This window comes from Dictyobacter kobayashii, from assembly GCF_003967555.1.
Lineage (GTDB): Bacteria > Chloroflexota > Ktedonobacteria > Ktedonobacterales > Ktedonobacteraceae > Dictyobacter > Dictyobacter kobayashii.
The window spans coordinates 1903154-2364526 of sequence record NZ_BIFS01000002.1 but is presented as its reverse complement, the minus strand read 5'-3'; the positions used below and the strand labels follow the sequence as shown (position 1 = coordinate 2364526).

394 protein-coding genes, 2 rRNA genes, 23 pseudogenes and 1 riboswitch (2 of these 420 only partly in view) are annotated in these 461373 nt (G+C 50.1%); of the genes and pseudogenes, 199 read left to right on the top strand and 220 right to left on the bottom strand.

Features of this window, described 5'->3' with window-relative positions; all coding sequences use genetic code 11:
- Positions 1 to 1879, bottom strand: the 5' portion of a protein-coding gene (locus EL645_RS36725; protein WP_126557343.1) for a HEAT repeat domain-containing protein. It extends 683 nt beyond the left edge of the window; only the first 1879 of its 2562 coding nucleotides appear in the window; it begins with the start codon at positions 1877 to 1879; its stop codon lies off the left edge, out of view.
- 202 nt (positions 1880 to 2081) lie between these two features.
- A complete protein-coding gene (locus EL645_RS39845; protein ID WP_161977994.1) occupies positions 2082 to 2258 on the bottom strand; it encodes a hypothetical protein in 177 nt (58 codons plus the stop codon).
- A 37-nt stretch (positions 2259 to 2295) separates the two neighbouring features.
- Here EL645_RS39845 and EL645_RS39840 point away from each other — a divergent pair, with 37 nt between their 5' ends.
- On the top strand, positions 2296 to 2451 hold the full coding sequence (locus tag EL645_RS39840; RefSeq protein ID WP_161977993.1) for a hypothetical protein: 156 nt from the start codon (positions 2296 to 2298) through the stop codon (positions 2449 to 2451).
- Positions 2452 to 2765: 314 nt separating this feature from the next.
- Positions 2766 to 3383 carry a GNAT family N-acetyltransferase gene (locus tag EL645_RS36720; RefSeq protein WP_126557342.1) on the top strand — a complete coding sequence of 206 codons (618 nt, stop codon included), beginning with the start codon at positions 2766 to 2768 and terminating at the stop codon, positions 3381 to 3383.
- A gap of 6 nt (positions 3384 to 3389) precedes the next feature.
- On the opposite strand, the gene EL645_RS36715 is transcribed toward EL645_RS36720, so the two are convergent.
- Both EL645_RS36715 and EL645_RS36710 read right to left on the bottom strand, forming a co-directional pair.
- On the bottom strand, positions 3390 to 4205 hold the full coding sequence (locus tag EL645_RS36715; RefSeq protein WP_126557341.1) for an endonuclease/exonuclease/phosphatase family protein: 816 nt from the start codon (positions 4203 to 4205) through the stop codon (positions 3390 to 3392).
- Between the two features lie 24 nt (positions 4206 to 4229).
- The gene (locus EL645_RS36710) at positions 4230 to 4571 is read right to left on the bottom strand and encodes a hypothetical protein (RefSeq protein WP_126557340.1); all 342 of its coding nucleotides are present in this window, start codon (positions 4569 to 4571) and stop codon (positions 4230 to 4232) included.
- Positions 4572 to 5065: 494 nt separating this feature from the next.
- Here EL645_RS36710 and gad point away from each other — a divergent pair.
- The 7 genes and pseudogenes from gad (at position 5066) to EL645_RS36665 (ending at position 13581) form a co-directional block, all read left to right on the top strand.
- A pseudogene (gene gad, locus EL645_RS46105) lies at positions 5066 to 6480 on the top strand (glutamate decarboxylase).
- A 27-nt stretch (positions 6481 to 6507) separates the two neighbouring features.
- Positions 6508 to 7710, top strand: coding sequence for a glycosyltransferase (locus tag EL645_RS36700; protein WP_126557339.1), 1203 nt, complete (start codon positions 6508 to 6510; stop codon positions 7708 to 7710).
- 545 nt (positions 7711 to 8255) lie between these two features.
- The gene (locus EL645_RS36695) at positions 8256 to 9146 is read left to right on the top strand and encodes a S53 family peptidase (RefSeq protein WP_126557338.1); all 891 of its coding nucleotides are present in this window, start codon (positions 8256 to 8258) and stop codon (positions 9144 to 9146) included.
- 2 nt (positions 9147 to 9148) lie between these two features.
- Positions 9149 to 10645, top strand: a complete 1497-nt coding sequence (locus EL645_RS40370) for a S53 family peptidase (protein WP_136625359.1) — start codon at positions 9149 to 9151, stop codon at positions 10643 to 10645.
- Positions 10646 to 10984: 339 nt separating this feature from the next.
- Positions 10985 to 11779 carry a lytic transglycosylase domain-containing protein gene (locus tag EL645_RS36680; RefSeq protein WP_161977992.1) on the top strand — a complete coding sequence of 265 codons (795 nt, stop codon included), beginning with the start codon at positions 10985 to 10987 and terminating at the stop codon, positions 11777 to 11779.
- 241 nt (positions 11780 to 12020) lie between these two features.
- A complete protein-coding gene (locus EL645_RS39835) occupies positions 12021 to 12224 on the top strand; it encodes a hypothetical protein (RefSeq protein ID WP_126557334.1) in 204 nt (67 codons plus the stop codon).
- Positions 12224 to 13581: pseudogene (locus EL645_RS36665) on the top strand (APC family permease). The gene EL645_RS39835 and the pseudogene EL645_RS36665 overlap by 1 nt, the downstream one beginning before the upstream one ends.
- A gap of 91 nt (positions 13582 to 13672) precedes the next feature.
- Here EL645_RS36665 and EL645_RS36660 read toward each other — a convergent pair.
- Complete coding sequence (locus EL645_RS36660) at positions 13673 to 16093, bottom strand: MBL fold metallo-hydrolase (RefSeq protein WP_126557331.1); 2421 nt, start codon at positions 16091 to 16093, stop codon at positions 13673 to 13675.
- A gap of 603 nt (positions 16094 to 16696) precedes the next feature.
- On the opposite strand from EL645_RS36660, the pseudogene EL645_RS46100 reads away from it, so the two are divergent.
- The 5 genes and pseudogenes from EL645_RS46100 to EL645_RS36635 all read left to right on the top strand — a co-directional run bounded on the left by EL645_RS46100 (position 16697) and on the right by EL645_RS36635 (position 23030).
- Positions 16697 to 19075: pseudogene (locus tag EL645_RS46100) on the top strand (thiamine pyrophosphate-binding protein).
- Between the two features lie 176 nt (positions 19076 to 19251).
- Complete coding sequence (locus EL645_RS36650) at positions 19252 to 20451, top strand: YncE family protein (protein ID WP_126557330.1); 1200 nt, start codon at positions 19252 to 19254, stop codon at positions 20449 to 20451.
- 70 nt (positions 20452 to 20521) lie between these two features.
- Complete coding sequence (locus tag EL645_RS36645) at positions 20522 to 21007, top strand: beta propeller repeat protein (RefSeq protein WP_126557329.1); 486 nt, start codon at positions 20522 to 20524, stop codon at positions 21005 to 21007.
- 53 nt (positions 21008 to 21060) lie between these two features.
- Positions 21061 to 21618: a WD40/YVTN/BNR-like repeat-containing protein gene (locus tag EL645_RS36640; protein ID WP_126557328.1), complete on the top strand. Its 558-nt coding sequence runs from the start codon at positions 21061 to 21063 to the stop codon at positions 21616 to 21618.
- Between the two features lie 116 nt (positions 21619 to 21734).
- Positions 21735 to 23030 (top strand): hypothetical protein, encoded by a 1296-nt coding sequence (locus EL645_RS36635; protein ID WP_126557327.1) that lies wholly within the window; start codon positions 21735 to 21737, stop codon positions 23028 to 23030.
- A gap of 55 nt (positions 23031 to 23085) precedes the next feature.
- Here the strand turns inward: EL645_RS36635 and EL645_RS36630 are convergent, their stop codons facing one another.
- From EL645_RS36630 to EL645_RS36620, 3 genes are all read right to left on the bottom strand, one after another.
- Positions 23086 to 23511, bottom strand: a complete 426-nt coding sequence (locus EL645_RS36630; protein WP_218032235.1) for a YkvA family protein — start codon at positions 23509 to 23511, stop codon at positions 23086 to 23088.
- A 135-nt stretch (positions 23512 to 23646) separates the two neighbouring features.
- Positions 23647 to 23925: a hypothetical protein gene (locus tag EL645_RS36625; RefSeq protein WP_126557326.1), complete on the bottom strand. Its 279-nt coding sequence runs from the start codon at positions 23923 to 23925 to the stop codon at positions 23647 to 23649.
- A 161-nt stretch (positions 23926 to 24086) separates the two neighbouring features.
- Positions 24087 to 26780 carry a bifunctional YncE family protein/alkaline phosphatase family protein gene (locus EL645_RS36620; protein ID WP_161977991.1) on the bottom strand — a complete coding sequence of 898 codons (2694 nt, stop codon included), beginning with the start codon at positions 26778 to 26780 and terminating at the stop codon, positions 24087 to 24089.
- 630 nt (positions 26781 to 27410) lie between these two features.
- Here EL645_RS36620 and EL645_RS36615 point away from each other — a divergent pair.
- From EL645_RS36615 to EL645_RS36605, 3 genes are all read left to right on the top strand, one after another.
- Positions 27411 to 29042 carry a peptidoglycan D,D-transpeptidase FtsI family protein gene (locus EL645_RS36615; RefSeq protein WP_126557324.1) on the top strand — a complete coding sequence of 544 codons (1632 nt, stop codon included), beginning with the start codon at positions 27411 to 27413 and terminating at the stop codon, positions 29040 to 29042.
- A 79-nt stretch (positions 29043 to 29121) separates the two neighbouring features.
- On the top strand, positions 29122 to 29496 hold the full coding sequence (locus EL645_RS36610; protein WP_126557323.1) for a zeta toxin family protein: 375 nt from the start codon (positions 29122 to 29124) through the stop codon (positions 29494 to 29496).
- Positions 29497 to 29914: 418 nt separating this feature from the next.
- A complete protein-coding gene (locus tag EL645_RS36605) occupies positions 29915 to 30916 on the top strand; it encodes a small ribosomal subunit Rsm22 family protein (RefSeq protein WP_126557322.1) in 1002 nt (333 codons plus the stop codon).
- Positions 30917 to 31061: 145 nt separating this feature from the next.
- Here EL645_RS36605 and EL645_RS36600 read toward each other — a convergent pair whose 3' ends face one another.
- The gene (locus EL645_RS36600; RefSeq protein WP_126557321.1) at positions 31062 to 31835 is read right to left on the bottom strand and encodes a gamma-glutamyl-gamma-aminobutyrate hydrolase family protein; all 774 of its coding nucleotides are present in this window, start codon (positions 31833 to 31835) and stop codon (positions 31062 to 31064) included.
- 960 nt (positions 31836 to 32795) lie between these two features.
- A complete protein-coding gene (locus EL645_RS36595) occupies positions 32796 to 33386 on the bottom strand; it encodes an acetate uptake transporter (protein WP_126557320.1) in 591 nt (196 codons plus the stop codon).
- Between the two features lie 794 nt (positions 33387 to 34180).
- Here EL645_RS36595 and EL645_RS36590 point away from each other — a divergent pair.
- Entirely contained in the window at positions 34181 to 35683 is a 1503-nt protein-coding gene (locus EL645_RS36590) for an APC family permease (protein ID WP_126557319.1), read from the top strand.
- Between the two features lie 62 nt (positions 35684 to 35745).
- Here the strand turns inward: EL645_RS36590 and EL645_RS36585 are convergent, their stop codons facing one another.
- The 14 genes and pseudogenes from EL645_RS36585 to EL645_RS36530 all read right to left on the bottom strand — a co-directional run bounded on the left by EL645_RS36585 (position 35746) and on the right by EL645_RS36530 (position 47952).
- Positions 35746 to 36399 carry a hypothetical protein gene (locus EL645_RS36585; RefSeq protein WP_126557318.1) on the bottom strand — a complete coding sequence of 218 codons (654 nt, stop codon included), beginning with the start codon at positions 36397 to 36399 and terminating at the stop codon, positions 35746 to 35748.
- Positions 36400 to 36738: 339 nt separating this feature from the next.
- Complete coding sequence (locus EL645_RS36580) at positions 36739 to 38103, bottom strand: sulfatase family protein (RefSeq protein WP_126557317.1); 1365 nt, start codon at positions 38101 to 38103, stop codon at positions 36739 to 36741.
- Positions 38104 to 38107: 4 nt separating this feature from the next.
- Positions 38108 to 39550 carry a sulfatase family protein gene (locus tag EL645_RS36575; RefSeq protein ID WP_126557316.1) on the bottom strand — a complete coding sequence of 481 codons (1443 nt, stop codon included), beginning with the start codon at positions 39548 to 39550 and terminating at the stop codon, positions 38108 to 38110.
- A 55-nt stretch (positions 39551 to 39605) separates the two neighbouring features.
- Positions 39606 to 39785 (bottom strand): hypothetical protein, encoded by a 180-nt coding sequence (locus tag EL645_RS41900; RefSeq protein ID WP_218032234.1) that lies wholly within the window; start codon positions 39783 to 39785, stop codon positions 39606 to 39608.
- Positions 39786 to 39880: 95 nt separating this feature from the next.
- Positions 39881 to 40543: a Gfo/Idh/MocA family protein gene (locus EL645_RS36570; RefSeq protein WP_218032233.1), complete on the bottom strand. Its 663-nt coding sequence runs from the start codon at positions 40541 to 40543 to the stop codon at positions 39881 to 39883.
- Between the two features lie 125 nt (positions 40544 to 40668).
- Positions 40669 to 40806 carry a hypothetical protein gene (locus EL645_RS39830; RefSeq protein ID WP_161977990.1) on the bottom strand — a complete coding sequence of 46 codons (138 nt, stop codon included), beginning with the start codon at positions 40804 to 40806 and terminating at the stop codon, positions 40669 to 40671.
- Positions 40807 to 40823: 17 nt separating this feature from the next.
- Complete coding sequence (locus EL645_RS36565; protein ID WP_126557315.1) at positions 40824 to 41471, bottom strand: sugar phosphate isomerase/epimerase family protein; 648 nt, start codon at positions 41469 to 41471, stop codon at positions 40824 to 40826.
- Between the two features lie 280 nt (positions 41472 to 41751).
- Positions 41752 to 42129, bottom strand: a complete 378-nt coding sequence (locus EL645_RS36560; protein ID WP_126557314.1) for a chaperone modulator CbpM — start codon at positions 42127 to 42129, stop codon at positions 41752 to 41754.
- A gap of 21 nt (positions 42130 to 42150) precedes the next feature.
- Entirely contained in the window at positions 42151 to 43143 is a 993-nt protein-coding gene (locus EL645_RS36555; RefSeq protein ID WP_126557313.1) for a DnaJ C-terminal domain-containing protein, read from the bottom strand.
- Between the two features lie 53 nt (positions 43144 to 43196).
- Positions 43197 to 45095: pseudogene (gene dnaK / locus EL645_RS46095) on the bottom strand (molecular chaperone DnaK).
- Positions 45096 to 45238: 143 nt separating this feature from the next.
- Entirely contained in the window at positions 45239 to 45811 is a 573-nt protein-coding gene (locus tag EL645_RS36545; RefSeq protein ID WP_126557312.1) for a nucleotide exchange factor GrpE, read from the bottom strand.
- Between the two features lie 134 nt (positions 45812 to 45945).
- Positions 45946 to 46911 (bottom strand): phytanoyl-CoA dioxygenase family protein, encoded by a 966-nt coding sequence (locus EL645_RS36540; protein WP_246035704.1) that lies wholly within the window; start codon positions 46909 to 46911, stop codon positions 45946 to 45948.
- Positions 46912 to 47281: 370 nt separating this feature from the next.
- A complete protein-coding gene (locus EL645_RS46090) occupies positions 47282 to 47431 on the bottom strand; it encodes an AraC family transcriptional regulator (RefSeq protein ID WP_371865849.1) in 150 nt (49 codons plus the stop codon).
- A gap of 14 nt (positions 47432 to 47445) precedes the next feature.
- Positions 47446 to 47952 (bottom strand): helix-turn-helix domain-containing protein, encoded by a 507-nt coding sequence (locus EL645_RS36530; protein WP_126557311.1) that lies wholly within the window; start codon positions 47950 to 47952, stop codon positions 47446 to 47448.
- A 938-nt stretch (positions 47953 to 48890) separates the two neighbouring features.
- On the opposite strand from EL645_RS36530, the gene EL645_RS36525 reads away from it, so the two are divergent.
- Both EL645_RS36525 and EL645_RS36520 read left to right on the top strand, forming a co-directional pair.
- Positions 48891 to 49214, top strand: coding sequence for an L-rhamnose mutarotase (locus EL645_RS36525; protein ID WP_126557310.1), 324 nt, complete (start codon positions 48891 to 48893; stop codon positions 49212 to 49214).
- Positions 49215 to 49297: 83 nt separating this feature from the next.
- A complete protein-coding gene (locus EL645_RS36520; RefSeq protein WP_218032232.1) occupies positions 49298 to 50128 on the top strand; it encodes a zinc-binding alcohol dehydrogenase family protein in 831 nt (276 codons plus the stop codon).
- Here the strand turns inward: EL645_RS36520 and EL645_RS41895 are convergent.
- Together EL645_RS41895 and EL645_RS36515 are read right to left on the bottom strand one after the other, a co-directional pair.
- A complete protein-coding gene (locus tag EL645_RS41895) occupies positions 50125 to 50265 on the bottom strand; it encodes a hypothetical protein (protein ID WP_218032231.1) in 141 nt (46 codons plus the stop codon). The two genes, EL645_RS36520 and EL645_RS41895, sit on opposite strands and share 4 nt — an antisense overlap.
- 258 nt (positions 50266 to 50523) lie before the next feature.
- A complete protein-coding gene (locus EL645_RS36515; RefSeq protein WP_126557309.1) occupies positions 50524 to 50895 on the bottom strand; it encodes a cupredoxin domain-containing protein in 372 nt (123 codons plus the stop codon).
- Between the two features lie 505 nt (positions 50896 to 51400).
- On the opposite strand from EL645_RS36515, the gene EL645_RS36510 reads away from it, so the two are divergent.
- The 7 genes and pseudogenes from EL645_RS36510 (at position 51401) to EL645_RS36485 (ending at position 57160) form a co-directional block, all read left to right on the top strand.
- Positions 51401 to 52039 carry a copper resistance CopC family protein gene (locus EL645_RS36510; RefSeq protein ID WP_161977989.1) on the top strand — a complete coding sequence of 213 codons (639 nt, stop codon included), beginning with the start codon at positions 51401 to 51403 and terminating at the stop codon, positions 52037 to 52039.
- A 212-nt stretch (positions 52040 to 52251) separates the two neighbouring features.
- A complete protein-coding gene (locus tag EL645_RS36505; RefSeq protein WP_307720608.1) occupies positions 52252 to 52731 on the top strand; it encodes a copper resistance CopC family protein in 480 nt (159 codons plus the stop codon).
- Between the two features lie 577 nt (positions 52732 to 53308).
- On the top strand, positions 53309 to 53914 hold the full coding sequence (locus EL645_RS44925; RefSeq protein ID WP_126557306.1) for a protein kinase domain-containing protein: 606 nt from the start codon (positions 53309 to 53311) through the stop codon (positions 53912 to 53914).
- The gene (locus EL645_RS39825) at positions 53818 to 54960 is read left to right on the top strand and encodes a serine/threonine protein kinase (RefSeq protein ID WP_281276464.1); all 1143 of its coding nucleotides are present in this window, start codon (positions 53818 to 53820) and stop codon (positions 54958 to 54960) included. Before EL645_RS44925 ends, EL645_RS39825 begins: the two co-directional genes overlap by 97 nt.
- A gap of 449 nt (positions 54961 to 55409) precedes the next feature.
- Positions 55410 to 56405: pseudogene (locus EL645_RS36490) on the top strand (macrolide family glycosyltransferase); the annotation flags it as partial.
- Positions 56406 to 56422: 17 nt separating this feature from the next.
- Positions 56423 to 56590: a hypothetical protein gene (locus EL645_RS39820; RefSeq protein WP_161977987.1), complete on the top strand. Its 168-nt coding sequence runs from the start codon at positions 56423 to 56425 to the stop codon at positions 56588 to 56590.
- Between the two features lie 300 nt (positions 56591 to 56890).
- Positions 56891 to 57160: a ubiquitin carboxyl-terminal hydrolase 14 gene (locus tag EL645_RS36485; protein WP_126557304.1), complete on the top strand. Its 270-nt coding sequence runs from the start codon at positions 56891 to 56893 to the stop codon at positions 57158 to 57160.
- Here the strand turns inward: EL645_RS36485 and EL645_RS46085 are convergent.
- The 14 genes and pseudogenes from EL645_RS46085 to EL645_RS36410 all read right to left on the bottom strand — a co-directional run bounded on the left by EL645_RS46085 (position 57133) and on the right by EL645_RS36410 (position 66941).
- Positions 57133 to 57447, bottom strand: coding sequence for a YkgJ family cysteine cluster protein (locus tag EL645_RS46085; RefSeq protein ID WP_371865814.1), 315 nt, complete (start codon positions 57445 to 57447; stop codon positions 57133 to 57135). The genes EL645_RS36485 and EL645_RS46085 overlap by 28 nt on opposite strands.
- Positions 57448 to 57472: 25 nt before the next feature.
- Complete coding sequence (locus EL645_RS36475; protein WP_126557303.1) at positions 57473 to 57697, bottom strand: hypothetical protein; 225 nt, start codon at positions 57695 to 57697, stop codon at positions 57473 to 57475.
- Between the two features lie 406 nt (positions 57698 to 58103).
- The gene (locus EL645_RS36470; protein WP_126557302.1) at positions 58104 to 59525 is read right to left on the bottom strand and encodes a GH1 family beta-glucosidase; all 1422 of its coding nucleotides are present in this window, start codon (positions 59523 to 59525) and stop codon (positions 58104 to 58106) included.
- Positions 59522 to 60603, bottom strand: a pseudogene (locus EL645_RS36465) (ABC transporter ATP-binding protein). The gene EL645_RS36470 and the pseudogene EL645_RS36465 overlap by 4 nt, the downstream one beginning before the upstream one ends.
- A pseudogene (locus EL645_RS44920) lies at positions 60600 to 61771 on the bottom strand (ABC transporter ATP-binding protein). The pseudogenes EL645_RS36465 and EL645_RS44920 overlap by 4 nt, the downstream one beginning before the upstream one ends.
- A complete protein-coding gene (locus EL645_RS36455; RefSeq protein ID WP_126557301.1) occupies positions 61768 to 62067 on the bottom strand; it encodes a hypothetical protein in 300 nt (99 codons plus the stop codon). Before EL645_RS36455 ends, EL645_RS44920 begins: the two are co-directional and overlap by 4 nt.
- 25 nt (positions 62068 to 62092) lie before the next feature.
- Positions 62093 to 62485, bottom strand: coding sequence for an ABC transporter permease (locus tag EL645_RS36450; RefSeq protein WP_126557300.1), 393 nt, complete (start codon positions 62483 to 62485; stop codon positions 62093 to 62095).
- 227 nt (positions 62486 to 62712) lie between these two features.
- Positions 62713 to 63702 carry an ABC transporter permease gene (locus EL645_RS36440; protein ID WP_126557298.1) on the bottom strand — a complete coding sequence of 330 codons (990 nt, stop codon included), beginning with the start codon at positions 63700 to 63702 and terminating at the stop codon, positions 62713 to 62715.
- 324 nt (positions 63703 to 64026) lie between these two features.
- Positions 64027 to 64626: a periplasmic substrate-binding domain-containing protein gene (locus tag EL645_RS44910; protein WP_281276463.1), complete on the bottom strand. Its 600-nt coding sequence runs from the start codon at positions 64624 to 64626 to the stop codon at positions 64027 to 64029.
- Positions 64548 to 65000: an ABC transporter substrate-binding protein gene (locus EL645_RS44905; RefSeq protein ID WP_126557296.1), complete on the bottom strand. Its 453-nt coding sequence runs from the start codon at positions 64998 to 65000 to the stop codon at positions 64548 to 64550. The genes EL645_RS44910 and EL645_RS44905 overlap by 79 nt, the downstream gene beginning before the upstream one ends.
- Before the next feature lie 309 nt (positions 65001 to 65309).
- Positions 65310 to 65747 carry an ABC transporter substrate-binding protein gene (locus EL645_RS36425; RefSeq protein ID WP_126557295.1) on the bottom strand — a complete coding sequence of 146 codons (438 nt, stop codon included), beginning with the start codon at positions 65745 to 65747 and terminating at the stop codon, positions 65310 to 65312.
- An 85-nt stretch (positions 65748 to 65832) separates the two neighbouring features.
- On the bottom strand, positions 65833 to 66174 hold the full coding sequence (locus tag EL645_RS44900; protein ID WP_126557294.1) for a substrate-binding domain-containing protein: 342 nt from the start codon (positions 66172 to 66174) through the stop codon (positions 65833 to 65835).
- Entirely contained in the window at positions 66098 to 66490 is a 393-nt protein-coding gene (locus tag EL645_RS44895) for a substrate-binding domain-containing protein (protein ID WP_126557293.1), read from the bottom strand. The genes EL645_RS44900 and EL645_RS44895 overlap by 77 nt, the downstream gene beginning before the upstream one ends.
- Positions 66465 to 66941 carry a LacI family DNA-binding transcriptional regulator gene (locus EL645_RS36410; RefSeq protein WP_126557292.1) on the bottom strand — a complete coding sequence of 159 codons (477 nt, stop codon included), beginning with the start codon at positions 66939 to 66941 and terminating at the stop codon, positions 66465 to 66467. The genes EL645_RS44895 and EL645_RS36410 overlap by 26 nt, the downstream gene beginning before the upstream one ends.
- 588 nt (positions 66942 to 67529) lie before the next feature.
- On the opposite strand from EL645_RS36410, the gene EL645_RS36405 reads away from it, so the two are divergent.
- The 3 genes from EL645_RS36405 (at position 67530) to EL645_RS36395 (ending at position 75837) form a co-directional block, all read left to right on the top strand.
- Positions 67530 to 71093 (top strand): tetratricopeptide repeat protein, encoded by a 3564-nt coding sequence (locus EL645_RS36405; RefSeq protein WP_126557291.1) that lies wholly within the window; start codon positions 67530 to 67532, stop codon positions 71091 to 71093.
- 284 nt (positions 71094 to 71377) lie between these two features.
- Positions 71378 to 73123, top strand: a complete 1746-nt coding sequence (locus EL645_RS44890; RefSeq protein WP_126557290.1) for a LuxR family transcriptional regulator — start codon at positions 71378 to 71380, stop codon at positions 73121 to 73123.
- A gap of 446 nt (positions 73124 to 73569) precedes the next feature.
- Entirely contained in the window at positions 73570 to 75837 is a 2268-nt protein-coding gene (locus EL645_RS36395; protein WP_126557289.1) for a serine/threonine protein kinase, read from the top strand.
- 73 nt (positions 75838 to 75910) lie between these two features.
- Here the strand turns inward: EL645_RS36395 and EL645_RS36390 are convergent.
- Positions 75911 to 76773, bottom strand: a pseudogene (locus tag EL645_RS36390) (LLM class F420-dependent oxidoreductase).
- 121 nt (positions 76774 to 76894) lie between these two features.
- On the opposite strand from EL645_RS36390, the gene EL645_RS36385 reads away from it, so the two are divergent.
- Entirely contained in the window at positions 76895 to 77842 is a 948-nt protein-coding gene (locus tag EL645_RS36385) for an AraC family transcriptional regulator (RefSeq protein WP_126557288.1), read from the top strand.
- A 72-nt stretch (positions 77843 to 77914) separates the two neighbouring features.
- A complete protein-coding gene (locus EL645_RS36380; RefSeq protein WP_126557287.1) occupies positions 77915 to 78736 on the top strand; it encodes an alpha/beta fold hydrolase in 822 nt (273 codons plus the stop codon).
- A 14-nt stretch (positions 78737 to 78750) separates the two neighbouring features.
- On the opposite strand, the gene EL645_RS36375 is transcribed toward EL645_RS36380, so the two are convergent.
- Positions 78751 to 79716 (bottom strand): D-2-hydroxyacid dehydrogenase family protein, encoded by a 966-nt coding sequence (locus EL645_RS36375; RefSeq protein ID WP_126557286.1) that lies wholly within the window; start codon positions 79714 to 79716, stop codon positions 78751 to 78753.
- Between the two features lie 194 nt (positions 79717 to 79910).
- Here EL645_RS36375 and EL645_RS36370 point away from each other — a divergent pair, with 194 nt between their 5' ends.
- The 8 genes from EL645_RS36370 to EL645_RS36335 all read left to right on the top strand — a co-directional run bounded on the left by EL645_RS36370 (position 79911) and on the right by EL645_RS36335 (position 88309).
- Positions 79911 to 80327 (top strand): hypothetical protein, encoded by a 417-nt coding sequence (locus tag EL645_RS36370; protein WP_126557285.1) that lies wholly within the window; start codon positions 79911 to 79913, stop codon positions 80325 to 80327.
- 178 nt (positions 80328 to 80505) lie between these two features.
- Positions 80506 to 81489, top strand: a complete 984-nt coding sequence (locus tag EL645_RS36365; protein WP_126557284.1) for a tetratricopeptide repeat protein — start codon at positions 80506 to 80508, stop codon at positions 81487 to 81489.
- 166 nt (positions 81490 to 81655) lie between these two features.
- Positions 81656 to 82591 carry a nucleoside hydrolase gene (locus tag EL645_RS36360; protein ID WP_161977985.1) on the top strand — a complete coding sequence of 312 codons (936 nt, stop codon included), beginning with the start codon at positions 81656 to 81658 and terminating at the stop codon, positions 82589 to 82591.
- A 218-nt stretch (positions 82592 to 82809) separates the two neighbouring features.
- A complete protein-coding gene (locus tag EL645_RS36355; protein ID WP_126557282.1) occupies positions 82810 to 84252 on the top strand; it encodes a hypothetical protein in 1443 nt (480 codons plus the stop codon).
- A gap of 160 nt (positions 84253 to 84412) precedes the next feature.
- Complete coding sequence (locus tag EL645_RS36350; RefSeq protein WP_218032225.1) at positions 84413 to 85132, top strand: 3-keto-5-aminohexanoate cleavage protein; 720 nt, start codon at positions 84413 to 84415, stop codon at positions 85130 to 85132.
- 783 nt (positions 85133 to 85915) lie between these two features.
- Complete coding sequence (locus EL645_RS36345; protein ID WP_126557281.1) at positions 85916 to 86170, top strand: hypothetical protein; 255 nt, start codon at positions 85916 to 85918, stop codon at positions 86168 to 86170.
- Entirely contained in the window at positions 86116 to 87417 is a 1302-nt protein-coding gene (locus tag EL645_RS36340) for a serine hydrolase domain-containing protein (protein ID WP_161977984.1), read from the top strand. Before EL645_RS36345 ends, EL645_RS36340 begins: the two co-directional genes overlap by 55 nt.
- Complete coding sequence (locus EL645_RS36335) at positions 87365 to 88309, top strand: carbohydrate kinase family protein (RefSeq protein ID WP_161977983.1); 945 nt, start codon at positions 87365 to 87367, stop codon at positions 88307 to 88309. Before EL645_RS36340 ends, EL645_RS36335 begins: the two co-directional genes overlap by 53 nt.
- Before the next feature lie 81 nt (positions 88310 to 88390).
- Here EL645_RS36335 and EL645_RS36330 read toward each other — a convergent pair whose 3' ends face one another.
- A complete protein-coding gene (locus EL645_RS36330; RefSeq protein WP_126557278.1) occupies positions 88391 to 89425 on the bottom strand; it encodes a Gfo/Idh/MocA family protein in 1035 nt (344 codons plus the stop codon).
- Between the two features lie 365 nt (positions 89426 to 89790).
- On the opposite strand from EL645_RS36330, the gene EL645_RS36325 reads away from it, so the two are divergent.
- Positions 89791 to 90462 carry a hypothetical protein gene (locus tag EL645_RS36325; RefSeq protein WP_126557277.1) on the top strand — a complete coding sequence of 224 codons (672 nt, stop codon included), beginning with the start codon at positions 89791 to 89793 and terminating at the stop codon, positions 90460 to 90462.
- Between the two features lie 199 nt (positions 90463 to 90661).
- On the opposite strand, the gene EL645_RS36315 is transcribed toward EL645_RS36325, so the two are convergent.
- The 6 genes from EL645_RS36315 to EL645_RS36290 form a co-directional block, all read right to left on the bottom strand.
- Complete coding sequence (locus tag EL645_RS36315) at positions 90662 to 91876, bottom strand: threonine synthase (RefSeq protein ID WP_126557275.1); 1215 nt, start codon at positions 91874 to 91876, stop codon at positions 90662 to 90664.
- Positions 91877 to 91967: 91 nt separating this feature from the next.
- Positions 91968 to 92945, bottom strand: coding sequence for a cytochrome P450 (locus EL645_RS36310; RefSeq protein WP_126557274.1), 978 nt, complete (start codon positions 92943 to 92945; stop codon positions 91968 to 91970).
- A 341-nt stretch (positions 92946 to 93286) separates the two neighbouring features.
- A complete protein-coding gene (locus EL645_RS36305) occupies positions 93287 to 94585 on the bottom strand; it encodes a mannosyltransferase family protein (RefSeq protein WP_126557273.1) in 1299 nt (432 codons plus the stop codon).
- 97 nt (positions 94586 to 94682) lie between these two features.
- Entirely contained in the window at positions 94683 to 94967 is a 285-nt protein-coding gene (locus EL645_RS36300; protein ID WP_126557791.1) for a GIY-YIG nuclease family protein, read from the bottom strand.
- Between the two features lie 225 nt (positions 94968 to 95192).
- Entirely contained in the window at positions 95193 to 95444 is a 252-nt protein-coding gene (locus tag EL645_RS36295; protein WP_281276499.1) for a multicopper oxidase domain-containing protein, read from the bottom strand.
- 91 nt (positions 95445 to 95535) lie between these two features.
- A complete protein-coding gene (locus EL645_RS36290) occupies positions 95536 to 96351 on the bottom strand; it encodes a multicopper oxidase domain-containing protein (RefSeq protein WP_126557271.1) in 816 nt (271 codons plus the stop codon).
- 330 nt (positions 96352 to 96681) lie between these two features.
- Here EL645_RS36290 and EL645_RS36285 point away from each other — a divergent pair, with 330 nt between their 5' ends.
- The 5 genes and pseudogenes from EL645_RS36285 to EL645_RS36265 all read left to right on the top strand — a co-directional run bounded on the left by EL645_RS36285 (position 96682) and on the right by EL645_RS36265 (position 101761).
- Positions 96682 to 97734: a class I SAM-dependent methyltransferase gene (locus EL645_RS36285; protein ID WP_126557270.1), complete on the top strand. Its 1053-nt coding sequence runs from the start codon at positions 96682 to 96684 to the stop codon at positions 97732 to 97734.
- A 553-nt stretch (positions 97735 to 98287) separates the two neighbouring features.
- Positions 98288 to 98674 carry a hypothetical protein gene (locus tag EL645_RS36280; protein ID WP_136625356.1) on the top strand — a complete coding sequence of 129 codons (387 nt, stop codon included), beginning with the start codon at positions 98288 to 98290 and terminating at the stop codon, positions 98672 to 98674.
- Between the two features lie 191 nt (positions 98675 to 98865).
- Positions 98866 to 99711: an MBL fold metallo-hydrolase gene (locus tag EL645_RS36275; protein ID WP_126557268.1), complete on the top strand. Its 846-nt coding sequence runs from the start codon at positions 98866 to 98868 to the stop codon at positions 99709 to 99711.
- Between the two features lie 262 nt (positions 99712 to 99973).
- On the top strand, positions 99974 to 100972 hold the full coding sequence (locus EL645_RS36270) for a L,D-transpeptidase family protein (RefSeq protein ID WP_126557267.1): 999 nt from the start codon (positions 99974 to 99976) through the stop codon (positions 100970 to 100972).
- Between the two features lie 109 nt (positions 100973 to 101081).
- Positions 101082 to 101761: pseudogene (locus EL645_RS36265) on the top strand (dienelactone hydrolase family protein).
- A gap of 56 nt (positions 101762 to 101817) precedes the next feature.
- Here the strand turns inward: EL645_RS36265 and EL645_RS36260 are convergent.
- Positions 101818 to 102306: a GNAT family N-acetyltransferase gene (locus EL645_RS36260; RefSeq protein WP_126557266.1), complete on the bottom strand. Its 489-nt coding sequence runs from the start codon at positions 102304 to 102306 to the stop codon at positions 101818 to 101820.
- Between the two features lie 453 nt (positions 102307 to 102759).
- Between EL645_RS36260 and EL645_RS36255 the strand changes: the two genes are divergently transcribed.
- The 6 genes from EL645_RS36255 to EL645_RS36235 all read left to right on the top strand — a co-directional run bounded on the left by EL645_RS36255 (position 102760) and on the right by EL645_RS36235 (position 107415).
- On the top strand, positions 102760 to 103359 hold the full coding sequence (locus EL645_RS36255) for a nitroreductase family protein (RefSeq protein WP_161977982.1): 600 nt from the start codon (positions 102760 to 102762) through the stop codon (positions 103357 to 103359).
- Positions 103360 to 103569: 210 nt separating this feature from the next.
- On the top strand, positions 103570 to 104205 hold the full coding sequence (locus EL645_RS36250; RefSeq protein WP_126557264.1) for an NADPH-dependent F420 reductase: 636 nt from the start codon (positions 103570 to 103572) through the stop codon (positions 104203 to 104205).
- A gap of 46 nt (positions 104206 to 104251) precedes the next feature.
- Positions 104252 to 104419: a hypothetical protein gene (locus EL645_RS39810; RefSeq protein WP_161977981.1), complete on the top strand. Its 168-nt coding sequence runs from the start codon at positions 104252 to 104254 to the stop codon at positions 104417 to 104419.
- A 174-nt stretch (positions 104420 to 104593) separates the two neighbouring features.
- Positions 104594 to 105013 (top strand): MarR family winged helix-turn-helix transcriptional regulator, encoded by a 420-nt coding sequence (locus EL645_RS36245; RefSeq protein ID WP_126557263.1) that lies wholly within the window; start codon positions 104594 to 104596, stop codon positions 105011 to 105013.
- A 49-nt stretch (positions 105014 to 105062) separates the two neighbouring features.
- Positions 105063 to 106397, top strand: coding sequence for an SCP2 sterol-binding domain-containing protein (locus tag EL645_RS36240; RefSeq protein ID WP_126557262.1), 1335 nt, complete (start codon positions 105063 to 105065; stop codon positions 106395 to 106397).
- A gap of 298 nt (positions 106398 to 106695) precedes the next feature.
- Positions 106696 to 107415 (top strand): SDR family NAD(P)-dependent oxidoreductase, encoded by a 720-nt coding sequence (locus EL645_RS36235; protein ID WP_126557261.1) that lies wholly within the window; start codon positions 106696 to 106698, stop codon positions 107413 to 107415.
- Between the two features lie 146 nt (positions 107416 to 107561).
- On the opposite strand, the gene EL645_RS36230 is transcribed toward EL645_RS36235, so the two are convergent.
- Positions 107562 to 108959, bottom strand: a complete 1398-nt coding sequence (locus EL645_RS36230) for an ATP-binding protein (RefSeq protein WP_126557260.1) — start codon at positions 108957 to 108959, stop codon at positions 107562 to 107564.
- Between the two features lie 321 nt (positions 108960 to 109280).
- On the opposite strand from EL645_RS36230, the gene EL645_RS36225 reads away from it, so the two are divergent.
- On the top strand, positions 109281 to 109565 hold the full coding sequence (locus EL645_RS36225) for a hypothetical protein (RefSeq protein ID WP_126557259.1): 285 nt from the start codon (positions 109281 to 109283) through the stop codon (positions 109563 to 109565).
- Between the two features lie 80 nt (positions 109566 to 109645).
- Complete coding sequence (locus EL645_RS36220) at positions 109646 to 114343, top strand: HEAT repeat domain-containing protein (RefSeq protein WP_161977980.1); 4698 nt, start codon at positions 109646 to 109648, stop codon at positions 114341 to 114343.
- Between the two features lie 37 nt (positions 114344 to 114380).
- Here the strand turns inward: EL645_RS36220 and grrM are convergent, their stop codons facing one another.
- Together grrM and EL645_RS39805 are read right to left on the bottom strand one after the other, a co-directional pair.
- The gene (gene grrM / locus EL645_RS36215) at positions 114381 to 115517 is read right to left on the bottom strand and encodes a cyclophane-forming radical SAM/SPASM peptide maturase GrrM/OscB (RefSeq protein WP_126557257.1); all 1137 of its coding nucleotides are present in this window, start codon (positions 115515 to 115517) and stop codon (positions 114381 to 114383) included.
- A 216-nt stretch (positions 115518 to 115733) separates the two neighbouring features.
- Positions 115734 to 116342, bottom strand: a complete 609-nt coding sequence (locus EL645_RS39805; RefSeq protein WP_161977979.1) for a hypothetical protein — start codon at positions 116340 to 116342, stop codon at positions 115734 to 115736.
- 883 nt (positions 116343 to 117225) lie between these two features.
- On the opposite strand from EL645_RS39805, the gene EL645_RS36205 reads away from it, so the two are divergent.
- Positions 117226 to 120351 carry an NACHT domain-containing protein gene (locus tag EL645_RS36205; RefSeq protein WP_126557256.1) on the top strand — a complete coding sequence of 1042 codons (3126 nt, stop codon included), beginning with the start codon at positions 117226 to 117228 and terminating at the stop codon, positions 120349 to 120351.
- Between the two features lie 18 nt (positions 120352 to 120369).
- On the opposite strand, the gene EL645_RS36200 is transcribed toward EL645_RS36205, so the two are convergent.
- Entirely contained in the window at positions 120370 to 121386 is a 1017-nt protein-coding gene (locus EL645_RS36200; RefSeq protein ID WP_126557255.1) for a phosphotransferase enzyme family protein, read from the bottom strand.
- A gap of 276 nt (positions 121387 to 121662) precedes the next feature.
- Between EL645_RS36200 and EL645_RS36195 the strand changes: the two genes are divergently transcribed.
- The gene (locus tag EL645_RS36195; protein WP_126557254.1) at positions 121663 to 122232 is read left to right on the top strand and encodes a redoxin domain-containing protein; all 570 of its coding nucleotides are present in this window, start codon (positions 121663 to 121665) and stop codon (positions 122230 to 122232) included.
- A 56-nt stretch (positions 122233 to 122288) separates the two neighbouring features.
- Here EL645_RS36195 and EL645_RS36190 read toward each other — a convergent pair whose 3' ends face one another.
- Positions 122289 to 122516 (bottom strand): hypothetical protein, encoded by a 228-nt coding sequence (locus tag EL645_RS36190; protein ID WP_126557253.1) that lies wholly within the window; start codon positions 122514 to 122516, stop codon positions 122289 to 122291.
- A gap of 89 nt (positions 122517 to 122605) precedes the next feature.
- Entirely contained in the window at positions 122606 to 123274 is a 669-nt protein-coding gene (locus EL645_RS36185; RefSeq protein WP_126557252.1) for a Uma2 family endonuclease, read from the bottom strand.
- Positions 123275 to 123477: 203 nt separating this feature from the next.
- Here EL645_RS36185 and EL645_RS36180 point away from each other — a divergent pair, with 203 nt between their 5' ends.
- Positions 123478 to 123873 (top strand): (R)-mandelonitrile lyase, encoded by a 396-nt coding sequence (locus EL645_RS36180; protein ID WP_126557251.1) that lies wholly within the window; start codon positions 123478 to 123480, stop codon positions 123871 to 123873.
- 194 nt (positions 123874 to 124067) lie between these two features.
- Entirely contained in the window at positions 124068 to 124616 is a 549-nt protein-coding gene (locus EL645_RS36175; protein ID WP_126557250.1) for a hypothetical protein, read from the top strand.
- 46 nt (positions 124617 to 124662) lie between these two features.
- On the opposite strand, the gene EL645_RS36170 is transcribed toward EL645_RS36175, so the two are convergent.
- Positions 124663 to 125901 (bottom strand): cytochrome P450, encoded by a 1239-nt coding sequence (locus EL645_RS36170; RefSeq protein WP_126557249.1) that lies wholly within the window; start codon positions 125899 to 125901, stop codon positions 124663 to 124665.
- A 359-nt stretch (positions 125902 to 126260) separates the two neighbouring features.
- Between EL645_RS36170 and EL645_RS36165 the strand changes: the two genes are divergently transcribed.
- Both EL645_RS36165 and EL645_RS36160 read left to right on the top strand, forming a co-directional pair.
- Positions 126261 to 126851, top strand: coding sequence for an SH3 domain-containing protein (locus tag EL645_RS36165; protein WP_161977978.1), 591 nt, complete (start codon positions 126261 to 126263; stop codon positions 126849 to 126851).
- The gene (locus tag EL645_RS36160) at positions 126848 to 127249 is read left to right on the top strand and encodes a L,D-transpeptidase (RefSeq protein ID WP_126557247.1); all 402 of its coding nucleotides are present in this window, start codon (positions 126848 to 126850) and stop codon (positions 127247 to 127249) included. The genes EL645_RS36165 and EL645_RS36160 overlap by 4 nt, the downstream gene beginning before the upstream one ends.
- 106 nt (positions 127250 to 127355) lie before the next feature.
- On the opposite strand, the gene EL645_RS36155 is transcribed toward EL645_RS36160, so the two are convergent.
- Positions 127356 to 129287 (bottom strand): glycoside hydrolase family 127 protein, encoded by a 1932-nt coding sequence (locus tag EL645_RS36155; protein ID WP_218032223.1) that lies wholly within the window; start codon positions 129285 to 129287, stop codon positions 127356 to 127358.
- A gap of 641 nt (positions 129288 to 129928) precedes the next feature.
- Here EL645_RS36155 and EL645_RS36150 point away from each other — a divergent pair.
- Entirely contained in the window at positions 129929 to 130138 is a 210-nt protein-coding gene (locus tag EL645_RS36150) for a hypothetical protein (protein ID WP_126557245.1), read from the top strand.
- A 130-nt stretch (positions 130139 to 130268) separates the two neighbouring features.
- On the opposite strand, the gene EL645_RS36145 is transcribed toward EL645_RS36150, so the two are convergent.
- Both EL645_RS36145 and EL645_RS36140 read right to left on the bottom strand, forming a co-directional pair.
- Positions 130269 to 131231 carry a zinc-dependent alcohol dehydrogenase family protein gene (locus EL645_RS36145; protein WP_126557790.1) on the bottom strand — a complete coding sequence of 321 codons (963 nt, stop codon included), beginning with the start codon at positions 131229 to 131231 and terminating at the stop codon, positions 130269 to 130271.
- Positions 131232 to 131951: 720 nt separating this feature from the next.
- The gene (locus EL645_RS36140) at positions 131952 to 132263 is read right to left on the bottom strand and encodes a hypothetical protein (protein WP_126557244.1); all 312 of its coding nucleotides are present in this window, start codon (positions 132261 to 132263) and stop codon (positions 131952 to 131954) included.
- 393 nt (positions 132264 to 132656) lie between these two features.
- On the opposite strand from EL645_RS36140, the gene EL645_RS36135 reads away from it, so the two are divergent.
- From EL645_RS36135 to EL645_RS36125, 3 genes are all read left to right on the top strand, one after another.
- Positions 132657 to 134288 (top strand): FAD-binding oxidoreductase, encoded by a 1632-nt coding sequence (locus tag EL645_RS36135; protein WP_126557243.1) that lies wholly within the window; start codon positions 132657 to 132659, stop codon positions 134286 to 134288.
- A gap of 258 nt (positions 134289 to 134546) precedes the next feature.
- Positions 134547 to 135386: a MerR family transcriptional regulator gene (locus EL645_RS36130; protein WP_126557242.1), complete on the top strand. Its 840-nt coding sequence runs from the start codon at positions 134547 to 134549 to the stop codon at positions 135384 to 135386.
- A 131-nt stretch (positions 135387 to 135517) separates the two neighbouring features.
- Positions 135518 to 136030 (top strand): DUF4385 domain-containing protein, encoded by a 513-nt coding sequence (locus EL645_RS36125; protein ID WP_126557241.1) that lies wholly within the window; start codon positions 135518 to 135520, stop codon positions 136028 to 136030.
- 53 nt (positions 136031 to 136083) lie between these two features.
- Here EL645_RS36125 and EL645_RS36120 read toward each other — a convergent pair whose 3' ends face one another.
- Positions 136084 to 136734, bottom strand: coding sequence for an HNH endonuclease (locus tag EL645_RS36120; protein WP_126557240.1), 651 nt, complete (start codon positions 136732 to 136734; stop codon positions 136084 to 136086).
- Positions 136735 to 137140: 406 nt separating this feature from the next.
- On the opposite strand from EL645_RS36120, the gene EL645_RS36115 reads away from it, so the two are divergent.
- Positions 137141 to 138622, top strand: a complete 1482-nt coding sequence (locus EL645_RS36115; RefSeq protein ID WP_246035702.1) for a glucoamylase family protein — start codon at positions 137141 to 137143, stop codon at positions 138620 to 138622.
- A 237-nt stretch (positions 138623 to 138859) separates the two neighbouring features.
- Here EL645_RS36115 and EL645_RS36110 read toward each other — a convergent pair whose 3' ends face one another.
- Positions 138860 to 140659, bottom strand: coding sequence for a tetratricopeptide repeat protein (locus EL645_RS36110; RefSeq protein ID WP_126557239.1), 1800 nt, complete (start codon positions 140657 to 140659; stop codon positions 138860 to 138862).
- 328 nt (positions 140660 to 140987) lie between these two features.
- Between EL645_RS36110 and EL645_RS36105 the strand changes: the two genes are divergently transcribed.
- Entirely contained in the window at positions 140988 to 141803 is an 816-nt protein-coding gene (locus EL645_RS36105; RefSeq protein ID WP_126557238.1) for an alpha/beta hydrolase family protein, read from the top strand.
- 172 nt (positions 141804 to 141975) lie between these two features.
- Here EL645_RS36105 and EL645_RS36100 read toward each other — a convergent pair whose 3' ends face one another.
- The 9 genes from EL645_RS36100 to EL645_RS36060 all read right to left on the bottom strand — a co-directional run bounded on the left by EL645_RS36100 (position 141976) and on the right by EL645_RS36060 (position 155509).
- Positions 141976 to 143391 carry a hypothetical protein gene (locus EL645_RS36100; protein ID WP_126557237.1) on the bottom strand — a complete coding sequence of 472 codons (1416 nt, stop codon included), beginning with the start codon at positions 143389 to 143391 and terminating at the stop codon, positions 141976 to 141978.
- A 290-nt stretch (positions 143392 to 143681) separates the two neighbouring features.
- Positions 143682 to 145100 (bottom strand): hypothetical protein, encoded by a 1419-nt coding sequence (locus tag EL645_RS36095; protein WP_126557236.1) that lies wholly within the window; start codon positions 145098 to 145100, stop codon positions 143682 to 143684.
- 490 nt (positions 145101 to 145590) lie between these two features.
- Positions 145591 to 145950: a hypothetical protein gene (locus tag EL645_RS36090; protein WP_246035701.1), complete on the bottom strand. Its 360-nt coding sequence runs from the start codon at positions 145948 to 145950 to the stop codon at positions 145591 to 145593.
- 218 nt (positions 145951 to 146168) lie between these two features.
- Complete coding sequence (locus EL645_RS36085; RefSeq protein WP_126557235.1) at positions 146169 to 146720, bottom strand: DUF6036 family nucleotidyltransferase; 552 nt, start codon at positions 146718 to 146720, stop codon at positions 146169 to 146171.
- A gap of 342 nt (positions 146721 to 147062) precedes the next feature.
- Positions 147063 to 148559, bottom strand: a complete 1497-nt coding sequence (locus EL645_RS36080; protein ID WP_126557234.1) for a gamma-aminobutyraldehyde dehydrogenase — start codon at positions 148557 to 148559, stop codon at positions 147063 to 147065.
- Positions 148560 to 148649: 90 nt separating this feature from the next.
- On the bottom strand, positions 148650 to 150149 hold the full coding sequence (locus EL645_RS36075) for an amino acid permease (RefSeq protein ID WP_246035700.1): 1500 nt from the start codon (positions 150147 to 150149) through the stop codon (positions 148650 to 148652).
- 183 nt (positions 150150 to 150332) lie between these two features.
- Positions 150333 to 151631, bottom strand: coding sequence for a 4-aminobutyrate--2-oxoglutarate transaminase (gabT, locus tag EL645_RS36070; RefSeq protein WP_126557233.1), 1299 nt, complete (start codon positions 151629 to 151631; stop codon positions 150333 to 150335).
- Positions 151632 to 151793: 162 nt separating this feature from the next.
- A complete protein-coding gene (locus EL645_RS36065; protein ID WP_126557232.1) occupies positions 151794 to 153404 on the bottom strand; it encodes a PucR family transcriptional regulator in 1611 nt (536 codons plus the stop codon).
- Positions 153405 to 153559: 155 nt separating this feature from the next.
- The gene (locus EL645_RS36060) at positions 153560 to 155509 is read right to left on the bottom strand and encodes a primary-amine oxidase (RefSeq protein ID WP_126557231.1); all 1950 of its coding nucleotides are present in this window, start codon (positions 155507 to 155509) and stop codon (positions 153560 to 153562) included.
- Positions 155510 to 156308: 799 nt separating this feature from the next.
- On the opposite strand from EL645_RS36060, the gene EL645_RS36055 reads away from it, so the two are divergent.
- Entirely contained in the window at positions 156309 to 157898 is a 1590-nt protein-coding gene (locus EL645_RS36055; RefSeq protein ID WP_126557230.1) for an APC family permease, read from the top strand.
- 287 nt (positions 157899 to 158185) lie between these two features.
- Here the strand turns inward: EL645_RS36055 and EL645_RS36050 are convergent, their stop codons facing one another.
- A complete protein-coding gene (locus EL645_RS36050) occupies positions 158186 to 158620 on the bottom strand; it encodes a TetR/AcrR family transcriptional regulator (protein WP_126557229.1) in 435 nt (144 codons plus the stop codon).
- A 280-nt stretch (positions 158621 to 158900) separates the two neighbouring features.
- Positions 158901 to 159083 (bottom strand): hypothetical protein, encoded by a 183-nt coding sequence (locus EL645_RS36045; protein ID WP_126557228.1) that lies wholly within the window; start codon positions 159081 to 159083, stop codon positions 158901 to 158903.
- Positions 159084 to 159460: 377 nt separating this feature from the next.
- On the opposite strand from EL645_RS36045, the gene EL645_RS36040 reads away from it, so the two are divergent.
- The gene (locus EL645_RS36040; protein ID WP_126557227.1) at positions 159461 to 160129 is read left to right on the top strand and encodes a LysE family translocator; all 669 of its coding nucleotides are present in this window, start codon (positions 159461 to 159463) and stop codon (positions 160127 to 160129) included.
- A 109-nt stretch (positions 160130 to 160238) separates the two neighbouring features.
- Here the strand turns inward: EL645_RS36040 and EL645_RS36035 are convergent, their stop codons facing one another.
- From EL645_RS36035 to EL645_RS39800, 3 genes are all read right to left on the bottom strand, one after another.
- A complete protein-coding gene (locus tag EL645_RS36035) occupies positions 160239 to 161135 on the bottom strand; it encodes an RDD family protein (protein ID WP_126557226.1) in 897 nt (298 codons plus the stop codon).
- A 148-nt stretch (positions 161136 to 161283) separates the two neighbouring features.
- Positions 161284 to 162426: an aspartyl protease family protein gene (locus EL645_RS36030; RefSeq protein ID WP_161977977.1), complete on the bottom strand. Its 1143-nt coding sequence runs from the start codon at positions 162424 to 162426 to the stop codon at positions 161284 to 161286.
- A 42-nt stretch (positions 162427 to 162468) separates the two neighbouring features.
- Positions 162469 to 162609, bottom strand: a complete 141-nt coding sequence (locus EL645_RS39800; protein ID WP_161977976.1) for a hypothetical protein — start codon at positions 162607 to 162609, stop codon at positions 162469 to 162471.
- A gap of 306 nt (positions 162610 to 162915) precedes the next feature.
- Between EL645_RS39800 and EL645_RS36025 the strand changes: the two genes are divergently transcribed.
- The 14 genes from EL645_RS36025 to EL645_RS35975 all read left to right on the top strand — a co-directional run bounded on the left by EL645_RS36025 (position 162916) and on the right by EL645_RS35975 (position 178044).
- Complete coding sequence (locus tag EL645_RS36025) at positions 162916 to 164388, top strand: ABC transporter ATP-binding protein (protein ID WP_246035699.1); 1473 nt, start codon at positions 162916 to 162918, stop codon at positions 164386 to 164388.
- Positions 164283 to 164696 carry a hypothetical protein gene (locus tag EL645_RS43550; RefSeq protein WP_246035698.1) on the top strand — a complete coding sequence of 138 codons (414 nt, stop codon included), beginning with the start codon at positions 164283 to 164285 and terminating at the stop codon, positions 164694 to 164696. Before EL645_RS36025 ends, EL645_RS43550 begins: the two co-directional genes overlap by 106 nt.
- 19 nt (positions 164697 to 164715) lie before the next feature.
- Positions 164716 to 166104 (top strand): ABC transporter transmembrane domain-containing protein, encoded by a 1389-nt coding sequence (locus EL645_RS36020; protein WP_218032221.1) that lies wholly within the window; start codon positions 164716 to 164718, stop codon positions 166102 to 166104.
- Positions 166077 to 166481 carry an ABC transporter ATP-binding protein gene (locus tag EL645_RS41870; RefSeq protein ID WP_218032220.1) on the top strand — a complete coding sequence of 135 codons (405 nt, stop codon included), beginning with the start codon at positions 166077 to 166079 and terminating at the stop codon, positions 166479 to 166481. Before EL645_RS36020 ends, EL645_RS41870 begins: the two co-directional genes overlap by 28 nt.
- Positions 166482 to 166645: 164 nt before the next feature.
- Positions 166646 to 169846 (top strand): winged helix-turn-helix domain-containing protein, encoded by a 3201-nt coding sequence (locus EL645_RS36015; protein WP_126557224.1) that lies wholly within the window; start codon positions 166646 to 166648, stop codon positions 169844 to 169846.
- Between the two features lie 220 nt (positions 169847 to 170066).
- Positions 170067 to 170228 (top strand): hypothetical protein, encoded by a 162-nt coding sequence (locus EL645_RS43545; protein ID WP_246035697.1) that lies wholly within the window; start codon positions 170067 to 170069, stop codon positions 170226 to 170228.
- A complete protein-coding gene (locus EL645_RS46080; protein WP_371865848.1) occupies positions 170186 to 170581 on the top strand; it encodes a DinB family protein in 396 nt (131 codons plus the stop codon). The genes EL645_RS43545 and EL645_RS46080 overlap by 43 nt, the downstream gene beginning before the upstream one ends.
- Positions 170582 to 170714: 133 nt before the next feature.
- Positions 170715 to 171533: an alpha/beta fold hydrolase gene (locus tag EL645_RS36005; RefSeq protein ID WP_126557223.1), complete on the top strand. Its 819-nt coding sequence runs from the start codon at positions 170715 to 170717 to the stop codon at positions 171531 to 171533.
- Positions 171534 to 171954: 421 nt separating this feature from the next.
- Entirely contained in the window at positions 171955 to 172647 is a 693-nt protein-coding gene (locus EL645_RS44885; RefSeq protein WP_126557222.1) for a gamma-glutamyltransferase, read from the top strand.
- Positions 172542 to 173576, top strand: coding sequence for a gamma-glutamyltransferase family protein (locus EL645_RS43540; RefSeq protein ID WP_307720607.1), 1035 nt, complete (start codon positions 172542 to 172544; stop codon positions 173574 to 173576). Before EL645_RS44885 ends, EL645_RS43540 begins: the two co-directional genes overlap by 106 nt.
- 105 nt (positions 173577 to 173681) lie before the next feature.
- Positions 173682 to 174698: a toll/interleukin-1 receptor domain-containing protein gene (locus tag EL645_RS35990; RefSeq protein ID WP_126557220.1), complete on the top strand. Its 1017-nt coding sequence runs from the start codon at positions 173682 to 173684 to the stop codon at positions 174696 to 174698.
- Positions 174668 to 176545 (top strand): tetratricopeptide repeat protein, encoded by a 1878-nt coding sequence (locus tag EL645_RS35985; RefSeq protein ID WP_126557219.1) that lies wholly within the window; start codon positions 174668 to 174670, stop codon positions 176543 to 176545. Before EL645_RS35990 ends, EL645_RS35985 begins: the two co-directional genes overlap by 31 nt.
- 133 nt (positions 176546 to 176678) lie before the next feature.
- Complete coding sequence (locus tag EL645_RS35980; RefSeq protein WP_126557218.1) at positions 176679 to 177437, top strand: DeoR/GlpR family DNA-binding transcription regulator; 759 nt, start codon at positions 176679 to 176681, stop codon at positions 177435 to 177437.
- Between the two features lie 19 nt (positions 177438 to 177456).
- Positions 177457 to 178044 (top strand): class I SAM-dependent methyltransferase, encoded by a 588-nt coding sequence (locus tag EL645_RS35975; protein ID WP_126557217.1) that lies wholly within the window; start codon positions 177457 to 177459, stop codon positions 178042 to 178044.
- A 27-nt stretch (positions 178045 to 178071) separates the two neighbouring features.
- Here EL645_RS35975 and EL645_RS35970 read toward each other — a convergent pair whose 3' ends face one another.
- From EL645_RS35970 to uraD, 11 genes and pseudogenes are all read right to left on the bottom strand, one after another.
- Positions 178072 to 178362, bottom strand: coding sequence for a hypothetical protein (locus EL645_RS35970; RefSeq protein WP_126557216.1), 291 nt, complete (start codon positions 178360 to 178362; stop codon positions 178072 to 178074).
- Between the two features lie 124 nt (positions 178363 to 178486).
- The gene (locus EL645_RS35965) at positions 178487 to 178867 is read right to left on the bottom strand and encodes an HsmA family protein (RefSeq protein ID WP_126557215.1); all 381 of its coding nucleotides are present in this window, start codon (positions 178865 to 178867) and stop codon (positions 178487 to 178489) included.
- Between the two features lie 344 nt (positions 178868 to 179211).
- Positions 179212 to 179787 carry a PadR family transcriptional regulator gene (locus EL645_RS35960; protein ID WP_161977975.1) on the bottom strand — a complete coding sequence of 192 codons (576 nt, stop codon included), beginning with the start codon at positions 179785 to 179787 and terminating at the stop codon, positions 179212 to 179214.
- 211 nt (positions 179788 to 179998) lie between these two features.
- Positions 179999 to 180413, bottom strand: a pseudogene (locus tag EL645_RS46075) (DUF3830 family protein).
- A gap of 193 nt (positions 180414 to 180606) precedes the next feature.
- A complete protein-coding gene (locus EL645_RS35950; RefSeq protein ID WP_126557213.1) occupies positions 180607 to 182787 on the bottom strand; it encodes a xanthine dehydrogenase family protein molybdopterin-binding subunit in 2181 nt (726 codons plus the stop codon).
- Positions 182784 to 184187 carry an FAD binding domain-containing protein gene (locus EL645_RS35945; RefSeq protein ID WP_161977974.1) on the bottom strand — a complete coding sequence of 468 codons (1404 nt, stop codon included), beginning with the start codon at positions 184185 to 184187 and terminating at the stop codon, positions 182784 to 182786. Before EL645_RS35945 ends, EL645_RS35950 begins: the two co-directional genes overlap by 4 nt.
- Positions 184188 to 184234: 47 nt before the next feature.
- The gene (locus EL645_RS35940; RefSeq protein ID WP_126557211.1) at positions 184235 to 185614 is read right to left on the bottom strand and encodes an allantoinase; all 1380 of its coding nucleotides are present in this window, start codon (positions 185612 to 185614) and stop codon (positions 184235 to 184237) included.
- 5 nt (positions 185615 to 185619) lie between these two features.
- Complete coding sequence (locus EL645_RS35935; protein WP_126557210.1) at positions 185620 to 186867, bottom strand: allantoate amidohydrolase; 1248 nt, start codon at positions 186865 to 186867, stop codon at positions 185620 to 185622.
- Between the two features lie 2 nt (positions 186868 to 186869).
- Positions 186870 to 187232: a hydroxyisourate hydrolase gene (gene uraH / locus EL645_RS35930; protein WP_126557209.1), complete on the bottom strand. Its 363-nt coding sequence runs from the start codon at positions 187230 to 187232 to the stop codon at positions 186870 to 186872.
- Positions 187233 to 187248: 16 nt separating this feature from the next.
- Positions 187249 to 188193, bottom strand: a complete 945-nt coding sequence (gene pucL / locus EL645_RS35925) for a factor-independent urate hydroxylase (RefSeq protein ID WP_126557208.1) — start codon at positions 188191 to 188193, stop codon at positions 187249 to 187251.
- 67 nt (positions 188194 to 188260) lie between these two features.
- Positions 188261 to 188785: a 2-oxo-4-hydroxy-4-carboxy-5-ureidoimidazoline decarboxylase gene (gene uraD, locus EL645_RS35920; protein ID WP_126557207.1), complete on the bottom strand. Its 525-nt coding sequence runs from the start codon at positions 188783 to 188785 to the stop codon at positions 188261 to 188263.
- A 412-nt stretch (positions 188786 to 189197) separates the two neighbouring features.
- Between uraD and EL645_RS46070 the strand changes: the two are divergent.
- Positions 189198 to 190522: pseudogene (locus tag EL645_RS46070) on the top strand (amidohydrolase).
- 271 nt (positions 190523 to 190793) lie between these two features.
- Here EL645_RS46070 and EL645_RS35910 read toward each other — a convergent pair.
- Entirely contained in the window at positions 190794 to 191402 is a 609-nt protein-coding gene (locus tag EL645_RS35910; protein ID WP_136625355.1) for a metallophosphoesterase, read from the bottom strand.
- A gap of 723 nt (positions 191403 to 192125) precedes the next feature.
- On the opposite strand from EL645_RS35910, the gene EL645_RS35900 reads away from it, so the two are divergent.
- Positions 192126 to 192716, top strand: coding sequence for a Chromate resistance protein ChrB (locus EL645_RS35900; protein ID WP_126557204.1), 591 nt, complete (start codon positions 192126 to 192128; stop codon positions 192714 to 192716).
- 31 nt (positions 192717 to 192747) lie between these two features.
- On the opposite strand, the gene EL645_RS35895 is transcribed toward EL645_RS35900, so the two are convergent.
- Both EL645_RS35895 and EL645_RS35890 read right to left on the bottom strand, forming a co-directional pair.
- The gene (locus EL645_RS35895; protein ID WP_126557203.1) at positions 192748 to 192942 is read right to left on the bottom strand and encodes a hypothetical protein; all 195 of its coding nucleotides are present in this window, start codon (positions 192940 to 192942) and stop codon (positions 192748 to 192750) included.
- Positions 192930 to 193658 (bottom strand): LLM class flavin-dependent oxidoreductase, encoded by a 729-nt coding sequence (locus tag EL645_RS35890; protein ID WP_161977973.1) that lies wholly within the window; start codon positions 193656 to 193658, stop codon positions 192930 to 192932. The genes EL645_RS35895 and EL645_RS35890 overlap by 13 nt, the downstream gene beginning before the upstream one ends.
- A gap of 239 nt (positions 193659 to 193897) precedes the next feature.
- Between EL645_RS35890 and EL645_RS35885 the strand changes: the two genes are divergently transcribed.
- The gene (locus EL645_RS35885; RefSeq protein ID WP_126557201.1) at positions 193898 to 194872 is read left to right on the top strand and encodes an aldo/keto reductase; all 975 of its coding nucleotides are present in this window, start codon (positions 193898 to 193900) and stop codon (positions 194870 to 194872) included.
- An 83-nt stretch (positions 194873 to 194955) separates the two neighbouring features.
- Here EL645_RS35885 and EL645_RS44880 read toward each other — a convergent pair whose 3' ends face one another.
- The 3 genes from EL645_RS44880 to EL645_RS35875 all read right to left on the bottom strand — a co-directional run bounded on the left by EL645_RS44880 (position 194956) and on the right by EL645_RS35875 (position 197109).
- Positions 194956 to 195078: a hypothetical protein gene (locus EL645_RS44880; RefSeq protein ID WP_281276461.1), complete on the bottom strand. Its 123-nt coding sequence runs from the start codon at positions 195076 to 195078 to the stop codon at positions 194956 to 194958.
- Between the two features lie 144 nt (positions 195079 to 195222).
- Positions 195223 to 196284 (bottom strand): phosphotransferase family protein, encoded by a 1062-nt coding sequence (locus EL645_RS35880; protein WP_126557200.1) that lies wholly within the window; start codon positions 196282 to 196284, stop codon positions 195223 to 195225.
- A gap of 522 nt (positions 196285 to 196806) precedes the next feature.
- A complete protein-coding gene (locus tag EL645_RS35875; protein ID WP_126557199.1) occupies positions 196807 to 197109 on the bottom strand; it encodes a hypothetical protein in 303 nt (100 codons plus the stop codon).
- Between the two features lie 680 nt (positions 197110 to 197789).
- Here EL645_RS35875 and EL645_RS43530 point away from each other — a divergent pair.
- The 9 genes from EL645_RS43530 (at position 197790) to EL645_RS35840 (ending at position 205650) form a co-directional block, all read left to right on the top strand.
- A complete protein-coding gene (locus EL645_RS43530; protein ID WP_246035696.1) occupies positions 197790 to 198107 on the top strand; it encodes a LacI family DNA-binding transcriptional regulator in 318 nt (105 codons plus the stop codon).
- A 40-nt stretch (positions 198108 to 198147) separates the two neighbouring features.
- On the top strand, positions 198148 to 198297 hold the full coding sequence (locus tag EL645_RS43525) for a hypothetical protein (RefSeq protein ID WP_246035695.1): 150 nt from the start codon (positions 198148 to 198150) through the stop codon (positions 198295 to 198297).
- A 23-nt stretch (positions 198298 to 198320) separates the two neighbouring features.
- The gene (locus EL645_RS43520; RefSeq protein WP_246035694.1) at positions 198321 to 198854 is read left to right on the top strand and encodes a LacI family DNA-binding transcriptional regulator; all 534 of its coding nucleotides are present in this window, start codon (positions 198321 to 198323) and stop codon (positions 198852 to 198854) included.
- Positions 198855 to 199006: 152 nt separating this feature from the next.
- Positions 199007 to 199948: an ABC transporter substrate-binding protein gene (locus tag EL645_RS44875; protein ID WP_126557198.1), complete on the top strand. Its 942-nt coding sequence runs from the start codon at positions 199007 to 199009 to the stop codon at positions 199946 to 199948.
- Positions 199837 to 200307 carry an extracellular solute-binding protein gene (locus tag EL645_RS44870; RefSeq protein ID WP_307720606.1) on the top strand — a complete coding sequence of 157 codons (471 nt, stop codon included), beginning with the start codon at positions 199837 to 199839 and terminating at the stop codon, positions 200305 to 200307. Before EL645_RS44875 ends, EL645_RS44870 begins: the two co-directional genes overlap by 112 nt.
- A gap of 177 nt (positions 200308 to 200484) precedes the next feature.
- Entirely contained in the window at positions 200485 to 201489 is a 1005-nt protein-coding gene (locus EL645_RS35855) for a carbohydrate ABC transporter permease (protein ID WP_126557196.1), read from the top strand.
- A gap of 92 nt (positions 201490 to 201581) precedes the next feature.
- Positions 201582 to 202217: a carbohydrate ABC transporter permease gene (locus EL645_RS35850; protein ID WP_126557195.1), complete on the top strand. Its 636-nt coding sequence runs from the start codon at positions 201582 to 201584 to the stop codon at positions 202215 to 202217.
- A complete protein-coding gene (locus EL645_RS35845; RefSeq protein ID WP_126557194.1) occupies positions 202118 to 202486 on the top strand; it encodes a carbohydrate ABC transporter permease in 369 nt (122 codons plus the stop codon). Before EL645_RS35850 ends, EL645_RS35845 begins: the two co-directional genes overlap by 100 nt.
- Before the next feature lie 119 nt (positions 202487 to 202605).
- The gene (locus EL645_RS35840; protein WP_126557193.1) at positions 202606 to 205650 is read left to right on the top strand and encodes an alpha-amylase family protein; all 3045 of its coding nucleotides are present in this window, start codon (positions 202606 to 202608) and stop codon (positions 205648 to 205650) included.
- 66 nt (positions 205651 to 205716) lie between these two features.
- Here the strand turns inward: EL645_RS35840 and EL645_RS41855 are convergent, their stop codons facing one another.
- The 3 genes from EL645_RS41855 to EL645_RS41845 are packed head-to-tail and all read right to left on the bottom strand — an operon-like array spanning position 205717 to position 207001.
- Entirely contained in the window at positions 205717 to 206121 is a 405-nt protein-coding gene (locus EL645_RS41855) for a M20/M25/M40 family metallo-hydrolase (RefSeq protein ID WP_218032217.1), read from the bottom strand.
- A 2-nt stretch (positions 206122 to 206123) separates the two neighbouring features.
- Positions 206124 to 206690, bottom strand: coding sequence for a M20/M25/M40 family metallo-hydrolase (locus EL645_RS41850; RefSeq protein ID WP_246035755.1), 567 nt, complete (start codon positions 206688 to 206690; stop codon positions 206124 to 206126).
- 14 nt (positions 206691 to 206704) lie between these two features.
- Positions 206705 to 207001, bottom strand: coding sequence for a hypothetical protein (locus EL645_RS41845; protein WP_218032215.1), 297 nt, complete (start codon positions 206999 to 207001; stop codon positions 206705 to 206707).
- A gap of 330 nt (positions 207002 to 207331) precedes the next feature.
- Here EL645_RS41845 and EL645_RS35830 point away from each other — a divergent pair, with 330 nt between their 5' ends.
- On the top strand, positions 207332 to 208387 hold the full coding sequence (locus EL645_RS35830; RefSeq protein WP_126557192.1) for a lactonase family protein: 1056 nt from the start codon (positions 207332 to 207334) through the stop codon (positions 208385 to 208387).
- 99 nt (positions 208388 to 208486) lie between these two features.
- Here the strand turns inward: EL645_RS35830 and EL645_RS35825 are convergent, their stop codons facing one another.
- Together EL645_RS35825 and EL645_RS35820 are read right to left on the bottom strand one after the other, a co-directional pair.
- Positions 208487 to 209473, bottom strand: a complete 987-nt coding sequence (locus EL645_RS35825; protein ID WP_126557191.1) for an NAD-dependent epimerase/dehydratase family protein — start codon at positions 209471 to 209473, stop codon at positions 208487 to 208489.
- Between the two features lie 477 nt (positions 209474 to 209950).
- Positions 209951 to 210205: a hypothetical protein gene (locus tag EL645_RS35820; RefSeq protein WP_126557190.1), complete on the bottom strand. Its 255-nt coding sequence runs from the start codon at positions 210203 to 210205 to the stop codon at positions 209951 to 209953.
- A gap of 216 nt (positions 210206 to 210421) precedes the next feature.
- Here EL645_RS35820 and EL645_RS35815 point away from each other — a divergent pair, with 216 nt between their 5' ends.
- Positions 210422 to 210889, top strand: coding sequence for a hypothetical protein (locus EL645_RS35815; protein ID WP_126557189.1), 468 nt, complete (start codon positions 210422 to 210424; stop codon positions 210887 to 210889).
- 35 nt (positions 210890 to 210924) lie between these two features.
- On the opposite strand, the gene EL645_RS35810 is transcribed toward EL645_RS35815, so the two are convergent.
- Positions 210925 to 211629 (bottom strand): response regulator transcription factor, encoded by a 705-nt coding sequence (locus EL645_RS35810; protein ID WP_246035693.1) that lies wholly within the window; start codon positions 211627 to 211629, stop codon positions 210925 to 210927.
- A 340-nt stretch (positions 211630 to 211969) separates the two neighbouring features.
- Here EL645_RS35810 and EL645_RS35805 point away from each other — a divergent pair, with 340 nt between their 5' ends.
- A complete protein-coding gene (locus EL645_RS35805) occupies positions 211970 to 212122 on the top strand; it encodes an ATP synthase F0 subunit C (protein ID WP_246035692.1) in 153 nt (50 codons plus the stop codon).
- A gap of 100 nt (positions 212123 to 212222) precedes the next feature.
- Here the strand turns inward: EL645_RS35805 and EL645_RS44865 are convergent, their stop codons facing one another.
- On the bottom strand, positions 212223 to 212594 hold the full coding sequence (locus tag EL645_RS44865; RefSeq protein WP_371865847.1) for an aquaporin: 372 nt from the start codon (positions 212592 to 212594) through the stop codon (positions 212223 to 212225).
- A gap of 29 nt (positions 212595 to 212623) precedes the next feature.
- Positions 212624 to 212934 (bottom strand): annotated as a pseudogene (locus tag EL645_RS44860) (aquaporin).
- A 405-nt stretch (positions 212935 to 213339) separates the two neighbouring features.
- Between EL645_RS44860 and EL645_RS35795 the strand changes: the two are divergent.
- Entirely contained in the window at positions 213340 to 213876 is a 537-nt protein-coding gene (locus EL645_RS35795; RefSeq protein WP_126557188.1) for a DUF6069 family protein, read from the top strand.
- Positions 213877 to 213921: 45 nt separating this feature from the next.
- Here the strand turns inward: EL645_RS35795 and EL645_RS35790 are convergent, their stop codons facing one another.
- On the bottom strand, positions 213922 to 215244 hold the full coding sequence (locus tag EL645_RS35790; RefSeq protein ID WP_126557187.1) for a HEAT repeat domain-containing protein: 1323 nt from the start codon (positions 215242 to 215244) through the stop codon (positions 213922 to 213924).
- A 343-nt stretch (positions 215245 to 215587) separates the two neighbouring features.
- On the opposite strand from EL645_RS35790, the pseudogene fgd reads away from it, so the two are divergent.
- A pseudogene (gene fgd / locus EL645_RS35785) lies at positions 215588 to 216586 on the top strand (glucose-6-phosphate dehydrogenase (coenzyme-F420)); the annotation flags it as partial.
- A 167-nt stretch (positions 216587 to 216753) separates the two neighbouring features.
- Here fgd and EL645_RS35780 read toward each other — a convergent pair.
- Complete coding sequence (locus EL645_RS35780; RefSeq protein WP_126557186.1) at positions 216754 to 217719, bottom strand: mannosyltransferase YkcB-related protein; 966 nt, start codon at positions 217717 to 217719, stop codon at positions 216754 to 216756.
- 26 nt (positions 217720 to 217745) lie between these two features.
- Positions 217746 to 218864 carry a glycosyltransferase family 39 protein gene (locus tag EL645_RS35775; protein ID WP_126557185.1) on the bottom strand — a complete coding sequence of 373 codons (1119 nt, stop codon included), beginning with the start codon at positions 218862 to 218864 and terminating at the stop codon, positions 217746 to 217748.
- Between the two features lie 862 nt (positions 218865 to 219726).
- On the opposite strand from EL645_RS35775, the pseudogene EL645_RS35770 reads away from it, so the two are divergent.
- The 3 genes and pseudogenes from EL645_RS35770 (at position 219727) to EL645_RS35760 (ending at position 223355) form a co-directional block, all read left to right on the top strand.
- Positions 219727 to 222106, top strand: a pseudogene (locus EL645_RS35770) (phosphoketolase family protein).
- Between the two features lie 176 nt (positions 222107 to 222282).
- Positions 222283 to 222744 (top strand): diacylglycerol/lipid kinase family protein, encoded by a 462-nt coding sequence (locus EL645_RS35765; protein ID WP_126557785.1) that lies wholly within the window; start codon positions 222283 to 222285, stop codon positions 222742 to 222744.
- Complete coding sequence (locus tag EL645_RS35760; RefSeq protein WP_307720605.1) at positions 222681 to 223355, top strand: diacylglycerol/lipid kinase family protein; 675 nt, start codon at positions 222681 to 222683, stop codon at positions 223353 to 223355. The genes EL645_RS35765 and EL645_RS35760 overlap by 64 nt, the downstream gene beginning before the upstream one ends.
- Before the next feature lie 24 nt (positions 223356 to 223379).
- On the opposite strand, the gene EL645_RS35755 is transcribed toward EL645_RS35760, so the two are convergent.
- From EL645_RS35755 to EL645_RS35740, 4 genes are all read right to left on the bottom strand, one after another.
- On the bottom strand, positions 223380 to 223649 hold the full coding sequence (locus tag EL645_RS35755) for a hypothetical protein (protein ID WP_126557183.1): 270 nt from the start codon (positions 223647 to 223649) through the stop codon (positions 223380 to 223382).
- Entirely contained in the window at positions 223646 to 223855 is a 210-nt protein-coding gene (locus EL645_RS35750; protein WP_126557182.1) for a hypothetical protein, read from the bottom strand. The genes EL645_RS35755 and EL645_RS35750 overlap by 4 nt, the downstream gene beginning before the upstream one ends.
- A gap of 2 nt (positions 223856 to 223857) precedes the next feature.
- A complete protein-coding gene (locus EL645_RS35745) occupies positions 223858 to 224415 on the bottom strand; it encodes a hypothetical protein (RefSeq protein ID WP_126557181.1) in 558 nt (185 codons plus the stop codon).
- A gap of 511 nt (positions 224416 to 224926) precedes the next feature.
- A complete protein-coding gene (locus EL645_RS35740) occupies positions 224927 to 225268 on the bottom strand; it encodes a hypothetical protein (RefSeq protein WP_126557180.1) in 342 nt (113 codons plus the stop codon).
- A gap of 704 nt (positions 225269 to 225972) precedes the next feature.
- On the opposite strand from EL645_RS35740, the gene EL645_RS35735 reads away from it, so the two are divergent.
- On the top strand, positions 225973 to 226509 hold the full coding sequence (locus tag EL645_RS35735; RefSeq protein ID WP_136625354.1) for a TetR/AcrR family transcriptional regulator: 537 nt from the start codon (positions 225973 to 225975) through the stop codon (positions 226507 to 226509).
- 264 nt (positions 226510 to 226773) lie between these two features.
- Positions 226774 to 230100, top strand: a pseudogene (locus EL645_RS46295) (efflux RND transporter permease subunit).
- A 186-nt stretch (positions 230101 to 230286) separates the two neighbouring features.
- Here EL645_RS46295 and EL645_RS35725 read toward each other — a convergent pair.
- The 3 genes from EL645_RS35725 to EL645_RS35715 are packed head-to-tail and all read right to left on the bottom strand — an operon-like array spanning position 230287 to position 234028.
- Positions 230287 to 231786 carry an ATP-binding protein gene (locus tag EL645_RS35725; RefSeq protein WP_136625353.1) on the bottom strand — a complete coding sequence of 500 codons (1500 nt, stop codon included), beginning with the start codon at positions 231784 to 231786 and terminating at the stop codon, positions 230287 to 230289.
- Complete coding sequence (locus tag EL645_RS35720) at positions 231735 to 233195, bottom strand: ATP-binding protein (protein ID WP_161977972.1); 1461 nt, start codon at positions 233193 to 233195, stop codon at positions 231735 to 231737. Before EL645_RS35720 ends, EL645_RS35725 begins: the two co-directional genes overlap by 52 nt.
- A gap of 29 nt (positions 233196 to 233224) precedes the next feature.
- Positions 233225 to 234028: an AfsR/SARP family transcriptional regulator gene (locus EL645_RS35715; protein WP_161977971.1), complete on the bottom strand. Its 804-nt coding sequence runs from the start codon at positions 234026 to 234028 to the stop codon at positions 233225 to 233227.
- A gap of 264 nt (positions 234029 to 234292) precedes the next feature.
- Between EL645_RS35715 and EL645_RS46065 the strand changes: the two are divergent.
- The 3 genes and pseudogenes from EL645_RS46065 (at position 234293) to EL645_RS39795 (ending at position 238717) form a co-directional block, all read left to right on the top strand.
- Positions 234293 to 235848: pseudogene (locus EL645_RS46065) on the top strand (long-chain-fatty-acid--CoA ligase).
- 134 nt (positions 235849 to 235982) lie between these two features.
- A complete protein-coding gene (locus EL645_RS35705) occupies positions 235983 to 236981 on the top strand; it encodes an extracellular catalytic domain type 1 short-chain-length polyhydroxyalkanoate depolymerase (protein ID WP_161977970.1) in 999 nt (332 codons plus the stop codon).
- Between the two features lie 968 nt (positions 236982 to 237949).
- A complete protein-coding gene (locus tag EL645_RS39795) occupies positions 237950 to 238717 on the top strand; it encodes an alpha/beta fold hydrolase (RefSeq protein ID WP_161977969.1) in 768 nt (255 codons plus the stop codon).
- A 99-nt stretch (positions 238718 to 238816) separates the two neighbouring features.
- Here EL645_RS39795 and ybiA read toward each other — a convergent pair whose 3' ends face one another.
- The 5 genes from ybiA to EL645_RS35675 form a co-directional block, all read right to left on the bottom strand.
- Complete coding sequence (gene ybiA, locus EL645_RS35695) at positions 238817 to 239254, bottom strand: riboflavin biosynthesis intermediates N-glycosidase (protein ID WP_126557174.1); 438 nt, start codon at positions 239252 to 239254, stop codon at positions 238817 to 238819.
- Between the two features lie 27 nt (positions 239255 to 239281).
- Entirely contained in the window at positions 239282 to 240154 is an 873-nt protein-coding gene (locus tag EL645_RS35690; protein ID WP_136625351.1) for a DUF4097 family beta strand repeat-containing protein, read from the bottom strand.
- On the bottom strand, positions 240046 to 240324 hold the full coding sequence (locus tag EL645_RS35685; RefSeq protein ID WP_126557172.1) for a hypothetical protein: 279 nt from the start codon (positions 240322 to 240324) through the stop codon (positions 240046 to 240048). The genes EL645_RS35690 and EL645_RS35685 overlap by 109 nt, the downstream gene beginning before the upstream one ends.
- A gap of 505 nt (positions 240325 to 240829) precedes the next feature.
- The gene (locus tag EL645_RS35680) at positions 240830 to 243145 is read right to left on the bottom strand and encodes a peptidase domain-containing ABC transporter (protein ID WP_126557171.1); all 2316 of its coding nucleotides are present in this window, start codon (positions 243143 to 243145) and stop codon (positions 240830 to 240832) included.
- Positions 243146 to 243733 carry a hypothetical protein gene (locus EL645_RS35675; RefSeq protein WP_126557170.1) on the bottom strand — a complete coding sequence of 196 codons (588 nt, stop codon included), beginning with the start codon at positions 243731 to 243733 and terminating at the stop codon, positions 243146 to 243148.
- Positions 243734 to 244543: 810 nt separating this feature from the next.
- Between EL645_RS35675 and EL645_RS35670 the strand changes: the two are divergent.
- A pseudogene (locus EL645_RS35670) lies at positions 244544 to 245844 on the top strand (NCS2 family permease).
- 81 nt (positions 245845 to 245925) lie between these two features.
- Here EL645_RS35670 and EL645_RS35665 read toward each other — a convergent pair.
- From EL645_RS35665 to EL645_RS35655, 3 genes are read right to left on the bottom strand one after another with little or no spacing between them, the layout of a single operon-like run.
- Complete coding sequence (locus EL645_RS35665; RefSeq protein ID WP_246035751.1) at positions 245926 to 246156, bottom strand: sensor histidine kinase; 231 nt, start codon at positions 246154 to 246156, stop codon at positions 245926 to 245928.
- A gap of 41 nt (positions 246157 to 246197) precedes the next feature.
- Positions 246198 to 247133 carry a sensor histidine kinase gene (locus tag EL645_RS35660; protein ID WP_136625350.1) on the bottom strand — a complete coding sequence of 312 codons (936 nt, stop codon included), beginning with the start codon at positions 247131 to 247133 and terminating at the stop codon, positions 246198 to 246200.
- On the bottom strand, positions 247037 to 248152 hold the full coding sequence (locus EL645_RS35655; protein ID WP_126557167.1) for a GAF domain-containing protein: 1116 nt from the start codon (positions 248150 to 248152) through the stop codon (positions 247037 to 247039). The genes EL645_RS35660 and EL645_RS35655 overlap by 97 nt, the downstream gene beginning before the upstream one ends.
- A 552-nt stretch (positions 248153 to 248704) precedes the next feature.
- Between EL645_RS35655 and EL645_RS35650 the strand changes: the two genes are divergently transcribed.
- From EL645_RS35650 to EL645_RS35640, 3 genes are all read left to right on the top strand, one after another.
- The gene (locus EL645_RS35650) at positions 248705 to 249523 is read left to right on the top strand and encodes a sensor histidine kinase (RefSeq protein ID WP_161977968.1); all 819 of its coding nucleotides are present in this window, start codon (positions 248705 to 248707) and stop codon (positions 249521 to 249523) included.
- Between the two features lie 5 nt (positions 249524 to 249528).
- A complete protein-coding gene (locus EL645_RS35645) occupies positions 249529 to 250242 on the top strand; it encodes a response regulator transcription factor (RefSeq protein WP_126557165.1) in 714 nt (237 codons plus the stop codon).
- Between the two features lie 190 nt (positions 250243 to 250432).
- On the top strand, positions 250433 to 251302 hold the full coding sequence (locus EL645_RS35640) for a DUF6585 family protein (protein ID WP_126557164.1): 870 nt from the start codon (positions 250433 to 250435) through the stop codon (positions 251300 to 251302).
- A 186-nt stretch (positions 251303 to 251488) separates the two neighbouring features.
- On the opposite strand, the gene EL645_RS35635 is transcribed toward EL645_RS35640, so the two are convergent.
- On the bottom strand, positions 251489 to 253750 hold the full coding sequence (locus tag EL645_RS35635; protein WP_126557163.1) for an FUSC family protein: 2262 nt from the start codon (positions 253748 to 253750) through the stop codon (positions 251489 to 251491).
- 339 nt (positions 253751 to 254089) lie between these two features.
- Positions 254090 to 256795, bottom strand: a complete 2706-nt coding sequence (locus tag EL645_RS35630; protein WP_126557162.1) for a PAS domain-containing sensor histidine kinase — start codon at positions 256793 to 256795, stop codon at positions 254090 to 254092.
- Between the two features lie 266 nt (positions 256796 to 257061).
- Here EL645_RS35630 and EL645_RS35625 point away from each other — a divergent pair, with 266 nt between their 5' ends.
- From EL645_RS35625 to EL645_RS35615, 3 genes are read left to right on the top strand one after another with little or no spacing between them, the layout of a single operon-like run.
- The gene (locus tag EL645_RS35625; RefSeq protein WP_126557161.1) at positions 257062 to 258312 is read left to right on the top strand and encodes a Tm-1-like ATP-binding domain-containing protein; all 1251 of its coding nucleotides are present in this window, start codon (positions 257062 to 257064) and stop codon (positions 258310 to 258312) included.
- Between the two features lie 15 nt (positions 258313 to 258327).
- Positions 258328 to 259176 carry a phosphoenolpyruvate hydrolase family protein gene (locus tag EL645_RS35620; RefSeq protein ID WP_126557160.1) on the top strand — a complete coding sequence of 283 codons (849 nt, stop codon included), beginning with the start codon at positions 258328 to 258330 and terminating at the stop codon, positions 259174 to 259176.
- On the top strand, positions 259160 to 259579 hold the full coding sequence (locus EL645_RS35615) for a cupin domain-containing protein (protein ID WP_126557159.1): 420 nt from the start codon (positions 259160 to 259162) through the stop codon (positions 259577 to 259579). Before EL645_RS35620 ends, EL645_RS35615 begins: the two co-directional genes overlap by 17 nt.
- Positions 259580 to 259937: 358 nt before the next feature.
- Here the strand turns inward: EL645_RS35615 and EL645_RS35610 are convergent, their stop codons facing one another.
- On the bottom strand, positions 259938 to 261227 hold the full coding sequence (locus tag EL645_RS35610) for an MFS transporter (RefSeq protein ID WP_161977967.1): 1290 nt from the start codon (positions 261225 to 261227) through the stop codon (positions 259938 to 259940).
- Positions 261228 to 261685: 458 nt separating this feature from the next.
- Here EL645_RS35610 and EL645_RS35605 point away from each other — a divergent pair, with 458 nt between their 5' ends.
- Both EL645_RS35605 and EL645_RS35600 read left to right on the top strand, forming a co-directional pair.
- Positions 261686 to 263443, top strand: coding sequence for an NAD(P)/FAD-dependent oxidoreductase (locus tag EL645_RS35605; RefSeq protein ID WP_126557157.1), 1758 nt, complete (start codon positions 261686 to 261688; stop codon positions 263441 to 263443).
- Between the two features lie 254 nt (positions 263444 to 263697).
- Positions 263698 to 264864, top strand: coding sequence for a hypothetical protein (locus tag EL645_RS35600; protein ID WP_126557156.1), 1167 nt, complete (start codon positions 263698 to 263700; stop codon positions 264862 to 264864).
- 109 nt (positions 264865 to 264973) lie between these two features.
- Here the strand turns inward: EL645_RS35600 and EL645_RS35595 are convergent, their stop codons facing one another.
- Positions 264974 to 265621, bottom strand: coding sequence for a uridine kinase family protein (locus EL645_RS35595; RefSeq protein WP_126557155.1), 648 nt, complete (start codon positions 265619 to 265621; stop codon positions 264974 to 264976).
- 457 nt (positions 265622 to 266078) lie between these two features.
- On the opposite strand from EL645_RS35595, the gene EL645_RS35590 reads away from it, so the two are divergent.
- The 4 genes and pseudogenes from EL645_RS35590 to EL645_RS35575 all read left to right on the top strand — a co-directional run bounded on the left by EL645_RS35590 (position 266079) and on the right by EL645_RS35575 (position 270503).
- The gene (locus tag EL645_RS35590) at positions 266079 to 267089 is read left to right on the top strand and encodes a LacI family DNA-binding transcriptional regulator (protein WP_126557154.1); all 1011 of its coding nucleotides are present in this window, start codon (positions 266079 to 266081) and stop codon (positions 267087 to 267089) included.
- Positions 267090 to 267393: 304 nt separating this feature from the next.
- Positions 267394 to 268677: an ABC transporter substrate-binding protein gene (locus tag EL645_RS35585; protein ID WP_246035690.1), complete on the top strand. Its 1284-nt coding sequence runs from the start codon at positions 267394 to 267396 to the stop codon at positions 268675 to 268677.
- A gap of 37 nt (positions 268678 to 268714) precedes the next feature.
- Positions 268715 to 269620, top strand: a complete 906-nt coding sequence (locus tag EL645_RS35580) for a carbohydrate ABC transporter permease (protein WP_218032209.1) — start codon at positions 268715 to 268717, stop codon at positions 269618 to 269620.
- A 50-nt stretch (positions 269621 to 269670) separates the two neighbouring features.
- Positions 269671 to 270503, top strand: a pseudogene (locus EL645_RS35575) (carbohydrate ABC transporter permease).
- 90 nt (positions 270504 to 270593) lie between these two features.
- Here EL645_RS35575 and EL645_RS35570 read toward each other — a convergent pair.
- Both EL645_RS35570 and EL645_RS35565 read right to left on the bottom strand, forming a co-directional pair.
- Entirely contained in the window at positions 270594 to 270998 is a 405-nt protein-coding gene (locus tag EL645_RS35570) for a response regulator (protein ID WP_126557153.1), read from the bottom strand.
- Positions 270999 to 271197: 199 nt separating this feature from the next.
- Positions 271198 to 272190 (bottom strand): D-alanyl-D-alanine carboxypeptidase family protein, encoded by a 993-nt coding sequence (locus tag EL645_RS35565; protein WP_161977966.1) that lies wholly within the window; start codon positions 272188 to 272190, stop codon positions 271198 to 271200.
- Positions 272191 to 272688: 498 nt separating this feature from the next.
- On the opposite strand from EL645_RS35565, the gene EL645_RS35560 reads away from it, so the two are divergent.
- Positions 272689 to 273354: a LysM peptidoglycan-binding domain-containing protein gene (locus EL645_RS35560; RefSeq protein ID WP_161977965.1), complete on the top strand. Its 666-nt coding sequence runs from the start codon at positions 272689 to 272691 to the stop codon at positions 273352 to 273354.
- Positions 273355 to 273384: 30 nt separating this feature from the next.
- On the opposite strand, the gene EL645_RS39790 is transcribed toward EL645_RS35560, so the two are convergent.
- From EL645_RS39790 to EL645_RS35500, 14 genes are all read right to left on the bottom strand, one after another.
- Positions 273385 to 273552, bottom strand: a complete 168-nt coding sequence (locus EL645_RS39790; protein WP_161977964.1) for a hypothetical protein — start codon at positions 273550 to 273552, stop codon at positions 273385 to 273387.
- Between the two features lie 86 nt (positions 273553 to 273638).
- The gene (locus EL645_RS35555; RefSeq protein ID WP_161977963.1) at positions 273639 to 274979 is read right to left on the bottom strand and encodes a lipid II:glycine glycyltransferase FemX; all 1341 of its coding nucleotides are present in this window, start codon (positions 274977 to 274979) and stop codon (positions 273639 to 273641) included.
- 507 nt (positions 274980 to 275486) lie between these two features.
- Positions 275487 to 275705 (bottom strand): hypothetical protein, encoded by a 219-nt coding sequence (locus EL645_RS35550; RefSeq protein WP_126557149.1) that lies wholly within the window; start codon positions 275703 to 275705, stop codon positions 275487 to 275489.
- A 117-nt stretch (positions 275706 to 275822) separates the two neighbouring features.
- Complete coding sequence (locus EL645_RS35545) at positions 275823 to 276458, bottom strand: RNA polymerase sigma factor (RefSeq protein ID WP_126557148.1); 636 nt, start codon at positions 276456 to 276458, stop codon at positions 275823 to 275825.
- A gap of 383 nt (positions 276459 to 276841) precedes the next feature.
- Positions 276842 to 277423: a thiamine phosphate synthase gene (thiE, locus tag EL645_RS35540; RefSeq protein ID WP_126557147.1), complete on the bottom strand. Its 582-nt coding sequence runs from the start codon at positions 277421 to 277423 to the stop codon at positions 276842 to 276844.
- Positions 277424 to 277472: 49 nt separating this feature from the next.
- Entirely contained in the window at positions 277473 to 278285 is an 813-nt protein-coding gene (thiM, locus tag EL645_RS35535) for a hydroxyethylthiazole kinase (RefSeq protein ID WP_126557146.1), read from the bottom strand.
- A 68-nt stretch (positions 278286 to 278353) separates the two neighbouring features.
- Positions 278354 to 279223 carry a bifunctional hydroxymethylpyrimidine kinase/phosphomethylpyrimidine kinase gene (gene thiD, locus EL645_RS35530; protein WP_218032205.1) on the bottom strand — a complete coding sequence of 290 codons (870 nt, stop codon included), beginning with the start codon at positions 279221 to 279223 and terminating at the stop codon, positions 278354 to 278356.
- Between the two features lie 67 nt (positions 279224 to 279290).
- Positions 279291 to 279710 carry a cytosine permease gene (locus EL645_RS44835; protein WP_161977962.1) on the bottom strand — a complete coding sequence of 140 codons (420 nt, stop codon included), beginning with the start codon at positions 279708 to 279710 and terminating at the stop codon, positions 279291 to 279293.
- Positions 279707 to 280606 carry a purine-cytosine permease family protein gene (locus EL645_RS35520; protein ID WP_281276458.1) on the bottom strand — a complete coding sequence of 300 codons (900 nt, stop codon included), beginning with the start codon at positions 280604 to 280606 and terminating at the stop codon, positions 279707 to 279709. The genes EL645_RS44835 and EL645_RS35520 overlap by 4 nt, the downstream gene beginning before the upstream one ends.
- On the bottom strand, positions 280540 to 280833 hold the full coding sequence (locus tag EL645_RS39785; RefSeq protein ID WP_161977960.1) for a hypothetical protein: 294 nt from the start codon (positions 280831 to 280833) through the stop codon (positions 280540 to 280542). The genes EL645_RS35520 and EL645_RS39785 overlap by 67 nt, the downstream gene beginning before the upstream one ends.
- A 94-nt stretch (positions 280834 to 280927) precedes the next feature.
- A riboswitch (TPP riboswitch) is annotated at positions 280928 to 281039 on the bottom strand.
- 204 nt (positions 281040 to 281243) lie between these two features.
- Entirely contained in the window at positions 281244 to 281882 is a 639-nt protein-coding gene (locus tag EL645_RS35515) for a DUF1684 domain-containing protein (RefSeq protein ID WP_126557143.1), read from the bottom strand.
- 211 nt (positions 281883 to 282093) lie between these two features.
- Positions 282094 to 282846: an SDR family NAD(P)-dependent oxidoreductase gene (locus tag EL645_RS35510; protein ID WP_126557142.1), complete on the bottom strand. Its 753-nt coding sequence runs from the start codon at positions 282844 to 282846 to the stop codon at positions 282094 to 282096.
- Entirely contained in the window at positions 282843 to 283316 is a 474-nt protein-coding gene (locus EL645_RS35505) for a MerR family transcriptional regulator (RefSeq protein ID WP_126557781.1), read from the bottom strand. The genes EL645_RS35510 and EL645_RS35505 overlap by 4 nt, the downstream gene beginning before the upstream one ends.
- Positions 283317 to 283450: 134 nt before the next feature.
- A complete protein-coding gene (locus EL645_RS35500; protein ID WP_126557141.1) occupies positions 283451 to 284389 on the bottom strand; it encodes an NADP-dependent oxidoreductase in 939 nt (312 codons plus the stop codon).
- Between the two features lie 163 nt (positions 284390 to 284552).
- Here EL645_RS35500 and EL645_RS35495 point away from each other — a divergent pair, with 163 nt between their 5' ends.
- The 4 genes from EL645_RS35495 to EL645_RS35480 all read left to right on the top strand — a co-directional run bounded on the left by EL645_RS35495 (position 284553) and on the right by EL645_RS35480 (position 288014).
- A complete protein-coding gene (locus EL645_RS35495; protein ID WP_126557140.1) occupies positions 284553 to 285860 on the top strand; it encodes an ArsB/NhaD family transporter in 1308 nt (435 codons plus the stop codon).
- 43 nt (positions 285861 to 285903) lie between these two features.
- Positions 285904 to 286389, top strand: a complete 486-nt coding sequence (locus tag EL645_RS35490; protein WP_126557139.1) for a universal stress protein — start codon at positions 285904 to 285906, stop codon at positions 286387 to 286389.
- A gap of 87 nt (positions 286390 to 286476) precedes the next feature.
- Positions 286477 to 287142 carry a haloacid dehalogenase type II gene (locus EL645_RS35485; protein ID WP_126557138.1) on the top strand — a complete coding sequence of 222 codons (666 nt, stop codon included), beginning with the start codon at positions 286477 to 286479 and terminating at the stop codon, positions 287140 to 287142.
- 38 nt (positions 287143 to 287180) lie between these two features.
- Complete coding sequence (locus EL645_RS35480) at positions 287181 to 288014, top strand: cold shock domain-containing protein (RefSeq protein ID WP_126557137.1); 834 nt, start codon at positions 287181 to 287183, stop codon at positions 288012 to 288014.
- Between the two features lie 27 nt (positions 288015 to 288041).
- Here the strand turns inward: EL645_RS35480 and EL645_RS35475 are convergent, their stop codons facing one another.
- Complete coding sequence (locus EL645_RS35475; protein ID WP_126557136.1) at positions 288042 to 288941, bottom strand: transglutaminase-like domain-containing protein; 900 nt, start codon at positions 288939 to 288941, stop codon at positions 288042 to 288044.
- A 343-nt stretch (positions 288942 to 289284) separates the two neighbouring features.
- Here EL645_RS35475 and EL645_RS35470 point away from each other — a divergent pair, with 343 nt between their 5' ends.
- On the top strand, positions 289285 to 289863 hold the full coding sequence (locus tag EL645_RS35470) for a helix-turn-helix transcriptional regulator (RefSeq protein ID WP_126557135.1): 579 nt from the start codon (positions 289285 to 289287) through the stop codon (positions 289861 to 289863).
- A gap of 622 nt (positions 289864 to 290485) precedes the next feature.
- Here the strand turns inward: EL645_RS35470 and EL645_RS35465 are convergent.
- The 7 genes from EL645_RS35465 to EL645_RS35435 form a co-directional block, all read right to left on the bottom strand.
- Positions 290486 to 290698, bottom strand: coding sequence for a hypothetical protein (locus tag EL645_RS35465; RefSeq protein WP_126557134.1), 213 nt, complete (start codon positions 290696 to 290698; stop codon positions 290486 to 290488).
- 214 nt (positions 290699 to 290912) lie between these two features.
- Positions 290913 to 291431 (bottom strand): GNAT family N-acetyltransferase, encoded by a 519-nt coding sequence (locus tag EL645_RS35460; protein WP_126557133.1) that lies wholly within the window; start codon positions 291429 to 291431, stop codon positions 290913 to 290915.
- Between the two features lie 41 nt (positions 291432 to 291472).
- Complete coding sequence (locus tag EL645_RS35455; RefSeq protein WP_246035689.1) at positions 291473 to 292336, bottom strand: carbohydrate ABC transporter permease; 864 nt, start codon at positions 292334 to 292336, stop codon at positions 291473 to 291475.
- 15 nt (positions 292337 to 292351) lie between these two features.
- Positions 292352 to 293245, bottom strand: a complete 894-nt coding sequence (locus EL645_RS35450) for a carbohydrate ABC transporter permease (RefSeq protein WP_218032315.1) — start codon at positions 293243 to 293245, stop codon at positions 292352 to 292354.
- An 86-nt stretch (positions 293246 to 293331) separates the two neighbouring features.
- Positions 293332 to 293682, bottom strand: a complete 351-nt coding sequence (locus tag EL645_RS39780) for a hypothetical protein (protein ID WP_371865845.1) — start codon at positions 293680 to 293682, stop codon at positions 293332 to 293334.
- Positions 293628 to 294620, bottom strand: coding sequence for an ABC transporter substrate-binding protein (locus EL645_RS35440; RefSeq protein ID WP_126557130.1), 993 nt, complete (start codon positions 294618 to 294620; stop codon positions 293628 to 293630). The genes EL645_RS39780 and EL645_RS35440 overlap by 55 nt, the downstream gene beginning before the upstream one ends.
- A gap of 218 nt (positions 294621 to 294838) precedes the next feature.
- Positions 294839 to 295078 carry a hypothetical protein gene (locus tag EL645_RS35435; RefSeq protein ID WP_126557129.1) on the bottom strand — a complete coding sequence of 80 codons (240 nt, stop codon included), beginning with the start codon at positions 295076 to 295078 and terminating at the stop codon, positions 294839 to 294841.
- Between the two features lie 518 nt (positions 295079 to 295596).
- On the opposite strand from EL645_RS35435, the gene EL645_RS35430 reads away from it, so the two are divergent.
- Entirely contained in the window at positions 295597 to 295788 is a 192-nt protein-coding gene (locus EL645_RS35430; RefSeq protein WP_161977958.1) for an Lrp/AsnC family transcriptional regulator, read from the top strand.
- Between the two features lie 149 nt (positions 295789 to 295937).
- Here the strand turns inward: EL645_RS35430 and EL645_RS35425 are convergent, their stop codons facing one another.
- The 3 genes from EL645_RS35425 to EL645_RS35415 form a co-directional block, all read right to left on the bottom strand.
- Entirely contained in the window at positions 295938 to 297095 is a 1158-nt protein-coding gene (locus EL645_RS35425; protein ID WP_161977957.1) for a sensor histidine kinase, read from the bottom strand.
- A gap of 329 nt (positions 297096 to 297424) precedes the next feature.
- Positions 297425 to 298456, bottom strand: coding sequence for an NAD(P)-dependent oxidoreductase (locus EL645_RS35420; RefSeq protein ID WP_161977956.1), 1032 nt, complete (start codon positions 298454 to 298456; stop codon positions 297425 to 297427).
- A 150-nt stretch (positions 298457 to 298606) separates the two neighbouring features.
- A complete protein-coding gene (locus EL645_RS35415) occupies positions 298607 to 299119 on the bottom strand; it encodes a 2-thiouracil desulfurase family protein (protein ID WP_126557125.1) in 513 nt (170 codons plus the stop codon).
- A gap of 790 nt (positions 299120 to 299909) precedes the next feature.
- On the opposite strand from EL645_RS35415, the gene EL645_RS35410 reads away from it, so the two are divergent.
- The 5 genes and pseudogenes from EL645_RS35410 (at position 299910) to atpD (ending at position 307937) form a co-directional block, all read left to right on the top strand.
- Complete coding sequence (locus EL645_RS35410) at positions 299910 to 300089, top strand: hypothetical protein (RefSeq protein ID WP_126557124.1); 180 nt, start codon at positions 299910 to 299912, stop codon at positions 300087 to 300089.
- 373 nt (positions 300090 to 300462) lie between these two features.
- Positions 300463 to 300984: a GNAT family N-acetyltransferase gene (locus tag EL645_RS35405; RefSeq protein ID WP_126557123.1), complete on the top strand. Its 522-nt coding sequence runs from the start codon at positions 300463 to 300465 to the stop codon at positions 300982 to 300984.
- Between the two features lie 930 nt (positions 300985 to 301914).
- Positions 301915 to 302991, top strand: coding sequence for a UDP-N-acetylmuramate dehydrogenase (gene murB, locus EL645_RS35400; RefSeq protein ID WP_161977955.1), 1077 nt, complete (start codon positions 301915 to 301917; stop codon positions 302989 to 302991).
- Between the two features lie 507 nt (positions 302992 to 303498).
- On the top strand, positions 303499 to 306330 hold the full coding sequence (locus tag EL645_RS35395; protein WP_126557121.1) for a LuxR C-terminal-related transcriptional regulator: 2832 nt from the start codon (positions 303499 to 303501) through the stop codon (positions 306328 to 306330).
- A gap of 187 nt (positions 306331 to 306517) precedes the next feature.
- Positions 306518 to 307937 (top strand): annotated as a pseudogene (atpD, locus tag EL645_RS46060) (F0F1 ATP synthase subunit beta).
- Between the two features lie 21 nt (positions 307938 to 307958).
- On the opposite strand, the gene EL645_RS35385 reads toward atpD, so the two are convergent.
- Entirely contained in the window at positions 307959 to 308768 is an 810-nt protein-coding gene (locus tag EL645_RS35385) for an AAC(3) family N-acetyltransferase (protein ID WP_126557120.1), read from the bottom strand.
- A gap of 145 nt (positions 308769 to 308913) precedes the next feature.
- Here EL645_RS35385 and EL645_RS35380 point away from each other — a divergent pair, with 145 nt between their 5' ends.
- Positions 308914 to 309804: a TrmB family transcriptional regulator gene (locus EL645_RS35380; protein ID WP_126557119.1), complete on the top strand. Its 891-nt coding sequence runs from the start codon at positions 308914 to 308916 to the stop codon at positions 309802 to 309804.
- Positions 309805 to 309809: 5 nt separating this feature from the next.
- Complete coding sequence (locus EL645_RS35375) at positions 309810 to 311084, top strand: adenylosuccinate synthase (RefSeq protein ID WP_126557118.1); 1275 nt, start codon at positions 309810 to 309812, stop codon at positions 311082 to 311084.
- Between the two features lie 68 nt (positions 311085 to 311152).
- Here the strand turns inward: EL645_RS35375 and EL645_RS35370 are convergent, their stop codons facing one another.
- Together EL645_RS35370 and EL645_RS35365 are read right to left on the bottom strand one after the other, a co-directional pair.
- Positions 311153 to 311506, bottom strand: coding sequence for a hypothetical protein (locus EL645_RS35370; protein ID WP_126557117.1), 354 nt, complete (start codon positions 311504 to 311506; stop codon positions 311153 to 311155).
- Between the two features lie 182 nt (positions 311507 to 311688).
- Positions 311689 to 312270 (bottom strand): NUDIX domain-containing protein, encoded by a 582-nt coding sequence (locus EL645_RS35365; protein ID WP_126557116.1) that lies wholly within the window; start codon positions 312268 to 312270, stop codon positions 311689 to 311691.
- Positions 312271 to 312571: 301 nt separating this feature from the next.
- On the opposite strand from EL645_RS35365, the gene EL645_RS35360 reads away from it, so the two are divergent.
- The 7 genes from EL645_RS35360 to EL645_RS35330 all read left to right on the top strand — a co-directional run bounded on the left by EL645_RS35360 (position 312572) and on the right by EL645_RS35330 (position 319739).
- Positions 312572 to 313396, top strand: a complete 825-nt coding sequence (locus EL645_RS35360) for a sugar phosphate isomerase/epimerase family protein (RefSeq protein ID WP_161977954.1) — start codon at positions 312572 to 312574, stop codon at positions 313394 to 313396.
- A gap of 378 nt (positions 313397 to 313774) precedes the next feature.
- The gene (locus tag EL645_RS35355; RefSeq protein ID WP_126557114.1) at positions 313775 to 314542 is read left to right on the top strand and encodes an ABC transporter substrate-binding protein; all 768 of its coding nucleotides are present in this window, start codon (positions 313775 to 313777) and stop codon (positions 314540 to 314542) included.
- Positions 314543 to 314835: 293 nt separating this feature from the next.
- Positions 314836 to 315822 (top strand): ABC transporter permease, encoded by a 987-nt coding sequence (locus EL645_RS35350; RefSeq protein ID WP_126557113.1) that lies wholly within the window; start codon positions 314836 to 314838, stop codon positions 315820 to 315822.
- Positions 315823 to 315828: 6 nt separating this feature from the next.
- Positions 315829 to 316764, top strand: coding sequence for an ABC transporter permease (locus EL645_RS35345; protein WP_126557112.1), 936 nt, complete (start codon positions 315829 to 315831; stop codon positions 316762 to 316764).
- A 120-nt stretch (positions 316765 to 316884) separates the two neighbouring features.
- A complete protein-coding gene (locus EL645_RS35340) occupies positions 316885 to 318039 on the top strand; it encodes an ABC transporter ATP-binding protein (RefSeq protein WP_126557111.1) in 1155 nt (384 codons plus the stop codon).
- On the top strand, positions 318039 to 319106 hold the full coding sequence (locus tag EL645_RS35335; protein WP_126557110.1) for an ABC transporter ATP-binding protein: 1068 nt from the start codon (positions 318039 to 318041) through the stop codon (positions 319104 to 319106). The genes EL645_RS35340 and EL645_RS35335 overlap by 1 nt, the downstream gene beginning before the upstream one ends.
- A gap of 138 nt (positions 319107 to 319244) precedes the next feature.
- On the top strand, positions 319245 to 319739 hold the full coding sequence (locus EL645_RS35330) for a GNAT family N-acetyltransferase (RefSeq protein ID WP_126557109.1): 495 nt from the start codon (positions 319245 to 319247) through the stop codon (positions 319737 to 319739).
- Positions 319740 to 319810: 71 nt separating this feature from the next.
- Here the strand turns inward: EL645_RS35330 and EL645_RS35325 are convergent, their stop codons facing one another.
- The gene (locus tag EL645_RS35325; RefSeq protein ID WP_126557108.1) at positions 319811 to 320647 is read right to left on the bottom strand and encodes an SDR family oxidoreductase; all 837 of its coding nucleotides are present in this window, start codon (positions 320645 to 320647) and stop codon (positions 319811 to 319813) included.
- Between the two features lie 366 nt (positions 320648 to 321013).
- Between EL645_RS35325 and EL645_RS35320 the strand changes: the two genes are divergently transcribed.
- Entirely contained in the window at positions 321014 to 321898 is an 885-nt protein-coding gene (locus tag EL645_RS35320; RefSeq protein WP_126557107.1) for a GAF domain-containing protein, read from the top strand.
- 178 nt (positions 321899 to 322076) lie between these two features.
- Here the strand turns inward: EL645_RS35320 and EL645_RS35315 are convergent, their stop codons facing one another.
- The 6 genes from EL645_RS35315 to EL645_RS35295 form a co-directional block, all read right to left on the bottom strand.
- A complete protein-coding gene (locus EL645_RS35315) occupies positions 322077 to 322952 on the bottom strand; it encodes an ABC transporter permease (protein WP_218032203.1) in 876 nt (291 codons plus the stop codon).
- Positions 322942 to 323346 (bottom strand): ATP-binding cassette domain-containing protein, encoded by a 405-nt coding sequence (locus EL645_RS41820; protein ID WP_218032202.1) that lies wholly within the window; start codon positions 323344 to 323346, stop codon positions 322942 to 322944. Before EL645_RS41820 ends, EL645_RS35315 begins: the two co-directional genes overlap by 11 nt.
- Positions 323343 to 323954, bottom strand: coding sequence for an ABC transporter ATP-binding protein (locus tag EL645_RS41815; protein ID WP_218032201.1), 612 nt, complete (start codon positions 323952 to 323954; stop codon positions 323343 to 323345). The genes EL645_RS41820 and EL645_RS41815 overlap by 4 nt, the downstream gene beginning before the upstream one ends.
- A complete protein-coding gene (locus EL645_RS35305; protein WP_126557106.1) occupies positions 323954 to 324769 on the bottom strand; it encodes an ABC transporter permease in 816 nt (271 codons plus the stop codon). The genes EL645_RS41815 and EL645_RS35305 overlap by 1 nt, the downstream gene beginning before the upstream one ends.
- An 81-nt stretch (positions 324770 to 324850) precedes the next feature.
- Entirely contained in the window at positions 324851 to 325900 is a 1050-nt protein-coding gene (locus EL645_RS35300; RefSeq protein WP_126557105.1) for an ArsR/SmtB family transcription factor, read from the bottom strand.
- Positions 325901 to 326257: 357 nt separating this feature from the next.
- Positions 326258 to 326764 carry a HEAT repeat domain-containing protein gene (locus EL645_RS35295; RefSeq protein WP_126557104.1) on the bottom strand — a complete coding sequence of 169 codons (507 nt, stop codon included), beginning with the start codon at positions 326762 to 326764 and terminating at the stop codon, positions 326258 to 326260.
- Between the two features lie 179 nt (positions 326765 to 326943).
- Here EL645_RS35295 and EL645_RS35290 point away from each other — a divergent pair, with 179 nt between their 5' ends.
- Both EL645_RS35290 and EL645_RS35285 read left to right on the top strand, forming a co-directional pair.
- Positions 326944 to 327624: a thiamine pyrophosphate-binding protein gene (locus tag EL645_RS35290; protein ID WP_126557103.1), complete on the top strand. Its 681-nt coding sequence runs from the start codon at positions 326944 to 326946 to the stop codon at positions 327622 to 327624.
- Between the two features lie 3 nt (positions 327625 to 327627).
- Complete coding sequence (locus tag EL645_RS35285; protein WP_126557102.1) at positions 327628 to 328533, top strand: transketolase family protein; 906 nt, start codon at positions 327628 to 327630, stop codon at positions 328531 to 328533.
- A 51-nt stretch (positions 328534 to 328584) separates the two neighbouring features.
- On the opposite strand, the gene EL645_RS35280 is transcribed toward EL645_RS35285, so the two are convergent.
- Together EL645_RS35280 and EL645_RS35275 are read right to left on the bottom strand one after the other, a co-directional pair.
- A complete protein-coding gene (locus EL645_RS35280) occupies positions 328585 to 329655 on the bottom strand; it encodes a phosphotransferase enzyme family protein (RefSeq protein WP_126557101.1) in 1071 nt (356 codons plus the stop codon).
- A gap of 142 nt (positions 329656 to 329797) precedes the next feature.
- The gene (locus EL645_RS35275) at positions 329798 to 330712 is read right to left on the bottom strand and encodes a PP2C family protein-serine/threonine phosphatase (RefSeq protein WP_126557100.1); all 915 of its coding nucleotides are present in this window, start codon (positions 330710 to 330712) and stop codon (positions 329798 to 329800) included.
- 509 nt (positions 330713 to 331221) lie between these two features.
- Between EL645_RS35275 and EL645_RS35270 the strand changes: the two genes are divergently transcribed.
- Together EL645_RS35270 and EL645_RS35265 are read left to right on the top strand one after the other, a co-directional pair.
- Positions 331222 to 331977, top strand: a complete 756-nt coding sequence (locus EL645_RS35270; protein WP_161977953.1) for an HAD family hydrolase — start codon at positions 331222 to 331224, stop codon at positions 331975 to 331977.
- Positions 331978 to 332012: 35 nt separating this feature from the next.
- Positions 332013 to 332495, top strand: coding sequence for an NUDIX hydrolase (locus tag EL645_RS35265; RefSeq protein ID WP_126557098.1), 483 nt, complete (start codon positions 332013 to 332015; stop codon positions 332493 to 332495).
- Between the two features lie 345 nt (positions 332496 to 332840).
- Here the strand turns inward: EL645_RS35265 and EL645_RS39775 are convergent, their stop codons facing one another.
- Complete coding sequence (locus EL645_RS39775; protein WP_161977952.1) at positions 332841 to 333002, bottom strand: hypothetical protein; 162 nt, start codon at positions 333000 to 333002, stop codon at positions 332841 to 332843.
- 8 nt (positions 333003 to 333010) lie between these two features.
- Entirely contained in the window at positions 333011 to 334153 is a 1143-nt protein-coding gene (locus EL645_RS35260; RefSeq protein WP_161977951.1) for a sensor histidine kinase, read from the bottom strand.
- Positions 334154 to 334389: 236 nt separating this feature from the next.
- Between EL645_RS35260 and EL645_RS35255 the strand changes: the two genes are divergently transcribed.
- Positions 334390 to 334752, top strand: a complete 363-nt coding sequence (locus EL645_RS35255; protein WP_126557096.1) for a hypothetical protein — start codon at positions 334390 to 334392, stop codon at positions 334750 to 334752.
- Between the two features lie 143 nt (positions 334753 to 334895).
- Here EL645_RS35255 and EL645_RS35250 read toward each other — a convergent pair whose 3' ends face one another.
- Complete coding sequence (locus EL645_RS35250) at positions 334896 to 335360, bottom strand: response regulator (RefSeq protein ID WP_126557095.1); 465 nt, start codon at positions 335358 to 335360, stop codon at positions 334896 to 334898.
- A 72-nt stretch (positions 335361 to 335432) separates the two neighbouring features.
- Complete coding sequence (locus tag EL645_RS35245) at positions 335433 to 338057, bottom strand: PAS domain-containing sensor histidine kinase (protein WP_161977950.1); 2625 nt, start codon at positions 338055 to 338057, stop codon at positions 335433 to 335435.
- A gap of 340 nt (positions 338058 to 338397) precedes the next feature.
- Here EL645_RS35245 and EL645_RS35240 point away from each other — a divergent pair, with 340 nt between their 5' ends.
- Positions 338398 to 339276, top strand: a complete 879-nt coding sequence (locus EL645_RS35240) for an MFS transporter (protein ID WP_126557093.1) — start codon at positions 338398 to 338400, stop codon at positions 339274 to 339276.
- A 49-nt stretch (positions 339277 to 339325) separates the two neighbouring features.
- Here the strand turns inward: EL645_RS35240 and EL645_RS35235 are convergent, their stop codons facing one another.
- The 13 genes from EL645_RS35235 to EL645_RS39765 form a co-directional block, all read right to left on the bottom strand.
- A complete protein-coding gene (locus EL645_RS35235) occupies positions 339326 to 341041 on the bottom strand; it encodes an ATP-binding protein (protein ID WP_136625348.1) in 1716 nt (571 codons plus the stop codon).
- A 298-nt stretch (positions 341042 to 341339) separates the two neighbouring features.
- Positions 341340 to 341717, bottom strand: coding sequence for an ABC transporter permease (locus tag EL645_RS43485; RefSeq protein ID WP_246035686.1), 378 nt, complete (start codon positions 341715 to 341717; stop codon positions 341340 to 341342).
- Entirely contained in the window at positions 341717 to 342475 is a 759-nt protein-coding gene (locus EL645_RS43480; RefSeq protein WP_246035685.1) for an ABC transporter permease, read from the bottom strand. Before EL645_RS43480 ends, EL645_RS43485 begins: the two co-directional genes overlap by 1 nt.
- Before the next feature lie 12 nt (positions 342476 to 342487).
- The gene (locus tag EL645_RS35225) at positions 342488 to 343450 is read right to left on the bottom strand and encodes an ABC transporter permease (RefSeq protein ID WP_126557091.1); all 963 of its coding nucleotides are present in this window, start codon (positions 343448 to 343450) and stop codon (positions 342488 to 342490) included.
- Positions 343451 to 343565: 115 nt separating this feature from the next.
- Entirely contained in the window at positions 343566 to 344432 is an 867-nt protein-coding gene (locus EL645_RS44825; RefSeq protein ID WP_126557090.1) for an ABC transporter substrate-binding protein, read from the bottom strand.
- Positions 344375 to 345301, bottom strand: coding sequence for a peptide ABC transporter substrate-binding protein (locus EL645_RS44820; protein WP_161977949.1), 927 nt, complete (start codon positions 345299 to 345301; stop codon positions 344375 to 344377). Before EL645_RS44820 ends, EL645_RS44825 begins: the two co-directional genes overlap by 58 nt.
- 617 nt (positions 345302 to 345918) lie before the next feature.
- Positions 345919 to 346530 (bottom strand): ABC transporter ATP-binding protein, encoded by a 612-nt coding sequence (locus EL645_RS35210; RefSeq protein ID WP_161977948.1) that lies wholly within the window; start codon positions 346528 to 346530, stop codon positions 345919 to 345921.
- Positions 346527 to 347780: an ABC transporter ATP-binding protein gene (locus EL645_RS35205; protein WP_126557087.1), complete on the bottom strand. Its 1254-nt coding sequence runs from the start codon at positions 347778 to 347780 to the stop codon at positions 346527 to 346529. Before EL645_RS35205 ends, EL645_RS35210 begins: the two co-directional genes overlap by 4 nt.
- Before the next feature lie 5 nt (positions 347781 to 347785).
- Entirely contained in the window at positions 347786 to 349645 is a 1860-nt protein-coding gene (locus EL645_RS35200) for an ABC transporter ATP-binding protein (protein WP_126557086.1), read from the bottom strand.
- A gap of 701 nt (positions 349646 to 350346) precedes the next feature.
- Positions 350347 to 350637, bottom strand: a complete 291-nt coding sequence (locus tag EL645_RS43470) for an IS4 family transposase (protein WP_371865777.1) — start codon at positions 350635 to 350637, stop codon at positions 350347 to 350349.
- Complete coding sequence (locus tag EL645_RS46055; protein ID WP_371865844.1) at positions 350574 to 350816, bottom strand: transposase; 243 nt, start codon at positions 350814 to 350816, stop codon at positions 350574 to 350576. The genes EL645_RS43470 and EL645_RS46055 overlap by 64 nt, the downstream gene beginning before the upstream one ends.
- Positions 350813 to 351778 carry an IS4/Tn5 family transposase DNA-binding protein gene (locus EL645_RS35185; RefSeq protein ID WP_161977803.1) on the bottom strand — a complete coding sequence of 322 codons (966 nt, stop codon included), beginning with the start codon at positions 351776 to 351778 and terminating at the stop codon, positions 350813 to 350815. The genes EL645_RS46055 and EL645_RS35185 overlap by 4 nt, the downstream gene beginning before the upstream one ends.
- Positions 351779 to 351929: 151 nt before the next feature.
- Positions 351930 to 352082: a hypothetical protein gene (locus EL645_RS39765; RefSeq protein ID WP_161977947.1), complete on the bottom strand. Its 153-nt coding sequence runs from the start codon at positions 352080 to 352082 to the stop codon at positions 351930 to 351932.
- A 314-nt stretch (positions 352083 to 352396) separates the two neighbouring features.
- Between EL645_RS39765 and EL645_RS35180 the strand changes: the two genes are divergently transcribed.
- Positions 352397 to 353371 carry a helix-turn-helix transcriptional regulator gene (locus EL645_RS35180; RefSeq protein ID WP_161977946.1) on the top strand — a complete coding sequence of 325 codons (975 nt, stop codon included), beginning with the start codon at positions 352397 to 352399 and terminating at the stop codon, positions 353369 to 353371.
- 163 nt (positions 353372 to 353534) lie between these two features.
- Complete coding sequence (locus EL645_RS35175; protein WP_126557084.1) at positions 353535 to 353957, top strand: ACT domain-containing protein; 423 nt, start codon at positions 353535 to 353537, stop codon at positions 353955 to 353957.
- 43 nt (positions 353958 to 354000) lie between these two features.
- Here EL645_RS35175 and EL645_RS35170 read toward each other — a convergent pair whose 3' ends face one another.
- Both EL645_RS35170 and EL645_RS35165 read right to left on the bottom strand, forming a co-directional pair.
- Positions 354001 to 354588, bottom strand: a complete 588-nt coding sequence (locus tag EL645_RS35170) for an MBL fold metallo-hydrolase (protein WP_126557083.1) — start codon at positions 354586 to 354588, stop codon at positions 354001 to 354003.
- The gene (locus EL645_RS35165; RefSeq protein ID WP_161977945.1) at positions 354564 to 354938 is read right to left on the bottom strand and encodes an MBL fold metallo-hydrolase; all 375 of its coding nucleotides are present in this window, start codon (positions 354936 to 354938) and stop codon (positions 354564 to 354566) included. Before EL645_RS35165 ends, EL645_RS35170 begins: the two co-directional genes overlap by 25 nt.
- 207 nt (positions 354939 to 355145) lie before the next feature.
- On the opposite strand from EL645_RS35165, the gene EL645_RS35160 reads away from it, so the two are divergent.
- Positions 355146 to 356849 (top strand): MDR family MFS transporter, encoded by a 1704-nt coding sequence (locus tag EL645_RS35160; RefSeq protein WP_126557081.1) that lies wholly within the window; start codon positions 355146 to 355148, stop codon positions 356847 to 356849.
- 99 nt (positions 356850 to 356948) lie between these two features.
- On the opposite strand, the gene EL645_RS35155 is transcribed toward EL645_RS35160, so the two are convergent.
- A complete protein-coding gene (locus EL645_RS35155; protein ID WP_126557080.1) occupies positions 356949 to 357251 on the bottom strand; it encodes a hypothetical protein in 303 nt (100 codons plus the stop codon).
- Positions 357248 to 358504: a DEAD/DEAH box helicase gene (locus EL645_RS35150; protein ID WP_161977944.1), complete on the bottom strand. Its 1257-nt coding sequence runs from the start codon at positions 358502 to 358504 to the stop codon at positions 357248 to 357250. Before EL645_RS35150 ends, EL645_RS35155 begins: the two co-directional genes overlap by 4 nt.
- Before the next feature lie 638 nt (positions 358505 to 359142).
- Between EL645_RS35150 and EL645_RS39760 the strand changes: the two genes are divergently transcribed.
- Positions 359143 to 360198: a hypothetical protein gene (locus EL645_RS39760; protein ID WP_161977943.1), complete on the top strand. Its 1056-nt coding sequence runs from the start codon at positions 359143 to 359145 to the stop codon at positions 360196 to 360198.
- Complete coding sequence (locus tag EL645_RS35145; RefSeq protein ID WP_161977942.1) at positions 360198 to 361097, top strand: tetratricopeptide repeat protein; 900 nt, start codon at positions 360198 to 360200, stop codon at positions 361095 to 361097. Before EL645_RS39760 ends, EL645_RS35145 begins: the two co-directional genes overlap by 1 nt.
- Before the next feature lie 126 nt (positions 361098 to 361223).
- Here the strand turns inward: EL645_RS35145 and EL645_RS35140 are convergent, their stop codons facing one another.
- From EL645_RS35140 to EL645_RS44815, 5 genes are all read right to left on the bottom strand, one after another.
- Positions 361224 to 362189, bottom strand: coding sequence for a purine-nucleoside phosphorylase (locus EL645_RS35140; RefSeq protein WP_126557077.1), 966 nt, complete (start codon positions 362187 to 362189; stop codon positions 361224 to 361226).
- A 294-nt stretch (positions 362190 to 362483) separates the two neighbouring features.
- Entirely contained in the window at positions 362484 to 365018 is a 2535-nt protein-coding gene (locus EL645_RS35135; RefSeq protein ID WP_126557076.1) for a peptidase domain-containing ABC transporter, read from the bottom strand.
- Positions 365019 to 365034: 16 nt separating this feature from the next.
- Positions 365035 to 365355: a hypothetical protein gene (locus tag EL645_RS35130; RefSeq protein WP_126557075.1), complete on the bottom strand. Its 321-nt coding sequence runs from the start codon at positions 365353 to 365355 to the stop codon at positions 365035 to 365037.
- Positions 365356 to 365570: 215 nt separating this feature from the next.
- Positions 365571 to 368732 (bottom strand): alpha-mannosidase, encoded by a 3162-nt coding sequence (locus EL645_RS35125; RefSeq protein ID WP_126557074.1) that lies wholly within the window; start codon positions 368730 to 368732, stop codon positions 365571 to 365573.
- 312 nt (positions 368733 to 369044) lie between these two features.
- A complete protein-coding gene (locus EL645_RS44815) occupies positions 369045 to 369176 on the bottom strand; it encodes a hypothetical protein (RefSeq protein WP_281276457.1) in 132 nt (43 codons plus the stop codon).
- A gap of 642 nt (positions 369177 to 369818) precedes the next feature.
- Between EL645_RS44815 and EL645_RS35120 the strand changes: the two genes are divergently transcribed.
- From EL645_RS35120 to EL645_RS35110, 3 genes are read left to right on the top strand one after another with little or no spacing between them, the layout of a single operon-like run.
- On the top strand, positions 369819 to 370325 hold the full coding sequence (locus tag EL645_RS35120) for a hypothetical protein (protein WP_126557073.1): 507 nt from the start codon (positions 369819 to 369821) through the stop codon (positions 370323 to 370325).
- 8 nt (positions 370326 to 370333) lie between these two features.
- Entirely contained in the window at positions 370334 to 371185 is an 852-nt protein-coding gene (locus EL645_RS35115) for a hypothetical protein (RefSeq protein WP_126557072.1), read from the top strand.
- A 38-nt stretch (positions 371186 to 371223) separates the two neighbouring features.
- Complete coding sequence (locus EL645_RS35110; protein WP_126557071.1) at positions 371224 to 372462, top strand: PAS domain-containing sensor histidine kinase; 1239 nt, start codon at positions 371224 to 371226, stop codon at positions 372460 to 372462.
- A 231-nt stretch (positions 372463 to 372693) separates the two neighbouring features.
- Here the strand turns inward: EL645_RS35110 and EL645_RS35105 are convergent, their stop codons facing one another.
- Positions 372694 to 374433, bottom strand: coding sequence for a glycosyltransferase family protein (locus EL645_RS35105; RefSeq protein WP_126557070.1), 1740 nt, complete (start codon positions 374431 to 374433; stop codon positions 372694 to 372696).
- Between the two features lie 394 nt (positions 374434 to 374827).
- Here EL645_RS35105 and trxA point away from each other — a divergent pair, with 394 nt between their 5' ends.
- From trxA to EL645_RS43465, 4 genes and pseudogenes are all read left to right on the top strand, one after another.
- The gene (gene trxA, locus EL645_RS35100) at positions 374828 to 375181 is read left to right on the top strand and encodes a thioredoxin (RefSeq protein ID WP_126557069.1); all 354 of its coding nucleotides are present in this window, start codon (positions 374828 to 374830) and stop codon (positions 375179 to 375181) included.
- Positions 375182 to 375479: 298 nt separating this feature from the next.
- Positions 375480 to 375677, top strand: a complete 198-nt coding sequence (locus EL645_RS35095; protein ID WP_126557068.1) for a hypothetical protein — start codon at positions 375480 to 375482, stop codon at positions 375675 to 375677.
- Positions 375678 to 376235: 558 nt separating this feature from the next.
- Positions 376236 to 376508 (top strand): annotated as a pseudogene (locus EL645_RS46050) (DUF4388 domain-containing protein); the annotation flags it as partial.
- 59 nt (positions 376509 to 376567) lie between these two features.
- On the top strand, positions 376568 to 376843 hold the full coding sequence (locus EL645_RS43465) for a hypothetical protein (RefSeq protein WP_246035684.1): 276 nt from the start codon (positions 376568 to 376570) through the stop codon (positions 376841 to 376843).
- Positions 376844 to 377047: 204 nt separating this feature from the next.
- Here EL645_RS43465 and EL645_RS35085 read toward each other — a convergent pair whose 3' ends face one another.
- The 3 genes from EL645_RS35085 to EL645_RS35070 all read right to left on the bottom strand — a co-directional run bounded on the left by EL645_RS35085 (position 377048) and on the right by EL645_RS35070 (position 380035).
- On the bottom strand, positions 377048 to 378169 hold the full coding sequence (locus EL645_RS35085; RefSeq protein ID WP_126557066.1) for a dipeptidase: 1122 nt from the start codon (positions 378167 to 378169) through the stop codon (positions 377048 to 377050).
- Between the two features lie 185 nt (positions 378170 to 378354).
- Positions 378355 to 379302: an aldo/keto reductase gene (locus EL645_RS35080; protein ID WP_126557065.1), complete on the bottom strand. Its 948-nt coding sequence runs from the start codon at positions 379300 to 379302 to the stop codon at positions 378355 to 378357.
- 259 nt (positions 379303 to 379561) lie between these two features.
- Positions 379562 to 380035, bottom strand: coding sequence for an NUDIX hydrolase N-terminal domain-containing protein (locus tag EL645_RS35070; protein WP_126557063.1), 474 nt, complete (start codon positions 380033 to 380035; stop codon positions 379562 to 379564).
- A 615-nt stretch (positions 380036 to 380650) separates the two neighbouring features.
- Between EL645_RS35070 and EL645_RS35065 the strand changes: the two genes are divergently transcribed.
- A complete protein-coding gene (locus EL645_RS35065) occupies positions 380651 to 380830 on the top strand; it encodes a hypothetical protein (protein WP_126557062.1) in 180 nt (59 codons plus the stop codon).
- A 69-nt stretch (positions 380831 to 380899) separates the two neighbouring features.
- Here the strand turns inward: EL645_RS35065 and EL645_RS35060 are convergent, their stop codons facing one another.
- From EL645_RS35060 to EL645_RS35050, 3 genes are all read right to left on the bottom strand, one after another.
- Positions 380900 to 382279, bottom strand: a complete 1380-nt coding sequence (locus tag EL645_RS35060) for an ABC transporter permease (protein WP_161977940.1) — start codon at positions 382277 to 382279, stop codon at positions 380900 to 380902.
- Positions 382280 to 382363: 84 nt separating this feature from the next.
- Positions 382364 to 383296 carry an ABC transporter ATP-binding protein gene (locus tag EL645_RS35055; RefSeq protein ID WP_126557060.1) on the bottom strand — a complete coding sequence of 311 codons (933 nt, stop codon included), beginning with the start codon at positions 383294 to 383296 and terminating at the stop codon, positions 382364 to 382366.
- Positions 383297 to 383503: 207 nt separating this feature from the next.
- Positions 383504 to 384274, bottom strand: coding sequence for a glycosyltransferase family 2 protein (locus tag EL645_RS35050; RefSeq protein WP_246035683.1), 771 nt, complete (start codon positions 384272 to 384274; stop codon positions 383504 to 383506).
- 678 nt (positions 384275 to 384952) lie between these two features.
- On the opposite strand from EL645_RS35050, the gene EL645_RS35045 reads away from it, so the two are divergent.
- Positions 384953 to 386206 (top strand): MFS transporter, encoded by a 1254-nt coding sequence (locus EL645_RS35045; RefSeq protein WP_161977939.1) that lies wholly within the window; start codon positions 384953 to 384955, stop codon positions 386204 to 386206.
- A 92-nt stretch (positions 386207 to 386298) separates the two neighbouring features.
- On the opposite strand, the gene EL645_RS35040 is transcribed toward EL645_RS35045, so the two are convergent.
- On the bottom strand, positions 386299 to 387303 hold the full coding sequence (locus EL645_RS35040) for a hypothetical protein (RefSeq protein WP_126557058.1): 1005 nt from the start codon (positions 387301 to 387303) through the stop codon (positions 386299 to 386301).
- A 571-nt stretch (positions 387304 to 387874) separates the two neighbouring features.
- On the opposite strand from EL645_RS35040, the gene EL645_RS35035 reads away from it, so the two are divergent.
- The gene (locus EL645_RS35035) at positions 387875 to 388138 is read left to right on the top strand and encodes a 4Fe-4S dicluster domain-containing protein (protein ID WP_126557057.1); all 264 of its coding nucleotides are present in this window, start codon (positions 387875 to 387877) and stop codon (positions 388136 to 388138) included.
- 212 nt (positions 388139 to 388350) lie between these two features.
- Here EL645_RS35035 and EL645_RS35030 read toward each other — a convergent pair whose 3' ends face one another.
- Positions 388351 to 389859: a sugar porter family MFS transporter gene (locus EL645_RS35030; protein WP_161977938.1), complete on the bottom strand. Its 1509-nt coding sequence runs from the start codon at positions 389857 to 389859 to the stop codon at positions 388351 to 388353.
- A 414-nt stretch (positions 389860 to 390273) separates the two neighbouring features.
- Here EL645_RS35030 and EL645_RS35025 point away from each other — a divergent pair, with 414 nt between their 5' ends.
- The 8 genes and pseudogenes from EL645_RS35025 to ureG all read left to right on the top strand — a co-directional run bounded on the left by EL645_RS35025 (position 390274) and on the right by ureG (position 397792).
- Entirely contained in the window at positions 390274 to 391038 is a 765-nt protein-coding gene (locus EL645_RS35025; RefSeq protein ID WP_126557055.1) for an SRPBCC family protein, read from the top strand.
- An 11-nt stretch (positions 391039 to 391049) separates the two neighbouring features.
- Positions 391050 to 392225 carry a zinc-dependent alcohol dehydrogenase gene (locus EL645_RS35020; protein ID WP_126557054.1) on the top strand — a complete coding sequence of 392 codons (1176 nt, stop codon included), beginning with the start codon at positions 391050 to 391052 and terminating at the stop codon, positions 392223 to 392225.
- Between the two features lie 428 nt (positions 392226 to 392653).
- A complete protein-coding gene (locus EL645_RS35015) occupies positions 392654 to 393361 on the top strand; it encodes an urease accessory protein UreF (protein WP_126557053.1) in 708 nt (235 codons plus the stop codon).
- Between the two features lie 414 nt (positions 393362 to 393775).
- Positions 393776 to 394540 (top strand): annotated as a pseudogene (locus EL645_RS35010) (urease accessory protein UreD); the annotation flags it as partial.
- Positions 394541 to 394582: 42 nt separating this feature from the next.
- Positions 394583 to 394884 (top strand): annotated as a pseudogene (locus tag EL645_RS35005) (urease subunit gamma).
- A gap of 18 nt (positions 394885 to 394902) precedes the next feature.
- Positions 394903 to 395235, top strand: coding sequence for an urease subunit beta (locus tag EL645_RS35000; protein WP_126557051.1), 333 nt, complete (start codon positions 394903 to 394905; stop codon positions 395233 to 395235).
- 51 nt (positions 395236 to 395286) lie between these two features.
- Positions 395287 to 397010, top strand: a pseudogene (gene ureC / locus EL645_RS46045) (urease subunit alpha).
- 65 nt (positions 397011 to 397075) lie between these two features.
- Positions 397076 to 397792, top strand: a complete 717-nt coding sequence (ureG, locus tag EL645_RS34990; protein ID WP_126557050.1) for an urease accessory protein UreG — start codon at positions 397076 to 397078, stop codon at positions 397790 to 397792.
- Positions 397793 to 398740: 948 nt separating this feature from the next.
- On the opposite strand, the gene EL645_RS34985 is transcribed toward ureG, so the two are convergent.
- The 3 genes from EL645_RS34985 to thiO form a co-directional block, all read right to left on the bottom strand.
- Positions 398741 to 401694 (bottom strand): 23S ribosomal RNA (locus tag EL645_RS34985).
- A 418-nt stretch (positions 401695 to 402112) separates the two neighbouring features.
- Positions 402113 to 403591: ribosomal RNA gene (locus EL645_RS34975) — 16S ribosomal RNA — on the bottom strand.
- Together the 16S and 23S rRNA genes form the textbook arrangement of a ribosomal RNA operon.
- A 629-nt stretch (positions 403592 to 404220) precedes the next feature.
- On the bottom strand, positions 404221 to 405384 hold the full coding sequence (thiO, locus tag EL645_RS34970) for a glycine oxidase ThiO (RefSeq protein ID WP_126557048.1): 1164 nt from the start codon (positions 405382 to 405384) through the stop codon (positions 404221 to 404223).
- Between the two features lie 712 nt (positions 405385 to 406096).
- Between thiO and EL645_RS34965 the strand changes: the two genes are divergently transcribed.
- The 4 genes from EL645_RS34965 to EL645_RS34950 all read left to right on the top strand — a co-directional run bounded on the left by EL645_RS34965 (position 406097) and on the right by EL645_RS34950 (position 411968).
- Entirely contained in the window at positions 406097 to 406612 is a 516-nt protein-coding gene (locus tag EL645_RS34965) for a TolB family protein (RefSeq protein WP_126557047.1), read from the top strand.
- An 89-nt stretch (positions 406613 to 406701) separates the two neighbouring features.
- A complete protein-coding gene (locus tag EL645_RS34960; protein ID WP_126557046.1) occupies positions 406702 to 408060 on the top strand; it encodes a S9 family peptidase in 1359 nt (452 codons plus the stop codon).
- Between the two features lie 341 nt (positions 408061 to 408401).
- Entirely contained in the window at positions 408402 to 409895 is a 1494-nt protein-coding gene (locus EL645_RS34955) for a beta-N-acetylhexosaminidase (protein ID WP_126557045.1), read from the top strand.
- Positions 409896 to 410366: 471 nt separating this feature from the next.
- The gene (locus tag EL645_RS34950) at positions 410367 to 411968 is read left to right on the top strand and encodes a Na+/H+ antiporter (protein ID WP_126557044.1); all 1602 of its coding nucleotides are present in this window, start codon (positions 410367 to 410369) and stop codon (positions 411966 to 411968) included.
- Between the two features lie 19 nt (positions 411969 to 411987).
- Here the strand turns inward: EL645_RS34950 and EL645_RS34945 are convergent, their stop codons facing one another.
- Positions 411988 to 412380 (bottom strand): response regulator, encoded by a 393-nt coding sequence (locus EL645_RS34945; protein WP_161977937.1) that lies wholly within the window; start codon positions 412378 to 412380, stop codon positions 411988 to 411990.
- Between the two features lie 455 nt (positions 412381 to 412835).
- On the opposite strand from EL645_RS34945, the gene tnpC (EL645_RS34940) reads away from it, so the two are divergent.
- From tnpC (EL645_RS34940) to EL645_RS34930, 3 genes are all read left to right on the top strand, one after another.
- Positions 412836 to 414323, top strand: a complete 1488-nt coding sequence (gene tnpC / locus EL645_RS34940) for an IS66 family transposase (RefSeq protein WP_126548577.1) — start codon at positions 412836 to 412838, stop codon at positions 414321 to 414323.
- An 84-nt stretch (positions 414324 to 414407) separates the two neighbouring features.
- Positions 414408 to 415322 carry a glycosyltransferase gene (locus EL645_RS34935; RefSeq protein ID WP_126557042.1) on the top strand — a complete coding sequence of 305 codons (915 nt, stop codon included), beginning with the start codon at positions 414408 to 414410 and terminating at the stop codon, positions 415320 to 415322.
- Between the two features lie 568 nt (positions 415323 to 415890).
- Positions 415891 to 416388, top strand: coding sequence for a hypothetical protein (locus EL645_RS34930; protein WP_126557041.1), 498 nt, complete (start codon positions 415891 to 415893; stop codon positions 416386 to 416388).
- A gap of 21 nt (positions 416389 to 416409) precedes the next feature.
- On the opposite strand, the gene EL645_RS34925 is transcribed toward EL645_RS34930, so the two are convergent.
- Positions 416410 to 417873, bottom strand: coding sequence for a helix-turn-helix domain-containing protein (locus EL645_RS34925; protein ID WP_126557040.1), 1464 nt, complete (start codon positions 417871 to 417873; stop codon positions 416410 to 416412).
- 512 nt (positions 417874 to 418385) lie between these two features.
- Between EL645_RS34925 and EL645_RS34920 the strand changes: the two genes are divergently transcribed.
- From EL645_RS34920 to EL645_RS34890, 7 genes are all read left to right on the top strand, one after another.
- The gene (locus EL645_RS34920; RefSeq protein WP_126557039.1) at positions 418386 to 419345 is read left to right on the top strand and encodes a LacI family DNA-binding transcriptional regulator; all 960 of its coding nucleotides are present in this window, start codon (positions 418386 to 418388) and stop codon (positions 419343 to 419345) included.
- Entirely contained in the window at positions 419284 to 419421 is a 138-nt protein-coding gene (locus tag EL645_RS46040; RefSeq protein WP_371865810.1) for a hypothetical protein, read from the top strand. Before EL645_RS34920 ends, EL645_RS46040 begins: the two co-directional genes overlap by 62 nt.
- Before the next feature lie 205 nt (positions 419422 to 419626).
- Positions 419627 to 420391, top strand: coding sequence for a substrate-binding domain-containing protein (locus tag EL645_RS34910; protein WP_161978057.1), 765 nt, complete (start codon positions 419627 to 419629; stop codon positions 420389 to 420391).
- Positions 420274 to 420906 carry an extracellular solute-binding protein gene (locus EL645_RS34905; protein ID WP_371865843.1) on the top strand — a complete coding sequence of 211 codons (633 nt, stop codon included), beginning with the start codon at positions 420274 to 420276 and terminating at the stop codon, positions 420904 to 420906. Before EL645_RS34910 ends, EL645_RS34905 begins: the two co-directional genes overlap by 118 nt.
- A 178-nt stretch (positions 420907 to 421084) precedes the next feature.
- The gene (locus EL645_RS34900) at positions 421085 to 422023 is read left to right on the top strand and encodes a carbohydrate ABC transporter permease (RefSeq protein WP_126557035.1); all 939 of its coding nucleotides are present in this window, start codon (positions 421085 to 421087) and stop codon (positions 422021 to 422023) included.
- Positions 422024 to 422060: 37 nt separating this feature from the next.
- Complete coding sequence (locus EL645_RS34895; protein WP_126557034.1) at positions 422061 to 422948, top strand: carbohydrate ABC transporter permease; 888 nt, start codon at positions 422061 to 422063, stop codon at positions 422946 to 422948.
- A gap of 71 nt (positions 422949 to 423019) precedes the next feature.
- A complete protein-coding gene (locus EL645_RS34890; protein WP_126557033.1) occupies positions 423020 to 425377 on the top strand; it encodes a glycoside hydrolase family 3 N-terminal domain-containing protein in 2358 nt (785 codons plus the stop codon).
- A gap of 183 nt (positions 425378 to 425560) precedes the next feature.
- Here EL645_RS34890 and EL645_RS34885 read toward each other — a convergent pair whose 3' ends face one another.
- Positions 425561 to 426388 (bottom strand): SMP-30/gluconolactonase/LRE family protein, encoded by an 828-nt coding sequence (locus tag EL645_RS34885; protein WP_126557777.1) that lies wholly within the window; start codon positions 426386 to 426388, stop codon positions 425561 to 425563.
- 539 nt (positions 426389 to 426927) lie between these two features.
- Here EL645_RS34885 and EL645_RS34880 point away from each other — a divergent pair.
- Entirely contained in the window at positions 426928 to 427770 is an 843-nt protein-coding gene (locus tag EL645_RS34880) for an SGNH/GDSL hydrolase family protein (protein WP_126557032.1), read from the top strand.
- A 169-nt stretch (positions 427771 to 427939) separates the two neighbouring features.
- Here the strand turns inward: EL645_RS34880 and EL645_RS34875 are convergent, their stop codons facing one another.
- The 5 genes from EL645_RS34875 to EL645_RS34855 are packed head-to-tail and all read right to left on the bottom strand — an operon-like array spanning position 427940 to position 433325.
- Positions 427940 to 428962: a tagatose 1,6-diphosphate aldolase gene (locus EL645_RS34875; protein WP_126557031.1), complete on the bottom strand. Its 1023-nt coding sequence runs from the start codon at positions 428960 to 428962 to the stop codon at positions 427940 to 427942.
- Between the two features lie 41 nt (positions 428963 to 429003).
- Positions 429004 to 429939 carry a 1-phosphofructokinase family hexose kinase gene (locus tag EL645_RS34870; protein ID WP_126557030.1) on the bottom strand — a complete coding sequence of 312 codons (936 nt, stop codon included), beginning with the start codon at positions 429937 to 429939 and terminating at the stop codon, positions 429004 to 429006.
- Between the two features lie 3 nt (positions 429940 to 429942).
- On the bottom strand, positions 429943 to 431034 hold the full coding sequence (locus EL645_RS34865; protein ID WP_126557029.1) for an SIS domain-containing protein: 1092 nt from the start codon (positions 431032 to 431034) through the stop codon (positions 429943 to 429945).
- Complete coding sequence (locus EL645_RS34860) at positions 430988 to 432061, bottom strand: ROK family protein (RefSeq protein WP_126557028.1); 1074 nt, start codon at positions 432059 to 432061, stop codon at positions 430988 to 430990. Before EL645_RS34860 ends, EL645_RS34865 begins: the two co-directional genes overlap by 47 nt.
- A 19-nt stretch (positions 432062 to 432080) precedes the next feature.
- Entirely contained in the window at positions 432081 to 433325 is a 1245-nt protein-coding gene (locus tag EL645_RS34855) for a Gfo/Idh/MocA family oxidoreductase (protein ID WP_126557027.1), read from the bottom strand.
- 399 nt (positions 433326 to 433724) lie between these two features.
- Between EL645_RS34855 and EL645_RS34850 the strand changes: the two genes are divergently transcribed.
- The gene (locus EL645_RS34850) at positions 433725 to 434501 is read left to right on the top strand and encodes a DeoR/GlpR family DNA-binding transcription regulator (RefSeq protein WP_126557026.1); all 777 of its coding nucleotides are present in this window, start codon (positions 433725 to 433727) and stop codon (positions 434499 to 434501) included.
- 208 nt (positions 434502 to 434709) lie between these two features.
- Here the strand turns inward: EL645_RS34850 and EL645_RS34845 are convergent, their stop codons facing one another.
- Positions 434710 to 435048 carry an ArsR/SmtB family transcription factor gene (locus EL645_RS34845; protein ID WP_126557025.1) on the bottom strand — a complete coding sequence of 113 codons (339 nt, stop codon included), beginning with the start codon at positions 435046 to 435048 and terminating at the stop codon, positions 434710 to 434712.
- Positions 435049 to 435365: 317 nt separating this feature from the next.
- On the opposite strand from EL645_RS34845, the gene EL645_RS34840 reads away from it, so the two are divergent.
- Positions 435366 to 436439: a hypothetical protein gene (locus EL645_RS34840; protein ID WP_126557024.1), complete on the top strand. Its 1074-nt coding sequence runs from the start codon at positions 435366 to 435368 to the stop codon at positions 436437 to 436439.
- Positions 436440 to 436681: 242 nt separating this feature from the next.
- Here the strand turns inward: EL645_RS34840 and EL645_RS34835 are convergent, their stop codons facing one another.
- Positions 436682 to 437314 (bottom strand): CGNR zinc finger domain-containing protein, encoded by a 633-nt coding sequence (locus EL645_RS34835; RefSeq protein WP_126557023.1) that lies wholly within the window; start codon positions 437312 to 437314, stop codon positions 436682 to 436684.
- A gap of 106 nt (positions 437315 to 437420) precedes the next feature.
- Here EL645_RS34835 and EL645_RS34830 point away from each other — a divergent pair, with 106 nt between their 5' ends.
- The 4 genes from EL645_RS34830 to EL645_RS34815 all read left to right on the top strand — a co-directional run bounded on the left by EL645_RS34830 (position 437421) and on the right by EL645_RS34815 (position 440572).
- Positions 437421 to 438578: an epoxide hydrolase family protein gene (locus tag EL645_RS34830; RefSeq protein ID WP_126557022.1), complete on the top strand. Its 1158-nt coding sequence runs from the start codon at positions 437421 to 437423 to the stop codon at positions 438576 to 438578.
- Between the two features lie 48 nt (positions 438579 to 438626).
- Complete coding sequence (locus EL645_RS34825; RefSeq protein ID WP_126557021.1) at positions 438627 to 439523, top strand: arginase family protein; 897 nt, start codon at positions 438627 to 438629, stop codon at positions 439521 to 439523.
- Entirely contained in the window at positions 439516 to 440004 is a 489-nt protein-coding gene (locus tag EL645_RS34820; RefSeq protein WP_126557020.1) for an MFS transporter, read from the top strand. Before EL645_RS34825 ends, EL645_RS34820 begins: the two co-directional genes overlap by 8 nt.
- A gap of 205 nt (positions 440005 to 440209) precedes the next feature.
- Positions 440210 to 440572, top strand: a complete 363-nt coding sequence (locus EL645_RS34815) for an Mth938-like domain-containing protein (RefSeq protein WP_126557019.1) — start codon at positions 440210 to 440212, stop codon at positions 440570 to 440572.
- 24 nt (positions 440573 to 440596) lie between these two features.
- Here the strand turns inward: EL645_RS34815 and EL645_RS34810 are convergent, their stop codons facing one another.
- The 6 genes from EL645_RS34810 to EL645_RS34790 form a co-directional block, all read right to left on the bottom strand.
- A complete protein-coding gene (locus tag EL645_RS34810; RefSeq protein ID WP_126557018.1) occupies positions 440597 to 442102 on the bottom strand; it encodes an MFS transporter in 1506 nt (501 codons plus the stop codon).
- A gap of 138 nt (positions 442103 to 442240) precedes the next feature.
- Positions 442241 to 443152, bottom strand: a complete 912-nt coding sequence (locus EL645_RS34805) for an alpha/beta hydrolase (protein WP_126557017.1) — start codon at positions 443150 to 443152, stop codon at positions 442241 to 442243.
- Between the two features lie 48 nt (positions 443153 to 443200).
- A complete protein-coding gene (locus EL645_RS34800; protein ID WP_126557016.1) occupies positions 443201 to 443416 on the bottom strand; it encodes a DUF8691 family protein in 216 nt (71 codons plus the stop codon).
- A 207-nt stretch (positions 443417 to 443623) separates the two neighbouring features.
- Positions 443624 to 444832, bottom strand: a complete 1209-nt coding sequence (locus EL645_RS34795) for a LuxR C-terminal-related transcriptional regulator (protein ID WP_281276489.1) — start codon at positions 444830 to 444832, stop codon at positions 443624 to 443626.
- A 155-nt stretch (positions 444833 to 444987) separates the two neighbouring features.
- Positions 444988 to 446388, bottom strand: a complete 1401-nt coding sequence (locus tag EL645_RS43460; RefSeq protein WP_246035679.1) for a winged helix-turn-helix domain-containing protein — start codon at positions 446386 to 446388, stop codon at positions 444988 to 444990.
- Between the two features lie 335 nt (positions 446389 to 446723).
- Positions 446724 to 447491 carry a nucleotidyltransferase domain-containing protein gene (locus EL645_RS34790; RefSeq protein WP_161977935.1) on the bottom strand — a complete coding sequence of 256 codons (768 nt, stop codon included), beginning with the start codon at positions 447489 to 447491 and terminating at the stop codon, positions 446724 to 446726.
- Positions 447492 to 447798: 307 nt separating this feature from the next.
- Here EL645_RS34790 and EL645_RS44800 point away from each other — a divergent pair, with 307 nt between their 5' ends.
- On the top strand, positions 447799 to 450141 hold the full coding sequence (locus tag EL645_RS44800; RefSeq protein WP_126557013.1) for a winged helix-turn-helix domain-containing protein: 2343 nt from the start codon (positions 447799 to 447801) through the stop codon (positions 450139 to 450141).
- An 80-nt stretch (positions 450142 to 450221) separates the two neighbouring features.
- Complete coding sequence (locus tag EL645_RS44795; protein WP_126557012.1) at positions 450222 to 450953, top strand: LuxR C-terminal-related transcriptional regulator; 732 nt, start codon at positions 450222 to 450224, stop codon at positions 450951 to 450953.
- Positions 450954 to 451245: 292 nt separating this feature from the next.
- On the opposite strand, the gene tnpC (EL645_RS34770) is transcribed toward EL645_RS44795, so the two are convergent.
- Positions 451246 to 452733: an IS66 family transposase gene (gene tnpC / locus EL645_RS34770; RefSeq protein ID WP_126548577.1), complete on the bottom strand. Its 1488-nt coding sequence runs from the start codon at positions 452731 to 452733 to the stop codon at positions 451246 to 451248.
- A 93-nt stretch (positions 452734 to 452826) separates the two neighbouring features.
- On the opposite strand from tnpC (EL645_RS34770), the gene EL645_RS34765 reads away from it, so the two are divergent.
- The 5 genes from EL645_RS34765 (at position 452827) to EL645_RS34745 (ending at position 456338) form a co-directional block, all read left to right on the top strand.
- Complete coding sequence (locus tag EL645_RS34765) at positions 452827 to 454053, top strand: FAD-dependent monooxygenase (RefSeq protein WP_218032199.1); 1227 nt, start codon at positions 452827 to 452829, stop codon at positions 454051 to 454053.
- Complete coding sequence (locus tag EL645_RS46290; RefSeq protein ID WP_443090045.1) at positions 454031 to 454357, top strand: WCX domain-containing protein; 327 nt, start codon at positions 454031 to 454033, stop codon at positions 454355 to 454357. The genes EL645_RS34765 and EL645_RS46290 overlap by 23 nt, the downstream gene beginning before the upstream one ends.
- A gap of 103 nt (positions 454358 to 454460) precedes the next feature.
- Entirely contained in the window at positions 454461 to 455093 is a 633-nt protein-coding gene (locus EL645_RS34755; protein ID WP_126557011.1) for a TetR/AcrR family transcriptional regulator, read from the top strand.
- A gap of 21 nt (positions 455094 to 455114) precedes the next feature.
- The gene (locus tag EL645_RS34750; protein ID WP_126557010.1) at positions 455115 to 455912 is read left to right on the top strand and encodes an alpha/beta fold hydrolase; all 798 of its coding nucleotides are present in this window, start codon (positions 455115 to 455117) and stop codon (positions 455910 to 455912) included.
- A 45-nt stretch (positions 455913 to 455957) separates the two neighbouring features.
- Positions 455958 to 456338: a hypothetical protein gene (locus tag EL645_RS34745; protein ID WP_126557009.1), complete on the top strand. Its 381-nt coding sequence runs from the start codon at positions 455958 to 455960 to the stop codon at positions 456336 to 456338.
- A gap of 630 nt (positions 456339 to 456968) precedes the next feature.
- Here the strand turns inward: EL645_RS34745 and EL645_RS34735 are convergent.
- From EL645_RS34735 to EL645_RS34725, 3 genes are all read right to left on the bottom strand, one after another.
- Positions 456969 to 458246 (bottom strand): McrC family protein, encoded by a 1278-nt coding sequence (locus EL645_RS34735; protein ID WP_161977934.1) that lies wholly within the window; start codon positions 458244 to 458246, stop codon positions 456969 to 456971.
- Between the two features lie 14 nt (positions 458247 to 458260).
- Positions 458261 to 460678, bottom strand: coding sequence for a DUF8426 domain-containing protein (locus EL645_RS34730; RefSeq protein WP_218032198.1), 2418 nt, complete (start codon positions 460676 to 460678; stop codon positions 458261 to 458263).
- A 93-nt stretch (positions 460679 to 460771) separates the two neighbouring features.
- On the bottom strand, positions 460772 to 461373 hold the 3' portion of the coding sequence (locus EL645_RS34725; protein ID WP_161977933.1) for an Eco57I restriction-modification methylase domain-containing protein. 1996 nt of this gene lie beyond the right edge of the window; only the last 602 of its 2598 coding nucleotides appear in the window; the start codon falls outside the window, past its right edge; its stop codon occupies positions 460772 to 460774.

Sequence of the window (461373 nt, the reverse complement as noted above, 5' to 3'; positions counted from 1 at the left end):
AATACCAATCGAACTCTTCAGGAAGCCAGAAGCCTTGCGCCTTCTGTAAGTAGATATCGTTCAAATCAGCCACGGTTTTTTGTGCTCCCAACGTTTCAAGCGCCAGGAAAATGCCTTGTAGCTGAAACCATTTCAGCGGCTCCTCCTCCACGCAAAACGCGCGCAGCTGGCGCAACAGCTCAGCGGGTCCTTGAGTCCCTTGAATTTGTAGCGCCATCCTGCGCACTTGCACACTCCAATTATCATAGTGCTGCAAGGTCTCGGCTGGTTGCATTGTGCGCGCCATTAAATGCAGGCCCAGAGGGTGATGGCGCAGTTGTTGGTTGTCCCGTGACAGGGATGATTGATCGGTCTTATCGCCAAGCAGCCGCTGTATTTGATCATTGTTTGGCCGCACGCCTGGTTGGCAGAGCGCCCATAGGGCAGCCATCTTCTCCTCATAATCACGACTCTCCACCACTTGCAGCAGATAGCGAATAGAGGTGTGCTCACCCAATCTTCCCATAGCTTCCAGGGCCGCACAGCGAACAGCATCACCATACCCACGCTCATAGATAGAGATGAGCAGTCCCAGGGCTTCCGGTCCACCCACCTGGACCGAGGCCTGGCAGACAGCAAGCTTAACGTCTTGCGAAGAATCCTGGATGGCCGCCTTCAAGAGCGTGCGGGCCTCTAACTCTGGTCGCGAGCCCAGCCCGAGCACAGCGGCGGCGCGTAGCGGGACATGTTCATGCTCCAGGAACGCCTTCAAAACATCCAGCGTGATACGTTCAGGCTGCGTGGATAGGATTATCAGGGCCGCCGCTTGCCTTTCTGGACGGTCGCTATTGAGTATGGCTTCTACACGTTGCTGGAGCACAACGGAGCCCAGGAGGCCCAGGGACTTCGCAGCCACCTGCCGCAACATTTCCCAGGGGTCCTCACAATACGTGATCAATTGCGTAATGGCAATCTCTAAACAGGGAGCAGGCAGGGAGCGCACTTTCTGGGCCAGCAATTGCAGATAACGAACCAGGTAGAGGTTGCCAGAGTGCAAAGCAGCCACCATGCAACTTACCCAGCGCTGCGTTGCCTGCTGCCCAATCTCCAATAATCGTGGTACTGAGGCAAATGTTTCCAGAAAATGGAGCTCCTGCAAGGTAGTCAGGACGATAGAGAGCCCCAGGGCTCCAGGATCTCCCTGCTCGGTGTCAGGCTGTGCCAACAGACGTCTCAACCACCATTCAAGCAGGGCAATACCGCGATCTTCATGATAGCAGGCAAGTTCCACCAGCAAAGCTCGCATCAAGGTCTGACCCCGGCCCAGAAAATGGATACGCCACAGTTGTTCATAGATCGCTATGCGTTGCTGCTCATCTTGAGTCTCGAGTATCTGTTCTACCAGCAGACGCACCTGTTCACGTAGCGATGGAGTCAGAGGATGCGGCTCTGGCAACTGTTCAGGCATATGTAACAAGCTCGATTGATAGATTGGATAATCAGAATCATAGCCATATTCAAGCTCAACATGAGAACCGTTAAAACGCCATCCCCAGGTACGCTCGTCTTCCCCACGAATATGGATAAAACTATCCGCCTGCACAAATGGGGCCAGGACCTCAAATGGAGCGTAATCATTGCCAATTTTCCAGCCATTAAACTCCAATGAGTAGACATTCCCTTGCCGATCCATTACGGGTCGCCAGCGCAACCTCTGCAGGGTCTCTTCAAAGTTTGCCTGGTTTGTATACGCATGACCCTTCACCCAGCGAAAATGGCCAACCAGATGCTGCAAGGCCTGTTTTGCCAGCGCCAGGCGCTCGCGCGGAATATTAACCTGCGCCTCATCAAGATAGATCCAGTACCCCATAAAATATGTACTTTCTATGTCAGCAACCATACAGATAATCCCTTATGATTAAAGGGCCTTTATCTGATCTGGTGGCCTTAAAAATGATAAGAGGAGATATATCTCTTCCATTACTTTTCTAGCCGATAATTGCAGTAAGTACCAGATAAATTTTACCATTTTGGCGCCTGCGGCGCCGGGCTGGGGGTGTGGAGAGTGTGGTGGGCGGTCACGGCCGCCCAATACCATGTAGTTAAGAAGAATTTGAGTGCAGAAGCATGGGATTGGAGTCTGCCCCCTTTTTCCCCTTCCCATACGAAAAAACAACCCGAAGAACGAATGGTAGAGGTTCGGCCCGGTAGGTGCGACCCTCTGCGGTCGCTTGCCGCCCGGCGGCCCCGTATCCCAGCGATAGGGTGCCTCGTGGCATGATCCTTTCCTTCACGGAGTGCCCAAAAGCAGGGTCCGTGTTTGAGCACCGCGTGGCGCGAGGTCTCCGAGACAAGCAACCGCGTGGTGAGGAGACCGGGCCACCCTACCGGGGTGGCAAGCGAGGGCAAGCCTCGCATCTACAGGGCCGAACCTCTACCATTCGTTCTTATTTCTACCTGGTTGCTCAATGAACGGCAGAGGGGCTTGTCCTCATCCATGTCGTTCAGATCTAAACGGTATTGTGCGGCCGCCCACTGCACACACTCCACACCTGAAAGAATGGACATTGTCTCGCTTGCTCGTGATCTCTGGACGAACGGTAAAAAGCCCTATCTTACACAGGGCGAAGCTAGAGAAAGGGTCTATTACTAGAGCTAAAGGCTGATTTGATTCGTGTTACTAAATACAGATCAGATTATATTTGTGTTGGTGTATCCTCTGTATACACAACCCGTAGTATGGTCCCTATAGCTATTGATGGAGAGAGAAAGAAGATCGAGCATATATGCAGATACGCATTCCTGGTTTACAGATTTATCTACGCGATTGGCAACTGGCAGATCTAGAGCAATATAGCACCTGGATGGTGCCTGGACAGCCATGGAAAGAGCTGGATGGTCCCTATTACCCATTGCCATCTACTGAGGCGATCGAGGCCCAGATAGCATATATGCGCACGCAGATCGAGAACAATAGCTTCCCAACTATCCGCTCGGTATTAGTTATCAGTGACCAGGCCACAGATAACCTGATAGGTATTGTCTCCTGGAGTTGGGAAAGTGAGGAGACCCACTGGCCAACTATCGGCATTGTCATCTTTGATCCTACCTACTGGAACCAGGGAATTGGCTTTGAAGCCCTGGGACTCTGGAGCGATTACCTCTTCTATACGCTTCCAACTATTGCGCGCCTGGATCTGCGTACCTGGTCTGGCAATAAGGGCATGATGAGGCTAGCCGAAAAACTCGGCTACCAGTTGGAGGCACGTTTCCGCAAGGCTCGCACCTTCAAGGGCACGTATTACGATGGGCTCGGCTATGGTGTGCTGCGCGAAGAGTGGGAGGCCCGTTATCACCAGGGCTTCGCCAGTTATCTACAGAAACGCAGCCAACAAAGCGCGTAGCTACTCTTACAAACCTGTTAACTGAGCAACAACTGGAAAATGATCGCTTGGATAAAGTGGTGGCCGGGCCGTATGCACAATCTCGCATGTCAGTGGGCGAATTTTCTGGGCTGGATCACGCACCAGGATCCAATCCATGCGCAAAATACTATCCCCACGTGTCTTCCCCGAGGAGGATGGCTTGTACCAGTTAAATGCATGAAAGGTATTTGTCTGCGGATTGTCTTTGTGGCCGGTCGCCAGGTAGCTATCACTAAAATCGTGCTGCAGCCATAAACGATGGGGAGGCGAAGCTGGATCACAGTTAAAGTCGCCAGTTACCAGCACAGGTAGTGCATAATCGTGGGTAATCTGCTGTAGCTGTTGTATGATCAATGCGCTCCCCGCCAGCCGCGCATGCGCAGAAACATGGTCCAGGTGTGTATTTAGATGAATAAGTTCCACGCCACTGCCCAGCATCTGAAAATGGACCCAGGTTGCGGTCCGTATACAGGCCGTCTCCCAGCTGGCGGACAGTACATCCGGCGTTTCGCTGAGCCAGAAGCCACCAGCGCTCAATCGCCTGACCAGCTCGGGCTTCCAGAAGATAGCGGTATATTGATGCGGCTCCTCCGCGCTGGCCGATGGACCACATTCGCAGGCATAGCCGGGAAGTTGTTGTTGATACACTGCCAGATTGCCAGCCTCAACCTCCTGAAAACCGATCACGGCAGGATCGATCTCCTGGATAGTCTGCACATTTAAAGCTGACCGTAGCGGCCACGCATTTGGACCATCGGCATGCGATGCGCCACGAATATTAAATGTCATAATCTTCAACATCAAATTACCTCCTCGCTATAGCTACTATAAGATTGATTTGATGCGGTTCCTGCTCCTAGATAACAGAGCACGGTGGCTACATTCTGGGGGAGAGTTTTTGGGAAAGAGGCGCTGCCTGAGTGTGCGCGTCAATGGACTGGTGAGGAGAAGGACGAATAGCAATATTTCTATTTTCTCCATCAGGCGGGAAAAGTCGCCACCGCAGCCCAGTAGCCAGATTGAAGTCTGCCAGAATAGGATTAATAGGATAATGGAGATAAAGATCAGGCTGTGCCAGATCCAGAAGAGTATTTTGCGTTGGGTGGGATTTTCTAGTGAGAAAGACATGCTGTTGTTGGTTTGTGGCTGGCTTTTTTGTCTAAACATAGAAAATCCTTTCGTTTTTTCTTGCCAAACAGTTTAAGTTGTCTGTGGCTAGTATAGCATAGGGAAGAACAAATGTCCTTTTTTGGGTCTTGAGGTCCTATTTTCTTGATATGGGTGCGTCCGCTGGCGCGGCCGATTCTTTTTTAACAACTTGCATCAAATGTGCTGCGCACATTTGATGCAAGTTGTTAAAAGTGTTTTTGGAGCAATTCCTGTTTTTTGACGCATCCCCTTGAATGTTTTTTGATGAGCAAAGGTATGAAAAGCGGTGGACGGAGATCAACTATTCTCATTGGGGCTGTTGCGGGCAGAAGTATATGCGGCTGGCTCATCTTATAGGGCGGAAGCAACGTATTGATCTTGTAGTGCTTTTGGGAAGATGAAGAGTTATAGGATAGTAAATTGCTCGTTGCGACGGGCGCGTTTTATAATAGCCACGGGAATGCCGTGAGATGGCTATGAGCTGATAATTATTTCCTACAGGAGTCTGGGGTATGTTACATAAAAAGACGAATCGTACGACCGCGAGCGAAGCTGAACAGTCGCTAACTCCGGTCTATAGCCGCGTTCCGTTGGATAGAGCGGTTCCACGCAATGAGATGCCTGAAGAAGAGATGTTGCCACAAACAGCTTATCAGTTGGTACATGATGAGCTGATTCTGGATGGCAATGCACGGCAAAATCTGGCGACATTTGTGACAACCTGGATGGAGCCAGAGGCGCGGCAGATTATGACCGATACGTTTGATAAGAATATGATCGATAAGGATGAATATCCTCAAACGGCTGAGTTAGAGCGGCGCTGCGTTAATATTCTGGCCAATCTCTGGCATGCGCCGGAAGAGGAGAACGCGATCGGTTGTTCAACAATAGGTTCCAGTGAAGCCTGTATGCTGGCTGGCATGGCATTGAAGTGGAAGTGGCGCGAGCGCAGGCGAGCCGCTGGAAAATCTACCGACCGTCCCAATCTAGTGATGGGGATTAACGTGCAGATCTGCTGGGAAAAGTTCTGTCGCTACTGGGATGTCGAACCACGCATGGTCCCGATGGAGGAGGGCGCTACCATCTAACTGCAGAAGAGGCAGTCAAATTATGTGACGAAAACACTATCGGCGTCGTGGCTATTATGGGAAGTACGATGGATGGTAGCTATGAACCTGTAGAGGCCATCAGCCAGGCTTTAGATCGATTGTACGACGAGCAGGGGCTGGATATCCCGATCCATGTTGATGCCGCCAGTGGTGGTCTGGTCGCCCCATTCATTCAACCAGATGTGGTATGGGACTTCCAGGTACCACGCGTCAAATCCATCAATGTCTCTGGACATAAATATGGGCTGGTCTATCCAGGTGTGGGCTGGGTCGTCTGGCGCAAGCATAGTGATTTACCAGAGGAGCTGATCTTCTCGGTGAACTATCTGGGTGGTCAGATGCCGACCTTTGCCTTGAACTTCTCGCGTCCCGGCAGTCAAATTGTGGCCCAGTATTATAATTTTGTGCGGCTTGGAAAAGTAGGTTATCGCCGTATTCAGCAGGCCTGTCAGGATATCGCCCAGTATCTAGCGGCCGAGGTCGCTAAATTGGGACCATTCAAACTACTCAGCAATGGTAGCGATCTGCCTGTGTTTGCTTTTACGTTGAAGGAGCCAACTAATTTTACCGTCTTCGATTTCTCAGAACGGCTACGGGATCGCGGCTGGATTGTGCCTGCCTATACCTATCCCAAAAATCTGGAAGACATGGCAGTCATGCGTATCGTTGTCAAAGATGGTTTCAGCCGGGATATGGCCGATCTCTTGCTAAATGATATGCGCCGCCATTTGAACTACTACGCAGCGCACCCTGAGAGCACCCATACCAGCGGGAGTCCTGGTTTTAGCCACGGTGTCAGCCAGGAAGAAAAGAAGTAAAGCGAGTAAGGGAAAGGGAGTAAAGAGATGCGCATCATGATCGTTACCGATCAATATCCACCCATGGTGGGAGGCGTTCCCAATGTCACCCATGGCCTGGCTGTTGATTTTGTCAATCGAGGCCATCAAGTCTGGGTGGTCGCGCCTAGCTATGGAACGCGCGATGTCCAACGCATGGAAGAGGGCGTCCATGTCTCGCGCTTTTCATCGTTTGAGTGGCCGACCTATAAGGATCTACGTATCCCTTTGCTACCCTTTGCGCCAATTCATAAACTACTCAAGCAGGCTAACCCCGATATTATTCATGTACATTCTCCTATCGTACTGGGTAATATCGCCCAGATTCTCGCGCCAGGCTTGCATAAACCCATCATTGCCACCAACCACTACCTGCCCAGTAACATGCTTAGCCGCGCCATTTTGACCGATCCAGTGTTAGGCAAGCCGCTCAGCGCCCTTACCTACTCTTACCTGGTCTACTTCTATAATCGCTGCCAGTATGTCACCTCCCCAACGCAGACGGCCCTGGATTTGTTGAGCGAACATGGTCTACATGCCCCTTCAAAGGTTATCTCAAATGGCATTGACCTCAATTGCTACGCGCCGGGTCCATGCGAACCAGAGGTTATTCAGCGGCTGGGGCTACCAACTGATCGACCACTGATCATCCACGTCAACCGCTTGAGCGAGGAAAAACGCATCGACGTCTTGTTAGACGCAATGGCAAAAATCAAGGTCCCGGCCCACCTGGCACTCGTCAGTACCGGTCCAGCTGAGGCTGCCTTACGCGCCCAGGTTGAACAGTTGCAGATCCAGGATCGCGTCAGTTTCCTGGGCTTTGTGCGCGACGCCGATCTGATACCATTGCGCCGTTCAGCCCAGCTTTTCGTTATCCCTTCCGAAGCAGACCTGCAGAGTCTGGCCATGATGGAGGCGATGGCCTGTGGGCGCCCTGTTATCGCGGCCAACTCCTATGCTCTGCCAGAACTGGTACACCATAATCAAAATGGCTTCCTCTTTGAACCTGGCAATAGTGATGAGATGGCCATCCATATGGATCGTCTATTGGCAGATCCTGATTTGCAGAAACGTATGGGAGCTGAAAGCCTCACGATCGTCGCCGCCCACGATCGTATCAAAGTACTAGACCAGTGGGAGGACCTCTATACGCGCCTGGCCACTGAGTTCGAAGAGGTTCAAAAGGTCCACCAACGCGTCCACGTTCACTAAAAAACATCTTCGACAGGCAAATGCTAAGCTAACCGGAGTCAGAGCCATAGAGCTCGGACCCCGGTTAATTTTTGAGCACCATCTCCTCCTATCTATAGCACTCAATTGAAGCCTCATCCCTCCTCGATAGCCCCTTCAAAAGCATAAGCATATACTTGCTCATGCTCATTTTTACACGTCTATACCATGTAAAACATTTAATATCATATTTAATATCAAAGATATTAAATATGATACTTTTGTAATTTAATATAGTCTCATATACGCTGCTAATCATTATTCATATTGTTGATTTCTTAAACGCATTATAATTACTATAGGGTGGTTATGGCAAGTAGAACATTTAAAATTCTTTACATCTGGAGTAAGTAAGTAGTAATCAACATATAAGCGGCGTAAGATAATTCGAGCATCAAATATAGGTCTAACACATTTCTCTTGATATAGATTTACTAGAGGCCCCCAGAACTGTTGCATTGCTTCTTACTTATATATCCACCACTGGTTTTCCAGGAGGTACATTTGAGAAAAACATTGCGCCAGAAATGGCAACCGCGCTTCGCACTCATGATCTGTGCAGTACTTCTGGCATTGATCGCACAGGTCCTCATGACCAGTGCCACCTCTACCCGAGCGGCTGTGCAACAGCCACACACGATACCTATCCAGGGGCATGTCCTCCCGCGCTTAATGGCTTGACACCAATACATCCAACCGCCAAAAGTAACATCTTAAAGTTATCTATTGGCCTGGATCTCCGTAATCGCAATACCCTGACAGCCTTGCTGGCTGCACAGGAAAATCCTGGTTCACCTTATTATCATCACTACCTTACACCATCACAGTTCGTCAGCCAGTTTGGGCCAACACAAGCCACGGTCAATCTTGTGGTCCAATACTTGAATAGCCAGAATCTGACTGTTACGTCAGTGACGCCCAATCACTTATTCGTCAATGCAACTGGCACCGTGGGGGCGACAGAAAAAGCCTTTAACGTGGTTCTGAATGATTATAATTTCCACAATCGCGTCATTTATGCGCCGGCCAACAATCCCTCGGTACCAGATACATTAAGCGACGTTATTCAATCCATTGGTGGACTGAATAACATTCAGCTTCTGCCACTAACTGGCATGCATCACACGGCCAGGCCGCTCACCGGGACAAGTAAGCGCCACCCAATAGGTGTGCTCACCGGCCCGGGCGGTGGCTATACGCCAACTGAATTGCGCACTGCCTACAGTGTAGATTCATTGATCAGTGCCGGCAGCAATGGGACAGGTCAGAGCATAGGTGTCTTTGAATTGGATGGCTACCAATCCTCAGATATTGACCAATATCGCAGCTACTACAATCTGGGTACAGGCAATTACTCGAATATCCTGGTAGATGGGCCACCACCAATCCTGGAAGTGGCGCAATTGAGGTCGAGTTAGACATGGAGATCGTCTCGGCGATCGCTCCTAACGCCGCCCAAAAAGTTTATATTGGTCCTAACTCAACCTCGGGTGTCAACGATACTTATAGCCGCATCGTGACCGATAATACCGTCAAAGTCACGACCATCAGTTGGGGCTTATGTGAAGCATCTACAGGTAATGCAGAGCTCGGCGCCCTGAACAACATTTTCCTGCAGGGTTCCTCACAGGGACAGGCCTTCTTTGCCGCCTCTGGCGACTCGGGAGCCTATGATTGTAATGGTGGTGGGGGCAGCGGCACAACACTAGCAGTCGACTCGCCCGCCGACGATCCCAATGTGGTTGGCGTGGGTGGTACAAGGCTGCAGGTAGGTACTGGCGGAACATATAGCAGTGAATCTGCCTGGGGCAGCAATAACTCAGGTGGCGGCGGTGGCATCAGTTCCTACTTCACCCGTCCAGCCTATCAGACAGGCACCAACCTGACCAATGCGAACCGTATGGTTCCTGATGTCTCGGCTGATGCCGATCCACAGACTGGCTACGCTATCTACTGTACAGTCTCAGCATCCAACTGCTCCGGCTGGCTATCAGTTGGCGGCACCAGTGGAGCGGCACCCATGTGGGCTAGTACGGCCATTGATATCAATCAGTACCTGGCCTCACAGGGTAAACCGGTACTGGGCAATGCCCATCAATCTTTCTATAATCTCTACAATAATAGCCAGACTTATACCCCTTTTCACGATGTGACAACAGGAAACAACCTGTATTACAATGCAGGACCTAACTATGATCTGGCTACTGGCCTTGGTACACCCAATGCCTGGAACATTGCCCGCGATCTGGCTGGTGGTAGTGGTACGCCTACTCCCACCCCGACCAGCACGCCGATTCCAACGCCAACATCTACTTCTATACCAACGCCTACCCCGACCAGCACACCACGTCCAACGCCGACCCCTACTTCTATTCCAACACCACCCCCTACTTCTATTCCGACACCAACACCTACGCCTGGTGGTGGAGGTACACAACAGTTGATTGTCAATGGTGGCTTTGAAAATGGTCGTGCTCCATGGCAAGAATTTTCTGCTGGTGGTTATGAACTGATCAACCCGATTGCGGCCCATAGTGGACGCTATGGCGCGCTGCTCTGCAGCTATGCGAACTGTTATGATGCCATCTATCAATCTGTAACGGTTCCTGCCAATAGCAACAGAATCCTCTTAAGCTACTGGCTATACACCGCCAGCCAGAAACCAAATACCAATGCCTGTTATGACAGGTTCACAGCCAACCTACTCACAAGTAATGGCAATACTATCCGGCTACTGTCAATCAAATGTAATGCAAATTCTCGACGTTGGGTCCAATATACATTTGATCTCAGCTCGGTCCTGGCTAGCTACCGCGGGCAGCAGATCTATGTCTACTTCGATGCAACAACCAATCGTTACCAACCTAGCGCATTCTTACTAGACGACGTTTCACTCCTTGCCTATACCAATTCCTAAATCACTTCGTCGTCCGACAGCGGCAGGTCACATTTACTTGTGGCCTGCCGCTTTTTCATAGGCTGCTTTTTGGCCTGAAGCCCTATCTCTCCGGGATAAAGCCAGATTTATGACACATTTTGAAACGCATAGATACAGCATGAAACACGATGAAGCTATTACCTTTGGGCTACATTTTTCATACTCAAGCTGGCAAACGGTATAGCATGTGCTACACTGAGCTTCATCAATATTGCAACGTGCGAATCGAAATTGATCGACTGGTTCGCACATAGCCTAGAAATGAGGGCTCAGCCATACGAATCAATAGTGTGCACTTGCCCTTTGAAAGGAACACCTTTGACTCAGCGTTTACATTCTAGCTCAGCTACTATCACAACCTTAGATTCAAAAAACACAGGTAGTACAACTTCAATGAACAACAACCACAATGTAACCCTACAGGAACCTACTACTCAGGCATTGCCAAAGGTAACGGCAGCGGACCTCACCAATACATACCAGCGTGCTCATCAGCTGTCAGAGCGTCCTTCACTGGTCACCGAGAAATTACAGCGCGCATCATCACGTCGACCATCGTCAGGTCTGCGCAAAGGGATCGCTGTTGGCGCTACATGTTGTGCTTTGCTTCTCTCAGTATTTTCGGCCACACACTTCTCACAGGTTCAAACAACTGGCTCAGTAGCTAGCTACCGACAACCTAATGTCGCATCGACTATACAACATGACCATCATCGACATCAGGCTGTGGCCCATTCATATATTGACACAGCCCGAAGTTATGCCAGCGCAGCGGGCATCAACCCGGACACATTTGTACGTCAGATCCAGCAGGAGAGCGGCTTCAATCCAGGTGCTCAGTCGCCTGTAGGAGCCATTGGTATCGCACAGTTCATGCCAGCAACTGCCGCTAGCATGGGATTTGATCCTACCAATCCAGATGCTTCCCTCAAGGCTGCGGCCAATTGGATGGCAGATCTGAATCGTCAGTTTGGTGGAGATTATGCCAAGGCCCTGGCAGCGTATAATGCAGGCCCTGGCGCAGTACAAGGTGCCATGAACTCTGGTGGCGCAAACTGGCTGGCTCAACTCCCAGCTGAAACCCAGAATTATGTCCACAGCATCATGGGCTAGGCACAGCATACCCTGGCTCACTCCAGACATTTTTACCTTCTAAAACCCAACATGACCGCCTTCATACTATCTGGTAGAAGGCGGTCATGTTGTTTATTTGACATCTATGGCGGTCGTCTGGACATGCTATTAGTGATATAATTAAAAACATACTACTTATTTATTAGTAACTAATATGGTGCAGTTATACGTAAAAAAGTAAGAGAATATGAATCCCTAGCGGCGAAGGAGACTGTGATCTATGGATGATAAGACATCATTCACATCAAATGAACGTAAAAGGCTTGCGCGTGGAAAGCTTAATGTTAGAGACCTTGTTTTCTACACCATTGCTGGCGCGCTGGGTATAGATACATTGGGGGCTGCGGCATCGTATGGTGGACAGGCTCTATTTTGGATCTTGTTAGTCGGACTGACCTTTTTTATATCCCTTATCAATTATTAATGGCCGAACTTGGTAGTACCTTTCCGCGAGCAGGCGGTGTATATGAGTGGGGAAAAATGAGCGGAGGCCGCTTTTATGCAGCCATTGCCGCCATGCTCTACTGGATCGCCAATCCATTATGGATCGGCGGAACGATGTTTGTGACCGTCATAACCGCCATTAAAGTATTCTGGTTTGGGCGTACCGATTATCTATTTGGGGGCAACAAAATAGCCGATGTATGGATTACCATCGCGATTGCCGCCCTTTTCATCTGGAGTATTATGGGCGCGGCCTTGCTGCCATCTCGATCAATAAGCGACTCTCTAACGTAGGGGCCGCCTTTAAATTGCTCTTGATCGGACTATTCGTAGTACTGGCCTTGATCTTCTTTATGAGCGGACACGCCAGTGGAGCCCATATGGGTGCGCAGGATCTCTTGCCCTCCAGCTCTCTTGGTATCATTCTTAGCGGAATCATCCCGGTAATGCTATTCAAATGGCAAGGTTTCGAGGTTCAGGTGAATGTGGGCGATGAGGTCGATGATCCACAGCGTACGGTGCCACGTTCGATGCTTACAACCGGTGGACTGGCTTTCCTGGCTTATGTCATTCCAATTGTGGTGACCATCTTTGCGCTTAACAAATCACAGGTAGCTGGCAGTAGTGGCCTGTTACAGGCCATTGCCAATGTGACGATTGTGCTACCCCACACGCTGATCCTGCCATTGAAATGGCTGCTGGTACCTATACTGATAGTTGCCCTGGGAGCCAGTGGATCAACCTGGATGGTAAGTGCAAACCGCGCCTATGCCATCGCGGCCAAAGACCATGTGGCACCACAAAGTCTGGCTCGTTTTAATCCGCGCACGAACGCACCCAGTACAGCCATTATCGTCAGTGGCCTGATCGCAACCTGCGCCATGATTCTCGCCGTCCTGATCAACAGCTTTGGAGCCGGCACGCTACAATCCCTGTTTACGCTGGTACTCGGCTTCACGGTTTCGGTCAATACCCTGGCCTACCTGTTCATTTTCCCAGATCTTTTACTCTTGCGTTACAAACAGCCAGCCGCAAACAGGCCATACCGCGTTCCTGGCGGCGTGGTTGGCGCCTGGTTGGTCAGTATCCTTTCTATGTTTTATACCATCATAGTCAGCTACTTTTTGCTCTTTCCGGCCAGTGACGCCATCAAGAGTTCAGGGGTATCACGCCTGACCTATGAGGTTACCCAGTTGGTTGCTCTCGGGAGCATCATCCTGTTAACCGTTCTCTTCTACCTATGGGGTAGAAGAGAACGGCGCCAGGATATGGCAAACGAAGAAGAAGCGACCACCCGGCAACCTTTACAGCAAGAGGCTAATGTTGATAGACATTAACTACTCGCTGCAAGACATCGGGGACAGATAAAAACGAGACCTGGCGGACAAAGCCGTCCTTTCTATCCATCCTCAATCCGAATATCATCCCTTATAACGATAAGCGTATGGCCGAGGCACGTACCCGGGCCATACGCTCGCTTTCATCCTCGTCCATTTCATTCCAATATACTTCGAACAGCCGCCAATTACTGCGGCCGGTCAGGCGTCCTGGCCGCCCATTCACCAGGATCTCACTACCCGCCCCGGCCTCGAGCAGGTGCAGGTGATGGGCAAAGCCATCATTGCTGTAGACACGTTGCTCATCCAGGGGATGCCAGATTTCACCATCGCGACGAAAGAGCAGCAGGCCATGGTTCAATAATTCCAGGCCCAGAGCCAGCCGATCATCGGCCTGGCACAGCCCTAGATCCTGGCAGAGCGAGGTAAAAGAGAAAGAGGACTGCTGACAACGCCGCCAGCAGGCAAACAGATCAATCCAGGCCTGATCCAGTTGCTGGCGCCATTGCTTGAGGCGCATCTTATTAGTTTCATCTGGCACGTTTAACCATTCAGTTCGTCGCACATCCGGCAACAGTTGAATCATCGATAGCGGCCGCACAGCTGCCTTCCAGCCATCGGTAATCATACGAATCCCACCATTCTGCGCGGGCGCCAGAGTTAGCGCCAGGTATGGTGAGGAGTTCTTTTGACCTTGCACAATCGCAACCACACCAGCCCCGGGTACACGCTGGGGTATCTCATCCTGGATCACACGAGACGGTAGCACTAGAGACATCTCAGGGATACAGTCCGCAAACTCTTCATCGCTAATAATGGAACGCCCCAGGGCAGTTTCGCATGGCTGATAGATAGATTGAGCCCCGATACGGCTGCGCTTGAAATAAGCGGATGTATCACTTTTAAAGACATGCTCAATCAGGGGACGCAGGGTTGGCCGATAGGCATCCCCATAGTAGGCCTGGCCAAGCTCAACAATCGTCCAGGGACGCAACGGACCTAGTTTCTTGGCCAGTATCCAGAGCGATTCGATTGAGGGTATTTGCGGTTGCTCATCGATATCTATTGGGGCCAGGCGCGGCGAGGCATCAAATAGGCCCGTTTGCGCTTCCACATCTGGCATAGAGGGAACAAGGACACGATGCCGTACAGCTTGAAAGTTAAGCTTGCTACCCACCACAGGCACATCGACACGTATGTCAACGAAGCGCTGTTTGAGCGACGCGAGGGCCTCAGGAGAACCATGCACCAGCACCAGATGGCGTGGCGCCACTTTCATGACCACCTGGCTGATCTGCTCGCTATCGGCATGGCCTGATAAATTATATTTCTCAACCTTACAGGCCAGCACCACGCTCTGTGAGCCGATCTGCAGTGGGAGGCCGGGACGAGCACGTAAGAGGGCGGCCCCTGGACTTTCCTCATCCTGGTAGCCCGTCAACAATAAAGCATCCTGTTCACGAGTGGCAATGGTAGCCCCATACAGCGGAGAGGCTCCTCCCGAGAGCATGCCTGAGCTACTTATAATAATGGCTGGCTCTTTACGTGTAATCAATTCGGCCCGCTCATGGCTGCGCACGGCAAAGATATGCAGGCCCGGGTCGACAAACAATGGACGGCGTGCATTCTTTAAATAGCGCTGTAAGTTGGGATGTAGATCATGGGATTGGCCTTGATAAGCTGCGCAGACTGAGCGCACCATACCATCCAGGTAGATCGGCACAGGCGAAATGTGGCCGCTGGCACGGTATGATTTCAAGATCAAGACAATCTCTTGCGCGCGTCCAACAGCAAAGGCGGGACAGAGCACCCGGCCATTACGCGCCAACGTCTCCTGGACCGCCTCAGCAAATTTGCGCTCCTCCTCCCGCCGACTGGTATGGGCCCGATTCCCATAGGTACCCTCACAGATCATAATATCCGCATTGGGTAAAGCGGCTATATCCACCCCCTTAATCGTACGTTGATCGGTCACCGAGATATCGCCGGTATGCAACAACGTTCCTTCGGGAGTGGCAAAGTAGAGCATGCCTGCGCCCAGAATATGGCCCGCAGGCATATACCAGGCAAGAATATCGGGAGCAGTAACAAGGGGAGCAAAAGGTTGCTTGAAACTGACAGGCTGAATGCGCCCTAATAAAGCATCCACCTGTTCCACCGTATACAGGGGGGTCTCGCCGTCCGGCTTCAAACCTTCTTGCTCCATAATGTGTACAGAATCACGTAGCAAGATCTCTGTCAATACGCAGGTGCTCTCTGTGGCATAGATAGGAATATGCGGATAAAGCGAGGCGATCAGGGGCAGAGAACCTGTATGATCAATATGCGCATGTGTAATCAGGATAGCTTCGGGGGGACTGTCATCTAGCAAGCTTAGATCAGGCAAACGCGATTGACCATCACGAGCTGCCGGACGCATCCCTCCATCAATCAATAAACAATGGCCCGCTACTTTCAACAATGTGCTGGACCCTCCAACCTCCGATGCTCCTCCAAGAAACGTTAATTCCACTGCTATCTCCCTCCCATATTTCTGCACCAGAACCACTATGCTATTGAACAGCACAAAGAGCTTTATTAGTTTGACAAGACGGTGCGTTATTTCCGTCTATAAAGTATAACACGAAGTACATGGGTAATTAAATATATCGATTTGAATTAGTACCAATCAACGCAGAAGAAATACAAGATCCTCACAAGATCCTCACAAGCTAGAGCCATAAACTTGGTATAATAAATATAGAGACTCACCAGGGCTTTTAAATTTTCCTCTCTGGCGCCTGCGGCGCCGGGTTGGGAGTGTTGGAGCGTGTGCGGTGGGCGGCCGCCCACCGCACACGCTCCAACACCTGAAAGAAGGTCCATCGTATCGCTGGCTCGTGATCTCCCTACGATCTCTGGACTGAAAACTCGTCGCTAAAAATGGTGATTTTTAGAATTGATGATACAATGTTTTTGGTAAATCGATTGTTTTTTGATAGTTTTGCTTTTGCAATAGTATATAAGGAATTTCTGCATGCAGAGGAAGATCTCTACACCTGCAACGAAACGCAGTACGCAACAGAAACCAAAGGCGTCGTCCGTAACGCCGGCAGCAACGGAGCCACGGCAAGCGATTTTACAACCTGACGAATATCAAATTCTCGACAACATTCAGCGCCGTGTGCTCTGGCTCTCGACGCTTATCGTTCATCATGCCAATACTCGTCCCAGCGCAGATGACATAAAAGTAGGTGGCCATCAAGCGTCGTCCGCGTCCATGGTAACCATACTGACTGCACTCTACTTCCATTTCTTAAATGCCGAGGATCGGGTCAGTATCAAGCCCCATGCTTCCCCGGCCTATCATGCTATCCAATATTTGCTAGGGAACCTGGACCAGCACTATTTACAGACACTTCGCGCATTCAAGGGACTGCAAGCCTATCCTAGCCGCACCAAAGATCCAGATCCGGTCGATTTTAGTACTGGTTCTGTCGGTCTGGGCGCGGTCGCGCCAGCCTTCGCGGCTGTAACTCAGCGCTACACACAACAACACTTCGAGCAGGTTACCTCCCAACGCTTTATCGCGGTGATCGGGGATGCCGAATTGGATGAGGCAATATCTGGGAGGCCGCCATCGATGAGACGTTGCAGGGAGCGGGCAATGTATTGATCATTGTCGATCTTAACCGCCAAAGTCTGGATCGCGTCGTGCCCGGCATTCGTGCCACACAGCTAAAAAATCTCTTTGGCGCCGCTGGCTGGCATACCCTGGAAGCCAAATATGGACGCCAGTTGGAAGCAGTATTTGCCCAACCGGGGGAAATGCTCTACGCCAACGTATCGATGAGATGAGCAATGAGGAATACCAGAGCCTGCTACGGCGTCCGGGAGCGGACATCCGGGCGCGCCTGACCCATCCCGACGGGCTCAATCAACCTGAACAGCCAGAGATTGCCCGGGCACTGCACGATACACCCGATGAAAATCTCAAAGAGCTACTCGCCAACCTGGGTGGACATGATCTCAATACGCTGTTGGAGGTCTTTGCACAGGCCGATCAATCCCAGGATGCGCCAACCATTATCTTTGCTTATACCATCAAGGGCTGGGGACTACCCTTTGCAGGCGATGTCATGAATCACTCGATGCATCTTAGCCATGAACAGGTACAGCAACTACAACAGGCGTTCAACATTTCCGGGGGAGCAGAATGGGAGGGCTTCGCGCCAGAGACAGCGGAGGCGCGCTGGTGTCAACAGCGCGCCGAACGGCTCAGCAGAAAGCAGCTGCAAGCGGCCCACTGCTACCTCCGCAGAACATACCCGACAGCCTGGATATCTCGTATCCTAAAAAGCTCGCTACCCAGGAGGCACTGGGACGTATCTTACCCCAGCTGGCTAACCTGGCTGGCATCGGAGAACGCATTGTAACGGTTGCCCCCGATGTGGCGATCTCTACCCATTTAAGTGGCTGGGTCAATAAGACTGGTGTCTTCTCCCCAACGCAGCACCCTGACTATCTCGAAGGTATTCAACGTGCGTTGCGCTGGCAGCCAAACCCACAGGGACAACATATTGAGCTCGGCATCTCTGAAACGAACCTGTTCATGCTGCTAGGACAACTCGGCCTGAGCTATGAACATTCGGGGCAACTGCTCTTCCCGATCGGGACTGTCTATGATCCTTTTATCTGTCGCGGCCTGGATGCCTTGATCTATGGACTCTATAATCACAGCAAGATGATCTTTGTTGGTACACCTTCGGGGGTCAGCTTGAGCCCGGAAGGGGGCGCCCATCAATCCACCGTGACCGCCTCGCTGGGAATCGAATTGCCAGAACTCAATTATTATGAGCCGGTGTTTGGTCGTGAGGTAGAATGGCTGCTCCTGCAAGCGTTGCGCGACTGCTGCGATCGCGCGGAGGGACATTCAACCTACCTGCGCCTTTCCACCAAGAAAATTGATCAAACTCTATTGGATGTAGCCCTGGAACGCCTGGGAGAAGATCGCTTGCGCCAGCAGGTGCTGGCGGGCGGTTACCGGCTCCATGAGGGGCGCGAACTAGTGACCGATGCCCGCGAGGACGAGGTGGTGCAAATAGTCACCACGGGCGTCATGGTGCCAGAAGCACTGGCAGCGGCCAGAGCGCTGGCACATGAGGGAGTCGCGGCCAACGTCATTCACCTGACCAGCCCAAAAGCGATTTTTAGCATGTATACAGATCTACGGCGCAGCCAGAGTCAGGGTCAGCCTGAGCCAGCATCCGCGGCACATCTGCGCACGCTCTTTCCACGCTCTGAACGCCTGGCCCCCATCGTCACGGTCCAGGATGCATCCGCCCACAGTCTGGCCTTTCTCAGCGGCATCTATGGTGTGCCCAGCATTGCCCTGGGAGTCGACCAGTTCGGACAATCCGGTAGCATTCAGGAACTCTACCAGCAGGTTGGCATCAGCACCCACGACATAATTGCCGCCAGCTATGCCGCCCTGGACCTGATCCAGGAAAGATAATTCCTCCTGCTCCGACATCATTAGTTTCGGACGGCTATCCATGAATTATATTTTATGGATAGCCATCCGTTCTCATGCTCCTCATCAAGGAACAAGTTACGCTTGGTAGTCTTTCCTATACTGAAAAGAAGAGCATCTCATGCTCAATTTGGACAGTTTAGTGAAGAGATACACTTATGAAACAGCATGTAACGAGATTTTTCTTTGATAATCTACTAGCGCAAAATATTGGCGTGGGGTTGCCATGCGTCATCTATGGGTTACTGCTATGCTTGCTTATACCGCCTTCCCGCTTACCGGCCTATGCGGATGGGGGTGCCCCGAATCTAGCTTACGTGGCAGGTTCAGCTACAGGCATCAGCGTCATCGATGTGGCCCAGAAAGCAATTTCACGCACCATTACCACTACCGGCGATCCGCATGCGCTCCTGTTGAGTCCCGATGGGCGCTATCTATATGTTACCAGGCCAACCGTAGGGCAGCTGGCGATCCTGGCGGCCAGCACAGGCAACGCTATCTGTACAGCCTCCCTCCCCGGCCAACCACAGTTTCTGGCGCTGGATGTCAATACATCCAGTCTCTATGTCGCGGGCAAGGGGAGCAGGCGCGTAACAGCCCTGGATACTGGTAACTGCAGGGTCAAGCAGACATTTTTGGCCCAGGATATGGTTAATGGAGTGGCCCTGGCTTATCCCCAAATCAACTTAAACAATGGACAGGACACACAACTCTGGGCAACCACAGCCAGTGGTATCACTGTCTTCAACGCTCGGACAGGCCAGACCATTCAAAGCATTTCCATGACAGCCGAGCCACGAGCGGTAGCGATCCCTCCTGGCAGAACCGCTTATGTCACCACCGGACAGGGCACGATCAATGCGATTGACATTAATAACTATCACAGCATGCTTGTCATCGCGGGCGGCGCCTATGGTCCCATGGATTTTGATGAGTCAACCGGAGAGGTTTATGTCCCAGATGCCAGGCATGATCAGCTGGATGTGCTCTCGCCAGTCGCGGTCGGCTATGCGCGCCCACATGAACCGGAGCGTACCTGGACCTTTGCCTCGCCCCCCAGCTCGGTTGCTATTACAAACGACGGACAACTCGGCTTTGTGGCCCTGGCTGGTGGTCAGGTTGTCATGTTAGATCTACCGGGCCAGCAAACGATCACCATGTTGCATGTGGGAGGCTCGCCCCACTTCATCATCACCGGCTTATATCCGCCTCTAGCACCAAACAGTCCACAAGAAGCCACACTTTCTGGTATACTCGTAACTATTGGAGCATATGGATTAATTGCAGTTATGCTCATTGCTCCCACAGGATATTTTCTTTATAAGCGATCTGCGCGCAGGCGTAAAGCCATATCATAAAGTTGGCGCAATGATGGGACCTGAAGTCCAGGCGGCCAACAAGCGCATATGCACAGGAGGCAGCTACATTATGGTTACCGCAGCTTATCCAACAGGCACCGTTCTACTTCTGGCAGGAACCCGGCAAGGACTCTTTTTGCTAACATCCCAGGATCGGGTTCGGTGGAACATACAAGCAACCAGCTTGCAACGCCATGATGCGCGCATCTTCTATGCTATGTTTGACCCTCATAACCATTATCGCTTGTTTGCCGCCGACAACCGCCAGAGAGTAGCCTTTCTACGCTACAGTGATGATTTTGGGGTCAGCTGGCAAGAGCCTGAGGAGAGCATATCATTTCCCACGACCGGCCCAAACGGCCAGGCCGAAATATGGTATATCGAACCAGGGCGTCCTCAGGCACCACAGACGCTCTATGCTGGTACGGGACCCGCCGACCTCTGGATCAGCTATGACAGCGGCAACCACTGGCAGCGAAATGCCGCATTGAATGAGAAAGCCCGGCATGAACAATGGGAAAACGGTGAGGTCGGACCTGTGTACATAGTATTGTAGCGGATAAGGAACAGCCTGAGCGTCTATGGCTGGGCATCTCTGGCGCCGGGAGTGTGCGAACAGAGGATGGCGGGGAAAGCTGGCAGGCGATTAATCAGCTGGAACAACCTCAAGCAGAGGGCTGGACCTCTATCTGCACCAGCACACATCGCTTGCTACAACATACCTATCAGCCAGATACGCTATATCAGCAAAGCCGATGTGGACTCTTCCGCAGCACTGACGCAGGCACTAATTGGACCAGCATCAGCCAGGGTCTCCCCTCGACATTTGGCTTTCCCCTCACGCTGGATGTCAGGCATCCAGATACGCTCTTCACCTTTGTCGTCAACGATGAAGACCGCTACCCACTTGGAGACCAATTTACGGTCTATCGCAGCCAGAATGGTGGCGCTAACTGGGAGGCCTGCACCAGTGGACTACCCAGGGGTGCCCGGGCGCGCCAGAAGATTCTACGCCATGGCATGTGTAGCGATGACAAATTTCCCTGTGGCGTCTACATTGGAACGATGAGCGGCGACATCTTCGCATCTGCGGACAATGGCGACAACTGGCAGATGATCGCTACTGGCCTACCAACCATCTATGCGGTTACCGCTGTTGTCATCTAGCTACATTTCGGCTAGCTTTTAACCACATATAACTTTTTTGCTTGTATCTGGCGCTCATGCTGTATAATAATAGAAAGAGAAAGAATCTTTTATGTGCGATTAAAAAGGATCGAATTATGAATACAGCAAGGATGCATCTACAGCACATTTTACAAGCGCTGACTCTGCTTTGTACAGTATTACTTGTTGGCTGTAATAACGTTGCGGTACAGGATGCCACAACTACACCTAAGTCAGAGGCTAAACCCACAAGGATAGTAACAACAATGGCGTGGGAGAAGATTGCACTGCCAATCTCTGATACCCAATTGAGTGATTATGTCACATCCCCCATTGAACCCCAAACAATATATGCGTGTATGAAGGCGCATGCAACCGGAGCAGAGCAGATGACGCTCTGGCGCACACGTGATGCAGGTCAACACTGGTCTCAGCTACACTTATCCGCCGCAACTGGGGCTGGTTGCTCGCTATCGATCGCGCCAGATCAGCCTCAACGCATCGCCCTGCTCATCAAGCATGATCCAACCAGTCAACAGCCTGCTAATGCTGGCAGCCTTTATATGAGTATCGATGGTGGAACAAGCTGGCACAATATAAATAGTTCCAGCGCGCTTGCCAATGAGCAAATAGAAGATTGCAGCGTCACCATCACGGCCCATCATATCTATCTCTGGTATAGCTATGGCGGTGGGCAGGGCTCTTTGCAACACAGCCTGCTCGAACGCTCTGATGATAATGGACACTCCTGGTCCCACTCGGATACTGCGTTTGGAGCGAACAGTCTGTTTTTTATGCCCCAGATTGGACACGACGAGACGCTAACGACCATAGTACGCCACGTAGCGGGCGCGAATACCACCTCATCTCAATTATGGATCAGTCATGATGGCGGGCGCTCCTGGCAACAGCAAAACGATCTGCCACCACAGGTGATGACCTACCTACAACAAAGTCATAGTAGCTCAGCGCCGCTCTATGCGCTGGCCCATGAACAACTGCCATCAAATCTCTATCGGCTACAGTTATGGCAAAGCACCAGCGGCCAACAGTGGTCAACCATTCCTGCCCTGCCTGTCACAGGCACGAACGCAGAACAATCGGGATTGCTACAGGCACTCGCGATTACCAATAATGGACAGTTGCTAGCCTTTGGGGTTGATCCCAACAGCGGTATCCCAGCACGAACCAGCACCCAGCGACCAACCACCACCTTCTGGCTCTGGGCCTGGAATCCTGGCACCGCACACTGGCAGGTACTCTCGACCCCCCTACAATATACAGCCGACGAAGGTTGCGGACTCTGCTGGAACGGACAATTTGCCGGCAGTGCGCAACAGAACAGCTATCTCTATGCCTACCACTGGGGCGACCAGAAGCACCTCTTTCGCTTCCATTTACCCGAACTTTAGCTTCACAAGCAGACCATGATTCGAATAACAACAATAATAACGATCTGTAGCCTTATTAGTGGAAGAAAAAATGATAGATCAACCAGGACACTAAGAGGGCACATAATAGCCAGATAGCGATGATAACGGCGGCGGCCACGCGGTTAACCGGCCTGCCCTCGGCAAGGAGGATATCAGCACGTTGACGGCTCTCCAGCAAGACGGGCTCGGGAATCATTTTCAGGGCCAGGTAAATACCTAGCGGCAACAATAGCAGGTCATCAACCAGGCCCAAAACTGGAATAAAATCTGGAATCAGGTCCAGTGGGCTCAGAGCATATCCAATCACACAGGCGGTAAACAGGCGGCTATACCAGGGCACCCGTGGATCTTTATAAGCGAAATAGAGAGCATAGATCTCACGCTTCAAAAGTCGCACCCGACGTTTCCAGTCCTGGAAACGTCGGTCCGCAGTTTTCTTTTCCTCAATAACATCTGGCACGTAGAGCTCCCTTTAGCCTGGTGATGGTCATCAGTGATATGATCCAAGCGCCATAAGAAAAAACAAGACTCTGTGAGAGCCGTCTGCCTGCTCCCACAAAGTACAAAAAGCAGCTATACAAAGCTTATAAGCCGGCTATTGGCGGTAGCGCTCGCGTAGAGCCTCTTCAGGGATATATTCACCAGGTAGCAGGTGGAGCGGCTCTTTTTCATCGGCTTCAAGGCGCGCAATTTCGACACGGGCTCGTTCTTTTTCTCGGACAATCAGACAGACAGCAATCGCCCAGGCAACAGAATTAATAACCACAGCAACCGGTACAGTGATCGCCAAAATCTCTTTCATAGATAGCATTGTAGCTACCCCAGGTCCTTGAACAACATTATTTGCTTGCACATCGTGATGTCGTGATTTCATAGATTCCTCTCCTTAAAGACATTCCATTATATCAACAAAGGATATTCACATATTTAAAAAGCGGTTGAGCTGAATTCATGATATTGATCAGCTGACTACGTAACACATATATTACCTGATTTCAACGCTCTCGTCTAACGGTATCATTTCACAAAATCGCATTATCCATCATTATCAGGTGCTGTAACGGGAGAGGCCTGTCTGATACCAGGATAAGGGGTATGTATACCTTTGATAGCGTACCAGAGAATCTGGTTGAGCTGATCCATGGGGATATTATCTTCCATTGAGAAATCCATGCGCTCCGAGGCGGCGGCCCCATAGGCAGTGCGGCTATTAGTGGCCGTAGTAGAGATATCCTCACGTCGCACCGTATAGGGTGTAGTATTAGCATGGCTGGTAAACGCACGCCACATAGGCACCGCATTGGCATCATATTGACTCAAAGGGCGCAACCCGAGAATCAACTCAATAGTCCGCAACATGGCCGCAGTGTCATAGAGCGTATGATCCACATGCACCTGCCTACGAGCCGTATAGGGACTGATGACCAACGATTCTGTGCGATGTGCATCTACATGATCAGGTCCATTCTGAGAATCATCCTCTGTCACAAAAATAGCCGTACTGGCCCAATACTTGCTATGGCTTACCGCATCCACCATCTGACCCAATGCATAATCGTTATCGGCCACATATGCCTGAGGCGTCAATTTGCCAGCCCTTGTCCCCTCGGTATGATCATTGGGCAACCATACAAGTTCTAACTGTGGCAAATTATTATGGGCCACAAACTGGGCAAATTCACGCTTCCATTCTTTCACTCGGTCAGCATCCATAAAATTCAGGTCAAATGGCTTATAACGAGGATCATAATGATTAAGCAGGCGGGGCACTACCTCGCCAGTGACCTGCATGGGCGCGAAACACAATACCTGCCCGGGCGGAATATGTTCACCAAGGTAGGTATGGGCCACGGGACCCTTACAGCTGGCTGCTTGAGCGGCAGGCAATAGATGAGGCGGCTCCTTCGTATGCAATTGGTAGAATTCACCATAATCCCGATATGTAATATGCGCTTCGGCGGCCGCATCCCAGATGTAGCCACCCGGTGAAAGGCCAATCGCGTTGTCTCCACTAAAATCAGCTGGACGATGGCGGCCATTGATGCCGGGTGAATAATTTTGCGGCCACATCTTCTCAATATAATCGTTGGCATTAGCCGAGTTGATCCAGTTATGGCCATCGGCACTCACCTCTGCATCAGCATAAAAATTATCAAAGACTCCGAAACGCCTGGCCAGTGTATGTATATTGGGTGTAATTTTCTGTGGAAAGAGCGTCAATTGCGCATCCCCATTAGCCGGTTTTTCATCCCCCAGAACTTGATCATAAGTGCGATTCTCTTTAATCACATAAATCACATGTTTGATTGGAGAAGTACCTCCTGGCCGGGGAATTGGATTATTTGCATCACGTTCATTCAGTACGGCAGCAGGTTTTCCATCATTACGCGAAACCTGGTCAGTATAGAGCTTCAGGCGCTCTGCTTTAGGGATCTCAATGGTAGAGAGGGTCCCATTAATCATACTCCCGGTAAAGCCATTGAAGGCGCAATTACAGTAGTGATTATTATAACCACTTACCGCGTCCACAATGGGAGGTTTCACACGAACCGGATCGGCATATAATCGTTTATCATTGGGGCCAGCCCCTATCCCCTTGCCATTGGTAACATAAAGGGTGGAATTCGCCGCATCCACATTGACTGAAGTAGGATACCAGGCGGTAGGGATACGGCCCTGGATCTGTCCTTTATCACCCTGTAGATTGATCACAACCACCTCGTTATTGCCCGCGTCCACCACATAGAGGGTCTTCCCGTTCGGGCTAAGCGCCAGGCCCTGCGGGCTACTACTCAAAGGGGCATGGGGCCGGGGCGACACCGAGATCCGTCCCACTTCCCGCTGCTCATCGGTATCTATAATGGAGATCGCATCACTATTAGCAGCGGCCACATATAAATAATCATCATGGGGACTCAAAACCATCGCGGTAGGATGCTGGCCAACTGGGATACTGGCAATTTCATCATTAGTCTTAGTACTAACCACTGAAATAGTGGCATCGCCCCAATTACTGGCATAGATAAGCTTACCATCTTTACTCGCCAGCGTTGTATAAGGATATAGACCAATAGTTACATGCTTTAATACCTTTTTACTGGCTGTATCCACTATTGCCATGGTATGGGCCAGATTATCGGCAACATACAGCCTCTTGCCATCAGGGCTCAAACTCAGGCCGGTCGGGAAATTATTCAGATGGTGCTCCTGTAGACTAATGGCAGCCTCCTCGTGTAAATGTCCATCCGCAGAGACGGTATAGGTATGGACGATATTCTCACCACCCCCAGAAGCATAGGCAATCTTCCCATCGGGGCTGTAAGCCAATCCCACAAAGACGCTGTGAGGGGAGATATAAGGGATGGTTTGGACAAGCGTATGATTACTGGTAGAGATGACCTGTAATGACTGAATACCTGCACCCCCATTAGAAACCAACAAATGTTTGCCGTCCGGGGCCAGCACCGCATTCAAAGGCAGATCCCCTAAAACCGTTTGCTGTCCGGCAGGGGTAATCGTCCAGGTATCAACCAGGCGCGTCGCGCCATTTTTTGTGCCAGGCATAGCCGTTAAAAAAGCAGCTTCTCCAGTGGCAGTTGTAGTATAAAAAAATGATACGCAGATAGCCATAATCAGCAGAAGCGGCAAAAATATTACAAACAGATTGAGAGGGCGGCCTGGATGCCCAGGCAGGTAGTGCCCCCCTTGAGCTTGTAGATCTTGTCGCATACCATAGCCTTTCAATGCTAGCAGGCATTCACACATAACCAACGCTTAAAAGCATCCTCAACGCCGCTTGAGCGCGGCTCGCCCAGCAGCCACAAGCTCAATCATTCTCACAAATGCATCAGTTGTGCTCAGACGATTGAATGGCATACTTTGATTATAATCAATAAAAAACCGGACTATATAGAAATAATCGATGCCCCTCCGAGCACATCCAGCCAGGATGCATAATAGACATGCACACATCTATCATCTAAAACTGCCGTCAATAAACATACAATAATATCGATAAGAGATTTTTGTGCTTGCGCAACGTCTCATAAATACCGGGGTCATAAATTAACAACTTGCGTTTAATATAAACGTATATTTCTTCGGAGGAATGGACAAGAAAATAATTTTGGTCAGGCGCAATGCTGATAGCTGATATCTAACGATAGCGTCGAAAAGAGAGACCTCCTTCTTTATAGTGGCGAAAGCCAGCGGCCTGAATAAGAGAGGCGTAAGAGAACAAAAATGCTGCGGCATCGAGACAAAGCGGGCTTCAATTCCTGGCAGTGAATACAAATAATACACTGACAAAATCTATCTATATTACACGTACAGCAGGTATCATAAGCAAAGGGTGCCTTTATGAATATTAGCTCTAGCATACGAAATTTAACTTATATCTTTGTGATCTTATTCGTGGGTTTAAGCGGTGGATTGGTATACTGGCAGGTAGTGAAGGCGGATAATGTCACAGCAACCATTCACAATCCCCGGCGCTGCTCGGCAGAGAACGCGCCGGTACGAGGACGCATCTTCGATCGCAACGGCGTCTTGCTGGCAGAATCAGTGCCAGCCAAAGTCTGTGGTGGCTATATCCGTCACTATACAGATCCGTCGCTGGCCGCGATCATTGGCTATTATGCTCCAGGAACGTATATTCCAGGTATTGAGGGCCAGTATAATGACGTGCTTACCGGCAATGCAGGCCGTACCGCATTAGATAACGAAATCAACAAAACACTGCACAAATCGCCAATTGGGAACGACATCTATCTCACCATCGACGAACGCATCCAACAACTGGCAGTGCAGCAGTTCAATAACTATCATCCCGATACCGATCCCTTCTATCAGCAGAACTATTCAATCAACCAGGCAGCGCCCTCTAACAAGGGATCAGTAGTCATTTCAGATCCGCATACCGGCGAAATCCTGGCCATGGTTAGTTCACCAGGCTACGATCCCAATAAGATGGTCCAGACCCTGTCTAATGGAGATTATAATTACTACAATCAGATGGACAAAGATCCCGATCATCCGTTGTATGTGCGACCATTGAAAGAGCTCTATTCGCCGGGCTCAACCTTTAAAACCGTCACCCTGATGGCCGCCCTCGATTCAGGTACCACCACATTGGATCATCCCTGGGACAAGAAAGGGGCGGTGGGTCCGCTGTTCTACGACGGGCACCAGATCGTAGGCGATAATCTGGGGGTTGGAGAATTCGTCTTCCACTTCCCGATTACGACCGAATTCGCCTATGCCAACTCGGATAATATCGTGTTTGCGCAGCTCGGGGTCAATACGGGCATGGATAAATGGCTAGAGTACGCCAAAAAGCTCTACATTGATCAGGATATTCCATTTGATTTGCCAACGCAGAAAAGTAGCGTGCTCAATAGCGATGGGCAACCCTTGTCAACCCTCCAATTGGCAACCAACGGCTTCGGGCAGGGCGTAGACAACGTCTCGCCGCTCCAGATGTCGATGGTGGATAACACCGTCGCCAATAACGGTGTCCTGATGCGCCCCATGCTGGTTTCAAAAATTACCGACCAGGCTAAAAATCCGCTGCAGACGATAGATCCGCAGGTGTTAAATACCGTGGTGAGCAAGGACACAGCTTACCAGGTCAGACAGGCGATGGCAGCCGTGACAACCTGTGGCAGCGGTTGGCATCTTAGCCAGAACTTTGGCTATACATCGGCCATTGCGGGCAAAACTGGTACCGCCGAGGTTGGTGGTGGCTTACCAGCCCATGGCTGGATGATCACGCAGGCCCCATTTACCCTGCACAACGCCGACCAGATGCCCGCGCTAACCATCGTGGCCATGCGCGAGAACGGCGGAGAAGGCGCCTATGCAGTCGGTCCCAGCATCTGGAAGATGTATAACGATATCTTCGACAAAGGCTATGTTAAAGTTAACAACATGCCCTCGCCACTATATTCAGAAAGCTATTGCCCGGCGACTAAACTGTGGCAAACGCGCTAGACATAATTATTAACAAAACAAAAAGATCTCTCGGCACCTATGGGGAGATCTTTTTTATTTTTAAAGAAGAGAAATTAACATGGAACAGTCTGCGATGGCGGTTGAAAAAGAACCCGTCTTGATCTTAATCACAGGCATTATGGCAGCCGGAAAGTCTACCGTTGCCCATGCGTTAGCCCAACACTTTAAGCGAGGTGTACATATCGAGGCAGATACGTTACAGCGCATGATTGTTGCGGGAGGGCAGTGGGCCGATGAGGTGGGTCCACCCGAGGGGGAAGCAGCCGAGCAGCTACACCTACGCCTCAAGCACATGTGTATGCTGGGAAGATCATTTTTCGCCAACGGTTTCTCGGTAGTGTTCGACGATATCATCATGGGAGAGCGCTGGCAGCAGTTTCAGGCAGAGATGGTGGGTCTACCCATCAATGTCGTGGTACTGACTCCCTGCTAACAATTATTGAGCAGCGTGACTTCCAACGTACCAAACAAACGCAGGGCCGAGCCTGGGCTGAGTACCTGGATCAAGAATTAAGGGCGAGCATGGACCACACGGGATTGTGGATCGATAATTCACAACAAACGCCTGCCGAGACGGTTGAAAGGATTCTACAGGCGCTGGCCATGCAAAAGGACAGGGCTATGTAATGTTCGCCCAGAGAATGTACATCTTTCAGGTGTGGAGTGTGTGGAGTGGGCGGCCGCGGCCGCCCGCTCCACACACTCCACACCCCCAACCCGGCGCCGCAGGCGCCAAAGAGAAACATTAAATAGCACTGGCAAAAGGACTAAATGGTTGCATCGCCCTATCCTAATCTGCTAGAGTAATAAAAGCCAGAGAATATGTTTAAAGAGGGACGTTAGTAGAAAATATGCCACTGTTATCCTTACCTGATCAGTTAGAGAGCGCCATTGAAAAGGCCTTGCAGAGTGTACCCGCCTCCAAGTGGAAAAGTGCGGCCAAAGCCTTGAGTGAACGCTACCGAACGCAGCGCACGGGTCAGGAGACAGCATTGGCCAGGGGCGTTGATGCGGCGCTGGGCTATGCGGCGCTGATTATGCCTGCGGCCTACGCCCAGCTTAGCGGTGCGATGATCTCGGTCAAAGCACGTGTGCCAGACTGGCAACCGACCAGCATGCTGGATATCGGCAGTGGACCAGGAACCGCGCTGTGGGCGGCAACAGAACAATGGCCTTCTTTACAACGGCTCACCGCCTGGGAGCGCGAGTCCTCTTTTATTGATCTGGGACGCCAACTGGCCAGGAGTAGCGAGCGAGCAGCCCTGAAACAAACAGACTGGCATAGAGTCACCATTGGTAGTAAACTGCCAGGCCAGATTGAAACCTACGACCTGATCGTGCTGGGGCATGTGCTCAATGAATTACCAGAAACCTTACGGCAGGAGATTATTACACTGGCCTGGCAACACTGCTCAGGGATCTTGCTGCTCGTAGAACCTGGCACTTCGGCTGCCTTCCCCATCATCAAAGCCATGCGCGAATATCTGCTCAGCCTGGAAGCCCATATCGTAGCTCCCTGCGCCCATAGTATGGCCTGTCCCCTGGTAGATGATTGGTGCCACTTCCCGCAACGCCTGGAACGTCCCGCATTTCAGCGCCTGGCCAAAGCCGGGACAGCCGGTTGGGAGGAGAGCAAGTTCTCTTATGCCGCCCTGGCCCGCTTCAAAGCCAGCACGCCCATCTGGGGCCGTCTGATTCACCAACCCCACAAATCCAAGAAAGATGTCAGCCTCACCGTTTCCAGCACACAGGGAATTGTCGAAGTCCATATTCCTAAACATAATCGCGAAGCCTTTCGCAACGCCACCGATTACGATTGGGGCGATACCATCGAAGTCACCCTCAAACCCTGAAAATCCTTATGTAAGTGCCTGTGATACAACAATAGCAGCACATGACAAAAAGGCTCGCGGAAGAGATAGGCAAAAGCTTCTGTCTACCCGTTCCGTGAGCCTTTTGTGTTAGATTATTATTTTTTGAGCAATAGTAAGTATTTTATTATGCGCTAGCCGACCAGACCGGTGCTTCCATACCCAATTGCAGGCTCATCTTCTCGATTGAGGCTTCCACAAATGAGCGGAATAAGCGAGCCCAGATGGGATTATCATGATACAGTTCTTCTGGATGGCATTGTGTTCCCAGCATAAATGTGCGCTCAGGCAGTTCCAATAGCTCAATGATGCCATCTTCAGCCAGGCCACTGGCGGCAACGCCGTCACCTAATTTTTTAACCGCCTGGTGGTGCAGGCTATTGACCAGCACCTCATCGCTACCTAAAATCTGGTACATCCTGCTATCAGGATCAATACTCACACTATGGATAGTCTGGTTACGAGGTAAATGCCAATTTGCATGCTGCAAACCATTCTCGTAGCCAGTGTCCAGGTCCTGGTAGAGAGTACCACCACGCGCAACGTTCATCAACTGCATGCCACGGCAGATGCCAAGTGTAGGCATATCTTCTTGATAAGCCCAGCGAGCCAGGTGGAGCTCTAATTTATCTAATGCCGGATCAGTCTCACTGATAGCGGCTATCGCTTCTTCTTTGTATGTACTGGGGTGTACATCGATACCACCGGAGAGGAGTAAACCATCCAGGCGCGAAAGCAACGAACGCAGGCTCTCATAATCATTCATAATGGGAATAATAATAGGGACCCCACCCGCACTCTCGACCGCATGGACATATGATTGATTGCTATAATATACAGGCTTCTCGGCGTTCTCGCCCCTCACCCCTGTTCGACATGGTATTCCAATTAACGGTCGCATTATCACCACTCCTATCTATATACTGGATAACATAATAGCTTTCTTGATTATTCCTTGCTGGCTAGTTGTTACACGCGGCACCAGTAAATACATCCCTGTGGAGCAGCCTCTGCCCTAACCACCACCACATCCCTTGTTGCTATTACATCCCTACGGTAGAAAACAATTGTAGAAAGTATTATGAGTTTAGTTGTAAACCAGTGAAACGCATAATACAGTAGCCATGTCGTCAGTGACTTTTTTCAGAATTCGTACTGAGGAAAACTTTACTTATTATTGTTTTACAGTTGGCTGCTATGGCTTGTCAAGCGCATAGGACTTTTTTGCATGCCATTAAGAAAGATATGTCAGGCATTTGTATTATTATTGTTAATACGTTTATATTACAAAGTTTAATTTATATATAAGGATTGATTAAAATACAAGCAAATTTTCACCGACTTCTAAAGCGCAGCCAGTGACAAAATTCAGGGTATATTAAATACTACGAAGATTATCAATTTTCGATGACTGAGAAGTTTCCACTGCCTATCTTTAGCATAGCATGGAGTATCTATGGAAAGACTCACATTTCTACTGCGTACCGCTACACAATTAAATCTGTTTAGGAGTTGTTAGTATCGACTCGCGCGCCTGCGGCACGCAGCTTGAGTTAAAGGTGTGCAGGAATGAGGTGGCCGCGGCCACCTCATTCCTGCACACCTTTAACTGAGGGCTTGAGAGCTTTGGGCCACGCTGATGAAGACATATTAAGGGGAAAGGATGAAGACATATTAAGGGGAAAGTTACATGGTATTGGCTAGTGGAGTGGACAATTCGACCAGTACAGAACGCTACTTGAGATGTCAGCAAGGGTGGCTTTAAGTGTGTAGTTAGCCAGGCTGCTTGCATCCCAGGTAGCGTACTTTTCATGGCACGGCACGTTATGCGCCAGGTGGATGTTTAATTTACGTTAAAAGTTCAGGGTCGAGGGCCGACAGGCAGACCAAAGGGGGCCTTAACAGTTGTCAATAGGCCGGCCAGGGCTGTGTACCAGGCGACCAGCGCGGTGATAATACCAAGCCATCCGCCGATTACAGTAAAGGTAGACCCGCCGCCCAGAGCGCCAATTGTCAGCGCCAGGAAGGTAAGGAACAGGAAGAAAAACACGCCCATCAACGCGAAGTTGCTACGCAGGGTACCAATAAACATAATGCCGGTAAAGATTGTCCAACCAAGAAGGAAAAAACCAAATGCAGTCTCATTGGGGATCAACTTAAGCTGTAACGTAGCTGCCACAGACAGCCAGAAGGCGCCAAAGGAAGTGAATGCAGTCGCCCCAAAGGTATTCCCCATTCTAAATTCCCACATGCCAGCCAATAATTGCGCCAGACCACCATAGAATAACGCCAGGCCAATCACGATACCGGCCCCGGTAAACAAATTAGCGTTGGCGGCACTCAACACGAATGTGGTCAGAGCAAAAGCACACAACCCAAGAGGAGCAGGATTGACCGCGGTTGCAACCTCTTCTCCTGCAGCACGCTCGTTCTTCAACGAAAACTGAGCCATAGCATTGCCACCTTTCCTGGAATGTTTCTTAACATACATCGCTGCACAAAACTATGGGCAAGCGCTATTTTTCACATCTACATGATAGACAGGCGTCATTACCTGTATAGCAAAGGAAAAACAGGCAAAGTGGAACAGATTACAGTAACAGTGTTTAGATGGTTACGGTGTTTCCCTTTCCTCCTTTCATACGTCTGGGATCAAGAACTATCTTAATTCATATAATTCCTGACACTTACTATTGTACGATATATCGACGCATTTGCCAATTGTTCTAAGGGTCAGATCAGGGCTTTTTCATGTTTCTCTTTGGCGCCTGCGGCGCCGGGTGGGAGTGTGGAGTGTGTTTGGTGGGCGGCCGCCCACCAAACACACTCCACACCTGGACAGGCATTAAAAAGCTCTGGGATCAGATAATTGCTCCTCTGCGGACGTGCGCTGGCGCACCCGAGCAATTTTTTATGGTGTGGTGTAGAAAATGCGCGGCGCGCATTTTCTACACCACACCATAAAACGATGTTGAGCACCGCAGGTGTAAAGGCATATGGACAAAGAGTGCGGATATCGCGAGGTTCAGATACACTCATAGATAAGAAATGTTTTAGATTGAAATCACAGCCATAGCATGCTATCATTGGATTAAGTAAGCAGGCCTGCGATTATCAATCTCACCGGGAATTAAAAAGACCTCACTCATTTCAGCAGAACAATGATGTTCTAAGGACATATCATTGAGCATCACCGATTTATTGGGTACAGTATTTCTGAATAGCTGAAAGGCGGGTTAACGTTCCATGGAGACTAATGTAGAGAACATACCTGGTGGCACCTTACGTTCAGAGCGCATAGCTGGCGGCATCCTCCCCAAAGTCCTCAATTCTTTTGACATGGTAGCTATTTTTGTCGCCATCGTGCTCTTTGCCAGCAATGGGGCAGTGATGGCTGGTGGCGCCGGGCCCTCGGCATATTTATATTGGACGCTTGGCTTTATCACCTTTCTGATTCCTGGCGCAATTGTTACCGGCCAGCTCGGCCTGATGTTCCCCAATGAGGGTTCAATTTATATCTGGACCAACAAAGCCTTTGGGCCTTTCATGGGTTTTTTCGCAGGCTTCTGCGCCTGGTGGCCTGGTATCCTGGTAATGATCGCCACCGGCGATGGTGTGGTGTCACTGATCCAGCAGTTGAACAGCAGCTGGCTTACCGAGCCGTGGCAGCAGGGGTTGATTATCTTTCTGGTCATTGTCTTCTCATTCATCCTTTCGATCCTGCGCTTCCGCGTCACCCAGAATTTTGTCAATGTGATTTTTGTTGCCTACGGCGGCGCCATCCTACTGGTTGGGCTGGCGGGGCTACTCGCCATTTTCGGCGGCCATCCCGCGCCCGTCGATTATGCAGGGCACAACTGGCTCCCCGTACCTTCAACATGGACCTTCTATGGGACGGTCATTCTGGCACTGCTCGGCGTTGAAGTACCGCTAAATATGGGGGTCGAGATCACCCATCCGCGTTCAATCACACGCTACCTACTCTGGGGCTCAGCCGTCGTTATCGCAGGTTATCTGCTGATCACATTTGGAGTGATGAACGCCGTCAAACCGGTCAGCGCCCAGGGCAGTCCGGCCGCGATCGCTCAGGCGGTTCAATCCAGCTTTGGGGCCGTCGGACCATTTCTGGGGGTGATCGTAAACATCATCTTTATTGGCTTCTTCCTGTTCAACACAGCCGTCTACAACTACTCGTTTGGACGCCTACTCTTCGTCTCTGGCCTCGACCGCCGCATGCCCGCCGTGATCAGTAGAGTCAATGCCAATAAAGTTCCCTGGGTAGCGGTATTGACGCAGAGCATTATTGCCGCCTTCTTCACCATTATTACTTTTGTTATCGCACCTTATGCCCTGAATACTGGCCTGAAGCCCGCAGACCTCTCCACCGTCATCTATGATATCCTGCAGGCCGCCGTCACCGTCATCTGGTGTGTCTCAATGGTCATCCTCTTCATTGATGTAATCATCATTCGCAGCAAGTATCACGAAGACTTCATACGGGCCCGCCTGGCACCTGACTGGGTCTTCTATGTCTGCTCGATCCTGGGTCTGCTTGCCAGTGCGGTCGGCGTATACGTCACCTTCACCGGGCCCTGGACCAGCTTGATCTCTTACCAACAATGGATTCTCTGGATTGGCGGGATCGGCGTGATCTCCTTAATCATTGGTATTGCACTCTTCTTCGTTGGCCAACGCTCAGTCAAAGGTGATGTTAGCGACGAAGAGATAATCGCCCAGACTACCGCTTAAAACAAAACAGCCAGGCCAGGATGGCCCATCTCAGCATGAGCCATCCTGGCCTGGCATCATCACTACAACGCTGGCTGCGCGCTTGCATTGCGCATTAAACGACGTCCTTCTACATTCAGATAGGCCACCGTAATCCAGGCAGCCAGCATACAGATGAGCGTCGGCAGGAAATCCCAGGCGGCATAGCCATTGATCTGCGTTGAGGACGGCACAAAAATGAGAATAGCAATAATGATCAGGCACCAGATTACACCCATGAACAGATAGGCTGGTACCCCAAAGACACGGGCAATAGGAATCTCGTGTATACCAATGAAGAGTAGAATAACAGGTAATTCTAGTTCCGCATGATGAAACATGGGAAGGATGGTAACCGAAAGAATGATCCCAACTATCTCAAAAATGATGGCGCCGATAAACCAACGCTGCAGGCGCCGGGCATAGCTGAGGTTCTCAGGCGTCTTCTCGGCCATTGGTACCTTGCGGGCCAGGCGCAGATGGCCAAAGCTAAGTAGCATTAATAGGACAAAGACACAGAGCGCGATACCACCAAGTATCCAGGTCAGGACCGTAATGTGACCGAAAAACACAAAGCCAAATGGAAAAACCGTGCCAGCGAAGAGCAGCCAGAGCATCCCAATAGATCTGCCAACCGCAGCATAACGATTAATTGTGTATCCCGGCGTAATTGTCGAATTAGTATCTGTTTCTAGCATACAAAACATCCTTTTTTGTTTATGCAATCAGATTAAGCATATTATAACTTGTAAATACGTACATAGATTATAACGTAGTATAAGATAAATATAAATATCCTTGACTGATTTTCAGGGCTATCTAATGTTTATCCAGAGAATGTACATCTTTCAGGTGTGGAGTGTGTTTGGTGGGCTGCGGCGGCCGCAGCCCACCAAACACACTCCACACCCCCAACCCGGCGCTGCAGGCGCCAAAGAGAAACATGAAATAGCCCTGACTGATTTTTATATTACATTCATTTATTGTAATAAATAAACGCACCCATTGTAAAAGTATGGGTGCATTTGAACTGCGTATTATGTTTTTTGGCGGGCCAGTAAACGTTGCATAAAACGTTCATAGTTCAGGCTCAAACCCTGTACTTGAATGGGATCGGCTTCACCGGCAATCGTTGACATGCGCATACGCCATTTGCGTAGCAGGTCGAGCATTTCAACCAGCTTCTCGGGCTCTTGCTGGCTGAGATCTTGCTGCTCAGCGGGATCGTGACGCAAATCAAAAAGTAAGGGCTCCGGTGAACGTGGCCTGCCATAAAAATCTGGCAAGGGTTGACCCTGGACATCCTCTATAATGGGCACAATGACCTTCCATTCGGGGGCGCGCAGGGCAATCGAGGCCTGACGCGAAGATTCAACCGAGACGAGATAGGGATGTGGCATGGACATCGAGCCAGCTAGCAATGGCAACAGGTTCACGCCATCGAGAGCGTAGGGCAAGGCTGCCAGGCCAACAAGCGCACCAAGCGTCGGCACGATATCCAGGTGTGAAACCATCGTAGTAATACGGCCAGCCGGCTGTTGGGGCTGGTGGAGCAGTAGCGCAATACGAGTCACGGCATCATACAAGCCATGATGATCGAAATAGAAATTGCCTTCACCAAAGCATTCCCCGTGATCGGAGAGGAGCACAAAAATGGTATTCTCCCACAATGCCTGCGCCTTAAGGGCGTGGACCAGTCGGCCAACCTCAACATCTACCTGACTGATCTCCCCATCATACTGGGCCACAACATAGGCATAATCATCGGGATGGCGCAGGTGCATATCGTCCAGAAAGGCATCGTAGTATGCTGGCTGGATTTTGCGCACCTCGGCCAGGTCGATGGGACCCGAACCCGGCTCGTAATGTAAGGTGTCATACGGAGGAAGAGGCGCGTAAGGGGTGTGAGGATCCCAATAATGTAGGAACAAGAACAGCGGCTGATCGGCGTACTCCTGCAACAGGCTCAGAGCCCGGTCGGTCAGCTGCTTACTCTGATCCCCAAAGGGTTTGTAGAGAAAACCCGAATAGTAATCATAGCCGCGCGCGAACCAGCTGCCACGACCCTCACCCTGCACTGCCAGATTATCACAGGCCGCCGTGATATAGCCTCGCTGCTTCAGCATCTGAGGCAGCATCTGAATCGAGGAAGAGAGGCGACGCTGACCCGAATGCGACACAATACCATGGCGATAAGGATGCAGCCCCGTGTAAAGGGTGGTGAAAGAAGGCATAGTCGGAATGCCAGCGGCAAACGCCTGCTCAAAAACCTGGGACTCAGCGGCCAGAGCATCGATATGCGGCGAAGTTGGTCGCGTATAACCATAACAGCCCAGATGGTCAGCACGCAGACTGTCGATCGCCACCACCACAATGTTGGGCAAATTCTCTGCAAAAGTCATACGTTTATTCATCCTTGACGTAGCCATGCAAGCGAACCCCTTTGTCCTGATCCTGCAATTCATTGGGTACAGTCAATGCCTCGGGTGAAGGAATAGTGGCCGCCATGTCCTGTGTGCGCTCTGACAGCGGCGTAGCCCCTGCTCCAATCACCTCACCAGGCTTAGGCGTCCCAATTCTCCTCCCACAGCGGCCCTGCTCACACAAAGGATCAAGCGAACGACCTGTTTCCTGCAAGCGCCGGGCCACCCAGGCATCCAGTCGCCGCTTCAACTCACGCGCTACTTCGGGCTGCTCATCGAGCAGATTATGCTGCTCCTCAGGATCTTGCTGCAGATCAAACAACTCCTGCATAGGTCGACCATGCGGATCTGGTTCGATGGAATCGATCAATTTCCAGCGCGTATTGCGAATAGCGCGCTTGACCTCCCAGGTGGCCTCGGACAGATAAAGCTCGTCATAGTTACTATCGCGCAACCCAAAGATTGGCGCCAGCAGGCTCACTCCCTCCATAGCATCGCGATCGGGCACGCCAACCAGATCCAGCAAGGTCGGGGCCAGATCCAGATTCTGTACAAAGCCGGGCACACGACGACCAGCCGGCAATTTTTGGGGCCAGTAGAAGATCAAAGGCACATGGACGTTTCCTTCATAGAGGCCGTGATGGTCGAAGTAGCCTTGCTGCTCATTGAGAATCTCACCATGATCAGCGGTCAGAATGACCAGTGTCTCCTCCTGCACAGGTTCCAGGGCGGCAAAGATACGACGCAGATGCTCATCCATATAGGCGGTTTCGCCATCATAGAGATTGATAACAAACTCGGCATCGGTGACACCAGGCATCCATTCATGGAAATACCAGCGGAACGGCTCCCAGTTCCAGGCTTCATCCATACTATGGTTATCCAGCGCATAAGGATCGCGCCCCGCTGGATAAAACTTGTGGGTATATCCAGGTGGGGGCAGATAAGGAGTATGGGGATCCCAGTAGTGCAAGAACAGGAAAAAAGGCTGTGCTTGCTCACGCAGGCGCTCAATCACTGGTAAAGCTTTTTCAGTGACCGTCTCGGCCTTGCGCAGGATAGTTGGTACCGAGCGATCCCAGGCATAGGTAATATATTCATCAAAACCGCGTGGGAAGTGGCGCTCCATGCTATCAACGGCCGCCGTCACATACCCATGCTCCTTGAGGATCTCTGGCAGGAGACGCACCCCATGCGCGATCGGCACCCCACCACCGATGTTGACGATATCATGGGTGATGGCCTCTTTGCCCGTCAACATGGTGGTAAAGCTAGGATGAGTCGGAATGTTGGGCGCATAGCAACGTTCGAACAATACACCCTGCTCAGCAATGCTATCGATAAAGGGGCTGGTCGGTTTGGGATAGCCATAACAACCCAGATGATCAGCCCGTTGGGTGTCCAGTGCAATCAAGACAATATTCATCCGTTGGGCACCTCCTCGATGGTTCCACGCTCCCAGGAACGAATGGCGGCCTCAATCACTTCTTGCGCGGCCAGCCCATCATCACCGGAAGCATCCAGGGACCACCCTGCAAGACCTGGGTCACAAACGCATTGATACGATTGCGAAAAGTATCATCGAAATTGCCCATGCCTCCGCCCATGATCGGATTTTCAAACACCAGCTTGTCACGGCTCTCACGCGGAAAAAATTCCATGCGCTGAAAAACATTCTCGATGACGGCCCGGCCTTTACTGCCGCCGACCTCACAGCGCTCAATGGGATGGAATGAACTGGCATCATAACTACCGGTTAGATGACCAATAGCCCGCTGGCAAACTGCATATTCACCGAAGCATTAGACCAGATCTTACGGCCAGGCCCCTTGTACATAAAGGCCTGTACGCGCTGAACCGGCCCTCCAAAGGTTCGCATGACATCAATCGAATGGGGATGCAGGGCGCGCAAATGAAACCAGGGAGAAGATTCGTTGGGATTATTAATCCAGAGGGCCATGTTAATAAATAATACCTCTCCCATTACCCCTTCAGTCAACAACTGCTTGACCCGATCAGCAGCTGGAGTAAAACGGTGGTTGAGGTCTACACCTAGCAGGAGGCCCCGCTCTTTAGCAAAACGCACCATCTCACGGGCATGCTCGATATTATTGGAGATCGGCTTCTCGACCAGCACATGCTTACCAGCCTGTAAACATTGCATGGTTGGCTCATAGTGATGTCCACCATTTTCAGGACCAGCCGTGGCCACACTGACCGCATCGATCTCTTCAGAGCTCAGCATCTCGTCGATCGCATGATAGGCCTTCACGCCATACTGCTGCGCCACCAGATCCACACGCTCTGGCAGCAGATCACAGAACGCGACAATTTCGGCATCTGGATTTTTGCTATACCAATTAGCATGATTCTTTCCAATGTGGCCCAGTCCGATAACAGCTACTTTTAACTTGCTCATGCTGCCCCTTTCTTGCAACCTTGCATTGAGGAACGAAAAATTTAGCGCTGCGCTATCAATAGTTATTAAGCGGCCGCCAGGACCGCACGTACATATTGCGCTTATCCAGATGGAATAGCTAGCAATCAAACATCCAAGGTCTGCATAATACGCGCTAGATAGCCATGGCTCTCGGCAGCTATGGCGCTGGCCTGCCAATCTTCTAGCGTAGCCCCGCCAATAACTTCGAGATTGAGCGGACCACGATAATGCGCCTGCTGCAATGCCTGTAAGACACCTGCTAGATCAATGGTGCCACGGCCAGGAATCTGAGTTTTAGGGGTCCAATGGGGATGATCTTCTCCATGGTATCGCGGATATGAACCGAGGCCAGGCGCGGGCCGAGCAGTCTGGCTGACGCTACAACATCATCGCCTAAACGATAAAGATGGCTGGCATCAAAATTAATGCCCCAGCCAGGTATCGGGAGTGCATCCAGGGCCTGGAGCGCCCTGGCAGTGTTATCGATGGCCTGATTAACATGTGCTTTGATACCAACGCGCACGCCTAGATCAGAGGCCAGCGGCGCCAGTTGCCGAATGGCCGCGTAAGCTGCCTGCTCAGATTCGACATTGCCGGTCTTCCCACCGCTCCCGGTATTCACAACTTCAATCCCTAACGCTGCCGCAAAGCGCAGGACTGAGATAAAACGTGGCAGATTATTGGGATCAGTAAGGTTGGTGGCCGCCTCAATGGCAACCGCACGCAAACCAACTTCTTCCAATTGAGCCTTCACTCGAACTGGATCATCGTGTCCCGGTACAACGTGCTCACACATTCCAGGAATCGCTGCCAGCTCAACTTCTGTAAAACCACACCACGCAACCCGCTCCAAAGCTCCGGGCAGATCACGCGCAGAGAACAGTACCGTATTACAACCAAGCCTCATTGCAGTTGTCCTTCTCTATTTGCCGCTGGTAAATTGGAAATAGCGACCGGTCTGTCTACCTACGAATTACTTCTACTAATTAGTCGATATTTAACTGGTGGGCGCGAAAAACAGATAAAACCATAGTAATGTTATGCTGCATTTCATCTAGTTTCAATCTGTTTTGTTATTCTTAACATGGAAGCATTTGCGCTGTCAAGGCTATCATGTCTACAAATTGTGTCTGGGGAATAAAAAAAGCGCCCACGAAGGGCGCGTATACTATTTCACGTATCGTCATTTATTCAGCTGGTTTTGGCTCAGGTGGAACCTCCGCAGATGGAGCCTCCGCAGGTGAAACATACCGGGCCAGGGCCTGGTGCAGCTCATCCACATGAATGAGCAGGCGCAGAACAACCTCAACGCCAGCCTGATTGATATCCAGGTCGCGCTGCAAACGATAGGCGCGACGCAATAGGCGCAGATCTTTTTCACTATAATTGTGTTCCATACTGCCAACATCCAGGCGTCCAATCAGACCTACCTCGGCTAAATGCAACACAAATGGTTGCTCTAAACGGCAAAAATCCAGAATCTCCCTTTCACTATAGGTATAGGATTCCTGCGGACCGAGCAACACGATTTTTGTGATTCGCGATGATAACTGTGAGTCAGACATAAGTGCATCTCCTCTCACATCTTAATTAGTCGAGCCCAGTGAATGAGCAAAGGCTTCAAAGAGACGCCGCTGCTCATCAGTGAGTTGTGTAGGTACGTTTACATGGACCTCCGCGTAAAAATCTCCGCGCTGCTCCGGATGCCCGATCTTTACTGGCATACCCTGATTGCGTAGACGGAATGCACGACCATCATTGGTGCCAGGTGGGATACGCAACATCAGACGGCGCCCATCTGGAATGGGAACCGGGACCTCTCCACCAAGTATAACTGTGGTCAGAGGGACCGATAATTTGGTGCGCAGGGTACTTCCTTCACGCGTATATTGAGGATCAGGGCGCATATGCACACGCAAGTAGAGATGCCCACGCGGCGCCCCCTGCGCCCCCTGATTCGCGATCCGAATGCGCGAACCTTCATCGACGCCAGCTGGAATTTTCACCTCAAGGCGACGTGTACTCCCATCTGGCTGGGCTAATTCAAGCACGCGCTGTGACCCTTGATAGGCCTCGGGTAGCGAAACCTCCACCTCGGCTTCCACATCCTGCCCGGGTGCCGCCTGACGTGCCCGCTGCCCAGCGGTCCCCGCACGAGATCGGCGTGCCTGAGCGCCAGAAAATCCTGAATGAAAGTACGTCTCAAAGAAATCCGAGAATGGTGCGTTGCCACCAAACAGATCCTCCAGATCCTCTTCATTCACAGTGCGGTATTGATAATTGCCTCCACCAAAACCACCCGGAGCGCCCTCGCCTGCCGCGCGGCCCTGTCCCGGCCACGATCCATACTGCTGATAGTAGGCACCCAGCTCATCATACTTTTTCCGCTTCTCAGGATCAGATAGGACCTCATTGGCCTCATTAATCTCCTTAAATTTATTTTCGGCTTCTTTATTATCAGGATTAACATCAGGATGATACTGGCGAGCCAATCGACGAAAAGCGCGTTGAATCTCTTTCTGGTCAGCATCCTTGCTAACCCCTAAGATTTTATAGTAATCCTTATAATCAACAGCCATCGCATATCTCACTCTCTTCCTGCATCTATCCAAAAGAACGACGTTCGGCCATTTTACACTTCGCGGAATTCGCCTTCAATGGTCCCCGAGTCATCTTCTGGCGAGGATTGTGTAGAACCGGCCGAACTACTTGCCTCGGCCGCAGCACCTGGTTGGCTATAGACCTCGTGGCCCACACGCTGCATGGTATGCTCCAGCTCTTCAGAGCTACTGCGAACTTCTACGACATCACTACCGGCCAGCGCATCCCGTACCCGCTTGATCTTCTCTTCAATCTCGGTACGCAAGCTAGCAGAAATCTTCTCACCAACCTCTTTAAGGGTTCGTTCCGCTTGATAGGCCACGCTATCAGCGCGATTGCGCAGCTCTATCTCTTCTTTATGCTGCTGATCCTCCTGGGCATGGAGCTCAGCCTCATTCACCATACGCTCCACTTCATCCTTTGAGAGTCCGCTAGAGGCCGTAATGGTAATCTTCTGCTCCTTGCCGGTAGCTTTATCGCGAGCAGTCACACTCAAAATGCCGTTCGCATCGATATCAAACACAACCTCAATTTGAGGGACACCACGAGGCGCCGGAGCGATCCCCTCAAGCTGGAAATGCCCCAAACTCTTATTATCACGAGCAAACTTACGCTCACCCTGTAGCACATGAATCTCAACCGCGGGCTGGTTGTCCGCAGCCGTACTGAACATCTCACTCTTGCGCGATGGAATAGTGGTATTGCGCTCAATCAGAGGCGTCATCATCCCGCCCAACGTTTCCACTCCCAGCGAGAGAGGGCGTAACATCCAACAACAGCACATCCTTAACATCTCCCTGTAACACGCCCGCCTGGATCGCGGCACCGATCGCCACTACCTCATCTGGATTGACCCCTTTATGAGGATCTTTGCCAAAAATCTGGCGCACCAACTCAACCACGGCAGGCATACGGGTCTGTCCACCCACCAGCACCACTTCATCAACCTGGCTGGCCTGAATACCAGCATCCTGCAAAGCCTTGGTAACTGGAACACGTGTACGCTCAATCAAATCGCCGACCATCTGCTCCAATTGAGAGCGAGTCAGCGTCATAACCAGGTGTTTAGGACCACTACTATCTGCGCTAATAAAAGGAAGATTTACCTCCGTTTGCTGGACGGTAGAGAGCTCGATCTTGGCCCGTTCAGCAGCCTCTTTAAGACGCTGCAAAGCCATCCGATCATTGCGTAGATCGATGCCTTGCTCCTGGCGAAACTTGTCGGCCAGCCAATTAATGATATGTTGATCAAAGTCATCACCGCCCAGATGGGTATCACCATTGGTCGCCTTCACTTCAAATACCCCATCGCCCAATTGCAGAATGGAGATATCGAAGGTGCCCCACCCAGATCATAGACGGCGATCATCTCATCATGCTTCTTGTCCAGCCCATAGGCCAGGGAAGCGGCAGTGGGCTCATTGATGATACGCAACACTTCCAGGCCAGCAATAGTACCGGCATCTTTAGTGGCCTGGCGCTGGGTATCATTAAAGTAGGCGGGAACCGTAATCACAGCCTGCGAGATCTTCTCACCGAGCCTGGTTTCTGCATCGGTGCGCAATTTCTGTAAGATCATCGCCGAAATTTCCGGCGGGCTATACTCACGGCCCGCCAGCACTACACGTACATCCCCGTTGGGCGCGCGCGTAATTTTATAGGGTACCATCTCTTGCGTCCGCTTGACTTCAGGATCATCAAACTTACGGCCCATCAGACGCTTGATAGAAAAAATGGTATTCTCCGCATTAGTTACCGCCTGGCGCTTGGCGATCTGCCCCACCAGGCGCTCGCCATTTTTGGTAATAGCCACCACAGAGGGAGTCAGGCGAGCTCCTTCACTATTCTCTAACACCGTTGGTTCGCCACCCTCAATCACCGCCACCACCGAATTGGTTGTCCCTAAATCAATACCGAGCACTTTTGCCATAGCTTCTTGCTCCCTTCGCATATAGATACCACAAGCAAATTTGTAGTACATCTATACAAATGATCGCCAACATACCAGCAGCACGCTAGAATTTGCCATGGACGCTATCAGACATTGCATGTAGTGCCAGTACAACAATGATCTCAGGACTTTTCCACATCTTCTTCATCTGATGAAGATGTGGAGACAACTACTTGAGCCGGACGTATCACACGATCTCCCAGCATATAACCTGGACGCACCACCTGAATAATCGTGCCTTCGGGATGTTCTTTGCTGGCCATACGTAAAATTGCATCATGTTTATAGGGGTCAAACGTCTCGCCCGGTTCGCCGATTGCTTTTACGCCTAACTGCTCCAGTGTATTAATCAACTGACGGGCCGCCAGATCCACACCCCGGGCCCACGCGTTATTCGCCAGTTCTGGTGGCATGGAGCTCATTGCACGTCCCAGATCATCCAGGACCGGTAAGATTTTTTCGAACAATGCCGCCTGGGCACTTGCTCTGGCCTCAGCCTGCTCCTGTCTCGCACGACGTTTATAATTAATAAAATCGGCCTGCGAACGCTTCAATAAATCAAGGTATTCTGCGCATTTCTGCTGCTCCTGGGCCAACTGTTGCTCAACGGAAGTCGTAGCAGTCTCTTCTTGCTGTGTAATGGTATCAGCCTGTACATCTTCAGCCTGTGGCTTCTGCGCATCATTCTGACTCATATCAACCAACCTTTCCAAATCTATTCAAAAGAAAAGTGAAGAACTGTCTGACACTTTCCCTCATCTTCATTTTAATACGCGAAAAATATATTATGTTCGAGAGGGCCTAAAACGCAAAAGTACAGCAATGGAGTTTAGCATTTATTCCATTGCTGTAGCAGACACGATTGAAAAAGAAACAAGGTGTACAAACAACTAAAGCATATCTCCGGGTAGTAGTGGTTGGTCCAGCGCATGTCGATGTCATCATCTTTAAGCTGGTAGCGAATATCGGTTGAGAGGCGGATACAGCCATGTGGATCATAGTTAACGGTAGCGGCATGGATCATATAGGGGCTGTGGATAACCATGTCTCCGATCTCATAATCGGCAATCAGCCAGCGACTGTTAATCCTTTCGGCCAGTTCTGGCAAATTATTAGTGAGCCAGCCTTCACGCATATTTTTATTAAAGGCGCTGATACGTTCTTCAGGAGGTAGATCGGCATTTTTCAGCGCGAACTCAGCCTCCATTTTGCGTCCCAGGGCGTCCGAGCCTTCCAGGTAAGTCAAGCCACCAAGCTCAACAGGTGTATCGCCAAGAGGTATCCAACTACTACAGAGACGATCGGTCCCTCCACGTAGATAGACCAGGTCGTAATGCGCCCCGGTGCTTCTGGCGTCACCTGGCACATTGTAGCGGATCAGCTTGCGTTTATGGAGATAGATTTCGCCCCCTAGAAAGGCCTCATAGAAACGCACAATTTCAGGGGCAGTACAAAAAGCTTCATACTCCGGCCAGCGATGGACCTCCATAAAAATTTTATGCGCCAGCTCTTTATGCTCAATCCAGCCTGCATAAATCCCCTCTTCAGAATCACTATCCTTTGCCAGCAGTCCACTGACCTGCATGGCCTCAAACACACGGCGGCGAAAGGTCAGCACCGTCTCACGATTGAGTATGCCTTTCAGCCAGAGATAACCGGCGGCGCGATAGCGCTGGCGTAATTGCTCGATCGGCAAAGTAGGATCAGTGGGCTCTAACCAGCCCAGGCGTTGTGGCGTTTGCGCTAGCTGATAGCCATTGCTGATCAGCGATAAGGCGCGCATCTGTGTACTCAACAAATTCCTCCTTTGGAGCAGCCAACCCATAATCATGGAGTTCACGAACCCCATCAGGTTCGTGCTAATCGTCAGCGCCGCCCCTATGTACGAATAAGTATACGCATACACATCCGCACTGACTTAGGAGAAAGCAATCTCTCATTTGTAAAAAACGATCAGTCCCTATTCCTACTGCGTGCGCTGACGCGCCCGAACCCTTTTAATTATGTGCTGCAAGAATGGTACTAAATCGCAATTCTTGCAGCACATAATTAAAAAGCATGAAATTCTATTATCTATTGTAGAAAGCACTATCTTTATTGTGTGAGGCAACCATCATTTTTTATTGTGTGGGCGCGCCAGCGCCCGCCCGCACAGGAACAACAGGCTAATAATCTTCTGCTTGCTTGTGAAGAGCACGCCATTGGGAAGGAGAGAGACCATAGTGTTGACGAAAGGTAGAAGAGAAATGAGCCAGATCAAAGAAACAGGTCTGGGCAGCCACTTCTTGCAGGGTCAGCTCGGTAGTAGCAAGCAGACGTTGTGCTTCTTTTAAACGCAGATCCAGGAGATATTGTTTGGGGAAAGACCAAAGACAGCATGGAAATGGCGGCGCAGGGTAACATCAGCCATTAAAAACTGCTGCGCCAGGCGAGCAATCGATATCGGCTCATCGAGGTGGGTTTGCATATATGCGGCAACCTCATAGATGGCAATAGTCGCGGGATCTTGCACTTGATCGCCCTCTAGCAAGGTAAGGACAAATACTTCCAGGTAAGCCCGTAGCAGGCGCTCCTGTTTTGAGGGAGACTGCTCCACCAGCGTTAATAAGCGCTGGAAGAGGGCCTCATATTCGGCGAACTGAGGTTTTGCCAGCGTAATCAAGCGCGGATAATTGCCTGGTACCAGACGTTGAGCCAGATCACGCGGCGTATAATCCAGGTGCAAGACATTCAACAATGTCTGCTCACGACTCCACCAGCTATGTGGCAATAGCGGTGGGATCGAGACCACCTGTCCAGCTTTGATCTGCCATTGGTGCTGGGCCGCATCTAACATCACCTGGCCTTGAAGGACCCCACCAGTTCAATCCCGTTATGCGCGTGCTCCGCAAAGCTCCATCCCGCCGACACGCGTAGTGCCTGCATCCCATTTACCAGTTCCATCGCTGTTGTCACCACGTCTCCAATCCTGGTAGCTTAGCCACCCAATCTTAACTATATTGTGCCACATCGCAAGGAAAACTGGTAAAAACGTCATATTACTTGCACAATAGTCATGAAAAAGAGGCAGAGACGATGAATGCAAGCCAGGTACATACTTCTTGGTCAATATAACTTAAGCAGGCAAAATAATAGCAATAAATACCCTTTACAGGTGCTGCGCATCTGGCGATAAATATTAGTGTGATAAGTAACCAGGAGAACATCACAGCCGAGTAATTCCAACACCGTCGCCGCCTGGAACAAAATGATGATCATCCAACACCTTTCTATCATTAAACACATCTTTATAACACTCAAACATGTAATAATTGGCGAAAGGAAGCGCCAGATAAAAACTCTTTTCTCATCTTAGTCGTGCGGATAATACGCATATGCACAAACAATCTTTCGGCGATCATGCCTTACATGCGTACCTTACAGCATCCATAACCTCATCTCCTCCAAATTGGATGTTACAGCGAGCAATCAAGGGTCAGCCACCACTTGCAGGTGGCTGCCCTTTTTGTCGCTGCGCGCCGATAAAGGCAGGGCTATGTAATGTTCGTCCAGAGAATGTATATCTTTCAGGTGTGGAGTGAGCGGCCGCAGCCGCCCACTCCACACACTCCACACCTCCAACCCGGCGCCGCAGGCGACAAAGAGAAAAATTAAAAAGCCCTGGAGATAAAGGTTGATCCCTTGACAACGGAAAGGTTTTTTTCTACTCTAAAAGAGAAAACGATTTCTAATGTCGAGAACTCTCAGCAGAGCATGTAACGCAAAGGAGTGCTTATGCGCCGCTTTGGCCAAATCATCCATGTAAAGCCGGACCGCATCAAAGACTATGAACGTATCCATGCCGCCGTCTGGCCTGAAGTGCTAGAGACTATTACCGCCTGCAATATGCGCAACTACACTATTTTTCGGCATGGAAACCTGCTATTTGCGTATTTTGAATATATTGGCAATGATTTTGAGGCCGATCAAAAGAAGATGGGCGCAGATCCGAAGACGAAAGAGTGGTGGACCCATACCGATCCAATGCAGGAGCCGCTTGAGGATAAGGCTGAAGGTGAGTGGTGGGCCAATATGAAAGAGGTTTTTCATACCGACTGAGCCGCGCCAGGTCGCTCGCATTGGCAATATATACTAACGCCACTAAAACCAAAACGATTCAATCATATTGATGAGGGAATAAGATGAAAGCTATTCAGTTGGAGGCACCGGGCCAGTTGCGCTTAATTCAAACTGTGGAACCGCAGGCCCCGGGACCCGATGAGGTGCTGGTCCGCGTTAAGGCCATTGGTGTATGCGGTACTGACCTGCATGCTTTTCGTGGCGAACAACCCTTCTTTAATTATCCGCGTATCCTGGGCCATGAACTGGGTGTAGAGGTGGTAGCGGTCGGAGAGCAGGTACAACAGATCACGGTTGGTATGCGCTGCGCCGTCGAGCCCTATCTCAATTGCGGCACATGCCCTCCCTGTCGGCGAGGAAAAACCAATTGCTGCATGAACATTCGCGTGCTCGGGGTACATATTGATGGCGGTATGAGCGAATATCTACTGGTACCCGCCGATCACCTGCACCCGGCCAGGACGCTCTCGTTTGAACAGTTAGCCCTGGTCGAGCCGCTAGCCATTGGTGCCCACGCCGTAGAACGCGCCCGGTTAGCAACCGACGAGCAAGTCCTGGTCGTAGGAGCAGGTCCGATTGGCCTGGCGGTAACGCAGTTCGCCCTGCTGGCTGGCGCGCAAGTGGTGGTGATGGATATCAGTGAGAGCCGCCTGGATTTCTGCCGCCAACAATGGTCAGAGGTTACCTGCATCAATGGAGGACAGGATGCCCAGGCCGCGCTGCAAAAAATCTATGGCGATGACTTTCCCACAGCCGTTTTTGACGCTACCGGCAATCCACACTCCATGCGCGCCGCCTTCAACTATGTAGCTTATGGTGGGCGCCTGATCTTTGTCGGCCTCATTCAAGGCGACGTCTCCTTCAATGACCCTATTTCCATAGCCATGAACTAACCCTGCTCAGTAGCCGCAACGCAACAGGCAAAGAGTTCCGGCAGATCATCTCCTATCTCGAAGCGGGTCAGATTCAATTGGATGCCTGGATTACCCATCGAGCCAGCACAGAAACCATGATCGATGAATTTCCCCACTGGTTCGATCGCGCTAGTGGCATCATCAAAGCCGTCATTATAGTTTAATTGCCATCACTTTTACTGTGGGTAACCTATGTATCATTAAAGTGTGTCTGATCCTCACGTCCGCCTTTGGCGCTCAAAGGCGCTCAAGAAGTTTTCTTGTGTGGTGCAAAAAAGTGCGCTGGGACGCACTTTTTTGCACCACACAAGAAAAAAAAGCACGTCCGCGCAGGGGTTGCACACTTCCCATGAGGATGAGAGTAAAACACATGCTTAATCAACCACTACGGTCAGATTCATATCAGGATGGATAGTGCAGTAGAGGTGGAAGGTACCCGCAGTATTAAAAGGCCCAATGACCTCGCTTACATTACCATCCACATTAGCATTAACCTGTGGTGCACCAGGCTCACTTTTCGGTAATTGCATCCCATCCATCCAGCTCCCGTTCTGGATGATATGAATTGCGGCGCTATCGTTGACCAGCGTTACAGTCTCCCCTTTGTGAATGGTAATCGATTTTTGCACAAAGTTAGTTTCATTCATATGTACTTGATTTTGATTAGAACTGCCGCAAGCCGAGGTAAGTCCGACTACGAGGATCGCCAGCAAAAGCATGAGATAACGATATTTGCTCTGTCGCATGATTCATAATGCTCCCAAAAGATATTCTATTTCAGTGTATCACCATAAAATCCATTCGGTATACATCTACCATTATAAAAGATGAGATTTGAATGTTTCGGGAAGCGTGTCGCTGCTGGAAGAATATGCATAAGCCTATACCACACTATAAAACACTTATGCGCTCCACGGGACATGAAAAATCATACACAAACAGCGCAGGAGTGATGGAAGCCTGACAGGCTGCAAGAGATTAAAATAGGGCCAACTCCTGATGGACATTTATGGCAGTTTATTCTAGTATAGTCTGGCACATCCGATAAGGATAAAAGAGAGCTATTTTATCTTGCTACAAACTTATAAAGCTCTCTCTGGTAATTCATCGGAAAGCGAGATCATCCACAATTCAAGTTGTCAGTCATGGTGGAAGATGTAAATGTGGTTAGGGAGACTCTACAGTTCATGCTCCCCTGATTAGTCACAGCACAATTTATTAGTAAGTGGTGTAGAGAGGATGTTTTATTCTATGAATATGCAATCAGGTAGACAGCTCATCATTATCAGCATTTTTTGTAGCATGCTATGCGTGCTGCTATGCACCGGCAACGCATTAGCGCAACCCACACATGGTGAATATGTCAGTTCCGTCCCGGCTGCCAATGCAATGCTCACCCAGGCACCCACAGTCATTACCGTACACTTTTCAGAAGCGATCGATCCCAATCAGAGCGATATTCAAGTCTACGACGTTAATGATAAGCTGGTCAGTACCGCACCAGCCAAACTCAATGGCACGGATCATCAGACGATGGCGGTACCCATGCAGGCCAATGGATCAGAAATTTACCTGGTCAACTGGCATAATGTCTCCACCGACGAAGGGCATCGAGATAGTGGGAGCTTCCGCTTCTTCGTAAATATCAGTCGAATGCTCAAAGGAATGGTAAAAGGCGAGGCAATGGGGCATATGCCAGGCACAACGATGGCGGCCGCCCACCCGGGCGCTACTATATCACAGGCCAGAGGAATACCAACCTGGCTGACAGTACTCCTGTCAGGTATGGTTGGTCTACTGATAGGTGCAGGGGCAACCTTCGCTATGCTTCAGCAGCAAAAAATAAGGTATACCTTTCAAACTGAAGAAAATACCTTAGGAAAAAAATAGGTAATTGACCCAATAGACAAATATCTATGGAGATCCTATGCTCTTTGATAGATATTTTATGATGGACGATCAGGATCCTTTTAAAAGTATTACGCCATGTAGCGCTACCTGTAGTAGCACTACCTTTAGTAGAGAAAGGTCAAAGAACTTATTATGCGTCAAATTCAACGACGTTTAGGCTTGATTTGTGCAACACTTCTCAGCCTTAGTTTATTCTTTGTGTTGAGCGGCACATCCTTTGCCATGCCCAATCACGCCAAGGTGTTATCCTCAGATCCAGCAATAAACTCAACCATTTCCCAGGCCCCAGCAAGATCACGGTGACAACCGCAGAGAATATGAAGCCTGGTGCGACCAATAGCAATCTTTTCGTCTACGGCCCTAGCGGAGAACTGATCAGCCAGGGCGATGCCAGGGTAGATTTGAATAATCCAGCCAGGATGTCAGTTAATATCAAACCAGAGAAGAATGGGGTCTATGTTGTACGCTGGATTACCGTTTCAGCCCAGGATGGTGATCCCGACCAGGGTGCCTACGTCTTCACCGTTGGGCCAGCGGCGAGCGGCACAACTACCCAGCCTCAAGCTGCGGCTACCCTAAAGCTGCGACTACACCCGCAAGCACCAGCAACAGCAGTAACACTGGTACTTCTCCCTGGCCCGCGATTATCAGCGGTATCGTTGCCCTTATAGTTGGATTGGGAGCTGGCTTCGGGCTCGGGCGCACACGCAAATCTGCCCCACCCATTACCGAGCCAACAAAAACCCCTGTAAGCTAAATTAAAAGTCCGAATTTAGAAAAAAAAGAACAGCGAGCCTGTCAAAATGATAGGCTCGCTGTTCTTTTTTATGCATTAGCACCCACAATTCCTCCCATAGAGCTCTCGCCACAAGCAACTCAGACTGCTCCAGTCAGGGCTTTTTAATGTTGATCGCAAGGAGATCACGAGCCAGCGATACGATGGACCTTCTTTCAGGTGTGGAGTGTGTGGTGGGCAAACGCGGCCACACCCCAACCCGGCGCCGCAGGCACCCAAGAGGAACAGTAAAAAGCCCTGGTTTTTAGCTGGAAATGTACAAAATTGAGCTAAGTACTTATCAATAATGTATTGCAAAATAAGGAAAATATACCCATTCATGCTATGAACATGAAAATATGCTTGCAGTAGCTCTTCCTATTTATGTATACTTTCGTTGAACATTGAGATAAATTGGTCAATACATTCCATTTTATGGAATTAAGAAGATATTGTGCTCTGAGGAGAGGGAGATGCCGTCTTTTTTGCTTATTTGTAGTGTTTGTGGTTTTGCTAATCCCAGGGGTCAGACGCGTTGTCTGATGTGTAGTCAGCCGTTGTTAGATGCGCAGAGTAATATCGTCCCCATGCCTCCTCCTCAAGCGTTACCCATAGCTAAAGGAATGCTCAAACAGCGCTATCGTATTCTGTTCGCCATCGGGCAAGGTGGCATGGGAACGGTTTATCTTGGCAGAGATATGCAACTTGGGAATCGGCTGGTCGCGATCAAAGAAATGAGTCAGTCGGGTCTCTCACCACAAGAAAGAATCCAGGCCGCCCAGAATTTCAAGCACGAGGCGCATATTCTGGCCGGACTGCAACATCCTCATCTGCCTAGTATCTACGATCATTTTGAAGAGAACCAGCGCTGGTACCTGGTAATGAGCTATATCAAGGGGCAGACACTTGAAGAGTATCTCAAAGCACAGGGAGGCAAATTATCGCTGGGAGAGGTACTTGAGATCGGGTCATTCTATGTAGTGTGTTGCATTATTTGCATACCCATCATCCACCTATCATTTTTCGCGATCTTAAGCCTTCCAATATCATGCGCGCCACAGATGGACATATTTATCTGATTGACTTTGGAATCGCTCGTTTTTTTAAGCGTGGACAATCAAAAGATACAAACAATCAGGGTTCGCCCGGCTACGCGGCCCCCGAACAATATGGCAAGCGGCAGACCGTGCCTAGTTCCGATATTTACAGTCTGGGCGTCATCTTCTACCAGTTGATTACAGGCGCCGATATCGCTCAGGCAACCTTTCACTTTCCGCCCCTTGAGTCACAGGTTCCTGGCGTTCCACCAGTGTTGAGCGCGCTTATCGCCCAGATGTTGGACCTTGATGAAAACAAAAGGCCGCAGAGCATGGAAGAGGTGAAGCTGAAGCTTCAAAATATCATGAGTAATCTTAAAACCCCTCTTTCTCTTCCTGCCTCCAAAAAGCAACGCGGAGCCATGTCAGCGGCATCAATCCCGACTCACAGAAAACCGAAGCGCAAACTCCTGGCGACTTCGCTGGCGACGGCCATAGCTCTCATGCTCTTGTTGATTTATGTGCTCTTGTTGAATAATAATATATTCAAGCTATCTACACGAGCCTCTAGCCCAGGCATCAACCTATCCTCCACATCCACCATTGTATTGAACGCGCGTACACCTCTAGGCGTGGTCCAGATCTTTTGCAGAGCCATGAACTCATCGGCACCGGATTTTCTAACCGCATATGACCAGTTTTCCCATGGGTATCATAGCAAGCATACGCTGGTAGATTTTCAAAAGTATTTTCAGGGGACGAGCCGCTGTGTCGTCGCAAGTGTCCCTGATGCAACTCACCAGGCCGGTTTAAACCTGACCCTGTCGTGCCCGCATTATGATGGTGGTCCACCACCAGATGGAACACCACCGCCACCGCCGCCAGATGGGACACCACCGCCCAATGGTGGGTATCCGCCTGATGGGGGACATCCGCCTGATGGGGGTCATCCTCCTGACGGGGGGCATCCTCCTGATGAACCGATGAACAAGCCGGCCGACCTTACTTTAATTAGTGATGGGAGCAATGGTTGGAAGATCGATACTATCTATGTTGTCGACTACAATTGTCTGCCTCCTCCCCACTAATTATCATAGTGAGTGATCCCACGCTTCCAATACTTTTTTTAGCAGACGCTGCATAAGGCATGCTGTTCGTAACTTTTCCACTGATAGTTCGCGCCAGCGGCGCTCAAAATTTATGCTATGTTGTTGCAGCACGTGTACCAAAGCACACGTGCTGCAACAACATAGCATAAAAAGATTGGGGGCGTCAGCGCCCCCAGGCTGGCCAGCCATTCCATCTTGATCTCAGGTAGGGGTCATATTGAAGCAGTCATATATATTGACAGCAACAAAATAATATGCTATGTCTCTATGAAGAAGGAAGAAACAACGCGCAATAGACACATGATGTGTTGATATATACTCTAGTATGCCAAAGTAGCAGAGGAACCGGGTTAGGATGGCCTGGCAGAAGGAGTTCTCGCGATGTCAACATATCTTTGTTTTAATATTCCACACCAGGGAAATATCAACCCACCCTGGCCATTGTCCAGGGGCTTGTCACGCGAGGAGAACAGGTAACTTATTATCTAACGGAAGAGTTCCGGTTGCCAATTGAGGCGACAGGAGCCACTTTCCGTAGTTATATCTCTAACCTGGATTTTGACCAGGTGGCCGAGATGGCCATCAGTCAGAACGATGCAGGCTACCTACTAACTGCTGGCGAGCAGATGCTTAGGGAGTGTCGCTCGTTACTGCCACAAATCTTAGAAGATTTGCATGGAGAGCGGCCCGATGGCATCATCTATGACCAGACCGCGCTCTGGGGTCGCATGCTGGCCCAGATATTGCATACGCCAGCGATCATTGTACGGCCGGGCTATGCATCCAACGCATATTTTAAGCTCTTCTCTATACTTACGCCACCTGCTTCGCCCCCGGTACTTGAAGAGATGAATGCCCGCCTTGCTTACCTGAATGCTCAGCTACATACCCTCTGCGCCGAGTATTCTATTCCTGCATTTGATCTCACTGATATATCTACCCATGCAGAGCCTTTGACCCTGGTGACACTGCCCAGAACCTTTCAATATGCAGGAGAGACATTTGATGCCCGCTTCCAATTCGTCGGTCCATGCATCCTCCCACGCTATAATGGCAGCGACTTTCCGCTTGAACGCTTGCGCAAACAACCTACCCTCTATATTTCGCTGGGAACTTCCTTTAACGAGCATCGGAACTTCTATCAAACCTGTTTGAGCGCCTTTGCTGATACACCGTGGCAGGTCGTGATGGCCCTTGGAAAACACAGCTCGCCAGCCGATTTAGGTCCCGTGCCAGACAATTTTATCGTACACCCCTATGTACCTCAACTCGATGTCCTGGCCAGATCCAGCATCTTCATCAGCCATGGAGGCATGAACAGCATCATGGAGGCCCTCTCATATGGAGTGCCTTTGATAATCATTCCTCAACTGCCGGAACAGGAATTGACGGCGCGTCGAGTGGTCGAGTTGGATCTGGGGTAGCAGTGGGGCCAAAACAAGTGACGACTGAAAGCTTGCGAGGAGCGGTGAACTATATTGCCCACCAGCCCGAGATTCGCATGCGCACGCGCCAGATGCAAAGGATCATCGCTGAAACTGGCGGCGTCCACGCCGCCGTCGATGCGATTCTACAATATCTGCATACACACACAGTTCCCAGCATCTAAGCCATCGAGTTACAAGTACTCATATCGGACGGATGGGAACTCAAAACTAGAAACGTACACTTTAAATCCCAACCAGTATTAAGCTCATCTTACATGGATTTCTGCTACATGTTATAGTAACAAGAGGCATCACATTGCGCGGCTATGTAATGCGATCCTGGCAAAAAAACAGCACAAATACATGTAACATTGTTTTGTCCAGGCATACCGCTACAGGTATACGCAGAGGGCAACAAAAAGAAGTGTCGGTTGTATGCCTGGCAGAAGAGCAGTCGCTCTAACTCTATAAAGGGGAAGATTATGGCACAAGTATGTACCCATATCGACCAGATTCAGGAAGTTGTACCCAGTGCTCCCGGCTGTGAAGAATGCTTAAAATTGGGCGAGAGCTGGGTTCATCTGCGCATCTGTCTTACATGTGGCCATGTAGGTTGTTGCGATTCATCCAAAGGCAAGCACGCGACCAAACACTTTCATGCCACTAACCATCCAATCATCGCCTCGTTTGAAAAAGGGGAAGATTGGGGCTGGTGCTATATTGATCAGGCCGAGCTAGACTTTAGTGAGTAGAGGAGGGGCATTATCCTCTTCTCATGCTTAACGGCGAGGGCGGTAGCTCGTTCAAGCTTAGTAATCAGCTGTAGGGCTTCCTGCGACGAACGGCCACAGGTATCTTCTTGAGCTCGGAAAGCCAGACAGACTGCGGGTCGTTCAGATTTACCGAAAAGCTGGCAGCGATTATCACTGGTCAAATTGACACAGCGAACTCCTGCTGGCTTACCCTCAGGCATACCAGGTATACATGTTGAAATGGATGGTGCAATACAACATGCGCCGCATCCAATGCGACATTCCATCGATCATTTCCTATCTAGATTATTCTTACATACCGCGTGGTTCAATGGCATTGATATATGTCTCGGCAATAATGGTAGAAGCTTCTGCATTGCCCACCAGCGACTCCAATTGACCTTGATAACTGGCAATAGCTTCATAATGATGAGCAATAATCTCATGTTTAGCAACAGCCGCAAAATCATACATCAGATGATGCATAGCCTGGCACTCCAGAGCAATTTTCTCGCGCAATTTTTCTACTTCACTCATAATGGTAAACCTTATCAAGAGAAAAACAGCATGCCGTTCAATCGTATGAGCGCAGCTGCCTGACAGGCGCACCCGTTTGCTCGCCACTGCTCAAGTTGGATGGCTGAGCCAGTGGCAGCGGAGCTAGCCGCGTCCAAGCGGCGTTTACGATTGCTTTTCAATAGCTAGTAAAATAGCATTGCGAGTCCTTGTATATGTAGTGCCAGCAGCTAATGCATTGCCATGAAGTCACCAATGACGATTCAAACATTGTTTGCCCTGCATCGAAGTCACCAATGACGCTTCAAACATTGTTTGCCCTGCATCAGCTGCGAAAGGATTACACATACAAGATATTAGATATCTACAGTTTGAATATACATGGATGACAACGATCTATAACTAATCAATTTTGCTTGCTTCCTATCTAATCATATTGTTGAGAATTTTGCAATGTCAAAAAGGAAGCATACCAACGACCACTGTCTTTTATGATACGTTTCTGAGTATCATAATCGACGTACACCAGACCAAAACGTTTACTGTATCCTTCGGCCCACTCATAGTTATCCATCAATGACCAGGCAAAATAGCCTTGCACGGGTATACTGTCTGGTTGCTGGATAGTGCGACCGATGGCATTGATATGCTCGCGCAGATAATGAAGCCGACGCGAGTCCGCAACTTGCTCCTTCGCATCTAAACTATCCTCAAAAGCCGAGCCATTTTCTGTAATCAGTATAGCGGGGACCACATACTCCTGTCGTAACCAGCTCATAATATCGGTTAAGCCCTGAGGATAAACTTCCCACCCCATGGCGGTGCAGGCCGCACTGGCCGACATATCAAGCACATCGCAGGCATGCTTCACACCACCATGCCCGTTTTGTAGCCGTACCATCCCTATACGCAAAGGATTGTAGTAATTGATACCCAGGAAATCCAATGGTGCAGAAATAAGTTCCATATCGCCAGCTTGAACCTCGGGAGGCTGACAGTGCAAAAAGGAGAAGAGGGCTGAGGGATAGTGGCCTTTAAAGACGGGATCTAAAAACCAGCGATTGCGAAAATCCAGTTCCCGCTCAACGCGCTCGGAGATGCCAGGCACCTCGTCGACTTTGTAGACCGGAAAGAGATTCAAAGAGATACCAATCCTGGCGTCAGGTGGGAGCAGGGCACGCATGCGCGGTACCGCTAATCCATGAGAAAGTAATATATTATGCGCCGCCGTTGCGGCTGATTGCGCATCCTGAATACCAGGAGCATGAATGCCCACCCCATGGCCCAGGTAGGCCGAACACCAGGGTTCATTGTGGGTAATCCACCAGCTCACGCGATCTCCCAGATGCTCAACCACGCAGGCTGCATAGTCGGCAAAAGCATCAGCGGTAGCGCGATTGGTCCAGCCTCCTTGATCTTGCAGGGCCGCCGGCAGATCCCAATGAAAGAGAGTTACCACAGGTTGAATATTTTTCGCCAATAAAGCATCGACCAGGCGGGAATAAAAATCCAGGCCACCCTGATTCACGCGTCCCGTGCCATCAGGGAAAATGCGCGGCCAGGAGATTGAAAAACGATAGGCACCCAGGCCCAACTCGGCCATCAGCTCAACGTCTTTTTCCATCCGATGATAATGATCCACCGCGACCTGGCCCGTCTCCCCCCGAAACGTCTTACCTGGAGTGGCCGCGAAACGATCCCAGATAGAGAGCCCGCGCCCATCCTCCTCGGTCGCGCCTTCAATCTGATATGCCGAAGTAGCCGCTCCCCAGAGAAAATCTCTGGGAAATTGCGCAGCTAGCTCGACATCATTTCTAACATGTAGCTGTTGCTCTGATTTAGTACTCATCTGGCCTCTTCTTTTCTCAATGCGCTGGTATTGCGAATACTACTAGTTTGGATCACAGGGATAGGCTGAGTATCAGGCTGATCATACAAGAAACAATTGGTCCAGTGGCCCGGCGCTACCTCGGTTCTGGCCGGTGACTGCTGACTGCAAATGGGCATCGCATGCGGGCAGCGTGGATGGAAACGACAACCACCGGGTGGCTTGATCAAACTTGGGATCTCGCCGCGTGCCGGAACATCCGAGGAGCCTTTAATCACGCGCTTGATACGATCAGGATCGGGCGCAACCGCGAGCAAGAGCTGGGTATAGGGATGTTTAGGCGACTGAATGACGGCTTCACTGGGCCCCCCTCTACCATCTGTCCGGCATACATCACCAGCGTATCTTCAGCAAAGTAACGGGCACTGGCAATGTCATGGGTAATGAACAGGAAAGCCAATCGCTCCTCATCCTTCAGCCGCGCCAGCAAGTTGAGGATATCCAATCGAATCGAGACATCCAGCATCGAAACTGGCTCATCGGCCAGCACGATCTCAGGGCGGGCCGCCAGGGCACGCGCAATCGCCACGCGCTGCCGCTGTCCCCCGCTCAACTGGTGTGGATATTTTTCGATAAACTGCTCGGCAGGACTCAAGCTAACACGGCGCAGCAGGGCCAGGACCTGTTCGGTAACCTCTTGCTCACTATGCGCATGGCCATGCACACGTAAAGGACGACTTAAATGATAGCGCACCGAATGGACCGGATTTAAAGAGGCAAAGGGATCCTGAAAAATCATCTGCACATGACGTCGATAAGTCCTTAGAGCGGCCAGGCTACCATTGAATTTGATCGGTTCGCCACGGAAACGAATAGTGCCGGAGGTAGGGTCATAGATGCGGGCCAGCATACGCGCTACCGTCGTTTTACCACTGCCGCTCTCCCCTACCAGGGCAGTCGCTCGTCCGGGATAGAGGGAGAACGAAGCCTCCTCAACGGCATGTACGACCTTTTTCGCGCCAAAGAGATTGAATTGGCCTAACGGAAACTCTTTATGTAAATTTTCGGCCTCTAAAATAGCTTGCGTCGACTCACTCATCGCACGCTCCTCCCTTCTTCTAACTGAGCTGCATAACCGCGTGCCAGATCGCTGGCTGCGGGTATCGTCGGCCGGTGCCGAGGATTATAAAGATGACAGGCCGCCACCTGCTCATCCTCACCAGCCACAGCCACGCGCAGCCTGGGCACTTGCTCGCGGCAAGCATCAAAGGCAAAGGGACAACGCTCATGGAACGGGCAGCCAGCCGGGATATTGCGCAGGTCGGGCGGTGAGCCAGGAATACCAGACATCTTATGGCGCGGTCCATGCAACGTAGGAAAAGAATTCATTAGTCCGTAGCTATAAGGATGGCGCGGATGATCATAGAAATCACTACGCGAGGCCACTTCGACCAGCTTGCCAGCATACATCACGGCCACCCGATCAACCAGTTCAAGTAACAGGGAGAGATCATGCGTAATGAAGATCAGGGCCGTGCCCGTCTCCTTACACAATGAACTGATCAGGTCCAGGATTTCTCGCTGCACTACTACATCCAGGGCCGTCGTTGGCTCATCCATAATGATTACTTCAGGATTCAATGCCAGGGCGATCGCGATTACTACGCGCTGGCGCATGCCGCCACTGAGTTCATGTGGATAACTGCGCAAGCGATCAGGCGAGATGCCGACCAACCTCAATAATTCTCCAGCACGCTGTTTCCGGGCCTGTTCGCTACGCCCGGATTGATGGGCGGCCAGCACATCCATAATCTGGGTGCCGATATCCATCACCGGATTCAAAGCATTCATCGCGCTCTGGAAGACAATCGAGAGCTCATTCCAGCGGAACGCCCGCAACTGGCTCGGTGTCAGATCTAATACATCAACACCATTCTGCTTCTCTTGAGCTGCCACTTCATTCTTGTCCAGGCGCGTGGTTTTTGTACGCTCTAAGACCCCCGTAAACTCGGTCTGCACATCTGCCCGGGATAATAGAGGATCTCGCCACCGGTCACCACTGCCGGTGGACGCAGCAAGCGGGCAATCGCATACGCCAGCGTTGATTTTCCACTACCACTCTCACCCGCCAGGCCCATGATCTCTCCACGCTTTAAGGTCAGATTGACATCGCGCACCGCATGGACAGCGCCATTGGCGGCATAATAGTCCACACTTACATTGCGTACATCTAGCAGGGTTGTTGCCTCACGAACCTCTACACTCATGCCAGCACCTCTTTCTTCGCGCGCTCAACCTTTGGTTTTGGCTCGCTACGCAGACGAGGGTTGGCCAGTTCATCGATGCCATAATTCAGGAAGGTCAGGCCTGCACAGAGCAGAGCCACACAGAAGCCGGGAGGAATAAACCACCACCAGCCGCCAGCTAAAAGTGCCTGGCCACTCTGGGCCTCGAAGAGCATCACACCCCAGCTGCTGCGGGTAATATCGCCCAGTCCCAGAAACTCGAAGGTAACCTCAGCCAGAATAGTGTACACAAAAGTACCGACGAAACTCGAAGCCACCACCGAAATCTCATTGGGCAAGATCTCAAAAAAAGATGATCCGCAGAGAGGACTCACCCGAAGCACGAGCCGCCTCAACAAACTCGCGATTGCGCATCGACAGGGTCTGCGCCCGCAGCACACGCGCCCCATAGCTCCAGCTGGTAAACAACAGCAACAGGGTAATCGTTTCAGGCCCCTTGAAAGGCGCAAAAGACGCGATTACCACGCCCAGCGGGATGCTTGGCAGGAGCAGAAAAACATTGATGAACAATGAGAGTATATTATCGGTCAGGCCCCCAAAGTAACCGGCGGTCAAGCCCAGCACAATCTGCAGGCAGGTAGAGCCCAGGGCCGAGATAAAACCAACCAGCAGCGAGATACGGGCTCCATAGACCAGCTGGGAGAAGAGATCCTCACCCTTCTGCGTCGTTCCCAACCAATGGCCGCGGACGGAGGTTGAAACAGATCCGAAGAAAAGTAGCCCGGGTCCTGACGCGTCAGCAAAGGGGCTGCGATAGCCATCAGGATAAAGAAAGCCAGGATACAGGTACCGATCGTCATCTTACGATTGGATGTGAGCCATTTAAAGATACCTACCAGCACCCGCAAGAAAGCATTGGGCTTACGAGATGAATCAGCTACAATATGACTTATTTCCATTATTTATCCCCTTCCCTGCCGAACCCGAGGATCTAGAAAAGTATAGGCAATATCGGACAACAGGTTGGCCGCCAGTACAGTAATCGCAATAACCAGGAAGCATCCTTCAATCAAGCTATAATCCAGATTCAAGACCGCATTATAAAGCGCAAAACCGATGCCTGGATAATTAAAGACCATTTCAGTTAAAAGTGAACCGCCAACGATTAAGCCAAGAGAGATTGAGAAACTGGTAATACTGGGGAGGATCGCATTGCGGGCCGCGTAGTTGAGCATCACACGCCGCTCAGGCAGGCCCTTGGCCTGCGCCATCAATACATAATCATCCGAGAGGGTTGTAACCATGGAGTTGCGCATCACCAGCACCCAGCTAGAGAGCGAGCCCAGTACAATGGTGATGGCGGGCAAGATACCATGCGTTATTACACTGATAATAAAACCAGAACTCCACCCGATATCATAGGTCAACTCATCATAACCGCCACCCATCGGGAACCAGCTCCACATGAAGCTCAGCACATACACAAAGGCCAGGGCCAGCCAGAAGTAAGGAATGGCGGAAATAAAGGTCAGGATCGGCGGCACAATCGAATCCAACCAGGAGCCACGCTTCCAGGCCACCAGCATCCCTAGCAGCGAACCAAAGGTGAAACTAATGATGACCGATAATCCCACCAGCCCAACCGTCCAGGGAATGTGCTGGGCAATCACCTCTGTCACCGGTTGAGGGAAATTAGAGAGAGAAATACCCAGGTTCCAGTGCAACAGGTTAACCAGGTACTGTCCATATTGAATCCAGATTGGATCATTGCTCAGGCCAAACTGGACCCGTAGCGCGGTAAGGGTCTGCTGAGTAATGTGTTGTCCCTGCATCTTAGCCAGATAGGCCTGGGCGGGATCGCCCGGCATCAGGCGCGGGATAATAAAATTTAAGGTAATGGAGGCCCATAGTGCGATCAGATAAAAACCTAGACGGCTCAGTAATCGACGCATCTCACCCCTCCTCTTCTTTCTATGATAGTGTCTTACACCCCATCATCATGGGAAGCGTGTCGCTCCCGTACGTACGTACGTGCGCTGGCGCGCCCGAAGCTTCTTTCTTCGGTGGTGCAAAAATTACGCCGGGCGCAATTTTTGCACCACCGAAGAAATGCTCTATGAGCGCCGCAGGCGCGAAAGCTCATAGGCAAAGGACGCAATGACTATGAGAGTAAGGCACGTTCTATGTTAATAGTGGAATATCTGTGATAGGGATTCCTCCCCCGATTCCAGCGGTCAGAGTACTGGAACCAGGGGAAGAACCAGGTAGAAAGGCGATCAGGCGGCTTTCAACTGCAGAACAATGTAGCCATTGTCCGGATAGTTGAAGGGTGCACCGAAATCGTAAGGGTTATTCTCATCGGGCCAGCCGGTTACATGCGTCGTGGTATATTCGTACCAGGATGCGTTGTAACTCAGCGGGATAGAAGGCAGCTGCTCTACCATAATCTTCTGTAAACCATCGATGGCCTGCTTCTGCATAGCTGGATCACCAGAGGTGGCATACTGCTTCAGCAATTTATCGGTGGCCGGATCTTCCCAGCGCTCCCAGTTGGTGGGGGCAGCTTTTCCGATTGGAGCCGATTTAGAGCTATCCAGCAGATCGGAGTAGGCATAATATGGTGTCGGGCCTGGATCGGTCCAGGAGATTCCAGCATCAAAGGTACCAGTCTGTAAAGCGGTGATATAGGGGGTGAAACCACCCACGGTATCAACTTTGGCATCAATACCAATCGCCTTTAGATCTTTCGAGATCAGCTGGGTGTCGCCCACCCAGTCATTCCAACCAGAGACATCGATCATATTGAAGGAGATCTTCTTACCACTCTTGTCGGCGTAAATGCCATCGCTACCTTTGGTAAAACCAGCACTCTGCAAGAGCGATTCTGCCTTGGCGGCATCGACACTAAACTGTGAATCGGCATACTGTGAGAGCAGATTGCTCTTATTGGCTGCAGAAGCAGACCAGTTGGATTAGCGGGAGGAGCATACGGGGCCGATTTCTCCTGCAATTCCTTGCGGTCAATCGCCAGACTGATAGCCTGCCGTACCGGCAACAGGTTGAAAGGATACTTCTTCAAGTTAAGGTAGAGCATTACGGTATTGCTTGACGTGAACCAATGGTGATTGTGGACTGGATCTTTCTGGATGTAAGAAGGATCGAGTTTGGGGTCCCAGGCTACACCCAACCAATCCAGTTGGCCTTTAGCCAGCATCAAGGACGCCGTTGAGTTATCGACGATAGCAGGCACACGGATCTCATCGATCTGTGGCTTACCAGGCTGCCAGTAACTGGTATTTTTTCTGGTAGCGGATCAACTGTGGCTTGAAGGATTCCAGTTTGTAGGGACCCGTGCCAACAGGGGCTTTTATCATTGGTATATTTGGTTGGATCCCCAACGCTCTGCCAGATATGCTTTGGCACAATAAAGGTCTGGCCAGCAATCCACCAGATCGAAACAGAAGAAGCGGACTTCAAAGTGAACTTTACCGTCCTGGCATCTGGTGCAGAGACATCCTGAATAAAATTAGTCCATAATGCACTGCGATCCAGGGCCGGATTACTGTTTCAGCAGATCAAAGGTATAGACCACATCATCGCTGGTTAAGGGCTGACCATCATTCCACTTAACGCCATCGCGAATGGTGAAGGTTATGCTACTGAGGTCGCTAGACTGCTGATAGGAAGAAGCCAGCCAGGGAGTTTTATCGCCCGTATAACGGTTAATAAAGAGCAATGTCTCGTACAGGAAACCTTGCGTCCCATAGGCTGTATTCTGCGGGTCCAGCAAAGGATTAAAATTCGAGGGATTATCACCTTTCGGAGATGGATTGACCGTCAAGGCGCTGGTGCCCTTTGACGAAGATGACTGGCCAGGCGCGCCACTGGTTCCACAACTGGTCAACACCACCATCAGTGCCAGTAGCGTCGAAACAATCGCGGTGCTCCAAAGTTTCTTTGGGCGCCAGCGTTGTCCAGAAACGAAAGCGGAAATCATGCAAACCTCCTTGGGCAGGAAATAAAATCTCCATTGCTTAATAAGAGCTCATCAGAATATCGATTAACAGAGTTTCATAGCGGCGTCATAGCATAGGCTGAAGAGTGCCGCAGGACGAACGTACAACAAGATGGGTAGCCAGGCGGACGTGCATAGGTGAAGTCGGAAGTGCTGGCGCTGAGATATTCCCCTGCAGCCGCGAGCCAGATTTATGATTCCACGGTCGGGTATTAACGACCGGAGGATCGACCAGGTTGAGCAATAATTCGATAGAACGTTTCCCCATTTCATATAAAGGCTGACGCACCGTGGTCAACGGGGGCTGTGAAAGGGCCGAAAGAGAAATATCATCATAGCCAACCACTGCCACATCCTCGGGTACACGTAGTCCGCATTCCACCGCCGCCGACAAAGCGCCAAAGGCCATTTAAATCGCTACTGGCAAAAATCGCGGTCGGACGTAGATCAGGACGTGTTAACAACTGGCAAGCACACTCCTTTCCACCAGTTGCCGCAAAATCTCCCTCAACCACCAGCGTGGGGTCCAGTTCAATGCCCTCCTCAGTCAGAGCATCACAATAGCCCTGATGGCGATCGAGCGAAACCTGATACCTATGCGGTCCCTGAATATGAGCGATACGCCTATGCCCTTGTTGTAGCAAATGGCGCGTCGCCTCATACGCACCCTGGCGTTGATCCGCCCCCACCCAGGAAATATCAGTAGGAGGGATGAACCTGATCATCGAACATCACAACAGGAAAACCATCACGGCACAAATCTGCCAGGTGTGGCGTAAACTGACCAGGATAGATGGCCAGCAAACCGGCAGTCAACTTGGTAGCCAGAATGCGATCAATAACCTCGCTATAATCCTTCCCATCATCATTCGAGTTCACACTATAGAGGACCAGCTCATAGGAACTCTGATCGATCACCTCCGCGATACCACGCATAATCTCTGGTATCAAGGGCCAGTGCACCACCGAAACCAGCGCACCAATCAAACGGCTACGACCACCAGCCAGACCTGCAGCCGCGAGACTAGGAAAAAAGCCCTGCTGGTCCATGATGTGTAAGATGCGCTCACGGGTCTCAGGATTTACATCGGGCCGATGATTGAGCACCCGCGAAACGGTGGTCTTGCTCACTCCTGCCATTTGCGCAATATCTTGTATAGTGATCTTTCCAGCCATGTACAACCTTCTTTGACACAATACAGGGTTAAGTGTCTGCTCCAAACAGCGAAGCAGGCGGTAAAACGGAACCTTTACCGTTTTCGCTACCGTAAACGGTTTCGGAAACGATTTCATAGGAGAAGTGTAGTGCTAGAAAGAGATTTTTAAAGCGAACAAAAGTAGTATTTCAGTAGTTTATTTTCCTACTACTTTTTATCCTGAAACAGCTAGAATGGCTGCTAAATGGGTTACCTGGCGAAGTAATAAAAGAGCTGGAGTTCATATCGCCTGGACCCTGGTATTTAGCGCAAAACACTAGCGCGGAACAGATAAAATGGCGAAAGGGGGCTATACTTATAGCACGAGAAATTATTTCTATTGTATACTATAGGGGTTAGGTAACTCAGGAGATTTTTTCGAGCGCAAAGGGAGAGAGCGGCCATAAGGGCCGATATTTTTGATGTATTGAATAAACCAAAAGCAACAATTGGGGTTGTTCGTGCTTCATTTATTCTAATAGGATGAAAAGTTACCGAACGTGATTTGTGGCAGGCATGTCAGTGTTAGGGAACTCTTGAGAGAGATAGATGGATGGAATGAGGAGCAATGGCAAGCTCAACACCTACAATACACACTGATACATTATCCTACCAGGGCCAGGCAGAGGAAATTGTGCTGACCGTTGGCACTCCTGCCTGGTATGATTGGCTGCAGACGGCAACGACCTTTACTTTTCATAGTGCCAGCGGTACCTATACCGCTCGTAAAGAGCAGGCTGGCAATAAGCGCGGTGGCTGGTATTGGAAGGCTTACAGTAAGCGTAAAGGCAAGTTACTCCATGCCTATATGGGGAAGTCCGAACTACTGACCCAGGAACGGCTACTGGCGACGGCAAAGGAACTGAACCAGAAGTTGATGGATGAGCAATTAAAAGAGGAGCCGGCAAGTGAGGGAGCGCCAATCGAACCTACCCCAGGAGGAGACAGCACTTACCGGCTGCCAGCCCAACCAGATGCATTGATTGGACGTGAGCAGGAAATTAAAATGGCCTGTACCCTGCTGCAACGTCCAGATGTACGTTTGTTGACCATAACAGGTCCAGGGGGAGTTGGTAAAACTCGGCTGGCCTTACAGATGGCCCGGCTACTCGCCGATACATTTCCCGGTGGCGTCTCAATAGTTTCGCTCGGCCCCATTTTTGATCCCTCACTGGTTGTGCCAACCATTGCCCGCGAGCTGGGCTTTATGGAGGCAGCCACAGAACCCTTGATTGAACGACTGAAGGCTTTTCTAGGCGCCAAACATATGCTACTGGTACTGGATAATTTTGAGCAGATTATTACTGCCGCCCCCCTGCTCTCCGAACTGCTGGCAGCCTGTCCCCAGCTAAAAATGCTAGTGACCAGTCGAGAGATCCTGCATGTGCGCGGTGAGTATGAGCTGGATATACCACCGCTGGCGCTGCCTGATATCCAGCAGTTGCCAGATAGCGAGGCCCTTTCACATTATCCAGCGATCGAGCTCTTCATCCAGCGGGCAAGCGCGGTTAAGGCTGATTTCACCCTCACAGACAGCAACGCGGCCACCATAGCTGAAATATGCTTGCGCCTCGATGGGCTTCCCCTGGCCATCGAGCTGGCGGCGGCACGCATCAAACACCTCTCACCCTCAATGCTCCTGAACCGGCTGGAACATCGATTACAAGTTCTGACCAGTGGAGCGCGAGACCTGCCACCACGCCAGCAGACGTTGCGCGCCACCCTGGCCTGGAGTTATGACTTGCTGGACGCCAACGAACAAAAAATCTTTCGCCACCTGGCCGTTTTTGTGCGTGGCTGCACCCTGGAAGCTGCCGAAGATGTCTGCCCGACTCTTCATTCAGTCGATGCGACAGACAATATCAGTACATTCGATATTATCAGTTCCCTAATCGACAAAAGCCTGCTGCAACAAAGCGAACAATCCAATGGCGAGCTGCGCTTGAGTATGTTAGAAACTGTGCGTGAGTATGGACAGGATTGCCTCGTGGCGGCAGGAGAGGCTGACAGTGCATACCAGGCTCACGCGCTCCATTATCTGGCGCAGGCAGAGTTAGCGAAGCCTCAACTGCGCCAGGCCACGCAGGCCGAATGGTTAAATCGCTTAGAACAGGATTATGATAATCTCAGGGCCGCCTTACGCTGGCTACTAGAACAACATAATCCCGCCAGTCACGAACAGGCATTGCGTTTCTGCAGCGCCCTCTGGCGCTACTGGTTGATCCGTAATCGTCAGCGCGAAGGCTATCAGCTGGCGGAACAAGCACTTGAGCAGGGCGCTGGCACTGAGATCGCCGTTGCAATCCAGGCTCATGCCTGCTTTGCCTGTGCCACCCTGGCCGATAGTCAGGGCCACTATACACGCAGCATCGAACTCTGGGAACGGTGTCTGGCCCTCTTTGAAGAGCTTGGGGATCAAGCAGGTATCGTAGCGACACTAAATAAACTAGGCACAACCTTTGCGCGCAGTGCTCCCTCTGAGGCCCATGCACTGTATGAGAAGAGTCTGACCCTGGCGCGCGCGCAAAAGGATCTCTACGGCATCACGGATGCACTGGCCTCCCTGGCCGATGAAGCCTTTGCCCTTGGCTTTCTACATGAGGCGCAGACACTTATTGAGGAGAGGCTGGCCATCGCCCAACAACTTGGCGACACCCGCACCATCGCCTATTGCCTCGATGGCCTGGGCCAGCTCGCGGCCCATCAAGGCAATTATGTGCGCGCCAACACATTGCTGCGCGAATGTCTGAGCCTGCACCGTCAGATCAATGATCGGGTTGGCATCGCCCTGGCCCTACTACCACTGGCCATCGTGACCCTCTACCAGGGCAACTATAGTACCGCGCATTCATTGCTAGAAGAATGCCTGGCCGTTTCCCGAGAGTTAGGCAGCAAACACACGCTCGCCCATTATCTGGCAGCCCGGACCGATAGCACGATTCTTCACGAACAGGAGTATGTCCCAACCAATATCTTGTTGGAAGAGAGCATCACCATCTTTCGCGAAACCGGCAATAATGAGGGTATCGCCACCAAATTATTCACCCTCGGCTGCATCGAGTTCTCTCAGGGCAACTTTTCCGATGCCCAGCAAGCGCTGGAAAAGAGTCTGACCTTATTCAAGCAGCTAAATAACCGCGTCATGATCGCGGCCGTGCTCAACATGCAAGGCCATCTGGAGGCGCATCAAGGCAATTATGCGGCGGCCCACACAGTCATGGAAGAGAGCCTGGTCCTGACCAGAGCCAATGGTGATCGCTGGACCCTCTCTTCACGCCTGACCCAATTGGGCCTGATCAGTTTAAATCAGGGTAACCATTGGCAGGCACGCAATTTGATCGAAGAGAGCATGGTCGTAGCCAGGGAGATCGGGGACCTGCGCTATATCGCCGAGGCGATGCATGTGATGGGGTTGCTGGCCCTCAACGAACATAACTATGGACAGGCAGAGAATCTGCTTCAGGAGTGCCTGACCCTGAATATCGATATGCGCAGCGGCTCCAGCCGGGCCTATATACTGGCCGATCTCGGACTACTGGCTATCTATCAAGGGGCCATCGGCAAAGCCCAGACGCTGATCGAGGAGAGCTTATCGCTCTGCATGCGTGTTGGTGACCGCTGGTTTATCCCCTCTTGCCTGGAACGCCTGGGTGAGATTGTCGTGCGCCAGGAGCAGGCCGAACGGGCCGCGCAGCTATGGGGGGCCGCAGCCGCCATGCGTGAGAAGATTGGCGCCCCCATTCCTCCTATCGAGCGAGCTACATATCAAGAAGCATTACTGATGGCACGTCAACAACTGGGTACCGAGCGCTTCTCCGCCAATTGGCGCACTGGCTATGCACAGACGCCAGAACAGATCCTGGCACTGCCAGAACAGCCACAATTAGCATCCCCAACCAGATCCAGGACAATGGCAGAGGAGGAGCATGATGAGAGTGCATCAATGCTGACCAGGCGCGAAAAAGAGGTCCTCAAGCTCGTCGCGCAAGGCTTCACTAATGGTCAGATCGCCAAAAGATTGGTGGTCAGCCCACGTACAATCCAGACCCATCTCAGCGCCATCTACAATAAACTAGGCCTGAACAGTCGCAGTGCCGCCACGCGCTATGTCATCGAGCACCATCTCGACTGATAGCCGGCTATCCCATATCTAAGCTATTTGGCGTGGACAAAAAATGGTAGTTAAATATAACCTCAGCCAGAAAATACACGCTTTCGCTGATGTAATCCAGTCTGAAATCAGGTACAGTCATGGATACGCACTTTTATTTCAATGAAGAAAAAGGCAGAGAGAGGTTCGTATACCATGACTCGTAACGTCATTCCGGTCGTTGTCGACGAATACTTATGGTTGCCTGGTCAGATGGGAAATGATGCCCCATCATCCATGTAGGCTCCAGCGATTGGTATGCCTGGTTGGTAAGTGAGCAGCATACATCGTTTGCCTTTAAACATCACAGTGGAAGCTTTACCGCGCGCCATGAGCGACAACGCAATGGTTGGTACTGGTATGCCTATCGTAAACGAGACGGCCATATGCATAAAACCTACCTGGGTCGGCCAGCAGAGATGAGCATGGCTCGCCTGACGCAGGCCGCCACAACGCTATCGGCCAGGGCTGAGCAGGCAGCAGCTTCTCAATATCGCAAACCCGGCAGCCAACCGCAGAGCTCACACGTCATCCTGAACGAAAAATTTACGTTACCAACTGCTACCATAGAACCAATCGAACGGCCGCAGTTGTTTAAATACCTCACCAGCGGAGTCAGAGGTAAGCTTGTGCTCATCACGGCTCCTGCTGGCTGGGGCAAAACAACCCTGCTCAGCGACTGGTGCGGCAAGCTGCAGATCCCTGGCTGGTCCTCCGCCTGGATCTCGCTCGATAGCCATGATAATGATCCGCGTACTTTCTGGAGCCATATCCTGACAGCATTGAACATCCAGCACCAGGGCATCGCCGACCAGGCATTGGCGCTACTGCGCAACGTGGAAGACCACACCATCCATACCGTACTCAAAACATTCTTGAACGCCTGCCAGCAATTGACAGGTGATATCATCCTGCTACTCGATAATTATCAAGCGATCCAGGACAGCACTATCCAGCAAACGTTCAGCTTTTTTCTGGATCATCTGCCCGCGCGTCTGCATGTGGTCATTGCCAGCCGAACCAGTCCACCACTACCACTGGCGCGCCTGCGGGTACAGGGAGCCTTGACCGAGATACGTAGCCAGCAGCTACGTTTCAGCCTGGAAGAGACGGATGCATTCTTCAAAAGGACACAGGATATCGTACTGGATGCGAACGAATGCGCGGCCTTGACCGCCCGTACCGAGGGCTGGGTAGCTGGCCTACAACTGGCCTCGCTCTCGATGCAAGATAAGCAGCATGTCGACATCTACCTCAATCATAATCGCTACATCAGGGATTACCTGGTCGAGGAGGTCTTTCAACAGCAGACACCAGAGCTACAACAATTCTTGCTGCAAACCTCAATCATCAACCGCTTAAATAGCGCGCTCTGCGATGAGATCCGCCAGGCCAGCGACAGCCAGAGCCTGCTGGAACAATTGGAGCGCGCCAATCTCTGCCTGTCTGTATCAGAGCAACCCGGCCACTGGTATAGCTATCCGCAACTTTTACAGGAGACGCTACAGCACCTTTTGCAGCATACTTACCCGCACCAGCTGCAGCAACTCCACCAGCGAGCCAGCCAATGGCATGAACAACAAGGTCAGTTGGAGACAGCTATCTACCACGCCACACAGGCTGAGGATGCGCAGACGACCCATCGCTTGCTCGTTTTACAGACAGCCGAACAAGTGGCGGTCGGGCGCCAACAGCTGGGTCATACATTCCAGCAGGTTAAAATGAATATGCATGCCATCTCGGCCGTGAAACAGGAGCCAGTCAGATTATCAATTCCAACGCCTACACCACCAGAGGAGCAGCCAACAAAGGAGCTTTTAGAGCCGCTCACCAGGCGCGAACAGGAAGTACTACAGCTCCTGGTCAGTGGAGCCTCCAACCGAGAGATCGCGCAGAGCCTGGTTATTAGCGAAGGTACAGTCAAAAAACATGTCTTTAACATTTGCAGTAAGCTGGGTGTACAAAGTCGTGGCCAGGCTATGGCTAAATCTATCGCCCTCGCCCTGCTATAGCCAGGCATGGCCCAAAATTTATACCTCATAACGTCTAACTTAATGAATATAAAAGTGAAAAAGTTGCAGTTGGGTAGCTGCAACTTTTTCACTTTTATATTCATTTTTACATATATCAGCCAAAGTCTTGCCCCTTAAACGTCTATAAAGAAAAAGCTATTTAGAGACCAGACATTTTTTCAGGGCTTTTTCATGTTTCTCTTCGGCGCCTGCGGCGCCGGGTAGAGAGTGTGTGGTCGGCGGCCGCCGACCACACACTCTCTACCCTTGAAATAATGGACATCGTATCGCTTGCCTGCGATCTCTGGACAAACAGTAAAAAGCCATGGACATTTTTTCTGCTGCTTTGACATGTTATTTGCCAGCGTGTATGATAAAGTGGTGCAAATTGCTTGTTTTACATCACAAAGTGCACTGCATTCTGTCAGCCTAAGGAAGGTTCTTAGATGAACAAAGAGCCAAATTGTTTTGGAAAATATGAACTACTGGAGCCAATTGGCACTGGCGGAATGGCTCAGGTCTGGAAAGCGCTCCACCCTGAATTGCGCCGTTTTGTAGCCGTTAAAATCCTTCACGCGGACCTCAGGCATGTCGCCCCTGGTTTGATGACTCGTTTCATTAACGAAGGGCAGGCGATTGCCCAACTACACCATCCAAATATTGTACAGGTTTTTGACTTACATATTCCAGGTCCGGAGGAAGAGGGCTGCGAACCTTACCTGGTCATGGAATATGTCAACGGCCCCACCCTGGATAAATATATCCATAGCACCTCGCGCGCCAGCCAATTTCCTACCCCTGAAGAGATTGTAGAGCTCTTCGCCTCCATCAGCCAGGCACTTGACTATGCCCACAGAAAAAATATCGTGCACCGCGATATTAAACCATCAAATATTTTGCTCGATAGCACCAATACTGAACATAATCCTATGGGGGAGCCCATTCTCAGTGATTTCGGCCTGGTCAAAATCATCGGTGCGCAGGGACCAACTGAAATGGGTGCCTTGATGGGCACACCACTATATATTGCGCCAGAGCAGGTACAGGGGACGGAAGTCAGCATCAAGAGTGATCTTTATTCGCTGGGGGTTATCCTCTATGAAATCTGCACCGGCACCCCGCCCTTCAGAGGCGATAATGCCTATGCGATCATGCGCCAGCATATGCAGGATGAGCCCACACCGCCCAGCCTGATCAATCCTAATCTGCCAACCGATATAGACTATATTATCAAACATGCGATGGCCAAAAATCCCGACGAGCGCTTCAACAGTGCCACCTCGATGACCGTAGCCCTGGCCAATGCCTTCCATGTACCAATCCCGGAGCGCATTCGTACTAAAACCGGTAATAGCCTGCCACCTGTGCCACCCCCTGATCCCGTACCATCAGCACAACCAGAGGCACCTGATGCCTCCTCTATGCCAACAATCATGTCAACCGTTGCGGTGGCTGATGCAGTAACAACCGGAGTGACCCAGAAAGCTGCGGCACTGCCTGTAGCGGCTCAAGTAGCAGCACCTGCCCCTGCTCCAGTAGCAGCTCCTACCAATCGTCTATGGAGAAATCTCTGGCCCATCTTTGTGGCATTAATGATCATTCTTGTCATTGGTGCCACGCTACTGAATAAATTTGTCACCTTATTCCCATCCGGGGCCACCAGCTCGGCCAATACAGTCGTTGGGCAGATGTCCTTTTATAATACCGGTAACGCACTTGATAGCAATCATCCGACCATCAATGATGGTATCATGCTACACGTCACAAACGTGGCCCCACCGACGGCAGGCAATGTCTACCGGGCATGGCTTTATGATAAGCAGCAGCCAGAGAACGATGCGCTGCTGTTAGGTGTCCTGACCATCAAAAATGGGGCCGGCACCCTTAATTATAAGAGCCCCACCCATCAGAACCTGTTAGCGGCCATGAGCGGCTTTGTAATTACGGAAAGCGCGCCCAACGATCAAGCCATCAGCCCGGTGTTACAAACCAGGACATGGCGCTACGCCGGCAATATTCCCGATCAACCCAATACAAAGGATGCCGAACATTTCAGCCAGCTGGACCATTTGCGTCACCTGCTGGCCGGTGAACATACACTGGACGTACGTGGACTACGCAATGGTATCGACTTCTGGTTTCAACATGATGTAGAACAATTACAAAAAGAAGCAACCGATGTAAAGAAACAGCAGGATCCAGTGGTCATACGCCAGAGATTGACGGACATGCTGTACTACATGGATGGTCCATGTGCGGCCAGCGAGGTACAGGCCAGTGGTCACTTACCGGCGGCCCCGGAAGGAAACATTCTCAATGAAAGCAAAATCGGGCTGCTGGAGTGCACTCAATTGACCGATATCCATGGACATCTCAAGCATGTCAGACTTCACCTGGCCGGCATCGTGGCTGCTCCCGGTGCCAGTGATAGCCAGATAAAATTGGCCAATGATATCGATGTGCATATGGCCAAATTCAATACCTTGATCGACAATATGCATACACTGGTCATCCAGCTCGGCAAGATGAATAAAACCGGTCTGCTAGCGGCCCAGAACCAGCGTAACCAGCTAGATCAGCTGGGAGATTTCAGTGTCTCGACAACTGGCTGGACCGATCCGACCACAAAAACAACTGAGCCGGGGGTAGCCACCCTCTGTAACCAGATTGCTGGCCTGGCCAGTATCGATATCCGCCCCTATACACAGCATTAACGCGTCCGACAAGACAAAAAAGAAAGGCGCAGATCCAAGCCTGGACCTGCGCCTCTGTTCCCTCGCGCCATACCTATTGTTGCTTGACAGCTTCTTTATAACGACGCAGAGCCTGCAGATGTTCATCCAGGGATTTAAAGTGGGCTCCCATCGTATTTAATGAGATATGGGTTGCCCCATAGGAACGCCATTTCTCGGTCTCGCGTACCTGTTGATCCAGGTCACCTTCGGACACGCTGACACGAGCCTCGATCCCAAGTGTCTGGCGATCGCGACCCGCTTCTTGCAGGTAGCCAAACAGGCGATCCATCATGGCACGCATCTTATCATCCGGCCGCCCAACGGAAACCAACCATCGGCGATGCGGGCCGCACGCCGGAGCGCGCTATCAGAACTGCCCCCTATCCATACAGGGATCGAGCGGTGCACCGGCAAAGGACTCAAGCCCGCCTCAGTCACGGTATGATATCTCCCCTTAAAGGTCACCACTTCCTTACTCCATAGTTGTCGTAAGAGCTCTATCTGCTCCTCGACCACGCGTCCACGGGTACTGAAATCCGTGCCGAGTGCTTCATACTCCACCGGATTCCAGCCCACGCCAATACCGAGTCGGAATTTGCCGCCGCTCAGGACATCGACCTCGGCCGCCTGCTTCGCAACCAGGGCCGTCTGACGCTGGGGTAGAATAATAACGCCGGTCACCAGCTCAAGCTGCGTCAGGGCCGCCAGATATCCAAACAGCACAAAGGGCTCATGAAACATTTCAGTATGGGTATAACCTGTCCAGCCAGGACGATGGGTAGGATCGGCCCCCAGCACATGATCATAAATGAGCACATGCTGATAACCCATACCCTCGACAGCCTGGGCATAATCGCGAATAACCTGTGGGTCCGCCCCGATTTCCGTTTGTGGAAAAGTAACACCGATCTGCATTTTTTACTCCTATGGTGTATTATTGTTGAGTCGGAGTCTACACATACGATTTAATACGCATGATAACATTGGCACACAACTCGTTTATTTCTACCTTGAGATAAGCTAACAGGAGAAAGCCGTGTCGTTTCAGCGACTTGACTATTTAGAGGTATGGAGAAAGTTACCTATTGCGCTCTGGCACAATCAAGATTGTTTGCTCAGCTACGGTCCCCCTACCGAATGCAACGGCATCACACCATCGCATATGGATGATGTCTATATGCTCTTATTAGTATGCCAGGGCAAAGCCGATGTGTTGATCAACAACACCTGTTATCCCGCCCCTCCTGGCTCCCTGATCTGGATGAGCCCGGACATTCTCCATGTCCACCGTGCAGCGGGACAGCTTGAATTTATCTTTATGGTTTTCGCTCCACAATATATCCACCAGCTCTGGCAACGACTACTGCCACATGAACAAATACCACATGTCGCCATCATGCCCGCGCCAAAAATAATAGAGGCGACAATGCGCCGGATGGTGCAAGAGGCTATGCACCAGGGTATGGCCAGAGAACAGCTACTCGTGCTCCTCTCACACCTGCTTAGCATCGATACATTGCGCCTGTTTCAACGTGCCCGACACCAACCACAGCATCCACTCTTCACCACAGAGATCATACCCTCGACTGAAGGTATCAGCGCCCCTATAGCAGCAGCGCTTACACGATTGAGAAACACCTATACCAAGGATGATATCCAACTCAAACAGATCGCCATGGAGGTCGGATTAAGTTTATTCCATTTTACACGTCGCTTCAAACACGAAACCAGCCTTACACCGGGTTACTATCTACGGCAGTTGCGCTTGAATGCCGCCCTCCACCTGCTACTAGGGACGCATCTACCTCTGGACGCCATTGCGGAGCGCTGCGGCCTGGGGAGCGCCCGTCATCTCTCAGATCTCTGTCAAAGTACCTTTGGACAGAGCGCGCTCAAGCTACGCCAGGCGAATGAGCACAACTATATCTTGAACGAGCTACCAGCGCAAAAAATCGTAGGAAATGAGCAAAGAAACGTCTTGTAAGCTTTTGCAGCTTCAGATACATTTATCTATACAAAGAAAAACTAGCTTAGATATTGTATAGGAGCAAAAGCAATGATGGAGAAGCAAGATAGTAACACTGGATTTGTTGAGGTACCGAGAGCCAGACTATATTATGAAATGGCTGGTATGGGAGAGCCCATCATCCTGTTGCATGGTGGGATGTTAGATAGTCGCATGTGGGATGGGCAGTTTCAATTTTTAGCCCGGCACTATCAGGTCGTGCGCTATGATGTACGCCGGGCGGGCAAGAGTAAAGCCTGGTCAGAAGAGGCATATATCCACTATGAGGACCTGCGCCAGCTCCTCGATAAGTTGCAGATCAGCAAAGCTACCCTGGCAGGTCTATCGGGGGGCGCACGCATCGCCATCGATATGGCCATCGCCTATCCAGAACGCGTCAACAAGCTGGTGCTGGTCTCACCAGGTATGAGCGGTCATCCATTTGATGATCCCTGGACCAAACAGCACGGCCAGGCTTTGGGGGCCGCCCTGCAGGCGGGTGACCTGGACCAGGCGGCCCGAGAATTCCTGACCATGTGGACCATTGGACCTCAACGCACAGCAGAACAGATCGATCCAGAGGTTAGCCAGCGGGTGCTGAGCATGGTCAAACAGGCATTCTCGCAACACATCTTGAGCCTGCCCATCAAGGAGCTCGACCCACCAGCCTTTAATCGCCTCTCAGAGCTTCGGGCTCCCACCATGGTCGTTCTGGGAGACCAGGACACCACTGATATCTTTACGATTGGTCAGCGCATACAAAAACAGGTAGCAGGTACGCAATTAGTGCTTGTACCGCAAGTCGGCCATACATTGGTGATGGAAAAACCTGCCGATTTTAATCAACTGCTTGAGCAGTTTTTGCGGCACTGACCCCCTGGCCTGCTTCAGGAATGGGTAAGCACTTCAGGATTAAGAATGTTCTCGGGCCGGCCCGCTTCAAAGGCGATTACCTGGTCAAAGGCTGCGTCGAAGTAAAGCTCATAGCTATCTTTCTCAACGTAGCCCAGATGCGGCGTGCAGACAACATTATCCATCTGCAACAAAGGGTGGTCGGTTACCGGTTCGGACTCGTAGACATCGACGGCGGCCGAACCGGGACGGCCAGCGCGCAATGCCTGTTCCAGCGCTCCCGGCTCAATCAGGCCAGCCCGGCTGGTATTCACCAATAAGGCTGTAGGCTTCATTACTGCCAGATCGGAGGCTTTTACGATCCCGCGCGTCTCCGCAATCATCTTGATATGCAAGCTCAACACGTCCGCCTGACGAAACAAATCCTCCTGACTGGCAGCGCTCTCAAATCCATCCGTACGCGCGCGCTCCAGCGAACCCTGGCGTCCCCATACCAGCACGCGCATGCCAAAGGCACGACCATAGCTAGCTACCAGCCGACCGATATTGCCATAACCAAAGATACCCAGGGTCCGACCATGCAGACCCACGCCCAAAGTGGATTGCCAATGACCGGCTCGCAGGCGCGCAACTTCATACGGGATATGGCGCGTCGCGGCCAGAACCAGGCCCCAGGTCAGCTCAGCCGTTGAATAAGGTGACCCACCACTGGCAGCCACCGCCACGCCATGGCGCGTACAGGCAGCCAGATCGATATGGGCAATCCCCCGGCCCGTCTGGCTAATCAACTTGAGCTGTGGCAACCGATCCAACAATGCATCGGTAATCGCTGTACGCTCCCGAATCAATACCAGGGCCTCAGCCTCCTGGAAACGTGTAGCCAGCGTCTCAACATCCCTGACAGTATCTCGATAGATCGTCACCTGCTGATCAGCCAGCTTAGCAAAACAATCCAGGCTACGTGCAGCATCCTGATAATCATCCGAAATCACAATTCTCATAAATATCTCCTCTACATACATCGCCGCTTAATACCTTAATCATACCGCAAAAAGCGAGGAAACCGCAGCACGCGGGCCATAACAATGCGGCAGCGATCAGACCATCAGACACTTTTCAGCGCCCTCTTCCGTACTATCTCTATCACCCCTGCATTGGTGAATAACTTCTAATATAGAATATTGAGGAGGATAGTATGGCAGAGCAAGATAACAACCAGACATTTGAGACAGAATCTAAAACCCATATTCGAGGCCAACAAGATACTTACGGTTCGAAAAACTATACGAAGGACAGCGATGCGGATGAGCGGGAAACATTTAGTCCCGATCCCAATGTTGACGACACCCAGGACAAAAAACCCTTTGGTCTAAGCGAGAAGGATGAATATGGACTCCAGGATCAGTTTGGCGATGTAGACGATCAGGACCCCTATTCCAATTTAGAGGATGATCAGCCAGAGAAGGAAAACGCTGGAGAAGATCCTGATCCAGATGCTTTATATGGACTGGAAGCTCCATTGGCCGGACCCGGCGATGTCAGCCGTGCTGGTAGCACCAGGACACGCCAGAATACGCGTATCAATGCTGATGATCAAGGGTATAATCAGTAACCTATGCCGACATACTGCAAGGAGGCAGGTTCATAGACTTGCGATTCACTATAACTAGCTTGCATTATTGGTCACATTGCAATGACATAATCCAGCTTGATTATAGAATAACAGACAACGATATACACAAAAGAACCTGCACTCCTCGCCCTACAGTTGTACCGTGAGGAGTCTTTTTATGTCAAACCAAAAGCGATCCCGGGAAACTATTACTGAACAATATACGTGCTTGCTACAAAACCTGTGTGATATCGCCACCTCTTATTATTTTCTCGGCAAACTTAAACAGGCACAACAGCTACTCAACACAGGACTGCAAATGGCCGAAGAAGATGAGGTATGCCTGCAGGCCAGGGGGAATCTCCTATTCCATACCGGCATCTTGCAAGCCAGATGCATCGTCTACCTGGGAAACGATGCGACGATAGCCCTGACAACCCTCTCACAAGCACGGACGATAGCCGAAGTCATGGCAGACGAAAAGCTGCTAGCCAGCATCATCGATTGGACGGGCCAGGCTCTCTATTATCAAGCCCTTAATGCCAGTGTGGATAAGGCTGATTTTCAAGTAGCGCTGCAATATTTCCATGAGGCACTGGAACGGCGCCAGCAGATCGATGACGGCTGGGGCATCTGTGAATCCACATTTAATATCGGCCGGGTCTACCAAAATACAGGAGACCATGAGCAGGCGCAACCCTATTTCGTCAAAACGCTGGCACTTGCCGAAGAACATAATCATCAGATTTTGATGGCTGAAGTGCTGCTGCACCTGGGGATCTGCGCGCTGACGCAGGGAGATTTAGAGGCGGCCAGAAGCTCGCTGGCCCTGAGCATGACAATGCGGGAAGAGTTGAATGTACGGATTGATCTACCTTTCACCTATCTGGGTATGGGTGACCTGGCCCAGGAACTAGACGATATGGATCAAGCCGCCCTGTACTATCAGAAAGCCGCCCTGCTGGCGCAAGAGATGGAGCTACCGGTGCCCTATATCTTCTCACTACTCAGCATCGGCTACCTCCATCTTGCACAGAAAGATCCAACCAAAGCGCTGACAGGTTTCGAAGAGGCAAGGCATCTTGCCCAGCACCACAATGTCTCTTTCGCCCTGCTAGCCGCTGTAGAGGCGCGGGACGCAGCGCAAGCTAAAATTGGCTAACCTGACAGAAATTCCCATGGATATGCCCTGGTGTGCATCCAAAGTTGATATGTGTATGATCATTTAAACAGCGATACCTATCATGCACATAATCCCCTTGACAGCGTTGAGATAGTATATTAGCAACGTAGCCGATATATTATTGAGCACGCAATGGAGGACACACTTGCACCGTATTATTCTGGATACCGATCCTGGTATCGATGACGCACTCGCTCTCTTTTTGGCCCTGGCCTCGCCCGAAATACAACTGGAGGCCATCACGACGGTAACTGGAAACGTCGATGTTGAGCATACCACCCATAATGCGCTGGCCCTGTTAACCCTCACTGGTCGCACGGATATTCCAGTAGCACGCGGTAGTCGCGAGCCACTGGTGAGCAGGCGTCTGCACGCCACCCATGTGCATGGCGACCATGGCATGGGAAAGGCTCAGTTACCACCACCGAGCATACAGCCAGTGAAACAGCATGCCGTTGATCTAATGATCGAGAAAATCATGAACAACCCTGGTGAGATCACAATTGTCGCCATCGGGCCCCTCACCAATCTGGCGCTGGCCCTGCATCGTGAGCCGAGCATCGCACAGACGGTCCGTGAAGTCGTGATCATGGGAGGTGCCCTGCTTACGCCTGGCAACGTGACGCCCAGTGCCGAGTTTAATATTTATGCCGATCCACACGCCGCCCACGTAGTCTTCAAGGCCGGCTGGCCGATCCGCCTGGTTAGCCTGGACACCACCAATCGCACGCCATTGACCCAGGCCCGGGCCACAGCTCTCTCACAGGGTGAGAGCGCGGTCAAAACCTGTATCCGGCAGATGTTTGCCCATTATTTCGATGTATACGCACCACTCTATGGCGTTGCGGATTTCCACATGCATGATCCCCTCTGTCTCGCCAGCGTCTTCCAACCAGACCTGATCACCTGGCAGCCTGCCTATGTAGAAGTTGAACTACAAGGGGCACTGACAACAGGAGAAACGGTCGCCTATTTCAAGGGTCCTCAGGCTGCGACACCCAATGTACAGGCCTCGATCGCCGTAGACGCAGAGCGTTTCATTCAACTGTTTATTGAACGCGTAGGAACTACTTTTCCCTGACAACCAAAAGGGCCTTTCTGTTTACCTCCTTCTTATGTTATGCTGTAGGCGGCAAACAGAAACGCCGCTTGAATCCGCATGGTTGCGCCATCTTTTGCGCCCGCATCCCATTTGGCCCTTATTGTTGCATTTATCTCATTTCTAGCTTATATTAAAAGCATTGCCTGTAGAGACGGACCACGTTTTTTGTGCATTGAGATAGGAGAAAAAATACAACAATGACGCTACTCGATACTTCTGTATTCTCGCTGGAACCACCAGCTATAATTGGGGTTGGGTTCCATAATATTGGCAGCGGCATCCTGCGTGCCTCGCGCAGTGCAATGATTCGCACGGTTGAAGCGCACTATGGAGAGCGTTGCGGCCATATTCCTCTCAATGCCGAAAAGGTTCGTATCCATGTCACCTCCCACAACGAGGCCATCCATACCCAGGTCGCCTATCTGAGCGCGCTCTTTGGCAAAGATATACAGGCCACCACGAGCGCCGAGCTACGCCAGGAACAACAGGAACTACCAGCCGAGGCAACGTTGGTAGTACCCTATATCAACGTGCCAGAATCAGAACGCGTCATTCAGTCAGAGATGGGAGCAATCTCCTGGGGCCTGCCAAGCGCCATGGTCACGTTACTGAAAAACAAAGCCAATTTCTATCACCTGCTCGACGAATACGAGTTACCTGGTTTTCAGACTCCTGATTACCGCATCGCCAACATCGCAACCCTCCCACAGGAGGCACTCGACTTTCTGGCCTATATTGAAGAACTGGTTGCCCGTGCAGGCCTGACCAATTATCCATCAGGAATCATGTTGCGGGCCGCTGAATCAGATGGGAACTATGGCTGTTGCTTGCTCTATAACTACAAAAACTCTATTATCCTGGTTCCAAACGGGGATGCAGAGCTCACGCAAAGCTATACCAACTGGCCGGAGGCGCTGGGGGCCGCGCAATACACGCTGCTGGAGACAATGGATGTCGAAAAAGAGACACGTGTGGTGATGAGCCGCTACATTGACTTTAGCGATTCGCCGGGTATGTCTGTGGTCATTATGAATGGTCGGATCGAGACGCTACGCTGGAACGGACAGCTGCAAAAAGAGGGCAGTAAGGCATGCATCGGCACCGGCAACTACAAACCAAAAAACGCTGCCATCGCGCGTATGCAGCAGATATATGAGGATCAGACCATTGCCTGCTTTGAGCAGCTACTCAGGCAGACCGCACAGCGCTATGGCTATGATTTCAGCACCTTGCGTGGCGTCGCCAATATCGACATCATGCTCCCCAGTCCACTGGAAGAACAGTTACAGAAGAGCCGAGGACAACAATCGGCCCTCTACATCGCCGAAAGCAATCCCCGCTGGACCAACTATACCGATGCCATCCTGACCGTACTGGGAGCCAATCGCCAGCCACCTACCATCAACTCCATGCGCAACACCATCCAGAACCGCATCCAGGCCATCGATAAATATTACATTCCGAAACAGGTCGATCCCCATCAGCTACGCGAACGCATCGCCGACAAAGACGAACAACTCAAGGCCAGCGGCACCCGTATCATCTGCCGCATGGCTAAACATCCCATGGGCATCATCTTCGCCGGTGATATCGAATACGCCCAGCAAGAACTGGACGCAATTGTTCAAGGCATGCTATAGCATTATAGTGTGGGATTCCACTGATAAATCTTCTCACAATATACAATTGCTATGCCTTTCCAGACATAGCAATTGTTCTATCCTAGCACCACTAATTTGCTAGCTTAATTGTTTCCTTCAAATAGTTAGTGCACCTTGTGATAACGAAAGGGATGATAGTTTGTTGATTAAAGCTTGTCTCAATGGGAGCCGTGAGGCGGGGGCACATCCAACGCTTCCCCTGACGCCAGATGAACTGGCGCGGGACGCAAGAGCTGTGGTCGCGGCTGGAGCGGGGGCACTGCATATTCATCCGCGACGAGCTGATGGAAGCCAATCGCTGGCGGCCGCAGATATCGCGGCCGCACTTTCTGCCATTCGGACCTACTGTCCTGGTGTTCCAGTCGGAGTCAGCACTGGCATCTGGATTGAGCCGGTCGTCGCGCTCAGACTGCGCCAGGTTCAGGAATGGACAGTCCTGCCTGATTTTGCCTCGGTCAACTTCTCTGAACCAGGAGTGGCCGAGCTCTGTGAGGCACTGACAACGTCTGGCGTAAACATAGAGGCTGGCCTGGCAACAGTGGCGGATGTTGAGCTACTCCACAAACTGGGACTGGCCGACCACTGCCTGCGTATCCTGATCGAACCCCCAGAAAGCGAACCTGAAGCAGCACTGGCCAATGCAACAGCTATCATCAACGTCCTCAATGCAGCCCACATACAAAAGCCTCGGCTACTGCATGGTAGTGACGCGGCCACCTGGGCCGTGCTAGACCTCGCCATCTCCCTGGGCTACGACACGCGTATCGGTCTCGAAGATACCTTTACGTTACCCAACGGCCACCAAACACAAGGCAACGCCGAACTCGTCACCCTGGTCTATAACAAAGTTACATTATAAAACCCGAGTTATTTTTTCGTGAAAGAAATGATTTTCGCAGATATAAAACTTATTGCATGATCATTGGCACAATATATGCCCAACTAGAAAAAATACGATACCCTTATTTAATTGCTTTATATAAATTAAAAATAAACACCATATGTACGTGCGGGACAAACCCCAATGCCGTTTAGATACGAAGAATTTGAGCTCAAACATGGGATTGGAGCTCGCACCCCCTTTTCCTTTCCTGTACGAAAAAGCGACAAGAAAGACGATGTCATAGGTTCGGGCCTCAGCGCCCGATTGCCGCCCCGGTAGGGCGGCCCGGTATCCCAGCGCTGAGGCACACCGTGGTATTTGCCCTTCCTTCACGCGGTGCCCACACACGGACCATGCGTTTGGGCACCGCGTGGGTCGAGGTGTCGGTGACGAGAGACCGAGCGGCGAGGAGACCGGGCCGCCCTACCGGGGCGGCAATCGGGCGCTGAGGCCCGAACCTATGACATCGCTTTTCTTGTTGCCTGGATGCTCAAGGAAAGGGAGGGGGCTTGTCGTCCGATCGCAATCACCATGTTTGAGCTTTTCTTCTCTCAACGGTATTGGGGCAAGAACCGCACGTACAGATCGTGTTTTTGCTGTCATCTCAACCCAGCCAGTAGTATAGCTTTACAGTATGTCACCAACATAAATCGGCAAACGTGTTAGAGCATGATAATAAAGATACCGCTCTATTTGTTGTGTCTAAGAGTTTATGCCTCCGATAGCAGCACTCCGCATATAACTCAAAGGAAATGCTCTATGGAAACGCCGCACATGCACATACGCAAGCTACTGATCGTCCTCTGGCTCACCCTCATATTTGTGAGCTTCCCAATTGGCGCCAGCGTACAGGCAGCCTCGATATCGGACCGCCCACCGGTACCAGCATTTGCTGATAAACTTCGGCCCTTAATTAGCGCGAAACAAAAACAGATGCGTGTGCCCGGGCGATTATTTATGTGGATGTGCCAGGCAAAGGAACGTGGGAGACAGCTCTGGGTACCAATAATCTAAAAACAAACTCGCCAATAAGTGTGAAAGATCATATGCGTATCGGTAGTATCACCAAGACAATGGTAGGTACCGTCATTTTACAATTAGTACAGGAGAAAAAGATCCAACTCGATGATCCAATTCAACACTATCTGCCAAACATCAAGAATGGACAGGCAATCACGATTCGCCAACTGCTGCATATGACCAGCGGTCTATTTGACTATGTAGAGGACCGCTCATTCCGACAAACATTAGATCAAGATCCCAACAAGATCTGGTCACCTGGCGAATTAGTCTCTATCAGTATGCGCCATGCCCCCTATTCACCTCCTGGCCAGCAATATCACAATTCAAGTACCAACTTTATCATCCTGGGTCAACTAATCGAACGCATCACACATAAGCCAGTTGAAACGGTGCTACAACAAAGAATTTTTCAGCCGCTGGGCATGAACAATACATACCTGCCAACACAGCAACAACCCGGTATGCCCCAACCATACTCACAGGGCTACATGTATGGCAAAAATGTACAATCAGTCCGACCTCATCTAACCCCCGATGGGGCCATCAGGATTGATGATCTAGATCGCCAACCCAGGAATGTAACGCAACTTAACCATTCATTCTCATGGACCTCGGGAGGTGTAATTTCTAAGCTGGAGGATCTAAAAATCTGGGTCAAAGCCCTTGCTACAGGTTCTCTATTGACGCCAATCCTCCAAAAAGAACGCCTCAACTGGCTATCAATTAACGGCTCGGCGCGCTACGGGCTGGCCATCGCTAATTTTACAAGCTTGCTAGGCCATAACGGCTCAACGCCCGGCTATAGCAGCTTTGCCGCCTACCAGCCTAGCACAAAAATCTCAGTCATTGTTCTCACCAATCTTTATATTGCTCCCGATGGCACAAATCCAGCCAATGAGCTGGCAAAGGCTATCATCCAGGGAATTGGAGTCAGAACAACCAGAAATGATGCCGATTCACAAATCGACCACGCCATTTATCCCTGGCCGAAAAAAAGCCATAACCCCATAACGATCCTCAACAATAGTATCTTCGCGGCCAGCATTATTATGCTCATAAGCGTGCCTGGCATATTGTTCCACACAGCCACGCACAACGGTGTTATAGTAAAGAAAAAAATGTCTATTGGTAGCAAGGATGCTCTTGCTAGAAGGATTCAACTGTATGAGAAGATTCATCACGTGTATGGGCGAATGTCTGATCGATTTATTACCACTTCCCAGGAAAGGTCCGAATGATGAGTTCAGAGCCTATCCAGCTGGCTCACCTTTAAATATCGCGGTCGGAGTAGCACGCCTGGGTCAGCCCAGCGCCTTTGCCAGCAAGATCGGGAATGATTATTTTGGGCGCCGCTTGCGGGCCTATATCGAACAAAACAATATCGATACGCGCTATCTGACGACCGCCGAGGCACACAGCACGCTAGCATTTGTGGCCATGGAGGCAGGACAGGCCACCTTTGATTTTTATGGCGAAGGGACCGCCGATGCCCTGATGACGCCGGACGACGTGCCAGACACATTATTTACGGATACCGCGATCCTGCAGATCGGATCGGTCAGCTTGCTACGTGGCACCACCCCCGAAACGGTCCTCAAGACCTTTGAGCGCATGAAAGGACAGGCACTGCTTTCACTGGACCCCAATATACGACCCTCGCTGGTCAATGACGAAGCAGGCTACCGTGCCCTGCTGCAGAAACTAATTGGCCTTACGGACCTTCTCAAACTGAGTGATGCAGACCTGGCCTGGCTAACGCCCAACCTATCAATTGAAACCGCCCTCCAGCAGCTTGCCCGGCAGGTTCCGGCCCTGGTTGTGATCACGCGCGGAGCCGAAGGGGCCATCGCCATGCGCAAAGGTGGGATACCGCTTCAGCTACCAGGCTTTAAGGTCGATGTAACCGATACCATTGGTGCCGGCGATACCTTTTGCGCCGGCCTGCTGACCTACCTGGCCGACCAACAGATCCTCACCCACGAGGCCCTGGCTGGCATCAGTGACGAAGAACAACATAACATGCTGCGCTTCGCCGCCGCCGCCGCCGCCCTCAACTGTCTACGCGAGGGCGCGGACCCTCCAGCTCGTTCAGAGGTAGAGCAATTCCTGGCCCAGCATAGCGCTCAATAAGCAAATACAATAATTGGAGAGAACGAGAATAGTAGCTCGCTCTCTCCATCGAGACAAAAACAAGCGCGTGCTAAGCCACAACTACATCGTTTCCGGCCCGGCTTGAACTTGAACCACCTTCCCGCTGGTCGAAGACTCAACCGCAGCCAGCATAAAGGCCAGGGTATGGATATTATGCCGTGCGGCACAGGCCGGCTCTGTACCGGTCTGTAAAGCCTGGACAAAGGCCTGCAAACTGCCACCCCAATCCTCAAAGGCCAGAGCATCAACCTTGAGCGCCAATGGTTTCTTACCACGCGGCTGAATAATCACCTCATCAGCCTGATCATATCCACGACTGCGCCAGGAAATCACACCCTCAAGACACTCCAGACGCCAATCACCGCTCCAGGTAGTCTCAGGTGCCGTGCTGACCCAGCTGCCACGATAACTGACGACTGCGCCACCATCAAACTGAATGAGCGCACTACCAGCCGGAGGCTCCACAAAATTACTATACGGAGGATTCCAGGTTTGACAGGAAATAGATTGTGGCTCTTGATCCAGGATAAAACGCATCAGGTCAAAATGGTGAATCGCCATATCAACCAGCAGGGGCTGCCAGAGCTCATAATGGCGATTACTGCCCCGGGGAGCGGCATTGGCATAGCGCCTGAAATCAACCGCCACGGTACCCACCGGACCAAAATACGCGTCCTGAATCAGTTGTTTGACCTGATAGACGGCAGCAGAATAGCGATAGTTTTGATTGATCATTAACAATTTCCCCTGCTGCTCAGCCACCGCGATGGCCTCACGCGCCTCCTCCAGGGTAGGGGCAAATGGCTTCTCCAGCAACACATGCTTACCAGCGCGCAACGCGGTAAGCGCCAGCGGAATATGCGTTGGCAGCGTAGTCGCTATCTGTACCGCATCGCAACCTACCTGTTCCAGGGCCTGCTCCAGAGAACCAAAACAAAGCTCCTCCGGAAGGGCCAGGTCCTGGCGCGCCCGCAGTAACGACTCCGGGCTTGCATCAACATAAGCTACCAGTTGTGCCTCTTGCTGTTGTGGATAGATATTTTTGACCCAGTGACGTCCACATCCACCCAGGCCAACCAGAATAATACGTACCATAAAAGACCTCCATATCCTTCTACACTCATAATTCAAGAGGTGAAATAAAGGAGTAGTCGCAACCAACTACTCCTGCTCAATGCCTGCTGCATCATAAAAAGAAGTTTACCATAAAAAAATCACCAATCACTATGATAGAGAGCTTCACCATATCAGCAGATGTCCCGTTCAAACATGTGAAATATAGCTTCACTGGTCTTTGTACTTCCACAAGCATGCAGAAAGAAGTCATAAAATCCACAAAATATTACCTGATGCCCAAAAACCATGTATTATCAACGTTAGATAATTGCTGACAGAACAGCTTTTGCGTTATTGATCAAGCAAACGAGTAGATGCAATGACTCTACACAGAGGGGCATAACATGTTACGTCAAGTGAAATTGCGCATCGGAGCAATCTTATTACTGCTAGGAAGCCTGCTAGCACTAGCTGGTGAGGCACTAAATCTCGGAAATAACGATCCGACGCAGGGCGGCTGGTTTCTTCCAATGATCCTGGTGGCATTGGGGACCCTCATTTTTATCTATGGCTTCAATATGTATGCGCAGCTATCGGATGATATCAACCTGCTAGGGATGCTTGCTTCCGGGCTACTCTTTATTGGGGGATTGGTGTTTATAATTGGGGTCATCGCCGTAAATGCAATATTAGTGCCGATGCTCTTAGGTATGGCGCAAAGTATTACAACAGCCATCAATACCGCAGGGAACACCGCACAAAACGTGACCAACACGACCTCCAACGGACTAAACACCATCAAAAATGGCATTTCGGGATTATTTGGACAGAGTACCAGCGGCTCGGATATCCCCTCAGTTCAGGTTCCGCAGCTCAGCGGCATGGACATTGTCAACAAAGCCCTGGCTCAATTCCATCTCCCCCCTTTGCCACCATCACGCATTGGGGACACTTCTTCTTTACGGGTGGTCCGCTCACCTTTGGCTGTATACTATTCGGGCTGGCGCTGTTGCAAACCAGAACGTTCCCACGCCTCATCAGCTACATACTCATCATCTGCGCGGGCCTCAACCTGATCAGCCAGGCCTTCATCTTCCTGCCCTCGCTAAGCAATATCACAGGCATCTTACTCTTTATCTCATTAGCGCTACTGGCCATCGCTATCCTCTTGCCAGCACAAACGGCCAGCCTCTCACAAGCTGTACTTGGCCGTACAGAAAAGTATGGCCAGACCATCCGGTCAGCAAGAAGATAGATAGCTAGCAGAAAGATGTATCAAGCCACGGGCAGTTCATCCTGAGGCTGCAGCAAGGGGACTGAGACCTGAACGGTGTTGGGATATTTGATGCCGCTGCCCGTGTTGAGAAGGACGACACGCTCATCGGCCTTAATCCAGCCCTGCTCGCGTAATTTGTGTGCGGCAACCAGCGTAGCGGCCCCCTCAGGACAGACAAAGAGTCCCTCGTTGCTGGCCAGCTCAGCCTGGGCATGGAGTAGCTCATCATCGTCAACGGCCAAAGCATAGCCATTGGTGCTGCGTACAGCGTCCAGAACCAGGAAATCACCCAGGGCCTTTGGTACATTGATGCCAAAGGCAATCGTGCTGGAACCTTTCCAGAGTTCGGAAACGTCCTGCCCTTCCTGCCAGGCTTTGACGATCGGGGCGCAGCCCGTTGCCTGGACCGCAACCAGGCGTGGCAGCCGCTCACCGATCCAGCCCATTTCCTGCAATTCACGCAGCGCCTTGTAGATACCGATAATACCAACGCCACCACCAGTTGGATACAGGATAACATCCGGCACATTCCACTGGAATTGTTCGGCCAGTTCATAGCCCATTGTCTTTTTGCCTTCAATCCGATACGGCTCTTTGAGCGTGGAAGCATCATACCAGCCATGGGTCTTAACGGCACGCCCCACGATAGCTCCGGCATCACTGATCAGGCCATTCACCAGGAAAAGATGGGCACCGCTGATCGCGCATTCATTACGGGTAATCAATGGCGCACCCTCAGGCATCACCACATACGCATCGAGTCCAGCGCGGGCAGAATAGGTGGCCCAGGCTCCACCGGCATTGCCATTGGTTGGCATCGCCAGTACCTGCACCCCAAGTTCTTTGGCTCGCGACACCCCGACCGCCGCGCCACGTGCCTTAAATGAGCCAGTTGGGATCACCCCTTCATCCTTGACATATAGATGGTTCAGATCCAGTTTCTTGCCAAGGCGGTCCAGAGGCAGCAACGGGGTCATCCCTTCACCAAGGGTCACGACATGCTCAGGCGAACGTACCGGCAACAGCTCATGATAACGCCAGAGAGAGGGTTCACGCTGTTGCAGCATCTCTTTACTAAATTGCTCTCTGGCCGCAGCCAGGTCATAGCGTGCCAGTAATGGTGAACCACAGGTACAGAAATGGGCCTGTGTATCCGCATCATACTGTGTGTGACAACGAGGACATTCCAGATGGGATAGAAAGCTAAAAGACAATGTAATCACCTTTATCTAATCATGATGGATAAGGCTCTACATACTGTTTAAGATGAACAATATGTAGAGCCTATCTGCCGCCTGTCAACGATCAAACAATAATCGGCAGGCTTTGCACTCCAAAGACAATGTTATTGCGAATTTGTTTTAATGGTACATCCGTTGCACGCTGCCAGTCAGGCATCAGGCGCAACATGGTTTCAAGAACAACCTTAGCCTCCAGACGAGCCAGGGGCGCGCCCAGACAGAAATGAATGCCATGGCCAAAAGAAAGGTGACGATTGGGGTTACGCAGGATATCAAAGCGCAAAGGATCAGGAAACTGAGCCTCATCAAAATTGGCCGAGATAGTTGTAACGCGCACAACCTGCCCTTTGCGAATCAATTGATCACCCAGTTGTACATCGCTGGTGGCCATACGCCCACCAATGATCGAACGATCACCGCCAGTACCACGATTAGGAGGTAGACAACGCAGAACCTCCTCGATCGCGCCCGGCACCAGCGATGGGTCCTGGCGCAGTTGTTCCCAGGCCGCAGGATATTGGTCAAAGCAGAGGATAGCATTTCCAATCAACTGGGTGGTTGTAATATTGCCTGCCACCAACAAAGTGATAAAGAAAGCATAAAGCTCATCGTCACTCAGATGCCTACCATCCACTTCGGCAGCCAGGAGCAAGCTCAAAATATCTTGCCGTGGATGTCGACGCCGCTCATCGATGGTACGCGCCATAATTTCATACATACCGATCACTTGAGCCTGGGTCAACGCCATTTCCACATCTTCGGGTCCATCATCCTCACCAAGCGAAGCATCAGACAACATTGAGTCCGTCCACTGCTTGATCGCCTGCCAGTTATCGCGTGGGAAACCCAGCATATCGGCAATCACAAAAATTGGTAGCGGAATCGCCAGTTGCGTAACCACATCCAAACGTCCTTGCGCCAATGCAGGCTGCAACAACTCACTCGCGATCTCCTCGATGCGTGGTGCCAATTGAGCAATGGTGCGGGCCGAAAAAGCCTGAGTGACCAGGGAACGCAGTTGCCGATGGCGCGGCGGGTCCATGGCAATGATACTATTAGACGCCCCCCATCCTCATCAGGGGCTGGCGCCGAAGAAAACGTAGCGTAATCATTCTGCACACGCAGATGGTCAGCATAACGAAAGATGCGCCAGTTATCATTGAGCTCATCAAACCAGACGGGCTGAGTTGCACGCATAGTCGCGCCCCACTCACGCATCTGCTGGTGCCACACTAACGGAGGAAGCGTGAAATCCTTGACAAAAGACGGGAGTTGCATTGATCCAACCTTTCCTTCCATAGTAACAACCTGGTCATGCATGCTTCACACTCTACTATTGTACCCACGAATTCCCCGTAGTAGCAAAAAAATGCGCCCGCCTGCTTAGAGAACCCAGTGGCCCGTTAGATACTGGGTCAACAGGAAGAACAGCATACTGGCAGCAATCAAAGGATAATAGAGATTGAAGAGCTTATATTTACCAAGAGTCGCCAGTAGAATAAAAGCCGGAAATAGCTCCAACATATAGCGCGCCTGAGATTGTAGCGGGAACAGGCCTGTGCCACCAACCGGAAAGAGCTGTAAAAAGATATACACAGCACCCGCATACAGACAATAGGACCAGTGTGTGCGCGGCAAACGCCAGGGTCCAACCATGCTCAAAATAATCATCGTCAAGATAAACAACGAAGGCACCAGATCCAGCAAGTTGCGTTGCGACTGGAAGCTTAAAATACCATCGCTGATGATAATCGCCTTGATCGAGCCAATCAAGCCATGCCAGGGTCCATGCAGATGATGAGCCCACGTAGCCTGGGCATGTGAAAACGCCAGCAGGTCGCCAAAGCGATAGTAACAGTAGAGCGCAAACACGCCAATACCGGCCGGGACCAGGATCATACTCACTACATCCACACGAATCGATCCAAAGGAAAATTTACGCTGGCGCAGATACTCATAACAGAAAGGAAGCACGAGGAAAAGGCCTGTAGAGCGCGTCAGGCTGGCAAAGAAGCCAAACAGACCGGCCAGCCACCAGTTGCCGTGTCGTAGCTGATAAAAACACAGCAGGGAAAAACAAATAAAGAGCGACTCATTATAAGGTGCCACCAGAAAAAAAGAGGTAGGGAAGAGCCAGAGATAAAGCATCGCGCGCCGCGCCCGCTCCTCATCGAAGTCCTCGCAGACCAGCTGGTAAAATACCACAAAGAGTACAAAACAGGCCAGATTCGATACCACCAGTTCACCACGTAGAGCAGAAGAATGGGTCAGCACCATCAAGGCCTTCACACAAAGAGGATAGAAGGGAAAAAAAGCCGTACGCCATGGCCAATCATAACCACTGGTCGCGATAGTACGAAAGTGGGTCGCGTCCCAGCGAAACCAGGATTGCCAGGCCATATACAAGGGAACCCCTTTACGGGTAAAATCTGGCTGCGTAAACAGGACAGCAAAGCAACTGGTCAGTCCAAAAACAATATGCAGAGCAATATACATCGGCAACGTCTGCAGAGACGCATGCCACCATTTCCGCCACCAGGCCTCCAGAATCACTATCTCGCTCCTCGGCGTCTCAGGTACAACTGTAGGCGGTAACGTATTGGTTTGCGGCGCATCCGCCGCCATATCAATAGAAATTTTGCTATCCGACGATTCCATGCAGAAGGCTTCTCCTATTCCCATCCATTGTCTCTTTAATTGGCATATATAGAAACACCAAATCTACTATAGAGGTATTAGCAGATAAAGCAAAGGGAAAAGGAAGAAATTCCTAGCAGGGTCACTCGATCTCTGGCTGCGGACTGATCAACAGAGTAATAAGGGTGGGATTCTCAATCAGGCGCAACTTTTGGACGCGCGGCCAGCGTTTCAAGGCATATTCAATACGCAGCGCCTCACTTTTAGACGCGAACTCCCAGTTAGCCACCAGGACAACAGGCAAACGGGCACGTGTATAGCGCGCTCCCTTGCCCGCATTGTGCATAGCCAGGCGACGCGCAATATTAGTGGTATAGCCGGTATAAAGAGTGCCATCACCACAACGCACAATATATACATAATACAACGAAGAATTCACAGACAATTACTATTTCTCATTATTCCATAGCATCGATACGGCAAGAAGCGACTTTATTCTACCATGTCTCCTACCTGATATATAGACAGCAATAAACAAAAACAAGGAAGAGACCCACCCTTATTGGGTGAACCTCTTCCTTGTCGCCAGAAAGGAGAGAAGCAAGCTGTATTGTCTTAACGTTACTCAGCTCTCCACTATGGAGTATGTATCTTACTTGGCATACTCGATCAGTGTGATCAAGCCACCCATTTCCTCTCCTGTCTGTCCCGGATTCATCAGGTGGGCCAGGATGTGGCAATGGAAGGGATAGACACTACCCGGAGGAGCCCAGGCATTGAATACCAGGTCATAGGTTTCACCGGGAGCCACCTGAACGGTATCTTTAGTGATTGGCTGCGGTAGCATATGCCCATCTTCAGCCACAATCTGGAACGAGCCACCATGCATATGCATTGGATGGATGCTGTTCGAGTCGGCCCAATCAAGCGTATATGCACATTCTGACCATGTTTAACAGCAATCGGCTGCGTATCCGGGAAAGCCTTACCATTGATCACATAATAGCCGCCCATGGCCCGATAAACTGATCGTATTCAACATCGGATTTGATAAGCTGCGGGCTACCAGGACGTGGATTGACGATAAACGCGCCGTAGAAACCATTGGTCTCCTGCTCCATATCATCATAATGGCTATGATACCAGTGAGTACCGACATCCTGATTGTTGACCATGAAATCAAAGTTAAAGGTCTGTCCAGGCTCAATCGGCTTCTGCCCAAGACCTGGCACGCCATCCTGAGCGGTTGGGACCTCAAGGCCATGCCAGTGTACGGCTGTCGCGGTAGGAAAATGATTGATGAACGTAACACGTACATGGTCGCCAGCATTAACGGTAATCTTTGGTCCGGGAACCATACCATTAATACTCCAGGCCAGCACACGATGCCCGGCGGTCACCTCCCACATCACCTGTTCGGCGGTCAAAGTAAAATGTTTGGCGCCATCACTATCAATTTTATAAGCAGCTGGCTGGTCACCATATTTTACCGTTGCTAGCGGTACATTGGAGGTATCGGATGAACTAGAGCTGGAATCGGACATATTCATTGCACCGGAACTGTTGGAAGTGCTGGTGCTACTGGAACTGGAGGAATCGTTACGATTCAAGGTCATCATGGCGCCAATCCCATAGCTCAACAACGCAACCATCACCATTACACAACCAAAAAAGATCCATTCAGGGCCCTGGCGGCGCCTGCGCGTCGGGGGCCGTGGAACGGCAGAGTTTGTAGTTATCGTAGAACGTTGTGCACCCAAAGAAATTGGTGTGTTTTCATCTGCAGATGATTTATCTGGGACATTTAGCATATCTTCTCTCCTGTACTGTAATTATGAATTTTCAAGCAGTGAAGATAACTTTTGCGATTTAACTCGTTACCTGCTCTCTACAAAACAGATAATAATGCAGGCGAATCACAAAGGGGTCACAGCAAAGGAGAAAAGCATCACAACCAAAGTGATATGGACATAAATCCAGTTATGCTAGTTTTTTTGTAGATTTTCTTCAGCTTCAGAAATATGAAACGTTCCACTTGACAATGGATAGACAGTCGAGCATACTTCAATCAAGCAGATCTGGTATTGCTACCATATATTTGAGGGTCCAGGCAGCGAAGCCGCTTTTGAAAGGGATTTACGATGGACGTTTATCAACATACACATACATCTCAACCAACCCATCCATACACCGATCAAGATATCGGGACGACCCGTCTACTGCCAACATATCGTATGGATCTCAGGCCTACCCACAGCAAAGATGTCTTTTATGAGGCCAATCCGGTTTCTGATTGGAGTAAGCTCTCCTGGGAAAAAATCGGGCGTCCATATCGGGTTGAACGCTGGTCGAAAGAAAAGCTACGCTGGGAAAAAGAGCATGATCAGCAACTTCCTCCACAGACCTCCTGGGAAATGTTTAACCGCTCTTTTCAGAGTCTCTTTGATGAAGATGCCCTGAGCAAACGTAAAGAGGCCCTGGGCTCATTAGGGAAAAGTCTGAGCACCCTCCAATTGCATGAAGCCTTCGAAGCCGTGGATGATATTATTCATACCAGTATCTGGAATAAGATTCACCGCGTCGAAGACGCCATCTGGGACCCCCGTGGTAAACGTGCCCTTTTTGAGGGGTTGGACGTAGAAAAGCCAGAGGTTCTCTTCCTGGGGGCCGCCGATGGCTACGAAGCAATGCAATTGATGGCCATGTACCCTGGTGGGCATGCAGTGCTGGTAGATTATGATGATTATTGCCGCACCAACCGCTTCGGCGAATTCCCCGAGGCCTATCCCTTTCTCGGTGAAAATCCAGCCACCGGTGCCCCTAAAGTCTGGTATCGAGACGAGATGAATATCGATTTTGAAGTATCCGACATTCGAGATCTTAAATATGGCAAGGAATTTGATATCGTAGTCAGCATTGGTCTGATCGAGCACTTTCCTGATGAATATAAGCCCTTAGCCCTGGATATGCATAGACGCTTCCTCAAACCAGGAGGATACGCCATCATGACCACCCCACGCGCACAACTGCAATCCAAAATCTTCTATACGCTATTTGCGGACATCATGAACTTCGCTTATCGAGAATTAATGGACGTCAAACACCTCGGCTTATATGCCTACGAGAACGGTTTTGATATCCTGAGACATGGCCGCATCAAAGCTCATAACGGCGTCATCGCCCGTCTACGCTAACACCAACCACCAGGCTTCAGCAGCCCCACCCCAACCTGCAAGCAGACCTGCTTGCAGGTTTTTTACATTCAAATCCCTTGTTCTCTATCCCCTTCCCTGATCCCCTCACATTTTCCTCGTTTTCTTCCATCAAAATATGAGTCATCCCTAACTTTTGAAAAAGTTTCCAAAACTGGGGGTGCAGGGGCCTCCCGCATTGGGAGCACGAAACCCGTTTTTCGGATTTTTCAAAAATCCGGTATGACTCATATTCGGGCGCGGATGGGCCCGCCCGCAAACCCACGCGAAATAACCGAACATAACAAAAAACAACTAAATAAAGATATAAAGGCCATCAAAATAACTTTTACACATAAAAATCAACACCTCTATGTATTGCCCCATCAGTATAATGAAAGAAGGTATTACTCTTACTTGTTGGCAGAATAGATGAATAAGAGAATACAGACTGAAAGGAATGCTTCATGGAGAAAACGCTGAATAAGCTAAAATCCTCGCATATCCACAAGCCCTGATCGTGGGGCTAGTTATTCTATGTGTAGGAACATTGTCCTTGTATTGCTTCGCATCCACCACAAGCGTCTCAGCGGCACGCCGAGCAACAACATGTGGAGAGGTCGATGTACGCATAAACGGTACAGTACCCTCCAACACGGACGCCGACCAGAATGAAAATTGCTTCTGGGCAGCCTATCAATCAGGTGAGCATGCGTTTCTCACCTATCGACAAACAGGCATAGACGCTGGCACGATACACAAACTCGAGTCTGTCGGTCACGCACCATACCATTGGGTTATTGATGAGGTCTCTCCCTATACTATCGTTGGTCCAAACAGCCACAGGGCTGTCTACCACGTATATAGATCCATGAGCCAGGATGCGACGGGCTTACATCTGCAGGGCAGCCTGGATACTCCAGATCTTCTGATCCCTGCCTAGGCTGTATTCCAAATAGCCTGAACGACTCATCTATAGTATAGATGGGCCGTTCTTTTTTTATATTGAGCTACCTCTAAAAGGATGATATGATAAAAAGATCAATCTCAAGGGTTCATTCATACTTCTGTTACCTTCATCGATACTACAATGTGAGATATACACCTATTTTTGCTTAGAGGATTATCAAAATCATGCACACTAAAAATGCGATCGACACGGCCACGCAGATTAGCACCTCCACCCGGTTGCCCGAGGGCGCAGTCGCTCTGTGGTGGTTGGGGCAGGCAAGTTTCGCGCTGCGCAGCGCATCAACCACCGTCCTGATAGATCCATTCCTGACCAACATAGAGGGTCGCGTGGTATCACCGCCGTTCACAGCCGAAGAATGTCCGCCCGTGGACCTGGTTCTCTACACCCACGAGCATATTGACCACCTGGATGTGCCCACACTGCAGATTCTGGCCAGGCATCCATCCAGACCACGTTTTATCGCCCCAAGTCCAATCGTAGACCAGGTCCTCAAAGCGGGTGTAGATCCTGAACAATTGCAGGGAGTTCAACCCGAAGAGGATCTCACGATTGGCACAACGCGGATTATCCCTCTGCCCGCCTTGCATGGACTGAGCTTTCCGCCAGTAGCTTATAGCTTTGGGCAAGAGATCAGCAATGGGCAATATCGCTATCTAGGCTATGTGATCGAACTAGCAGGGGTGCGCATCTATCATCCAGGTGATACGCTGGTGTTTGATGGCCTGGTTGAAAAACTTCAGCCGCTCGCCATTGACCTGGCGCTGCTCCCCATTAATGGCCGTAGCTACTCCCGTGAGCGACAAAACCTGGTTGGCAACATGGATGAACGTGAGGCAGCTGACCTGGCCGCGTCCGCAGGTATCCAGACGGTCATCCCAACCCACTATGAGATGTTTGCCGGCAACGTAGGTCGGCCAGGCTTCTTTGTGGACTATATCCGCGCCCACCATCCACAATTGACCTGTTATCTTCCATCACATGGTCGTCGCCTGATATACATGAAATAGGCTACCAAACAATAATTATAAAAGATGAGATGACTATTTCCACTTTTTAGCAGCCAAAAAGAATAAGCAGGTAATCCATACCCATAACTGAGCGACTATTCAAGTTTATCGTGTGGAGAATTGAGAGGTGCCAGGCCTGTTTTCAGGTCTACCGCACCTCTCTTTTTTGTGCATCCGACGCTCAGCCGGGGTTTGTGCTGTGTTGTAGTGTTTAAACTATTGTGTTTTGAGAGACGATATATATAGCAAAAGGGGGTAATCAATGCAAAAGCAACTAAAAACACTAATGCTATGGGGAGTCCTGCTTATTTTTGCGCTCTCAATAGTTGGAATGGTGGCGGCACGTCAATACTACACAACACACCTGGTAGAACCAGCCATGCAACTCCCGGCACATGTTAATACGGCCAGATCATCTTCATCTTTACGCTCAAACAACAACTTACAGGCTCAGCAGAATCAACGGACGGCCCGACACGGAGAGTTGGCTACCAAAAACATCTACCCATATATACTGGCCAATCGCTTGAGCATACTGGGCAAAGATGAACGAGCATTTATCGTAAACTGGAATAGCACGCCAATCACCGCTTACGCCACTGATTGGGCCAATGTCCGCAGCAGCCCATACAGCGATGGAAGCCTGCTTGGCAGCGCAGCACCAGGCACCACCCTGACCATTTATGGCAGTATCATTGGTGAAAATCCAGGCACTACTTCAACCTGGTATCGCGTATCAGACCAGCAGAGCACACCCCAATATGTATATAGTGGAGTCGTCAGCACGAGCGCGCTTACACAATCAAATTGGAACCCGGCGAACACAGCCAGCGTCCCAGCTACAGGAAAAGCCATCATCATTAACATTACCAACCAGTGGCTCTACGCCTACCAGGATGGTCAACAAATCACCAGCAGCGCCATTACAACGGGACGCCCAGGACTGGACACGCCCATCGGAACCTTTCAGATCTTCAATAAAGAAAGCCCAACCACATTTTATTCAATCTGGCCGTCAGGCTCTCCCTACTACTTTGCGCCCACCCGCATTCAATTCGCGCTAGAATTTCTAAGCGCCGGCTACTTTATTCACGACGCCTTCTGGCGTAACGACTATGGCCCTGGCTCCAATATACCGCACTATATTCCCGGCTATGGAACAGAATCGGGCTCACACGGCTGCGTCAACGTCCCATACGGCACCATGTCCTGGCTCTACAACTGGGCCGACATCGGCACCACCGTCGAGATCACCTACTAAAACTGACAAGGACCGGAGCACCATTACCCCATACGAACATACAGCATGATGTGATATCGTATGCATATACGCTGAAACCTTAGTTCCGTGCGTTTAGAGGAGGTTCCCGGTGCCAGCAGAAGAAATAGTCGATCTCTCAGTAGGAACAGAAAAAATCTCAGGCTATCTGGCTTATCCCGAAGGAGAAGGCCCATTCCCTGGCGTAGTCGTCATTCACGAAATATTTGGGCTCAACGACAACATCAAAGACATCGCACGTCGCTTCGCTGACGAGGGCTACGCAGCATTTGCCATTGATCTATTTGCGGGACGCAATCGGACGATATGCATGTTCCGCTTTATGGGCCAGATCATGGCCAATCCCTTAAATAATGGTAGTATTCGCAATCTCAAGCAGGCACTCACCTATCTAGGCCAGCAACCGAAAGTAGATGCAGAACATCTAGGAGCCATCGGCTTTTGTATGGGGGGCAGTTTCGCCATAGCCTGGGCATGTAGCGACACCCGGCTCAAAGCCATCGCACCATTCTACGGCATGAACCCCCGACCTTTGGAAGCAGTCGCGCGCAGCTGCCCCGTCGTTGGCTCTTATCCAGGTGAAGATTTCACCGCAAAACCCGCCAGAAACTGGATGCCGCGCTGAAACAACATAACATCGAGCACGACATCAAAATTTATCCCAACACCAAACACTCATTCTTCAACGACCAGGGCAAAAATTATGATGCCGCCGCCTCCCAAGATGCCTGGCAGCGTGTCCTGGCCTACTTCCAGGAACACATCCGATAAATTTTGCTACCTCTCATTGACAAGCAGAACAGGAGCAGAGCTGAAGTGTAGCAGCTTCAGCTCTGCTCCTGTTCTGCTTCAGCTTGATCAGCATCAGCCTGCGCCCTATTAAAGTGATAGACAAATTCCAGGAAGCCATGTTCATCGGGAATGGTACTTTGTAGTGTAAAACCAGCCGCCTGCAGGCAACGCATGCTCTGCAGATTATCCAGCTCAACCCCTGCATGTACACAGGAAACAGCCCGCACTTCTGGCAGCGTCAAGAAGGCCCGCATGATACGCTTACCATAACCCTGTCCACGCAAGCGTCGATTGACAGCAATTGAAAAACTGGCCTGCCGATTATTCTTTTCAAATTGAATGACCCCAACTGGCCCCACTTCGGCATAGATCATCCAGGTATGGACATGGGGAGAAGTAGAAATATAATCGAACCAATCACTATCTGGATAATTAATACGTCGCGCCAGTTCAGGATCATGAAACCAATCGCGATAACGCGAACATTCCTCAGCATCCAGGGTCACAAAAACAAGGTCGAACATAGTATTCTCCTGTGTTAGCTAACGCCACGTGTCGGTTTTAAAGCTTTTTGCTCCCAGGCAAGAAATCCACATTCCCTTTACATCATATGTAACCGACCCAAATCGTATGCGTAACACTCTTGCGCTGACGCGCCCGAGCTTTTTTTTAATACTTCTTGAGCTCCTTCGGCGCCCGATTTTTTTCTTGTGTGGTGCAAAAAGTGCGCCAGGCGCACTTTTTGCACCACACAAGAAAAAAATCGGGCGCGTCAGCGCACGCACGCACAGGAGCGAGATGCTTCCCATGCTGATGGCCGTAAGACACATTCCAAGATTTTATATTTACTATAGATAACGCAAGCTACTAAGATGGGCGAGTTGACATTCCTTTATAAATACACATAATAGTAGATAGAGCTCTAAAAAATGATCTCCACCGTATTGATGAATGAAAATCAGAAAGATATCGCTAGCATGGAATTCTCAGAAGTTGTACACAAACGACGCATGGTACGCCATTTTAAGACCGAAGCCATTCCAGCTGAAGTAATTACACGCATCTTTGAGCTGGCCCAGCATGCTCCTAGCGCAGGCTTCACCCAGGGGCAATCTTTTGTAGTGGTAACGCGGCCCGAACTCAAAAAAGAGATCGCCCGTTTCTGCACAGAAGAGGATTATGCAGACACATTCCAGCATCCCTTTATTTCAGAAGCCCCCGTACTGGCGATCCCCTGCACGCGCGAGTCCGCCTATCATCAACGTTACCAGGAAGCAGACAAAGTAGATGATGATGGACAGGAAATTGAATGGCCAGTCCCTTTCTGGTTTATGGATATCGGCTGTTCTGTCATGATCCTGTTGCAAGCTGTGGTCAACGAGGGACTGGCAGCCGCCTTTGTAGGTATTCCAGGCAAAGAAAATAATGCAGGGCTCAAGCAACTACTCAACATTCCTGAGGATTGTACACCGGTTGGAGTTATCCCCATCGGGTATGCCGCGCCTGATGTGCCTTCACCTTCCCTCAAACGTGGACGCAAAGCACAGGCGGATTTTCTGCATCTCGAAGGCTGGTAAGGTCCGCTGAAAACTGGCTATGCGCTTATTATCCAGCGCCGAAATTCCCTATCATAGATGCTAAAAAGCAGCCATCAGCAACATAGCTCACAACTAAACGGCTGCCGATAGTGTGTAATAAGTAAAGTAACCTGAATTTGAAATCAGGGTGATTTCCGATAAATAGAGCATAGCCAGCTTCGAGCTTGAACGCAAAAAGGAGAAAAATTAGTGAATATAGGTATTATCGGATCGGGAAATATCGGTGCCAACGCGGCAAAGTTATTTGCGAAGGCAGGCCATAAAGTAGCCATCAGCAATTCCAAAGGACCCGCATCCCTGGCTGGATTGGTCTCAGAGATCGGGCCAAACGCGAAGGCAACCACCACCGAAGAGGCCGTCAAGTTTGGCGATGCCATCCTGGTCGCCCTCCCCTGGACAAAGCGTAACAGTTTGCCCCCGGCACAAATGTTTGAAAATAAAATTGTCATGGATGCGACCAATCCCTATGTCGTCGACAAAAATGGGAACTTCGGCCTGGATGATCTAGGGAACAGTACCTCCAGCGAGGAGATCCTTAAACTAATGCCAGGAGCACGTCTGGTTAAAGCCTTCAACACCATGTATTTTGAAACCCTGAGGACAGGCAGCAGCACAAATCCAGAGCAGCGCCTGGTTCTCTTCATCGCTGGAGACGATAGCGAGGCCAAAGAGATCGTTGCGCGCCTGATCGAGGATATCGGTTTTGCGGCCGTGGATACCGGCTTCCTGCACGATGGTGGACGCCTGCAGCAGCCTGGCTCACCCATCTACAATGTCCCCATGACCGTTGAGCAGGCCAAACAAAAACTGACAGACATCTCCTAACCATTCCCCATAACAGTAAATAGAGTCTGCATAAAAGAGCATCACTATGATGAGCTTAATTATGCAGACTCCCGCTACCGTTTTAGCTTCAAGCACGCACTCTATTCACCAATTGCGCCAATTTGTCATCGAGCATGCGTACAGCCAGGGCTATTTCATGTTTCTCTTTGGCGCCTGCGGCGACGGATTGGGGGTGTGGAGTGTGTGTAGGTGAGCGGCTGCGGCCGCCCACCTACACACACTCCACACCTGAAAGATGTACATTCGCTGGACGAACATGAAATAGCCCTGGCGTACAGAGAAGCCCCCTTGACAAACGGTGGTTAGCAATTTAGAATCAGTGTGTATACACCTAAATTTGCGGAATTGATAGAGAAGGGGAACAGATATGCTGGATGTACAAGATTGTGCATGCGCGAATATTCGGCGGGCGGATCGGGTTATTACACAGTTTTATGAACAGATACTGGCCCCAAGTGGCCTGCATGTAACCCAGTTTACGCTGCTCTCAGCCATCGAGGGTCTGAAAACAGCAACCATCAGTCGCCTGGCCGATTGGCTTAAGATGGACCGTACTACTCTGACACGGGAACTAAAATTATTAACCCAACAGGGATTGGCTCAAGTAGAAGCGGGGACAGATCGTCGTACCCGCCAGGTCATATTGACCACCACAGGACAGGAAGCCCTGGAGCGTGCCCGGCCACTCTGGCAGCAGGCTCAAACCACCATTATCAACCATATGGGTGAGGAGCGTTTCGCAGCACTGCTCGCCGAACTTTTCACGCTTGAAGCCCTTCCACAATAATTTTTTAGCAAATAGGTGTATATACACCTTATATCAAAGGAGAAAAACTATGGCCTCACTTTCCGAGCACCCAACGGTACAGGCATTTCAGGCTCGTCAGCAGTATGAGCATCCGCCAGCAGCGGTAGATAGAAACTGGCTACGTACTCTATGTCTGGAACTGGGAGCAGATGATGTTGGCTTTGTCGAAATTGAGCGATCCGAGTTAGAGAGTGAGCGTCCCCATATCCTGGCAGCGTTTCCCCATACACGCACACTGATCAGCCTGGTACGCAGAATGAATAGAGAAAACATTCGTACACCAGCACGCTCGGTCGCCAACGTCGAATTTCACCATACCAACCATGATTTAGAAGAAGTGGCCCGAAAAATTGTCGCAGCGCTAGAGCAGCGCAACATCCGAGCAATCTGTCCCGCCGTAGGTTTTCCCCAGGAGATGGACCGTTATCCTGGTAGGATCTGGGTCGTAGCCCATAAACCCATTGCCGTAGCCGCTGGCATGGGTCAGATGGGCATCCACCGCAACGTCATCCACCCCCGTTTTGGCAATTTTATCCTGCTTGATACTATTTTGATGGAGGCCACCCTGGATGATTATAGTCAACCGATCGACTACAATCCCTGCCTGGAATGTAAACTATGCGTCGCCGCCTGCCCAGTAGGCGCAATCGGCAGTGATGGCCACTTCAACTTTTCTGCTTGCATGACCCACAACTATCACGAGTTCATGGGTGGTTTCAACGACTGGGTCGAAAAGGTAGCAGATAGCAAGAACGCTGTAGAATATCGTGAAAAAGTAACACCCTCCGAATCGGCCTCCATGTGGCAAAGTCTCTCCTTCAAAGCCAACTACAAAGCCGCCTACTGCATGGCCGTGTGTCCCGCTGGAGAAGACGTTATTGGTCCCTTTTTAGAGAACCGCAAAACCTATCTCCAGGATGTGGTAAAGCCGCTACAGAATAAAGAAGAACCCATCTATGTCACGCCAGGATCAGATGCCGAGGAATACGTCAAACGACGCTTCCCACACAAGACCATCAGACATGTACACAACGGTCTACGCACCCCATCCATTGCGCGGTTCCTGGGTGGCTTGCCACTCGTCTTTCAGCGCGAAAAGGCGACGGAGATGGATGTGACCTATCACTTCACCTTCACAGGTCAGGAGAAACGCACGACGACAATCATAATTCGGCACAAAACACTGCAGATTCAGGACGGGCTAAAAGGGGAAGCCGACCTTGTGATCAAAGTTGATAGCGCCACCTGGCTCAAAATACTCGATAAAAAGCAAAATATTATCCTGGCCATCTTGCAGCGCAAGCTACAACTCAAAGGCTCGCCACAACTCTTGCGGGCCTTTGAGCGCTGCTTTGCGGCTTAAGAGAGTGTCAGACACACTTTTTCCTGGGGCGCTTACGCGCCCCGCACAGGCGTCCGCATGCGCGATCGCCCCTGTTTTATTTATTGGTGCATAGGGTGAGCAAACACGCACCCTATGCACCAATAGATGGAAGCCCTTGTGAGCGCTCAAGCTTGGAGAACCTATGCCGGAAGAAGCCATCTACGCCGCAACCTTGACACGCTCTAAGTAAGTATTGCCTTTTACCTATATCCCATCGTACGCTATATCGTAATACAGATAGGAACCAGACAAATACCAATCAACAGGAGTTTTTTTGATGGATATCGAGGGAAAAGTAGTCATTATTACTGGTGCCTCAAATGGGATCGGGCTCTCCACGGCGCATTTATTCGCACAAAAGGGAGCTAAGGTCGCCCTGGTGGCACGTTCAACCGATAAATTGCAGCAACTGGCCACTGAACTACCACAATCATTGGCGGTGACTGCTGATATGCGCGATGAAGCGGCTATTCGGCAGATGATCGAGCAGGTTCAGCAACATTATGGACAGATTGATGTCCTGATCAATAACGCGGGACAGGGCATGCACGTCCCAATCGAGCAGGCTGATCCCCAGCAGTATCGCTCAATCGTAGAGCTCAATATTATCGGGGTTATCAGTGCGATGCAGGCGGTAATTCCAATCATGCGTAGCCAGGGTGGTGGGGTCATTATTAACATCAGCTCGGGCACCACTAAAATGGTTTTGCCGGGTGTAGGACCCTATGCCTCAACCAAACATGCCCTGAACTCCATCTCGCTCACAGCACGCCAGGAGCTGGCAAAGGATAACATCAGTGTCGGACTGGTCTATCCTGGTATCACGGCCACCGATTTCCACAAAAATGCCATCAGCATGCAGCAAAACCCCGAACGCAGGCAGGGAACCATGCCAATGGAGACACCAGAACAGGTAGCCGAAAAGATTCTGGAAGCCGTACAAACAGAGTCCGCCGAAGTCTACGCCGACAGCCTGCAAAAATTCGCTAATAAATAATACATCGACAGAATTAATAAACAAAGAAATCAAACATATACATTGAGGGTATTGGGAGAAATCGTGTAGCGCACGATTTCTCCCAATACCCTCAATGTATATAAAAAACAGTTCGGGCTTGATGCGCACGCCCGCAGGCGTGCGCATCAAGCCTCTTTCATTGAGGCATTTTCCAGTTCCTGTAACTCGTTGAGTAGAGCCTGGATAGCTTTTTCCTGTTCACGATAGAATTGCCGCAAGCTACTGATACCGAGCCGGGCCAGGGTTTTGGAGTTTGGCAGATGATACTTAAAATAGTGGAACCAGAGGATGTTATAGAGCCGCCACTCAGGCGCAGAGTCGGTACGCACCCCACTGGCTCGCATACGCTCAAAGCCAGCTTTTAAAAAGTCGCGTACATGCATTGCCTTTTTCAGACCGGGGTTGGCCACGGCATGCAGCGAGACATAATGTGTTGCACCCAACGGACAACTTTCCAGAAAATCATTGTCCTCGATATTATCGAGTGCCTCTTTCACATCTTTAAAGGTAATTTCAGGCGCATCGATCTGCACAATCTCACGGATACGCTTACGGAAAAGGACGCTCTCACTGAACTCCGCTAGCTTGCGCCTGGGAAGCCCCTGCTGAGCCACCTCCAGCCTCAAATTGCGCTGCTGATCCTCGTTCAGATCATTCCAGGCTTTATCAAAGTGGGGACCCAGTTCTTGATAGATATGCTCCTGCACCAGTGCAAAGTCCACCACACCAGCACGCTGACGGAGTTTTTCTTCAAACAAGAAACGGCAGGTGACCTGCACAAAGAAAGGATGGCGGCCAGCCTGGGCGATAATCCATTCAACTTCATCGGGCGTAAATTGCTGGTCAATACGTTGGACAGGCACAGTAATCAACTGCCGTGTCTCCTCAATGGTCAAAGAGCTCAGGATACAAGTCTGAAAAATATTGAAAAAAGGCGACGATGCAACAGCATCAGAATGGCAGACATCGTAGAGGGGTTTAATTGAAGCCGTGATATATGAGATCAAATCATAAATGCCAGCCAGGGCACGCAGGAACGAAAAAAAATCTGGATCAAAATGAGGATTTTTAGTGACCTTATCAAAGGCATCCATCAACAAAACTGGCCGGAAACCAGCATTGCGAATATCCTCTAGCAAGCGCTTAAAGCGATCTTCCCCACTCAGATTAGCTGGAGGAGATTGAAGCATTAGCAAAGGGCTACTCTGATGAATAATTTGATCACAGACAGAGCGAAAAAAATCTTCCCGCGTCTTTTGTAAATACTCACGCCAATCAGTCAAAATGAAAATACGATCGCTCATCTCCTGCCCATAACGTTGCCGAAGCTCCGGGTGCGAGAGATATTTTAGCAAAGAAGATTTCCCAATATGCCTGGAGCCAACCACAGAGAAACACTGCCGCTTCTCAATCGCGCTATAAAGCATACGTAACTCATTCTGTCTCCCAAAGAACATCGAGAGGTCTCGAACAGCATCATAATCATAATATGGGTTATTCAATTCGATATTCACAGAGATCACACCCTTTCTCTCTTTGCTCGATCTTCATCTGAAAATATTTTCGCATAATCAACCTCTCTTGTCCATCTAATAATTATTTATGTTAGTATACCTGTGTATAAATGCCATCTCCTTTCATGCTCATAAGCTATAGTGCCATATATGTGCCAAAATGCTGACACAACGAAAGCCTGGAACAAGGTTTTTTCGGGAACTGGCAGTATCAAGGCAGTCTCTGGCAGTAAAACATGAGTATACTTATCTCTAGGCGATTTATGCCTTTTGGGTGATGCTCATACTATAAATATGTACCGGTGTACAGTACGAACAGAGGCAGAATACATGGTAATCAATTCTCAATCACAACAGGGTGAATCCAATCGGGAGGAGCCAGTTCATCATCGCCCTTTTCCCGAGCAAGCAGATAGTTTTCGCCAGGAGCCATTGCATAAATTGCAAGAAGCCCTCTGGGACAGCGCGGCACTCAATACTATTCTCTGGAATTATCGCATCAGTGATTGGGTCACCAATGTGCAGGCCACAGATATTGATAATGATGGTGATATCGAAATTCTCGTGGGTGCACGTAACGGTGTCGTCATGGCACTCACCCCATGGGAGCTGTAAAGTGGGAAAAACGCTGGAGAAAGACGTCTGTCAGTGCACTTTTTGCGCTTCCACTCTCTGACATATCCGAGCAACGCAAAGTGTTACAAAAACAGGCATGCGTCATCGTGGGTATGCGCAATGGAGATGTACACGCTCTGGACCAGGATGGTCGCAGCTTGCCCGACTGGTTTTACTCAACGGGCCGCATGATCCGACAAATTTATGTTAGCGATCACGCCCCGAACAATATTCTGATCGGATCAGAGGACCGAGGTATTCATGTACTTGATCGGGCCACCGGGAAATTATGCAGCGATCCATATTATACCCAGGGATGGATTCGCAGCGTTTATGCAGGCGATATCGACGGCGATGCACAGGAAGAAATTCTGGCAGGTTCGGGTGACAGCTGTTTATATATCCTTGACGCAGAGGGTCGATATCAAGACAAGGTGTCGCTTGGATATCAAATTCAAGCTCTTTTTGCCGCATCTCTGATAAATAGGGAGACACGCAGTATCATCACCAGTTCTAATCGGAAAGATCTCTTTGTCTGGACATTACAGAAAGACGCAACAGGGCAATGGCAAGCACACAAAGAATGGCAAAAATCATCACCCGATGCAGCGTTCGACAACCGTCTACACGCGATTCATGTGATCGAAGGCCATAAAGGTTCCGAGCCGAAGATTCTACTCGGTGCAGAAGACGGTTACCTTTATATTCTGGACAAGTGTGGCTCATTGCTCTGGAAACGGCACTTTGGCAGTTGCATCTATAGCGTCTGGGCAGCTGATATCAATTTTGATGGCCAGATGGAGATCCTCGTGGGGACGGAAGATAGCGGGGTTTATGCTATTCAAGTAGAATTCTCAAATAATCTCTACAAAAGACTCGATGATATATACAAGGAAGTTATGCCCTATGAACAGATTGTGGGCAAGAATGAGATTATGCAAAAACTGTCACCCAGAGAGAAGGCAGTCTTGAAAGATTATGTTGGTGAAGTTCCGCCACTGCGTCACGTACACCTGGAATTAGAGAAGGCACAGGAATTTATACGAGGAGGGCAGTATGAACATGCCCTCTCGCTCCTTCTTCTATTGCGCCAGCAGAATGTGCAGTATTACTGGCCACAACCAGTAACCACGCGTGGATATATATGGGCATTAGAGTTTGGGCATATTAAGGATAGCCACAAACGGGACATTATAATAGGAACCGATGAAGGTTATATATATGCCATCAATAGTGAGCAAGGCACACATAATATCATCTGGCAAAAGGACTTTAAAGATCGTGTCCGGATGCTCAAGTGTATTCCCGGCCAGAATGGTGAACTAGATACCATTCTAGCTGTCCTGGGCAATCAACGCTGTGTACTGCTGGATGCCAGGGGTGAAACGATCAGGGAGCAGACCATTGAAGAACAAGATTGGGCTCGCAGCATCGGCCTGGTCTGGTCAAAAGATCAACCCGGCCAGATACTGGAAATCCTGATTGGTATGGAAAATAACCGGATATGTATCTGGGATGCCAGCTTTGAACATCAGTTAGGGAGCCTTGTCACACCCCAGGGCATCAATTTTATCGAGCATGTCTGGTCGAGCGAGGGCGAATATCGTATTGTCAGCGGATCGACCGACAACGGGGTCTATGTACATGATCGTGAAGGAAATTTAAAGTGGAGCTATCAGACCCAGGATCGCATTCAAGGACTTAGCGTCAAAGATATCGATCGCAATGGGTTGGCCGAAGTCGTGGTTGGCTCACGAGACCGCAATGTCTATGTGCTCGACCATGAAGGACATCTAAAATGGCGCTATCGAACCAAACGCGGTGTACTGGATGTTACAGTATGCGATATCAAGCTCAAGGACGATCCAGAGGAAGCGGAAGAGCGCGCACTTAAAGTGCTTGCCAGTAGCTCGGATGGGAATGTCTATGTGTTAACCGCTAATGGAGATCTCCTGTGGAAATACCAGAAACCACATCGTATCCGCAAAATTAGCGCCAATGATATCAATGACGATGGCAAGTTAGAGATCGCCATCGCCTCCGAGAATCAACTAGAATTGCTCCAGATCATCAATCAGCCACGGCTCATCGAGCAGATCGAACACTGCTGGCAACAACTGCTCCCCCGAGATAGCGAAAAGCGCCGTCAAACCATCATGCAATTGACCTACCACGAGAATGAATATATTCAGGCGTTTGCGCTGGCTAAACTGGCAGGTCAGCACCAACGACGAGCCGAGGACTTCAAGCGTTTCCAGGATGCCTTGCGCAAAGAAGAATCCCTGGAGGTCAGGAGAGAACTGGTTCGCTCTATCGTAGTGCTCTGCCTGGTCCCTTATAATCACGCCGAAAATACCCAACAAGCTCGCCTGTTTTTAAGTCATCTCTCCTCAGATCCTGATCCAGAGATACGGCTGGCAATCGTCGAGAGCCTGACCGAACTCTTACGGATTGAAGATGGTCTGTGCTTTGAATACCTGGAGCACTTTACGCACAACGTAGACATGTGGGTACGCCATGCTGTTGTACGACAACTGGCAAAACTGGTCAGAAACTATCCCGAACGGGCCTTCCAACTGCTCGAAAAAACAGTCAATGATGAAGAGGAATGGGTACGCCAGGAAACAGGGCGCGCCCTCTCGCGCTACTTCGATATGCATCCGCAGCAGATCATACAAGATAGTCTGGCCCTGCTAGCGGCCCGCACCAGGGTCAGGGTGCTAGAACAAATCTCATATTCAGCGCACACCCCGATCATTAAAAGCTGGTTCAAATGTCTGGCCCGTCTGCTGACAGAACTTAATGAACAAACAATTGAAGACCTGCTGAGAGAGACTGTACAGATTATCCAGTCACTATTCGAGTTTGATCCAGTATATGGAGAAGAGCTCTACCAGGTCTACAGCGAATTCCTACAAATCTACCAGGCCCACAAGATTGGCGCCCTGGCCCGCTACCAGTGGTCCGATACAACTTTGATAGAAGATACGGATGATCCCGCCTACGAGACCATCCGTATGAGTATGGAAGTTTTCCGCGAACTGCGCGAAGTCTCGGAGGTTATTCGCGCCTATGAACGACGTGAAGTGGTTGGTGACCGCGTCACCAGCCTGATTACCGCCATTGACATAGTTGATGCGATTCGCCTGGATCTGCAGCAGGAAGAGATTCGCCAGAGGCAGGCCTTCCCTAGATATAGCCTGCCAGAGCTGGTTATCCTTTCCATCCTGATCAATAAACATCACAAGATTATCAAGGATGAGATCTATCTCTTGCGCGGCAATGCGCGCCTGGAGGCTAAGATTCGCAATAAGGACAAAATCCGCCTGGAAGAAGAAGTAGCCATCTCGCTCTTGATCAGCAATAAAGGTGTCAGTGCCGCCGATAATATTAGCATTACGCTGGAAGATGGGCCTGAGTTCTCGGTGGTGGGGACGAACCGGCGAAATCTACTCCAACTGACCACAAATAATGCAGTACCGGTAGAGTTTATTATTCGTCCCTACACAACCACGCCACGCCTCAGTTTCCATATCACCTACGACGACGCTGAGAAGCGAGGTAAACGCGAAGATTTCGCGGATATCGTAACCCTGCAACAACATACATCCATCTATCAAGAAATTCTTAATCCTTATACCAGCGGCACCCCAATTCGCAACCGCGAAATGTTTTATGGTCGTCAAGATGATATCAACTCCCTGCGTGAAAAACTGAGTAGCACAACGGCGAACAAGGTGGTTGTACTTTCCGGTCAGCGACGCATGGGCAAAACCAGTTTGATCTATCAATTGACAAACGCGCTCACCAAGAGCCCATTCGTGCCGGTTCCCATTGATCTACAGGGCCAGGCACTCAAAAACATGGAGCAACTTTTTGCTGGTTTTGCCACCCGGATCAGCGAGGAGACGAAACTGCACAGGCAGATCACGGTGACCGTGCCCGAAGCCGAGAGCTTCCAGAACAATCCTACCGCTACCTTTGATACATTTCTAAATGAGGTGTTTCAACAATTACCCAACGAAAAACTGGTCCTGCTGCTAGATGAGTTCGATGTGCTGCAAGAAAAAATCGATCAGGGCATCATCAATCGCGATGTATTGCACTACCTGCGTAGCTTGATGCAACATCGCCAGGGGCTCAACTTCCTGCTGGTCGGCGCCCCCAGGATCAAGCATACGACTGAGCAATCCTGGTCTGTCTTTTTCAATATAGCGCTCTACCACAACTTATCCAAGCTGAAACCAGCAGATGCGACTGCGTTGATTACGGAGCCTATACAGAGCTCTATGGAATACGACATGCTGGCCCTGGAACGGGTACGTAAACTTTCAGGAGACCTGCCATACTTCATTCACGTCATCAGCGAGATCTTAATCGGCCACTGTAACAAACATAAGCGTTCTTATGTCACCATAAATGATGTCAATGCCGTTCTGGACACCATTCTAGAGGAACAGGCGGGCTGTGTGAACTGGATCTGGAATCAGACAGCATCGCCTCTGGAACACATTCTGCTCTCCATCCTGGCTCAGGAAAAAGGAGAGGAAGGACGCATCTTTTCGCTGAGCGATATCTCAGCCGAATTTGATGCCCAGGGCATTAACTATGAACAAGAAAAGGTCTTGTCCGCCCTGCATCACCTGGCTGTGGAAGATATTGTAGAGGAACGTTTTAATGGTACACAATTTCGTATCCCGATCGGGCTGGTCAAAGAATGGCTACGCAAAATGAAGCCCCCTGAGCGTGTCATCCGCGAAGAACAATTTTTTGACTAGCCAATAAGTGCATAGGAGCGCCAGACCGGCGTTCCACTTACTGAACATCTGGAGGAGAATCCAGGTAATACTTCTTCTCCAGGTGTTCGAGCAGGGCATCCATCGTCATTTTGACTTGCAGGCGACAGGCATGAGTCTCAGTCGAATCAAAGGTACCATTCTCATGTAATTTATTTGAAGGGGCACCGCCCCCACAAACCTGAAAATAATCACAACTGGCCTGGCACCGCGAAACACCACGCTGGATATCAGCATTTATGGACAAAAACTTAGGGTGCTGAAAGAGGTCATCAAGTTTAGCAATAGTGTGGACATTGCCAAAGAAAAAATCTTGATAGGTGGGATGAGTGATGGTCAATAATTCAGGTGAAAAAGTTGAGATATTACCATCACAATCAAAGTTAAGTATGGTAGCGGGAGTATTGGTTTCGGCAAAAATATGAGGATGAGCAGACTGAATACGATACAACATAAAATCGATCTCGCGAATAGATACAGGTTGCTGCGCATGTTGATTGAGCTCAATCAGGCGTTTCACAAAACTTTTATATTGCAGCAAACCTGTAGCAGAATACAGCGACGAGGAACCATGGCTGCCCTCCATTTCCTCGGGATTCAGTCCCAGCCTGACAGGTTGCAGTTCAGAAAAAAAGTCGAAGAACTCTTCTGGATGCCTGGTAGTCTCTTCGCTAATGACAGAGATCGTCGTAAAACGTATCTCATTTTCTTGCAACAGTCGGATACCACGCATCACACGCTCAAAGGTTCCACGCCCAAACAGATCTACCCGCTGAGCATCGTGCAGGCGCTGCGGGCCATCGATGCTCACCCCAATCTCGACCAGCGCCTCCTGGAAGAAATCGCACCATGGCTGGTTAATCAAGGTCGCATTGGTCTGGAATACATTCGTAATATGCACATTATGGATATTGCATTGTTGTTGAAGGCGAAAAGCCTCACGATAAAATTCTATGGGAAGCACCAGTGGTTCCCCGGCATGCCAGATACAGGTAACATCATCACCAACCAGAGCAGAGGAGAAAAGCGCCTGGAAAATCCGCTCCAACGTATTAAACTGAATACGTTTTTTCAACATGCGCTGAGGAAGATAGCAATAGCGACAGTCGATATTGCACAGCGGAGATGGCTGAATAACCACAAGTTTTGTTTTCACCTGAGCACGTGCTCCTCATTAGGTGTAGTGATTCTTTACAAGTTGCCAAATACAAAACAGGCATTGATTATATCCATCAAATGCCCTATAAATTTAGTTACATATGTTTCTAGCCGGGGAAGATTCTTTAAAACAAACAGAAACAAAGTCACCGAGTCACAGTCAACCCTGTTGCAACAACTCAGCTATTACAACATATTTGCTTTTGGGACCCTCTCAACCTCCCAGGCGGCTACGCTCAATCGTGTGAATGACTGCCCGGATTATTTCACCTGGCCTTATGCCAATCTGTCCAGTAAGGATCACTTGAATCAGGTTGACCACCCCGATTGTCATCGTCTTGATAATAACGATCACGACCAGAGTCATCATACGAATCCCAGCCAGATGAATTTCGATCATTACGATCTCGATCATTGGATCTGCGATCTCGTTCATTGCGATCTCGATCATTGGATCTGCGATCTCGTTCGTTGCGATCCCGGTCATTGGATCTGCGATCTCGTTCATTGCGATCCCGGTCATTGGATCTGCGATCATTGGATCTACCATCGCGATCATCTCGGTTGCGATCATTGGATCTGCGATCTCGATCATCTCGGTCACGATCATTGGATCTGCGGTCGCGATCATCTCGGTCGCGATCATTGGATCTGCGATCATTGCGGTCCCGCTCATTGCGGTCATTGGACTTGCGGTCCCGCTCATTGCGATTTCGATCGTAGTGACCACCACCCCACTGGCCAAGTTCATCATCGTCATCATCATCATCGCCATAACGATTTTCTCTATCTTTATGACCATCCCGATGATCATCGCGGGCACCCCAGAACTTACTTCTTGGTGAAACCATCTCCTCTTCGATTGGGGCATCGTGTAAAAATGCCATTGACTGGGCAGATAAATTATCCAGACCTACATTATCCGTTAGAGTTGGGTCCTGTGAGCTTTGTTGCTGCTCATAGCGCTGGCACAGAGCGAGGAAGAGAGTTTTGCTGCTAGCGGGTATACCTGTAGATACTTCAATGTACATACGCTCCCGAATCTTCGCGACCCGTGCCATAATCGACGAAGACATTGGCCCCGATGCTTCATCCACTATTGTTGCTCCTTTACTGCTAGAAGAGCATCGCTTGCAAGGTTGCAGATAAGTAACGAGTACTATAAGTCTAACACACCATGTACTAAATGTCTATCCTGCTCATTTAGTCCTATTAAAGGACACTTAGCGCGAAAAACACGCTTAATAAATTGCTCTCTTGCAGTGGCCAATTTCCATCATAGAGTAAATCAAGTCATGTTCTTACATACGTCTATAATACATTAAAAATTTTTAGGTGTATTTGTATACCTTGCGCGGTTGCGCAAGGTATACAAATACACCTCACCCAGAGGCGAAGACGAGAGGGGAAAGCCCCAGAAACACGATCTGTACGTGTGGGGCTTGGCCCCACTTCTAACCTTCCAGCTCGAAAAATCAACACGTGCCCAAATCATAGCCACTCTATATTAGGTGTTCACAGCAGTTATTTTTTACAACTATAGTAATTAATTCTGACTGGCACAATTCAGGCAGAGACGGGCAGGTAGCACTGGCTACAATGGAGATATGAGACATGTGACATGAAGGGAGACCTCATTACAGATGATTTGTCTCATTAGAAAAGGATAGAAAGTCACAAGTTGTCTATATAAAAGGATTTATGCAATGCTCCAATCGCTACTTGACCTGATACAGAATCATCTAGATGCCTGGCTGGGCGTGTTTGCCGCGCTTATTCCTATATTGGTAAGCACATTTGCCTATCTCTTTCATAAAATCTGGCAAGGAAGAGAAAAAAAGCGTACTCCAAAAATTGCTAATGTAGAAGAAGCACGACGCCAGAAAAATTATGCAATTGAAGTAAGTAAGCGTCTAAAAGATTATATTGACTATGTAATTGCAGATCCTCGTATTACAAAAATTCAGATTGCGGGTATGAATACACCACTCGACTTACTGGATATTTACGTCAACTTACGAATTCACCTGGAGAGCGCCCTTTTATATACCCTGGACCCCATCTTACGCGACGCCGAGGAAACAACGGAACCGGATGCCCTGTTAGTTGCGGATCAAGAAGCCCTGGAACATCGTGTTAATGAAGCACTGGACCCGGATGAAGCGCTGCGGCGCTACAAACGCTGCGTTATTGTTGGCGACCCCGGCACGGGAAAGACCACTCTTTTACGCTATCTCACGCTTAAATCTGCGCGCAAAGAATTGCTAGATCTACCTTGTTTTCCTATTTATGTGCAAATCAATACATTTGATACAAGCATACATAAAGACCTCTATGACCTGCTGCTGGCCCAGCTAGGCGATTTTAGCAAATTAGCAGATGCGCGCGAACAACTTCAGGCCCTTATGAAATCCGGACAGATTATGCTCTTACTGGATGGACTTGATGAGACACGGGTAGGTGTCAATAACCAACGGAACGATGGTACCTATACCTGGCTGGTCGATGCGATCAATACGTTGTCCGCCCTCTATGTGAATATGCCTATCATCGTAGCGGTCCGTAAAGCTGGCTACCAGCATCGCCCCAAACTACAGGGATTCCATGAATTAGAGATCGTCAATTTCCGGCCAGAAGATAGCCACAACTTTATCACCAAATGGTTTACGGCCAGCCAGGTTTCACAGAAAGAAGAGAAGATTCAGGATCTGCATGCGCGCCTGGAACGCAGTCTGCGTATGCAATCACTGGCCTCTAATCCCTTGCTCTTATCGTTGATCGTCATCGTCTATGATGGACACCTCCATCTGCCCGAGCGACGAGCCGATCTCTATAAACAATGTATTGAAGTGCTCCAAACCAAATGGGATGCCAGCCGCGATATTACGCGGAGACGAGATTTCCCGTTGATCTATCAACTACCATTGTTACAAGAAGTGGCCTGGCACTTTCATAACCAGAATAAACGCTACTTCCCTACTGAAGAATTGCTAGAAATAATTGGCAAGTTTTTACCTACCGTAGATATTCCAGCAGACCATAGCCAGCAGGTCCTGGAACAGATTGCGATGGAAAATGGATTATTACGCGAGCAGGCCAGAGGCTGGTATGGCTTCTCGCATCTGACCTTTCAAGAATACTTTGTGACCCAATACATTATTACTAATCAGCGGCTGGATGTATTATTAGAGCATCTACAACACCCATGGTGGGAAGAGGTACTCTTACTCTACGTGGGCAGCGTCAATGATGCCAGTCGCCTGCTCAACATTTTACTGGGGCACGATGAGCATTTTCTGCTCAAGGACGATATGTTTCTGACATATTTGATTCTGGCGGGCCGCAGCCTGGCTGAAAAGCCACGCGTGCTCAGGCATACTTTGCGCAACGAAATCATTAATCGCCTGCTGGATGCCTTGCAGAGCACGCCCTATATTCTGACACGCGAGAGAATAGCAAGCACGCTGGCGATGATGGATATAGCCAGGGTAAATAATCGCCTGCTCAACATCCTGGCGCGTCCTGACCAGGGACAGCTAGAGATTCGAGAAAGTATTGGCCGGGCCATTGGTCAGTCTGGTGAGCGCTCACTGGCAAGAGAGCTGGTCCACATTCTGGCCCAACAACAACTGGAACGCTATATTCGTATCACCATTGCTCGCACGCTCGGTGTATTGGGGAATACAGAGATCATTTCTGATCTACTCGCACTTCTACGCAATGGACGTGATGACCCCTTTGTGCGCCAGAGTATCGCCTCCACGCTAGGCATTCTGGGAGACGAGCAGATACTGCCACATTTACTCAGTCTGTGCCAGAATAAACAGGAACATGCCCTGGTCCTGCAGAGCCTGATCGTCTCGCTAGGAAATCTAGGGCAGGATCAATGCCTGGCCACATTGCACAGCATGTTGCTAGAAGATCATCTTGTCTGGTATGTCAGAGGGAGTGTCGCCAGGGTACTGGGCAACTTTGGCAAAAAGGTTTCGCTTTCGCCCATGATGCGCGTGCTGGATAATAAAGATGAAGATCCTTATGTCAGGCGCTGCGTGGCTCTGGCACTGGGTAACTTCCCTGCTTCACTGCTATCCCTTGAGCATCTCCACTCATTACTCTTAGATAAAGAGATTGATAGTAGTATTCGAGGCAGCATTGCCAGCACATTTGCCACCCATTGCCAGCAAACCGGCGATGTGCATCCCCTGCTGCAAATCCTGCAGAATGCTGAAATACATCCGCTGGTCCGTATCAATACAGCCACTGCCCTGGGCCTACAAGGGCAAACCAGCAGTGCTGTCATCGCACAACTTGAACGAATCTATCAGGACGAATGCGGCCATTATGAAGTGTGGGCCAGCGCGGTCGCCGCGCTCGGCATGCTAGGGATCGCCAAGGTACACGAGGATTTACTGACCTTGATCGCTGACCCTCAACTTCCACAGGATCTCCTACCACATATAGTCCAGGCACTAACCTGCCTGGCCCAGCATAATCGGATCGACAAGCAAGAGATCGGCAGTTGCCTGATCGACCTCTTAATGGACGAGACCCTGGAACGCTATCGTGGGCAATGCATCCTCAAAGTCATCTGCGCCTTACGCGAACAGACCCTTGTCCCGGATCTGCTACAGATACTTCAACATCCAACTGTGGAACGCGATATCCGCCAGCATGTTGCTGACGCGATCGCTCAACTGGCACAGGATGAAGAGAGTGCAAACACGCTGCTAAAAATCTTACCAACCACGGATATAGTCGATGATATCTATCGAGCGCTCTGGATCGTTAATCGACACGCCAAGAGTGTGCAGGTAGAAAAACTATCCCTTTAAATACCATCATACTAAATCTCAAGCGCGCCAGCGGAGTGCATGCTCAATTAAGGCGTTTTGATGGTCTGCGAGCCAGTTAAAACGCCAGAGGCCAAAATTGATAGCATCTTGCACGGCCTCAGCAGTTTCAAGCCCGGACAGATAGCGACCGATGCGGTGCTGCAACGAGGCAAACTGGCGCATACGCATCATGGCTGGAATAGCTCGAAGCTCAGCTTCTTCCAGGGGTAAGATGTCCATGTAGGCACGGCCCAGGGGATCGATGATCTCCCATTCGGTGCCCGTTCCCATGTGACTGACTGGCCACCAGCTCAGAGAAACGCTCAGGTCGAGTGCGCGGATATCACGGGCCGCGAACTCAAAATCCAGTACCGCCGTCACACCTTCTTGTTCATTGAGCAGTAAATTGCTAGTGTCCAGATCCCGGTGCAACAGCTGCTGGGGCAGACTGGTATAAAGCTCATCAACGCTATCCAGGTGGGTGGCCAGAATAGCCTGTATCTGCTGAATCTGCTGGCGCTCCACTGGCAACGCATCCAGGGCCGCTCCCAGGTCTGGCACCAGAGGGTTGCGCTGTTCTAAGCAACCGAACGGCAAGAGTGTGCGAATCTCAGATGGAGTCGATTGATCGGGGACAGAGGCCAGAGCCCGATCGAGAATAGCCAGGGTTCGCCCTGCATCCCTGGCCTTCTCAGGAGTACTCTTGCGCGAGACGCTACCCGGCAAAAACGGAGCCAGTGTAGCAACTCCCATCTTCCCATCCTGGAGCTCAAAGGGGACCAGCAGATCGCCACTATAGGCCTGGATCGGCAGGGGCAGCAAGAATGGCAGATCCTGGATCGACAACGCTTGCAGCACAGTCATCTCATAACGCAAGCGTGGCACATGTGTTTCATCGGGAGACACACGCAGGGTATAACTATGTCCATCGGCCGCATCTACACGCCAGACATGATTATTGGTACCACCCGTAAGCGGAGTCAAAGAACAGGGACTCGCAAGCGGCCAGGCCGCACATATAGCAGAAACATCCATGCAGAACTACTCCATTCCGTTATTTTCTGGCTATCATACATTCTGGTGTAGTATGGCAGAAACATCTTTTCCTGGCAAGTGCGCCTCTATCACCGCGTATCGCTATGAGTATCACATCATAATCCACGAAACACCCAACAGGAATATAGTAAGGATGGAGGCTGTTATTACAGGCGTGCCACATACCAATCTCTATCAGGAATAGTAAGGATCAGCAGTTACTGTACTATTTATTGCGAAAGATAGCTTATCGAGAGAGAAAAAGGAGCAAGCTAGATGCGAGCAGATATTGTTCCCGGAGCTACGTTTCCCGATTATGAGTTGACTGACCACACAAAAATACGCCGTCGGTTAAGTGAGCTACAGGGCATCGATCCAATGATTTTGATCCTGTCCCGTGGTCATTATTGTCCCAAGGATCACCAACAACATCTCGAATTGGCGGACTTCTATCCCAAAATTGCCGTCTCTTACACCCAGATTGTGACAATCTCGACAGACAACATTCTAGAGACCAACGAATTTCGAGCCGCCGTCGGAGCACAATGGACCTTTCTTTCGGACTCAGGACGTAAGATTCAGCAGGACCTGGACATCCAGGAGTATACCGATCCCCACCACAACCCCATGATTCCCCATACGTTGGTACTCGAACCAGGCCTGCGCATCTACAAGATCTACAATGGCTACTGGTTCTGGGGCCGCCCCTCACCCGAAGACCTGCGCCAGGATCTGCGCGCCGTTTTCCAGAAGGTCCAACCAGACTGGGACCTCTCCACACCAGGCCTGCGCGAAGACTGGGAGGGCGAAAAGAAGCTCCATTATCCCTATGGACAAAAGCGCTAATTCTGTATCTCATGCCTATACAAAAGAGAGCTAAGAGCCGATTTATAAACCAGCTTTTAGCTCTCTTCATGCTTTTTTGTATATGTTGCTTGTAATCGAGTCAGTACGGCAACAGCCGTAACGCTAGCAGCAATGAGCCCAGGACACCTCAAAGCGTACAAGACGACCAAGTTATTCACCGTTGAGGAGGCGACAGAGGCCATGCGCAAGGCTAGCAGTTTAACGTTCCAGGCGCCATCTAGAGGGTAGAGCGTGAAGATCTCCCAGGAGTTCAGTAGCATCATACTGCTGAACTCCTTTTTGTTTCGGTAGGTGTGTTCTGCTTGAGCATACAGTGGGGAGCCTGATTATGAACTAACCAGGTGCCTGTAGACTAGAGAACGCCTTCATAAATTTCATCGAGGGGCAATTCTAAATCAAGTTGATCTAATTTGATAACCTGATTCTCCGAGAAACGTTCCTGCCTCCAATTTGTCGCTTTTCGGTAGACTTCGACATATCGCTCATTCTGGCTCACCAAGATGTATATTTCTAAGCTTGGACAAGACTGGTATCGTGCAAACTTCTCTCCACGATCATATCTCTCGGTCGTCGGAGATAAGACCTCAACAACAATGAGAGGTGACTGAATGCGAAATGGCTTTAATCGCTTATCCTTATCCCAATCAGCTCTATCGCAAGTAAGAACAACGTCAGGTGCAACAGGAGGCTTTCCAGGGATAGCAACATACTGATCTCGATGAGTACGACACGGTCCCCCTCGCCCCAACTGAGCATGAAATACTACATCAATATTCCCTGCGATAGCACTATGCTCTGGACTGGAACCGGTCATGTCATAGACGATACCATCGATCAGTTCATATCGATAAGGACTCTCTATAGTGATCAAACCCTCAAACGCTTCTTCCGTCATGGGTATGCCATGTATTGAGTCACCACCATCCTCATACCGCTGATTAAAAACCACTTCCTCGCCTCCTTCAATGACAAGCCGCATATACCAGTTTTCATAGCCTATCATATCATACAATGAACTCATGTAATTTTCTTAGGCCGCTAAATAGCCATTGCTCATCAGGGAGAGGGGAAGTAAGACTCATTCCGACACAGTGGAAGATTTGCAGAATTATTCAATCATTTTCTACAATCCTTCTATCACCCTGTGTGCCAGAGCGTCTATAATACCTTCAGACAGAGAACAGGTCTCTGTACGTTTGTAGCAATAGTGGAGGATTTGAGAGAATGGACATCAAAAGAAGTGGCTCACAACCGTCCGGGAAAGGACCGGCTGAGTATTTTACCGGCACGGTACGTGTTGACCCTCTGTTCGAAGCACCCGATCCAGCACGCGCAGTCGGTGCCAGTGTCACATTTGAGCCTGCTGCTCGGACAGCATGGCACACTCACCCGCTGGGCCAGACCCTGATCGTAACGGCAGGCGCTGGCCGGGTACAACGCTGGGGTGGTCCGATCGAGGAAATACGGCCGGGTGACGTGGTCTGGTTCGAGCCGGGTGAGAAACATTGGCACGGCGCTACGGCAACCACGGCAATGACGCACATCGCCATGCAGGAACGTCTCAATGGCAAGACAGTCGACTGGCTGGAAAAGGTCAGCGATGAGCAATATCAGGCCTGATCGTGCTCGCAGATCACTACGGCAGCGCCGCGACGCTGCCGTATATGAAATACCAGCAAGCCGGACATATCATTAAGCGTTCGATTGGCGTTTCACCACTGCCGATGCGTAAATTGAAGAAGTCCTATCAAATCATCCATTTCGAAAAAAAATATTGAAGAAATCCTACCCGGTAAACGAAGGGAGCACTTATCGTGCAAGAGGCTGCAGTGCCGCTACTAAGTGCCTGGCAAAACTTTTATGTTATCGTTGGCTCCGCGTCCGCGGCGCTGACCGGATTGATGTTTGTGGTAGTTACCTTAATTGTATCAATGGAGGGACAAGGTTCGGGTGAGGCAACGGGTGCATACGCCACGCCAACCGTCGTACATTTTTGCGCCGCGCTCCTCATCGCCGCGATTCTCAGCGCGCCCTGGCCAGAGCTCTGGAATGCTGGCCTGCTACTGGGCATCTGCGGTCTGGCAGGGGTGATATACATTATCGTCATCATCCAGCGGGCACGCCGTCAGACCAACTATCAGCCGGTACTGGAAGACTGGCTGTGGCATATGATCTTTCCATTTATCTCCTACGCAGCCCTCGTTTTCGGGGCAGTGGCTCTACTGAACTATGCCACGCTGGCACTGTTCGTCATTGGCGCCGCTACGATATTGTTTCTATTCATCGGCATCCATAACTCATGGGATACCGTTACCTATGTAACCCTGGCACGCTCCCGGCCGGAGAACGAGAGCCAGGAATAAACTACCCCCTTCATAGATTGAGTTGAGTGGCAGTTCCAGGTCCTTCTCAGGACAGGGCGACTGGTAGGTTTTCGGGTCCCAGGAAGGTGGGATTCTTGCGCCAGTGAATCTGGCTATCCGTCAGATGTATGGCGGGGAAGCGCTCAAGCACCATGGGGAGAATAACCTGGGCCTCGAGACGAGCGAGCGGGGCACCCAGACAATAGTGTGGACCCAGGCCAAAGGCGATATGTTTGTTATCTTTGCGCGTAATATCAAAGCGGTCCGGATCAGTAAAGACTTGTGGGTCACGATTGGCCATGCCGAGCAAGAGCATGATACTCTGGTCCGCCCCGATCTGCTGGCCCGCAATTTCCAGTTCACGTTTGGTGTGGCGGCCCGTAATCTGTGATGGACTCTCATAGCGCAGAATCTCTTCTACCGCAGTATCGGCTAATGCTGGTCGCTGGCGCAACAGTTCTAGCTGGTCTGGATGTTTGAGCAGAGCATACAATCCATTACCAAGCAGGTTAGTCGTTGTTTCATTGCCCGCCGCCAGCAATAAATAAATATTGGCGATCAATTCATCTTCAGTAAGCTTATCGCCCTGCGATTCAGCGGCAATAAAGGCGCTCAACAGATCATCCTTGGGCTGCCGCCGCCGCTCCTCCAGGTGAGGATGGATAAAAGCATTGAACTCCATAGCGGCCCCGGCCATACGGAAAAATACTTCCAGCGTATCGGTTGGCTTCCCCAGAAAATCAGCGCCAGCATCGCTCCATTGTTTGATCTGTCCCAAAGACTCATAAGGGATGCCGATCAACGCGGCAATTACCATAATAGGCAAAGGAATAGCAAGGTCACGGATAAAATCAGGCTGCTCCTGCTGTCCCATCTGATCCAATAAATCATGCGTCAAACGCGTGATCAATGGGCGCTGATGCTCGATCATGCGCGGTGTAAAAGCCTTGTTGACCAGCAAACGCAAGCGAGCGTGATCTGGATCATCACGCGACATCATAATCTTATTCGCCTGTCTAAGCAGTGGATTGTCTGTATCCAACGTATCGCGTATCTCAGCAGGAAGTTGCTTCAGCACCGAAGGCAATTGCTCTGAGGATAAACGAGCATCGCGTAATGCTTCCCGGACATCACTATATTGTGTAAAAATCCAGCGCTGCAACTTCTCACTATAGAAGACACGCCGCTCTCCCTGCACATGACGAAATATTTCATAACGTCTATTCATCATCTCTTCGTCGAGCAATAATAAACGTTCAAGAGCATCAATATAGTTTATACTCATTGATCAGGCCACCTCGCATTTGATTCTTCGTTGACAACAGATCTAGCTGCTGTATTTATTGTTCAAATTATAACCTATGTTGCCAGCAATACTCTATGCTCTTCCTCGGCTCTCCATCATTTGGGGGAAAGTGAGGTACAGGGGCTGCTGCCCCTGACAGAGCGCGATGGCAGGCATGCTGGGGGCATGCCAGTCCTCGCAACCCTCCCTCTCTGTCCTTCCGGGGAAGGACGGAGTGCCAGCTCTTCCTCATTGTTTGTCGTTCCACTGCAATATTGTGAAGTAGGCCATTTAATTCATCTATAAATTTGGTTATACTACTACTGAGCAATAAAGAATCATACAAAATGAGGTGGGACATGAAAAGCTATCTAAAAACTTTCTTAATATCTGGTATTGTTATTATGGTCCTTATTGGCACTGCGATGTTTGTACTTGTAAAGCCATTTGCGGCCCAGGCAACCTCCAATGTCCATCAGCAAACAGCTAAGAGCACGCCGATCTCATCACCATATGCGGATGGACAAAAGGCCACGCCAACGCATATAGCAATCGCGCAGCCAACCAAAGTGGTTCAATCCACAAAGACGACGATTAAGGCGGTGCAGCCGACGCCTACTCCAGCACCTGTAACCCCAACAGTGAGCTGGAACGACGCGCCAAAAACAGAATATACGACGAGTGCGACCAATGTACGCAGCACACCTTATACCAATGGCGCGATTGTGGCGACCCTGGAAGCTAACGCCACTGTGACTGTTTATGGGACCATCAATGGCGAAACGGTCAGTACCAGTCCAACCTGGTATCGTGTTTCGGACCAGAATAGTGCGCCCCAGTACATTTACAGCGGTTTGCTCACGACCGATAAGCCAGCACCAGCGCCCAGTGTCAATGTGGGGGGAGCGATGCCGATTGTGCCACAACCACAGGGTACACAGTTGATGTGAACCTGAGCACTCAATGGGCGACCTTCTGCAACAATGGCACCCGGGACAACAGTTACGCCATAACCAGCGGCCAACCTGATCTACCTACACCAGCAGGCGTCTATCATGTCTTTACTAAACTGAGCCCGACCACTTTTTATTCACCCTGGCCGGTTGGTTCACCTTATTATTATGAGCCAACGCATATCAATTATGCACTGGAATTTAAAGAAGGTGGCTTTTTCCTGCACGATGCCTGGTGGAGAAGCACCTTTGGGCCTGGCACCAATGTCCCGCATACTGATCCACAATTTGGAGAAATGACTGGAACCCATGGCTGCGTCGTTATGACGACCGACCAGGCCGCATGGCTCTATAGCTGGGCTCCGATTGGTACAACCGTCAACATTCACTACTAATGACCAGGGATCCTACAAGCTCAATGGGGCAGTGCAAAAGTTGTTGCACTGCCCCATTTTTTACGCGTCAATTAATTATATAAATCACAATAAATGGCAAAAAAGCTTACGCCTGGTGCTCACGAATCCAGACCCGCATAGCCCCTGGCTGGCGATTATCCCAGGCATAATAGGGGATCGCCGTAATTGGCGTTTCCTGCAAACGCGGTCGCTGCATGGTGTAGAGCTGGCCGTCCCAATCCGCCGCATTCTCAGCCAGTGCCGAGCCATGCAGAGTGACCACACCATCCAGGAGGTCAGGCTGGAAGGTAGCCTGTAGCGGCTGGGTTACCGGGAGTTCCAGCTCATGCAATGGAAAGGCTGTATTATCCACCGCCTCCAGACAATAAACGATCGGGCCACGCTGTAAGGCGACGCAGCCCTGGTCAGCCTTCACCGCAGGATGAGCATAGACCCGCGTTACCGCCATGGGCAGTTCCAATTCAATCACATCGCCCGCCTGCCAGCTACGCTCGATGCTCACATAACCCTTGTCCAACGTAGCGGTAACATCCACAGCCGAGCCATTCACCCGTAGCACTGCTTCGCTGCACCAACCAGGAATGCGCAGCTTAAAATTAAAGGTCGTCGGCTCAGCCAGTGCCTCAATCGCAATCTGTACCGCACCATTCCAGGGATAATTAGTAGCCTGTTGTACGGTCACAGCCTGTGCGCCCAGTTGCAACTGCGCCCGCCCGCTGGCATAAAGATGAACCACCAGCTCAGAATCATTCTGCGAATAGACATACTGTCCCAGTGATGATAACAAGCGAGCAATATTTGGAGGACAGCAGGCACAGCCAAACCACTCATAGCGATGGGCATCCCCAGAACTGGCCAGTGGATTAACATAGAAGAACTTCTTACCATCCAATGAGATGCCGCTCAGCACCCCATTATAGAGAGCGCGCTCAAGCACATCGGTATAGCGACCATCACATTCCAGGTGCAGCATACGATGCGCCCAGAATACCAGGCCCACGGCGGCGCAGGTCTCGGCATAAGCGGACTCATTGGGCAGGTCATAATCGCTGGTAAAACCCTCATTGCCACTCGAAGAGCCGATACCACCAGTAAGATACATACGCCTGGTTGTCAGATGTTGCCAGAGACGCTCACAGGCCTGAGCCAGGGTCTCATCACCAACCTCTCGGGCCAGATCGGCCATCGCGCAATACAGATACATAGCTCGCACCGAATGGCCAACCACCTGTGTTTGTTCACGTACAGGCTGATGCGACTGATTATATTCGCGATATTTTACTCTTTCCTGGTCGCGCTCGGGAAAGGTCGTCGCAAAAAAGCCCGGCGTCCCACGCTGTTCAGCCTCCTGCTCAAAGTAAAAAGGCTGTTGACCTCGCTCATCCACAAAATACTGGCTCTGGCGTAGATATCTCTCATCACCAGTCGTGCGATAGAGCTTGACCAATGCCAGCTCGATCTCTTCATGTCCACAGTAGCCTCGTTTCTGACCCGGCGCAGGCCCAAACACGGTCGCGATATGATCGGCATAGCGCCGCACCACATCCAACAGCTGGCGCTTACCGGTAGCCTGAAAATGGGCCACACCAGCCTCTATCAAATGGCCAGCGCAATACAACTCATGGGCATCCCGTAGATCGGTCCACCGGCGTCCCGGTTCGACCACCGTAAAATAGACATTGAGATAACCATCGGGCTGCTGCGCACCGGCCAGCAAAGCCACTACCTGATCAACCAGCGCATCAAGCTCAAGATCAGGATGGGTAGCCAGACTATAACTGGCGGCCTCTAACCACTTGGCGACATCAGACTCCCAGAAAATATGCGGCACCGGCTCCTGGCCAGGTTTCCAGTCCAACCGCAACGCATCGATACGCCCGGTCTCCTGACATTGCTCATACTGAAAAGGAATCGTCTGCTCGCGCACCAGTTTGATACGCGGTGCCCAGAAGGTATCAGTAAAGTTGACGGCATTGAATTCAATTGGATATAGCCTGCTCTGGCCTTCACGAATCATAAGAGATCTCCCCTTTTTCATTGATATCCCCATATTAACACATAAAAAGCATGCCTTTTATGAATGTGTTTGATCCCATGCAGGGCTTTTTCATGTTCCTCTCGGGCGCCTGCGGCGCCGGGGTGGGCGTGTGGAGGGTGTGTGGTGAGCGGCTGCGGCCGCTCACCACACACCCTCCACACAGGAAAGAATGGACATTGTATCGCTTGCTCCTGCTCTCCCTACGCTCTTTGGACAAACATCAAAAAGCCCTGAATACCATATCATTCGCACACTTTTTCCATGTGCTTTCACCCCTGCGATGCTCGACATTGTTTAATAGGGTGTGCAGAAAATGCGCCGTACGCATTTTCTGCACACCCTATTAAACAGCTGCGGGGCGCGCCAGCGCACGTCCACATAGGCGCAACACGCATCCAAACTTATGACCTTGCGCGAAAATGCTTTTTTGGTAGAATAACTTTGAGTTTCCTCACAATAGCCACAAAATGTCCTATTGCCAGATAGGTTATGCTTTTTAAAGGGACAGGGGGAAAAACGCGGCTCTCATTTGACAAAAACAGCAGTACCAGAATGTTATGGACTGAATGCTTGCTGCGTTCAAAATAGAGAAGCCAACAATAGAGAAAGGATAAGCCAGTATGAATTCATTCGATCAGCTCGCACAGGAAATTTTTCGCCAGAAACAGCATATGGAAGCATTGCAGGCGGAAAACGCAGAGCTTCATCGCCAGATCTCCGACATCCAGGATGGACGTGGAGTATTTGTGATGATTGGTGATCAGCGCTACTCATTACGCTCATTAAAAGAGGCAATGGGCGACCATGAGCGCTTCAGAACAACCTACTAACAAGATATATCGCCCTACTGCGATACCCTCTTAGTCTAAAAATAGAAAAAGATAGCCATGCTGATGCTGATCTTTTAAACAGATAATATCAGCATGGCCACTTTATATCATTTTTTACAAGTTATACGCTTTATTGATTGACAACTTGCAAGACGACTTTACCTGCAAGACCACCTTGCTCCAATAGCTGATGGGCCTGAGCTACTTCTTCAAGTGGCAAGACCTTGGCGATAAGTGGCTTAATCTGGCCACGCTCAATCAACGCGCGCAGATAATCCAATTTGTAGCGCTCGCGCTGCAAAAAGAGGTAATGCAGGGTAATATTTTTCATGAATCCCATATAGGTATTGCCCGCAATATCCACCACACTAACGATGCGGCCATACATTTTAGTGGCGGCAATACTATTGGCAACAGTCTCTCCACCCACGGTGTCGAAGACCACATCTACGCCTTTGCCACCCGTCTCACGCGTAATGACCTCGGCAAAATTCTCTGTCTTATAATCGATTACTTTGTGCGCGCCCAATTTTCTGGCCAGCTCAGCATTTTTCGCGCTACAGGTGGTATAGACATAGGCGCCAGCGGCACGCGCGATCTGGATAGCGAATGAACCCACGCCACCCGTACCACCATGGATCAACACGGTCTCGCCAACCTTCAATTGCGCCCTGGTAATCAAAGCGTCCCAGGCTGTTCCACCAGCCAACGGCACACTGGCTGCCTCAAGATAAGACAAATTCTTGGGCTTATGCGCCACGATAGCCTCTCGGGCCACATGATACTCGGCATAGCTGCCACCCTTACCAGGAATATCAGGTGTGTAATAGACATCATCGCCCACCTTAAAATCCTTTACCGCAGCGCCAACCGCCTCAACCACGCCAGCTACATCATAACCAATCACTGCAGGCGGTTTCACACCAGCCCAGGAGCCAGCCTGGCGGATCTTATAATCGACTGGATTAATAGAGGTTGCATAGACCCGTACTAATACTTCATCAGCCTCAGGGGTGGGCTTTGGCAGCTCCCGTAACTCAAAAACCTCAGGGCCACCAAAATCTTTAATAACCATTGCTTTCATACAATACATCTCTTTTCTAAAAAAGAACTGTGCCTGTGAGGGCACAGCAGTTTTGCTTGTTTCTCTATTAATAGATCGGCACACTATATGTAACCAGATATGGTATGTATGCTTCACTTTCTGATACGGAGATCCTCTATCTAAAGTAGACAAGCTTGAGGCTAGATTTATAGATTGACCTGGCGGTCGTCTCGCTCGCGCCTGCGGCGCTCGCTTGAGTTTTTAAGATGTGCGGGGTGGCTGCGGCCACCCGCACATCTTAAAAGGGATTGGGGGAACGCTGTGCGTGGATTTTATTTAGATATAGCTATGTACAACTTTGTAGCACAGGGTGGCTGGGGCACGCTGCACGTCTTATAAAAGGGTTGGGGAAGCGCTATGTGTGAAGTTTATTTAGATATAGCTATGTACAACTTTGTAGCACAGGGTGGCTGGGGCACGCTGCACGTCTTATAAAAGGGTTGGGGAAGCGCTATGTGTGGAGTTTATTTAGATATAGCTATGTACAACTTTGTAGTGCGGGGTGGCTGGGGCATGCTGCGCGCCTTATAAAAAGGTTGGGGAAGCGCTATGTATGGAGTTTAGATATAGCTATGTACAACTTTGTAGTGCGGGGTAGCTGCGACGCGGCTGTAGCCCTTAATGTGGTGTTGCAGCCTCCTACTGTGTCGGCTGCAAATGAGAGGGGTTGAGAGTGAGGTAGTCCAGCGTGCCTGCTATTCAGTGGGGTTAAAAATCGTCTTCGGTTTCCAGGGATTGCCAGCGGGTACGTAGCATGTGGACGTCGGCGGCAGTCAGGCCAGCACGCTGGCAGCGTTGGGCGAAAAGTTGATCATAGCGGCCATCGGGGCTGGCATGGGCTAGCTCGATATCGTGAAAGGATTGTAGGAGAACTTCTTCGTTTTGGGCAAAGGTGGCATAGTTGCCAGCCGCCCCGCCAACATTGACCGCGAAGCGGCGACAGGCCGCCAGTACGCGAATACAGCGCACCTCATTCTCACGCAGAGCTGTCAGTTCAGCAATTCTAGCGTCATCAGCCATAATTAAGCAATCCTTTCCCTGTTTATCATCTATCGGTGCTTGCTCACCACAATTGTTCGAGCAAAAAAAGCTACCGTGAGCATAGCACAGTTCACCATCCAGCTTCAATGGGTAGGGTAGTATAAACGGTGAGGTGGTTGACGTGCAGCATGGCTAACCTGTACGATAAATTTATCTGATAACCAGGCAACCAGTTTATACGGCAAAATCCAGGCAATTGTGAAACAATTCATAGAATGGCTGTCAAATATAGATTATTATCAATACATATCTAAGCGATTATCATCACTCGATTACGCAAAAAGGTTGTAACACTGATGGTGCACGGCCTCCAATGATAGATATAACCAACAGAACATAATTTGTGCTCTGTGCCAGTAAAAGGATAGTAGCATGGAAAAGCAGACACAGCAGACGGCCTGGTTAGAGAAAACACAGCTAAACCGTCGAGGATTTCTTACACTGTGTGCCGCGGGTAGCCTTCCCATATTGTTAGGTGCCTGCCAGGCAGAGCCTAGCGCTAACGCGGCCAATACACCTTCTTCAGTACCTACCATCAAAGCCACACCTACCAAGCCTCCTGTGCTCACCGAGGCCGATTGGTCGCAGTTGGGCAAAAGTTTGCATGGTACCCTGATTCGCCCCAACAGTCCACAATATGCGACGGCACACCAGCTCTTTGATCCACAATTTGACTCCATCAAGCCAGCAGGTATTGCCTATTGTGCCTCACCGAAAGATGTGCAGAACTGTCTGGCCTTTGTGAGTCGCTTCAACCTGCCCGTGACTGCGCGTTCTGGGGGTCACTCCTATGCAGGCTACTCAACTACCACGGGCCTCATGCTGGATGTCAGTCGCATGAATACGATCAGTGTGGATAGCGGTAGCGGAAATGCAACCATCGGAAGTGGTGCCAAGCTGATCGATGTCTATTCGACGTTGGCACAACAAGGACGTGTCATTCCTGCGGGCTCGTGCCCTACCGTGGGCGTAGCTGGCTTAACCATGGGAGGCGGTGTGGGAGTACTCGGACGCAAGTTTGGTCTGACCTGTGATAACCTGGTTTCAGCACAGGTTGTACTGGCGGACGGGCGTGTTGTCACCTGTGACGCCAGCCAAAACTCCAGCCTCTTCTGGGCCCTGCGTGGTGGTGGCGGCGGCAACTTTGGCATCGTCACCTCATTCACCTTCCAAACCCATCCCGTTGCCTCCCTGTCAATCTTCACACTTGGCTGGAATTGGAGCGATGCCACGGCCGTGGTCAATGCCTGGCAAAACTGGGCTCCCCAGGCTCCCGATGAATTATGGTCTAATTGCCTGCTACTCAACACCACAGATAAAAACGGCGATCCGCTGGTACGTGTCAATGGTGTCTATGTAGGAGGAGTGGATGCGCTCAACCAGCAACTACAAAACCTGATCAATAAACTGGGTATTGCTCCCACCACCCGCTATGCCTCCAGTGCGGGGCTGCTCGACACCATGCTTTATGAGGCTGGCTGTTCTAACAAAACGCTCGACCAATGTCGCCTGCCCAGCCAGAATCCCCAGGGGCAGATCCAACGCGACACCTTTGCAGCCAAATCAGATTACATCGCCAAGCCGTTGCCCATCCAGGGTATCAATGCGCTGGTCAACGCCATCACGCAGTACCAGAAATCTTCCACGCCTGGTACAGGCGGTATTGGCATGGACGCGCATGGCGGCGCCATCAATCGTGTAGCCCCGGATGCCACAGCTTTTGCGCACCGCAATATGCTCTTCTCAATTCAGTATAACGCCAACTGGGATGTCGGTTCCGCAGCTTCAGTCATTGCGCAGAATCGCACCTGGCTGAACAACACCTGGCAAGCCATGCGCAGCTACGCCTCGGGGGCCGCCTATCAAAACTATATTGATCCATCACTATCCAACTGGCAGCAGGCATACTATGGTGCAAACCTGGCCCGTCTCCAACAGGTCAAAGCCACCTATGATCCCAAAAATCTCTTCAATTTCAAGCAAAGCATTCCCTTACCCCACTAGACATAAAAACAGGACAATCCCTCCAGACGGGGGATTGTCCTGCCTCATCATAGATACCCTTGACTCTCATCTTACCTGAGAGTGTATGCTCTACCTGAAGGCCTGGTTGAGAAGCAAAAATCGGGCGCAAGACCCGAACTTTGAGAATCATGTTTCTTGTCGCTTTCATGTCAACGCATTTTATTGTTCCAGAGGGGCACCCACTTTCGATGTTGCTTGTCATATGCAATTTCTTACTTTGGAGATTTAAAAGATACGATGATGCTTAAAATTGGCGAATTTGCTCGGCTGGGTCAGGTGTCGATTGCGACGCTGCACCATTATGATCACTATGGGCTGCTAAAACCGACAATGCTAGATCCAGATAGTAGCTATCGGTACTACACACTTGAGCAATTGCCACGCCTGAACCGCATTCTGACGCTTAAGGATCTGGGCTTTCCCTTAGAGCAGATTGCTTGCTTGCTCGAAGAGGATCTTTCATTGGAGCAGTTACGGGCCATGTTTGAACAGAAGCAGACATATATTCAGCAGGTGATCATAACGGAACAGGCACGCCTGACACGCATTGCCGCTCGCCTACGGCAGATTGAGCAGGAGGAAACGATGCCGACTTACGATATACGGGTCAAATATGTCGAGCCTTTGCTGGTTGCCTCTGTCCGCGATAGGCTACCCGGTAGCTATGAGCAGGGGCGCCTGTATCATCAATTAACAGCCTACCTGGAACAACAGGGAGCACATTATACATTACCAGAGTTAATTTTATGGCACTCGCGCCATGAAATGCGCGACGAGGGTATGTCGGTAGACTTAGAGGTTGCTATCCCGCTGGTACAAGCTTTACCAGGCAATGAGAAGATCCATATTCGCACCTTACCTGGTAGCTTCGTAGCCAGTACCATCCATAAAGGGAACGATCTGGCCCTTGGTCGGGCCTATGTAGCGATGCACCATTGGATGCAAGACAATGGCTATCATCCCATAGGCCCGGTCCGTCAACTACACCTGCGACATGAACAATATGGGCAACCCGGCGATTTTATTGTTGAGCTACAATTCCCTGTTGCGGGACCAGCAGCTAACACAGACTCATGAAAATATTTCTAGCGCTACCCACTACCCCACGTTGATACATCTTTAAGCAAACAGGTTCCCAATATATAACACGGTCTTAAGTAGTTGATAGCAGGCATCATGCGATAAGTGTGTAGGAGGAGGTAACAGTCATGCGTGCTAGCAGTAAGAGCTTTGATTATACAAAGGACTTCAAAAATATCGATTTTCGAGCTCACCCCGAGCTATACCAGGTTGGCAGAGGCGAGCAGGGGGTCCTGCTGGTTGAACCTTATAAATCTGAGATCCTACCTTATTGGCGCTTCAAAACTCCGGCTGAGGCCCAACAATCGGCAGAACGAATCTACCAACTATTTTTAAATTACAAACAAGATGGAGATTTTGTGGGCATGGATATGGCGAGAAAATTTCTGCAAATGGGCTATACACGCTCACGCCGCTATGCCAACCATCAGAGTGGTCGCAAATATCAGGCCAATCCACAAAAAGAGACCACGCCAGAAGAAATGAGAGAGGCCAGGAAACGCATTCTACCTCAGATACAGGATAGTGAGAAAGCTGAATCGGCACGCATCTTTTATGGTATCTACCTGCAGGCGAGAAATGATATAGATTATCAGCGCCTCAAAAAGCTACACGAAGACAAATATGCAGGTAAGCATTGAGGCAGGCAGTTGTAGATAATTTGATCTACAACTGCCTGTGAACAGGCTACATACTATGCGTTACCATAACCAGAACCACCTGAAGGAGAGCCCATCTGCTGATATACTTTCAGCCAGTCGGTAGCGATCTCGCTCTGCGCCGTACGCAGATCTATTTTGCCACTACAGACCTGATCGTGCAGATAGTTTTCTACCTCGTCCTTTTGATGAAATCCAGGCGTTGGTGAAGCCGCCTCAGGCCACAGATTGGCAACGTCATTGGAACCACCCAGCTCCAAACTGATCAAATGGTCAACCTCATATTGGCCAGAGCGATGATGGGTAATACCATACTCCGCATAAACTTCATCTTTGACACTCACCGGTACATTGCGTACTGACTTCGAATAACCGGACCGGCAAATCTGACTGGTCGTTGCATTAGAAAAGATCGCACCAGGAGTACATTGCTTATCCTGTAAAGCTCCCTGAGCCTGGCAACCTGAAGTCTTCGTCTGGTGTCCAATATTTGGCACCTGGGCAGAATTACCACCATTGGAGCTATTTCCATTGGAGCTACTTCCATTGGAGCTACTACCGTTTGAATTACTCCCACTTGAGAATGAGCCGTTACCAGAACCTCCAGTTCCCACGGAGACGTTACAGCCGGCTAATAAGAAGGCCAGCACAATCACACTGGCAAGATATTGAATACTCTTCTTCATTTATCTTCAACCTCTATAAGACCAAATTGCTTGCACGCAACAGCAATAATAACACAACCTTATTCTGTATATATATTACGAACCAGGAAGTTTTTTAGAGGCAGATACTACCTGGCAGGTCTATCATTCTCTTTGGCCTTTTTAGGTAGGGCATTCATTTTATAAAGTAAAGTTTACTCATCTATAATGCATAACCTTCGATCCATTGGTAAAGCAGAGCTTGACTTGCCCCATTTACAACAATATAATTGCTGTATTGCTCTATACCCTCTTTGCACATCCAGTCTCAAACTATTAATACAAGCAAGTTCAATCCTGTCGCCGCAACTCTATATTGAGTATCTGATTAAGGAACCAGTCAATCGATATTTGACAGGATGAGCCTCAAAGTCAGAGGAGAATTGCCTTGAAGGTAAAACGTTTGCTTTTTGGATTCTTTTTGTGCGGCATTTTTTGTCTGAGTACAATTATGACCCCGCTCATAGCATCCGCAGCGCCAGCCAGGACCACTGGCGCAACTCCGCAACAAAAAGAGCTCACCATTGCACAAAAATTAGAACTTTATAATATTGCTCGTCGCACCTGGCAGTTTTTTGATGCCGATGCCGATCCTGTAACCCATCTTCCAATGGATAACATTGGCTTTAACGGTGCCCCGGCCAAAGGAACATATACTTCGCCAACCAATATCGGGGTCGCGTTTTGGAGCATCGTATCCGCCAAAGATCTTGGCCTTATCAATCGTGTTGATGCACTTAAACGCGCCAATGCTTTGCTCACAGAGGTTGAGAAGCTCAGCAAGTGGCATGGTTTTCTCTTCAGTTGGTATGACACGACCACTGGACATCGCATTTCGGGTCCCGGAGGTACCGACCAGGAGGGCCAACCAGCGACCGGGGCCTTTATCTCGACCGTGGATAGCGCCTGGTACGCGACGGGTTTGATTGCCACCAGACAGGTCTTTCCAACGCTGGCTCCCAGGGCCACAGCGCTCCTCAATGCGATGAATTTCGGGATCTTCTACGATAATGGAGATCAAAATCAGAGCAATACTGCCGGCCAGATGTATGGTGGTTATAATGCGGACCAGGGACCGGCGAACTTCCATTATGGGGTGCTCAATGCGGAAACGCGTATCGCGGCCTACATCGGTATTGGAACCCACAGCATGCCCGGCGATGTCTGGTGGCGCACCTGGCGCACATTACCCGCAGACTTCACCTGGCAGGGGCAGACACCTCAGGGTTATAATGCCACCTACAACGATCCGCAATCCGGCAAGCCATTTACAGTCTTTGAAGGCCACTACTCAACCAATGGCATCAATTTTGTACCCAGCTGGGGTGGGAGCATGTTCGAAGGCTTGATGAACAATCTGGTCATCCCAGAGACCAGTTGGGGGCCACATAGCTTTGGACTCAATGATCGGCTCTATGCACAGGCCCAACAAGCCTACTCCACCCAGACCCTGAATTATCCTGTCTGGGGCCTCTCTCCTGCCAGCACTCCAGATGATACTGGAAACTATGATGCCTATGGGGCACGCAATATGGCATCCAACAAAACCTGTTGCCCTTACGATGAGACGGCAGTTACGCCGCATGCTTCATTCCTGGCCTTAACCGTCACACCCCAAAAAGCCTTTGAGAACATCCAACAACTGCGTTCACGCTATCCCGGCATCTACGGCCCTTATGGCTTCTACGATAGTGTCAATCCCACCACCGGACAGATCGGACATCGCTACCTGGTATTGGACCAGGCTATGATCTTTGCGGCACTCGATAATGCCCTGCTCGATAACCAGATGCAACGTCATTTCGCAGCAGATCCAGTTATTGCTGCCGTCCATCCCTATCTCTCACAAGAAAATTTTTCGCTACCGTAAATAGTATGGTCCTTGTCATGTTCACCATGCTATTTAAAAGCACTCGGGAACGCCGCTCGATCGCGGCTAGCTCCGCTGCCACTGGCTCAACTTTTCGAAGTAATCAAGTTTCGAGCAAACGGGGGCGCCTGTCAGGCAGCTGCGCTCATACGATTGAACGGCATGACATAGAAATAGCTGGATACGTATATGATATGTATCCAGCTATTTTTCCATTGCCCTAATATTATTGATTGCTTACCAGATACCACGAGTTTTCGCCGCCACGTGAATCTTTTTAGCGTCCTCATTTCTCCCTAATTTGCGTAAAATTTCTACTAATTCATGATAAGCTTCGGCATTATTTGGATCAAGGCTAATTACTTTTTGCGCATATTTCAATGCTTCTTCATAGCGCCCTAGATAAAATAAGGCATCTCGCTTAATAGTATAGGCAAACGGACTGCGTGCATCCAACGCCAATGCTTCATCACAGGCCAAAACAGCTTCCGCATACTGCCTTAATTGGAACAAAATGCTAGCCTTTTTAATCAGCGCCATAGCATCATAAGGATTTATACTCAAAGTATGCTCAATCAATAGCAGGCTTCTTTGCTGCTGATTGACTGTCAATAACGCATCTCTTACATGATGAGCAATCGCATTATCAGCATTAATATTTATCGCCTGCTGGCAATACTCTTGTGCCTCTTCATAACGAGCCAGGCCAAGGAGAGCTTGCGCTTTGTATGCCAGTGCGCGGCTATTACGTGCTTCACGCTGCAGTATTTGCTCACATGTTAGCAACATCTCGGCATATCTCTGTAGTCCTGCCAGAGCCTCAAGTTTATGCAAATAATGGGGCATATGGTTAGGCTGTAGACGCAACACCTGCTCATAAGCATTCACAGCTTCCTGATAGTGTTTCAGGCGCAGTTGAGCTTCAGCTTGCCGTGACCGAGCATATGCATTGTCACCATCTAAGCGGATAGACTGACTATAAGCATGAATAGCCTTACCATATTGTTCTAACTCAAAAAAAATATCTCCTTTACGCGTATGTGCCTGGGCTAGCGATGGAGACAGTTGAGCAGCGAGCTCATAAACAGTCAGAGCTTCTTTATAACGTTTCAGTTTCAAAAGCACCTGACCTTTATCGAGCTGAATATAAGCATTTCGAGGTTCAAGTCGTGAGGCTTGCTCGTATGCTTCAAGAGCCTCCACTGGTCGTTTGAGCTCATACAATGTCTTGCCCTTATTGCGATATACCCCAACATCTTTAACTCCTTGATACAAGGCTTGATTGCACGCGTCCAGAGCAAGTTGATATTTATGCAAACGCAACAATACAGTGCTTTTATGCAAATAAGCCGTTCCTTGTTCGGCATTTAGCCTGATTGCACGCTCACAGCTATCCAAAGCTTCATTGTTGCGATTGAGAGTAATCAATACATTGCAAATACCCATTAAAGCAGCATACTTATAAACACTTTCTTCATATGATTTTGCTACTTGTTCAAAAGCGGAAAGCGCCTGTTCATATGCTTTCTCGCTCAGCAGAGTATTGCCTTTAGTAAACCATTTCTGGGCGATCAACTCTTTGACCACACGTTGGATCTCTTTAATCACATCCACAAATACTTTATCGCGCTCATAGGCTGATCTGGCCGCGCTGATTGGTTTACCATTGAGAGGCAAAACTTGTAGATGGCTAAAAGGAGCATCTTCCCAATGAGCATGACGTACAATAATGGGTAGCACCCGCGCTTTGCCAGCCTCATGGCGTTGAATTGCTATTTTCATTTCTTTGTCATAGCAATAGTCCGAGGCCATAAAATCCGGGCTGACCAATAAAAGCACAATATCAGCCGCCAGTAACTGCTTCTTCGCCTCTTGTTCCCATGGCTGGCCAGCGCTGATCATACGATCACTCCAACTTTTGATTACGCCAGAACGCAGCAACGGCATTAAGTGCTTTTCCAACTCTTCACGCAGGACAATATCTTCTTGAGCATAGCAGTAAAAAAGGGTAACGGTTTGCAGCGGCTCATTCGCCATCGATGAACTCCTGGTCTATCCATATCTGGCTGAGTGCAAATATCCCCCTGGCATAGGGGATGGGCTTATATAGTAGTAATTAGAATTCAATACACACGAAAGAAGTATAGCGGTTCTTTAGTTATCTGGCAAGATATTTCTGACTTAATAGGAAATTGATTTCAGGCAAGCAGAGGATATTATATATACTTTCACAGACATCTTTAATCAGTAATAGTTACACACTCCTGAAAAATTATCTATAGTATATAAAAAATTGAGTAAAACACCTTGTAGATAATACAATAGAGACTAAGATAACGCATAAAAAAGGTAAGGATAATCACTGATGGATGTACCTTCAAAGCGACACAAACATGGACCGGTCAGCGCTTTTCATAAGCTGGCATATGGCCCTGATCCATTACAGTATGGTGAGCTCTATCTACCTGAAGGATCAGGGCCATATCCGGTAGTGCAGTTGATCCATGGCGGCTTCTGGCGTAATGCCTATGATTTGACGCTGATGCAGGGGCTGGCAAAAAATCTGGTGCAACACGGCATAGCGGCCTGGAATATCGAATATCGGCGCGTTGGCGATCCCGGTGGAGCATGGCCCGGGACACTGCTGGATGTAGCCTCGGCCACAGATCATCTGAACACACTGGCACCAACCTACAAGCTAGATCTACAGCGTGTCGTTGCAGTAGGGCACTCAGCTGGTGGACACCTGGCATTCTGGTTGGCGGGCCGTCATCGCCTATCTCCCAATAGTCCTTTACGGACGGCAAGCACACCTTTGCGCTTAAAAGGAGCTATCAGCCAGGCAGGGGTCGTCGATCTGGAACAGGCCTGGCAACTCCATCTAGGCCAGGGCGCGGTACAGGAATTGCTCCAGGCCAGTCTAACAAAAAAACCCGAACGTTATGCAGAAGCCTCGCCAGCCGCCCTGTTGCCCCTGGGAATTCCCCAGGTATTAATACACGGAGGCGCTGATGATCGTGTGCCGCTCAAGATTAGCCAGGGGTATGCACAAAAGGCCAGGGCAGCCGGAGATCATGTACGCTTGATCGAACTGGCGGGCGCCGACCACTTTGTGCTTATTGATCCAACATCCGACGCCTGGCAGCTGACAGTAGAAGAGATCATGCTGCTGCTGGGTTAGCAGCAGCATGCTTCCCATGTCTTGCGTGCGTGCGCTGACGCGCCCAGGCAGTTTTCATGTTGAGCTGGAAAGGTGTAAAGCATCTTTCCAGCTCAACATGAAAACTGCTTTTCGAACTACAGAAATCAACGCAGTTTTGCTAATCTAGCACTATTTTAATAACTAAAAACCATCAGTAAGATAATAGGGACGAAAAGTAAGTGTACTCAAACAGGCCCCAAAGATTGATGCCGATTGAGAGTAAGATCAAACCTTTCTCGTACCAGCGCAATCGGTCATGAAAACCCATAATGGCCAGCACAAAAACCAGAGGCAAAATATCCACAAAAAAGCGATAGCCAAACTGAAGCCAGCCCGTGTTGAAATAGAGGAGATGGGCAATTACCGGAAAGATACAACCAGCAGATAAGCACCAGGTCAGATAATTGTGTGGACGCACAAAAAAGGTGCGGAATAAACTACAGAGGGCCGGCATAGTCCAAAAGATGCCGGTGCCAACTGGATTGAAGAATATATACGGCAGTTGGGATAAGATTTGAGGTGGCTGAATGAGCATATAGTGAAAATTCATGGCTAGAAAATGTAAGCTGAACTGCCCATATTGATGCAAGCCGTCTGCAAGCCGTGGACTCACATTCATGCTCGTGTAACCAAAATCCAGCCAGGAACCAAAGCGGGCTAGATTATAGAGCAGAATTCCACTAACAGCGACACCTAGCACTGCACAAAAAGCAATGCACTTCCGTAACAACAGCCAGGGCTGGTGACGCTCTTCCAGATAGATCAAGAGCAGATAACAAGGAAAAGCCAGCAGGGCTGTACTACGTGATAGGCCAGCCAGGGCAAGCCACAGCGCCGCCAACCAGCCACGGCGCTTACCCAGCAGTTCGAGCATGTGTAGCAAGAGGAACGTGGTCGCAATAACGTGGGCCAGAAAACAGCCCCCTAACTGCATAGAAACGTAGAGTAGTTCGGTCCCACACACAAATAAAACAAGTAACCAGGCCACACTTGAGAATGAGAGCGATATCTGGCACTTCTCAACCAGGCGGCGCAAGACCAGAAACATCAGAATAATATTCGCAATCCCGAAAGTAAATTCGACCGCCAGCGACATCTCAAATTGATGGCTATAGTGAAAGATAGCGACCAGAGGCAGGAAAAAGACCGCCGGTAACGGTGGGAATGCCACATACCAGTGTCCATTCCAGAATGTATAATCACCTGCCCCACCAGGACTCGGATCATCTACATAGAGATGACCTTGTAACCAGCCGTTCGCCAGAGAAATGAAATGCAAGCCGCCATAGACTTGCGACGAGATATATGCACCAACGATATGTGGCGATACAGCCTGGGAAGAAAAACTAGCCGGCCCATAATCAATCTGCAAATATACAAAATGCTTGCAAAAAGTGATCAGCGTAAAGACGAGACAGACTAAAATGACCAGGAGTAAAGCACGCCAGGAGCGCAGCAACGTCGCTTCTTCTTGCCGATCCAGTTGTGGCAGATGCTCAGTAAGGATAAGAGGCTCTAGCTGAGCACCAGCATAGCTCGGACGTATGATCTGTGATTTATTATCCACTTTCCCACTTCCCTTCCCAGTCTAACATTGCCTGCAGAGAAATACACACAACTAAAATGGTCTTAAGTTTATTATATGCAAAACACCTATTTGCGATCTAATAGGTGTGGGAGATGGCGAAATGCCTAAAATTACTTCTACTGATTCCTGGGTCATGGGATTGTACTACGGACTTGCGTGCGTGCGCTGAAGCGCCCGAACTTTTTATAGTGATGTGCAGCAAGGATAGAGCACCCTTGCTGCACATCACTATAAAATATGTTATAAGCATAAAAATCAAAAATGCATTTTTAGCGATATAGCAGAGGTAGGAGGTAAGTGTACTCAAATAGGCCCCAAAGATTGATGCCGATTGAGAGTAAGATCAAACCTTTCTCGTACCAGCGCAATCGGTCATGAAAGCCCATAACGGCCAGGATAAAAGCCAGGGGCAAGATATCCACAAAGAAGCGATAGCCAAATTGGAACCAGCCGGTGTTGAAGTAGAGGAGGTGGGCAATTAAGGGCAAGATGCAACCTGCTAATAAGCTCCAGGTCAGATAGTTGCGCGGGCGCACAAAAAAGGTGCGGACAATGCTATAGAGGGCCGGCATGGTCCAGAATATACCGGTGCCAATTGGATTGAAGCGCACGTATGGTAAGCGAGTCAAAATTTGTGGTGGTTGAATAAGCATATAGCGGAAATTGGTGGCTAGAAAATGTAAACTGAACTGTCCATATTGATGCAGGCCACCCGCAACCCGTGGGCTCACATTCATACTCATGTAACCGAAATCCAACCACGAGCCAAAGCGGGCCAGGTTATAGGCCAGCATTCCGCCTACAAAAAGGCCCAATACCGCACAAAAAGCACTGCATTTCCTGAGTAACAACCAGGGTCGCTGTCGTTCTTCCAGATAGATCAGGAGCAGGTAACAGGGAAAGGCAAGCAGGGCCGTACTGCGCGATAGGCCGGCCAGGGCAAGCCACAGCGCCGCCAACCAGCCACGGCGCTTACCCAGCAGTTCGAGCATGTGTAGCAAGAGGAACGTGGTCGCAATAACGTGGGCCAGAAACCAGACAGTGGCCTGCATAGAAACATACAGTAGTTCGGTCCCACACACAAAAAAGACCAGGAGCCAGGCCACAGTGGAGAATGAGAGTTGGATCTGACATTTCTCAACCAGGCGGCGCAAGACCAGAAACATCAGGATAATATTGGCGATGCCAAACGAGAACTCGACTCCCACCGACATCTCAAATTGATGGCTATAGTGAAAGATAGCGACCAGAGGCAGCAAAAAGACCGCCGGCAACGGTGGGAAAGCCACATACCAATGTCCATTCCAGAATGTATAATCCCCCGTCTGGCCACGGCCTGGATTATCTACATAGAGATGACCCTGTAACCAGCCGTTCGCCAGATAAATGAAATGTGAGCCAGAATAGACCGGCGTTGAGATATACCATCTGACAATATGTGGCGGCACATACGTCTCAGAAAAAGGGGTGGACCCGGCAGAAAGTTGCAGATGTACAAATTGGGTGCAGAAAGTAAACAGCCCAAAGACGAGACAGACCAGGATGACCAGAAGTAAAGCAGGCCATGAGCGCAGCGACGTCGGCCTGTCTGGGCGATCAAGGAGTGTGGGTGGTCTGGTAAGGGTAAGAGGCTCTAGCTGATCGCGTGCCACACCTGGACCTATGATTGCATGTGACTTATTATCCACGCCTCCGCTTTCCCCTCTGTCAGTTTGATATTTCTACCAAAAGCAAATATAGGTAGGTAGAAATGTAGCTCAAGCTAATTATAACGCAAGATAGCCAATTTTCAATCTAATAGGCATCTTAACAGACAAAATGCCTACCACAACTTACCATCAATCATAGCTATGGACAGAGATGCAAGTTTTAGCAACTAATAGGATGGGGCACAGCAAGAGAAGAGTAGAAAGAGGCAACAATAATAAAGATCAGTACGTGCGGGGCTTGCCTCCGCTTCCCCCGTTCTTACCCGAAAAATTAACAATGATAACGTTATGCGTCTAAACAAATAGCTGCAAAATCCTCTTTTGTTGTTTTTTCGAGCGGAAAGGTTAAAAGCGGGGACAAGCCCTGCACGTACTGATCTTTATTATTGTTGCGTTCATTTCTATGAAGCGTTAATTGAAAAGTGTTGAGCGCAAGGGCAACCGTTAGCAGAGCGCCAGCCTGTAGAGATCAGGCGGATTGACGCTCGCGTAGCTCGGCGGCTAGTTCGTATTTATTGACAAACACCCGATTACCACAGTAAATGTTATATCTGGTAAAAGCTGCTGGCGTTTCACGCTCTAACCGAGCCTGGACAGCTGGCTTAAAGGCCATCTTTGAATGATACCATGGCTCAGGCAATGGAGCATAAGCCAGCTCCGTTACCCATGCAGGTATCTCCAGGTCATATTTCTGGCACAGATATTCAACAGAGGCAGCACAAAAAACGGCCCAGCGGTGCTCATCTTCAGTTGGCTCCGCAGGCTCTTGAATAGGATCTTGCAATAGCGCTGGCCGCTCATCAGGATAATTCCCAAAAAAATCGTTCATGAAATTACCCAGGGGAAGCCACGGCTCAGCCCGGCGCAAATCTCTTGATATGAAACGGCAATCGTCTGCAATTCAGTACATGTCTTCATTGGCCACCTTGTTCCTGTGTTATCGTCTACAGTTATTGTAACATGAGAAGCCAAAATTTTGCAGTGGGGCAGACGATCAATAATCATGATCAAGCGTGCTGTATGCAGATTTCAGAGGGTCTGAGAAAGTTAAAAAAGTTCGTCCAACGTATCTTGAAATTGATAGTGGTCCTGCCACGCAGGATCTGGGATAAAGCGATCCACAATATCCTGTGCTTGCTCACGTGTGGTCACCTGGAGCTGTTTGAGTAGAGCCTCAATATCAAGCATATCTTTTGGACGATAGACCATCAACTTCAGTGCCAGAATATATTCCTTCGATGGTAAATATACATGCAGCTTTTTATACTCATGCCATAGTGTAGCTTCAGGGTTAGGGGCCATATCCCGAATAAAATAAGCCACATCGTCATTAATCCAGGTGCGCTTCATATGATATTTTTTAGCCACCGCATTGACCGCGGACTTAAAAGATTTAGTCTCGCTCGTCGGATTAGTTGAAGTATCCCCTTCGATATCCATCAGCACCACATCTACATCCTCGGTTGATTCTCGGTTTGCAGCCAGCAACAACATCGCCACCCCACCTACAATCATCACACGAACCGGAGCTTGATATCCACGTAACTCTAATTCATCGCCCAATTCCTGCAAGTATTTCTCGATTTCTTGTCGCTGCATACCCTCTTATTCGCCTCCATAGTCATTATCTGCCTCAGCCGCTGCTACTACTTTACCACATCTAATGACCGCTAGCTCAACATAAACAAGAATCGAACAGGGCTTTTTCATGTTCCTCTTTGGCGCCTGCGGCGCAGAGTTGGAAGTGTGAAGTGTATGGTGGGCGGCCGCGGCCACCCACCATACACTTCACACAGGAAAGAATGGACATCGTAGCGCTTGCTCGTGATCTCCTTGCGCTCTCTGGACGAACAGTAAAAAGCCCTGAGAATCGAACAGCGAGATAAGATAGAATGTTACCTCGCTGCTCGATTCTTGCTCATAATGTATTGTTTTCCGGCGCTATTCGGCATCCCCAAAGATTGTGTAGTGCCAGTCTTTACGTGCCTGGCCACCGAGCTCGATCATAACATGTTTGATCTGGGTGTATTCTTCAAACGAATACTGAGACATATCCTTGCCTATACCGCTTTCTTTATAACCACCGTGTGGCATTTCAGAGGTCAACGGCAAATGATCATTAATCCAGACGGTACCAAATTGTAGAGCCTGGCTGGCACGCATAGCTTTATAGATATCTCTGGTCCAGACTGAAGCAGCCAGACCATACACAACACCATTAGCCTTGCGTAACACTTCGTCCTCGGTACTAAAGCGTGAGACGACCAGGACCGGACCAAAGACCTCGGACTGAACAATCTCGGCATCCTGGCGATCTTCCGCGATAACGGTAGGCTCAAAGAAACAACCTTTCTCCAAACCTGCAATCGAGGCACGCTTACCGCCTATCAGAATATTTGCACCATCCCGTAAAGCACGCTCAACAAAACCCTCGACCCGTTGCAACTGGCGCGCAGAGATCAGCGAGCCCATATCGGTGCTCTCCTTAGAAGGATCGCCAACCCGAATCTGCTTCACCTTTGCCAGCAAAGAACTCAGAAAATCATCGTAAATGCTTTCATGTACATAGATGCGCGTCGCCGCCGTGCAGTCCTGGCCACAATTGACAAAGCCACCCACCACGGCTCCCTGAGTCGCCGCCTCAAGATCGGCATCGGGATAGACAATAAAGGGAGCTTTTCCACCCAGTTCCAGGTGAACGCGCTTGATGGTTTCCGCACTCGCCTGCACGACATATTTACCACTGCGTGTACTACCAGTAATAGAAACCATATTGACGTCTTTATGCGACACCAGGCTCGGCGCCACTTCAGGGCCATCGGTAATAATATTGAGGACACCAGCAGGAATGCCAGCCTCAACAGCCAGCTCACCCAACTTTAAAGCGGTCAACGGCGTCTCAGGAGAAGGCTTAAAGACGACTGTATTGCCAGCGGCCAGGGCGGGTCCAATCTTCCATATCAACATCATCAAAGGGTAATTCCAGGGTGCCACAGAGGCCACGACCCCGATTGGTTCACGGCGAATAATACTGGTATGACCACCCGTATACTCGCTGCTAGCCACGCCCGACAACTGGCGAGCCGCGCCAGCAAAGAAATGGAGATTATCGGCAGCAAAAGGAATATCACTATCGCGCGCCAGTTTAATGGGTTTCCCGGTATCCAACGACTCCAACCGAGACAACTCATCCAGATTGGCTTCGATCAACTGTGCCAGTTTCTCCAGAATAGTTGAACGGGCACCATGTGTCAGGCCAGACCAGCGTCCATCATCAAAAGCGGCCCGGGCAGCGGCAACCGCCTTCTCCATATCCTCTAATGAACTCTCAGGCACCCGGGCAATCACTTCGCCCGTCGCTGGATTAATGTCATCAACAACCTTTCCCGTAGTGCTGGTGACAAACTCACCATTGATTAGCATTTTGTACTCGGTCATGGTAGCGATCCTTTCCATGATGCACAGGATAGAAGCCCATCCTGCAAGAAAAGGCTTCTACCCATCATATATGTATCCTCTACAGCTTGTTTAGAGTTCAGCGCCTGATATCTCTGGCTCTTCTTTATTTAATGAAGCAACCTGTAATACTTGAGGTCTGGCTATCCATAAGTATACAAAATACAGCAAACCAATTCCAACCATCACCAAAGAATACAGCCAGGGCGTACTGAATGAAGCATCGCGGAAAATAGAGAGCTCAAACAACAACCAGACCAGGGCCAGGATAATGACCGGCCATTCAAACACGCCCAGGGTAAAACGCAGCGCTGGTGGCAATCTGTGCCTGGTCAAAATATACAAAATCACGGTCGCCATATAAATAATAACCGGCAACAGCGAGGAGGCACTAAACAAATTCGTCAGGGTCCCTGGCTGGGTGGAAAAAACTGCCAGCACGACCTCCATCAAAACACCACACATGATGGTTGAAGCCAGAGGGGTATGGGTATGGGGATCAACCCGTTGAAAGAGCTGATAGCCTGGGAAACGCTCATCACGCGACATAGCCCAGACCAGGCGGGTAGCCGTAATAAAGGCCACCATACCACAGGCAAAGATGGAAAAGGTGACCAGGACCAGGAAGATATCACCAACGACCGTTCCCAGGGTCTGGGTCACAATATCAGCCACCGGCGTACCCGACCTGGTCAGGGCAGCAATATTGCCAGAGGTAAGGTTAAGCACTACCAGGAAGAAAAAACCAACCACGCCACTCAAGAGAACCGCCGACCACATAGCAAATGGAACCACATTGTGGGCATCCTGGGTCTCCTCTGCCAGATTAGCCGCCGCCTCAAAGCCAACAATGGTATAGGCACCGAGTAGGAATGAGAACATAAAGGGACCTACCGAGGTCAGGGTTCCCAGGTTAAAGTAGCCTGTGGCTGAGACCGTTCCCATACTAAACAAATGGTCAAAATGGATACCGCCCCGGATAATTCCAACAATGAGCAGTAGCAGGGTCAGACCCACAATACCCACTACTTCAGTACCTACAGCAGTATTATTGATGCGGGTAGACCATTTGGTCGAAAAGAGGATTAAGACCAGTTGAATAACTAAGATAAAGGCGGTAATCAGCCATTCATTGAAAGGCGTGGCTGTAAAATTGAACAGGTCTGGCAATGTCACTGACGCAATCGCATAGTCAACCGATACCGTAACAACTATCAGGAATGTAAAGGCTACCCAGCCAATCAGCCAGCCGATTTTAGGATTGGCCAGGCGCGACATCCATTGATAGCTATAGCCAGCAATCGGCATACGAGAGCTTAGTGATGCAAAGACCAGCGCCACAAACAGCTGACCAATCACAGAGATTGGCCAGGTCCAGATACCTAAGGGACCGCCTGCACCAAGAACGGTGCCATAAGTCGTAAAAATACCAGTGGTGATCGAAATAAAGGAGAAGCCGACAGCAAATGAAGCGAAACGTTTGAGGTCACGTCGAAAAACCTGATTGTAGCCATATGGTCGCAAAGATTTGTCAGCGATATCGTCGGGAAGGTTATCAACTAGCGACATCATTAACTCCTTTCAAGGGAAAGGTCGGGGTATTCAAAGAGGTCATCACACTCAAACAATATACATATTCCCCGGTTGCTACAGTGAGAACGCTCATATCTCTGTGAGCGTTCTCACTGTAGCAACCAGAAGAAAATACGCTATAGGCCAGACACGAGTTCAGCAGACCACACTGCCAGGCCAGATTTAATGTTTCTGTGCAGCAGAGCGAATCACATCGCACAGAGTATCCAGCGCCTGGGTGACCAATGCCTCTTCGATCACCAACGGCACCAGGATACGCAGCACATTGCCATATAGGCCCGCCTTCAGTAGCAGAATACCTTTCTCGCGCGCATCCACCATAATTTGATCTACCAGAGCGGGCGCAGGCTCTTTGGTCTGAAGATCCTGTACGAATTCAAGCGCGATCATCATACCCAGACCCCGCACATCTCCGATAGCTGGCACCTCTTGTTGCAATGCGAGAAAACGTTCGCGGAAACGGGCACCCAACTCTATGGAACGCGAAAGGATCTGCTCCTGCTCAAAAACGTCCAGTACAGCCAGACCTGCCGCACAGGCTACAGGATTGCCAGCATAGGTACCACCTAATCCACCTGCTACTGGTGCATCCATCACCTCTGCCTTACCGATCACCCCCGCTAACGGGAGTCCACCGGCCAGACTCTTGGCGACAGTAATCAAATCAGGAACGACTCCACTATGTTCAATCGCAAAGAATTTTCCAGTGCGCCCAAAGCCAGATTGAATCTCATCATCAATCAGTAAAATGCCGTGTTCCGCCGTAATTCGCCGTAGCTCGCGTAAGAACTCAACGGGGGCCGCGACAAAACCACCTTCGCCCAATTCAGGCTCAATGATCACAGCGGCCACCTGATCCGCCGTCACATCAGTCTGAAAAAGTTCATGCAAAGCCTCCAGCGCCCGCTCACTACTCCAACCCCGGTATTCATAAGGATACGGCGCATGATATACCTCAGGAGCGAACGGACCAAAACGCTGTTTATATGCAGTGGCCTTGCCCGTTAGACTCATACCCATCAGGGTACGCCCATGAAAACTATGGGTAAAAGAGATAACAGCAGGCCTCTGCGTAGAGACACGAGCGATCTTAATGGCATTTTCAACCGCTTCGGCTCCAGTCGTCAGAAAGATTGTCTTCTTGGGATCATCACCTGGCGCCAGCGCGTTTAAGCGCTCAGCCAGGCGCACATAAGGCTCGTACATGACCACCTGAAAACAAGTATGGGTAAAACGTTCCAGTTGCGCCTGTACAGCCTGCATGACTCTAGGATGATTATGGCCTACATTGAGAACACCAATGCCACCAACAAAATCCACATATTCTTTGCCATCAATATCCCAGATACGTGCTCCCTGCGCTCGTGCCGCAAAGATTGGATGTGCGTTCGATACTCCCCGTGGGACATGATTCTTGCGCAACTCTTGTAGAGCTTTTGTGCGCGATTGGTTGCTGAGCATGCTACGATCCTTACTCTTTTTCCATGTGTCCTAACTATACACTTGCGTATGTATTATCTGCATAGGATAAATATAAATTGAAAAACGCCAGAAAACTAGTGCTACTTTGGATAAAATTCACAAGAAATGTTTATCCCGCCAGGATAATTTCTAGTAATGGCATCAAGAAGATGGACGTAAATGATCTTGCAAAGAGAGCAGATGGGCCGAGAGCTGAAGACGAAAACGGACATTGGGATCATTTAAATCTATCCCACCCTGTTCAGAGGCCTTCGTTAGACGATACTGCAAGGTTTTGGGATGGATGCCCAATTGTTCAGCGACCACGGCGGTACGAAAACCAGCGAGCGCCCACTGCAAGACCGTTTCGACCAGGACATGTCCATTCCGCTGCTGCTTCAAGCGTCCAAGGAGTGCTTCCACGAAGGTATGCTGGGCCGCTTGATCGCCTACCAGAACACGGGGTAATAGCAAGGTTTCATAATAATACAGACTATTAGCCGGGATGGATGATATAACCGATTGAACTTCCCGATAACTGCGCTGGACGCCGGCTACACCAACATAGGGCAGCCCAAAAGCCAGTGAGACACCATCTTCTTTTAGTGCGCTCCAGACGCGCTCTCCCGCACATTTTTCTGGCAAAAGAAATGGACATTGATTGAGCGTAGCTGAAACCAGCGGTAACACATTGAGGAAACGCAGACGTTGCCGCAATTTTTCGATCAGACGCTCACGGCGTAAAAACCCTTCGCGCGATAAGGGAAGCGGCTCATCAATAATCAAGAGTCCAACCCGATAGCTTCCCTCAGGATCAAAACCGAGCAAGCGGGCTCGTTCCAGGGCGTAGGGATGCGAATCGAAGCGACCTTCGAGCAGAGAATCCAGGAAAGTGTAACCAAAGCGGGCTTCAATCGAGGTTAGTTCACGCTGATGTGCGATATACAGAGCGGCCACAATGGCGGCGTGTTCCGCTGCCCGCACATCCAACTCATTCAGTTCACGATCTCCCTCAAACACACAGACCAGGCCGATCAGTTCTTCCTGTAAGCGGATAGGACACAGGATGCACTCGACAAAATCAAGATCAGGAAAGGCGGCCAACTGTAGCGGTTCACTCCTGGTACGTAATGTTTGCAGATAACCTTGTTGTTCCAGATATGCAAAGAAATCCAATACCCGACCACTACGTTCAATACTATCTTCCACCATATTCTCACCTGGGACATTAGCAGCCGTAGCCAATACTTTACCACCCTCATCAACAAAGATAATGGTACGCTGGATGAGTTTACTCAACGTCAATGCTAACTCTTGCAAACTGCCAGCTTCGAGCGCCGAACGCGTGAGCGCTCTATGGATAGCTTCTGAGCGCTCTATGACACGATATTGTTCAGCCAGGATCGCTCGATGGGTCTCTTCAGTAATTTGTGAAAATGGTACGTTCCAGGGAATCTCTAACAGGGGCAGATGAACACGATTGGCTTCCTCACGAACAGCGGCAGAAAAATGGTCAAAAAAATGGGGCACGGCCAGGCCAATTGCGCTCAGGCCATGCGTGGCCAGGGCATGTACCAGTTCACGCTGCCGGTCCTCGTTCTGAGGCCATGCATAGCCAGCGGTTAGCACTAGCTGTCCTGCCTGCACCCACGGAAGCATATCTGGCAGGTCACTGATATGCACCCACCGTACATCACGATCCAGCCCGGACTGACCGGCTACAATGCGCGTTCCTGCCAGAACCGGCAATGAAAGGACCTCTTGTAGCTTCATAGGGTGTTCTTCCTTTTTTGTATATACCACGTGGTACTGGAATATACAGTCCAAAATACCTTTTTACTGTCTGGAAAGGAACAGCGTCATAGCACAAAAGGGGCTGCAGTAGTGCGGAGCCAGCGCAAGCTAACCACCGGCTCCGCGGCAACCGGCTACATTTCGCAGCAGTGGTCAGAGTGGGATTCACTCGGAGGTACATCGAGAGCTGGACTGCGATCAAAGAAACCAACTGGCTTCAGCATAAAACCAATATAAGCCACAGGCATAACAGGCCAATCCTCAGGGCGCGGAATATGATTATGATTCATAGTATACCAGACCACAAGATCGGTATTCTCCACCGAGCGATTAGCCTGGGTCCAGCGTGGCAAACCATTGCCGCCTGGATGCTGGTTAGGATAATCTCCGGCTGGGTAGCGCTCATCCTGTTTGTAAGGCGTAACCCAGAGATGTTTCTGTGCAAAGCCGGCACGCTTCATCACACTGGACTCAGGATGAGCAAACGGCAGGGTATTCTCGCCCGGCATAATTTTATAGCCAACCGGCTCGCCCAGCGCATTGAGGCTACTGGGATTCACAATCTTCCAGTAACGGCAGGAGAAGGGATCAATCAGTTGCTGGGCCTCCTGCTCGGTCGCCAACAGGGTCGATTTAGCAAAGAAAGCATTGCCATGAGGATTCTGAGGTCCCAGCGGCTCAGCTTCGGTATGAACTTCATAGACAGAATTATTGAGGCCATCAACCATCATATCCAGACGCACATTGAAAATATGCTGATGCACAGGTGCATAGAGTTGGGGCGCAACCAGCTGACCATAGCGGGGCTTTTTACCAGCTTCAATAGCCCCGGTACTCATAATGCCAGTTAATTTAGATTCAAACTCAATAGTTCCGTCCTGGTAGAGATACCAGAAAAAGCCATACTCATAATTGTCGACGGTAGCAATAAATGAAATAACCAGGCGCCGTGAACGCCGTACCTCGGTCCGATTGGTATGCCAGTCGTAGTGCTTCCACAAGATGCCATAATCCTCTTCATGCATGCAGACAGCATTCGGCAACTCGAGCACCTCTCCATGGCTATCAGTCATCAGGGCATCAAAATAGTGAATATAGCCCAGGCAGTCACAGCCCAATTTCAAAGCATTGGCCAGTGTCCCCAGACCATACTCGCCAACATCAAACGCATTTTTCCGATAATGGCTCACACCCGGGTCCCCATAAGGCACCACCATCTCAGGTAACGAGGCGCGATAGATAATTGGCCGCTCCCTACCTTGATCCGCATAGCTAATAGTGTGCAACACAAGTCCCTCGCGGGTGTTGAAACCAACGCGGAAACGCCATTTTTGCCAGGAAACTTCGTGGCCATTGACCGTAAAGCTGGGCCCTTCAGGCTGCGTAATCTCAATCGGCTTCAGATCGCTGCGCATAGTCCCAATCGCCTCAGGCGTATAATTGCCAGATTCTGGTGGCACCGGCGTTATGCCATAATCATCTATCCGCAGCACCTCATTGGTGAGCAGATCAGTTAGCACAACCAGGCCATCTACAGGTCGTGCATAGCCATTATCCTCCGCCTGCGCGCGCGTATAGACGATGGTACGGGCAAGGCGCCGCTGCTGCAATTCCTCGCTCTCATAGTAACCAACCGTCCAGGTATCGGTCATCACCAGGCTCATATCAGTAATGCCGTGCCTGCGCAATGCCTCCAGGAACGCCGGGTGCCCTTTCAACAATTTCTCTGTAGCAGCCAATTCATCGGGTAGCATAGCTGGCTGCACGCCCTCCAATTGTTTCCAGGAGACAACGCGGCGAGCAGTAATAGAGACCACGGCTTCATAGGAGGCACCTATCTCTGCATCAAGCAAAACGATAAAAGCCTCACGCTCAATGGCAGCGCCGGGTTGGAAGTTCAGCACAATCTCTTTTGGCGGCTCATTGAGATTTACCGAGATAAAGCGTACATGCTCACCCAGCTTATGCTCGGTACGCAGTAGTCTGACCGCCGCCTGAATTTCTTCCGCGCTTAGAGGTTCCAGGGGATGGAGGATAGCTAATGCGGTCGTATCAATTTGTGTTTCTGGATGTATATCAGTCATGGGAGACTCACACCTTCGCTAATTGAGAACATTGTAGGAACACAGAAAACAGGCCAGCTACAGAGGCAATGTAGGCCGGCACCTTGTAGATATCTACACATCTAGCAAAGATTAAATGGCTAAATAATACAGTATTCAGGGATAGAGATTATATAGCTAACCCGCCAGATTGCCTAAATTTTAAATGGGAACAAAATACAAGTCAATAGATAACATGGATGAAGCTTTTTTATGTGAAGAGTATACACAAAAATCTCTACAAAAGTACAGAAATGGCAAGCGCAATCACATTATAACAGCTCTTATCTTGCCTCAACTGCCGGCTAGAGCTTCAAATGCATACAACCAAAGCCAGTACATACACAGAAAAGTAGACATAATGATTCTAATAAAAATCGTGTTGCTCTCATATATAAATAGCAGATATAAATAGCAGATTCTAGAATTAGAGCCTCTGCGTGGCTCCTAAATTTGTTGTATAGATATCCTGCCTTATGGCATTGTACAAATTAAACATAAGATCTTATATTCGATCATTTTACGTTCCAAACATAAATGAAAATAATACTCTCCATGTATTGACAGACAAACAGATAATACGCATACTATTAAGAACCACCTGTATTCATGAAGCCTTTTGAGACATATCTTTTCCCTGGAAAGGAGGAGAGTACGCGCACTCATCGGTAATCGTGTTCCATCTGCCCTGACTCTGCATAGGCACAACCATACTTGCGTTAAACTGCTGCATATTTGACCATCGCTCAACATTACATCTAATGTTAAGGAGGCCAGTTCTATGGGCACGATTTTTCGTGAAATCACCACCGAAGCAACACTGCAAGAGAAAAAGAAACTCCGCAAAGATTTTCGACTCTTCGATATGATTTTTTATACGATGGCTGCGATCCTGGGTATTGATACCCTGGGCGTCATATCTACGAATGGAGGACAAGGGCTCACCTGGCTCGTGATTTCTGCCATTACTTTTCTCTTTCCCTATGGCCTGCTGGCTGCTGAACTAGGAAGTACCTTCACCCAGGAAGGCGGTATCTACGAGTGGTGCAAGATGGCGGGTGGTCGTTTTTATGGAGCGCTGGCAGCCACATTATACTGGATCTCTAATCCACTGTGGGTAGGAGGAACTCTGGCAGTAACAGCGATTACCGCCATCAAAACCTTCTGGTTTGGCAATCCCAATGTTGTCTGGGGCAACAATCCAGCGATTGATGCTATTTGTGAAATGGGCGTCGCCTTGCTATTTATCTGGGGCACCACACTATGTGCAATTCTCTCGCTCCATGTAGGTAAGTGGTTGAGCGTCATCGGTTCTTACGTCAAGTTGATCCTCTTTGGTATTTTCATCCTGCTGGCCATTTTCTATTTCTTCGGAGGCCATGCCAAAGGCGCGCACCTCGGACTGGTTGATCTTATCCCTTCGAGCGATCTCCCCTTTGTCTTTAGCGCGGTCCTGCCAGCCTTGATCTTCAACTGGGTTGGCTTTGAGTTGCAAAATGGCGCCAGCGAAGAGATGCACAATCCGCAGCGCGATGTCCCCCGAGCAATCATCAGGGCAGGTATTACCACCGTAATTGCCTATATAGTCCCGATTGCCATCATCACCTTTGCGCTGCCAAAGGATCAGTTGTCCAATGCCTCTGGTTTCCTGGCATCCTTCAAACTGGTGGCAACCGTTCTTCCCGCACCAATTGCACTCGCCCTGGGAGTACTGGTAGCATTGGGTGTTGTCGTCGCACTGGCTTCCAGTGGTGGCACCTGGGTCATCGGAGCCGATCGCACAATGGCGATCTCAGCGCTCGATCGCAATGGCCCCGCGTTCCTGGGACGTTTCAGCCGCCGCTATGGCACCCCCATTGTGGTTAATATACTCTCTGGCATCGTCTCGACACTGGCTATGGCCGGAGCTATCTCAGTCAACGCCTTCTCTAGCGATCCTAACATCACCGCACTGTTTGGACTGGTGCTCGGCTTCACCATTTCCACCACCACACTCTCGTATCTCTTCATTTTCCCAGCATACCTCATCTTGAAGTATAAGTACGCCCATGTAAAACGCGTTTATAGTGTACCCGGTGGAAAAATCGGAGCCTGGATTGTCACCATATTGCCGTTGTTCTATGCAGCACTGGCCAGTTACTATATCTTGATCCCAACTGACAGTACCATCAGCAATTACAAAGGCATTACCCGTACCTCTTACGAGTTGACGCAGTTTGTGCCGCTAATTATTATTGTCTTGCTGACAATTGGACTTTTTATCTGGGGCCATAGTGAGAAACAGAATCAGGATGTGGAGGTCGAAATCAATATTGATGATGGAACAACCGACAACCCACCACTAGACACCATCACACCAGCACTTAGCTAAGATTTACAGGATACGTTTTTAAGGGTATGCGTTTCCGCTTGCTTTTTTAGTCGCAAGCTAAAGTAACAAGCAAATTCATTACTGGACTGGTTAAGGAGATCGAGGACCACCTGACTTGATCTCCTCTTTTGAGTATCCAAAAATAGTCTCATGGCAACCTCCTGAGCATTCAAATAGCTATTTGGTCCCGATACCTGCCAGCAATGTTGCCATAACAAAGCGAGGCGCATCGCGCAACGCGGTATAACCGTCCGAAATACTTTCCCAGGCCATAAAGAGCATTGCAGTTATGGTATCAATGATCCACCTGGTAGGTAGATCATTGCGAAATGTGCCTCGTGCTGTCCACGCTGCACTAATGCTTCAAACTGTTTGAGCAAGCCGATCTCCCTGGCCTTGAATGCTTCTTCTCCCTCCTCAAAAGGCCACGACCCAACCAGGAAATGGAAGCGATAGCCAACGGGAACAAAAGCAGTCACCATGCGTTCAAGTGCTTCTAATGCTGAACCCTGCTTAATATGACAACTTGCGAGCGTCTGCTCAACATCATCAAAGGCTGCCGCAAGCAGAGCATGCAATAGCTCTTCGCGGCTCGCAAAATAGCGGTGCAACGTCGTGCGACCAATGCCAGCGGCCGCGGCAATATCGTGCATCGAAGCACCATTATTGGCAATAAGCGTCTTGATCGCTATATCCTGGATGGTCTCTCGATCCATAGCCATATGCCTTTCCTGTGGGAACAATGTCGTTCCCTCTTAAACACATACGTTCAGCTTTTTCAAGAAAAAACAACGTATATACAAAAGTATACACGTTGAGGTAGCATAAATAATCACACCCTGGGCAATTATAGCCCATGGGCATACAATCAAAAGCAATCATCAACTCAGATTGAGCACGGCTAGCTGCGCTGCCGCTCATTCAGCTCTTCACATTGATTAGTCGCGAGCAAGCTGATGTACATGTCAGGCAGCTATCCCCGTACAATTGAACTGCGGCATACTAATGAATATGCGAGATAACACGAATGAATTCAGTAGTAGCAGTTCCCCAGATCAGTAAAAACATAAAGACCGCGAAACCAATCAGGAATAAAGCAAAAAAATAATACAAAGCCGACTTTAGCAGAGGCACCACAATGGTGTCTCTACAGAGATACCAGAAACCCAGAAATTGTTGTTTCATTCCCCTGACCTCGTGTGCTATCCATCGCACTACAAAACACAATGTTAGCCAGAGAACCATCACTGATACGTCCATGTATTCAAGTAACAGGCTTTAACTTCGCTCGCTTGCACTTAGCGACACGACGCGTAATTACCAATATATAGAGACGAATTAGCACAGCCGTTGGTATCAAATCCCATCCATCACAAAAATTGTGTTTATGTTCAGCAGCTTAAATTATGAGTAGCATGGTAAAAATATTATCCCTGATCAAAGAATGTGTACCGATAGGATTGCATCTGGTACTAACCCCAGGTATCCTTAAGATACAAATTTCTCTATCTCTTCAGAATTAGCATAGTAGTAATCATAGATATTTACCTGAAGGAACATTTATGACAGATTTAGGTACTATTACAACCGGGATCGGCTTAGGAATTGCGTATGCAGCGGCTCCTGGAGCGGTCAATACAGAAGCCATTCGGCGTGGTATTGCCCATGGAGCTCATACTACGTTTCTGGTCGAAACGGGTTCTTTAATCGGCGACTCCCTCTGGGCCCTGCTAGCATTGACCGGGGTCACCTTCTTTGCCCATTATCTGGCAATCCAGCTTGTGCTCGGGATTGCTGGTGGTTGCTTTCTTTTGCGTATGGCCTGGCTAGCCCTCTACGAAGCCTTTGCACGCCAACATACAACATCCTCATCGGAACCCACCTCTAGCACGACCAAGGGACACTTTGCGACCGGGGTCGTTTTTGGGCTGGCCAACCCGGTTGGGCTGGCATTCTGGTCAGGCATGGGGAGTAGCGTTGTTGCATCTGGCGTCGTAGGAATGCAATTTATGATATTCTTCCTGGGCTTCTTCACTGGTGCGGTACTCTGGTGCATCGGAATTAGTGCCGGCATTCGCTGGGGGCGCCACTGGATTCGCCCAGTGATGTTTCGCTGGATCAGCGCGCTCTGCGGCCTGGCCCTGGGTTACTTTGGTTTACGCATCCTCTGGACCACCGCATATGAGTGGCTTGAACAACAGATCTGGCACTCAATCAAACCAGCACGCTAAAACCCAATCCCCTCAATACTCAAGAGGAATAATAAAGCGGGGCGTACCAATATAGTTTAAGGCGCCCCGCTTTATACTTGTTTCGTCCAACTTTAGATAAAAAATAAATTTAACTATTAATCTCTACTCCAGAGACAGACCAGCCATCCAGAATACCATTCCAATGTAAGGTTACATTCGCGCTGCAAGTAACTTTATCCGCGTAATCGATGGGATAGGTCACTGTATCACTATTACTCCATGTTGGAGCTTTGGTTTGCAATAAATGAATATTGCGATTGATGACAATATCGCCAGAACTTGAGCTTACTTTTCCACAGGGAGGTACAGTATTTGGAGGATGAAATTGATATGAGTTATTGATATTAACCCAGCCCTGTACCACCAGAGGAGGACGATAATAATACATGTAGTTGAGACAGAAACCAACAATGGCAACAACAATAATACAGAGCACCGCATAGCGCTTCAACAGAGTTGGACCCGGGTAGGATGCGGCTGGAGTAGCTTTGATCGGTAACACCATGGTGTGGGCAAAACGATCACCAATACGTTGAAAGGTTGGAGACAACAGGCATGAAAAGAAACCAGCCAGATAAACAAGAGGCAGCATATCAATAAAACGCCATAGATTTCGCGCCAGGGAGGCAGGAAAAGTGACGCGCTCTCCACGAAGGCCAGTGACCTGCAGGCCCAGAAATAATTTCCCAATCGTGGTTCCAAATAGTGCTTCCTGCACAAAGAAATACACAAAAACGATTAAATAAAGCCAGACCGGATTGATAACTGCGGCCCTGGACATAGTTGATGGAATACCATCACCATCAAATAAATACTGGTCCGCGCTCGAAGTCGGATCGACAATCCCAAATATACCACTCGCCCAGATTTGAAGGCACGAAAGAATGATCAGATCAATAATAGCTGCGGCTACACGCATGAAAAAGATACGAGTTCTAACCCTGGAAATCCCTTGTTTTGTTCCAACCACACCGTCAGTTAACATAGTCTCTCTCTTCTATGAGAAGGATACAAATAGACACAGTCGTCTTGCAACTCAGATTGCTCCCTTATTATACTAATAATATGCAAGCTCTCCAAACAAAAACAAAACGTTTGATTCCATATGTGTAATAAAATGTAAAGAAAAGAGATCAGACGATGCGCGCAGTGGCCACCGAGACGCTGCGTAGCTCGCCTTCGCGCTCTAGCAAGAGCGTATAACGCTGGCCGGGACTACCACGCAACGCATCCACCACTCTGGACAAAGACAGTCCGGTCACCCTTAAACCATCTACCTGCAAGAGCCGATCCCCTACACATACGGACTGGCGCACACAGGCATAGTTACAATCCGAGATCGCGGCTACACGATAGGTACTATCAGCGTTGAGGGATAATGTCAGACCCACCAGATCCATATCATATGGGTACGATTCGTCACACCATTCCCAGTAAGACATGGCATGCGCATAATCTATCTCAATACGAAATTGCTTGAGTACATTTCCCGCCAGCCCCCCCACAATAGGCGCAGCCAGAACATCGAAGCGCCGCATCTCAAATGCGCGGATGGGATGAGAGACGACAGTGACATGTCTGAGCAACACCGAGCCTACGGTCATACGTGGAATCCGCATCATCGTGGCATGCTCTTCATCTGGTGCTCCCATATTCGCTGTTCCCACCGCACAACGAGCACGCGGCCAGGCAGGAAATTGGCGCGCCCATGTCTCTACCACAGCTTCAGACAGCATCGTACAGGAGGCAGCCGTATCCAGCAATAAGCCATACTGCTCACCTGCAATCGTTACTTCAACACATGGGAAACCGCTAAGCGGATGAAATGAAATGGGGACTGGCTCGCCGCGCATGGCCGTTAAGCAGCTTGGAGAGAGCGAGAAAGTACCAGTAGAATAATCTAGCAAGACACAATAGCGCGACAGCAGAAAACCAGGCAGGATGCCATCTACCGCTTCGCCAGGAAAAAGCGAACAGGTTCCCACCGCCATCAATGCTGATACCTGCGTCATGTCGAGCTCACAGGGTCCTACAAACAAACGTGGTGGACCGAACCTGCGAAAAATATGTTTCCCAAACAATGTTAAAAGCTCATCTTCAATTGGGAGCTCTAAATCTTGCACCAGTGCCTCGGTAAAAATCAATGCTCCCCCACCAGTATCGACCAGAAAACGCGCTTTGCGTATATAACCACTAGCTGTGCGTATTTCAATTTCAATATATGGCCGATCGTGTGACAGGTGAAGCGAGATACATCCGTGCTGCTGTACAGTCATTCTACCCCCTTTACACAGAAAGACATCATGTTTTGATGCCATTCAATTGAATGAGCGTAGCCGCCTGGAAGGCTGAGAAGTTGCTTCAATATGCTTCTGCAACAACAACTGAGGTGTGGCGGCAAAGCCAACCACGATCAAGCGGCGTTGGCGCTGGCTTTTTAATAACACAACAACAACCAATTGGGCACATTGTGCAACTGATTTTGATCAGCCGCATGCTTACTTTGGCGCAGATATCCTATACACGGAAGACGAACAGCAGTCGTGTCACATAATCGGAGCAAACTCTACAAATAATAGAAAAGCATTCACAAGAGGAGCAAAAACAGCATATTTCCTGTCAGCATCATTATACTACAATTGTCAACCCCTGCACATCGTTCATTTGGACGATGTTTTCTACTGGCATTAGCATCTAAAATAGAGCTGCACATCATGTGTAATTTCTTGAACGTTGTCGCATATCACCTTCATCAGGAGGAGTCGATGCACATCTTCCAGACACGCTATCTGGCGCTCTTAACAACTTATCTCAAGCCACAATGGAAAAGCGTACTGCTATTGACCGTTTCGTTACTGGCCAGTATTGGTCTCCAGCTCTTTAATCCACAAATCCTGCGCTACTTCATTGATACAGCCATCTATAATGGAGCGAATAATTCACTGATTGGTGCCGGGCTCTTATTCATCGGCATAGCCCTGGCCAAACAATTCATCTCTGTCGCCAATACCTATCTCAATACCAATGTGGCGTGGACAGCCACCAATCAGTTACGCACTGACCTGGTTGCCCACTGCCTCTCCCTTGACCTGAATTATCATAAAACCCGTACGGCCGGCGAGATGATCGAGCGCATTGATGGCGACGTCAATGCCTTGACCAACTTCTTTTCACAATTTGTGATCAACCTGCTAACCAGCCTGTTGCTACTGCTGGCCATACTGATCCTCTTTTTTACCATCAATGCCTGGGAAGGGATGGCAATGGTAGTCTTCTCCAGCGTCGCCCTCCTCATCCTGATGCAGATGCGCCGGCGCGCGATCCCTTTATGGAAAGAAAACCGCCAGATCATCACTACCTTATATGGTTTCCTTAGCGAACGGCTGAGCGGTACGGAGGACATTCGCGCCAACGGGGCGATGAGTTATGTCCTCCGTCGCTTCTATCTATTATTGCGCTCATGGTCACCAACCTTTCGTAAATCGACCACGGCAGGCTCTATGATGGGCATCATCAGCCTGCTCCTCTTCGTTTTCGGGACAACAATATCCCTCGCCATCGGTACAGTTCTATGGATGCAAGGCGCCATAACCATTGGGACCGTCTACCTGATCTTTTCATATACCGATCAGCTCGCGCAGCCCATCCAACAGATCCAGCAACAACTACAGGACCTCCAACAGGCAGAGGCCTGTATCAGGCGTATTGAAGAGCTGCGCGAGACGCTATCAGAGCTGGTGGATGGAACGCAAACAGTGCAGCATAATGGTGCGCCCGCCATCACTTTTGATAATGTCTCATTTGGTTATGTAGCGGATGAGCCAGTGCTCCAACAGCTCTCTTTCCAGCTGGCGCCAGGTCGCGTATTGGGGATCATCGGCCGCACAGGGAGTGGTAAAAGCACGCTATCCCGCTTGCTCTTTCGCCTCTATGATCCCCAGGATGGTGAGATACGGCTAAATAAGCAGCCGCTACCCACCCTACAACTACGCTCGTTGCGCCAGCACATTGGCATGGTGACGCAAGAGGTGCAGCTCTTTCATGCTACTATTCGCGACAACCTGACGTTATTCAACACCGCCATCCTGGATGAGCAGATCCAGAAAGCGCTGGCAACGGTTGGATTGACGAGTTGGGTGGCTACCCTTCCAGACGGCCTGGATACTGTACTGGGAACCGCGGGCGAAGGTCTATCAGCTGGAGAAGCCAGCTGCTGGCTTTTGCGCGTGTCTTCCTGACCAATCCCGGCATCGTCGTTCTGGACGAGGCCTCATCTAGATTAGATCCGGCCACCGAGCACCAGGTTGAACAGGCGGTTGAAACCCTGCTCACAGGTCGTACAGCCCTGGTCATCGCCCATCGCTTGAAGACTATCCAGCGGTCTGACGATATCTTACTACTGGAAAACGGGCGGATTCGCGAGTGGGGGCCACGAGCAGAGCTAGAGCAAAATCCTGACTCACATTTTTCACACCTGCTGCGCACAGCCCGGGAAAGCGGCGGCATAGTAACCGACCTGAACGTGCCTGTAAGTGAAGTACACTAGAAGAGGGAGCATCCACCACATGAAGACATATCAGTTTATCGGACGCCTGATCCGCTATCGCTCCTGGAACTATATCGGTTCATTATGTGGCAACATTAGTTTCCACGTGATGGGGCGACTGATGTTTGGCCTGGTATTACAGGCCTTTTTTAATGAGCTGGATACACTGGCCCACATCTCCGTTCGCGCCAGCACCATTCCCTGGTTACTGCTATGTGCTTTAATACTGGTCGCTCTAATCAGGGCTGGCGTGCAGATCGCCGCGCTCCCACCAATGCTCACCTGCATCTTCAATACCACAGCCCTGCTCCAGCGCAATTTGCTGCGCTATATCCTGCAAAGGCCGGGAGCCAGAGCTATTCCAGGCTCCGCAGGCGAGGCGATTAATTACTTCCGCGACGACACCGATATCATCGACAGGCTATTCGGACAGATCGCCGATATGGTAGGGCTAGTACTCTTTATGATACCGGCGGCCATCATCCTGCTGCATATCGATGTCATGATCACGCTCTGCGTCTTTCTACCACTCTTCTGTGTGGTCACCATTGCTCAGACCATGAGGCAGCGACAACAACGACTGCGTGAGGCCAGCCGGGAAGCGACCGGATTGCTGACGGGAGCCATCGGTGAGATCTTTAGCGCCGTCCAGGCTATCCAGGTCGCCGGGGCGGAGACCTATGCGGTTGAACATTTCAGCCGGCTCAGTCACATCCGCCAGCGCCAGATTCTCAAAGACACCGTCTTTTTCAGCGCCCTGCAATCCATATTTGGCAATACGGTCGGCATCGGCACCGGCCTCATTCTGGTGCTGGCGGCCCTCTATCGCCACCTCAGCCCTGGCGATATCGCAATTTTTATCTCTTACCTGGGGACCGTTACCACATTTATCGTTTCCGCCGCCACCCTGATCACACAATATACCCAGGCCCGGGTCTCCCATCAACGACTGGTATCCCTGCTGCAAGGGGCCAGTGAAGAGATACTGCTCAACAACGATCCACTCTATCTTAAACAGCCCGTGCCTGAATTGAGTACACCGCTTAAGACAGAGCTGGACACATTGACGGTATTGGATGTGAACAATCTGGCCTATCATTATCCGGATACTGGGCGGGGCATCTCCCATATCAACTTTCAAGTGCGGCGTGGCACACTTACCGTGATCACCGGACGCATCGCCTCGGGCAAGACCACGCTCGTCCAAACACTGCTTGGACTGCTGCCAAAGGACGAGGGAGAGATCACCTGGAATGGGAAATCAGTCGCAGAGCCTGCCCAATTCTTTGTACCACCCCACAGCACTTATACACCCAGGTGCCACATCTGTTCAGTGACACACTGGAGGAAAATATCCTGCTCGGCCTGCCTCCCGAGCACGTGGAGCTGTCACAGGCGCTCCAATTAGCGGTACTGGAACCCGATATCGCTCATTTTGAACAGGGGCTGCAGACCATGATTGGCACACGTGGAGTTAAACTATCGGGCGGTCAGGTCCAGCGCACCGCCACCGCCCGTATGCTTGTCCGCGCTAGCGAGCTCCTTGTCTTTGATGATATCTCCAGCGCGCTTGATGTCGAGACAGAACAAGTCCTCTGGCAGCGCCTGCTACAGCAACAACAGCGCACCTGCCTGGTCATCTCACACCGCAAAACAGTTCTACAACAAGCCGACAATATTATCGTTCTCAAAGCCGGTCAGATAGAAGCAATGGGCACCGCACAAGAGCTTCTCGCCAGCAGCGCAGAGTTCAACTACATCTGGCATGGAGCATACAACCAGTAGCGCTACTACACAGAGATTTGCCTCAACAAGGATTCAGATGCCCTTTTTCTTCGCCAGGCCTGCAAACCTCATAATTGGTTTGCAGGCCTATCTCTGCTTGTGATACACTCATCAATGTTGGGGGATTGGGCGCGTGAGCCAAAACTTACAACAGCAAGGAATCTATGCCGAGATCATCACTCCATATGCTCGTATGGTCAGAAGAGCATCAACACTATGAACTGCAAACGAACGGGCAAGTCCAGCAGAGTTTTAAAGCAGAAGATGAAGAGGTATGGCAAGGCTGGCTTTCTCAACATACTTCGTTCGCGTTCGCGGGCCAGTTCGGACATGTGAGTGCTATCAAAGAAACCAGGGCGCGTGGAACGGGCTACTGGTACGCCTATAGCACCCATAATCGGCATACCAGTAAACGCTATCTTGGTCCAAGTAATCGCCTGACACTGGCACGCCTCGAAGAGCAGGCACAGCTCCTGACTCACAGTGACACGCATCCAGATTCCTCACAGCATGTTGTCCACAAAGAAGAGGTTACGACTTCGACACCACTCTCTCCAGATGCTGCGCGGCCAGCTCTGCCTTTGTTAGCCTCAAAGCTTTCGCCGCCGCGCTCTCCTGCTACGCTGGTCGAGCGCGAGCGCCTGCTCACACGCCTGGAAGCCGCCCATACCCATCCATTAACCTTGATCTCAGCCTCGGCTGGCTGGGGCAAGACCACACTCTTGAGTAGCTGGACCAGGCATTCAGCTCAGCCCATTGCCTGGCTCTCGCTCGATGAGATGGATAATGATCCAACCCGCTTCTGGAGCTCGATCATCACAACGCTGCGTACCATCCATGCAGGCATTGGTGAAACGGCATTTATGCTACTACGCAGTCCACAGCCGCCACCCTTATCGCTGATTTTAATCACCCTACTCAATGAGCTGGCTACATATAAACAGAAAATCGTACTCATCCTGGATGACTACCACCTGATTGAAGAGGCGGTTATCCACGAAGCACTCCTCTATTTTCTGGATCATCTACCTGCATCCTTGCGCCTGGTGATCTCTACCAGGATCGATCCACCCCTCCCCCTTGCGCGCTGGCGCATACAGGACATGATCTGTGAGCTACGCGATACAGAATTGCGCTTTCAGCAGGAAGATATCACTCAATTTCTCATTGAGGGGATGGGCCTGCCACTCTCAGAGGCAGAAGTGGAAACACTAGAGACGCGCACCGGAGGCTGGATCGCCGGCCTGCAATTAGCGGCCCTGACAATGAGGCAGCATAAAGAGCCGGCCGCATTCGTTCATTCATTCACAGGCAATCATCGCTACCTGTTAGATTATGTGCAAGAAGAGATTCTGAGCTATCAACCAATGGCCCTGCAAACCTTTTTGCTCAAGATCTCCGTGCTTACACGCTTGAATGCGGCTTTATGCCAGGCTGTGACAGAAGAAGCAGACTGCCAGCCATTGCTAGAGATGACTGAGCGGGCAAACCTCTTTCTGATCGCTTTAGATGAGGAGCAACGCTGGTATCGCCTGCATGATCTCTTTCGCGAACTACTATTGGCGCACCTCAGGGCCACCCAACCTGAGCTGATACCTACACTTCACCTGCGCGCGGCGGCCTGGTATGCGGCCCAGGGAGCATTTCAGGAAGCGATTACCCATGCGCTGGCTGCCGCCAACTTCTCGTGTGCGGCAACCTTGATGGAGCAGAGCGCGGAACAGATGTGGTTAGTGGGTGAGGCCAGAACGGTACACAACTGGATTATGCTACTGCCAGACTCGGTATTACATAGCCACCTGCGCCTAGTCCTTGTCGCTATCCTGCACCTGCTACATAAAATCTTTGGGGTACCGGAAGAGAGCCGGCTCGAAGCTCAGAAACAAGTAGAACAAACCCTGTCGCGGGTAGAGCGCATCCTGTGGAACGAACAGGATATCATACTCACAGAAGAAGAACGGTCACAGTTTCGCAATCGTATCCGTATGTTTCAGCTATGGAGCAACGCAAACAAGGCCATCCAGGCCAATGATATGGCCCAATTGAACGTGCTTTGCCAGCAAATGCAATCCCTGGCACTCGAAGACGATATTATCTGGCAAATGGCCCCGCTCTTCCTGAATGTAATCCTGTGTATGAATTCGCTGGCAGACTTCGACTTTCTGCTGCCTACGCTGCTAAAAGCTCAACAGCTGGCGAAAGTAAAAAATAAACGCTATGAATTCCTCAGGATAGGCCAATGGCTGGCCCAGGTCTACTGGGAAACAGGACAACTGCACCTGGCGCACCAGACGTGTCAGGAGATGCTCCAGCTACTAGCCAGTGAGGGGAAACAGGCCTTATCGATCAGTGGCTACCTACACCTCACCCTTGCACGTATCTACTGGATCTGGAATCAGCGGGAAGAGGCACGGCAACATATTGAGAGTGTCCTACAATATGCACAGACCTGGCAAAATCTGGCCCTGCAGATCGAAGGGTATCATACCCAGTTGTTGCTCGCGCTGGCGGCTAACGATCTGGTAACAGCAGCCAACGCACTACACGGAGTAGAGAGGCTAACGCAAGAGAAAGTGATCGCGCTTTGTCCTCCCAACGTGACAAGCGCCCAGGTGCAGCTCTGGCTAGCACAGGGAGAGCTAAAGAAAGCGGAGGACTGGGCCAGTCATTATAATAGCATCGACAACAATATAGGCACCTCTTTTTCACTCTGGGAAGAACATGTGGCCCTGACCCATGTCTACCTCAGGCAACAACGCTACACGGGAGCTTTGCAGATATTGCAAATATTACTGCGTAGTGCTGAAGCTGGCCAGCGGGATGGAAAAGTAGCTAGTATACTGGCCCTTCAGGTCATAGCCTTAGTCGGTGCAGGCAAGCAGGGAGAGGCGACACAGATAGCAACTCGTCTACTGCGTCTGACGGAACCCGCAGGCAATATTCATGTTTATCTGGATGCAGGCGAACCTATGCATCAGATACTGCGGCTTCTCAGCAATACGCTCGACCAGGAGAAGCAAGATCTATCTCCGGCCTGCCTCTCATATCTTTCAACCTTGCTGGCAGCCTTTAAGCAAGAAGAACGCATACGCCAGGCAGGACATCCTGCAGCACACAACAACCAGCCTGCGACGTACCAGATTACCTCGTCATCTAAATCAGAAATTTATGAGCCGCTCAGTTCCCAGGAAAAACGCGTACTGTCCCTGCTGGTCGAGGGATGGACCTATGCCGAGATAGCCCGGGCATTGATCGTCTCACCGAATACAATCAAGACACAGGTCAGCAGCATTTATCGCAAGCTGGGCGTCAGCCGCCGTGCCGAAGCGATAGCCATCACCCAACGCCTCGACTTACTCTCTTAACCGTAACCGTTGGGGTGATCTGGGTGATCAATCCAACGGTTCTGTAATCCCCCAACACGAAACAAGGAATCACCCGCACAATCACGAACACAGGTGAAGTGCGCCTCCCTGTTTCTCAGCTATACTCTCTTTCGAGATTAAGAAACAAGACACATCAGAACAGTAGATGCAGCGAGATGGCTGAGAGAGATCGGCCATCCACCAGAAAGGAACAACACATATGCAAGCGACCTCACTCCTGCGCGAACAGATTCAACAGGCCCATGGTTTCTTAAATGCCACATTAGAAGGTATCACCCAGAGCAGGCCCACTGGACACCGCCGGGTACAGCCAATCCGATCGCGGCTACTTATGTCCATGCTATTGCCAGCGAAGACGTAGCCATCAATACGATCCTCAAAGGCGGGGCACCTCTTTATGCCTCCGAATGGTCGGAAAAGAATGGTGTAAGCGAGATACAGCCACTGAGCACATTTGAGTGGGCCCGCCAGGTCCGCGTAGATCTACCGGCACTGCAGCAATACGCGCAGGCCGTTCATACAGCCACCGACGCCTATCTGGCAACCCTGACCGACGATGAACTGTCCCGCAATATCGACCTCTCTAGCTTCGGCTTAGGACAGATGACGGTCGGTACCATCTTGAATCGGCTGGTGCTGGGTCATATCGACAATATGTGCGGCGAAATCTCCTGTCTCAAAGGCTTGCAGGGAGAACGTGGCTATCCCCTATAAGCCAACGAACGTCGGAACTGAACTGCTCTGTATAACAGTTCAGTTCCATCACGACAGTTTTTATACGTTGCCAGTACATAAAGTAATATTCTACTAATTGTGCGCTATGCTTATAAACAGAAAGGTCATTATAATGTCCTATTTCGAATCACATGATGGAACACGTTTGTTCTACGAAGATTGGGGTACAGGCGCACCAATCGTTTTTGTTTCCAGCTGGGCCTTGAACTCCGATATGTGGGAATACCAGATTCCACCACTGGTCGAACAAGGTTTTCGTTGCATCACCCTTGACCGGCGTGGACATGGTCGCTCTGACCGCGTTGGCCATGGATACGATTTTGACACGCTGGCCGATGATCTGGCCGCACTGATAACACACCTTGATCTGCACAATGTCACTCTGGTCGGGCACTCCACAGGTGGCTGCGAGGTCATACGTTACCTGTCTCGCCACGGTTCACAGCGCATTGCCCGCATCGGACTTATAGCGGCGATCGCTCCTTTTTTACACCAAACGGACGATAATCCAATGGGAGTGCCAGAGGTAATTCATCAAAAGACCTCAAAAGCGCTACGTGAGGATCGGGCAAAATACTTTGCGCATCGAGCACAAGGATTCTTTGCCATGCACCTGGGCAATGAGGTCTCAACCGAATTGGTCCAATGGATGACCCAACAATGCCAGTACAACTCACCAATGGCGATACTACAGCTCTGGCACTCTGCCTTTTATACCGATTTCCGCGCCGAGATGAGAGAAATCACAGTACCAACCCTGATCATTCATGGTACTGCCGACGCCTCCGCGCTCATCGACATAACCGGAAGACGATCCGCACAGCTAATTCCAGGCAATACCTATAAGGAATATCCAAATGCCGGGCATGGGCTTTTTATCACCCACAAGGAACACCTCACCAATGACCTGCTGGAATTCATCCGTGGCTGATACTTTTGTATGCAACTCAATAGCGATGGTATGTGCGTGCCAGGCTGCCCCACATAGCATCGCTCGCTATTTATAAACTTTGCCCAATCCTCAATTATGAAGAATCAAATGATAAACAATAGCAAGTAACGTAGAATAAATGGCACATAAAGCAATTTACACGTATACGTATACGTACACATATTTTTTGCTCCGCGCGAGCAGGAAGCCATTTACCATCCACAAACCCCTGGCGCTGTTTTAACAGCCAGATCCTCAAACAAACAGCGCAAAAAAAGCTACAGATGAATACAAACGCTATAGATACGATACAAAACAATGTTATACTCCTAGCAGGCAATATAAAACAACCTCATGTTTAGTTGCTCCTACCATATAGATACCCGTCACACTGTAGCTAAGAGGAAAAGGAGATTCCTTGATGACGAATTCAGCCACAGCACCATCATTTCCCCAGCATCGACCGGTTACATTCGCGCGCCGGGGTGTGGTGGCAGCGCCACATTATCTGGCCTCCGAAGCAGGATTAGATGTATTGAAGTCAGGCGGCAATGCGATGGATGCCGCCATCGCGGCCAACGCTATGTTACAAGTTGTCTATCCCTTTGTGTGCGGACTGGGCGGCGATATATTTATGATGGTTTATGAAGCCAGCAGCGGAAAAATATATGGCTTAAACGGGAGTGGTCACTCGGCTGGGACTGCCAGCATCGAGCGCTACAATGAATTGGGCTATCAGGCGATGCCAACCTTTGGTGTCCACACCATCACAGTACCAGGCTGTGTAAGCGGCTGGGATGCCGCCTCGCAACGCTTTGGCCGTCTCGGCCTGGCTGCCTCTCTGGCTCCGGCAATCTCCTATGCGGAAGAGGGCTTTGCGATCGGACCAGGCTTACAGCATGCCTTGACTGTTATGAGTACCCGCCCAGAAGTCCATCCTTCCTGGCATCGCCACTTTCTACCCGATGGCACCATTCCCCCCTGGGTGAGATTGTACGCTTCCCTACCCTGGCCCAGACACTCAGGACCATTGTTAGGGAAGGCCCGGACAGCTTTTATACGGGCACCCTTGCCGCTGAGATCGCCGCCTTCTTTGAGCGTGAAGAAGGGTTGATTACACGCGAGGACCTGGCCGCCCAGCGAGCAGAATGGGTGACGCCACTGAGTGTGCCATTTGCGGGCCTACGAATATATGAAATGCCCCCCAACACTCAGGGTGTGACCGCGCTCCAGATGCTCGGTATCCTGGATCAACTGCCATTGGGCAACGATCCACTAGCACCTCAGACCGTTCATCCAGCCGTTGAAGCCAAAAAAATTGCCTTCGCCGACCGGGCGGCTTACCTGACTGATCCTTTGCATATGCGGGTTGATCCCGCACGCCTAGTTGATCCCACTTATCTCGACCAACGTCGCTCGCTCGTTGATCTCCAGCATGCTCAAAACACTGGCGCGCCGGGTAGCTTTACGGGAGACACAATCTATCTCTGCGCCGCCGATCGAGATGGTAATGTGGTCTCGCTGATCCAAAGTAACTATATGGGCTTTGGCAGCAGCCTGGTAGTCGATGGACTGGGCATTGTGCTGCAGAATCGCGGCGCCTACTTCTCGCTTGATCCACAGGCCGCCAATGCTCTGGCCCCACATAAACGCACTTTGCATACCCTGATTCCATCAATGGCGCTTAAAGATGGTAAACCGGCCATGGTTTTTGGTAGTATGGGAGGCGATGGCCAGGCACAAACACACTTACAGGTCTACACGGCCAGCGCACGCTTTGGACTGAACATCCAACAGGCCATCGAGATGCCACGCTGGATACATGGCGCGCAATACGGAGGGATCGAAGAGACCTTGCTGGTAGAAGATCGTTTCCCCGCCGCGACGCTGGAAACCTTGCGCCAGATGGGCCACACGGTACAGGTGGGCGATGCGTGGCTCCCTACCATGGGCTATGCTCAGGGCATCATTTTTGATCCAGCAACTGGCGTTATGCAAGGCGGCTCTGATCCACGCGCCGAAGGTATCGCGGCAGGCTGGTAAATCAGTGACAGCAGGCAAAGTACTTTTACCACCTTTTTTGCACTGGAGAAGCAAAAACGGTATACTACTCTTTACCAAACGATGTCGATGTAAGGAGTTATCATCATGCCTGCTAGCCCATCACAGCCCCTGGAAATCTTTATTTCTTATGCCCATAGAGATAAAGCCTTGCTTAAAGAATTAGAGAAGCATCTCAGCAATTTGAAGCAGCAGGGGCTGATCACAAGCTGGCAGGACCATGCCATTCGTGCCGGAGATGAATGGGAAAAAACTATCGCGCTGCATCTGGAAACGGCTGAGATCATTTTTTTGCTGATCAGCGCTGATTTCCTGGCTTCGGAATATTGTACCAGTGTTGAGTTGGCACGGGCACTTGAGCGCCACCGGCGCCATGAGGCCCGGGTGATCCCAGTTATTGTGCGACCCTGTGATTGGCAGGGCAGCGCTTTCGAGAGCCTGCAATGCTTGCCGCGTAATGCCCGACCAATCACTAGCTGGGAGCAGCGTGATGAAGCCTTTCTCGATGTCGTCTCCGGCTTGCGCACCATCATTGATGAGCTACACACACAACGCACGAAGACACCGACCAGGCAAATGATTCTGCACAACCTGCCCTATGAGCGCAATCTCTTTTTTACCGGTCGCGATGATGTATTGGATCGTCTCCATACCTCATTCCAGACCATGCAAACGACGCAGGCCATCAGCGGCCTGGGCGGCATCGGTAAAACACAGACAGCCATTGAGTATGCCTACCGCTATCAGGGCGAATATAGCACTATTTTATGGACACAGGCAGATTCACGTGAGGCATTGCTGTCGAGTATTGATGAAATTGCCCAATATCTAAACCTGCCAGAGCGCCAGGAACAAAATCAACCGCTGCTCTTACAAGCAGTCAAGCTATGGCTACAAACACACAAAGATTGGCTACTGGTGCTCGACAACGCAGACGATCTCTCAATAATGCGGGATATAATTCCAACGGCACCGCAAGGGCACATTCTCCTGACGACGCGCACACAAATTACGGGCAAGACAGCCCATCGCGTAGAAATTGAACAGATGGCAGACAGCGAGGGGCTTTATTTTTGCTGCGGCGGGCCACGCTACTCGAGTTAGATGAGACTATTGAACACATTGATACGCGGCAGGGCATGCTGGCCCTCAAAATTGTCCAGGAAACGGGCGGCCTGCCACTGGCACTTGACCAGGCCGGCGCCTATATCGAAGAAACCAGCTGCAGCTTGCAAGATTATCTATCCCTGTATCAGACACGCCAGAGCGAGCTACTCAAAAGGCGCGGCAAAAATGTACTGGATCATCCAGATCCCGTGACGACGACCTGGTCATTATCAATTGAAAAAGTCCAACATACAAATCCAAAAGCGCTGGAGATCCTCCACTTATGCGCGTTTTTAGAGCCCGATGCTATTCCACTACCCATACTTAGTAAAGGGGCCAGGCAACTGGGACCAGATCTAGAGCAACTCGGGCAAGATCCCATCGCGCTCAACGATGCCCTGGCCGAATTGCGCAATTATTCCCTCATTCAACGCAACCCTAATCAGACCCTGACCATTCATCGCCTGGTACAGGCTGTTCTCTTGATGGAGATGGAGCCAGAAACACAACGTTTATGGGCCGAGCGCGCCATTAGAGCGTTCAATCGTATCATCCCCCGCATCAATTATGCTAACTGGCCACGCTGTTTTGCCTTGCTACCACATGCTAAAAGCTGTGCACGCTTGATTGAGCGCTGGAAATTAGAGTTTTCAGGGGCGGCAACCCTGCTCAATTGGTTAGGCAGATTTTTAGCCGAACAGGCAACCTATGCAGAGGCTGAAACCTATCTACAGAAAGCCCTGGAACTCAGAAAACATATGCTGGGTCCTCGTCATCGCAGCACGGTTAGCAGTATCAACAATCTTGCCAGACTCTATCATAGACAGGGCAAATATACACAGGCCGAGCCACTCTATCAAAGTGCGCTGGAGATCAGCGAGCAGACAGCACACCACAATGCGCACAACATTACCAACAGCTTGCTCAACCTGGCCCGCCTGTATAGTGATCAGGGCAAATATACACAAGCCGAGCCACTTTACCAGCAAGCGTTAACCATCAACGAACAGACATTTAGCCCTGAACATACCGAAAACGCCATCATTCTCAATCATTTGTCGCGGCTTTACCGCTACCAGGGAGATTACACAGCGGCAGCCTCATACTCTCAAAGAGCGCTGGCCCTCTGCGAACAGATCCTCGGGCCCGACGATCCCGATACCGCCCAGAGCCTGAATTATCTGGCCCGTATCTATCATAACCAGAAAAACTACGCGCAAGCCGAGCCACTCTATTTACGAGCCCTGGCCATCCTTGAAAAAAAACTTGAGCCAAACAATCCCTTAATCGCGATCAGTCTGAATTATCTGGCCGAATTCTATAGCGACCAGGCTCAGTACGAACGAGCCGAGCCATTAGCCATACGGGCCCTGGCAATTCGCGAAGCCATCAGCCACAATCATCCTGATACCGCGCTTAGCCTCGACAATCTCGCCGGAATCTATCATCAACAAGGCAAAGATGATCTGGCTGAGCCCATGTTTCAACGCGCCCTCGCCATCTGTGAACAGGTGCTTGGACCCAACCACCCCATCACTGCGAGAAGGCTGACGAGCATAGCTCAGCTGTATCGCGATCAGAAGAAATATCAGCAGGCTGAACAGCTATATCAAAGGGCGCTAACAATCAACGAGCAGATCCAGGGGGCGGACCATCCAAATGTGGCCATGAACCTGAGCTACCTGGCTCTGCTTTATCATGACATGGGGCGCTACCAGGAAACCGAACAATACTTTCAATGCTCATTTGAGATCTGTAGTCATCTAGGTGTCAACCATCCTGCCGCAGCCATTATCAAAGAAAGTTACCACAATCTCAAGGCCCTAACGACTAAGCAGCAATAATAAACAAATTAGTATAGAGCTTGACAGCAGCAGTAAACCTGCATAAAATTGCTATGAAATCCTGCTTTATCCGCATAATAATGCAATAATGGCCAATATTTATGCGTATTCATGCGGACTGGAGAAAAAGACAATGCTAAAAGAAGAGCGCCAGCGCTATATCGTGAATCGCTTGCATCAAGAAGGAAAAATCCTGGGCACCGATCTTGTGGTGCAATTAAAAGTGTCCGAGGACACGATTCGCCGGGATTTGAATGAGCTGGCCGAGGCCGGTATCCTGCAACGAGTACATGGCGGTGCGCTACCACGTGCGCGCTCGTCTTCATACGAAGAACGCCAGCATGAAGAAAATAGCACCAAAATTACCATCGCCAGGACGGCGGCCAGCCTGATCCATGATGGGCAGGTCATTATTATGGATAGTGGCACTACCGTCCACGAAATCGCCAACCAGATCCCCTTAAATCGGCAGGCCACCGTCATCACCAACAGCATACCGGTCGCCGCCACCCTGGCCCTGCATCCCAATATCGAGGTCCAGGTACTGGGTGGAAAATTGAAGAAAGACGCCCAGGCCATGATCGGCGTCCCGGTCATTGAAGCACTCAAACAGATCCGCGCCGACCTCTGTTTCCTCGGCATCTGTAGCCTGCACCCCGAGATCGGTATCAGTATGCCAGACATGGAAGAGGTCTATACCAAGCGCACTATGATTGAACAGGCCGCCGAAGTCGTGGCCGTCACCGAAGCGGCCAAGCTTGGAACCGCCGCCCCCTACATCGTCGCCCCCCTTAACGCCCTCACCTACCTCGTCACCGACACCTCCACCGACGAAGGAATGCTGGCGCCATATCGGCAACTAGGCATCCAGGTCATCCGAGCTGAATCTTAATGAATGGAACACAAACATCATGCGAGAAAGTTGGGATCAATTTTATCTGTTGACGAAAGATAAGCCTCCTTCAGCAGGTCTGCTTCAGGCTATCTCGCTTCTAGACCATATAGGGGGAGAAGCGCTAGATCTCGGTTGTGGCGCAGGTCGTGATACGCGCTATTTACTCCAAAGAGGCTTCCGGGTAACAGCCGTTGATCAAGAGGAGGCTTCGCTGGCTGCACTGACAACATTATCAACAGGAAAGCTTACATTGGTACAAGCCGCCTTCGAGGACTTCTCTTTCGCAACTTATGAGCTTATCAATGCCCATTTTGCGCTACCATTTATAGCAAAGGAGCAATTCACCACCGTTTTTGACCGACTCAAGCAATCCCTTAAACCAGGCGGCATCGTTGTTGGGCAATTCTTTGGTATCAACGATGAGTGGAATACAAATACCAATCACTTAACTTTTTTTACGCGCGCTCAGGCTCTCGCTCAACTCGAAGGCTTGCGGATCATCACATTTGAGGAAGAAGATGCCGATGGCAGAACAACGGAAGGCAGCGCGAAACACTGGCACATCTACCATATCATTGCGCGCAAACCCACCAGTTTAGATTAGCTGAACAATATTATAGATTGTGTTCTCTTATGCCTGTGCTGGCAGGTTGCGTAACTGCATCAAACAATCGTCGTATAAAGCAAGCTTTTTACGCAATTCGATGCGTAGCTCAGCGCTTTCAGCATTCTGGATCTCTTTCAATTCGTTGCGATGCAAAGTGCGCACCGCCGATTTGATGGCTGAGATACTTTCTGTCTCATTGAGCAGCGCCAGAAGATGATCGAGCGCCTGGATGTATGCATCTCCCTCAGTTGTTTTGCGCTGCTTCTTCTCTTCAAAGTAGGCAATAATATCTTGCTTATTCGTTATAGCTGGCATAATAGATGTGACCTCCGCTTCGCTTCTATTTGCCACCAGTATAGCACGCCGCCTATAGACACTCACCATGACCACAGGCAGCGCTATTATCCTACTTGTAGTTATAAACTTCCCCAATGTAGTATTAGTGCAAGAGCCCACTATTCAGTACAACACCGGTACCATAAGGGATCAACCACAAGATCCAAACAACCAGGCTCAAGCGATGAAAATTCTCGATCTCCTGCTTCCGGTTACGCCGCAGGACGATAGTCGCCCAAATAGCATGCATACCCATAAGGAGGAGCGCGACAGCTCCAGTCATACTGTGCAGGCTGATATCGAATTGTCCACCCGCCAGCAGATGCATCATCTCAGTCCCGGCAGAGTCAAACAGGAGTCCACCCCAGAAGAAAAAAAGGTGCCAGGCCTTCAGGTATTTGGCAATGCGCTCACTCCATACTCCAATGGTATAGAGGATTAAAGCAACCGTCATTGCAATAATGGCTAAAGGTAATAACGACATCGAAAGATCTCCAATTCTATTTCTTCTATTAAGTCAAATGTTGACTCAATTCACAAAAAAAACAACATGCCGAACGAGCATAAACATACATGCCTATCTATCATCCACGCAAAGATTCTTCGCTATAATTAAGTCAAATGTTGACTCAATTCACAAAAAAAAGTCTGCTGGATAAGCATCTATATTTTATGTAAAAATCAGCTCATTTCAATCATGTCAAATCTGACTTAATTATAGCTGAAAAACTCCAGCATAACAAGGGCCAAAAACAAACGAGGGAACTTTACGCGTTGAAACGTGGTGGAGGGATCACTCATTGCAGGCCAGGCAACTGATGGGCATGATTACAGCTCTGGCCTCACCGTTCGAGGAAGAGACAAACGGGCAATCGTGCGTTCTAACCAACCGATCTCAGCATCCAGCGAGGTACAGGTGTGATCATTAACAATCAGATGAGCCCGATCCTGTTCACCCATGGCGGCAATCTGCTCTGTTACCTGCGCACGTTCACGTATAAGCCGCTCTCGTCGCGCCTGGAGAAGGCTCACAGCCTCCTGAGGTGCCAGTTGGTCAAGGAAAAAGATGGCGGCATCGATCACGCTGGGACCTGGTTCGTAGGATTGCAAGGCTTCGCGCAGGAGGAAAGCGAAGCGTTGACGCCCGGCATCTGTTAGATAGTATACCTCGCGCTCGCGTAAGGCGACATCCTGATAGGCCAGGCCGGGGCCAGGAGCCTCGACAACTTCACTGCGCACTTCAAGCAGGCCCTCGCTAACAAGCCGATCCAGATGATAATACATCGTCGGCTTTTTAATGAACTGTGAAAAAGCATCGTGATGCAGTTCGATAACCTCGCGGATCTGTTGCCCATACATCGGGCGCTCCGCCAGCAGCCCGAGTAACATTAATGGTTTATACATATCCTCACCTACAAAGCACAACATCTGGTCTCTATGCATGTCATAGAGTCCACCTGAATACCCATCAGAGGCCCTCTCATCAAGGCCAACGCTGACTTAATCATATGCGAAAAAGGCAAATTGTCAAGATCAAAAAAGGGCGTTATTTGGAAAGGCAGGCAGGCAGCTTGCGATGAGTTAGCTCATGCAAGCCGGTCAATAGAGATTTAAATTATTCTGCCCGTTCAAAAAGAATATCCTGGGCTCCTTCCCACAGTATCAACCGTCCGAGCTTGTTAAATTGCTCGGCACCAGAGACGATGGTGAGGAAGTGGTTGCCTGCCAGTTGTCCCATTTTGCTGGCAAAACTGGTGCTGCCATAAGGGAAGAGGATCTCAGTCTCGCTATATCCCCCTGGATAAAGTAGAATCTGGCCCGCCCCTGGATGACTGGTGTGGTTTTCAAAGCCCAGGCCGACATCCAGATCGCCCAGGGAATCCAGGCTGCTTCACCGCTCCAACGGGCCTGGATGATTTTGTTCTGAAATGGCAGTAGTTTTTGAAAGGCGGCGCAGGTTTTGGGGCTAGATCTTCTTCCATTCGAGCACTAAATTCAAAGGGGCCAGCGACAATCTTTATCTTCTGCATTAAAATTCACTCCTATTTAATAGGTAATAAAACATCGTTTCCATTCCCGCCTGCGGCGGGAGGTTGGGGAGAGGTGAGCGGGACACCCCGCACCCCGGCAGAAGGGCCTCGCCGGCCCTCCTGCACCTCCCGCTTTCTATCTTTTTTAATTTCTGCCCTGTTTATTTATATGTAAAAGATCATATGGCCAATTTTAGCTAGTAGGTTGTATTGTTTGAGTGTGCAGGGCTGCCAATACGCGTTCGGGGGTCATTGGCAATTGGTGTAGCCAGGCGCCGGTGGCGTTGTGGATGGCACTGGCTACCGCTGGTGCGAAGGGGACTAATGGCATTTCAGCGACGCCACGCGCTCCATAGGGTCCATGCGGATCGGCCAGCTCTAAGACAATAGGGACGATCTCGGTCGGCATGTCCAGCACGGTAGGCAACAGGTAGGTGCTAAAGTAAGGTGTGAGTACACGGCCCTGCTTCATCTGAAAATTTTCAATCAGGGCATAGCCCAGGGCCTGCGCCAGGCAGCCTTCGATCTGCCCGGTAACTTGCTGCATATTAATAGCCTTACCCACATCGTGTACGCTGATAATGCCCAGCACCTGTACCTGTCCGGTAAGGGTGTTGACCTCGACTTTGACGGCCTGGGCGGCATAGCCATAGCAGTAGTTAGGAACGCCGCTATAGGTCACAGGATCAATGGCGGTCGTATGGGGAGCTCGATATTGAACGGTGGCCTGGGCCTGGTACTCGTCAGTATAGCTCCACTTATTGCGCGCTTCATGGGCCGCGTCATGCACGGCACGCCCACCCATGAAGGTCATACGGGAGGCTGAGGCGCTGCCAGCGTTGGGAGACTCACTACTATCGGTGCAGATCATCGTCACTTTATCCAGTGGCAACTGCAAGGTTTCAGCGACGATCTGGCGCAGGACCAGGTGCGATCCTTGCCCGACATCGGCTGCTCCGATACGCACGTCGGCACGCTCCAGTTCAGCCTGTCCATATACCTCAACCGTCGCGGTCGCCTGTTCGGGAAAACCGAACGAATAGCCAACATTCTTGATACCACAGGCGATACCGATTCCTTGCTTCAAATGGCCTGTCGTCTGGGTTTGTGGCTCACCATATCCCCAACGGCTCCGTGCCTCCTCCAGACAACGTTCCAGGACCAGCAAGGCGCTAACACCTGCTGGAAGTGGCTGTTGGGTAGGTTCAAGACTGCCCTCGCGGTAAATATTACGCCGTCGAAGCTCAGCCGGATCTAGCTGCAGAGACTGGGCCAGGCGCGTCAGCATCAGCTCGCTGGCAAACTGGGCCTGTGGAGCGCCAAAGCCACGAAAAGCGCCGGCGGGTATATTATTGGTATAGACTGCATAACCATCAACAGCAATATTCTCAATTTCATAACAGCCGCTGGCAAAGAGCGCAATGTCCTTGACTACTTCCACGCTGGTTGAGGCATAGGCGCCTCCATCGGCCACAACAGTAGCTTCAATCGCCGTAATCTTACCATCGCGTTTGCCACCCCAGCGACAAGAGATAGTGACAGGATGACGTTTATGGTGTCCGATCATTGACTCCTCGCGACTCCAGACGAGAGCCACGGGCCGTTGTAATTTCCAGGCCGCCAGAGCCAACACATGCTGCATCGAGAGGTCTTCACGCCCACCAAAAGCGCCTCCAATGGCAGCATAGCGTATAACCACCTGCTCCTCAGGCAGTTTGAGCATCTGCGCAAGCTGGCGCCGATCTTCGTGCAACCATTGGCCAGCCGCCTCTAACACCAGGCGACCCTGCTCATCAATATAGGCAATACCGGCCTCGGGCTGCAAAAAAGCATGCTCCTGCCAGGTCGTGGTAAAGGTCTCTTCCACGACAGCATCGGCCTCAGCAAAGGCTTGAGCGATATCACCTTTGCGCAAAGGGAAATGGAAGAGCAGATTGCTCCCACGGCGTTCATCAACTAAGGGGGCAGCGCTGGCCAGGGCGGTTTGCGTATCCGTAACCGCTGGCAGGTCCTCATAGTCAACAGCGACCAGCGCGGCCGCTGTACTGGCTGCCTGCTTTGTCTCGGCCACCACCAGCGCAACTTTATCCCCCTCAAAACGCACCACATCCTGGCAGAGCACGGGCTGATCAGCCTCAATCAGGCCAAAGGCATTGTAAGGGACATCTTGCGCCGTCAATACAGCCACCACGCCGGGAAACGCCAGGGCTGCCGTGGTCTTAATAGAGAGGATGCGTGCATGGGGACGATGGGCAAAGACCACCTGCGCGTGCAGCATACCCGGCCGCACCAGGTCAGCGGGATAGCAGGTAGCTCCCGTCACTTTCCCCAGCGCATCCGGACGCGGTAAGGATGCACCAATCAATTCAGTCATACCTCTTTGTCTCCTTGCTGCTCCCCAACGCTCTGTACGGCCTCCCAGATTTTGCGATAGCCTGTACAGCGACAGATATTTCCGCTCAAAGCAGTGCGAATCTGTTCGATTGAAGGCCGCCGATATTCAGCCAGCAATCTGGCACCCGACATCAACATGCCAGGGATGCAATAGCCGCATTGGACGGCAGCATGATCGATAAATGCCTGCTGCAGCGGATGCAATTGTTCGCCTCGCGCCAGACCTTCAATAGTAGTGACAGTGGCACCATGAGCCTGGGCTGCAGGAACGAGACAGGACATCACAGCCTGACCATTCAGCCAGACGGTGCAGGCGCCACATTCACCCTCGGCACAGCCCTCCTTGGCACCAGTTAAGCCAGCATCTTCACGCAAAGCATTCAATAAGGTCTTTTGTTGTGCCCCACATAGTTGATAGGCTTGCCCATTAATAGTTGTCTCTATCTGCTCACCCAACGGCGCTATATCAGCTTCTTCAAGCCATGGCGTCTCCAACGAGACAGGTTGCCGCATCCAATCCGGTGTTTCCTGTGGAGCAGATAGGCGCTGCAAACCATCGGCCAGCAGGGTTGAAAGGGTCTCCAGGCGATAATCCGCGGAAGAGCGCACATCCCCGATTGGATTGACATCCCGCGCAGCCAGGAGTGCCGCCTCGCGACAGATCTCCGGGGTCAGCCGTTTCCCCGCTAGAAATATTTCACTACTGCGAGCATGAACCACCGTAGGGGCAAGACAGCCCAGGGTGATTTGAGCCTCATTGACATATTCATTATCAAAAGTGATGACCAGGGCCAGATTAATCACTGAAATGGCCTGAGCCCGGCGCAAACCTAATTTGATGAAGAGGCCACGTTGCTGTTCAGACATACACGGGAAACGGATCTCTCGCAACATTTCTCCAGGCTGCAGAAGTGTTCGGCGCACACCAGTATAGAAATGTTCCAGCGGAATACTGCGTTCCCCATGTGAGTGCGTGAGTATAACACGAGCATTGAGAGCCAGCAAAGGCGCGATAGTATCATTGGCAGGCGAGGCCGTAATCAGATTTCCGGCAATCGTCGCCCGGGTACGAATAGGCGGCGCCCCGACCTCCCAGCACGCTTGCGCCAGGGGAGCAGCGTCACGCCGACAGAGCTCAGACATAATCACATCGTTATGGGTGGCCAGGGCCCCCAACACGATCTCGCCATGCTCCTCGCGCACATATTTAAGCTCATGCAATTTGCTCACATCGATCAAGGTCGTTGTTGGTTTCACCGCACGCTGCAACTCAACCAGCACATCAGTTCCACCAGCAATGATGCGAGCCTGCTCTTTATGCTCCCATATACAATCCAGAGCTTCTTCGAGGCGTGTAGGTTGCAAATAGGTTTGCCACATAGGCATTCAGCTTTCTAATTTAGCGGCACATACATTGTCTCTAACTACTATATACTTTCCAGACTCGGGATAAGCGGAAAGGGCTGTAAAAAATGACCGCCTGGAGGGCCCATAATTTTGCCGTCCAGAAAGACCGTTCGACCACGAACCAGGGTGCGTACCACGCGCCCGCGAAAATCGCGCCCAACATAGGGACTATGCGCATGTCGATAGAAGAGATCATGGGACTGTAGCTGGTATGTAGCACTTAAATCAATCAAGGCAAAATCAGCATCAGCTCCCACTTCTAACCGACCCTTATAAGGAGGAAGTTGGAAGCGGCGCGCGACAAATTCTGAGGTGGCGGCAGCGATAAGCGATAAAGGCATATGGCGCCGGTGATAACCTTCCGTCAACAATAGCGCAAGCAGGGACTGACAACCAGAGATCCCTCCCCAGGCCTCAAAGAAATCAGGACGCTCTTTCATTTCAAATGGCGCAGGCGAATGATCCGAGCTAACCATGGGCAAGGTACCAGAAAATAGATGCTGCCAGAGAGCGGCCTGCTCATCCACAGCACGCAGAGGTGGAGCACACTTGGCTAGCGCCCCCAGTTCCACCATATCCTCTTCAGTCAAAACCAGGTAATGTGGGCAGGTCTCACAGCTAACGTCAACTCCTTGTGCCCGCGCGCTGGCCACCAGGCGCACACCACGACCGCTACTAACATGGACGATATGTAAAGCACAGCCAGTCTCGCGGGCAAAGGTAATCGCGCGCTCAATAGCTTCCAGTTCGGCCACAACTGGTCGCGAAGCCAGATAATCCTGCACTCCGACTCTTCCCTGTGTGCGCGCCTCCTGAGCCAATGCAGCAGTAAGCTGATCATTTTCTGCGTGCACCGCAACCAATCTGCCTAGCTGTGCCGACCGTTGCATACCCTGGTAAAGGGTTGCATCATCCACTGCCTGAAAATCCTCGATGCCGCTATTGCTCATAAAAGCCTTGAAGCCCACCACTCCCCGCTCAGCCAACTCGTCCAGTTGCTCAATATTCCCCGGCACCAGGCCACCCCACAGTCCAAAATCAACATAGGATGAGGCTTCGGCGGCCGCTAACTTCTCAGCGAAACTGGCAGCATCTATTGTAGGTGGATGAGCATTTAGAGGCATATCGAAAAAAGCGGTCGCGCCACCCGCGGCCAGAGCACTGGAACCGCTAGCGATACCTTCCCAGAAGGTACGTCCCGGTTCATTAAAGTGTACATGAGCATCGATCACACCTGGAAAGATATGCAGGTTGTAGGCATCAATCACAGCCTGCGCGCCACCACTCAGTTCGGGTGAAATTGCCACAATACGTTCATCAACCACCGCGACATCCGCCCGGCGTATACCATTGACCGTTACCAGCGTGCCACCACGAATCACAAGATCGTATGTCTTCATGGTCATCAACCTCCCATGCTACATAAATGATCTAAAAAGTGCTCAACGACGCGAATAGAGACTGCGACATCCTCTGTCTTAATAGACTCGTCCGGGTGATGGCTGACGCCCCCCTTACAACGCACGAATAGCATGGCGACATCAGTGAGTTCGCTCAAGGCCACTGCATCATGGCCAGCCCCGCTGGCGAGAGCATAAACGGGTAAGTGTTCCTCTTCAATCGCCCGAGCCAGGAACAAAGAGAGATGAGGGGCACAAAAAATGGTTTTATGCTCCTGTATACACTGCCAATCCACCGTAACACGACGCTCCTGGCCAATGCTCATTGCTTGCTGATAGAGATTTTTACAGGCTTCAGCCAGCACCATATCATCCTGATGGCGCACATCAAGGCTGGCTGACACACTACCAGGAATCACATTACTGGCTCCAGGTAAAACCTGTAGCTGCCCAACGGTGGCTACCAGTCCAACTGTATTGCGTGCGAGCGTTTCCACCGCTAAGATATATTCAGCAGCAGCGCACAGAGCATCATGGCGCATCTCCATAGGTACAGTGCCGGCGTGGCCCGCATTCCCGCGAAAACTCAACGCATAGCGATGCTGGCCAGAGATCGAGGAAACAATCCCGACCGGAAGGTTCTGCGCCTCCAGCACCGGTCCTTGTTCGATATGGACTTCACAATAACCAAGCAATTCATCGCGTTGCCAGCGCGCCGTGCGTAATAGATCCGGGTCAGGTTGACCCCCAAAGCGGCGGATTGCATCAGCCATACTAATATTATTATCATCGACAAATTGCAGGATAGCTGGATCAAAGATACCAGCAACCGCTCGACTTCCCAGATAGGTGGTGTGATAGCGTAGCCCTTCTTCATCCGCGAAACCAAGGATTTCAATGGCGAAAGGTAGGTGCCGCCCCTGTTCATGCAAGCGCTCAACGCAGGCCAGAGGCACCAGTACACCCAGCGTACCATCATATTTTCCAGCCGCACACACCGTATCCAGATGAGAGCCAAAAAGCATGGTACCAGCATCAGTACCCAGAGCCTCGTAGCGACCAATAATATTACCCACACAGTCATGGTGCACGGTCATACCGGCCGCAAGCATCCAGGCCGCCATAATATCATTCACCTGGCGCATCGGGGAAGTCGCAAAACGTCTGGTGAGGCGATCAGTATCCTCACTATAGTGCGCCAGAATATCACAACGCTCCATCACAGTTTGTGCAATTGCATCCAGAATTATCATCGTTAGCTCCCTCGATATGTACTATATGCCCAGGGAGAGATGAGCAACGGAATATGATAATGGGCTCCAGTTTCTGCGATCCCAAAACGGATCGGTACCTCATCTAGAAATAATGGATCAGCTAATGGAATGCCCTGCGCCATAAAATAGGTGCCCACAACAAATAATAGTTCATAGCGACCTACTACTAATTCATGTCCTTCCAATAATGGTTCAGCAGTACGTCCATCGTTGTTCGTACGCATCACCTTTAAAAGAGTGCGTTGCGTATGCTCCACATCAAGCTTCCAGAGCTGAATAGGAACATCAGTAGCCGGGCGACCCTGCATAGTATCTAAAACATGTGTGGTAAGGCGACCAACCATTAATCCACCCCTCCCATCAAACCTTGCGGCTGACCGTAAGCCTGATCACACCATAAGCAGAGAAAGGATCGCTATAGACCTTAACCTTTTCATCGGTTTTGGACACCACGATCTGATCTCGTGTTCGATTCTGTGCCTCGAACGATACCTCCGTTAACTGTGGGAAGCGCGCCAACAGCCGATTGCCCATTTCATGGACCAGGTGTTGGATCGATTCACTCACAAACTCGTGAAAAACTACGCATAAAAGATCGTGCACCTGCTCGGCAGGTACATAATAGCTATGGTCCGCAGATAGTAATACCTGGGGATCACTATATTTCCAGTAAACATCTAAATAAATAAAGAGTGGACGATCAACGCGTTCCTGTAAAGTAGTATATTCATCGCGCACAAAACGCGAAAAAGCGCTACCTGTGACCTTGAAGAGTTCCATATCCACATTGCCACAATGGTGATCAGTCAGGACCGCTGTCCCGGCCTCGTTACGCTCGAATGACAGCATTGCCACAGCATAGTCGCTGTGCGAGCGGCTAAAAAGGACATGACTATCGACAAAGATCCCGACCCCCTGCTCAGGTACGGTTACCTGTTCAAAGGAGAGCTCGCGACCACTCAAACGCAAACGTTCCATTTGAACATAGGTCTGTAAAAAACTTCTGCCCAGCACATCCAAAAACTCTTCTATTGTTGACCCCGTAAAATCTAACGCCTGCCGCAAAACAAAATTTTTCATGCTATCGGTGGCCACGACATTTGAATTATCGCCCTCAGTATAAGCAGGCAAAAAATTTTCTCCCAGTACATCTACATCGATTTCATAGGCAAACAAAATATTCTCTCGCCTCACAAATGTAGATTCAGGGATCGGAGCTATACCCAAAAGAGGTGACGCATACACACGGTAGACCGGGATACGCAGCTTGCCATAGCTTGTGGAGAAAGAGAGCTCAGTGTTCATAGAATTCTATCCTTCATCTAGCCAGTGCGGACCGTTTTCGGCGCCCGTCACAGGACATGCGGAAAGTTTATGAGCTGATCAAATCATGTAAACGCAAAGCACATATTTTGGCTACTTCACCCAGGGCAAGCGTGATTTCCTGGCTACGGGAATTGTGGAGGCGCTGCTCAAAACCAGCCAGGATACTCTCTTTTTTATTTTCACGTGCGCAAATCACAAATGGGAATCCAAAACGCTCACGGTAAGCCTGGTTCAGGCTGGAAAAGGTCGCGATCTCGGTAGGGGAGAGACGATCCAGACCAGCAGAGGCCTGCTCACTGCTTGAGGACGGCGAGAGTGTGCCCGCCAGAGCTGCGCGCCCTACCAGATCAGGGTGAGACTGAATGAGGGTGACTTGCTGCTCAATTGAAGAGGCAGACATCACGTTACAGAGAGACGAGTACAAATGGTCAAGCGAGGTAAATGGCCGAACTGACCATGCCTCATATACAATCCAGGGAGGTCCTTCAAATAGCGAGCTCAACGCCTGCACGAACTCTTCATGGTCTAGCGCGTTGATCTCCTGTAGTGTAAATTTTGGTCCCGTCGTCATGTGTATCCTTTATAATAGAAGAAATAAGCAGCATCGACGGCAAAGAAATGCTATGGCTGAAGTAATAATACCACGACCATTTTCTATGAAAACATCGTTGTTTCTTATAAAATATCTGATCTACTGAATACAGGTCAGCAACAGAAGCAAGCTGTTTTTAGCAAATTGGACATCATTTACCAATGTGTATAGTATATACAGCTAATATAGGTCCGTCAAGTGTATAATATACACATATCTATTTTCTGCATCTAGTATTGCACAGGCATTTTATGTTAGAATAAGTGTAGATTACGCCGACATTTTCTCTCAATTGGCACTTGATATGTTTTTTCAGCATAGCAGGAGTAGACGATGCTCATCACACACGCCACTCTTCTGACCATGAACGCCCACCGTGACATTATTACTGATGGTGCCATCGCCATCCAGCAAAACCGCATTGTTTGACATCGATAAGACATCTGTACTGGAGGTACGCTATCCAGACGAAGAGCAACTGAATGCGGCCGGCAAACTGATTATTCCTGGACTGATTGATACCCATGTACATCTCGCCCAGGCCATGCTGCGTGGCTGCGCTGATGACATGGAACTGCTCCAATGGTTATGTGAACGCGTCTGGGTGCTGCAGGGCAATTATAGCGCAGAGGATGGCTACGCCAGTGCTCGTCTCTGTATCGCGGAAATGCTGAAATCGGGCACGACCACCTTCCTGGAGTCGATGCTGGCCCACCGCTATGGCTTTGACGGTATCGCCCAGGCGGTCCAGGAGAGCGGTATCAGGGCATGCCTGGCTGGTATCGTCATGGATATAGGAACCTACGCTACGCAGGAAAACTCGATGCACCCCGGCATGATCGAAAGTCGCGAGACCAGCCTGCTGGGTGTACTGGATATGCACCGCAGATGGCAGGGTGCCGCTAATGATCGCATCCATGTCTGGTTTGGCCCGCGCACGCCCGGGGTGTAACCTCTGAACTCTATCGGGAAATGAGCGAGCTGGCCCATCAAAGAAATATGGGCATCACCATGCACCTGGCCGAGGTGGAGGCAGACAAAATTTACCTGCAAGAAAAATTCGGCCTCTCGCCAGTCCTCTATGCCGAGAGCGTCGGCCTGTTGGGTCCGCGCTCCGTTCTGGTCCATATGGTCTGGCTCAACGACGCTGACATCCAGAAACTGGCCGAGACCGGCACCCATGTCTCCCATAACCCCTCCTCCAATAGCAAACTGGCCTCTGGCGTTTGCAAAGTACCACAACTCTTAGCACAGGGCGTCAACGTAGCCCTGGGTTGCGATGGTGGTCCCAGCAATAACGATTATGATATGATTCGCGAGATGAAGCTCGCCGCTATTATCCATAAAGCAGTCAGCGTTGATCCACTGATAGTACCGGCCGAAAGCGTACTCGAGATGGCCACCATCAACGGCGCCAAAGCGCTTGGCCTGGACCATGAGATAGGTTCGCTGGAAACAGGAAAAAAAGCCGACCTGGTCATACTGGACCTGCATCGTCTGCACACCACCCCAAACCCAAATCCAGTCTCTACACTTGTCTATGCCGCGACAGGCGGCGAGGTCGACACGGTACTGGTTGATGGCAAAATTGTTGTCCAGGGAGGGCGGCTCGTTACCTTGAGCGAAGATGAGGTGATCGCCCAGGCCAACAAGCATGCCCAGCAAGTGTATCGACGTGCAGGTATTGATATTAGACCGAAATGGCCCATGCGCTAATCAAGCAGGCTGATCATTCAGCACAGAGCTCAGGCAGCGACATGGAATGGCGGAGACCGAAGCACAAGTGCCACAGAAACCGAGGGGGTGCGCCCCCTCCATGATTACCCAGAAACCGCTCTTCTTACGACGCCAGGCTGTTTCATTCTGAGGACCAGTTTTAAAGGCCTTATCCAGAAAAATGCCGCCCGCCTCAACGGTCCAGAAGGCATTCTCTGTGCTTTTGGCAACCTCAAAATGGTGGGCATGGCTAGAAATGCAATGCTTGCGCTCACGTTTGGAGAGCTCGGCAGGGGTTTTGAAAAGGAACAGATATATAATGCAAAGGATGGGTGAAGAGCCAGGTCATTTCACCCTGGGAATTAGGAATACCCTCTAACGTCGATTGATCCGAGATGCTGATGCGGCCCTCTTGCATAAGGGTGGCAATGGCTGGATCAAGATTACGAATCAGGGTACGCATATCTTCGGTTTCGGAATGGCGATTAAGCCAGAGTTGATCATGATAGCCACGACTGATCATCTGATAGCCCCCTGTCTTCTCCAGGTCCTCATCAATCAGTAGCAGCAAATCAACAATCACCTGTTTTTCTTCTTTCCATATAATGCGGTGATCGGACACAGTTAAATGGTTGTATTTATGGCAATCAAATAAATCACCAAGCCATAAAACACATTGAATACCAAACTCACGAATCGTAGCGCGCATCATTGCCAGCAAAGAGGGATCGAGATAGGGGAGATGTGCATCACTGGCCACCAGGACGCGGGTCTCATATATTTTACGGCGCAACTCGTATCCAGTTGCTACACCTAATTCATACATGGAAGATACCATCTGGCTTTTTATTGATGGACCCGTTTGCTGATTAATTATCATTTACCCCACCCTTCACTTTACTAAAAGATTTACGAACATCACTGTTCTCTCTGTTATAAATACTACCCGGTTGCATAAACAGGATACATTTCCACCATTTGTCTGCTATACCGATAACACAAACCTGGGATGTAAACAAATGATGAAGGTAAACCTGGTATATGAACGAGAACTCCACTTCCAGCAACCCTGTTTATAGTGTTCAAACAGATCAACCACACATGATAATGGCAATAATTATTGGGAACAATGCTCTCCCCTCTCTTGTATAGAAGGATTTTCTTCTTCACGGAAAAGCTTTGTGGTCTAATTATAACGTGCAAATATAGAAATGCGCAATAAAATCAGGTTATATTTCCACAACCTGTCAGTTAAGATTAAGTTACTAAATTATCTGTGAGTATAGGAATATAAACGATGGCCCTGAAACGTTGCGCCCTCGCAGGGCTTTTTCATGTTCCTCTTTGGCGCCTGCGGCGCCGGGTTGTGAGTGAGGGGTGTGTTTGGTGGGCGCCCACCAAACACACCCCTCACCTGAAAGAATGGACATCTTATCGCTTGCTGGTAATCTCCCTGCGCTCTCTGGACGAACATGAAAAAGCCCTGGCGCCCTCCTATTTATTGTTGAGCTAGCGGAGATTGGTGATATACTTTCAAATGATAGCTCACTCGCATCAAAGCCAGAATACAGCCCGGCAGGCAAATAACTAAGAGAGGCATACGATGGACAGTACGGAGGAATGGTTGCTCTTTATTCCACAGGTATCAGCCGCATCGAGCAAGCTGCGCGCTATGTTTGCAAGGCGATTACAAGGTATAGGAGCGGTACAACTTCAAACGAATCTCTGGCTACTTCCATATACGCCTGAACACGAAAAACTCATCATAACCATCATCACTGAGCTCGAAAGATACGGCGGTAGCGGCTTTTTTTTCCGCTCGCAGGCCGGTAAAAGCGAGATGCAGCAGCGCCTGATTGTGCATTTTCAAATCCTACAACACCAGGAATATATGACGTTTATGCGCTCCTGCCAGGAATTTCTAACCCGGATAGAGCAACCTGCCCTCAACAATGACTGGAGCTTTGATATCCTCGAAGAAAATGAACGCGCGCTCCATAAGCTCACGACCTGGCTCCCCAAACTGCAACGGCGCGACTTCTTTCCTGATGAGCACAGTGCTCAAGCCAGGACACTCTACGAGCAATGCAGCCAGGCATTATACGAGCTCGCCATTACTGTTTATACCTATCACAACACACATGCGAGTCCTGACCAAACCACGACAAGCGAGAAGGCAGAAAATGAAAGCTGAACCACTACTCTACTTAGCAGATAGTTAAACCTTAATGACTGAGTTGAGGAATAACATCATTAACCAGTGTTTGTAGTGTAATCAAATTAGGGAATCCTTCGCATGAGAGAATAAAATAGTCGATGCCAAGATCAATAAAAGGACGCATCTGATCAATAATCTGTCTGGGTGTGCCAACAAAGGTATGTGATGAATTATGGATTTTGCCAGAAGCTAATTCATGCACGATAGATTCATTGGGGCACAGACGCAATTAGCCTGCAGCGTTCGACGCAGCGTGGCAGGATCACGGCCAACCTCGGCACAGGCTTGCTCACAATTGGCGATATGTTTTTTAACGCTATCGATATCGGCGCCCATAATATTCCACCAATCAGCATGGCGGGCGGTAAGACGCATCATCTTGGGCTGCAAACTCGCCACCATAATGGGCGGTATAGGGTCAGGTTTAGGGTGGCAATACGCGTTTCTCACCTGGTGATGCTGGCCCTCAAAAGTCACATTATCCTCTTGCCAGAGGGCTTTGGTGATCAACAAGGTCTCTTCCAACTCCTCAACCCGTATCCCCGGTGGGGGAAAATAGATATTATAGGCCTCGCATTCTTCCTCATTCCAGCCCGCCCCAATACCAAAAATAAAACGCCCTTTACTCATATACTGCAAGGTAGCAGCCATCTTCGCCAGCACAGCGGGATTGCGAAAGAGTTGGCAAAGGACGATATGTCCAAATTTTAAATCCGGCTTTTTAGCCATCAAATAAGTCAGGGCAGTCCAACCCTCTAAAAAGTCCTGATCCCCAAATTGCAAATGGTCAGAGAACCAGGCGGAATCGAACGAACCTGAGATAATTTCCAGGCCCTTTTCATATGCCCTCAGATAGGCATCGCGATCTATATTCCCATTCCCAACGGGCATAGACCAACCAAATTGAACACCAGCCATAACAATCTCCTTCTGTATCCCTATACCCATCAATACGATGCACAAAGCAGTAGCGTATACAATATAGGAACGAACCAGAAGCGGCTCCTATTCTCAGGTTATACGAGCTCTAATCTTGATACGTAGGAGAAAATTTAAAGCAAAGTTTTCAGGGCTACAGTTGTGCTTGCGACTACCGACAATCATTCATAGAATGAACACGAAATGATACTCAAGCAGTCATGAACAAGGAGCAGAGCATGCATTACCGAACTTTGGGGCGGACAAATATCAAGGTCTCTGAAATAGGCTATGGGGCCTGGGGTATCGGCAAATCACAATGGATAGGAGCGGACGACCAGGAGTCACTAAAGGCACTACAGAAGGCAATTGACCTGGGTGTAAACTTTATCGACACTGCTCTGGCCTATGGTGAGGGGCATAGTGAACAGTTAGTCGGCCAGGTGGTGCGCAAAAACGCGGATAAACGCATTTATGTCGCTACCAAGATACCACCGAAAAACCTGCAGTGGCCTGCCCAGCCAGGAGTTCCGGTCCAGGAGGTCTTTCCTAAAGATTACATCCTCGAATGTAGCGAGAAAAGCCTGCGCAACCTTGGCACCGATACACTGGATATCCAGCAATTTCATGTCTGGAATGACGATTGGGTGGGCCAGGGCGATTGGCTTGAAGCGATTCAACAATTAAAAGAACAGGGGAAGATCCGCTTCTTTGGCGTTTCTATTAATGATCACCAGCCTGACAATGCACTGCGCCTGATTGAGACTGGCGTGGTAGATACGGTTCAGGTTATCTACAATGTATTCGATCAGAGTCCTGAAGATAAGCTTTTCCCAGCCTGCCAGCAACACAATATCGGGGTCATTGTACGTGTGCCGCTCGATGAAGGTAGCCTGACCGGCAAAATCACGCCCGACAGCACCTTTGATCCTCAAGATTTTCGTAACCAGTATTTCCAGGGCACGCGCAAAACTGATGTCTACAATCGCGTACGTAGCATGGCTGCCGACCTCGGTATTTCCACAGATGAGCTTGCAGAGACCGCCTTGCGCTATGTACTGAGCAACCCTGCTGTATCCACCATCATTCCTGGTATGCGTTCTGTGCGCAACGCCGAGCGTAACACAGCCATCGGTGATGGTAAAGGCTTGCCACCCGAAAAAGTAAAAAAATTGAAAAAGTATCGCTGGGTACGCAACTTTTATGCCTCATAAGATGACATTCCTCACTCCATCTCGCCTGCGGCGAGAATGGGGTGAGGAATGTCAGAAAACTATCATGCCTTCCATTCCGCTGCTTAAGAGTTTAGATATTTGCGCAACGCCAGCAAAGCTGTATACATTAGAGCATACAATAAAGCAATACCAAACGCTATCACCAGCAGTTCTAGCAATGGAAAAATTGTCATAATGATTCCCATATAGCTATGTAACTCCTCATAATCCTTAAATATCCTTCTATATTCATAAACGTTACTATAACTCTGTTATCAAAACCATCCACATGAACGCAGCAAAAAAGAGAGAAACAAAAATTGCTTCTCTCTTTGGACTCTATGCAACTTTTACAAGAATTTCATTTCGCCATTACAAACGGAGAGGGCACGTGCCGCTAATGCGGGCACGCCTCGCTCAAGGACAGGGAAAAAGGGATCATCCGTGGTGCCAGAGAGGTAGCGCTTATAGCTACCTTCCAGTAAGATGGCTAGTTTCCAGATTGCTAACGCGACATAGAAGTCTATATGCTCGACTTTGCGCTGCGTGCGTTCCATATAGCGTTGGACCAGCTCTGCACGGGTCGAGAAACCAGGTTGTCCGGTAATCTCCCAGGAGGCGTCACCAAGCGTAAAAGGTGGATCGCCAGCTTCACGCCAGAACGAGAGCAGATAACCAACATCCGCTAACGGATCGCCCAGGGTCGCCATCTCCCAGTCCACAATCGCCAGCACACGAGCGGGCGGCTCAGGGACCAGCAACGCATTATCCAGGCGGTAATCCCCATGGACAATGGTCGCATGCAAGCTTTCAGGCAAGTGTTCCTGCAGCCAGAGGGTAACCTCATCTAAATCAGGAATATCGCGTGTGCGCGAGGCATCCAGCTGACCCGTCCAGCGCCGCAGTTGGCGAGCCAGGTAGCCATATGGCTTCCCAAAACCCTCTAAACCCACTGCCTGCCAATCCACCAGGTGCAATTCGGCCAGTGCATCGATTAAGGCCTCCCCGATGCCGGCACGCGCCTGGATATTGCTGGCGAAAGCCGCTGGCAGTCGATCGCGAATGGCAATTCCCGGGATACGCTCCATCAGATAAAAAGGGGCACCAATTACCTGAATGTCATCACAATAGAGTAGGGGACGTGGAACAGGAACAGTGGTATCCGCCAGGGCGCTTAGAACGCGATATTCGCGCCCCACATCGTGGGCCGTGGGTAGCAAAGGACCATAAGGTGGTCGGCGCAATACAAACTCTTGTGTCCCGGACGTAATAAAGAAGGTCTCGTTGGAGTGGCCACCCCGGACGCGCTCAATCACTAAAGGCATGGTCGCATCCGCCAGCGGCAGAGCCTGCGCCAGGTAAGCTTGTAAGGCGACACTATCAACCAGGCGGCGTTCTAAATCGCTACTCATCTACAGGTCACCCCCCTTGTGATCCAGCTTCTGCTCAATCCTGGTTTTTTCAGATCGGGCAACGACGGGGAGAGACTAAAATCAATCATATTTTACCCTTTGTAAATATAGCCTTGAAAAAGTTGCATGACGCGCTCAACCATTGTGCAGGATGAAGTAGAAAGCGGCTGCCAGGGCAACGTTTTTCTTCCTGTCAAGAAGCACAACAATATGGCACACCCATATCCTACCAGCCAATGGAAATTTGCTTGAATATTTGTATGATAGCAGCTTGAGCTAAAAAAAGGCAAGTTGAGAGACTTCCATGTTGTACTGAAATAACATATAGATCAGCGCCAGCATAGAAAAGCCAATATATGTTTTAAAAGCAATCGTAAACGCCGCCTGGACGCGGCTAGCTCCGCCGCCACTGGCTCAGCTATTCAACTTGAGCAGTGGCGAGGAAACGGGTTCACCTATCAGGCAGCTGCGCTCATACGATTGAACGGCATGACAGTAGAAAGAACTCAACCGTGTTGGCATTTAGCGCCGTTGAATGTGGTGGCCTGGCCTTTTACCGGTTCGATACACGGTCTCGTATTCTGAAGCCAGAATAGCTTCGCGTATATCCAACTGCTTCCATAAAGCATCAATTAAAGCGTAGGAGATGTCTAATTCAGATAGACGCTGTTCTAATTCTTTGTGCTCAAGGTCCAGGAGGGCGCGCTGTTTTTCTAGTTGATGGCGTTGCTGTTTGAACAGTTGAGCTTCTTCATCTAGTTCTTGAAGGGGTGAATGTCTTTGAGTCGCAAAAGGTTCGATGTCTTCTGGTTCATGAAATAGCATACCGTACCTCCCCAACGTTCTTCTATTCATTGCTGCGTATTTCATTGCTTGAGAAAAGCATAACATGTTTAGAACATAAATGCTATCTTTCAGAAGAAAGTAATGTTGCTTTTTGTGGGCGTGTGCTGACGCACCCGACCAGATTTATAGAGAGGGGCAAAAAGTGCGCAGTTGCGCACTTTTTGCCCCTCTCTATAAATCTGGTCGTCATAAATCTGGTCGTTCACTCTATATAAATCTGGTCGTTCAAATGAACGGCTACTTTTTCATTGGTGAATGTCATATAGATACTAGTAAAAGGGCGTGACAGCATAATGCTTAAGTCTTATAAGCTTGTCTGGCACGCTCACTGAGTAAAAATGCCTGCTATCCATTTTAAATATGCAGGAATGATATCCAATGAATAGCTGAAAAAGCGTTGCTTTTGGTTAAGGTTCAGCTCAATGAAGGGATGCGAGGGCAATTTTACAGTTACTTCCCAATATGTCATTAAAATGACATAAATTATAAGGGCAAATAATACCATGTTTGCAGAATTTTCCTGATTATTACCCTTAAGATATTGACTTTCTCATTAAATGGCTGTATTATTTCATCAATGAAACAAACATGATTTCATTGAATGGACAATGAATTAGTGTTGTAGTGACACCTGTCACTAGCGCATGAGGAAGGAATGTGTGATTGGCTCGGTCACAGTGAAAGATGTTGCTCGTAAAGCGGATGTATCAGTGGGCACTGTCTCACGTGTATTTAACAATCATAGCAATGTCTCGGAAGAGATACGCGGCCGAGTACTAAGGGCAGCGGCGGAACTGGGCTATGATCGCCCGGTCAATCCTGAGCCACCACGTACAGGCAATCGCGCTATCAAGGAGATTGGGTTTCTCTATGGGGACCTCTCTGATAGCGGAGCAACCACCAGTAATCCATTCTGGACACATATTTTAAGTGTGTTGAGCAAGAGCAAGAGGCTCGTCGCTCTAGTATCAAGGTAACGTATAGATCCATTGAAGAGCTGGTCCCATTGCCCAGGAATTGCTTTCGACAATTCAAGAGATGAAGCTGGGCGGCATCTTGCTGGTGGGTCCTGCCGAACGTGAAACGGTAGAAATATTGAAAAGTATCGAAGTACCGATGGTGCTGGTCGACAATTATATCCCGGTCTTTCTATCAATTCGGTGTTGAGTGACAATTTTGAGGGCGCACGCATGGCTGTAAATCATTTAATTGATAATGGTCATCGGCAGATTGCCTTCATTGGTGGCCCGATCTTACCTGGTCCAAGGCCAATAGATACCATCTATACATTTGAGCGGCGTGGAGCGGGCTATCGTACAGCTTTACTGGATGCGGGTATACCAGTAAATTATGCTTTAATCGATAATGACAGTTCTGGAATCGATGGCGGCTATCAGGCCTGTCAACGCTTGATAGAACGTAGAGCGCCATTTACAGCACTGTTTTGTGCGAACGATGAAATTGCAATTGGAGCAATGAAAGCATTAAGGCTCGCGGGATATCGTCTACCCGAAGATGTGTCGGTCCTTGGGTTTGATGATATTGCGCTGGTTGAACATCTGACCCCCGCCTTAACAACCATACGCGTGAAAAAAGAAGCCATGGGGTCGATAGCAGTCAAACGGCTACTGGAGCTGGGCAATGATCCATTTGATACCAACATATCCAGTATTCTAGAAGTCGAGTTGATTGAGCGCGATTCAGTACACTGTCTCTTACACTAAAACAATTCGTCGGGTCAAGGATTCATCCTTCTTTGCAGGGAAATATCCTTATCTATATAACAAGGTTGTTTATACCTACGATTGACAATTCGTCCTGTCAAGTTATTGGTTACATTCGGGTCCATTTTATTTTACACGAAGGAGTGATTCATATGGATTTCTCAATGTCACGACGACAGTTCCTCACACGAAGTGGTCAAGTTGCAATGGCAGCTGGAGTAGGCGGAAGCCTGCTAGCAGCCTGTGGAGGCGGCTCCGGCAGCAATAGCAGCTCTGGCCCGGTCAACCTCACCTTTGGATGGTGGAGCAATACCCCCGCAAAAGACAATTCCATGAAGGCATGGATCAAAGATTTCGAAAAAGCCAATCCCAATATCAAGGTTAAACCCGAAATTCTCCCCTGGGGTAACTACTGGGATAAATTAAAGACCACCACAGCTGGTGGTAATGCATACGATATCATTGGTATGTCCAGTGGTATGGCTGCCCCTTACTTTGATAGCGGCGCATTGGCCGACCTGACCACATTTTCTGACTATACTGATGCCACCAAATCACTGAGTCCGGCAACCCTGACATTGAGCCAGTGGAGTGGCAAAACCTTCGCTTTACCTATTGGTACCTCAATCTCTGTGCTCGGTTACAATAAGGCATTGCTCGATGCAGCTGGCGTCGCCGCCCCTGATCCAGTTAAAGCCATGACCTTCGATGAGTTCAAAACCATGGCCAAAAAGCTGACCAAGATCCAGAACGGCAAGGGTGTCCAGTACGCAATCAACCCAACCGACATTCTGGATTATGATATGTTCATTCGCATGAATGGTGGCAAAACCTTCGACAATCCAGTCAACCCAACCAAAGTCACCACGAATAACCCGGAGGGTATTCAAGGTCTGACCGATTATCTGAGCTTGTTCACCGAGAAACTGGCTCCTCCTTACAATGAACTGACCAATGGCCCTGGTCCTTCGACATCGGTGCTCTGGATACGGGTAAAATCGCCTTTGCGCGTGTCGGACCCTGGCTCTTCTCCGATATGGCCAAAAATCCCAACTATGGTATTACGCCGATCTTTACCATCAAGCAGTCAGTGATTACAGGTGGCGTTAACAGCCTGGCAGTTTACAAGGGCAGCAAGAACCAGCAGGCAGCCTGGCAATTCTTGAAGTGGGCAACCCAGACAAATCCTGAGATCAGCTTTGCGAAATTCAGTGATATTCCTGCTGAAAAGAATGCCTTCTCACAACTGAGCAGCTATCTGCAGCCGCCTAAGTTTGCTCCTACAATGGAAACAGCCTTCCAGTCCTTCCAGCCTAGCTTGATGACAACAAAAGATCAGCTGGCCACCACCCTGGGCGATATTATCACCGATATGATGGCAGGAAAATTAACGCCTGCACAGGCAGCAGCCAAGATGGAACAGCAAGGGAATTCAATCCTCGCGTCTGCATAATCTGCTATTAAGATGACACATCGAGGCGGTCAGGCAAAACAATATATGTGAACACTGTGAAGTTTCTCCTCTTCATTGTTTTGTCCTGGCCTTCTCTTTGAGAAATCTCGGTGATGTTGGGAATGGTTCTGTTACTGGCTCCATTCATCGACGAGTGTTTAGAAAGTGAACTGGCCCATGATATCTACATCACAACATCAACCAGCGCTGCCCGGTCGCCAATCCTCAAAACCATACAAACAACCAAATATGTTGCAGCGACTGTTGCGTAACGAAAGTTTAAAGGGTTATCTCTATATTAGTCCCTGGCTCATTGGTTTCCTGATGCTGGGGCTCTGGCCAATTATCCAGACGTTCTATTACAGTTTCACCAAATTCAACCTGTTCAATGATCCTGTCTGGATTGGTTTTAAAAATTATCAGGACATCCTGACACGTGATCCCATCTTTTTGCAGGCTTGCTTGAATATGGTCATCTACGTGTCATGCTCAACGGTCATTAGCATTGTTGGTGGACTGGGACTGGCACTACTGCTTAATCGTAGTTTCCCCGGTAACCATTTCTTTCGTACGGTCCTGTATATTCCCAGTCTCCTCGTAGGTGTGGCGATCGCCAAGCTCTTTAAAGCAATTTTCGCGGCCGGACAAGATGGCCTGGCCAACGTATTTCTTGGCCTCTTTCACATCGATCCTGTCAACTGGCTGGGCGACTATAATCGTCCCTGGATGGGCCTGGTAGCAATGATCGCAGTGAACTTCTGGTTCATCGGCGGCACGATGTTGATCTTTCTGGCTGGCCTGAAAGGTATCTCTGAGACCTACTATGAGGCGGCAAGAATCGATGGAGCCGGAAAATGGTCTACATTCTGGCAGATTACGGTTCCCTTGCTCGCACCGGTTATAGTCTTCAATACGATCCTGACCCTCATCGGACATATTCAGGTCTTTGAGACGCCGTTGGTCTTTGCTTCCAGTCAAGGAACTGTCAGTACCGGAAATCCACTTGGCTATCATAACAGCCTGGCTGTGTTTCTAACCTACATTTACCGACGTGCCTTCATCTCCAATGATTATGGTTATGCCTCAGCATTGTCGGTGACCGTCTTTGCCATCACATTAATCCTGACGATGTTTGTACTTGCGACAATTCGCTTTAGCCATTATAGCGAGCAAGAGGGTTAATAAACACGCATAGGAAAGTCTGGTGATCATAAGACAATGTTGTCCCTCTTCAATAAGGAGGAAAAGAATCTTTCCTGACGAAAGGCAAGCTTATGAGTACGATACAGAGAGCCGAGAGGCCAACTACTTCTACATCGACACGGGCATTTAATCAGAAACGGCAACAGCGAGGCCAACAGCTGCTGCGTCTGAGTTATATCTGGACATATGCTGTCCTGATCGTACTTAGCCTGTTGATTTTGATGCCTTTTCTCTGGCTGGTCTCTTCTTCATTGAAGAATGAGTTTCAGTATTTCGCAATTCCAATTCAATGGATTCCTAATCCGTTCCAGTGGTCCAACTATGTTGAGGTCTTTACCCAATATAATTTCGCCCACTATATATTCAATAGCGTCTGGCTGGCCGTCTATGCGGTGGTAGCTACGACCTTTTCATCGGCCATTGTAGCGTATGGCTTTGCGCGTTTCCGTTTCCGTGGGCGTACACCACTCTTCATATTGCTGCTGGCAACAATGATGATTCCATCCCAGATGTACACGATCCCACTCTACATCATTTTTAGAAATCTGGGCTGGATTGATACCTATCTGCCAATTATGGTTCCCAGCTCTTTGGCAGTGCATTTAACATCTTCCTGTTCCGGCAATTCTTTATCGGCCTGCCACGCGAAATTGATGAGGCCGCACGTATTGATGGCTGCGGAAGTTTCCGCATCCTCTGGAACATGATCCTGCCACAATCACGACCAGTAATAATTGTAGTCGCGATTTTCACATTCTTAAGTAGCTGGCGTGACGCATGGGGCCCACTGATCTACCTCAGTAGCGATGCAAACCGCACGGTGCCGCTGGGATTACTCTTCTTTTCTAATCCCTTCAAATCTGTTGATCCACAGATGATGGCTGCGACTCTGGTTGCACTGGTAGTTCCAGTTGTACTCTATGCCTTAGGACAACGCTATATCGATAGTGGTGTCAGCATTGCTGATGTAAAATAGTGCGAAACTATCAAGTAGGTAGACCCACAAACATAGCAGAGGGTTTACCTACAACGATATGGTTGAGAAAAAACGTTATCTATTCTAGCACCCATATTTAGTATTTAGAGAGAAATCTTATGGCGCAAACACAACTCTGTAGGCAAAAGAACATCGTCGTCTTTTCCGATCCTGCATATCCTGATTGGTATTCACCGGAGGCCCTGGCGCAACTTATTCCAGGAGAGGCACACTTTGTGGATGCCGCCACGCTGAGTTCTGCCTTGCAGGAACATTGTGAGCTTTTTATCTCATTTCATGGTCCATATTTCCCTAAAGATGCCTGGCCGGCCATCATAGAGTTTCTAGAACAGGGTGGAAATATAGCCCTATTCGGTGGCATGCCTTTCACGCGGCCAGTACGTGCAGATGGAACGATCGAAGCAGAGCAAGAAGAATATACGCGACAACTCTACCTGGGGCCCTCTTTTGCATTGCAGTTACCTGAAACAGATTTGCGCCTGACGGATGCAGAAGCCATATCACGCCATCCACAGCATACAGTGCAATTGACGGCGACCCAGGTGGGTAAGTGCTGGTCATTTTATCCTAAATTGTCACAGGTATCGGATCATCCTGAAGAAATGGGAGCCGCGGGTCCATTCGATACGCTGTTAACGTCTTTGCTATACCTGGATACACAAACTAGCGGAGAAAAAATTGGCCACACTGCGGCGGTAGCTTCATTGCTCGACCAGCAATCGGGGCGGTTTCAGGGTGGTCGCTGGCTCATCTCTCCCTGGCAACCAGCTACATTTGATGAATGGTTAAAGATCTCCAATATTTTAAAACATTTCTTATCCCTGACGGCTGCTGGAGCAACCGTGTTGCAGGCTCGACCACAAAATGCCTGCTATTTTGTAGGCGAAATTCCTACGATCACCCTTTCCTCGCGCTCACACCAGGCCCAAAGCGCTGAGGTCAAAGTCTTAACGCCGCATCATACCCTGCTCCAAACATTTAAGACCGAGCTGCCTGGCTCCCCTTATGTGCAAGAAAGCAGCTTGCACTTATCCGCTCCCATCAGTGAGCCTGGCCTCTATACAGTAGAGGTATGCTTTGAGAATGAACAAGGGCTGGAATGGCATGAGAAAACAGGCTTCTGGTACTGGGATACGGCACTGGTCGAGGAGAGCACTGGGCTGCTTTTAGAGGCTGGCCGGGACTACTTCTATCAACAAGGGACGCCTTTTCCTCTCTATGGCACTACGTATATGGATAGCAAGGTCCAACGCAAGTTTCTAGCTCAGCCGAATCCGGCACGCTGGGATAGCGACTTCGCTGAGATGAAGCAGGCCGGCATTAACGTAATCCGCACGGGCATCTGGACCGGCTGGCGCGACATGATGGCTGATCCAGGAAGGATAAATGAGGCGGCATTGAGAGCGCTGGATGCTTTTGTGATGACGGCTTGCAAGTATCAGATCCAGGTTATCTTTACTTTCTTTTCTTTTTACCCACCCCTCTTCGAAGGCAACAATCCATGGTTAGATCCTCGTTCATTGCAAGGTCAAGCGGATTTTGTCACCATTCTCGCCCGCCGTTATGCACAGGTAAAATTGCTCTCCTGGGATCTGATCAACGAGCCGAGTTTTGGCGATCCAAAAACCATCTTTAGCCAGCGTCCCTTGCCTAATTACGACCGCTATGAAGTGGCAGCTTTTCAAAGCTGGCTGGCGGAACGTTACAGCATTGCAGAGCTACAGCAGCGCTGGCGCCAGACGCCACAGGATTTCGCTAGCTGGGACCAGGTTTCGTTACCTGTGGCTGACGACTATGTCGCAGATCCACGCATCAATGGGACCAGAAATATGCTCAAGGTGATGGATTATACCTTCTTTTCACAGGATATGTTCACACGTTGGGCCACGCTGATAGTCAAAGCGATCCGTGCCGCGGGCTGTACCACAATAATTGGGGCGGGCCAGGATGAAGCCTATTCACGCATCTCACCACAATTCTATGCCCCGGCCCTCGATTATGGCACCACTCATCCCTGGTGGAACAATGATAGCCTGCTCTGTGATATGCTGCTGGATAAACATATCAGTCACCCTAATATCATTCAGGAAATCGGCGTTATGCTGGTGCGCGATGTCGATATGCGGCCATTGCGCAGTGAGCAAGAATGCGCCAATCTACTCGAGCGAAAATTAATCACGGGCCTCATTGGACGAGGCGCTGGCCTGATTCAATGGCTCTGGCATACCAATGCTTATATGACCAGCGATAATGAGAACAGTATCGGCCTGGTACGCCCCGATGGTAGCGCGAAACCTGAATTGAAGGTTGTGCGCGAGATTGGACGTTTAATCCAGCAGATCGGCACGTCCATGATCGAAGCAGAACAACCACCCACAACCTGGGTAGTGATTCCCTATTCACAATGGTTCTTACGCCCGGATCTGGCGCTCGAAGCTTCTCAGCAAACCATACGTATTCTAGGCTATGATCTAGGCATTATTCCTCAGATGGTGGGCGAGCAGCAATTAGAAGAGTTGCTCGGGCAACATCGGCCGCAGACTATCATACTCCCAGGCGTGCAGCATCTTTCTGAGTCAGCCTGGCAGGCCTTGCTCGCCTTTGTCGAGCGCGGAACTACACTACTGGTAAGCGGTGTACTGGGACGAGACCAGCATAACCTCAATACTTCAACCCGGATAGCAGAATTTGATAGTAAATTGCAAGCCATTGAGCCTATTTCACGCTATGAGCAGTTGCAGGGACTAAATGGACGGAGTTATCAGTTTGGCTATGGTGGTGATAAAATTGCCTACATTAAAAAGGCACACAACCATATCCATGAGTATCATCATGGAGAGGGCCGCATCCTCTGGTCAGGTCTCCCTATCGAACAATCACACAGCACAGACGCTATTCGCGCCATCTATCGAGAAGCGCTCAGTATAGAGAGTCGTAATGGGGAACAGGATAGCCCTTATCTGATGGCACAGTGCCCATTAAAGCATGGGAAGCTCACGCTAATCGTGTCCGAGAGCTCACAAACAGGCGAACTTGAGCTAGAGGAAGGTCAACGCGTACAGGTTGCAGCCAATCGTGCTGGCGCTATTCTCCACCAGGATGATGGAACCTCGCTGTACTTTGGTGGTGTTCAGGCATTATAAAATCTAACAGAAAGAGGGCGGGCGATGTAATTGCATAGCTCGCCCTCTTTCTGTTAGATTTTAAGGTTATTGCATTGTTAGATCATCCTGCAAAAAACGCAAAGCGATCAAAATATAGGCCCTGGCAGCGGTCAGGACCTCTGTGATATGCACATGCTCATCGGGCATATGGGCCACACGCACATCGCCGGGACCCAAAAGCAAAGAGGGGATCTGGCCAAGATTGACCAGTTGGCGCAGATCGGTACCGGCGGTAATTCCCTCAATGGCAGGCGCATGACCGGTCAAATCTTGCAGACAGGCACCACAACACTGCACCAGAGGATGATCCTGGGGGATTTCACCACTCTCAAACTGGCCGCCGGTCCACGCGATCTCTAAGGGATGCTCTTTGAGCCAGGGATCAGCCTCAGTCACGCTCTTCAAGGTTTGCTCAAACTGTGCGCGCACAGCCTGGCAACTCTCGCCCATCGCTACCCCGATACGCCCTCAAAGACCAGCTCGTCTGGAACGGACGAAGACCAGTTTCCTGCCTGCACGCGTCCAATACTCAACGGATAAGGTATTTCAAATTTTCCCAGTAGTGGATGGGTGATGTTGCTATTGCGCTCTTTCTCCAGTTGGAGCAGCACGCGATGAAGCTCTAGATATTTCTCTACAGCACTGACACCTTCCAAGCGCATACATGCATGGGCAGACTTCCCACTTACGCGCACCTTGAAGGTTAGAGCTCCAGCCTGGGCGGGTATTAACTTCAAGCTGGTTGGCTCACAAATAATGGCTGCGTCACCTGTATGGCCACGCAACAGGGTGGCAAAAGTCCCCAGCCCACCATCTTCCTCACCAATAACGCTCTGCAACATTAATGAACCTGGCAACGAGACACCGGCGTCTTTGATCGCCTTAATAGCATACAGCGCTGCAACCAGGCCACCTTTCATATCACAGGCACCACGTCCATAAATAATATCGCCAGCAAGCTCCGCACCCCAGGGATCATGTGACCACTGCGCGCGATCACCCTCAGGAACTACGTCGATATGACCATTAAAGATCAGCCGCCTGCCAGGACCACCACTGCTTTGCCAGGCCCCACCAGTCCCACGGCCTCATGCTGGCTACGATCAACTTCCATACCAGGAAAGGCAGCATGGTGCTGCAGTTCCGCAACATCAATGGTCCACATATCTACATCCAGGCCAAGCTCTAGCATCTGCTTTCCCAACCAATGCTGCGCTTCAGTCTCTTGCCCGGTGATATCAGGAATGCGCAATAGCACACGAAAGGTCTCTACCAACCGATCCTCATCCAGAGCAGCTAGAACTTTTTGCTCAATTGCAGTTAGCATCATTACTCGAACCTTCTTCTAGCAAAATACAACAATCATCACAGGCATTCGGTACTTGATATATTTTTATATAGCACATTTTTTGCACCATATAAAAATATATCGCACATCCACCAGAGCTCAACCTTCCCTTAGAAAGTAACATTCATTTTTTTTAGCGTCAAGTAAAAATCTATTCACAAACTTTTGCATCTCTTGCCTTATAATAACAGTGTAACTAAAGATAAGGGATCAGTTGATTGTTTGTAACAAAGCTGTACGGAAAACGGCAAGCAAAACTATAATTGTCGTGCTGACGGCAACGGTTTTGATTAGAGAGAAAGTGGGTCTGTTATGAGTCATACAATAGTCTATATTGGATCTTATGCTGAAAGAAGTGCCCAGAGCATCTATATCTATACACTCGATGGCGAAACAGGGAAACTTGCCTATGTTCACAGTACCGGGGGAGTGCTTAACCCTTCTTTTTTAACTGTCAACGCTGACCAGACACGGCTCTATGCGGTGAGCGAAACGACGCAGCAGCCCGGCTCTGTGGTTTCCTATGTACTTGATGCCCATAAAGGCCAGTTAACGCCGATAAATGAACAGTCGACCAATGGAGGCGCTCCCTGCCATATTGCTATTGCTGATAAAGGGAACTTTCTGGTGTTGCCAAACTATATAGGCGGTAGCATCTGCCTCTATCCCATACAGCCTGATGGAAGCATTGGGAATCGTGCCTATGAGGTGCAGCACCATGGTAGCAGCATCAATCCTGATCGCCAGGATACGCCTCATCCTCATTCAACCAATGTTGATCCCAGTGGCAAATTCATTTTTGTGCCAGATCTTGGGCTGGATAAAATCGTTACCTATGAGATAGATCGTGAAGCAAAACAGCTGATCTTGCAGGGTGAGACAGCAGTAAAGCCAGGCTCTGGCCCGCGCCATTTCGTATTCCATCCACAGCATAACTATGCTTATGTGATCAATGAAATAAGCTCGACAATTATCGCCTTTACTTATGATCCAGAGTTGCAGACGCTCGCAGCCATCCAGACGGTTGGTACGCTACCTGCCGATTATCAAGGGGTAAACACCGCTGCAGAGGTCCTGATCCATCCCTCAGGACAATTTCTCTACGGCTCAAATCGGGGACATGATAGCATTGTGGTCTTTGCGCTCAATCCTACGACAGGTCAATTGACGTATGTTGAGCATGTCTCTACGCAAGGAAAGGGGCCACGTAATTTTGCCTTAACTCCTGATGGTGCCATGCTACTGGTGGCCAACCAGGATAGCAGCAACATTGTGAGTTATCGCATCGACCAGCAAACAGGCAAGCTCACAGCAACCGGAGAAAGCCTGGAAATTCCACATCCTGTCTGCCTCAAAATCTTCAATTAACATTTAAAGGTAAATTATAAGTAAAAAGACATGCTGGCTGCGGCAATATCTGGCAAGATTGTCCTGCAGCCAGCATGTCTCTTCATCCGGCTTAGCTCATCAATAGATGGTCCACCTTCGATGCAGCTTCAAGGAATCCAACGTACGATCGATGCCCTCCGAGACCGAGACCACAGGCTCATAAGCTAAATCTCTGCGGGCAGCACTGATGTCAAAGGTCTGCGTACAGGCAAGCATAGTGGCGGTATAGCGTGTCCACATAGGGGTAGTACCCGTCCAGTTGGCACGACGCTCCATGGCAGCGGCCAGCATCAAGGCAAAGGGGAGCGGCATTGTACGCAAGGTCTCAGGAAGCTTTAGACGCTGCAGCACAACGCGCAGGGTGCTCCACAACACCACATGCTCATCGTTGGTAATGATATATGTTTTGCCGCTGGTATTCTGCGCATAGAGCGCCTGCAACAAGGCATGTACTACATTATCTACATAAGTTACGTCGCTCCGATTACGTCCATTGCCGATCTGGTATAAACGTTGTTGACGCGCCAGTTCTAGCAAGCGCGGTAACCAGCGATCGCCAGGGCCAAAAATAGTATGTGGCCGAAGTATGACTGTCTGAACATCCGTCGCAGCATTTACTAATTTCTCTGCGTAATATTTGGAGAGAGGGTACGGCGACGAGAAACGCTGTGGATAAGGGCTGGTCTCTGCAACGTTGAATTGATGCTGACCCCCAAAGGTTACACTTGAGGTCGATACATAGATACAGCGCCTGACACTATGTTTACGGCACCCCTCCAGCACAGCAGCAGTACCATCTACATTGATCTCGAAAAAATCTGTCCAATTGCCCCATGGCTTCACCAGGGCAGCCGCGTGATAGACAGTATTCATGCCAGTACAGGCAGCTGATACCGCCTCGTGATCGCGTAAATCACAGGCCACCGGTATCGCTCCATCATGCATAAGTTCCTGGACGCGCGAAAAGTTGCGACCCATCATATACACCTGGTGTCCGCGATCGAGCAACGCCATCACCAGGCGCCTACCCAGGAAACCAGTACCACCAGTAACGAGAATCTTCACGAATCTATCCTTCTAACTCAAACACGAGAGAAACAACTCTCACCGCCATGCACCTCCCCTCCCACCAGGCAGGTAAATAAGCAAAACTCGTTAATATGTTTGATACAAGTCTCCATTGGGAACATAAAACAGCTGTCCTCTTTGTCTTATAAGCGCCACTGCTATAACGACCATAACCTTCCTCACACATTCAAACGCTGGTACCTACACACAAAAAAGATTTACAGATGCATATTTTTCAGTGTCCTCACCAGGCATGACGAATCACACGCCGTTTCATGAGAATAAGGCACCCTGCCTACAATACAAGTCGTTAAACAGACGTGTATCGCATCATTATTCTAAAATGGATGGTTAATATGGGCTACAGAACTACCTATTTATGACTGCACAACCCCAAAATGGCGCAAAAAGACCATTGATGTGCGCAGAACACATATCAATGGTCTTTTTGTACTATTCCCATATTTATCTGCATTAGTAGAGTAGCGCAACAGCGGCTGAGGCAACCACATGATACAGAGCTCCAGAGGTGTCACTTGGCAGAGGCGGATGATGTTGTAGAGTTGTCACGCCAAAGATAGCAAAGCCAATAATTACCAGCACAATCAAGCTCCAGAGGAGCCAATTGGTTTTGCGAGGGGGAACAATTTCAGCAACCTCTCCCTCATCATCTTGTTCAAGCGTCTCAGTATCTATATCGTTGACCTGGCCGTTCGGATGGTTTTGCACAATGATATCTCTTTCCAAGGATTTCAAGAAACAAAATAAAATCTCACTACTTCTTATACAACAAAAGGCCTTTCTCAACAAGGGCGAGTTTTTTTTCAGCTCGCTGAAACAGCCACAATACCCCCTGGGTACTAGCAAATGTGTGCCCCGAAAACAATTGGACGATCATCTCATCTATAGCAACTATTGAACGTATCAACCCAGGAGGGAAAAATTATGTTTCCAACCGTGAGTGGGAAAAATCTGGCGGGCCAGTCCTTTACACTGCCAGAAGATTTAGAAAAGGCCAGGAATCTCTTAATCATCGCCTTCCAGCAGCGACAACAAGACGAAGTCGATACCTGGACTCCGCTGGTGAAGCAGCTAACACAACAATATGCTGATCTGGCCTATTATGAACTACCAACCATTACGACGCTAAACCCGGTGTTTCGCTGGTGGATCGATAGTGGCATGCGCTCAGGCATCCCCGATCGTGGCGCACGCGCAGCAACCATCACCCTCTACCTGGACAAAAAAGCTTTTAAGCAGGCGCTGGAACTACCTGATGAGGAACGCATCTACCTGCTTATCGTTACCCCGGCGGGAGACATCCTCTGGCGCACCGAGGGTCCCTGGAGCAGCGAAAAAGAGCAGGCGCTCAAAAATTTCTTGCTCCCGGCTACCCCTTCAAGCGAAAAATAAAAGAGGCACACACAACACATGTGCAGCACAAAAAACTATAAGAAACGCCCTTGTAGAGAGAGGATACCACGCTCAAGGGCGGCTGCCACGGCCGATGCCCGCGAATCGACACCTAATTTATAGTAGATACTTGCCAGGTGCGATTTAACGGTTGGTTCACTGATACCTAGATGTGCCGCAATCTCCTTGTTGCGCTCCCCGTGCGCGACCCGCTGCAGGATCTCCTGTTCGCGCCCGGTTAACTCACTCCCCACTTTCTTAGGAACGGGTACGCTCTCAGGAGGAACAACGTCTACAGTTGGAGCATGAATCAGTGCCAGTAAGCAATTGATAGCGGCTGGATGCAATAAGGTATGTCCCTGTGCCGCGGCGTGGATAGCGTGAATCAACAATACGCGCCTGGCCTGTAATGTTAAACAGGCGAAGACGCCAGCCTGGAGCAAGCGCAACATATGCTCATCCTGCTCGTGCGCGGTAAAAACAACAATGGCGACCTGTGGCCATTCTCCACGTATCAACTCGATAGCCCGTAAACCATCCTGGTCCGGCATATGGGGGTCAATCAACAATACATCTGGTATCCATTCTCCAACCAGGCGGATCGCTTCTGGGATGCTGGTGGCGCATCCAATCAGTTCGATATCGGGATTGCCGAACAACATACTACGCAATCCTTCCAGGACCACGCAATGACTATTGGCAACCAGCAGGCGGATCTTTTTCTGCTTATGTTTCTCCAATTGATCCTCCTTAAAACATATTTCTTCTTTCTTCTTATCTACTCTTTAATTGTAGCAAAAATAAGCCTGCCTAAACCAATAATCGATGGATGATAGCCATCTGGATGAGAAGTTAATCAAAAGGATGAGGAGCGACATTACATCTTTTAGAGATTACGACCCCCGCTGAACGAACGATAGGCATTGTCTGCATTAATGGCTACAATAGGAATATAGAAATAAACAAGAAGTGAGCAATGAATGCGAAGCTTCATTAGCAGAAAGAGGAACTCATGGGTAATATTCAGCTACTTGCGGCAGGATTGGCTATTGGCCTTGCGCAATTGGTGCGGGACTCGCGATGGGTCTCGCTAATGGTAAAGCATATGAAGCCCTGGGGCGCAATCCAGAGGCGGCCCCTGCGGTGCGCGCTAATTTTCTGCTGGGACTGGTCTTTGCAGAAACCATTGCCGTCTATTCACTTCTAATCGCCCTGCTACTGTGGCTACATTGAAGCCACCCATAGCGTCATTTTATCTCCATGCTATGTATGGATGGGTCTGATAACTTGCATAACCCATCCATACATAGCATGGAGATAGCACTTATCGGGCTTATAGAGTCTGCCGACGCGCCAGGTTACGCTCTTTTACCTGCTGCGGAACCACGCTCTCTTCATCTCCATAGTCCTGCTCAAGGGCATCCTTCGCTTCTTCCGAAGGTGGCAGGATGAGGTATTCGTAGACACAGGCCGCCAGTACAGCCCCCACAATAGGACCGACCCAATAAACAAACTGATTGGTCCATACACCACTGACCAGGGCTGGTCCAAAGGCAAGCATAGGATTCATGGCCGCTCCAGTCAAGACGCCACCACTGAGAATACCAACCAGAACGGCCAGTCCGATACCAAACCCACCAAGTCTGGGCGTGCGAGAATCTACGGCGGTACCATAGATCGCTAACAACAAGAAGAAGGTCAACAGGGCCTCGACAGCTATACCCGCCCCCGCCGCTACACCATTGGAGAGGCCAGGTGTACCCAGTTGAGCAGATTTCCAGACCGAACAGGAAAGACCACACTCAGCATCAGGGCTCCAAGGATGCCCCCGGCCAGCTGAGCCAGAATATAGCAGAGGCCCAGTACAGGTTTGATGCGACGCGCGATCAGAAAAGCTATCGTCACAGCTGGATTAAAATGTCCCCCGAAGTGACGCCAAAAATTGTGATCAGCACTGCCAGGGCCAGACCATGGGCGGCCGCGACACCCAGCAAACCAATCGCACCTTGCGTCCAGGTATTGGCAACAATTGAGCCAGCTCCCATGAAAATAAACACAAAACAACCAACCAGCTCGGCTACGACGGCACTGACATCCTTGCGCTCAAAGCCGCTCTTGCGCTCTGGCCCGGTAGACACCATAAGCGCCTCTGCTTGCTGCTCACCCACCAACTTCGACTTACTATCAACATAGTTATCACTCGTACGGTCGTCCATGTTATAAGTTCTTCTTTCTTTGTGACTAAAAATATGCTCGAAATACCCTGTACTACTCTCATTACAGTATAAAAATCATTCTAAATTTCAGCTTACTTTTTGCTTTTTGTAGATAACAGTGAGCAGCAATATTAGACGATGACCCGGTGTTACACTGATATTCATCATAGCGGTATACATTGGATATCAATACACAGCAAAGAAGCTGCTTTTTTTTAAAGAGGAGCTTATACAATGTCATCAAACCCACTACCTGCAACTACAAATCTTAATATTGAGGAGCACATTGCCTTGCGGCGCGTACCTGCAGTAGGCTTACTGACCCTGGTGGTGGCACTGATTAGCAACATATTGATCGGGACCATCAGCTATGCCCTCTTCCCGATTTCAGGGGCCTTCATTCCACTTAACCTCATCCCGATTGCCTTCTGGACCCTGGTAGGAGTACTGGGGGCTGTGCTTGTATTCAGTATACTGGTCAGATTCGCAACCCACCCTCTCGCGACCTTCAGCAAAATCACCTTGATTGTGTTGCTGCTCTCTTTGATACCAGATCTGGTGCTCTTCTATATGTCACCATTTCCGGCCACGACGCCGCTAGCGGTCATTGCATTGATGTTGATGCATGTGAGTACCGCGACACTCTGCCTCGGCTTCCTAACATCATTGTGCACTGAACCAGACGTAAAGACAGCGGACAACGAAACCTATAATGATAGTGCGCAGCCAACAAACGCTTCAGATATAATCAATCCACTTGAACCCACATAATATGCTTGCGCGTAAATATGTAGCTCTATTAATGCAGGGGGCATATTATACTGGTCCAGATAGGTGCATATGCTCTATGACCCCCATATTAAAACGGGCGCTCAGGCGTACCGAGCCGTTTGGATCGTCATGAAGTAATGCACGCAAACCATGGGTAGCCTCCTGTACACTCAGGTGTCCCAGAACACTGGCAGCCTGTTGCCGCACAAAACAATGAGGATCTCGCAGACCCTTGCGAGCCAGGGTAGTGGCATGGAGAGGATACGAGTGACTGGCCAGGTTTAACGCGACGCTGCGTACTAACGGTGAGGGATGATCGGCATAAGCCTGGATATCTGGCAATGGTAGAGTCGCCTTCAGCCGCCGTATTCCCAGCAAAGTGGCGGCCTGCACTATGGGGCGTTCATCAGTGGTATAGGCCAGTAAATCAGTTAAGGTCAGGCCGTTGCCGCTCAAGGCCACGAGAATCGAACCCAACCGTCGCATATCAGTGATCGGCATGAGTGACTTCAAATAGAGGATAGCTGCTTCACCCTTCTCACTTAATACACTCGCAATACTATTATAATAGATAGAATAAGGATGATCGTCATATTCATAGAGACTATATAGTGGCTCTGGCTCAGAAAAGAGATCGATTAAGGCCGCCACCTCAAGTGTGCGCAGGTCGGCATCCCAGGCATAATCTCTCTTTGCCTCCTTGCCCAGGCGCTGCTGTAGATTCAGTAGCACAGCCCGCGCTACGATACGCACTTCCGGCTCAGCATCATCCAGCAGGGCAGAGATAGCGGCCTGTACAGTCTCATACAACTGCTCATTTGAAAAAAAGGTCCATTCAAGCTCATAAAGAGTATGTAAACGTACGATGGCATCCGGGTCCCGCAGGGCAGTTAATAAATAAGGTAGGCTCTCTTCACGTGTAAATGGTCCATAGACATTATTAATAAAGCGCAGCACCGCAGTCTTTACCCAGGGCGAGATATGTGGTTGCGAGAGGAGAGGTTCAATGCGCGCCCAAAGAGCGTTATTCCAATTTTTGACATGCCGCAGTTTCCCGATAGCACGAGCAACAACGTGTGGGCGAGCATCATCCAATAACGAAAAAAGGGTGGCCTGATCACCTGGCTCCTCTTCCCATCTGAAATCCAGGGCGCTCAGAATGGCATATATTTGCGGAGCACTGGCCGAAGGCAATACATCCAGTAAGAAGTGGATCTCACCACGGCGAACCAGCTTAAAGGCCACGGTATCGTAAAAAAATGAGCGCGTCAGTAGATCGCCAGGCTCCAGATCTGGTGCAGGCAACAAAAAATAAGCGCGTAACTCTGCAATAGTTATGCGCTTTAATTCCGGATGGAGTTCTAGCATGTCAGATACACCCTGTACAATAATCTCTGCTCAGACGATGATTGACATTACAAATAACCGTCAGCTACAGCTCAATGGGAATAAATCTCGATAATTTGTAGTTTTAGCATAACATGACCAGCAAGTAATAGTAAACAATAAAATACATCACCCGGGGCTTCACATTTGCTGGGACAATTCTATTTGAGACAATTTTTCCCAGGTGATATGCTTCAAGAACAAGGATTATTGAAACGCTATACAACTATTGCTTCGTAGCCCAAGAGGAAGCACTATTGCGAGAACAAGACTCCCTCATAAAACCCAGAAAATAGAGAGGAATTTATAGCATGGGAAAGCATCCTTAAAACTTGGATATAAAGCGTCGGCCGAGCAATTTGGTCCACGCCAGCTCATCGACTTCTCTGTTGAAGCTGAGCAAAATGGCTTTGATAGCGTATGGGTCAGTGACCATTTTCAGCCCTGGCGGCATACCAATGGCCATGCCCCTCAGGCCCTTGTCTGGCTGGGTGCCGTGGGCGAGCGCACCACACACGTTGAGCTGGGCACAAGTGTACTCACCCCAACCTTCCGCTATGAACCCGCCGTTATCGCCCAGGCCTTTGGCACCCTCGCGGTCCTCAATCCTGGCCGCGTCATCCTGGGTGTTGGTTCAGGCGAATCCTTGAATGAAGTCGCCGTCACTGGTGCTGAATGGCCAGAGGCAAAAGAGCGCCTGGCACGTTTACGCGAAGCGGTGGCGCTGATCAAACAGCTCTGGACAGAAGATCTGGTTAATTTCGAGGGCCAATACTATAAAACCCAGAATGCCACCATTTATGATAAGCCAAAGCAGCCCGTTCCTATCTATATCGGTGCCGGCGGCCCGGTCGCTGCAAAATTCGCTGGTCGTGCCGGTGATGGCTTCATCTGCACATCCGGCAAAGGTGAAGAGCTGTATCGTGATAAGCTCTTGCCAGCCGTCGAGGAGGGAGCCAAAGCGGCCAACAAAAATCCCGATGATATCGAGCGCACTATCGAAGTAAAGGTAGCCTTTGACACCAATCGCGATCATGCTCTGGCCGACACTCGCATCTGGTCCGCCCTGGCCCTGCCTGCCGAAGATAAGGTCCAGATCCACGACGCACGCGAAATGGAGCGCCGCGCCGAGGGCGTTGCCGACCAGGCTCATCGCCGCTGGCTTGTCTCTTCCGATCCTGAGGAACACATTGAGCAGATTCGCCCATACATCGAACTGGGCTTTACACACCTGATCTTCCACTATCCAGGTGACGACCAGTCCCGTTTCATAAAACTCTACGCGAAAGAGATTCTGCCACGCCTGCGCCAGCGCTGGGGATAAATTTCCAGTTGCCAGCATAACTAATACACCTGCCTCTTACCAAAGAAGCAGGTGTATTAGTTATCTTTTTAAGTATTTTCTCTTTGGCGCAAAAAAGATTCGGGCGCGTCAGCGCACGTCCGCACAAGAGCGACACGCTTCTTCTGAGGATGGGAGTGAGATAAGCTCTAAGTATGCTTAGCGCAATTATAAAGTCCAAAAGAACTCAAGGGGTTGTGCGCGCCCGGCGGCATCCATAATTTGCTAGAGACGAGCGAGCAATGGGTAGCAACCCACCTGATATCATCAGCATTGCCTCCGGCAGCCAGAACGCTGATCGTTGTGATTTTACGTTTGCCCACTTTATGCGTGACGCGATGGATATTATTAAACAAAAAGTAGTGGATCGTGCCCTGGTTAACCAGGTCGATCAACTGTGTTCTGGTCAAAATTGTATCGCCTCCACCAAACCCACCAATATCCATCACGGGCTGATCGGTAGCCAGAATCAACGGTTCAGCCGGCCCGGCGAATTGTGTGCTCACCAGGAAGCGCGCATTCTGACGATGGCTTTGGAGATAGTTAATTAAGCGCGTGTAAGCAGTATTTATCGGCGATGGAGGGCCTTGTAATTGGGCTGGAGTCACAATCGTCAATTCGCCGGTCGTACTGATATGCACACTTGGACCTGCTGATCCCTGGAAGCCTTGTTTCACAAAGACCGAGTAACCACTCCAGAAGGTTGGCGCGATCAAGAGGGCCAGGGTACCAATAATCATCACTGGCAAGAGAATAAAAAAACGATTGCCGGGGGCCGGTCGGCCGCTGCGTGGTATGTCCTGCTGCATGCCAGGGGTGGGCCGCCTGAATATGAATAAACGGGCCGCGGCCAGCAACAGGGCCACAGCAAAGCAGATCCCGATAATTGTTGGTACTAACCAGGCATTCCAGCCTCTATAATAGTGCACGAAGAAACCCTGGAGGGCTGAGGTCAACATCAGGGCACAGGGAAGAAGCCAGCCACGCCACCCCGGTCGCACGTAGTCCCGCCACATCAATACAATACCGATGCCAGCCAGGGCGCAGATAGCCGGCGCGAGCATGACCATGTAATAGACGTGAAAAAAGGCTGCCACACTGAAGAAAGCATACATTGTTAGTAACCAGACACCCCAGAGTATCAGTGACTGCTGCCTACGCTCCAGGGGAATTGCGGCCGCGCCTGCCAGACGATAGCCACCATAGCCAGGAGGGCCAGCGGCAAGAACCAGCCAACCTGTACACTCAACTGGCGATTAAAAAGGCGCAACGGATCAGGTCCTCCGGTTTCACTGGCCGCCAGCGCATTGGCCTCTGCTTGCCGGGCCTCCGCTATCTGTGCGGGCGTCTCTGTAATTATTTTTTCGACAATCGCGGCGGGCTTGGGATTACTGGTTGGTATATGTCCCAGAAGGCGAGCCACACCATTCCAACCCAGAGACAGGCTTAATTCTGAGTTATCGCTAGTAGAACCCACATATGGACGTTGAGAGGCCGGGGTAGTGTCAACGACCATGATCCAGGAAAAAGAGACGATCAGAAGGAGCACGGCCGCCAGCAATAGATGGAGCAGGCGTATCCACCAGCGTCGTGGCGCTCCCAAAGCATAGGTTAAAGCAAAGGCAGGCAACACCAGGTACGCTTCCAACATTTTAATATTGAAACCGAGCCCAACCAGTACGGCACAGGCAAGCAACCAGCGCAGATGGCCTGTCTCGGTAGCCTTCATCAGGGCCCAGGCCGCAAACAATGTACAGCAGACAAGCAGCATATCGATGGTATTATTACGACTTGTCACAACGCTGAGCGGAGTCAGGGCCAGGGCCAGAGCCGCCAGCAGACCAGCCCACTGACCAAAGATGCGCGCCACCAGATGATGGAGTACAAACACACAGATAACACCGGCCAGCGCCTCCGGCAACAGCAGACTGACACCAGAAAAGCCAAAGATCCAGGCACTCAAGGCCTGCAGCCAGAAGCCGAGCGGAGGCTTATCAATAGTTACAAAACCACCAGGATCAAAAGAGACAAAAAAGAAATTATGCCAGTTCAATAGCATACTCTTAACGCCAGCAGCGTAATAATAATTGCCATAGCCAATCCAATTTAAATGATAGAAATTCAAGAACGCGGCCAGCAACCCGATCAAGCCAAGCAGCACACGCTGCCACCAGGAAGGAACATCTGGTGGATATCTATGAACAGCGGCCAGTGGCTGTGTCACCTCATTATTGGCAATCGTAATGTCATTTGCCTGCATATATATGTCCTCAGTTAGATTTTTTGCATATCCGGGTCAGTAAAATTCTTGCAGAATGATGCCAGGGAAGCAATCTTACCTTGCTCAAGTGAGAATAGCATGAATATCTCAAGTATTATGCAAGATTATCTCAAAAAATTCTGGGTCCAGATAACTGCACTATATACTCATCTCTTTATACAGCAAAAGTCTGGCAAAAATCTATTATTATGCATAAATATAGTCAATCTATCCATCTGCTATGCAGGGCTTTTTACTTTTCCTCTTTGGCGCCTACGGCGCCGGGTTGGGGGTGTGGAGTGTATGTGGTGGGCGGCTGCGGCCGCCCACCACATACACTCCACACCGGAAAGCATGGGCCTTGTATCGCTTGCTCGTACTCTCCATGTTTGCAGGAGGAAGGAGGCCGCGGCCGCACACCACATACACTCTACACCGGAAAGCATGGACATCGGATCGCTTGCCGGTGATCTCTGGATGAACATGAAAAAGCCCTGCCGCTATGAGCCACCCGGACCAGGCTCACAGCAAGGATTCAACTCAAGTGGGAACAAAACACCAGTGCATTTAATATTCTCTTAACAATAAATATACGCCATTATAGGCCATAAATATGTATAGTTTTTCAAATGGAAAATTACGCAAAAAATATTGTACAATCAGATTAGTACAAAGAGAACACATGCAAAGTCTTACTTGAGTTTATTTCCTGGCCCATCTTGCCTGTGAGATCAATGTGATACATTCGTGTCTGGCAGTGATATATATGTGATCTGAAAGGAGTATCTTAGACTCATAAGAAAAAAAGAAAATTAAGCGCAATTAGGAAATAAACCAATTATTTTCATATGGAGGGAATACCATGGCAAACCAGGTGGAGAGCGTCAAGACATATCTTGAGCCAGATCTACTTGACAGAATGCATCGGTATTGGAATGCAAGCAACTACCTGACTATCGGTCAGATCTACCTACAAGAAAATCCGTTGCTGCGTGAGCCATTGCGTCCAGAGCATATTAAGCCTCGTTTACTGGGTCACTGGGGCACCTCACCAGGTCTTAATCTTATATATGTACATGCAAACCGCTTGATCAAAGACAAAGATGTCAATGCTATCTATCTGGCGGGTCCAGGTCATGGTGGACCTGCACTAATTGCAAATGTTTACCTGGAAGGAACCTACTCTGAAGTTTATCCAAAAATATCGGCGGACAGCGAAGGTATGCGGCGTCTTTTCCGTCAATTCTCATCCCCTGGTGGCGTACCAAGTCATGTAAGTGTCCCCACACCTGGATCTATCCACGAAGGTGGTGAGCTAGGCTACGTGCTCTCACATGCATTCGGTGCCGTTTTTGATAATCCAGATCTGCTGGCCATTGCGGTGGTGGGTGACGGTGAAGCTGAGACCGGGCCTTTAGAAGGTGCCTGGAAGAGTGTCAAATTTCTTAATCCGGCCCGTGATGGCGCGGTATTGCCCATCCTGCATCTCAATGGTTATAAAATTTCTGGTCCAACGGTGCTGGGTCGCGAAGAGAACGAAGAAGTCAGCCAGCTGATCTCAGCCCATGGCTATGAGGTCTTTGTAGTTGAAGGGGATGATCCCAAAACTGTCCACCAGCTTTTCGCGGAGACACTCGATATCTGCTATGCGAAAATTCGTGCCTGTCAGGAAGATGCGCGCCAGAATGGCTTTTCAAGCCGCCCGAAATGGCCAGCGATCATCCTGCGTACCCCGAAAGGTTGGACCGGGCCTAAAGTAGTCGATAATATACCGATTGAAGGGACGTTCCGCGCCCACCAGGTCCCTGTTTCAGATGTGCAGAACAATCCCGAACACCTGAAGATTCTAGAGAATTGGCTGCGCAGCTACAAGCCAGAGGAGCTCTTCGATGAAGAGGGCCATCTGCTACCTGAACTGGCTGAACTGGCTCCTAAGGGGGAGCGCCGCATGGGCGCTAATCCGCATGCCAACGGTGGAAAGATCCTGGTTGAACTGGATCTGCCCGAGTTTAAGGGCTATGCCCTCGATGTCAAGCATCCAGGCACAGAGCATCAAGAATCAACGCGCCAGCTAGGCAAGTATATGCGCGACATCTTTACACGCAATGCCGACCAGAAAAATTTCCGCCTCTTCTGTCCTGACGAGACTAACTCAAACCGCCTGGGCAATGTTTTTGAGGTTGAGAATCGCTGTTCAGTCGGAAAAATCATTGATATAGATGACCATATCTCTCCTGACGGCCGCGTGATGGAGGTCTTGAGCGAGCATCTCTGTCAGGGCTGGTTGGAGGGCTACTTGCTCACTGGACGGCATGGTCTCTTTGCTACCTATGAGGCATTCGCCATGGTGTCTGACTCTATGACCGTGCAACATGCGAAATGGATGCAAGAGGGCATTAAATTACCCTGGCGCGCCCCCATCTCGTCACTGAACATTCTGTTGACCTCGACCTGCTGGCGCAATGACCACAATGGTTTCAGCCATCAAGGCCCTGGCCTGATTGATACTGTACTCTCGAAAAAGGGCTCGATCGCACGCATCTACTTGCCCCCGATGCCAATAGCTTGCTGGCGGTCTCGGATCGCTGCTTCCGCAGTAAAAACCATGTTAACCTGATCGTCATCGACAAACAGCCGCAATTGCAATATATGACGATAGACGAGGCGGTTGAACATTGTGCCGTGGTCTGTCTACCTGGAAGTGGGCCAGCAACGAGGATAATCTTGAGCCAGACGTTGTCCTGGGCTGTGCCGGAGATATTCCAACCCTGGAAACCGTGGCGGCCGCCTGGTGGCTGCGCAAACATATTCCAGAGCTCAAAGTACGCGTCGTGAATGTGGTCGACTTGATGTCTCTCTATCCGGCCTTCTTCCATCCTCACGGACTGGACGAAGCTACCTTTATAGAGCACTTTACGGTCGATAAACCCGTTGTCTTCGCCTTCCATGGTTATCAGCGGGCCATCCACGAAATCATCCATGGACGCAGTAATGTATCCCGCTTCCATGTGCGTGGCTTCATGGAAGAAGGCACCACGACCACGCCATTCGATATGGTGGTTAGAAATGGCATGAGCCGCTACCATCTATGTATCGAGGCGCTCAAACGAGCACAGCGTGTCAAAAACCTGGCACCCGAGTTGATCGCGGAGTGCGAAGATATCCTGGTGAGACATGAATCCTATGTACGGCAGAACCTCCAGGATATGCCCGAGGTGCGCGACTGGGTGTGGAGCGATTAAGTGTTTAGCTGGAACAATGACGTTCCGATCTGCTAACCCTTTTTAACAATCGGAGGTGATGTCTGATTAGAAGGCATCACCTCCTTCTTTATTTTGAGTTTGGACGTTTGATAGATAGGGATATAGTGCGTTACAGTGAACAATAAGAATTGATAGGAGCTTGCGAAAAGGTGCCAATGCGACAAAAAGCCATTGTCATACACAGCCCCAGTTCTGGCCGGTCGGGCAAACTGACTGAAGCCCTTAGCTGGTTGCACCAGGCCGGACTGGAGATTGTAAATACCATTCCGATTAGCGCTATTGATGGTCTGCCTCCCCAGGGTCCAGACTGGCAAGAACAGGGTATCCAACTGGTTATTGCCGCCGGTGGCGATGGACTGGTGGGTGGGGTCACCTCGCATATTGTGTCCAGCGGCTTGCCACTGGGCATTTTACCATTGGGTACCGCTAACGATGTGGCCCGCACGGTGGGCATCCCGATGGATATCAAGCAGGCGGCCGCAGTAATCATGCGCGGCAAGATTATAAGTATAGATATTGGCGTGGCGCAACGGGCCGAGCAAGAGCCCATAGTATTTCTGACCACAATACTCAGGTCATCCCTCCTGGCTCGAAGAGCTATTTCGCGCATGCCCTGACCATTGGCCTGAATGTAAAATTCGCTAAATTTGCGACCGATAAACAACTGCGCAAAAAATTTGGAAATATGACCTACGCGGCCGCGGTGGCTAAGGCACTACAGAGTTATACTCCCCTTGAAGTTGAATTGCACTTCGAGGGCCTGGCCATCTATAAACATGATGCCGCAGGCCAACCAGTGGGAAAGCCCAGCATCCTCGACAAAACGATTACGATGCGGCGGAAAGTAGCACAGGTCACTATTGTCAATTCGCCAGTCTTCTGGGGAGCATTACAGGCTACCGTCCCGGGCGTCAATTTACATGATCGCCTGCTGGATATCATCGTGATTGAAGACAATCGACTAGAAAAATTGCTACATAAAATACTGAATTTCTTTAGACGGCGTACAGCTCAAAAAGCCGAGCAAGAAGACTGGTATACGCAATTTCCAGAACTGCTTGCCGCCGAACGTACCAACATCCCTGGCATTCACCATGTCCAGGCCCGGGATATTACCATCTATTCCTGTGGCAAACGGGCGGAAGTAACTCTGGATGGAGAGATACGAGGCCAGACCCCGATTCATGCTCGTGTCGCAGACGAAGCCCTCAATATTATTGTGCCCTGAACCTGAAAAGTGGCAATATTAAGCTCAACAATGCGTCGCTTGATAGGAGCGCTCCGCAGGTACACTCTCTGTTTGAAGCAAAAATGAGCGGCGGAGAGGCAACATCAAAACGTCGACGTATTGCCAGGGTACCACGCGCTCAGCCAGTGCACGCTCAATATATACCAGTTTGATTCTGACACAGATGGGACATAGATTGGTACCACAGGCCAGGCAACAAGTAACATTGCACTCCGGGCATTCAGTGGCCGTCAATCGTTTACAGTAGCGGCATGGATATTCCAGCGGCTTCATGCTTGCTGCTCACTTGATGAGACATGTTGAAAATGGAGCAGCGACTCGCAGAGGCCGCGATAATAACGCGACGCTTTCCGATAGCGTATCCATTTAATGATCCCATAGTATCCAACCAGGCTACAAAAAATTCCGAGCAGGCAGGCCCCTGCTTCCCATAGTAGCCCCCCAGGATTTTCCAGCGCGCTCATAAATATCAGTTCCACCCCTACTTACCCCTTACCACAATCATATTTTCACTACCAGCGTGGCTGGTAACAAATGGAATACGGACTATTTTATTGGCAGATTGCACAGTTAAATCGCTCGTCAATGCGTAACAGAAGCTGCTATGACCATATGCCATCAACTCCAGACATAATAGCCAATGCAAAGAAATTTCCAGTGGGAGCGAACCTCTTTGCAGCAAAAAAAGCTTGCAGAGGTGCTCGATAGTAATGAGTGAATCCAACAGATTTGTTGTTGGCCGTAAGGTCTGCATTGAATACAGGTAAGCATTAGTGCTTGCTATATCCATTATAGCATCCTGCTGGCAAAGCACCTGGAAAGTACCCGCAGCGTCTGGAGGTGACTCGCTATGAACTGATGGCAATGGAACAGCCGGAACGGCACAAATCTCTCGTGGAGTATTTCTTGAAGGTATAAACAACACGGCGGTGACATCTACCTGTGTATCAGGTTCAAGTTGACTGCGTTGAACGGCCACAGGTAAATAAACTGTATCTTGATCCGCGACATCGTCTGATGGCCGCATAAAGATATCCACAAACTCCTCCCCTCACTTACACACTATAAACCCAACGTGCTGTGCAACATCTCAAATAAGACAAACTGTTCGACCAGGCATCGTACGATGGCAATCCATGCAAGCAGCTACATGTGCAAATTCAATGACGATGACTGCCGAGATGAGCGCATGTGAATCATGTAATATACTGCCGAGAACCCTGGTGAGACAGCTTACCTGGATCTCATTCGTTACACTCAGGTGCAGGAATACATAAATGTATTGTATGTATATTCTTTAATGGTCTGCACTGAAATATAACATCCTACGCTTTTTATTATACGTATCCAGAGATCGCAACTCAAGGGAAAGGCGTCAAATCCGGTTTTATTAGGAGAAAAGTCCTTGCACAGCACTCTTTGTAGAATAAGAGGGGGATAACGAGCAGATTGGTAAAGCGTTGATTGATCTGGTATGGCATGATCGCTCAGGGCAAAAAAAGGGAGCATATATTATGCTGGCTCCCTTTTTGTAACAGCTAACAGGCATGTTAGCGATGAGATTGAGTACTTGCGTGCCGGCGATCCCGTTCGTAGCCACGCTCTCGCTCGTTTGAACGATTCCGCTCATTGCGCTCATAGGAGTAATCCCGCTCACGACCACGGTACTTATCAGCTTCCCGCTCGCGACCATGGTACTTATCAGCTTCCCGTTCGCGGTCTCTACTGTACTCCCGGTCGCGGCCCCTGTTGTTCTGTTGAGAGTTATAGCTATGCCCTCGTTTGCGCCCTTTACGTCTGCCCTCACCAAAAGTGCCATAGACAAAATTAATGAGCACAATAATTAGCAGCAAAGCAAGAAAGCCGCCGAGCAATAAAATCCATTTATCCATAAACAACTGCTCCTCCCGAACCGGGTCTCGTTTTGATACATTTTGACATCATACTTATAGCAGACGTGCTACTGCCCCAAAAATCAAATGCAGCTGGCTCTCTTAGCGATAAAAGTCTCTGATTATGCGTGACCGTTAAGAAACAGTTTCTCATTTTTCTGCTCACTTTGCAACATCAAGCAAACAGGAGTCAGGGCTTTTTCATGTTTCTCTTTGGCGCCTGCGGCGCCGGGTTGGGAGTGTGTGGAGTGGGCTGCTGCGGCAGCCCACTCCACACACTCCACACCTGAAAGATGTATATTCTCTGGACGAACATGAAAAAGCCCTGAACAGGAGTCAGGGCTTTTTCATGTTCGTCAAAAAATTGTAGGGAGATCACCAGCAAGCCATACAATCTCCATTCTTTCCTGTATGGAGTTGTGGTGGGCGGTGGGCGGCCGCGGCCGCCCACCGCCCACCACACTCCCAACCCGGCGCCGCAGGCGCCAGAGAAGAACATCAAAAACCCCTGAACAGGAGTTACAGAGGCTTACCACCCTTTGGACCTCCATTGGACCAATCCTGCATGTTTCTCTTAATTTGCCACCATCAAGTGGCAAATTAAGAGAAACATGCAGGACTGTTACTAATACCCTTGACATTTTTTCTGCTCAACATGTATAGTCAGTATGTACTTATTTAATGTTCATTAAGTAACCTAGCTATTGGTAAAAAATTTAATGATTTTTGATCAGGAAAGCGCCAACGTAGACAAGCGCCATACGGAGCGAGATCCAGAAACCCAACGCCGCATTCTGGCAGTCGCCGAACGACTATTTCTCGCCAAGGGCTTCAAAGGGGTATCGATGAAAGATATCGCCGATGAAGTACAGGTAACGGCTGCCGCACTCTATTACTACTTTCCTCGCGGCAAACAAGAGCTATTCATGAGCATGGTCCAGCAATACGTTCAGAACTGGACACAACAAACTTTTGAAAGCATTTCCCAGATCGAGGGAACGCGTGCCAAACTTGTCAAACTGGCAGAAGCCTTTTTTTCGCGCCAATTTAGCAATTTCTTCGCCCTGGTGAGAGACATTGAAGAGTTTTGCCGCGATAAGCCAGTAAAAGAGAGTTGTTTAAAAGAAATCGTCAGGACCGTCAACAACTGCAGAATATTTTTCAGCAGGGTATTGACAATGGAGAGCTTAGAGCGGATGTATCGGCGGAAACATATATGTCTATGTTCGAGGGGATTATGATGGGAATGCAATTCAAACGGCATTTTCATTCTGATCAAGAGGTCGACATACCAGTTAATGTAGCTGCCATGGCTGAAATGGTTGTTAGCTGTTTATTAGATGGTATTGCAAAAAAAACAAATGCACAGATTTAAAATAGACTGCTTAAAACCATACCCAGTTAAACTAATAAACACATCTATTATAGATAACATGAACTTAATGAATGTTTAGTAAGTACAACTGTTACGGAAGACACACATCCATCCGAAAGGAGCAACGGTAATGTCCTTTTTATCAAGGATTAGCCTGGCAAATAAAAGCATTGTTGCCCTGGTCACCATTGCTATTTTGATCTTTGGTGGCCTAACTATTCCATCACTGAAGCAAGAACTATTTCCATCAATCTCATTCCCAACCGTCTCGGTAGTCACTGTCTATCAGGGGGCTTCGCCGTCGATTGTCGAACACGATGTAACCAATCCACTTGAGCAAAACTTCCAGGGGATTGCCGGGGTGCAGACCATTACATCGTACTCAAATGAAGGAACATCGATTATCTCCGTTTCATTTGATTATGGTACCGACCTCGATAAGGCACGTCAGACGTTATCGCAACGTATCTCACAGACCCAGGCGAGCCTTCCTACCAATACTACCCCGCAGGTACAATCCTTCAGCATTGCTGACCTGCCTATTATGCAACTGGCAGTGACATCGGATGCTGACCCGCAGACCCTGGCCGCGCAGCTCAAACAGAATGTCGTACCAAGTCTGGAGCGCATCGATGGCGTTGGGACTGTCAATGTAACAGGCGTGCGCGACCAGGTTGTGAATATTACCCTCGATCCAGCCAAGCTTAAGGCCAATGGCATCAGTTCCACCCAGGTTTCAGGTGCACTGCAGGCCAATAACCTGACCATACCGGCTGGCGATGTTACCGCCGATGGCAAAACTGTGCCCATTAAAGTCGGTAATACCCTGAATTCATTAGATGATTTGAAAAATCTCGTGGTCGGCACACATAGCACAGCCAGCGCGGGTATTCCAGGCGCTGGTGGCGCAGCTGGTGGGACCAGCGGTTATCCTGGCGCTGGTGGCGCTGGCGCAGCTGGTGGGGCCAGTGGTTATCCTGGTGCTGGCGGTGCTGGCGCAGCTGGTGGGGCCAGTAGTTACCCTGGTGCTGGTGGCGCAGGAGCAACCGGTGCGACTGGTGGCGCAAGTTTTGGTGCTGGTTCAGCAGCGGCTGCTCCTGCCCAGGTCACACTGGTCAAATTGAAAGATGTCGCCACAGTCGAAGAGGTACTCGCCCTTCAACTTCGTTGACACGAACCAACGGCAAGCCCAGCCTGGGCCTCTCGATCGTTAAAACCTCAAATGGCAATACCGTCACCATTTCCAATGCGGTACGCGATCAGATTAACAGCCTGCAAAGCACACTGGGACATAATGCCCACATTTCAATCATCTCCGACCAGGCTCCTTCAATTAGCAAGTCTATCGTGGACCTGACACGTGAGGGTCTGATCGGTGCCGTATTCGCCATTATTGTGATCCTGATCTTCCTGCTGTCGATTCGTTCGACGCTGGTAACGGCGATCTCAATTCCTTTGTCGATCGTGATTGCATTAATTGGTATCTATGTCGGTAACTACACGCTTAACATTCTAACCCTGGGTGGTCTGACCATCGCCATCGGGCGCGTGGTAGACGACTCAATTGTCGTGCTAGAAAACATCTATCGGCACTTGCAACAGGGTGAGAAAAAAGATGTGGCCATTCCGGCGGCGGTCCGTGAGGTAGCTGGAGCGGTCACCGCTTCAACCCTGACCACAGTGGCGTCTTCCTGCCAATTGCTTTTACCGGCGGTATTGTCGGAGAGCTGTTCCGCTCATTCTCGGTCGCGGTCACTATCGCGCTGCTAGCCTCACTGTTTGTGGCTCTGACCATTATTCCGGTGCTGGCTTACTGGTTCTTGAAATCTCCGAAAGCTGGTAAAGAGAGCAAACCGGAGAAAGTGTCGTTACTGGAACGTGGCTATACCGCCCTGGTGCGCTGGGTGACCGGTCGTGCCTGGCAGCGTGCGCTTACGTTGGTAATCGCACTGGCAATTCTGGTTGGCACATTCAGCCTGACTGGTCGCTTGCAGACCAACCTGTTTGGTTCATCTGGCCAGAACACCTATTCAGTCACACTTACCATGCACCCGCTACCAGCCTGCAGAAAACGGATGCCGCAGCTCAACAGGTAGAACAAGCCCTGCAAAGTCTGCCACACGTCTTGACCAGGCAGACCGTGGTTGGTTCAGGTGGCGGCCTCTCCAGCTTCTTTGGTGGCGGTGGTTCCAACACAGCTACATTCGCGCTCACCGCTGACACCAGTGCTGATCAGACAGCGTTTGAGCAAGCACTTCGCGACAAAATTAATAGCATTAAAAACGTTGGTACCCTGACAGAGTCGGCCAGTAGTGGTGGCTTTAGTGGCTCCAACCTGGAAGTCGATGTCAAAGCATCCGATGATGCAACCCTGCGTAGCGCGCCCAGCAGGTAAAAGACGAGGTTGCAAAGATCTCTGGTTTGACCGACGTTGCCAGCAATCTTTCTGATGCAGTACCGCAGATCGAGATCAATGTCGATCCACAAAAAGCACTGAAATATGGTATGACGGCCGCTCAGGTAGCCCAGAATCTGCGCTCAATCTATAGTGGTACCACAGGTGTGACTAAAATTACCCTGGATGGCACCAGCGCGATGTCAACATCTACTTCGGTACCCGGTCACCACGGTAGCTCAGATTCGTAATCTGACCATTCAACCACCCTGGGTAGTGCCAAAGTGGGAGACATGGCAACCGTACAGAATGCCAATGGTCCAACCCAGATCACCCATATTGATGGCAATCGCACCGCATCAATCACGGCCACGATTACCGATACCAATGTGGGTTCCGTAAGTAGCACAGTACAACAGCACCTGTCTAAACTGACCTTGCCGAGCGGGCCTCCTATTCACTGGGTGGTGTCACTTCACAGCAATCAGACACCTTTAAGAACCTGCTGCTGGCCATGGCCGTTGCGATCCTGCTGGTTTACTGTATTATGGTTGCTACCTTCCGCAGCCTGCTACAGCCAATCATCCTGTTGATCTCAATCCCATTCGCGGCCACCGGCTCATTCGTCTTACTGCTGATCACTAAAACCCGTTGGGTGCCGCTGCCCTGATCGGCTTCTTGATGCTGGTCGGTATCGTGGTCACCAATGCCATCGTGTTACTTGACCTGGTACGGCAATACCGTACGCAAGGCATGGATGCGCAGTCAGCAGTGGTCGAAGGTGGACGCCACCGCTTACGCCCGATCTTGATGACGGCGATCGCGACCATTCTCGCCTTGATGCCAATGGCGCTAGGCGTAGGTGGTTCAGGTGGCTTCATCTCACAGCCGCTGGCAATCGTGGTGATTGGTGGTCTAACAACCTCCACCATCCTGACCTTGCTGCTGGTTCCGACCCTGTATGTGATCGTCGAAAGTATTCGCGGCCGCTCAGGCGGCACGCCCGTCAATACTGTCGAAGAGAAAGATACAGCGGAAATTCCTGTTCCAGCTCTTCAGTAGCTGCAAACCTTCAGGCCTTTAGCAAAGGGCCACTCCTGTGCGGGCGCTGGCGCGCCCGCACAGGTTTTATTATATAGTACAGAAAAGGTGTTATGCACCTTTTCTGTACTATATAATAAAAAGAACATGGGCTTCCGCGCGTGGGAACTCGTACAAATTTTTCTTATGTGCCGTTGGCGCGTAAGCTCAGGTGTGAAGATCGCGGTGATCATGAGGATCAGAGACACGCTTAAAGAGAGCCTGCACCTGAGGCGAGGCGAGAAACTGTGAACGCAACTCATAGTTGGTGATCTTTCCGGCCAGCTCCTCGACAATAGCTGCGGCACGGGCAAACGCCAGAGTTGCCTGTTCGTGCTCAGCACGGGCCATATACAGTCTGGCCAGGGCCGCCTCTGCCTGCCAGAGTTCTCCAGGCAGGCCAATGGTTTTCGCTGCCGCGCTGGCTTCCTGCAAACATAGCCGAGCGCGCTCGCTTTCGCCCTGTGCTTCAGCAAGGACAGCACACGCACGTGCATAAGAGATGGAACAGCGCTTGTTGCCGCCAAAAAGCTGCTGAAAAGCCTCAAGATCCTCTGTCGCTTGCGCACTGGCGCCTGCCTGCACTAGCGCGAAGGTTTCGGGCCAGCGAGGAACTTCTGGACAGACCACTTCCCTGGGATTCCTTATCGCTAAGGCCTGCCGGGCATAGCTGGCAGCTGTTTCCCAATCTCCGGCCAGGGCATAATCAACGCACAGGAGGGAGATGCTCAAGCCAATGTAGCGCGATGAGGGTACTTTCTTACTCGTCTCCAAAGCTTCCAGGTGCGCCTGGAGCGCCTTCTCAGGCAGCAATAGTGCCTGATATGCCAATCCAAGTGAGACCAGGTTGACGAAGAGAATAATATTAAAGGTCAATGTGCGCGCTATTTCGGTGCACTGGAGCGCAATTGTGAGTGCTTCTTCGTAGGAACCAATCTCGAGCAGATTGCGCACGAGCTGGTAACCGCAATTTGCCTGTCCCCAGGGGTGTTCAATCTCACAGCTGATCGCATAGGCTAGCCGCGCAGCCGTGAGCCCCTCATATGGTTGCCCGCAATTGATGCGCGCGTCCGCGATCCTGCTCAGGCAATCCGCCTCCATCATGCGATCTCCCTGCGCGACAAAATGTTGCCGTGCTTCTTCAGCAAACGCTGCCGCTTCTTCCCACTGTCCCAGGGCCCGCGTAGTATAAGCCAGAATATTGAAGGTTTTCGCGGCCAGATCCTGCTCTTCAAGTTCACAGGCCAGAGCATAGGCCTGCTTCGCATAAGTCAGGCTCGTATCCAGATTCAAAATATAGTAATTGACTCGTGCCATGCTCCATTGCGTCTCGGCTATTCCACGCCGGTCCTGATGGCGCTCCGCCACCACCAACGCAGCTTGAAGCAATGCCAGCGCGTTTCCCAGTTGCGAGAAGTCTTCACTGACCAGGACGGCCAGGTGATTGAGCGCAGCACATTCCATGCCTGGATCTGCGTTGTGGCGCGCGCTTTCCAGCATCGTCTGATAAATAGCATGGGCGGCACTGGCTTCATTGCGATGTTCGTAGGCCCGGCCAAGGCGCGTAAACAGGTGTGCAAGCTCGCCAGTCGGTACCTGCAGCCTATGCTCAGTCATCAGCTGGCGAGCTTGCTCATAATGTCCGATGGCGTCGCGCATGGCAAACACATGCAGAGCTTCATCGCCCGCCGCCAGGCTCCAGCGAAAGGCAGCCTCAGTAGCCCGCTGGCCACGGCGTGATAGGCCAGTTCCGCAGCCGGCGCGCTCACTTCTTCCAGTAATTTGAGCGCTCGGCCATGGAAGACGCGCCGACGTTCTTTGCCAGCTTCGCTGTACACCAGTTCGCGAAGCTTGTCATGGACAAACACATAGCAGATAGAGTTTAAAGCTCCTGGCTGCCGCCGAGATTCGCGCAGGAACAGGCTATTCAAGGCTTCATCCAGGCCAATAAGCCCCTCTTGAGTGGAGAGTTGAGCCAGGCAACAAAGATCCTCGAATGAAAAGTCATGGTCGAGAACCGCACCCGCAACCAGCAGTTCACGGGCAGTTGGAGAAAGCTGAGCCAGGCGATTCTGGAGCATCTCCCGCACACCCGCAGGCAATATTCCTCCGAGAGTACCAGCATTAAGCAAAGCAGCTTGCGGCTCAAATATCCACCCCTTCCCTTTAAGCAAGCGAGGCACTAACCCACCATGTTCAAGCAGTGCCTCCAGCAGAGCTACCAGGTAGAAGGGCTGCCCCTGTGTTTCCGCATACAACCATGCCGCAAATTGTTCTGGACCGAGGCTGGCTGTGGACGCCCGGGTATGCTGCTTGGATGGATCACTAGCCAGGGAAACGTGCGCATCCGCTGTTTCTGCTTCATGGGGTTCCGACAATGAATGAACTAGCTGCAGAATGTCTTGCTGAGAGAGTGGCCCCAGTTCTATGCGTGTCAGTGGGATAACACTTTTCAGGCTGGCAAGCCATTCGATCAGGCGTGCTTCCGCCCGTTTTGCGCTTGTGCGCCGATTGAACAACAATAAAACGGGGGTAGCGCGTTCCGCCCAGCGTCTGCAGAGATAATGGAACGCATCCAACGTCGCTTCATCAGCCCATTGCATATCATCGATAAAGATAAGTAGCGGTTGCTGCGTAGCAACCGCTTGCCCCAGGCGGGCCAGTGCTTCTAGCAGGCGAGCTGAGGCAAATGTCTCGTCAGTGGTCGGGGGTGGCAGATTGGGATAGTGCTCGCGCAGCTCGGGCAGGAGGCGGCTCAGCTCCGCTATCCAGGTATCGCTAAGCAACTGGCGCAGATCCTGTTCTGGCTCACTAAAAGGACTGAAGCAATCGAGCAGAGGTTGATAGGCCAGGCGCTGGTAGGTTTCATAGGCTTTTCCTTCAAGTATGGCTGCTCCTTGCACCTTTGCCCAGTCGAGAAACGCAGTGGCCAGGCGGGATTTACCCGCTCCTGCTTCGCCTTCCAGCATGATAATTTGTGGCTGCCCGGCAACAGCTTTCTCATATAAAGTGATGAGTCGGCTTAAAGTCGCTCCTCGACCCACTAAAGGAATTTCGAGGAAGGTTTGTACAGCCAAGATACGCGCATTGTCTTTGGCCTGACCCTTTACCGGGATACAGGCGAGGTATTGCGGATAATATCCGCCAGGGCCTGCAATTTGGAGGATGGCCTGACGGCGAGTTCCGTGTGCAGAATTTGCTGGCAGGTTTCGTAGCTTTTCAAGGCTGCGACACGATTGCCCAGAGAGAAATGTAGTTGCATCAGGCGTAAATAGACAGCTTCATTGAGTGGATCGCAGGTGCGCCATCGTTCGGCAGTTTCGATCGCTTGCTCGATCTGCCCTTCTGCATGTTGGAGTTGAGAGAGCCAGTCCAGTACCTGCTCAATACGCGTGAACCAGGATTGACGTTGCACCCCAACCCAGTGATCGAAATCGACCGCATCGCGCAACACAAAATCCTCCAGGAAACCACCACGATACAAGGCCACTGCCTGCTGCAGATGGGCAATCACGGTCCTGCGAGCCTCGCCTTGCATCGCTTCGGGCGCGGGGAGTTGCTGGATCAAGTTCCAGGCGGCCTCAAACAGGTGCAGGTCAAGCTCAATGCTAGAATTTAGATTAAGCCCAAGGGTATCATAGTTGATGAGCAGATGTGATTCATGTTGTGGTGACATTCCCTCTTCCAGTGCCTGACGTAAGTGAAGTAAGGCAACGCGCAGCGCGGTCCTTCCATGGGCCGCATCTCTCTCCGACCATAACAGGCGAGCTAGCTTTTGACGGTGATGTATGCCAGGTTCCGTGGCAAGATAGATAAGGAGAGCCAGCGTTTTACGATCATGGAACGCCAATCGATGGCCGAGGTGCTCTACATTCGGAGTCCCGAGCAACGCAATCTTCAAGTCGCTCATTAATTGCTCCTTTGCACATACACGTTGCAGAATACACTTGTCCATCGAAGAGAGGCGGTTGGCAACAGCAGGGTGCTCTTCTGGACAGAACACAACCAGTGGTGGTAGAGATAGTATAGTTATCAAGAGACGCAAAGGCAAGAGAATTGCAGGGGAAGCGATCAAAAAAACGATCGTCTGATCATAATGCCTGGCAGATAAACGCTTTTCTCAACACCAGAGCAGTTATACTACTTCTACGACTTCACTCAAAGGAGAGAATGTATGCTCAATCTTGCGGTCCTGCTCGATGATAGTGCACGCGAAGTGCCTGAGCGAGCTGCCATTATTTACGAAGGAAGCAGATTATCGTATGCCGCCTTGCAGGCCGCAGCCAACCAGGTGGCCAATGGATTGGTCCAGGCAGGGATCCGTCAGGGGGATACTGTTGCGCTCAGTTGCCAGAATCTGCCATCTTTTGTCATTGCCTACTATGGCATCCTCAAAGCTGGAGCGGTAGTTCTACCCATGAATGTGCTGCTCAAGTCACGTGAAATCGCCTATCATCTTGCGGACGGTGAGGCGAAGGCTTATTTCTGCCAGGAAGGGAGCCCCGATCTTCCCATCGGGCAGATGGGGTTTACCGCCTTCCAGGAGGTGGACAGCTGCACACACTTCATATTGATGACCAATGATTTAAATGCTCCATCACCCATTGCAGGCGTGGCAACATTGGGCGAGTTCATGCAGGGCCAGCCAACGACCTTCGACACGGTTGCGACAAGCCCAGATGCGACAGCCGTTATTCTCTATACCAGCGGCACCACGGGCAAACCCAAGGGAGCAGAATTGACCCATATAAATATGCTCCTCAACGCCCGCCTTTCTGAGACGATGTATCCCAAAGCCAACCACGATATACATCTGATTGCATTACCACTGTTCCACTCTTTTGGGCAGAGTGTGCAAATGAACGCAGGTATCTACAACCGGGCGACCCTGGTGCTCCTGCCCCGCTTTAGTCCGAAAGCGCACTACGCCTGATGGAAGATGAGGATGTCACCATTTTCGCCGGGGTGCCAACTATGTACTGGGCGATGCTCAACTATCCAGGAGCCAACGCCTATGATTTGCAGAAAATCGCTCGCAACCTGCGGGTGTCGATCTCTGGCGGGGCGGCCATGCCAGTGGAGGTAATGCGCGCCTTTAACGAAAAGTTCCAGGTCGCCATCCTGGAAGGCTATGGCCTCTCCGAAACCAGTCCGGTGGCTACTTTTAATCGCCTCGACCGGCCCATCAAACCCGGCTCAATCGGGCTGCCCGTCTGGGGAGTCGAAGTACGCATGGTGGATCGGAATGAGCAGGAGGTCGGGGTGAACGAACTGGGCGAGGTCGTAATCAGGGGCCACAACATTATGAAGGGCTATTATAAGCGCGCCGAGGCAACCGCTGAGGCCATGCGTAATGGCTGGTTCCATACGGGTGACATTGGGCGACGCGATGAAGATGGCTACTTCTACATTGCTGATCGGGTGAAAGATATGATTATTCGTGGTGGCTTCAATGTTTATCCACGTGAAATCGAAGAAGTACTGATGACGCACCCGGCCGTGAGTATAGCTACCGTCATCGGTATACCGCATGAACGTCATGGTGAAGAGATCAAGGCCTTTGTCATCCTCAAGTCGGGCACAACCATCACAGAGGCTGAACTGATCGCCTGGTCCAAACAAACTATGGCCGATTATAAGTACCCGCGCCAGATCGAGTTCCGCAGCTCGCTACCCATGACCGCCACGGGCAAGATTCTCAAAAGCGAGTTGCGCCAGGCACAACAATAACAGACACAGCATGGAAAAGTAACTTATTTGCCACTTTACCGGAGTAGTGTCCCTCCTGGCTTGTGAGCCGGTGAGAAAACGCTGCGACTATGTCATAAATGATGTTGTCCAAACAGAAAAAGGAGCGAACACAGATGTTCAAACTTTTGACCCGATGGTGCTCTCTGGCTGTTTTTGTAGGTTGTCTGTTGCTTTTCCAACAATCCTCAGTCGCGCACGCGGCCACCGCAGGGAAATTGCAACAATTTAGTTATTTTGGCTCCGCCGGACTGTATACCTATGATGTGTATACACCAGCAAATTATCAAGTAGGAACGTCGGTCCCCCTGATTGTCGTATTATCTGGTTGCACGGTAGATTCATCAACGATGGCAGCAGACACCGGCATGGATACGCTGGCGGATCAGAAACAGTTTGTGGTCGCCTATCTCCAACAGGAAATCTTCGCCAACCCATCTTTGTGCTGGAACTTTTTCTCGCCCAGTAACCAGTATCGAGGCCTGGACGAAACCGGGGAGATCGCCGGCATCACCCAGACGGTGGAGAACAGTTCCTCACGCTGGACGATTAACAAGCATCGCGTCTACCTGACGGGGATTTCGTCAGGAGGAGCAATGGCGGTGAATATGGGGGCAGCCTATCCAGATCTGTATACAGCGATCGGGGTGCATTCTGGCGTAGAATATCAGGCCGTCACCGCCTTCTCCCTGGGTGCTTCGGTCACCGGTGGTCCTCCCCCCGTGCTCCAGGGCGATCTGGCCTATCAAACGATGGGCCGCTATGCCCGGGTTGTCCCAACCATCGATATCCAGGGTTCGGTTGATCCTGTCGTTTGGCCGGTCAATGGCGACCAGGTTATCCAACAGTGGATGGAGACAGATCATGATGCCTCCGGGGGCAGCTATAATGCGAGCTTCTCCAATCCGGCGACCACCACCCATGGACAGGTGTCGGGAGGTCACTCCTATACCACCTATACCTGGAACAATAACAGCGGGCAGGAGATTGAGGAGTATTGGGTAGTAAATGGCATGGGGCATGCCTGGTCTGGTGGCTCTGGGCTCTGGGGCGATCCCGCAGGTCCCAGCGCCAATCTGGCCCTGTACAATTTCTTCATGCGCTTCAGCAATTAAACCCTAAAAGCATGCGCGAGCAAGCAACCAGAAAAGCGATTCGCATAGGTTTGACCCTGTAGGTGCGACCCTCTGTGGTCGCTTGACTCACCGGTAGTGAGGCCCGGTACCATCGCCATGCGGTGCCCAAAAGCGAACCGTGCTTTTGGGCACCGCGTGGGGGGAAGGGATGATACCATAAGGCACTCAAGCGCTGGGATACTGGGCCGCCAGCTCTGCGGAGGGCGGCAAGCGACCGCAGAGGGTCGCACCTATGGGTATTACCTACGGGGTTTCGCTGCTCTTGTTGCTTTCGTTTGCTTTCTCTATTCTTAAATGAATATATCGGGCCTTGGACTCAATTTTACCCTTCACATTCGAAAATGAAAGAGAATATTTCTATGGCAACGCACCTGTTGGAGATCAATGGTATCAACTTACATTATCAGACATGGGGAGATCACGCGCCCCCGCCCCCCCCCCACTCCGCCCCGCGCCGCCCCCCCACCCCCCCACCCCACCCCCCCCCACCCCCCCCCCGCCCCCCCACCCGCCCCCCCCCGCCCCCCCCCGCCCCGCCCCCCCCCCCCTCCCGCCACCCCCCCGCCCCCCGCCCCCCCCCCACCCCCCCCCCCCCCGCCCCCCCCGCCCCCCCCCCCCCCCCCGCGCGCCCCCCCCGCCCCCCCCCCCCCCGCCCTCCCCCCCCCCCCCCCCCCCCACCCCCCGCCCCCCCCCCCCGCCCACCCCCCCCCCCCCCCCCCCCCCCCCCCCCCAAGTTTTGCCCCCCCCCCCGCCCCCCCCCCCCACCCCCCCCCTCGCCCCCCCCCCCCCCCCCCCCCCCCCCCCCCCCCTTCGCCCCCCCCTCCCCCCCCCCCCCCCCCCCCCCCGCCCCCCCCCCCCCCCCCCTCCCCCCCCCCCCCCCGGCCCCCCCCCCCCCCCCCCCCGCCCGCCCCCCCCCCCCCCCCCCGCACGCGACCGAGCGGACCGTCTTGCTGGTTCATGGTCTGACTGCCAGCAGCCAGGAATGGGCACAGCTTGGACCTGATCTCGCCGGCCAGGGATGGTATGCTATCGCCCCGGATTTGCGCGGACGTGGCTTGAGCGAGAAGCCGTTGCATGGTTATGGCATTCCCTATCATGTCAATGATCTACTCTCGCTCTGTGATGCGCTGAACCTGCCGGTTGTCCATTTCATCGGCCATTCACTCGGCGCTCAGATCGGGTATTTCTTTGCCGCTGTCCATCCCGGGCGCCTGGATCGGCTGGTACTGGTGGACGCGGGCGGACGCATCCCACCGGATACGTTGCAAGCTATCGGGGCCTCGCTGCAACGACTGGGGCAGGTGTATCCCTCGCTGGATGCTTATATAGAAGAACGGCGGCAAACACCTATCCATCAGTGGAATCCCTTCTGGGAGGCGTATTATCGTTACGACGCCGAAATTCACGCTGACAGCACCGTGACTTCGCGCGTTCCCAAAGCCGCCATTGATGAAGAGATAACGGTCAACATGAGCATCAATGCCGATGCCCTTTTACCGCGCATCCAGGCGCCAACACTCATCACGCGTGCAGCATTGGGCACGCTCGCACCCGACCGGGGTATCATCCTGACCACAGAGGAGACAGAGCGCGTGCGAGGTATCATCAAAGGGAGCCGTGTAGTGGAAATCCCCGATACCAACCACTACACCATTATGCTCTCGGAGGTTTTCACCAGCGCTGTACTATCTTTCTTATCTACCATAGATAGATAGAGTGTGCATACGTGCACAGCGCTCCCGAACTTGTTTTATTGTAGTTTGCAGGAAATATGCGCTGCTATTTTCTGCAAACTACAATAAAAGCATGAGATGCTATTGACGTAGCAGGGAGCGGACCTCCATTAAGATAAGTCCGAGCATGTTCTTGCCGCTGCCATCCCGGCCTATACCCCAATAATAATCGCCAGGCGCGTCTTCGATAATTTCTTCGTCACCGGTGGCCAGTAGCAATGCACGCAGGTCGTCATGGCTCTCAAACTTGCGCAGCACGGCCCGCCGCATCACATCATCTTTAATGCGTTCCCAGTCAGAGCGTAGAGGGCGACGGCGATCACGTCCCATCTCTGCAGCTAGCTTTGGGCTATCGGCTTTGCGTACCGCTTCTTCATGAGAGGTGCCCGCGAACTTTTGTGCCTGGAAGTAATGTTCGCTGGTAGGCCACCAGACGTCATCCAGTTTAAAACCATGCCTGGAAAAATTTGAGAAACAACCATACGGCTCTTCACGCACACTATAAAAATAGATAGCCATCCCTGCTTCTTCTTTCTAACTGTTAATCTACTGGCGTTTATAAATTTCAACCGAGCCGATGTTAGTGTGGGCATTCAACCTGGCGCGCGGCGCCACACCCTGGACATTGCTGGCGAACTGATTCTCAAATGAACCAATATTGGAGTGGGCATGCACCTCAAAGGCTGCTGCAGCAGGCAGGGTCATCTGCACACTACCAATGTTGCTATGACATTCATATGTGCCAGCGGGATCTAACTCGCCGTTGAATTCAAAAGTGCCAATATTAGTAGAGATATTACTGTTGCGGCGCAATATGACATTGCTAGCATTGATCGAGCCGATATTCATTTTGACCTGTAATTGGCCATCAATGCCATCCAGTTCGATTGATCCAATACTCTGCTCAATCCGCATGTCACAATTATAAGGGACGGTAATATCTAGATCAATACCGGATAATATTGAAGCGCCAGAGCGCTGCGCGTTATTCTCTGTCTTGATGATTAGCCGATTGCCTTCCTGGACATAGACCAGTTTAAGATCGTCCAGGCGCGCAAAACGCCCCTGGGTCTTTTTAGTGGCTCTGACCACTATACTATTGGCCTCACCACGATGGATATGTAGTGAACCAATTGGATTATGAATGGCCAGGCTAGCCATACCCTGCACCGAAAAGGATCTGACCGGCTCTTCAGCCATCGCTTGTTTGCCTGTAAAGATCCAGATGAATACGCCCGCAATAACGAGCAAAACAAGAGGAATAAGTCCCTTAACACTGGTAGCGAAAGAGGCAGAAAAAAGGACGCCGATCACCACTCCGACAAATAAGTACCACCATTTTTCAGTAAGATTAAATTGCCGGGGACGTAGTTTCTCGCCCATCGACGCATTGGAACCGGCATAGCCATCTTCATACATGCTATCATATGCTTCTGGACTGGCAACCAGGGGGGTTGCCAGAGCTGCTCAGGTGTAGTGGCTTGTTCACGAACATCATCGTTGATCGTTCGCGGCTGATAAATCTCTTCCGACTGCGCCTGCTTTGCGGTCTCTTCTTGAGGAGAAAATGTGGATTCCTGACCACCCATGAATAAACTCTCCTTAGTTAGGATAGGTAAGCTAGAGGTTACATATTTATCTAGATATTACCATATCCTGATGATCTCCGTGATCTTTACACCTGATTTTGAGCACCTTCGGTGCTCAAAATATTGTTATAGTGAGTTGCAGAAAATGCTCTCAGAGCATTTTCTGCAACTCACTATAACAATATTCCAGGTGCTCAGAGCATTTTCTGCAACTCACTATAACAATATTCCAGGTGCTCAGAGCATTTTCTGCAACTCACTATAACAATATTCCAGGTGCTCAGAGCATTTTCTGCAACTCACTATAAAACCAAATCGGGCGCGCCAGCACGCGCTCTGTCCATGTGTTTTCACACCTGCGATACTCAACACAATTATTATAATGTGGTGTATAAAATGCGCTTTTTGCATTTTATACACCACATTATAATAATTGTGCGGGCGCGCATGCGCACGTCCGCACAAGAGCGACACGCTTTTATGATGATGGGAGTCAGAATCACCCTTAGAGGGCACGCTGTTGTTCGATTTGATTGCGTACCAGGCGGGCATAATAACCATTCTGCTTTAATAGTTGCTCGTGATTGCCATATTCCACAATCCTACCTTGATCCAGCACCAGAATAACATCAGCATTGCGCACTGTGCTTAAACGGTGGGCAATAATAATCTGCGTACAAGCAAGTTTGGACAGGTTTTGTTCGACGGCACGCTCAGTCACAACGTCCAAAGAGCTCGTCGCTTCATCCAGCAATAGTATGCGCGGCTGATGAACCAGGGCTCGAGCCAGAGCCAGGCGCTGCCGCTGTCCACCTGATAATGCATTACCACCCTCAGCCACAAAGGTTTCGTAGCGCATCGGCATCGCGGCAATATCCTCATGCAGGCAAGCCTGTTTAGAAGCCCAGATGATCTGATCCATATCCACATCCGGATGGGCAAAAGCGATATTCTGACGAATCGAGCCGCTAAAGATACCCGATTCCTGAATGACCACGCCTATTTGCTCGCGTACCGCCTGATAATTCATTGTCTGCAATGAGATACCATCGTAATAGATCTCGCCACTGGTTGGATTATATAAACCCAGGAGTAACTTGCCCAATGTGCTCTTACCCGAGCCTGTCTGGCCGACCAGGGCTATTTTTTGACCCGGCTCAATCACCAATGACAGGTCCGTAAGCACCATGGGTAACTGGGGATTATAGCGAAAACTCAGGTGATCCAACTCGATATGTCCCGTCAAGGTTGGAGGAGGCTGAACCGCATGGATGTCTTGCTCGACATCAGCCTGATAGACATCTCCGATACGATCAATATGTGAGCGCACTAACTGCAACTGCATCGCACTACCTACCAGCGCCGTTAAAGGTGCCAGGAAAGTAGCGGCCAACGCATTCAGGGCCAGCATAGTACCCAACTGCATTGTTCCATTGAGAACCTGCACCGTACCTAGCCAGAGCAAGAAGAGCGGGGCCGAAATCTCTAGCAACGACATAAAGGTACCGACGATAGTCGAATAGATACTATGCCGATTAGAGATATTCAGCTGTGTATAGAAGTAGTTGGACCATTGATGAAAAGCCTGCATCTCATAACCAGATGATTTGACGGTTTCGATGCTGGTTAGCAGCTCAGTAACATAACCCTGGGCTTTACCGGATGCTTCCAATTCCTGGGTAGAGAACTGGCGATTGGTTTTATTGGTGGCAAGCATAATAAGCACTTCCAATCCTCCAATAACCAGCACTAACACGCCAAAGGACCAGGACTGCCAGAACAGGATGAACATATAAACAAGTACCAGACCACCATCCAGCAAACTAGAGACGAGCTGAGAGCTGATCATCTGACGTACCACGGTATTACTGCCGATACGCGTGAGGATATCTCCACTTGAACGCTGTTGAAAAAAGTCTAGCGGCAGATGCAATAAGTGCTCAAAAAAGTCTGGCAGAACCTTGGTATCGATACGATTCTGTAGATAGATGAGCAGGAACGAGCGCAATAATAAGATCAAGCATTCGCTCACGATGAGGACCAGCATGCCGATACCGATAATGGGCATCACATTGGTCAGGTGCAGCGGTAGAATCTGGTCAACAATTACCTTTGTTAGCAGTGGTATGATCAGGCCAAATCCCTGTAACAGGATCGAGGCTAACAAGATCTGCACAAAAATCATTGGCGCGCGCTGCAGGTACTGACGGCCATAGCTTCTCAATGTCAGTGAACGCGGCTCGCTTACACGTGAGAAATTAGTGCTGGGCTCCATCATCAGCACGATACCGGTAAAGCCATCGTTGAATTGTTCAGCCGTCAGACGCTTACGGCCAAGAGCAGGATCAATCACATCGACATATTGCGGGCTCCAACGTTCAACCACAATGAAGTGGTTGAATTCCCAGTGCACGATCGCCGGCAAACTAACATAACGGAAATCACTGCGCTGCATAGAGATTGCTCGTACCCGCAAACCATAGTTTCTGGCCGCCTGGGCAATGCTGCGCGCTGAGAGGCCATCGCGCCCCACATCATAGTGATTGCGTATCTCTGCAATCCCGGTTTTGCGCCCGTAATAACTAAGGATCATAGCCAGACAGGCGGCACCACACTCCACTACATTCATCTGTGTGATCACAGGAACTTTTTTATGGCCCGCATAATAGAGATATGTCCAGATGCGCTGTAACCAGAGTGGCAGGAAGGCGGGAGGGGTCCACTGCTCTTCAAATGGCGGCGACACTGGTCCAGTAGAATGCTCAGCTGGCTGCTCGGCTTGACGTTGAGTTTCTTCGTCATGTTGGGTCATCCGTGGCATTTAGGAACCTCCTATCAATCTATCAAGGATAGGCAAGAGCGCCAGTACCCGCTGTGTACCGATTTGGATGCGCGCCTGAAGTAGCGTACCGTTAAAGACATGATCGTTGGCTGGCATAAGCACCTTCACATGTACCGCCACCGAGGGCTCAGTAATTTGCTGCGCAGCACTACAGCTAAGCATATAATGGGTCTGGATCGCCTCTGGACTAAGCACCAGGGGCTCCAGACTCGTTACCGTGCTGTTGAAATAACCACCAGTTGCTGATCCTAACTGTATCAGGCCGTGGCTACCAGGGCGCACATGATTAATAGCGTTGACCGGGATAAAGACCAGGGCATTAACCTCACTCTGCTGAGCATTGATTTTGTGTTCACTCTCTACGACTATACCTGTACCATTAACATAGACAGGGACACGTTCCAGCCATGCCATAATCCCGCTTGCCAGCACTATCCCAAACAGCAACCAGACGAAGAGGAAGACAGGTGGTGAGACGATGCGTGGCAAGATATCGTTTTCGCGTCTCTGCATGTAATGTTGTAACGCATGCTCGCGGAACAGGGGACGTTTTTTTTGTTGTGTCATGTATCTTTACCCCACCACATTTAAAGCAAGCACATGCACAAAGACACAGAAGCTCAAACATTCTATGCGCTTAACCCCATCAGCCCGGACAAACCATGTTCACGCGTAGCATTTGCTCCTGTGTCTTTGTGCATTTTCTTTGCAATAATACACCCATACAAAGACTGTTGTCCGTTTAAAGCTCATACACTAGATATTTATGGATACATTTTATTAGTACCCTATAAGAGATTTACAGTCAAGCTGAACATTGATTTATAGTTTCGCAACATACAAGAAAAACTAAATTTCTTGAAGCTGATAAAATTAGTCAGTATAAATGCAAGATTAATTAATTAGTTGCAATATTATACTTGACAATTTGCTCAGATTCACGATACCATACAATGGTCATCGATATTCTTATCGACATTACTACACATCTTTTGTAGAACAGCCAGGCTTTAGCGTTAGAAATGAAAAAATATTCCGTGGAATCAGCACATACGCATTCCTCACAAAAATTTTTTCTAGGGCACCTCTTGCTTATCACACGTATTTGCCGGACATGCGCCTGTTGGGTCTATTATTAGAAGAAATCCAATAGTGAGCACGTGCGGTACGTTTGGGCAGATACACTCTAGTATAATTTCATAGCATACATTCACCGTTACTTCGTTTGGAGCAGCAGATTTTCATATCTTCATCGGCTGAAGAGGTTATGTGGCGGCAAAGAAAGCTCCTCCTGCATCATTGGTCTCCAGCGCAAACTGACGAGAGATTCTGCACAACGCTAACAGCGCGAACTTACTCATGTACAAGGGAAACTAGATGTTCAACATCAAAGGCTACAGGCCTTCTGTGAAGACGGAAGTTGTCGCAGGAGTCACAACTTTCTTGACCATGGCTTATGTAATGGTGGTCAACCCCCTGGTGCTTTCCCAGGGCGGTGTTCCATTTGCACAGGCCTTTACCGCCACCATCATCGCTACGCTGGCGGGCACCCTGATCATGGCGCTCTTCGCTAATTATCCAATCGCGGTCGCGCCAGGTATGGGCTTAAATGCTTACTTCACCTATTCTTTGGCCCAGGCTCACAAGGGCATGGATTACCATGTTGCTTTTTCAGCCGTCTTTATCTCAGCCATACTCTTTGTGCTTCTCTCCCTGACGCCACTGCGTTCCAAACTTATTCAAGCCATTCCTCATAACTTGAAGCACGCCATTGGCGCAGGTATCGGTCTCTTCATCGCCTTCATCGGTCTGCGCCTGACCGGACTTGTGCAAGCAAATCCCAGCACCTTTGTAGCATTAGGAAATCTCCATGCCCCATTGGTCATCCTGGCCGTTGTAGGACTGGTCATCACATTGATCTTTATGGTTTTAAATATTCCTGGTGCCCTCTTCATAGGGATGCTGGCGACCGGGCTGATTGCATTTTTCACCGGCCAGATTCACTTCACCAAAGGCATCGTATCGCTACCAACGCTGCCAGCCGGCATTGTCGCATACAATCCAGTAACAGCCATCGGCGATATCGTCCATTATGGGCTATATGGCGCGGTCTTTTCATTCCTGCTGGTCACCCTGTTTGACACCACGGGCACCATCCTGGGTCTGGGCAAACAGGCGGGACTGATGGAGGGGATGTATTGCCACGGGCCGACCGGGCACTGTTCGCCGACTCGGCGGCCACACTGATCGGTTCAATCTTCGGTACAAGTCCAACCTCGGCCTATATCGAATCGGGTGCGGGTATCTCAGCTGGCGGCCGCACAGGTCTCACGGCCCTGGTCATTGCTATTCTTTTCCTGATCGCAGCCTTCTTCACACCCATCATCAGCGCCATCTCTGGCGTCGACGCGATTACGGGTCCAGCCTTGATTATCGTGGGCTCACTGATGATCAGCAATATCCGTCATATCCAATGGGACGACTTTGACGAAGCCTTTCCAGCCTTCCTGGTGGTCCTATCGATGCCATTGACCTCCAGCATAGCCACTGGCCTGGCACTGGGCTTCATCTTCTATCCACTCTTAAAGCTGGTACGGGGCAAATGGCGCGAAGTCCATCCACTGGTCTATATCTTCGGCCTGCTCTTCTTGATCCAGATGGCATTTTTCCAGCCATAAACAATCAACTAAAGCGCATCATCCAGTAACTACGGCCAGGAGCCTCCGAAAGATTAGCCCTCGGAGGCTCCTGGCCATAGCTTATACTTCTGCATCGTCGAGTAGCGGCAATGCGATATAGAACGTTGAGCCCACATTTTCGACCGACTCAAACCAGATGCGACCGTTATGGCGCTCAACCAGTTCACGGCAGAGATAGAGGCCCAGGCCTGTTCCGCTGATACCATGTACGTTGTCCGCGCGCATAAAACGACCAAAGATGCGGGCCTGCTGCTGGACCGGGATACCGATGCCAGAGTCCTTGATCGCGATTAAGCATTGGTCCCTGGCAGCATCTTTTGTCAGCGTGATATTTATAGCTCCCCCCTGGGGGTATATTTGATGGCATTATTCAAAACGTTGGTAAGAACCTGCTCAATACGGCGACGATCGACATTCACTAACAGATGATCGTTCTCCTGGTGCACCAGCAACTGGTGTTGCTCTGTCGTCATTTGAATACGCTTTACCACCCGTGGAACCAGTGCCACTATGTCCATTGCCTCTGTATGCAGTTCCAGGCGACCAGCATGTAAGCGTGTCACATCCAGCAGATCTTCGGTCAATTCCACCAGGCGCATGGTTGCCTGGTCAATATCTTGAATGGCCTCCATCTGCCACTCATCGAGAGGTTGGCCATTGCCACGTAACGTCTGCACAATCAAGGTCTGGGCGCACCCATGTAAAATCGCCAATGGATTACGCAGCTCATGAGCAGCTACGCCAATAAACTCATCTTTTAAATACTCGGCCTCTTTCAGCGCGGTCACGTCCTGGTGCACAACAATGGCTGACGGCTCGGATTGACTGGCATTGGCACCTGAAAGATTATCCATACTCAATTTATTAGAGGCAAGTGAGATAGCATTCACGATGACAGGCAGAGTAGTCCCGTCAGCGTGTCGAATGATCTCCTGGCGTTGATAGACCGTCTCGCCCTTTTGCACGGCCCGCAAAGTAGCCAGTTGTTCGGTTGAGAGGAGCCGACCATTGTCAGTAAAAATACGAATCTGATTTTCATTCAGGAAGTCATGCATCGACTTATTCAGCGTCCACTCGGCCCCAAATACCGTTTTAGAGGCATGGTTGGCCATCACCAGGCGCGCATCCTTACCTTGTACTAGATATACGCTACTCGGTAATTCATCTAGAATCATCTGCAGTTGTGAGCGCCTGGCCTCGGTTTCAGCATGAATCTGTCGTTCGCGCAAGAGGCGCCGGGATTCGGTAATATCATGCCAGACAACCACGGCTTCAGAACCATGTTCCGGCGAGTCTGGCTGGATAGCATCGCCCAGGGGGCAGAGTTTTTATATAGTTCACTCCAATGCAGCGGCGAAGCATTAATAATATATTCGCGCTTCTCATTATACTCATCAAAGATAGCCACTGTCTTCTCTTCGCTTGCCTGGTCATTCAAGGCCATAGTAGCTGGCTGATAGAGCATCTGATCCAGCAGTTGTTCACCCTGCGGCAACGCTAACAGTTGTTGACGTAGCTGACGGGCGCGCTCATTCTCGCGCAGAATTGTGCCGCGCTGATCAACCAGGATTATCCCATCGGCGATACTTTGAAAAATAGCAGTCAGTTCACGGGCACGCATTTGCGTGGCTTGATAGAGACGAGCATTCTCCAGGGCCACAGCAGCCTGGGCCGCTAATCCCAGCATGAGCCGCTCATCATCCTCTGAAAATTGATCGGGCTCTGGATGTCCAAGCAGCAGGCCGCCACGCACCTCGTGGTTGCGGTCCAGTAGAGGAGCGCCCAGGAAACTACAGATCAAAGGATGCACCCGTGGCACCCCGACGGTACGCAATTCCTCCACAGGGACGTTACCATGAGCAAATTTTAAAGCCGCGTCTCTGGCTGCTTCCCGCGATAGGGGGATGTCAGATTGTGCTGAATGGGCGGCGGCTAACTTAATAGCATCAGCTACGCGCACAGAGATGCCATGTCGAAAAATAGGAGCCAGCAGCCCTTCGCCGCCCAGATGAATTTTGCGAAAAAACTCTTCCTGCTCTTTAGTCGCACCAACCACCGCCGCCAGATAAAAAAGATTCCCTTCCGAGGGGACCAGCGCAAGCCCTTGCTCATTTACTGGTCGCAGCGTAAAGGCCGCATAGGCCGCTCCCGTGAGATCTACCGCCGTTTGAGCAATAAGATGAAGAAGACGCGACTCGTTGCGCTCACTCATCAGAGCCACACTGATTCGACTTAAAGCATCAAAACGCTCAGCTTCTGATAATACCTTCTTCCGAAATTTTTCCATAATATCGCTCTTTCCACACAAATATATATATAAGCAATCAATTCTTGTCAGAAGCAAAGTACAGACGTCTATCAAAACCTGGTTGTACTCGTCCTTATTGATTTAGTTCGCTCATCGATTATTGATTAGAGTGATCTCGGGCAATATTGTGATCCCATTGTGATGTCAATGGACATCCTGCCCTTCCTCTTTAGATTATTCCAATCTATAATCTATAGTAAAGCACAAGCGTATTGCTGACAAGGCCTTTAGCTTTCGAATCAGGGCTATTTCATGTTCGTCCAGAGAATGTACATCTTTCAGGTGTGGAGTGTGTGTGATGGGCGGCCGCAGCCGCCCATCACACACACTCCACACCCCTAACCCGGCGCCGCAGGCGCCAAAGAGATACATTAAATAACCCTGCGTTCGAATTGGCAGTCAAAGCAAATCTATAAATTCAGCAAACCCATCTTCACACGCAGATATATCCATTATTATCATAGAAAATGTCAGGAATATATGTCCGAGAGAGAAAAAGGAATAGCAAGCAAAACGGCAAGGGACATGTCCATGACCGATCACCATAAAGAGAATAGGCAGCCTGCTTCAGGTTCTGCGCAGTTCTTGGATACTGAATTACTCGCGACACTCAGCCATGAATTACGTAGCCCACTTGCAATTATCAAAGGTTATGTTACGACACTCTTACGTTATGACCAGATGATTGAGCAGAATGAACGTATAGATTTTCTCAGGGCTATTGATGAAGGTAGTGATCGACTAACAAATAGCATTGATCGGCTGATGGATCTGGCAATGATTGAAAGTGGTGCGTTGGTACTCAATCCAGTGATGAGTAGCTTGCCTTATCTTCTACGTACGGCAATCTCAAAATATGGCAGTGACCGCCAATTTAATGTTAATTATACCTCATGCTCTGGTCTGCCACTCACCGATGATATCCTTCTGCAGGTGGATCAAACTCATATGCTTACGGTGTTTATGAATATCATCGATAATGCAGTCAAGTACTCAACTATCGATAGCGCGATCGATATTCTCATCACGCCTCTGTGCACAGAGGAGGAAAAGCAACACCTTCCTGCCACTATACAGGCAGATATAGATATATCAAACATCATTACGATCAGTATCCGCAACTATGGCGAAGGCATTCTTGAGGACAATTTAGAGCAGATTTTCGGGCGCTTCCAACGCCTCGAATTTGGGCTGTCCCGTGATGTCAATGGGCTGGGTCTGGGCTTAACGATTAGCCGCTACCTGGTTGAGCTTCATCATGGCAGCATGTGGATAGAAAGTCAGGTTGGAGTGAGCACAACAGTGCATATTCTCTTGCCGATCAATACTCAGCATTTATCAAAGGATTGAACCCCATGACTTCAAAAAAAACAATGATTTTGACGGCAGATGATGATCCCCAGTTATTACGTCTCGTCTCCCGCAATCTGGAGTTTGATGGCTACGAGGTAATAACGGCTCGTGATGGTCAGGAGGCGCTGACCATGATTGAGGCCAATCACCCCGACCTGATTCTTCTGGATGTGATGATGCCTAAAATGGATGGCCTCGCCGTCTGTCAGTATGTACGCGAGTTCTCGGCGGTCCCGATTATCATCGTCACCGCACGTGGGCAGGACAGTGATAAAGTCAAGGGACTCGACCTGGGGGCGGACGATTATCTGACCAAACCATTTAGTATCGAAGAGCTACTGGCACGTGTGCGGGCAGTCTTACGACGCACGCAATTTATGTCAAACGAGCAGACCCACGCAGTACGTACTATCGCGAAAATTGGCGAGCTGACCATTGATTATGCGCAGCGAAAAGTACTAATGGAAGAGAAAGAGGTTATCCTGACGCCAACAGAATACCGCATTCTGGCTTATCTGGCCCAAAACGCGGGGCGCGTCATAACCCAGGATCTCTTGCTTGAACATGTCTGGGGCAGTGAATATACAGGCGAAAGTCATATGCTACAGGTAAATGTGAATCGCCTGCGTCGCAAGATTGAGCCCGATCCAACCCACCCAAGCTATATTTTGACCAAAATTGGGATCGGTTATCAGTTTGTGACCAACCCAACGTAAGCTTACGGCACTCATAAAAAACGGAAGGATGGCGGCCGGCCGCCATCCTTCCGTTTTTTATGAGTGCCTACTCTTTTCTCCCAATAACTGATCTATTGTAACCACACATTTGTATGCATACTCATTAGTGGGACGCATAGTGTATAATACGACAAAGCAAAGGACATACGAACGGAGGCCAGGCAAAAGCGTGAATTCACAGCAAGATACACAAAATATCGATAATGAGTCATCTTCACCCTATTACGCTGAAGTACAGCAATTGGCAAAGGCCTATACATTAGGCGAGCGATGCTCATCATTTACACAATCAACTATTAATGGGGGCAGGTTGCTAAGCAACGCCATTGTCTGGTTTGCCATCAGTATAATTGGACTCTTCTTTTTGATCGATGCGGTACGCAAGATCGTGCTCAGCCAGACACTCGCTGATCCCCCCACCTTGCGCTCCATTGGGGCCATTGGTGTCATTAGCTTGATCATTCTGCTTGGCTGCTTCCTACAAGGATGGCGCAACCTGCGTGAATATAGCTATCGGCATCGTGAGCAGGTGCATATTTTCGAGGATGGTTTCGTCTTTTTAGAGGGTCGGCAGCAGAGCCATGTGTTACGCTGGGATAACATAGAAAGTCTCTTGCGAGGCACATTAGATCCCAAACATCCTCACCACGTTATGCACGATAATCTCTCCTTTGTCACCGATAAAGATGTCGTGGTGGTACTTGAACCGAAGGTACAACAACGCTCTAAACTCTGTGATGCGATTGAGCGCGCTTATACCGATTATCGCTATCCTGGCATGCTTGAACTGTATCGCCTGGGCGAAGATCTAGAGTTTGGTGACCTGATTATTAACCAGGAAGGGGTCAGCCATGTGCGTGCCAATAGCGATGAGGAAGATCTGTTGCCCTGGGAAGAGGTTGAGTCCTTTGAGGTTGGAGAGACCTATACACGCATCCACAGTAAAGAGGATAGTGGTCATGCCTGGTTCGAAGAGCTTACGGCTGACATCGACAATGCGCTTATACTTAAAGAGCTGCTGCCAACTATCTTCAAATAGAGCTGCCTGTCAGTAATATCGTACGTGCGCTACGCGCCCGGACATTTTTTATATAGTTGTGGCCACGATGTAGAACACCGTGGCCACAACTATATAAAAAATGCATTATGCGCCGCAACAATAGAGGTTTTTATTATGTGTCAAAAAAGTGCGTAGGGCGCACTTTTTTGACACATAATTTATTTTTTAAATGCGGGACATAGCGGAGATGTCGTGGGTGAGTCGATCCAGTTGAGAGCCCATCAGGAGGAAATCTCTGACGGCTTCGCGGTTCGGCGTATCAATCTGTTGCTCCGCCAGTTCATTGGTGCGCAGCATCAGTAAGGTTTGCAAGGAACCCTGCACAAATTTCAAGCTCTCTTCTAGTGAATCGAATTGGCTGAGATGGTGTCCCGACAGGACGGCTTCCTCGATGGCCTGTAGGGCCTGCTCGGTCTGTTGCGTAAAGCTATCCAGGCCCGGCAAGCGGTGGTTGTTGCCACTCAACGAGTGTAGATAAGTGGCCAGGGTCGTGATGCGATCGCTAAAGTGCTGGTTATAGGTTACCAGGGCATAAAAGCGCTCTACATCGCCCTGCTTGGTCCTGGGCTCACCCAGCATGCGCTGAAAGGCTGCCGCCGCATTGGCATTCTCCAGGTGGGCCTTCTTGCTTGCCTGGTGAATCTGCTCGTGCGAACCAGGCTGTCCCATATAAGCGGCCAGCACATACTGGAAATATTCTCGATTAGCGGCAATCGTACGAGCCAGTTGCACCGGGAGACGCTCGCGTTCCCATTGTGGGGATATCAAGTAGCCGGCCGCAATGGAGATCAGTCCTCCCAGTACGGTATTCATAATACGAATACAGGCAACCACCCAGTCACCAGGCATAGAGATGTTCAGCATCAAGACGACAAACAGGGTTAGAAATGCGACAAAGGCGCCATAATCGCCATTCAACAGAGAGAAAGCATAGAAACCGATGAAGATTAATAAACCGATTAAGACCAGCTCGTTATGAATCGCTCCAGCCACCAGGGCCGCAATGACGCCACCAAGGACCGTACCAAAGAGGCGTTGATTGGCGCGTTTACGGGTTCCCCCAAAGTCTGGTTTCAGGATAAAAAGAATGGTCAGTGGAATCCAGAAGCCATGCGTGATATTAAATGACATATAGATGGTGACAGCAAGTGCCGTCGATATGGCCAGACGCAACGAATGTCGATAGACCAGAGAGCGGGTGGTCATGTTATCTTTGAACAGTTCCCAGTGAATTTTTGTGTTTGCCAGCCATTGCCGCTCCCAGCTTTTGAAGGTAGGCGAGGACTGCTTTACCGCGCTGGCGCTTGATCCACCATCATTAAATTCACATAAATATCCACCTGCTGCCCGTACCTCTTCAACGACTGTCTTCAACAGGCGTATTACGTTCCTCATGCTCACCAGGGCGGCATAGTCATCAATCAAACGCGGCAGGGTTTCGCGCAAAGAGACTTCGTGCTCTTCCAACCAGTGAAGATCTTGCTGCAAGACATCCATATCCAGAGATTGCCCGGCCCTCACCGTATCGGCAAAATTTGAGACCACCTGAGCGACATATTGAACACTTTCATCCAGCAAGATTTGAATATGCGTCACGCGCGTCTGAGCCCGGGCAATCTCTATCCCTTCAGCCAGCGCAATAGAGGCATCGAAAAGACGATCAGCAGTCAGGGTTAAGAGGAAGAAACGCTGACCGATCGGGCTCGCTCCCTGGCGGGCCGAACGAAAAGTAAGCATAGTTGAGTGCGCCACATCATGGGCAGCCAGGACGAGTGCTCGTTCACGTGCCACACCTTGATTCCAACGCGCAGTTGTATCTCCCTGCTCAGCCATCTTGCCACAGGCCTGCGAGAGAAATGTACTCAGAGCCTGGTAGTAATCCGAGATCGCCTGTCTGACTGGTTGATGCGGCTGCAGAGGCCAGAGGCAGAGGGTCAACAGCATAGCCCATAAGCCACCCACAATAAATGCCGCCAGGCGTCCCTCAGCCACACCCAAACTGGCCGGCTGCCCCAGCACAATAATAAATATGCCGATCACCACAAAACCAACCTTTGAACCTGTGTTGCCAAAGATACCGAGCATACCAAAGCAAAATGCACACAGGAACATTAAAGGAACGGCCAGCCATAAAATACTTCCACTAATAGTAGCGACAAATGCCGCCAGAGCCACACCTATAGTGGCTGAACCCATCGCAAAAGCCCGCGAACGATATAGTCCACCGACATCAGCCAGTACAACATAAAGTCCACCCAGGAAACACATCACACCCATATCATATTGATGTAACTGCAGACCTAATAGAATGGGAATAACAGTAATTGCCGTCACACGTATACCATTGATGATGGCGGAACGATCCAGGATTAAATTATGGGTGATATGTTTAAAAATCGCGTTAGAGGATTTATAAATACGATTCATCTATCGCTTCTCCTCCAACCCGACCCCAGCATACCCTTTCAGGCCACTTCTCAAGTAATCAGACACCCCGAACGCTCCTTTCGGCATAGACGCGTGGACATAGTTATAGCAGAAATTAAACATGTGCATAGGAATAGAATTGCATTCTAAGTAGTAGTAGGAACGAAACATTGTTCAGTGTGAGATGCATCAAGACATTGATGGGTAAAAGCAGCAGGAGTTTTCGGCGATGAAAATTAAATGCTTCTGGAACACTGAGACTGCCACCAGGCAACGTGCAAATGATTTCAACTCATAGTTCCGTATAGTAGTATACCACATATTTTATCTCTCGGTGCGTCAGTGAGTCAGTGGCAAAGTAAACCAGAAAGTTGAACCTGACTGTAGCGAACTATCTACTCCCACCTGGCCATGGTGCTGTCTGATAATTACCTGACTGATATATAGCCCCAGCCCCATACCAGCGGAGCCCTGATAGATAATCCGGTCCGGTATCTGGTAAAAACGTTCCCAGATGCGCATCTGCTCCGCCAGAGCCACCCCGGGTCCCTGGTCACTCACCTCTACCCTCACCATACGCTCATCACGACAGATTTTCAGCTCAATGGGAGCTTCATCGAAACTGTATTTAATGGCGTTACTGATATAATTCATCAAGACCTGTTCAATACGTCTTCTATCGGCAATAACAGGAAATGATTGTTCAGCCACAGATTCATTCAGAATAAGCGGATGTGAATTTTCCTCGCTCGCCATAGCGGTAATAACTTGCTTGACAAGCTTGGCCAGATTAAATAAGGTGGGCTGCAAATCTAAACGCTGCTCCTGGATATAGGAAACATCCAGGAGATCATCGATCAGCCGATGCTCGACGCTAACCTGCTGCTCCCCTCGATTGAGCATGGTAATCACTTGTTGAGCTACTACATTTGCCTGCTCGCTATCCTTTGCTTCCTGCGCATCATTAAAACGCTTCAGGCGACGCCTGGCGATCTGGATACAGGCTTTGATCGTGGCAAGCGGAGTTCGAAGTTCGTGGCTGGCCAGGCTAAGAAACTCATCTTTCTGCCGACTCACTTCGCGTTCAGCGACCGAATAAGCCTCTGCGGCGGTTCTGGCACGCATCAGGCGCTCACGTTCGATAACCAGGGCAATAAGCTTGCCAACCGCTTTTAGCAGGGTCAAGGCCTCGTGGAAAGGATAGATACGCTCAACATCGCTCCCATCAATACAGATCAGGCCGGGATAACCGCCGCGGACATAAAGCGGGGCCACCAGGACAGTTTTCATGCCACAGGTGGCCAGGATAGTAGCCAGGGCTGGCGATTGCTCTACGTCTATCAGCAGGGCCTCTCCGGCCTGCAACATGCTCAATTGCTCCTGATCAAAAAACTCAGATAGATGGTAACATGCTAATCGTTCATAGATGCTCGCCTGCTCACTGGCGCTACCTCCACTCACCGCGATAGGCTGAAAACGCTCGGTCTCGGCTTCGATGGTCAGGATACAGCCAAGCTGGCTCTCGAAAAGGTCACGGGTTAAGGCCAGCATATCGGCTGAGATCTGCTGGCTATTATTGCCAGCCGTATCGCTCTGGTCTGGAAATTGCGCCACCGCTTCAGCCATTTGCAAGAGTGTGAACAATGCCTGCTGCTTGCGTTGCTCTTGCTGATAGCGTAAAGTGACATCGCGCAGAATTAAGACCGCACCCAGCAGTTGTCCATTAGCGGCATGAATAGGGGCCCCACCAACATTGATCGTCAGTCCATGACCATCCAGGGCCGTTACCTGCACATCTTCATTGCCAGAGTTTTGCAATGTCTCGCCATGCAAAACGCGATAATGTGGTGTCTGCTCCAGAGGTAAGGGCTGCCCCTGATTGTCCCGCATGCGCACCGCTGCCAGGCGCTGCGCTAAGGGATGGGCAGTGAACTCTGGATCAAGCGAGACCAGGTGCATCAGGTCGCGGGCCGCTGAATTCATGCGCAAAATTTCACCATCTCGGCCCATCACTACTATGCCATCGGCAATAGCCTCAAATGTGACATCCATTTGTTGATTCAATTGCCACATCTGCTGTTCTGCCTCTTTGCGCTCCGTAATATTTTTTGCCACCCCATAGACCCTGGTGAAACCAGTTTCCTCATCCTTCATGCAATAGCAAACATCATGCAGCCAGTACACCAATCCGGATTTTGTAATAACGCGCCACTCCTGATCATCGGGCTCCCCCGCATGCATAGCTGCTATACGCGCCACTGCTCTGGGCAAATCGTCGGGATGGCAGAGTTTAATGACGTTCCAGCCCAGCAGATCTAATTCTTCCGCCGTGTACTCAATCAAATTCAAAAATGTGTCAGAGATCCATTCACGGTGCAGCTGCTCATCCGGCGTAATCTGATAGACGTAGGCATATTCAGCCAGGGAGCTGGACAGGTGTAGCACACGCTGCTGGCGCTCCTGTAAGCGGCGTTGCTCCAGTAAACGCTTGACCAGCGTCTCCTCTAAATCCTGGCGCAATTGATGGGGGGCCGTCATATCACGCACTACCACCAGGATACCGCTCAGTTGTCCCTGCTCATCTTGCAATGGTTTGCCGCTGATTTGCAAATACATCTCTTGCCCATCCAGGGCGGTTACACTTACAGTGGGGGCGACAGAGCCCAGCAGTATCTCACCCTGCAACAGACGCGCAAACGGCATGCTCTCGCCCGTAAAGAGTTGCCCTTGCGCATCACCATCTTGCTGACGACAAATAGACATTACGGTAGCAAAATCTGATGGAAATTCAGGCAGGACACGTATACAAAGATTCTGAGCGGCTATATTATATGACTCAATATAGCCCTGTGTATCCAACTGAAAAATAGCATCTGGAATCGCTTCCAGCAGCGTCTCAACCTCGCTTAAAATAGTGGTGTGTGCCAGTAAAGCATTCTCATGTTCTGCTACTTTATGTACACTATTCCCTGACTCAATGAATAATTGAGTATGTTCATGTAATGGATCTATTTGTGGAAAGGATTGTGATGTCTTTTGCTCCATAAACCGGGCGCCTCGTTACGTATCTCAATGCCAAAAGTATACCATTAAGGGAGCGAAAAATCTGCAAGAAATACTCGCCTCAATATATTGTGGATATAACAAGACGAAAAGCGCGGAAGAAAAGGGTATATTTTAAAGCCAGTTGGCCCGATTGGGAAGGCAGCTTACCTGAATTATACGATAAGGTATACTTATTAGAATGACAGTGCTTATAGCATTCGCTACACAACGATGTGCTTTATTGTAGAAGATAAAGGATGAGTATCATGGCAACTGTTATCTTACTTGGAACGCTGGATACCAAAGGTGTGGAATATGATTACTTACGCCAGCGCGTCCAACAATTAGGCAATGAGGTTATTCTAATTGATGCCGGCGTCAAAGGTTCTCCTCAAGTACAACCCGATATTCCCCATGAACAGGTGGCGCAGGCCGCGGGTGTGGATGTGGCCCAACTTGCGGCCGCTGGCGATCGTGGAGCGGCCGTAGCCGCCATGGCTCGGGGTGCCACCAGGATCGTGTTGGATCTCTTTCAGCAGGGTCGAGTACATGGTGTATTTGGCCTGGGAGGCTCCGGTGGCTCGGCCATCGTGTCCCAGGTTATGCGTGCCCTGCCGATTGGTGTGCCCAAGCTGGTAGTCTCTACCATGGCCGCCGGTGATACACGCCCATATGTAGGGGCTGTAGACATTACAATGATGTACTCGGTGGTAGATATCGCGGGCATTAACCGTATCTCCGAGCGTATTCTGACCAATGCGGCCGCTGGCATTAGTGGTATGGCTCAGGCCTATGAAAGTTTTAAAGCGGCCAGCAGCGGCAAGCCTTTAATTGGCGCGACCATGTTTGGGGTAACTACCCCCTGCGTGAATGAAGCGCGCAAATATCTAGAAGAACATGGCTATGAAGTGCTGGTCTTTCACGCCACTGGCACCGGCGGCCAGTCGATGGAGACCCTGATCAAAGATGGTTTTCTAGCCGGTGTATTGGATAGCACCCCCACGGAACTGGCCGATGAGCTGGTTGGAGGAGTGTTGAGCGCCGGTCCTGAGCGCCTGGAGGCTGCGGGAGCATACGCCATTCCACAGATCATCTCCCTGGGTGCGCTGGATATGGTCAACTTTGGTCCGCTGGATAGTGTGCCCGAAAAGTTCAAACAGCGCAATCTTTATAAACATAATGAGACAGTTACCTTGATGCGCACCACGGTTGAGGAAAATGCTGAGCTGGGCCGGATTATAGCCCGCAAGCTCAATCAGGCCAAAGGGCCGGTGGTGGTCTTTATTCCACTGCGCGGCGTCTCCCTGATTGATGTTGAGGGGGGTCCATTCTATGATCCACAGGCCGATCAAGCATTAATTGAGAATCTAACCAACAATTTAAATAAAGATATCGAAGTTCATAAACTTGATATGGATCTGAATGATCCCCGTTTCGCCCGCGCCATGGCCAGCCGGCTGGATGAATATGTGCAGACCAGGCTCAAACGGCCTGAACGAACCACTACCGCATCCTGATAAAGGAGGGAAGCTGTGAATAGAGCGCAAGCATTAGCAGGTCTCAAAAAAACGCTTAAGCAGGGAGGTATCATTGTAGGGGCCGGGGCGGGCACAGGCCTCTCTGCCAGGTGCGTAGAGGCTGGCGGGGTAGACCTGATCATCATTTATAACTCTGGTCGCTATCGTATGGCTGGCCGTGGCTCACTGGCCGGACTGCTACCCTATGGAGATGCCAACGCGATCGTGGTTGAGATGGCCAATGAAGTCCTACCCATTGTAAAAAAAACGCCGGTACTGGCCGGAGTATGTGGTACCGATCCATTTCGCATGATGCCCTACTTTTTGCGGCAGCTAAAGGAGATGGGCTTTGCCGGGGTGCAAAACTTTCCGACCGTCGGCCTGTTTGACGGTACATTTCGCCAGAACATTGAAGAGACCGGCATGGGCTTTGGCCTGGAAATCGATATGATTCGAAGCGCCCATGAACTGGATCTATTGACCGCCCCGTATGTCTTTAATCCAGACGAGGCACGCGCCATGGCCGAAGCAGGTGCGGACATCCTGGTGCCCCATATGGGACTGACCACCAAAGGTTCGATCGGCGCCCATACTGCGGTCACGCTCGATGAGGCAGTCACGCGTGTCCAGTCCATGCATGACGCCGCCAAAAAGGTCAATCCAGACATTATGGTCCTCTGCCATGGCGGTCCCATCGCAGAACCAGAAGACGCCGCTTACGTCCTCCAGCATACCAGAGGAGTGGTCGGCTTCTTTGGCGCATCCAGCATGGAGCGCCTGCCAACAGAGATCGCTATCACCGAGAATACACACCGTTTCAAAGCCATACAGACAGGAGAAAAACAGCATGGAAAAGCCCATTGATCCCCATAGTGTTCCAACGCAAACGTTCGATTGGGGCATTATAAAATGGCTGGTCAAACCTGAATACACACTGGGAACAGGTCTGACCTTCGGCGAAGTGATACTGCTACCAGGTAAAGGCCACGAACGCCACAATCATCCTGAGTCTGAAGAGATCCTCTATGTGCTCTCAGGCGAAGGTGAGCAGATGGTTAACGATGAAGAACCATTTACGATTAAAGCCGGCGATACCATTTACGTCTCAATTGGAGTCTACCACTCTACCATAAACACAGGCTGGGAACCATTGCGCTTGATCGCCCTGTACAATCCAGCTGGAGCCGAACGCGCCCTTGAAACAGCTCCCGACTTCCAGGAGGTGCCCGCAGGCCAGCTCGCAGGCTTACAACGCCAGGCTCAATAATCCTATAGGTTCGGCCCTCAGTGGCCGATTGCCACCCCGGTAGGGCGGCCCGGTATCCTCGCACGCGGCTGCTTGTCTCTGAGACCTCGGCCCACGCGGTGCCCAAACACGGATGTTGCTTTTGGGCAAGGCACCCCAACGCTGGGATACTGGGCCGCTGGGGCGGCAAGCGAGGGCAAGCTTCGCACTTACAGGGCCGAACCTATGCGCATCGCCATTCTTGTTACATGTTCGTGTGGGGAGGGTAAAAGGGGCAGGCTCCAATCCCATGTTTCTGAGCTCAAATTCATCTTATCTCAACGATATTGAGGACAAGACCCACACGTACAGATCATTGATGATTGGTGAATATTATTATTTATGCCTGGCGGATAGAGCGTTGGGATAGACCGATCAGGGCCAATACGATACTTAAAATTCCGCCGCCAATAAATGCCCAGGCGGCTCCAAAATGGTCACTGATAAAACCGGCTTCCCATAAACCAACGGAGACCAGGCTATTGGCTCCTAATAGGTAAATACTGTAGACGCGGCCTAGCTTTTCTGCTGGTACATGCGTCTGTAGCTGCATATCCCACATAATCTCAAAGAGACCATCTCCAAAACCAACCAGCACGCCTGCTCCCAGGAAAATAAAGGCGATCAGGATGGAGGATGGGGGTAGCGCAAACAACAAAAAAGCCAGGCCTAGCAAGATCAAACCACTATAAGCAACGATGCCGCGATGGCGAAACGGTAATTGTCCAATAAACATGGTCGAGAGCAGCGCACCTAAGGCCAGGGCCGAGCCAACGCCCCCGAACAACAAAATACCGTTCAGTTGCAGCTGGCTCTCTTTTAAGAGCTTGGGCAAAGCAATCTGATCCAGTCCGGCTAATCCTGCTCCAGCCAGGCTCACCAGTACAGTCGACAGCCAGATCCAGGGCACGCTCCATACATAGCGCAACCCATCGACAATATCCCTCCCAACATGCTGGAAAAGCGGCGTTTTCTGAGTTGCTGTATCAGCCATCAAGCTACTACTCTTGCCCTGCTGCCGCACCCCTGGCCGGCCCATAACAAACATACAAAAGGCTGAGAAAACAAAGGTCAGGGCGTCAAAGAGGAAGGCGCTTATAGGTCCTAGAACCGCAAACAATGCGGCTCCCAGACTCGGTCCAATCAGCTGACTGCCTTGCTTGCTTAAACCATTCATGGCATTTACCGATGGTAAGAGCTCTTTGGACTCTACCAGCTGCGGCAAAAGTGCTCGATAGGCCGGACCAAAGAAACCACGCACGGTACCAAAAATCAAACCGACCAGCATAACATGCCAGATCTGCAGCTGATGCAACCAGGCCAGCAGTGTCACCAGCGATACTAATAATGCCCTACCGCTATCCGCCCACAGAATCACGCGTCTCTTCGGAAGCCGGTCCGCGGCCACCCCACCCAGTAGCAAGAAGATGATGCGTGGAAGCTCTTCAACAATCCTCACCAGAGCCATCTGTTCCGCCGAACCAGTAATTATCAGCACTTCCCAGGCCAGCGCAATCCCAAACGCATCATTGCCCATAGCAGAAATAGTTTGTCCAAGCCAGAAAAATAAAAAAGGGCGTGATTTCAACGCCTGGAAAATTTGGATACGTTTACTCGTGTTGATACTCATAGCCAGCTTTCTACGTAAGCTACAAAGAGGTGATAACATCTCCAAATAACATTTTCACAAATAGTAAGACGACCTATGCAATAAAAAAAGAATAAGTAGTTAGAATTTGTTTCTCACGCAGATTGGGTAACAGTATTGCAAGCGCCCTATTAGCTCAACCAGGACATCTTGCTGGCTCGCTACAGCAGGGATTTTTACTGTTCGTCCAGAGATCCCGAGCAAGTCATACGATGGACATCCTTTCAGGTTTGGAGTGCGTGGTGGACGGCCGCGGCCATCCACCACACACACTCCACACACCCAACCCGGCGCCATAGGCGCCAAAGAGGAAATTTAAAAAGGCCTGTCGCACAGGTAAAAAAGTGGACATTTATACTGGTTACAGCGTCATAAATCTTAGGGGGCTTAGTGTAAAGCGTTAGTATTCTTGAACTTGCCTGCGCAGAAAAGGTGAAGTGATGACCCTTTTAAGACAAAAATATACACGCAGAATAACTATTGGCTTATTAGTTGGGATTATCAGTAGCGTTGTCTTTGTCATCTTCAAAACCCAAAACTCAACAGGATACGTCCTGCTGGGAGCTGCGCTGGGCATCCTATTTGCCGTGTCTCGTCGCGCATATCCTTTTGACTATATAGAGAGCATGTTGACAGCAGCCGCGCTCGGCATCCTGTTCTGGGTCTGTTTCAATTGTCTGTTATTCCCATTGCTCACTGGTCATAGTCCACCATGGACAGCGATGGGAATGCGCCAGTTGTTTCCGGAACTGGTAGCCTGGGTCTTGTATGGTGCTTGCCTGGGACTGTTGCTTGTACTCGGCAACCAGCTAGCTTTCCAGTTGCTGGGTCCAGAACAACAGAAGTCGCGGCCCACACAAGCGATTACAACCCGTATCGTCATTGTAGGCGGGGGCTTTGCCGGTATGACAGTAGCCCAACATCTTGAGCAAGCATTCGGGGCTGATCCAACGGTCTCTATTACGATTATCAGTGATACCAACGCACTGCTGTTCACGCCAATGCTGGCGGAAGTGGCGGGCGGCAGCCTGGAACCCTCCCACATCTGCAATCCGCTACGCACAAGTCTGAGGCGCACCCAGGTCATACATGGCTGTGTTACGCAGATTGATACTCAGCACAAACAGCTCACCCTGACAACAAAAACTCCCTTCTCCCAACCAGACACCATCACGTATGATCATCTTGTACTGGCAGTTGGTAGCATCTCTAATTTTTTAGAACGCGAAGATATTCGTCTGCATGCCTTGAGCTTTAAATCGATTGAAGATGCCATTCGTATTCGCGGCCATGCCATCAATATGCTGGAGTATGCCGATCGCGAGACAGATAAAGACAAACGCGCGGCCATGCTTACCTTTGTCATCGCCGGGGCGGGCTTCGCAGGCGCCGAACTGGCAGGAGCCCTCAACGATCTGCTGCGGAGCGCCCTGCCTTACTATCCAACTATTCAACAACATGAAATACGCATCTTGCTGGTCCATTCTCGTGACCACATTCTGCCCGAGCTAAGCCGCTCACTGGCAGATTACGCAATGACACAGATGGAGGCGCGCGGCGTCACCATGCGCTTGAATACCCGTCTGACGGGGGCGCATGCTGGAGGCGTCATACTCAACAAGGATGAAGAGGTAGGCACCAACACGTTAGTCTGGACGGCAGGAGTCAAGCCACATCCGCTGGTACAAACATTAGCAGCCGATCATGATAGCCATGGGGCCATTGCCGTCGATCAATACCTGGCAGTGCCCGCTTTATCTGGAGTATGGGCTTTGGGAGATTGCGCGCTGGTCAACGATGCTGTTACGCATCAACCGTGTCCACCGACGGCTCAGTTTGCCTTGCGTGAAGCCTATACCCTGGCCCACAATATTCATGCCGGTGTACACTATCAACCCCTCAAGCCATTTCACTTTAATGCGCTCGGTATCCTGTGCGTGGTAGGCTATCAGACCGCCTGCGCCGAGATCAAAGGTCTACGCTTCTCAGGCTTTTTTGCCTGGATATTATGGCGTGGCATCTATCTCTCTAAGCTCCCCGGACTGGAACGTAAAATACGGGTTCTAAGCGATTGGATTATCGAGATTTTCTTTCCACGCGATATCGTACAAACCATCGACCTGGATGAGCGGCCAACTACTATCATGGAGATAGAACAGATAGTGCCACCAATAACAGGCAGCCAGCCGAGAGGATAGCATTAAACTATGCGCTACACACTTGTGCAAAACCTGCTACTCAGCAGCGTGATTGGGATACTGGGGCTATCTGTATTCTCAGGGCCACCCCTGTATCAATTGCTCCCTGGCTGCTTATTGTTCTGGGTGGACTGTTCGGGCTGCTCTTCGCAGCTTCGATCGGGCGGCGAATTTTACATCCAGGTTCTGGCTTGATCTGGGGTCTGGGTTGCGCATTCCTTCTCTGGCTCATCGAAGCGGTAGGGGTACGATCCATGCTCGCAGAAACTAACCAGATGCCTATGCTCGACCTGGCACGCTTGCATTTTCCAGAATTGGTCTCATTCCTGCTGCTTCTGGGCGCACCCCTGGGACTGCTTACCGGCTGGTGGAATAGTCATCAGGTGGCCCATTCCCCAACGACCCACACCTATCTGCGAGCCATTATTGTTGGTGGACTGGCCGGACTGGTTGGTGGCTGGGCTTTCAGTAGCTGGTTTGTGCAGAATAATGCGTTTATAGTGATTGCAGGTATCTTTAACTCGCATTCCTTAACAGTCGGTACACTTCTTCATTACACCATTGCCATCGTCATTGGAGCCAGTTTTGGACTGCTTTTCCAGCATGATGTGCTCAGCCCTGGATCAAGTATCTGCTGGGGACTGGCCTATGGTCTCTTCTGGTGGTTCTTAGGACCACTAACCCTGCTACCAACCATGCTCCACCAACCAATTCATTGGTCCTATCTCTATGGTGCAAGCTTCTTTGGCTCATTCATTGGTCATGCCGTTTATGGTATCTGGCTGGGCCTGGTCTATGCCTTGCTCGATCGGCTATGGGTCAAGCTCTTCATTACATCTGATCCACTCAAACGCGAAATCGAGGGAGCAGGGGTCCACACACTGCTCTCGCTATTATGGGGAGCGCTAGCTAGCCTGGCGGGAGGCCTGCTTTTTAGCCTTATCATGCTAGCCACTGGCGTCCTGCCGCGCCTTGCCAGCTTGATAGGTGCATCATCACCATTTCCTGGCTTTATCGTCCATATGATAATTAGCACAATCATTGGCATGAGCTATGGAGTATTGTTTGAGCACGAAGCCACAAATGTGCAGGCCAGCCTGATCTGGGGCACCCTCTACGGCCTGGCGTGGTGGTTTATTGGTCCCTTAACTATCCTCCCGCTTCTATTAGGGGTGCCAATCACCTGGACCATGCAGGCAGCGAACATCCTGTTGCCATCGCTGCTTGGTCACATTTTGTATGGGGGATTAACCGGAGTGATTTTTCTCTACTTACAACGTCGTCACATGGATTGGCTCCTGATAGATCCACGTCTCGCGGCACGCGAAGAGAGGCTACTCCGACCTGGCGGCACGCCAGCACCAGCGCTATGGCTCTTTGTGCTTGGGTTGGGGATAGTATTGCCTATTATTTTAGGCTAGCAATGATTATAAGAAATGTGGCATAGATCTGGATCTCCCTTTATAGCTAACCATCACTTATATGGAGATCCAGATTGAAATAACAAATAATAATGAAGATTAAAACTCGCTAGCCACGTCCAAAGAATTCGTCATAAGAGAAGCCGTTATGGATTTCAAGTACAAAATCAGCGTCTCGCTCTTGTTTTAGTACCCAGCGCCGTTCACCAAGCTCCACAAAATGGCGCCGCGCATCAAAGACCTCGATCGACTTGCCACGCTCTTCCACATCCCTCACCCGTGCCCGAGCGCGTCGAATATCCAGGTCAGCCACCACAAAAATTTTCACAATGGATTGGGCATAAGCGCGAAAAAATTGTTCACAGCGAATTGGATAGAGGCCTTCAATCACCAGATTCTGGTTGGGCTGTAGATGCATGGCTTGATGGCCAACCCGACGATTAGCCACAAAGCTATAGCGCGGAATCAACGTCTCCCCATATTGCAGTAATTCTTTAATGTTTTGTCCCAGGGTATGAATATCATAAGCTTCTGGGCTCTCCCACTGGGGCGCGACACCATATATTTCATCATGCTCAATCGTGATCGCATCCTCATCCACAAAATAGTGATCCATGGAGAGAACGGCCGCATTGAGATGATGTGCCAATTGCGTTGAAAAGGTAGTTTTGCCAGATGCGGCTGGTCCGGCAACCAGATACACCTGTGCAGGTGGCAAATCCTCTATGCGTGTAATCACGGCAGGCATACGTAACATTGTCACTCCTCCACTCTCGAAAAGCAATTGTAAACGCCATTCTAATTATTTATCTAAACGTGTTTGATCCCTATGTTCTTCGCACACTCTGTCCATACGCATTCACACCCGCGATGCTCATACAGAATTTCTTCTTTGTTGCAAAAATTGCGCCAGGCGCAATTTTTGCAACAAAGAAGAAAAAAGGTTCGGGCGCGCATGCGCATGTCCGCAAAGAAACGATTTGATCTCCATAGGCATGGGAATCAAATACGCTCCGACTGTAACAGCCAAAATTATTAAGTTAATATTAATAAGTGTAAATCCAATTTAACAATTTTACCCAACAATAGGGCTTTTGTCTATGTGGAGATAATAATTTCTATTGACTTCAACAGGAAAATATGTTAATTACAATTATTAATAATTACGTTTATCGATTAACTTGCAGCAGCTTCTACAAGGATGAAGGAGCTTTATGACCACTATTTACGATATCGCCAGGGCAGCGGGCGTGACAGCGACGACCGTTTCCAATGTACTTTCAGGCAAAGGCTCGGTTAGTTCAGCCACCCGCGCCCGCGTTATGCAATACGTCGAGGAACTTCATTACAGTCCTAATCTGGTTGCGCGCAGCTTGATTAAGGGAAGGACCGGCGTATTGGGCCTCGTTTTCCCATCTATCGATAATCCTTTCTTTGCTGAAATGACCGCGGCCATGGAATGCCTGGCCTATCAGGCAGGCTTTCGCGTCTTTGTCTCTACATTTTCCAGCGGTGATCAGACGGGGCAAAAGATGCTGCGAGATCTGGCCTTGCGACGTGTAGATGGAGTAATTATCTTCTCCGCGGCCATTACGCTTGACATTATTCAGGCCATGGAACTGCCAAATTTACCGATCATTTATTGTCTGGAAGAAGAGATGCAGCCTTGCCCTTTTCCAGCTATTTCCTATGATTTCTTCGAAGGTGGTCGCCTGGCAGGTGAACACCTCCTCTCCCTTGGACATCGACGTATTGGTGTGATCACTGACATGACCGATGAAGGTCAACTATGTCATAGGTCACGTATAAAAGGCTTGCAAACGGCCCTGGCTTCCTACGATCTTACGCTTGATACCGACCTAATGAAGAATGGACATTCAAATGCGGAAACAGGCAAAGCCGTAGGCTATGAGTTATTAACCCATCCCAATCGACCCACAGCGGTATTTGCCACCAACGACATGATGGCCATGGGTCTGATGACAGCCGCCTGGGAGTTGAATATTCAGATTCCCAGGGATCTCTCCATCATTGGCTTTGATGGCATTGCCATTTCACGCTTTACCACTCCACCACTGACAACTATTAAAATTGATATCGAGGCCCTGGCAGCAGAAGCAATAAATCTCCTGCTGCATGAAATCAAACATCCAAATTCACAAAATTCGGTTGTGCTCCCGGCAACGCTTGTTCAAGGCGCATCTACGGGACCACTTCTTCTATAAAACTACTTTGATGAAAGGAGGGTGCAATTTTTTACCCCTTCAGCCTCGTTTCTATCTACTGTTTTTCGCTTATGATCGGCTCACTCGTATAGCTCTCACAGCCTGGCTCCCCGCCAGTTCGAATCAGAGCTCATACAGCTTAAATGTAAATCGTACAACCGTATATCCTGTCAAACTAACGCTGCGCTGGCATAGAAACTAATAGCCGCTATCAATGGCTATCTATTGTGGAAAGAAAACGTTATCTACTGTTCAGGCAGGTTTGAAACCATTACATGGGTCAAAGTTTCAGAAAGTGAGGTTCATGATGAATCGCACCAGCAATCGCTCTTCGCGTAAGATAAACACATCGCTGCGGGGTATCTTATGCTTACTGGCACTCTTCTCAGTTGCGCTGAGCGCCTGCACCGGGGCAGGTCCCAATCAAAAGATTCAGCTCACCATGTGGTATTGGAACCGCTCAATTGATGATTCGCTCATTCAGCAGGTAGGGAGAGTATTTCCTAATATCGATCTGCACGCCGAAAAGATTACCGATTACGACAGCAAAGTCAGGACATCCATGGCTGGACATCACGGTGTTCCTGATATACTCGGCATCAACTCCAATATCGCCACCTATTTTCCGGATGAAGACCAATTTGTCGATCTACGTACCCTGGGCGCGGACTCCATCAAGTCGCAGTACCTGGACTGGAAATGGAATCTGGGAGTCGCCCCAGGTGGCAGGCTGATCGCCCTGCCGATGGATACAGGTCCAACCGCCCTCTTCTATCGCGCGGATCTCTTTGCCAAAGCGGGCTTGCCTACTGATCCTCAAGCAGTTACCAATCAGCTTAAGACCTGGGATGATTATATTCAGGCGGGCCTGAAACTAAAACAAGCCACAAATGGCAAAGTGTTTATGTTTGATAACATCAACAACGTCTTTAGCCAATCGGTCGGCCAACATGCGCTACAATATTTTGATCGTTCGGATCACTATATTGGGACCCAGGATATCGTGAAACAGGCCTGGACACTGGCCAATCAGGTCAAACAAGATGGTATCAGCGCGAATATTGCGAACTGGACCACGGAATGGAATGCAGGCGTCAGCAATGGCACCATCGCTTCATTTGTCGGAGCCGTCTGGATGAAGCAGATATTGCAGGATGCCGCGCCCAATACCAAGGGCCAGTGGCGCATTGCACGCAATCCAGGTGGAGATGGCAACTCGGGTGGTTCATTCCTCGCTGTGACCAAGGCCAGTGCTCATCCACAAGAAGCGTTTGAAGTGGTAAAATGGCTCGAAAACCCCACCAATCAACTGACCGCCTACAAGTCACTCCAGCTATTCCCTTCAACCCTTAGCACCTTCGATCAGCCTGGTATGAACTCTAATGAGGATTTTTATGGCGGCCAGGACACCAACCAGGTCTTCTCGGTGGCAGCGAAAGATATTCCTCGCTTCTACTTCAATGCTTACAGCGATATCGTCGCGGGAGCTTATAGCGATCAATTGAGCCTGATAGCCCTGCAGAATAAAAGCCCCGATCAGGCCTGGAATGACGCTCAAACAGAAATCCAGAGACAACTGTTACGGTAATCATAGCCTTTGATCCAAAGAAGGAGGAAAAAGACATATGAGTAGTGTCAGTCCAGTCGCTGTATCCCAAAGCGGCACGCAGCAAAATACTGTCGTTAAGCCCAAAAGCAATTTCCGCAAATACCTCCCTATGTATTTGTCAATTGCGCCATACTTCATCATTTTCCTGGTATTTAGCATCGTACCAACCATCTTCTCGCTCTACCTGGCCTTCCAGCAATGGGACGGTATTGGTAAGATGACCTTTATCGGTTTTAACAATTTCACCTTTGCTTTCAACGATCCCAAATTTGGCACCGCCATCCTCAACACCTTCGAAATCTGGTTTATGTCAACCATCCCCATGCTCTTCCTGGCATTGATTATGGCCTTCCTGCTCAACCAGAGGACACGCTCCAAGTTTGCTTACCAGATCGCCTACTTCCTACCAAACATTACCTCAATTGTCGCAATTACCCTGATCTTCAATTCATTCTTTGGCGCCCAGTTCGGTCTGTTCAACACTGTGTTGACCGCCCTGCACCTGCCAGCCGTACAATGGCTCAGTGATTTCTGGGCCATGAAATGGGCGATCGCCCTCCTCGTCATCTGGCGCTGGGTCGGCTATAATTCCCTGGTCTATATGGCTGGCCTGCAAAGCATTCCCACCGATTTCTATGAGGCTGCGCGCCTGGATGGAGCCAACTCAATCAACATCTTTTTCCGCATCACCATCCCACTGCTACGACCGGTTATCCTCTTCACCGTCATCTCCTCCACCATTGGAGGCCTGACCCTCTTTACCGAGCCAAAAATTCTCTACACAGATAATGGTGGCGTCGGTAACCAGGGCTTGACGATGTCGCTGTATCAATACTGGCAATCTTTCTCCACATACCACTATGGCTACGGGCCGCCGTCAGTTGGATCATGTTCTTTATCCTGCTGGCCTTTACTTTCGTAAACTGGAAAATCGTGCAGCGCGGTGATAACTAAGACGAAGGAGTCGATGCGATGAAAGATTATGGTACACGTACACAACGGATCATTACCCATTTGATCCTGTTAATATTCTTGCTGGCATCGGTCTTTCCATTTTATTGGATGATCGTGATGTCGACCAATACGACCAGTGATATCTACCGTATTCCACCCAAAATTATCTTTGGGGACCAATTATGGGTCAACATTTCACATGTGCTCCAAAATATTGATTTCCTGACCAACTTTGGCAATACATTGCTGATCGCGGTTAGCGTCACGGTACTGGTGCTCTTCTTCTGTTCAATTGCTGGCTTCACTTTTGCCAAATTTGAGTTCCCCGGCAAAAAAATTCTGTTCGTGATTCTGTTGGGCACGATGATCATTCCAACCGCAGGTTCGTTGGTCGCTTCCTTTGTGATCATGGCTGACCTGGGCTGGATCGGCACCTTCTTACCCTTGATCATTCCTAGCATGGTGACCGCTTTCGGCATCTTCTGGATGCGCCAGTATTCGCTTTCAGCCATTCATACCGACCTGATTGATGCAGGCCGCATCGATGGCTGTAGCCACCTGCGCCTCTATTGGAGCGTTGCCCTGCCAGCGCTCAGGCCGCGCTGGGCTTCCTGGGCGTAATTACCTTCATTAATGCCTGGAACGACTACCTGTGGCCTTTGATTGTGCTCAATGATCCCAGGACCTATACCCTGCAGATCGCCCTGGCACAGTTAAATGGCGTCTATGGTACCGACTACAGCATGGTCATGGCGGGTACTTTGATGTCAACGATACCATTGATCATCATTTTCTTCCTGGGGGCACGCCAGTTCATCGCGAACATCTCAGCTGGAGCCTTGAAGTTCTAAGGCTTGAAATTTTCTAGAGCCGGCAGATTGCTTCATAGCAGCATAACGCCCGGGCAGAGTAACTTCTGTCCGGGCGTTATAGCAGCAAGGCTACTTTTTGTGTGAGGAAGCCTTCTTATCGGGATCAGGCAGGACACTGTGAATGGCTTTTAGAATTTCATCAATATCAAAAGGCTTGTAGACAACCGGTATCCCTTTATCCTCTAAGACAGATTCCTGCTCACGTACTTCATTTAAGGCGGCTGTACAGAGAATGATCGGCACGGCCTTGGTGGGCGGGTACATACGCAGTTTCTGCATCATTGTCCACCCTTCTTGCTGCATGCCAATTTTTAGATCGAGAATCACAAGGTCCGGCTTGAGTCGCTCAACATCTTCAACATTCTCCATCGTTTCCACTGAAGTTAAGACTTCATAGCCTTCGCCTTCAAGGAGCATGCGAAATAAGTCAAGAATAGATTCGTCATCGTTTATCACCACGATACGGGCAGACATACTTATAGCCTCGCTTCTCAGCATTTAGAGAAATATACTATTAGTACCTTCAAATTAAAAAGACACAATGTAGTATATCACACATATGTTCTACCTTTTCACAACTAAAGCAAGGCGTGAAGGGTGCTAAGAGCGATTTAGCTGGCTAAAAGTATCCAGTTGTAAGCCCATATATGCTACTATCTATAACTAATTTCCGCTAAAATTTGCCGCTGAGTTTCGAGAAGCCCCAGTCTAGCAAATTCGACACATCCAGGTTGCGCTGGGCTTCATCGGTACTATTTAAGATCGCCCCTACTATATAGTGTCCATCGCGAGCGGCGGCAAAGGCCAGGCAATAGCCAGCGCGACTGGAATGCCCTGTCTTCACTCCCAGCATACCAGGATAGTCAGTGAGCAAGCCATTAGTGGTCGTCCAATGATATTTGCGATGGTACATGGTTGGCGCGAGATCATAAGAGGTTTGCTGAACGATAGTGGCAAAGGTACTATTCGCCATGGCATATTCAGCTAACTTCGTTAAATCCGCCGCGCTGGTCATACTGACATCGCCATCGATCGTCAGGCCATCGGGGTCCACAAAATGGGTCTGGGTTAGCCCCAACACGGCAGCCTTGCTGTTCATCATTTGTACAAAATTGGGGGTAGAGCCACCAACATAATCGGCCAGGGCGGTAGCAGCATCAGCCCCGGAAGGCAACAATGCGCCATACAAAAGATCCCTGACCTTAATGATATCGCCTACATGCAATTGTGCGGTACTGGCAGTGCCATCCGCCGTACGATCAACCGCGTCCTGTGGAATTGTGACTTTTTGGTCGAGTCCTACGTCTTCAATTGTCAACATAGCTGTCATAATTTTTACCGTACTGGCCATCGGGAGGACCTGAGTCCCATTGACGTTAGACAACACGGCATTAGTATTGCCATCCACCATATAGATTGCCGAGGCCTGGGATTGCGGCATCATGCCTCGCGGCGTCGGCGTGGGTGTCGGAAGTGGTGTTGGCGTCGGTTCCGGAGTTGGTAAGGGAGTGGGAGTAGGCTCTGGCGTGGGTGTGGGAGTGGGATTCAATGAACCCAGAGTGTCCATAATCTGAGCATTGATAGGAGTAAATGTAAAAATATAGCACGTAGACCCGAATAGTAAAAGAATTATTATCAGTACAACGGCAAAAACGCGGCGCTCCATGCACAGGCTCCTGTCTAATATTTATTAGCAGAAAAACATTTATAGGTATCCAATAGTAGTATCGAATGAAAGGATAATTTGTTAACAGTTAATACTATGAAAAAATTACTGGCTTCTATCTGGAATTCTGGGCTCTAAAAGGCTTTTTTACACTTACCTTACTGGACATTTATATATCCTTAATTATGTTAATAGGTAATTAAGGCCATCAAAATCTATATTTCTATACATATCAACGCGTTTCATGGTATTCTAACAATGTTCCTACGACGACCTGAACAACAGGCCATGCGGCATAGCCGTGTGGAGAGGAACCCCGCGTAGCGGGACCGGAAGTTGTCTACTCGAAGTGAGGAAATATTGCAAGTAAACCATTACCTTAAAAACTTTTTACGTTTGGAGAAATCAAAACAGTCGAAGAAAAATCGTTTAAATGTAGTTATGGGAACCTTAAGTATACTTGGTGCCACATTGGGTGTAAGTCTAGCAGCTCCTAATATGGCATACGCAGCACCGGCTACGGCACATACGGCCACTACGCATACAGCGCAGGCTGTTACCAGTTGTACTAACTCCTATAAAGTAGTAGCAGGTGACACATTAAGTCAGATCGCCAAACGCTACACTGCTAGCTGGTTGACGCTAGCATCCATTAATAGCATTACCAATCCAAATCTCATTTTTATCAACCAGAAGATTTGTGTTGACAATGCGACAGCCGCCCGCACAGCTTCTAAGAAAGCGCCAGTTGCTCCAGCAGCTCCGACACCGGCCCCGGTCGTTCCGACACCAGCTCCGGCTGTGCCGACACCCGCGCCCGTCGTACCAACGCCAGTTCCGGCCGCTCCACCAGCCGCCGCTCCTGCGCCTGCAGTTGCTGCAAGCTCCGACATCAACGGAATGATTGATGAGATCTTCGGATCCTATGCGGCGGGGGCCAAACATATTGCCGCGTGTGAATCAGGGATGAATCCTGGTGCCACCAATGCTTATTCAATTGGTGGAAGCCACGCCGCAGGCCTGTTCCAGATCCTGTATCCGAGTACGTGGGGTACCACCTCGCAGGCTGGAATGTCTCCTTATGATGCCAGGGCCAATATTATTGCTGCCCACGACATATTCGTGCGCGATGGCTATAGCTGGCGTGAGTGGACGTGTCAATAAGGTAGATTACCTTTGACAGCATTAGATGTGTTAATTTAAGTTTTTAGACAACTCCGTTAAATTGACGTCCACAAAAAGAAGAAGCTCCGGAAGTTTTTCCGGGGCTTTTTCTTTTTGTTTTTGCGTGCGGGCGCTGACGTGCCCGAACGGTTTTAATATGTTGGCCACAAATGCGCTGTGCGCATTTGTGGCCAACATATTAAAACCGTCTATACAAGCATACCGAAACCTTATTGCTACAAGCACATTAAAATCTCATTTTTGCACTTGAACAGCAATAAGGTTTATTTGCCAGAGGTGTTTTCTACTTCGAGAGGCTGCTCTGCTGCTGGTTTGGGGGCTTTTTTCTGTTTGCGGGGCCTGTCAGTAGCTGCAGGGCGGGGCGTCTCTGGTACCTGGGGTAATTTCTGGGCATTCGCTACGGCTTCTGGACGCGGTGTCTCTGGTATCTGAGGCATGGAAGTTACAGCTGCGGGAACTTTCTGCGCGGACGTTTTCTCCTGAGCTGAAGCGGCTGGAGTTGGAAGCGCTTGCTGAGCCGCTTCACGAACAGCCTGCTTCTGCGCAGCCTTTTTCTTCTCCTCGGCCTTTTTCTTTTCGGCTTGCCTCTCTTCGTACCAGTGTTTACCATCAAGCAAAGTCCGATATGTCTTGTAGACTAAGGGACGATAAACCAGATCCTGCGTCTCTAATGAGCGCATGGCATAGCCACCAAAACCGCGTTTGAAATTATAGACTCCGTAGAGCTCATTGCCCTCTTCGAGCACATCGGGTATGCCACGTGAGTTAAAATACCAGCAGCCATGGGACTTCGCCCAGAGGATACGCTGCCATTGCAATAAGTAGTTGACGCGCATCTCGCGTGATTCATCAGAGGCGGCTTCGTACATATTCCAACTCCAACGTCCCAGGCGAACCACGATCGCGGCCGCGATGATGCGATTATCATATTCAGCAATCAGTAGCGCTGCGTTATCTTTGTACAGGCGCAAGAAATTCTCGTAGTACTCTTTATTGAGTACCATAAACTCACTACGCTCACCTGTCTCACAATAGATACGGTAAAAAGCGTCGATGCCGGACTGCTCGTGGCTTTCACGAATAACAACACCGGTGCGTGCGGATGTACGGATATATTGTCGTGTCTTTTTATGCATTTTAGACATCAACTCTTGCTCGTCGGCACGGATATCTGTCACCCACTCATGGCGTAAATGATGAGCATAGGGGATGGAGCGAAAGCCATAATGGCGGAGCGCATTCAGCCAGGTTCTATCATCGTCAGGTACACCTGGCTCTACCTTTAACATACAGGCGCCACGCTTATGCGCCTCAGCCTTGACGAAATTAAGCAATAATGTCATGGCTGGCGAAGCAGGATCTTCCACAATAGGGCCACGCGGAGCGTAAAAATAAGGGACGCGCAGGGCAGGCACGGTAGATACGAGCACAAGCATAACAGCACAAAGGGAACCATCATCCTTCACCACCCCAACGTGCAACGAATCGGAATGGCGCTTACTCATCAGCTCGCCCCACTCATAGGTCTGGGTGAGATTACATAATTCGGACGCCGCCACAAAGTCATTCCATTGCTGGCGATCAGTAATGATTTGCGCCTTCATTTTCTCTATCCTTTTCTTTTTGTCGTTATAACCATCAGAAATTTTACTGAATGAGCTATTAAGGTAAAATATGGAGGAATACGGCATTCTCAAAATAAGAACGATACATATCCACGAATTTATATATTGTTTGGGTAGATGCATGCAAAGGTATAGCTCTAAAGTCCTCTTTATAAACCACTAATTGGGGACAAACATGCTAATAAGCTGTCTGGCAAGCATTGAAAAGTCAGCACAATTGAGAATATGAAAAAGAGCAAAAAAAAACAAGCAAACTTAGCGAAGGTGACACTGGCTGAAAAAGGAGATCGATTTTAGGCTTTAAGAAGGGGACCCGGAGGATGAAACTATATACACAATCTGGCTCACTTAGTTCCTTCTACAGATTTTTGCTGCTTCCATTCAAAGCCTGGATTACCAGGCCACTACATCCACTACCTCACACAAATACAGCTTAGAAAATTTAAGCGGACAAAGAAAAACACAGGTGTGTTTTTACCTGTGTTTCTAAGAAAGTTGATCGTATGTATCGTCAGCGACGAAGAAGTCGAAATCCTTCCATTGAGACAATGGTTTGGGCTGAGGCAATACGGATACCGCATTCATAATGCGCGCAACCATATCTTCTGGCGGATTGGCCTGTAGCCCATTTACAAACAACTCATCCAGCTCCGTCTCTTCCAATACCACATCGCTATTTAAAAAGTCTAATGAAATGTTGTTCATAATTAAATCCCTCTTACGTTCATCGTTGTTATCGTCTGGTTTTAATACGATGAACATAAGAGGGAAGTTTCAGAATTCCAAGCTTTAGATTAGAAATCTTAAAAATGTCAGAGATAATTAAGAAGCGGAGCGTGCAACCCGTGGCTGCCAGTGCTGGGCCATTGAAGCGCGCAGCAACGGACGAGCGCGCTGGAAGTAAGTCTTTGCTGTGGCTTCCGGCATACTCAACGTTTTACCAATTTCGGCAAAGCTTAACTGAGAAGTGTAACGCAATAGTACTACCATACGGAACTTGGGAGGAAGCGCATCAATAGCTTCGTGCAGCTTTGCTTTTAAGTCGCTGCGCTCAGCCAGTTCGTCAGGCAAAGGACCACCATCAGGAATAATGGCTAATGGCGACAGATCCTCTTCATCGTGAGCAGATTCTAACTCCGAGAAGTGGATGGCGCGTTTGCGGCGCAATTCATCTAAACAGCGATTACGAGCTACCTGGAACAACCAGGCTTTCAGAGGCTCACCAGTGCGCAAGGTAGGCATTGAAATATAAAGCTGTGTAAAGACTTGCTGAGAGACATCACAGGCCAGGTCATAATCATTTAATAGGTGGCAGATAAAATTGAAGATTGGTGTATTATAGCGACGTACCAGCATTTCAAACGCGGACTGATCGCCAGCCAATGTTTGTTTTACCAATGTTCCGTCTGAAATTTCTGTATTCTGTAAATTATTTTTTGTATGTTCCCGAACTTGCATTTTCAACAACCTCACTTTCTTTCGTCCCCATAAGCATAGTTTTTTTGACGCTATAATTCAAGCGTTTTTGGGGTCGATAAGCTCTGCTGTAAGGTAGTCTAAGCATAAACTTAAGAGATTAAAAACATCCTTAGCAAAACCTGAGAATTTTCTAAGCTTCTCGGCGTTCTGCTAAGGATGTTTATGATGAGGCGCCTGCCCTTGCGACTGACGCTTCAGGCACGTACTGTCAATGTTAAGACGAAAGTGACGGTTGTGAATAGTGCCTTTCTCTGTTTACGAATGGTAGGACAATTAGGATACATGTCGACTGGTGGCCAATGTTAGCTTTTGAGCACATCAAGACCGGCTTGTAGCTCATGCAAATTCATATTTTTTTAAGATTAGACGGTTATGGCACGTGCTAATTGATGAGCCGCCAATGAAACGTCTTCAGCATTCACCACCGCTGTAATAACCGCTATTCCAGTGGCGCCCGCCTGTATGACCTCGCCAGCATTCTCAGCCGTGATGCCACCGATGGCGACCAGAGGGGTTGTATAGCGCCTGGCGATTTCTGAGATGAGGCTGAGACCCACTGGCTCCCCCGCATCTGCTTTGCCGCGTGTGGCATAGATAGGTCCGACCCCTAGATAATCTGCGCCTGCCATAATCGCAGCCACAGCCTCATCCAGCGAGCCAGCGGATATGCCAAGAATACGGTTTGGGCCAAGCAATTTGCGCGCCAGCTCAGCAGGCATATCATCCTGTCCTACGTGCGCACCATCGGCCTCAATCGCTAAGGCAACATCAATATGATCATTGACAATTAAAAGTACACCACGTTTGCGGGTAAGTTCACGCAGAGCCCGTCCCTCCTCGACCAGGGTACGAGTACTGACATTCTTATCGCGCAACTGGATCGCGGTCGCGCCACCATCAATGGCATCTGAGGCCACTTCTAACACACTACGCCCCGCGACCATTCCCGATCGGTTAAGACATGAAATGCAAGGTTGGGAGATACATTCCCACTCATACAAAGCTCACTCTCTGCTGCTCACAAAGCTGTTCATAGCTTAAAGCCGCCACGGCATCCAACAAATGAGAGCGGAAGGTACCAGGTCCACCGGCCATGGGAGCCGCAACCTCACCGGCAATCCCCATCGCCACCAGGGCCGCAATGGTAGCCTGCCAGGGATCTGACTCAACGGCCAGAAAAGCTCCTACCAGGCTGGTAGCCATACAACCGCTACCCGTGATTGAGCCCAGCAAGGGATGCCCATTGGCAACTTCAGCCGTACGCTCACCGTCCACAATTACATCATGCACGCCTGTAATAGCTACGGTACAACCAAAATTATTCGACGCTGTACGCGCGATGACCGCCGGGGCCGCGCCAGCAGAAATGGACTCAACGCCACGCGTCTCGCCCTCCACGCCAACCAGAGCACCAATCTCAGCGGCATTACCTCTTAAAACAGCGATCCGCAATTCACTCAATAGGCGTAAAGCATTCTGGGTCCGAAAACGCGTTGCCCCCGCACCTACTGGATCTAACACGATCGGGATACCTCGTTCGTTTGCTCGCTTTCCCGCCAGGAGCATCGACTCTATCTGCTCGACTGTTAATGTTCCTATATTTAACACCAGTGCGCCAGCCAGGCCAACCATCTCCTCAACTTCTTCAGGAGCGTGGGCCATCACTGGCAGGGCTCCAATCGCCAGCGTTATATTAGCAGTATCATTCATTACCACCATATTAGTAATGTGGTGGACAAGTGGTTTGCGCTCACGAATACGTGTCAGCAGCCCTGCCAGATCTTGCGTTGGTACATTAGTATTCATCGCTCTCATCCTTTGCGGCGTTTAAAAATATAGATAGAACAACTAAAAAATTGGGACTATCACCAATGCTAGACGGTATCATCTTTTTCATCATCAACTGTAACAGGCCTCTCCAGACCACGATCCAGCAGCCAGAAATGATCGACCGGGCCATGGCCATGTCCAATATGTAATGCATCTGCGTGCTGGATCGCCCCCGTAACATAGCGCTTGGCGCGTACTACGGCCTCATCGGCGTCCCAACCACGTGCGATAAAGGCGGTGATCGCTGCCGAGAATGTACAGCCAGTGCCATGGGTATTTGCGGTCTGCACGCGTTCAGCCCTCAGCTCCTGAAATTCCTGGCCATCAAACAAAATATCTACTGGAGCATCAGCACTATGTCCTCCTTTCACCACCACATAACGTGGACCCAGCGCATGGATAGCGCGGGCCGCTTCGCGCATCTCCACAGTGCCTCGCACGCTATGACCAACCAGCACCTCGGCCTCGGGTAGATTGGGCGTTACCACCTCCGCCAGCGGCAGCAGGGTCGACTTCAATGTCTCAATAGCCCTCTCCTGCAATAATCGTTCGCCTCCTTTCGCCACCATTACAGGATCAACTACCAGGCGCAAATTCCAATGTCGGACGCGCTCGGCTACCAGTTGGATGATCTCGGGACTGGCCAACATACCGGTCTTGGCTGCCAGGGCACCGATATCGTCCATCACCGCATCTATCTGTGCCGCGATCATTTCCAGTGGCAGCTCAAAAGCACTGAGCACGGCGCGCGTATTCTGGGCCGTCACGGCCGTAATTGCTGATGTTCCATATACGCCCAGGGCTGCAAAAGTCTTTAGATCAGCCTGGATACCTGCTCCCCCGCCCGAATCAGAACCAGCAATGGTCAGGGCACGTGGAGTTCCTCCAGCTACGCTTTGCATAGTAGAAGACATGTTACACTCCTCTTCTCACTATAAATATATTTATACACTGTTACGCGCCATTTCAGGCAAGGATCAACTACTCGACTGAGCTTTCATGTATAGCTTTTTTACTCGCTGGCAGGTTGCTAAAATAGCCCCGACCCAATAGATAATAGAGTAGCCCGCTGACAATAGCCCCAATCAGGCCGCTGATGTCGATGCCACCTAAAAGATGGGCCAGTGGACCCTGCCAGGGCGTGCTTAGCCAGGGTAAAGTTGCTGAGCCAATGAATGGGATTGTCACAGCAAAACCAACCAACCAGGCAATTACAGCACGCCAGAACACGCCTCCTTGATACCAGTAAAAACCATTACGCCCACGTGTCAGGTGTTCTGCAGCATATGAGCCACGCCTGAACACAAAGAAATCCACCAGCAATACTGCGGCCCAGGAGGGGACCCAGAGATAGGTCAACAAGAGAAAATCGGTGTAAAAGCCAAGGAAGCTGGTCGTCAATTCGGTATAGGTACGCGCTCGATTGAAATGGGAGAAGAAGCCGATACTATAGACACATATCCCCCAACCAGGCCACAGATCAGGGCCGATACCCAGCGGCGCAGCGGAATATCCATCGCCAGGGCAACCAGGCCCGCTGTATACACATCAAAGTAGTTCGCCCAGATCTCCCCCAGGACCACAAATAGCAGAAATGGGATCGTCAACCAGGCCGGGCTGGCCGCTGTAATCACACTGAGCAGATCTGGATTAGATGGGTCAATGGTATAGAGTGCCACGCCGATGATGCCCAATAGCGCGACCGGAAAACCAATGCCAGCGCCAGCCCACCAGGCGATGCGCTGCGACGACACGGAGCGTGGTAAGTAGCGCGAATAGTCCGAGGCAAAAGGAATCCAGGAGGCTACCAGGGCATAAATAAAACTACCACCCACCACCATAGCGGCAAAGCGCGGCGAACCATGCACAGTGGTGGGCAGCTTCCAGTGGATCTTTGGCCATAAGATAATAAATAGCAGGGCGCAAAAAGCCATAAAAACCACAGCACCATATTTTTCAAAGACATGCACCGTCTGGTGCCCATAAATCGCGACGACCATCGATGCAACCAGCACGATCGTGATCGCCCCCATCGCTACCTCTGTCGTCTTCGGGACGCCAAAAATGCCCAGCAACTGCACCAGCGCCCAGCCGCCAATAATACAGTCAACAGCAAACCAGCCGATCGCCATCAACCAGGTCAGCGCGGCACCCAGATATGCGCCCCGATGTCCATAGACCCCACGGGCGAAAATCATTTGCGGCGTACCCGTGCGGGCTCCTGTAGCACTTATAAGGCCATGAATAAGGGCCGCCAGGGCCGCACCAACCACGATCGCCACCCCACTATCAACCAATCCCAATTGTCCCCCGCTAACCCCACGGCTACCGGAGCACCAATAACCAGCGCGCCAGTCAACAAAGAAACATAATTGGACATAGCGCCGGTCCAGACCAGGGCCAATTCGCGTGGCGAGCCATGCCGCTCAGCATCGGGCACAGGCTCCATACCTCGGCGCTCTACCTTTAAAAACTCATCCGCCACCACAGGTGTAGGGCCACTAACTTTCACCTCATCAGACATAGCAAAACCCCTTTCAGCCCAGGCATAGGTCTCGCAAGGCCATAGTGACAACAAAAACGGCACTAGCTGCCAGCCAGTGCCGTCCGAGATTGCTACTCAAGCAAATGTCGTTTCCTACGCTGGCATTATCCAGATCAGGTTCGGTCGACAACGAACTTCCGGTTGTCCTCTCAGCCTGGCTTCCCCAAGCTCCCGCATCACTATTCAAAATGACAAGATCAATACATCAATAGTATTATTTTTCTTTACTATACCCCATAATCGAGCTACTTGCCAATCTGGAGTTCCCCCGAATTTGGGGGTCGGAGAAGAGAAAATGCGTCCCTCGTTAACTATAACGTTTTGCTTCAAGCAATGAGTCACCTATGGTAGAATTTAAACAAATTGGTGGGAATTGACTGTAACCTTTCTCACTTATAGTTTTTCTCCCCCGCTGGAATAAGTACATCAAGGCGGTTCTCGGCAGGGGCCAGAGGGCAGACCCAGCGATCATTATAAGAACAGGAAGGATTATACGCATAATTGAAATCGAGGATAATCTGTTTTTCATCATGGGTATTCGTGAAAGGAACGGGATCACTGCCCTTAATCGTATCGAAGAGGTAGCGACCAGAGCCATATGTTTCCGATGTATATGTTGCATCACGAAAAGGGAGAAACAGACCACCACCATATATGTTCAACCAGTATACAGATAGCTCCACAGGCGTCTCACCAACTGTAAAGCGAACCAATCCGACGGTGGTCATTGTCATCGATTCATGGGCATCCATCGCGATTTGTTGCTGCCTCGGCTCAACATTAGTATCAATAGTCACTGCAAAACACATGGTAGGATTATAAGAAAAGTAGCGCAAACCATGAAATTGACGACGCTGTCCCTCGTCCAGAGCGGATTGGGAATGCGTCAAGAAAAGCTGATCTTTGCGCTCCCGAAAATGCCGTAGAACGATCGCAGCATCTTCTCCAGCACATAATGCTCTGTTACGCTCACGATAAGAGGCTGCCACTTGAGATCGGTAATCGTACAGTGCCAGGTAGTTGGACATCAAATTCTCCTCAACTAAAAACGTTTCACGATAAGTGCCACTGCATTATATCAGAGAGTGAGAATAGTGCTTGATGGTTTCCAACGAGTATCCCAAAGTTTTCAAGCTATTGGAAAACTTTGGGATATTATATCTATGGCCACGCTCTTAATGTGGTTGACCTTTATTTTTATCCATGAGGATTTTTTCGCATACTCTGATGCTATCTTATCTAGAGGAAGATGCCACCGGAAACTTCTATCCTCTGCCCGTTGACCCAGCGGGTTTCATCGGAGAGTAAAGACGCGACGACACCACCAATATCGTCTGCTAAACCAACGCGACCAAGCGCGGTCTGGGAGGCCAGATGCTGGTTGACTGCTTCGTTATCACGAACCATGCCGCCTCCAAAGTCCGTTGCGATGGCACCAGGAGCGACTGTATTCACTGCAATACCGCGCGGACCAAGCTCAAGTGCCATGTAACGTGTCAGCACCTCTACCGCACCCTTCGCCGCACCATAGACACTATTGCCTGGAAAGGAGAAGCGCGCAAGTCCGGATGAGATGTTGATGATTCGTCCGCCATCGGCCAGCAAAGGAAGGAGTGTCTGTGTGAGGAAGAAGACTCCTTTGAAATGGATGTTGACCAACTGGTCAAATTGCTCTTCGGTCGTCTCGGTGAGTGGTGCGTTAATACCAAAACCGGCATTATTGACGAGGAAGTCAAAATTATCCCTTTGCCACGTTTGTTTGAGCGTCTCCTTCACCGCTTCTTTAAAAGCTGCAAAAGACTTTGTATCGGATGCATCGAGCTGCAAAGCGACGGCTTTGCGACCACTCTTCTCGATCGCAGCGACCACCTCTTCTGCTTCTTCTTTTTTGCTATTGTAGGTCAGAATAACATCCTGCCCTTTGGCGGCGATATTCAGCGCCATGGATCTCCCAAGCCCACGGCTTCCACCAGTAATGATTGCGACTTTCATGAGTTTTCCTTTCCAGAATATGTCTTATTTTCCTTAATGAGCTGCCTGGCCAGACCAGTAGCGATCTCGCCTATTTCTTGCGCCTTTGCATCATCGCCACACTGGACCGCTTTCCAAAACGCGACCTTATGCTCCAGGTAGCGAAGATGCTCTTGCTTCTGGGCCAGTTCTTGCTCCAGTGCTTTTCTCTGCGCCTCAAAGAGCTCAAGCTGCTGATCGGCAGCAGCTTTTCCATCTTTCAGAAGAGCAAAATACGTCCGCATATCCTCAATCGACATACCGGTTGTTCGTAAGCAAGCCAGCGTCTCAATATTTCGGACATCCTCAGCGGTATAGCGCCGATGGCCACTACTGTTGTCTCGCTTTACCCTGTCGAGTAAGCCAATCCGCTCGTAGTAGCGGAGTGTATGTTCGCTCAAGCCACTTCTCTGCACCACTTCCTGAAGCGTAAAGTGGAGAGGCGTTTTCATCTCAATATCACTTGACATAAAGGCATTATGCAATACCTGGAGTGCTCCAGGTCAAGAGTCTGTCGAGCCTTTTTTAAAATTGGTCAAAATGGTCTACCTTGCTTCCGTTTCTATCAGCAGACCTTTCCTCCTAATCATATATCGTCTCTTACCCGCAGAACAATTTTGCCGCGTGTGCGCCCTTTTGCTCCTTGCGCGTAAGCCTGGCGACCTTCCGAGAGGGGGAACACGGTATCAACAATCGGTCGGATCTTCCCGCTATCGATCAACTGACCAATCTGGAGCAGTTGCTGGCGATCAGGCTCAACAATAAACCAGACGGAGCGCACGCCATGCGCTTTCGCCTGTTCAACGGATGGAGGGCTGGCAACAGAGATAAGCACGCCATCTTTTTTTAGGACTTGCCAGGAGCGCTCCTGAGTGTCTCCACCAACCATATCAAGCACCATATCCACCTCATTCACCGCGTCCTCAAAACGTGTGCTGGTATAGTCAATGACCTCATTGGCGCCGAGGTCGCGCAAGAAATCTCTATTGCGCGCTGAGCCTGTCCCGATCACATACGCCCCGGCCCAGCGGGCCAGTTGTACGGCAAATACACCTACGCCTCCCGCCGCTCCATGGATTAACACCCGTTGGCCTGCCACCAACCCTCCATGTTTAAAAAAGGCCTGCCAGGCCGTCAGGGCCGTCAACGGTACTGCCGCGGCCTGTACATGATCAAGCGAACGCGGCCTGGGCGCCAGCTCTTCAGGTAAAGCAATCATATACTCGGCAGCGGAACCATCGCGATCAAAGGCGGTGAGGGCATAGACCGCGGACCCAACATTGATATCATTGACCCCAGCACCAACAGCATCAACCACGCCAGAGAGATCATGTCCAGGAATCGGCAATGTGCGTTTGATGCCCGCGCGAGTCTCATAGGTTTCGCTCCATGTCAGTTCTGGCGCGATCACGCCGGCTGCATAGACGCGCACCAATACCTCTCCTGGGCCAGGCTGTGGTTGGGGAACGTCTTCATAGACAAGCTCAGCAGGATCGCTATGGCCATGAATACGGATCGCTTTCATTTGATTGCTCCTTTTCGTTGTAGTGCTTCTTCTCCATGTGTTTCGCACAACTTCTTAGTACAATGTTCTGATGCAAAATCCAACAATCAAGCTTCAATCTTTTTCCAGCAATGCCCCGTGTAATAAGAACAATCCAGCAATATATCGTTAAGGAATTAAAAAAATGGCGCTCCTCTTACATATATCAAGCCAGGTACGCACAATACTAATTTCAATCATTACGGTCGCCACATTACTTGGTATCATGATCCGCCCATGGAAAACAAATGAGGCTCAGGTTGCTTTAGCGGGAGCGGCCCTCCTGCTGATCCTGGGACTGATCACACCCCAAAATGCTTTTGCGACTCTGATTGGGGACTGGAATACCTTTTTCTTTTTTCTTGGTATGATGAGTATCTCTGCACTGGCCGAGGTCGCTGGCCTCTTCGACTGGTTGGCTTTTCAGGCAGCCAGACTGTCAGGCAACAGTGCCCGACGGCTTTTCTTTAATACCTTTTTACTTGGCAGTTTGATCTCGATGTTTCTCTCCAATGATGCCACTGCCCTGATTTTAACGCCTATTGTCTATACCCTGGTAACCAGGCTCAGGCTGCCAATCCTACCTTTTCTTTTTGCCTGTACCTTTATCGCAGACACCGCTTCTTTCTTATTGCCGGTCAGCAATCCCATTAATATTATTGTAACCTCGCGCTTTCCACTGGATCTATGGACCTTTCTACGCCTGTTATTTCTGCCCTCACTATTAGTTATAGCTATCAACATAGGTATTTTTTTTCTGCTATATCGCAAACAACTTGGTGGACATTTTGATCTAAAACGCTTGCCCGCCTTAGAAGAGGTCATTACCCATAAAGCTTACTTCCGCTATACCTGCGGTGTATTAATATGTGTTGGCATCGCCTATATTATTGCTGCGGCCACTCAGTTCCCCTTATCGCTGGTTACACTGGCAGGAGCCCTGCTGCTATTGGTGGGCGCGCTCGCCTGGAAACAAATTACCTTTCCGAAATTGGGGAAACAGCTTTCATGGAGTATCTTTGGCTTTATTGCCGGCATGTTTATCGTAGTACAGGCCCTGGAAAGTACCGGATTGACAACCCAATTTGGTCAACTCCTACTCCACCTCTCCGCAAATACCCCCTTTGGTGCTGTAATGGTGGGGACCCTGGGCTCGGCGCTTGGTACGAACTTGATCAATAATGTGCCGATGGCTGTTGTGCTTACCTCTTCACTGCAAAGTGTTCAACATTCCTCACTGGCAGTTCAACATGGCTTTATTGCTGCCACCATCTTTGGTTGCGATCTGGGACCTAATTTGACAACGGTGGGCTCGCTGGCAACCGTGCTCTGGCTACTCATCTTACGCCAACGCAACCTGGATGTCTCTGGATTGGATTACTTTAAAGTGGGTATCATTGCGACCCCTATCATGCTCATAGTAGGGGCTCTGGCCATCTGGCTGTTACTCTAAATAACAGATACAATACAATAAGAAGAGCATAAGGAGGAATCATATGCGCATTCTTGGCTGTCTGGATGGGACAAATAGCGAGCAGATACAACAGGCTATCGCGACCCTGGTTAATAACCATGAGGCCGTGATTGGTCTGATCTATGTGATTGATAGCGGTCCACGCGACGAGATTGGACGTAAACGCTCACAATTGCTCAGGCCGCTACGAGCCTCTGGGCAGCAAGAAGAACGTATCGAGGCGGCAGAGATAGCAGCGGCCCAGGATATTTTTTATGAGGGCAAGCGAGGTCTGGCTGGAGCCGAAACGTTGCAGCGGCAAGGGCGGCCCGAACTGGAGATTGTCAATACAGCGGCGGCCTGGAACGCTGATCTGATTGTAATCGGGACCCGTTCTTTTCAACACCTGGCCCCTGCCATTGGCCCTAAATCGGTCGGACACGTGGCCCGCTTTGTCTTAGACCACGCCCCCTGCCCGGTACTACTGGTGCGCCCAACGGATCACCACGGCTTTCCTATCGTACGTTAACTAAGAATCGACTGCATTCGCTCAATCAATTCCTTGAAAAAGAGGCTTTTTCTTCTGATTTTGTAACTTAGCAGAAAGGACATACCAATGGCGCCGATCTGTGTTTTTGATGTCAATGAAACGCTGCTCGATCTACATGCGCTGGATCCCCTATTTGAGCAGGCCTTCGGCAATGGCACCCTGCGCCGTAACTGGTTTACACAGATGCTACAGAATGCCTTTGTCTCGACTATCGCTGGTCCTTATCAGGATTTTGGTACCCTGGGAGCCTCTGCCCTGGATATGCTTTCAGAGCAACAGAAGGTCACGCTATCAGCCCACAAGCGTAGCGCTATTCTAGATACCATGCGCCAGCTGCCCGCCCATTCGGAAGTACCAAAAAGCCTGGAACGCCTGCAACACGCTGGCTTACACATGGTCACGCTCACCAATTCTACGCAGCAGGTAGCCACCCTCCAGATCACCAATGCGGGTCTGGTTCAATACTTTGAACAGATCTTTTCGGCTGATACAGTTCAACGCCTGAAGCCTGCACCTGAACCATATCAGATGGTCGCAACCCACTTTGGGGTTCCAACCAGCGAGCTATTACTAATCGCAGCGCATGCCTGGGATGTTGCAGGAGCCTCACGCGCTGGTTGTGCCACCGCCTTTGTCGCCCGACCCGGCATGGTTCTCAATCCACTCTTTCCCACGCCTACCATCATTGGACACGACTTAAGCGAGGTAGTTGACCATATTCTCAAGTTATAGCCAACACAACATAATCGCTAGAAGTGAGGAGGCTTTAGATGACAACATTTCTAAAGGTGAATGACCAATTTCCCGATATCGCGTTGCCCGATCAGCAAAACAGAATGACTCACCTTTCACATCTCACCCGTTCAAGCCTCCTGGATCAGCATCTAGGCTTCTCCGATGGTTATCCGCTGATCCTTATCTTTCTGCGCGGCTACTTTTGTCCCCGGGATCAACAACAGATGCGCCAGATGGTAGAATTTCAGTCTGAGCTGGCCGTCAACTATGCCAGGTTGGCTACCATTAGCGTTGATCCGCCGTCCGTTAATGACGCCTTTCGCGCTGGCCTCAATGCGCGTTGGCCCTTTTTATCCGATGAGTCCAGGAGTGTGGTCAAACAGATCAATATTCTGGATGAAACAGAGGGTGAGTATGCCTACCGGGCACAACCATATACCTTTGTGCTACGCCAAACACTCCAGATCCAGGCCATCTACAATGGCTGGTTCTTTGTGGGCCGCCCTACCCTGGAAGAGTTGCGCCAGAATCTGCGCACCATCATGCAAGAGCGAGCTGACTATCGTTATGAAGCCTATAATGATCCAGCCGTACGCCAGGTTCGTATCCCACAGCAAGAATGGGAATACGGCACGCCTTCTCCAGGAGCCAGCGGACTCCCGGTCGCCACGGGTAGCATCCGCTGGTTTGATAAAGATACAGGCGTGGGCATGATAGCCCCGGACAACGCCGAGCCGGATATATTCTTCCATTTCACAGCCATACCGGGTCGGGGCTATCGCACCATCAGGCCCGGCGTAGCTGTTCGCTTCGAAATCGTCACCGGTCAACATGGGCTGAGTGCCCGCAATATCCAACAAATTGAATAACCGGAACCAGGACTCAATGTGGCCACGCTAGAACGTAAGCATGACTTCATGAGGTCCCACTGCCGGACTGCTGGCGCACACAAGACCATTCAGGCACACACGTTCCTGCGCATAGCAGCGTCGTAGTTCTTCAAAGGCTGCCTCACTGTTCAGGGTCAGTTCGGCGATGGTATCAAGCAGGTGCGCCTCCTGATCGCTGATTTCTTTAGCCGACATCATGCCCCACGCATCCCAACAAAGCATCTCAACCCGGTTGAGGGCCGCCAGGTCCTGTATCGCCTTGTCACGTATCAACCACCAGCCACGTATCTCCCTGACATCAGGATGTATGCCAAAGCTCTCGGGGTCCACCTCGCCCGCGCGGCAGCGTCTCCAGGCCTCGCCGCCGGTCAAGAAACGCCCCGGTGGTATATCCTGCACATCGAAGTCGATACCATTCATCTTGATCAAAAGTGCATCCATTTGAGGATCAACCATTCGCCAACGATCCTCACCCTCGTGCCAGTATTCCACAACCACATGATCGGTATAGAAGCCTGGACCAAGATCGATATAGCCCGCGAAACCCATGCGGATGCGCGCGGGAATACCCTGATAGCGCAATATAGAGCAGAGCAGCGTTGAGAAGTCACGGCAACACCCTACCAGCCGCTGCTGAGATGCTCGCGCTACACTCAGGGAACGCGGGTCTAGTTCAATAATGCGCTCTAACATGCGCTCAACGTAACGCGTATCGATCTCACGTTCGCGCTCCGCCATTATCTGGCAACCATACAGGTCACCACAGCGATAGTGAATGATCAGACCTTGAACGATCTTGCATAGGGCCTCAATGCTCTGTGGGAGGTCGGTGAAGAGGGCAGATTGCTCGCCAGGTCGCGTTATCACGCTCTGCTCACGATAGAATGTCAGGATCTCGTCTTTCATCTCTCTAGCTCCTTCTTTAGCCTTACCGCGACATCATCATTGTGCTTTGCTGTTCAGCATGTTTTCATGCCAGGATTATCAAGATTATAGAGAGAGGAAGCTGACATCTTTTGTCAGGTTCTCCATCGGACATTCCCAATTGAAGAGACAACCACCCAAATAAGATGAGTACGTGTCGCTCGTTACATGCCAGGACATCCTTTTTCGCCAAACCTGAATCGCTCCATGTGTATCCAGGAAAATACATATTATCTAAATCCAGTCAAAAGGTGTCAGGATTTTGTGCTATACTGACAATATCGTACACGCGTTTTTCCCGTACAACACGTCATGGAGGGATTCATTGCGAGCAGATCGTCTTCTCTCTCTTCTCCTGCTCTTGCAGACCAGGGGACGCATGACCGCGCAAGCACTGGCGGAGCAGCTGGAGGTTTCCGAGCGCACCATCTACCGTGACATCGAGGCCCTCAGTTATGCAGGCATCCCACTCTACACTGAACGTGGGCCGGGCGGTGGCTGTGAATTGCTTGATGGCTATCAGACTAAACTAACCGGGCTCACTGCACCCGAGGTACGCGCACTCTTCCTGGTGAGCATCTCCATCCCACTGGCCGACCTTGGACTGGGCCAGGCGCTCGAAGATGCGCTTCTCAAGCTCTCCGCAGCGCTTCCTGCACATTCACGCGAGAATGCCACCCAGGTACGCCAACGCATCCATATGGATACGACGCGGCCAACCCATTCCAGACCAATGGCCTCCCACCTGGAACTTATTCAGGAGGCAATCTGGCAAGATTACACTCTGCTCCTGACCTATAAAGGGGATCACAGACACCTTATCGATCCGTACGGTCTTGTCTCACAACGGGGGGCCTGGTATCTGGTCGGGGCCAGCGCAGGGCAATGCAAGTGGTGCGTGTGACACATATTCAAGCCGCCGAGTTGACTGATCAGCACTTCACGCGCCCCGCAGAATTCGACCTCCCCAGCTATTGGACTGAGTATGTCTCTCTGACCAACCACTTTCCAGCACACGGCAGAGGCAACCAGTCTCAAAAAAAAGCGAAAATGAAAGCCGCTTTATCCACACGTATCCCTGCACAAAGAGGCAACTACACGGCCAGGAATAAAAAAAAGCATTTTTATTTGCAATATGCATGCGCTGGCTTCGTTTCAGGCCCCCTCACCCTCCCCCAAAAGGGATTAGAGCCTCTCGCTCCCATCATGACTGTTGCTTGAGATAACGCTATCCGCTAAGCGCAAGCCAAAATTTAACTGAATGGAAAACAAAAGCCAGTTTTTATCGGTGAATGCGGCCAATTACCAGGAATATGAACAAAACCGAGATACTGAGGTCGGACAACCGGATCTTAAAGTCGTGGATATGTGTATAAGTTCAGAGAGCTGAGGGAAATTATTTATGAAGAGCATTATGTCTGGAAGTAAGGCAGATTAGCAATAGAGGGCAGAGCAAATGTACCATAGGGTCAAAGCGCCTTATGGTGCATCGAGTCTGTATAAATGTGAGCCACGGCAGCTAGAGCTTAAACCAGACTGGTAACTTTTTGTTCTTCCTCTTCCTGGAGTTTGATATCAGCAGGGCGGACAGAAAAAACATGTTGCTCATTCAAACAATAATATTGCCAGTTGCCATGCGTATCGAGTTTTGGAATGCTTTCAGTCTCAATATCTACCAGCAATATTCCCTTCCCATGTCCATGTTTACATTGATACTCTTTCGGCGGTTGTTTATTCATGATTCGTCCTCGCTTTTGTGCCCATATGCTTAAATCACTGCTTGCAAGTATCTTACCTATTTTACCTACTCTACCAATAAAGACGAATGACGCACCCATGACATAAAATGTAGCAGCAAAAAATACTACGATGCGAAATATTACCAGGAGGAATGTGTAACGCTTTCAGGCATAATGCTAACAATCTATTACAATCTTAGTATACAGAGCACGTTTATAGAACAGTGGAGGTAAAAACAGCCAGCGAGTAATCATGCTCCGGGAAGATTCCATATAGCGAAAAACCTGCCCGCGTATAGAAATTCCTGAGATTGGTATTGCCCGCCCAGCAATCCAGAAAAATGGTAGCACCCGGATCGCGCCGGGCAAGCAGCTTCTTCAATCCTGCCAGGAAATGATAGCCTGATCCCTGACCCTGTAACGCTGGCTCAAGCGCGAGTTTTTGCAAGAACCAGGGCTTTGACACAACATCTATTAATTGCCACCGCTCCAAGTGAGGACAACTCTCAGCCGTAACTGGACGCACAAAGACACTGCCCGCCAGGCGGCCTCCCAATTCCAGTACAAATGCATTTCCAGCTGAGACACGTTCAGAGGCGATTTCATACGGAATTGGACCAATTACCTGCAAACTTCCTGCCTCAGCCAGCTGCTTTTGCACGCGATCAATCAACTCAATAATATAGGTAACTTCATCCAGCCGGGCTGGCCTTACCAGTACAGACGCATCCATGCTTATATATTTCCTTCTAACTTACGAGACTATTTTATGCTTCACTCTTTCAATGCACCGGCCGCAATATTGGCGATAAAATGGCGGCTGCCGATTAAAAAGATGATAATCAGCGGTACCGTTGCCATTAAGGTTCCGGCCATGACCATACCATAATCAGACCCATACACATTGTCAAGTTGGGAAAGCGCTACCTGCAGGGTATATTTCGCCGGGTCATTGAGGATAATCAACGGCCACATATAATCGTTCCAGGCATGAATAAAGGTGAAGATGCCAAGAAAGGCCAGGGCCGGACGCAATATTGGTAGCGCGACATGCCAGTAGAGCCGTAAGTGACCGCAACCATCGATACGGCCAGCATCCACCAGCTCCCCGGGCACAGATGAGCCCGCATATTGTCGCATCCAGAACACACCAAAAGCGGTCACCATACCAGGAATAATCAAGGCCTTAAAGCTACTGACCCAGCCGAGCCTGGCCATCAAGACAAAAGAAGGCACAGCCGAGAGTTGTGAGGGGATCATCATTGTACCTAACAATATAACAAACAACAGGTTACGCCCCCTAAAGGTGAATTTCGCGAAGGTAAAGCCAGCCAATGAGCAGAAGAAGAGGACCAATGTGGTCTCAGTTAAAGCAATAAACATGGTATTGGCGAAGGCCCCAAAGAAATTGATACTCTTTAACACATTGGCGATATTCTCGCCCAGGTGGGTACCAAAAGACAGTTTGGGAGGATAGCCAAAGATGTCACTGGTCTGATTGGTAGCCATCACAATCAGCCAATAAAAGGGGAAGAATGAGATGGCTGTGACCAGCAACAAAATGAGGTGCAACCATAGCTTCTTCGTCTGAATATGCAATGGCGTGGTATATTTTCGTTTCATGCGCAACCCGATCATAATATCCCATCCTTCCTAAGCGCGTGCGCCCGGTCGCTGTATTAATAGCCAGTTAAACAGCGAGAACAAAGCAATCAATACAAACAGTCCCCAGCCGATCGCGGCTCCATAGCCGAAATGGTAACTGCCAAAGGCCTGCTGATAGAGATACAACACGATAGTCATCCCTTCACGTCCAGGACCGCCATCATTGCCAAGCAAGACCTGTGGCTCAGTGAATACCTGCATGCCGCTGATAGTTGAAGTAATCACGGTAAAGAGCATGACGGGGCGCAGCAATGGTAAAGTGATGCGGAAAAAGATCTGCCGCGCGTTTGCCCCATCGATCTGGGCCGCCTCATATAAAGTCGCAGGGATACTCTGGATGCCAGCCATAAAAATCAAGGCATGATAGCCAAGCGTACGCCACAGAATCATCGAAGCAATAGCGATCTTCATGCCCCACGGCTGACTCAACCACGCGAAGCGCTGTAATCCCAACGCTGTCAGCAAGGCATTGATGAGGCCGAACTGATTGCTGAACAGCGAACCAAACACCAGGGCGATGGCGACGATCGAGGTAATGTGAGGCAGAAAAAAGGCTACATGATAGAAGCTTTTAAGCTTATTCGATGGTGAGGCCAGCAAGAACGCCAGCACCACCGAAATACAAATCATGGGGACCGTGGCCAGCAACCAGATCTCCAACGTATTCACAATCGCTTGCCAGAAGTAGCTATCGGTGAGCAGATAGGCAAACTGATTCCAGCCCACAAACGTCATCTGCCCGATACCATCCCACTTCTGAAAAGAGAGGTAGAGAGAGAAAGCAAGGGGGAACAAGCCAAAGACTGAGAACAACAGAAAAAAAGGCGCAACCGACAGGTATAAGGGCCAGGTACGCTGTAACTCGCTCTTCCGACGTGGCATGCGCACAGGAACAGGCGCTTGTGGCGCGATAATAATGGGAGGCCTACTGATCACACTCATAACCTTAGACTCCTTCTGCACCCAAACTAATGCGAGAGTTCTCTCTGTATCTGCAACTGAGCGGTCTCCCAGGCAGACTCGGGATCAGCATTCTGCATCTCGATCAAGGTCAGTTCACGCTGCAGTACATTTTGCACCACATCGGTATCTGGACTATTGGGTGTCGGCTGAATATGGGCCGCCACCTGGCTAAAGATTTCTGTCGTCACCTGTCCGCCAAAGAATGGTTCGGGCTGCAACAACTGAGGGCTATGCAAACTAGCGATGGCGGAGGGATAAAGTCCGGTATCTTGATAAGCGGTGACCTGGTTCTGGGCAGACATCAGCCAGCGAGCAATCGCAAACGCAACTTGAGGATGTGGTGAGGCCCTGGTAATAGCCAGAAAAGAGCCGCCATTATTCCCCGGTCCACCCGGCGCCGGCGCAATACGCCACAGGCCAGCCGTCTTTGGGCCGAGTCCTTTAAACGATGCTTCATCCAGACCGCGCCCACAAAGGATGCAATAGAGTTATTGCTGATGGCGGCACTCCAATCAGTCGAATATGAGGTTGCTTTCGCGCTCAGATCTAACTGGTGCACCCTGGCCGCGTAATCCCATGCTCGCTTCACAAAAGGTTGATTGCCAACATAATGATTGGAAGCATCAAAGTACTGCTGTTTACCCTGACCAATAATTTGCGCAAAGACATTATTGATATTGTCGAACATATGAATTTTCCCATTGGTCGCGCGCTGCATCTGTTCACCGACCCGAATATAGTCGTCCCAGGTTTTCAATTGCGCAGAGACCATAGCAGGATCAGATGGAAGGCCAGCCTGCTTAAAGAGATCGGCCCGATAGAAGAGTGCCGTAGGACCTGTATCCATTGGTAGGGCAATCACACGTCCAGCGGGGGCTACCGCCAGTTGCCATTTCCAGGGCAGATAGGTCTTGCTTAGCTCGTTGGCTCCGAGAGTACGCAAATCAACAAATTGATCAGCATCGGGGAAGTAGGTGCCAATATTCGAATTAATACCTACGATATCGGGGATATTCACGTGGCCCGCCAGAGCCGTACGCAGCTTTGCGTCATAGCCACCACCAATTTTCAAGGGATTAAAGCGAACCTGTGGGAAATGCTGCTCCACCTGGGCAATTAACGTATCATCAATGGCACGATTCCAGTACCAGAGCGTCACCGTGATCTTACCGGCACTTCCTCCATCACCGGCACCCAGAAAACCGGGTCCACTGCACGCACCCAGCACTAGCATCAGGACACAAGCAACTAAAATAAAGGGATAGCTAAACTTATATGTACAGCTTTTCAACATAGCGGTCTCCTCCCTCTTGCACTACCAACAATCACATCCACCCTAACAGCGTGTATTCTGGGCTTACTTTTACAATACACATCGTCTTAACTCAAGCGGAAAAATAGTTGAGGAAAAAAATCAGAGCAAGAGAGAGGAAACAGACATTAAAAAACCTGGCTCATCGGAGTGATCCGACGACCAGGCGAATGTCGCTTTATTATAAGTGCGCTGCTTACTTATTCACCATACCAGGGAGCAGTAATGGTATGCTCTTTTTCCTTTGGGGTGTAAGCAACAACGGCACTGGCGTTGTCATTTAATTTTACTACCCAGACGTTATTAGACAGAGCTGTTAGCTTTTCGGCTTTTGCAGCTGGGACACGTTCCGGTGAGATACCATAAAAATCACAAGCGGCTTGAATAACTTCTACGGGTGCTCCAAAAGGTTGACGTTTCCAGATTCCAAACAGGTTCATGATGATTCCTTCTTTTGTCAAAAAAGGGCACACCAAGCAACCACATTGCTATTTAAAGAACCACATTGATCTAATATCTTGGCGAACCATATAAATTTTTATTAACATAGATTGACGCTTCCCCTCTTCTCCGCCGGTTCATTCCGACCCGAATTACACATGGATAAAACATAGGGCATAGCTTCAAAACAAGCAAGGTGGATTTCCCATATCTTCCACCACATATATTGCGACGAACTATTACGGCCCAGGGTCACGAAAAAAGGCAAATTGAAAAAAAGAGACCTATTTTATAGATCTCTTTTCCTAGCATCAGAAAAGGGTGGCTACTACCAATAAAAAGTTGTACAATAGGGGTACCACACAAAAAGACACAGGCACTACGCAAAAACCATAGGCGCCTTCAAATATACGCACCTAATGTCATAGACCGGGCAATAAAGCGTACGTGGTACGGTTTGTAACCCAGTAGAGCGTTGTTATTCTTAGGTATTTCGCATTGTAAGGGAGGTTTGGTAGTGAACACATCCGAGCAAAAATCAACTTCAACGCACAAAATTACAGACAAAATTATCCAGATCTTGAAGAAAAACCCCAACATCAGCGATGCCGAGCTAGCCGAACAGGCAGGGCTCAAATCCGAAGCAGCCGCACGTGGCTGGAGGACAGTCGCTGAAGATACCATGAAAGGTTGGAAGTGGGGCTACTAATAGCTTCAAGAATTTGAACCAGGAAATATAATGGTGCCGAATGTGGGTGAGAAGAGCTCCTTGCATCAATGACACTATGCCATATGATAAACCGGCTTCCCTGCCCCAGGGAGCCGGTTTTTTTGTCTTCTTCTCATTATTTATAGCTATTATAAAGGTAGAGATAAAAGGGTAATGGGGGCACCAGGCAAAGTAAAACAGAAACAGCTCCCCTGACCAGAAATGCCAGTACTTTCTACCCATATCCTCCCACCCATGGCTTCAACCAGTTGCTTACTGATAAACAGTCCCAGGCCGCTACCACGCACAGAACCAGTCATATCACGTTTCAAGCGCATCACTTTCTGAAAAAGCATTGGCATATCAGCCGCTGGTACGCCCGGTCCCATATCTTGCACACGAATACAGATATCAGGACAGGCGGATAATCGCCCGGACATCAGTGTGGCACTCACTATCACCACCGTATGGGCGGGCGAATATTTTATGGCATTTGAAAGCAGATTATGTAGCACGCGTCTCAGATGCTGCCAATTGGCCCAGGCGGCCAGGTCGTCGGGCATATCTATCTGTATTTCATGCTGCTGAACAGCCAATTGGTCCACTACTGCATGAGCAATTTCTGGCAGAGAAATAATGGACAGGCCTGATGAAGATGTATTGATATCCAGTTGAGTCGCCTCAAGAACATTATCTACCAGCAACTCCAATTCACTGCAACCGTGGGCCGCATGATCTAGAAACTCCGCACGCGCCACCACATCCAATTGTGTATGATTTTCGCGCAAAAGATCCAGGTATCCCTTAACCTCAGTTAGAGGGGTACGCAATTCATGGCTCACATTCAACAAAAATTGATCCTTGAGATCATTGAGATTTTGCTGCCGCTCCGCCGCCAGCGTCATTTGTTGCTCCGCCTGCTGCACTTTTTGCTGGGCAATGAGTACGCTCTCAAGAGCGGCCCGTATACAGCTAACCACAAAAGCTTCGATGAGAAATAAGGCACATTCAAATAAAATATTGACGGGTAACGATGTAGGCCAGAGCAAGTCAAAAAACCAGACCATAAACAGAAGTAGTGCAAATATAACCCAGCCTATACACAGATACAATACAGGGATTCTACAGATCCAGGCCAGAAAAGCCACGGCAATAATTACTATTGAGAGCAATAGTTGATGAGCAGGCAACAAAATTCCTGGTGCCATGACAATCAGGCATAAAAGGAAACTCAAGGCGCATAGACGCCAGCATACGTCGAGCGGCACTTGTTTCAACTGTTGTGGCAATGAATATATTCTTAACAAGCCTTTTGCTCCTCTCGCCAGGAAAGAACATCCGGACGTAACAAGCATTTAAATTTAGAGTAATTTTTTGTGCTAGCTTTTTTGATGCCTCTATACTTATTCTTCTTTCTAGGTAGATAAACACCAGACATTTTAAGAAGTTGGCCCATTGTGTACTTATGGGCTATATATAGAGTTATGCAAAGCAATTTTTTACATTAAGAAGACGTGCATGATCCAGACATATGAAAAACAATTCACTCATTAGAGAGCCAGATGAGACAATTGTCTTATTCAGCTCTCTAATGAGTGAATTTATCAGGCAGAGCTACAGGTAATCTGTTTTCAATTTAAGAGGAATGAACAACGTTTTGGGGGTCGCCAGCCAGGAATGCCTGGACGTTTTCAATGGTGGTGTCCAGAATACGCAACAGGGCTTCATTGGAATTAAAGGCCATGTGGGGAGTAATGATAACGTTTGGACGGCGTTGCAACATATTACTTTGCACCAGCATCCGTAGTTTCTCTTCGGCTCCTGGCTGGCCCATTAGCTCTTCTTCGCGCTGTAGAAACTCTTCGCCCTCAAAAGTATCCAGGCCCACACCGGCTAAAATACCTTCATCCAGCGCCCAGGCTACAGCATGTGTATCCACCAGCGTACCACGAGCCGTATTCACCAGGTAAGAGCCGCGCTTCATTTTTGCTAAGGCTTCGCGATTAATGATATGGTAAGTGGAAGGCAGGCCAGGTGCATGCAGGGTCACCACATCCGATTGCCTCAACAAATCATTGAGGGGAACAAAAGTAAATCCCAGCACCTCAGATAAAATGCGATTACGCCTCCTTTGATTTTCATCAAAAACAAGTATGCGCATGCCAAAGCCAGATGCGATCCGAATAACGCGTAAACCAATGGCGCCAGCGCCAATCACACCGATAGTCTTTCCATACAGGTCAAAGCCACGCAAACCCTCAAGGGTATAATCACCACGCTTGGTACGTGAATTGGCCTGGTGAACCTTGCGCGAGATGCTCAACAACAAAGCGAATGTATACTCGGCCACCGCCGTCTCACCATATCCCGGTACATTGCATACAGTGATCCCGCGCTCCCTGGCCGCGACCAGGTCAATATGATCAAAACCAGTGGAACGCGTAGCGATAATTTTCAGCTTGGGCATAGCATCGATCTCAGTCCGGCCAACTTTGGAGTGGATAAATGGCATAATGACTTCAACATCCTGTAGTTCAGATAGCGGTAGCTCGTCAAGTGTATTATTAGTAGTGCGCAACTCTAGCTGGTCGCCCAACTTTTCAACCAGGTGAGCGACTTCATCTTCCTTTGCCTCCGTAGCCAGAGCTTTAATTTTTGTTTGCGTCATAGATGCAAGTGTCCTCCAGAGATACATAGCCAACGACAAAACAAACAGATATGCCAGCAAACGGATTATAACAGACCGCCTGCCAGTAAGACAGACGGTCTGTTATTGTTCTAGTAATAGAAGCCCGGCAGAAGGCCAGAAGCGTGGGGCTTAGATGCCACTTAATAGCGGCTCGGTCTGGATATCACCCTGCAGTAACTTTTCAGAATGGACACGAATCCCGGACCGTAACAAGAGTGCGGTGGTGACCCCTACCCCTGTTTTCTTCGTACCTGAAAAAGTACCATCATAAATTTCGCCACAACCACATGAAGGGCTACCTTCCTTCAACACTACCTCACAGATACCAGCAGCCTGAAGTATATGTAGTGTTTTATAAGCAGCAACGATAAAAGCACCCGTCAAATCCTGTCCTAGATCATCGTAAACCCGCGCTTTACCATCCAGCACAGCGTAACCATCCCCACCAATAATTTCTGCAGGCCGCCGTGGTGTAGATAATCCCGCCAATCGCTCAGGGCAGAGAGCAATCGCATCGCCACGTCCCACCATATCTTTTAGCAGTGGAACCACTTTTGATCGCCCGTCATAGCGGCATTGCACTCCCGCCATACAAGCACTTACCATTTTAAGTGGTGCTGACCTTTGAGTATGCTTTATCATTGTTCAATTTCCTTTTTGATAACAATTAGCAGCCTGTTCGTCATTTATCAAATCATACGTACATCATGTCCAGCGCAACACTCGGTAATATTGTTATCAAGCACCGTCCACTCAGCAACAAGGTAGAAACGTCTCAACTCCCACACGGCTGCGTTCATCCGATTACTCTTTACAGCACGGAACTATTTACGAGGTCTTCGCTACGTATCCTGCTGCGCAGGTGACAATTTATTTCTAATGCAACATCTGGTGCTACTATGTGAGGAATGGCAAAAAACAAATCATACGTTGGCAAACAATACAGAACATCTATTATTTTCTTTATTAATATCACTTTAACATTTTTTGAGACTTTTTTATATTTTCCTACTCATTTATGAGTAGAATGTACTACATAGACGTCCATAGCAGCCTTAGCGGGTCATTCCACTTCTTCTACTATAAAGCGCGCAATAGATTTTCAATCACAAAAAACAAAATAGAATAAACCAATTTTTTATGTCAAGCGTAAAGGGCGCCTTACATATTATAAAACAGGAACACAAATTCTATCCATAAGAAGAGATACTTCAGTGCAGATAATAAAAAAGCTAGATTTCGCATTTTCCTTTTTGCCCATAGAACATAGTACTTCATGGATAATTTAGTACCAAAAATTGAGGATATCAAAATCTCACTATAAAGTCACCATTGAAAGCGATGAAGCAGATCTTCTCGCTCATGTGGTTGAAAATATCACCTCGCGGAAGCGTATATTGTGGCGAGGAAAAAACTCAAAAGGGAGAAAGTCATGAATCTAGAGCGCATTAAGTATCAGACATGTCCCTATGATCAAGAAGAAGGCATTTTACTTACTGATCTTGAAGAGGTGATACCCGAAACGGATGATGACGGCAATTTACAATACTATTGCCCATCCTGTTCTAACACTTTCACATATTGTGATTGCGACCGCCGCGATCGTCGCTAGCCACTGGCTAAGCTCTATACATTGCCGGAAACGATCTCTCTACAGAGATGTTTCCGGCAAAATATTGTCTGCCGGCCAGCAGACAAGGTTGGCTGGATCTTTTCATTAAATAATCCCCCAATATCAGGGCTTTTTACTTTTCCTCTTTGGCACCTGCGGCGCCGGGTTGGGAGTGTGGAGGGTGTATGGTGGGCGGCCGCGGCCGCCCACCATACACCCTCCACACCGGAAATAAGGTCCATCGTATCGCTTGCTCGTGATCTCCGGACGAACGGTAAAAAAGCCCTGCCCCAATATAGAAAACCCTTCTCATATTTTGTACGGAAGAGTAGAATAGTCAGATACTCAACCACAAATAGAAGGGATCCATATAATGACAAGTAGTAATATCCCAAACTTTGTTACTCCGTTTAAGCGGATCGTATTACACTTTCCAGATAATCAAGCCTATGGTCTGCGTTCCATTGATGACAGCTTTCCAGTTACACCAGAACTACAGCAAGAGCTCATCGCGATCTGCAACGAACCATTGATCTATAACAGGCTCTTTCGCGCACGCCTGCAAGGACAGCCATATGGATTGGAGAATAGTACATACTTTACAAGCTGGGCCCAGGAAGGCTGGCGTAAGAACAGCTGGTTCGTCTTCCTGGTCCTTGATCCATTGGGCCACGCCGTAGCAGCCGTTGACATTAAATCCAACAACATCGATGAAGCAGAAATAGGCTATTGGGCCAGTACCCAGAGTCGAGGTATTATGACCAATACAGTGATAACACTGTGCGAGAGTGCCAGAACAGCCGGATATCGACGCCTGTATGCCCTGGTGGCTCCAGATAACGCCCAATCAAGCAGCGTCGTTCGTCGAGCAGGATTTACCTCGGCGGGGAAGTAGTTAGAAATGAGCAGACCTATCTACGCTTCAACAAAGATCTATCTCATTGATAAAGAAGATACTCTTGCAAAGATTAACGTTTTTTCGCTACAATCAATATTGACGGATATGTTAGCCTGTGCTAATATCTTAGTAGCGAGGTCGGATATTAGCCAGGGCTAATACATAAAAAGAACAACCGATTGATGTTAATCAGGAGCATCCAAAGCACGATCTTTGGCATGCTTGACCTTAAAAGATATCAAGATGATATGTCTTATCTGAAGGAGATGAGAGCGATGAAGCAAGTACGTAGTGGACATACATGCGCTCTATGCAATGTCCCATTGAAATGGTGGAATACACAATCTTGCATGGATTGCGGTAGAACAATTTGTAACCATCACGCTTGCACCTTGAAACGCACCCACAGTTCGGTGTTACATTCCTATTGTGTTCATTGCTCCACTCATCATATCAAGATTACCTCAACTCCCCAGCAGCAGGTTGAGGCTCTCCATCTCGTATAAATAATTTAAAGAAAAAGAACCGCCAGTGTGATAACCGGGTGGTTCTTTTTCTTGTCCTCACAGCTTTCCCAGCAGACAAATAACATATATCCCAGCTCTTAGTGTATTTATTTATATGTTGCCCGACTAATATATGTAACACTTACCTCTCAAATGTCGTGATCTCCCTGTGATGTAAGATCTGAAAGCGGTGATCACTCTGTGATGATGCAGGGCTACACTTTGAGAAACAACAACGGGCACAATAGAATCTCAGAATCAATTATCTACCTGTATAGTCACTACCAGTATGTAGCCTGGTTGTAGTGAACAGGACGGGATTTCGCGATCTTTAATGTGCCCGCGTTGCAGGACAACTGATCCATATAGCGCATTCATATGGTTTATATAGAGAAGATAAGCGGGGTTAGAGATGCAACATATGACACCACCAAATAATGATCCAAACAACATCATACCACCATTCGACCTTGAAAATACGACAGGCTTTAATACCGAACTGGCTCATTATCAATTACAAAGACGTTTTGATACGCGTGTGCGTAAAAACGAACCATTGGCACACCATAGCGCCTTTGGAGTTGGTGGACCGGCCGATATCTGGATTACAGTTGAGACGCGCGACGAATTGATCGGGCTGGTTAGCCTCTGCGCTGAAGAACACTGGCCGCTACTTTTGATTGGCAATGGCTCAAATATTATTTTTACCGATGCCGGTGTACGTGGGATTGTGGCCCGCGTAATTGGGCATGAATACCAGATCACAGAGGAGGCCAATGGCAGTGCGATATTGAGCGCAGGCTCAGGTTCGAGCTGGCCACGCATTGCGCATGAACTGGCACCCCTGGGCTGGGGAGGTGTTGAGTTTGGCATTGGCATTCCAGGTACGCTGGGAGGTGGCCTTGTCAGTAATGCGGGAGCTCACGACCATGATCTAAGCGAGGTGTTGGAGTGGATTGAAGTTTTAGATGCTCGTGGATGTAATCTGGAAGGTGACGCGCTCTCATTGCCAATCACACGGCGCTATAGCAAAGATGAGTTAGATCTAAACTATCGCTATAGCCGCTTCCGCTCTGGACACGAAAGTGCATTTGATCAGCAGGGTAACATATTAGCGGTCCCACGTGGCCTGATTGAACCAGCTGAAATAGTGATGACGTTGGGTATACGTCTCCACCCCGAAGCGCCACAAAAATTAGAGGAAAATCTTAAACTCTATCAACGCGAGCGCAAAGAATATGAGCCAATCAATCGCCATACCGGGTCTATCTTCAAAGATCCAGAGGGTCAGAAGGCCAGTTCATTGATCGAACAGGCCGGTCTGAAAGGTTTCACGCAAGGCAAAGTGCAGGTATCAGATCGCAATGCCAACTATATTGTGAATAATGGTGGTGCCACAACCAGCGATATTCTCAATTTAATCAAAGAGATGCGTCAACGTGTACAGGATAAATTCAATGTCAAACTAGAGCTCAACGTAGAATTGCGTGGCGCATAAAGCTAAGAAAAAAAACAGATCCGGTTGAATGTTTACCGGATCTGTTTTTTTATGCCAACAAAAGTTATACAAATAAAAAAATGCCTATCAGCTATACACAATGCTCTATAGCTGATAGGCATTCTCAATAAATCCAAACCAATCCTACATAGCCTCATTGCCACCTGTAGTTATTTTTGAATTTATAAACTCCGGTGCAAATTGTGAACAATTTGAAGCACATAACTTACAAGAGAGAAATTGAGATGAAACAAGAAGAGTACCGTATTAAACACACCAAGAGAGCCCCCAGTGGATTAAATATCTTGTTTCATCTGAAGTAAGAATATATCCTATCACTCACAATACACTCACAGCTCTCTTAAATCACATCACAACAACATCACAAATTATGGGCGTATTTTATCTTTATCTGCTAAAATAGGAAGAAAAGCAGTGTACAAGGCACAACTGGACGCGAGTGAGCGGCGTAGAGGATGGCTTTTTACAGCTTGCAAGGATAAAGCTATGGGTCAGGATAATATATCTCACAGAACACATATAGAGCATCATTTACCGGCACAGATGAATACCATCATTGGGCGTGCTACGGATATCCTGCATGTTTCCTCATTATTGCAAAATCAGCAGCGCCGCCTGTTGACCCTGACGGGGCCTGGTGGCGTAGGGAAGACACGCCTGGCACTTGAAATTGCCTATCAATTGCGTAGCTCTTTTGCCGAAGAGGTCTTTTTTGTGCAACTGGCCCCCCTCCACGAACATACATTCGTGCTCTCAACGATTGCCCAGACCCTGGGAATTGAAGAAACAGGACAATACTCTATCGGTGAAGAGCTCCAGGCATATCTGCATGATAAACATCTGTTATTGGTACTGGATAATTTTGAACACGTTATGGAGGCTAATATTGCCATTGCTAACCTGCTTACGGCAGCTCCCTATCTGAGTATCCTGGTAACCAGCCGCGAGGCCCTGCATATTTATGGTGAGTATGAATTTGAAGTACTACCACTGGATCTCCCCTTACCAGATCAACCACACACTCTATCGCTAAGCGAGCCTTCAGATGCAGTCCGCCTCTTTATTGAGCGTGCGCAAGCCGTCAAGCCAACCTTTGCGCTGGGTGAAGAGAACCTGCATGCCGTCACTGAGATTTGTATTCAATTAGATGGTTTGCCACTGGCTATCGAGTTAGCGGCGGCACGCTGTAAACTGTTAACGCCACAGGAATTGCTAGAACGGCTGCATAATCGTTTACGCATCCTGGTTGGTGGGGCGCGCAATCTTTCTCCACGCCAACAAACGCTGCGCAATACCCTGGATTGGAGCTACAACCTGCTGAATGAGGCAGAGAAATACTTCTTTCGCCAGCTGGGCATTCTTACCGGCAGCTGGACCATTGAAGCAGCGACGGCAATCGGCTCAACCGATGTCCTGGGAGATGAGGATACCTTAAGTTTACTGAGCTCGCTCGTTGATAAAAGCCTGGTTCGCGTAGTGGGTGATAACGGCTCCGAAACACGTTTCTGGCTGCTAGAGACTATCAGAGAATATGCTATTGATAGTCTTAAACAGCAACAAGAACTGATTGCGGCTCAGAGGCGTCATGCGCAATTCTTTACAGCACTGGTAGAAAAAAGTGAACCATACCTCTATGGCAGCGAGCAACAGCAATGGCTGGCCCGACTTGATCTGGAAGCGGCCAATATCTGGACCGCCATGCGCTGGGTCATCGATCAACTTGAAGTAGAGATCGCCCAGCGTCTGGCCAGTAGCCTGGGACGCTTTCTACAATTGCGCAGTTCTTTAAATGAAGGTCATAACTGGTTGGAGGAGGTTATCGCTATCTCGACCGATGCATATTCTAGCCAGCTATTAGCGCGCATCTATTATAGCGCTGGGAGCATGGCCCATCTGCATGGTCATCTAGAACTGGCCCGTGAACGCCTGGAAGAGAGCGAGCGGCTGGCCGAATCAACGGGAGATACACGTACCCATGCCCTGTCACAGGGAGCGCTGGCCCTGCTGGAATCGCACCAGGGACGCTACGATGATGCGCGCCAGCTGGCTGAAAACAGCCTCCAAACGCTGCGCGGATCATCAGATATATGGTGTCGCGGCATCCTTTACAGTATCTGTGGCAATATTGCCAATCAACAATGTGATTTTAAGGCTGCACAGGTTCGCTATGCGCTGAGTCTGCGCCTCTTACGCCAGGCTGGCGATATACGCAGTCAGGCCGATGTTCTAATCCATGTCGGCGACACAATGAGCCAGCGCAGCAAATTTGTCACCGCCCACTTTCTCTATCAAAAGGGTCAACTCCTCTATCAAAAGATTAATGATCGCCTGGGACAGGTCGTGTGCTTGAATAGTATTGGCAATACTTTGCGTCAGTGTGGTGATTATAATAGGGCGCAGCAGGCATTAGCTAGCTGTCTGGAATTGGTTACGGCACTGGGTACCAGGCGCGAAAGGGCCAGTGTGCTGCTGGGACTGGGCAAGCTGCACATAAGCACTGGCGCAATCGTAGAGGCGACCCAATATATCAAAGAAAGCCTGCACATTACCAGGGAGATTAATTATCCGGCAGGTATGGCCGCCGCCCTCGGCTGTCTGGGCGACCTGGCACGCTTGAATGGACACGATAGAGACGCCAAAACATATTACGAACAGAGCCTTGGCCTGATGGCTGGTATGGGCAACCAGGTCTCCAAGCTAGCTCTTTTCCATGGACTGGCCTGCGTAGCCCTGGCAGGTCACAACTACGAACAGGCCGGCATCGAGATCCGCAAAGCACTTCACCATGCCTCCCTGCTTGGAAATATGCTTGGCATGGCCATTGCGCTGGAGGACTTCGCCCAGTTGTGTAGATTGATGGATCTACCTGAACGTGCCGTTCAGTTTCTGGGCAGCGCCGCCAGCCTGCGCGAGGGCATCTCGGCTCCCATTGAACAGGTATACCAGGTCAGCTATGCACAGCAGCTAAAAAACTATAAGAAGGATATCGGCGAAAAAGCCTTCCATGAGAATTGGAGCGTCGGCCGAAATATGAGCTTACCACAGACCCTTGGCATGATCGCGAATATTCACCTGAATAAACAACTAGAGGCACAGGAGGAGAAATCCACCACGGATACCTATCCAGCCGGGTTGACTGTACGTGAGATGGACGTCCTGCGTCTGCTGGCCGACGGCCTGACCGACGTCCTTATTGCCCAGAAACTGGTCCTGAGCCCCCGTACCGTCAACACCCATCTGCGCTCCATCTATGCCAAACTGGGAGTCTCATCGCGCAGTGCCGCCACGCGCTTCGCGGTCGAGAACAAACTGGTCTAAAATTGCTTGCATAATCCACGCCAGTTCCCCCCTATCGGCCTACGTTATTCTGCCTACCTCTCACAACCCGCTAGCCTGGCGCTGTAAGTCCACAAAACTACGTAATAAGAGTCATATCCGAGCCTCCTTTTTTCTGTACATTAGGGGCAGAAGAAAAAAGTTAGAAAAGCCATGAAGGAGGCAGCATATGACAGTTGCGTCATATCCAACTGGAAAAATCGTACAGGTACTAGGGGCAGTAGTTGATATCGAATTCCCACAGGACCAACTCCCTAAAATATATGATGAGCTACGCTTAAAGCAACCAGCAATAGATTTAGAACAGGCGCTGGCCTTCGAAGTAGAGCAGCATATGGGTAATAACTGGGTCCGTTGTATCGCGCTCGGGGCCACCGATGGATTGCAGCGGGGAGCCGAAGTCATCAACCGGGGACGCCCGATCTCGGTACCCGTAGGTCCGCAAACATTGGGGCGCGTCTTCAATGTACTGGGCCAGCCCGTCGATAACGCCGCACCCATCACAGATGCGCCATTATGGCAGATTCATCGTGAGGCTCCGATTTTAGAGGACCAGACGATACAGGCGGAGATGCTCGAAACAGGGATCAAGGTCATTGACCTGATATCAGCCTTTTGTAAAAGGTGGAAAGATCGGTGCCTTTGGCGGGGCAGGGGTTGGAAAAACTGTGATCATTCAAGAGTTGATCAACAATATTGCGCGCAAACACAATGGTAACAGCGTATTTGTAGGGGTTGGTGAGCGCACACGTGAGGGGAATGAGCTCTATAATGAAATGATCGAGCGAGGAGTGATCGACCGCGTCGCCATGGTCTATGGACAGATGAATGAACCTCCAGGATCACGTCTGCGCGTCGCTCTGACGGGACTGACGATGGCGGAATACTTCCGTGATGAAGAACACAAAGATGTTCTGATCTTCATCGACAATATCTTCCGCTTCTCACAGGCAGGTGCTGAGGTCTCAGCATTGCTGGGCCGCATGCCATCGGCGGTTGGTTATCAGCCCAACCTGGCTGAAGAGATGGGCGATCTACAGGAGCGTATTACCAGCACAAAGGATGGTTCGATTACCTCGCTCCAGGCTGTGTTCGTGCCGGCTGACGACTACACAGATCCTGCACCGGTCACAACCTTCGCCCACCTGGATGCTACCGTCGTACTGGAGCGTTCGCTGTTCGAACAGGGGTTGTTTCCAGCCATCGATCCCCTGGCATCAAATAGCCGCATCATGGACCCCAATATAGTTGGTGAAGAACATTATAATGTGACACGCGCTGTGCAGCGCCTGCTGCAACGCTATCGTGAATTACAGGATATCATCAATATCATGGGCGTTGAAGAGCTAACTGATGAGGATAAGCTCTCGGTCACCCGAGCGCGTAAAATGCAGCGCTTCCTCACCCAACCCTTCAGTACCGCCCAGGTCTTCACCAATATGGAAGGGCGCTATGTGACGCTGGCAGAAACGCTGCGCGGAGCCAGAGAGATTCTGGATGGTCAACACGACAATATCCCGGAGCACATGTTCTACCTGGCCGGGAATATTGATGAGGTCGTGGAGCGCTATGCAGCAGCTCAACGCTAAGGGATAAGTGCCAGCGAGGACTTAAAAGCCGCGCTGGCGCTTCAACCAGGCGGTCGCGAAATCTATGGCAGGCCGCTGGGGCAATAAACGGCTCTCGGCCTGCCCAACCTTGCCAAGCAAGACCTGTTGCGTCTCTTCAAAATCCTGACCAATAGCAGGAAATATATCTGCATCGATATCGATATCCTTGAAACGCTTCCAGATGCGCTGACCATTTTCAATGATCGGAGCACCCAGCGTGACTTCTTTCGTACCAGGACTACGATATTCGGCCAGGTGGAAAGAGGTATTGCGGTCATAGCCAACACCAAGCAGTAATGTCCAGCCAGCCAACTCATACATACGAGCCAGCGGTGATTGTTCACCCAACCCATATTCCAGACTGTGATTGGCCGTAATCTCACGCGCATGCTTGCCCCAGGCAGCAAATGATACCTGAGGATGATTACTACGTACCACACCAGGATGAGTGCGAAATGTCTCAACAACAACACCCATACCATATGATGGCGTGACTTCAGGCCGAAAGGCTGGCATGGCTTCATAGATAATATCCCACCACGGTTGTGGGACTGGAGGATTTTGCCAGTTAGCCGGATCAGAATAATTGCCGGTCTGGGTCGGCATTACCAGCGTGCCCCTCTCGGTCACAACATCCATCAGCGCCTCAACCACTGCTACCGGGCCGCCACAGACCCATCCCAATGAGCGCAACGACGAATGGACGATAACAGTCATCCCGGCCTGCAAACCCAGGCGCCGCAGATCCTGGACCAGGCTTTCGCACGTACAGAGGGTGGAAGTCTCCCGCACCACTTGTTCTTCAGACATGAATTAATTCCTTTCTACTCGACAACCCGAACAGATTATCATTGGTCAGCAATAAAATCAACTCTCAGCCCTTGACAAGGAGCCCTCCAATCATTATAGTAGTAGTTGTTACTACTACTACTGCAAGAGAAAGGAAGCCGAACTCGTGACTATAGCGACCATCGAAGAGATGAAGCATCTCGGGTTTACAGGAGCGGAGGCACAAATTTATATCTTCTTGCTCCAGCATCCACTCTCTACGGGCTATGAAGTCAGTAAGGGCGCGGGCCTACCCCGGGCCAACACCTATCAAGCACTTGAAACTCTAACAAATAAAGAACGTGTTACAGCTGTAAGCGCAGATCCAGTCCGCTACGCGCCTGTCCCACCTGGTCGGCTGCTACAACGAATCCAGGAGGAGACCACGCAACGCTGTCAGAGTTTAGAGCAACAACTTACAGCGCTCGAACAGCCCGATGGTGTGGGACACTTTTGGGAACTCAATGAGTATAGCCGCATTGAGGCGCGTTTGCGCGAGTTGATCACACTAGCCAAGCATCGTATCGCCGCCAGCCTGTGGGCCGAAGATCTTGAGCGCTTCGCCGATGTCTTACGGGCGGCCCGCGACCGAGGCTGCACAGTCATTCTTAATTTATTTGGCAGCGCCAGCGCCGACTACGCAATGATCTACCAGCATGAAGGTCCCGAAAAAGTGGTAGGCGGTCATGTCATCGCACTGGCAATAGACTTTGAAGAGGCCCTGGTCGCTTCACTGGATGCGCCAGCAACCGGTGTCGTTACACAAAATCGGACCATGGTGCGCGTGGTTGAAAAATTTATTCGGGACGAAGCTTATTTAGCAGCTATCTATGAGCAACTCTCGCCGGAATTGGAGGCCACCTTTGGTCCCCACCTGGTGAATTTGCGTCGCAGCCTGCTGCCTACCAAAGATGCCGAACAGCTTGTTGCCATCACGACCATGGGGTCACAACCAATCGATCTACCATCAAATCTGAACATACCAATGCGTGAAGCATTTCAACCAGGAGAGGAGTAGCCGTCATGGCTGGAACAGTAACCGTAGTTGTAGGAACACAATGGGGGGACGAAGGAAAAGGCAAGCTTGTAGACCTTCTGAGCAAGGAGGCCGATCTGTGCATGCGCTTTCAGGGAGGTGGCAACGCAGGCCATACTGTCGTAAATAACTATGGTGAATTCAAGCTCCACCTTGTACCCTGCGGGATTTTTAATGCTAATTGTATCTGTGTTATGGGTACAGGTACCGTGATCGATCCACAGGATCTCCTGGCGGAAATGGAGGCCATCGCCAGCAAAGGCGTCTCTGTCGAGCAACTGGTCATCTCAGACCGGGCCCATGTGGTTATGCCCTATCATAAGTTGCTCGACAAAGTGGAAGATGAGGCGCGTGGCGCTTATCGCGTTGAGACAACGGGCCGTGGCATTGGACCTGCCTACACCGATAAAGTTGGACGCATCGGCATCCGCTTCCACGATCTGCTGCACGAGGATATTCTGCGCGCCAAGCTGAGCGCAGTCATCAAAAAGCATAACGCCATTCTCACGCATGTCTATGGTCAACAACCCTTTGACGCTGAGGAATTGATCGAGGCTGCACTGGCCTGGGGACAGCAGCTCAAACCACGTATCGTCGATACGATGCCGATTGTGCGGGCTGCGCTGCAGGAAAACAAAAACGTGCTACTCGAAGGCCAGTTAAGCGCCATGAAAGATATCGACTGGGGCTCTTATCCATTTGTAACCAGTTCTTCCCCCACTGCGGCCGGCGCTTCAGCGGGCTCAGGCATTCCTCCTCGCTATATCAACCGCGTCATTGGAGTGGCCAAGGCATACAGCACACAGGTAGGTACCGGACCAATGCCTACCGAATTGCATGATGAAATGGGAGCCCACCTGCGTACCCTGGGCGGTGAATTTGGCGCGACCACGGGTCGCCCGCGCCGCATTGGCTGGTTTGATGCCGTCGTCACACGCTACGTCACCGAGATTAACGGCTGCACAGACCTCAATATCACGAAGCTGGACGTACTGGATACGTTGGCCGAGATCCCTGTCTGCACCGGCTATCGCTACAAAGGTGAACTGATCGAGCATCTGCCAGATCCCGTTATCCACGAAAAATGTGAGCCGGTCTATGAGGTTCTGCCTGGTTGGCAACAATCTACCGAGCAGGCTAAAACCCTGGCAGATCTGCCACGCAACGCCCGCAACTACCTGGATCGCCTGGCCGAACTTGTCAATGTACGCATCCACAGCGTGGGTGTAGGTCCAAATCGCGACCAGACCTTGATGGCATAGATCAGTCAAAAAAGCAGCCGGCGCACCTTCCGATAAATAGGAAGGTGCGCCGGCTGCTTGTTGCTAGTTTAAACAAGATTTCGCATATCAACTCTGTTTTGTTTAGCACGCTTCATTACATACCAGATCATGACAACAGAAATTGCTAAGAGAAAAAGGCCTAGAAAGAAAAGCGTTGGATTGAAGGCAGCTCCGGTCGTCATAGTACCGTCTGTGCCAGTTGTTGCATTTGTAGCAGTATTAGCAATCGCGAGGGGTACGTGGCTGGACTCGGTAGTGGTCTTGTGAACCGCGCCCGGTGTAGCCTTGCTGGCTGGAGCAGCTGTCAGTTGGGTGGTGTGAATGTAGTGAAAGGTCACCTTCACGTTATTGCCCGGCAACATGACTGGCACAGCCGCAAATGTATATGTCATTGTACTCAAAACAATTCCTTTTCTTCTAACACACAGTAATCATCTTAACTACCTTATCTAAAATATGCATCTAATCTATACCCTACTAATATCATCCACTAAAAGCGAACGAAGCATAATTTTAGTGGCATGCGGAAATTTTCCTGATATATAGATAATCGCTTCTGAAGAAGATTTGTTACACCGAATCCTTACGAATTCATCTGTCTCTGTTGTAACCATTGGACAGCGATCAGGGTCTTTGCATCGCGGATCTCGCCTTTTTTGAGGACATCCCATAATTCATCAAAGGAGACTTCGATCAGTTCAATATCTTCGTGCTCAGAAGCCAGGCCGCCACCATTAGAGATACGATCAGCATTGGTCACTTCAGCATAAAAAAGGAAGATACGCTCGGTGGAACCGCCAGGAGAAACATAGAAAGTGGCAATTGGCGTCAACGCATGCACCTCGTAGCCAATCTCTTCATGAATTTCACGCCTGACCGCCTGTTCCGGCTGTTCATGCTCATCAATCATCCCGGCGACCACCTCATGCAACCAGCCTGGCCCCTTCTGATAGGTTGGATAGCGGAACTGATTCGTCATTAATACCTTCTGCGTATCGGTATTTACCAGTAGCGCACCCACCGCGTCCCCACGCTCCAATACCAGGCGGCGCACTGGCTCGCTCATCTTACCATCGAAGCGCCTGAAACGTACATGAACCTCCTCAATTTTAAAGAAGTCATCTAGAAGAAGCTTTTGCTCTACAATTTCTACTTTTTTATCCATCAATTCATCCTTTATTATAGTGGTTCCTCGCGCATAGCTACCTTATTTTAATACGAACCAAAACCACTTTTCAGCAAATGAGCATTGTGTAAAAGTTCGTACGTGCGCAGGGCTTTTCCTGTTCGTCCCGAGAGCGCAGGGAGAACACGAGCAAGCGAGAAGCGGTCCATTCTTTCAGGTATGGGGTCCAACAATGACATAGAAAACCATTACTATTAAGTAGTGATTGGTGACATAATGAAAGAGAGGCAGATGATGCTATCTATCTACAATGTTCTTTTATGTAGAAAGAGGTAACACAGTGAAATTTGCATTTAGTACCCTTGGTTGCCCACAATGGACTACTGAACAGGTCGCTGACAACGCGGTCCGACTGGGCTATAGTGGCGTTGAGTTGCGCCTGCTGGATAATGAAGTCATTGAACCCATACGTGACGCAGAAAAGGTCAGGCAGGCCGTAGAGACCTTTCGCTCACGCGGTATAGAGGTCTGTGCATTCGATACTTCCTGCACCTTTAATCTGAGTGATCCAGCGGAACGGGCGAAGAACGTGGAGTCCCTGAAGGTCTGGATTCAGCTGGCGCAGGAGTTGCATGTACCCATTCTGCGCGTCTTTGGGGGTGCCGGAACAGGCGAAAATATCGAACGAGAGAACCAGTGGGTGGCTGAATCACTACAACAGGTTGCATCTCAGGCCGAGCAGTCCGGGGTCACAATTACGCTAGAGACCCACGACGGTTTTTCTTCCGCCAGGCGCGCAGCCCAGGTGTTGGAACTGGTAAATTCACCAGCGATCGCCGCCCTCTGGGATAGCCACCATCCCTACCGAATGGGAGAGACGGCCGAAGAGGTATGGAGCATCCTGGGGCCACGGGTAGCGCATGTGCATGTGAAAGATGCTCGCCGCGATGATACAGAAAAATCAGGCTGGAGACTGGTATTAATGGGCAAGGGCGAGGTGCCGGTACGCGAACAACTGGCCAGCCTTCAGGCCAATGGCTATGATGGCTATGTCTCGGTTGAGTGGGAGAAGCGCTGGCATCCCGAAATTGAAGATCCTGAAATTGCCTTACCACAACATATTAACTGGCTCCACGCAGTCGAAAAGCAATTAGCCTCTAAATAAAATATATAAAGCACCTCAATTACTCTCCATAGAGCAAACTGAGGCCTCCTCTCCTATCCCTCTTTTCACACGGACAACTGCCAATGTATATCGGCGGTTGTCCGTGTGAAAAACGCCAAAAATAGATGTAACTCCAATACATAACTGCTTGACTCTTTCTCTATTTCAGCTACGTAAAAATAAATGAATGATAAAAAACACTTCTTCAGGGTGTGGCAATTTTATATTTATCAGGAGATCCTAATATATGTTCATAAGGACAAATCGAGGAGGGTTGAGCAGTAAGACAAGTGGAAGTATTTTGCTTATAACGTTACTGTTTGCTCTTTTATTCTTAATGCTTGTGGTGGGACAAATGCAAATAAAAAAACGGATGCATTGTGGGTAGGCGAAGTCGGCGATGAGTATATCAATAATTTTAATCCATATGCGGCAGCATCGGGCGGCCCGCCAAGCGATTTGATCTATGAGTCATTATTGTTTACTAATCTTGCGAATGGTACGATGAATCCCTGGCTCGCGACAAAATATCAATTTAGCAATGATAATAAGCAGCTCGTGTTTACCCTGCATGATAATGTAAAATGGAATGATGGCCAGCCATTTACTCCTCAACTGGTGAAGCTAACAAAAAATACCAGCTACTGGCAAGCGGGCAAACCTGCCTTCAACGAGATTGACTATCCTATCTATAAATCGAATGATACGCTGGTACTTCAGCTCATTAGCAATAAGCTGGATACGGCACAGGTTTATGTGCCTAACCTGGACCGTAATTATGTGCAAAAAGATACGGCCAACCATCATTTCTGGTTAGCACCAAACGCAACCTTGATGTTCTATCCGAATAACGCGAAAAAGCCCTTCAATCAAGTCGCGGTACGGCAGGCTATTAGCCAGGCTCTAGATCGGTCAAAGATGTCAAAAGTGGCAGAAAATGGATATATGCAGGTTGCCAATCCAACTGCCCTCATCTTACCCAGTGCCAAAGATTTTCTGGCATCTAATTATGCCAATCTATCATTTTGGTCAATCATCACAGTCAAATTTCGCCCGCTGGGAAGATCCGCAGACAGATGCATACCTGAATCAATATGCTACTACCAGCGATCCTGCTACGCAAAAACAGGCGATACAAGGAATTGAGAAAATCTTTGTTGAGCAAATGCCAACTATCCCGTTGCTTGACGCTCCGGTCTGGTTTGAGTATAACTCGTCTCGCTTTAGCGGTTGGCCCTCACAGGCAAATCCATATGTAACGGCGGCTTCTCCTTTACAAATCATGCTTAACATACGGCCTCGCTAACGTTTGCTAGCGATACCAGGAGAAGATACTCCATCATCTAGTCTGGAACATAGATGCATAGGAGTTCTTCTCCACCTTTTTCATTAGTTCCGCGCTAATCATCTTTTGTTAGCTTTTTTGAAGGAGCAAGCGGATGCGCTACTTATTACGAAGGATCAGTTTCTATATCGTCACCGCTTGGGTTTCATTGACCATTAATTTTTTCCTGCCACGATTGGTACCAGGAAACCCTGCACAGGCCATCCTGGCTCGATTTCGTGATAAAAATCCGAGTCCTGAAATGATTCAAGCCCTGGAAGTTCAATTCGGTATCTCGCACGATCCTCTGTGGTTACAGTATTTTCAGTATATTGGTAACCTCTTTCATGGAAACCTGGGCGTTTCAACAAACTATTTTCCGACTGCGGTCTCGGCTATTATTGCGCAACGCATGCCCTGGACACTGCTACTAGGACTGCTTACACTGCTTATCAGTTTTATCCTGGGAACCCTGCTTGGCATTTTGAACGCCTGGAAACGTGGCACAAAGGTCGATACGATCATTTCGCCAATGATGATGATGCTCTCAGGCATCCCTTATTTCTGGCTCGCGTTTGTCTGCCTGTATGTTTTCGGTTTTACGTTCAACTGGTTCCCATTGAATGGTGGTTATGATGAAGGTCTGGTGCCATCTCTGGATCTCGATTTTATCTTGAGTGTACTTTCACACGCGATATTACCGGCGTTAACAATCATCATTTCCTCGCTAGCTGGTTGGATGCTGACCATGCGCAACGCGATGATTACTACATTGTCAGAGGATTATATTCTGATGGCACGTGCCAAAGGTCTGAGGCGAGGCCGAGTTATGTTAAGCTATGCAGCACGCAACGCTATCCTACCCAGCATTACCAGTTTTGCGCTCTCGCTCGGCTTCATCGTTTCAGGTCAATTATTAACCGAAACCGTCTTCTCCTATCCCGGAATTGGCTTTACCTTCATCCAGGCGATCAGCGATAAAGACTATGCATTGATGCAAGGAGTTTTCTTAATTATTTCGTTTGCCGTCCTGGCCGCCAATCTGCTTGCCGATCTCATGTATGCTGCGCTTGATCCACGAGTACGTATGGAGGGGAAATAATACATTATGTCATCAACACCTCCTTTTAATGCTACCCCACTGCCCGACAACGGCGACGAACAATTTATGGTTTTGACTGATCCTGATAAAGATCAGAATGGATATCAACCAGGAAAAAAGCCCGGGCAGGTGCGCCCTAACCTTTTGCTACGCTTCTGGCGCATCTTGCTCATTAATCCCAAGATGATGACTGGTTGCATCATTGTCGGCCTATTTATTATTATGGCCATCTTTGGACCATTAATTGCTCGCTATGATCCCAATACACTGACAACAGATATATTGCAACCTCCTTCACCTGATCACTGGTTAGGAACAACGCAGGCTGGCCAGGATGTTTTTGCACAGCTCATGATCGGTACGCGCTCCTCGGTTTTCTGGGGCTTCGTAGCAGGTATCATTGTGACATTCATATATGTTATAGTTGGGCTAACTTCAGGCTACTTTGGTGGCCTTATCGACGATATTTTGACGTTTATTACCAACGTATTCCTGGTCTTACCAGGTTTTCCGCTCGCTCTACTTCTGGCCGCTTATATTCCATATAAAGGTCCCTTGACGGTCGCGATTGTGATCGCGCTCACAGGCTGGCCTGGCCATGCACGCGTTATTCGGGCACAATCTCTCTCCATGCGTCAACGCGATTTTATCGGCGCCTCCCAGGCCAGCGGAATCAGTACCGCAAAGATTATCTTCGAAGAGATGTTGCCAAACATGCTCGCTATTATTGCTGCTGGTTTTGTCAGTACGATGCTTTCAGTTGTCCTGGCAGCCGCAGGCTTAGAGTTTCTCGGCTTAGGAGATATCCGCAGCGTCAGCTGGGGAAGTATGTTCTATTGGGCCCAGAATGGACAGGCGCTTATCCAGGGTGCCTGGTGGTGGTTTGGTTTGTGTCGCGCTACTAGGGGCTGGATTGACCTTTATCAACATCGGTATCGATGAGGTTGCGGATCCACGCCTGCGTAAACAGCGCAAGAGAAGCATGCGCAAGGCACAACAATATGTAGCACAAACAGGATCGCTAGAAGTAGTTACAGAACAAGAAAAGGAAAGCAGACCATAATGGCCCATGATACTGGTGATACAACAAAGTTACTGGATGTACAACATCTTTGCGTTGACTATGAAGCAGAGAATGGTACCGTGCATGCCGTCAATGACGTAAGTTTTACGCTGCGACGAGGAGAGATTCTAGGCCTGGCTGGTGAGAGTGGCAGCGGAAAGTCAACGCTGGCGTATGCCATTGCACGCTTATTGCGTCCACCTGCCATTATCACTCAGGGGAAAGCACTCTATTATTCTCGTTCTGCCACAGAGTTAGCCGGGACCCCACAAAAAAACCAGCAACAGTCGACGACAATGCCACTGGATGTTTTACACGCTTCTGCTAAACAGCTACAACAACTGCGCTGGAATGAGATTTCGGTCGTCTTTCAAAGTGCCATGAATGCCTTAAATCCAGTGCTGACAATAGGTGATCAGATCATCGATGTATTGCACACCCATCGTCCAGCAATGGATAAACGCGCACGGCGCCAGCGTGTAAATGAGCTATTGGATCTGGTAGGTATTTCAGCGGATCGTCAATATAGCTACCCACACGAGCTTAGTGGAGGCATGCGCCAACGTGCGATTATCGCGATTGCCCTGGCGCTCAACCCTGAACTGATCATCCTTGATGAGCCCACAACAGCCCTGGATGTAGTGGTACAGCGTGAAATTCTAACTGAAATTCTCCATCTACGCACGCAGCTCAATTTTGCGGTTATCTTTATCACCCACGACCTTTCGTTGCTCTTAGAAGTCGCCGATTCCATATCAATTATGTATGCAGGTCGCATCGTTGAGACCGGTTCGCGCCGTGACATCTATCGCCATCCACGCCATCCTTATAGCTATGGTCTACTTAATGCATTTCCATCACTGATTGGCCCCAAACGCAAAATGTATAGTATTCCAGGGTCACCTCCTGATCTGCGCAACATTCCATCTGGCTGTGCCTTTAGAACGCGTTGTCCACTGGCCTTTACAGCCTGCCCACAGCATATTCCAGCTCTGCGCCCCTATCAGGCTGAAGAAAAAGAGACGCAAGAGACTGCGGCAGTGGCCTGTCACCTCTATGATCCTGCTTATAGAGAACAGGCGCCTGATATAAAGGAGATAGAGCAGGCCTACGAGACATTGACAGAAAAACAAAGACAGAGAAGGAGATCATAATGCAACGGGTTGATCAAACAGCAACGTTTCTAAATGAGAGAGAGCAGCCAGAAGCAATCTTAGAAGCTTCAAATATACGCAAATATTTTTCGGGCCGTCAGGCAAATCTGTTTAGTAAACCAACCTTTGTGCACGCGGTAGAAGATGTCTCGCTCGCCCTCTATCCTGGTAAAGCGACCGCATTAGTCGGCGAGAGTGGTAGTGGGAAATCAACTATTGCGCGTTTGCTGGCCCGTATGTATGATCCAACACAAGGCGAGCTACGCTTTCGCGGGCAAGCCATTAACCTAAAGAAACGTAGAGCAAGCGTGTTACGTGAGTATCGCCGCCATGTGCAACTTATTTTTCAGGATCCTTTTTCTTCACTAAATCCGGTACATACCATCCGTCATCATCTGGCAGGCCCTTTACATGTATATCGCCGTATTCGTACACGCGCTGAAGAGGAAGAGATGCTGCTTGCACTTTTGCGGCGTGTGAACCTGGAACCTGCCGAGCAATTTATTGATAAATATCCTCATCAGCTCAGTGGAGGACAACGGCAGCGTATTGCGATCGCGCGCGCCCTGGCCGTTCAGCCAGAGGTATTGCTTGCCGATGAGCCAGTTTCGATGCTGGATGTTTCAATTCGGCTAGACATTCTAAATTTGCTGCTCAGCCTCAAAGACGAAGAAAGGTTGGCGCTCCTCTTCATCACCCATGATATCGCCAGCGCCCGCTACTTTGCCGAAGAGACCCTGGTCATGTATGCCGGACAGTTAGTTGAAGGGGGTCCCAGCGATGCGGTCATCCAGCAGCCAAAACATCCTTATACACAATTGCTTATTTCTGCTGCCCCTAATCCAGCCCGTAGCAATCCTGACACCGAAGCAACGCCAGCACCGGTTGAACTTGCCGCACGTGGCGAGATACCCAGCCTGCTAAATCCACCCAGCGGATGTCGTTTTCATACACGCTGTCCCCATGCCATGCCGATATGTAAAGAACGTTTTCCTGGCCGTACCGATCTAGGTGATGGTCATTGGACCAATTGCTTCTTATATAGCGATCGGACTGAGGATAAATAGCATAGTTTTCATTCAGGATCAGTTAATTGAGCTTGAATTCACAAAAACTCATATAATCTTTATAAGATATAACAGGCTGTTGATCCTAAAAAGGTGTATAATGGTTATGCACAGTTTAGCAAGGAGGAAAAGCAGTACATGGGTTATCTTATTCGTCCGATCGAGACAAGTGATTATGTACCGATTATTCAGGTGGTCGATGCATGGTGGGATAATCGACCAATGGCCAGTATGCTTCCCAGGCTCTTTTTTCTTCACTTTCAAAAAAGTAGCTTTCTGATTGAAGATAATGGGGAACGCATAGGCTTTCTGATAGGTTTTCGCTCACAAACCTATCCAAACCAGGCATATATCCATTTTGTAGGGGTTGACCCACGTTACCGCGGACATGGTATTGGACGCCTTCTTTATCTACGCTTTTTTACGTTGATGCGTGAATGGGGCTGCTCGGAAGTTCATAGCGTGACATCGCCCCAGAATACTGGCTCGATTGCCTTTCATCAACGCATGGGATTTTTGATCGAACCTGGAGATGCTGAGCGCAATGGCTTACCTGTGACAACCAACTACGATGGGCGTGGCGGCGCAAGAGTATTATTTCGTAAAGTGTTAAACTCAAAAGAAAACTTCTAGTTCAACATGGGGAGATAGACTACCCCGAAGGGGGCATCTCAAGCCCCCTTTATTTTCTTCAGTAATGTTGATTAGACTCCACTGAAAGCAGAGAACCCCCCATCTACAGGTACAACAATACCTGTAACAAAGGCTGCCGCCGGGCTGGCCAACCAGAGCAGGGTGCCAACCAGGTCTCCGGCCTCACCCATGCGATGCATCGGCGTGTGGGCCAGAATAGACTCACCACGGGGAGTGTATGCACCGGTCTCTTTGTCAGTTAGCAGAAAGCGATTCTGGTGCGTCAAGAAAAAGCCGGGGGCGATCGCATTCACTCGAATCGCCGGGCTGTATTCCTGGGCCATATGTACTGCCAACCACTGCGTAAAGTTTGTGACCGCAGCTTTGGCCGCGCTATAGGCCGGAATGCGCGTCAATGGGCGCAGGTAATTCATCGAGGAGATATTGATAATACAGCCCTGCTTACGCTCGGCCATGCCGCGTCCAAAAACCTGGCAACACTTCACGGTGCCAGCAAAATTGAGATCGAAGACGCGATCAATGGCTTCGTTATCCAGATTAAAAAATGAAAGATCTGCTGATGTCGTAGCCGCGGGTTGGTTGCCGCCCGCTCCATTAACCAGAATATCTACCGGACCAAACGCGCTAGTGATCTGTTCAAGAGCCTGCTCTAGAGCGGGACGCTCAACAACATCACAGGCCAGGCCTAACGCGCTCCCACCCTGTGCCTGAATCTCCTCAGCAACCTTACGTGCCGACTCCTCATGCTGGCTCAAAATAGCCACGTTCACACCTGCTTGCGCCAATGCAAATGCCATCGCACTTCCAAGTCCACCACTTCCACCAGTAATAACAGCAGTCTGACCTTTTACATTAAAGAGGGACTGTAGTTGTGACTCGTAACTCATATGTGCTCTTTCATATCTTCACTATAATCAACAAACAATTCATAAGCTGACCAGAGACACCCACCCACACTGCCGCACCAAGCCAGGTCTTTACTCTATCAGCCATATACAAATTATTGTAGCACAGTAATACACACCAGATTTTAATCCGCATTTTCTGCTACTACGCAACGTCTATATGTATAGAAAAGTAGCCGAGCGCGAACAACAAAAAACATAATAAGAGCAATCTACGTAATATCAACCTGATTAGAAAAATAGATAACCTTAAATTTTACCATGACTTATTGACGAAGGCTACTTTTCTGGCGTAATATAGCAAACAAGTCATTACACACTTGCTAGTGCTAGTTAGACGAGTAGCAATTGAGTAAAACATATGAATCGCCAGGGTGGCGTACATTTTTAGAAACGGTCATTGCAGACCCGACTGAAAGACAGCGCATTGCGCGTACATTAGGGATCAATCAAATCAGCCTGACACGCTGGGCGGCCGGAACATCCAATCCGAGGCTGAAACATCTCTATGCCTTATTGGATGCACTACCCAATCAACGCGAACGCCTGATTGAAATGATCGCCGAAGAATTCCCTGAATTTCGTACCGAGGTCGCAATCATCGAAGAAATGCCTCAAGAGATCCCTGCGGTCTTTTATGCAAAAATACTTGAGGCCTATAATCAACTGACAACAAACTTGCGCGCAACCACGATCCGCGCCTTAGTCTTGCAACAGATGCTCTCCCACCTGGATGCGCAACAAAACGGGATGGTAATCTTCGCCAATCAGTGTACGCAGCCGAGTTGCCCCGGCCAAAAAGTACGCAGTTTGCGCATCCTTGATGGACGTGGCAATCCTCCCTGGCATGCGATCGACAATAATGTGCGCTTCTTTGGACTGGAGTCACAGATTGGTTACGCGGTACAGGTCAAACGCCCACTTGTCATCCACAAGCAGAATATAAAAAATCTCTGGTATCCTATCCACTATGACAAGCTGGCTGAAAGTGTCGTCGCCTATCCACTCATCCGTGCCAATCAGGTCGCGGGTTGTCTGACACTGATCAGTCCTAAACCACAGCATTTCAGTGAGACCCACATGAGCTTGATCCACAATTATGCGGATCTCTTCATGCTCTCGTTTGAAGCTGCCGATTTCTATGACTTTGACCAGGTGGCGCTGGGCATTATGCCCCCTCGGATGTACAGGAGGCGATCCTGGATCAATTTAATGCCCGAGCAACCCGATTAATAATTGAGAGCAGTAGCTATTCCCATCCCCTGACCCGGCCAGAAGCGGAGCGGCGCTTGTGGCCTGCTATTGAACAGGAACTATTGGATATAGCTGTCCAAAATATCTGTGATGATGCGCACGCCATGCAAGCCAGGCCATGCACAGATATAACGGTCCATTCTGGCCACCGAAGTGATTAAAAGAGAGTCAGGCTACCAGTGTGACGCGCATGTGCTTCTCCACGTTTGAGAAGCCAGTGCGCGGCCACAAATAGAGCCAGAGAAAAAGCTATAAGAAACAGCAGTTGCGGCCAGAGCGCTACCAGGGTGGCTCGCTCCAGCATCACAGCACGCAGTACACTCAAGCTGGTGGTTAACGGCAAGACAAAACTCATGATCCGTAACCAGAAGGGATAAGCGAACAGTGGAATGCGCACGCCTGATAAGAAGGCCATTGTGGGTTCCAGGATCGTGTAAAAGAAGCTACCATCACGCGCAAAGATACAGCAGCTATTGAGGAAGACGGCCCAGGCCATAGCTGGAATGAGCAAGGCCAGGAAGGCCACGCCTAGCATGGCCGGATATGCCAGCTGCATTCCACCAATAATTGTTATCAACGCTATGCTGAAGGTAAAAAAGAGCCAGATGCTCTGAAGCAAGGCCGCCGTCCCATTGGCCAGCAAGAGAACCAGCCGATTAGCTGGCGTTAAAAACAACATCTCTAACGTACCGTTATAGCGTTCCCAGGAAAATTGCCAGGAAGATTGGACCAGTGACCAGAAAAAGGTATAGCCTAACATACCAGTCACGAAGAAAAGGATGATGCTGCGCGCATCCACCGCGATTGGCCAATGGCTGCGTAAGCCTGGAGCATGAACAAATGGTAGAAAGGTGTAATAGGCTGTAGCTAGTTCAAAAGCAGGCCAGACAAGCATCGAAAAGTAGATCATCTTACTACCAAACAGAGCACGGTGCTGTTTCAACATTTCCGCTACCACAACACGCCATAAACGCCGCCCATGTATAGCCAGCGAACTTGCTGCTTGCTCCTCCCTCATCAATTTAACCGACATGAGCAACCTCCCCGCTCGGCTCCAGGCTACTAGATAGGGTCAGCATAGCATCCTCCAGGCTAGGTTCCACAACTTCTAGTTTCAGCAACGAGCCCCCCTGCCCCACAACTGCTGACGTAACCTGTCCACTGATATCTTCGGGATGTCGCACTGTGAGCAAAATACCCTGCTCGTGTTGCTCGCTATCATAACGGGCACCAGTCTGCACAACCACATGACGTAATGCTTCGTCAACTGATGGCAATAATTCTGGTACAAGCAGCCGTATAATACGATCTTGCCGGGTCAGTTTCTTCAACTCATCGGGACTTCCCTCAGCAACCAGCTGGCCCTGATTAATAACGTAGATATAGCTGCAAAGCTCTTCAACCTCTTGCAGATAATGCGAGGTCAATAAAACTCCCTTTCCATCCCGGGCTGTTGTGCGCACCATTTGACGCAGATCACGAGCAATGGGGCATCGAGGCCAATCGTCGGCTCATCCAGGAATAGATAGCTGGGATCATTGATCAAGCCACGGGCAATCTGCAGGCGCTGCTTCATGCCTTTTGAATAGCGCTCAACTACGGTATCAGCTGCATCCGTCAGGCCTACCATCTGTAAGAGCTCATCAATACTTTGCTTCAGTCCACGCGGCTCTACATCATATAACTGGGCGAAATACCAGAGATTTTCGCGACCGGTCAAACGCCAGTACACCATGCGCTCACCACCCGCAATCATATTAACGCGCCGCCGTACAGTCGTCAGGTGTTGATCGATGTCCAGGCCATCGATCTCGATCTTTCCGGCAGTAGGAGCTAACAAAGTACTCAGCATCTTGATGGTTGTAGTTTTGCCCGCTCCATTTAAGCCAAGTAATCCTGTCACCTGCCCCGCTGGTATTTGGAAATTTAGATCGCGCACAGCCACCTTTTCTTCTGCCACTGAGCGCCACCATTGTTGTTTTTTACGTGAGCGATAAATCTTCGTCAATTGAGTAGCAACAATTCCTTGTGTCATTAGTAAGCTCCTTCTAAAGCACGACGCTCAGCCCAACGCATAAGCAACATTCCAAGCAATGCATAACCAAGTCCTAGAGCAACAGTACGCAACAGATCAGGGACAACAGCGGTCAATGTAAAGCCATTGAGTAGTGCTTCACGTAATAGTTGAACCGCTCCAGTCACAGGCAATGCCTGCGCGACCCATTGTAGAGGTTGAGGCAGATAAGCAATCGGAAAAACAAAGCCACAGAGGAGTGTCAGTGCAGCAAAAAGCGTGTTTTGTAATACGTATGTATCGCCAGTGGCCAGCATACAGGCCCCTAGTAGCACAGACACCCCAAAAAGCGCCAGCACCGCCACAGGAAAAGCGACCACTAACGTCACAAGATTACAGTGACTCATATTGAGTCCCAGCGGCCAGACCAGCAACATCAAGAAGGCCGTTTCTAAAACACAATTCACAATCCATTGCCCTGTAATACCAGTAAAGTAGTACAGACGTGGAGATGGAGCTAGCAGCAGACTCTCCAGCGTCCCTTCCCGGCGCTCGGTAATCAAACTCCGACTAATACCCAGCAGGATACGGATGGAAAAAGATAGGATGCTTGCTCCAAGGATAAGATAACTCATATAATCAGCGGTACCGGTGTAGCGCGTAAAATCTTGCCCAATGTGATTGTCAGCCAGTAGATGATAGGCGAAGAAGGCCAGCAGGGCACTACAGATACCGCTAAAGACGCCGCTGATAAAGAAACTCCAGGGATACGCATGAAAGACAACCGTCCAGTTACGCACAAAGGTGGCATAACTTGAGCGCCAGAAATAGACCATTACTACCTCCTTGCAGTTCGGGTCTCTGGAGTCCTCTACCCCACCAGCATTGATTATTCTGTAATGCCAGAACAAAGACCATTATGAGCGAATAAAATCGCGCATAACAGCGGGCAGGCGGTCGATCGCATCCAGTGAACCAGCATAAAGTACAAAAGAACCTTCTTTATAACTATGAACCAGGTGGGCTGACTTTAACACCTTGAGATGCTTGGAGACGGTTGGCTCAGCCAACTTGATCAAGGCCGCTATCTCCTGCGTATAATGGGGACGGCGTAATACCAGCTTGAAAATTCGCAGACGCGTCTCATCAGCCAGGGCTTTGGCGACCCCCAATAATTCAGCAGGCACGCGCTCAGGGCGTTCCATCGTCAATGGTACATTGATATAAATAAACAGCTCTTTTTGCGTAAATCCAACCATCAAGTGTGGAGCGGTAAAACTCGACGGAAAACAAAGAATACGGTCCAGATCGGCCAGCGTGAAATGGAGATCCTGACTTTTATGAAAGGTCAGCCGCTCCAATTCGCGATTATAGCTAATCCGGCTGTGTAGTGTGGTAAGCCATTGAGGAGGGTCAGTCGTATCCAGGCGCATAGCGTACTGGGCACGATATTGGTCTAATAAAGGATAACGACGTTCCCATTCGGCACCAAATATATCCTCCCAGTAGCGACGTAGCGTTCGCGAGAGCCGAGCCACAAACTCACCCGGGGCTTGCATAGCCTGCTTATGAACGGCCTGCACAACCTCATTCTGTGGAATAAGTGGTGGATGATCCGCCGCTGTCACCTCATCTACCAGACCATAAAGTGCAACCTTAACCACGTCAGCTGGATTAAGGGTGGATAGAAAAGCCAGAAATGCCTCCAGAGAGAGTGCGGGTTCCTGGACCAGGCTCATCAAGTCAGCAATAGTTAACCACTGCTCGAAATATTGTCCAAAATAAGCAATATCACGCTTGAGTTCAGGGTCCATTTTCTCCATCATCTCGGCGCTCCAGGCCTGATTAGAAAGGTGATGCTCAGGCTCAGCTAATACGTGCAGGCTATTAAACATTTCAGCCACTGGTGATAGAACAATTTGAATACGACGCCGTAAAGGTTCTTCATTAACGTTAATCGGTGACATATTTCCTCTTGCTGCTCCAATTAGCTAATTAGCTAATTAGCAACTCACATATAAAATATACTTGATCATTGATATTGCTGTCAATAGATCCACAAATATACACAGGGCTTTTTACTTTTCCTCTTTGGCGCCTGCGGCGCCGGGTTGGGAGTGTGGAGTATGTGTGATGGGCGGCCGCCCACCACACATACTCCACACAGGAAAGAATGGGCCTCGTATCACTTGCTCGTGATCTCCCTGTTTGCAGGTGACAGGCGGCTGCGGTGCCCATCACACATACACTACGTAGGAAAGAATGGGCCTCGTATCACTTGCTCGTGATCTCTGGACGAACATGAAAAATCTCTGAAATATACACTAATGAGGTTGTGGCTGGAGACGCTGTATGGCATGAGCCAGGTAGGTCGCATCCACAACCGGCTGACCATGAGCTTGTAGCTGCAATAAAGCGGGCAGAGCCTGGGTAGCACCTGTTTCACCCAGGGTCAGCACAGCAGAATTGCGGACACGCTCATCGACATCCTGCAGGACAGCCAGCAACAGTGTGACACATCGTTCGGTCCCAATTTTGCCCAGGACGACAATGGCAGCCCGGCGCACCTGGGGCAGTGTATTGGTAAGCGCGCTGGCCAGAGCATTCACTACCTGAGGGCCGCCAATCTGGCGCAGGGCCAGCACAGCCTGAAGCCGTAGCGCGGGATCGGCGTCCTCGAACAGGTCTGCTAAAGGGGCAATCGCCCGCTGATCTCCTAATTGACCCAATTGGTCCGCCGCCGCCAGGCGTTGAGCACGCTGCTGGTGCTGTAGCTGGTCAATCAAGCCAGTAAGTAGTGCTTCCCTCTCCTCAGAATCTGTATTATCCATATCCTCGCATTCTCCTCTCCATCATCTATTTTAGCACTGGGCGTGACCAGGTATTATTAACAGGCAAGCATTGTACTAAGGTACAGGTCTAAGCTGAACGTTGAGACAATGCGTGTCTAAGCGCAAAGGCCTTATACTATATGCATCTTCAAAGTATCAGATATAAGGATGCAAAAGCTATGACAACAGATTTGACCGCTATCAAAAAATTGATGACGCTGGCCACTGGTGACGAGAAACATAATGCCAGCGCGCACTCGACACTAGATATACTCTGGGTACTTTATGATCGCGTTATGCGCTATGATCCGCAACAGCCTCGCAGTGAAGAACGAGATCGCTTTATTTTAAGCAAAGGTCATGGTCCGGTCGCACTCTATGCAATCCTGGCAGCCAGGGGCTTCTTTCCAACTTCAGAGCTGGCACGCTTCAAAAGCTGGGAAGGTATATTAGGCGCCCATCCTGATCGCCACCAGGTGCCCGGCATCGAGGTATCCACCGGATCACTGGGACATGGCTTACCGATGGCGATCGGTGTGTCCCTGGCCTTGCAAGCGAAGAATAGCGACCGGCGCGTCTTCGCCCTGGTGGGAGATGGCGAATGCAACGAGGGCAGTATCTGGGAAGCTGTGTTACTGGCCGCTCAAAAACAGCTCGGTCAGCTTACCTGTATTGTGATTAATAATCGCTCCAGTTCTCTGGACCTTGGGGATCTGGAAGATAAGTTTGCGACCTTTGGTTGGGACGCCACGACCATCAATGGTCGCGACCATGAGCAAATTTACGCTGCCCTAACACAACCTGCTACTTCACGACCAACCGCCATCATCGCGGAAATTGCCGAGCGCAAAGGAGCCTGAGCTATGACCACCACCACACGCAACATGCGTACGCAAATGCAATACACCCTCACTGAGCTGATCGAAAAAGATCCACGCCTGATGATACTGCTGGCAGATATCAGCGTTGATGCCTTTGGGAGGCTTCAACAACAATATCCCCGGCGTGTCCATAATCTAGGCATCCTAGAACAAACCCTGGTTGGCACAGGCGCTGGTGTCGCCCTGGAAGGCTTTATCCCTGTCCTGCATTCCATTGCGCCATTCCTGGTTGAGCGACCTTTCGAACAAATTAAAACCGACTTTTGCTATCAGCGCCTGCAGGGCAACTTTATCAGTATCGGAGCCTCTTATGACTATAGCACCGAAGGCATGACCCACCATGGGGCCGAAGATGTTCAGATATTGCGCAGCCTGCCTGGCATGCAGATTGTGGTGCCAGGAACCGCCACTGAGTTTGATCAGCTCTTCCGCACAGCCTATGCCAATGGCTCGCCCACTTATTATCGGCTCAGTGAGCAAGAAAACCCGGCAGATCAGCCAGTAGAATTTGGCAAGCTAACGGTCGTCCAGGAGGGTAGTACAGCGACCATCATAGCGGTAGGGCCAGCGCTCAGGCAGGTCTTGCCAGCAGTCAACGAGCTAGATGTCACCGTACTCTATTGCACAACGGTGGCGCCATTTGATGGTGAGACACTGCGTAGATATGCACTGGAAAATATCATCCTGGTTGAGACCTACTACGCGGGAGGATTGGCCGCAGACATTAGCGCAACCCTCAAGCACATGCCTATTCGTCTGGAAGCGATCGGTGTTCCCTACGCCATTCCTATACACTATGGCAGCATTGAACAACACGATATCGCCAATGGACTGACGCCAGAAGAGATACGGCGTAAGATCCTCAATTTTATTAACCCCAACGCTTAACCACAGTCAGTTCTAGACCACAGGTATACAGGCTGGCTAGATTGGTCAGCCTCATGCCTTACCAGGGAATGAACGACCGGCAAAGGATGAATGCACAAATACCCCCAACCATTCAAGCGCCAGGGTCAGTTGAGAAGGAGCGCTCGCACGTAAGGCCAGATCGTTAGAGCGGAAGAGAGAGTTGATATGCTCTAACAGGCGTGTAGCTTTAAAGATGCGCAACCACTCTTCATAGTGATCTGGAAGAGCGCGCACCCGTTCATAGCCGCGCAATAAAGCCTGTTCCAGGGCCTCTTCATCGTTGCGTCCAGCGACACCCTCCAGCGTAATCGAAAGATCGGCCAGATAATAATTCCAACCACATTTATGAAAGCCGATCGCGCCTACCTCTCCCTTATAAAAGAGATAGCAGTCCTGCCGAAAATTCCCATGGATCAAGCCATAGTATTCAGGACTGGTAGGGATAACTGCAAACTCATCCCGCGCCCGTTCAGCGACCTCAGAAAAAATACGATACTCACGGCCACCAATCAGACCATCACAACGCGTTGCCGCGAAATCGGGGTCCAGCACCGTCTCATCCCCGAATACTTGCTGCCAGTCCCAGCGAGGACGCACAAAACCCTCGGGGGGTATAAATTGCTTAGCATATTGATGTAGACGGGCCAGGAAGATGCCGACACGCTCGAACAAAGTAGGAGAAAGGCCCCAATCTACAGAACGGCCAGGCAGCCAGCGCAAGAGCAAACAGATACATTCCTGATCAATATCCTCAATCTGCACCTCCTGCATCAACGCACCATCGCGCGTGGCCACAGGTTCAGGCACCAGTAAATCTGTATCACGCTTTAAAGCAGCCAACCACTGCAATTCAGAGTTCCATAGCGCCCGATCAAAACCATCTTTCTGACATAGATGTAAAGCAAAACGTCCATCTTCTGCGCGCGTAGCCGATTCAACTGCCTGTTGACCTGGCCTGGAATATGTGGTCACCCGAAACACTGCATGCTTCCCATGAGATAACATCGTCAGGCGAGCACTTCCAATATCGTATTGCGTCAGTGCCGCCTCTGCCAGAATGCGTAACTGCCGAATTTGACTATTGTAGCTCGAAGTATCCAATCTATTCTCCCCACACTACATCAGGTAGCAAAAAGTTGTGCCTTTATAATAGACACATGAAGAGTATACACGAAAACATAAACATAGACATCGATCAAATAGTCGATGTCTATACGCATATATAAGTAGTATAGCACGCGTTTCAGGAGGCGGAGGCACAGGTGATGACCACTGCGCTCATATCATCACTTTTCGCACGCATATTTTCCGAAACGGTCTGGCGCGAACTGGCAATCGCCTGTTGCACGATTTTTCTCGCTACGGCGGTGCGTTTCTCTGTTTGCAGCAAGTGAGCTAATGTCTGATCGGTCAGGTTATCGTGGATACCATCTGAACACAGCAGGACTCGATCGCCGGGCTGAATATCTATATGTCCAATATGCACAGCCAGCTCCTTATCGTGTCCCAACGCCTGGGTAATGCCATTACGTTTATCAAAATAACTTTTCTCAAGACGATTTAATTCACTGACATTGCTAGCCTGATCAATGCGCAAAGCATCCTCAGGAGTAATTGAGCCATCCAATATTTTTAAAGAGAGATATCCATCATCATCCGTCAAACGCTGAAAATCCTGATCTGGGCGCCAGAGATAAATACGGCTGTCTCCAACGTGGGCATAAAACATATGGTAAGTACTGCTATCTTCATTATAGGAAAAGAGGGTTAAGGCGGCGGTAGTTGCGGGATAGCTGGCATATTCTTGCATGCTCTCAGCACGCCGCTCTCCTTCTAGAATAATCTGTTCATGAGCGGCATTAAACATATGCAGCAATGTATCTTCCAGATTTAGAGGAGTCGAAAAAGGGATGATGCGCGCTTCGGCGTGAGCTTTCTTCCAGGAGCGTCGCATGATACGTGCCGCCAGGCGTGAAGCCACCTGACCGGCACTTGAACCAACCCCATCAAAGACCGCGGCTAACCCACGTTGTCGATCTAATAAGATGGTATCATCATTATAATAGGCATGCCCTTCATGTGGCACAGTATAGCGAACAAATGTTAGTGATGGATGGGTAGCACCAGACTCCGAAGAAACTCTAACTGAAACGGTCATAGACAAGCCCTCTTTCTTCGAGAATACTATCCAGCATATACAGAATAAAATATGAGTTCTGCAGCAACCAAAGCAAGGATCATTTTGAACTATTTTAACATATCCTGAAGCTTTTTTCTTTTGTCACCTCGAGAAGCCAAAAGAAAAAAAGCGTTAGGGTATCAGGGCTTTTTACTGTTCGACCAGAGATCGCAGGGAGATGACGAGCAAGCGATACGATGTCCATTCTTTCATGTGTGGAGTGTGGGTGGTGGGCGGCCGCAGCCTCCTCCCTCCTGCAAACAGAGAGATCACCAGCAAGCGACACGATGCCAATTCTTTCCTGTATGGAGTATGTGTAGTGGGCGGCCGCCCACTACACATACTCCATACTCTCAACCCGGCGCCGCAGGCGCCAAAAGTGATTTATGGGAGGGCAAATATTGTGTTATGATGAAGATTATTGTTGGGCATAAGTACTATGCCCATAGATGACAGAACAGCCTTCCATGGTAATGGAGAAGAGAAACGTGTCAGATTTACAGACTAAGAAAACTTTACTTCCCCTCCAGACAAGCGCACTTTTATTCGATCTAGACGATACCCTTCATCATCGAAGCAAGGCATTTTATGGTTGGGCCAGAGAGTTTGCACAACGGTATCACGATCCGGCTCAAAAAGCTGAATTAGAGGGGATGGTCGATTACCTGGTTGAAATCGATAATCACGGTTATACACCACGCGATGAGTACTTTACGCGTGTCCAACGCAATTATCCACAGGTAAGTGGGTCACATGAGCAACTCATTGCTGAATATCAACGCGATGTGATTGGACATATCGTGTTGGAAGATGAGATTTTGTACCTGCTGCAGAAATTACAGGCGCAACAAATTCCCTTTGGTATCGTCACCAACGGCGAAGCGCAGCAGCAGAAACGCAAGATCCAGACCTTAGGTATCGATGCATTCACAGACTGCATTTTTGTCTCCAAAGAATTTGGAGCCCAGAAACCTGATCCCTCGATCTTTCTGGCGGCCGCCCAATGTCTGCAAAAACCAACCAGCGAGATTCTGTTTGTGGGTGACAACCCCGAGTTTGATATCTGGGGCGCCCACCAGGTAGGCATGAAAACGGTCTGGATTCACCATGCCCCGCGCCAGTGGCCGGAACAGATCTCACCCGAAGTTGCTGATCTGACCGTTCGTACCTTCGCTGATCTACTCCCCCTGCTAGGCTTACATCCTGGCGATGCTGAGATGAATGGAAAGAATAAACAGGGATAAAATCGTTATAAGAAAGACTGGAGTTTAAAGATACTATGGCCTCAATTGTAGCAACGCTAGGGTATATCTTGTCGCCAGATGGATCACATGTTTTGATGATCCATCGCAATAAGCGCCCCGATGATCTCCACTATGGCAAATATAATGGCCTGGGCGGAAAATTGAATGCAAATGAAGATATTATGTCCTGCATGAAGCGCGAGATCGAGGAAGAATCAGGACTCATCGTCGATCATATGCTATTGCGCGGCACTATCTCCTGGCCCGGCTTTGGCAAACAGGGGCAGGACTGGTTTGGCTTTATCTTTATTATTGATGGCTGGCACGGGGAGGCTCATGCAGGCAATGATGAGGGGACACTGGAGTGGGTGGAACGCACAGCGATTCCAACGCTACCGCTGTGGCCTAGCGACCATCAATTTTTGCCGATGGTTTTTGATGAAGATCCACGACCATTCCATGGTGTGATGCCATTTTCCCATGGCGAGATGCTCAGTTGGAGCTTTGTACGCTCCTGAGTAACCCTATCCTATCGCTGGCGCTAAACTGGATTCAGGATCTCGCACCAGAATGCCGAGCTTTAGCAACCACTTTAGCCAGGGCATTAAGCTCTTGAGTGAACACATTTTTCAGCACGTTCGGATAGAAGGCTTGCTGCAGCTTGCCCCACAATGTTGGCGCAGGCTCCCAATGAGCAGCGATCTGAACATGCGCTTGCTCACCATTCATGGCAGGGGTCACAGCAAAGGTTGTAACGAGGGACGATGTGGTTTCACGTTCAACCAGTACCCTGCCCGGCTCAGGCTCACTAATAATGGCGCGAGCGCCACGTTCGATCCCATAGGCATGTACCCGATAACTGATTACGGTCCCTGCTCCCTGACCACCGACTCGACCGCTAATTGACGTATATACTGCTTCGGCACAATCTGCGCATGCCCATGGCGATAATCGGCCAGCACAGCATACACAGCCGTGGGAGGGGCCGGAATCAAAGCTACGAGCTCATAATGATTTTGTGGCATAGTCTACTTCATACTCCATCTACCCTGGTAGCTGCACCCTGGCGCAGCGTAAAACAGAAACAACTCCCTTTCCCTGGAACGCCCTCACTCACCACCCAGATACGTCCCCCCATGCCCTCAACAAATTGCTTGCTGATATACAGTCCCAGGCCGGTACCACGCACTGAACTGGCGATATCTCGCTTCAGGCGCGAAAATTTCTGGAAGAGCTGGGGAACATCAGCAGCCACAATACCAGCCCCGGCATCCTGCACACAGAGGCGAACCATATCATCTTCCCAGGCACCGGCGCTTACAACAACCGAAGTGTGAGCAGGAGAATACTTACAAGCGTTTGAAATCAGATTACGTAACACCTGGCGCAACTGCTGCCGATCCGCCATCACGGTCAGATCAGCTGGAATATCCAGGTGTAGCGTGTGATCCTGTAGATAGACATGTTCACATATTTCATGCAGCGTCACAGCCAGGAGCAACTCCTGCATCCGTAACGGCTTCAGGTCTTTGCCAATACGCGACATATCCAGTACATTACCAATGATTAACTCAAGCTCATCACAGCCATAAGAGGCACTCTGCAAAAACGAGCTCTGCGTCTCCTCATCAATCTTATTACCATATTCCAATAACAGATTGATGTAACCCTTCACCTCGGTAAGCGGGGTCCGTAATTCATGGCTGACATTCATCAGAAACTGATCGCGCAATTCTTCTAGCTGCTGTTGCTGCTCATATGCCAAACTCAATTGTTGCTCGGCACGCAGGGATTGTCTTTTTGCCGCTTCAGACAAATTCACTGAGGAAGCCAGGAAACTGAAACAGATCAGTTCCACCCCAAGGACCAGCGCTCCAAATAGAAAACCTTCAATAATACGAGCGGGCCAGAGAAAGGTGTGCAGTTGCATGGTCAAGAGGCCTGCGGTGATCAGGAGGATGATCAACGCACAGAGGAAGGCAACCCGTATGCGAAACATGCAAGACGCGACCGCAACAGGAATAGCACAGATAGTCACGATCCTGGTATCGGAGGCATCAAATAGAACAAATGAAATCACAATAAAAATGGCAATGCAACAACTTAGAAAGATAGCCATACGTACACGAAGCGGTGAGTGACGTAAAAAAAAAGGCAGAGTAAACAAAGATTGCAAGCTTGTTGCTCCCATTCACGCAGAAAAGTTGACCCGTGTCGTTGTGAGTGCGTCACATCTTAGGTAAGAGGTGGGTGCCCACGCCCATTCTTTTCAAGCTCTTAATTTATTCTTTTTATATATCATACAACCCATAGCATTACAACCCCTTTTGCGCTGCCGCGAGGGCCTTTTGGCGCCTGCGGCGCCGGGTTGGGGTTTGAGGTGTGCATTGTGGGCGGCTGCGGCCGCCCACAATGCACACCTCAAACGAGGGTTGGGATAACTCGCTGCCCCATCTGCTTGTTTGCGACGCCATTGGTGCTTCAAACGAGGGTTGGGATGACTCGCTGCCCCATCTGCTTGTTTGTGATGCCGTTGGTGCTTCAAACGAGGGTTGGGATGACTCGCTTCTCCATCTGCTTGTTTGCGACGCCGTTGGTGCTTCAAACGAGGGTTGGGATGACTCGCTTCTCCATCTGCTTGTTTGCGACGCCATTAGTACTGCCTACGGGCGGCCGCCCACAATGCACACCTCAAACAAGGGTTGGGATGACTTGCTGCTCTATCTGCTTGTTTGCGACGCCATTAATACCACAAACGAGGGTTGGGATGACTAACCAGACCAACTACTTGTTTGCGACGCTGTTAGTATCTCAAACGAGGGTTGGGATGACTAACCAGACCAACTACTTGTTTGCGACGCCATTAGTACTGTCTGCGGATGGCTAGCTGCTCACACATCAAAACGAGGGGTATTCATTTACTCGGGCATTAGAACGGTTTTTTCTGGTAGGGTGGCCACTCCAAACCAGTATTGATTGAGCATTTCAATGATAGCAAGCAAGCGCTGAACGCTCATGGGTTTCAGTATATAGCTGCTGGCTCCTTGTTTAAAGCTGATTTCTATATCGTGCTCGTCGGAAGATGACGTCCAGACAATAACTGGTATCATACGCAAACGTTCGTCTTGCTTAATCTCCTGCAGAACTTCAAGCCCATCTACAGCTACCAGTTGTAAATCTAACAGAATCAGGGCGGGGATGGGGGATTGCTGAGGATCACTGTAGTTATTGCGATGATACAGGTAATCCAGGGCCTCCTCTCCATCCGCACACCGAACTAGAGGAATAGTAATCGAAAGTTTCTTTAAGGCCCACTCTATGAGTTCTACGTCCTCGTCGTTGTCTTCGATCAACAGCAAGGGTGCCTGTGTGCTACGATCCATATTCCTCTCTTTTCTGCTAAGCTGGTTGTTCGTATTTCCCTGGTTGGGTATGTTCTCATATGTGCCCATAGTTCATGACAGGGCCAGGGGTAAAGTAAACCAGAAAGTGGCTCCCTGACCCGGACTACTTTTGACGCCAACCTGCCCATAATGCTGGCGAATGATCTTCTGGCAAATATAGAGCCCTAAGCCCAGGCCAGATGATCCACTATAAACGATACGATTAGGTACCTGATAAAAACGCTCCCACACCTTTGTTTGAACTTCCTGTGCCAGGCCTGGACCATCATCGCAGACAGCAACCCGCACAACCGTTTCTTCTAGCTCGAAATATACTTTGATGGCTTTATCGACAGGTGAATATTTAATCGCATTGTTTAAATAATTTGTGAGTACCTGTCCAATACGTTCCACGTCAGCAACGACAGGGATCATATCTTCGCCCTCTGGCACTATCACCCGGATGGTGCGCAGCATATTACCAGCCTGTAGATCAGCGACGACATTACGTACTACGTCTAACAGATTGCATAATTTAGATTGTAACTCAAGCCGGTCTTCTTGTATACGAGAAACGTCCAGCAAATCTCCAATCAAGCGACTTTCAACCGCGACCTGGCGCTCGCCGCGATTGAGCATCTCCTCTAAACGCTCCAGCGGATCTTCCTGTGCTGTTTGCTCTTGCAAATGGTTTAGTTTTCGCCGCGTAAACTGAAGGCTGGCCCGGATAGTTGCTAAAGGTGTGCGTAATTCATGGCTGGCCAGGCGCAAAAATTCGTCTTTCTGACGATTCGCCTCGCTCTCAGCTAACGCACGCGCCTGAGCAATGATGCGCTCATGGATCAAGCGTTCACGCTCAATAACCAGGGCCGTCAATTTACCAATTACTTTTAACAGGACCAGCGCTTCATGGAGAGGATATTCCTGCTCAACTGAAGGAGCGTCCACCGCCAGCAAACCCAGGCATTGTTCGCCGATGTGTAATGGAGCAACCAGCATCTGGAGCATACCATAAGTAGGCATGTTTATCCCTGGTAACTCTGCCATATCTAATAAAACGGGCTCACCGGCCAAAAGTAGCTCACAGAGTTCAGGTTGAAAATAATCATGCAGATGCGCGCGAGACATATCCGCCCAGAAACGCTCTTCTTGCTCACCTGGCAGCCCCATGACAGCCACCGGGGCCAGGCGGTGCGCCTCTGGCTCCATGGTGACAATACAGGCCGCCCGTGCCCCTAGAAGATCACGGGTCAGCGAGAGCAAATGCTGGACAGCTTCTTGCCTTGAAATATACGCTGCCTGATCGGCCATATTATCGGGAAAAGTTACCTGCTCGGTCGAATGAACCAGCGCTTCAGCCATCGCCAGCAAAGCATCCAGCGCGTGCTGGGTGCGCAACTCTTGCCGTCGCCGGACCGTCATATCACGAAATATCAAGACCGCCCCAATGATCTCATCCGCCAGGTTCCGGATAGGGGCACCACTTACATTGAGGCAGAGTTGACGGCCATCCAGAGCAGTAATAAAAATATCTTCGACCTGCGGCCCCCTAAGAATTTCACCATGCAGCACGCGATAGAATGGCGCCCGCTCTAAAGGTAGTGCCTGCTGATCTGAACGCATCTGTACAAGCTGGATACGTTCTGCCAGGGGCAAAGTTGAAAAATTAGCAATGAGATCAAAGGCTCCCAGCTCGCGCGCGGCCTGATTCACTTGTAATATGCGTCCATCGCGATCATAGACAACGACACCATCAGTAATTGCCGCAAAAGTGACAGATAACTGCTGGCTTAGTTGATAGATCTGTTCCTCAGCCTCTTTATGGCTGGTGATATCATGAACAGCTCCATAGACATGGAAAAAGCCACTGACCTGATCCCTGGCCGGATGGCAAGAGTCACGTAGCCAGCGCATCTCTCCATTCCTGGTGATAAAACGCCATTCGCGTACATCCGAAGCACCCGCTAATAATGCCTCTCTACGGGCCTGTACTGCCGGCTGGTCATCGACATGATAGAGAACCGGATTCAACCACCCCAGCCGATCAATTTCTTCAGGCATATATCCAGTGATACGGCTAAAAGTATCAGTTGTCCACTCCCGCTTAATATCGCCATCCACACGTAACTGATACGAATAGGAAGAATCCGCAACCAGGGCCGAAATATGACGAGCACGCTCCTCACGAGCGCGTAAACGCCTCTGCTCAATCGCTCCCTGGAGCAACATTTCTTCAAGATAGCGACGACGCTGCATATATTCGGTCATATCACGCAGAATAGCGACCGCTCCCACCGTCTGAGCAAATTCATTCTGGAGCGGCGCCCCACTAATCTGTAAATATAACTCCTGGCCGTCCCTGGTAGGGAAATGAATGATGGGAGCATGCTGGCCGGACAGGGTTTCACCGCGTAGCATGCGAGTGATGGGAGTGGTATCGGCCGTCAATAAATGCCCCTGAATATCACGGGCGCGTAGCGAGGTTGCTCGCACTGGCCTCAGTATATCTTTTGCCTCTGATGCATCAGAGGCAATGCGGACCAGGAGCCGCTGAGCAGCCTCATTAGTACTTTGCAAGCGACCGGCTGTATCAACTTTTACCACCCCATCAGGAATAGCCTCAAGCAGAGTCTCCAGTTTATTCAAGTGTTGTATTTCGGCGCTAGATGAAATGGCGGCATCCAGTCTATGTCGCATATCAGGGTGCTCCTCTGAAAAGGGATCGCTAAAGGGCTTCCCGGTTCGTAAGTATGCCAGTTTAAGCCGAAGCATATCACTATTCTTGTGAGAAACCTTCCTTTGCATTCTAGCATATTACAACGTATAAACCCACTACCTTCAACAGTATTCAGGGCTTTTAAATTTTCCTCTGTGGCGCCTGCGGCGCCGGGTTGGGAGTGTGGAGTGTATGGTGGGCGGCTGCGGCCGCCCACCATACACTCCACATAGGAAAGAAGGTCCATAGTATCGCTTGCTCGTGATCTCCCTGTTTTCAGGAGGGAGGAGGCTGCGGCCGCCCACCACACACACTCCACACATGAATCTTATCGCTCTGATTGCCGCGCTGGTCTACGCGCTGGTGTTCAACTTCTTCCCGGCTCCACTGGCAAACTGGCGTACATTGTTTGTGATCGGCGTGCTGCCAGCCTTGCTGGTCGTCTTTATTAGAAGCAACGTACCTGAATCTCCGGTCTGGGAACAACAACAACAACGCCACCGTGCGGCGGGCATCAGTCCCTGGCAAAGTATCTGGCAAGCAATTAGCAGTCGTCCATTTCTGTTTATCTATGTGATTATATTAATGACAGCATTCAACTGTCTCTCACATGGTACGCAGGATAACTATCCAACCTTCTTGCAGGCACAGCTTAAGATTGGAGTGACCGGGACAACCATTATTACAGCAATCGCTAATGTCGGGGCGATTATTGGTGGAACCCTGTTTGGCTATTACTCGCAACGCTGGGGGAGGCGCAGAGCGATCATTGTCGCCTGTTGCCTGGGTATCATCATGATACCACTCTGGTCCGGCTGGCTAAAGCTTCCTAATATCAGCCTGCTCTACACATTACCAATTGGCGCCTTCCTGCTACAGTTTATGGTACAGGGAGCGTGGGGAGTCGTACCGGTGCATCTAAATGAGCTTTCGCCCAATGATGTACGCGGCACATTCCCAGGCTTTGCTTATCAATTGGGAAACCTGTTTGCCGCCCAGATCATTTTCGCGCAGGCACTCCTGGCAGCTAATATGGGACAAAATAAAATTCCTAATTATACGGCCGCACTAGGAATTTTCTCATTGGGAGCCTTCGTGGCGGTGATGATTCTAACGGCACTGGGGCGTGAGGCACGTGGTATCGAGTTTATAAAAACAGATAATGATGTCGAATTTTCGACCAGTGAGCAACCGGCCTAGACGTTTTTTTACCTTAACGGCTAATCGTTCATACAAGCAGGCGGCCTCTCTAGTATAAGAGGCGCTGCCTGCTTGTGTGGGCCACATACGCCTGAAAATTACTCCAGACCGCATCCAGATACGCCTGGGGTAGTTGCTGGGCACAGCTGCGCGCATAGGCATACAAGATTGGATGCAATATATACTGCTGCTTACTATCCTGCTGCTCTTGCCTTTCGCTAGCCACACATTCCAGCAGTGAATCATTCACCAGGTAGCCAAGCTCCAGCGCCGTCGAAGTCAGCGTCTGAAAAGGCACATAAGTATTATCCAACTCTTTATCTAACCGCACACGCTCCTGGAGAGGATTTTTATCTCTGGTAAAGGTGCGCGAGGGTTCCAAGGCCGTAGTAATACGACGTCCTGGCGGGGGTAACGATACACGTGAGGCAGTTGTGTTTTCTTCTTCCCATCGTTCACGCCAGAACAGCGCCGCTGCGTCTTCCAGGCTAAAGGCCTGTGGACCTAACAAAGTCAGCAACGCAAAATGCTCATGCTGCTCATGGCCAATATTGCTAAACGCCTGCTCAAAAAGCTCAAAAAGCTCACCTGTACTATCCAGCAACGGGTGGAATGGATCAAAAGCCAGGTTGGGCGCCAGCAAATCTACAGGAATTCCTCTTACTGCTACAGCATTAGCGACCAGTTCGATGGCCAGAGGAAGATAGCCAAGCGCACGGAAGATCCGCGCAACCGCTTGTTCCTGCTGAGGATAAACAAAACCAGCAGCAGAGCCTATCAATGAATTAAAAAGCTCACAGGCGTCAGTATGTAATAATGGCTGTACATGATGATGATAATTGATCAAAGCCGGGGACGGAATATGGCGGCTGGTAGTAAGTACCACGTGCCGTGCAGCATTGCGATGTTGCATGGTTGAGTGCAGCGCGCTATGCTGCGAGCTCCCTAGCAAGGCATCGAGGGCGGAACGCAAAGGAAATTGCGCGTCCAGATCATCCAGCAAGAACAGAATATTTTTATCCATCAGCAGCATACGCACCTGATCGATCACGCTGGCCAGATGGGTCTCGACACGATCAAGTAAAAAGATCATGGAAGCATCTGACTGTCCCTGCACCCTGGATTCCTGGGAAGGAGAAAGGATATCAATGATCTCATGCAGCAAGGATAGCAGGCCCTGAGTGCCACGCCGACCTTTACAGGAGAGGGTAATAATGCCATGATGGAAGCTATGCTGATGGCCTCCAGAGGCCAGGCGATGCACGACTTCAGAGGCCAGGGCGCTCTTCCCAACCCCGGGCATACCCGTCAGGGAACAAACACCATGTTTAAGCGTGCACAACTGGCTCAATAACTCCTGCACCAACGGCTCTCGACCCAGCAGACGTTGTGGACGGGCGGGCAACAGTTCGATGGAGTTCGTCGACTGCACAGAGACATGGTCATAAAGACGCTGCACCAATTCAGTTTCCTCAGTACTCAACTCGCGTAGAGAGGCCGCCTGAAGATAGGCCTGCACCTCACGCGGAGTTGTGCAGAGCAACCAGGCCAGCGCAAATAACTGCTGGCGTACACGTCCCCTGAATGGATAAGCCAGCCGACCAGCCTCCAGGCGCGCCACAAAATCCTCAGAGATGCGCGCCTCCTTCAAGGAGGGGTCCTGGCGTACCATTTCTACCAATGCCCGCTGACTTGACCAGCCACGCTTACGCCGCCGCTCACTCATCCACTTGCCAAATTGAATAGCATCCATCGGAGTTTTCAAGACCGTTACTGCCCCATATTCATATAAATACTTTTGCGATTAAAAATTGATATCCAAAACAATATTAACTACTTTGTAGTTTCCAGGTGTATCAGAAGAAAAGAGGTGCATCCCACACAAACCGTCAACCCAGCATCCAAGCCTGGTGAAGAACACCCAACGCAACCATCATCCAACCATAGCTCCTGCTATACCTCCATACTCTATCACATCCTGGCCTTCAAAGGAAGGGAGCAGTAAAAAAAGGGACTTGCCTTGTATGCAAGTCCCTTTTTGTAGATTGCTGTGAGTACCACTACTAGTCTTTAGCGCGTGGATCAAAAGCATCGCGTACACCATCGCCCAGGAATGAGAAGGCCAGCACGATAATTGCCAGCACAATACAAGGAACAATCGCAATCCAGGCGTTTGTGCGAATGTACTGTGAACCATCGGAGACCATCAGACCAATACTTGAACCTGGAGTTTGTACGCCCAGACCAAGGAAGCTAATACCAGCCTCAGAGATGATGGTATTTGAAATGTTCAAGGTCGAAGCAATCACAACAATACTAAACAGGTTAGGAATGATGTGACGCAGGATAATCTGGAAGTCTGAGCTACCCAACGTTTTGGCGGCCTCAACATACTGCTGCTGCTTCAACTGCAAGGTCTGACCACGGACGTAACGGGCCATCAATGGCCAGATCGTAAAGGCCAGGGCCAGCGAGACCAGGAGCAGACGAGCATTTCCATTAGCCCCAATACTGGTATATGGTTCAAATTTTTATCAGCCCAGGGGCCCATGATACCAGAAATAAGGATCAAGAAGAGCAGGCCTGGAAAAGCGAACATAATATCGGTAAAGCGAGCCAGTAAGAAGTCGATCCAGCCACCATAATAGCCGGCCAGCACACCTACCAGGATACCCAGCAGAATGTCCACCACCTCAACCAATACAGCTACCGAGATCGAGATCAACACACCCTGCATAATGCGGGCCAGAATATCGCGTCCCAGTCCATCGGTTCCCAACCAATATTGGGCAGAGGGCCCTTCAGTCACACGATCAACCTCAGCATGCGCAAAAGAGTGATACTGATCAGGTCCGATCAGGCCATTCGTCGTGCTATTATAGGTACCGCCGATATGCTGATAGATCGGTGGGCCAATAATCGCCAGCACAATCAAGAATATAATCACACCCAGGCTAATCATGGCCTTCTTATCGCGTCGGAAGCGGCGGAATGACTCCTGGAAAGGTGTAGCATGTTGTTTACGTGGCTCCTGTGGCCCACCCTCGGTAGCAGCAGCAATGGGCTCCATTTCTGGCTCCAATGGCTTCACAGTATTATCGGGAGCCATCACACCTGGCTCAAGTCTAGGCTTAGTGAATGACCTGGCGCCAGGGGCATATTGTGGAGAATTCGGTCCTCGCTCTGTACGATCCTTCATCTACACGTCCTCCTATTCTGACTTAATTCTGGGGTCAACAACGGTATACAAAAGGTCAGAAACCAGGTTGCCAAGCACAACAGTAATCGCAAGCACAACGGTGGTTGCCTGGATAACCGGATAATCGCTTGCGCCAACCGAAGACAAGGTTGTCTCAGCAATACCAGGGATGTTGAAGACATGCTCAATGAAGAAAGCACCAGAAACCAGGAAACCTAACGAAACACTGACCACCGTGACCAGTGGGATCAAAGCATTACGGAACGCATGGCGTAAGGTGATTGCACGCTCAAGCAGGCCCTTGGCACGCGCGGTGCGAATGTAGTCCTGGCTGAGCACTTCTAGCATACTTGTACGGGCCAGTCGAGCATAATAAGCAAAACCGGCTGCTCCATAAATAAGGATTGGCACCAGCTTATATTGAATATCGGGCCAGGAATACTGCCAGGGTGTACCCCAGTTAGAGACTGGCCAGTTCAGGCCTGGAATCGAAGTATCCAGATAGACCAACGCCACCTGCGCAAAGGTAGCCAGTACAAAGGATGGCAATGCATAAATGATCAACATCACCAGCATATTAGTGGTATCTATCCAGGTACGAGCTTTTAAAGCTGAATAGATGCCCAGTGGAATACCCAGCGCCAGTTGTACTACCAGGGCCCAGATACCCAGTTCAATAGAGACAGGGATGCCATCTTTTAAGATATCCCAGACCGGTCGGCCCTTGGATTGGAAAGAATAACCAAAGTCCAGATGGAATAATCCAATCAAGAAATTATAATATTGCTGAAAAAAAGGTAGATCCAGGCGATATGCGTGTTTAAGCTGTAGATAAGCTTCCTGAGTATAGTGCTGTCCCAACAACTGCTTAATGGGGTCATCAGGAGCAAAATAACCCATAGTAAAGGTAATGAAGGTAACTCCGATTACCACAAAGATCAGGCCTATTAACCTCTTCAACAAAAATTGAATCATACAAAACTCCTTGCCCTCCTGTTAGTCAAGCAGGGATAGCGATACGGGTATCGCTATCCCTTACTTCTGTTGACTTGCTTGCGAGGACGACCCTCTTTCGTAAGGCAATCAGTGTTTAGTGCTGCGCGATATAAACATTTCCCCAATCATCCGGGGCAATGATTGATGCAGACGAGAACTTCATCCCGATCACATATGATTTGATCAAGCGGAAGTCAGGGCGCTGATAGATCGGCAACCAGGCCACATCGTTGACCAGCTGCTGCTCAATCTTGTTGTAAGCCTTCAAACGAGCTGCTTTGTCAGACATGACGTCAGCGGCCAGCATCTGATTCTGCAGATCTTTCTGGCTTGCAACATTGCTGCTATTGTTGTCGCCATAGTTATAGGCGTTGTTTGGTGCACCAGCACCGAACTGCAAGGTAATCCAGTCCTCTGGATCTGGGAAGTCAGCACCCCAGCCAGCCAGCCACATCTGCAATGGACCATCTTTACCCTGTGTCTGTGCCTGAGCGGTATAGAGGCTATTCTGGCTAATGGAAGTAGTATTGATAGTGATACCCAGCACACTCTTCCACATCTGTACTTCGGTAGCAACCTCGTTAGCAGATTCTTGCGACTGATTCGGATAGGTCAATGTAATCTGAGGGAATGTCTGACGTGTCAGACCCTCTTCTTGCAAACCTTTTTCGAACAGTTGAACAGCTTTCTGCTTGTCGCCATGGACATCAGCACCAGCCGGGCAGTTCAAATTCTCATCATAGCCATACTGGCCTTTAGGAACGATATGGCAGGTTGGGGTATAAGCACCCTGGTAAGCGGCCTTTACAATGGTCTCTCGGTCCAGAGCCAGGGATAGAGCCTGACGAATATTGATATTGTCCAAAGGTTTTACTTTGTAGTTCATACCAATATAGAAAACTGTCAGAGCATCATTCTGATTGAAATCAGGGCGAGTCTTCGACTGACGATACTGTGGCAAGGGATATCAGTGATATCTACCTGGTCAGCCAGATAGGAATTATAACTTGTCTGACGATCTTTAAAAGGCAGATAATCAACTTCTTTCAGTTGTGGTTTTTTGCCATAGTAATTATCGTTTGGCACAAATTTGATACCAGTTGAATGGCTATATTCTTTTACTTTGAAGGGACCATCACCACCCTGACCACCATTGTCAGCCAGGTGATCAGTCCATTTGCTACCATATTTGTCGATGACACTTTTCTCAACCACAAAGCTGGTTGGGTAAGTCAGAGCTCCCAGGAAGTATCCCGTCGCTTTATTCAGCTTAATTACAACGGTATTGGGATCCTTTACAATCACACCAGTGCCAATGACAGATGGTACTTTCCCTTCGGTCCGCTCAGGGGCATTTTTAATCAGGCCTAGATAGGTCAAAGCGACACCAGACTGATTGTTAATATCAGGGGAAAGAGCACGGTCGATGCTATAAGCCACATCGTTAGCATCCAGTTTGGTACCATCACTGAACTTCAAATCAGGTCGCAGATGGAAAGTATAGGTCAAACCTTTGTCCGAGATATCATAGGACTGGGCCAACTGAGGCTTAATATTGAGCTGGTTATCTAACTGTACCAGACCAGTAAAGGCCATGTTGATAGCCTGAATAGATGTGTTGTCGGTCGCGATGCCTGGATCGAAAGAAGCGATGTCAGGAAGGCGGAATGCCCAGCGATACACCTGTTGATTGTCAGGAGCCTTTGTCTTGTTTACGCTGCCCGAACCACTTCCTGGCACAGAACCACCACCGCAAGCAGCTAGCAGGACACCAAACAAACAAAGGAGAGTCGGCAGCATCATCGTCGTGATTTTTTTGCCAGAACGCATAAAATGATTAACTCCTCGATATGTAAGTTGCATCGTGCCTGTGGAGCATCGGGGCACGCCCAGGAAGCGCATGCTCATACATATTAAGCCAACCCTACCTACCAACCGCATTCCCATTTACGTTTACTATCCTTGTAGATGGTACGTCCCTTGCATGCGAAGGAGTGGAGAAGAAGTATATGAACATGGTTCTCATCACAGAACACAGGGATATGATACACAAAGCCAGCCATAAAGTTCGCGGAAAAAAGGCCTTTTTGCGCGGAAATTGCGCGGAATTTCCGCGCCTGCTTAGCTGACTCCATGGCTCTCTGGCAGGAGGTTTGTCCCTTAACACTGGCGTTCATGCCTATGTTCACCCACGTTTTTAGATTGGTTTTTGTTAAAATCATTGAGACAAGCTGCAGCGTTTGTAGAGGGGGTCCAAAAAATACTAATGGGCTGGCAGAACATGTGCCACGACACATGTTCTGCCAACCCATTAGTAACTGTGCGGGCGTGCGCTGCCGCGCCCGACTCTTTTTATTATGTGTTGTAGAAAATGTGCGCTGCACATTTTCTACAACACATAATAAAACAATAAGGTGCTGGCGCTAAAGCGCCTGTATACAAAATGCCTATGCACTGGCAGCCGCAGCCGCAGCCGCAGCGTGGCGGAAACCCATCGCATACAACGATGCATACTCACCTTCACTCTGCAACAGTTCACTGTGGGTCCCTTGCTCAACAATCTGGCCTGACTGCAACACAACGATACAGTCTGCATCTTTAATTGTTGAGAGACGGTGAGCAATCACAAAGGCAGTCCGACCATGCAGCAGCTTTTTCAGTCCCTGCTGAACAATCGCCTCAGTGAAGGTATCAATATTAGCGGTAGCCTCATCCAGGATCAGGATATGGGGATCGGCCAGCAACGCGCGCGCAAATGAGATGAGCTGGCGCTGTCCCATACTCAAGTTACGGCCACGTTCACGAATAGGCGTGTTATAACCATCGGGCAACTGGATAATCAGTTCATGTGCACCGACAATTTTAGCGGCCTCCATCACCTCTTCATCCGTAGCATTCAGGCGTCCATAGCGAATGTTATCCCCAATGGTTCCCGTAAACAGGAATGGCTCCTGCGGTACGACACCAACCTGACGGCGCAGTGATTTTTGCGTCACATCGCGCAGATCATAGCCATCGATAGTAATCGAGCCGCCCTGGATATCATAGAAACGCGTCAATAAACTAATAATGGTACTCTTACCAGCGCCGGTTGGCCAACGATAGCCACCGTCTGACCAGATTGGATATGCCAGTTCAGACCTCTAAGCACTGGACGCTCAGGATTATAACCGAAGACGACATCGTGGAAATCAACATCGCCCTTGATTTCTGGTAGCTCTTGAGCATCTGGCTTATCTTGAACCTCAACCTTCATATTCAGAATCTGGAAAATGCGCTCAGCCGCCACACCTGAACGTTGTAGCTGCGTATATTGCTGGCTCAGATCACGGATAGGATCAAAGAAGCGGTTAATATACAACACAAAGGCCACCAGTGTACCAACCAGCAATTGACCCTTGGAGACCAGGTAACCACCATAGACAACCGCCAGACAGATGGCCAGGGCCGCCACTACCTCAACCAGAGGTAGTACTAGAGCCGCAATCTTACTGGACTCAAGGTTGGTATCCCGGTTATAGGCATTTAAATCATCGAATTCTGAGCGGTTGCGGTCCTCACGCACCAGGCTCTGAATTACCCGCATACCGGAGATATTCTCCTGAAGCGTCGAGTTGACCAGCGAGATCGAGGCACGCGTGCGCCGGAACGAGTTCTGCGCATGCTTCTGCCAGAAGGCCGCGATAATAAACATAATCGGCAACACGACAAAGGTTAACAAAGCCAGTAACGGGCTCATGATCAACATCAAGACGATAATACCTACCAGCGAGATTACCGAACCCAACATTGAAAGCAAGCCAGAGCTCAGCATCGCCTCCAGCACATCAATGTCACTCTGTAAGCGCGACATGACACGACCAATCTGTGTATGGTCATAGAAGCTTAATGAGAGACGCTGCAGATGGGTGAACATATCCGCGCTCAGCAAGAACAAGATCTGCTGACCTGCCCAGGACATGGACCAGACCTGCCAGTATTGCGCCTGCCACATCGCGATATTGACAACCAGGAACACGATACTCAGCCCGCCCAGGCCAACCAGATCATTATGTGTAATGTAATTGTCGATCGCGATCCCGATCAACAAGGGATTGAGCAGGTTGAGCAAGGTATAAACGAGCATCAAGACCATGCTCCAGATTGCCGGCGTCTTGTACTTCCCAATATAGGGGAAGAACATACTGACCAGCTTCCAGTCAAAACCCAGGCCCTCATCTTCATCAGAATGGGCCAGGCTATTCTCAATCCAGGTATGGGAGCGTTTATACGAAGCGTAGGAGGCCGCCTTATCCTCTTTTGCCTTCATCTTAATCACTGTAACACCTCCGTCTGCAGGTCAAGATCAGGAGGAGCAGCTTCCAGCATCTGAGCCTCAAACTCTTCCTGTTCACGCAGTTGTAAATCATAGAGTCGGGCATAAGGGCCATTGCGCTTCAACAATGTGTCATGGGTACCACGCTCAACAATACTACCGCGATCTAACACCAGAATCTGATCAGCATTCTTAATGGTACGCAAACGGGAAGCCACCACAAAGGTAGTGCGCCCGCGCATCACTTCCTCTAGCGCCTGCTGAATCAGGTATTCTGTCTCCATATCCACACTGGATGTAGAGTCATCCAACACCAGAATGCTGGGGTCCAACAAGAGTGTGCGGGCAATCGCTACACGTTGTTTCTGACCACCAGACAAGGTAACACCACGCTCACCAACCCAGGTATCATAACCATCGGGCAATGCCAGAATGAAATCATGGATACGGGCCGCTTTAGCGGCTTCAATAATCTGCTCATCAGTCGCAGCCGACACACCATAGGCAATGTTTTCGCGGATCGTTGCGTTGAACAAAAAGACATCTTGCAACACCAGGCCAATGTTGCGCCGTAACGAGGCCAATGTGACATCGCGGACATCTGAGCCATCGACCAGTACCCGTCCATCTTTGGTATCATAAAAACGTGGTAACAAATGCAACATAGAGCTCTTGCCACTACCAGTCGGACCCAGAATAGCGATGGTCTGACCAGGCTCAGCATCGATGGTAAGATCATGCAAAACTTCAACGCCATTACTATACGCAAAGGATACATTCTCATAGCGCACATGGCCCGCCACTTTTTGCAAGATTTTAGCATTAGGTGCATCAGTAATATCAGAAGGAGTATCCAGAACACTAAAAATGCGCGTCCCACCCGACAGACCACGCACCCACCAGTTAATCATAAAACCAAATGTACGTACCGGCGCACCTAGAAGCAAGATATAATTCGTTACTGCTACCAGCGTACCCAGGCTCAACGTACGGTTAATGACGGCAATACCACCAACCCACAACACCAGTACCGTCACCACGTTGAGTGAAAGGACCAGCAAAGGCTGATTCCAGGCCGAGAGACGCATCGCGCTCATATTGAGCTCGCGCAGTTCCAGGTTCTTGGTACCATATTTCTCAATCTCATACTCTTCACGAGCAAAAGACTTCACGACCCGCACCCCACTCAAACTTTCCTGCATAATTGTGCTTAAATCGCCTACGCCATTTTGCACGGACAACCACAAAGGTCGCAAACGCTTGACAACCTGGGCTGAGAGGACTAGCATGATGGGGACTGAAATTAACGTAATAAGAGCCAGATATACATCAAGTCGCAATAATAAAACTGTCACAGAGACAAAAGTAACCACTGCTACCAGCGCACGCATCAGCCCCATAGGGAAAAAGTTACGTACAGCTTCAATGTCAGCTGTCATGCGCGACATCAGCTGACCGGTTTCAGAATCATCGTGAAATGAAAAACTGAGGTGCTGTAAATGATCGTAGAGCATATTACGCAAATCATAGGCTACCAACGACGAGATAGCCTGCGAGAAGTAACCCTGCCCGTACGAGAAAAGGCCACGCAACCCGCTGGTGACCAGAATCGCCAGAGCGATCCAGAGCAGGTCTTGAAAACGCCCACTACGAATACCTACATCGACGACCCATTCCAACAGCCAGGGCACCATCAACGAAAAACCTGTTGCCAGCGCAATACAGATTACCGTCGCAATTGCCTGACCCCAATGGGGGCGCAACAGCTTAATGATGCGCATATAAATGCGCCAATTTTCTTTTAATTGAGTCTTACTAGAAGATGAAGAAGATTGCTGATTGGCCTGTGTTACCTGCATTCCAGATAAATCCTTTCTTGACGTGCCTTATCACAAAGATTCCCCATACACATACTCATCGCACGTCGGGGCATTTCTGGCTATGCCCATAAAACAAAAATGACCTATTACGCTGCCACTTAGCACCGGTCGCATGGAAGATATCGCACAAGTAGTGCTTGACGATAAATCACATACATCGATGGATGTGACAGGTTAGTATCATCTCTTCAAAGTCTAAAAGGAAATGGCTGACATATGTTTGTCAGTCATTGTACTTCTTTTTTGGAAATTTCGGTAATTGGGTTTTATTCTTTTTCCGGGAATAAAAATTTATTCCCGGAAAAATGCTGATTCTGCACTATTTTTCTTTTTTTGGGGCTCTCTCCTTGCCGCCGAAGGCGGCAAGGAGAGAGGAGAGGAAGAGATTGGGGGCACAGCCCCCAACCCCCCAGTCAAGGGGCTCGCCGCCCCGCTTTCCCCACCGTCGGCGGCTGGGAGGGGAGTTTGTTGGGGACACCCAAACCCCAGCAAGAGGGACTGGCCGACCCCTCCTGCACCTCCCCACTTTCCCCTACGCGTAAAAAAAGGTGAGGTTGAGGGCACGGCCCCTCAACCTCCAGTCAAGGGGCTCGCCGCCCCTTGCTTCCCCGCTTTCCCCGTCTTCGGCCGCTGGGAGGGGAGATTGTTGGGGACACCCCGCACCCCGGCCTGACTTTTTATCACAAATCTAGTTGATTCGAAAGGAGGGAAGCGAGTTGCATTCCCTGCAACACGTTCTGGATATACATCCACCCCAACCACAAGGTTTTCCATCCAGGTGGGCCATCGCCTTTGCGACCCAAGTAGCCACCATGACGTGCAATGCCATGCCAGCATTGCTGCACCGTCATGGTTTTTGCTGGATGCCCACTCAAATGAGCCACCACCAGGACAATATCAGTGGGTATCACTGCCCGTGCCAGCTCGTCAGGACATTGACGCGAAAGCACACGCAATTGCAACAAGCGCACGGCAATGGGGCAATGATGCCCAGCAACGTTCGCAACCCCTCGTAATCCCGAATCTCTCGTTCTTCCATATGGCATCCCGTCTTGAGACCTTGGTGATAGTCCTCAACAATCCAACGCCTGCGATACCACTCGACCCGCTCTTGGGCTTGAGTTGCCGTGTGGGTGGGGACCGAGGTCAACAAGATCCAGTCCAAGGCTTCAACCCCTTCTGGGGATCAGGTTCCCACACACGGATGACCCAGATCACCAGCGGACGCCACTGGTTGGCTTCCCGTGTGCGGGGAGGCAACAGACGCACGGGCTGCCAACTCACGGCCAAAAGGGCCTTGCGGGCCGGGTGTTTCTGGCTACTCTTGAGTTCCAGCCACATGCTCGACCGAATGGGCATCTGCTTGACCACCTCCAGCAAATGCAGCGTGGGGCTACGATGATGATGCGATCGTGGGGGCACCGGTGTCTCTCCTTGTTCCACCAACAGATCAATACAGCGATCTTCATAGGCCCGGACGAGAAAATCACACCCCTGCTCTCGACATTGGCGCATGAACGCAAAGATGTCACTGTAGCGGTCGCCCATATGAATCCATTGACTGCCAGCAGGAGGCGAGCCCAGGATGCGCACACTGCGCTCCCATACCTCCGATTCCCGTTCGCGTTTCCAGCGTTGTTGCTTGCTCTCTTTCTCAGGGGCTGGCTGGCGCAAAAAGGGTTCTTGATGAGCCAATCCCAACAACTGATCGTGCTGAGGTACAACAGCCAGGACGCTTTGCAACAGAAAGCCGTGATGCGTTCCGTTGCCAATGGGCCCCAGTCCACGCGTCGTAGGATGAGCCTGGTAATCCATCTCTGTGGTATCCTGAATCAACAAGACCTGTGCCTGCTGGTGGCATGCTTGCCGTGTGTGTTGCAGGTGGGGAGCAACCAGATGTTCATACGAGGTATGCGACGAATGCACAAATCGATAGGCCGCTTCCAAGCCCGCCGGGCTCAACACACCGGGCAGAGACGCTTGTGGATGCTGCGCAAGGTGGAACGCAAGATCGACGGCACGCTGCACACGACGTGGATCGCCCAGTTGGACCGAGCCAAAGGTGGCTTGAGCCCACTGCTGAGACGACAACAAGATTGCTGGAGACAACATCACCTTCTCCTTTCTTTTCGTTCTTGGTCGTTCCAATGGCATGTGCACCAAGAACCGTGGTTTTTCTGCTTCCACGATTCAACGACTAAAAATGTGATAAAAAGTCAGACCCCGGCAGGAGGGCCTGCCCGACCCCTCCTGCACCTCCCCGCTATAGAGGCTGCCACCTCTGCTGGCCGGCCCCTTCCCTGACCACTTCAGCCCGGGCTTGCGCGAGCGGGATCGCTAAGGGCAGCAAGCCTAGTATGGGGTCCCCGACCACTTCAGCCCGGGCTTGCGCGAGCGGGATCGCTAAGGGCAGCAAGCCTAGTATGGGGTCCCCGACCACTTCAGCCCGGGCTTGCGCGAGCGGGATCGCTAAGGCAGCAAGCCTAGTATGGGGTCCCCGACCACTTCAGCCCGGGCTTGCGCGAGCGGGATCGCTAAGGGCGGCAGCCCTTGGCCGGGGTTTCAGGGGTGTCCCCTGACAAACTCTTCACTTCCTATTGGACGCCTGCGGCGGACCAGGCAGATAACAGATCCGCTTGACAAAAACACGTTTTTGTCAAGCACAACCCCCTCTTGTTTTTTATGGATGAGTAGCACATAATAAAAGATATGCAAAAGACTGAACGACTTGTGGCAATCACACTATTGCTGCAGGCACGAGGAAAAATGACGGCAAAGCGTCTCTCCGACATTTTGGGCGTCTCAATACGCACTATCTATCGAGACATCATTACACTATCTCTCGCGCACGTACCAGTTTCGATGGAGTATGGGCCAGGGGGAGGCTATTATTTACCAGAGGACTATCATTTAGAGTCAGCTATCTTTACACGCGAAGAGGCTATTTCGCTGATTTTAAGTGCCGATATCGCTGGTAACTATAACCTTTTTGCCGGAGATACAGATCTGCATCGCGCCCTGGTTAAGCTGGAGGCTGTACTGCCAGAAGAATATCAGGCGGATGTCAGAACGGCACGTGAACATATTCTGGTTGACACATCCGCATGGTGCAATGCGACAACGGAACCGACCCACCTGGAAACAGTGCGGGCCGCTGTGCTGGGTTCATATCAACTGGATATCCTTTATCCCGGTAGTAGTTGCGATAGGTTCGCAAGTGCCGGTATTTTGTGGCGCCGCATTGAACCTTATGGATTAGTATTTAAAGGACTTAGCCGGCGTCATGCGCGCATAGGACGCTGGTACCTGGTCGCATTTTGCCAATGCTGTCAGTCATTTCATACGTTCCGTGTCATTGATATCGAGCAAGTTTATGTACGTACAGAAAGTATTGTCCCACGACCAGATTTTGACTTGCATGCTTATTGGCGTGAAGCACGCAAACAGATAGAAAAACAACAACCACCCATTAGCCTGAAACTTCGCGTGACCGCCAATGCTCGCTATAGTCCCCTGCATGGCGATGTCAGTATTTTGAAAGAAGAGCCTGATGGCAGTGCCATCGTGCAGGTCAATGTCGAATCTCTTGATGACGCGATCTCCTACGCGCTCGGATTAGGGGCAGACGCCACCGTCCTGGAACCTCAACAAGTACGCGCCACCGTAGCTTCAACCGCCCATGCCATCGCAAAAATGTATAGCTAAACAATATACTCTCCGCGTACGATTAAGAAGTCATAACCCCGATCTGCTATTGAGAAACCGTAAAGAATATGGCACACTACAAGGGTGTAAGAGAAAAAAACAACTTCAAAGTTGAAGCTTAAAGCTAAAGATGCCTTACGAGAAGAAGAGGTAACAGGTCATCATGACAAACAAACGGCTTATTCTCACGCTTCAACCAGATACGCTGGCCATCTGCCGTTTAGATCCTACAACTCGGATCTCAACTGAGATGTTAAATGGAAATTTTGTAGCCATTACCAAAACAGATGAGGAACTCTCGATCATTTGTCCACAGGAGAATATCCCGGACGAAGTTATTTATACCAAAGGCTGGCGCTGCCTGCGTATCGAGGGGCCATTTACACCAGACACGGCGGGCATCATGTCCTCAGTCCTGGCCCCTCTGGCGGAAGCAGGACTCAGCGTTTTTACCGCCACCACCTATGATACTGGACATGTGCTGGTTCAGGAGGAGAACCTTAATCTAGCCATCCAGATCCTGGCGCAGGCGGGACACACCATACGTAGTGAAAATAAGGCCACAGCCCCCCATACCATCCAGTAAGCCATAGGCCAGCGAGCGTATAACCTGCTGAGCAACCGCAAAATTACAGGTTATGCGCCCGCTGGTATAAGAATTCCAGATTTTCTTTAAATATAGGAGCCGCCTGCCAGGAAGCGCAGAAGGCTGGCATGTCCTGAACCAATAGTTCTTCAAGTGAGCCAGCATCTTCAACCATTTGCGCCAATACTTGAATATACTGCGCGAGCTGTCCAATCGCCTGTCCGCTACAGACAGGACCATGGCCAGGAACAATGGTGTTCAGTTGCAACGCTTCAACACGTGCCAGAATCTGTAGCCATTCACCTGGATCTCCATCATGCATGGCAGGATGAAAATCTACCTGGATCAGGTCGCTCATAAACGCCAGCCCTTCTTCGGGAAAATACAAAAAGGCGTCGCTGGGACTGTGGCCGCCGCCGAAAGTCAGCAAAACTGCGGCCCGCTTTGAGCCGGCAAAGACCAGGCGCTGCTCAAAAGTGACATCCGGCAAGCGCAATGTCAGGATTGGCAGGGCGTTTGCCACCTGGCGCATCTCGTTAAGGTAAGCAGTCAGATCACGGCGCAAGCGGGGATCTTGCTCTTGAGCTAAAGCAGCCTCCATTTTCTCTAACGGCATAGGTTGGGTACGCATACGCTCAAAACGGGCCGCCCCTTGGTGCGCATCAAATCAAAGGTAGTATCGGTAGCAAAGATTGTCGCGCCCTCAAATACCTGATTGCCTGAAATATGGTCGCTATGATGATGGCTATTAACGACATAAGTTACTGCATGCCCGGTAATCTGCTCAGCTATAGCACGCAAATTCTGCGCAGCTTGAGGCGTATTGAATGTATCAAAAACAAGCGTCTGCCCTCCCAGATCCACAATGCCTGCGTTTCCCCAGGCACCGGCCCCCTCTTTGACGATTGCCGCATAGATACCTTCTGCCACCTGTTCCAATTGAAAATATGGTGAAATTGTCGCAGGAAAATGATTCTCCATAAAAAAACCGCAACCTCGCTTCCAGAATATAAAGCTGTGAAAAGCTTTTCCAGCCCCAGAGTAACATGTTTGGGGGTAAAAATTCAACCTGATAGAGCCAGATACAGCGGCCGATTGTTTATAGTGATATTTCAACAGCATAGCTGCCAGGTGGGCTAAATATCCGCAAATAGAAATTTATAGCGAAATTTTGTCGAGGGGTGGTCAATGGAATCTATTGCACAGACAGAAAACTCTACAACGAATAAGCACGCTTCTGGACTAGAGGGCCAACAGCGTAACTATAGCAGGCGCGAAACGATCTTAACCATGGTAGGTGTTCTGCTCATCATGCTCTTAGCCTCACTAGACCAGACCATCGTGTCGACAGCGATGCCCCACATCATATCCGAGCTGCGAGGCTTTGACCGCTACACCTGGGTTACGACAGCCTACCTGCTCACCTCAACCATAATGGTGCCAATCTATGGCAAGCTATCAGATATGTATGGGCGCAAATCAATCTTCCTGGCCGGCATCATCCTCTTTCTGACCGGCTCTGCCCTATGTGGAATGTCTCCAAGCATGAATGCGCTGATCGGCTTTCGAGCATTTCAAGGCTTAGGAGCAGCGGCCTTATTGCCAATCGCGATGGCCGTGGTAGGAGATCTCTTCACACCCCGCGAACGCGGTAAATGGCAAGGAGTTACCGGCGCCGTCTTCGGTCTCTCTTCAGTGATAGGACCAGCCGTAGGAGGCTGGATCACTGAGAACAGCAACTGGCGCTGGGTATTTTATGTCAATCTTCCCATTGGCCTGCTGGCTCTCGTGGTCCTGATCTTCCTGATGCCATCTTTAAGTGGCAAAGGAAAAAATGTCTCGATCGACTACCTGGGAGCGACGCTCCTTATAATTGGAACGGTCCCATTAATGCTCGGCTTCACCTGGGCTGGCAGCACATATTCCTGGCTCTCGCCGCAGGTCCTCGGCCTGCTGGCCCTCGCAGGCCTGGCGCTGGCCGCATTCGTCATCGTAGAAACCCACAAAGAACGGACAGACAAACAACCAATCATCGATCCCAGCCTGTTTCGCAACAAAATCTTTGTGATCAGCGTACTGATCACCATGACCACCAATATGTCCCTGTTCGGCAGTATCTTCTTTCTCCCACTCTTCGCCCAGGGCATTCTAGGTATCTCAGCCACCAATAGTGGACTCTTACTCTCTCCGTTGATGCTCACGCTTGTCTGTAGCAGCATTGTTTCGGGGCAGATAGTTTCGCGACAGGGCAAATATAAACTGATCGCGATCATCGGCATGGCCATCAGTGTATGTGGAGCGGCCATGCTACTACGTTTAAATATTCATTCCAATGCCAGCGATCTCTGGCTCGCCATGGTGGTGATAGGCTTTGGGATGGGGTTTGGGGTATCATTTTATACCCTGATCGTGCAAAATGCGATACCAGACAAAATCGGGCAGTCCACCTCCGCTTTGACCTTCTTCCGTCAGATTGGCAGCACGGTAGCGCTGGCCGCAATGGGATCAATCATGACCACAACCTATCAACCCGCCTTCCATAACGCCATACCGGCAGCGACACGGCAGGCCCTTCCGACACATATTATCACAATATTCGATAATCCAAATATCCTACTGTCGCCAGAAACACAAAGCCTGGTCAGCAAACAATTCTCGGTCCTAGGTGCACAGGGCATGGCGACCTATCAGCTACTGCTAAACGCCGTCAAGATCGGCCTGGCGCAAGGCATTCATAACACGTTTATCCTCAGCTTGAGCTTTATGCTGGGAGGGCTCATCCTGGTCTTCTTCCTGGAAGACAAACCCCTGAGAGGTCGAGAAGCAGTGGAAAAGAAGCCTGGTCAGGATATGGCAGAGAGCGACTCGCATTCATCATCTTACACTAGATGACGATAAAACAATAAAAAGTCACCTCTTCCTGTACTCAAGAAGAGGTGACTTTTTATTGTTTTATTTAAAGAGCCTGGAGTGTAATTTGTAATTCAACAGTTAGCGGCGACCCGAACGATTGGGAACAGCTACACGCCGTGTTCGGCCGCTGGATTTTCTGCGCGTCTCCTGACCATGGTACTGTGCCTCGGTCTCGAGAGGAGCATATTCCTGGCGCTTACCCCTGGTTTTGCTGAAGTTAGATGGCTTACCAGTTGACCTTCTACCACCATATCTCTCGTTGCTGGCATAGGAACGCTCCGGTACAGCAATTTCTTCTGGCTGCCAGGCAGGAGCTACATTGTTGAAGTTCTTTTTAGCGCGCCTTTTCGTATCAGCAGGTGCGGCATTCTCAAATTTCATCTGTGGTACATTTCTGCCCCGCCCTGAATAGGCGCAGGACGATTGCGACCACGCATTGGCCGTGACTCTGGACGCAGCTCTGGTTTTGGCTCTGCCACAATAACAGGTGCGGGAAGCGGTTTGGCGACCAGCGCATCATCACTAATAGCCAGTTGCTGCAACGAGACGGCCTGGCCGAGATTACGAGACATACGGCGCCACTTTGGCACATCAGATGGTGCCAGCAGCGTAATAGCCTTACCCTGACGCCCCATGCGCCCCGTACGGCCAATACGATGGGTAAAAAGCTCACTGGATTCAGGCAATTCATAGTTGATAACCTGGTAAATCCCCTGGATATCCAGTCCACGCGCGGCTACATTAGTAGCCAGCAGAGTGTGGACCCGTCCATGACGGAAAGCTGACAGCACCTCTTCACGAGCCCGCTGGCTTTTGTTACCATGGAGTGTACCCACGGCAAAACCCAGGTTGCTGAGCTGCTTGCCCAATTTTTCAACCCCATATTTGGTCTTGCCAAAGATCAGGCTGCTCTCACCTTCGGTGGAATTTAAGAGCGTGCAGAGTGCCGCCATTTTCTTTTCCTGCGGGATCTGATAGGCAATCTGCTCAATGGTACTTTCAGCTCCTACAGTCGGTTGGATCGCAACCGTCACAGGATCTTTCAGGAATTTCTCTTGTATTTTAGCTACCCATTCTGGCATAGTGGCAGAAAAGAGGGCCATTTGACGATTCTCAGGCGTAGTGGTCAGGATATCTTCAATCTCAGGTGCGAAACCGCTATCCAACATCTGATCCGCCTCATCCAAAACACAGATTCTCAACTGGTTTAATACCAGGGTACCGCGTTCCAGATGATCCTTGATACGTCCTGGCGTACCAACAACGATCTGAGCGCCATAACGAAGCGCAGATATCTGAGGATTATAAGGTCGGCCACCGACCAGCAGCGCTGTTGTAAGTCGACGTGCCACGGCCAGTTTGTTTAATACACTATTGACCTGAACAGCCAGCTCACGGGTTGGTACCAGCACCAGAGCCTGTACGACACGTTTGTCCCGGCTAAGTCTCTCAACCAGAGGAATGCTATAAGCTAATGTTTTACCAGAGCCGGTAGCCGATTGTCCCACGAGATCTTTTCCAGCCAGCAAGACCGGAATAGCACCAGCCTGAATAGGGGAGGGCTGGGTAATCTCCATATTCGCTAACACCGCACGAGTTGTAGATTGCAAAGTAAAATCAGAAAAAGATGGCATTAAAAATCCTTTCGGCCAAAGCGTCATCTATGGACGCTGTATAGTTCCCTAAAAGCACAACGCCATAGGGAGTACCAGGAGCAGGCCGTAGGAAACGGAAGCAATGCTGCTAACTGATATCAAGTAGAACTGGCGTGCAGGAAGAGATTAATCTACAGAGGATTGCTCAGAGCTCTTTAGCGTCTTTATCAGGGAACAGGATCGGCGAGTAGTCTGTTCCAAGCCATGCAAACAGTTATATCTCCTAGAGTTTACATGTTCTGGCGCAAATAGTCAAGTTGTGGTTCCAATAATCCAATAACAGGGCTATTCAATGTTCGTCCAGAGAATGTACATCTTTCAGGTGTGGAGTGTGTGGCTGTGGCCGTCCACTCCACACCCCCAATCCGGCGCCGCAGGCGCCAAAGAAAAACATTAAATAGCCCTGCCAATAAAACAGGCAGAGCATTTACATTTCTGTTTAAATACGTTAATATATCGAATAGTATTTATCTACTTTCAGCTCATTTTTGCGTCTCTATTACTTAGGAAATATAAAAGCGATCTATATTTCTCCTTTTATAACATGCGCGGAAAGAAGATACAGATAGCACCAAAGTTCATAGCAGTTGTATAGCACATGGAGGTCCCATACAAGAATGGACTCATCTTACCACGACCAACCTTTCTCCCAGGCCTCCGCTCAAGAGGAGGATACTGAAAAAACACTGCCCTCAAATGAACCAGAAAACACATATTCATCACCTTCTGTACCAGCAAATGACAACAACGACGACCAGACAGTAACTGGAACACCATTGTCCCCAACGCCACCAGAACCAACCCAAAAGTTAGAGCCACTCGCTAGCAATGCTCCTGCGCAAAAAAACACAGTGACTGACAATCCATCGCATATTCAACCTGACCCGACCAACGCTTCAACTATTCCGAATGCGCCACCACCACCCAATTATCCATCCGGCGCTAGTTATCCTCCACCGCCCAACTATTATCCAGCGGGACCTAATTATCCATCCAGCGCTGGCTATCCCCCACCACCCAGCTATCAGTCCGGGGCCAATTACCAATCTGGACCTATATATCCACCACCCAACTATCAATCCGGAGTAAACTATCAACAAGGACCGTATATCGGCCATCAACCCAGGCCCAGACAGCCTAAGAAACAAAGCGCGCCGTTACCACTATGGCTGTTCATTGGTGGGATTGTGCTAACTATAGCACTGTTGATAGGATTGTATTTTCTGGGCAGCGACTGGGCTGAGGGAGCCTCCCAGGCCTCAGTTGCTGCATTGATCATTGGCGTGCTTGTCGCGGTAGGATGGTTGGTACGTACGCGCCTGCGCGCTATCGTACCAACCAGCAAAAAACGCCGCATTGTCTCTACAGTCTTCTTACTGGTGCTCTTGATTTTCTCTGGCTGGGCCCGATTTGCTCAAGCGAGCCTCCATCAATGGCAGGGACAAGCGCTGGAAAGCCAGCAAAAATGGCAACAGGCCATTAATGAATATGCATTCTCCGGTGAACAGGCACCAAATGGTACTGATATTGCCCGCACCTATACTTCATGGGATTGGATCTCAGTAAAAATCATCATTATGATGAGGCCTTACCGAAATTTGCATATGTTATCGACCACTTTAGCAACCCTGGCAACAACACACCACCCGGAGAGGATGTACAACAACAGGTAGTGCGTGCCCAGACAGGTAGCATAGACACACGTATTACCATGGCCCAGCAAAGTATGCAATCGCAAAACTATACAGATGCGACCCAGATATTGGATACAACGTTAGGCCTGCAGTATTGTAATGACAGTTGCAAAAACCGTGCTCAGCCTCTGGACGCCACCTCTTACTATCAGATAGGCAATAGCCATTTGCTGGCCGGGAATTATAGTTCAGCGATTGATAGCTTCAACAAAATTCTTACTGCATTTCCAGGTGCCAAAGAGACTAATGATACACGTACAAATATGTCAAAGGCATTCCTGGGGCAAGGCGAAACGCAACTACACAATAAAGACTATAATGGCGCGGTAGACTCGTTCAATCAAATCGTCTCGACTTATCCATATCCTGCCATAGCCACACAGGTACATAGGGATTTATCCAAAGCTATCCTGGGTCAGGGTGAAACCACACGCGCTACTTCTTGTACAAACTCAATCACGTATTATCAGCAATTAGCTAAGAGCTATGCCGACACCCCGGAGGGTCAGAAGGCCAAACAAGAGTTGAGCGTGCCCCAAGATGTCAAAGGGCACTTTACCAATACCACGCCGGCACGCCCTTATTCACAAATCGCGCTGGTACAGGGTCTACGTGGGAACATGCCGCAGGGTAGCTTGTTTGACAAATGGAACAATGCCCCATACAAAACCGACATCCAGGCGAACGGAAACTTTGACTTCCAGGGTATCCCCCAGGGTAGCTATGACCTGATCTGGTACGCCAATGATGGCACGGCGGAATATGTCGAGTTCATCTACAAATTATCCACATCCGATCCCGAATATGTAGCCAACGTTGGGCCTCTATGTACAGTCGATATGGGCAACGTCACCAATGTCACTGGCTTGAGCCTATAAACAAGCCCGGCCATGAACTGATCAGCAGTTATCGAGAGCACAATAAGAAAACTGAGACACCTCTCTACAAAAAAGGTGTCTCAGTTTTACTGCTTAAGCAAACTTTATGCGGATAATCTCCATGGGTTATGCCCCATTATATGTGAGCAGGTAGTGGGCCATGGTTGAACCAACCAGGTAAGCGTTCGAGAAGGCGATGCTTGAACCCGGGAAGGTTGCCAGCAGATCCTGAATGGTCTGGCCGGCCGCTGGCTGATCAAAATTGCTGGCTGTACGCAGGTTCAGGTAGTGATCCAGATGACCTGTACGCTGCAGAACCGCAGCCACAGCGGTATCTTCTTGTTCCGTGGTGCAATATTTTCCTTGATTATTTGTCAACTGACCTGTAATATACTGCGCTTCATTTGAGAGTTGCTGGCCGGCCCAATAATCGTCACCCGCCATAGTATCGCAAGCCAGTACTGAAGGATGCTGATTGGCCTGATTTGGATATTTCTGCCGGGCCGCCTGTGCCTGGGCACTATCCTGCAGCTGCAATTTAGAAGTGACGCTCACCGCCAGATTGGTTAGAGTTTCATTGAGATGATAGACACCGGTGCCTGCCTTATTATTCTGCAAGTAGCCATAAGGCGTATTGGTAACTGTATTTGGCAGGAGATGATGGCCTTGATCCCAGTCAACAACCCAGCGTGCCCAGGCCGCGGAACCTAGTGTATTGGTAGAAGGAGACGCACCACCGATGCCGGCAGTCATAAAATAGGTATTCTGGAACGAAAATTGCGGATCGCGCAAGATCGCCATCATACTGGCGGCAGCATTTACTTTCTCTTCACCAGTGGTCGTAACACAGAGGCCGTTACTATTACAATGCATATCGCTAAAAGCGCCAGTAGTCTTATAATCGAGAGGCAGGCTCTCGTGCGCTAACCAGGGCTGAGTCTCAGACGAAAACATAGTAATAACCAGCACTTTGACCTGAAATGGACCCGGAGCAGCATGTACGCCACCCAGTGTGGCCAACAATGCAATCAGACACAGAGCCAGGCCGAACGCAGCAAGGCCGAAACGCTTGAAGTAAGAACTGAAGACCATCGTACTCCCTTCATACAAAATGATTCAGGCTAAACAATAAAACTATCCATAGCCTGTCTACATAACCCGAATTCCGGATGTATACACATGTTAAATACAAGAGATTCGTTTGCTTTTTTTCGCTGGAAGTGAATGCTATGTGGAAAATTCGCCAACAGCTTATTGATGATATATCGAAATATCCTTGCTATCTACAATGCATACCGGCTGTACTAATAATTGAGTATACAGAGCAGTGTTTTGGCTGTCAATTGATCAGTTTCTTTTTACAGGACTTTTGGGGGGTATGGATGGTTATCCAGCCGTGATGGTGCCATCTTCCATTTGCGCTTGAATAAGTCTGGCATAGTAACCATTATGGCCTAACAATGTCGCGTGTGAGCCCTGTTCTACGATGCGACCTTCATCCAACACGAGTATCAGGTCCGCGTGACGAATAGTGCTCAAACGATGAGCAATGATGATCTGTGTACAGGAGAGCGCACTGATATTCTTTTCCACCGTGCGCTCCGTCGCGACATCTAATGCACTGGTCGCTTCGTCCAAAAGGAGAATGCCAGGCCGGGTGGCCAGAGCACGGGCCAGGGCCAGGCGTTGGCGTTGTCCACCAGAGAAAGCACTCCCACCTTCTGATACCAGCGTCTCATACTGCATCGGCATCTTCTCGATATCCTCATGAAGGTCGGCTGCCTGTGCGGCCAGCACAACACGTTCCATGTCCATTTCTGGATCATTGAGCGCGATATTTTCACGGACCGAGCCACTAAAGATAAAAGCTTCCTGCAACACCGTCCCGATTTGACTGCGCAACGCACGGTAATTCAAGGTTCGGAGGGATAGGCCATCGAAAAGAATATCCCCTTGCGTGGGCGTTATCAGCCCGATCAGTAATTTACCAAGCGTGCTCTTGCCGGAACCGGTTTTGCCAACGAGCGCCACCTTTTGACCAGGTTGGATAGAGACCGTGATATCGCGTACAGCCATGGGTGTTTGCGCATCGTACTGGAAGCTGACATCTTTTACCACAATGTGTCCGGTCAAACGCGGCGGCTGCGACACCTGCTGTGGATTCTGCTCGATCTCCGCACTCACAACATCAGAGATACGCTCAAAGTGAGCACGTACAATCTGCAAACTACTACTGGTAGTGGCGAGCGAACTGAATGGTGTTAGAAAAGAGGCCGCCAGCACATTGAGGGCCAGCATACTACCAACCGACATCATGCCGTGAATCACCTGTAGCGCGCCAACCCAGAGGAGTACAAGTGGGGCTAGCAGTTGGAGCACATTCATCAGCGCACTGATGATAGAGGTAAGATATTTGAGGCGCATAGAGATATTCATCTCATCAAAGAACAGGTTGGTCCAGCGATCAAGCGCGCGCTGTTCAGCTCCCGCGGCTTTCAGGGTTGCAATACCAGACAGGGCCTCGTTGAGATAACCCTGCGTCTTTCCCTGAGCCGCCAGATCTTTCTGTGTCATTCTACGAATAGCGGGTGCGCTCAGCCCGAGTAATGCAACTTCAATGAGGCCAATCACCAATGCGATCCCTGCGATCAGAGGCGATTGAGAGAACAGGATGACCATATAGACGATCACGGTACTGCCATCGAGCAAGGTCGAGACCAGTTGATTGGAGAGTAGATCACGGATAACAATATTGCTATTGACGCGCGAAAGCAGGTCACCACTGAGACGGAGCTGAAAGAAGCGATAGGGCAAGCTCAGCATATGTTCAAAGAAATTGAGCATCATCTGCGCGTCAATGCGTGTTTGCAGATAGATGAGCAGTGAGGAGCGCAAGAACATCGTGATGCCTTGTGTGAGAATCAGAATAATCATTCCCACACCCAGAAAGGTCAGTAAATTGACGGCTTGCATTGGAATGATGTTATCCACAATGGCGCGTGTTAACAGTGGCGTGCCCAGGCCAAACAGCTGGAGCAACAATGAGGCCAATAATATTTGTACGATGGTGCCTCGTAGACGCAAGAGCGAACGCGTATAGGTCGTGAGTGAGAGGGTTTGCCTGGCTGTACGGCGTTCAAATTGTGGCCCCGGCTCCAGCATCAACACAACGCCAGTAAAACCATCGGCAAACTCCTCTGCTGTCAGGCGCCGCCGTCCAACGGCTGGATCGACCACATCTACATATTGATTGGACCAGCGCTCAACAACGATGAAGTGATTAAACTCCCAATGAACGATTGCGGGTAGCATGACAAAACGGAAATTTGCAATATCTTTGATAGAAACGGGTCGTGAACGCAATCCATATTGATGGGCCGATTCAAGAATAGCCAGGGCGCTCAAACCATCACGTCCGACGCCGCAGCGCTCCTGTACCTCCGAAATGATTGTAGCACAGCCATGATAATTCAGGATCATGGCCAGGCAGGCGGCGCCACACTCGACTTCGCTCATCTGCCGCATCTCAGGAACCCGGCGCCAGCTCTTCTTTTTACGCTGTAAGGGTTGCTTGTTACCATGTTTGGCCGCTGAAGATGAACTGGCGCTCTGATCTGCTTGTCGGTCTGTACGCCGTTCCTCCTCCTGTATCAGTTGCGCTAAGCGAATGAGTTCGGCCATACCTTTGATGGCGCCCATATGCTGTGTCGGCATCCCCAGTTCCCCGGCATCGCCTATGTTCTGGACTGAATTTACCTGAGGATCAGATCCTGGTCGCCTGGGGACAGTTGGCGGAAGTGATAGCATGTGGGCGTTAGCGCTCTCACTATCTTGCTGAATGCGCATTGCTGGTTGCTGCTCTGGCAATGTCTGAGCGGACACCTTTTCTGTATGTCTGTCGTCAGGTTGTGCATCTCGCATAGACAACTCCTTCTTACTACGACGAAAGAATGTGATCAAACCCGGGTAAGAGTGAAAGCACACTCTGCGTGCCAGTCTGTACGCTCGTCATACAGTAACTGCCGGCATATGTATGAGCAGTGGGGGTAGCTTCGATCTGCACCATGACAGTCACAGAAGGAGTGAGGACAATCTGAGCCAGGGGGCCCTGTAAATGAAAGCGAGCGCGTGCCTCATCCGGACCAATAGCCTCGGATGCGATTTGCTTCACTGAGCCATGTAAAGTAATACCGGTTGTGCCAAGTTGGAGCGTGGCTGGATCGCCGCTATGGAGCCTGGTACGTTGATTAAGCGGCATAAAAACGATCGCAGTTAACTGTTGCGCGTTCTTCCTCGAGGTCGTGATGAGTCCCTGCCCTGAAACTGACGTTGGAATACGCCAGGGAAAATATATTGGATCACTTGTTTCGCCTGAATATCAAGAAATTTCAAAAATTGCCTGAAGCACAAAACGACACCCCTTCCAGACATTGGATGAGGCGTCGTTTCAAGGTTATCAGATTAGACTGAGGCCTATGCCTGCACCAGGCGCAAGGTGACAATCTCGTAGGGTTTGATCGAGAAGGTAACCTGATTACCCTGGCTCTGCAGTTGCTCGCCATTTTCTTCGAGCAGATTGGTGTGCCAGACTTCGGCCAGTTCAAAACCAGCACTCAGGGTGACAGGACCACGGCGGCGCTGGCTCTCGTACAGACGTACAATAATCCCATTGCCATCCTCAGCACGCTTGACCGTCTCGATGATGATATTGGGTTTATCTACACTGAAGAGAGCTGGGAGTTGCCGCTGTTCAGCAGACACACTCGTCGAGCGCTCTGGCGTATAGACAAGCAAGGGATCATTCAATGCATAGGCAGCACTGATGGTCTTCTCACTCCAATTGCCCGTGTGCGGCAGTAGACTATAGGTAAAGCGTTGCTCGCCCTGGTCTGCCTCGGGATCGGGCATGGTCGGGCTGCGCAATAGGCTGATACGAATGACATTGTCTTTGATGTCATGACCATATTTACAGTCATTGAGCAAGCTCACGCCATAATCACCCTCGCTCAGATCGACGAATTTTTGCGCACACGTTTCAAATCTGGCCCAATCCCAGCTGGTGTTGCGGTGGGTTGGACGCTGGACGTTGCCCCATTGGATCTCGTAGGTGGCCACCGGACTCAGAATGTCGACCGGGAAAGCGACTTTGAGCAGGATGTGGCGCTCACGCCAGTCGATCTGGGTGTCGATGTCCAGGCGCGGGCTGTTGTAGCTGAGCGAGATGCGCTGGGTGTAGTCGCTGTGCAGGATGCGGCGCTGGATTTCCAGGGTGGCGCGCAGTGGACCACTCTCAACCACGCGGATCGAGGTAGCAGGCTCGGCCAACCACTGTTTGTCATCATAGAAGATATCCACATCCCAGGCATCCCAGTTCATTGGGCGATCCTCAAAGGCCTGGAACTGGTTGGCGATGGCTCCCTCGGGCAGGACTTCGCGCGCATGAACTTTGTCGTAGACGCGGGTAATGTCGCCATCGCTATTGAGCTCGATACGGATATGCTTGTTCTCCAGCACCTCGGGGGTCACGCTCAGTTCGGTCGTGGGCTGTTTCTGTTCTCCTTCAGCAATCTGCAAGTTGGTGATACTAAACTGCGCAACCGTTCCGGCATCGATCCAGGTCCCCTGCTCACTCGCCTGCGTAGAAATAATCTCGCCGGTCTTGCTCTCTTGCAGATGGTGTCCCGCTGGCAATGTTTGTGGCCAGTAAGCCAGGTCACTGCGCTCAAAGGAGATCGGATTGGCCAGCAAGAGATCGCCGCCAAGCTGTTCGGCAATGGCCTGGAAGGCCTTATCACGAACACCGCTGCCCAGTTCCGTAATCTCTTTGTACTGCTGGGCCGACTCAACATAGACATCGTGGATGCTACTGCCCGGGATAATATCGTGGAACTGGTTGAGACAGATCAACTGCCAGGCACGCTGAATAGCGTCCACAGGATAACTATAGCCGCTGTTCAACAGGCTAGCCTGTGTGGCCAGGAACTCGGCATCGTGCAACAGGAACTCACTTTTGCGGTTTGCGCGCTTGTTGCGGCTCTGGGTGGTATAGGTGCCACGGTGGAACTCCAGATAGAGCTCGCCATTCCAGGTTGGCAACTGCGCGCCAGAGGTCTCCTCCAGCTGGCGGAAGAAGGCATCCACATGGCCCTGCCGGGTGCGCGGTAACGCCGGGAACTCAGCCATCTCGCGCAGGTTCTCCAACATCTCACGGGTCGGGCCACCACCACCATCACCATGGCCAAAGGCGGTCAGGACGGGCGGCGTCACATTATCGTGGCCCAGATCCTTCTGGCGGAAATTGGTCCAGGTGCCCAGCACATCCTCGGGGGTCGCCATCGCGTTGTAAGTACTGGCAAAGGCGCTCCCCTTCTCGGGGGTCGGGCTGAAGTGGGTCAGCACACGCGTGCCATCGATGCCCTGCCACCAGAAACTATCATAAGGCAGGCGATTATATTGGCTCCAACCAATTTTGATGGTGAAGAAGTAGTCCAGCCCCGCCTGCTTGATCAACTGCGGCAAGGCCCAGGCATAGCCAAAGACATCGGGCAGCCAGAGCACCGGGGTATCGGCATGGTCGCCGAAATGTTCTTTAAAGAAGGAGCGACCCAGCAAGAACTGGCGGGCCAGCGACTCGGGACCACTCAGGTTACAATCAGCCTCCACCCACATACCGCCGGTCAGCTCCCAGCGGCCCTCGGCCACGCGCTGCTTGATCTCTTCAAACAGCTCAGGATGATCCTGGCGAATGTAATCATAGAGCTGCGGCTGGCTCTGCGTAAAATGATACTCGGGAAATTGCTCCATCAGGCGCTGCACCGTGTGGAAGGTCCGTGACGCTTTGCGCCGGGTCTGACCCAGTGTCCAGAGCCAGGCCACATCGATATGCGCATGACCGGTGCCCACCACCTCAACATCCAACGGAGCGCCCGCCTGCGCGACTCCCTCTTTGAGGGCGGCATGCGCCTCAGCCACACTGGCATAGAAAGCCTCACCAAAGGGCTCGCGGGTATCCAGGATCGTAAAGGCACGATCGAGGGCATAAAGTAGCTTGCCACGCGCGGGGGTTGCTTCGGTCAGAACCTGGGCCGCACCCAGCGCCACACGGGCCGTGGCAATAAAATCACGCGTCGGCTGATCGATCTGCACCACCTCGGCCGGCTTCATTAACAGCTGCGTGCCTTTCTCGCCACCCAGGCCGGTCCAGCCATGTAAGGCTAACGTGTGCTGTTGCCCATCCTGCCATTGCGGGCGCAGCAGAAACTCATGGTGGTAGCGATCACTGGCGGCATACGACACACCATCGATATAGGCCAGCACCTCAGGATGGATAAAGTCGCCCGCATCACCGATCGGTAGATACAACGCGATAGGAGCGCCTTGCTTCCACGCCTCGGGCAACTGAAAGGTCGTTCGTAACACAAAATTCTGGCGCCACTCGCCCCAGTAGGAATAGGGCTCAATGGTCTTCCACTCACGATCATCAACCTCAACTCCAACTGGAGGCGTCTCCTGTGGGCTCGTCAAGGCCTGAAAACGGAACGGCGGCAATGCCTGTCGCCGACGATACACCAGCGGCTCAATCAACTTCAAGCGCTGTGAAATTTTGGGGATCGTCCAACGAATCTGGTGAAGCACAACATACTCCTTACTGTTATGGTAAACTTCACCCATTGTAACACACGACCTGACCGCCAATGCTTTGATTTCGCGACAACTTCTTTCACCACCAAAGCCATCAAAAGCCAGGGTCCCTTTTGGACACAGCGTGGGCAAGCCTCGAACTTATACGATGCTCTTTTCTGGTTGCTTTTATTTCGGGGTGTCTGAGAGGGGGTGATATCCGCTTTACCAGACAATGGTATAAGGATTGGAAAGAAGAAGCAGTATTAACCGAGGCGGGCATGACAATATATACGGCCGCACCTACGATCCATGATAGAGTGCATACTAGACTCGATCGTGGAACTCGTTGCGCCTTTTATCTCTCGCTCGTTTTTCACTATCACGGCGATAGGTCATAAAGGCATAAATACCTAGAAAGATTAACAGGAATACTAACAGGATTAAAAGCGGCGACATACTGCTCTCCTTCTGTGCATACAGCTTGCCCAAAACGTAAAAAATCAGTGGCAAGCACGGCTATATCAGTGCGCCGTACGATCACGCACTCATATGAAGAAAGACACGAAATACATGTGAGTATCGCGCACCCATGGCAGAGATAAGTTTTAAATGCTCTTCCAGAGTTTAATTTATCGTAGCACTGACGCTACTTATTAAGTATACATTATTTTTTACAGCATAACAATATTCATCGAAAAAAACTGCAAACAGTTGACTTTTTATTAAGCCATTTTTTAACCAATTCCTGAGCTTCAATAGTATAAAAAATAATTTATTGTATGGCTCCATGAAATTTCACAAATATTTGTATTTACTTATAAAATAGTGTATACTAAGAGTATCTCATAAACCTTTTTATGAGCCCCGCCCTTTCAGTCATGTCTCTTGTATGAACAGGCGCCAGAACAACCTCTTCACCCTCGGACCATGTCGTCCGAGATGGCTTCGGCCGCTCTCTCCGCTTGTATCTCTCTCTTCAAAAATAAATGATGTCATCGGAAAACATATACGCCATGTGTCGCTTTGCAAAAAAATATTTACATTGCAAGGAAGAAGCTCGGTAAGCATGTCCCTGCTTCATAAAGAAAGGTGACCCCTATGGCAACCTCACAGCAAACAATCCTGTCGTCAAATCAGATCAAAGATACAGGACTCAATAAACAAGCGCTCGAACAAGAGATAGCGGCGACGCTGGAGATAGCTCAAGCGGAAGCGGGCAATGCCACAAAAGGCTCCCATAAAAACAATGATCATTCTCCTATAGAGATACCCTTGCCATCCGTCCCTGATACACGTCCAGTTATCTATCCGACCTGGCCAACATCTCGTCCCGGACCAATAGCGATGGCTCCCCCAGTAGGGCAGCATCCACATCCAGTACGTAGCGATCAGATGGTCTACGAATATTATGATCAAGAACAAGGGAGGCCGGGTGTTCCTCCCACCCCAATATTGGCCACGCGGCAACACCGCGGCAAAACATATCTTCCCGATACTAGCTTCCCGAATATCGTTGCGGAGACAGAGGCACAACAGCGGTGGCTAGATGATGGAGGTTCCCCAGCTAAAGAGGCCACATCTGAGGTCACAAGCTTGAAAGGATAATAAACATTATGACAACACTTACGAAGCGGGAAAACACAGTTGATGACCATGACAGCATCCCCTTTTCGGTACAACTGAGCGAACAATGGTTGCTTGAAAGAACCTACCATGCTCAATTGCTCAATGGGAAGAAACTTTCGATAGCCAATCTTACTGAGGCTATGCAACAACTCATTGATATCGATATTCCCCTCTCATCACAGTCATGGAAATCACTATTGCCTGAGAAGTTGCCGCTAAAGAAGAGCAGCAACTTCTGTGTTCCAATCTCAACCTGGCAAGAGATTACGCAGGAAGAAGCCAAAGCGGCCTATCAGCAGGGAAAACCTGTTTTGCTCTATGGCGAACATACCTGGGAACATCTACAGGAGACGCCTGGCATCTGGCGTCCAAATAAAAATATGCGCACCATCATTTATGGCAACACGCCATACCCGCCAGAGGCCAACTCTAGAACCGAGTGCGCGGTATGTTACCTTAATGTCAGGCAAGGCATCTTCTCAAACGAAACCTGGAAAACCTGGTTCCCTACCGATACAACAGTGCTCTTCAACCACCATGATCAGCCTATCACCTTCTTCCGACCTTACGTGCAATTTCCCTTTACAACACATTACACGATCGTCGACGCCACGGGTAGCGTTACGGAGTATCCAGACCGTGAGGAAGCCCTGAATGGTTTTGTGAGTACGCCCCTGCAAGAGATAAAGCACGGGAACACGGTCCAGATAGTTGCTCCCAACTTCTGCTACTATCACGAGGTCTTATGCCCGAGCGGCACCTACCGGCTCGAGTTTTTCGGGCCACGTATGGATGAACAGGGATATAAAATCAAAGAGCAAACACCTGCTCTTGGCTAGGAGGAGGATACTCATGAAAAACTGCTCGAGGTAACTGTATGGAAGAAAATGTACAGATAGAAGCGGCGGTAAATTCAAATTACGTCGATGATTACCACACCGTCGAACATGATGGTCAATTTTTCAACTCCCATCACATTCAGGAGCAGATAGACCGTATTGCCCAGGCACACAATGCGATCATCATTCGTCTAGATGATCGCATTGTGGCCTGGAATCAGGGAGCGGCAACATTGTATGGATGGAGTGAGGAAGAAGCACGGGGAAAAAAGATTCACATGCTCCTACAAACCCAATTTCAAGAAGCACGGGAAACGATTGAGCATTCACTACACCAGGAAGGCCAATGGGAAGGGCAGATTACACATATCCACCGCACGGGCACCAGTATGACCATCGCAAGCAGACAGGTGCTTGTGCATATGGGACCTCGTCAACCAGCGGTAATTGTAGAGATGAATCGAGACGAGACCGAACGAGCCCTCCTTGTACAGGAACATATTGAAGCAATAGTGCGTGAGCTAGCTTTACAGAAAACAGCACAGCAGATGAACGCATTTGTGGGTATGATCAGTCATGAGCTCAAAACTCCCCTCACGTCCATCAAAGGAAATCTCCAATTATCACAACTTCATCTCACGCGCCTTCAAGAACAGATAGCCATTGATGAAGTCACACGTTATGAACTGACAACTATCCAGCATTCTCTCGCTCGTGCTGATCGTCAGGTCAATATGCAAAATCGCTTAGTCAATGACCTTATTGATGTCTCCCGTATTCAAACCCAGCAACTAAACATGCGCAGAAAACCATGTAATCTGGTACCAATTGTGAATGAAGTACTTGAAGATCAGCGCATCCTTACACCCACACGCCTCATTCAATGGGAAACCGCACTCCTGCAAGCATTTGTGCTGGCAGATGCTGATCGTGTGGGGCAGGTGGTCAACAATTATCTCTCAAATGCGCTCAAATATTCTCCAGAGGATACGCCAGTGAAAGTGCACCTGGAGCCAGAAGAGACAATGATACGGGTGTCAGTAAGCGACCAGGGATCAGGCATCTCAAAGTCGCAGCAACAACTTATTTGGAAGCAATTTCATCGCGTGGAGGATAGCAAAAATCACAATGGAACTGGTGTGAGCCTGGGTCTCGGCCTCTACATTAGTCAAGCGCTGATTGAGCAACAAGGGGGGCAGGTGGGAGTTGAGAGCGCACCTGACAGTGGATCCACATTCTGGTTCACTCTTCCTGCCATCTCTTCTGAAAAGGTATGACATCTATCCTGGTGGGCTAGAAATATCAATTCACCCGGGGGTTGCCGTCTCTTTACTTCCTCTTCCTGGCCAGGTATGAGGGGAATCTATCTGCCCTTTTTTCAATCGTGCTTCCTTTTTTCTGGTTCTTTTCACGGTTTCTCCCTGCAAGGGGAGCCGTTTTTGGTGGGAACGGCTCCCCCCACCGCTTGCGTGGGTCATGTTCGCCTCGCCGATGATACCGGCCTGGTTTTAGGATCTAGGTTCAGGTCTATAAAGTATATAGCCATCCAGCACGTGGCGCACAAAATAGCGCCCTATTTTATCGTTCGTCTTTTTGACCAGGGCCGTTGCCGCCGGCAAGCAATTATATGTGTCTTTGGTTGTAAGACTCAGATCAGTCGCGCACATAAAAGGGGGCCGCTTGGAGTGATCAACGGCAGTCTCAAAGCTTTTGATGCGGTTATGTTTGTTGCTCAGTTGGTCGTCGATAACGGCACAGGTGATCGGATGGCTGGTATTCATGGTAGCAACCACCAGGCTATAGCAGGTCCAGTAGTCTGTGTAGAGGTAGGACACGTGCAATGCCGTCAATTGACTGATGAGATGCTCGCGTCGAGCACTGGCCGCCTGGGCCTTTGGAACTTCAGTAAAAGCAATCCATGTTCCAGCAATAAAAATAACAGCCAGAGCGACTAAAATAGCGCGGCTACCATAGAACCGCAGCCGGGCCCATTTGAGTTCTTGCCGGAGATGCCGTGCCGCATCGTAAAGAGGCGCCAGAATAGCAGGAGTGGCTACCAGCAGGCTAATAATATAGCGCGCATGATAGCCTGGCTGATTAACAGGACCAGCACTGTTGATATAGATCAGGAGGGCCAGGATGGCAGAACCAAGCATACAGAGTCGTGTTACATAAGTGACCTGCTTCTGATGCTGCTCGGCCTCACTTACACCTTCGCGATTTTTCCTGAGATAGCGAAGAGCGATGATCGTAATCGTAATAGACGCGATAATCAACAGGACGTAGCCAATACTCCAACTAGATTGAATAATGCCACAGCCCAAAGATCGACGTGTGTTATCCCCCATAAAAGGATATTCAATCACCGGGCAGAAAGGAGAGGCCGTCGCGGTCGGCAAGCTTACCTGAAACGTTTCAACAATCTTATGCCAGAGGCTCAATTGCTCTGGGGTCGCACTGAGAGGAGCGCTTTCAGCTTTTCCCAACAAGTCATCGATCGGGCTTTTGCCGATTTGTAGTGAATAGATGATCGTTGGTAGCAGGCCAATGGCACCTCCTAAGAGTCCTACCAGCCAACCGCCCCAGATAAAGATCTCGCGCCAGCAAAAAACGAGCAATAGAAGCGTAGCCATCGCATACAGAGCCAGCCCGACCATATCGCTCCAGATGCCAAGTCCTACAATAATGCCAAAGAGCAGATAGCCCAGCAGACGCAAAAGTCTGGTCTTGATAGGAACCTGGCGCTTATAAGTATATGAAAGATATGCGGCTACCAGGAAAGAAAGAGAGCCAAATACCAGCGTCTCAGCAGATCCACCGGTGCCTAAAACCAGGCGACCCACATAGGAAAGGGTAATGACGCCAAGAAATGCCAGTGTCATCAAGGCCAGTTTGGGATTATAGATCAGGCTGGTGAGACGATACATAATAATAAAGAAGAGTCCCATAAGCAAAATAACGCCCAGCCTTAGAGCAGTAATGGATGGCCCCCCGGTTAGGTGATAAAAGAAGGCTCCTAAATATGCCTCGATAACCCCCATATAATCCTGACCATAAAACATCAGTGGCGATTTTCCATGATAAGCAATATCATTGGCAATGATGGCCATGATTCCTTCGTCACTATTGGTGGCAGGCCAATGTAACAAGACAAGAATGACACGTAAAGCCAGAGCAATTGCGATAATTGCAGCTGCAATAAGGCCATATGAATGAAACTTCCGATATAATAAACCAATATCTCGCAAGGTGACTCCTCTGCTTTAGAACATATGCAAAATAACGAATGCCTATGTATTTATCAACAGTATTACGACACTACTTATTGAACGTTTAGAGATTAACAAAAAGCTCTTCGGTGAGACAGATTTCTATTTTTGCAATCCTTTTAATCTATGTTCCCCTTCAGCATGCAACAACCAGTTCTCGGCGTCAATACTGATAAACCAGTCCTGAAGCCTTTGGATAGCATAACAAAGCGCAGAGAAATGAAAACACGCGCCAATACAATCAGTTACTAGCCTATTGTTCTCATCAACGAAAATACATGCAGTACCTGACTCCAATTGGGGCGGGCAGCAGAGAAAAAAGATCGTCGCTAAAAGTTGTATAGACAATATGTTTCAAGCAGGAGGGCCTGCCATGGCGATACACTCCAATCTTTTTACCGTCAATGATATAGCATTCCAGAAGTTCATCAGCCAGCCTGATCAGCCCGTCATCATAGATTTCTGGGCACCCTGGTGTGGTCCCTGTCGTGCAATCGCACCCATCTTTGAACGTTTGAGCGATCAATATCAAGGCAAATTGCGTTTTGCCAGAATGAATATTGACGACGAACCCGAGGCAGCCAAAAGTCTAGGTATTCAGGCTATCCCTACATTGATCGTTTTTCACAAAGGCACCGTGGTTGAACGCATCACTGGCCCAAATCCTACTCAATTACAAGCTGAAATTGAGCGCATCTTGACCAGGATACCAAGTACGACGACTTGAGTTACCATACAGTAACTCAATAGCCCACCAAAAAAGTATGAGCACGCTCTTACACTACACCATAAAACAGGTTCGGGCGCCCCAGCGCACGTCCTCACAGGTGCGGCAGGGCTATTTCATGTTCGTCCAGAGAGTGTACATCTTTCAGGTGTGGAGTATGTGGAGTGGGCGGCCGCGGCCGCCCACTCCACATACTCCACACCCCCAACCCGGCGCCTGCGGCGCCAAAGAGAAACATTAAGGGACGCTTCCTTTCGCGAAAGGAAGCGTCCGTGTTATACTTTAACAGAGGTGTTTTATGGAAAATTTTGATGAACTAGATAATCAGGTCCTGGCCAGACTAATGAAAATAAAGAAGAAGCGAGAAGCTAATCTGCGCTTTCGCGCAGAACAAAAAGAGCGCCTGGAAAAAACACTCAGAGATCCTCTACTTTCACCAATAGCCAAGGGCAATATTGAGAGACAGCTGCGAGAACTTATTACGCCAAATGATTGATCGTAATTGATTTTATATATACGTAGGCAAAAAAATCATCCATATAAAGTAACAATACTACCTCCATCAAACTTCACGTAGTATTGTTACTTTATGTATAAAATACTTATCAAGTGCACGTATTTTAAATCAATATTTTTAATTTAAAAAATATAACCTCTACTTATTTTCCTCTACCCGACAACATTGGCAGCTTGATACAGGCAGCATAGCAAAAACCACAACAATAATTCTGACAAAAATAAATAATATGCCTGAAAAAATGTATTTGCTTTATACTAAATAACAGATGGGACAGGTTAAAAATACTAAAAAATCCACCTAAAACGAATTATACTACTACTAAAAAAATAATCTTCTAACAACTGCATCAAAACATGCTATTCATAAATGTATTGTAAAAGCTGAAGGATATAGGTATAATAATCCTGCTATTTAATTTTCATGACATGGCGTTAAAAACAATCAGTCCGCACAGCAACGATAGATAAATATTTTTACTTAATGCTAAGCTGTGTACTGAAATTAGAACTCATTGACGAGTAGAGTGGTGTAGCTATGCCTCAACAGCGAGAAACTACAACAAATAATCTGGCAGATATTATTCAACTTATCCAGATTGCACACAGAAGTGGTACACTCACGGTCGAACGTGGTGAAGGTCAAGCGTTTGAAGAGGGCACCATTGTTTTTATAAATGGACAAATTACTGAAGCTCAGACCGGTATTTATACTGGCCCGACCGCTTTTAGTTGGCTTAGCACGTGGACAACGTGCCGCTTCGCATTTATTGTGGCAAATGCGTCCCCCAGCAATCCAATCCACCTTCATTCAATGGCCTTACAGCGTCACAGTTATCACCCAGCAATCCCAATAGCAGGAATCAGCCAGTGTCAACCACAAATCCACTACCAAGAATATCACGCCCACTATCCAATACACCAACGCCGACTGTCTTACAAAAACCATACCGTGTTCCAACAAACGGCAATGTGCTGGCTTATATGGAACAGGTAGGGTTAACTCGCGAACATCGACGTTTATATATGTTAATTGATGGTCAACGCACCACCCACGAACTGATTTCATTGATGGGAAAAAATCCAGAAAAAATACTGGAGCTCTTAAACGATCTGGAGAGAACTGGCCTGGTCATGCACAACTAATTCTTGAGCCATTCTCTACCAAAAGGCATCAGCATACACAATAGCCTTAGGTCATCTTGATTGAAGATTGTCACACATTTGACTATATACTTAATATACTCTGTTTTGGCATGAAGCAATCGGAGCGGATATTAGCAGAGGTAGCCATTACTGTTGACCACCCCTGATACATCTACTTCAAGGTCGTGACAATATTCTTTATTATCAGTGCCAGGTTTGCCGAAAAATACGTAGCCAGTTTTCCGAGGCCATCAGCCGTAACGAGCGTTCATCATAGCCACGAGCAGCCAGGGCCGCATAAAGTTTGGGTAAGCCAGTGATATCGTGGAGTTCTTTCGGCATAGTTGCTCCATCATAATCAGTACCAATCGCCACCCGTTCAATCCCCAGATGTTCTACCAGATAATCGACATGACGAATAAGATCTTCCAGTGAGGTCTCCACGTTGCCTTTCCCATCAGGACGGATATCATAGACATTGAAGTTGATACCCACCAGGCCATCGGAGGCCTTAATAGCATCCAGTTGCTTATCGGTCAGATTGCGTGCCGATGGGCAGATGGCATAAGCATTGGAATGGGTCGCTACCAGCGGTGCCTGCGAGAGCTTGGCGACATCCCAGAACCCCTGCTCATTGAGATGAGAGAGATCCAGCATGATCCCTAGTTGATTACAGGCACGCACCAGGGCCTTACCTGCATCCGTTAAACCTGGACCCGTATCAGGAGAGTGGCCGACCACCAGAGGTACCCCATAGCCAAAGACATTAGGGCGGCTCCAGACCGGGCCGAGCGAGCGCAGACCAGCTTGATATAACACATCTAGCGTAGTAAGTTGCGGATCAATCATTTCTGCGCCTTCGATATGCAAAATGGCCGCTATTATCTTTTGCTCCAGACACATTTCCAGTTCAGCAACGCTACGTACAACCTTTAAGCGACCTTGAGAACCAGCCTCCAAACGGTAAAGAGATGAGATAATCTGCCAGGTCGCCTGCTGTGCATATTCATAGCCAATCGCGGGCCTGATATAGCGCTCATACCAGCGCTCAGGAGGGACATCAACCGCCGCAGGGGTAGAGCAACAATCAGCAGCGGCTTTCGGAGTGGGAACATAGACGGCAAAGAATGCCCCACTCATACCTCCATCTTGCGCCCGTGGATAGTCGATGTCACCATCCTGGCTACGCGAAAAGAAACTCTGCACAAACGGTATTTCATCAGCTGGCATGGCCACGGTTGGCTGTTGCGTCTGTTCCATCTCGTAAAAACGGAGCAAGGTATCCATGTGCCCGATCAGCGTTGGATAAATAAATGTATCTGTCATGAGATTATCTTTCTAAAGGGAAAACTATAGGGGTCTGATGTGACTCCTGACGGACGTGCACCGACGCGCCCGAGCTAGTCTTATATGGTGCAAAAAGTGCGAATCGCGCATTTCTTGCACCATATAAAGGTCTATGTCCTTTATGGAAAAACGAGAACACGAAGAGCATAGAAGTCTGAGACGTTCTAAGACAAACGGATAGACTCTATCTCATTCCATAACTCTTCGGGAATGGGCGTCTGGGCCAGCTTCACTGTTTCATCCAGACGCTCTGGACGTGTCATACCAATCACGGTGGAATGAATGCGAGGATCGCGCAGGGAGAATTGCAGGGCCACTGCCGCCAGGGGTATTTGATAGCGCTGACAGGCATCTTCCAGCTTTATGGCCTGCTCTAAGTATGTTTGAGAGGCTGCACCATATTCATAACGTGGATAGGCTCGCGGTCCCTTGGCCAGTATACCACTCCCATAAGGAGCGGCATTCACTGCCCCCACTCTATGCTGCTGGCAAACATCCCAGAAAGCATCTGCATCTGTATTGAGCAAGGTATAGCGATTATGTGAGATGGCCGCCTCAAAGATATCAGTTTCAACGAAGCGCGTCATCAAATCAATCGGGCCGCCAGCTACCCCCAGATGCTCAATTAGACCCTCTTCTTTACAGCGTTGCAACACTTCAACGGGTCCATTGGGGGCCATCGCCTTTTCAAATGTAGTGTGCTCTGGATCGTGTAAATAGAGCAGTGGTAGCCGATCTAAGCCCAGCAAGCGCAGGCTACGCTCAACACTCCTACGCATCTGATCACCACTAAAATCACCTGTCTGCAGGTCGCGATCAGCTTTAGTCGCCAACAAATAGCCAGCAGGCACACCGCCCAATTCTTTCAATACAATGCCAATGCGGCGCTCACTTTCACCATCGCCATAGGATGCCGCTGTATCCAGAAAAGTAATCGGGCTCTTGAAAATGGCGCGAATCGTCTGCAGGGCACGCTCTTCAGAGACAGAATATGCGAAAGTATCAGGCATATCCCCCAGAGGGGCACACCCTACACACAACACTGGCACTTCTAAACCAGTTTTCCCCAAAGTACGAACAGGCAGTGTAGGAGTAGGTTGAGAATATGGCATAAAACTCTCCTTACTAAAAAGCTTCTTCTTTAACAGTATCGTCTACCAGTATCGCACAAAACTAATTAGCTGAGTGCATCAAAATACGCTTTCATATCTCCATGCCAGACTCGAAACGCCTCGGGAATACGCGTTACGTGACCCGGGTCCAGCTCTGCTGGCAAGGCGTTTTCTGGAAACCATTGAATATCCAACGTCTCATGCGCAAATGAAGGAGGAGATACCACGGGAACATCTAATCGTGGACGGCACAAAAAATTTATTTGATAGAGCTGCTGGGATACTCAGTGCCACAAAAACGCGAATCATGAATAGCAATCAAGGCCACAGGCTCGCAAGTCACACCTGTTTCTTCTAACACCTCGCGCACCGCAGCCTGGGCGGGAGTCTCACCCACATCAATCCCACCACCAGGCATGGCCCATAACCCATTATCAGCCCGGCGAATCAATAAAATGCGCCCTTCAGCGTCGATTACGCCTGCATCGCAGGAAGGAATAGGAGAGGAACGAGCAAAAAGAGTCTTCCTCAATGGTTCGACAGCCGTTAGCTCTTGTCCAGTCGCACAGGCAAACAATTCTAGAGCCACAGTCTGAATTTTTTGATAACGCTCTTCCTCATAGATATTTGAAGCATAATGCAAACCGGCGGCCGCCTGCCCACGCAATATATCAGCCCATTGAGCCAGTTGTTGCGTTAAAGATATAGTCTGTCCATCTTTATCCATATTCATATAAAGTTGTTTCCACTCCTATAACATTGAAATAATGATATAACTGTCAGCATACCTATTTTATAGGATATGCGCAAGGCGCACGCTCAAAAAACAGGGCTTTTTTATGTTCCTCTATGGCGCCTGCGGCGCCGGGTTGGAAGGGAGGAGAGTGTGGTGGGCGGCTGCGGCTGCCCACCACACTCTCCTCACCTGAAAGAAGGTCCAGCGTGTCGCTTGCTCGTGCTCTCCGTGTTTGTAGATGGGAGGAGGCTGCGGCTGCCCACCACACTCTCCTCACCTGAAAGAAGGTCCAGCGTGTCGCTTGCTCGTGCTCTCCGTGTTTGCAGGTGGGAGGAGAGTGCAGCCGCCCAACACACACTCCACACTCCACGTATGAAAGAATGGACCTCTTCTCGCTTACTCGTCATTTCTGGACGAACAGTAAAAAGCCCTGCTCCAAAAAATAGTAATAGCGATTAGAACGATGGCCCGCGACCTCAGAATTGGCAGGTCCGAACGTATAGCGCAGCAAGATATACCTATTTTTAGGAGGAATACAATAAATAAAGACATGACGACAGGGCATGGTTTGTTGAAGCTCTTAGATATTGTCACGTACGAAAGGAGTTTACCGTGGAACAAGCCACTATTTATAGTGTCGGTTTTGTGGCGATTGTATATTGCTTATACTTACTTTTCAGTGGTCCTCTAGATAGACAGCCCTATCGCTGTTCAAAATGTGGCTTTGAAACATATAGCGAGATTGAAGCCACCGGCCATGAGAAACTAGAAAATGCCCATAAAGTTAACTAGAGAAGAGAGGAAAAGGAGGCCACCAGCTATTTGCCCTTTTCCTCTCAAATGATCTGCTTCTGACAGAGGCTACTGGCGCAACAACCTGACGATCTGGCGCAGGCCTGGTTTCTGGCCGTACATCAAAATGCCGATCCGATAAATGCGCGCAGAGATCCAGGCACAAATGACAATTGACACCAGCAAAATGCCTATACTGAGGGCAATCTCCCAACTGCTAACAGTATTTGTGGCCACCCGCATCATCATCATTGTCGGAGTCCAGAAAGGAACAAACGACATAATTTTAAACCAGGTGGCTCCAGGTGCCACAGAGCCACCAATAAAGCTGGCCATATAACCAACCATACAGAGAGCGGTTAATGGTCCAACGGCATTCTGTACCTCATCCTGCCGCTTGACCAGGGCACCCAGGGCAGCGAACAGGGTGGAATAGAGTAAAAAGCCCAGGATAAAGTAGACCAGCAATAACAATAGCAGGGTGGTCGAAGTGTGGATGTAGCTGAGATTAAACAGCGTTCCACCAGTCTGCAAGACCGCACTCAAGGGTCCCTGCAACAGCAAACCGATAATACCTGCTCCAACCAGGCACACCATCTGCGTCAACCCGGCAGCCCCAATGCCAATGATTTTGCCCCATAGTAACTGGAACGGCGTGGCGGCATTTACCAGAATCTCCATGATGCGGTTGCCTTTTTCATCGGCGACACCACCAGCCACCCACATACCATACAGGTAGACTGCCATAAAGATCAATACAGTTCCAATCACACCCAGAAAATAACCGCCCGCCAATGATATCAGTGAATCATTGCCGCTCCCCTTCTGGGTATAGACCACATTGAAAACGGGCGGAGCCAGCAAATTCTGGGTTTGCGTGGGACTCAAACCCAGGCGGGACGATTTATCCAGCACACTCAATTGTCCAGCTGTAGTCTGTATCTGGGTCAGATCTGTATCGCTAAGGCTGGCGGAGGCAGTATAGTAAGTGAAGCGCACATCTTTATTGGCAGTACGGTCCAGTACCAGCAGGACATCCAACTTGCCGTCCTTCACATCCTTTTGCAACTGACTGATTGGAGTAGATGTATCGACACGTAAAGCAAAATGTGGCGTTCCCTTGGACTGGCTAGCCTGTTGGCCGGGTATCTGGGCTCCATTGCTGGTCGATCCATTGAGATTGCTATTGAAGTATTGCAGCAGGCGATCTCCACTTAAATCAGCAGTGGTGCCAGCATTATTAACAATTGTGATATGGGATTGAGAATTCGAACGAGCCGCGAAAAACTGGATGACGGTAGGCACACATGAAGCAACCAGGGAGAATAACACGAACAGTATGGTAGTAATAATATAACTGCGCTGGGTGACACGATTTTTATATTCACGACGAACAATCAGACCTATGTTGCGCAATGAATTGCTGCGCGTATCCCCACTGGATCTCACAATCTCAGCCTGATGTACCGATGGCTCAACTTCACGTACAGGGGAAGTGCTGTCTTATTTGACATATATCCTCTTTTTTATGTTTTATGCAACTGTTGCAGGAGCATCAGGCAGGGCAATTTTGCCTACGCGCTCAATAAAGATATCGGTTAGTGAAGGTTCGGCTAATTCAAAACGATTAATTTGACCAGAGTGTTGCAGGGCTGCTTCGAGAATCACATTAGGATTCAGATCTGATCGAATCTGCATCTCAATATAATCCTGGCGCCGCTTGGTCACCTGGACGCCATCCAGGCCATCCAGCCACAGTGCTTCGGGATCATTTTCTAATTTTAAGCGTACGATATTACGTCCATGCTGTCTCCGCACCTCGCGTACACTTCCCTTGACCACTGTTTCCCCTTTATTAATAATCACAATATCTTCACACATCTCCTCGACCTGGTCCAGCTGGTGGGTCGAAAAAATGATTGTTTTACCACGCCGATGCATCTCTAAGAAGGCATCCTTCAACACGATAGCATTCACAGGATCAAGTCCACTGAAGGGTTCGTCCATGATAAGAATAGAGGGATTATGTAGAATAGTAGCCAGGAATTGGATTTTCTGCTGATTTCCTTTGGAAAGGTCTTCTATTTTCTTTTTACGATTTGCATTAATCTGGAAGCGATCCAGCCATTCATCCAGTTCTCTCTTCGCATCTTTTTTGGACAGACCATTCAACTGGGCCAGGAAAAGCAATTGCTCCTCTACACTCATCTTTGAATAGAGACCGCGTTCTTCGGGTAAATATCCCAATTCGCGGCGTGGAATTTCGCGCACATCGCGATCGTTCCAGGTAATCCGTCCGTTATCTGGACGAAAGATATCCAGCACCATCCGCATTGTTGTGGTCTTGCCAGCGCCATTCGAGCCAAGCAGTCCAAACAATGCTCCCTCCCTGACTTCCATAGACAAATTCTTTACAGCCTGAAATTGTCCAAAAGACTTACTTATATTATCTACAACGAGTCCCATTTATAGCTCCTCATCAGGTGTCACAGCCGCTTACCCGTCTAGTTTAGCATAACAATACAATGAGCATTCAAAGCTATCCTATTAACACAGACGTACCTCTTGCTAAAAATAAAATAATATTCCACCCTCATACATCCGGCCGCACAAAAATACACCAGGCAGGTATTCGCCTGCCTGGTGTTAATTCACATATAGAGCATATATTACTTACTTGATACCGGCATTTTCTTCCAGGCGCCATTTACGAGCATAATAGAATAGCTCTCTAAAGGCTCGTAAAATGACTTTAGGATTGGCACCGGTAGCCTGGCCGGTACGCCTGGGTAAATGATGTACACCAATTTCTTTAAAGCTATAGCCAGACCGTTTCAATTTGTACAATATTTCTGCATTGATCATAGCGCCGCGCGTCTCAAAGTTGTTATGGTGAATGAAATCCGTGTTGTAGAGTTTAAAGGCGCAGTCAATATCACGAACGCGCACACCCAGGATCAAGTGCACCAGTTGCTTCCAGCCCCAGGCATTTAATTTGCGCATCCAGGAATCCTGACGATCAATGCGATAACCTAGAACGGCATCATACTGACCGATAAATGGGAAGAACAGACTGATTTCGCGAATATCAAATTGCCCATCAGAATCCATAAAGAAGGTAAGGTCTTTATTCGCGGCCTCGAAACCACTTACCAGCGCCGCACCATAACCTTGATTTACGGGATGGGTAATAACACGTACGCGCTTGTCTTGCTGTGCCAGGCCTTGAAGGATCTCGCCCGTACGATCCTTACTGCCATCATTGACCACCACAATCTCGAAGTTGCGTACCCACGGGCTCAAAGTTTCCAGTATATATGTCACAGTCGTTGCAATTACCTGCTCTTCATTGTGGGCAGGCAGTACGACAGAGAGACTCTGCATCAGTTGGGGCAAAGGCTCAACAGTACCCTTCTCACTGCTGAAAGATGATGTAGAACTCATAAAACAAAACCTTCCTCTATAAGTGTCTCTATTAAGAGGAGTATAACCGAAAAATCCCCGAAAAGCTTCGGGGAAATCCCTGAATCTGGAACAGCATTGACAATAGCTTTGCATAGTCACAAAGAGGGTACAAAATCAGACTGATAAAAATGCCGCAAAAAGATTTCCCAACAGAAATTTATGTAGTGCACAAGAAAAATCTCAAAATACTGCATTGACGATATTAGTACTTATATGTTAACATACAACCATGAGCAATCTATCTATCTACTCCCTATATCTGAGTATCCATACTCGAGGATGGCTCATCCATCGTAATAGGAATCGCAACACAAGCACCCTGGCCGCGTAAGCCCGGCACCGGTTTACGTGGCTTATGAAGGTGCTCGATTCCTATTATCTTTATTAAGGCACATTTTATGATGTGTCTATAAGAGATAGTGCCCCTTCATCTATTCCACTTTTCTACTTCGTTCAATTATGCTGCTTTTAGCCGGGCATATGTCTGTGATCTCGTAATCCAGATAATTTTACCTGGCGAAGGTGTATATTCTTGCGCACAACATCCTTCATCGACGCATTCAATAGTACCTGCTAGATATCGGCTGGCACGATTGCGAGACCTTTCATAATGCCTATGCGAAAAACATGCTTCAGATTGCCATGAAAGGTCTCTCTATGCCTACAAAAGCACCAGGCACAGCAAATTCGACCCCAAAGGTCCGTTCGCTCTGGCGAAATCGCGACTATCTTTTACTGTGGAGTGGTCAAACAATTTCAGATATTGGTGGTGGGATATCGCAGACCGCCTTTCCGCTCCTTGTCCTCTATATCACTAATTCACCGCTGGCCGCTGCCACCGCCGGAACCATCCGTGTATTGCCAAATATGCTCTTTTTTCTGCTCGCTGGCGCATGGGTAGATCGTTATAATCGCAAACATGTGATGCTACTCTGCGATATTGGCCGCGCCTGCAGTTTGATCAGTATTCCCATCACAATGGTGTTTCATAGCCTGACCATCTGGCAACTTTATATCACAGCCTTCATTGAGGGAACACTACTCGTCTTTTTCGGTGTTGCCCAGGCTTCCGGGCTCAGCCAGGTTATAACGCAAGAGCAAATCCCTGCCGCCATGGCTCAACAGGAAGTTATAGAAGGTACAACTATCCTGTTAGGTCCCGCGATCGCTGGCCCTCTTTTCACGGCAGGACCATTCTTTCCATTCCTGGCTGATGCCATATCATATATAGTCTCCATCATTACGCTTAGCGCTATCAGGACTCCATTTCAAGCACAGCGCAACAGGCTACCGCGCCATTTACTGGTCGAAATTAAAGAGGGGATACTATGGGCCTGGAAACAGCCAGTGCTCCGGGCCGTTAATAGCTTAAATGCTATTGCGGCCTTGATAAACCCCAGCAGTACCCTCATCGTTATTGTGCTGGCCCGACAACAACATGCCTCCACTTCTTTAATCAGTACAATCTTTGTCATTGGTGGTTTGGGCGCGATCACGGGCTCACTACTGGCCCCACTGGCACAAAAATTTCTAAAAGTAGGTCAGACCATTATGCTGGTACGCTGGCTTTTTGCCTTGCTCTGGCCCTGCTACCTGCTAGCTGGCAATCCATTCATACTAGGGATCATCGAAGCCGGCCTATCCTTTGTCGATCCATTTGAAGATGTTGCATATTTTAGCTATCGTCTGGCTATTATTCCGGATGAATTGCGAGGCAGGGTCATCAGTGCTTGCCGCATGTTTACCAGCATCAGTAACCCTCTGGGACAATTCCTCATGGGATGGCTATTGGAAATCTATGGACCCCGGCCAACAGTCATTATAGGCTGGCTAGTGTTGACACTAGTCGCAACATTGTTCTGCATCTCACCAAAGGTGCGCAGAGCTAAACGCCCAGAGCCGTTAGCCTGATGGTATAACTATAACGCACATCTATTAAACGCTATTACAAGCGGGAGGAAAAACAATTTGCGTTTTTCTTCTCGCTTTGTCTGACATTAGGATCAGCGCACCACAAAATAAAGCGTTTTGGCTAGCTTATTATTCCACCATAATTCAGCCTTACATTCCGCTGGATGAACGAAGCGCATTTCAAACAATCCATTTCTGGTCTCATTGGCCTTCAATTGTTTGATGATAACCATCGCACTTTGTTGCTGATAGAAGAAATGATTATTGGTATACCACTTCACCAGGACACGCCCATCATCTTTGGCCGGTTGTACAGTGTAAGTCAGATAGACCGGCTGATTGATACGGAAGATCTGAATTCCAAAAGCAGGCTCCAGGGTTGTAGGATCATAACGAGACGTGGTAGTGGCGGCAGGTATGATATCCGCCGCGGGTCCGAGCAGTTGATCTTTAGAAGGATCAGGCAAGGGAGCTTCTGGCGTAGCGTTAATATTATTTACGTTAGCCGCGCCAGTAATAAAGTTAAATATGCCACGTGACTGAGCATAATACAAACTACCAGCACAAAGCAATAGCGCCACAATTAATACACTGGTGAGTCCACTGATGACTTTCTTACGGGGATGGAGCGGTCGAGGAGCTACATACATGGGAGGAATACGCACAAGCTCTTGCTCTACAGGCTGGACAGGCAATAAACTCTTAACAGCCTCTTCTGGCACAAGCTGCAACGATACGGTCGATTGTCGCTCTTGCAACTGATTATAAACTGGAGGCTGATAAAGGGCGGGCAACAAAGACTGCTGTGTGCTATTACTACTTGAAGGCTGCAATTCCTGCTCAAGATTAGAAGGAGTAACAGGCAATTGAGCCACCGGAAAGTCTAGCTGAGGTACTTCAGAGGAAATGGCCTGTCCATTTATAGAAGATATATTATCCGTCACAGGAAAAGATTGTGATGGTGAAGCCATGATATTATTCGGCTGCGCGGTCGGCAACACATCCTCAAAGGAGAGTTGAGGAACTGTATATAGCTCTTGATCATTAGAAAAAGCTGAAGCACCAGAATTGGCATAAATAGTATGGGTTGTATTCATTCGTTTTAAAGGCGAAGGGGCACCACAATTTCGGCATGGAGCAAGATTCTCTTCTCTCCAAGAACTACAATATGCACAGACCATATTCACCATCCATTTAAATTATATGCGGCATAAAAGATCAGCGAAAACTCAAAACGCTGAAAAGGGCTTCTTCATATACTTCCATTGAATACTACGACAATACCATCAATACAAGTAACAAATCAAGACATTCCAATATATATTAGGAAATTTTATCTATTTACTTCATCTCTCAGTTCTGGCAAACATTCTGGCAATTCACATAAGCCTATAGAATTCCAGACACTATCGCCTTTATAAAAGGCTTACTTTTATATTTTCTGCTCCCCGACACAAACTACCATTATATGTAGATGAGCCACTGGATCAATGGGCCTACCTTTCTGCAAGGCACGACAGTTCAGCCATTACAGGCCATCAAAATAGTCGAGCAGAATAGAATTTAGAAAAAAACCTCCTAGAACATTTACAGCAGCCATGAATTGTACAATAATAAGGAGAAGGGTTCATTCTTCCCTAATTGTTAATCTTGAAAGGATTATTCACTATGGCCTACGTAATCACCCAGCCTTGTATTGGCACCAAAGATGCCTCCTGTGTGGATGTTTGTCCAGTTGATTGCATCCATCCCGGACCCAGCGACGAGGGCTACGATGAGCACGAGCAGCTCTACATCAATCCAGACGAATGCATCGACTGCGGTGCATGTGAGCCAGCCTGCCCGGTCACAGCCATTTTCGAAGAATCTGCGGTACCTGCTGAGTGGAAGAGCTACATCAAAATCAACGCCGATTTCTTCCAGGGAGCATAAGACTCTATTTCTTCATATCTCAATGAAAAGTTGAGGATCGGCCAAAAATAGGGTAATAAATACAGTGATATCTCTTGCAAGGCCTCTTTCGGGAACAAGATTGTCAACCCGTGATGCAAGAGATATCATTTTTTTAACTTGCCCATGTTAAGACGGACATTAAATGTTAACGCATGAAGATATGGCGTGTATTTGTGGTTAATCAACACCAATTACATACGAGCCTTTATTGAAGCAATAGATTCGGCAGGCGAGGATGCTTTCTCTTTCTTCTCCCATCTACGCCCATTAACCCAGTAGGCTTCGATCTGCTCCAAACTTTTATTCCTGGTTTCTGGTACAAAAAGAATACAGAAAGCTAATGCCAGTAAACTCATTAAGGCGTAGAGCCAGAAGGTGAAGCTTTTTCCAATCAGATTAATCAGCGAGAGGAATGTCAGGCTTACCAGCAAATTGGCACTCCAGTTGGCAAAGGTGGCAATGCTGGCTCCGGTAGCACGTAGATGGGTGGGAAAAATTTCAGCACACAGCACCCAGAAGACAGGCCCCAGGCTGACAGCAAAAGCAATCACATAGCCCAATAATACCGTTAGAATAAGATATCCTGACTGTCTGGGTCCGATGGCAAAGATGAGGCCTAATGCTAATAAAGTAGTCGCCATACCAATGGTGCCACCGATGAGCAGTGCGCGTCTGCCAACGCGATCAATGAGGATACCCGCTACAATCGTCGTCAATACATTCACAACGCCAACAATACTGGTAGCCAGGATAGCACTGGAAGCCGAGGTAAAGCCTGCATACTCAAAAATGGTTGGTGCATAGTAAATGACTGTATTAATACCAACTACCTGCTGAAAAATCGCCAGGCTTACCCCAACCAATAAGGCGACTCGTATTCCTGGACGCAATAACTCATGTAATGAACCATGATTTGAGTGTCCAGCAAAAGATGTACGCATGGTTTGCCATTCCTGAGTTGCCTCTTCAAAAGTACAGAGTCTACCTAACACTAATGCGGATTCTGACCAGCGCCCTTTACTGGCCAGCCAGCGTGGTGATTCGAGGGTAAACAACATACCAATCAACAGAGCCAGACCAGGGATAGCGGTAACAGCATACATCGGGGGCCACCCCATATGTGCGCTGGCAAAAGCCAGGTCCACCCAATATGCCGCAGCAATCCCAATCGTCAACGCCAGTTGATTAAACGTTACCAGTACACCACGCAGACGGAAAGGGGCGATTTCTGAAATGTATACAGGTACAATACTGGCCGTTGCTCCAATACTTAAACCTACTATCAAACGCAATCCCAGAAACATCATCCAATTAACAGAAAGCGCGGTACATAAAGTTCCCAGGGTAAACACGCCAGCGGTAATACGCAATGTAGTGCGTCGGCCAAGCATGTCGCTCAGTTTACCACCACTAAGAGCTCCAATAGCGGCACCCAGCAAAGCAATACTGACGGTAATCTCTTGCATCCAGGCATTTAAAGCAAAACTGACACGTAGAAACAGCATAGCGCCAGAAATGACTGCCGTATCATAACCAAACAAGAGTCCACCCAGGGCAGCTACCATAGCAACCACATACAATAATACATGTTGACCCCAACGACTTTGTGAACGTGATATCGAAGGATCATTGTTCATTAATTGTGGACCAAAACGAAAGGCCTCATCCTCATCCCTACCACTACCGTTCCGAGTATTCATCACATCCCTCCTCCACATCTCTACATTCGAGGACACAAATCCTTGCTCTATTGAAACAACTTTGTCTCTCATTTCTGAGGTGCAAGAACAATTCCCCTACACTTATTATATATATTGAGCAAAAAAGTAATTTCTGTAACAAGAATATAAATGAATAGTTAAAAAATCTGTCTGGCCGAGCTCATATCGACCATCACAAGCGACCAGAACAGGAGGAAGACAGTTGACTTTGTAGATGAGGGAGGGGGCTTCTAATGGATAACGCGATTATGTACTGAACCCATATTCTCAATAAAGCACAATACTCATAAGAGCAATAAAAAAGTGGAAACTAACGAAACCAAAAATTAATGGGTCCCGTACTACCCATATGTTAAATCGAATTGATTACTCAGCAAAAAAAAGAGGGAGAGTATGGCTTCAATCCAATCCATAAGAGAAGAGAGATCAGATACTCCAAACAAAATAGATCAATTAACAAATTCGTCTACTAACATGGGACAAATAGAACGCTGGACCTCTGCTATCGGTGGGGGAGCGCTTTCTACCTATGGTATTATGCGGCGAGATTGGTTGGGAGCGGGATTAGCAATAATCGGTGGTGGGCTGCTCTATCGCGGAGCTACGGGACGTAGTGTGCTGTATAAAGCTCTGAACATCAATACAGGCGGTCAACAGCTATCAGCTAATGTCAGTACCATTCCTGGAAATCGAGGTATCAGGGTTAGCCGCTCACAAACAATTAATCGCAGTGCCCAGGATCTCTATACATTCTGGCGTGATATTGAAATGGCCCCGCTCTACATGCCCGGAATTAAAACCGTCAACCAGACGGGCGAAAGAACTTCCCATTGGACGGCAAGTGCCAATAGCGAGTGGAATGCGGAAATATTGGAAGATAAGCCAGATCAATTGATCGCCTGGCATGTACACGGTCAACCAACTACCGCCAATGCAGGCAAAGTATACTTCCATCCAGCTGCCGGGGGACGAGGAACCATTGCTACCCTTGAACTTGATTTTTTCCAGACAGATCCACTGAACAAACTAGCAAGTCACATCACAAGTTCAGCAGCCGAGTACGAAGCAGCGGAAATACTCAGACGTTTCAAAGAATTAATGGAAACAGGCGAGATTCCTACGGTAAAGGGCCAGCCGACCGGAAAAGGTAGAAAGTAACGAGGAGAAATATGAAGGCAGTATGCTGGTATGGTGCTCATGATGTACGTGTCGAGACTGTGCCCGATCCGGAGATACTCAATCCACGCGACGCAATCATTAAAATCTCAAGCACAGCCATCTGTGGCTCTGATATTCACCTCTATGATGGTTATATTCCAACTATGAAAAAGGGTGACATCCTGGGACACGAATTTATGGGCGAGGTGGTTGAAGTTGGTAAGGGTGTGGATAATCTAAAAAAAGGTGATCGAGTAGTTGTGCCATTCACAATCGCTTGCGGTCACTGCTTCTTCTGCGAACGGCAAATGTGGTCCCTATGCGACAATTCTAATCCTAATGCCTGGCTGGCAGAAAGCCTCTATGGTCATTCTGCCGCTGGCCTCTTTGGCTACTCGCATATCTATGGCGGCTACGCCGGAGGACAGGCCCAATACGTCCGTGTACCGTTCGCCGATGTAGGTCCAATCAAGGTTCCAGACAATCTGACCGACGAGCAGGCACTCTTCTTATCAGACATCTTTCCCACTGGCTATATGGCCGCCGAGAATTGCCAGATCCAGCCCGGAGACACTGTCGCGGTCTGGGGATGTGGTCCAGTAGGCCAGTTCGCCATCCAGAGTGCTTATCTGCTAGGAGCCGAACGGGTCATCGCCATTGATCGCTTCCCTGAGCGTTTACAGATGGCAAAAGAGCAGAGTAAAGCCGAAGTGATTAATTATGAAGGACAAGATGTGGTCGAGTTGCTTAAACAAGCAACTGGTGGGCGTGGTCCAGATGCATGTATTGATGCGGTCGGTCTAGAGGCCCATGGAACCAGTATTGGAGCCACAATGGACAAAATTAAGCAACAGGTCCACCTTGGCACTGACCGACCACATGTACTGCGCCAGGCCATTCAGGCCTGCCGCAAAGGTGGCACAGTCTCACTACCAGGAGTCTATGGTGGCTACCTGGACAAAGTGCCGTTTGGAGCGGCCTTTGCCAAGGGTTTAACCTTTAAAATGGGCCAGACACATGTGCATAGATACCTGCGTCCACTCCTCAACCGCATTCAAGAGGGGGAGATTGATCCTTCATTTGTGATCACCCATCGCATGACGCTGGAGGATGCGCCTCATGCCTACGACATTTTCAAGCACAAAGAAGATAACTGTATTAAAGTTATCCTTAAACCTAACGCTTAAATACAGCTTATAAACAAAAATCCTGAGGATAGCTCTCTATCCTCAGGATTTTTTTGTGCTGTGTATTTGTATTGCTCATGCATTTTGCGAGAATCATTATTTTTAAGTATTTACATATTTCGACCAGTGGCGTATAGTTCTTGCTGTGAAACGGACGGCATAAATGCGTAAAGCTTTAGCTACGTGAAGTGAGCAGTTTTTTTATTGAACCCATTCGAAATCCACACGTCCGTTTCCACAATATTTCCTCGTTGTACTAATTGTACAGTTAATGGGCATACACAAGTGGCAATTGAGCAGCTCTATCCACAAACGTTATCATGTCAATTGTAATTTCTACTATGCTGGGGTAAACTACTAGCGGTTTCACCTTTTCATTCAAATGTAGCCTGAGAAACATTGTTCTTCGAAAATTTCAATGGGGTCATATGTACGTCGACAACCTGCCATTTTTAAGATTGCTCCAACTGGCGGATAGCGCATTACCAATAGGCTCGACCGCCCACTCATTCGGCCTGGAAACACTTACCATCGAGGATAATTTAAGTGTGGAACAACTGGAAGCTTTCTTGCGCGATTATCTGACCGAAATGGGGGTATTAGAGGGCACATTCTGCCGGCTGGGTCATCGCTTGATAGAGGGTGTGGATGCAGGATTAGACACAACAACATGGCTAACCCTCAATCAACGCTTGAGCGCACTCAAAACAGCGCGCGAGAGCCGCGTAGCCAGCGCCACGCTGGGACGGCGCTTTCTACAACTGGTCATAGCATTGGAAGATACAACAGGTCTACGCCAGGCATTAGCGATTGCCCGCGAACAACAAAGCGATATCCATTATAGTATCGCCTTTGGCCTCGTCGGCGCTACACTAGGGATCGATGAAAGCACAACGGTGCTGGCCCATCTTCAACAGTCATTGGCTGGCCTGGTTTCCGCCTGCCAACGACTACTTCCCCTGGGACAAACTCAGGCCAGTGGCATGTTATGGCGCCTAAAAACGACACTCATAGAGAGCGCTGAACGCAGTATCACTGCGGCTCAACATCCTACAGAGCTCAGCATGTTTACGCCATTGGTGGATGTCGGCAGCATGCGACATCCACAGCTTCACACACGACTCTTTATCAGCTAAGCCTATAGCCAGCCACGCTCGACGTTGAGCCACAACATGCATTCTCTACCTGTGCACGCGTTGCCGCGCCAACAGGCTCCACAGAATGATCTGCGCATAGTGTTTCTGCTTATGGTTGTTATATACATAATGATTAGATGCTTCAGCATTGCCATCATTGCCGGATGATACAATTGAATTAGAAAGCACAATCTACAAACAACTGGCCAGACTATACGCACCCTGGCGGCAGCCGACCGACTTCATAGGTACAAGTTACATACGCATGGGATAAAACTAGAAAGTCGAGTGAACCATCATTCAGACAACATTTATGCAAAAAAGATCTGTGCAAGGAGCATTGCGCCTCGACTTTGCCCGTGATGAAGCGACCCAACGCACGCAGCTTCAGCATAGCGAACAACGTCCTCCCTCAAAGTAATTCGTGCCTTCCCTTTAGAGGCAGGCGGTGCGCTTGTCCATCTACATAATATTTCAGGTGGCGTACTGGGAGGCGACCAATTAGAGCTCAACGTTAATATTGGTCCCGGCGCCTACGCGCAACTAACTTCAACCAGTGCAACACGGCTCTATCGCAGTAATCCAGAGACACTACCAGCCAACCAGCTTACCAGGATACAGGTAGCAGAAAACGGGTTACTAGAATACGTCCCAGATCCATTAATCCCTTTTGCTGGTGCCCGCTATCAACAAGACACCCATATACAGCTAGCACAAGGAGCCGGGCTGATCTACTGGGAAACGATAGCACCGGGCCGCGCCGCACGCGGCGAGCTCTTCGCTTACGATCTACTGCAGATAAAGTGCGAAATCGTTGCAGATGGTAAACCAGTTGCCCTTGAACAGATTAAACTGGAGCCACGACGGCAGAAGCTCTCTTCCCTGGCCAGGCTTGGTCCCTACAATTATTTCTGTAGCTTCTATATTTGCAAGGTTGGCTTGGATCAAACAAGCTGGCTACGCCTCGAAAATGAGCTCAATATAGCTGCTCAACAGCTCACGCAGCCCGACGAAATACGCTGGGGGGTCAGCGCCCTGACAGCCCATGGACTCGTGATACGTGCCCTTAGTAAACAAAATACTACCCTGGCAGCAGGTTTGTTAACCTTCTGGCGCATGGCCACCCAGGCTCTCTATGGGAGAAACGCCATCCCGCCCGTAAGATCAATTAGTGCTTGACACCTCCCTGGCAATCAGGGACAGCCAGCAAAGGAGATTAAATTGTTACTTACACAGCGTGAACAAGAAAAATTACTGATCTTTGTAGCCGCGGAGCTGGCGCGTAAACGCCAGGCACGAGGACTTAAGCTCAATTATCCAGAAGCGATCGCTATCATTACAGCAGAGATCATGGAAGCCGCCCGGGATGGTAAAAGTGTTGCCGAGATAATGAGCTTTGGAGCCACCATCCTTAAACGGGCCGATGTCATGGATGGCATTCCTGAAATGATCCCGAAGTTCAGGTTGAAGCCACCTTCCCGGATGGTACCAAACTGGTCACGATTCATGATCCAATCAAATAAGCAAACACGGAGGAAGCGATGAAGCCAGGTGAATATCTGCTCGATGAAGCAAGAGGAGACATAGAAATCAATGCTGGCAGGAGATCTACTACCCTGCTGGTGAAGAATCTGGGTGACCGTCCAGTGCAGGTAGGCAGCCACTATCATTTCTATGAGGTCAATAAGGCACTGGAATTTGAGCGCCAGCAGGCCTATGGGATGCGCTTAAATATCGCTTCCGGTACCGCTGTACGCTTTGAGCCTGGGGAAGAAAAAGAGGTCAACCTGGTCAACTTTGGGGGCGCACGTATTATCTATGGCCATAATGGAAAGGTAAACGGAGAACTGGACATCGAAAAAGGCCATGCATGAACTTAGGATTATAAGTCATAATCAAGTAGCAGACAGAAGGGTAAATTACATATGAGTTTGCGCATCCCCCGCCAGATGTACGCTGATCTCTATGGTCCCACTACCGGCGATCGCGTACGCCTGGCAGATACAGATTTGATCATTGAGGTCGAGAAAGACTTTACCGTTTATGGCGATGAAATTACCTTTGGTGGCGGTAAGGTCATTCGTGATGGTATGGGACAGAGCAGCCGGGCCACACGTGAAGGTCCTCATGGTGCCCTTGATCTGGTCATTACAAATGCATTGATTATCGATCATTGGGGTATCGTTAAGGGCGATATTGGTATTAAAGATGGCCGCATCGTCAAGGTCGGTAAAGCTGGTAACCCGGATGCAATGGATGGGGTTGATCCCGAGTTGATCGTCGGTTCCGGCACCGAAGTTATCGCCGGCGAGAATATGATCGTAACGGCTGGCGGCATCGATTCACATATCCACTTTATCGCCCCACAACAGATCTATGAAGCCATGTCCAATGGCATCACTACTATGATCGGTGGCGGTACAGGTCCAGCTACCGGGACCAACGCGACCACGTGTACACCTGGAGCCTGGAATCTGGCGCGCATGCTACAGGCGGTAGAGAACTGGCCCGTCAACTTTGGATTTCTTGGTAAGGGCAATACTTCTACCCGCGAGCCACTGGAAGAGCAGGTGCTTGCCGGTGCCTGCGGACTCAAATTGCATGAAGATTGGGGTACCACGCCAGCCGCCATCGATACATGCCTTAAAGTCGCCGATCAATACGATGTCCAGGTAGCGATCCACACTGACACAATCAATGAAGCAGGCTTCGTAGAGGATACTATCGCGGCCATTGGCCAGAGAGCGATCCACACCTACCATACCGAGGGCGCTGGCGGCGGACACGCCCCGATATTATTCGTATCGCTTCTTACCCCAATATTCTCCCCTCCTCAACCAATCCAACCATGCCCTTTACTAAAAACACATTGGCCGAGCATTTAGACATGCTCATGGTCTGTCATCATCTGAACCCGCTGGTTCCTGAAGATGTGGCCTTTGCCGAGAGCCGTATCCGGCCCGAAACCATAGCTGCGGAAGATATACTGCACGACCTTGGCGTTTTCAGTATGATCTCAAGTGATTCGCAGGCCATGGGGCGCATTGGCGAAGTGGTGACACGCACCTGGCAAACGGCCCACAAGATGAAAGTACAGCGAGGACCACTGGCGCCGGATTCCGATCGCAATGATAATTTCCGCGTGAAACGCTATGTGGCAAAATATACGATCAATCCCGCCATCACCCATGGAGTGGCACAGCATATTGGCTCAATTGAGCCAGGGAAGCTGGCGGATATTGTGCTCTGGAAGCCCGCTATGTTTGGTGTCAAACCAGAAATGATCGTTAAAGGTGGCTTCATCTCATGGAGTGCCATGGGAGATGCCAACGCGTCTATTCCTACACCTCAACCAGTGCTCTACCGTCCGATGTTTGGTTCCTTTGGCCAGGCGACGGCTGCTACCAGCCTGACCTTTGTCTCAAAAGTGGCGCTGGAGGCTGGTCTTCCGGGCAAGATTGGACTACAAAAACAGGCGGTGGCCGTTGAGAATTGTCGCAACATAGGGAAAACAAGTATGATTCACAATGCAGCCATGCCAAATATTGAAGTTGACCCAGAAACCTATGAAGTCCGCGCAGATGGCGAACTTCTCACCTGCGAACCGGCGGAAGTTCTCCCTCTGGCACAGCGCTATTTCTTATTTTAGTAAGAGCGGGACTACACTACAGGATTCCAATGTTGTGGAATACTAATTATAGAGAAGAGTAACACATGAGAAATGAAAACTTTGTACGCGCTTTTCGCGTTGGTATTGCTGGCCCCGTTGGCTGTGGCAAAACAGCCCTGGTAGATCGGCTGAGCAAGAAGCTCTGGCCGCGTTACAATCTGGCTGTAGTTACAAATGACATCTACACACGGGAAGACGCTGAGTTTCTGTTGCGTCAGGGTACGTTGCCACAGGAGCGTGTTCGAGGCGTAGAAACAGGTGGCTGCCCACATGCGGCCATTCGTGAAGATGCTTCAATGAATCTTGAAGCGATTGCCGATCTGGAAGAAAGCTTGCCGGGCCTTGAGCTGATCTTTGTCGAGAGTGGTGGAGATAATCTGGCCGCCGCCTTCAGCCCTGAACTGGTCGATGTGGCGATCTACGTGATCGACGTATCTGGAGGGGACAAGATACCGCGCAAAGGCGGTCCTGGCATTATGCGCTCGGATCTACTGATCATCAACAAAATCGATCTGGCACCCTACGTCGGAGCCTCGTTAGAAGTTATGGAGAGAGATGCTCACATTAAACGCGGTGAACGACCATTCGTCTTCAGCAATCTCAAAGAAGATGTAGGGCTGGATACGATTATTGCGTGGCTTGAACAGCAGATGAACGTCCCATCCCAACAACGGCGCAGCATCATTGATGCTCATGCTCCATATGTTGGGCAACCTCATAGTCATGATGATGAACATGTTCATAGCCATGAGCATGTTTAAAAAGCATGCTGGTGCAGAAAGTGCGCATGTGTGCGCACCTTTTATCTTCAGTGGTGCAAAAAATGCGCTGTGCGCATGTGTGCACCACTGAAGATAACTCCTTGATCCACTTCTACTCCTTTGACTGTATAACGCGAAGAGTTTTCGCTTTATGCATCTCCCTTTATCAGACTGAATACACATCAAAATCATCTTAATTATTTTTCGCACACTATATCTGTACTAATCAGGGAATCAACTCGCGTCTCGGGGCCGAAAAAGGACTGTGGCAAGGGTAAAAATCCCTCCCACCAAACAGCCAGCACACAGTCCGGCAACAACACCTTGGACTAAAAAGTTCGTGTGTGGACCCAAATACTGTTTCAAAAGATAAAAAAGCACGCCCAGAGGGGTACAAATCAGGCCGATGATAAGCGCTGCTTTGCGGCTGACTCGAGACCGCTTCATGCAGAAATCCTTTCCAGTGTCATGAATTTTCTATCCTCATAGCTTTATTACTGATCATACATTCTATGTAGATTCACTACTCCCAGAGTAATGAGAAGTATGGATATGACTCTCTTGATTCACAGAGAAATAATTTAAAACGCAACACAAAGCAGAAAAAGTAGATAATCTTGAGATATATTTAACCAGTCACATAGCTCTGCTGCGCAGTCATGTTTCCTCGTAATAAAACTTTATTCAAACGGAATATGTATATAAAATACATTTTTTAGGAGATGCTCAGAAGAGATATTGTTGCATTTGACAGAGAGGAACTATTCAAATAGAACAATTGCAAGAGACACAAAAAAGGATCTGCTTGTGAGCAAATCCTTACAATGTTTTTTGACCGAACCACTGGAAATAGTATTCCCTCAATTTTGCCGAGCGCCAGATCAGCCTGCGCTGAAGCAGCGGACTCGCATCCTCAGAATGCCACGATGAAGATACTCAACGATGGGGTGAAACAAGCCGTACGATCATTAGGGCGACTTCGCTGCACCTGTTACCAGGCGTCCACGTGTCGTCTATCTACCAGGTCGTCTTCCTGGGATCTTGATCCTACGAATAGGATGGGAGAACTCGTCTTGGGTGCGGCTTCGCGCTTAGATGCCTTCAGCGCTTATCCCTTCTCAACATAGCTATCCAGCTCTGGCCCGGGCAGGCCAACTGGCACACCAGCGGTTGAGCCATCTCGGTCCTCTCGTACTGGAGATGACGCCCCTCAATTCTCCTACGCCACGACGGATAGAGACCGAACTGTCTCGCGACGTTCTGAACCCAGCTCGCGTGCCGCTTTCATGGGCGAACAGCCCAACCCTTGGGACCTACTCCAGCCCCAGGATGCGACGAGCCGACATCGAGGTGCCAAACCTTGCCGTCGATGTGAACTCTTGGGCAAGATAAGCCTGTTATCCCCGGGGTAGCTTTTATCCGTTGAGCCACACTCCTTCCACTCGGGAATGTGGGATCACTAAGCCCGACTTTCGTCCCTGCTCGACCTGTCCGTCTTGCAGTCAAGCTCCCTTCTGCCTTTGCACTCTTACGGGTGATGTCCATCCACCCTGAGGGAACCTTTGGGCGCCTCCGTTACTCTTTGGGAGGCGACCGCCCCAGTCAAACTACCCGCCTGATCCTGTCCACGTCCCGGCTCACGGTGACGTGTGAGAAACAAAACACAACGAGAGTGGTATTTCACTGCTGTCTCCCCTACCCCACAAGGATAGGTTCTCCGACTCCCACCTATGCTACGCACGCTCTGCCTCGTTTCGAGGTCAAGGTGTAGTAAAGCTCCACGGGGTCTTTTTGTCCTGTCGTGGGTAACCCGTATCTTCACGGGTACTTCAATTTCGCCGAGTCCTCTGTCGAGACAGTGCTCAACTCGTTACTCCTTTCGTGCGGGTCGGAACTTACCCGACAAGGAATTTCGCTACCTTAGGACCGTTATAGTTACGGCCGCCGTTCACCGGGGCTTAGATTCGCAGCTACGATCACCGCTCCTCGTAACCTTCCGGCACTGGGCAGGAGTCAGCCCTATACTTCCGCTTTCGCGTTCGCAGAGACCTGTGTTTTTGGTAAACAGTCGGTTGAGCCAATTTCTTGCAACCCCCTCACCCCCAGGCAAGCCTGAAAGCTACTAGGGCACCCCTTCTTCCGAAGGTACGGGGTCAATTTGCCGAGTTCCTTAACAGAGGGTCGCTCGATCACCTGGGGAGAGTTCCCCCTGCCTACCTGTGTCGGTTTGCGGTACGGGCGGAGTACACTCTGGCGAGAGGCTTTTCTTGGCGGCCTAGGGGCCGATGACTTCCGCGGACTGACGTCCGCTCGCTGCACGTGTCATGCACAGGAAACCGGGATTTGCCTCGGCTTCGCACTTCACCGCACAGACCCATCCTGTCCATTCGATGGGCTCACCTTCCTTACCGCGTCCCCCCATTGCTCATAACGAGCTACTCCGGTGCAGGAATCTCTGACCTGCTTGCCATCGCCTACGACTATGACGTCCTCGGCTTAGGACCCGACTTACCCTGGGACGATTGACGGTGCCCAGGAACCCTCAGGCATTCGGTGTGTCTGGTTATCACAGACATGACGCTACTCATTCCGGCATTCTCACTTCTGCACGCTCCACCAGTCCTTACGGTCTGGCTTCTCTGCCCGCAGAACGCTCCCCTACCAACCTTTCAATAGAAAGGTTCCATGGCTTCGGTACCTCGCTTGAGCCTCGATACGTTGTCGGTGCCACTACACTCGACCAGTGAGCTATTACGCACTCTTTAAATGGTGGCTGCTTCTAAGCCAACATCCTGGCTGTTTGGGCGTACTGACTCCCTTTGACACTAAGCGCGGATTTAGAGACCTTAGCCGATGGTCTGGGCTGTTTCCCTTTTGACGACGAAGCTTAGCCCCCGCCGTCTCACTTGCATGCATGCTGTCCTGGCATTCGAAGTTTGGTTGGGTTTGGTAACCTGCACGAGGCCCTAGCCCATTCAGTGCTCTACCTCCAGGATAGTGTTTCATACAGCTGTACCTCAATACATTTCGGGGAGAACCAGCTATCTCCGTGTTCGATTGGAATTTCTCCCCTATCCACAAGTCATCCCCCAGTTTTGCAACACTGGTGGGTTCGAGCCTCGACGGACTGTCACATCCGCTTCACTCTGCTCATGGATAGCTCACACGGTTTCGGGTCGCATCGCCGCAACGTTCGCCCTCTTCAGACTCGGTTGCCCTATGGCTCCCCAACTTTAGCGTTGGTTAACCAGGCTACGACGATGCACTCGCCGGATCATTCTACAAAAGGCACGCCATCAGCCCTTGGTTCCTCCTGGAACAGTGGCCTCTGACTGCTGGTGAGTACGTGGTTTCAGGGTCTCTTTCATCCCCCTCTCGGGTGCTTTTCACCTTTCCCTCACGGTACTTGTTCGCTATCGGTCGCTGAAGATGTGTAGCCTTGGAGGGTGGTCCCCCAGCTTCCCACAAGGTTTCACGTGCCTCGTGGTACTCAGGATACCGATCCACTCCTCTCGCTCGTCCTTTACGGGACTCTCACCCGCTCTGGTCACGCTTTCCAACGTGTTCAAGTAAGCAAAAGTTGTTTGTTATCGGTCCTACAACCCCAACCGTCCCAAGGGATGGTTGGTTTGGGCTGGTCCCGGTTCGCTCGCCACTACTACGGGAATCTCGGTTGATTTCTTTTCGTCGGGTTACTGAGATGTTTCAGTTCACCCACTGCCCCCGTCACTGCCTATGTGTTCAGCAGGCGGTCTCCAGACATCACTCTGGAGGAGTTGCCTCATTCGGAATCTCGGGGTTCATCGCTTGTATGCAGCTCCCCCGAACGTTTCGCCGGTCTCCGCGTCCTTCTTCGGTCTTCAGCGCCAAGGCATCCACCTCGTACTCTGTGTAGCTTGTTCTCTTCGTTCAGATCTACATCATGTCTCTGGAATGCTTTGACTTTTTCTCATTTATCGAAAAAATCGATCCTCTGCTTCAACTCTGGCTGACCTATAAATCGCTCAGCAAAATTGAAGGAATACTATTTTCAGTTGTTCAGGTGCACTATTGGTGGCATGCGCCACACGCATCGCCGCCTGCGGCGGCACGCGCGAGAGGAGAGGTTCGTGGGGACACCCCACACCCCGGCAGTGGACTGCCGTCCCCCTGCACCCCCTGGTGCGTTGATTTGCGTGTTGCGGTTGTTGTACCCCAACAGCTCAAGAGTGGAAACCAGCCCAACCATCTGGCGTGAACACGTACCGATTCCTGGTCGACCTGGAAGTGGGATGAGACTGAGATGTCATGGAATCCATGACGCTCATCCAAGCTCCCTAGAAAGGAGGTGATCCAGCCGCACCTTCCGGTACGGCTACCTTGTTACGACTTCACCCCAATCACTGACCCCACCCTCGACGCTTGCCTCTCTTGCGAGTTAGCCCAGCGGCTTCAAGTGTTGCCAACTTTCGTGGTGTGACGGGCGGTGTGTACAAGACCCGGGAACGTATTCACCGTAGTGTGCTGACCTACGGTTACTAGCAACTCCAACTTCATGGAGGCGGGTTGCAGCCTCCAATCTGAACTGAGGCCAGGTTTGACGAGATTAGCTCCCCTCGCGGGTTCGCAACTCTTTGTCCTGACCATTGTAGCGTGTGTGTCGCCCAAAGCGTAAGGGCCGTGCTGACTTGACGTCATCCCCGCCTTCCTCCGTTTTAAAACGGCAGTTTCGCTAGAAAAATTCAACTAACGACAGGGGTTGCGCTCGTTGCGGGACTTAACCCAACATCTCACGACACGAGCTGACGACAGCCATGCAGCACCTGTGGATCCGCCCCGAAGGGACAGCCCGTTACGGCTGGTGCAAATCCATGTCAAGCCTTGGTAAGGTTCTTCGCGTTGCATCGAATTAAACCACACGCTCCGCTGCTTGTGCGGGTCCCCGTCAATTCCTTTGAGTTTTAATCTTGCGACCGTACTCCCCAGGCGGACCACTTACTGTGTTAACTACGACACTGAAGGGGTCGATACCCCCAACGTCTAGTGGTCATCGTTTACGGCTAGGACTACCAGGGTATCTAATCCTGTTCGCTCCCCTAGCTTTCGCACCTGAGCGTCAGGTACTTCCCAGGACACTGCCTTCGCCATCGGTGTTCCTCCGGATATCTACGCATTTCACCACTCCACCCGGAATTCCGTGTCCCTCTGAAGCCCTCAAGTCAGACAGTTTCCATAGTACTTCGTCGGTTGAGCCGACGACTGTCACTACAGACTTACCTGACCGCCTGCGTGCGCTTTACGCCCAATAAATCCGGACAACGCTTGCCCCCTACGTATTACCGCGGCTGCTGGCACGTAGTTAGCCGGGGCTGATTCCTCTGGTACCGTCCGTTCTCGTCCCAGAGAAAAGCAGTTTACGATCCGAAAACCTTCTTCCTGCACGCGGCGTTGCTCGTTCAGGGTTGCCCCCATTGACGAAAATTCCTCACTGCTGCCCCCGTAGGAGTCTGGGCCGTTCTCAATCCCAGTGTGGCTGATCGTCCTCTCAGACCAGCTATCGATCGCAGTCTTGGTAGGCCATTACCCCACCAACCAACTAATCGAGCGCAGGCTCGTCCTCAGGCGCCCTTGCGGGCTTTGCTCGTTGCCGAGCCTATGCGGTATTGTCGGCGATTTCTCGCCGGTATTCCTCACCTAAGGGTAGATAACCCACGTGTTCCTCACCCGTCCGCCACTCCCTTATTGCTAAGGGCGTTCGACTTGCATGTGTTAGGCACGCCGCCAGCGTTTATCCTGAGCCAGGATCAAACTCGCCATCCAATTTTTATATCATAGTCACTCAGCGAGCAACTATTTATTGCATGTGAAGTGCGATCATGGCCAAGTCATGATAACATTGGCTTTATTTCGCAGATTATTGTGGTCACCATGGACACGTCCATGGGACCGAATTGACAGGAACTGGTTTGTGTATTCACTGAGTTCCAGTTGCTGTTCTGCTTTCCACTCTTCAGTTGTCAAGGTACCATGCGAAACAGTTGTTTCGCGTTTCAACAAGCGTTGATCTTTTTTTCGTTCGCTTGTCTCATGTGCTGTAGTATCGCATATTCGTTGTGCTTTGTCAAGCGTTTTTCCGAGCAATTTTCAATCGGCTCCGAAATCTCGTTTCTCACGTCCACACGCCTGGTAAGCCAGGGCGTACGCCGCAAAAAAGGGCTGGCACTCCCACGGACACAACGATTCGTTGAGTATAGAAATGGGAGATACATGATCTCGGAGGAGCCACTTTACCGTGGCACAACTGATGCAAAAGGACAGGCGCACCCGCCCTACAAGAGGTCAGGTGATTGTTTCTTTTTCGACAGCTCGCTGATTATGCCATAGCACCATTCTCCTGTCAAGCATTTCCAGTATCTCTTTTTTAAATACCCCAAAAGTCATATTCGACTTTATTCTTCTTGCACCTCATGCACACTTAGCTTCTGAAAACGCTCGCTTTGAAACGGTTGTAGCAGGGTGGATAGCTGACCTGTCACAATATAATCGGCTATGCTGCTACCTGTTAAAGGGCTGAGCAGGATACCAACACTATTATGTCCACTGGCTAGCACGAGATTTTCCCAGCCAGCCGCGGGACCCAGGATCGGGTGGCTATCGGGAGTGCCAGGGCGGATACCGGCCCAGCTACGTTCTATGGATTGGGTGGCTAAGGATGGTATGAGCCGCCGGGCCTTCTGGTGCAGTTGATCAGCTCCTTCGTCCGTCACTTGTATCTCAAAACCAATATCTGCTTTGGTGGCTCCTACCAGGATTTCGGTGCTCCTGGGGATGACATAGATCGATTCGCCAAAAATAATGTGTTGCAGGGCTGGTTGAAGCTGTGGCAAAGCGATCATCTGTCCTTGTATGGGGCGTACAGGGAGATCAATGCCGATTGACGACGTTAAGTGGGTCGACCAGGCTCCCATCGTTAAGACCAGATGATTGCAAGTGACGATATCTCCCTGCGCGGTCATGATACCCACTATTTTCTTATCTTCGTGCAACAAAGTGGTAACAGGCGTCTGTGTATGAAGCTGCGCCCCTAGCTTACTTGCCGCGAGCGCAAATGCCTGGACCAACTGCGCTGCATTTATTTGCGCTTCTTCGGGAACATAGACAGCACTACACACGTTTGGGGCAAGCCATGGCTCTTGCAGCCGAGCCTCATCCCCATCTAACCAGGAGAGCGGCAACCCGAAGGCTTGCCAGGTCTCAAAACGCTGCTTGAGGCGCGCCAAACGCCTGGGATTGCGGGCAACACGTAACGTTCCAGTCTGTTCATAGCCCAGCTGTAAACCAGTGATATTTTCTAGTTCCACAACTAAGGCGGGAAATTGTTGAAAACTGGCGAGGAGCAGATCCGCGAATGAACCAGGACCAGGGATAGGGCCAAGCGGGGCGAGGAGTCCTGCCGCTGCACTAGAGGCCTGTTGCCCGATATTTTCGCGCTCAAAAAGCACCACATCTCTATTAGCTTTGCGTAAAAAATAAGCAATCGAGCAACCTATTACTCCACCCCAATAACAATAACATCTGCTGTTTGCTTTGTAGCCATCGTGTTTTAATCTCAATCATCCAAGTTTATTTTCCAACCCTGGAATAATAACAATAGGAAGGCAATCAGCGCAACAGCAGATGTGGAATATCCTGGGGAAAAGAAAAAATACTGCAGAGATGGCAGAGAGTTAGGTTTACAGAACAAGAGAATATGCAGTACCAGTAAGGATGCAGCGCTAGCGCGATCCATGCTGTACGGATGCCATACTCCTGCAGAGATCAGAGTATCATACAGATGTCCACAAATCAGGCCTTCATGCTTACTGGTACTGTCAATTTCCTCTGCAGCATTAACTTCATTATAGAAGCAAGTTGTATGGAATATGTGATGGAAAGGTCAAAATTTTATAAAATGTTTTCTTTATTAAGGTGCGCTTTTATATCAGAGCCTTTAGATTCAGGGCTTTTTCATGTTCATCTAGAGATCATAGGCAAGCGATACGATGGGCCTTCTTTCAGGTGTGGAGTGTGTATGGTGGGCGGCCGCGGCCGCCCACCATACACACTCCACCCTCCCAGCCCGGCGCCGCAGGCGCCAAAGAGGAACATGAAAAAGCCCTGCTTTAGATTTATCATGCATACACAAAAGGCAAAGAAGAAGATATACTAAAGTATGCCATGATTTAAAGGAGAGACGAACATTGTCTTGAACCCTATTTTTTTGCGTTCGCTGCTAGCCCACTACTGTAGTTTAGATGAACATAAAGAAAACGAGAATTGAGCCGTATGAATATCTCTCACAATAATAATCAATCAACGCCAAAGATATCAGTGCAAAGACAGGACATCACCCCTGAGACCGTTTTTAGTGTCCGTGCGGCTTCTAATGCAGTGATCTCGCCGGATGGGACCAAAATTGCCTTCCTGGTTGGCGAATGGTTACCTGAACAAGATAAATATCGGAACCGCCTATGGATGGTGGACACAACTGGAGGAGTTCCACAGCCCATGACAAAGGGATCGCGCAAAGATAGTGCTCCCGCCTGGTCACCCGATAGCCGTACACTTGCCTTTGCTTCAAAAGTTGATAGCGAAAAAGGTAATCATCCTCAGCTTTATTTAAAAGACGTACAGACTGGTGAAGAGCGCCAGGTCTGTGCCCTCCCAATGGAATTAGCAATGTTTCCTGGTCTCCAGATGGCAAACACATCGCCTTTTGTTCAATCGAAGGTGATCCGCCACCACAAGATCCGCAGGTCCAATACAACGGTCAGGGACGCCATACACGCCTGTGGACGGTAAGGCCTGATTATGATATTGCTGAACCAGTTACGCCTAATGGTCAGACAATCTGGCACTATACCTGGTCGCCTGATAGTCAGCACTTTGCCGTGTATTATGCTACAGGGCCGGATGAAACAGATTGGTATCGCGGCCAGATTGGCCTGGTAGCAGCTAATGGTGGCGCGATTCACCAGGTCAGTCAGTTGAAGCGACAGGCCTTCGCGCTCACATGGTCTCCAGATGGCACGCGCCTGGCTTACGTTTCAGGAGAATGGAGCGATCCAGATCGCGGTGGTGGCGATATCTTTATCCATTCTTTAACAGATGGCCAGGTGCGCAACCTGACCCCTGGCATCGATTGGAGCCCGACATGGCTTCAATGGCATCCTGATGGTCAGCGCATACTCTGTGCTGGTTGGGCTGGGCTAACTACGCGAGTAGCGTTGCTCGAAGAGGCCAACGGTACATTCACAACGGTCTCGGATAACTTTTTGCTCGGGGAACGTGGCTGGCCACACCTCTCTACCACAGCAGATCTGCGCCATATCGCAGCTACGCATTCAGAAAACCATCCAAACGATGTCTGGTTGGGCGATTTTCCCATTGAGGACCAGCAGACACCATCGATCACCTGGCAGCGCCGCTCACAATTGAATCCTATTGCTGAGGAAACCTTAGCTGTGGCTACAACTGAAAAGATTCGCTATGAGAGCGTTGATGGTTGGTCGATTGAAGCCCTGGTGACCTGGCCTAAAAAGACCAGCGACCCCAGCCTGCCACCGCTGGTGGTCAATGTTCATGGGGGTCCATCAGGAGTCTGGCAAGAGGACTGGGACTCATATCGGACACAGGCATTGGCCGCCGCTGGCTATGTAGTGCTCCGTCCCAATATTCGTGGCAGTATGGGCAGTGGTGTCGCCTTCGCTGATGCCGTCATTGGTGATATGGGCGGCAAAGACCTGCAGGATATACTCAAAGGGGTCGAGTATCTTGTCAATCGAAACCTTGTCGATGCTCAACGCATTGGCATCATGGGCTGGAGCTACGGCGGCTTTATGACAGCCTGGACGGTGACGCAAACCCAACGTTTTAAAGCGGCCGTGATGGGTGCGGGTATCAGTGATTTCCATAGTTTCCATGCCCAGACAAATATCCAGGATTGGGATATGCGCTTCCTGGGTCAGATCGATCAGCCAGCCAATCCGCTCACCCATGCCAATGTTTATCGTGAACGCTCACCAATCACCTACGCCAGCCAGGTACAAACCCCAACCTTAATTGTGCATGGTGATAAAGATGCCTGTGTGCCACTTAATCAGGCCTATGCCTTTTACCGTGCCCTACAAGAACAGAAGGTACCAACCGAGCTCGTCACCTATCCACGAGAAGGACACGGACTCACTGAACGAAAACATATCCTGGACTATACACAAAGAACCCTTGACTGGTTTAAACGCTACCTCTAATTTCAACCAAAGCAGACGGTGCCAGCGCCCCACGACCCTGGGAGGCGGCCTGACTAGTACACCTGTCGGAGCCGTGGAGCATCCCCGCTCCATCCCTCCCCTTCTCATCGCTGCCCGATCATGGCTAACAATTAATATTTGGGGGGGGTGCAGGAGGGCGCCAAGCCCCTCCTGCACCCCCCTATCTCATTGCCGCTCATGGGCGGCAATGAGATAGATTCATAGTGGTCTAGATGACTTGACAACAAAAGCAAAAAAAGTTACGCTTTTTTCATGCTTTTCTTTTTTTGCCACATGGGCATTAAATAAGACTCCCCAACCGCCAGCTTCAAGGAGGATTTATGACGAATTCACCCACACCACGCAGCGCTGCTGATAATATAGCAAACCTCAAGGGACGTCCACAGACCATCCCTGCATTGCAAGAATGGACTACTGCTACAGGAACATATACTTTTAGTGAACATGCTCGTATCGTGCTGAACGAGACATATGCCACACAATTAAAGGAGATTGGAGATGTATTTGCTGCAGATTTAAAGCAACTGACAGGCTTTTCTATCCCTGTAGTCAGTGAGAGTTCAGCTCGCGACGGAGATATCTGGCTATCGCTCTCCCAGGACACAGCGCTGGGTCACGAAGGGTATGTACTGGAGGTAGCGGCGTCGCTACACATTCTGGCACCGGAAGATCATGGAATTTTCTATGGAACGCGCACTGTGCTCCAGTTATTAAGACAGAGCTACTCTTTACCTGCTGGCACTGCCCGCGATTGGCCTGAGTATCCTGAACGGAGCCTGATGGTTGACGTTGGTCGTAAATATTTTTCACTACACTGGCTAGAAAGTTATATACGTGATCTGGCCTACCTCAAATTCAATTACTTCCATCTCCACCTTTCTGACAACTATGGATTCCGTTTAGAGAGCGAGCGTCATCCGGAGGTGATGTCTCCACAGCACTATACCAGGGCGGAAATTCAGCAATTACTGGAGTTAGCCCGGCGCTACCATGTAACCATTGTACCTGAGATCGATATGCCAGGGCACATGGACACGATCCTGGCACATCATCCGGAATTGCAACTGGTGGATGTTACAGGGAAACGTAAGCCGGGTGATATTGATCTGGGCAATGAACAAGCATACAGCTTAATAAAAGATCTCCTGGATGAGTTTATTCCTCTTTTTCCTGGCCCTTACTGGCATATCGGAGCTGATGAGTATTTGATGCACGAGGATTATAGCAATTATCCTCAATTATTGGAGTATGCTCGTACTCATTATGGTCCTGCTGCAACTGAACGGGATACCTATCTAGGCTTTGTTAACTGGGCTAATGACATCATAAAATCGCATGGTAAGGTTACGCGTGTCTGGAATGATGGATTGTATGGCGGTACAGCGATCACCATCGCAAAAGATATGGTTTATGAACATTGGCTGAATGCTGGTCTATCTCCGCAGGAACTGATAGAGCAACAAATCCCCATCATGAACTGCAATGCTGATCTACTGTATTATGTACTTGGCCCTCACTTCCCAACTGGTCCCGATCAAGTCTACGAGCAGTTTGAGCAACGTGTTTTTCAGGGCCACATCCGTGTGGAGCCCTCGCACTTAAAAAAAATAGGAGCCAAATTGCACGTCTGGTGTGACCATCCAGAAGAGCAAACTGAAAATCAGGTTGCAGCTGGCATTGGAGCGATTCTACGTTCGCTCTCGCAGGCCAACTGGGGCTCACCGAAACTTGTAGCCTCCTACAGTCAATATCAACCGCTTGTCACCCAGCTGGGATATGCTCCTGGTTATAATATCCCAGTAGACATACTATAGGAAGCATGCTGGAACAAATAGAACAATATCGTACCATCATCTGTTTGGAAAACTGTGGCAATAGAATGTAATCTGTTACCACAACCTCATTTTGGATAGATATATTTATTGCAAGGGCATTTCCGCTCAGGGCCATTTAATGTTCGTCCAGAGATATACATCTTTCAGGTGTGGAGTGTGTGGTGGGCGGCCGCCCGCGGCCGCCCACCACACACTCCACACCCCCAACCTGACGCCGCAGGCGCCAAAGAGAAACATTAAATAGCCCTGATTTCCGCTTTATTGACTGGATATTATTTAACGGAGGTGATAGAATTAATTACTAGTTATATTTTGTAAGTAACTAAGAAACACAGGTGTGCCGGGAAGTCTGGTCGGCGATTTTATTATTACTTCAACTATGTAATTATTGAAGTTAGTCGCACGACCCACCTGCGCTGCTAGCGCAGGTGAAGGAAGGACGCTACCGGCATGCCTGAGACAATCACCCTGATTTTTTTCCTCTTTATAGCCATTGTTATCCTGGCCATCATCGCTATTCGGCTGCATATTCCCTACGCGATCATGCTTGTCATTGGTGGACTATTAATGGCCTTCATCCCAGGACTGCCAGCCATTCGCGTTGATCCGGATTGGATTCTGTTCGTTTTCTTACCACCTTTGATTTACTCTTCAGCCTGGCAGACCTCGTGGCGTGAGTTCCGTACAAATCTGCGCCCCATTCTGCTACTCTCTATTGGCCTGGTCCTGGCCACCACTATCCTGGTAGCTGTGGTGTCCCATTTCCTGATTGGTCTACCGTGGCCAGTCGCTTTTGTGCTTGGCGCGATTATCTCGCCCACAGACGCCGTTGCTGCCAGTGCGACCGCCCAGAGCCTCGGCCTGCCACGCAGGATCGTAACAATTCTAGAGGGTGAAAGTATGGTCAATGATGCCACGGGACTGGTCATTTACAAATTTGCGGTAGCCAGTGTAGTGACCGCTACATTCTCACTCTGGCAGGCGGGACTTGAATTTGTCCTGGTCGGCGTGGGGAGCCTGCTTCTGGGCTTATTGCTGGCCTGGCCACTGGTTAAGCTGCACCGTTTACTGGATGAGCCAACCATTGAAATCACCATTACCCTCATCACACCGTTTGCGGCCTATCTATTGGCTGAAGCGCTGGGTGGTTCTGGTGTACTGGCCACGCTTGCGGCTGGACTCTATTTGAGTCGCCATTCATCCCGTTTCTTTACCTCTAGTACTCGCTTACCCGCCATGGCGGTATGGAATACATTGGTTTTTCAGTTTAACGGACTCGTCTTTCTGCTGATTGGACTTGAGTTGCGTGACATACTGAAAAACTTTAGCTCGCATCAAATTCCGACATTACTGTGGAGTGTGCTACTGGTAAGCATCACAGCCATTCTGGTCCGTTTGTTGCTTGTGTTTGCCTCTTCCTATCTGCCGCCAGTGCTCAATCCACGGGTACGCCTTAGTGAGCTAGAACCAAAATGGCGTTCGACCACTATTATTGGCTGGACCGGCCTGCGGGGTGGCGTCTCTCTGGCGGCAGCCCTGGCTCTTCCGCTCACACTTCATAATGGAATTCTTTTTCCTCAACGCGACCTGATTATTTTTCTGGCCTTTGGAGTCATCCTGGTCACGCTGGTTGGACAAGGCCTGACACTGACACCGTTGATTCGATTGCTTGGTTTAAGCGGTGGTAATGAGGTTGATGAAGAACGGCTCCAGGCACGCCGGGCCGCTACTGAGGCAGCCATAGCGCGTCTGGATGAGTTGAAAAATGAGCACTGGGTGCCCAGGGAATTTCATGCTTCTCTATACAATTACTATCAACAAAAACTACGACATATCACTACCTTTGAGCAAGGTGAAAAAGCGGATGCATTGCATAAGCATCTCAATATTAATACTCGCCTGCAACGCGAAATCCTTACGGCCGAGCGCATAGCCATTATCGACTTGCGGGATCGCAATACCATTGATGATGAGGTGTTGCGTGCGATAGAACGAGAATTAGATTTAGAAGAGCAGCGCCTGGGCAAAACAACAACGGGCGCGATGGCTTAATTCAAGCCATGGGCAGAGATTACTGGTCGGTGAGCTGGCTAATCAATTGACGCAGTGTACGTGGGGCAAAGGGTTTGCGTAACAATGGCACATCATCTGGTAAGATGCGTCGGAATTGTTCCAGCGTCGGCCCACTCACTGCGGTAATAATAATAACCGGCAGTTGCCAGGACTCAAATTCCTTACGGATAGCAAAGAATACATCAGCACCGGTCATTGTACCGGGTAAGAGTAGATCTAATACAACCAGGTCGTATGGTGCTGCCTGCATAGAAGTAGTGGCGGCTGGAAAGATTGCTTCCAGCATAGATGTCCCCGTGGTATGGGTCACAACGGTGTGACCATCCATTCTCAAAGTAGTGGATAAAAAAGCGAGAATGGCTGGATTATCATCAAGAACTCCAATATTCACTGTTTTTACTCCCCCCAGTAAAAAATACAGGAACAAACATAAAGGCAAGATTGCATACATGCCTATATAACGTAAAAAGCAGGAAAAATACTCATACAGAACGCATATATGGTAACACAAAGAGTGATTGCGAGTAAATACATTTCTAGAATAAGCAGACGCATGTTTATGTTCTATTTTTTTTTGATGCTATTGATTTTTCATCTGTCTCCTCTACTTATTTTCGTTGCTAATGTATGTGTATTGTACAGATCTGGTATTGAAAGAGAAACAAGGTTGAGAAAAATGTATATTCTACATGCTAAATTTCTGAGGATAGCGGGCATTGGAAGGAAGTCCTATTTGCTTGACCATGTTAAAAGACTCAAGTAGAGTAAAGCGCGTATTTGGTTATTGAAAATATGTAACTACTCAGTACCTTGAGAAAAGCTGGACAAAGCTGATAAACTAAGAGCATGACAGAAGAAGAAGTGAGAAATCTTCAGAAAGCCTACCGAGAGCTCAAAGAGCAAGCAGAGGCATTCAAAGAGCAAGCAGAGCAGAAAGATCGCAGGATCGAAGAGCTCGAAGGATTGCTCATAGGTGCCTTGTTGCGCATTGAAGAGCTTGAACGGCGATTGGGAAAAGATAGTCATAATAGTAGTAAACCTCCTTCCAGTGATGGATTGGGTCGCAAACCTGGCAAACAGCGGCGCAAAAGCGGCAAGACTTCCGGTGGACAAGCCGGTCACCACGGTCATACCCTGATGCAAGCATTGACTCCTGATAGCGTCGTGCTTCATCGTCCAACGCACTGTGAAGCATGTCAGTACCCTCTTGAGCAGGAGGCAGCTATCACCAACGAACGCCGTCAAGTCCACGATCTGCCCACGTGGCGTTTGCTGGTCGAGGAGCATTGCCGACAAGCAATCTGCTGCCCCTATTGCCAGCATGTGACGCAGGCGTCTTTTCCGGCAGGCGTCGATGCTGCTGTCCAGTATGGCCCGCAGGTCCAAGCCTTGGCGGTCTATCTTTCCCACTTTCAACTGGTGCCACTGCAACGCACCTGTGAAGCTCTTGCTGATCTGTGCGGGTGTCAGTTGTCCGAAGGCACGCTGGTCCGTTGGATTGCTCAGGCAGCCAAGACCCTTGAGTCGAGCATCGAGCGGATCAAAACCTTACTGCTGGCCAGCCCCTTGCAACATGCTGACGAAACGGGGATGCGTGTCAAAGGCATCTTGCATTGGATGCATCTCAATGCGACTCCCTGGCTCACCCTGTACTCCTGGCATCGCAAACGAGGGCATCAGGCTCTGGAGCAGATTGGGATCTGGCCACACTATCAGGGCCGCTCCATGCATGATCGCTGGTCCAGCTATGATCGCTACCTCTGTACCCATAGCCTCTGCGGAGCCCACCTGCTACGCGACTGCCTGTATGTCGCCGAACAGGAGAAGCAGCCTTGGGGACAAGCCATGTTCGATCTGTTGCTGGCGATGAAGCAAGCCGCTGATCGCTGGCGCCTCCAAGGAGCGAGCGCCGTCCCCACCCCCGAACGGGAGCAGTGGCTTGCCCAGTATTTTGCCATTCTGGCCGCTGGCTTTGCCACGCATGCCGCTCAAGCCCCTCCCCCAGGAAGTCTGCAGCCCAAACGACAAGGACGCAAAAAACAGGAAGCCTCCAAGAATCTGCTCGATGCGCTCTTAAAGCGAGCTGATCAAGTGTTGGGTTTTCTGGAGGACCTGTCTGTGCCTTTTACCAACAATCTCGCCGAACGAGATTTACGCATGGTGAAAGTGCAGCAAAAGATTTCCGGAACCTTCCGCAGTGACGATGGAGCTACGGCTTTTTGCATCATTCGCAGCTATCTTTCAACCATGCGCAAGCAGGGGCGCTCAATGCTTGCTGCCATTGCTGCGGTTTTTGCTGGTTCTCCTTTCCCCATTGCATGGGCTACTGAGTAGTTACGAAAATATTCTAATTGATGGCTTGTAAAAATCCAGACCAGGACACAATTCCAGGTGCACCGCCTAAACCGGGGGGAAATCATGATCAGTTGCATTCTTACCGCTTATAAAGAGCCAAGAACCGTTGGGGTCGCCATTAAAGCACTGATAGAGCAGGATTGGCCAGAGGATTATGAAATGCTGGTAGTCTGCCCGGATGAGGAAACGGCCAGGGTGGTACAGATATTCACGGAATGTTATCCACAGGTACAACGCCTGGTCGATCAGGGTAAGGGAAAGCCAGCCGCCCTGAATCTGGCACTCTCCCAGATCCAGGGGCACGTTTGTGTGTTTACAGATGGAGATGTCGTAATTCAAGAAGAGGCTATTGCAGCCTTGCTGGTTCCTTTTAGCAATCCAAATTGCGGCGCGGTAACAGGCCGACCGATCTCAGCCAATTCCCGTTCTTCTATGCTCGATTATTGGTCGCATCTGCTAACTGATGCGGGAGCCCATTATATGCGTATGCGGTGCTCACAACAACAACAGTATCTGGATTGCTCAGGCTATCTATACGCGGCACGCAGTGCATTACTCTCGCCTCTTCCCCAGGAAACGCTGGCCGACGACGCTTTTATCTCTCAATTAATCTGGCAGCAAGGCTACACAATCGATTACGCCCCTAAAGCCAGGGTAGCCGTACGCTATCCTACCACCTATCAGGATTGGTTATTGCAGAAGGTACGCAGCAGTGCTGGCGCCGCCCAGACACCACAACCGCTACTGGCTGATAATAAAAAATATGTCCGCCCTCCTGAGCATATGCGTTCATTGAAACGTGAGGCATTGGCTGGATTTCGTTCATCACTCGCTTATCCACAATCGAGGCATGAACGCTGGTGGACCTGGTGTCTGTTCATGGCGCGCGTACACCTCTGGCTCTGTGTCTGGACCGAATTACACCTCAAACACCGCTCCTATCAGGATATCTGGCAACGCGTAGAAACAACCAAATAGCCAGCCAATCAACACAGAGTTACACCTTATGCATATAAAAACCAGTTTTTGCAATGAAAAATATCACCTAATGTATTATTATTTTTATACAAAAAATAACACATATATAAAAAGTTAATTACATGAACAACAAAGATATTTTCACCATCCAAATGCGCCTGATTGCAGGCAAAACATATTCGTCAAGCCATTGCTTTTTACATATATTCCGTGTATGTTTATTATATACAGTATTTTTATTGCTTTCTGGGTGCCAGCATTTTTTGGGAGAAAATCCTTATCAGGTTACGTTCAATATACTACAAGCATATTTCAAACAACTCTTGTGACTTTTCCAACGTACATTGCCCTGAACGGCAGATCCAACCTTGTATTAATTCTACTGGTACTTTGATTATGTCTTATGGACATCCCAAAATATCAAGGTGCCATTACAAAATTAGTGGAGGAGTAACACAGAAGTTTGTGGTGAAAGAGCATGTCAAGCCAGCGTCGTCTTAGTAGCCTGACCAATAGCGCGTATTTTTATCCCTTAACCTATTGCGTTAGCCAGACAAGGAGCGCCACTATGCAAAAAGTTTCCCTGCGTAAGGTGAAAACACCTGTCAGTTACTTGCAGGAAAACAGTGAAGAGGTCTTACATTTTTCATTGCAAGGCTTACTACCAGCAGGCCATACCCTTGCCCTCAACACGACTCTCGGAACTCTTTCGCATCTTGTTTGTAAAGATGAGCGACCACATATGTTGATGGAGCAGCAATTCACGACCAGTGAAAGCTGCGTGCTTCTTCCTTTGCTCGAAGCCTATCCTTACTATTGTCCTTATGAGGTCCTCCTGGCGAGTTTCAATAGTGGACGTGTGTCGGAGACGGCCATTGCCCGCAGCCGCAAGCGTCTGCAAGAAGCGCAGGAGGCGGGCGTCTGGGATCAAGAGATGCGCCCGGTGCGCAATGTGCTCTCACGCACACGTTTGAAGACACGCTCATTTGGCATTGAGATCTCTTCAATCCTGGAGACCGGCTACATCTTGATGCAAATGCCGCGACATAAACATCCTGAAATCTAAATTTGCTAAGGTCGCAAAAAGTTAGTCATCCACAGGCTCGTCGTTACGCAGCTGATAGGCGCGTAGACGATAACTTTTGAGTGCCATCAATAACGGAAGGCGATATGGCATATGTTCTAGATCCAGTGGGCAGAGCTTTTGCATACGGCTAAGGCGCTGCAGTAGCGTGTTGCGATGCACCTCAAGTATGCAAGAGGTTCTGGCAATGTTGCCGCCACATTCAAGATAAACTTCGAGGGTATCTAAGAGATTGGCCTTTTTACGCTGGTCATATCTCAGGACTGCCACAATGCAGTCTTGATATTGATCATTGGGGCTTTGTGTCTGGACAAATGGATAGAGATAGCGATATGCACCCAGTTCAGCAAAGTGGGTACAACGCAGTGTTGTCTTGAAACAGGCTCCAATTTGAACCGCCTCGCGAGCCTCGGCGTAACTTTTTGGATAGTCACCGATAACCTGGCAACATGCTCCTATACCCACAGACATATAGACAGCATATTCCTGCCAGATGGTCTGGATCAGTGGCTCTAGCTGGGTATTTAGCCATGCCACATCACCAACCCGCTCAAGTGGCAGGAGACAGAACAGGCTCGCTTCCCGTTCGTCGATTAATATACCTGGATAAGATGCTTGCAGGCCTTGCTTGATGCGCGTTATGGCTGCATGATAATGCGCCATGCGTGCCTGCCCTGCTGTTCTTTTATCCTCAGGCCCTTCACTGGCTTCCGATAATTCTACCAGAGCCACGACATGGGGCTTCGCAGTATCAAATCCCAGTATATACGCTCGCCGTTGCAATGAGGGCTCGTTCTCTGGTTTTCCGGCTAACAGATCCTCAATAAATACTTTCACCAGATTTTGTTGCGCAACTACATCTTCCTCAACGTAACGGCGATGCTTGATAGCCAGTGCCGTCTGCTGGGCAATGGTGTTAAGAAGTAGCTGATCATCGCTACTTAAGCACAGTCGCTGCCTGGTATAACAATAGAGTAATCCCAGGTATTCATTGCCTACACATAGTGGAATGCAGACAAAATTCTGATACGAGCTCGTTTGCAAAGGATTGAGTAGAACGGCCTCACGATCAGTGAGCACTGGTAATTGTCCTTGCAAAGAAAATGTGCGTAAATGTTCCCATTGCGTTACACTAATACGTAAATTCTGTACCTGAATGTCACTATTCCGTACATCAGGATGGCTGGTGCATATGCGCAAAACATCATTGGCCTGGCCGCGTAACATGATCAAGCACTGGTCGATCTCCAGCGCCTGTACAATTAGTTCCGTCAGTAACTGCAGCATTTCGGGTAGGAGCAGAGGGAGAGTAATTGTATTTACAAGCTGGGCCAGCACCTCGTGCAGGTTCAGCTGTCTCTTTTCAGAAGGAATGACCAGGTGCGCTACTGGCATCTGGACCGCTGGCGTTAATGATACCGTTGAAAAGATTGTATCGGGCATGAGAATCTGTGTTTCCACCATCATGCGTCCATTTCTTTAATCAGCTTGCATTTTCAGTCTGCTTTATCAGATTTTTGTGGATAATTGGTTTAATCAGGAGTACTTTTTACAGCATTCTATATCAGGTGCTGGTCTTTAACTATAAAGGGAACGCATAAGCATTCTATTCAAGGGAGTTGAAATCTTTCTCAGCTTAGCATATAAAATGTTCTTTGTCTATCCCAAATTATATAAAGATTGTATAAAATTCGTTTAACAATGTCTTGCAAAGTAAAATATAAGACTGGTAGAAGACAAGTTATGTTAGGAAAATTAATATTTTTTACCGATAAATTTCCGATCAAAAATATTAAAGTAGTATCGCGTATGTTACTGCCATATCCTTGATAGCCACAGTTTCATGGGCTTAGATCCAGGAGAGCATATCATATGCGTATCCTCTCTTTTTTTTCGTTAGCCATTTACCCTTGACAAATAGAAATTTTACGGGAATACTTAGTATTATTCCGATAAAAGAAGCTAGGTATTTTCCGATAATGAAACAACCTTTATCGAAGCGTAGCACGATTGCAGAAATTGCTGCGAAAGCAGGAGTTTCTATTCCTACAGTATCGCGTGTCTTACATCATCGACCAGATGTGGCGCCCGAAACTCGTAAACGTGTAGAACAGTTGCTGGAAGAGCATGGCTTTGTCCATAGTCGTACAAAAGATCTTTTACGGAAGGAGCGTAGCAATATTGTTGACATGCTGGTCCCCGCCCTCGATAGCATGTATATATTTGAAATTGCGCGCGGTGTAGAAGAGGTACTCGCACGTTCAGAGCTCCGCTTAGCAATTTCGTCAACCCATCATTCTTTGCAGGTTGAGCATCATTTGCTAGATAAAATCCAGGATGGCTCATCCGATGGTGCGATTCTGGTGCTTGCACATGGTGCGCCACAACACTTCGATCCATTACGCCATCGTAATATTCCTTTTGTTGTGGTCGATCATGGTGGTGAATTGGGACCAGATGTGCCTTCTGTAGGGGCTACCAACTGGCTTGGTGGGCGTACTGCTACAGAATATCTTATTTCACTCGGCCATCGTCGGATCGCTGTGATTGCTGGTCCTTCTACCCTCCGCTGTAGTCAGGATCGCATCGCGGGCTATCGATCAGCGCTAGAAAATGTCGGGCTAGCGGTAAATCCAGCCTTTATTCGTCCTGGTAAATTTATTCCAGAGAGTGGCTATGAACAGGCCAATGTACTATTTGATCTGCCAGAGCTACCAACCGCTATCTTTGCTGGCTGCGATGAACAGGCAATCGGCGTTTACCGTGCCGCGAATGAGCGCGGCCTTCGCATTCCTGATGATATCAGCGTTATTGGTTTTGATGATGTCTCGACCGCGTCCATTGTTACATACCTTGACGACGGTGCGCCAACCATTAATGGAAATGGGACGAGTTGCCACCACAATGCTACTACGCCTGATCGCCGGAGAACCACTTGATAGCATGCGTGTTGAGCTGACAACCAACCTGGTTGTGCGCAATTCATGCAGGCATTTAGAGATTATAGAGAATTAACGATCCCTTTTTCATCTACCCACTTCTATTCTAGAAAGGAGCAGCGGAAGCATTTCCTAAGACTTACAGTTGAAGAGCAATGAGAGCTCTTTGTAAGAGTAGTGACCAGGAATAATGGATATATTCTTGATTTGATATTATTTGATTATAAATACCAGGCATGATCTACAGGTCTGGTAGGCAGAGATGCCGGAGAAGCAGAGCAATGCAAACAAAGATATCACGTCGCACTTTTCTCGAAGTTACAGGTGGAGCTGCGCTGGCAACATCGCTGGCAGGATGCTTTGGCGTTGGTAGTAGTCAATCGACGACTACAGGCGGTGGCAGTAGTAGCTCTAACGGTATTACAGTCTGGGATATTCGTACCGGTAGTGAGCAAAAGGTCGTCCAGACCATCACTAATGATTTTAACACCTCACACGCTAAAATTCACGCTACGCTCAATTTCTTCCAGAATGATCCTTACAAACAAAAGCTCCAGGTCGCCATGGGCGCACATAATCCACCGGACATCTTCTTCGGTTGGGGCGGTGGCATCCTCAAAAGCTATATCGATGCCAACGATGTGTATGATATGACCAACGATTTCAATTCCGATCCCGCCTGGAAGAACCGCATTATTCCTTCAGTCCTCTCAGGAGCTACCTTCAATGGCAAACTCTATGGTGTTCCCACCAGTGGTGTACAGCCAGTATTGTTCTTCTATAATAAGGACATCTTTAAACAGTACAAGATCAATGCACCTCAGACCTGGAATGAGTTGCTGAATGCGGTCAATACATTGAAACAGCACAATGTAATTCCGATAGCGCTGGCCGGTGGCAGCAAATGGCCATATCTGATGTATTCGGAATACCTCACCGATCGTATCGGGGGCCAGAGGCCTTTAATAACGTCCTGTCCAATCAGTCCAATTCCTGGTCACAGGATGCCTTCATTAAGGCCAATACCGCGATTCAGCAGCTGGTAACCATGGGGGCGTTTGGTTCTTCTTTTGCTTCAACCATTGCTGATACCAACCAGGATACTGCGTTGCTCTATACTGGTAAAGCCGCCATGATGTTACAGGGCAGTTGGAATTTTCCGGTGGTACAGACGAACAGCCCTGATTTCATTAAGAACGGTAAGCTCGGCTGGTTCCCTTTCCCAGCTGTTGAGGGAGGCAAAGGAAACATCGGCAACGTCTATGGCAATCCGTGCAATTTCTACTCGATCTCGAAAACGGCTAAATCACCTCAGAGCTGTATCACTTATCTTAAGGATGCGGTCCTGGCCGACGAAGAGGTCAAGCAGTTTATTGCCGTTGGCGATGTCCCACCAATTCAGGGCATCGAGTCGCAGCTGGCCAGCGCCCCAATGGTGATTGGCTGCAATATAACTATCAGATGGTGCAGAAATCGCCCCACTTCCAACTGTCCTGGGACCAGGCACTGCTGCCACAACCAGCACAGGTACTGCTCACGAACCTCGATCAACTGTTCTTGAAGCAGATTACTCCTCAGCAGTTCTCTGACAACATGAATAAGACCTTGAGTGCTTCATAGGCTAGCAACCAGCTGGCGTTGTATACGCTAAAGGATGCTATCCCTCACCCTTGTTTTGCATTTTCACCTCTTCGCATTAAAGAGGTGAAAATGCAAATTCGACAGATAGGAGAGCGCTTATGAGCGCATCAATAAAGGTTTCAAGCACCTCATCGAACACATCTAAAGTTTCAAGACGATCCGGTTGGGTGGCTGTACTATGGACACTGCCCGCACTGGCATTCTACCTTCTCTTTGCGATTGTGCCAATGTTTATCGCACTCTACTTGAGCTTCACCAACTGGAATGGCCTTTCACCAGCTACCTGGGTCGGTCTAAAAAACTGGATCGCGCTCTTTTCAGACTCGGTCACCGGTCATGCGCTTCTATTGACAATCGAGGTGATGATTGTTAGCTGGGTGGTACAAACTCCGCTAAGCCTCGTACTGGGTGTTTTCATGGCCGGACAACAGCGCTACCGTGCGGTACTTAGCGTTGTCTATTTTATCCCGCTCCTCTTCTCGGCTGTGGCGATTGGCCTCACCTGGCTCTCAATTCTGGACCCTAACTTTGGCTTGCTGGATACTTTGTTGAAGACGATTGGCCTGTCTTTTCTGGCCAGAGGCTGGCTGGGTGATCCCAACCTGGCGTTTTTCGTTGTTATGGCCATCATTTGCTGGCAGTTTATTCCTTTTCACGCTTTACTCTATCTGGGTGGCGCTCGTCAGATCCCTAAGGAATTGTATGAGGCCGCCAATATCGATGGTGCGGGACGTCTCCAAAACTTCTTCGCTATTACGCTGCCTCAGTTGAAATATACCGTTATCACATCTACCACCCTGATCTTCACTGGTTCACTTACCTACTTCGATCTTTTCTGGGTGACTACCGGTGGCGGACCTGGTTATGCGACTCGTGTCTTACCGCTGCAGATGTATATTACGGCCTTCCCTAATGAATCGGTCGGCTATGGCAGTGTACTGGCTGTGCTCCTGGCACTCTTCGGTATCGTCCTGTCGTTTATACTGCTGCGTTTTACCGGTTTTACAAAGATGTCAAGCCAGCTGGAAGGATTGTAGACCAGCGCAATGTTACAATGGAAAGTAAGGTACTTCTATGGGTGTAGACATACTTCCCGAAAAGGCTGCGGCGAATAGGCAGCAATTGAAAAAACAGACGCGCTCTGCAGGCAATCTGTGGGAGATCATCCCCATTCTTTTCGGCGTGATCTGGCTCATCATCTCGTTCTATCCAGTGCTCTATATGTTCATGACCAGCCTGCGACCACTGGCTGACTTCTTTACAGATACCCCTTGGCTGCCTCCCACACATCCGACCCTGGCTAATTATGGGGATATCCTTTCGAACGATTTTGGTCTCTATTTTGCGAATACTGCTTTCGTGACCGTGTTAAGTGTACTCTTAATTGTGGTTGTCGCGCTCTTTGCTTCATATGCGATTTCAAGAATTCACAATGGCTATACCCAGGCAGTCTTTAGCCTGTTTCTGGTGGGCCTGGCTATCCCTTTGCAGGCGACCATTATTCCGATCTACGCCATGATTACCGATCTGCATCTATACGATACGCTGTTCGCGCTGATCCTGCCCAGTGTCGCCTTTGGTATCCCACTATCGATCCTGGTACTCGTAACGTATATCCGCGATATCCCAAAAGAATTACATGAATCGATGTTACTGGATGGGGCTGGCCATTTCCGCATTTTACGTAGTCTGGTAGTGCCCTTGTCGCGACCCGCTTTGATCACGGTGGTCATATACGAAACGATCCAGGTCTGGAATGGTTTTCTGTTTCCGCTGGTATTAACCCAGAGTGCCAGCGTACGTGTCTTGCCGCTGGCATTATGGAGTTTTCAGGGTCAATATACAACAAATGTGCCCGCGATTCTGGCGGCGGTCTTCCTTTCGGCTACGCCAATCATTCTACTCTATATCTTTGGGCGTCGTCAGCTTCTCGGTGGCCTGGTGGCAGGGTTTAGCAAGTAAAGCAAGCCGGGAAAGAGGAGAGATAGGTTTCTCTCCCTCAAGGATGGATAGATAGAAAGAAAATATATACTATGGCAACCATTCCATTATATCGAGATCCGCAGGCCTCTATTGAGCAGCGGGTCGAAGATCTGCTGGCACTGATGACGCTGGATGAAAAGCTGGCCCAGCTTGGCTGCTATTGGAGTACGGCTTTTGTGAGCTCAGGCACCTTTGATCCTGAGGTGGCCGCGGAGAAGATGCCGCATGGCATTGGACAGGTTACACGCATTGGCGCGGCCACCGGGCTACATCCACAGGAAAGCGCAGCCTTTATGAATGAGCTGCAAAAAATTGCGCTTGAGCGTACAAGGCTGGGGATTCCAATTATCGTTCATGAGGAAGCAACGGGCGGCTTCTGCCACCGTGATGCTACGGTTTTTCCACAGGGTATTGGCCTGGCGGCGACCTGGAATCCGGATCTGGTTAAGCAGGTGGCTGAAGTTATTCGTGCTCAAATGTTGGCTGTGGGTGCCAGGCATGCCCTGGCACCGGTGCTGGATGTGGCTCGTGATCCTCGCTGGGGGCGCGTCGAAGAGACCTACGGCGAGGACCCAATATTGATAGGTGCCATAGGGACGGCCTATGTCCAGGGTCTACAGGGCCAGGATCTCGCGCATGGGGTTGCCGCTACTGGTAAACACTTCCTTGGCTATGCGATGTCCGAAGGTGGGCGCAACTGGGGTCCAGTCCAGATGGGGCCACGCGAACTGCGCGAGGTCTATGCCGAGCCATTTGCAACGGTGATTAGAAATACGGGTATCGCCACGATTATGAACTCGTATGCTTCGGTAGATGGTCTGCCCTGCGCTGGTAGCCCCGCCATCCTGACCGATTTGCTGCGCACAGAGCTCGGTTTTATTGGTCCTGTAGTTGCGGACTATGCTTCGGTGGATATGTTGATGAATTATCACCGGGTCGCGGCTACGCGTGGGGAAGCGGCTCGCCTCGCCCTGCTGGCAGGACTAGATATGGAACTGCCCGCCATTGATTGTTATGGGGAGCCACTCAAGGCTGAGGTTGAAGCAGGACGTTTGTCACAGGAGGTTGTTAATACCGCCGTTCGCCGTGTCCTGCAGCTCAAGTTCCAGCTTGGACTTTTCGAACATCCTTATGTTGACACAAGCAGCGCCAGCGCTGTCTTTCAAACGCCCGACCAGCGTAGCCTGGCCCGCCAGGTGGTAGCTCAATCAACCATTCTACTAACGAATGATGGAGTGCTGCCACTCTCGCCTACCATCAAACGCGTCGCGGTCATCGGTCCTGGGGCCGACGATGAGCGGCTCTTGCAGGGCGATTATCACTATCCGTCTCATTTAGAGATCATCTATGCCGCTCCACAAAATACGGAGGCCACCGGGCTCACGGTTCCGCAGGCTGGTGGGGACTATGCACCAGGTCCATATTTTACGCCACATGTTACACCCCTGGCTGGCCTGCGTGCCGCTCTGGGGCAGGACGTTGAGCTTCACTATGCCAGAGGCTGCGATATTCTAGGCGATGATAGCTCTGGTTTTGCGCAGGCCGTAGAAGCCGCCAGCGCGGCGGATGTGGCCGTAGTAGTGGTGGCCGGACGTAGTGGACTCTTACGACCTGTCACATCTGGCGAGGCCAATGATGCTACAAACCTTGCTCTTACTGGCGTTCAACCGGAGCTCATCAATGCACTGGCTGCCAGCGGGACTCCACTCATAGTAGTAGTGCTCAGTGGACGCATCCATACGCTTGCCTCGGTGGCTGATAAGGCCAATGCCTTACTGCAACTTTTCCCAGCTGGTGAAGAGGGAGGCAACGGCCTGGCAGATGTATTGCTCGGAAAAGTTAATCCCAGTGGGCGTCTACCTGTCAGCATGCCACGCTCGGTTGGTCAGATTCCCACTCACGTAGGGCACCGCGCTGGCGGGGATCGCGCGATGTTCTTCAACGATTATATAGACTCGCCAACTACGCCATTGTTTGCCTTTGGCCATGGATTGAGCTATACAACATTTGCCTACAGCGACCTGAGTATAGAGGCGAAAGATATCACTGAGCCAATTAAAATTGCCTTCAAAGTACGCAACACGGGAGAGGTGATAGGAGATGAAATTGTCCAGCTCTATGGCCGTGACCAGGTAGCTTCGGTTGCCCGTCCAGACAACCTCTTGCTTGGCTTTGCCCGTATCACGCTCGCACCCGGACAAACACGCAGCCTCGCTTTTACAATTCATCCTTCTCGGCTCGCCTTCTACAATCCACAGATGCACTTTGTCACCGAGCCAGGAGCATTCACCTTTAGGATTGGAGCATCCTCAACCGATATCCGGCTCACAGAGACCGTAACCCTCAATGGTCCAATTATTGAATATCGCCAGCGCGATATTGTGGACACAACTGTGACCATTGACTGACTATAGGACTCTCTATCCTTGGAGGAAGTGAGAGGCAGGGCAGTGGTCCTTGTCTCCCACTTCCTCTGGGAAACCGGAGAGCCGTTCATCTGACATCTCGCCGTCTGTGCGGCAGGAGGCCCCATCATGAGCTTTCCCTAGAATTGCTTCATTCTAGTGAGGTCGCACCGCTCCGCTCTTCGTCTAAGGCCATCCGATACCTGGTATGGACACATGGGTGATGAGGACCTGACCCGTGCGTGCCTGGTCTGCCATGTGCTCAAAACCACGCCACTCGGCTGCCAGCATGAATAGCGTTTGCTTATTTTCTCCTCCAAGCATGCACGCAAAGCAGCCACGGTCGAGATGGATCGTCTGCAAGACCTCTCCACCTTCTCTCACACGCACGCAACACTTGTTCGGGACATCTCCGTACCAAACGGCTCCTTTAGCGTCGAGACAGATGCCGTCCGGGGCTGCTCCTTCGAGCGCAGCCCAGACGCGCCGATTCGACAGGCTGCCGTCGTCATCAATATCGAAGGCCGTGAGTCGGTTTCCGTGAGACTCAGCGACGATTAGCGTCACGTTATCGGGTGTTACGGCCATCCCATTGGGGAATGCGATGTCGTCAGCCACCTGGCGCACCGATCCATCGGGTGTGACCAGCGCAATGATGCCGGGAGCATCAAAGTCGCCGCCATTGATGTAGATGTTGCCGCGACCATCTACAACGATCTCGTTCCAGGTGCCAGCAAGCTCGCGCAGGTCGGCATGGGTCACCAACTCCCTGTCGGGCTCCCTGCGCAAAAGAAGTCCTTCGCGCCCTGAGACAACGAGCAGGCGACCATCGGGCAACCAGTCGATGCAAAAGGGAATGGTGGTCGGAACACGAAGCATGACTTCGCTCTTGCCCTCCAGATCGACGGCCCTGACCTCCTGGGTACCCCAGTTAGAGAACCACAAACGGCCCTCATGCCATCGTGGCGACTCACCAAACGCAAGACCAGCCAACAAGGTTTGCAATTCAGACATGTGAAGGCTCCTTTTATTCACCAGACCACAGTATAGCTGTTTTCCGGTTTCTATTTGCATTTTGCAAGTAGAAACAGTATACAAAAATTCGCTCAAAAAAACTTCTTCCACCTTGCTCTCATAGGAACATGACCTGGCTTCAATGGAAGCATGAAGCCAGCTTCACCAGATCCCACACCGAGCATAATGCTTCTCGCGTCGAACACATCAAACGCCGCATGCCTGAGAACTGACATGAATGAAATATCAAATATAACATATTTTGGTAGTTTAATTATGCTTATAATTATTTACATCTTATTTAAATTAAATTACTTAAATATACATTACTACAGTATAATATAAGCCTATGGTTATGTATAATAAAAATTATAATTATACTCTTTTGTATTTTTAGATACGTTATAAACTTGTAATTCTACTCTTTTACGTTTATACTATGAAGTGGATGCGTACATTTCTCTTCTCTCTAGAGTTATTGCCACTTGTATAATCTTCATTTAAGTGCCAGATCGGTATATCTTTTCAAGGAGGAAAATATGCTCAAAGGCATGATGAAGCCTCTTATCCGCATCGTTGCGCCAGCCGTTTTCGTATTAAGCCTGCTTTTACTCCCAACCCCCTCAGCATTTGCCGCCACCCATGCTACGACACAGCCAGCCCTCGTTGGCCCCAAAGCCAATTATCTGGCAGTTGGTGATTCTCTCGCTTATGGATTTCAGCCCGATTTAGACTTCAGTCATGGCTATGCTGACGACTTTTACGCGAATCTCAAGAGCCATGGTACGACAGGGTATGCAAATATGGCTTGCCCTGGTGAGACCACGACATCGATGATTTATGGAGATTGCTCAGTATCATTTCTGCGCAAATTCCCCTACATCGGTTCTCAACTGAATGCCGCAGTCTTGTATCTCAAATTCCTGGCGGGCCGCGTAAGCCCGGTAACGCTGGATATCGGGGCCAACGACATGCGTCCTGATATCAACACATCGACTTGTACGCTCAGCTCGACGTGGAATAGCGATCTGGCGCGAATGGATACAAATCTGAGGCAGGTTATCTTGCCGAAGCTGGCCGCCGCCATGACAGTGCACGGACAGCGTAGTGGTGACTTGTTTCTGATGAACTATTACGATCCCTATCAGAATATCTGCCCGACGATGGTGCCATATGCGCTGGAGATCAACCAGCACCTGGCAGCGGATGCCAGCGGCTATGCGACCGTCGTCGATGTGTTTACTCCTTTCGGCGGTACTGCAACCCCCAATCCTAATATTTGTAGCTATACATGGATGTGTAGCATATTCAAGGATATTCACGCGAAAGCGGCTGGCTACAGGGTCATCGCCAACGCCTTTGAACAGACCGCCGGTTATTAGAAGTTGTGCCACGTAATCTGGTCGCGTAGAAATATAAGCATCTAGCCAGGCGCGGCCCGGTCAGGCCAACGAGAAGTGGCCTACGTATCCAACCGGGTCGCGCCATCGGTCTCACCTTAAATGATCCTCTATAAATCCACGCACCCATAGAGTGCTTTTTCTAGTGTGCTTATTTATCTATCACCTCAATAGCATCTATGCCTCCATAGATGGTGTACCAGGGCTGCGCGCACACGGCCAGCACATTATCAAGGGATTGGATGTTCCGCACGCCCTGGTCCAGCAACCACTCTTCTAGCGCGGACTCACCATCATGCACAAAGACAGGAATACCTCCCTTCCAGGTGGCACGGCCACAAAGAACGCCGCTAAACGGTACGTTCGCTTCTGCGGCCAGTTCCAGTGTCTCGCGGAACACGGCATCATCGACGCCGCCGCTTAAATAGATAAAGGGGATCTTCACAGCAGCGGCGGCGGCCTGAAAATGCTCTATCGCGGCTGTACGTTCATAAGCCACCTCGCTACCTTTGTACGCCAGGCTCCCGACCAGATAGGTGCAGTTGATGGGAACCTCAACCTTGAGCATATCAATACCGTAGCGGGGTTGCGAAAACTCCTCCATAATGGACCGTACATAACCTGGCTTCAGACGCGCGAACTCGAGGCTCTTCTCCTGATAGACATTGTCATAGGCAAGCGGTTCGAGGAAAAAAGGGATATCCAGGGCTTTGCATTCATCACCCACGCGCTCGACAAATGCGCGCTTGATATCATTGATCCAGGCTTCGTCGGCGGGATTATAATAGAGTAAAATCTTGACGACGTTTGTGCCAGCCTCTATCAGTCGCCGTGCGCTCCATTGCGGAAGCAAGCGAGGAAGACGCCCCACTGCGTTCGCATCGTAGCCGGTCACTTCATAGGAGAGCAGCGCTCCACAACCCGAAGCTCGTTCACCCAAGGCCGCTAAACCATATTCGGGGTCCAGGAGAACAGCGCTTGCGTAACGTGTCAGTACCTGTACTACCTTGCTCTTAAACGTCGAGATGGTGGCTGCTGTTCCATATCCTTCCTTTAAGCTATTGATACTCTTCTTGAGAGAGCCGCGCTGATCCATAGCGACGGCGGCAATGATGCCTTTGTCATTGGCGCAGGCTTTGATGTTCTCAAATTTACCACGACTGATCTGCACCATTGTTTTTTTATCCTTCTTTCTTCAAGCCAAAAAATTGGTGTCTATTCAGAGATGCTTCGGATTTGGGGCAGGATTTTGGCGATTTGCTGCTGTGTAAAACGTCCGGCTCCAAGCTGTAAGGTGTTGGCAACGCCGGCGGCAGCTCCAAGGCGAGCAGCTTGCGCCAGTGGCTGCCCACGGACGAGGTCAGCGACGATGCCTGCTAGCAGGCTATCGCCACTACCAGTGGAACAGATAGCGGGAACGCTGGGACAAGACCAGCCAAAGCTCTGCTTAGCGTGTGAACGGCCAACTACACCGGCTTTGCCTAGCGTGATTACGACCGCTTGCGCTCCAAGTCTCTGTAATGCTGCGGCGGCCTCTAAGGCTGCTCCTGGCGTATCGATACGTAGCCCGGTCGCTTCCGCAGCTTCAAACTGGTTAATCTTTAGGAGCGCTGGTTCCAAGGCTAGCGCTGCAGGAAGCTGAGCGCCATGCGTATCCAACAAGACAGGGACGCTATGCATCTTTGCTTGCTGCAATAGCGCGACCAAACCATCCTCTGGTGTTCCCGGTGGGAAGCTCCCGTTAATTACCAGAAACTGCGCCTTTGAGAGTAGCAGGCCAACACGATGCACAAGCGCATACCATTCATCAGGTGTCACAGCCACTCCCTGCTCATAGATCTCTGTCAATCTATAGTCCGCTGCAGGATCAACAATTGTCAGACAGGTACGAAGCTCTGCCTCCACTTTCTGCGCATCAACGATCAAACCCTCTTGCGCGGCCAGAGCAAGCAACTGCTGTCCCGCATGGCCTCCAATTGGACCAACTACTGTCGTCTGCACACCAAGTGTTCGTAGCGCCCTGGCAAAGTTAAAGCCTTTTCCTCCGGCCAGGGTCATCACCTCTTTGGCGCGATGTATCTTCCCAATGGTAAAATCCGGCAATACCATTGTCTTGTCCAGAGCGGGATTAGGAACGACAGTAACGATCATGCGTTATTTCTCCCCATCCAGCACAACGACAGCGGTCAGATTATGCGGGGAGTCAGGTGTCTGGCCGTTCGCACGTGCCCGGTAGTACCCCATCAGTTGCAAGAACGGCAGATACAGGACACCGCGATTCGCTGCCAGCAATCCAGAATTAAAGCTCACCGCGAAATCGACATCTGTTGTGGGCACATCTTGTTCAGAGAGGGCCAGTGTCTGACCACCCAGGGCACGCATCTCGCGCAGCACGGTGAGCTCGTGGTCCCGAGCCTCATCTGACAGTAAACCCACCACCAGCGTATGCTCGTTAACCATCGACATTGGTCCGTGGCGGAACTCCATAAAATGAAAGGCTTCGGAGACGGAGAGGGACATCTCTTTCATCTTCAAGTTCACTTCAGAGGCCAGGCCATATTGCAAACCAGAACCTAGAAAATAGAAGCGTTCAATCTGTTTGTCCCCACCCAGACGTTGCGCCAGGTCATGATATGCAGCGATTAGTTGCTCTCCCAGGAGCGGCAATGTTTGCATGTGCTCGAATTGGGGCTCGTGGGCCAGGGCAATGGCGGCCTGAGCAGCGACCAGCATGGCACTGAAGGAGCGCGTCTGTACCACACTCTGTTCCTGCCCTTCATCTATTATCAGCGCCAGGTCGCTCAAGCCCACCAGTTCCGCCTCGGGATAGCACCCAATAGTGATCACCGGTCCGTTGTACTGTTTCTTAAATGCCTGTGTAGCGCGTATGGTCTCAGTCGTGTGGCCTGAGCGCGAGATCGCCAACAACAACGGGTTACTGCCAGGTAGCACAACGGTGGTAGGAAAAAATAACAATTCAGAGGCTGGCACTGCGTGGGCACGTACCCCAAGCTGTTGTTGCAAGAGGGGCGCCACAGCTTGCGAGAGATAATATGTTGAACCACAGCCTGTGACCAGTACCTCAGAGAACTGATCTGCCTTCCAGAGCGCCTGGATGACATCCTTCTTTGCCGCTATCACCTCCAATGCCGCCATCCAGGCTGTGGATTGGGTCAAAATTTCATGCAGTGTATGTGATTCATAGCCACCGGGGATAGAAGTAATTAATTGTTCTATATTGCTCATAAGCACAAGCTCCTTGTTTCTTCCTTTTGTCTTGCGCGACCAACGCTGCTGCACCTACAATTGCAGCGTCGCGTTGCATGTTAGTAACCTGGATCGCCTCGGTACTGAGCATCGCCCGACCAACTGGAGATTGCCCTAACAGGTGAGCAATCCTGGCCTGTATGGCTATCAGCAATGGGCTTTGCTCGATGGCCAGGCCACCGCCAATGACGACAAGTTGCGGATCAAAGGTCATCACCAGCAGGTAGATGCCATATGCAATATGCTCGCCCGCCTCGCGCAAAATTTGTAGTGACAGCGCGTCATTAGCGCTGGCCGCCGCAAAGATATGCTCGGAGCGGATGATCTCATGTTGTCGTTGATAGGTTTGTAGCTGCGTTGCCTTCCCTTCCGCGATAGCATTCTGGGCGGCCAACGCCAGGGCGGGCCCGGCGGCGAGTGCTTCCAGGCAACCGCGCGCCCCACAGCGGCAAACAGGACCATCGGGCATCACCACCAGATGCCCGATCTCGCCCGCCATACCATGCGCCCCACGATAGAGCCAGCCATCAATAATCGCTCTGGCTGCCACGCCCGTCCCCAGGCTAAGGTACACCATGTTCTGCAACCCTTTTCCAGCGCCATAAATGCTCTCGCCCAGCGTCGCGGCGCTAACATCGTTATCGATAGCGCAAGGAACACCAAGCTCCTGCTCAAGCCAGCGCTGAACCGCTACATTTTGCCAGCCCAGGTTGACCGAGAGCAGGCATACCCCCTGCTCTGGATCAACCATACCGGGAATACCCAGCCCAACAGCTTTGACGCGCGCGAGTGGAGTCCCGGCCGCCTCAAGCGTGGACCTGATCGCGCATGCGATAGATTGCAAGGTATGCTCAACATCGCTGGTATCGGTCGGAATCTGTATACGACCCTCGACCTGACCATTCGTATCCACGATACCGGCAGCAATCTTGGTTCCCCCTACATCCACGCCAATCATCAATGCATCGGGCTCACGCGCTTCGTTAACCCGCTGTACTTGCTGCATATATCTTCCCCGCTACGTTCTATACTGCAACACCACGCTTTTCGCGGCGCGCCTGCTCAGCAGCGAAAACGGTCAGGTGGGTCTCTAACGATTCCGCCGAGCCAGAAAGGATCTTGCTGGGATCACGCTGGTCAACGGCCGCCACAAAACTTTGCATCAATTTATAATCACCTCCACCATGTCCACTCGCCTCATCCAAACGCTCAATCTCATATTCACGGGTCTCTTCGGTCAAAAAATCATAGTGCACAATCTTATGTCCATTGCCGCGTATCTCGCCTCGAGTACCGAAAATGATCGTCTCGCGATCGCGGGTCTCGCTGGTGGCGATCATGGTAAACGAGGCGGTCGCGCCATTCTCATACTCTAAATTGACCACCTGGTGATCGACCACATCGTTATCGCTCTCATAGACACAGCGTCCATAGGGACCGTTGCGTAGTGCCTCCAATACACCTGCTTCAGAGAAATCGGTCGTAATAACATCTAAAGGCCAGCTTTGACTTCCTCCTTGTAAGCGTTTGAGGTAAAAGCGCTTCGCTGAATAGGGACATTGATTCTCGTACGCGCAGTCCAGACAACGTTTCGCATCCCCGGCGGCAGCTGGCTTCTGTTCTTTTCTAAAGTGCAGCAAGGAGCCAAAGGAGGAGACCTGCACACAGCGCTGGCCTATGATATAGCGTAGCCAATCGATATCGTGGCAGGACTTTGCCAGCAGCATAAATGAAGACCTGGATTCGTTGCTCCAGTTACCACGCACAAATGAGTGCGCATAATGCCAGTAGCCAACTGGTTCCAGGTGCTGAACGCTCACGATATCGCCGATCAAACCTGACATGAGCAGGGCTTTTAAACGCTGCGTATAGGCCGTGTAGCGCATTACATGTCCCACTGCAAAGATGCTCTTGTTCACCTGCACCGCCTCAACGATGCTGCGGCAACTATCCGCATCGGGCGCCAGAGGCTTCTCCAGTAGAATGTCATAGCCTTGATTGGCGAAGGCAACGGCGGGGTCCCTATGCAACACATCCGGTGTGGCAATCACGACCGCGTCAGCAAATTTAGGTCGCTCAGCCAGCTGCTGCCAATCGGCAACAACATTTTCCGGCGCAATATGATGCTCTGCGGCCAGGTGCGTGCGGTAATAATCACGTGGATCCGCCACACCTACCACCTGTGCCTGGTCAGGATGTTGTTGAGCATATCCAGCATACGTCTTTCCTCTACTACCAGCGCCAATAATTAGCAGTGTGACAGGTTTCATCAAGATTTCCTTTCTTGTAACAGCCAGATCCAAATTAAGATACTCTTTATCCTTTTGTACCGGTAATTGCGATCCCTTCGATAACCCGAAAATAAATATCGATCAAATTCAATCATAAAAGAACAATTATTGATCATTTATTTTCGAAAATACCATTTAAATTCCTGATTGTCAAGCCTCTTGCACAAATTCAATCAATTTTAATCATAACCTTGACATAAAGTTATTTTCTACCCTATAATCACAATCAAATGCGATCATTAAAACGATCAGTATCGAGATGGCTATATATAAGCATCTCTTTGTATGCTCTTCACATAGATACGTGAGGATTATTTGTAAGCGAGTAGTGGAGTCTTTGAGAGGAGAACTACAACTGGTGGAAAGAAGAGTATTGAAATGGGTGCAGAGATGCAACTAACGACTGAGAGACTCCAACAAATTGAGCTTATCCTCCAGGAACGTCAGCATATCCGTGTGACAGAATTGAGCGAACAGTTGGGCGTAAGTGAGCCCACCATTCGTCGCGACCTTAAAAAGCTGGAGTCGATAGGCCGGGTGCGCCGTGAGCATGGCGGCGTAAGTGTGGCCACCTCGACGACTACGGAGCCACCGATCTTACAACGCGTGACCGAAAATATCGATGAAAAACGCCGCATCGGGCAGATGGCCGCGTCGTTGATTCAGGATGGCGAGACTATATTTCTTGGCTCCGGCACAACCACCCTTGAGGTTGCACGCCATCTTTACAACAAGAAGAACCTGACTGTCATCACTAATGCACTTAATGTAGCCCATCAACTCGCCGGCAATGAAAACATTACCTTAATCATAACCGGTGGCGTGATCCGGCATTCAGAACTCTCCATGATCGGTCATATTGTCGAACAGACCCTCAAGGATTTACGCGCCGATAAAGCCATCATCTCAATGCGCGCCATTAGCCTGCAGGATGGCTTAACCAATGTCGATCCACTGGAAACAAACACTGATCGTGTCATCATTCAGTGCGCACGCAAGGTCATCCTTGTCGCCGACCATAACAAATTCGATAAGGTTGCCACAGGTGTTGTTGCCCCTATCACGGCCGTGCACACCATCGTAACCGACGACCAAACGCCGCTTTCGACAGTCCAGAACCTGCGCGAGTTAGGACTTGAGGTCCATCTAGCCTGAAACTTGATGGCCGTTTCCCGGAGTGGTCATTCCCAATCAAGCCTATCACAATATCTGTCGCGCTGAGCTCGATCTTAGCTGTTCCTCCACGTATAAATATACATAGAAATTACCAGATCTCTCCCATACCAATTTCGAGCCGACAGGTCAGACACTTGAGATTAGCGTCCTGATGGTGTCAGGGAGCAGGGGAGGAATCATCAGCGACTTACTCCTCCTCCGACGTAGTTAGCAGGTAGTTTTCCAGAGAATCAAATTGCACTTCCCAGAATTGTCTGTAGTGCTCAAGCCAGGCGGCCGCCTCTTTCATGGGACTGGCAGCCAGGCGAAAGCGGTGCGTTCGCCCGTCCTTCCGGTGCAGGATAAGATCTGCGTTTTCTAGCACACGTAAATGCTTGGAGATCGCCGGAACGGAGATGGAGAATGGCTGTGCCAGTTCCGTTCCAGAAGCTTCTCCATGCGCCAGGCGTTCCAAAATTGCCCGCCGTGTGGGGTCAGCGAGTGCAAAAAAGACGGTATTGAGTTGCTCTGATGAATCATTAACCATACAGTTAATTATATGAAGATCCTGGATCGTTGTCAAAGGTCCGCTGGTATGCATCTCTATTGAAGATTTTGTCGCTCCCCTGCAGGCAAAGCCGTATGACGTATTTCACTCTCTAAACATGATGATTATAATATTTTTTATGCAAATGCCAGAGTATACTTTATATGTGGGGTTGAGATGGGGAAAAATAAAAAAATTACTAAAAGCTGCTTTAATATCGAAAATCGACTCCTTCGATACCACACGACTTTATAGAAAACGGGGGTGCTTGCGTATGTAAGCACCTGAAAAGTTCGTTTCGGCAAAGGAGATAAACCATGTTTCATCGGCATCAAAAGACTACCCGACTGTTTGTCGCTACTGCGCTCATTGGCTTTTTCCTACTTGTAATGACTGCCTGCAGTGGCGGTACATTGAATACCCCGTCAGCAACATTGCTCGGCTCTACATCATTCCTCAGTAATGTGCTGAATGCCTCCTCTTCTCACCCAGGATATCAGTCACACCAGACTTATCAGTTTTTGACCTTGAACAACCAGAACGACCCAACCTTTAATCAGTTGCTCGGCATCAACAAACACGGCGTGATCGCTGGCTACTTCGGTAGCGGCCTGGTCGTCAATGGTACCCTCCACCCTAATAAAGGCTACACCCTTTCCAAGCCATATGGACAGAACAACTATACTAACGAGAACTTCCCTGGTTCCGTCCAAACCCAGGTCACAGCTATTAATAACGACGGTGTCACTGCTGGCTTCTGGGTCGATGGCAATGGCAACAATTTCGGTTTTGTCGATCAAAATGGAACCTTCACATCCTTCAGAGACCCTAATACAGGCACCTTCAATGGCGTACAGGTCAATCAGTTGCTCGGCATTAACCAGAAAAAGGTAGCTGTTGGCTTCTATACAGACAATGCTGGCAATAATCATGGCTACAAGCTCGATGTGAATCAAGGCACATTCACCGAGATCCCAACTATGGGCATCCCGAATGCGGTGAGTTTGATGGCAACCGGCATTAATAACAATGGCGACATCGTCGGGACCGTAACAGATAATGCTGGCGTCATGCACGGTTTCCTGTTGCGAGGCACCAGTATCAAACTGTTTAATGCAGTCGGCGTTTCAAACATCACCAACACGACCTTCCTGGGCGTCAACTCCTCCGACCAGATCGTCGGAACGTACACGGTCGGCTCAGGCACCACAGCCGTGATGCACGGTTTCCTGTTATCCAATCCCTTGCATCATCCTCAGTGGCAGACCATCGACGACCCCAATGGAATTGGCACCACCACCATCAATGGCCTCAATGACAACGCAGACCTGGTCGGCTTCTATGTCGATACCGCGGGCAATACCGACGGCTTTCTCGCTCGAAAATACTAAACACATTAGCTCCACTCTCCCAACTGACAACCGCGGCAATGGTCGCCAGTGAGAGTTGAGCCTTCTCCACCTTTGGGCCCTCCTATCATTGGACTATCACCCCCTGGTGGAAGCAAGAACGGATGTGCCGCTGGCGGTCTGGCTGCCAGCGGCACATCCGTTCTCTTTCGCTTCGGCTACCCCGACTACCAGGGACCAATGTAAAAGTCATAGTAGAAGGGAGGAGATAAGAATGAAAAGTCTTATCCCCTCTCTTGCTCACGTCGTCTTTGACGATGCCTGCGGACTTTGGCGAGATTCCCGCAGCCGGTTGGACTACACCAGCGGCGGCGATGGTTTTTTGTGTTATCGAGAAAGAGCCAGTTACAGGTGGGGCTGGCGCACTCTCGGACAAACTGGCATTCTGGCGCTGTGAGCAGCGTGGCAGCCGAGCGTGCAAGGCTACTGAGCATGCGAGAAAACCCCTGCTGCTCAGCGGGCCACTGCCAGGTGAAACCATCAGGGTGAGCGATCAAGTGCCCTCCCACAAGCGCCCACCCCAGTTCGGTGTTAAGAGTGAAGAGATCTGATCCATCCGGTTGGTCTCCCCTGGTGAGCGAGGAGAAGAGACCGTAGATAGCTTCTCTGAGCTTGTGAGCACGAGCAAGCACTACCTCAGCCTCGCCTGGCTCTCGCCCGGTTTCGCTTTGCAGCAAGGCAGCCTGGTCTGCTGTGATGATCCCTGCCTGCAAGCTCCAGCTTACAAGGTCGTGATAGGTTAGTAAATGCTCTCGCGTTCCGCTCCCACGTGCCCCGCCGAGGGTATTGGCGAAGTCCAGGCACAGATTTCCGCCAGTGAATTCAAAGACAGTGCTGACCATTTCATGCACACTCATATGTAACCTTCTAATTGAATTTGACAAGTTACCACTCAGGATTGTACAATGTAACTGGTTATTTCATAATAAGAGGTTACACCTATCTGTCAAGGGAGGGTGCACTATGCAGAAATACCCATTCAGGATCGCTATTCCACAGGCAGTCCTTGATGATCTCAAGATGCGTCTGGAGCATACTCGCTGGCCCGATGAGATTGAGAACGCGGGCTGGGACTATGGTGCGAACCGGAAGTATTTGCGCTCGCTTGTAAACTACTGGCAGTACGAGTTTGACTGGCGGGTGCAGGAAGCGCAGCTCAACCAGTGGGCGCACTTTCGTGCTGATATAAGTGGCCTGAGCATTCATTTTATTTATGAGCGGGGACACGGTCCCAAGCCTCTGCCGCTGATCATCACCCACGGCTGGCCCGGCTCATTCTTTGAGATGTATAAACTGCTGCCCCTGCTGACCAACCCGGCGGCACATGGTAGCGATCCCGCTGATGCCTTCGACGTGATTGTGCCCTCTCTACCGGGTTTCGGCTTCTCCGACCGCCCCGGTACTCGCGGCATATCAAACATCCAGGTCGCTGAGTTGTGGGCGAGCCTGATGAAGGATGTGCTGGGTTATGTACGCTTCGCAGCTGCGGGTGGAGACATCGGTGCTGGTGTGACGCAACGCCTCGCGCTGAAATACCCGGAGCGACTCATTGGCATGCACCTGAACTACCTGGGCACTTCCACCATCCCCATAGATCCAACCGAGCTATCGGACGCGGAGAAGCAATACCTGCGCGAGATCGAGCAGTGGTCCATGAACGAGGGTGCATACTCGAAACTGCATGCCACAAAACCTCAGACGCTAGCATATGCTCTGAACGATTCACCTGTCGGGCTGGCAGCATGGATTGTGGAAAAGTTTCGCGCGTGGAGCGATTGTGAGGGCGAGGTTGAGCGGCGCTTCAGCAAGGATGAACTGCTCACCAATATTATGCTCTACTGGGCGACTGAAACCATCTCTTCCTCGATTCGCATCTACTACGAAAACACCCATGCCCTGTCGCCCCTGAAACCTGGACAACATATCGAGGTCCCCGCCGGGATCGCATGCTTCCCCAAAGAGATCAGTCAGCCACCGCGCGAGTGGGCAGAGCGCACGTTACGCGTGCATCGCTGGACACAGATGCCAAGTGGCGGTCACTTTGCCGCGTTGGAGGAACCAGCCTTACTGGCCGAGGAGTTGCGAGCCTTCTTCCGTCCTTTTCGTGGTAACGTTGTTTAAACTAAAAACCTGCCAATGACACTATTGTTGACAAGAAAGGATGCTGTCATGCCCAAACCTATCGTTGTTCTCGACGCGCCCTCAAACCTGGGATTGCGTCCACCTGAACCGGGCCTCGTGCCAGGTGTCTATAAGCTCGCTGGAGCGTTGCGGGACAAGGGTCTTGTCCCCCAGCTTGGTGCAAGCGATGGCGGCGTCGTGGTCCCACCGCGCTATCTTCCCGACTGGGATGGCAAGACTGTACGCAATGCCCAGGGGCTTGCCTCCTATTCTCCACGCCTGGCTGATCGTATCCAGCAGCACATCAGTGCGGGCGCGTTCCCCCTCGTGCTTGGTGGAGATTGTAGCATCCTGCTTGGCGGAATGCTTGCCCTGCGCCGGAGAGGGCGCTATGGGCTAGTCTTCATTGATGGACACCTTGACTTCCGCCATCCAGGCAATGCCGAGGCGGTCGGATCAGCGGCAGGTGAGGATTTAGCCCTGGCCATGGGCAGGGGCGCGGCCTCGCTCACCAACCTTGAGGGGCGCGGGCCGCTTGTAGAGGATAGCGATGTCGTCGCCATCGGCTTTCGCCCCGACGATGAAAACCTGGCGGAAGTACGAGAGGCTGGCATAACCACCATCGATGTCACGCGGCTTCAACAGGAAGGGGCCGCGCGGATTGCTCGCCTGGCACTAGAGACGCTTCAGCAATGCTCTGTCGCGGGCTATTGGATTCATCTCGATGCTGACGTGCTTGATCCAACCGTTATGCCAGCCGTCGATACACCAACTGCCGGTGGCCTGACTGAGCAGGAGCTTGTCAGCCTGCTGCGTAACCTGCTCACGTCCAACCTGGCGGTGGGTTTAGAGGTCACTGTCTTCGATCCTGACCTGGACCCCGATGGTACGCTTGCTCAGCGCCTGACAGATGTTCTGGTAGCCGGATTCCAGGACTATTTCTAAATCTCTTCCTCACGCTGTATTTGTCATCGACACCTACGCCGTCCATCCGCTTGAGCTGGCTATTCTCCTTGTGCTATCAGGAATAGCCAGCGTCCTGGTGCAAGGAATCCTGGTCGGAGGCCTGGTGAAGCGCTATGGAGAAAAGGGAGTGATCAGCGCCAGCCTGCTCGTGCAGATGCCACTCTTTTTTTTGACGTACCTCGCACCCTCGTTCTGGATGCAGTATCCGCTGATTGTGCTCAGCACTGCCCTTGCCGGATTCCTCTGGCCGACGCTGGGAGCGTTGATGGCTAATCGAGTACAACAACATGAGCAGGGACAGCTCGCCGGGGTTAACACCACGCTGAACAACCTGATGAGCGTCATCGGCCCGTTGTGGGCAGGAACATTCTACAATGTGTTGGGACATGGCTCGCCCTTCTGGACATGGTCGATTGTTCTTCTCGTCTCCTGGCTACTGATGATGCGGGTTCGCCCATAGGCCGGACGCTTCCGTGATAGCATCCGCCCGGATAGAGCATCAGGCGGCCTGGAGCCCTCATAGCAACGCTCCATACCCATCCGCACATGGTCACCCTTGGAAGGATATAGTAAGATGATTGTTGTCTCTCAGAGCGTAGGTTATAGATCATGAGTTCTCATCATCTTCAACACGATTCGTTATCCGAATAGGGAGGAACGGCCCTATGAAGCCTAATATTGACCAGACGAGCTTTGGTTCTATTACCATTGAGGGTACCCTCTTCGAACATGATGTGATGATCAGGCTGGGTGGCCAGATAGAGAAGCGGAAGAAAAAGTTATCGAAGGCGGTCTATGGCACCTCGCACATCCTTTCACTCGCAGAAGCCAAACATGTATATGAGCCAGCGGTCAAACAGTTGCTCATCGGTACCGGACAGGAGGGAAACGTCCGACTTTCGGAGGAGGCCGCTGATTACTTTAAGCGGAAACAGTGCCAGGTAGAACTTCTTCCTACACCCGAAGCGATCCTGGCCTGGAATAAGGCCACAGGCCCCATGATTAGTTTGTTCCATGTTACCTGTTGAGCACCAGCGTGAGCGACCCCTCTCCTACGTTGGTGTGCTCGTAGACGCCAGTCTTGCCGGAGCGTCCCTCAGCAAGAAGGTGCTCAATAGGAGCAGTACACTGAGGATCAGCACAACCCAGAAGCCATGCTGGAGCACGCCGGAAAGCGCAGGCCGGGTGGTGGCTGATGCTCCATTCACGACGACGCCCATCAGGGCCGCTCCCAGGGTCATCCCCAACTGAGCCAGGTAGCGAATGATGCCGGTTCCCACCCCAAGCTGTGTCTGCGGAATCGCGTTCTGCGCCGCAACCATCTGGATGGTGAAGAAGGAGCCCGCGCCAAGGCCGACCAGGACCAGTGCAAGTCCAAGCAGCAGGAGATTGCCCTGTTGCGCCAGGAGAGTTAGCAGAAGAAGTCCCAGCGTCATGATCGCCGCGCCCACGATGGCCGTCAACTGGTAGCGCTTGCGCAGAGAGATGCTGATCCCCGCGAGTGCCGCGCCAAGTGTCAAGCTGACCGAGAGCGTGGTAAGCAGGCCACCGGTACCAGTCGGCGAAAGCGCCAGCACGCTTTGCAGGAAAAGCGAGAGCGGGATGAATATCCCAATCAGGATCATGCCCTGGATGAGTGTCTGAAGCGCGTCAACCGCAAAGATCGGCTGACGAAACAGCGCCAGCGGGAGAACAGGTTCAGTGGCCTTGCTTTCGCTTCCCAGAAAAAGCGCGTAGAAGAGCGCCGAGGCAGCCAAAAGAACGATCACGGGCCATGATGACCACGCTCGACCCTGCCCACTCCCCAGGCTCAGACCAAGCAAGAGGCTACACGTCGCAGCCACCAGCAGGATCGCTCCGGACCAGTCAATACGCTCTAGAGCAGAACGCCGGGTTGCCTGGTCGGTAGGTCGTGCAGGCAGGAAGATGCCGAGTAGGATCAGCGCTAGCAGACCGACAGGTAGATTGAGATAGAAGAGCCAGCGCCAGCGAGTGGCCTCGGTCACAAAGCCGGAGAGCAGCGGGCCATGATCAGTAATCCAGCCACCCAATGTTGGTCCACACAGTTGAGAGATGCCAAAGACGATGCCGATCAAGCCCTGTTTGCTGGCCCGCTGTTCCGGGGGAAAGAGATCCCCAATGACCGCGGCCACCAGCCCGATGCCAATGCCGGTGCCAAGTCCTTGCATGGCCCGAAAGAGGATCAACTGGCTCATCGTCTGGGAAGCGCCAGCCAGTCCCGAACCCAGCAGAAAGAGAACGATCCCGCTGAGCAAGAAGCCTTTGCGACCAAATTGATCCGAGAGCTTGCCTGCCAGAGGCACCACTGCTGTTGTGGCCAGCAAGTACGCGGTCACAACCCAGGTATACTGGTCGAAGCCATGCAGGCTGCTGACCATGCGGGGGAGCGCGGGCGTCACGATCAGGTTATCCAGCGCTTCCAGGAATGCGGTGAGCAAAAGGGCGATCATGATACTCAAAAGCACAGGGCGGGATACAGGTTTCGCTCCCAGTGTATGTTCTGGTGTCGATACAGAGGAGAATGTCGCGGTATCCATCTATTTTTCCTTCTACAAAGAGTGAATGAGGACATTTATCCTGGTTGGTTGAGCCAGAGAGTGCAGCTCTCACACTTTCGAGTATGGAGCAGCATCTGACCAGGTTGCGCAATGAATTGGCCAGGTGAGTGGCACATGCTATGCTCTGGTGAAGAACTGGCGCAGTTCCTGTGCGACCAGTTCCGGCTTGCTGCCGCGATTGGTCTGGCTGGGGTTATTCGATCCACCGTGTTCCAGTCCAGGAAACTCTATGCGTCCCGCAACGTGTGGCAATATCTGTTCCAGGGCCGCAAGGGAAGGCTTCAAGAAAGGCAGTCCCTTGCTTCCACCTAGCAACAGCACCTCGGCATTCATCGCACGGAAACGATCCAGTTGCCCGCTCATCTCAGCGAGCAGCAGCCCGTCATAGTGCAGGGTGGGAGCGAGCTTTCTCATGGTGATAGCGTCGGGTCCAGCTTTCTTGTCCTCCCCTTTCATGGTCGCGTTCGTGAGTGCCTCCAGTAGCCAGTTGGGCATGGCGTTCATGACCGGCCCGCCCAGTTCCAACCCCTTCATGCTGGTGACGAGCGCGGCAGCCACCTTGCCTTCGGCCATCTCCTGGTCAAAGCGCGGCAGCCAGGACGTGTGCGCTGTGCCATCCATCAGCAGCGCTGGCTCATAGAGGGCTAATTTCTGGATACCAGGTAGGCTGAGCGATGCCAGGAGACAGATCATGCCACCTGCGCTGACGCCATAGAGTAGTCGCGCTCCTGTTTTGTTGACCAGCGCGGTCAGATCCGCGACCTCTTCCTGAATGCTGTAGTTCTTGCTGAACAGGCCGCTCAGGCCACGGCCACGGCGGTCAGGCAGATAGACCGTGAAGAGATCAGCCAGCGGTTCGGCGAGCTGGGTGAAGTCCAGACCTGATGTATTCGCGCCGTGTAGCATGATCAGGGCGGGACCGTGGCCGAGCTGATGGTAACCAATGGTGGTACCGTCGGCAGAGATGACAGAGCCTGTGGTCAAGGATACGCGCTGGTTGCTTGTTGGGGTGTTCACTATCGTACTCATCTGATGATATCCTTTCCGTTTGTTGTTGCAGAATGTTGCGAGTATACCCTATTCTGGCGCTTCAGCCGCCTCATGTGCCTCAAGCGAGAGCAGGGTTAATCCCAGGTCGCACATTTTGAGAAGGATGCCGTAGAGCGCCGCCCGGTCAGGGATGGGACCTGAAAGTCTGGTGATACCACCGCTCTCATGGGTAATTGAGAGGTGCTCAAACCACTCCTGCCAGAAAGGGTCCAGGTGGCCCTTGACCCGAATGATATACCTCATAACGCTTACGCTCCGTTCGAACGACTTGTTTTCTCTGCAAGAAGCATACTGTATTACGGCGCGGGAGAGAGGGGCCAAAAGTACACTATCGAGTACCATATTCGCGAGATACTGGGAAGGAGCCAGAAGTACACCTGGATCACAGAAATTGCTTTCGACTTGGGCTTCTTCTGTGATCCAGGTGCTGTCCCATCTGCTAGGGAGAGATTAGAGTAAAGCAAGCTCTCGTGCGCGTGCGACAGCGTGGGTTCTATTCTCTGCGGCCAGCTTCAGAAAGAGGCTACTGACGTGTTTCTTGACGGTGGTGAGAGAGATCACCAGGCGTTCAGCGATCTCCTGATTGGTCGCACCCTCGGCGAGTAAGCACAATACTTCCTGCTCACGTGGGGTGAGAGGCTCTAGCCCTGGCTCCGTAGATGGAGAAAGAGCGTGTGGGTGTCCTGAAGAGATCAGGGAAGCGCTGGTCTCCATCTCGCTCTGACGTTGTTCACTGGCAAAAGCCTTGAAGATCGTCTGGGCATAGGTAGAAAGGCGTGGAGCAACGGCCTCCTGCTCCTGACAAAACCATGCCTGCAAGACCTGTTGCATGGGTTCACCTGCATCGAGAAAGGGGCGCAGGTATCCTTCTGGCTCTGCCAGGGGAAGCAGGCGCGCGAGCACTAGCAACGCCTCTTGCGTGGACCCCAATACCTGGAGCGCGGCGACCTGCAACGCCAGGACCGAGACCATGCTCCCCACGCGGGAAACCTGTTCGGCACTTTCCAGAAGCGCAGCGAGCAATTGTAAGGCCTGCTGATACTTTTGCTGTGCCAGGTCCACGTGCACCAGCGTCAGATAGGTGCCTTCGCGGCTGTAGACACTTCCAGTAAGGGCCTCCTGGCGGTAGGGAGTATGCTCGGCCCAGTCTGCCGCGCTGGCCAGATTGCCCTGAGCCAGCCAGAGGCTGGATCGCAAACCTTCGATCCAGGGTTGGAAAAGCGGGATATCGGCGGCTTGATTTACTCCCTCCATCTCGTTCAATACCTGGAGAGCTTTAGACAACTCGCCCCTGGCTATGCTGGCGTGCACCAGCACCTCATAGGCCCCCATGAGAATATCCATGTACTGGAATGGGGCTGCTTTTTGGATGGCTTCCAACGCGGCACGTTGCGCGACCTCTAACTGATTCCGAGCATACGCGAGCTGCGCCTGGAAGAGAGATGGATATGCCACCAGAGGAGCGGGAATATGCAGACTCGTGATGAGTTGCTGGAGTTCCTGGCAGCACGTGCTTGCCTCCTGCAACTGGCCCAATGCAATCTGCGCGGCAATCAGCCCCCAAAGCATGTGGACTTCCTGGGAGTGATCCTGCTCCAGCCGCGCTCGCTGTCTGAGCTTCTGAATGGCGGAGATCATGGGAGGAAAGTTTCCTGCCATACGCCAGGTGATCGCGAACGGGGCCAGTCCAAATTGTTGCCACAACGTTTCATCATTCAGTTCAGGGGGGTGCAAATGTCCAGCAATCGTGTTCAGTTGCACCATATCACCGGCAGAGAGGGCCTTTTTCGCCAATTTCCACGCATCCAGAATCATCACCCGCTGGCGCAACTGGTCCCTTTCGGCTTCTGGGAGAGTCTCACGCTGGAGCAATACCTCCACGCCTTCCTGGAGCTGACGGAGATACACCCGTTCCTCTTGCTCCTGTTGAGAAAAGGGGAAAAGTAGATTGAAGACCAGCAGATAGGTCGTGGCCAGGCGAGGATACGCATGCAACACCTCCATTGGTATCTGCTTGATCCAGGTGAGCAGTGTTTGTAACTCCCCTTGCAGTGAAAGGCGTTCAACACATTCCTCCAACATCGTTGCCACAAAGGGATACTCGCGCGTCGCCAGGGCATGGGGATTGCCTCATGCAGCCACCCTTGACGCTGGTACCAGAGGGCAGCCTCCCGATGCAGGAGCGTGATCTGCTCCGGTTGCGTGGCCTGTAAACGCGCCAACAGCACTTCGCGAAAGAGGGCATGAAAACGATACCAGCGCCGCTCTTCATCAAGCGGCAGTAGGAAGAGATTGGCCCGTTCCAGATCTTCCAGCATGCGCTGACTGGCTGGTTCTCCGGTCAATATCTGGCAGATTTCGGCATTGAGTCTGGTGAGGACCGAGGCGTATAGTAAGAAGCGTTGTTGCTTCTCTGGCAATGGCTCAAGGATCTCGCTCTGCACATAATCCAGGATAAAGCGATGGCTGCCAGTAAACGTCTGGAGAAAAGCAGACACATCAGTATATCTGCGCAGCGAGAGCGCTGCGAGCTGCAGGCCGGTAATCCATCCTTCAGTACGTGTTTCCAGGTGGCCAATCTCTTCTTCCGTGAGCGTTAGACCCATCACTTGCCTCAGAAAGCTGGCGGCTTCCTCATTCCTCAGGCGCAAATCTGCCTCGCGAATCTCTATCACCTGCCTCCGCGCGCGCAGGCGAGCCAACGGAAGTGCGGGATCAGCGCGGCTGGATAGCAGCACATGCAGATTACGAGGAAGATGCTCAAGGACAAACAGCAGCGAATCGTGCAGTGCCTGTTCGCGAATCAGATGATAGTCATCCAAAATCAGGAAGATATCATGTGAAAGGTCCGCTAATTCGTTGACGAGAGAGGTAAGCGCACCTAGGAACAATGGGGGCTGTGAGGCGTGGAGCATGGCTTCCGCGGGTGCGCCGACAGAGAGATCCACCTTCCGGAGCGCTGCAATCACATACATCCAGAAGCGTGTTGGGTCATTATCCTGTGGATCAAGTGAGATCCAGGCCACCTGACTGCTACGCTGGGTTGCCCAGGCTGAAAGCAGCGTTGTTTTGCCAAAGCCAGCAGAGGCCGAAAGCAGGGTCAAGGGATGCGAACAACTCTGATTGAGGACGTCAAGCAAGCGCTCGCGGGCAAGCAGTTCGGAACGAATGGGCGGGACGGTAAACTTGGTCACGAGCAAATCCGACTCACGCATAGGAAAAATTCCCTCTCTTTGCAAATATTTTTCCAGGACCAGAGGCGAACGCGGAAGACTAGTTTTTTGCCCAATTCGAGTGCGCACCCCTTTCAAAGCTTCATGTGACGAGGTATCCTGCAAGAGTTACCCCTACTGGGCGTTCGCTGCACTCTTCTCAATGATTTCTTCGTTTGTCGCAAAAAATGTTTGGCACTCAAAAAACTACAACAGTTTCTAGAGACATTTCGCCTCAAGCTCAGCCTCAATTATATAGCACGTCGTACTTTCTCGTTAAAATGGCGCTTACAGGCCATCTGGTGGTCATAATATCATCTCTGGGGCGACAGAGGAAATTAAACACGGTATCCCAACTGACTCAATGCAAATACCACAAATTTGACCGTCTCTGTTTGGGATGCCAGATTATCCGACTTATCCGACGATCCATGCCACTCTACAGCCTTCTGTATAAGATCAGCCCAGGCCGAGTATTCGCGCATTGCCCACTCAGCACCCTTAAACTTTGAAATCTGCTTGCCGAACTTAATCGCATACAGGCTGCGACACATAGAAAGGATGATGTATGACTGGTATCCTTTGTGGCGCGCCTCTTTAGCCATTGCCAGCCACGACAAAAGACTATCTTTAAGAGAAGCAATAAACTCTTGGCTCGTGATATGAGGAATAAAGGCCTTAGCAGGTGGACCCACTATAACAAGGCCTTGCTCCTGAACTATATACCAGTCCATAAGCCACTGAATATCCATGTCACGGTAATGTAGCGGCTCTCCAGGGCTGATTCGTGCGATTTTAACTGTACCGGTTTTAAATTCCCGCATAGCTGATACACCAACATACGCTACCTCGATACGATCAACCCACTCCGGGTGAGCGCGCCTAAAGGTTTCGTGCATTTGACGAAGATTGGCCAATTCTGCTTCTGTTATGTCTTTCTTGACCATCGCAAGGAGATCCATGTCACTTGTTTTAGGGTCAAAGTCGCCGCCAACAAGCGAGCCGAATAAATACAGACCGCTTAGCCGGTCGCCAAGCGTAGCTTGTAGTGCCGAAGCGAGCTCCTTAATGAGTTGATCCATTTCGGGAAATTGTGTTTTAAACATAAACGTATAGTACCTTTCAAATAGTAAAAAGCCAAGCAATACATACCGCATAGGTGCTCGACTTTTTGCTGAATGTTCGAGAATAGATTACCAGGTATCACACCAGAAACATCCATTCCGTTTTTAGGACCATCCGCAAAATCAAATGTAGGCCCACAATTATGTACAATACGTTGTATATTGTCAACTTAGGAGCAGAGCCGTCAAAGCGGGCCAGGATCACTCGAAAGAGTACTATGTGCTATACTGTTAGGGAACTTTTGTTTAGGGAACTTTTATGCTGTGAAAATGAAAGCCTGGCTGCTATATGGCACACACAACCCCTACAATACGCGATGCCACCCTGCATTTTTACGAGGATGAGCAGGAGATCTCTATTGTCGTTGGATCGGCGCGCTGGTTCGCGTGGTTACAGGAAGAGACCTCTACTCTCTTCTCCTTTCGTTCTCTCGATGGCTCCTATACAGCACGCAAGGAACATGCTGGAAATCATCGCGGTGGATGGTACTGGAAGGCTTATCTCAAGCGCCAGGGGATGCTGTATCGCGCGTATCTGGGAAAGTCAGAAGATCTAACGCTTGAGAGGCTCAATGAAGTTGCCCTGATGCTTGCGAAGCGGCATTTGGAACCCCTTTCGCGCCAGCCGCGTCAAATGGTCCATCCTAAGTCTGCTGTGACGCTGCTTGAAAGCAAACTGCACCCTCCTCGGCTGCCGGTCAGGCTCGTCGAGCGTATGCCTTTGTTGGAACGACTTGACGAAGGACAGCGACAAAAGCTGACGCTGGTGCAGGCCCCGGCAGGCTCGGGGAAGACTACGCTTGTCGCCCAGTGGATTGCCCGGCGCGAGGCGCAAAATGCCACACAGCGCAATCCTTTGCTTGTCGCCTGGCTCTCGCTAGATAGCGGCGATAATGATCCGATCCGCTTCTGGTCATCACTCATTGCGGCTATCCCGGCTATCTATGGGCACATTGGTCAGGCTGCGCTTGTGCAACTCTCCCAGCAGTCCCAGTCGCCATTTGCACCAGCGCAGCTAGAGGCAGCCCTGGCCTCCCTGCTGAACGATCTGACCGGCTCGGTCCCGGAAGGGGTACTGATCCTGGAGGATTATCATGTCATCGAGCACTCGCGTATCCATGAGACGCTAACCTTCTTCATTGAGCATCTGCCAGCGGAATTCCATATCGTGATGCTGACGCGTAGTACGCCGCCGCTGCCGCTGGTGCGCTGGCGGGCGAGAGGCGATCTCCAGGAAATCCACTCGAATCAGCTGAGCTTCTCATTGGAGGAGACAACCGCTTTTCTCCAGCAACATATCCCCTGCCCGTTTTCGGAAGAGACTATCCAGAAGCTCCATACTTATCTGGAGGGCTGGGCTGCTGGCTTGCGCCTGTTCGCGTTGAACTCGCAGAGCCTGCGGACGCCCCAGATGATTGAAGACTCGCTCGGACAACTACACGTGGGTTCAGCGAACAACCCTTCTCGTCGGTCTATTCAGGAGTTTTTTATCAGCGAGGTGCTTGCTGCCCAGCCTGAGCCTCTTCAACTCTTCCTGCTCCAAACCAGCCTGTTTAGTCGTCTGACCTCCTCACTCTGCGACGTAGTGATGAGGCGGCAGGATAGTGCAGAGTGGCTGGACAGGGTTGAACACTCTGGCTTCTTTCTGGAAGCGCTGGATAGCGCGGACGGGTGGTATCGCTATCATGCCCTGTTCGCCGAGGCTATGCGGGCTGAAGCGACCCGCCGCCTGGGGGCGGAAACGTTGCGCTGTCTGGCCGCTCAGGCCAGTCTCTGGTATGAAGAACACGCTCTGCTGAGCGAGGCTATTGAAACTGCTCTCTCCGCTCAAGAATTCGAGCGAGCGGCGCTGCTGATTGAAAGACTTAATGAGCATACATATTTTACTGAACACCATACCATGTGCCGCTGGTTGGAGCAGATGCCGAAATTCCTCTTGCATTCCCGCCCGACACTCTGTTTCCTCTTTGCCCAGGCGCGTATCTTCTCCACCGACAACCCTGGCTCCGTCTGGCGCATCGAGCCAGCCGAAGAACTGCTTCAGATGGCAGAAGAGGGATGGCGCTCGCAAGGATATCTGTTGCAGGTAGGTGTTCTTTCTGCCTTCCGTGCCACCTTCACCATTGTTCACGGTTTTATCGCGCCTGCCGTTGTCTACGCACGTCAGGCCCTCCAACTCTTGCCGCCAGCCAGCGCGGAGCAGGTATACCACCAGCGGCCAGTGGAGTGGATCGAATGGCACTGTGGCTGTCTGCTCACGCTGGGCATGGAGGCCATGCAAACAGGCGTCTTTCACACCGCCCGCCAGTATCTGCATGAAGGCTACACGCTCAGCCTGCATGTTAAAGATCGGGTCTTCACTCGCGTCATCGGGCGGCTGCTGGGCGACGTTTACCTCGAAATGGCCGACCTCCACCAGGCAGACTCCTATTACCAGCAAACACAGGCCGAACCGCCCTGGTCGGATAAAGCTGGCGAGGCGATTTTTCTCACGCAGCTCGCCTGTGGGTTTATCCGTCTTGCCTATGAGTGGAACGAGCTGGAAAAGGCGGATCAACTGGCCTACGAGGCCTCTCACCATCACTATCAGGGGCTTTCCCGGCAGGGGAGGAGGCTGGATACACACAGCTAGAGCTCTTAAGGCTTCTTCTCCTGCGCGCACACGGGAAGAGGACGGAGGAACAAAACGCGCTCACCGCGCTGCTTATACACTTGCAGGCCGCGCCACACACGCTCCCACTCGTTCCAGATGTGCTCATCTGGCAAACGCGCGCGCAGATTCGCGACAAAGACTTGCTTGCCGCCAGGCGCACCCTGGATACACTCACCGACTATGAAAAAGACCTGTCTTCAACACAACAGCAGGCGATGCAGCTACTGCGTGCGCGCCTGCTCATGGCTCAAGGCGAGGCCGAAACCGCCTTGCCTCTGCTTGAGCAACTGTTTACCCACGCGCAAGAGGGGAAACATATATTAAGAGTGCTGGAAATTCTGGTGCTCAGCGCGCTCACCTATGCCGACCTCAAACGGAGTCAGGAGAGCTACCAGCAACTCGTGCTTGCCCTCTCACAGGCGCGTAGGGAGGGCTTTCTGCGCCTTTTCCTGGACGAAGGCGAGCCCCTGGCCATCCTCCTGCGCAAGCTCCTGCCTTCCCTCACAGAGAAACCGCTACGCGCCTACGTTCAGAGCATTCTCCACGCCTTCGCTCACCCATTTTCTCCCCAGGCCAGCAGCCCAGACAGCCCGCTGCTCGAACCACTCTCTGCGCAAGAGCTGCGCGTGCTTACTCTCCTCGTTGCCGGACGCAGCAACCTGGAGATCGCCGAGGAGCTGATCATCTCCATCAACACTGTCAAAGGCCACCTCAAAAACCTTTACCGCAAACTCGACGTCAACAACCGCGTGGAAGCCGGTGAAGTAGCCCGGCGTCTGAAACTCCTCTAATCTCACCCGTTCACAACCACTCTGACAACAACCCGGTCGGGTGGCGCGCGGCTACCTCTTTGCCAGCTATACTCAGGGCAGTGACGTAAAAGCACGTCTAAATAAAAACCATAAAAGCAGCAGTACACTCATAAAAACATTGCCAGCCAGAGGACGTACTGCCAATGCGTAGAACAGAGGGAAAACAATGTTTCAGACACATACTACATCGGCAGATTCTTCTTCATCTCGCGTCTGGTTCATTACCGGCAGTTCCACCGATTTCGGGCGGACATTAAATGAATACAAGTAACTACTCAGTAGCCCATGCAATGGGGAAAGGAGAACCAGCAAAAACCGCAGCAATGGCAGCAAGCATTGAGCGCCCCTGCTTGCGCATGGTTGAAAGATAGCTGCGAATGATGCAAAAAGCCGTAGCTCCATCGTCACTGCGGAAGGTTCCGGAAATCTTTTGCTGCACTTTCACCATGCGTAAATCTCGTTCGGCGAGATTGTTGGTAAAAGGCACAGACAGGTCCTCCAGAAAACCCAACACTTGATCAGCTCGCTTTAAGAGCGCATCGAGCAGATTCTTGGAGGCTTCCTGTTTTTTGCGTCCTTGTCGTTTGGGCTGCAGACTTCCTGGGGGAGGGGCTTGAGCGGCATGCGTGGCAAAGCCAGCGGCCAGAATGGCAAAATACTGGGCAAGCCACTGCTCCCGTTCGGGGGTGGGGACGGCGCTCGCTCCTTGGAGGCGCCAGCGATCAGCGGCTTGCTTCATCGCCAGCAACAGATCGAACATGGCTTGTCCCCAAGGCTGCTTCTCCTGTTCGGCGACATACAGGCAGTCGCGTAGCAGGTGGGCTCCGCAGAGGCTATGGGTACAGAGGTAGCGATCATAGCTGGACCAGCGATCATGCATGGAGCGGCCCTGATAGTGTGGCCAGATCCCAATCTGCTCCAGAGCCTGATGCCCTCGTTTGCGATGCCAGGAGTACAGGGTGAGCCAGGGAGTCGCATTGAGATGCATCCAATGCAAGATGCCTTTGACACGCATCCCCGTTTCGTCAGCATGTTGCAAGGGGCTGGCCAGCAGTAAGGTTTTGATCCGCTCGATGCTCGACTCAAGGGTCTTGGCTGCCTGAGCAATCCAACGGACCAGCGTGCCTTCGGACAACTGACACCCGCACAGATCAGCAAGAGCTTCACAGGTGCGTTGCAGTGGCACCAGTTGAAAGTGGGAAAGATAGACCGCCAAGGCTTGGACCTGCGGGCCATACTGGACAGCAGCATCGACGCCTGCCGGAAAAGACGCCTGCGTCACATGCTGGCAATAGGGGCAGCAGATTGCTTGTCGGCAATGCTCCTCGACCAGCAAACGCCACGTGGGCAGATCGTGGACTTGACGGCGTTCGTTGGTGATAGCTGCCTCCTGCTCAAGAGGGTACTGACATGCTTCACAGTGCGTTGGACGATGAAGCACGACGCTATCAGGAGTCAATGCTTGCATCAGGGTATGACCGTGGTGACCGGCTTGTCCACCGGAAGTCTTGCCGCTTTTGCGCCGCTGTTTGCCAGGTTTGCGACCCAATCCATCACTGGAAGGAGGTTTACTACTATTATGACTATCTTTTCCCAATCGCCGTTCAAGCTCTTCAATGCGCAACAAGGCACCTATGAGCAATCCTTCGAGCTCTTCGATCCTGCGATCTTTCTGCTCTGCTTGCTCTTTGAATGCCTCTGCTTGCTCTTTGAGCTCTCGGTAGGCTTTCTGAAGATTTCTCACTTCTTCTTCTGTCATGCTCTTAGTTTATCAGCTTTGTCCAGCTTTTCTCAAGGTACTGAGTAGTTACGAATACAAAAGCTATATATAATAATCAAAGGATTAAAAATTATGAAAAATAACAATTTGGAAAACCGCACTATTCTCATTTCAGGTGCGAGTATCGCGGGGCCGGCCCTGGCCTACTGGCTGAGCCGCTATGGCTTCAAGCCTACGATAGTAGAGCGAGCACCCGCGCCGCGTTCGGGCGGTAACGCGATTGACATCCGTGGAGGTTCGCGCGCTGTGGCTGAACGTATGGGCATCATGCCAGCGGTTCAGCGGGGGCGTACCAATCAGCGCGGGATGTCGTTCGTTGACAGCTCCAACAGACCGCAGGCAACAATGGGCGTCGAGCTTTTCGGCGGCGAGGGCCTGGTTAGTGAGTTCGAGATCTTGCGCGGCGACCTGGTACAGATCCTGTACGAAGCTACCAGAGATACCACCGAGTACATCTTTCATGATACGATCACCTCTCTCTCCGAGAGTGACGAGGGTGTCCAGGTCACATTCGAGAAGGGCCAGCCGCGCACCTTCGACCTTGTGCTGGGAGCCGATGGACTCCACTCCACTGTGCGCCAGCTTTCGTTCGGTGCTGAGTCAGCGTTCATTCGTCACCTGGGCTACTACGTCTCGATCTTTACTGCTGCTAATCATTTACAACTTGATCGCTGGCAGCTTGTCTACAATATGCCAGGAAAACTTGCGGGGATGTATACTGCGCATCAGAATAGCGAGGTCAAGGCAATGTTCTTCTTCGCTTCGCCGCCGCTTCAGTATGACCGGCAGAACAGTGGAGAGCAGAAAAAGATCCTGGCCAGGGTGTTCGCGGGTGAGGGATGGGAAATTCCCCGCCTGCTGAAAGCGATGGATGAAGCCCCCGACTTCTACTTTGACTCAATCAGCTTGATCCAGATGGAACGCTGGTCAAAGGGAAGGATCGCGTTGGTTGGGGATGCTGGCTATTGTCCCTCGCCGCTCTCTGGCCAGGGCACAAACCTGGCGCTGGTAGGTGCCTACGTACTCGCTGGAGAACTGGCTGCGGCGTCGGGCGATTATCAGACAGCCTTTGCTCGCTACGAGGAAGAAATGCGGGGATATGTTGAGAAGAACCAGAAGGCGGCGGCGGATGGTGGCAAGTGGTTTCTACCACCAACGCAGTCCATGATCTGGCTGCGCAATCTGAATATGCGGATGTTACCCTACCTGCCCTGGAAAGGCCTGATAGCCAGAGCTATTCAGAAGCAGACGGCCATCACCCTTAAGGACTACACAGATGCTCAGGCTTGTCCTTTGTAGTTCATTCTTGTTTAAAAGCATGAAACGGAACAAAACTCTTGAGAGATGGATTTACCAGTATAGCAGGAAAAGAACGGGAACACATCGCCCTTCTGGACGATGTGTTCTATATATTGATAAAGAACAAAACAATGGAGTACTCATCCGCAGTGAGGTGGAAGACCTTCCCTGGATGGCACGCTTGCTTGCTGGTCTGGGTATCCCATTCATCATCCATCATCCTCCTGAATTGCGCGCCGTTTTTCGCCAATACGCTCTTGTGATGATGAGTGTAAAGTACTCAGTAAAAGAGACACGCTCATAAGGAAATCAAAGGAGCCCCGAAAAGGATCTCTTGACATTCTTCCTTCCTCTACTCTATACTTACACTGTAAGCTTACAGTGTAAGTATAGAGTAGAGGAAGATTATGGCGAAATCTGGTGAGCCACTGACACGACAAAGAGTGTTGGAAGCAGCCCTGCACTTGATTGATCAAGAGGGCCTGGAAGGCTTTAGTATGCGCAAGCTCGGAGCGGCGCTCGGGGTTGAGGCGATGTCACTCTACAACCATGTTGAGAGTAAGCGAACCGTCTTTGATGGGGTGATCGAACTGCTCCTTGTTCAGGCTCCATTACCTGTGTATCCCCATGCCACGCCACGTGAGCAATTATGGACAATTGCGCACGCCTTTCGGGACGTTCTTCGCGCTCATCCACGCGTGCTTCCGCTCATCGCAACGAGTCCGCTACGCACATCAGCCTCTCTTATGATGTTAGACCGTCTTCTTGAAACATTTCATGAGGCACAGATCACCGGCGTTCAGTCTATCTATGCACTCCAGTGCCTGGTCGGTTTTATTGTTGGGCACACATTGATCGGCATAGGAACGCAAGCGGTCGCGGGTCTGGAGCCAGGGCCAAATGGTCCAATGGTCTGGCAACACCTTCCGGCAGAACAATATCCCAGGCTCCACATGCTGTTGCCCGAGATTGTCCAGTGGAATGCTGATCAGGAGTTTGACTTTGGATTACAGGCGCTCTTCCAGGGTTTCTTTGGGTAAGAGAAAGGTCCACACGATATCATGAGCATAAAGAAAAAACACTACAAGATATCAAACGGAGAGGTCCAACTCGCGGTCAGCGAGACAGGACAGGGACAAACGTTGCTGTTCTTCAACGGAGGAGGAGCGACCCAGGTGAGTTGGAAGCGACTCATCCACGAACTTCGTGAACCGTATCGGTTTGTCACCTTCGATTTTCGCAATCATGGCAAAACAACGCGCTCGTCTGATGTCTCTTTCAAGGGCTTCTTGAGCGATGCCGAGGTCATCATGGATCAGGTTGCTGGCGATCGACCGCTTGTGGTTGGCTGGTCTCTGGGGGCCGACCTGGCTGTCTGGTATGCAGCAGCTCATCCAGGCAGAGTGGCAGGGCTGTTTCTCATTGACGGTGCTGTCCCGGTCAATCTTGTGGCTGATCCTGAGGATGTCAAGCGCCGCCTCGATACGCCCGCAATGAAGTTTGGGCCACGCCTCCTGTCTCTGGTTGGCATGGGATATCGACTCACTCCTTCAGAGTTTGCAGCCATGACCATTGAGGTGAATACGCACCGCGAACAGCTCCTTTCGGCCTACGACCAGCTTGATTGTCCTGTCGAACTGGTTCTGGCAACGAAATCTGCCGGGGAAAAGGGAGCGCGTGCTGAGCGCAACAATGCGCTGTGGCGGGCTGGCAGCGAACAACTCGCGCGCCTCTACCCGGCATATTCTCTCCAGTGGGTGGACAACACCCACCTCCTTCCGTTCAAAGAACCAACAACGCTCGCACGATCTCTCGACTCGTTTGCCCAACGCATTCGTCAGCATCAGGCTACAGTGTAATATCACGACCGCTTTTGATAGAGTAGCTGAGGAGTATTATTTTCCATGCAGAAATTCAATGTCTTTCAAAAGAATAATCTTTTAGTCGGGACTCATTTAGCGATAGAGATTCCATCCTCTTCACCAGAACTGCGAGCTTTTGTCATTATAGGCTCGTATATTGAGGCATCACGAGGCGCAAGAAGGCCTTCAAAGTTTTTGAATGCTGATCACCAGGATTTACGGTTCTGGTTAAGAAAGTATGAAATAACAAAAAAGTTACTCGCCTCGAATGATCTAGATATACATGAGTCTCAGCTTGAGAATTTTGTGTATATGAATGGATTTCAAAACATTGAAACGTTAGAAGAAAAATCATGCGAATATGTTGACGATTTTTCCTCGATAAATGTGGCATGGAAGCTAAATATATCTTTATTTGATTAAAAAAGCCACATGAAGCATTGATTGCTGCTCTGTATCCGAAAATCGTTCCTGCATCAACAGCCAGGCCAAAGCCCTTGGAATTGAGCGGCCAAAAATGCGCAATGGCGCTTCTGTCCGCACCATGAACACGCTGACCTATCTCATCATTAATGGCAATGCACTTCAACGAGCACGTTCCATAAATGCTTCATTATTAGGGGGAATTCGATTGTGAGAATACAGCCGACCCTCCCATTCGGGATTGAAACTTGTGAATACTCGCGCGCTTGCACTCACATGACTGTGGTCTAAATGGCTTATGCAACCCATTCGAAGGGTGCAACTAACTTATTTGTAAAAGTCCTTCATTGATGGATTTGGCTCGACTGAGAGCGCGTTCATTGATAATCACAGAGGTCAATGTGTTGAGGTTAGCGACAGAGCGATGATGATGGACTCTGGGTCGCTCAATTCCAAGGGCTTTGGCCTGGCTGTTGATGCGTTCACAACTGGTTCGTTGGGTGTACACGGCCTTGTAGGGGGACTCTCACGATCGAGACTGACACGCATTCTTGCGCCCTGCTCCCGATTCACATCCTTGACGCAGCCTTTCTCTTTCACATATGGTGCGTGATTCCGGCTCCTGGTGCTTTAGTCCTGGATGAGTTGGTGGGCGAAACGGGTGGGGTCGCGGTCGTTCTTTTTCTCTCGGGCTTGCAGGATGAGTTGATCCAGGTGTAGGAGATCGACGGGGCGCAGGATGACGTAGGCGCTGCCACGTGCATAGAGGGGCATGCGGACCTCGATGCTGGCTACGCTGGCACTCGGCCCCATAGTTGGGTAGAGAATGGTGGCGCGATCACAGTTGTCCTGGCCCAGGGCGTACATGATGAGCTGATAGAGCATGTGGGGCGGCAAGGTGTTTTGCCACAGGTCGCGATATTTGGCGTCCAGGATGGCGACTGCTTTGCCTTTTTGTTTGACAACATAATCAGGGCGAAGCTGGGGAGCCTGGCGTTTCCGGGGATTTTCTACATAGCCCATAACGGTGTCCAGCACATATTGCTCCTGTACTTCGTAATCCGGAAGGTTCTCTGATAGGAAGCGATAGAGGAGGTTCTGGAAGAAAAGGTTCATGTCAAAGAGGAAACCGGGCAGCGCTATGTCTTGCGGTTGGCCTGCGACGCTGATACCGCTCGCGGCCAGCAGTATTTCAATCAAGGTGAGCACTGGCAGGTAGGGCATGGTCTGGCGTGTCATGGCGCGGTGGACCTGCTTGAGGGTCTGGGCATTTAAGGTGAGCGAAGAGATGTTGGGCAGGTGATAGCGTTCAAGGCGCTGCAATTTCATTCGTAGGGCATCATGTGCTGTGAGTTGCGCGGCCAGGCGCACACCTTGCTTGAGCACGCGGTTAATCAAGCTGTCTTCCAGGCGGAGATAGTGGGTACAGGGAAGGGTAGATTGCACCATCCCGCCTTGATTGGCAATAGCGCTAAAGGAGATGCGGCCTCTGGGGCTGCTCAGGGCTTCGTGGCGTTGCACATATTGTTTCTGCAGGCCGTGTAAGACGAGCTCGTTTGTTTCTGCCAGCAGTTGTTGGAACAGGAGCTCTTGAAATGAGTTGGCTTCGGTATCAAATGAGGTGGCCGAGAAAAGGTCGAGTGGATGCAGACCATAGGCGTATTGCATGAGCCGCAAGAAGGGGAGTCCTTTGACTTTGGGACGGATGGTGAGCGAGAGCTCTCCCAGGCGGATGCGCCCAATGAAGGATGAGGCCTCGATGTCTATCCCTCGGTGGTGCTGGATGATGGTTAGCCGGCCGGAGGAGGCGAGTTCCTGGATCAGTTGCTGGGTCTGATCGTCCTGCGGTAAGGCGAGGCCAGCGAGTTGGGGATGAGTGACAATGGTTGCCCGTTGCCACTCTTGCATATTAAGCTCTATACTCATTGTGCTTGCCCATCGTTCTGCTCAGCTTCGCCATCTTCCAGGTTTTCAAGACTCGCATCGTTCTCTTCGGCCTCGTTGAGGGCGGCCTGTTGCTCCTCGATGGCGATGGCCTGGGCCGAGGTGAGAATTTCGGGCGAGGGAGCGAGCAGGGCCTGGACCAGGCCGTCCTGCTGGGCAGGCTCAAACAACTCATGCCGGACGACCTGAGCTTTGGCATCAATGAGTCCAGACCCCATAATCTTTTCCAAGCGAGCGTAATCTTCATAGCAGTATTCTTCTAGCAGCGGCAAGATATCATCCTGGATTACGCGGGCCAGGATGGCCAGGTCTTCGATGGGCAGTCCCTTTTCCATCAGGTAGGCATGACCAATCTGGAGGTTGCGCGCATCGCGGCCAACGTGCTGGCAGATACGGCTGTTCAGGGCCTCTAGCCAGAGTCCCAATGGGATACCGCTGACTTCGGCTTTTTTGAGGGCGCTACTATCTGGCAACAGCTCAATGAAGCCAAAGCGCCGGCGCAGGGCGGTATCCAACAGGGCAATTGAGCGATCGGCGGTATTCATGGTTCCCAGGATAAAGACGTTTGGTGGGACCTGAAATTGCTGCCTGGTCAGCGGCAAAAGGATCGACTTGCCGCGCTTATCTTTTTCCAGGACCAGCAGGAGCTCGCCAAAGATTCTGGGGATGTCGCCGCGATTGATCTCATCGATGATCAGGTAGAAATTTTCTTTTGGTTGCTGGGCGGCATCATGACAGAGCTGCTTGAAAAGGCCGGCGCGAGGCGCAAACTGCATCTGCCCATTGGCGGTATCGGGCCGGAAACCCTCCAGGAAATCTTCATAGCCATAGGCTGGATGAAAGCAGCAGATGCGTACATGCCCAGCCAGCTCCTGGCTATCACCAATGATCGTCAGTTTTTGCTCCGGCGTCAGGTCCGCAAAGGGCAGCTTAAAACATGAGCGCGCCGCCAGTTCACGCGCAGTGCTCTCCGCCCAATACGTCTTGCCCGTTCCCGGAGGACCATACAAGATCACCTGCCCCTTACGTGCCAGCGTTGCCTGGATACGCGCCATCAAACCAGTGAGCAACGGCAGTGGCTTAGGTGGCTCCGGTGGTTGATTGCCAGTAATTGGAGGTTTAGGAGATGGAGGATTACCATCTGATTTATCTTCTTCCAGAATGTACTTTTCTGCATTGATAAGATTCTCGGGCTGCTTCATTTTATAGACGCTAATCAATTTTCCTTCAAAGCTCCCATTTTGCATTGACAGCTTCCATTCTTCTATGGAAAGCCATTCTACGGGCAGCCGATGTGGGAATTTTTCTCCAGCAGCATACTCATATGTACCAATCACCTGTCCAATACCCAGGACAGTAACACCATCACAAGCCAGAATGAGATCACCAATCGCAATATTATGTCGGAAATCAAAAAGTTGGCGACGGAATTTACCAATGACCGCAGAAGTCCTATCAGGATAACTGGCTTGAAGTTTTTGTACCAATGCCTGTACGCCCGCGTCATCTTTGGTTAAAGATGAAAGATCACCGACAGGAGACCAACCAATCGCACAACAGTTACCGTCACGCATGGCAGGCCAGCCTTCTTTCGGTGCACCATCATCATAACCTGAGGTCCCAATACGCCAGTAATTATGTAAGTTTCTCCCATCACGCTCATTCAATACTTTGGTGAGGTTATGCACTGGTATTTGTAGCTGGTGAGCGATAGCAACATAATAAGCTGCCGTGATATATCGGCCATCAGTAGCAGGCGGAGCAAGCAAAAGTTTGATCAAATGGAAGCGAGCATACTCAGGACTGTGGAAGTCATCTATTTTGTCGGGATAGAGCAGGCTGAAATATTTATGACCCCAGGCTGAATTGTATACACTTGAAGCGAGACGCGACATGTCTTGCTGTAGCCGCTCGTATGCGGCTAAGTCTGCATGCTCTGGTAGATGATCCAGCAATTCACAGCCGCGTATAAGGTCATCGCGATGTTGCCGGGCCAGCACGATTGCTTCTTCCACAGAAATTTCTTTAGGTGCCTGAGGAGTTCCGGTGATCCATACCCCACTTTCTTTTCTACGAAAGAGGCCAAATTTATAGGCGCTCCCTCCTGAGATACTCCCAAAGATAGCGGGCAACTCATCATCATTCTTGAATTCTATCCAGTAGACCAGGCTATCAGTCGTGCCATGACTGTGCATGGTATTTAATAACGTTTCCCCATCCAACGAGGCCAGTTGCTCTGGCCCAAACTTGTTGCGGAAAGTGCGATAATAGGTCGCCAGTTCTTGCCTGGATGGCAATTTCCCGCTATCTTCCAGGTCTTTATAGTGCCGCATTACATCTTGAGCAACGCGCTCGTCCAACTCCAGCACATGACTGCCATCAATCTGCAAAACCATCGTTTCCTCAATCTTTAAACACACAAACAAAAGAATAACCACAAACCAGCCAGGATCACCAGCTAACCTTCAATACTCTGATCAAATTAAGCACTACACCTCAACCCCGGTCCGAGGCGGATGTGCCACAGCAGGATCAGCTGGCGGAGGATCGAGCCGCGTCTGATATGGCTCCCCCGACTCGATCGCTCGCTGCATTTCGTCATAGATCTCCAAAATCACCTGCTTTGTGCGATAATCTCCATATTGCTTCTCATCTTTGCGCTTCACAATCGGGAAAGTTTCCATAATGTAATCCACATCATCGCGCTGGATACCATAAAGGTGGAAATAAGCAGCATCAAGCTCACAACGCAACAGAAAGCGCCGCTCTTCATCCCATTGGAAAGGAGGCCCGCTATAACCACAATCTTTGGCAAAGGCTTCGAGATCCCATGCTGTGTATGTAAGCTCTAACATACGTGGAGTGATCCAATCTTCTGCAGTTTGAGTTTTGTTCCATCCACACGCATATTTATATAGTTGAGGTAGAAGAACTGGAAGTTGTTCTAAAATAAAAAATGTCATATGAGTTCCACCAAGTTTTTGTCTTCCTACATAGTCGAAAACAAAAGAGCAGCAGCAACTATTAAACAATAATAAGTCAACGCTAGCTTTGGTGTTTAAAGTAATAATAGGTAGAGTATGTCCACAAG

What these genes read in the sequence shown, in the direction of transcription:
- EL645_RS39845 (WP_161977994.1), bottom strand. Translation starts at nt 2,258, where the DNA reads ATGCCACGAGGCACCCTATCGCTGGGATACGGGGCCGCCGGGCGGCAA.
- EL645_RS36720 (WP_126557342.1), top strand. Translation starts at nt 2,766, where the DNA reads ATGCAGATACGCATTCCTGGTTTACAGATTTATCTACGCGATTGGCAA.
- EL645_RS36715 (WP_126557341.1), bottom strand. Translation starts at nt 4,205, where the DNA reads ATGTTGAAGATTATGACATTTAATATTCGTGGCGCATCGCATGCCGAT.
- EL645_RS36710 (WP_126557340.1), bottom strand. Translation starts at nt 4,571, where the DNA reads ATGTTTAGACAAAAAAGCCAGCCACAAACCAACAACAGCATGTCTTTC.
- EL645_RS36700 (WP_126557339.1), top strand. Translation starts at nt 6,508, where the DNA reads ATGCGCATCATGATCGTTACCGATCAATATCCACCCATGGTGGGAGGC.
- EL645_RS36695 (WP_126557338.1), top strand. Translation starts at nt 8,256, where the DNA reads ATGGCAACCGCGCTTCGCACTCATGATCTGTGCAGTACTTCTGGCATT.
- EL645_RS40370 (WP_136625359.1), top strand. Translation starts at nt 9,149, where the DNA reads ATGGAGATCGTCTCGGCGATCGCTCCTAACGCCGCCCAAAAAGTTTAT.
- EL645_RS39835 (WP_126557334.1), top strand. Translation starts at nt 12,021, where the DNA reads ATGGATGATAAGACATCATTCACATCAAATGAACGTAAAAGGCTTGCG.
- EL645_RS36650 (WP_126557330.1), top strand. Translation starts at nt 19,252, where the DNA reads ATGAAACAGCATGTAACGAGATTTTTCTTTGATAATCTACTAGCGCAA.
- EL645_RS36645 (WP_126557329.1), top strand. Translation starts at nt 20,522, where the DNA reads ATGGTTACCGCAGCTTATCCAACAGGCACCGTTCTACTTCTGGCAGGA.
- EL645_RS36635 (WP_126557327.1), top strand. Translation starts at nt 21,735, where the DNA reads ATGAATACAGCAAGGATGCATCTACAGCACATTTTACAAGCGCTGACT.
- EL645_RS36625 (WP_126557326.1), bottom strand. Translation starts at nt 23,925, where the DNA reads ATGAAATCACGACATCACGATGTGCAAGCAAATAATGTTGTTCAAGGA.
- EL645_RS36620 (WP_161977991.1), bottom strand. Translation starts at nt 26,780, where the DNA reads ATGCGACAAGATCTACAAGCTCAAGGGGGGCACTACCTGCCTGGGCAT.
- EL645_RS36615 (WP_126557324.1), top strand. Translation starts at nt 27,411, where the DNA reads ATGAATATTAGCTCTAGCATACGAAATTTAACTTATATCTTTGTGATC.
- EL645_RS36610 (WP_126557323.1), top strand. Translation starts at nt 29,122, where the DNA reads ATGGAACAGTCTGCGATGGCGGTTGAAAAAGAACCCGTCTTGATCTTA.
- EL645_RS36605 (WP_126557322.1), top strand. Translation starts at nt 29,915, where the DNA reads ATGCCACTGTTATCCTTACCTGATCAGTTAGAGAGCGCCATTGAAAAG.
- EL645_RS36600 (WP_126557321.1), bottom strand. Translation starts at nt 31,835, where the DNA reads ATGCGACCGTTAATTGGAATACCATGTCGAACAGGGGTGAGGGGCGAG.
- EL645_RS36595 (WP_126557320.1), bottom strand. Translation starts at nt 33,386, where the DNA reads ATGGCTCAGTTTTCGTTGAAGAACGAGCGTGCTGCAGGAGAAGAGGTT.
- EL645_RS36590 (WP_126557319.1), top strand. Translation starts at nt 34,181, where the DNA reads ATGGAGACTAATGTAGAGAACATACCTGGTGGCACCTTACGTTCAGAG.
- EL645_RS36585 (WP_126557318.1), bottom strand. Translation starts at nt 36,399, where the DNA reads ATGCTAGAAACAGATACTAATTCGACAATTACGCCGGGATACACAATT.
- EL645_RS36580 (WP_126557317.1), bottom strand. Translation starts at nt 38,103, where the DNA reads ATGACTTTTGCAGAGAATTTGCCCAACATTGTGGTGGTGGCGATCGAC.
- EL645_RS36575 (WP_126557316.1), bottom strand. Translation starts at nt 39,550, where the DNA reads ATGAATATTGTCTTGATTGCACTGGACACCCAACGGGCTGATCATCTG.
- EL645_RS41900 (WP_218032234.1), bottom strand. Translation starts at nt 39,785, where the DNA reads ATGGAATTTTTTCCGCGTGAGAGCCGTGACAAGCTGGTGTTTGAAAAT.
- EL645_RS36570 (WP_218032233.1), bottom strand. Translation starts at nt 40,543, where the DNA reads ATGAGCAAGTTAAAAGTAGCTGTTATCGGACTGGGCCACATTGGAAAG.
- EL645_RS36565 (WP_126557315.1), bottom strand. Translation starts at nt 41,471, where the DNA reads ATGAGGCTTGGTTGTAATACGGTACTGTTCTCTGCGCGTGATCTGCCC.
- EL645_RS36560 (WP_126557314.1), bottom strand. Translation starts at nt 42,129, where the DNA reads ATGTCTGACTCACAGTTATCATCGCGAATCACAAAAATCGTGTTGCTC.
- EL645_RS36555 (WP_126557313.1), bottom strand. Translation starts at nt 43,143, where the DNA reads ATGGCTGTTGATTATAAGGATTACTATAAAATCTTAGGGGTTAGCAAG.
- EL645_RS36545 (WP_126557312.1), bottom strand. Translation starts at nt 45,811, where the DNA reads ATGAGTCAGAATGATGCGCAGAAGCCACAGGCTGAAGATGTACAGGCT.
- EL645_RS36530 (WP_126557311.1), bottom strand. Translation starts at nt 47,952, where the DNA reads ATGTTAGATGCGGCCCAGCACCAATGGCAGATCAAAGCTGGACAGGTG.
- EL645_RS36525 (WP_126557310.1), top strand. Translation starts at nt 48,891, where the DNA reads ATGCGCCGCTTTGGCCAAATCATCCATGTAAAGCCGGACCGCATCAAA.
- EL645_RS36520 (WP_218032232.1), top strand. Translation starts at nt 49,298, where the DNA reads ATGAAAGCTATTCAGTTGGAGGCACCGGGCCAGTTGCGCTTAATTCAA.
- EL645_RS36515 (WP_126557309.1), bottom strand. Translation starts at nt 50,895, where the DNA reads ATGCGACAGAGCAAATATCGTTATCTCATGCTTTTGCTGGCGATCCTC.
- EL645_RS36510 (WP_161977989.1), top strand. Translation starts at nt 51,401, where the DNA reads ATGAATATGCAATCAGGTAGACAGCTCATCATTATCAGCATTTTTTGT.
- EL645_RS44925 (WP_126557306.1), top strand. Translation starts at nt 53,309, where the DNA reads ATGCCGTCTTTTTTGCTTATTTGTAGTGTTTGTGGTTTTGCTAATCCC.
- EL645_RS36485 (WP_126557304.1), top strand. Translation starts at nt 56,891, where the DNA reads ATGGCACAAGTATGTACCCATATCGACCAGATTCAGGAAGTTGTACCC.
- EL645_RS46085 (WP_371865814.1), bottom strand. Translation starts at nt 57,447, where the DNA reads ATGGAATGTCGCATTGGATGCGGCGCATGTTGTATTGCACCATCCATT.
- EL645_RS36475 (WP_126557303.1), bottom strand. Translation starts at nt 57,697, where the DNA reads ATGAGTGAAGTAGAAAAATTGCGCGAGAAAATTGCTCTGGAGTGCCAG.
- EL645_RS36470 (WP_126557302.1), bottom strand. Translation starts at nt 59,525, where the DNA reads ATGAGTACTAAATCAGAGCAACAGCTACATGTTAGAAATGATGTCGAG.
- EL645_RS36440 (WP_126557298.1), bottom strand. Translation starts at nt 63,702, where the DNA reads ATGCGTCGATTACTGAGCCGTCTAGGTTTTTATCTGATCGCACTATGG.
- EL645_RS36425 (WP_126557295.1), bottom strand. Translation starts at nt 65,747, where the DNA reads ATGATTTCCGCTTTCGTTTCTGGACAACGCTGGCGCCCAAAGAAACTT.
- EL645_RS44900 (WP_126557294.1), bottom strand. Translation starts at nt 66,174, where the DNA reads ATGGCCTTTGGCGCTTTGTCGGCGGCGGTGGAATGCGGACTACGTGTA.
- EL645_RS44895 (WP_126557293.1), bottom strand. Translation starts at nt 66,490, where the DNA reads ATGATCAGGTTCATCCCTCCTACTGATATTTCCTGGGTGGGGGCGGAT.
- EL645_RS36410 (WP_126557292.1), bottom strand. Translation starts at nt 66,941, where the DNA reads ATGGCTGGAAAGATCACTATACAAGATATTGCGCAAATGGCAGGAGTG.
- EL645_RS36405 (WP_126557291.1), top strand. Translation starts at nt 67,530, where the DNA reads ATGGCAAGCTCAACACCTACAATACACACTGATACATTATCCTACCAG.
- EL645_RS36395 (WP_126557289.1), top strand. Translation starts at nt 73,570, where the DNA reads ATGAACAAAGAGCCAAATTGTTTTGGAAAATATGAACTACTGGAGCCA.
- EL645_RS36380 (WP_126557287.1), top strand. Translation starts at nt 77,915, where the DNA reads ATGATGGAGAAGCAAGATAGTAACACTGGATTTGTTGAGGTACCGAGA.
- EL645_RS36375 (WP_126557286.1), bottom strand. Translation starts at nt 79,716, where the DNA reads ATGAGAATTGTGATTTCGGATGATTATCAGGATGCTGCACGTAGCCTG.
- EL645_RS36370 (WP_126557285.1), top strand. Translation starts at nt 79,911, where the DNA reads ATGGCAGAGCAAGATAACAACCAGACATTTGAGACAGAATCTAAAACC.
- EL645_RS36365 (WP_126557284.1), top strand. Translation starts at nt 80,506, where the DNA reads ATGTCAAACCAAAAGCGATCCCGGGAAACTATTACTGAACAATATACG.
- EL645_RS36355 (WP_126557282.1), top strand. Translation starts at nt 82,810, where the DNA reads ATGACGCTACTCGATACTTCTGTATTCTCGCTGGAACCACCAGCTATA.
- EL645_RS36345 (WP_126557281.1), top strand. Translation starts at nt 85,916, where the DNA reads ATGGAAACGCCGCACATGCACATACGCAAGCTACTGATCGTCCTCTGG.
- EL645_RS36335 (WP_161977983.1), top strand. Translation starts at nt 87,365, where the DNA reads ATGGGCGAATGTCTGATCGATTTATTACCACTTCCCAGGAAAGGTCCG.
- EL645_RS36330 (WP_126557278.1), bottom strand. Translation starts at nt 89,425, where the DNA reads ATGGTACGTATTATTCTGGTTGGCCTGGGTGGATGTGGACGTCACTGG.
- EL645_RS36325 (WP_126557277.1), top strand. Translation starts at nt 89,791, where the DNA reads ATGTTACGTCAAGTGAAATTGCGCATCGGAGCAATCTTATTACTGCTA.
- EL645_RS36310 (WP_126557274.1), bottom strand. Translation starts at nt 92,945, where the DNA reads ATGGACCCGCCGCGCCATCGGCAACTGCGTTCCCTGGTCACTCAGGCT.
- EL645_RS36305 (WP_126557273.1), bottom strand. Translation starts at nt 94,585, where the DNA reads ATGGGAATAGGAGAAGCCTTCTGCATGGAATCGTCGGATAGCAAAATT.
- EL645_RS36290 (WP_126557271.1), bottom strand. Translation starts at nt 96,351, where the DNA reads ATGCTAAATGTCCCAGATAAATCATCTGCAGATGAAAACACACCAATT.
- EL645_RS36285 (WP_126557270.1), top strand. Translation starts at nt 96,682, where the DNA reads ATGGACGTTTATCAACATACACATACATCTCAACCAACCCATCCATAC.
- EL645_RS36275 (WP_126557268.1), top strand. Translation starts at nt 98,866, where the DNA reads ATGCACACTAAAAATGCGATCGACACGGCCACGCAGATTAGCACCTCC.
- EL645_RS36270 (WP_126557267.1), top strand. Translation starts at nt 99,974, where the DNA reads ATGCAAAAGCAACTAAAAACACTAATGCTATGGGGAGTCCTGCTTATT.
- EL645_RS36260 (WP_126557266.1), bottom strand. Translation starts at nt 102,306, where the DNA reads ATGTTCGACCTTGTTTTTGTGACCCTGGATGCTGAGGAATGTTCGCGT.
- EL645_RS36255 (WP_161977982.1), top strand. Translation starts at nt 102,760, where the DNA reads ATGGAATTCTCAGAAGTTGTACACAAACGACGCATGGTACGCCATTTT.
- EL645_RS39810 (WP_161977981.1), top strand. Translation starts at nt 104,252, where the DNA reads ATGATGAGCTTAATTATGCAGACTCCCGCTACCGTTTTAGCTTCAAGC.
- EL645_RS36245 (WP_126557263.1), top strand. Translation starts at nt 104,594, where the DNA reads ATGCTGGATGTACAAGATTGTGCATGCGCGAATATTCGGCGGGCGGAT.
- EL645_RS36240 (WP_126557262.1), top strand. Translation starts at nt 105,063, where the DNA reads ATGGCCTCACTTTCCGAGCACCCAACGGTACAGGCATTTCAGGCTCGT.
- EL645_RS36235 (WP_126557261.1), top strand. Translation starts at nt 106,696, where the DNA reads ATGGATATCGAGGGAAAAGTAGTCATTATTACTGGTGCCTCAAATGGG.
- EL645_RS36225 (WP_126557259.1), top strand. Translation starts at nt 109,281, where the DNA reads ATGGTAATCAATTCTCAATCACAACAGGGTGAATCCAATCGGGAGGAG.
- EL645_RS36205 (WP_126557256.1), top strand. Translation starts at nt 117,226, where the DNA reads ATGCTCCAATCGCTACTTGACCTGATACAGAATCATCTAGATGCCTGG.
- EL645_RS36200 (WP_126557255.1), bottom strand. Translation starts at nt 121,386, where the DNA reads ATGGATGTTTCTGCTATATGTGCGGCCTGGCCGCTTGCGAGTCCCTGT.
- EL645_RS36195 (WP_126557254.1), top strand. Translation starts at nt 121,663, where the DNA reads ATGCGAGCAGATATTGTTCCCGGAGCTACGTTTCCCGATTATGAGTTG.
- EL645_RS36190 (WP_126557253.1), bottom strand. Translation starts at nt 122,516, where the DNA reads ATGATGCTACTGAACTCCTGGGAGATCTTCACGCTCTACCCTCTAGAT.
- EL645_RS36185 (WP_126557252.1), bottom strand. Translation starts at nt 123,274, where the DNA reads ATGAGTTCATTGTATGATATGATAGGCTATGAAAACTGGTATATGCGG.
- EL645_RS36180 (WP_126557251.1), top strand. Translation starts at nt 123,478, where the DNA reads ATGGACATCAAAAGAAGTGGCTCACAACCGTCCGGGAAAGGACCGGCT.
- EL645_RS36170 (WP_126557249.1), bottom strand. Translation starts at nt 125,901, where the DNA reads ATGAGTATAAACTATATTGATGCTCTTGAACGTTTATTATTGCTCGAC.
- EL645_RS36165 (WP_161977978.1), top strand. Translation starts at nt 126,261, where the DNA reads ATGAAAAGCTATCTAAAAACTTTCTTAATATCTGGTATTGTTATTATG.
- EL645_RS36155 (WP_218032223.1), bottom strand. Translation starts at nt 129,287, where the DNA reads ATGATTCGTGAAGGCCAGAGCAGGCTATATCCAATTGAATTCAATGCC.
- EL645_RS36150 (WP_126557245.1), top strand. Translation starts at nt 129,929, where the DNA reads ATGAATTCATTCGATCAGCTCGCACAGGAAATTTTTCGCCAGAAACAG.
- EL645_RS36145 (WP_126557790.1), bottom strand. Translation starts at nt 131,231, where the DNA reads ATGTATTGTATGAAAGCAATGGTTATTAAAGATTTTGGTGGCCCTGAG.
- EL645_RS36140 (WP_126557244.1), bottom strand. Translation starts at nt 132,263, where the DNA reads ATGGCTGATGACGCTAGAATTGCTGAACTGACAGCTCTGCGTGAGAAT.
- EL645_RS36135 (WP_126557243.1), top strand. Translation starts at nt 132,657, where the DNA reads ATGGAAAAGCAGACACAGCAGACGGCCTGGTTAGAGAAAACACAGCTA.
- EL645_RS36130 (WP_126557242.1), top strand. Translation starts at nt 134,547, where the DNA reads ATGATGCTTAAAATTGGCGAATTTGCTCGGCTGGGTCAGGTGTCGATT.
- EL645_RS36125 (WP_126557241.1), top strand. Translation starts at nt 135,518, where the DNA reads ATGCGTGCTAGCAGTAAGAGCTTTGATTATACAAAGGACTTCAAAAAT.
- EL645_RS36120 (WP_126557240.1), bottom strand. Translation starts at nt 136,734, where the DNA reads ATGAAGAAGAGTATTCAATATCTTGCCAGTGTGATTGTGCTGGCCTTC.
- EL645_RS36110 (WP_126557239.1), bottom strand. Translation starts at nt 140,659, where the DNA reads ATGGCGAATGAGCCGCTGCAAACCGTTACCCTTTTTTACTGCTATGCT.
- EL645_RS36105 (WP_126557238.1), top strand. Translation starts at nt 140,988, where the DNA reads ATGGATGTACCTTCAAAGCGACACAAACATGGACCGGTCAGCGCTTTT.
- EL645_RS36090 (WP_246035701.1), bottom strand. Translation starts at nt 145,950, where the DNA reads ATGAACGATTTTTTTGGGAATTATCCTGATGAGCGGCCAGCGCTATTG.
- EL645_RS36085 (WP_126557235.1), bottom strand. Translation starts at nt 146,720, where the DNA reads ATGCAGCGACAAGAAATCGAGAAATACTTGCAGGAATTGGGCGATGAA.
- EL645_RS36080 (WP_126557234.1), bottom strand. Translation starts at nt 148,559, where the DNA reads ATGACCGAGTACAAAATGCTAATCAATGGTGAGTTTGTCACCAGCACT.
- EL645_RS36075 (WP_246035700.1), bottom strand. Translation starts at nt 150,149, where the DNA reads ATGATGTCGCTAGTTGATAACCTTCCCGACGATATCGCTGACAAATCT.
- gabT (WP_126557233.1), bottom strand. Translation starts at nt 151,631, where the DNA reads ATGCTCAGCAACCAATCGCGCACAAAAGCTCTACAAGAGTTGCGCAAG.
- EL645_RS36065 (WP_126557232.1), bottom strand. Translation starts at nt 153,404, where the DNA reads ATGAAGCTACAAGAGGTCCTTTCATTGCCGGTTCTGGCAGGAACGCGC.
- EL645_RS36060 (WP_126557231.1), bottom strand. Translation starts at nt 155,509, where the DNA reads ATGACTGATATACATCCAGAAACACAAATTGATACGACCGCATTAGCT.
- EL645_RS36055 (WP_126557230.1), top strand. Translation starts at nt 156,309, where the DNA reads ATGGGCACGATTTTTCGTGAAATCACCACCGAAGCAACACTGCAAGAG.
- EL645_RS36050 (WP_126557229.1), bottom strand. Translation starts at nt 158,620, where the DNA reads ATGGCTATGGATCGAGAGACCATCCAGGATATAGCGATCAAGACGCTT.
- EL645_RS36045 (WP_126557228.1), bottom strand. Translation starts at nt 159,083, where the DNA reads ATGAAACAACAATTTCTGGGTTTCTGGTATCTCTGTAGAGACACCATT.
- EL645_RS36040 (WP_126557227.1), top strand. Translation starts at nt 159,461, where the DNA reads ATGACAGATTTAGGTACTATTACAACCGGGATCGGCTTAGGAATTGCG.
- EL645_RS36035 (WP_126557226.1), bottom strand. Translation starts at nt 161,135, where the DNA reads ATGTTAACTGACGGTGTGGTTGGAACAAAACAAGGGATTTCCAGGGTT.
- EL645_RS36030 (WP_161977977.1), bottom strand. Translation starts at nt 162,426, where the DNA reads ATGACTGTACAGCAGCACGGATGTATCTCGCTTCACCTGTCACACGAT.
- EL645_RS36025 (WP_246035699.1), top strand. Translation starts at nt 162,916, where the DNA reads ATGCACATCTTCCAGACACGCTATCTGGCGCTCTTAACAACTTATCTC.
- EL645_RS36020 (WP_218032221.1), top strand. Translation starts at nt 164,716, where the DNA reads ATGAAGACATATCAGTTTATCGGACGCCTGATCCGCTATCGCTCCTGG.
- EL645_RS36015 (WP_126557224.1), top strand. Translation starts at nt 166,646, where the DNA reads ATGCCGAGATCATCACTCCATATGCTCGTATGGTCAGAAGAGCATCAA.
- EL645_RS43545 (WP_246035697.1), top strand. Translation starts at nt 170,067, where the DNA reads ATGCAAGCGACCTCACTCCTGCGCGAACAGATTCAACAGGCCCATGGT.
- EL645_RS36005 (WP_126557223.1), top strand. Translation starts at nt 170,715, where the DNA reads ATGTCCTATTTCGAATCACATGATGGAACACGTTTGTTCTACGAAGAT.
- EL645_RS44885 (WP_126557222.1), top strand. Translation starts at nt 171,955, where the DNA reads ATGACGAATTCAGCCACAGCACCATCATTTCCCCAGCATCGACCGGTT.
- EL645_RS35990 (WP_126557220.1), top strand. Translation starts at nt 173,682, where the DNA reads ATGCCTGCTAGCCCATCACAGCCCCTGGAAATCTTTATTTCTTATGCC.
- EL645_RS35980 (WP_126557218.1), top strand. Translation starts at nt 176,679, where the DNA reads ATGCTAAAAGAAGAGCGCCAGCGCTATATCGTGAATCGCTTGCATCAA.
- EL645_RS35975 (WP_126557217.1), top strand. Translation starts at nt 177,457, where the DNA reads ATGCGAGAAAGTTGGGATCAATTTTATCTGTTGACGAAAGATAAGCCT.
- EL645_RS35970 (WP_126557216.1), bottom strand. Translation starts at nt 178,362, where the DNA reads ATGCCAGCTATAACGAATAAGCAAGATATTATTGCCTACTTTGAAGAG.
- EL645_RS35965 (WP_126557215.1), bottom strand. Translation starts at nt 178,867, where the DNA reads ATGTCGTTATTACCTTTAGCCATTATTGCAATGACGGTTGCTTTAATC.
- EL645_RS35960 (WP_161977975.1), bottom strand. Translation starts at nt 179,787, where the DNA reads ATGTATAAACCATTAATGTTACTCGGGCTGCTGGCGGAGCGCCCGATG.
- EL645_RS35950 (WP_126557213.1), bottom strand. Translation starts at nt 182,787, where the DNA reads ATGACTGAATTGATTGGTGCATCCTTACCGCGTCCGGATGCGCTGGGG.
- EL645_RS35945 (WP_161977974.1), bottom strand. Translation starts at nt 184,187, where the DNA reads ATGTGGCAAACCTATTTGCAACCTACACGCCTCGAAGAAGCTCTGGAT.
- EL645_RS35940 (WP_126557211.1), bottom strand. Translation starts at nt 185,614, where the DNA reads ATGAAGACATACGATCTTGTGATTCGTGGTGGCACGCTGGTAACGGTC.
- EL645_RS35935 (WP_126557210.1), bottom strand. Translation starts at nt 186,867, where the DNA reads ATGATAATTCTGGATGCAATTGCACAAACTGTGATGGAGCGTTGTGAT.
- uraH (WP_126557209.1), bottom strand. Translation starts at nt 187,232, where the DNA reads ATGGTTGGTCGCCTTACCACACATGTTTTAGATACTATGCAGGGTCGC.
- pucL (WP_126557208.1), bottom strand. Translation starts at nt 188,193, where the DNA reads ATGAACACTGAGCTCTCTTTCTCCACAAGCTATGGCAAGCTGCGTATC.
- uraD (WP_126557207.1), bottom strand. Translation starts at nt 188,785, where the DNA reads ATGACGACGGGACCAAAATTTACACTACAGGAGATCAACGCGCTAGAC.
- EL645_RS35910 (WP_136625355.1), bottom strand. Translation starts at nt 191,402, where the DNA reads ATGATAATTAATCAGCAAACGGGTCCATCAATAAAAAGCCAGATGGTA.
- EL645_RS35900 (WP_126557204.1), top strand. Translation starts at nt 192,126, where the DNA reads ATGGACAGTACGGAGGAATGGTTGCTCTTTATTCCACAGGTATCAGCC.
- EL645_RS35890 (WP_161977973.1), bottom strand. Translation starts at nt 193,658, where the DNA reads ATGGCTGGTGTTCAATTTGGTTGGTCTATGCCCGTTGGGAATGGGAAT.
- EL645_RS35885 (WP_126557201.1), top strand. Translation starts at nt 193,898, where the DNA reads ATGCATTACCGAACTTTGGGGCGGACAAATATCAAGGTCTCTGAAATA.
- EL645_RS44880 (WP_281276461.1), bottom strand. Translation starts at nt 195,078, where the DNA reads ATGGGAATCATTATGACAATTTTTCCATTGCTAGAACTGCTGGTGATA.
- EL645_RS35880 (WP_126557200.1), bottom strand. Translation starts at nt 196,284, where the DNA reads ATGAGTAGCGATTTAGAACGCCGCCTGGTTGATAGTGTCGCCTTACAA.
- EL645_RS35875 (WP_126557199.1), bottom strand. Translation starts at nt 197,109, where the DNA reads ATGCTATTTCATGAACCAGAAGACATCGAACCTTTTGCGACTCAAAGA.
- EL645_RS43520 (WP_246035694.1), top strand. Translation starts at nt 198,321, where the DNA reads ATGGCTGTAAATCATTTAATTGATAATGGTCATCGGCAGATTGCCTTC.
- EL645_RS44875 (WP_126557198.1), top strand. Translation starts at nt 199,007, where the DNA reads ATGGATTTCTCAATGTCACGACGACAGTTCCTCACACGAAGTGGTCAA.
- EL645_RS35855 (WP_126557196.1), top strand. Translation starts at nt 200,485, where the DNA reads ATGATATCTACATCACAACATCAACCAGCGCTGCCCGGTCGCCAATCC.
- EL645_RS35850 (WP_126557195.1), top strand. Translation starts at nt 201,582, where the DNA reads ATGAGTACGATACAGAGAGCCGAGAGGCCAACTACTTCTACATCGACA.
- EL645_RS35840 (WP_126557193.1), top strand. Translation starts at nt 202,606, where the DNA reads ATGGCGCAAACACAACTCTGTAGGCAAAAGAACATCGTCGTCTTTTCC.
- EL645_RS41855 (WP_218032217.1), bottom strand. Translation starts at nt 206,121, where the DNA reads ATGGGCGAGAGTTGCCAGGCTGTGCGCGCACAGTTTGAGCAAACCTTG.
- EL645_RS41845 (WP_218032215.1), bottom strand. Translation starts at nt 207,001, where the DNA reads ATGATGCTAACTGCAATTGAGCAAAAAGTTCTAGCTGCTCTGGATGAG.
- EL645_RS35830 (WP_126557192.1), top strand. Translation starts at nt 207,332, where the DNA reads ATGAGTCATACAATAGTCTATATTGGATCTTATGCTGAAAGAAGTGCC.
- EL645_RS35815 (WP_126557189.1), top strand. Translation starts at nt 210,422, where the DNA reads ATGTTTCCAACCGTGAGTGGGAAAAATCTGGCGGGCCAGTCCTTTACA.
- EL645_RS35805 (WP_246035692.1), top strand. Translation starts at nt 211,970, where the DNA reads ATGGGTCTCGCTAATGGTAAAGCATATGAAGCCCTGGGGCGCAATCCA.
- EL645_RS35795 (WP_126557188.1), top strand. Translation starts at nt 213,340, where the DNA reads ATGTCATCAAACCCACTACCTGCAACTACAAATCTTAATATTGAGGAG.
- EL645_RS35790 (WP_126557187.1), bottom strand. Translation starts at nt 215,244, where the DNA reads ATGCTAGAACTCCATCCGGAATTAAAGCGCATAACTATTGCAGAGTTA.
- EL645_RS35780 (WP_126557186.1), bottom strand. Translation starts at nt 217,719, where the DNA reads ATGTATGCTTTCTTCAGTGTGGCAGCCTTTTTTCACGTCTATTACATG.
- EL645_RS35775 (WP_126557185.1), bottom strand. Translation starts at nt 218,864, where the DNA reads ATGCAGGCAAATGACATTACGATTGCCAATAATGAGGTGACACAGCCA.
- EL645_RS35765 (WP_126557785.1), top strand. Translation starts at nt 222,283, where the DNA reads ATGCGACAAAAAGCCATTGTCATACACAGCCCCAGTTCTGGCCGGTCG.
- EL645_RS35755 (WP_126557183.1), bottom strand. Translation starts at nt 223,649, where the DNA reads ATGAAGCCGCTGGAATATCCATGCCGCTACTGTAAACGATTGACGGCC.
- EL645_RS35740 (WP_126557180.1), bottom strand. Translation starts at nt 225,268, where the DNA reads ATGGATAAATGGATTTTATTGCTCGGCGGCTTTCTTGCTTTGCTGCTA.
- EL645_RS35715 (WP_161977971.1), bottom strand. Translation starts at nt 234,028, where the DNA reads ATGAGCGACTTGAAGATTGCGTTGCTCGGGACTCCGAATGTAGAGCAC.
- EL645_RS35705 (WP_161977970.1), top strand. Translation starts at nt 235,983, where the DNA reads ATGTTCAAACTTTTGACCCGATGGTGCTCTCTGGCTGTTTTTGTAGGT.
- ybiA (WP_126557174.1), bottom strand. Translation starts at nt 239,254, where the DNA reads ATGGCTATCTATTTTTATAGTGTGCGTGAAGAGCCGTATGGTTGTTTC.
- EL645_RS35690 (WP_136625351.1), bottom strand. Translation starts at nt 240,154, where the DNA reads ATGTATGAAGATGGCTATGCCGGTTCCAATGCGTCGATGGGCGAGAAA.
- EL645_RS35685 (WP_126557172.1), bottom strand. Translation starts at nt 240,324, where the DNA reads ATGGGTGGTCAGGAATCCACATTTTCTCCTCAAGAAGAGACCGCAAAG.
- EL645_RS35680 (WP_126557171.1), bottom strand. Translation starts at nt 243,145, where the DNA reads ATGCCACGGATGACCCAACATGACGAAGAAACTCAACGTCAAGCCGAG.
- EL645_RS35675 (WP_126557170.1), bottom strand. Translation starts at nt 243,733, where the DNA reads ATGACACAACAAAAAAAACGTCCCCTGTTCCGCGAGCATGCGTTACAA.
- EL645_RS35655 (WP_126557167.1), bottom strand. Translation starts at nt 248,152, where the DNA reads ATGGAAAAATTTCGGAAGAAGGTATTATCAGAAGCTGAGCGTTTTGAT.
- EL645_RS35650 (WP_161977968.1), top strand. Translation starts at nt 248,705, where the DNA reads ATGACCGATCACCATAAAGAGAATAGGCAGCCTGCTTCAGGTTCTGCG.
- EL645_RS35645 (WP_126557165.1), top strand. Translation starts at nt 249,529, where the DNA reads ATGACTTCAAAAAAAACAATGATTTTGACGGCAGATGATGATCCCCAG.
- EL645_RS35635 (WP_126557163.1), bottom strand. Translation starts at nt 253,750, where the DNA reads ATGAATCGTATTTATAAATCCTCTAACGCGATTTTTAAACATATCACC.
- EL645_RS35630 (WP_126557162.1), bottom strand. Translation starts at nt 256,795, where the DNA reads ATGGAGCAAAAGACATCACAATCCTTTCCACAAATAGATCCATTACAT.
- EL645_RS35625 (WP_126557161.1), top strand. Translation starts at nt 257,062, where the DNA reads ATGGCAACTGTTATCTTACTTGGAACGCTGGATACCAAAGGTGTGGAA.
- EL645_RS35615 (WP_126557159.1), top strand. Translation starts at nt 259,160, where the DNA reads ATGGAAAAGCCCATTGATCCCCATAGTGTTCCAACGCAAACGTTCGAT.
- EL645_RS35610 (WP_161977967.1), bottom strand. Translation starts at nt 261,227, where the DNA reads ATGAGTATCAACACGAGTAAACGTATCCAAATTTTCCAGGCGTTGAAA.
- EL645_RS35605 (WP_126557157.1), top strand. Translation starts at nt 261,686, where the DNA reads ATGACCCTTTTAAGACAAAAATATACACGCAGAATAACTATTGGCTTA.
- EL645_RS35600 (WP_126557156.1), top strand. Translation starts at nt 263,698, where the DNA reads ATGCTCGCAGAAACTAACCAGATGCCTATGCTCGACCTGGCACGCTTG.
- EL645_RS35595 (WP_126557155.1), bottom strand. Translation starts at nt 265,621, where the DNA reads ATGTTACGTATGCCTGCCGTGATTACACGCATAGAGGATTTGCCACCT.
- EL645_RS35590 (WP_126557154.1), top strand. Translation starts at nt 266,079, where the DNA reads ATGACCACTATTTACGATATCGCCAGGGCAGCGGGCGTGACAGCGACG.
- EL645_RS35585 (WP_246035690.1), top strand. Translation starts at nt 267,394, where the DNA reads ATGATGAATCGCACCAGCAATCGCTCTTCGCGTAAGATAAACACATCG.
- EL645_RS35580 (WP_218032209.1), top strand. Translation starts at nt 268,715, where the DNA reads ATGAGTAGTGTCAGTCCAGTCGCTGTATCCCAAAGCGGCACGCAGCAA.
- EL645_RS35570 (WP_126557153.1), bottom strand. Translation starts at nt 270,998, where the DNA reads ATGTCTGCCCGTATCGTGGTGATAAACGATGACGAATCTATTCTTGAC.
- EL645_RS35565 (WP_161977966.1), bottom strand. Translation starts at nt 272,190, where the DNA reads ATGGAGCGCCGCGTTTTTGCCGTTGTACTGATAATAATTCTTTTACTA.
- EL645_RS35560 (WP_161977965.1), top strand. Translation starts at nt 272,689, where the DNA reads ATGGCATACGCAGCACCGGCTACGGCACATACGGCCACTACGCATACA.
- EL645_RS39790 (WP_161977964.1), bottom strand. Translation starts at nt 273,552, where the DNA reads ATGTTGGCCACAAATGCGCACAGCGCATTTGTGGCCAACATATTAAAA.
- EL645_RS35555 (WP_161977963.1), bottom strand. Translation starts at nt 274,979, where the DNA reads ATGAAGGCGCAAATCATTACTGATCGCCAGCAATGGAATGACTTTGTG.
- EL645_RS35550 (WP_126557149.1), bottom strand. Translation starts at nt 275,705, where the DNA reads ATGAACAACATTTCATTAGACTTTTTAAATAGCGATGTGGTATTGGAA.
- EL645_RS35545 (WP_126557148.1), bottom strand. Translation starts at nt 276,458, where the DNA reads ATGCAAGTTCGGGAACATACAAAAAATAATTTACAGAATACAGAAATT.
- thiE (WP_126557147.1), bottom strand. Translation starts at nt 277,423, where the DNA reads ATGGTCGCGGGGCGTAGTGTGTTAGAAGTGGCCTCAGATGCCATTGAT.
- thiM (WP_126557146.1), bottom strand. Translation starts at nt 278,285, where the DNA reads ATGAATACTAATGTACCAACGCAAGATCTGGCAGGGCTGCTGACACGT.
- thiD (WP_218032205.1), bottom strand. Translation starts at nt 279,223, where the DNA reads ATGTCTTCTACTATGCAAAGCGTAGCTGGAGGAACTCCACGTGCCCTG.
- EL645_RS39785 (WP_161977960.1), bottom strand. Translation starts at nt 280,833, where the DNA reads ATGTCTGATGAGGTGAAAGTTAGTGGCCCTACACCTGTGGTGGCGGAT.
- EL645_RS35515 (WP_126557143.1), bottom strand. Translation starts at nt 281,882, where the DNA reads ATGTCCAACTACCTGGCACTGTACGATTACCGATCTCAAGTGGCAGCC.
- EL645_RS35510 (WP_126557142.1), bottom strand. Translation starts at nt 282,846, where the DNA reads ATGAAAGTCGCAATCATTACTGGTGGAAGCCGTGGGCTTGGGAGATCC.
- EL645_RS35505 (WP_126557781.1), bottom strand. Translation starts at nt 283,316, where the DNA reads ATGAAAACGCCTCTCCACTTTACGCTTCAGGAAGTGGTGCAGAGAAGT.
- EL645_RS35500 (WP_126557141.1), bottom strand. Translation starts at nt 284,389, where the DNA reads ATGAAAGCGATCCGTATTCATGGCCATAGCGATCCTGCTGAGCTTGTC.
- EL645_RS35495 (WP_126557140.1), top strand. Translation starts at nt 284,553, where the DNA reads ATGGCGCTCCTCTTACATATATCAAGCCAGGTACGCACAATACTAATT.
- EL645_RS35490 (WP_126557139.1), top strand. Translation starts at nt 285,904, where the DNA reads ATGCGCATTCTTGGCTGTCTGGATGGGACAAATAGCGAGCAGATACAA.
- EL645_RS35485 (WP_126557138.1), top strand. Translation starts at nt 286,477, where the DNA reads ATGGCGCCGATCTGTGTTTTTGATGTCAATGAAACGCTGCTCGATCTA.
- EL645_RS35480 (WP_126557137.1), top strand. Translation starts at nt 287,181, where the DNA reads ATGACAACATTTCTAAAGGTGAATGACCAATTTCCCGATATCGCGTTG.
- EL645_RS35475 (WP_126557136.1), bottom strand. Translation starts at nt 288,941, where the DNA reads ATGAAAGACGAGATCCTGACATTCTATCGTGAGCAGAGCGTGATAACG.
- EL645_RS35465 (WP_126557134.1), bottom strand. Translation starts at nt 290,698, where the DNA reads ATGAATAAACAACCGCCGAAAGAGTATCAATGTAAACATGGACATGGG.
- EL645_RS35460 (WP_126557133.1), bottom strand. Translation starts at nt 291,431, where the DNA reads ATGGATGCGTCTGTACTGGTAAGGCCAGCCCGGCTGGATGAAGTTACC.
- EL645_RS35455 (WP_246035689.1), bottom strand. Translation starts at nt 292,336, where the DNA reads ATGATCGGGTTGCGCATGAAACGAAAATATACCACGCCATTGCATATT.
- EL645_RS35450 (WP_218032315.1), bottom strand. Translation starts at nt 293,245, where the DNA reads ATGCCACGTCGGAAGAGCGAGTTACAGCGTACCTGGCCCTTATACCTG.
- EL645_RS35440 (WP_126557130.1), bottom strand. Translation starts at nt 294,620, where the DNA reads ATGTTGAAAAGCTGTACATATAAGTTTAGCTATCCCTTTATTTTAGTT.
- EL645_RS35435 (WP_126557129.1), bottom strand. Translation starts at nt 295,078, where the DNA reads ATGAACCTGTTTGGAATCTGGAAACGTCAACCTTTTGGAGCACCCGTA.
- EL645_RS35420 (WP_161977956.1), bottom strand. Translation starts at nt 298,456, where the DNA reads ATGACGCAAACAAAAATTAAAGCTCTGGCTACGGAGGCAAAGGAAGAT.
- EL645_RS35415 (WP_126557125.1), bottom strand. Translation starts at nt 299,119, where the DNA reads ATGATAAAGCATACTCAAAGGTCAGCACCACTTAAAATGGTAAGTGCT.
- EL645_RS35410 (WP_126557124.1), top strand. Translation starts at nt 299,910, where the DNA reads ATGAATCTAGAGCGCATTAAGTATCAGACATGTCCCTATGATCAAGAA.
- EL645_RS35405 (WP_126557123.1), top strand. Translation starts at nt 300,463, where the DNA reads ATGACAAGTAGTAATATCCCAAACTTTGTTACTCCGTTTAAGCGGATC.
- murB (WP_161977955.1), top strand. Translation starts at nt 301,915, where the DNA reads ATGACACCACCAAATAATGATCCAAACAACATCATACCACCATTCGAC.
- EL645_RS35395 (WP_126557121.1), top strand. Translation starts at nt 303,499, where the DNA reads ATGGGTCAGGATAATATATCTCACAGAACACATATAGAGCATCATTTA.
- EL645_RS35385 (WP_126557120.1), bottom strand. Translation starts at nt 308,768, where the DNA reads ATGTCTGAAGAACAAGTGGTGCGGGAGACTTCCACCCTCTGTACGTGC.
- EL645_RS35375 (WP_126557118.1), top strand. Translation starts at nt 309,810, where the DNA reads ATGGCTGGAACAGTAACCGTAGTTGTAGGAACACAATGGGGGGACGAA.
- EL645_RS35365 (WP_126557116.1), bottom strand. Translation starts at nt 312,270, where the DNA reads ATGGATAAAAAAGTAGAAATTGTAGAGCAAAAGCTTCTTCTAGATGAC.
- EL645_RS35350 (WP_126557113.1), top strand. Translation starts at nt 314,836, where the DNA reads ATGCGCTACTTATTACGAAGGATCAGTTTCTATATCGTCACCGCTTGG.
- EL645_RS35345 (WP_126557112.1), top strand. Translation starts at nt 315,829, where the DNA reads ATGTCATCAACACCTCCTTTTAATGCTACCCCACTGCCCGACAACGGC.
- EL645_RS35340 (WP_126557111.1), top strand. Translation starts at nt 316,885, where the DNA reads ATGGCCCATGATACTGGTGATACAACAAAGTTACTGGATGTACAACAT.
- EL645_RS35335 (WP_126557110.1), top strand. Translation starts at nt 318,039, where the DNA reads ATGCAACGGGTTGATCAAACAGCAACGTTTCTAAATGAGAGAGAGCAG.
- EL645_RS35330 (WP_126557109.1), top strand. Translation starts at nt 319,245, where the DNA reads ATGGGTTATCTTATTCGTCCGATCGAGACAAGTGATTATGTACCGATT.
- EL645_RS35325 (WP_126557108.1), bottom strand. Translation starts at nt 320,647, where the DNA reads ATGAGTTACGAGTCACAACTACAGTCCCTCTTTAATGTAAAAGGTCAG.
- EL645_RS35315 (WP_218032203.1), bottom strand. Translation starts at nt 322,952, where the DNA reads ATGTCGGTTAAATTGATGAGGGAGGAGCAAGCAGCAAGTTCGCTGGCT.
- EL645_RS41815 (WP_218032201.1), bottom strand. Translation starts at nt 323,954, where the DNA reads ATGACACAAGGAATTGTTGCTACTCAATTGACGAAGATTTATCGCTCA.
- EL645_RS35305 (WP_126557106.1), bottom strand. Translation starts at nt 324,769, where the DNA reads ATGGTCTATTTCTGGCGCTCAAGTTATGCCACCTTTGTGCGTAACTGG.
- EL645_RS35300 (WP_126557105.1), bottom strand. Translation starts at nt 325,900, where the DNA reads ATGTCACCGATTAACGTTAATGAAGAACCTTTACGGCGTCGTATTCAA.
- EL645_RS35295 (WP_126557104.1), bottom strand. Translation starts at nt 326,764, where the DNA reads ATGGATAATACAGATTCTGAGGAGAGGGAAGCACTACTTACTGGCTTG.
- EL645_RS35290 (WP_126557103.1), top strand. Translation starts at nt 326,944, where the DNA reads ATGACAACAGATTTGACCGCTATCAAAAAATTGATGACGCTGGCCACT.
- EL645_RS35285 (WP_126557102.1), top strand. Translation starts at nt 327,628, where the DNA reads ATGACCACCACCACACGCAACATGCGTACGCAAATGCAATACACCCTC.
- EL645_RS35275 (WP_126557100.1), bottom strand. Translation starts at nt 330,712, where the DNA reads ATGACCGTTTCAGTTAGAGTTTCTTCGGAGTCTGGTGCTACCCATCCA.
- EL645_RS35265 (WP_126557098.1), top strand. Translation starts at nt 332,013, where the DNA reads ATGGCCTCAATTGTAGCAACGCTAGGGTATATCTTGTCGCCAGATGGA.
- EL645_RS39775 (WP_161977952.1), bottom strand. Translation starts at nt 333,002, where the DNA reads ATGCCACAAAATCATTATGAGCTCGTAGCTTTGATTCCGGCCCCTCCC.
- EL645_RS35255 (WP_126557096.1), top strand. Translation starts at nt 334,390, where the DNA reads ATGCACACCTCAAACGAGGGTTGGGATAACTCGCTGCCCCATCTGCTT.
- EL645_RS35250 (WP_126557095.1), bottom strand. Translation starts at nt 335,360, where the DNA reads ATGGATCGTAGCACACAGGCACCCTTGCTGTTGATCGAAGACAACGAC.
- EL645_RS35245 (WP_161977950.1), bottom strand. Translation starts at nt 338,057, where the DNA reads ATGCGACATAGACTGGATGCCGCCATTTCATCTAGCGCCGAAATACAA.
- EL645_RS35240 (WP_126557093.1), top strand. Translation starts at nt 338,398, where the DNA reads ATGAATCTTATCGCTCTGATTGCCGCGCTGGTCTACGCGCTGGTGTTC.
- EL645_RS43485 (WP_246035686.1), bottom strand. Translation starts at nt 341,717, where the DNA reads ATGGCCCGTTACGTCCGTGGTCAGACCTTGCAGTTGAAGCAGCAGCAG.
- EL645_RS43480 (WP_246035685.1), bottom strand. Translation starts at nt 342,475, where the DNA reads ATGAAGGATCGTACAGAGCGAGGACCGAATTCTCCACAATATGCCCCT.
- EL645_RS35225 (WP_126557091.1), bottom strand. Translation starts at nt 343,450, where the DNA reads ATGATTCAATTTTTGTTGAAGAGGTTAATAGGCCTGATCTTTGTGGTA.
- EL645_RS44820 (WP_161977949.1), bottom strand. Translation starts at nt 345,301, where the DNA reads ATGCGTTCTGGCAAAAAAATCACGACGATGATGCTGCCGACTCTCCTT.
- EL645_RS35205 (WP_126557087.1), bottom strand. Translation starts at nt 347,780, where the DNA reads ATGAAGGCAAAAGAGGATAAGGCGGCCTCCTACGCTTCGTATAAACGC.
- EL645_RS35200 (WP_126557086.1), bottom strand. Translation starts at nt 349,645, where the DNA reads ATGCAGGTAACACAGGCCAATCAGCAATCTTCTTCATCTTCTAGTAAG.
- EL645_RS35185 (WP_161977803.1), bottom strand. Translation starts at nt 351,778, where the DNA reads ATGTTGTCTCCAGCAATCTTGTTGTCGTCTCAGCAGTGGGCTCAAGCC.
- EL645_RS35175 (WP_126557084.1), top strand. Translation starts at nt 353,535, where the DNA reads ATGACAAACAAACGGCTTATTCTCACGCTTCAACCAGATACGCTGGCC.
- EL645_RS35170 (WP_126557083.1), bottom strand. Translation starts at nt 354,588, where the DNA reads ATGCGTACCCAACCTATGCCGTTAGAGAAAATGGAGGCTGCTTTAGCT.
- EL645_RS35165 (WP_161977945.1), bottom strand. Translation starts at nt 354,938, where the DNA reads ATGGAGAATCATTTTCCTGCGACAATTTCACCATATTTTCAATTGGAA.
- EL645_RS35160 (WP_126557081.1), top strand. Translation starts at nt 355,146, where the DNA reads ATGGAATCTATTGCACAGACAGAAAACTCTACAACGAATAAGCACGCT.
- EL645_RS35155 (WP_126557080.1), bottom strand. Translation starts at nt 357,251, where the DNA reads ATGAAATTTGAGAATGCCGCACCTGCTGATACGAAAAGGCGCGCTAAA.
- EL645_RS35150 (WP_161977944.1), bottom strand. Translation starts at nt 358,504, where the DNA reads ATGCCATCTTTTTCTGATTTTACTTTGCAATCTACAACTCGTGCGGTG.
- EL645_RS39760 (WP_161977943.1), top strand. Translation starts at nt 359,143, where the DNA reads ATGGACTCATCTTACCACGACCAACCTTTCTCCCAGGCCTCCGCTCAA.
- EL645_RS35140 (WP_126557077.1), bottom strand. Translation starts at nt 362,189, where the DNA reads ATGGTCTTCAGTTCTTACTTCAAGCGTTTCGGCCTTGCTGCGTTCGGC.
- EL645_RS35135 (WP_126557076.1), bottom strand. Translation starts at nt 365,018, where the DNA reads ATGCGAGATGCACAACCTGACGACAGACATACAGAAAAGGTGTCCGCT.
- EL645_RS35130 (WP_126557075.1), bottom strand. Translation starts at nt 365,355, where the DNA reads ATGCCGCTTAATCAACGTACCAGGCTCCATAGCGGCGATCCAGCCACG.
- EL645_RS44815 (WP_281276457.1), bottom strand. Translation starts at nt 369,176, where the DNA reads ATGTCGCCGCTTTTAATCCTGTTAGTATTCCTGTTAATCTTTCTAGGT.
- EL645_RS35120 (WP_126557073.1), top strand. Translation starts at nt 369,819, where the DNA reads ATGGCAACCTCACAGCAAACAATCCTGTCGTCAAATCAGATCAAAGAT.
- EL645_RS35115 (WP_126557072.1), top strand. Translation starts at nt 370,334, where the DNA reads ATGACAACACTTACGAAGCGGGAAAACACAGTTGATGACCATGACAGC.
- EL645_RS35110 (WP_126557071.1), top strand. Translation starts at nt 371,224, where the DNA reads ATGGAAGAAAATGTACAGATAGAAGCGGCGGTAAATTCAAATTACGTC.
- trxA (WP_126557069.1), top strand. Translation starts at nt 374,828, where the DNA reads ATGGCGATACACTCCAATCTTTTTACCGTCAATGATATAGCATTCCAG.
- EL645_RS35095 (WP_126557068.1), top strand. Translation starts at nt 375,480, where the DNA reads ATGGAAAATTTTGATGAACTAGATAATCAGGTCCTGGCCAGACTAATG.
- EL645_RS35085 (WP_126557066.1), bottom strand. Translation starts at nt 378,169, where the DNA reads ATGACAGATACATTTATTTATCCAACGCTGATCGGGCACATGGATACC.
- EL645_RS35080 (WP_126557065.1), bottom strand. Translation starts at nt 379,302, where the DNA reads ATGCCATATTCTCAACCTACTCCTACACTGCCTGTTCGTACTTTGGGG.
- EL645_RS35070 (WP_126557063.1), bottom strand. Translation starts at nt 380,035, where the DNA reads ATGAATATGGATAAAGATGGACAGACTATATCTTTAACGCAACAACTG.
- EL645_RS35055 (WP_126557060.1), bottom strand. Translation starts at nt 383,296, where the DNA reads ATGGGACTCGTTGTAGATAATATAAGTAAGTCTTTTGGACAATTTCAG.
- EL645_RS35050 (WP_246035683.1), bottom strand. Translation starts at nt 384,274, where the DNA reads ATGAGTTCTACATCATCTTTCAGCAGTGAGAAGGGTACTGTTGAGCCT.
- EL645_RS35045 (WP_161977939.1), top strand. Translation starts at nt 384,953, where the DNA reads ATGCCTACAAAAGCACCAGGCACAGCAAATTCGACCCCAAAGGTCCGT.
- EL645_RS35040 (WP_126557058.1), bottom strand. Translation starts at nt 387,303, where the DNA reads ATGAATACAACCCATACTATTTATGCCAATTCTGGTGCTTCAGCTTTT.
- EL645_RS35035 (WP_126557057.1), top strand. Translation starts at nt 387,875, where the DNA reads ATGGCCTACGTAATCACCCAGCCTTGTATTGGCACCAAAGATGCCTCC.
- EL645_RS35030 (WP_161977938.1), bottom strand. Translation starts at nt 389,859, where the DNA reads ATGAATACTCGGAACGGTAGTGGTAGGGATGAGGATGAGGCCTTTCGT.
- EL645_RS35025 (WP_126557055.1), top strand. Translation starts at nt 390,274, where the DNA reads ATGGCTTCAATCCAATCCATAAGAGAAGAGAGATCAGATACTCCAAAC.
- EL645_RS35020 (WP_126557054.1), top strand. Translation starts at nt 391,050, where the DNA reads ATGAAGGCAGTATGCTGGTATGGTGCTCATGATGTACGTGTCGAGACT.
- EL645_RS35015 (WP_126557053.1), top strand. Translation starts at nt 392,654, where the DNA reads ATGTACGTCGACAACCTGCCATTTTTAAGATTGCTCCAACTGGCGGAT.
- EL645_RS35000 (WP_126557051.1), top strand. Translation starts at nt 394,903, where the DNA reads ATGAAGCCAGGTGAATATCTGCTCGATGAAGCAAGAGGAGACATAGAA.
- ureG (WP_126557050.1), top strand. Translation starts at nt 397,076, where the DNA reads ATGAGAAATGAAAACTTTGTACGCGCTTTTCGCGTTGGTATTGCTGGC.
- EL645_RS34965 (WP_126557047.1), top strand. Translation starts at nt 406,097, where the DNA reads ATGAATATCTCTCACAATAATAATCAATCAACGCCAAAGATATCAGTG.
- EL645_RS34955 (WP_126557045.1), top strand. Translation starts at nt 408,402, where the DNA reads ATGACGAATTCACCCACACCACGCAGCGCTGCTGATAATATAGCAAAC.
- EL645_RS34950 (WP_126557044.1), top strand. Translation starts at nt 410,367, where the DNA reads ATGCCTGAGACAATCACCCTGATTTTTTTCCTCTTTATAGCCATTGTT.
- tnpC (WP_126548577.1), top strand. Translation starts at nt 412,836, where the DNA reads ATGACAGAAGAAGAAGTGAGAAATCTTCAGAAAGCCTACCGAGAGCTC.
- EL645_RS34935 (WP_126557042.1), top strand. Translation starts at nt 414,408, where the DNA reads ATGATCAGTTGCATTCTTACCGCTTATAAAGAGCCAAGAACCGTTGGG.
- EL645_RS34930 (WP_126557041.1), top strand. Translation starts at nt 415,891, where the DNA reads ATGCAAAAAGTTTCCCTGCGTAAGGTGAAAACACCTGTCAGTTACTTG.
- EL645_RS34925 (WP_126557040.1), bottom strand. Translation starts at nt 417,873, where the DNA reads ATGATGGTGGAAACACAGATTCTCATGCCCGATACAATCTTTTCAACG.
- EL645_RS34920 (WP_126557039.1), top strand. Translation starts at nt 418,386, where the DNA reads ATGAAACAACCTTTATCGAAGCGTAGCACGATTGCAGAAATTGCTGCG.
- EL645_RS46040 (WP_371865810.1), top strand. Translation starts at nt 419,284, where the DNA reads ATGGAAATGGGACGAGTTGCCACCACAATGCTACTACGCCTGATCGCC.
- EL645_RS34910 (WP_161978057.1), top strand. Translation starts at nt 419,627, where the DNA reads ATGCAAACAAAGATATCACGTCGCACTTTTCTCGAAGTTACAGGTGGA.
- EL645_RS34900 (WP_126557035.1), top strand. Translation starts at nt 421,085, where the DNA reads ATGAGCGCATCAATAAAGGTTTCAAGCACCTCATCGAACACATCTAAA.
- EL645_RS34895 (WP_126557034.1), top strand. Translation starts at nt 422,061, where the DNA reads ATGGGTGTAGACATACTTCCCGAAAAGGCTGCGGCGAATAGGCAGCAA.
- EL645_RS34890 (WP_126557033.1), top strand. Translation starts at nt 423,020, where the DNA reads ATGGCAACCATTCCATTATATCGAGATCCGCAGGCCTCTATTGAGCAG.
- EL645_RS34885 (WP_126557777.1), bottom strand. Translation starts at nt 426,388, where the DNA reads ATGTCTGAATTGCAAACCTTGTTGGCTGGTCTTGCGTTTGGTGAGTCG.
- EL645_RS34880 (WP_126557032.1), top strand. Translation starts at nt 426,928, where the DNA reads ATGCTCAAAGGCATGATGAAGCCTCTTATCCGCATCGTTGCGCCAGCC.
- EL645_RS34875 (WP_126557031.1), bottom strand. Translation starts at nt 428,962, where the DNA reads ATGGTGCAGATCAGTCGTGGTAAATTTGAGAACATCAAAGCCTGCGCC.
- EL645_RS34870 (WP_126557030.1), bottom strand. Translation starts at nt 429,939, where the DNA reads ATGATCGTTACTGTCGTTCCTAATCCCGCTCTGGACAAGACAATGGTA.
- EL645_RS34865 (WP_126557029.1), bottom strand. Translation starts at nt 431,034, where the DNA reads ATGAGCAATATAGAACAATTAATTACTTCTATCCCCGGTGGCTATGAA.
- EL645_RS34860 (WP_126557028.1), bottom strand. Translation starts at nt 432,061, where the DNA reads ATGCAGCAAGTACAGCGGGTTAACGAAGCGCGTGAGCCCGATGCATTG.
- EL645_RS34855 (WP_126557027.1), bottom strand. Translation starts at nt 433,325, where the DNA reads ATGAAACCTGTCACACTGCTAATTATTGGCGCTGGTAGTAGAGGAAAG.
- EL645_RS34850 (WP_126557026.1), top strand. Translation starts at nt 433,725, where the DNA reads ATGGGTGCAGAGATGCAACTAACGACTGAGAGACTCCAACAAATTGAG.
- EL645_RS34845 (WP_126557025.1), bottom strand. Translation starts at nt 435,048, where the DNA reads ATGGTTAATGATTCATCAGAGCAACTCAATACCGTCTTTTTTGCACTC.
- EL645_RS34840 (WP_126557024.1), top strand. Translation starts at nt 435,366, where the DNA reads ATGTTTCATCGGCATCAAAAGACTACCCGACTGTTTGTCGCTACTGCG.
- EL645_RS34835 (WP_126557023.1), bottom strand. Translation starts at nt 437,314, where the DNA reads ATGAGTGTGCATGAAATGGTCAGCACTGTCTTTGAATTCACTGGCGGA.
- EL645_RS34830 (WP_126557022.1), top strand. Translation starts at nt 437,421, where the DNA reads ATGCAGAAATACCCATTCAGGATCGCTATTCCACAGGCAGTCCTTGAT.
- EL645_RS34825 (WP_126557021.1), top strand. Translation starts at nt 438,627, where the DNA reads ATGCCCAAACCTATCGTTGTTCTCGACGCGCCCTCAAACCTGGGATTG.
- EL645_RS34815 (WP_126557019.1), top strand. Translation starts at nt 440,210, where the DNA reads ATGAAGCCTAATATTGACCAGACGAGCTTTGGTTCTATTACCATTGAG.
- EL645_RS34810 (WP_126557018.1), bottom strand. Translation starts at nt 442,102, where the DNA reads ATGGATACCGCGACATTCTCCTCTGTATCGACACCAGAACATACACTG.
- EL645_RS34805 (WP_126557017.1), bottom strand. Translation starts at nt 443,152, where the DNA reads ATGAGTACGATAGTGAACACCCCAACAAGCAACCAGCGCGTATCCTTG.
- EL645_RS34800 (WP_126557016.1), bottom strand. Translation starts at nt 443,416, where the DNA reads ATGAGGTATATCATTCGGGTCAAGGGCCACCTGGACCCTTTCTGGCAG.
- EL645_RS34795 (WP_281276489.1), bottom strand. Translation starts at nt 444,832, where the DNA reads ATGGCAGGAAACTTTCCTCCCATGATCTCCGCCATTCAGAAGCTCAGA.
- EL645_RS43460 (WP_246035679.1), bottom strand. Translation starts at nt 446,388, where the DNA reads ATGCGTGAGTCGGATTTGCTCGTGACCAAGTTTACCGTCCCGCCCATT.
- EL645_RS34790 (WP_161977935.1), bottom strand. Translation starts at nt 447,491, where the DNA reads ATGTTTAAAACACAATTTCCCGAAATGGATCAACTCATTAAGGAGCTC.
- EL645_RS44800 (WP_126557013.1), top strand. Translation starts at nt 447,799, where the DNA reads ATGGCACACACAACCCCTACAATACGCGATGCCACCCTGCATTTTTAC.
- tnpC (WP_126548577.1), bottom strand. Translation starts at nt 452,733, where the DNA reads ATGACAGAAGAAGAAGTGAGAAATCTTCAGAAAGCCTACCGAGAGCTC.
- EL645_RS34765 (WP_218032199.1), top strand. Translation starts at nt 452,827, where the DNA reads ATGAAAAATAACAATTTGGAAAACCGCACTATTCTCATTTCAGGTGCG.
- EL645_RS46290 (WP_443090045.1), top strand. Translation starts at nt 454,031, where the DNA reads ATGCTCAGGCTTGTCCTTTGTAGTTCATTCTTGTTTAAAAGCATGAAA.
- EL645_RS34755 (WP_126557011.1), top strand. Translation starts at nt 454,461, where the DNA reads ATGGCGAAATCTGGTGAGCCACTGACACGACAAAGAGTGTTGGAAGCA.
- EL645_RS34750 (WP_126557010.1), top strand. Translation starts at nt 455,115, where the DNA reads ATGAGCATAAAGAAAAAACACTACAAGATATCAAACGGAGAGGTCCAA.
- EL645_RS34745 (WP_126557009.1), top strand. Translation starts at nt 455,958, where the DNA reads ATGCAGAAATTCAATGTCTTTCAAAAGAATAATCTTTTAGTCGGGACT.
- EL645_RS34735 (WP_161977934.1), bottom strand. Translation starts at nt 458,246, where the DNA reads ATGCAAGAGTGGCAACGGGCAACCATTGTCACTCATCCCCAACTCGCT.
- EL645_RS34730 (WP_218032198.1), bottom strand. Translation starts at nt 460,678, where the DNA reads ATGGTTTTGCAGATTGATGGCAGTCATGTGCTGGAGTTGGACGAGCGC.